At 41.5% G+C, this 379807-nt stretch carries 349 protein-coding genes, 20 tRNA genes, 11 rRNA genes, 1 other RNA gene, 5 pseudogenes, 4 riboswitches and 2 other annotated features; of the genes and pseudogenes, 204 read left to right on the top strand and 182 right to left on the bottom strand.

All coding sequences use genetic code 11. The features are described from left to right. The 61 genes and pseudogenes from M2353_RS20145 to metG form a co-directional block, all read right to left on the bottom strand. Nucleotides 1–2551, bottom strand: a 23S ribosomal RNA gene (locus tag M2353_RS20145); the annotation flags it as partial. A 181-nt stretch (nt 2552–2732) separates the two neighbouring features. Continuing rightward, nucleotides 2733–4281 (bottom strand): 16S ribosomal RNA (locus M2353_RS20140). Between the two features lie 126 nt (nt 4282–4407). Further along, nucleotides 4408–4483 (bottom strand) — tRNA-Ala (locus M2353_RS20135). 8 nt (nt 4484–4491) lie between these two features. Further along, a tRNA-Pro gene (locus tag M2353_RS20130) sits at nt 4492–4568 on the bottom strand. A gap of 7 nt (nt 4569–4575) precedes the next feature. Beyond that, nucleotides 4576–4652 (bottom strand) — tRNA-Arg (locus M2353_RS20125). A gap of 11 nt (nt 4653–4663) precedes the next feature. Further along, nucleotides 4664–4749 (bottom strand) — tRNA-Leu (locus M2353_RS20120). Nucleotides 4750–4761: 12 nt separating this feature from the next. Next, nucleotides 4762–4833: transfer RNA gene (locus M2353_RS20115), tRNA-Gly, on the bottom strand. Nucleotides 4834–4863: 30 nt separating this feature from the next. Continuing rightward, nucleotides 4864–4946: transfer RNA gene (locus tag M2353_RS20110), tRNA-Leu, on the bottom strand. A 7-nt stretch (nt 4947–4953) separates the two neighbouring features. Then, nucleotides 4954–5029, bottom strand: a tRNA-Lys gene (locus tag M2353_RS20105). A gap of 37 nt (nt 5030–5066) precedes the next feature. After that, nucleotides 5067–5142, bottom strand: a tRNA-Thr gene (locus M2353_RS20100). A gap of 33 nt (nt 5143–5175) precedes the next feature. Then, nucleotides 5176–5251: transfer RNA gene (locus M2353_RS20095), tRNA-Val, on the bottom strand. 788 nt (nt 5252–6039) lie between these two features. Continuing rightward, nucleotides 6040–6155 (bottom strand): 5S ribosomal RNA (rrf, locus tag M2353_RS20090). A gap of 61 nt (nt 6156–6216) precedes the next feature. Next, nucleotides 6217–9147 (bottom strand): 23S ribosomal RNA (locus tag M2353_RS20085). A 182-nt stretch (nt 9148–9329) separates the two neighbouring features. Beyond that, nucleotides 9330–10878 (bottom strand): 16S ribosomal RNA (locus tag M2353_RS20080). 343 nt (nt 10879–11221) lie between these two features. Continuing rightward, nucleotides 11222–12721, bottom strand: coding sequence for a lysine--tRNA ligase (gene lysS / locus M2353_RS20075; protein ID WP_057078729.1), 1500 nt, complete (start codon nt 12719–12721; stop codon nt 11222–11224). A 90-nt stretch (nt 12722–12811) separates the two neighbouring features. Then, nucleotides 12812–13813, bottom strand: a complete 1002-nt coding sequence (dusB, locus tag M2353_RS20070) for a tRNA dihydrouridine synthase DusB (RefSeq protein ID WP_035704043.1) — start codon at nt 13811–13813, stop codon at nt 12812–12814. Continuing rightward, on the bottom strand, nt 13806–14039 hold the full coding sequence (locus tag M2353_RS20065) for a helix-turn-helix domain-containing protein (RefSeq protein ID WP_008341798.1): 234 nt from the start codon (nt 14037–14039) through the stop codon (nt 13806–13808). The genes dusB and M2353_RS20065 overlap by 8 nt, the downstream gene beginning before the upstream one ends. Then, entirely contained in the window at nt 13991–14494 is a 504-nt protein-coding gene (gene folK / locus M2353_RS20060) for a 2-amino-4-hydroxy-6-hydroxymethyldihydropteridine diphosphokinase (protein ID WP_007496156.1), read from the bottom strand. The genes M2353_RS20065 and folK overlap by 49 nt, the downstream gene beginning before the upstream one ends. Further along, nucleotides 14491–14853: a dihydroneopterin aldolase gene (gene folB, locus M2353_RS20055; protein ID WP_024719372.1), complete on the bottom strand. Its 363-nt coding sequence runs from the start codon at nt 14851–14853 to the stop codon at nt 14491–14493. Before folB ends, folK begins: the two co-directional genes overlap by 4 nt. Beyond that, complete coding sequence (gene folP / locus M2353_RS20050) at nt 14846–15703, bottom strand: dihydropteroate synthase (RefSeq protein ID WP_024719371.1); 858 nt, start codon at nt 15701–15703, stop codon at nt 14846–14848. The genes folB and folP overlap by 8 nt, the downstream gene beginning before the upstream one ends. A 12-nt stretch (nt 15704–15715) precedes the next feature. Beyond that, a complete protein-coding gene (gene pabC, locus M2353_RS20045; RefSeq protein WP_284725974.1) occupies nt 15716–16561 on the bottom strand; it encodes an aminodeoxychorismate lyase in 846 nt (281 codons plus the stop codon). Further along, nucleotides 16558–17151, bottom strand: coding sequence for an aminodeoxychorismate/anthranilate synthase component II (pabA, locus tag M2353_RS20040; protein WP_008341810.1), 594 nt, complete (start codon nt 17149–17151; stop codon nt 16558–16560). The genes pabC and pabA overlap by 4 nt, the downstream gene beginning before the upstream one ends. 13 nt (nt 17152–17164) lie before the next feature. Further along, complete coding sequence (locus M2353_RS20035) at nt 17165–18583, bottom strand: anthranilate synthase component I family protein (RefSeq protein WP_284725973.1); 1419 nt, start codon at nt 18581–18583, stop codon at nt 17165–17167. 124 nt (nt 18584–18707) lie between these two features. Beyond that, nucleotides 18708–19631, bottom strand: a complete 924-nt coding sequence (gene cysK, locus M2353_RS20030) for a cysteine synthase A (RefSeq protein WP_008341814.1) — start codon at nt 19629–19631, stop codon at nt 18708–18710. A gap of 77 nt (nt 19632–19708) precedes the next feature. After that, the gene (locus M2353_RS20025) at nt 19709–20611 is read right to left on the bottom strand and encodes a peptidyl-prolyl cis-trans isomerase (protein WP_227820700.1); all 903 of its coding nucleotides are present in this window, start codon (nt 20609–20611) and stop codon (nt 19709–19711) included. A gap of 52 nt (nt 20612–20663) precedes the next feature. After that, entirely contained in the window at nt 20664–21539 is an 876-nt protein-coding gene (gene hslO / locus M2353_RS20020) for an Hsp33 family molecular chaperone HslO (RefSeq protein ID WP_007496169.1), read from the bottom strand. 15 nt (nt 21540–21554) lie between these two features. Further along, nucleotides 21555–22331, bottom strand: a complete 777-nt coding sequence (locus M2353_RS20015; protein ID WP_008341820.1) for a type III pantothenate kinase — start codon at nt 22329–22331, stop codon at nt 21555–21557. Between the two features lie 163 nt (nt 22332–22494). Further along, nucleotides 22495–24399 carry an ATP-dependent zinc metalloprotease FtsH gene (gene ftsH, locus M2353_RS20010; protein ID WP_284725972.1) on the bottom strand — a complete coding sequence of 635 codons (1905 nt, stop codon included), beginning with the start codon at nt 24397–24399 and terminating at the stop codon, nt 22495–22497. 95 nt (nt 24400–24494) lie between these two features. Continuing rightward, nucleotides 24495–25034 carry a hypoxanthine phosphoribosyltransferase gene (gene hpt, locus M2353_RS20005; protein ID WP_007496175.1) on the bottom strand — a complete coding sequence of 180 codons (540 nt, stop codon included), beginning with the start codon at nt 25032–25034 and terminating at the stop codon, nt 24495–24497. Further along, a pseudogene (gene tilS / locus M2353_RS20000) lies at nt 25031–26453 on the bottom strand (tRNA lysidine(34) synthetase TilS). Before tilS ends, hpt begins: the two are co-directional and overlap by 4 nt. Before the next feature lie 96 nt (nt 26454–26549). After that, nucleotides 26550–27560 carry a serine/threonine protein kinase gene (locus M2353_RS19995; protein WP_284725971.1) on the bottom strand — a complete coding sequence of 337 codons (1011 nt, stop codon included), beginning with the start codon at nt 27558–27560 and terminating at the stop codon, nt 26550–26552. Next, the gene (locus M2353_RS19990) at nt 27544–28278 is read right to left on the bottom strand and encodes a vWA domain-containing protein (RefSeq protein ID WP_284725970.1); all 735 of its coding nucleotides are present in this window, start codon (nt 28276–28278) and stop codon (nt 27544–27546) included. Before M2353_RS19990 ends, M2353_RS19995 begins: the two co-directional genes overlap by 17 nt. Before the next feature lie 76 nt (nt 28279–28354). Next, a complete protein-coding gene (spoIIE, locus tag M2353_RS19985) occupies nt 28355–30838 on the bottom strand; it encodes a stage II sporulation protein E (RefSeq protein ID WP_024719363.1) in 2484 nt (827 codons plus the stop codon). 203 nt (nt 30839–31041) lie between these two features. Next, nucleotides 31042–31113, bottom strand: a tRNA-Glu gene (locus M2353_RS19980). A gap of 25 nt (nt 31114–31138) precedes the next feature. Then, nucleotides 31139–31212 (bottom strand) — tRNA-Met (locus M2353_RS19975). Nucleotides 31213–31391: 179 nt separating this feature from the next. Then, entirely contained in the window at nt 31392–31790 is a 399-nt protein-coding gene (locus M2353_RS19970) for a S1 domain-containing RNA-binding protein (protein WP_003217901.1), read from the bottom strand. 82 nt (nt 31791–31872) lie between these two features. Next, the gene (locus M2353_RS19965; protein WP_007496186.1) at nt 31873–32247 is read right to left on the bottom strand and encodes an FtsB family cell division protein; all 375 of its coding nucleotides are present in this window, start codon (nt 32245–32247) and stop codon (nt 31873–31875) included. Nucleotides 32248–32265: 18 nt separating this feature from the next. Further along, nucleotides 32266–32904: a spore cortex biosynthesis protein YabQ gene (yabQ, locus tag M2353_RS19960; RefSeq protein WP_284725969.1), complete on the bottom strand. Its 639-nt coding sequence runs from the start codon at nt 32902–32904 to the stop codon at nt 32266–32268. After that, the gene (gene yabP, locus M2353_RS19955; protein WP_007496190.1) at nt 32901–33209 is read right to left on the bottom strand and encodes a sporulation protein YabP; all 309 of its coding nucleotides are present in this window, start codon (nt 33207–33209) and stop codon (nt 32901–32903) included. The genes yabQ and yabP overlap by 4 nt, the downstream gene beginning before the upstream one ends. 74 nt (nt 33210–33283) lie before the next feature. Continuing rightward, on the bottom strand, nt 33284–33544 hold the full coding sequence (locus M2353_RS19950; protein ID WP_008341839.1) for an RNA-binding S4 domain-containing protein: 261 nt from the start codon (nt 33542–33544) through the stop codon (nt 33284–33286). Next, nucleotides 33541–35025 carry a bifunctional methyltransferase/pyrophosphohydrolase YabN gene (gene yabN, locus M2353_RS19945; RefSeq protein WP_284725968.1) on the bottom strand — a complete coding sequence of 495 codons (1485 nt, stop codon included), beginning with the start codon at nt 35023–35025 and terminating at the stop codon, nt 33541–33543. The genes M2353_RS19950 and yabN overlap by 4 nt, the downstream gene beginning before the upstream one ends. Further along, nucleotides 35015–36619 (bottom strand): putative polysaccharide biosynthesis protein, encoded by a 1605-nt coding sequence (locus M2353_RS19940; RefSeq protein ID WP_284725967.1) that lies wholly within the window; start codon nt 36617–36619, stop codon nt 35015–35017. Before M2353_RS19940 ends, yabN begins: the two co-directional genes overlap by 11 nt. A gap of 204 nt (nt 36620–36823) precedes the next feature. Next, a complete protein-coding gene (gene spoVT / locus M2353_RS19935) occupies nt 36824–37360 on the bottom strand; it encodes a stage V sporulation protein T (RefSeq protein ID WP_007496196.1) in 537 nt (178 codons plus the stop codon). Between the two features lie 139 nt (nt 37361–37499). Further along, entirely contained in the window at nt 37500–41033 is a 3534-nt protein-coding gene (gene mfd, locus M2353_RS19930) for a transcription-repair coupling factor (protein ID WP_284725966.1), read from the bottom strand. Between the two features lie 67 nt (nt 41034–41100). After that, complete coding sequence (fin, locus tag M2353_RS19925; protein WP_003217967.1) at nt 41101–41331, bottom strand: anti-sigma-F factor Fin; 231 nt, start codon at nt 41329–41331, stop codon at nt 41101–41103. Nucleotides 41332–41386: 55 nt separating this feature from the next. Then, nucleotides 41387–41953, bottom strand: a complete 567-nt coding sequence (gene pth, locus M2353_RS19920; RefSeq protein WP_284725965.1) for an aminoacyl-tRNA hydrolase — start codon at nt 41951–41953, stop codon at nt 41387–41389. Between the two features lie 140 nt (nt 41954–42093). Then, on the bottom strand, nt 42094–42720 hold the full coding sequence (locus M2353_RS19915) for a 50S ribosomal protein L25/general stress protein Ctc (RefSeq protein WP_008341853.1): 627 nt from the start codon (nt 42718–42720) through the stop codon (nt 42094–42096). Between the two features lie 138 nt (nt 42721–42858). Further along, nucleotides 42859–43812: a ribose-phosphate diphosphokinase gene (locus tag M2353_RS19910; protein ID WP_003217907.1), complete on the bottom strand. Its 954-nt coding sequence runs from the start codon at nt 43810–43812 to the stop codon at nt 42859–42861. Between the two features lie 22 nt (nt 43813–43834). After that, nucleotides 43835–45205, bottom strand: a complete 1371-nt coding sequence (glmU, locus tag M2353_RS19905; RefSeq protein WP_284725964.1) for a bifunctional UDP-N-acetylglucosamine diphosphorylase/glucosamine-1-phosphate N-acetyltransferase GlmU — start codon at nt 45203–45205, stop codon at nt 43835–43837. A gap of 198 nt (nt 45206–45403) precedes the next feature. Continuing rightward, nucleotides 45404–45700 (bottom strand): septation regulator SpoVG, encoded by a 297-nt coding sequence (spoVG, locus tag M2353_RS19900; RefSeq protein ID WP_008357439.1) that lies wholly within the window; start codon nt 45698–45700, stop codon nt 45404–45406. Between the two features lie 224 nt (nt 45701–45924). Beyond that, on the bottom strand, nt 45925–46302 hold the full coding sequence (gene ridA, locus M2353_RS19895; RefSeq protein WP_046527604.1) for a 2-iminobutanoate/2-iminopropanoate deaminase: 378 nt from the start codon (nt 46300–46302) through the stop codon (nt 45925–45927). A gap of 38 nt (nt 46303–46340) precedes the next feature. After that, nucleotides 46341–47174 (bottom strand): pur operon repressor, encoded by an 834-nt coding sequence (purR, locus tag M2353_RS19890; RefSeq protein WP_007496210.1) that lies wholly within the window; start codon nt 47172–47174, stop codon nt 46341–46343. A gap of 55 nt (nt 47175–47229) precedes the next feature. Next, nucleotides 47230–48099, bottom strand: coding sequence for a 4-(cytidine 5'-diphospho)-2-C-methyl-D-erythritol kinase (gene ispE / locus M2353_RS19885; RefSeq protein WP_284726022.1), 870 nt, complete (start codon nt 48097–48099; stop codon nt 47230–47232). Nucleotides 48100–48246: 147 nt separating this feature from the next. Continuing rightward, nucleotides 48247–48432 (bottom strand): small, acid-soluble spore protein, alpha/beta type, encoded by a 186-nt coding sequence (locus M2353_RS19880; RefSeq protein ID WP_017366434.1) that lies wholly within the window; start codon nt 48430–48432, stop codon nt 48247–48249. 161 nt (nt 48433–48593) lie between these two features. Then, complete coding sequence (gene veg / locus M2353_RS19875) at nt 48594–48851, bottom strand: biofilm formation stimulator Veg (protein WP_003217979.1); 258 nt, start codon at nt 48849–48851, stop codon at nt 48594–48596. A gap of 213 nt (nt 48852–49064) precedes the next feature. Then, nucleotides 49065–49949 (bottom strand): sporulation peptidase YabG, encoded by an 885-nt coding sequence (yabG, locus tag M2353_RS19870; protein ID WP_007496216.1) that lies wholly within the window; start codon nt 49947–49949, stop codon nt 49065–49067. A gap of 289 nt (nt 49950–50238) precedes the next feature. Then, nucleotides 50239–51117, bottom strand: a complete 879-nt coding sequence (rsmA, locus tag M2353_RS19865) for a 16S rRNA (adenine(1518)-N(6)/adenine(1519)-N(6))-dimethyltransferase RsmA (RefSeq protein ID WP_024719357.1) — start codon at nt 51115–51117, stop codon at nt 50239–50241. Beyond that, nucleotides 51110–51670, bottom strand: a complete 561-nt coding sequence (gene rnmV / locus M2353_RS19860; protein WP_024719356.1) for a ribonuclease M5 — start codon at nt 51668–51670, stop codon at nt 51110–51112. The genes rsmA and rnmV overlap by 8 nt, the downstream gene beginning before the upstream one ends. Before the next feature lie 160 nt (nt 51671–51830). Continuing rightward, nucleotides 51831–53033, bottom strand: coding sequence for a G5 and 3D domain-containing protein (locus tag M2353_RS19855; protein ID WP_007496219.1), 1203 nt, complete (start codon nt 53031–53033; stop codon nt 51831–51833). A 244-nt stretch (nt 53034–53277) separates the two neighbouring features. Beyond that, nucleotides 53278–54045: a TatD family hydrolase gene (locus M2353_RS19850; protein WP_284725963.1), complete on the bottom strand. Its 768-nt coding sequence runs from the start codon at nt 54043–54045 to the stop codon at nt 53278–53280. Between the two features lie 81 nt (nt 54046–54126). After that, complete coding sequence (gene metG / locus M2353_RS19845) at nt 54127–56127, bottom strand: methionine--tRNA ligase (protein WP_041506541.1); 2001 nt, start codon at nt 56125–56127, stop codon at nt 54127–54129. Between the two features lie 515 nt (nt 56128–56642). Between metG and M2353_RS19840 the strand changes: the two genes are divergently transcribed. Continuing rightward, nucleotides 56643–56933, top strand: a complete 291-nt coding sequence (locus M2353_RS19840) for a transition state genes transcriptional regulator AbrB (RefSeq protein ID WP_087975202.1) — start codon at nt 56643–56645, stop codon at nt 56931–56933. Nucleotides 56934–56977: 44 nt separating this feature from the next. Here the strand turns inward: M2353_RS19840 and rsmI are convergent, their stop codons facing one another. The 25 genes from rsmI to tadA all read right to left on the bottom strand — a co-directional run bounded on the left by rsmI (nt 56978) and on the right by tadA (nt 75975). Next, nucleotides 56978–57859: a 16S rRNA (cytidine(1402)-2'-O)-methyltransferase gene (gene rsmI, locus M2353_RS19835; RefSeq protein ID WP_284725962.1), complete on the bottom strand. Its 882-nt coding sequence runs from the start codon at nt 57857–57859 to the stop codon at nt 56978–56980. Next, a complete protein-coding gene (locus M2353_RS19830; RefSeq protein ID WP_019744059.1) occupies nt 57834–58133 on the bottom strand; it encodes a GIY-YIG nuclease family protein in 300 nt (99 codons plus the stop codon). The genes rsmI and M2353_RS19830 overlap by 26 nt, the downstream gene beginning before the upstream one ends. Then, complete coding sequence (locus M2353_RS19825) at nt 58120–58863, bottom strand: tRNA1(Val) (adenine(37)-N6)-methyltransferase (RefSeq protein ID WP_017359328.1); 744 nt, start codon at nt 58861–58863, stop codon at nt 58120–58122. Before M2353_RS19825 ends, M2353_RS19830 begins: the two co-directional genes overlap by 14 nt. Nucleotides 58864–58918: 55 nt before the next feature. Then, nucleotides 58919–59272 (bottom strand): DNA replication initiation control protein YabA, encoded by a 354-nt coding sequence (gene yabA, locus M2353_RS19820; RefSeq protein ID WP_007496228.1) that lies wholly within the window; start codon nt 59270–59272, stop codon nt 58919–58921. Nucleotides 59273–59286: 14 nt separating this feature from the next. Then, nucleotides 59287–60114 (bottom strand): competence/sporulation regulator complex protein RicT, encoded by an 828-nt coding sequence (gene ricT / locus M2353_RS19815; protein ID WP_024719352.1) that lies wholly within the window; start codon nt 60112–60114, stop codon nt 59287–59289. Between the two features lie 2 nt (nt 60115–60116). Then, entirely contained in the window at nt 60117–61106 is a 990-nt protein-coding gene (gene holB, locus M2353_RS19810) for a DNA polymerase III subunit delta' (protein ID WP_284725961.1), read from the bottom strand. 11 nt (nt 61107–61117) lie between these two features. Continuing rightward, nucleotides 61118–61558, bottom strand: coding sequence for a YaaR family protein (locus M2353_RS19805; RefSeq protein ID WP_008341898.1), 441 nt, complete (start codon nt 61556–61558; stop codon nt 61118–61120). Between the two features lie 12 nt (nt 61559–61570). Next, entirely contained in the window at nt 61571–61900 is a 330-nt protein-coding gene (locus tag M2353_RS19800) for a cyclic-di-AMP receptor (protein WP_012008640.1), read from the bottom strand. A gap of 79 nt (nt 61901–61979) precedes the next feature. Beyond that, nucleotides 61980–62618, bottom strand: coding sequence for a dTMP kinase (gene tmk, locus M2353_RS19795; RefSeq protein WP_284725960.1), 639 nt, complete (start codon nt 62616–62618; stop codon nt 61980–61982). After that, a complete protein-coding gene (locus M2353_RS19790; RefSeq protein WP_284725959.1) occupies nt 62615–64021 on the bottom strand; it encodes an aminotransferase class I/II-fold pyridoxal phosphate-dependent enzyme in 1407 nt (468 codons plus the stop codon). The genes tmk and M2353_RS19790 overlap by 4 nt, the downstream gene beginning before the upstream one ends. A 77-nt stretch (nt 64022–64098) precedes the next feature. After that, the gene (locus M2353_RS19785; protein ID WP_284725958.1) at nt 64099–65160 is read right to left on the bottom strand and encodes a toxic anion resistance protein; all 1062 of its coding nucleotides are present in this window, start codon (nt 65158–65160) and stop codon (nt 64099–64101) included. 21 nt (nt 65161–65181) lie between these two features. After that, nucleotides 65182–65796: a 5-bromo-4-chloroindolyl phosphate hydrolysis family protein gene (locus M2353_RS19780; RefSeq protein ID WP_017359333.1), complete on the bottom strand. Its 615-nt coding sequence runs from the start codon at nt 65794–65796 to the stop codon at nt 65182–65184. A 128-nt stretch (nt 65797–65924) separates the two neighbouring features. Then, nucleotides 65925–66116, bottom strand: coding sequence for a sigma factor G inhibitor Gin (locus M2353_RS19775; protein WP_017359334.1), 192 nt, complete (start codon nt 66114–66116; stop codon nt 65925–65927). Between the two features lie 170 nt (nt 66117–66286). Then, nucleotides 66287–66402, bottom strand: a 5S ribosomal RNA gene (gene rrf, locus M2353_RS19770). A 61-nt stretch (nt 66403–66463) separates the two neighbouring features. Beyond that, a 23S ribosomal RNA gene (locus tag M2353_RS19765) occupies nt 66464–69394 on the bottom strand. A 98-nt stretch (nt 69395–69492) separates the two neighbouring features. After that, nucleotides 69493–69568 (bottom strand) — tRNA-Ala (locus tag M2353_RS19760). 14 nt (nt 69569–69582) lie between these two features. Continuing rightward, nucleotides 69583–69659, bottom strand: a tRNA-Ile gene (locus M2353_RS19755). 96 nt (nt 69660–69755) lie between these two features. Then, a 16S ribosomal RNA gene (locus tag M2353_RS19750) occupies nt 69756–71304 on the bottom strand. A 276-nt stretch (nt 71305–71580) separates the two neighbouring features. Beyond that, complete coding sequence (locus M2353_RS19745; protein WP_012009068.1) at nt 71581–71844, bottom strand: pro-sigmaK processing inhibitor BofA family protein; 264 nt, start codon at nt 71842–71844, stop codon at nt 71581–71583. Nucleotides 71845–71910: 66 nt separating this feature from the next. Then, nucleotides 71911–72135: a YaaL family protein gene (locus tag M2353_RS19740; protein ID WP_008342008.1), complete on the bottom strand. Its 225-nt coding sequence runs from the start codon at nt 72133–72135 to the stop codon at nt 71911–71913. 18 nt (nt 72136–72153) lie between these two features. Continuing rightward, nucleotides 72154–72750 (bottom strand): recombination protein RecR, encoded by a 597-nt coding sequence (gene recR, locus M2353_RS19735; RefSeq protein ID WP_003218094.1) that lies wholly within the window; start codon nt 72748–72750, stop codon nt 72154–72156. A 15-nt stretch (nt 72751–72765) separates the two neighbouring features. Beyond that, the gene (locus tag M2353_RS19730; protein ID WP_008342011.1) at nt 72766–73089 is read right to left on the bottom strand and encodes a YbaB/EbfC family nucleoid-associated protein; all 324 of its coding nucleotides are present in this window, start codon (nt 73087–73089) and stop codon (nt 72766–72768) included. A gap of 25 nt (nt 73090–73114) precedes the next feature. Then, nucleotides 73115–74827: a DNA polymerase III subunit gamma/tau gene (dnaX, locus tag M2353_RS19725; protein WP_008342013.1), complete on the bottom strand. Its 1713-nt coding sequence runs from the start codon at nt 74825–74827 to the stop codon at nt 73115–73117. 330 nt (nt 74828–75157) lie between these two features. Beyond that, nucleotides 75158–75422: signal recognition particle sRNA large type (gene ffs / locus M2353_RS19720), an RNA gene on the bottom strand. A gap of 76 nt (nt 75423–75498) precedes the next feature. Continuing rightward, a complete protein-coding gene (gene tadA / locus M2353_RS19715) occupies nt 75499–75975 on the bottom strand; it encodes a tRNA adenosine(34) deaminase TadA (RefSeq protein ID WP_008342015.1) in 477 nt (158 codons plus the stop codon). 79 nt (nt 75976–76054) lie between these two features. Between tadA and M2353_RS19710 the strand changes: the two genes are divergently transcribed. The 4 genes from M2353_RS19710 (at nt 76055) to M2353_RS19695 (ending at nt 79315) form a co-directional block, all read left to right on the top strand. Further along, the gene (locus M2353_RS19710; RefSeq protein ID WP_284725957.1) at nt 76055–76609 is read left to right on the top strand and encodes a cysteine hydrolase family protein; all 555 of its coding nucleotides are present in this window, start codon (nt 76055–76057) and stop codon (nt 76607–76609) included. Nucleotides 76610–76708: 99 nt separating this feature from the next. Further along, nucleotides 76709–77956, top strand: coding sequence for a glycoside hydrolase family 18 protein (locus tag M2353_RS19705; protein ID WP_151023375.1), 1248 nt, complete (start codon nt 76709–76711; stop codon nt 77954–77956). A gap of 79 nt (nt 77957–78035) precedes the next feature. After that, the gene (locus M2353_RS19700) at nt 78036–78659 is read left to right on the top strand and encodes a deoxynucleoside kinase (RefSeq protein ID WP_284725956.1); all 624 of its coding nucleotides are present in this window, start codon (nt 78036–78038) and stop codon (nt 78657–78659) included. Next, entirely contained in the window at nt 78656–79315 is a 660-nt protein-coding gene (locus M2353_RS19695; RefSeq protein WP_024719578.1) for a deoxynucleoside kinase, read from the top strand. The genes M2353_RS19700 and M2353_RS19695 overlap by 4 nt, the downstream gene beginning before the upstream one ends. An 84-nt stretch (nt 79316–79399) precedes the next feature. Here the strand turns inward: M2353_RS19695 and M2353_RS19690 are convergent. From M2353_RS19690 to pdxS, 5 genes and pseudogenes are all read right to left on the bottom strand, one after another. After that, nucleotides 79400–79492 (bottom strand) — tRNA-Ser (locus tag M2353_RS19690). 89 nt (nt 79493–79581) lie between these two features. After that, a pseudogene (locus M2353_RS20310) lies at nt 79582–79893 on the bottom strand (methyl-accepting chemotaxis protein); the annotation flags it as partial. A gap of 599 nt (nt 79894–80492) precedes the next feature. After that, nucleotides 80493–81767, bottom strand: coding sequence for a serine--tRNA ligase (gene serS, locus M2353_RS19680; RefSeq protein WP_008342028.1), 1275 nt, complete (start codon nt 81765–81767; stop codon nt 80493–80495). Nucleotides 81768–81815: 48 nt separating this feature from the next. Further along, nucleotides 81816–82031: a binding site (T-box leader), on the bottom strand. Between the two features lie 53 nt (nt 82032–82084). After that, nucleotides 82085–82675: a pyridoxal 5'-phosphate synthase glutaminase subunit PdxT gene (gene pdxT, locus M2353_RS19675; RefSeq protein ID WP_284725954.1), complete on the bottom strand. Its 591-nt coding sequence runs from the start codon at nt 82673–82675 to the stop codon at nt 82085–82087. 20 nt (nt 82676–82695) lie between these two features. Continuing rightward, a complete protein-coding gene (pdxS, locus tag M2353_RS19670) occupies nt 82696–83580 on the bottom strand; it encodes a pyridoxal 5'-phosphate synthase lyase subunit PdxS (protein WP_041506554.1) in 885 nt (294 codons plus the stop codon). Nucleotides 83581–83826: 246 nt separating this feature from the next. On the opposite strand from pdxS, the gene pdxR reads away from it, so the two are divergent. Next, on the top strand, nt 83827–85305 hold the full coding sequence (pdxR, locus tag M2353_RS19665) for a MocR-like pyridoxine biosynthesis transcription factor PdxR (RefSeq protein ID WP_041506555.1): 1479 nt from the start codon (nt 83827–83829) through the stop codon (nt 85303–85305). A gap of 41 nt (nt 85306–85346) precedes the next feature. Here pdxR and M2353_RS19660 read toward each other — a convergent pair whose 3' ends face one another. Together M2353_RS19660 and guaB are read right to left on the bottom strand one after the other, a co-directional pair. Continuing rightward, nucleotides 85347–86672 carry a D-alanyl-D-alanine carboxypeptidase family protein gene (locus M2353_RS19660; protein ID WP_041506556.1) on the bottom strand — a complete coding sequence of 442 codons (1326 nt, stop codon included), beginning with the start codon at nt 86670–86672 and terminating at the stop codon, nt 85347–85349. Between the two features lie 160 nt (nt 86673–86832). Continuing rightward, on the bottom strand, nt 86833–88299 hold the full coding sequence (gene guaB, locus M2353_RS19655; RefSeq protein WP_008342039.1) for an IMP dehydrogenase: 1467 nt from the start codon (nt 88297–88299) through the stop codon (nt 86833–86835). Between the two features lie 121 nt (nt 88300–88420). Between guaB and M2353_RS19650 the strand changes: the two genes are divergently transcribed. Then, nucleotides 88421–89389 (top strand): YaaC family protein, encoded by a 969-nt coding sequence (locus M2353_RS19650; RefSeq protein WP_113767306.1) that lies wholly within the window; start codon nt 88421–88423, stop codon nt 89387–89389. Nucleotides 89390–89400: 11 nt separating this feature from the next. On the opposite strand, the gene rrf (M2353_RS19645) is transcribed toward M2353_RS19650, so the two are convergent. The 12 genes from rrf (M2353_RS19645) to dnaA all read right to left on the bottom strand — a co-directional run bounded on the left by rrf (M2353_RS19645) (nt 89401) and on the right by dnaA (nt 103926). Then, nucleotides 89401–89516: ribosomal RNA gene (gene rrf, locus M2353_RS19645) — 5S ribosomal RNA — on the bottom strand. A 61-nt stretch (nt 89517–89577) separates the two neighbouring features. After that, a 23S ribosomal RNA gene (locus M2353_RS19640) occupies nt 89578–92508 on the bottom strand. A 98-nt stretch (nt 92509–92606) separates the two neighbouring features. Further along, nucleotides 92607–92682: transfer RNA gene (locus M2353_RS19635), tRNA-Ala, on the bottom strand. Between the two features lie 14 nt (nt 92683–92696). Next, a tRNA-Ile gene (locus M2353_RS19630) sits at nt 92697–92773 on the bottom strand. Between the two features lie 96 nt (nt 92774–92869). Continuing rightward, nucleotides 92870–94418 (bottom strand): 16S ribosomal RNA (locus tag M2353_RS19625). A 366-nt stretch (nt 94419–94784) separates the two neighbouring features. Then, nucleotides 94785–97289, bottom strand: a complete 2505-nt coding sequence (gyrA, locus tag M2353_RS19620; RefSeq protein ID WP_017359864.1) for a DNA gyrase subunit A — start codon at nt 97287–97289, stop codon at nt 94785–94787. A gap of 233 nt (nt 97290–97522) precedes the next feature. Next, nucleotides 97523–99439: a DNA topoisomerase (ATP-hydrolyzing) subunit B gene (gene gyrB, locus M2353_RS19615; protein WP_024718422.1), complete on the bottom strand. Its 1917-nt coding sequence runs from the start codon at nt 99437–99439 to the stop codon at nt 97523–97525. Between the two features lie 57 nt (nt 99440–99496). Then, nucleotides 99497–99742, bottom strand: coding sequence for an extracellular matrix regulator RemB (remB, locus tag M2353_RS19610; protein WP_024718423.1), 246 nt, complete (start codon nt 99740–99742; stop codon nt 99497–99499). A 17-nt stretch (nt 99743–99759) separates the two neighbouring features. Further along, nucleotides 99760–100872, bottom strand: coding sequence for a DNA replication/repair protein RecF (recF, locus tag M2353_RS19605; RefSeq protein ID WP_007497487.1), 1113 nt, complete (start codon nt 100870–100872; stop codon nt 99760–99762). Between the two features lie 16 nt (nt 100873–100888). Then, the gene (gene yaaA, locus M2353_RS19600) at nt 100889–101104 is read right to left on the bottom strand and encodes a S4 domain-containing protein YaaA (RefSeq protein ID WP_008347598.1); all 216 of its coding nucleotides are present in this window, start codon (nt 101102–101104) and stop codon (nt 100889–100891) included. 150 nt (nt 101105–101254) lie between these two features. After that, the gene (gene dnaN, locus M2353_RS19595; protein WP_008347596.1) at nt 101255–102391 is read right to left on the bottom strand and encodes a DNA polymerase III subunit beta; all 1137 of its coding nucleotides are present in this window, start codon (nt 102389–102391) and stop codon (nt 101255–101257) included. Nucleotides 102392–102585: 194 nt separating this feature from the next. Further along, nucleotides 102586–103926, bottom strand: coding sequence for a chromosomal replication initiator protein DnaA (gene dnaA / locus M2353_RS19590; protein ID WP_024718426.1), 1341 nt, complete (start codon nt 103924–103926; stop codon nt 102586–102588). Between the two features lie 619 nt (nt 103927–104545). Between dnaA and rpmH the strand changes: the two genes are divergently transcribed. The 11 genes from rpmH (at nt 104546) to M2353_RS19535 (ending at nt 114886) form a co-directional block, all read left to right on the top strand. After that, nucleotides 104546–104680 (top strand): 50S ribosomal protein L34, encoded by a 135-nt coding sequence (gene rpmH, locus M2353_RS19585; RefSeq protein ID WP_008360908.1) that lies wholly within the window; start codon nt 104546–104548, stop codon nt 104678–104680. A 78-nt stretch (nt 104681–104758) separates the two neighbouring features. Next, on the top strand, nt 104759–105118 hold the full coding sequence (rnpA, locus tag M2353_RS19580; RefSeq protein WP_008347592.1) for a ribonuclease P protein component: 360 nt from the start codon (nt 104759–104761) through the stop codon (nt 105116–105118). 158 nt (nt 105119–105276) lie between these two features. After that, nucleotides 105277–106059 (top strand): YidC family membrane integrase SpoIIIJ, encoded by a 783-nt coding sequence (spoIIIJ, locus tag M2353_RS19575; RefSeq protein WP_089374159.1) that lies wholly within the window; start codon nt 105277–105279, stop codon nt 106057–106059. After that, nucleotides 106056–106679: an RNA-binding cell elongation regulator Jag/EloR gene (jag, locus tag M2353_RS19570; RefSeq protein ID WP_284725953.1), complete on the top strand. Its 624-nt coding sequence runs from the start codon at nt 106056–106058 to the stop codon at nt 106677–106679. The genes spoIIIJ and jag overlap by 4 nt, the downstream gene beginning before the upstream one ends. A 402-nt stretch (nt 106680–107081) precedes the next feature. Then, on the top strand, nt 107082–108461 hold the full coding sequence (mnmE, locus tag M2353_RS19565) for a tRNA uridine-5-carboxymethylaminomethyl(34) synthesis GTPase MnmE (RefSeq protein ID WP_039169035.1): 1380 nt from the start codon (nt 107082–107084) through the stop codon (nt 108459–108461). 17 nt (nt 108462–108478) lie between these two features. Next, nucleotides 108479–110365, top strand: a complete 1887-nt coding sequence (gene mnmG, locus M2353_RS19560; protein WP_284725952.1) for a tRNA uridine-5-carboxymethylaminomethyl(34) synthesis enzyme MnmG — start codon at nt 108479–108481, stop codon at nt 110363–110365. 13 nt (nt 110366–110378) lie between these two features. Beyond that, nucleotides 110379–111098 carry a 16S rRNA (guanine(527)-N(7))-methyltransferase RsmG gene (gene rsmG / locus M2353_RS19555; RefSeq protein WP_007497477.1) on the top strand — a complete coding sequence of 240 codons (720 nt, stop codon included), beginning with the start codon at nt 110379–110381 and terminating at the stop codon, nt 111096–111098. A gap of 105 nt (nt 111099–111203) precedes the next feature. Then, entirely contained in the window at nt 111204–112079 is an 876-nt protein-coding gene (gene noc / locus M2353_RS19550; RefSeq protein WP_024718432.1) for a nucleoid occlusion protein, read from the top strand. Between the two features lie 128 nt (nt 112080–112207). Then, complete coding sequence (locus M2353_RS19545) at nt 112208–113041, top strand: YiiX/YebB-like N1pC/P60 family cysteine hydrolase (RefSeq protein WP_284725951.1); 834 nt, start codon at nt 112208–112210, stop codon at nt 113039–113041. A gap of 236 nt (nt 113042–113277) precedes the next feature. Further along, nucleotides 113278–114039, top strand: coding sequence for a sporulation initiation inhibitor protein Soj (soj, locus tag M2353_RS19540; RefSeq protein WP_008360890.1), 762 nt, complete (start codon nt 113278–113280; stop codon nt 114037–114039). Next, nucleotides 114032–114886 carry a ParB/RepB/Spo0J family partition protein gene (locus tag M2353_RS19535; protein ID WP_017359871.1) on the top strand — a complete coding sequence of 285 codons (855 nt, stop codon included), beginning with the start codon at nt 114032–114034 and terminating at the stop codon, nt 114884–114886. The genes soj and M2353_RS19535 overlap by 8 nt, the downstream gene beginning before the upstream one ends. A gap of 25 nt (nt 114887–114911) precedes the next feature. On the opposite strand, the gene yyaC is transcribed toward M2353_RS19535, so the two are convergent. Then, complete coding sequence (gene yyaC, locus M2353_RS19530) at nt 114912–115538, bottom strand: spore protease YyaC (protein WP_025208343.1); 627 nt, start codon at nt 115536–115538, stop codon at nt 114912–114914. A 72-nt stretch (nt 115539–115610) separates the two neighbouring features. Between yyaC and M2353_RS19525 the strand changes: the two genes are divergently transcribed. Next, nucleotides 115611–116666 (top strand): YkvI family membrane protein, encoded by a 1056-nt coding sequence (locus tag M2353_RS19525; RefSeq protein ID WP_079919768.1) that lies wholly within the window; start codon nt 115611–115613, stop codon nt 116664–116666. 25 nt (nt 116667–116691) lie between these two features. Here the strand turns inward: M2353_RS19525 and M2353_RS19520 are convergent, their stop codons facing one another. Further along, nucleotides 116692–117102: a hypothetical protein gene (locus M2353_RS19520; RefSeq protein WP_007497462.1), complete on the bottom strand. Its 411-nt coding sequence runs from the start codon at nt 117100–117102 to the stop codon at nt 116692–116694. Between the two features lie 15 nt (nt 117103–117117). Continuing rightward, nucleotides 117118–118437 (bottom strand): hydrolase, encoded by a 1320-nt coding sequence (locus tag M2353_RS19515; protein WP_284725950.1) that lies wholly within the window; start codon nt 118435–118437, stop codon nt 117118–117120. Between the two features lie 294 nt (nt 118438–118731). Between M2353_RS19515 and M2353_RS19510 the strand changes: the two genes are divergently transcribed. The 10 genes from M2353_RS19510 to wrbA all read left to right on the top strand — a co-directional run bounded on the left by M2353_RS19510 (nt 118732) and on the right by wrbA (nt 126638). Beyond that, complete coding sequence (locus M2353_RS19510; RefSeq protein ID WP_008347561.1) at nt 118732–118938, top strand: DUF951 domain-containing protein; 207 nt, start codon at nt 118732–118734, stop codon at nt 118936–118938. 215 nt (nt 118939–119153) lie between these two features. Continuing rightward, the gene (gene ychF, locus M2353_RS19505) at nt 119154–120254 is read left to right on the top strand and encodes a redox-regulated ATPase YchF (RefSeq protein ID WP_007497458.1); all 1101 of its coding nucleotides are present in this window, start codon (nt 119154–119156) and stop codon (nt 120252–120254) included. A gap of 108 nt (nt 120255–120362) precedes the next feature. Beyond that, nucleotides 120363–120650 (top strand): 30S ribosomal protein S6, encoded by a 288-nt coding sequence (gene rpsF / locus M2353_RS19500; RefSeq protein WP_008347557.1) that lies wholly within the window; start codon nt 120363–120365, stop codon nt 120648–120650. Between the two features lie 36 nt (nt 120651–120686). Further along, nucleotides 120687–121229 (top strand): single-stranded DNA-binding protein SsbA, encoded by a 543-nt coding sequence (gene ssbA, locus M2353_RS19495; protein ID WP_007497456.1) that lies wholly within the window; start codon nt 120687–120689, stop codon nt 121227–121229. A 41-nt stretch (nt 121230–121270) separates the two neighbouring features. After that, entirely contained in the window at nt 121271–121510 is a 240-nt protein-coding gene (rpsR, locus tag M2353_RS19490; protein WP_008347556.1) for a 30S ribosomal protein S18, read from the top strand. Nucleotides 121511–121709: 199 nt separating this feature from the next. Beyond that, nucleotides 121710–122675, top strand: a complete 966-nt coding sequence (locus M2353_RS19485; protein WP_284725949.1) for an ABC transporter ATP-binding protein — start codon at nt 121710–121712, stop codon at nt 122673–122675. After that, nucleotides 122668–124185 (top strand): ABC transporter permease/substrate-binding protein, encoded by a 1518-nt coding sequence (locus M2353_RS19480; RefSeq protein ID WP_284725948.1) that lies wholly within the window; start codon nt 122668–122670, stop codon nt 124183–124185. Before M2353_RS19485 ends, M2353_RS19480 begins: the two co-directional genes overlap by 8 nt. 190 nt (nt 124186–124375) lie before the next feature. Then, complete coding sequence (locus tag M2353_RS19475; RefSeq protein ID WP_007497450.1) at nt 124376–125347, top strand: ring-cleaving dioxygenase; 972 nt, start codon at nt 124376–124378, stop codon at nt 125345–125347. Then, nucleotides 125344–125955 (top strand): alpha/beta hydrolase, encoded by a 612-nt coding sequence (locus tag M2353_RS19470; protein WP_058214363.1) that lies wholly within the window; start codon nt 125344–125346, stop codon nt 125953–125955. Before M2353_RS19475 ends, M2353_RS19470 begins: the two co-directional genes overlap by 4 nt. 59 nt (nt 125956–126014) lie before the next feature. Next, on the top strand, nt 126015–126638 hold the full coding sequence (gene wrbA / locus M2353_RS19465; protein ID WP_045034926.1) for an NAD(P)H:quinone oxidoreductase: 624 nt from the start codon (nt 126015–126017) through the stop codon (nt 126636–126638). A 48-nt stretch (nt 126639–126686) separates the two neighbouring features. Here the strand turns inward: wrbA and katX are convergent, their stop codons facing one another. After that, complete coding sequence (katX, locus tag M2353_RS19460) at nt 126687–128186, bottom strand: catalase KatX (protein ID WP_425332888.1); 1500 nt, start codon at nt 128184–128186, stop codon at nt 126687–126689. Nucleotides 128187–128382: 196 nt separating this feature from the next. Between katX and M2353_RS19455 the strand changes: the two genes are divergently transcribed. The 3 genes from M2353_RS19455 (at nt 128383) to rsiV (ending at nt 130541) form a co-directional block, all read left to right on the top strand. Continuing rightward, a complete protein-coding gene (locus M2353_RS19455) occupies nt 128383–129039 on the top strand; it encodes a hypothetical protein (protein WP_061420814.1) in 657 nt (218 codons plus the stop codon). A gap of 149 nt (nt 129040–129188) precedes the next feature. Beyond that, nucleotides 129189–129683 carry an RNA polymerase sigma factor SigV gene (locus tag M2353_RS19450; RefSeq protein WP_007497431.1) on the top strand — a complete coding sequence of 165 codons (495 nt, stop codon included), beginning with the start codon at nt 129189–129191 and terminating at the stop codon, nt 129681–129683. Next, the gene (gene rsiV / locus M2353_RS19445; protein ID WP_052320957.1) at nt 129684–130541 is read left to right on the top strand and encodes an anti-sigma-V factor RsiV; all 858 of its coding nucleotides are present in this window, start codon (nt 129684–129686) and stop codon (nt 130539–130541) included. It abuts the gene before it with no gap. Nucleotides 130542–130585: 44 nt separating this feature from the next. Here rsiV and M2353_RS19440 read toward each other — a convergent pair whose 3' ends face one another. Then, a complete protein-coding gene (locus M2353_RS19440) occupies nt 130586–131515 on the bottom strand; it encodes a manganese-dependent inorganic pyrophosphatase (RefSeq protein WP_008347534.1) in 930 nt (309 codons plus the stop codon). Nucleotides 131516–131818: 303 nt separating this feature from the next. Here M2353_RS19440 and M2353_RS19435 point away from each other — a divergent pair, with 303 nt between their 5' ends. From M2353_RS19435 to rplI, 3 genes are read left to right on the top strand one after another with little or no spacing between them, the layout of a single operon-like run. Then, a complete protein-coding gene (locus M2353_RS19435; protein WP_284725946.1) occupies nt 131819–132766 on the top strand; it encodes a YybS family protein in 948 nt (315 codons plus the stop codon). Between the two features lie 20 nt (nt 132767–132786). Beyond that, a complete protein-coding gene (locus M2353_RS19430) occupies nt 132787–134766 on the top strand; it encodes a DHH family phosphoesterase (RefSeq protein ID WP_017359884.1) in 1980 nt (659 codons plus the stop codon). Then, a complete protein-coding gene (gene rplI / locus M2353_RS19425; protein ID WP_007497423.1) occupies nt 134763–135212 on the top strand; it encodes a 50S ribosomal protein L9 in 450 nt (149 codons plus the stop codon). Before M2353_RS19430 ends, rplI begins: the two co-directional genes overlap by 4 nt. A 41-nt stretch (nt 135213–135253) precedes the next feature. Here rplI and M2353_RS19420 read toward each other — a convergent pair whose 3' ends face one another. The 7 genes from M2353_RS19420 to M2353_RS19390 form a co-directional block, all read right to left on the bottom strand. Further along, nucleotides 135254–136468: a CynX/NimT family MFS transporter gene (locus M2353_RS19420; protein WP_163116139.1), complete on the bottom strand. Its 1215-nt coding sequence runs from the start codon at nt 136466–136468 to the stop codon at nt 135254–135256. A gap of 22 nt (nt 136469–136490) precedes the next feature. Continuing rightward, nucleotides 136491–136634 carry a YycC family protein gene (locus M2353_RS19415; protein ID WP_284725945.1) on the bottom strand — a complete coding sequence of 48 codons (144 nt, stop codon included), beginning with the start codon at nt 136632–136634 and terminating at the stop codon, nt 136491–136493. 72 nt (nt 136635–136706) lie between these two features. Next, nucleotides 136707–137441, bottom strand: coding sequence for an alpha/beta hydrolase (locus M2353_RS19410; protein WP_284725944.1), 735 nt, complete (start codon nt 137439–137441; stop codon nt 136707–136709). An 89-nt stretch (nt 137442–137530) separates the two neighbouring features. Beyond that, nucleotides 137531–138496, bottom strand: a complete 966-nt coding sequence (locus M2353_RS19405; RefSeq protein ID WP_035704087.1) for an iron-hydroxamate ABC transporter substrate-binding protein — start codon at nt 138494–138496, stop codon at nt 137531–137533. Nucleotides 138497–138594: 98 nt separating this feature from the next. Further along, nucleotides 138595–140220 (bottom strand): ABC transporter substrate-binding protein, encoded by a 1626-nt coding sequence (locus M2353_RS19400; protein ID WP_284725943.1) that lies wholly within the window; start codon nt 140218–140220, stop codon nt 138595–138597. 209 nt (nt 140221–140429) lie between these two features. After that, entirely contained in the window at nt 140430–141311 is an 882-nt protein-coding gene (locus M2353_RS19395; RefSeq protein WP_284725942.1) for an alpha/beta hydrolase, read from the bottom strand. A gap of 498 nt (nt 141312–141809) precedes the next feature. Continuing rightward, a complete protein-coding gene (locus M2353_RS19390) occupies nt 141810–142667 on the bottom strand; it encodes a hypothetical protein (RefSeq protein ID WP_284725941.1) in 858 nt (285 codons plus the stop codon). Between the two features lie 109 nt (nt 142668–142776). Between M2353_RS19390 and M2353_RS19385 the strand changes: the two genes are divergently transcribed. The 3 genes from M2353_RS19385 to M2353_RS19375 all read left to right on the top strand — a co-directional run bounded on the left by M2353_RS19385 (nt 142777) and on the right by M2353_RS19375 (nt 145925). Then, nucleotides 142777–143733 (top strand): DUF4885 family protein, encoded by a 957-nt coding sequence (locus M2353_RS19385; RefSeq protein ID WP_284725940.1) that lies wholly within the window; start codon nt 142777–142779, stop codon nt 143731–143733. Between the two features lie 282 nt (nt 143734–144015). After that, nucleotides 144016–145380: a replicative DNA helicase gene (gene dnaB / locus M2353_RS19380; protein WP_003214779.1), complete on the top strand. Its 1365-nt coding sequence runs from the start codon at nt 144016–144018 to the stop codon at nt 145378–145380. 131 nt (nt 145381–145511) lie between these two features. Next, the gene (locus M2353_RS19375; protein WP_024718459.1) at nt 145512–145925 is read left to right on the top strand and encodes a VOC family protein; all 414 of its coding nucleotides are present in this window, start codon (nt 145512–145514) and stop codon (nt 145923–145925) included. A gap of 233 nt (nt 145926–146158) precedes the next feature. Here M2353_RS19375 and M2353_RS19370 read toward each other — a convergent pair whose 3' ends face one another. After that, nucleotides 146159–147364, bottom strand: a complete 1206-nt coding sequence (locus M2353_RS19370) for a cytochrome P450 (protein ID WP_284725939.1) — start codon at nt 147362–147364, stop codon at nt 146159–146161. A gap of 137 nt (nt 147365–147501) precedes the next feature. Here M2353_RS19370 and M2353_RS19365 point away from each other — a divergent pair, with 137 nt between their 5' ends. The 4 genes from M2353_RS19365 to M2353_RS19350 all read left to right on the top strand — a co-directional run bounded on the left by M2353_RS19365 (nt 147502) and on the right by M2353_RS19350 (nt 151087). Further along, a complete protein-coding gene (locus tag M2353_RS19365) occupies nt 147502–148083 on the top strand; it encodes a TetR/AcrR family transcriptional regulator (RefSeq protein ID WP_282746253.1) in 582 nt (193 codons plus the stop codon). Between the two features lie 216 nt (nt 148084–148299). Continuing rightward, nucleotides 148300–149595, top strand: a complete 1296-nt coding sequence (locus tag M2353_RS19360) for an adenylosuccinate synthase (protein ID WP_007497400.1) — start codon at nt 148300–148302, stop codon at nt 149593–149595. 133 nt (nt 149596–149728) lie between these two features. Next, nucleotides 149729–150862, top strand: coding sequence for a DUF418 domain-containing protein (locus M2353_RS19355; protein WP_255816809.1), 1134 nt, complete (start codon nt 149729–149731; stop codon nt 150860–150862). 15 nt (nt 150863–150877) lie between these two features. Continuing rightward, the gene (locus tag M2353_RS19350; RefSeq protein WP_024718463.1) at nt 150878–151087 is read left to right on the top strand and encodes a hypothetical protein; all 210 of its coding nucleotides are present in this window, start codon (nt 150878–150880) and stop codon (nt 151085–151087) included. Between the two features lie 30 nt (nt 151088–151117). On the opposite strand, the gene M2353_RS19345 is transcribed toward M2353_RS19350, so the two are convergent. Then, nucleotides 151118–151642: a peroxiredoxin family protein gene (locus M2353_RS19345; RefSeq protein WP_039170410.1), complete on the bottom strand. Its 525-nt coding sequence runs from the start codon at nt 151640–151642 to the stop codon at nt 151118–151120. A 332-nt stretch (nt 151643–151974) separates the two neighbouring features. On the opposite strand from M2353_RS19345, the gene M2353_RS19340 reads away from it, so the two are divergent. From M2353_RS19340 to M2353_RS19290, 11 genes are all read left to right on the top strand, one after another. After that, nucleotides 151975–152050: transfer RNA gene (locus M2353_RS19340), tRNA-Lys, on the top strand. Between the two features lie 6 nt (nt 152051–152056). Then, nucleotides 152057–152128: transfer RNA gene (locus tag M2353_RS19335), tRNA-Glu, on the top strand. 81 nt (nt 152129–152209) lie between these two features. After that, nucleotides 152210–152286 (top strand) — tRNA-Asp (locus M2353_RS19330). 26 nt (nt 152287–152312) lie between these two features. Continuing rightward, a tRNA-Phe gene (locus M2353_RS19325) sits at nt 152313–152385 on the top strand. Nucleotides 152386–152731: 346 nt separating this feature from the next. Continuing rightward, entirely contained in the window at nt 152732–153439 is a 708-nt protein-coding gene (gene yycF, locus M2353_RS19320) for a response regulator YycF (protein ID WP_017359978.1), read from the top strand. A 7-nt stretch (nt 153440–153446) separates the two neighbouring features. Next, nucleotides 153447–155285 (top strand): cell wall metabolism sensor histidine kinase WalK, encoded by a 1839-nt coding sequence (gene walK / locus M2353_RS19315; protein ID WP_048002616.1) that lies wholly within the window; start codon nt 153447–153449, stop codon nt 155283–155285. Beyond that, on the top strand, nt 155275–156654 hold the full coding sequence (gene yycH / locus M2353_RS19310; RefSeq protein WP_024718466.1) for a two-component system activity regulator YycH: 1380 nt from the start codon (nt 155275–155277) through the stop codon (nt 156652–156654). Before walK ends, yycH begins: the two co-directional genes overlap by 11 nt. Continuing rightward, a complete protein-coding gene (locus M2353_RS19305) occupies nt 156641–157504 on the top strand; it encodes a two-component system regulatory protein YycI (protein WP_017368442.1) in 864 nt (287 codons plus the stop codon). Before yycH ends, M2353_RS19305 begins: the two co-directional genes overlap by 14 nt. Before the next feature lie 6 nt (nt 157505–157510). Beyond that, nucleotides 157511–158305: an MBL fold metallo-hydrolase gene (locus tag M2353_RS19300; RefSeq protein WP_007497388.1), complete on the top strand. Its 795-nt coding sequence runs from the start codon at nt 157511–157513 to the stop codon at nt 158303–158305. A gap of 81 nt (nt 158306–158386) precedes the next feature. Then, complete coding sequence (locus tag M2353_RS19295) at nt 158387–159574, top strand: S1C family serine protease (protein WP_035704177.1); 1188 nt, start codon at nt 158387–158389, stop codon at nt 159572–159574. Nucleotides 159575–159642: 68 nt separating this feature from the next. Continuing rightward, entirely contained in the window at nt 159643–160107 is a 465-nt protein-coding gene (locus M2353_RS19290; protein WP_017368440.1) for a GNAT family N-acetyltransferase, read from the top strand. A 63-nt stretch (nt 160108–160170) separates the two neighbouring features. Here M2353_RS19290 and M2353_RS19285 read toward each other — a convergent pair. The 3 genes from M2353_RS19285 to M2353_RS19275 all read right to left on the bottom strand — a co-directional run bounded on the left by M2353_RS19285 (nt 160171) and on the right by M2353_RS19275 (nt 163007). Then, a protein-coding gene (locus M2353_RS19285) for an IS3 family transposase (protein ID WP_284725938.1) occupies nt 160171–161321 on the bottom strand; the annotation gives its coding sequence in 2 pieces (ribosomal slippage) (nt 160171–161048 and nt 161048–161321; 1152 coding nt in all). A 114-nt stretch (nt 161322–161435) separates the two neighbouring features. Continuing rightward, a complete protein-coding gene (locus tag M2353_RS19280) occupies nt 161436–162317 on the bottom strand; it encodes an ABC transporter ATP-binding protein (RefSeq protein ID WP_017359972.1) in 882 nt (293 codons plus the stop codon). Then, on the bottom strand, nt 162318–163007 hold the full coding sequence (locus tag M2353_RS19275) for an ABC transporter permease (protein ID WP_039164793.1): 690 nt from the start codon (nt 163005–163007) through the stop codon (nt 162318–162320). It lies immediately after the preceding gene. Between the two features lie 192 nt (nt 163008–163199). Then, nucleotides 163200–163470 (top strand) — a binding site (T-box leader). Between the two features lie 111 nt (nt 163471–163581). Between M2353_RS19275 and M2353_RS19270 the strand changes: the two genes are divergently transcribed. The 18 genes and pseudogenes from M2353_RS19270 (at nt 163582) to M2353_RS19185 (ending at nt 183198) form a co-directional block, all read left to right on the top strand. Beyond that, complete coding sequence (locus tag M2353_RS19270; RefSeq protein ID WP_007497378.1) at nt 163582–164442, top strand: SAM hydrolase/SAM-dependent halogenase family protein; 861 nt, start codon at nt 163582–163584, stop codon at nt 164440–164442. A 14-nt stretch (nt 164443–164456) separates the two neighbouring features. Continuing rightward, nucleotides 164457–165014 (top strand): ECF-type riboflavin transporter substrate-binding protein, encoded by a 558-nt coding sequence (locus M2353_RS19265; RefSeq protein WP_284725937.1) that lies wholly within the window; start codon nt 164457–164459, stop codon nt 165012–165014. Between the two features lie 19 nt (nt 165015–165033). Beyond that, nucleotides 165034–166749, top strand: coding sequence for an ABC transporter ATP-binding protein (locus tag M2353_RS19260; protein WP_284725936.1), 1716 nt, complete (start codon nt 165034–165036; stop codon nt 166747–166749). Continuing rightward, nucleotides 166740–167570: an energy-coupling factor transporter transmembrane component T family protein gene (locus M2353_RS19255; protein WP_058336411.1), complete on the top strand. Its 831-nt coding sequence runs from the start codon at nt 166740–166742 to the stop codon at nt 167568–167570. The genes M2353_RS19260 and M2353_RS19255 overlap by 10 nt, the downstream gene beginning before the upstream one ends. Before the next feature lie 161 nt (nt 167571–167731). Continuing rightward, complete coding sequence (locus tag M2353_RS19250) at nt 167732–167902, top strand: CxxH/CxxC protein (RefSeq protein WP_008360116.1); 171 nt, start codon at nt 167732–167734, stop codon at nt 167900–167902. A gap of 80 nt (nt 167903–167982) precedes the next feature. Then, nucleotides 167983–168462 (top strand): 23S rRNA (pseudouridine(1915)-N(3))-methyltransferase RlmH, encoded by a 480-nt coding sequence (gene rlmH / locus M2353_RS19245; RefSeq protein ID WP_284725935.1) that lies wholly within the window; start codon nt 167983–167985, stop codon nt 168460–168462. Nucleotides 168463–168559: 97 nt separating this feature from the next. Continuing rightward, nucleotides 168560–169339, top strand: coding sequence for an FRG domain-containing protein (locus tag M2353_RS19240; protein WP_284725934.1), 780 nt, complete (start codon nt 168560–168562; stop codon nt 169337–169339). 9 nt (nt 169340–169348) lie between these two features. Further along, complete coding sequence (locus M2353_RS19235; protein WP_284725933.1) at nt 169349–170452, top strand: DUF262 domain-containing protein; 1104 nt, start codon at nt 169349–169351, stop codon at nt 170450–170452. Between the two features lie 309 nt (nt 170453–170761). Next, a complete protein-coding gene (locus M2353_RS19230) occupies nt 170762–172315 on the top strand; it encodes a restriction endonuclease FokI C-terminal domain-containing protein (protein ID WP_284725932.1) in 1554 nt (517 codons plus the stop codon). A 97-nt stretch (nt 172316–172412) separates the two neighbouring features. Beyond that, nucleotides 172413–173582, top strand: a complete 1170-nt coding sequence (locus tag M2353_RS19225) for a DNA cytosine methyltransferase (RefSeq protein ID WP_041508066.1) — start codon at nt 172413–172415, stop codon at nt 173580–173582. A 412-nt stretch (nt 173583–173994) separates the two neighbouring features. Continuing rightward, complete coding sequence (locus M2353_RS19220) at nt 173995–175824, top strand: hypothetical protein (protein ID WP_284725931.1); 1830 nt, start codon at nt 173995–173997, stop codon at nt 175822–175824. A 50-nt stretch (nt 175825–175874) separates the two neighbouring features. Further along, nucleotides 175875–176211, top strand: a pseudogene (locus tag M2353_RS19215) (MBL fold metallo-hydrolase); the annotation flags it as partial. Nucleotides 176212–176389: 178 nt separating this feature from the next. Continuing rightward, the gene (locus M2353_RS19210) at nt 176390–176692 is read left to right on the top strand and encodes an ArsR/SmtB family transcription factor (protein WP_045034889.1); all 303 of its coding nucleotides are present in this window, start codon (nt 176390–176392) and stop codon (nt 176690–176692) included. Nucleotides 176693–176829: 137 nt separating this feature from the next. Next, nucleotides 176830–177996, top strand: coding sequence for an MFS transporter (locus M2353_RS19205; protein ID WP_284725930.1), 1167 nt, complete (start codon nt 176830–176832; stop codon nt 177994–177996). Between the two features lie 72 nt (nt 177997–178068). After that, entirely contained in the window at nt 178069–178935 is an 867-nt protein-coding gene (locus M2353_RS19200) for an MBL fold metallo-hydrolase (protein WP_284725929.1), read from the top strand. A gap of 106 nt (nt 178936–179041) precedes the next feature. Beyond that, nucleotides 179042–181156, top strand: a complete 2115-nt coding sequence (locus M2353_RS19195) for an MMPL family transporter (RefSeq protein ID WP_284725928.1) — start codon at nt 179042–179044, stop codon at nt 181154–181156. Next, nucleotides 181157–181828, top strand: a complete 672-nt coding sequence (locus M2353_RS19190) for a response regulator transcription factor (protein WP_284725927.1) — start codon at nt 181157–181159, stop codon at nt 181826–181828. It abuts the gene before it with no gap. Further along, nucleotides 181825–183198 (top strand): sensor histidine kinase, encoded by a 1374-nt coding sequence (locus M2353_RS19185; protein ID WP_284725926.1) that lies wholly within the window; start codon nt 181825–181827, stop codon nt 183196–183198. The genes M2353_RS19190 and M2353_RS19185 overlap by 4 nt, the downstream gene beginning before the upstream one ends. Before the next feature lie 54 nt (nt 183199–183252). On the opposite strand, the gene M2353_RS19180 is transcribed toward M2353_RS19185, so the two are convergent. Together M2353_RS19180 and M2353_RS19175 are read right to left on the bottom strand one after the other, a co-directional pair. Then, the gene (locus M2353_RS19180) at nt 183253–183495 is read right to left on the bottom strand and encodes a hypothetical protein (protein ID WP_284725925.1); all 243 of its coding nucleotides are present in this window, start codon (nt 183493–183495) and stop codon (nt 183253–183255) included. Between the two features lie 14 nt (nt 183496–183509). Next, nucleotides 183510–183758, bottom strand: a complete 249-nt coding sequence (locus tag M2353_RS19175) for a hypothetical protein (protein ID WP_035704162.1) — start codon at nt 183756–183758, stop codon at nt 183510–183512. Between the two features lie 100 nt (nt 183759–183858). Here M2353_RS19175 and M2353_RS19170 point away from each other — a divergent pair, with 100 nt between their 5' ends. From M2353_RS19170 to M2353_RS19150, 5 genes are all read left to right on the top strand, one after another. Then, nucleotides 183859–184449, top strand: coding sequence for a Crp/Fnr family transcriptional regulator (locus M2353_RS19170; RefSeq protein WP_284725924.1), 591 nt, complete (start codon nt 183859–183861; stop codon nt 184447–184449). A gap of 71 nt (nt 184450–184520) precedes the next feature. After that, nucleotides 184521–184862, top strand: coding sequence for a darcynin family protein (locus M2353_RS19165; RefSeq protein ID WP_008347446.1), 342 nt, complete (start codon nt 184521–184523; stop codon nt 184860–184862). A gap of 105 nt (nt 184863–184967) precedes the next feature. Beyond that, complete coding sequence (locus M2353_RS19160) at nt 184968–185474, top strand: LURP-one-related/scramblase family protein (RefSeq protein ID WP_025208303.1); 507 nt, start codon at nt 184968–184970, stop codon at nt 185472–185474. A gap of 15 nt (nt 185475–185489) precedes the next feature. Further along, complete coding sequence (locus M2353_RS19155) at nt 185490–185996, top strand: hypothetical protein (RefSeq protein WP_256688875.1); 507 nt, start codon at nt 185490–185492, stop codon at nt 185994–185996. Between the two features lie 13 nt (nt 185997–186009). Next, on the top strand, nt 186010–186870 hold the full coding sequence (locus M2353_RS19150; protein WP_284725923.1) for a LysR family transcriptional regulator: 861 nt from the start codon (nt 186010–186012) through the stop codon (nt 186868–186870). Between the two features lie 39 nt (nt 186871–186909). On the opposite strand, the gene M2353_RS19145 is transcribed toward M2353_RS19150, so the two are convergent. After that, nucleotides 186910–187806 (bottom strand): PhzF family phenazine biosynthesis protein, encoded by an 897-nt coding sequence (locus tag M2353_RS19145; protein ID WP_284725922.1) that lies wholly within the window; start codon nt 187804–187806, stop codon nt 186910–186912. A 320-nt stretch (nt 187807–188126) separates the two neighbouring features. On the opposite strand from M2353_RS19145, the gene M2353_RS19140 reads away from it, so the two are divergent. Beyond that, the gene (locus M2353_RS19140) at nt 188127–188690 is read left to right on the top strand and encodes an Imm64 family immunity protein (protein ID WP_284725921.1); all 564 of its coding nucleotides are present in this window, start codon (nt 188127–188129) and stop codon (nt 188688–188690) included. Nucleotides 188691–188728: 38 nt separating this feature from the next. On the opposite strand, the gene M2353_RS19135 is transcribed toward M2353_RS19140, so the two are convergent. Next, nucleotides 188729–189439 (bottom strand): GntR family transcriptional regulator, encoded by a 711-nt coding sequence (locus M2353_RS19135; protein ID WP_052321090.1) that lies wholly within the window; start codon nt 189437–189439, stop codon nt 188729–188731. Nucleotides 189440–189594: 155 nt separating this feature from the next. On the opposite strand from M2353_RS19135, the gene M2353_RS19130 reads away from it, so the two are divergent. From M2353_RS19130 to M2353_RS19100, 8 genes are all read left to right on the top strand, one after another. Next, on the top strand, nt 189595–191493 hold the full coding sequence (locus M2353_RS19130; RefSeq protein ID WP_284725920.1) for a beta-glucoside-specific PTS transporter subunit IIABC: 1899 nt from the start codon (nt 189595–189597) through the stop codon (nt 191491–191493). A 9-nt stretch (nt 191494–191502) separates the two neighbouring features. Beyond that, nucleotides 191503–192945, top strand: a complete 1443-nt coding sequence (gene bglA, locus M2353_RS19125; protein ID WP_284726021.1) for a 6-phospho-beta-glucosidase BglA — start codon at nt 191503–191505, stop codon at nt 192943–192945. Between the two features lie 174 nt (nt 192946–193119). Continuing rightward, nucleotides 193120–194100 carry a restriction endonuclease gene (locus tag M2353_RS19120; protein ID WP_159160099.1) on the top strand — a complete coding sequence of 327 codons (981 nt, stop codon included), beginning with the start codon at nt 193120–193122 and terminating at the stop codon, nt 194098–194100. Between the two features lie 386 nt (nt 194101–194486). Then, nucleotides 194487–196043 (top strand): ribonuclease YeeF family protein, encoded by a 1557-nt coding sequence (locus M2353_RS19115; protein ID WP_425332880.1) that lies wholly within the window; start codon nt 194487–194489, stop codon nt 196041–196043. Between the two features lie 12 nt (nt 196044–196055). Then, nucleotides 196056–196595, top strand: coding sequence for a DUF2247 family protein (locus M2353_RS19110; protein WP_096882099.1), 540 nt, complete (start codon nt 196056–196058; stop codon nt 196593–196595). A gap of 21 nt (nt 196596–196616) precedes the next feature. Next, nucleotides 196617–197282 carry a hypothetical protein gene (locus M2353_RS19105; RefSeq protein WP_284725919.1) on the top strand — a complete coding sequence of 222 codons (666 nt, stop codon included), beginning with the start codon at nt 196617–196619 and terminating at the stop codon, nt 197280–197282. A gap of 359 nt (nt 197283–197641) precedes the next feature. Then, nucleotides 197642–197752, top strand: coding sequence for a YxiF family protein (locus M2353_RS20305; RefSeq protein ID WP_420359306.1), 111 nt, complete (start codon nt 197642–197644; stop codon nt 197750–197752). A 315-nt stretch (nt 197753–198067) separates the two neighbouring features. Next, complete coding sequence (locus M2353_RS19100; protein WP_284725918.1) at nt 198068–199261, top strand: MFS transporter; 1194 nt, start codon at nt 198068–198070, stop codon at nt 199259–199261. A gap of 47 nt (nt 199262–199308) precedes the next feature. Here the strand turns inward: M2353_RS19100 and M2353_RS19095 are convergent, their stop codons facing one another. The 3 genes from M2353_RS19095 to M2353_RS19085 form a co-directional block, all read right to left on the bottom strand. After that, nucleotides 199309–200211 carry a shikimate 5-dehydrogenase gene (locus M2353_RS19095; RefSeq protein ID WP_008344408.1) on the bottom strand — a complete coding sequence of 301 codons (903 nt, stop codon included), beginning with the start codon at nt 200209–200211 and terminating at the stop codon, nt 199309–199311. An 18-nt stretch (nt 200212–200229) separates the two neighbouring features. Next, complete coding sequence (locus tag M2353_RS19090) at nt 200230–201411, bottom strand: MFS transporter (protein WP_007497314.1); 1182 nt, start codon at nt 201409–201411, stop codon at nt 200230–200232. A gap of 648 nt (nt 201412–202059) precedes the next feature. After that, a complete protein-coding gene (locus M2353_RS19085) occupies nt 202060–203076 on the bottom strand; it encodes a LacI family DNA-binding transcriptional regulator (protein ID WP_268418579.1) in 1017 nt (338 codons plus the stop codon). 276 nt (nt 203077–203352) lie between these two features. Next, nucleotides 203353–203432, top strand: a riboswitch (glycine riboswitch). 161 nt (nt 203433–203593) lie between these two features. Here M2353_RS19085 and M2353_RS19080 point away from each other — a divergent pair. After that, nucleotides 203594–204940 carry an amino acid permease gene (locus M2353_RS19080; protein ID WP_047946697.1) on the top strand — a complete coding sequence of 449 codons (1347 nt, stop codon included), beginning with the start codon at nt 203594–203596 and terminating at the stop codon, nt 204938–204940. Nucleotides 204941–204987: 47 nt separating this feature from the next. Here M2353_RS19080 and M2353_RS19075 read toward each other — a convergent pair whose 3' ends face one another. Continuing rightward, nucleotides 204988–205668 carry a DUF3169 family protein gene (locus tag M2353_RS19075; protein WP_284725917.1) on the bottom strand — a complete coding sequence of 227 codons (681 nt, stop codon included), beginning with the start codon at nt 205666–205668 and terminating at the stop codon, nt 204988–204990. Beyond that, nucleotides 205665–205871 (bottom strand): helix-turn-helix transcriptional regulator, encoded by a 207-nt coding sequence (locus M2353_RS19070; RefSeq protein WP_025208285.1) that lies wholly within the window; start codon nt 205869–205871, stop codon nt 205665–205667. The genes M2353_RS19075 and M2353_RS19070 overlap by 4 nt, the downstream gene beginning before the upstream one ends. 170 nt (nt 205872–206041) lie before the next feature. On the opposite strand from M2353_RS19070, the gene M2353_RS19065 reads away from it, so the two are divergent. Further along, nucleotides 206042–206665: an NUDIX hydrolase gene (locus M2353_RS19065; protein ID WP_052320578.1), complete on the top strand. Its 624-nt coding sequence runs from the start codon at nt 206042–206044 to the stop codon at nt 206663–206665. Nucleotides 206666–206675: 10 nt separating this feature from the next. On the opposite strand, the gene M2353_RS19060 is transcribed toward M2353_RS19065, so the two are convergent. Beyond that, nucleotides 206676–207164 (bottom strand): DUF4188 domain-containing protein, encoded by a 489-nt coding sequence (locus M2353_RS19060; RefSeq protein ID WP_008347392.1) that lies wholly within the window; start codon nt 207162–207164, stop codon nt 206676–206678. A 4-nt stretch (nt 207165–207168) separates the two neighbouring features. Next, entirely contained in the window at nt 207169–207720 is a 552-nt protein-coding gene (locus tag M2353_RS19055) for a PadR family transcriptional regulator (RefSeq protein ID WP_008347390.1), read from the bottom strand. Between the two features lie 182 nt (nt 207721–207902). Here M2353_RS19055 and M2353_RS19050 point away from each other — a divergent pair, with 182 nt between their 5' ends. The 5 genes from M2353_RS19050 to M2353_RS19030 all read left to right on the top strand — a co-directional run bounded on the left by M2353_RS19050 (nt 207903) and on the right by M2353_RS19030 (nt 214392). After that, nucleotides 207903–208796 (top strand): hypothetical protein, encoded by an 894-nt coding sequence (locus tag M2353_RS19050; RefSeq protein ID WP_284725916.1) that lies wholly within the window; start codon nt 207903–207905, stop codon nt 208794–208796. A 101-nt stretch (nt 208797–208897) separates the two neighbouring features. Next, nucleotides 208898–209851, top strand: coding sequence for a hypothetical protein (locus tag M2353_RS19045; RefSeq protein ID WP_284725915.1), 954 nt, complete (start codon nt 208898–208900; stop codon nt 209849–209851). A 330-nt stretch (nt 209852–210181) separates the two neighbouring features. After that, nucleotides 210182–212041, top strand: coding sequence for a beta-glucoside-specific PTS transporter subunit IIABC (locus M2353_RS19040; RefSeq protein WP_284725914.1), 1860 nt, complete (start codon nt 210182–210184; stop codon nt 212039–212041). A 4-nt stretch (nt 212042–212045) separates the two neighbouring features. Further along, nucleotides 212046–213512, top strand: coding sequence for a glycoside hydrolase family 1 protein (locus tag M2353_RS19035; protein ID WP_025208280.1), 1467 nt, complete (start codon nt 212046–212048; stop codon nt 213510–213512). 31 nt (nt 213513–213543) lie between these two features. Then, a complete protein-coding gene (locus M2353_RS19030) occupies nt 213544–214392 on the top strand; it encodes a PRD domain-containing protein (protein ID WP_008347382.1) in 849 nt (282 codons plus the stop codon). Nucleotides 214393–214485: 93 nt separating this feature from the next. Here the strand turns inward: M2353_RS19030 and M2353_RS19025 are convergent, their stop codons facing one another. The 5 genes from M2353_RS19025 to M2353_RS19005 form a co-directional block, all read right to left on the bottom strand. Further along, nucleotides 214486–215664: a response regulator aspartate phosphatase gene (locus M2353_RS19025; protein ID WP_284725913.1), complete on the bottom strand. Its 1179-nt coding sequence runs from the start codon at nt 215662–215664 to the stop codon at nt 214486–214488. A gap of 658 nt (nt 215665–216322) precedes the next feature. Further along, a complete protein-coding gene (locus tag M2353_RS19020; RefSeq protein ID WP_284725912.1) occupies nt 216323–217084 on the bottom strand; it encodes an ABC transporter ATP-binding protein in 762 nt (253 codons plus the stop codon). A gap of 13 nt (nt 217085–217097) precedes the next feature. Next, nucleotides 217098–219425, bottom strand: a complete 2328-nt coding sequence (locus M2353_RS19015; RefSeq protein WP_284725911.1) for an FtsX-like permease family protein — start codon at nt 219423–219425, stop codon at nt 217098–217100. Continuing rightward, nucleotides 219422–220675, bottom strand: coding sequence for an MFS transporter (locus M2353_RS19010; protein ID WP_284725910.1), 1254 nt, complete (start codon nt 220673–220675; stop codon nt 219422–219424). The genes M2353_RS19015 and M2353_RS19010 overlap by 4 nt, the downstream gene beginning before the upstream one ends. A 69-nt stretch (nt 220676–220744) precedes the next feature. Continuing rightward, entirely contained in the window at nt 220745–221395 is a 651-nt protein-coding gene (locus tag M2353_RS19005) for a TetR/AcrR family transcriptional regulator (protein WP_008347371.1), read from the bottom strand. A gap of 160 nt (nt 221396–221555) precedes the next feature. Here M2353_RS19005 and M2353_RS19000 point away from each other — a divergent pair, with 160 nt between their 5' ends. From M2353_RS19000 to M2353_RS18985, 4 genes are all read left to right on the top strand, one after another. Next, nucleotides 221556–222668 (top strand): CdaR family transcriptional regulator, encoded by a 1113-nt coding sequence (locus M2353_RS19000; RefSeq protein ID WP_284725909.1) that lies wholly within the window; start codon nt 221556–221558, stop codon nt 222666–222668. A 117-nt stretch (nt 222669–222785) separates the two neighbouring features. Next, complete coding sequence (locus M2353_RS18995) at nt 222786–224057, top strand: GntP family permease (RefSeq protein ID WP_284725908.1); 1272 nt, start codon at nt 222786–222788, stop codon at nt 224055–224057. A 29-nt stretch (nt 224058–224086) separates the two neighbouring features. Beyond that, nucleotides 224087–225226: a glycerate kinase gene (locus M2353_RS18990; RefSeq protein WP_284725907.1), complete on the top strand. Its 1140-nt coding sequence runs from the start codon at nt 224087–224089 to the stop codon at nt 225224–225226. Between the two features lie 91 nt (nt 225227–225317). Continuing rightward, nucleotides 225318–225656, top strand: coding sequence for a zinc ribbon domain-containing protein YjdM (locus tag M2353_RS18985; RefSeq protein ID WP_254000907.1), 339 nt, complete (start codon nt 225318–225320; stop codon nt 225654–225656). A gap of 209 nt (nt 225657–225865) precedes the next feature. On the opposite strand, the gene M2353_RS18980 is transcribed toward M2353_RS18985, so the two are convergent. Then, on the bottom strand, nt 225866–226150 hold the full coding sequence (locus tag M2353_RS18980; RefSeq protein ID WP_254000906.1) for a hypothetical protein: 285 nt from the start codon (nt 226148–226150) through the stop codon (nt 225866–225868). A 239-nt stretch (nt 226151–226389) separates the two neighbouring features. Here M2353_RS18980 and M2353_RS18975 point away from each other — a divergent pair, with 239 nt between their 5' ends. The 9 genes from M2353_RS18975 to M2353_RS18935 all read left to right on the top strand — a co-directional run bounded on the left by M2353_RS18975 (nt 226390) and on the right by M2353_RS18935 (nt 232371). Next, the gene (locus tag M2353_RS18975; RefSeq protein WP_282746188.1) at nt 226390–226611 is read left to right on the top strand and encodes a DUF6677 family protein; all 222 of its coding nucleotides are present in this window, start codon (nt 226390–226392) and stop codon (nt 226609–226611) included. Nucleotides 226612–226630: 19 nt separating this feature from the next. Continuing rightward, nucleotides 226631–227155: a hypothetical protein gene (locus M2353_RS18970; RefSeq protein WP_282746186.1), complete on the top strand. Its 525-nt coding sequence runs from the start codon at nt 226631–226633 to the stop codon at nt 227153–227155. 2 nt (nt 227156–227157) lie between these two features. Then, nucleotides 227158–227679 (top strand): tubby C-terminal domain-like protein, encoded by a 522-nt coding sequence (locus M2353_RS18965; protein ID WP_282746184.1) that lies wholly within the window; start codon nt 227158–227160, stop codon nt 227677–227679. Between the two features lie 9 nt (nt 227680–227688). Beyond that, complete coding sequence (locus tag M2353_RS18960) at nt 227689–228039, top strand: LytR/AlgR family response regulator transcription factor (RefSeq protein WP_284725906.1); 351 nt, start codon at nt 227689–227691, stop codon at nt 228037–228039. Continuing rightward, on the top strand, nt 228032–228925 hold the full coding sequence (locus M2353_RS18955) for an ABC transporter ATP-binding protein (RefSeq protein WP_284725905.1): 894 nt from the start codon (nt 228032–228034) through the stop codon (nt 228923–228925). Before M2353_RS18960 ends, M2353_RS18955 begins: the two co-directional genes overlap by 8 nt. A gap of 2 nt (nt 228926–228927) precedes the next feature. Continuing rightward, nucleotides 228928–229848: an ABC transporter permease gene (locus M2353_RS18950; RefSeq protein ID WP_284725904.1), complete on the top strand. Its 921-nt coding sequence runs from the start codon at nt 228928–228930 to the stop codon at nt 229846–229848. 191 nt (nt 229849–230039) lie between these two features. Continuing rightward, nucleotides 230040–230969: an ABC transporter ATP-binding protein gene (locus M2353_RS18945; RefSeq protein WP_008347360.1), complete on the top strand. Its 930-nt coding sequence runs from the start codon at nt 230040–230042 to the stop codon at nt 230967–230969. Then, the gene (locus tag M2353_RS18940; protein ID WP_284725903.1) at nt 230966–231916 is read left to right on the top strand and encodes an ABC transporter permease; all 951 of its coding nucleotides are present in this window, start codon (nt 230966–230968) and stop codon (nt 231914–231916) included. Before M2353_RS18945 ends, M2353_RS18940 begins: the two co-directional genes overlap by 4 nt. 26 nt (nt 231917–231942) lie before the next feature. Further along, nucleotides 231943–232371: a DUF4064 domain-containing protein gene (locus M2353_RS18935; protein WP_007497283.1), complete on the top strand. Its 429-nt coding sequence runs from the start codon at nt 231943–231945 to the stop codon at nt 232369–232371. A 44-nt stretch (nt 232372–232415) separates the two neighbouring features. On the opposite strand, the gene M2353_RS18930 is transcribed toward M2353_RS18935, so the two are convergent. The 7 genes from M2353_RS18930 to M2353_RS18900 form a co-directional block, all read right to left on the bottom strand. Continuing rightward, complete coding sequence (locus M2353_RS18930; RefSeq protein ID WP_058337133.1) at nt 232416–233744, bottom strand: CitMHS family transporter; 1329 nt, start codon at nt 233742–233744, stop codon at nt 232416–232418. Nucleotides 233745–234037: 293 nt separating this feature from the next. Further along, nucleotides 234038–236104, bottom strand: coding sequence for a beta-galactosidase (locus tag M2353_RS18925; RefSeq protein ID WP_284725902.1), 2067 nt, complete (start codon nt 236102–236104; stop codon nt 234038–234040). A gap of 23 nt (nt 236105–236127) precedes the next feature. Further along, nucleotides 236128–237336, bottom strand: coding sequence for a glycoside hydrolase family 53 protein (locus M2353_RS18920; protein ID WP_284725901.1), 1209 nt, complete (start codon nt 237334–237336; stop codon nt 236128–236130). Between the two features lie 11 nt (nt 237337–237347). Continuing rightward, the gene (ganQ, locus tag M2353_RS18915; RefSeq protein ID WP_007497274.1) at nt 237348–238190 is read right to left on the bottom strand and encodes a galactooligosaccharide ABC transporter permease GanQ; all 843 of its coding nucleotides are present in this window, start codon (nt 238188–238190) and stop codon (nt 237348–237350) included. A 1-nt stretch (nt 238191) separates the two neighbouring features. After that, a complete protein-coding gene (locus tag M2353_RS18910; protein ID WP_045033662.1) occupies nt 238192–239430 on the bottom strand; it encodes a carbohydrate ABC transporter permease in 1239 nt (412 codons plus the stop codon). A 145-nt stretch (nt 239431–239575) separates the two neighbouring features. Beyond that, a complete protein-coding gene (gene ganS, locus M2353_RS18905) occupies nt 239576–240841 on the bottom strand; it encodes a galactooligosaccharide ABC transporter substrate-binding protein GanS (protein WP_284725900.1) in 1266 nt (421 codons plus the stop codon). A gap of 172 nt (nt 240842–241013) precedes the next feature. Beyond that, nucleotides 241014–242009: a LacI family DNA-binding transcriptional regulator gene (locus M2353_RS18900; protein ID WP_057078847.1), complete on the bottom strand. Its 996-nt coding sequence runs from the start codon at nt 242007–242009 to the stop codon at nt 241014–241016. 171 nt (nt 242010–242180) lie between these two features. Between M2353_RS18900 and M2353_RS18895 the strand changes: the two genes are divergently transcribed. After that, on the top strand, nt 242181–243080 hold the full coding sequence (locus M2353_RS18895) for a LysR family transcriptional regulator (RefSeq protein ID WP_025208260.1): 900 nt from the start codon (nt 242181–242183) through the stop codon (nt 243078–243080). A 16-nt stretch (nt 243081–243096) separates the two neighbouring features. Here the strand turns inward: M2353_RS18895 and M2353_RS18890 are convergent, their stop codons facing one another. The 3 genes from M2353_RS18890 to M2353_RS18880 form a co-directional block, all read right to left on the bottom strand. Beyond that, on the bottom strand, nt 243097–244773 hold the full coding sequence (locus M2353_RS18890) for a hypothetical protein (protein WP_008347341.1): 1677 nt from the start codon (nt 244771–244773) through the stop codon (nt 243097–243099). Between the two features lie 82 nt (nt 244774–244855). Continuing rightward, nucleotides 244856–245266, bottom strand: a complete 411-nt coding sequence (locus tag M2353_RS18885) for a hypothetical protein (protein ID WP_024720438.1) — start codon at nt 245264–245266, stop codon at nt 244856–244858. Between the two features lie 12 nt (nt 245267–245278). Beyond that, the gene (locus tag M2353_RS18880) at nt 245279–246763 is read right to left on the bottom strand and encodes a lipase family protein (RefSeq protein ID WP_342394157.1); all 1485 of its coding nucleotides are present in this window, start codon (nt 246761–246763) and stop codon (nt 245279–245281) included. Between the two features lie 130 nt (nt 246764–246893). On the opposite strand from M2353_RS18880, the gene M2353_RS18875 reads away from it, so the two are divergent. The 8 genes from M2353_RS18875 to M2353_RS18840 all read left to right on the top strand — a co-directional run bounded on the left by M2353_RS18875 (nt 246894) and on the right by M2353_RS18840 (nt 254769). Beyond that, entirely contained in the window at nt 246894–247400 is a 507-nt protein-coding gene (locus tag M2353_RS18875; protein WP_284725898.1) for a DUF1433 domain-containing protein, read from the top strand. Between the two features lie 83 nt (nt 247401–247483). Continuing rightward, nucleotides 247484–247951, top strand: a complete 468-nt coding sequence (locus M2353_RS18870) for a DUF1433 domain-containing protein (RefSeq protein ID WP_284725897.1) — start codon at nt 247484–247486, stop codon at nt 247949–247951. Nucleotides 247952–248014: 63 nt separating this feature from the next. After that, nucleotides 248015–248497, top strand: a complete 483-nt coding sequence (locus M2353_RS18865) for a DUF1433 domain-containing protein (RefSeq protein ID WP_045033679.1) — start codon at nt 248015–248017, stop codon at nt 248495–248497. A gap of 93 nt (nt 248498–248590) precedes the next feature. Then, the gene (locus M2353_RS18860) at nt 248591–249526 is read left to right on the top strand and encodes a nucleoside hydrolase (protein WP_268372462.1); all 936 of its coding nucleotides are present in this window, start codon (nt 248591–248593) and stop codon (nt 249524–249526) included. 116 nt (nt 249527–249642) lie between these two features. Continuing rightward, nucleotides 249643–250476: a MurR/RpiR family transcriptional regulator gene (locus M2353_RS18855; protein ID WP_034646848.1), complete on the top strand. Its 834-nt coding sequence runs from the start codon at nt 249643–249645 to the stop codon at nt 250474–250476. A 185-nt stretch (nt 250477–250661) separates the two neighbouring features. After that, nucleotides 250662–252206, top strand: a complete 1545-nt coding sequence (gntK, locus tag M2353_RS18850; RefSeq protein ID WP_144683275.1) for a gluconokinase — start codon at nt 250662–250664, stop codon at nt 252204–252206. A gap of 24 nt (nt 252207–252230) precedes the next feature. Further along, the gene (locus tag M2353_RS18845; RefSeq protein ID WP_284725896.1) at nt 252231–253559 is read left to right on the top strand and encodes a GntP family permease; all 1329 of its coding nucleotides are present in this window, start codon (nt 252231–252233) and stop codon (nt 253557–253559) included. Between the two features lie 109 nt (nt 253560–253668). Next, nucleotides 253669–254769 (top strand): DNA alkylation repair protein, encoded by a 1101-nt coding sequence (locus tag M2353_RS18840; RefSeq protein ID WP_425332887.1) that lies wholly within the window; start codon nt 253669–253671, stop codon nt 254767–254769. A 21-nt stretch (nt 254770–254790) separates the two neighbouring features. Here the strand turns inward: M2353_RS18840 and M2353_RS18835 are convergent, their stop codons facing one another. Next, nucleotides 254791–256128 carry an amino acid permease gene (locus M2353_RS18835; protein ID WP_024719206.1) on the bottom strand — a complete coding sequence of 446 codons (1338 nt, stop codon included), beginning with the start codon at nt 256126–256128 and terminating at the stop codon, nt 254791–254793. A 318-nt stretch (nt 256129–256446) separates the two neighbouring features. Here M2353_RS18835 and M2353_RS18830 point away from each other — a divergent pair, with 318 nt between their 5' ends. Both M2353_RS18830 and M2353_RS18825 read left to right on the top strand, forming a co-directional pair. Next, on the top strand, nt 256447–257961 hold the full coding sequence (locus tag M2353_RS18830) for a methyl-accepting chemotaxis protein (protein WP_284725895.1): 1515 nt from the start codon (nt 256447–256449) through the stop codon (nt 257959–257961). Nucleotides 257962–258039: 78 nt separating this feature from the next. Then, nucleotides 258040–259391, top strand: a protein-coding gene (locus M2353_RS18825; protein ID WP_284725894.1) for an IS3 family transposase whose coding sequence is annotated in 2 segments (ribosomal slippage) — nt 258040–258484 and nt 258484–259391 — 1353 coding nt in all. Because the reading frame shifts where the segments join, the coding sequence is not laid out codon by codon here. Between the two features lie 51 nt (nt 259392–259442). Here M2353_RS18825 and M2353_RS18820 read toward each other — a convergent pair. Both M2353_RS18820 and M2353_RS18815 read right to left on the bottom strand, forming a co-directional pair. Then, complete coding sequence (locus M2353_RS18820; protein ID WP_284725893.1) at nt 259443–260426, bottom strand: Gfo/Idh/MocA family protein; 984 nt, start codon at nt 260424–260426, stop codon at nt 259443–259445. A gap of 144 nt (nt 260427–260570) precedes the next feature. After that, on the bottom strand, nt 260571–260930 hold the full coding sequence (locus tag M2353_RS18815) for a MerR family transcriptional regulator (protein ID WP_007498034.1): 360 nt from the start codon (nt 260928–260930) through the stop codon (nt 260571–260573). Between the two features lie 311 nt (nt 260931–261241). Here M2353_RS18815 and yidA point away from each other — a divergent pair, with 311 nt between their 5' ends. Continuing rightward, nucleotides 261242–262054: a sugar-phosphatase gene (gene yidA / locus M2353_RS18810; protein WP_008345739.1), complete on the top strand. Its 813-nt coding sequence runs from the start codon at nt 261242–261244 to the stop codon at nt 262052–262054. A 35-nt stretch (nt 262055–262089) separates the two neighbouring features. Here yidA and M2353_RS18805 read toward each other — a convergent pair whose 3' ends face one another. Continuing rightward, nucleotides 262090–263097: a helix-turn-helix transcriptional regulator gene (locus M2353_RS18805; RefSeq protein WP_284725892.1), complete on the bottom strand. Its 1008-nt coding sequence runs from the start codon at nt 263095–263097 to the stop codon at nt 262090–262092. Between the two features lie 125 nt (nt 263098–263222). On the opposite strand from M2353_RS18805, the gene M2353_RS18800 reads away from it, so the two are divergent. From M2353_RS18800 to M2353_RS18790, 3 genes are all read left to right on the top strand, one after another. After that, a complete protein-coding gene (locus M2353_RS18800) occupies nt 263223–263930 on the top strand; it encodes a class I SAM-dependent methyltransferase (RefSeq protein ID WP_160757852.1) in 708 nt (235 codons plus the stop codon). Beyond that, the gene (locus M2353_RS18795) at nt 263927–265024 is read left to right on the top strand and encodes a saccharopine dehydrogenase family protein (RefSeq protein ID WP_047947043.1); all 1098 of its coding nucleotides are present in this window, start codon (nt 263927–263929) and stop codon (nt 265022–265024) included. The genes M2353_RS18800 and M2353_RS18795 overlap by 4 nt, the downstream gene beginning before the upstream one ends. A 219-nt stretch (nt 265025–265243) precedes the next feature. After that, nucleotides 265244–266299 (top strand): MFS transporter, encoded by a 1056-nt coding sequence (locus tag M2353_RS18790; RefSeq protein WP_284725891.1) that lies wholly within the window; start codon nt 265244–265246, stop codon nt 266297–266299. 96 nt (nt 266300–266395) lie between these two features. Here the strand turns inward: M2353_RS18790 and M2353_RS18785 are convergent, their stop codons facing one another. Then, entirely contained in the window at nt 266396–268219 is a 1824-nt protein-coding gene (locus tag M2353_RS18785; RefSeq protein ID WP_216895405.1) for an acyltransferase family protein, read from the bottom strand. A 239-nt stretch (nt 268220–268458) separates the two neighbouring features. Here M2353_RS18785 and M2353_RS18780 point away from each other — a divergent pair, with 239 nt between their 5' ends. From M2353_RS18780 to M2353_RS18730, 11 genes are all read left to right on the top strand, one after another. Then, complete coding sequence (locus tag M2353_RS18780; protein ID WP_284725890.1) at nt 268459–269334, top strand: aldose 1-epimerase family protein; 876 nt, start codon at nt 268459–268461, stop codon at nt 269332–269334. Between the two features lie 60 nt (nt 269335–269394). Next, nucleotides 269395–270339 carry a DNA-binding transcriptional repressor DeoR gene (locus M2353_RS18775; protein ID WP_047947036.1) on the top strand — a complete coding sequence of 315 codons (945 nt, stop codon included), beginning with the start codon at nt 269395–269397 and terminating at the stop codon, nt 270337–270339. Between the two features lie 84 nt (nt 270340–270423). Next, the gene (gene deoC, locus M2353_RS18770) at nt 270424–271095 is read left to right on the top strand and encodes a deoxyribose-phosphate aldolase (protein WP_007498018.1); all 672 of its coding nucleotides are present in this window, start codon (nt 270424–270426) and stop codon (nt 271093–271095) included. 167 nt (nt 271096–271262) lie between these two features. Then, on the top strand, nt 271263–272444 hold the full coding sequence (locus M2353_RS18765) for a NupC/NupG family nucleoside CNT transporter (protein ID WP_019743592.1): 1182 nt from the start codon (nt 271263–271265) through the stop codon (nt 272442–272444). Between the two features lie 24 nt (nt 272445–272468). After that, the gene (locus tag M2353_RS18760) at nt 272469–273770 is read left to right on the top strand and encodes a pyrimidine-nucleoside phosphorylase (RefSeq protein ID WP_284725889.1); all 1302 of its coding nucleotides are present in this window, start codon (nt 272469–272471) and stop codon (nt 273768–273770) included. Nucleotides 273771–274317: 547 nt separating this feature from the next. After that, on the top strand, nt 274318–274761 hold the full coding sequence (locus M2353_RS18755; RefSeq protein ID WP_052141803.1) for a MarR family winged helix-turn-helix transcriptional regulator: 444 nt from the start codon (nt 274318–274320) through the stop codon (nt 274759–274761). 13 nt (nt 274762–274774) lie between these two features. Beyond that, nucleotides 274775–275413, top strand: a complete 639-nt coding sequence (locus M2353_RS18750) for a nitroreductase family protein (RefSeq protein ID WP_017368360.1) — start codon at nt 274775–274777, stop codon at nt 275411–275413. Between the two features lie 25 nt (nt 275414–275438). Next, entirely contained in the window at nt 275439–275732 is a 294-nt protein-coding gene (locus tag M2353_RS18745; RefSeq protein ID WP_008345714.1) for a putative quinol monooxygenase, read from the top strand. A gap of 189 nt (nt 275733–275921) precedes the next feature. Then, nucleotides 275922–278303 carry an immune inhibitor A domain-containing protein gene (locus tag M2353_RS18740; protein ID WP_100324611.1) on the top strand — a complete coding sequence of 794 codons (2382 nt, stop codon included), beginning with the start codon at nt 275922–275924 and terminating at the stop codon, nt 278301–278303. A gap of 207 nt (nt 278304–278510) precedes the next feature. Continuing rightward, nucleotides 278511–278774: an ORF6C domain-containing protein gene (locus M2353_RS18735; RefSeq protein WP_284725888.1), complete on the top strand. Its 264-nt coding sequence runs from the start codon at nt 278511–278513 to the stop codon at nt 278772–278774. After that, nucleotides 278771–279142 (top strand): DUF1304 domain-containing protein, encoded by a 372-nt coding sequence (locus M2353_RS18730; RefSeq protein WP_007498006.1) that lies wholly within the window; start codon nt 278771–278773, stop codon nt 279140–279142. Before M2353_RS18735 ends, M2353_RS18730 begins: the two co-directional genes overlap by 4 nt. Nucleotides 279143–279285: 143 nt before the next feature. Here M2353_RS18730 and M2353_RS18725 read toward each other — a convergent pair. Then, nucleotides 279286–279480: pseudogene (locus M2353_RS18725) on the bottom strand (hypothetical protein); the annotation flags it as partial. Between the two features lie 224 nt (nt 279481–279704). Between M2353_RS18725 and M2353_RS18720 the strand changes: the two are divergent. The 11 genes from M2353_RS18720 to bglH all read left to right on the top strand — a co-directional run bounded on the left by M2353_RS18720 (nt 279705) and on the right by bglH (nt 292113). After that, on the top strand, nt 279705–280361 hold the full coding sequence (locus M2353_RS18720) for a type 1 glutamine amidotransferase domain-containing protein (protein ID WP_017358640.1): 657 nt from the start codon (nt 279705–279707) through the stop codon (nt 280359–280361). A 140-nt stretch (nt 280362–280501) separates the two neighbouring features. Further along, nucleotides 280502–281629 (top strand): hypothetical protein, encoded by a 1128-nt coding sequence (locus M2353_RS18715; RefSeq protein ID WP_008345703.1) that lies wholly within the window; start codon nt 280502–280504, stop codon nt 281627–281629. A 56-nt stretch (nt 281630–281685) separates the two neighbouring features. Continuing rightward, nucleotides 281686–281789, top strand: a riboswitch (TPP riboswitch). Nucleotides 281790–281876: 87 nt separating this feature from the next. Continuing rightward, nucleotides 281877–282563: a thiaminase II gene (tenA, locus tag M2353_RS18710; RefSeq protein ID WP_007498001.1), complete on the top strand. Its 687-nt coding sequence runs from the start codon at nt 281877–281879 to the stop codon at nt 282561–282563. Then, a complete protein-coding gene (locus tag M2353_RS18705) occupies nt 282560–283159 on the top strand; it encodes an ECF transporter S component (protein ID WP_019743666.1) in 600 nt (199 codons plus the stop codon). Before tenA ends, M2353_RS18705 begins: the two co-directional genes overlap by 4 nt. Next, nucleotides 283134–284732: an ABC transporter ATP-binding protein gene (locus tag M2353_RS18700; protein ID WP_284725887.1), complete on the top strand. Its 1599-nt coding sequence runs from the start codon at nt 283134–283136 to the stop codon at nt 284730–284732. Before M2353_RS18705 ends, M2353_RS18700 begins: the two co-directional genes overlap by 26 nt. Further along, on the top strand, nt 284722–285456 hold the full coding sequence (locus tag M2353_RS18695; protein WP_284725886.1) for an energy-coupling factor transporter transmembrane component T family protein: 735 nt from the start codon (nt 284722–284724) through the stop codon (nt 285454–285456). Before M2353_RS18700 ends, M2353_RS18695 begins: the two co-directional genes overlap by 11 nt. A gap of 149 nt (nt 285457–285605) precedes the next feature. Next, the gene (locus tag M2353_RS18690) at nt 285606–286445 is read left to right on the top strand and encodes a methyl-accepting chemotaxis protein (protein WP_284725885.1); all 840 of its coding nucleotides are present in this window, start codon (nt 285606–285608) and stop codon (nt 286443–286445) included. 173 nt (nt 286446–286618) lie between these two features. Then, entirely contained in the window at nt 286619–287434 is an 816-nt protein-coding gene (locus M2353_RS18685) for a YwqG family protein (protein WP_284725884.1), read from the top strand. A gap of 223 nt (nt 287435–287657) precedes the next feature. Beyond that, nucleotides 287658–288437, top strand: coding sequence for a BglG family transcription antiterminator LicT (licT, locus tag M2353_RS18680; protein ID WP_284725883.1), 780 nt, complete (start codon nt 287658–287660; stop codon nt 288435–288437). 378 nt (nt 288438–288815) lie between these two features. Next, entirely contained in the window at nt 288816–290723 is a 1908-nt protein-coding gene (locus M2353_RS18675) for a beta-glucoside-specific PTS transporter subunit IIABC (protein ID WP_284725882.1), read from the top strand. Then, nucleotides 290695–292113, top strand: coding sequence for an aryl-phospho-beta-d-glucosidase (gene bglH, locus M2353_RS18670; RefSeq protein ID WP_284725881.1), 1419 nt, complete (start codon nt 290695–290697; stop codon nt 292111–292113). The genes M2353_RS18675 and bglH overlap by 29 nt, the downstream gene beginning before the upstream one ends. Before the next feature lie 212 nt (nt 292114–292325). Here bglH and asnB read toward each other — a convergent pair whose 3' ends face one another. Genes asnB through M2353_RS18640 form a run of 6 tightly spaced genes read right to left on the bottom strand, consistent with a single transcriptional unit; the run spans nt 292326 to nt 297870 of the window. Continuing rightward, on the bottom strand, nt 292326–294518 hold the full coding sequence (gene asnB / locus M2353_RS18665; RefSeq protein WP_284725880.1) for an asparagine synthase (glutamine-hydrolyzing): 2193 nt from the start codon (nt 294516–294518) through the stop codon (nt 292326–292328). A gap of 6 nt (nt 294519–294524) precedes the next feature. Further along, nucleotides 294525–295913: an MFS transporter gene (locus tag M2353_RS18660; RefSeq protein ID WP_284725879.1), complete on the bottom strand. Its 1389-nt coding sequence runs from the start codon at nt 295911–295913 to the stop codon at nt 294525–294527. After that, entirely contained in the window at nt 295910–296899 is a 990-nt protein-coding gene (locus M2353_RS18655) for a GNAT family N-acetyltransferase (protein WP_268430367.1), read from the bottom strand. The genes M2353_RS18660 and M2353_RS18655 overlap by 4 nt, the downstream gene beginning before the upstream one ends. Further along, entirely contained in the window at nt 296896–297153 is a 258-nt protein-coding gene (locus M2353_RS18650; protein WP_019743657.1) for a PqqD family protein, read from the bottom strand. The genes M2353_RS18655 and M2353_RS18650 overlap by 4 nt, the downstream gene beginning before the upstream one ends. Continuing rightward, nucleotides 297143–297607 (bottom strand): class I SAM-dependent methyltransferase, encoded by a 465-nt coding sequence (locus M2353_RS18645; protein ID WP_284725878.1) that lies wholly within the window; start codon nt 297605–297607, stop codon nt 297143–297145. The genes M2353_RS18650 and M2353_RS18645 overlap by 11 nt, the downstream gene beginning before the upstream one ends. Continuing rightward, the gene (locus M2353_RS18640; RefSeq protein ID WP_254506269.1) at nt 297604–297870 is read right to left on the bottom strand and encodes a class I SAM-dependent methyltransferase; all 267 of its coding nucleotides are present in this window, start codon (nt 297868–297870) and stop codon (nt 297604–297606) included. Before M2353_RS18640 ends, M2353_RS18645 begins: the two co-directional genes overlap by 4 nt. 763 nt (nt 297871–298633) lie before the next feature. Here M2353_RS18640 and M2353_RS18635 point away from each other — a divergent pair. Then, nucleotides 298634–299626 (top strand): JmjC domain-containing protein, encoded by a 993-nt coding sequence (locus M2353_RS18635; protein ID WP_226650549.1) that lies wholly within the window; start codon nt 298634–298636, stop codon nt 299624–299626. Between the two features lie 150 nt (nt 299627–299776). Here M2353_RS18635 and M2353_RS18630 read toward each other — a convergent pair whose 3' ends face one another. The 5 genes from M2353_RS18630 to M2353_RS18610 form a co-directional block, all read right to left on the bottom strand. Further along, a complete protein-coding gene (locus M2353_RS18630) occupies nt 299777–300898 on the bottom strand; it encodes a 5-methyltetrahydropteroyltriglutamate--homocysteine S-methyltransferase (RefSeq protein WP_284725877.1) in 1122 nt (373 codons plus the stop codon). An 87-nt stretch (nt 300899–300985) separates the two neighbouring features. Further along, nucleotides 300986–301098: riboswitch (SAM riboswitch) on the bottom strand. 81 nt (nt 301099–301179) lie between these two features. Next, nucleotides 301180–302499, bottom strand: a complete 1320-nt coding sequence (locus M2353_RS18625; protein ID WP_008345676.1) for a gluconate:H+ symporter — start codon at nt 302497–302499, stop codon at nt 301180–301182. 50 nt (nt 302500–302549) lie between these two features. Beyond that, nucleotides 302550–303971 carry a four-carbon acid sugar kinase family protein gene (locus tag M2353_RS18620; protein ID WP_284725876.1) on the bottom strand — a complete coding sequence of 474 codons (1422 nt, stop codon included), beginning with the start codon at nt 303969–303971 and terminating at the stop codon, nt 302550–302552. A gap of 6 nt (nt 303972–303977) precedes the next feature. Next, nucleotides 303978–304871, bottom strand: coding sequence for a 2-hydroxy-3-oxopropionate reductase (gene garR, locus M2353_RS18615; protein WP_284725875.1), 894 nt, complete (start codon nt 304869–304871; stop codon nt 303978–303980). A gap of 200 nt (nt 304872–305071) precedes the next feature. Beyond that, nucleotides 305072–305929, bottom strand: a complete 858-nt coding sequence (locus M2353_RS18610; RefSeq protein ID WP_024719230.1) for a MurR/RpiR family transcriptional regulator — start codon at nt 305927–305929, stop codon at nt 305072–305074. A 161-nt stretch (nt 305930–306090) separates the two neighbouring features. Here M2353_RS18610 and M2353_RS18605 point away from each other — a divergent pair, with 161 nt between their 5' ends. Both M2353_RS18605 and M2353_RS18600 read left to right on the top strand, forming a co-directional pair. Further along, complete coding sequence (locus M2353_RS18605; RefSeq protein ID WP_045033745.1) at nt 306091–306768, top strand: DUF3298 and DUF4163 domain-containing protein; 678 nt, start codon at nt 306091–306093, stop codon at nt 306766–306768. 109 nt (nt 306769–306877) lie between these two features. Further along, nucleotides 306878–308229 (top strand): IS3 family transposase gene (locus tag M2353_RS18600; protein WP_284725414.1). Its coding sequence is split into 2 segments (ribosomal slippage): nt 306878–307322 and nt 307322–308229, totalling 1353 coding nucleotides; the frame shifts between segments, so codons are not numbered across the junction. Between the two features lie 58 nt (nt 308230–308287). Here the strand turns inward: M2353_RS18600 and M2353_RS18595 are convergent. Next, nucleotides 308288–308467, bottom strand: a complete 180-nt coding sequence (locus tag M2353_RS18595) for a hypothetical protein (protein ID WP_284725874.1) — start codon at nt 308465–308467, stop codon at nt 308288–308290. 288 nt (nt 308468–308755) lie between these two features. Beyond that, on the bottom strand, nt 308756–309988 hold the full coding sequence (gene pepT / locus M2353_RS18590; RefSeq protein ID WP_178929733.1) for a peptidase T: 1233 nt from the start codon (nt 309986–309988) through the stop codon (nt 308756–308758). Nucleotides 309989–310214: 226 nt separating this feature from the next. Here pepT and M2353_RS18585 point away from each other — a divergent pair, with 226 nt between their 5' ends. The 5 genes from M2353_RS18585 to M2353_RS18565 all read left to right on the top strand — a co-directional run bounded on the left by M2353_RS18585 (nt 310215) and on the right by M2353_RS18565 (nt 313611). Next, entirely contained in the window at nt 310215–310538 is a 324-nt protein-coding gene (locus M2353_RS18585; RefSeq protein WP_284726018.1) for a WXG100 family type VII secretion target, read from the top strand. Between the two features lie 4 nt (nt 310539–310542). After that, entirely contained in the window at nt 310543–311739 is a 1197-nt protein-coding gene (locus M2353_RS18580) for a DUF6861 domain-containing protein (RefSeq protein ID WP_284725873.1), read from the top strand. A gap of 12 nt (nt 311740–311751) precedes the next feature. Further along, nucleotides 311752–312510, top strand: a complete 759-nt coding sequence (locus M2353_RS18575; RefSeq protein ID WP_039165050.1) for a hypothetical protein — start codon at nt 311752–311754, stop codon at nt 312508–312510. 21 nt (nt 312511–312531) lie between these two features. Beyond that, a complete protein-coding gene (locus tag M2353_RS18570; RefSeq protein WP_024719538.1) occupies nt 312532–313059 on the top strand; it encodes a YfjD family protein in 528 nt (175 codons plus the stop codon). A 96-nt stretch (nt 313060–313155) separates the two neighbouring features. Then, the gene (locus M2353_RS18565; RefSeq protein ID WP_284725872.1) at nt 313156–313611 is read left to right on the top strand and encodes a helix-turn-helix domain-containing protein; all 456 of its coding nucleotides are present in this window, start codon (nt 313156–313158) and stop codon (nt 313609–313611) included. A gap of 51 nt (nt 313612–313662) precedes the next feature. Here the strand turns inward: M2353_RS18565 and M2353_RS18560 are convergent, their stop codons facing one another. Next, a complete protein-coding gene (locus M2353_RS18560; protein ID WP_017368336.1) occupies nt 313663–314010 on the bottom strand; it encodes a helix-turn-helix domain-containing protein in 348 nt (115 codons plus the stop codon). Nucleotides 314011–314216: 206 nt separating this feature from the next. On the opposite strand from M2353_RS18560, the gene M2353_RS18555 reads away from it, so the two are divergent. The 6 genes from M2353_RS18555 (at nt 314217) to M2353_RS18530 (ending at nt 319942) form a co-directional block, all read left to right on the top strand. After that, a complete protein-coding gene (locus M2353_RS18555) occupies nt 314217–315206 on the top strand; it encodes an asparaginase (protein ID WP_017358664.1) in 990 nt (329 codons plus the stop codon). Nucleotides 315207–315234: 28 nt separating this feature from the next. Next, nucleotides 315235–316656: an aspartate ammonia-lyase gene (gene aspA, locus M2353_RS18550; RefSeq protein WP_017368335.1), complete on the top strand. Its 1422-nt coding sequence runs from the start codon at nt 315235–315237 to the stop codon at nt 316654–316656. 144 nt (nt 316657–316800) lie between these two features. Next, complete coding sequence (gene nhaC / locus M2353_RS18545) at nt 316801–318207, top strand: Na+/H+ antiporter NhaC (protein ID WP_041507995.1); 1407 nt, start codon at nt 316801–316803, stop codon at nt 318205–318207. A 295-nt stretch (nt 318208–318502) separates the two neighbouring features. Further along, entirely contained in the window at nt 318503–318928 is a 426-nt protein-coding gene (locus M2353_RS18540) for a YwqH-like family protein (protein ID WP_017358667.1), read from the top strand. Nucleotides 318929–318965: 37 nt separating this feature from the next. Beyond that, nucleotides 318966–319232 (top strand): YwqI/YxiC family protein, encoded by a 267-nt coding sequence (locus M2353_RS18535; RefSeq protein ID WP_008345634.1) that lies wholly within the window; start codon nt 318966–318968, stop codon nt 319230–319232. A 284-nt stretch (nt 319233–319516) separates the two neighbouring features. Next, on the top strand, nt 319517–319942 hold the full coding sequence (locus M2353_RS18530) for a YwqH-like family protein (RefSeq protein WP_058213450.1): 426 nt from the start codon (nt 319517–319519) through the stop codon (nt 319940–319942). Between the two features lie 47 nt (nt 319943–319989). Here the strand turns inward: M2353_RS18530 and M2353_RS18525 are convergent, their stop codons facing one another. Beyond that, on the bottom strand, nt 319990–320187 hold the full coding sequence (locus M2353_RS18525; RefSeq protein ID WP_017358669.1) for a hypothetical protein: 198 nt from the start codon (nt 320185–320187) through the stop codon (nt 319990–319992). A gap of 137 nt (nt 320188–320324) precedes the next feature. Between M2353_RS18525 and M2353_RS18520 the strand changes: the two genes are divergently transcribed. The 7 genes from M2353_RS18520 to M2353_RS18490 all read left to right on the top strand — a co-directional run bounded on the left by M2353_RS18520 (nt 320325) and on the right by M2353_RS18490 (nt 327798). Beyond that, nucleotides 320325–322283: a BglG family transcription antiterminator gene (locus tag M2353_RS18520; protein WP_284725871.1), complete on the top strand. Its 1959-nt coding sequence runs from the start codon at nt 320325–320327 to the stop codon at nt 322281–322283. An 89-nt stretch (nt 322284–322372) separates the two neighbouring features. Beyond that, nucleotides 322373–323683, top strand: coding sequence for a PTS sugar transporter subunit IIC (locus M2353_RS18515; RefSeq protein WP_284725870.1), 1311 nt, complete (start codon nt 322373–322375; stop codon nt 323681–323683). Between the two features lie 15 nt (nt 323684–323698). Further along, nucleotides 323699–324763, top strand: a complete 1065-nt coding sequence (gene uxuA / locus M2353_RS18510) for a mannonate dehydratase (RefSeq protein WP_268430370.1) — start codon at nt 323699–323701, stop codon at nt 324761–324763. Next, nucleotides 324760–326193 carry a glycoside hydrolase family 1 protein gene (locus M2353_RS18505; protein ID WP_284725869.1) on the top strand — a complete coding sequence of 478 codons (1434 nt, stop codon included), beginning with the start codon at nt 324760–324762 and terminating at the stop codon, nt 326191–326193. Before uxuA ends, M2353_RS18505 begins: the two co-directional genes overlap by 4 nt. A 12-nt stretch (nt 326194–326205) precedes the next feature. After that, nucleotides 326206–326529 carry a PTS sugar transporter subunit IIB gene (locus tag M2353_RS18500; protein WP_008345616.1) on the top strand — a complete coding sequence of 108 codons (324 nt, stop codon included), beginning with the start codon at nt 326206–326208 and terminating at the stop codon, nt 326527–326529. Between the two features lie 19 nt (nt 326530–326548). Further along, a complete protein-coding gene (locus M2353_RS18495) occupies nt 326549–326878 on the top strand; it encodes a PTS sugar transporter subunit IIA (protein ID WP_008345614.1) in 330 nt (109 codons plus the stop codon). A gap of 65 nt (nt 326879–326943) precedes the next feature. Continuing rightward, a complete protein-coding gene (locus tag M2353_RS18490) occupies nt 326944–327798 on the top strand; it encodes a polysaccharide deacetylase family protein (RefSeq protein ID WP_284725868.1) in 855 nt (284 codons plus the stop codon). A gap of 967 nt (nt 327799–328765) precedes the next feature. Here the strand turns inward: M2353_RS18490 and fosM are convergent. The 4 genes from fosM to M2353_RS18470 all read right to left on the bottom strand — a co-directional run bounded on the left by fosM (nt 328766) and on the right by M2353_RS18470 (nt 331963). After that, nucleotides 328766–329188, bottom strand: coding sequence for a FosM family fosfomycin resistance protein (gene fosM, locus M2353_RS18485; protein WP_047946573.1), 423 nt, complete (start codon nt 329186–329188; stop codon nt 328766–328768). A gap of 64 nt (nt 329189–329252) precedes the next feature. Further along, the gene (gene ribD / locus M2353_RS18480) at nt 329253–330344 is read right to left on the bottom strand and encodes a bifunctional diaminohydroxyphosphoribosylaminopyrimidine deaminase/5-amino-6-(5-phosphoribosylamino)uracil reductase RibD (protein WP_284725867.1); all 1092 of its coding nucleotides are present in this window, start codon (nt 330342–330344) and stop codon (nt 329253–329255) included. Further along, a complete protein-coding gene (locus M2353_RS18475; protein WP_008345606.1) occupies nt 330331–331092 on the bottom strand; it encodes a GTP cyclohydrolase II in 762 nt (253 codons plus the stop codon). The genes ribD and M2353_RS18475 overlap by 14 nt, the downstream gene beginning before the upstream one ends. Next, nucleotides 331070–331963, bottom strand: a complete 894-nt coding sequence (locus M2353_RS18470; protein WP_039165081.1) for a VOC family protein — start codon at nt 331961–331963, stop codon at nt 331070–331072. The genes M2353_RS18475 and M2353_RS18470 overlap by 23 nt, the downstream gene beginning before the upstream one ends. Nucleotides 331964–332141: 178 nt before the next feature. Between M2353_RS18470 and M2353_RS18465 the strand changes: the two genes are divergently transcribed. From M2353_RS18465 to cydC, 15 genes are all read left to right on the top strand, one after another. Next, complete coding sequence (locus M2353_RS18465; RefSeq protein WP_007497926.1) at nt 332142–332474, top strand: winged helix-turn-helix transcriptional regulator; 333 nt, start codon at nt 332142–332144, stop codon at nt 332472–332474. A 370-nt stretch (nt 332475–332844) separates the two neighbouring features. After that, entirely contained in the window at nt 332845–333303 is a 459-nt protein-coding gene (locus M2353_RS18460; protein WP_058337097.1) for an NEAT domain-containing protein, read from the top strand. A gap of 50 nt (nt 333304–333353) precedes the next feature. Then, nucleotides 333354–333980 (top strand): heme uptake protein IsdC, encoded by a 627-nt coding sequence (isdC, locus tag M2353_RS18455; RefSeq protein ID WP_284725866.1) that lies wholly within the window; start codon nt 333354–333356, stop codon nt 333978–333980. Nucleotides 333981–333999: 19 nt separating this feature from the next. Further along, nucleotides 334000–335808, top strand: a complete 1809-nt coding sequence (locus tag M2353_RS18450; RefSeq protein WP_284725865.1) for an NEAT domain-containing protein — start codon at nt 334000–334002, stop codon at nt 335806–335808. A gap of 77 nt (nt 335809–335885) precedes the next feature. Beyond that, nucleotides 335886–336773: a heme ABC transporter substrate-binding protein IsdE gene (gene isdE, locus M2353_RS18445; protein WP_039165091.1), complete on the top strand. Its 888-nt coding sequence runs from the start codon at nt 335886–335888 to the stop codon at nt 336771–336773. 32 nt (nt 336774–336805) lie between these two features. After that, nucleotides 336806–337792 carry a FecCD family ABC transporter permease gene (locus M2353_RS18440; protein WP_007497915.1) on the top strand — a complete coding sequence of 329 codons (987 nt, stop codon included), beginning with the start codon at nt 336806–336808 and terminating at the stop codon, nt 337790–337792. Beyond that, nucleotides 337779–338549 carry an ABC transporter ATP-binding protein gene (locus tag M2353_RS18435; RefSeq protein WP_024719523.1) on the top strand — a complete coding sequence of 257 codons (771 nt, stop codon included), beginning with the start codon at nt 337779–337781 and terminating at the stop codon, nt 338547–338549. The genes M2353_RS18440 and M2353_RS18435 overlap by 14 nt, the downstream gene beginning before the upstream one ends. A gap of 26 nt (nt 338550–338575) precedes the next feature. Beyond that, a complete protein-coding gene (gene srtB, locus M2353_RS18430) occupies nt 338576–339325 on the top strand; it encodes a class B sortase (RefSeq protein WP_168948368.1) in 750 nt (249 codons plus the stop codon). Nucleotides 339326–339343: 18 nt separating this feature from the next. Further along, nucleotides 339344–340282 carry an ABC transporter substrate-binding protein gene (locus tag M2353_RS18425; RefSeq protein ID WP_008345587.1) on the top strand — a complete coding sequence of 313 codons (939 nt, stop codon included), beginning with the start codon at nt 339344–339346 and terminating at the stop codon, nt 340280–340282. After that, nucleotides 340279–341292 (top strand): FecCD family ABC transporter permease, encoded by a 1014-nt coding sequence (locus M2353_RS18420; RefSeq protein WP_251185128.1) that lies wholly within the window; start codon nt 340279–340281, stop codon nt 341290–341292. Before M2353_RS18425 ends, M2353_RS18420 begins: the two co-directional genes overlap by 4 nt. A 1-nt stretch (nt 341293) precedes the next feature. Then, nucleotides 341294–342415 carry a heme oxygenase gene (gene isdG / locus M2353_RS18415; RefSeq protein ID WP_047946579.1) on the top strand — a complete coding sequence of 374 codons (1122 nt, stop codon included), beginning with the start codon at nt 341294–341296 and terminating at the stop codon, nt 342413–342415. Nucleotides 342416–342744: 329 nt separating this feature from the next. Next, complete coding sequence (locus tag M2353_RS18410; protein ID WP_284725864.1) at nt 342745–344160, top strand: cytochrome ubiquinol oxidase subunit I; 1416 nt, start codon at nt 342745–342747, stop codon at nt 344158–344160. Then, on the top strand, nt 344147–345163 hold the full coding sequence (cydB, locus tag M2353_RS18405) for a cytochrome d ubiquinol oxidase subunit II (protein ID WP_024719518.1): 1017 nt from the start codon (nt 344147–344149) through the stop codon (nt 345161–345163). Before M2353_RS18410 ends, cydB begins: the two co-directional genes overlap by 14 nt. Further along, nucleotides 345163–346899 carry a thiol reductant ABC exporter subunit CydD gene (gene cydD / locus M2353_RS18400; RefSeq protein WP_282917105.1) on the top strand — a complete coding sequence of 579 codons (1737 nt, stop codon included), beginning with the start codon at nt 345163–345165 and terminating at the stop codon, nt 346897–346899. Before cydB ends, cydD begins: the two co-directional genes overlap by 1 nt. Further along, a complete protein-coding gene (gene cydC, locus M2353_RS18395) occupies nt 346889–348625 on the top strand; it encodes a thiol reductant ABC exporter subunit CydC (RefSeq protein ID WP_284725863.1) in 1737 nt (578 codons plus the stop codon). Before cydD ends, cydC begins: the two co-directional genes overlap by 11 nt. 57 nt (nt 348626–348682) lie before the next feature. Here the strand turns inward: cydC and M2353_RS18390 are convergent, their stop codons facing one another. Further along, on the bottom strand, nt 348683–349714 hold the full coding sequence (locus M2353_RS18390) for a pectate lyase family protein (RefSeq protein WP_284725862.1): 1032 nt from the start codon (nt 349712–349714) through the stop codon (nt 348683–348685). 489 nt (nt 349715–350203) lie between these two features. Here M2353_RS18390 and sigY point away from each other — a divergent pair, with 489 nt between their 5' ends. The 13 genes and pseudogenes from sigY (at nt 350204) to M2353_RS18325 (ending at nt 361460) form a co-directional block, all read left to right on the top strand. Beyond that, nucleotides 350204–350734 (top strand): RNA polymerase sigma factor SigY, encoded by a 531-nt coding sequence (sigY, locus tag M2353_RS18385; RefSeq protein ID WP_284725861.1) that lies wholly within the window; start codon nt 350204–350206, stop codon nt 350732–350734. Then, nucleotides 350734–351045, top strand: coding sequence for a YxlC family protein (locus M2353_RS18380; protein WP_138279152.1), 312 nt, complete (start codon nt 350734–350736; stop codon nt 351043–351045). Before sigY ends, M2353_RS18380 begins: the two co-directional genes overlap by 1 nt. After that, complete coding sequence (locus tag M2353_RS18375; protein WP_017368315.1) at nt 351042–351254, top strand: hypothetical protein; 213 nt, start codon at nt 351042–351044, stop codon at nt 351252–351254. Before M2353_RS18380 ends, M2353_RS18375 begins: the two co-directional genes overlap by 4 nt. A gap of 308 nt (nt 351255–351562) precedes the next feature. After that, nucleotides 351563–352933, top strand: a complete 1371-nt coding sequence (gdhA, locus tag M2353_RS18370) for an NADP-specific glutamate dehydrogenase (RefSeq protein ID WP_008345568.1) — start codon at nt 351563–351565, stop codon at nt 352931–352933. Between the two features lie 83 nt (nt 352934–353016). Continuing rightward, a complete protein-coding gene (locus M2353_RS18365) occupies nt 353017–353130 on the top strand; it encodes a hypothetical protein (RefSeq protein ID WP_243824696.1) in 114 nt (37 codons plus the stop codon). Between the two features lie 111 nt (nt 353131–353241). Beyond that, nucleotides 353242–354600: a copper amine oxidase gene (locus M2353_RS18360; protein ID WP_284725860.1), complete on the top strand. Its 1359-nt coding sequence runs from the start codon at nt 353242–353244 to the stop codon at nt 354598–354600. Between the two features lie 69 nt (nt 354601–354669). Beyond that, nucleotides 354670–355284 carry a class F sortase gene (locus M2353_RS18355; protein ID WP_284725859.1) on the top strand — a complete coding sequence of 205 codons (615 nt, stop codon included), beginning with the start codon at nt 354670–354672 and terminating at the stop codon, nt 355282–355284. 242 nt (nt 355285–355526) lie between these two features. Next, nucleotides 355527–357469 (top strand): annotated as a pseudogene (locus tag M2353_RS18350) (BglG family transcription antiterminator). A gap of 127 nt (nt 357470–357596) precedes the next feature. Further along, nucleotides 357597–357902 carry a PTS sugar transporter subunit IIB gene (locus M2353_RS18345; RefSeq protein ID WP_007497889.1) on the top strand — a complete coding sequence of 102 codons (306 nt, stop codon included), beginning with the start codon at nt 357597–357599 and terminating at the stop codon, nt 357900–357902. Between the two features lie 14 nt (nt 357903–357916). Beyond that, nucleotides 357917–359266 (top strand): PTS cellobiose transporter subunit IIC, encoded by a 1350-nt coding sequence (gene celB / locus M2353_RS18340; RefSeq protein ID WP_284725858.1) that lies wholly within the window; start codon nt 357917–357919, stop codon nt 359264–359266. A 26-nt stretch (nt 359267–359292) separates the two neighbouring features. After that, a complete protein-coding gene (locus M2353_RS18335) occupies nt 359293–359619 on the top strand; it encodes a PTS lactose/cellobiose transporter subunit IIA (RefSeq protein ID WP_008345561.1) in 327 nt (108 codons plus the stop codon). Then, nucleotides 359616–360944: a 6-phospho-beta-glucosidase gene (locus M2353_RS18330; protein ID WP_007497885.1), complete on the top strand. Its 1329-nt coding sequence runs from the start codon at nt 359616–359618 to the stop codon at nt 360942–360944. The genes M2353_RS18335 and M2353_RS18330 overlap by 4 nt, the downstream gene beginning before the upstream one ends. A 117-nt stretch (nt 360945–361061) precedes the next feature. Beyond that, on the top strand, nt 361062–361460 hold the full coding sequence (locus M2353_RS18325; RefSeq protein WP_025208200.1) for a hypothetical protein: 399 nt from the start codon (nt 361062–361064) through the stop codon (nt 361458–361460). 324 nt (nt 361461–361784) lie between these two features. On the opposite strand, the gene M2353_RS18320 is transcribed toward M2353_RS18325, so the two are convergent. Further along, complete coding sequence (locus M2353_RS18320) at nt 361785–362876, bottom strand: branched-chain amino acid aminotransferase (protein WP_008345553.1); 1092 nt, start codon at nt 362874–362876, stop codon at nt 361785–361787. A 359-nt stretch (nt 362877–363235) separates the two neighbouring features. Here M2353_RS18320 and M2353_RS18315 point away from each other — a divergent pair, with 359 nt between their 5' ends. The 5 genes from M2353_RS18315 to ywaC all read left to right on the top strand — a co-directional run bounded on the left by M2353_RS18315 (nt 363236) and on the right by ywaC (nt 369488). Continuing rightward, nucleotides 363236–364663, top strand: coding sequence for a right-handed parallel beta-helix repeat-containing protein (locus M2353_RS18315; protein ID WP_284725857.1), 1428 nt, complete (start codon nt 363236–363238; stop codon nt 364661–364663). A gap of 117 nt (nt 364664–364780) precedes the next feature. Continuing rightward, a riboswitch (SAM riboswitch) is annotated at nt 364781–364890 on the top strand. 173 nt (nt 364891–365063) lie between these two features. Further along, nucleotides 365064–366182, top strand: a complete 1119-nt coding sequence (locus tag M2353_RS18310; RefSeq protein WP_284725856.1) for a sugar ABC transporter substrate-binding protein — start codon at nt 365064–365066, stop codon at nt 366180–366182. A gap of 72 nt (nt 366183–366254) precedes the next feature. Continuing rightward, complete coding sequence (locus M2353_RS18305; RefSeq protein ID WP_212359573.1) at nt 366255–367751, top strand: sugar ABC transporter ATP-binding protein; 1497 nt, start codon at nt 366255–366257, stop codon at nt 367749–367751. Continuing rightward, on the top strand, nt 367748–368761 hold the full coding sequence (locus M2353_RS18300) for an ABC transporter permease (RefSeq protein ID WP_017368303.1): 1014 nt from the start codon (nt 367748–367750) through the stop codon (nt 368759–368761). The genes M2353_RS18305 and M2353_RS18300 overlap by 4 nt, the downstream gene beginning before the upstream one ends. Before the next feature lie 94 nt (nt 368762–368855). Next, entirely contained in the window at nt 368856–369488 is a 633-nt protein-coding gene (gene ywaC, locus M2353_RS18295; RefSeq protein WP_007497867.1) for a GTP pyrophosphokinase YwaC, read from the top strand. A 50-nt stretch (nt 369489–369538) separates the two neighbouring features. On the opposite strand, the gene M2353_RS18290 is transcribed toward ywaC, so the two are convergent. Together M2353_RS18290 and M2353_RS18285 are read right to left on the bottom strand one after the other, a co-directional pair. After that, entirely contained in the window at nt 369539–369694 is a 156-nt protein-coding gene (locus M2353_RS18290; RefSeq protein WP_284725855.1) for a hypothetical protein, read from the bottom strand. A 4-nt stretch (nt 369695–369698) separates the two neighbouring features. Further along, entirely contained in the window at nt 369699–370784 is a 1086-nt protein-coding gene (locus M2353_RS18285; protein ID WP_047946590.1) for a Rap family tetratricopeptide repeat protein, read from the bottom strand. Nucleotides 370785–371313: 529 nt separating this feature from the next. Between M2353_RS18285 and M2353_RS18280 the strand changes: the two genes are divergently transcribed. From M2353_RS18280 to M2353_RS18270, 3 genes are all read left to right on the top strand, one after another. Continuing rightward, complete coding sequence (locus tag M2353_RS18280) at nt 371314–372078, top strand: transporter substrate-binding domain-containing protein (RefSeq protein ID WP_007497862.1); 765 nt, start codon at nt 371314–371316, stop codon at nt 372076–372078. A 70-nt stretch (nt 372079–372148) separates the two neighbouring features. Continuing rightward, nucleotides 372149–372793, top strand: coding sequence for an amino acid ABC transporter permease (locus M2353_RS18275; protein ID WP_284725854.1), 645 nt, complete (start codon nt 372149–372151; stop codon nt 372791–372793). Then, nucleotides 372790–373518 (top strand): amino acid ABC transporter ATP-binding protein, encoded by a 729-nt coding sequence (locus M2353_RS18270; protein ID WP_007497858.1) that lies wholly within the window; start codon nt 372790–372792, stop codon nt 373516–373518. Before M2353_RS18275 ends, M2353_RS18270 begins: the two co-directional genes overlap by 4 nt. A gap of 25 nt (nt 373519–373543) precedes the next feature. On the opposite strand, the gene M2353_RS18265 is transcribed toward M2353_RS18270, so the two are convergent. After that, entirely contained in the window at nt 373544–373711 is a 168-nt protein-coding gene (locus M2353_RS18265) for a hypothetical protein (protein ID WP_157957368.1), read from the bottom strand. 91 nt (nt 373712–373802) lie between these two features. On the opposite strand from M2353_RS18265, the gene M2353_RS18260 reads away from it, so the two are divergent. Further along, nucleotides 373803–374369, top strand: coding sequence for a hypothetical protein (locus M2353_RS18260; protein WP_268381992.1), 567 nt, complete (start codon nt 373803–373805; stop codon nt 374367–374369). 79 nt (nt 374370–374448) lie between these two features. On the opposite strand, the gene M2353_RS18255 is transcribed toward M2353_RS18260, so the two are convergent. Beyond that, a complete protein-coding gene (locus M2353_RS18255; protein ID WP_008345541.1) occupies nt 374449–374832 on the bottom strand; it encodes a glyoxalase GlxA in 384 nt (127 codons plus the stop codon). A 117-nt stretch (nt 374833–374949) separates the two neighbouring features. Between M2353_RS18255 and M2353_RS18250 the strand changes: the two genes are divergently transcribed. Beyond that, nucleotides 374950–376131 carry a class I SAM-dependent rRNA methyltransferase gene (locus M2353_RS18250; RefSeq protein WP_019743483.1) on the top strand — a complete coding sequence of 394 codons (1182 nt, stop codon included), beginning with the start codon at nt 374950–374952 and terminating at the stop codon, nt 376129–376131. A 37-nt stretch (nt 376132–376168) separates the two neighbouring features. Here the strand turns inward: M2353_RS18250 and M2353_RS18245 are convergent, their stop codons facing one another. After that, nucleotides 376169–376849: a CidB/LrgB family autolysis modulator gene (locus tag M2353_RS18245; RefSeq protein ID WP_007497850.1), complete on the bottom strand. Its 681-nt coding sequence runs from the start codon at nt 376847–376849 to the stop codon at nt 376169–376171. Then, nucleotides 376843–377226, bottom strand: coding sequence for a CidA/LrgA family holin-like protein (locus tag M2353_RS18240; RefSeq protein WP_008345527.1), 384 nt, complete (start codon nt 377224–377226; stop codon nt 376843–376845). Before M2353_RS18240 ends, M2353_RS18245 begins: the two co-directional genes overlap by 7 nt. A gap of 165 nt (nt 377227–377391) precedes the next feature. Here M2353_RS18240 and cidR point away from each other — a divergent pair, with 165 nt between their 5' ends. Genes cidR through thiE form a run of 3 tightly spaced genes read left to right on the top strand, consistent with a single transcriptional unit; the run spans nt 377392 to nt 379797 of the window. Then, nucleotides 377392–378279, top strand: coding sequence for a cidABC operon transcriptional activator CidR (cidR, locus tag M2353_RS18235; RefSeq protein ID WP_008345526.1), 888 nt, complete (start codon nt 377392–377394; stop codon nt 378277–378279). A gap of 17 nt (nt 378280–378296) precedes the next feature. Beyond that, nucleotides 378297–379121: a hydroxyethylthiazole kinase gene (gene thiM, locus M2353_RS18230; RefSeq protein WP_284725853.1), complete on the top strand. Its 825-nt coding sequence runs from the start codon at nt 378297–378299 to the stop codon at nt 379119–379121. Continuing rightward, nucleotides 379108–379797, top strand: coding sequence for a thiamine phosphate synthase (gene thiE / locus M2353_RS18225; RefSeq protein ID WP_284725852.1), 690 nt, complete (start codon nt 379108–379110; stop codon nt 379795–379797). The genes thiM and thiE overlap by 14 nt, the downstream gene beginning before the upstream one ends. Nucleotides 379798–379807 lie beyond the last annotated feature (10 nt).

Raw genomic sequence — 379807 nt, 5'->3', positions numbered from 1 at the left:
ATGCGATGAGCCGACATCGAGGTGCCAAACCTCCCCGTCGATGTGGACTCTTGGGGGAGATAAGCCTGTTATCCCCGGGGTAGCTTTTATCCGTTGAGCGATGGCCCTTCCATGCGGAACCACCGGATCACTAAGCCCGACTTTCGTCCCTGCTCGACTTGTAGGTCTCGCAGTCAAGCTCCCTTGTGCCTTTACACTCTGCGAATGATTTCCAACCATTCTGAGGGAACCTTTGGGCGCCTCCGTTACATTTTAGGAGGCGACCGCCCCAGTCAAACTGCCCACCTGACACTGTCTCCCTGCCCGATAAGGGCAGCGGGTTAGAAGGTCAATACAGCCAGGGTAGTATCCCACCGATGCCTCCACCGAAGCTAGCGCTCCGGTTTCCAAGGCTCCTACCTATCCTGTACAAGCTGTACCAACATTCAATATCAGGCTGCAGTAAAGCTCCACGGGGTCTTTCCGTCCTGTCGCGGGTAACCTGCATCTTCACAGGTACTATAATTTCACCGAGTCTCTCGTTGAGACAGTGCCCAGATCGTTGCGCCTTTCGTGCGGGTCGGAACTTACCCGACAAGGAATTTCGCTACCTTAGGACCGTTATAGTTACGGCCGCCGTTTACTGGGGCTTCAATTCGCACCTTCGCTTACGCTAAGCGCTCCTCTTAACCTTCCAGCACCGGGCAGGCGTCAGCCCCTATACTTCGCCTTACGGCTTCGCAGAGACCTGTGTTTTTGCTAAACAGTCGCCTGGGCCTATTCACTGCGGCTTCTCGGGGCTTTAACACCCTAAGAAGCACCCCTTCTCCCGAAGTTACGGGGTCATTTTGCCGAGTTCCTTAACGAGAGTTCTCTCGATCACCTTAGGATTCTCTCCTCGCCTACCTGTGTCGGTTTGCGGTACGGGCACCTCTCACCTCGCTAGAGGCTTTTCTTGGCAGTGTGGAATCAGGAACTTCGCTACTAAATTTCGCTCGCCATCACAGCTCAGCCTTCACGGGAAACGGATTTGCCTATTTCCCAGCCTAACTGCTTGGACGCGGATATCCAATACCGCGCTTACCCTATCCTCCTGCGTCCCCCCATTGCTCAAATGGTGAGGAGGTGGTACAGGAATATCAACCTGTTGTCCATCGCCTACGCCTTTCGGCCTCGGCTTAGGTCCCGACTAACCCTGAGCGGACGAGCCTTCCTCAGGAAACCTTAGGCATTCGGTGGACGGGATTCTCACCCGTCTTTCGCTACTCATACCGGCATTCTCACTTCTAAGCGCTCCACCAGTCCTTCCGGTCTGACTTCACTGCACTTAGAACGCTCTCCTACCACTGTTCGTAAGAACAGTCCGCAGCTTCGGTGATACGTTTAGCCCCGGTACATTTTCGGCGCAGAGTCACTCGACCAGTGAGCTATTACGCACTCTTTAAATGGTGGCTGCTTCTAAGCCAACATCCTGGTTGTCTAAGCAACTCCACATCCTTTTCCACTTAACGTATACTTTGGGACCTTAGCTGGCGGTCTGGGCTGTTTCCCTTTCGACTACGGATCTTATCACTCGCAGTCTGACTCCCAAGGATAAGTCATCGGCATTCGGAGTTTGACTGAATTCGGTAACCCGGTAGGGGCCCCTAGTCCAATCAGTGCTCTACCTCCGAGACTCTTACCTTGAGGCTAGCCCTAAAGCTATTTCGGAGAGAACCAGCTATCTCCAGGTTCGATTGGCATTTCACCCCTACCCACACCTCATCCCCGCACTTTTCAACGTGCGTGGGTTCGGGCCTCCATTCAGTGTTACCTGAACTTCACCCTGGACATGGGTAGATCACCTGGTTTCGGGTCTACGACCACGTACTCATGCGCCCTATTCAGACTCGCTTTCGCTGCGGCTCCGCATCTTCTGCTTAACCTTGCACGGGATCGTAACTCGCCGGTTCATTCTACAAAAGGCACGCCATCACCCGTTAACGGGCTCTGACTACTTGTAGGCACACGGTTTCAGGATCTATTTCACTCCCCTTCCGGGGTGCTTTTCACCTTTCCCTCACGGTACTGGTTCACTATCGGTCACTAGGGAGTATTTAGCCTTGGGAGATGGTCCTCCCGGATTCCGACGGAATTTCACGTGTTCCGCCGTACTCAGGATCCACTCTGGAGAGAACAACATTTCAGTTACAGGGCTGTTACCTTCTTTGGCGGGCCTTTCCAGACCTCTTCGCTTATATCGTTCCTTTGTAACTCCGTATAGAGTGTCCTACAACCCCAAGAGGCAAGCCTCTTGGTTTGGGCTGTTCCCGTTTCGCTCGCCGCTACTCAGGGAATCGCATTTGCTTTCTCTTCCTCCGGGTACTTAGATGTTTCAGTTCCCCGGGTATGCCTTCTCATACTCTATGTATTCAAGTATGGATACTACTCCATTACGAGCAGTGGGTTTCCCCATTCGGAAATCTCCGGATCAAAGCTTGCTTACAGCTCCCCGAAGCATATCGGTGTTCGTCCCGTCCTTCATCGGCTCCTAGTGCCAAGGCATCCACCGTGCGCCCTTTCTAACTTAACCATTTCTTACTTTAGAAAGAATCACTATGTGTGATGAACTTTGCATTGCATTCAATGTGAATGTATTACTTATTGTTATCTAGTTTTCAAAGAACAATCCTGTCTCGCTAGAGACATGTTTGAAGGAATGATCCTTCAAAACTAAACAAGACGAAAACGCACACTGCTCCATATATCCTTAGAAAGGAGGTGATCCAGCCGCACCTTCCGATACGGCTACCTTGTTACGACTTCACCCCAATCATCTGCCCCACCTTCGGCGGCTGGCTCCATAAAGGTTACCTCACCGACTTCGGGTGTTGCAAACTCTCGTGGTGTGACGGGCGGTGTGTACAAGGCCCGGGAACGTATTCACCGCGGCATGCTGATCCGCGATTACTAGCGATTCCAGCTTCACGCAGTCGAGTTGCAGACTGCGATCCGAACTGAGAACAGATTTGTGGGATTGGCTAAACCTTGCGGTCTCGCAGCCCTTTGTTCTGTCCATTGTAGCACGTGTGTAGCCCAGGTCATAAGGGGCATGATGATTTGACGTCATCCCCACCTTCCTCCGGTTTGTCACCGGCAGTCACCTTAGAGTGCCCAACTGAATGCTGGCAACTAAGATCAAGGGTTGCGCTCGTTGCGGGACTTAACCCAACATCTCACGACACGAGCTGACGACAACCATGCACCACCTGTCACTCTGTCCCCGAAGGGAAAGCCCTATCTCTAGGGTTGTCAGAGGATGTCAAGACCTGGTAAGGTTCTTCGCGTTGCTTCGAATTAAACCACATGCTCCACCGCTTGTGCGGGCCCCCGTCAATTCCTTTGAGTTTCAGTCTTGCGACCGTACTCCCCAGGCGGAGTGCTTAATGCGTTAGCTGCAGCACTAAGGGGCGGAAACCCCCTAACACTTAGCACTCATCGTTTACGGCGTGGACTACCAGGGTATCTAATCCTGTTCGCTCCCCACGCTTTCGCTCCTCAGCGTCAGTTACAGACCAGAGAGTCGCCTTCGCCACTGGTGTTCCTCCACATCTCTACGCATTTCACCGCTACACGTGGAATTCCACTCTCCTCTTCTGCACTCAAGTTTCCCAGTTTCCAATGACCCTCCCCGGTTGAGCCGGGGGCTTTCACATCAGACTTAAGAAACCGCCTGCGAGCCCTTTACGCCCAATAATTCCGGACAACGCTTGCCACCTACGTATTACCGCGGCTGCTGGCACGTAGTTAGCCGTGGCTTTCTGGTTAGGTACCGTCAAGGTGCAAGCAGTTACTCTTGCACTTGTTCTTCCCTAACAACAGAGCTTTACGATCCGAAAACCTTCATCACTCACGCGGCGTTGCTCCGTCAGACTTTCGTCCATTGCGGAAGATTCCCTACTGCTGCCTCCCGTAGGAGTCTGGGCCGTGTCTCAGTCCCAGTGTGGCCGATCACCCTCTCAGGTCGGCTACGCATCGTCGCCTTGGTGAGCCGTTACCTCACCAACTAGCTAATGCGCCGCGGGTCCATCTGTAAGTGACAGCCGAAACCGTCTTTCATCCTTGAACCATGCGGTTCAAGGAACTATCCGGTATTAGCTCCGGTTTCCCGGAGTTATCCCAGTCTTACAGGCAGGTTACCCACGTGTTACTCACCCGTCCGCCGCTAACATCCGGGAGCAAGCTCCCTTCTGTCCGCTCGACTTGCATGTATTAGGCACGCCGCCAGCGTTCGTCCTGAGCCAGGATCAAACTCTCCGAAAAAGTACAAAACCGAAGTTTTGTTTTTCGTCAGCGTTTGACTGACTACCTATGATGTATCATAGGATTTTTTATAAAAACTCGAATTAACAGGTACGTTTTGTCTTGTTTAGTTTTCAAAGATCATATTGGTGGAGCCTAGCGGGATCGAACCGCTGACCTCCTGCGTGCAAGGCAGGCGCTCTCCCAGCTGAGCTAAGGCCCCATAAAAGATGGTCGGGAAGACAGGATTCGAACCTGCGACCCCTTGGTCCCAAACCAAGTGCTCTACCAAGCTGAGCTACTTCCCGATCTTAATGGCGCGCCCGAGAGGAGTCGAACCCCTAACCTTTTGATCCGTAGTCAAACGCTCTATCCAATTGAGCTACGGGCGCTTATTTTATAATGCCGAGGGCCGGACTTGAACCGGCACGGTAGTCACCTACCGCAGGATTTTAAGTCCTGTGTGTCTGCCAATTCCACCACCCCGGCGTGGATGGTATAAGCGGAAGACGGGATTCGAACCCGCGACCCCCACCTTGGCAAGGTGGTGTTCTACCACTGAACTACTTCCGCATTACAGGATTTCTTTATGTTGTTTGGCAATGCGGGTGAAGGGACTTGAACCCCCACGTCATAAAGACACTAGATCCTAAGTCTAGCGCGTCTGCCAATTCCGCCACACCCGCATGAAAATGGTGAGCCATGAAGGACTCGAACCTTCGACCCTCTGATTAAAAGTCAGATGCTCTACCAACTGAGCTAATGGCTCGCTTTTAAAGCGACTTGTCTATCTTACCATATGAAAGTGGTGCCGGCAAGAGGACTTGAACCCCCAACCTACTGATTACAAGTCAGTTGCTCTACCAGTTGAGCTACACCGGCTTTATCTATCCTAACATTATGTAAGAATAAATATGGTGGAGGATGACGGGCTCGAACCGCCGACCCTCTGCTTGTAAGGCAGATGCTCTCCCAGCTGAGCTAATCCTCCATATTGTGTCGTTTCGAATGTCTCTCGATCTGACAAATAGTATTATATAACGATAAGATATTGTTTGTAAAGACTTTTTTAAAATAATTTTTGAATTTATTTTAAAGCTATTTTTTCACATCTTTTCGTTAAGTCACCTAAAGAAGTTTACCACTTGTCTCTTCATTTTAAAAGTCTTTTTTTCATTTTTTTATGTTTTTTTGTTAAAAAGGGCATTAATAGCGCTTTTTCAATGTAAAAACAGCTCTTTTAAAGCTGAAAAATGTTTGTCTTATTCCTTAAATCCTCAGATAACATGCATATAGAAACGAATTTTTTTATTATTTTATTTTTCCGAGAAACCATTTTGTATATTTGCTTTATATTAAATTGATCCTGGTCATTTTCCAAAAATTCGTCTCAATGTTCCCTTGCCTCATCAAACATTGTGGTGCTTAACTCAAATCTTCCTCCCCTCTCTCATTAGCAAACCAAGATGCCCTTTGCTCTCTTATGTAGGTTTCAATGATCTAGCAGCAAGCGCAGTTCGCTACATATGGTTGCCAGAGGAGAAGATCCTTTTTAGACATGTTTACTCTTTCGATGTTGATATTGACTCTTAGCAAGATGAGCGAGCGACGAGATTGGATGATAAGAATTTTATAGAATGTCTAGAATTTCAGTAAAGGGGAAGAAATGAATGAGTTATTGAGAATGTAGTGAAAGACCACTATTTTCAATATAAATAGATATATCATTTATTAAAACACAAAAAAGACCAGTTCCGACTGGAACTGATCCTTTGAAAAGCTTGGCGGCGTCCTACTCTCACAGGGGGAAACCCCCAACTACCATCGGCGCTGAAGAGCTTAACTTCCGTGTTCGGTATGGGAACGGGTGTGACCTCTTCGCTATCGCCACCAAACCTGATGGAGAGAATGTTCTCTCAAAACTAGATAACAATGTTCATTTTTCACATTAGAATATAGGTTAAGTCCTCGATCTATTAGTATCTGTCAGCTCCACGTGTCACCACGCTTCCACCTCAGACCTATCAACCTGATCATCTTTCAGGGATCTTACTTCCTTGCGGAATGGGAAATCTCATCTTGAGGGGGGCTTCATGCTTAGATGCTTTCAGCACTTATCCCGTCCGCACATAGCTACCCAGCGATGCCCTTGGCAGAACAACTGGTACACCAGCGGTGCGTCCATCCCGGTCCTCTCGTACTAAGGACAGCTCCTCTCAAATTTCCTGCGCCCGCGACGGATAGGGACCGAACTGTCTCACGACGTTCTGAACCCAGCTCGCGTACCGCTTTAATGGGCGAACAGCCCAACCCTTGGGACCGACTACAGCCCCAGGATGCGATGAGCCGACATCGAGGTGCCAAACCTCCCCGTCGATGTGGACTCTTGGGGGAGATAAGCCTGTTATCCCCGGGGTAGCTTTTATCCGTTGAGCGATGGCCCTTCCATGCGGAACCACCGGATCACTAAGCCCGACTTTCGTCCCTGCTCGACTTGTAGGTCTCGCAGTCAAGCTCCCTTGTGCCTTTACACTCTGCGAATGATTTCCAACCATTCTGAGGGAACCTTTGGGCGCCTCCGTTACATTTTAGGAGGCGACCGCCCCAGTCAAACTGCCCACCTGACACTGTCTCCCTGCCCGATAAGGGCAGCGGGTTAGAAGGTCAATACAGCCAGGGTAGTATCCCACCGATGCCTCCACCGAAGCTAGCGCTCCGGTTTCCAAGGCTCCTACCTATCCTGTACAAGCTGTACCAACATTCAATATCAGGCTGCAGTAAAGCTCCACGGGGTCTTTCCGTCCTGTCGCGGGTAACCTGCATCTTCACAGGTACTATAATTTCACCGAGTCTCTCGTTGAGACAGTGCCCAGATCGTTGCGCCTTTCGTGCGGGTCGGAACTTACCCGACAAGGAATTTCGCTACCTTAGGACCGTTATAGTTACGGCCGCCGTTTACTGGGGCTTCAATTCGCACCTTCGCTTACGCTAAGCGCTCCTCTTAACCTTCCAGCACCGGGCAGGCGTCAGCCCCTATACTTCGCCTTACGGCTTCGCAGAGACCTGTGTTTTTGCTAAACAGTCGCCTGGGCCTATTCACTGCGGCTTCTCGGGGCTTTAACACCCTAAGAAGCACCCCTTCTCCCGAAGTTACGGGGTCATTTTGCCGAGTTCCTTAACGAGAGTTCTCTCGATCACCTTAGGATTCTCTCCTCGCCTACCTGTGTCGGTTTGCGGTACGGGCACCTCTCACCTCGCTAGAGGCTTTTCTTGGCAGTGTGGAATCAGGAACTTCGCTACTAAATTTCGCTCGCCATCACAGCTCAGCCTTCACGGGAAACGGATTTGCCTATTTCCCAGCCTAACTGCTTGGACGCGGATATCCAATACCGCGCTTACCCTATCCTCCTGCGTCCCCCCATTGCTCAAATGGTGAGGAGGTGGTACAGGAATATCAACCTGTTGTCCATCGCCTACGCCTTTCGGCCTCGGCTTAGGTCCCGACTAACCCTGAGCGGACGAGCCTTCCTCAGGAAACCTTAGGCATTCGGTGGACGGGATTCTCACCCGTCTTTCGCTACTCATACCGGCATTCTCACTTCTAAGCGCTCCACCAGTCCTTCCGGTCTGACTTCACTGCACTTAGAACGCTCTCCTACCACTGTTCGTAAGAACAGTCCGCAGCTTCGGTGATACGTTTAGCCCCGGTACATTTTCGGCGCAGAGTCACTCGACCAGTGAGCTATTACGCACTCTTTAAATGGTGGCTGCTTCTAAGCCAACATCCTGGTTGTCTAAGCAACTCCACATCCTTTTCCACTTAACGTATACTTTGGGACCTTAGCTGGCGGTCTGGGCTGTTTCCCTTTCGACTACGGATCTTATCACTCGCAGTCTGACTCCCAAGGATAAGTCATCGGCATTCGGAGTTTGACTGAATTCGGTAACCCGGTAGGGGCCCCTAGTCCAATCAGTGCTCTACCTCCGAGACTCTTACCTTGAGGCTAGCCCTAAAGCTATTTCGGAGAGAACCAGCTATCTCCAGGTTCGATTGGCATTTCACCCCTACCCACACCTCATCCCCGCACTTTTCAACGTGCGTGGGTTCGGGCCTCCATTCAGTGTTACCTGAACTTCACCCTGGACATGGGTAGATCACCTGGTTTCGGGTCTACGACCACGTACTCATGCGCCCTATTCAGACTCGCTTTCGCTGCGGCTCCGCATCTTCTGCTTAACCTTGCACGGGATCGTAACTCGCCGGTTCATTCTACAAAAGGCACGCCATCACCCGTTAACGGGCTCTGACTACTTGTAGGCACACGGTTTCAGGATCTATTTCACTCCCCTTCCGGGGTGCTTTTCACCTTTCCCTCACGGTACTGGTTCACTATCGGTCACTAGGGAGTATTTAGCCTTGGGAGATGGTCCTCCCGGATTCCGACGGAATTTCACGTGTTCCGCCGTACTCAGGATCCACTCTGGAGAGAACAACATTTCAGTTACAGGGCTGTTACCTTCTTTGGCGGGCCTTTCCAGACCTCTTCGCTTATATCGTTCCTTTGTAACTCCGTATAGAGTGTCCTACAACCCCAAGAGGCAAGCCTCTTGGTTTGGGCTGTTCCCGTTTCGCTCGCCGCTACTCAGGGAATCGCATTTGCTTTCTCTTCCTCCGGGTACTTAGATGTTTCAGTTCCCCGGGTATGCCTTCTCATACTCTATGTATTCAAGTATGGATACTACTCCATTACGAGCAGTGGGTTTCCCCATTCGGAAATCTCCGGATCAAAGCTTGCTTACAGCTCCCCGAAGCATATCGGTGTTCGTCCCGTCCTTCATCGGCTCCTAGTGCCAAGGCATCCACCGTGCGCCCTTTCTAACTTAACCATTTCTTACTTTAGAAAGAATCACTATGTGTGATGAACTTTGCATTGCATTCAATGTGAATGTATTACTTATTGTTATCTAGTTTTCAAAGAACAATCCTGTCTCGCTAGAGACATGTTTGAAGGAATGATCCTTCAAAACTAAACAAGACGAAAAACGTACGCTGCTCCATATATCCTTAGAAAGGAGGTGATCCAGCCGCACCTTCCGATACGGCTACCTTGTTACGACTTCACCCCAATCATCTGCCCCACCTTCGGCGGCTGGCTCCATAAAGGTTACCTCACCGACTTCGGGTGTTGCAAACTCTCGTGGTGTGACGGGCGGTGTGTACAAGGCCCGGGAACGTATTCACCGCGGCATGCTGATCCGCGATTACTAGCGATTCCAGCTTCACGCAGTCGAGTTGCAGACTGCGATCCGAACTGAGAACAGATTTGTGGGATTGGCTAAACCTTGCGGTCTCGCAGCCCTTTGTTCTGTCCATTGTAGCACGTGTGTAGCCCAGGTCATAAGGGGCATGATGATTTGACGTCATCCCCACCTTCCTCCGGTTTGTCACCGGCAGTCACCTTAGAGTGCCCAACTGAATGCTGGCAACTAAGATCAAGGGTTGCGCTCGTTGCGGGACTTAACCCAACATCTCACGACACGAGCTGACGACAACCATGCACCACCTGTCACTCTGTCCCCGAAGGGAAAGCCCTATCTCTAGGGTTGTCAGAGGATGTCAAGACCTGGTAAGGTTCTTCGCGTTGCTTCGAATTAAACCACATGCTCCACCGCTTGTGCGGGCCCCCGTCAATTCCTTTGAGTTTCAGTCTTGCGACCGTACTCCCCAGGCGGAGTGCTTAATGCGTTAGCTGCAGCACTAAGGGGCGGAAACCCCCTAACACTTAGCACTCATCGTTTACGGCGTGGACTACCAGGGTATCTAATCCTGTTCGCTCCCCACGCTTTCGCTCCTCAGCGTCAGTTACAGACCAGAGAGTCGCCTTCGCCACTGGTGTTCCTCCACATCTCTACGCATTTCACCGCTACACGTGGAATTCCACTCTCCTCTTCTGCACTCAAGTTTCCCAGTTTCCAATGACCCTCCCCGGTTGAGCCGGGGGCTTTCACATCAGACTTAAGAAACCGCCTGCGAGCCCTTTACGCCCAATAATTCCGGACAACGCTTGCCACCTACGTATTACCGCGGCTGCTGGCACGTAGTTAGCCGTGGCTTTCTGGTTAGGTACCGTCAAGGTGCAAGCAGTTACTCTTGCACTTGTTCTTCCCTAACAACAGAGCTTTACGATCCGAAAACCTTCATCACTCACGCGGCGTTGCTCCGTCAGACTTTCGTCCATTGCGGAAGATTCCCTACTGCTGCCTCCCGTAGGAGTCTGGGCCGTGTCTCAGTCCCAGTGTGGCCGATCACCCTCTCAGGTCGGCTACGCATCGTCGCCTTGGTGAGCCGTTACCTCACCAACTAGCTAATGCGCCGCGGGTCCATCTGTAAGTGACAGCCGAAACCGTCTTTCATCCTTGAACCATGCGGTTCAAGGAACTATCCGGTATTAGCTCCGGTTTCCCGGAGTTATCCCAGTCTTACAGGCAGGTTACCCACGTGTTACTCACCCGTCCGCCGCTAACATCCGGGAGCAAGCTCCCTTCTGTCCGCTCGACTTGCATGTATTAGGCACGCCGCCAGCGTTCGTCCTGAGCCAGGATCAAACTCTCCGAAAAAGTACAAAACCGAAGTTTTGTTTTTCGTCAGCGTTTGACTGACTACCTATGATGTATCATAGGATTTTTTATAAAAACTCGAATTAACAGGTACGTTTTGTCTTGTTTAGTTTTCAAAGATCATTTTCGTTATCGCTCGTAAGCGACTTTAATATCTTAACATTTCGCTTCGGTTGAAGTCAAGAACTTTTTTCATTTTCTTTTTTCAACCTCGTTGCTGTTTTGCGGCAACGAATAATAATATACCATCTGGATTCTTTTCTTGCAATAGTTTTTTTGAAAAAGATTTCATTTTATGAAAAATAAAAAGCGCCACAGATCAAATGGCGCTTTTGTTGATGTATTAACGGTTTCTCATTTGCGGGAAAAGCAGTACATCTCTGATTGATGGAGAATTTGTTAGCAACATGATTAATCGGTCGATACCGATTCCTAGTCCACCTGTTGGCGGCATGCCATATTCTAATGCTTCAACAAAATCGTCATCCATGAGATGCGCTTCGTCATTTCCTTCTTCACGTTCTTTTAATTGAGCTTCAAAACGTTCTCTTTGGTCGATTGGATCATTCAGTTCGGTGAATGCATTTGCATGCTCACGACGCACGATGAATAGCTCAAAGCGGTCCGTGAAGCGCGGGTCTTCAGGATTTTTCTTAGCTAATGGAGAAATCTCAACTGGGTGCCCGTAAATAAAAGTAGGCTGAACCAGTGTTTCTTCTACTTTTTGCTCGAAGAACTCATTGATAATATGACCTACTGTCATGTTTTTTGTGATTTCAACATCGTGATCAGCAGCATGCTGTTTTGCTTCTTCTACAGACATCTCCTGCCAGAAGTCTACACCTGTTGCTTCTTTGACTGCTTCAACCATATGGAGTCTCTTCCATTCAGGTTTTAGATCAATTTCATCTTCTCCATATTGAATCGTTGTTGTTCCTAGTACCTCTTGGGCAATATGAGCAATCAAGTTTTCCGTTAGGTTCATGATATCTTTATAGTCTGCATATGCTTCATACAGCTCAATCATAGTAAATTCCGGGTTATGACGAGTTGAGACTCCTTCATTACGGAATACGCGGCCAATTTCGTATACTTTCTCTAGACCACCGACAATTAGACGTTTTAAATGCAGCTCGATCGCAATACGCATATAAAGCGGCATATCAAGTGCATTGTGATGAGTAATGAAAGGACGAGCTGATGCACCACCAGGGATGCTATGCATTGTTGGTGTTTCAACTTCTAGGTATCCTTTTGAATCTAAGTATCTTCTCATTGATTGAATGATTTTGCTTCGCATGATGAACGTCTGCTTACTTTCTGGATTGACAATCAGGTCAAGGTAACGCTGACGATAGCGTTGTTCTACATCTTTTAGTCCGTGATATTTATCAGGGAGCGGGCGAAGTGCTTTTGTAAGAACCTCAAAGCTAGTCGCTTTAATTGAAAGTTCTCCTACATTCGTTTTAAATACGGTTCCTGTCACACCGATAATATCGCCTAGGTCCGAGCTTTTGAATAATTCGTAAGCTTCTTCTCCTACACTATCTTTACGTACATAGATTTGAATTTGTCCTTCTAAGTCTTGAATGTGTGCAAAGCCAGCTTTCCCTTTTCCGCGTTTTGTCATCATACGGCCAGCAATTGTTACTTGAGCTGCTTTTTCTTCTAAGTCTTCTTTTGAAAACTCGTCATATTCAGCAATAATTTGTGCGGATTGATGAGAACGGTCATATCGTTCACCGAATGGATCGATACCCTCTTCTCTCATTTTATTCATTTTGTCACGTCTTACTTGGAATTGATCATTTAATTCTTCGTTATTAAGCCCTTCATTACTCATTTATATCACTCCAATAATTTATTTTGCAGAGAAAAGCAGAAAAACTGCCAGTACGTGCACTAGCAGTGAGCTACAAAAAGAAAGATAGTCTTATCCTACTTTTATTCTTTGAAGCTCTTTTGCCTCGGCTTCGATCGTAAAGTCATCTAGAACTTTTACAAGCTCCGCTCTCGTTTCACTTTGATTGATTTGGTTTCTTACATCTGCATTGCCTCGGACACCTTTTAAGTACCATGCTGCATGTTTTCTCATTTCTCTGACAGCCACATGCTCACCTTTCAGGTCTATGAGTCTGTCTAAGTGAAGTTTGCACACAGACATTTTCTCACGCACATTAGGCTCTTCTTTTAGTTCACCCGTTTCTAAATAATGAACCGTCCGGTAAATCATCCACGGGTTTCCTAGTGCGGCCCTTCCGATCATGACAGCATCTGCACCCGTTTCATCAAGCATACGTTTTGCATCTTGAGGGGTTTTGACATCTCCATTGCCGATGACTGGAATGGAAACAGATTGTTTGACCTCTTTTATAATATCCCAATTCGCTGTTCCTTCGTACATCTGCACACGTGTCCGTCCGTGAAGCGCAACGGCTTGTCCGCCTGCCCTTTCAACAGCACGGGCATTTTCGATAGCGAAAATATGGTCTTCGTCCCAACCCATTCTCATTTTCACAGTAACAGGTTTATCTACAGCTTCTACGACTGCGGATACCATTTCGTAAATCTTGTTTGGATCCAGCAGCCATTTCGCTCCTGCGTCACATTTCGTGATCTTTGGTACAGGACATCCCATATTAATATCAATAATGTCCGCCGTTGTATTCTGGTCTACAAACTTGGCCGCTTCTACGAGCGTGTCCTTTTCTCCCCCAAATATCTGAAGGCTCAACGGTTTTTCACGCTCATCAATGTACAGCATGCCCATCGTTCTGGCATTATTAATCAAGATCGCTTTGTCACTGACCATTTCAGCGCAGACTAAGCCCGCTCCAAACTCTTTCACAGTGAGTCTGAAAGCAGAGTTACACACACCAGCCATTGGTGCGAGCACTACTTTGTTTTTAATTTCGATATCTCCGATTTTAAACATCATGTCCCCTCCTTTCTTCTTCAAGTATTGGTGAAAGTTCTTCCACCGTTATATTTAAAGCATCTGCTATTTGACCAACCATTTGGTTTGTTGGTAATCGATTGCCTCGCTCAATTTCCCCTAAGACAGAGACAGAGATGCCCAGTCTTTTGGCGAACCCTTCCTGAGTATACCCTTTTAGCTTTCGGTATGCACGAATTCTTCTACCCCACATGTCTTTTTCCATATGCTTACACCTTCTTGGTCTGTTACGGCGTTTATCTGGGCTTCGCCGATTTCTGGGCAAATCTCACTCATCGGAACAAGAACGAATAAACGTTCGTACATTCTAGGATGCGGCACTACAAGTTGTTCTGTTTCAATATTTTCACGATTATAAAGTAAAATGTCAAGGTCAGCTGTCCGTGGACCCCACCTCACTTCTCTTGTTCTGCCTAACTCCTGCTCAATGTTCTGAGTCAGTGATAGAAGTTCTTCAGGACGAAGCGAGGTGGAAATCTTCACAGCCATGTTCAAGAAGTCATCCTGATTCTCGTAGCCTACAGGTGTTGTCTCATATATAGATGAAATGGATTCAACTTGAACACCTGGATGTTCGTGAAGTTTTTTGACAGCTTCTTTTAAGTAGGTTTCCTTTTTTCCTATGTTTGAGCCTAAAGCGATATATGCTGTATTGTTCATGCGCGTGATCTCGTCATTTCAATGGCAACGGACTGATAGTGTCCTGGAATTGGCGGATCTGGTTTGATTACTTTTACTGTACATTCTTGAACTGTCGGAAAGTCCTTTAACACTTGATTTGCAATTCTTTCTGTCAGCGTTTCAACGAGGTTCACTGGGTCCCCTTCTACAATATTTTTGCAGATGTTGTAGAGCTCAGCATAGTTGATGGTCTCATTTAGGTCATCCGTTTGTCCTGCCTTACTTAAATCAAGTGAAGCTGTTAGGTCCACACGAAAGCGCTGGCCTAGTTTATTCTCTTCTGCAAATACACCGTGATAGCCGTAAAATTCCATTCCGTTTACATATACTTTATCGATGATAAGCGCCTCCTTTATTCAGCATGGCATCCATCATTTTTGCCATTCTTGCGATTTCTTTTACATCGTGCACTCGGACCATCGCGCTGCCCTTTTGAATCCCAAGACAGACCGTCGCACCCGTTCCTTCAGTACGTTCTTCAGGCGGCAGGTCTAAAACTGCACCGATGAATCGTTTGCGGGATGTTGCTAGCAGCAGCGGATACCCTAGGTGGCAAAAATGTTCAAGTTCATTCATGACCATGAGGTTGTCAGTTTTATTTTTCGCAAATCCTACACCAGGGTCTAATATAATCATGTCATCACGGACACCCGCTTGTTTTACAATTTGAACACTTTCTTTCAGATCTGCAATCATATCTGAAATCAGATGGGTGTAATTCCGCTCTGGTCGATTGTGCATTAAGATGATTGGCACGTTGTGCTTCGCTGCCACATGCGCCATTTGAGGATCAGCTTTCGCCCCCCATACATCATTAATGATTGAGGCTCCCGCTTTCACTGCCTCATCTGCGACATGGGCTTTATACGTATCAATAGAAATAGGTATGTCCAATTCTTTTGTGATCTTCTCAATGACAGGAATGACCCTTGAAAGCTCCTCTTGCTCTGAGACAAGTGCCGCCCCCGGCCGAGTCGATTCACCGCCAATATCAATAATATGCGCCCCATCTTCTATGAGTTGCGTTGCATGAGCCAACGCTTTATCAATTTGATTGAATTTTCCTCCATCTGAAAAAGAGTCCGGTGTGACATTTAAAATGCCCATGACCAATGTCTTTTCTTCATAACTAAGGGTATGGTGCTTGGCTTGTATGATTTTAGGCTGTTTTATCAATTGTTGTGTCATTGTGTCCACCTACTAATTATGTTCTAGACGTTCTTTTGTATATTCTGTTCTCAACTTGGTCGAAATCGTTCGGTTGTGGTTTTGCAGGACGGTGTCTCCGATATTTTTAAAAGGCACAATTCCCTGAACCGAATTGGTCATCCACGCCTCATCAGCTGAGAGCAAGTGTGAGAGTGGATATCTTCCTTCTATTAGTGGGATCCCCGAAGCTTGCAGCGTTTCGATACAATATCGACGGGTAACCCCGTTTAAAATGCCGGTATCAAGTGAAGGTGTATAGATCACATCTTTTTTTCGCCAAAATAGATTTGACGTAATTCCTTCTGCCACATCGTCTTCTTTTGTTAAAAAGATCCCTTCTACCGACGGATCGTTCCCTACTTCTCTTTTCGCCAGCAGGTTGTTCATGTAATGATGCGACTTGAGCCGTCTTGGACCTTCCGGTGTGTTTCTTCTTGTATCAAGGATGATTCCCTGTTTTTCATCTACTATTGATTCAGGCCGGAATGGGGAGATCATCACAAAAACAACAGGCTCCTCATAAGGGTCTGCAGAAAATCCATTGCCTCTGCCCGCAGAAACATTGAAGCGGATCCTCGCATGACCGGCCGTTATTTGGTTTTGATTGAATAATGTATGAATGATGTCGAGTACAAATGGTTTCTCTATTGTGGATTCGATGCAAAGGTCACGCAATGATTGATTGAGCCTTTCAAGATGCCAGTCTAACAAGAAGACTTGTCCTGCTAGAGAGGTAAATGTTTCGAATACACCGATGCCATATAGAAAACCATGATCAAAAGGAGAAAGAGTCGCGTCTTTCTCCTCTATATACTGACCGTTCAGGTAAATGATCATGCGTTTACTTCATTCCCCTTTTTACGATAGGTTTCAATGAAATTTCTGAGCATTTCTTTACCGAAGGACGTCATAATCGATTCTGGATGGAATTGAACACTTTCAATCGGAAGTTCTTTATGGCGAATGGCCATGAGTTCGCCTTCCTTTGTGCTCGCTGTTCTGACAAAGCACTCCGGTAGCGTCTCGTCTTTAACAATTAATGAATGATATCTCGTTGCGACGAGCGGATTTTGGAGTCCCGTGAAGACACCTTTGCCGTCATGTTCAATCTCTGATGTTTTCCCATGCATTAACCGCTCCGCACGAATGACATCTCCACCAAATACTTGTGCAATGGATTGATGACCTAAACAGACACCGAAGATCGGAATCTTCCCAGCAAAATGTTTGATCGCTTCCATACTAATTCCTGCTTCATCCGGACTGCAAGGTCCTGGAGAAATCATCAGAAAGTCTGGCTTGAGCTCTTCGATTTCTTGAATAGTGACTTGATCGTTTCGTTTTACAATCAGTTCTTCCCCAAGCTCACCTAAATACTGGACCAGGTTGTACGTAAATGAATCGTAATTATCAATCATTAATATCATACTCTGCTCACCTCTAACTCAAAATAGTCTCTTCTTTGCTCAACTGTAATGCTTTTTTCACTGCATAGGCTTTTTTAATCGATTCTTTGTATTCGTGCTTTGGTACAGAATCGATGACAATGCCTGCACCTGACTGCATGAAGGCTCTGCCCCCTGTACAATAAGCCGTGCGAATGACGATATTAAAATGCATATCTTGATTGAATCCAAACCAGCCTATAGATCCAGTATAAAGCCCACGCCTTGTCGGCTCAAGCTCTTCTATGATTTCCATTGTTCTCACTTTTGGCGCACCTGTAATTGTGCCGCCTGGGAATACAGCTCTCATGACATCTACTGCATCACAATCATCACGCAGCTCCCCTTGGACATTTGATACAATGTGCATCACGTGTGAATATTTCTCAATGGCCATAAACTCGTTCACCTTGACTGAGCCATAAGTAGACACTCGTCCAAGATCATTCCGCTCAAGATCAACGAGCATCACATGTTCTGCACGTTCTTTTTCATCTTCAATGAGTTCTTTTGCCAGCGCTTGATCTTCCGCATCATCCTTGCCTCTTGATCTTGTGCCAGCGATCGGTCTTGTTTCGAGCTGAATGCCTTTTTTCTTAATAAGCAGCTCTGGAGATCCACAGACAATTTGGAAATCTGGCGTGTGCAGATATGACATATATGGAGATGGATTCACGTGACGTAATGTTTTGTATAAATGATATGGGTGGGTATGAAGCTGTTCATCTTGTCTAATCGATAGGTTCACTTGGAACACGTCACCGCTGGCGATATATTGTTTAATCGTTTCTACAGCTTCCCCGAAAGCTTCTTCAGTAAAAGGTGCAGCAGGTACACATTCCGAAGAAGACACATTGACAGGTGAATGTGCTGATTCTTCTGATGTGCTTGTCCAGCTTTGCTTTAATTCTTCGAGTCTTTGATGAACTTCACTGACAGGTTCGTCTCCTTCTGTATGAGTGATCAGCCAGAGGGCGTCTTTATTATGATCAAAGACAGCGACATCATTGAATACGAGGAAATACAAATCAGGCGTCTTCAAATCATCGATGGACAGCATTTTAAAATGCTCGATATATCTTGCGTAATCATAGCTTAAAAATCCAATCGCTCCACCTTGGAAGTCAGGGTATTCGTCGTTCGTTTCGGTTTGTAGGGTTTGAAACCAATCAGCAAATGCCCTAAAAGGATCTCCCTCTTTGAACAACACCTCATTCTGATAATGGATGGTGGTCATCCCGTCCTTCCCTTTCGCTTTAGCGATCGGATGAATGCCGGCAATACTGTATTCTCCGCCACGTGCACTTTCAAGAAGGACGTGATGTGATTCATGAGCCGTTAATTGTTCGTATCGTTTCAAGAATGCATCTTTCGTAAAAGGAATTTTGATGCCCATCGGCCTACGTTGTGTCATGTAATCATCCTTTTTCATTTTCATTAATCTTATTGTAATGCAATCCAATTTATTTAGAAAATAGTATTTGCTTTCCATCTTCAGAATTCATAAAAAAACCCCAGCAAATGCTGGGGTGTATTGTTTAATCAAATTGATAAAGCGGCGTACTAAGGTAACGTTCACCGTTACTTGGAATAATCGCTAGAACCTTTTTCCCTTTACCAAGCTTCTTCGCTGTTTGAAGCGCTGCATAAATGGCTGCTCCTGAAGATATACCACCAAGGATTCCTTCTTCTTTCGCTGCCTTTCTTGCAAGTTCAAATGCATCTTCGTTTTTCACTTGGATAATGCCGTCATATACTTCTGTGTTCAAGATAGATGGAACAAAGCCTGCTCCGATGCCTTGAATTTTATGCGGACCTGGTTTACCGCCTGATAGTACAGGAGAATCTGTTGGTTCTACCGCATAAAGCTGAATAGATGGAATGGCTTCTTTCAGGACTTCACCAGCACCTGTAATCGTACCACCCGTACCAACTCCTGCAATAAATGCATCAAGGTCGCCGTCAAACTGTTCAAGAATCTCTTTCCCTGTTGTGCGGCGGTGAATCTCAGCATTGGCTTCATTGCTGAACTGCTGAGGCATGAAGTATCCGTGCTCTTCTGCTAATTCTTCTGCTTTTTTGATGGCACCTTTCATTCCTTCTGCACCCGGTGTTAATACAAGCTCTGCACCGTAAGCGCGTAAAAGGTTGCGGCGCTCCTGACTCATTGTATCCGGCATAACTAAAATCGCATTGATTCCTTTTGCAGCTGCGACCATCGCAAGACCGATTCCTGTGTTTCCACTTGTAGGCTCAATGAGTGTGTCACCAGCTTTTAATGTACCTTTTGCTTCAGCATCTTCGATCATCGCTAACGCAATACGATCTTTTACACTGCTGCCTGGGTTCATATATTCAAGTTTCAAGTAGACATCCGCACTGTCTTCATCTACTAAACGGTTTAATTTAACGACTGGTGTATTTCCTATTAGTTCAAAAACTGAATTTGCAATACGAGCCATCACTAACACCTCTATCTCCGAGTAATTTTATTGTATTAATATTAAATTATCAATTTCGAAAAATTTTGTCAATGCTTTTAGTCCTGCTCTCCATCGTAAAACCATGTGACTTTTGCTTCTTTCCACAGGGTTTTGACATTCGCCTTTTCACCCAGATCTTCCATGGCGATCTGTCTTTTGATCTGATCTTTGACTTCTTCATAAGAGAAGGAGCGGCCATTTAATTTTTCTTTTAATTGTATGATGGCATAACCATTTTTGATCTCGATCGGCTCTTTCGTCCATTCATCTGGCTGAAGCTTTTGGGCTTCTTGTATGTATAGGGCTGGAATGCTTTCTTGCTCTTCTGTGACAAATCCAAGATCTCCGCCGTAAGGAGAGGTATATCGATCGGTGGATCGTTCAGCTGCTACAGCTTCGAAACTAGATCCGCCCTTTAAATCTTTTAATACACTTTGTGCCTCGTCTTTTGTTTTCACAACAATGTGGCGAATTCGATATGAGTCATCATATTGATACAAGTCTTTGTTTTTTTCATAAAAGGATTTGGCTTCTTTTTCAGAAACGACCGCATCTCTCGTTAGAAGCTGTTCTAATAATATTTGATAACGAATCTGCTCTTTCCATTCCTTTTCACTTGTATGACCGTCTTCGTAGAAATTATTAGATACCGCTTTCAGCATCAGCAGTTCACGATTGATCTCTTTTGGAGATACCTCCAGCTTGTTTTCTTTCGCAAGTTGATTGACTACCTTCTGATTAATCATTTGTTCAAGTGTTGCCTTTCCGTAGCGGTCTTCCATTTTCTTTAACCATTCTTGACGTGTGACTTTCTCTTTCCCAATAGAAGCAATTTCTTCACCGCTCTTCCCATTTGAAGAAGCCTGCGACATTTGTGACTTTGTTAATACATATGCAATGACAACGGCATTAATCATGAGCAGAACGAGGATAAATGTCCATACCACTCTTGCTTTCAGTCTCATCTTTCGTCTCCTTTCCATTCTAAAAAGAAAACCCGCTGCTTAGAGCTTAGCGGGTTATTTCTTCACGTAGCTCTTCTAGCTCTTCTTTTGTAAATACATACGTTTCGTTACAAAAATGGCATTGAGCTTCTGCTTGTCCGTCTTGTTCAATCATATCCTCAATTTCGGCTTTCCCTAGGCTGATAATACCGTTGGCAAACCGTTCTTTTGAGCAGTTACAAGAAAATTCGACAGGTACAGTTTCTAAGATTTGAGGTTTTTCACCGAGCACTTCTTCTAAAATTTCTTCAGGAGTCATCCCTTTTTCAATCAGTTTAGAGATCGGTTCAATGGTTGATAATCTCTTTTCGAGTCTTTCGATGACTGCATCTTCTGTTCCAGGCAGCAATTGAATGATGAAACCGCCTGCTGCAAGGATCGAGTTATCTGGATTGACAAGAACACCCACACCTACAGAGGATGGCACTTGTTCAGAGGAGACCAGGTAATAAGTAAAGTCATCTCCAATTTCACCTGAGACAATTTCCGTTTGCCCTGTAAAGTGGTCTTTCAGTCCGATATCTTTGACAACACTTAACGTTCCAGATGTTCCAACAGCACGTCTAACGTCCAGCTTCCCATGTTCATTTAAATCAAAGTGAACTTGTGGGTTTGAGACATACCCGCGCACCTGACCTTTTGCGTTTCCATCTGCAATGATGGCTCCGATCGGCCCACCGCCTTCAATTTTGACAGTTAATTTATTCTCGCCTTTCAGCATGGCTCCCATCATGACAGTCGCTGTCATGGTTCTGCCGATTGCAGCTGAAGCAGTTGGCCACGTATGGTGTCTTCTCTGCGCTTCGTTGATTGTATCTGTTGTGTTCGCAGCATACGCACGGACTTTCCCGTCATATGCTAACGCTTTAACTAAATAATCCATTTTGATTAAACCCTCCTATAATACACCGACACGATTGCGTTCATAAATTAATTGGAGTCCTTTTAATGTGAGGAACGGATCGACAATATCAATACAGTCTGATTCATTTCCAATCAATGTAGACAAACCGCCTGTTGCAATGACTTTCGGTGTTTGTTTGGCTTGCTGCTTCATCCGTTTCACTATTCCCTCGACTTGACCAACATATCCATACAGGATGCCGGATTGCATCGCACTGATGGTATTTTTTCCAACAATGTGATCTGGACGGACAATTTCAATTCTCGGCAGTTTTGCCGCTCTTGTATATAAAGCCTCTGTTGAGATGGTAATACCCGGTGCAATTGCGCCACCCATGTATTGTTTTTGTTCATTGATATAGCAGTAGGTTGTGGCTGTTCCAAAGTCTACCACAATGAGAGGCGCCCCATACAGGTGAATGGCCGCCACTGCGTTCACAATTCGATCAGCGCCGACTTCCTTTGGATTATCACACATAATGTTTAATCCAGTCTTCATGCCAGGCCCAACGATTTGAGGAGTAATGTGAAAATACTTTTCGCACATTCTTTCCAGAGCAAACATCATTGGCGGGACAACAGAAGAAATGATAATCCCTTCTATCTGGTCAAACATCAGCCCTACATAGTCAAATAAGGATCGGATTGCCATACCAAATTCATCTTCTGTTTTATGACGGCTTGTTTCAATCCGCCAATGGTAGTTCAAATCGCCATTATGATAAACACCTAAAACGGTATTTGTGTTTCCTACATCTATCACGAGTAACAACTTCATCACCACTTTGAATAGTGTCTCAAAAAGAGCATTTTTCGACTTTCTATCATACCATACACGAATTGAGTTCCATTTGTAAACAATTCGAAACCGATCCATTCATGAATCGAAATAAAAAAAGCTGCCGGTGAGCCCGACAGCTTTTTATAGAAAGAGATTAGATCTCCTCATCTTCTTCTTTTTTCTTGATGTTCACTTTCACATCATCGTTTTTCTCTTCGTCATCTGCGTATACACGCTCTGGAAGCTTTCCAGTATCGTAAAGAGATTTAATTTGTTCAGCATCTAATGTTTCCACTTCTAGAAGAGCTTGTGCGATGATTTCTAGCTTATCTTTATTCTCAGTGAGAATTTGTTTCGCACGTTCGTAGCTTTCTTTGATGAAGCGCTGAACTTCTTGGTCAATTTCATAAGCGATCGCTTCACTATAATTCGGCTCGTTGTTGAAATCACGGCCAAGGAATACTTGACCTCCTTGTGCTTGACCGAATTGTAGAGGACCAAGTTTATCAGACATACCGAACTCTGTGACCATTCTTCTTGCAATGCCTGTTGCACGCTGGAAGTCGTTGTGAGCGCCTGTACTTACTTCACCAAACGTAATTTCCTCTGCAACACGACCGCCGAGCAAGCCGACGATTTTATCAAGAAGCTCTGGCTTCGTTTGGAAATAACGGTCTTCTCTTGGAAGCATGACCGCATATCCGCCTGCCTGACCACGAGGAACGATCGTTACTTTATGCACCATATCCGCTTCGTCTAGGATAAGCCCAATGACGGTATGACCTGCTTCATGGTACGCCACGATATTACGTTCTTTCTTCGAAATGACACGGCTTTTCTTAGCCGGTCCAGCAATGACACGGTCAGTTGCTTCGTCGATATCACGCATATCAATTTTCTTTTTGTTTTGACGGGCAGCAACAAGTGCTGCTTCGTTTAGTAAGTTCTCAAGATCTGCCCCAGAGAACCCTGGTGTTCTGCTTGCAATGGCTTTCAAGTTGACTGTATCATCAAGCGGTTTGTTTTTCGCATGAACCTTCAGTACTTCTTCACGGCCAATGACATCTGGGCGGTCAACCGTAATTTGACGGTCAAAACGTCCCGGACGTAGCAATGCAGGATCTAGGATATCTGCACGGTTCGTTGCAGCAATGATAATAATCCCTTCGTTGGCACTAAAACCATCCATTTCAACAAGAAGCTGGTTAAGCGTTTGTTCACGCTCATCATGACCACCGCCAAGACCTGCTCCACGCTGACGACCCACTGCATCAATCTCATCAATAAAGATTAAGCAAGGTGCATTCTTTTTCGCATTTTCAAACAAATCACGTACACGTGATGCACCGACACCGACGAACATCTCGACGAAGTCAGAACCACTGATGCTGAAGAAAGGAACGCCTGCTTCTCCTGCAGATGCTCTCGCAAGCAATGTTTTACCTGTACCTGGAGGTCCTACTAGTAAAACCCCTTTAGGGATTCTTGCGCCAAGCTCCGCAAATTTACGTGGATCTTTTAAGAATTCAACCACTTCTACGAGCTCTTGTTTTTCTTCATCCGCACCGGCAACATCTTTAAATTTCACACGTTTCTTCTCTTCTGTGTAAAGCTTCGCCTTACTCTTACCAAAGTTCATGACACGGCTTCCACCGCCTTGAGCTTGGTTCAATAAGAAGAAGAACAGGATAAAGATGATGATGAATGGAATGATGGTTGTCAGAACTTGCAGCCATCCATTTGTTTCAGGTGCTGGTTCTACTTTTACATCTGTATTCTTCAGTGCACTGTAAATCTGGTCAACACCTTGACCATCTGGAACATGGGTAATGAAGTATTCATCTTTCTTCGCGCCATCTAATTGACCACGAATTTCATAAACCCCTCTTACAGGCTGGATGGAGATACTCTCCACTTTTCCCGCACTTAAATTTTGCGAAAATTTGCTGTAAGACATGTTCTCAGGCTTTTGATTAGGGGATCCTAACCAACTGACAACCCCTATCACAAGTAATAAAATAAGTATATAAAAAATCGTATTACGAAAAACCCGATTCATTCCTTACCTCCTCCCACAGTAAGCACAACTATGTTCAATAGTATCATAGAAAATCATTCCAACACAACCAATAACCTCATGTAAACGTGTGCTCATTAGCCTTCGTAAACAGATGGTTTTAACACTCCAATATACGGGAGGTTTCGGTAACGTTCGGCAAAATCCAATCCATAGCCAACAACAAATGCATCTGGTACTTCAAACCCAACATAATCTGCTTTGATGTCTGCTTTGCGGCCGCTTGGTTTATCAAGCAATGTCACAATTTTAATGGAGTTTGCTTTACGGTATCGGAAAAGCTCTACCAGATAACTCAAAGTTAACCCACTGTCGATGATATCTTCCATAATTAGAATATCTCTTCCTTCAACAGAAGTATCTAGATCTTTGATGATCTTCACTTCTCCAGAAGATACGGTAGACTTTCCGTAGCTAGATACATCCATAAAATCAAGCTCTAAATATGTATCAATGTGTTTGATCAGGTCTGCCATGAATGGAAGAGCCCCTTTCAAAACACCAATAGCCAGGGGAAATTTACCATCATAATCGCTGGTTAATGTTGCACCCAGTTCCTTCACTTTTAGCTGGATCTCTTCTTCTGAGATCAAAATCTTTTCAATATCTTGTTTCATGCTTTTGCTTGCCCCCTACAAATTTTCGTGCTGTCTATATTGTAATACAATGAGATCGCTGTTTGTCATATCAATTTCTTCAAAAACGGATTTTTTCAGACCTGGGATCCAGATGATTTGATGATCCGAGTCAGTGACGATCGGCCAGCTGTCTCTTTCTGCAAGAGGCACTTTTTTATCAATAAATATATCTTTCACCTTTTTTGATCCATTCATCCCTTTAAGTTTGATTCGATCACCGTTTTTTCGTGAGCGAATGATCAAAGGAAGACGAACATGATCTTTTTGAAGCAAGAAAAAATGGTTTCCGTTCCGTGCATCCTCCGGAACATGATTTGATACTAAGATAGACTGTCCATTCGGGAGAAAAAGTTCCTCGCCAAGCTCACCTTTTAAATGATGAGTATATGACTGATCTATGACAAGCGATCGTTCAAAGGTAAACATACAGTGATCATAAGATTTGACAGCTTGTAAACCTTTTGGCAAATCTAATGATCCAGACGGTTGATCAGTATGAGATAACCAGTCCAAAGTCCCTAGAATATGCTGGTTTGAAAACGCTGATTGAGTGTTTTCATAAAGATAGTTTAATATTAGTTGAATGCCTCTTCTTTGTAAAGGCAAAGGCAGGTCAAGCAAAGGCTTCGTTTTGATCTCAATTTGCTTAGGCGTTTGATTCGTAATGACTTGATGCATTTGATCCTTTGTTAATGCCTGCAAGTACTGCTCATCCTCAGTCAGCATGTCACTTACAAACTGAAAGCTTTCATGCACATGAGGTGCCTCTTCTTTTAACACGGGAAGAACGTGTCTTCTGATCCGGTTTCTCAAGTAGTCATCGGTGTGATTGCTTTGATCAATGACATAAGGAACTTGTTCTTTTTCGCATGCAGTGAGTACATCATCCTTAGAATATCCAATCAGCGGACGAATCAGCCACCCTTCTTGAAAAGGGCGCTTTGCTTGCATACCTGCGAGTCCTATTCCAACAGTCCCTCTTGTCAGCCTCATCACCATTGTTTCTACTTGATCGTCTCCATGATGTGCAAGCGCTATAAATTGAGCGTTGTACTGTTCCATCAATTGACGAAAGAAAGCATATCTGCACTCTCTTGCAGCTGCCTGTTTGTTTAAGCGGTTTTCTTTTGCATATTGGGTGACCTGTATACGAGCCGATTCAAAAAGGATCTCATGCTCTTTACAGTACGCTTCAACAAATGCCAAATCAGCAAAGGATTCTTCTCCTCTGAACATGTGATCTACATGGGCTGCAATCAGCTGAAAGGAACCTTTTCGACGTTTGTTTAGTTCATGCAGCAAGAGCATAGAATCTGGTCCGCCAGAAACCCCGACAATGACTGTCGTATTTTCAAGGAAAACATCATGTTTTTTCAAAAAAGATTCAATTCTATTCACAACTTCCTCCTCACAAAGAGCAGGTAATTTAAAGATATACATATCCTATCACTTTCATTAGCTCCAAGCAAAGAAGAAGCCTGCTTTTTTACAGCTCTATAATAGGAATAAAACCACATAGGCACAGTAAAGAGCGAGCACACTGCATAAGATGAGAATGGTTTCAAAAAGACCGCCTGATTTTTTGCGTACTGATGTTCTTTTCGCAGCAACAGCTCTTGATCGTGAAGGTGCGGCCTGTTGATGTTGGGGAACAGCTGGCTTTTGCCTATTTGGCTGTGATGGCTTCTTTTGTCGTGATTTTCTTGAAGCAAGCAATTGTCCTTCTTTCAACATCGCGCTTTTCATGTCTGCCGCTGATTGATATTTGCCTTGGAGAGCCGCTTTTAACACCCTCTCATATCGCTTTAATAAAGGATGTCCTTCAATCGCTCGATAAAGCTGCTTTTCTGGTTCTGCCCCTTTTTTAAATTCTTTTTTATAGGCACAGTTCACCATGACCATACTTAAGGCAAATAGATCATAAGAAGGTTCTGCTTTTCTTGTACCGAAACCCCAGTAGCCGCGGTCAAAAAACTCGGTGTATTCCTTAATCGCCCTTCCTGCCTTCGTTGTTCCTCCAACATCAATACATCGAATCGTAGCTGGGGGTCCTGAAACGATGAGATTATCAGGCTTCAAGTCACCGAAGATCCAGCCTTCCTTATGTAAGTGAGCAAGGTTAGACAACAGTTGAATCATGAGAACGACGATCCATTCATCGCCTTTTTGTTTCACAAATTCAAGCAGCAATGGACCTCTGACATACTCCATGACATAAAACGACCGTTTCTCTGACATTCCAGGATAAAGAGCATCATCCATATCATAAAAAGAAGGCCCCATGGTTTTCACAGGAGCCTTTGAAAAGGATTTTAATACATTGACTTCAGATGCAATGAGCATACTGTCATCACTCACTTTAAGGGCCACTTGTCCCTTTGGCGATTCGGCCAGATAAACCACACCGTTCGCCCCTTTTCCCAGCTCTTTTACAATGCGGTAATGTTGATTATGCCACTTTCCCTTTATCATTGTACCTAATGGGATTTTAGAAGCCGAATTCATCATGTTCTTCCTTCGCTTCAAGCAGCCCTTTTCGTGAACGAACTGATTTGAAATGCTGGAGTGCTTCTCGAATTGCTGGTCCTGTCGGTGTAATTCCTCCTGTTGTCAGCTTCGGGAAAATCGATGATAACGAATCGAACCGTGGCGTCCAGTTCAACACAATTTCTGCATCTGAGTTTTTCCCGGGAAATACACACATCCCAAACTGATTTTCACCAATTCTCGAATTTAGACTAATAGAGAGATCGATGAGTGCTTCTTTGACCGTTGGCAACTTCGGTTTCATACTTGCACTCGTATCCACAAGCACAAGCACTTGAAGATGAACAGTCTCACCGAGCTCGTCCACAACTTCCATCACTTCTCCACGCTTATCTGGGGGAAGTTCTTCAATTTCAGTATCTTTGCCAAGAATTTGCTGCAATTCTTTATTCACAACACCTTGTAACGTTTGCGTCATCGCCTTTTTTGTAACCATTTGTACGGTTTGAGACAATTGCTGAACGTAGACAACCTGATGAATGCCTCCGCCTGCTAGAGCAATCCCCTCTACTTCTTTCATCGCTTCATGATCGTGTCTGTTCTCTTCCATAATGCCAATGACATTGACTGTGATCCCTCGCTCCTTTGCCAATGCGGCAATCGCAAGTGGGTCTTCCCCATGATTTGAGCAGCCATCTGTAATCAGTAAGATTTGGTTTACGTGACCTTTTCGCATCTTCATTCCTCCTGGGATTGTAACTGAATGCTTATATCCCCATCATCGCCAGAAGAAATTCATATTATACGATATTTCAAGAAATCTCTTGTTTCTGGAGATAGAATGTACCTGTCGGAATGGATGCCCATTTTGGTGTATTGTGGTCGAGCCTAATGACGACAACCGTCATATCGTCATCGATTTGACCTGCTCTTGTGCGAATGACCTCCTCCATTAATAAATCAGCAATCTCTTGCGGATCTTCTGTTTTAAAGCTCTTCATTTTTCGTTTGACCCACAAATCATGATTTTCGATATGCTTTGGTCCTTCAAAGATACCGTCGCTCATCATGATAAGGAGATCTCCTGCCTTCATCTGTTCACTCACCACTTCTACTTCAAATTCATCAATAATGCCAATAGGCAAGTTGCTGGCCTGTACCTTCATCACTTGATCACCACGTTTAATAAAACTTGGGGTGGAGCCAATCTTGAGGAACTTACAGCTCGCATCCTGTAAATCAATGATGGATAAGTCTAATGTGGAATAGACTTCATCTGTTGTCCGTAAAGATAAAATGCTATTAATCGTTTTAATCGCTACTTTTTCATCAATACCAGACGCCAAGATTTTTTCTAACAGCTTGATCGTTTCATTGCTTTCAAAATGGGCTCTTGCTCCATTTCCCATCCCATCACTAATAGCTGCGGCATATTTACCTGCACCCAGCTCCATCATGCTGTAGCTGTCTCCAGATACTAATCCTCCGCCTTTCGCTGCATGTGCTACACCTGTAGACACTCGATACGATTTTGCAGAACCGAATACAACATGACAATAACCTGTTGGATGCTCCGCACACTGCTCTGCTTTGACTAAAACTTGTTCTTCTAAAATATCCGAGAGCATTGGAGCGATGATTTTTTCGCATTCCCCATGACCTTGGCAATAAGGAATTCTCATCTCTATATCAACATTTCCCTGTTCTAAGCTATAAATTTCAACTTGCTGAATTTCAATCCCAAAGTTCTGAAGTGCTTCTATCATCTGCTCTTCCTGAATAAAATGCTGCTCTCTTTCTCGTTTTATTTCCCGGGAAAAATCCTCCATGACTTGTGAGACACCCATAAGTTGTTCGGCCACAAGGCGCCTGCTGTCTTGGACCTTTTTCTTTAAGGTCTGATTTGCTTTATAGTAAGCTATCTCCTCTTCAATCAATTCTTCTACATGCTTTGATTTTGAGCAGTGCTGACTGAATTTCTTTTTCAACTTCCGGTTATGCTCGTACGTTTTTTCATCAGATTCATGCATAACTTGTTTCATGAGTTCATAGGTTGTATCAAAGTTCTGCACCCAGCATTTATTTTTCTTATAGCACGTTTGACAGGAACGTTCTGTGATCGTACTTAAAAAAAGATCTACATCCTCTTCCTGCTTCTTCTCCTCAGGAATGGATTCGTAAAATGTCGCAAAACTCTCAGACAGCGCATGAAATACATTAGAGAATTGATCTACCTTTTTTGCTGTCACGTCTCGTACTTTTCTGGCATATTGCTGCTGTTCCTGTACATGCTCTACCGTACCAGGAATATATTTTGCCACCTTGGACGTTACTGACTGTGGTGTGAGCAAAAACAGTGCAACTGCGATGAGTGATTCATATAGCGTTGTCATCAGCCCTGCTGACCCTTCACCGTAGAGGGAGATTAGTAAAGAACCCACAATCAAGCCGATGGCTGCTCCTGCTTTTTTCCCCTCTTTTAGTAATCCGCCTAATAAGCCCGAAAAGGCAAGCAGACTCATCTGATAAAGGTTGCCGATGTTGGCGAGACCAAGAATTAATCCAGTTACAACACCCACTGTACAACCAATACTCGCTCCTCCAATAAAGGCAAAGCTCAGCACTACATATCGTGACAAAATATGCTCTGCCTGCATTCCTTGAAATGTGATCCCAGCCAGACCTGTTAAAACTGAAGCGATTAATATCATAAAGCAAATAATTTCTTCAACCTTTAAGGAGTGTTTGATTTTCCTGACTGTAAAAATCGGCAAACTTTGAAGAAAAATCAGTGTCAAAATGAAGGCAAGTCCAGCTTCAACCCCTGCCATCACATAGTCATAGCTTTGAACCGCACCCTGCTCGAGGTATACAAAAGCTCCCCTTGTCATCAGCATTGAGAGCACAATCACAACTGGTAATGTTTTCACTGGGTCTTTGATGATGAATGAAACGACCTTTGACATGAGGAGGAACACGATCAATGACGCAAACACGAATAATGCATTTTGTGGTGAAATCGTCATCGCTCCAGCGAGTAAAGCAAGACAAGCAAGCATCGCTTTATCCCTTTTAATGAGCAGCATGGACCCAAAGAAAGGCAATGCAAACGGCATAATTTCAGATAAGATAAAGGCTCGTCCCAATAAAAAGCCCAGAACAACATAAATAAACCCTTTATAGAAAAAAAGAGAATGCGTATGATGAAGAAACAGGTTTTTCATCTTTTTTAACCCTGCACTGATTCTTTCAAACCCGGCTCCCGTTAAATCAGTTCTTCTTTCTAGTTTTTCCATCTTTTCATCCCCCACCTGATATTCGTTGCTTGTCATTATAGCGAAGGTGAAAAAGAAATTTTGTCAAAAGAAGTTGTCGTTTCCATAAAACGTTCGACGCTTTATTTGCCAAAAAGGCATACTTTCTTGAAAGTCGATGTCTTTCATCAGAATTTTACGAAAGCACAAAAAAACAGCTTTCCTATAGAAAGCTGTTTGGAAGATGACCCGTACGGGATTCGAACCCGTGTTACCGCCGTGAAAGGGCGGTGTCTTAACCGCTTGACCAACGGGCCTTGCTTATCGTTCTTTTTAAAAGGATAGCGGCGGAGGGGATCGAACCCCCGACCTCACGGGTATGAACCGTACGCTCTAGCCAGCTGAGCTACACCGCCATAATATAAAATGCGCTAATAAGCACAAGAACTATAATACAAAGGATTCGCTTGTCCGTCAATAGAAAGTTTTAAATTAAATGGCGAAATCACAAAAAACGTTGAATTTGTATTGAAAAAAAGCACCCGCTAAACAGCAGGTGCTTTGTTGTGAAAGATATATAGAAAGCAGCAACAAGTTAACCTCTTCTTGCTCCGCGTCCCCCACGTTTTGATTCCGTGTTACGTTTTAAAGATGTTAAGCGGTCTTCACTATCTTTTAAGAATTTGTTCATTTTTTGCTCAAACGATTCCTTCGGACGGAAATCATTTCTGCTCGGTCTTGATTGTTGTTGTTGAGGACGATCTTTTGCTTTTTTAATGGACAAGCCGATTTTACCGTCTTTTTCAACGTTAATCACTTTCACTTCAACTTGTTCACCGACTTTTAAATGCTCATTAATATCTTTTACATAGTTATCGGCTACCTCACTGATATGAACGAGACCAGTTGAACCGCCTGGCAACTCCACAAAAGCTCCAAAATTTGTAATGCCCGTAACTTTCCCTTGTAACTTGCTGCCAACTTCAATCGACATAAAAAAAGTGCTCCTCCTTAGACTTATAAAAAAATCTCATTTGTTCAATTATACATAAACTGAATTTTAAGTGTCAACAAGGCTAATCGCTCTTATTGCCCACATCAAAGATTTTTTCGCCTTTTTTAGACATATAATAGTCCCGTCGTGCCAGTTCGAGTACGTATTCTTTGCTTTTCAGCTTTTTGATTTCATCAGAAATATCTTCCTGCTTTGTTTGTAATTGCTTCAATTCTTTTTCAAGCGCAACCTTCTTCTCTTCTTTTTCTTTCAATGCAGACGATTGCGACCAGAGGGCACTTGTTACCAAAACAGCAAACATGAGCACAATGACTCCAAACACCGTAAGCCTTCTAAGGAGTCCCCGGCGTTTGCGTTTTAGGCGCTGCGCTTGCTGTTCCATTTGTTTTTGATAATCATTTTGAATTTGTGCGATATTTCTTTTTCTCTCGTTCAAGGATGAAGGCCTCCTCTCTTACTTTGTCCAGAATTGTTTCCATTTCGTTTTCATGGTACGAGATACTTTCTTGATCCCTTGTAAAATTCCTGCTCCTTTTGAGAAAAACAACCTCATTGATGTTCGCCATTTTTCGGGAATTCGATGAATAATGGTTACATTGAGTAACCAAATAAGCGGATAACAAACAATATACAGCAACTTCCACACGAGTCGAAACGCAAAACGAACAAGGCGTAAGAGCGAGTGGAACAAGAACAGAAGAGCACTTATGATCAAACCAACGATCCAGCGAATGGGCTGGAAAACCATCGACATGATCAGCCTTTTCAGGACGAGAACAGTCTGATAAATACACCTCATCACAAACTTGAGGATGTTCATATACAGCTGTTTCATCAATGCCTGGTACATCGAGAAACCTAAAGCAACAGCTAGAAAAATATAAAGCCTGAATTCTCCCTCATTGGTCAGCAGCAGGACATAAAAGAATAAGAGACCCTGCACCACCCAAAAAAGGAGGTCGTGAATGGCCAGCAGCCATTTTGCTGTTTTTTCCCGGTTCACAAACAGCTTGTACGTATCCAGCGATGCGCCCAGCCAGATGCCCATCGCCGCCATCGAAAGCATCGTATAAAACTGGACCGTCAGTGTCATTTAAACAGCTTGCTAAAAAATCCTTTAGCTTTCTCCCCGTGCTGCTCATCTACATAGATTAAGTCAAAGACACGCCCTTTAATGGACACAACACCCTTTTCTACATCTAAGTTTTTCATTTGCAGATTTTCTCCGCGAATGGCGAGGACTCCCATGACAGTCTCAAGCAGAAATTCTTCATTATCAAAGCTCTCGACTTGTTTGACCCCGGTAATATCTAAATGCTTTCTGTTGCGCATTGTGACATGATGCTCGGCTTCTGATGACAACTTCGTGCCTTGAGGTTGATTATAATATTGATTCATTTATACATCCCCCATATCTCATACTTGCATTGTTACTGCATTGTATGTGACAGGCGGGACATTTAGAACAAGCCCTATTCTGCTGTTTTCTCTTCTTTTAGCACGGTATACATGCCAGCAGCTTCTTCTTTTTTCGTTGTGTCTTTTAACTCGTTGACTTGAACGGTCACAAGCTTTTGGCCGAAGCGGATTTGAAGCTCGTCCCCTTCTTTCACGTCAGAGCTGGCTTTCGCCTGCGTGCCATTAATGGAAATTCTCCCTTGATCGGCTACTTCTTTTGCCAATGTTCTTCTTTTGATTAAACGAGACACTTTTAAGAATTTATCTAGTCTCATGTATGTTCACCTCTTTCTATGCGTTTGGCATCGTTCCACAGATCGTCCATTTCTTCTAGGGTCAAGTCCTCTAGTGAACGCCCTATGTCCTTTGCCTTTTGTTCGATATGCTGAAAGCGCCGCATAAATTTTGTGTTTGCAGAAGAGAGGGCGGTTTCAGGCTCTAGGTGATAAAATCTGCCGATGTTGACGAGAACAAATAAAAGATCCCCAAATTCATCCTTCATCTGCTTTGTTGCACCTTCATCCGTTTTCTCTGCCACTTCCACAAGGAATTCCTGCTTTTCCTCTTCGTATTTGTTCCAAATATCCTCTACTTCTGTCCAATCGAAGCCCACTTTCGCTGCTTTCTTTTGGAGCTTATAAGCTTTTGTTAAAGCTGGAAGTGTCGTTGGAATGGATTGCAAAATAGATGCTGAGCGCTCCGGTTTTTCCTGCTGCTTGATTTTTTCCCAGTTGGCGACGACATCTGATGCTTCAGACACATCCGTATCACCAAACACATGCGGATGTCGTCGAATCATTTTTTCTGTGACATGCTGGATGACATCATCCATTGAGAAGTAACCATCATCTTCACCAATTTGAGCATGGAGTAAAACTTGAAGCAGTACATCTCCGAGTTCTTCAACCATATGATCTGGATCGTCTTCATCTATGGCTTCCAGCAGCTCATAACATTCTTCAATTAAATATGGTTTGAGCGACTCATTCGTTTGTTTTTGATCCCAAGGACAGCCGCCAGGACCTCTTAATGTACGAATGACTTCACGGAAAGTGTCAAATTGTTGATAGAGTAGCTTTTCATCTTGGATTGGAGGCACATAAACACTCGTTAAGTTATTTATCGACACATCTCGATCAAGTTCAAATAAAGGAACACCTGTAATCTGTTCCTGACTGCTTCCAGCTGCCGTTACGATAAAGACTTCATAATCGTCAGGTAGCTTTTCCATGAGGGTCAGCTTCACATTCGAGGCTGTCATCTGATCATATACTTGACAGATCAGCACATGCTGGGTCAACTTTAGATCATCCGCTCTCATATCCCCTGCGTCAACGAATTGCAGCCCTTCAATTGGGTCAATCTGTAAGGAATTAAACGTCGCATCCAAAAAGCTTTGTCCACCAGCCACGTACACCTCAACCCCGCGCTCCTTCTGTTGTGAAACAAGAAGCTGCACTGTCTTTTCCGCTACAAACGGGTGACCTGGTACTGCATACACAATATCTTTCTCCTCAGCCTCTCGGAAGAGAATGTCTGTGATTTCCTCATACACTGCATCAAACTGATCATGCTTTTCATATATCTCATCAAAAAAGGTCAGAGACGGGACTTCCTGCATCAATTCTGCGGTGAGTGGATGATCCTGCGTTCTCATGTATACTTCTTTCGCCTGCTTCAGCTGCTTATATACACCGAGCGTCAGCTGATCCATGTCGCCTGCCCCAAGACCAACGACTTTAATCTTACCTGCCATTTCGATTCCCTCTCATCTGTTTAAAATATAAAATCTTTTCTCCTAATGGAATGAGTCTCCATTCCTCTTCCGTAAATACGTCTAGCTTAAGAATACTATATAAAAAGGCGAAACCACCAATAAAAACTGAAGTCAGGCTCTCTAAAACAGAAAACGGACGTTTCTCAAAGGGAATGACCCAAGAGAACAATGCCTGATATCCAATTAAAACAACGGCCATGAATGCTGCTGATAAAAGAATTTTCACTGGGAATAGCTCTCTTATTGAAATCCACCCTTTATGCTTCAAATACACCGCATTGAGCGCAGCGGCGGCGAGAAACCCACAAACAGTCGACCATGCGGCTCCATAAATGCCGAATAACGGGACAAGAGCCAGCGTCAGCCCCCATTTCACCAGTACACTGATCAGGACCACAATAGCCGGGTACACGGTATGTCCCAGCCCCTGAAGTAAAGCGGTTTGCGTAATCGCCATTGATGTAAAGGCAATGGATATGCAAAATATTTGCAGCGCATCTGTCCCTAAGTCATTACGAAAAAGCATAATGTTCACAGACGATAAAATACATATAAGCCCGACAGCTGAACCAATCCCCAGCACCGATGTTGCCTTAAACGATGTACGTACTTTTTCACGAATTGCTTCATGCTGACCTTTTCTTAAGGCCGACGACAAAAACGGAACAAGAGACGTCCCGATACTAATTGCAAACACCGTCCCGAGCTGCAGGAACGGCTGACCTCGGTCATATACGCCTTTTGCCGCCTTTGCAGCTGCTTCACTCAGTCCCTCACTGCGCAGTAGCGCATACAAGTGAAAAGCATCGATCATTTGCATCCATAGGATCAGCAATCCACTCACACAAATCGTCAATGTATACAGCACCAAACTCTTCAGCACATCTTTTTTCCGCAGTGTAGCCTGTTTTAATGTCTTGCTCGCTGACAACCGCTTCCGATAGGTCAGCCAAAGGAAAAGAAGCAAAAGGAGTGAAGCAGTACTTCCAGCTATAGAAGAGAACACCGCACCCGCTCCTGTTTCATAAAGCGAATAGCCATGTCTCACAAAATAGAAAGATAAAACAAGCAGGACGCCTACTCTGATGAGCTGCTCAGCCAATTGAGAGACCGCAGTGGGGAGCATCAGTCCATCACTCTGAAAAACACCCCTCAGCATCACGGTAAGTGGCAGAAATAGAAACACAAACGAACTCATCTGGATGAGAAGCATTAATTGACTGTCCGCCATGAGATTCGCAATTGTGCCTGCTCCTATATATAAACAAAGAAATAAGACCAAGCTCAGCAAAGTGATATACACCAAGGATACCTTTGTAATAATTCGGCGATTCTCCTCACCATGCTCGCTCAGGAGCTTGGACACCATCACAGGAAAACCAGTGGTGCCGAGCATGATCGCAATGCCAAGAAAGGGATAGACCTGCTGATAAATATAAAAACCTGTGTCTCCTACGATATTTTGAAAAGGGACACGATATACGGCACTCAGTACCTTTGATAACAAGCCTGCGATGGTTAAAATCACCGCACCTTGGAAAAGCCAATGCGGCTGATTCACAGCATTTTTCATGGATGACTCCTTTATGTTCAATCAAAAAATATACCTGCATTTAAACGCACTCATTATATCATAAGTGACTGGCAAGCCGTTTCTTTCTAAGGAGTAGACGATACATTCATTATTTTGTTTCATCCCATATAAAAAACGCCGACAAAATCAGATGATTTCATCGGCATTCTTTCTTTTTATCAAGATGATATAGAATTATTAGACCTAATGTTCCATTTGACGGGCTAAGAAGCCAGCTGCCGTTTCTGCCGCTTTATGCTCCACTTCTCCCATTGAACGCTCTTTAGAAAATAAAACGACGGCGCCAATTGGATCTCCGTTTGCAACAATAGGTGCAATGGTATAAGCTGATACATCATCATCAATACCATCCACAAGCTGAATTTCTTTCTTGCTGTCCTCTAATACAGAATTACGCTGATCCATTGTTCGTTCAAGTAAATCACTAATGGATTTGTTTAAGTACTCTTTTTTTGAACTGCCGGATACAGCAATATACGTATCACGATCACAGATGAGGATAGAATGACCCAAACTGTCGAATAAAGCATCAGCATATTCCTTCGCAAAGTCTCCTAGCTCACTAATCGGTGAATACTTCTTCAAAATGACTTCTCCATCGCGGTCGACAAAAATCTCAAGTGGATCTCCTTCCCGGATACGCAATGTTCTGCGAATCTCCTTCGGTATAACCACTCTACCTAGATCATCGATGCGGCGTACAATTCCAGTTGCTTTCATTCACTGCTGCCTCTCTTTCGTTTGATGATGTGTTGGGTGAATGGAACAAAAGCGTCCACTTTATGCAACATTCACCACTTGACCCTGAGATTAGTATCCGTCACATCAAACGTAATATACACGAGAGACCAACAAAATTTTATGAAGATGGAATGGTTTCTTTTTTCACATCTTGAAGACCTCGAAGCATACGAAGAACGACTTCAAGCCACTCCTCCGTTTTCTTGCCTTTTGTTTGGACAGAAATAATCAGCTTGCTGCCTTCCATGCCAAGACCGATATCACGTCCATATTGACTGCCAAGCTCAAATAATTTTTGACCATCGATGTCGCTGCTTGCTTTTTCATCGAGAGTGAGTCTGACAATGCCTTTCTCCATCTTGATCAACTCGACACGTTCCTGCATAGCGTACACCTTCATCGTCGCAATCGTGAACAAATCAGCCACTTCTTGCGGATATTCTCCGAATCGGTCAATCATTTCATCTTGAAGCTCTTTCCGCTCTTCTATTGATCCAATCGCTCTAAACTGTTTATACATCTCGATCTTTTGTTTGCCGTCAGAAATATAGCTATCTGGAATGTAGGCATCAATTTGGAGATCAATTTCCGGCTCGAATTTTTCTTGAGCAGTCGTATCGCCTCTTCTTTCTTCAATGGCTTCTTTCAGCATTTGAGAGTAAAGGTCGAATCCAACTGAATCAATAAATCCATGCTGCTGTGCACCAAGTAAGTTCCCTGCTCCTCGAATCGTTAAGTCACGCATCGCAATCTTAAAGCCTGACCCAAGCTCGGTGAATTCTTTAATAGCTTGAAGTCTTTTCTCTGCTACTTCAGAAAGCACTTTGTCTTTTCGATAAGTGAAATAAGCATAGGCCACACGATTCGAGCGCCCAACTCGTCCTCTTAACTGGTACAGTTGCGAAAGCCCCATTTTATCAGCATCGTGAACAATGAGCGTGTTCACATTTGGTATGTCTACGCCCGTTTCGATAATGGTTGTACTGACGAGTACATCCGATTCACCTTCTAGGAAATTAATCATTACGGATTCCAGCTCGTTCTCACTCATTTTCCCATGTGCGTAGCTTACTTTTGCGTCTGGAACAAGCATCGAGATTTCATCTGCTTTTCGTTCAATATCCTCCACTCGGTTATAAAGGAAGTACACTTGACCGCCTCTTGCCAGTTCTCGCTCAATGGCTTCTCTAACTAACGCACCATTGTACTCGACAACATAGGTTTGAACTGGGAAACGGTTCTCAGGTGGCGTTTCAATAACAGATAAGTCACGTACGCCAAGCATCGACATATGAAGCGTACGAGGTATTGGCGTTGCCGTTAACGTCAGCACATCAATATTGGCTTTCATTTGTTTAATTTTCTCTTTATGCGTCACACCGAAGCGCTGCTCTTCATCGATAATTAACAGTCCTAAATCCTTGTACACAATGTCTTTTGAAAGAAGACGATGCGTCCCAATGACCATATCAATCGTTCCGTTTTTCAGCCCTTTTAATGTTTCGGTTGTTTCTTTTCGTGTACGGAAGCGGCTAAGCTGAGCAATTTTAACAGGATAGTCTTGGAATCTGTCCATAATCGTGTCAAAATGCTGCTGCGCTAAGATCGTTGTTGGTACAAGCAGTGCCACCTGTTTCCCGTCAGCAATGGCTTTGAAGGCCGCTCGAATCGCCACCTCTGTTTTTCCATAGCCCACATCTCCACAAAGCAGACGATCCATCGGGCGCTCCCGCTCCATGTCTTGCTTGATTTCATGAATCGAGCGAATTTGATCATCTGTTTCTTGGTAAGGGAATGCCGATTCAAACTGGCGCTGCATCTCATGGTCAGGCGAGAAGGCATACCCTTTGCTTGCTTCACGTTCTGCGTACAGCTTAATCAGATCATCTGCAATGTCCTGCACAGATGATTCTACTTTTTTCTTCACGCGTTTCCAGTCGCTGCCGCCTAGTTTGTATAGCTTTGGTTCTTTTCCTTCTGACCCTACATACTTCTGCACCTGATCAATTTGTTCAACAGGGACATAAAGCTTGTCGCTTCCTTGATAATGAATATTTAAATAATCTTTATGAATGCCGCCAATTTCAAGCGTTTCAATTCCTAAATACTTACCGATCCCGTGGTTAATGTGCACCACATAATCGCCCACTTGCAGCTCTGAATAGCTTTTGATTCGCTCTGCGTTCGTCAGCTTTTGCTTACGTGCCTGCTTCTTCACACGTTTCTTGAAAAGTTCACCCTCTGTAATGACAGCAATTTTGGATAAAGGCAGTTCAAAACCTGTTTGCAGCTCACCTTGTAAAATATATACTTGCCCGCTGACAAGCTCAGCATCAGGTTTAGCAAGAGCTGCTTCAATGTCATAATCATGCAAGACAGATGACAGCTTCTCTGTCCGCTCTTCATCCGCACCTAAAAAGACAACCGTATAATTCTGCTTTTTGTAGCGTTCAATTTCACTTGCAAGCACATTCATCTGCCCATGGAAATTCTGCATTTGCTTACTAGATACATTGACGATATTTTGCGGATTGGTCTGCTGAACATGTCTCAAAAATAAGGAATAGTACAGAATCGATCTCGATTGCTGATTGAACAGCTCTTGAAATGGGAAGGAAAGGGCTAGATCATGCAGGATATTCCCTTCTTCCAGCAGACTAATTGTCCAATCTGCTTCTTCCTGTTCAAGCTGTTCTTCCATCTCCTGAATTCTGCTGATTTCATCTAGAATGATTATCGTATCCTGCGATGTATAATCTAGCAAACTAGCAGGCTTTTCATAGAAATAGGACAGATACTTCGTCATTTCTTGTGTCACAATACCTTCTAGCAGCTTCTCACGATCAGCAGAAATATTCTGATGGAGCAGTTCTTTTTGTTTATCCGAGTTGAATTTCTTTAAGCTACTGGCAAGACCTTCGTCAAGCTGTTCAATCGCTCTCACTCGTTCAGGCCCTCTTACAATCAGCTCTTTCGCCGGGCCAATCTTGATTTCTTGAAGTGTTTCCAATGAACGCTGCGTGTCAGAGTGGAAGGACCGAATAGAATCCACTTCTGTATCAAACAGCTCAATACGGATCGGGTGGTCTTCCGTTAACGCATAAATGTCAATAATTCCTCCGCGCACACTAAAGTCTCCGGGCGCAGCGACCATGGACGTCCGGTCATAACCGATTTGCACGAGTTGTTTTGAAAACGCCTCCAAATCAATTTCTTCACCAACCTTTAAATGGATCTGACTCTCCTTCCAGAGCTCAACAGGAGGAAGCATTCTACGCACTGCAGCTGCTGGGGTCACGACAATCGGATTTTCTCCATTCGCGAGACGATTCAATACATCAAGACGCTGCGCTCTAAGCTCCGGGCTTGCCACAGCAATTTCAGATGCAATGAGTTCATTGACAGGATAAAGAAGGACCGAGCGATCTGGCATCACACTTGCTAGATCATCTGTGACCTTCTGCGCTTGATATAAGTTGTGTGTCACAATAAACATCGGCCGCTTTAATTCGTCTGATATGGCGGCTGTAAATAAAGATCTGACGGAGCCTGATAGTCCGGCGAGCAGTTGTTCTTTTAAACCTTCCTTTAGCCCATTAAAAATGGACTGAAAATCATCACTTTGTTTGATAAATGATTGTATATTTTTCATTTGGCTCCTCCTCCCTGCTTGTTTAAAACAGAAAAACGCTTTGGTCTATTATCTACACCAAAGCTTTTTATTGAATAAAGGTATGATACTGATGGTAATCAGGATTTCTTTCGAGCGCCTCTTGGCAATCCTCACAAATGGTTTGGACATGTAAATCACCATTTTCCCTATAAGAAATCATATCGTTTCTTTCCTCATTTGTTAAGTGATGAAATCCAAGTGCTTCACTTTGGACAGCGGATTCATCTAGACTGCCAACCTTTACACCACAGTGCCGGCAGTAATAGTGCAAAGCCATACGTGATCCTCCCATGCTGAGATTTTATGATCAGTATGTGCTTTGCTTATCATTCTTATACCTTCTTGTTAAAATCATTCATCACTTCTAAAAATGGCTTTGTTAAAGCCGCTTCACAAGCTTCAACAGATGCTTGAATAGCAGATGAGATATCGGGCTGTTCTTCCTCTGAGAAGCGTCCTAGCACGTAATCGACGACCTTCATGCCGTTTTGTGGACGGCCGATGCCGATACGGAATCGGTCAAACTCTGGTGAACCTAAATGCTGAATCAACGATTTGATTCCGTTATGTCCGCCTGCACTTCCTTTAGTACGCAAACGAATCCGGCCCGTTGGCAAATCAAGATCATCATAGATGACCTTCAAATGTTCAAGGGGAATATCATAGTAATCCATCAGCGGACGCACACATTCCCCTGATAAGTTCATATATGTAAGAGGCTTCACAAGTAGAACCTTTTGCCCCGAAACAAACCCAGTTCCATATTGTCCATGGAATTTTGATTGATTTAATGGGATGTCCCATTTTTTTGATAATTCATCTATTGTCATAAACCCGACGTTATGTCTTGTTTTTTCATATTCTTTTCCTGGATTACCCAATCCAACGAACACAATCATGAAACCAATAACCTCCTTTGTCGCACATGCACACGCCTAAAAAATGAGCCAATGTGATTGCCTCATGCAAAACGTATGAATTCTTTTCATTCTAGCACAAAAGACGTAACCGCGGGAGGGTTACGTCTCTAATTGACCAGTTATTCTTCGCTGTCATCTTTTTCTTTAATGGCCTCAGGCTCTTGCGTTTCCTCTTCACTATCTGGCTCAGGAACCTCTGATTGCTGAGGCGGTAAGATCGAAGCAACAACTTCTTCTGGATCATTATTAATCTGATACGTAGACTGAACAGACAGATCACCAACTGTTAGTACGTCATTTACTTCTAAGTTTGTAATATCAGCTTCAATATTTTGCGGGATATCCTTTGGTTTTGCTGTAATGGATAGCTCAAATAGTGGCTGCTGAAGCACACCGCCATCCTTTACACCTTTGGATTCGCCAATGAGTTGTACAGGTACATCTGCGTCAATTTCTCGCTGTAAGTCGACCACTTGGAAATCAGCGTGGACAAGCTCATTTTTCAACGGATCTGTTTGCAGTTCTGTTACCATCACAGATTTTGTTTCACCGCCAACGTCTAATGTGATGATTGTGTTTTTTCCTTCATCACGTAATGTCTTTAATAAATCAATACTGTCTAATGAAACAGCAAGGTTGTCTGTATTTTTTCCGTATATGACACCAGGAACGTGTCCTGAATGACGGATTTTTTGCAGTGTGGAACGTTTGAAATCAGTTCTTTTATTTGCTTTTAAAGTTGCCATATTCAGCACCATCCTATTTCTTTTTTGTCACTACTTTCATAAATACCCATAACTGAATCATTTTAAACATGTTTGCCTTTCATTTATCACAGCAAAAAGACCCCAAGCTGATGCCTAGGGCCTTTTTCAATCAGAAAATTAGCTGAAAAGGTAGCTCACAGATTCTTCTTCATGTACACGGATGATGGCTTCTGCAAGCAAAGGCCCAACTGAAAGCGGAATGAATTTTCCAACTTTCTTGTCATCTGTTAAGTGAATACTGTTTGTCACAACTAATTCTTTAATTTTAGAGTTTGTAATACGTTCTACTGCTGGTCCAGACAATACTGGGTGAGTACAACAAGCATAGACTTCAGCCGCTCCATTTTCCACAAGTGCATTTGCAGCAAGTGTAATCGTACCAGCTGTATCAATGATATCATCGATGAGAATCGCCGTTTTGCCTTCAATGTTCCCAATGATGTTCATCACTTCAGCCACGTTCGGCTTCGGACGACGTTTGTCGATAATTGCGATTGGTGCTTTCAGGCGGTCCGCCATTTTGCGCGCACGCGTAACACCACCGTGGTCAGGAGACACAACAACGATATCATTCAAGTTTTTCTGTTCGAAATAGTTTGTTAAGATTGGCACAGCCATTAAGTTATCGATTGGAATATCAAAGAAACCTTGGATTTGCGGTGCATGAAGATCAAGTGCAATGACACGTGTAGCACCTGCTGTTTCAAGTAAGTTCGCAAAAAGCTTCGCCGTGATTGGCTCACGAGGTTTCGCCTTACGATCTTGACGTGCATATCCGTAATAAGGGATGACAATATTGACCGTTTTCGCAGAAGCGCGTTTTAGTGCATCTACCATAATGAGTAGCTCCATAATGTGCTCATTGACTGGCGCACTAGTAGATTGAATAACATAACAATCACAGCCACGGATACTTTCTTCAATATTGATTTGGACTTCACCGTCACTAAAACGTTTAACAGAGCTCTTTCCTACATCAACTCCGATACGATCGGCAATTTCTTTGGCAAGTTCAGGGTTTGAATTCAAAGAGAATATCTTTAAATTCGCATCAGCATAACGATTAGACATGGTAAACCTCCGGGTATTTGGATTATTTTTTATGAATATTTTTCACATAATCTTCTTTATTGACTTGTCTTGCTCTAGCAATAGACAATGCATCCTGCGGTACATCTTCTGTAACCGTTGAACCGGCTGCAACATATGCCCCTTTTCCGACAGTGACTGGTGCAACGAGATTTGAATTGCAGCCAATAAATGCGCCATCTTCAATCTTCGTTAAGAATTTGTTCTTCCCATCATAATTAACTGTAATAGATCCACAACCAAGGTTTACATCCGTTCCGACCTCTGCATCTCCAATATAGCTGAGATGAGACGCTTTGCTTCGGTCACCGAAAACTGTTTTCTTGATTTCGACAAAATTTCCGATCTTCACTTCATCGCCAATTTTCGACAATGGGCGAATATGAGCAAACGGTCCAATTGTCACATCTACCCCAACTTCACTATCGCAGACAACAGACTGCTTAATGACTGTCCGATCTCCAATTACGCTATCAACAATTTCAGTGTTCGGACCGATTGTGGCATCTGCACCAATCTTTACATTCCCTTTGATGACCGTCCCAGGATAAATCATTGTATCTTCACCGATGACTGCATCTGGTGAGATATACGTGTTCTCAGGATCAATCAAGGTTACACCATTCTTCATATGCTGATGATTAATACGTCGCTTCATGAATTGCTCTGCTTGTGATAGAGCGATACGATCATTGACTCCAAGTGTTTCTTCAAATTGCGGTGTTTGATACGCTGCAACCGTCTGTCCTTCATTCTTTAGAATTTCAATGACATCCGGCAAATAGTATTCACCTTGTGCATTTTCATTTGACACTTGCTCAATCACACGGAAGAGATCTTCATTTGAAAAGCAATAGGTTCCAGTATTAATTTCATTCACTTGACGTTCAGCATCATTTGCATCTTTATGCTCGACGATCTTTACCACAGCACCTGTTTCATCACGAAGAATACGTCCATAACCTGTTGGATCATCCGCGTGTGCTGTCAAAATCGTGACTTTCGCTTGTTGTTTTTGATGCTCGCTTAACATGGCTTCCATTGTTTCCGCTGTCAATAATGGTGTATCTCCACAAATGACAATGGTTGTTCCCTTTTCCTGCGCGAGGAACGATTTGGCTTGTTTGACGGCATGTGCTGTTCCCAGCTGTTCTTCTTGAAGTGCATATTCACTTCTGTCCCCAAGCTGCTTCTTGACGTCCTCTGCTCCATGACCGACAATCGTCACAAGCTTGGCTAAAGATAGCTTTAACGCTTGATCTGCCACATGCTCGACCATTGGCTTTCCGCAAACTGGATGAAGTACTTTGTATAACTTTGACTTCATTCTTGTTCCTTTTCCCGCTGCTAAAATCACTGCGAACCGCTTATCCATTGATTGGCCTCCAATATCCCTATTATCCATAGAAAAATATATCCTAAATAAGGACTGATTTCAAGGACACAAGAGGAAGTGCATTAATTTTCTAATGAACGGGAGACATAAGGAACAAGAGAAAAAACGCAAAAAAGACAGCATTTAAAAGAAAACATTCATTTTCTCTTAAAGCTGTCTTTTTAGGTTCACATATCTTTAAGAAGCTCCAGCTTCTTCATATTCAATCGTCTCTTCCTCTTCGCCTAAGCGATGATACTCATTTAAAACAGCATCTTGGATTTTACCCCGAGTGCTTGAATTAATTGGATGTGCAATGTCGCGAAACTCTCCATCAGGCGTACGTTTGCTAGGCATTGCAACAAACAAGCCATTGTTTCCATCAATCACACGAATATCATGAACAACAAATTCGTGGTCCAGCGTGATGGATGCAATCGCCCTCATGCGACCATCGGTATTCACGCGGCGTAATCTTACGTCAGTAACTTCCACAGTAGTTCACCACCTTTTCCCAATATAAAAGCATTAATTAGGTATTCAACGATTGTGGTGATTCTCCTGCTCTTTTTTTAAACTTTTTTTGAAATATCGGGATATTTATACATTTTTTGTCATTTTAATGACGGCGCTTACATCGGTTGCGTGAAAAAAGACATCATGACGATGCCTTTTCATACATATAATGAAACCAAACGGTCTCCAAAGAGATGGCCTGTTTATTTCACTAATGCCACAACTTCAATTTCTACAAGTGCATCTTTTGGAAGTCTGGCTACTTCTACACATGAACGAGCTGGCTTATGTGTATGGAAGTATTCACCGTACACTTCATTCACTTCAGCGAATTGTTCCATATCTTTAATGAAAACCGTTGCTTTCACGACTGTTTCAAAGGAAGCACCCGCTGCTTCAAGGACGGCTTTAAGATTATGAAACACTTGATGTGTTTGTTCTTTAATATCTCCATTCACAAAATCTCCAGCTGGCGTTAACGGAATCTGCCCTGAGCTGTAAAACATGTTATTGACGATAACCCCTTGAGAGTAAGGTCCAATGGCTGCTGGCGCGTTTTTGGTTTGAACAACTTTTGTCATATCAATCTCTCCCATTCAAATACATGTTTGATCAAAGCTTAAGCTTTCGAATGAAAAAACTCGTGGAAATTACCTTCATTAATCTCAATGATTTTCTGCTTCATATCAATGGTTGAAAGCTTTAAAAGCGATACATATTCATCGACAAGACGTTCATCTACGCCTTCATCTTCTAATAAAACACCGATCCCTGCAACATTTGCATTAAATTCCTCTAGAAGATTCATCATGCCATTAATGGTTCCGCCTGCTTTCATAAAGTCATCAATAATCAACACATTGGATCCTTTATCTAAGCTCCGCTTTGCAAGTGACATGGTTTGAATTCGGTTAGAAGAACCTGATGCATAATTAATACTCACAGTTGATCCTTCAGTTACCTTATTATCTTTTCTAACGATCACAACAGGCACATTTAAATAACCTGCAACAGAATAGGCAATCGGAATACCTTTCGTCGCAACAGTCATGACAACATCAATCGGTCGATCCGAAAAAATGGTCGCAAAAAGCTTACCGATTTTCGCAAGAATCGATGGATTGCCTAAAACATCAGTTAAATATAAATAACCGCCAGGAAGCACACGTTCAGGAGTTGATAATGCCTCTCCGATATCGTTGACGACTTCGTCTGCTTCTTTTAGATGAATCTTTGGAATATATTTCACTCCGCCAGCAGCGCCAGGTACAGTAAGTAAAGTCCCTATTCCCTGCTGTTCGAAGGTCTGTTTGATAATCGTTAAGTCTTCACTAATAGAGGACTTCGCAGATTGATATCGCTCTGCAAAAAAAGTTAAAGGTACTAGTACGTGCGGGTGGGTTAACAAATAATTTGTTAAGTCCACCAATCTGCCGCTTCGACGAAACTTCATGAACTTACCCCCAGAACCCGAATAATTTATGAATAATATAACTTAATATACGGATTTAATCAAGGGTATTTTGTTCGCCGATCATGCGGACAGCGTAAACCTGATCACAAAATCCTCTCAGTCCGTTATATATTCTTTGTACCTTCGATTCATATTGAATCAAGCCAAATACAGTTGGCCCGCTGCCGCTCATTAATACAGCATCTGCTCCGAAACGCTTCATCTGTCTCTTAATCATATCGACTTCCGGATACATCTTTAATGTCACAGATTCCAACACGTTACCGAGTGAGCCGCACATCTCTTTATAATCTTCCGCTTCAATTGCTTCAATCATACGCTGTACATTTGGGTGTTCTACTTTGCTTGCGTCATATTGTCTGTAGACCTCAGCTGTAGATACCCCAATCACCGGCTTCGCTAAAATCACCCAGCAATGCGGCGGTGTCGCAATATGCTTTAGTTTCTCTCCACGTCCTGTCGCTAGCGCTGTCCCTCCGTGTACACAAAAAGAGACATCTGAGCCGATCTCCGCTCCAAGCTCAGCTAGTTCATCTAACGTGAGATTTAACTTCCACAAACGGTTTAAGCCGCGAAGCGCTGCTGCGGCATCACTGCTGCCTCCAGCTAAACCTGCTGCGACGGGAATTGCTTTTGTGATGACAATCGATACGCCTTTTTGAATACCGAATCTTGTTTTTAATAATTTAGCTGCCTGATAAGCCAAATTCCGTTGATCATCTGGCACAAAACGATTATGAGATGATACACGGATTTCGTCTTTGTCCAGCTCCGTCAGCTCTAGTCGATCTGCAAGATCTATTGTTGTCATCACCATCTCCACTTCGTGATATCCATCCGGTCTTTTTCCATGAACATCAAGTGAGAGATTAATTTTTGCCGGTGCTTTTTCTAAAATACGCAAACATTTCACCTACTTCTCCATCTAAACATAAGTATCAATATTGTATCACATTTGATGGATCTGATGAATATTGGCTTTTGCCCCCAGCACACTCACTTTTTCAAGCAAAAAAGACCAGAGACACCCGAGGTATCCCTGATCATTTCTTTATCGTTGATTCTCTTCTTGAGCCATGTGCTGTTGAGCTAATTCAATGGCACGTTTGACCATATTTCCTGCGTCACGCGCACGAATCTCTCCCCAGCCTCCATTTTTGACGGTATCATAAAATCCAAGATCCTTCGCCAGCTCGTATTTGAACTCATCTGACATAATGCCTCGGCGTCTACCCAAACGAAACAGCCCCTTTGGTCGAGAATTCGAATCATCGCCACTCATTTGTGGCTTTCTTATTTTGCATCGATTCCTGCCTTTTACCCCTTTCAAATAATGGACAGCCTCCCATACAGAAAAAAGGCAAAACAAAAAGCAGTAAACAAAAAGTTCACTGCCCATTAATAGGCGACTGAGCTAGCGGTATCATCGAACGTTAATTCAACCGTCTCAGTCAGTATATCTGCATAACTGTAAGAAACTCTTTCAAACGAATTCTCATCTTGATCTAATTGAATCACAAAAACAGAAGGGTACGTTTCAGCTAAAATGCCCGAACGCTCAATTGTTTTTCGGCGGCCTCCGTTAGCCTTTAACGTCAAACGTTTACCTAAGTTACCATCAAGCGATCTTTTGATGTCGGACAAAGTCTTCGCCATTGCATCCACCTCACTGAGATAATTATACAACAACGGCCCATTTTTGTCAAATAAAAATTAAATTATATCAACCAACACGAGCCATTGTCAACAAAATAATTTTGACAAACTTCTACCTTTTCTCCTCCCTATTTTTCTCAAATTCCGGTGAATTATGTATTCATATGAAATTTCTTTTTGAGCATAAAAAAAACCAGACTGAAATCAGTCGGGTTATGTCGATTCATGGTCTCTTTTATATGGCATACCTACCCTTAAAACACCCCTTGTTTCAATCCCTCCGAGACCTTTTTCTCTCGTCAGCGTATTTCGGAGCACATCCCACACGTTGATTCGATCTACAAATGGAGTGAAGCTGATCTTGGCAACAATATAGACGGGGTCAAGTGCATGAATGTTGACACGTGAGGGTGAGCTTGCAAAATTAGCACCTGCTTGAATTAATGATTCAAAATGAGATTGGCAGGCACCTGCAAAGATCACGAGCTGATCTAAATGCGGAACCTTCCTTCTTGCCTTTTGAACCGTTTCAACGAAATGACGAGAATGACGATATGCACCGATATCGTGTACACCGCCCTTTTGTTTAGAATACGCATCATGTCCTGTGATGACCAAAATATCAGGCCGGTATTGATCAATTAATGAATCAATCATGCTTGGCATTTTCTTCTCGTGGCAATGCACACCATACACAGGTACACCGATTCTTTCATATACATCTAAGCATTTCTTTAAGTATGAAGCATCTCCATCTAAATGCAGAACCTTTCCGGGCATATGAAAATACTGCTCCTGATGCTGATATTGTCCAGACGTATAATACTCTTGTTTTTCACGAAGCAGCTGATAATCTTGCCTGAGTAAGTCGAGCGATTCGTTAATTTTCCGTTCATCGTCCTTCTCTCTTGTCAGCTGCTCCTCTTTTTGAATCAAGACCAAATCTGACATCTTCGCATCGGCAATCAGCCTCACTTCATTCCCATGCAAAATGGCGGTGGCTTCGTGCTGGTCTGTCTCATCAATTCGAATGATACGAAACATAATATCCATCTGATAGGATGCCCTCGTCACCATATCTCCTATTTGAAATTGCATGCTTTTCACTCCACAATCAGGCTCTTATCCTGTTGGTATCGTCTTACGCTACACTTGTTCTTCTTTCAGGTGTGTTGTTCTTTCTAGCCTATGCCTGAACAGGTGAAGTGGTGAAAACCAAAAGAAAAAAGCCCTTATGAAAGGGCTTTGTCTTCTTTTCAGCGTGATAGAAAACCTTTGTAGTCTAGGAAGAACGAGCACTGGCACGGAGCGAATTTGACATTCGTGAGCACCAGCGCGCAGGACTGACACCGAATGCGAGGGTTTGTCTACACGCGCTGAAAAGCCCTTATGAGAGGGCTTTGTGTAAAACATTGGACAAACGGGCAAATTCATCGATTGACAATGATTCACCGCGGCGTTTCCCATCAACCTCAGCTGTTACAAGGGCTTCTTCAATGATAGCTTTATGTTTCTTACCATCTGGCAGATTGTTCATCAAGTTATTCATCAATGTCTTCCGGCGCTGGCCAAAACTCGCACGAATCAGTTGAAAGAAAAACGTATCATTGTCTACTGAGACCGCAGGTGTTTCACGAACAGTTAGTTTGATCACCGCTGAATCCACATTTGGTTGTGGGACGAAAACCGTTTTCGGCACAACCATGACCGTCTTCGCTTCTGTATAAAATTGCACTGCAATCGACAAAGAGTTGTATTCTTTTGATGAAGGAGCAGCGGCCATGCGATCTGCTACTTCTTTTTGCAGCATGACAACGATTCCTTTCAATGGAAGGTTTTCTTCAAGCAATTTCATAATAATTGGTGTCGTCACATAATAAGGAAGGTTTGCTACGACCATTACTTCTTTACAGTCAGCAAATTGTTCTTCAATCACCTTTCTTACATCTGCTTTTAATACGTCTTGATGAATAATGGTGACATTATCATATGGAGAAAGCGTATCGTTTAAAATCGGCAATAGTCGCTGGTCGATTTCAAAAGCCGTGACTTTCTTTGCCCGTTTGGCGAGCTGTTCAGTCAACGCACCGATACCAGGGCCAATTTCAATCACACCGGTCTCATCCGTAATCTCTGCATGATCGACAATGCGATCTAAAATATTCGTATCAATTAAAAAGTTTTGCCCTAAGCTCTTTTTAAAAGAGAAACCGTACTTCTTCAGTATTTCCTTCGTTCTGATGGGCGTGGCAATATCTTTATTCATCGGCTTCCTCCTGCATGACGGTCTTTAAGGCCGCAATAAAATCCTCTTTCGTTATTTGGAACATGTGAAGACGCTTTTGTAGCTGCTTCGCATTTGTATATCCTATATTTAAAAGCATACCTAATCGTTCGCGACGGCGTTTTGATGCTTCGCCTCCGATAAGGCCTGCGTCAAATAAATCGTCTAACGTAATCTCGCTTTCTGATTCTTCCATTTCCTCATGGACATGTGCAAGGCATTCTCGAATACTATCCAAGGAAGCATGCTCGACACCAATTCCTTTGTCCCGCTTCGCTTTCGCAAGGTGTTTTGGTAAAAAGGCGTGCTTACAGCCAGGGACAGCCTCTGCGATGGTTTTACGGATCTTTTCCCCAGGGAAATCAGGATCAGTTAAAATGATAACCCCCCTCGTCTCCTGAGCAAGACGCACTTGTTGAATGACTGTATCGCCAATGGCAGATCCATTCGTTTCAATCGTATCTGCATCAACTGCCATCTTTACTCTAGCAGTGTCGTCACGACCCTCCACCACAATGATTTCTTTGATTTTCATGTATTCCTCCGCTTGCAAAAACAATCTACATTTTTTTGTCAAAAAATGAAACCTTCCATGCTGTTTTTGCGTCTAATTAATTAGAAAACAGTGCTTCTATTATAACCAAAAAAACAGAGGGTGCGCAAAGCCCTCTGTTCATATAAATGATTTGATGTGTTTATTTGAGCACTCTAATTTTCACTCGTTTATTCCCCCATTGATAAGCTGCCGACTTACTTGGGACGAACACATCAATTTTATTCCCTTTTATAGCAGATCCAGTGTCTGATGCAACGGCATACCCATAACCTTCCACATACACTTTAGAGCCCAGCGGAATGACACTCGGATCAACTGCTATGACCTTTGCACCTGGATTTGCTTTTAAATTAAAGCCTGTAGACGTTCTGCCCGTACATCCAGCACAGCCCGCTGTATAGGCTGTGGACGTCACATAGAACTCTTTTCCTGACGATTCATTACTTCTTGAAACCGCAGGGGACGCTTTAGGTTCTTTCTTGGACACTTGTGTACCAACGGCCACTAAACGATCCTTACTGTCTTTTGCAGTAACCTCTTTAATTAATTCTTTAGACACCACTTTGCCGTTTTCTTTCACAATGGCATAGTGCTTCTTTAATTTACCTTCTTCACCTTTTTCAAGCACCTTCTCTTTTCCTTTTTCAAGAGATCGATCCTTTTTATGTTTGGTATCAAAAGCAATTTTCTCTTCCACTACATCGGTGACTTTTTCCACCCGAGTGATCTTCACATCTGCGCTTTTTTTAGAAAGGTGACTATGTAACGCAGGTTTGATCTTATCGTGCTTCTTGAGCTTCAGCTCTTGTTGCTTTAAAAAGTCAGCGACCGTAGTCGAAGTGGTCCACACTTTCTTATCCTTTCCTCCATCGTTTAAGCTGACCTGGAAGGCCTGCTGAACCACAAGATCCATATTCTTTTTAATCTTGTCATTCTTTCCTGGAGTTACTTGATCGTGCTTCCCAATATCTATCTTCTCATTCTTCAATAATGCTCCAACCGTCTGATCTGTTGTCCATATCGTTTTCTCTTTCCCATCTAGGGTGAGATGAACCGGTATAGCCGCATCATACACAATGTTCATGTTGTCTTGAATCTTTGTATTTAGACTTGGAGAGATATGATCCTCCGCCCTGGTCCTTATTCCAAGGTCTGAAAGCAGCTGTGCTACTGTCTCTTCATGTGTACGAATTGTCTTCTCTTTGCCATTGATTGAAATGGTAATAGACTGCTTAGTGAGCTCATGCGCACCGTAAGCCGTCCCAGTTCCAGCTAAAAGCAAGCAAGCGACTAGAAATAAAACCTTGCCTTTTCCTAGCTTGACAGAAAACAGATTTTTCATTTTTTGTACGATGAAAAACGCCTCCTTCTCCTCGGAGAGATTATATAGAGTATCTCAAAACCTGTCAACCCTTCCACCCACTGGACAAAAATGCTCGATTGTAAACCTATTATGGGAGATTTTTGGAAGGAAGGGAAGAAAGACTTATCGACAACTTATCCTATGAGGAGGCGCAAACGTGTAGAACTTTTTCGTTATGTTTCACAATTGGACAAGCTTAAACAAGGATTGACATCATATACTGTCAGTTTATACGGAAAACTTTTTTCGCATTTTCTGTTGTCAATGCAGCAAGCTCTTCAAAGCTTATTTCTCGCAATTCAGCAATTTGTTCTGCGATATATTTCACATAGCTCGGCTCATTTCGTTTCCCTCTAAATGGCGCTGGAGTTAAATACGGGCAGTCTGTCTCAATCAGAAGACGACCACTTGGAATATCCTTTACAACTTCTTTCGGTTTTTTCGCATTTTTAAATGTCACAGGTCCACCGAATGAGATATAAAAGTTCATTTCCATACACGCTTTTGCAATTTCGAGGCTGCCAGTAAAGCAGTGCATAATTCCTCCGACTTCTGCCGCTCCTTCTTCTTTTAAGATCGTCACTACATCTTCCGTAGCGTCACGGTTATGAATGATAATTGGCAGATTCACTTCTTTTGCAAGAGCAATTTGACGTCTAAAGACTTCTTTTTGCACATCTTTTGGCGACTTGTCCCAATAGTAATCTAGACCCATTTCTCCAATGGCAACAACCTTTTCATGCTGAGATAATTCTTTGATCCAAGCCAAATCTTCATCTGTCATATCAATGGCATCAACAGGATGCCAGCCGATGGCTGCATACATAAAATCATATGCTTCAATTAGCTCCATCGCTCTCGTAATGGTTGGACGATCAAACCCGACCACCACAATCTTCTCTACCTTTTCACTTTTGGCTCTTTCAATCACCTGCTCTAAGTCTTCATTATATTGTTCAGCATTTAAGTGGGCATGTGTATCAAATAACATGGTTGATGGCTCCTTTCGACAATTCTTCTGAAAAACAAAAGGTGTTCGACGAAATGTTACACGTGGAACACCTTTGTTAAATTATAAAATTTTCGTTCCATTTGCTAGAGATTGATCTACTTCAAGAACCTGCAATTTACCACCAGTTTCTCCAGTTAAAATCATTCCCTGGGAAATTTCCCCTCTTAGTTTAACTGGTGTGAGATTCGCTACGCAGACGAGCTTCTTCCCTACCAATTCTTCTGGTTGATAATGCTTGGCAATCCCTGAGACAATTTGTCTCTTTTCAAATCCAAAATCAAGCTGAAGCTTTAAGAGACGATCAGCTTTTTTCACTGGTGCTGCTTCCAATACTTGTGCTACACGAAGGTCAACTTTCGAAAAATCATCGAAGGCAATTTCGGCACCCAGTTCAGGTAATTCAGTTTCTTCTATTTCAACTGACTCTTCTTCTACCTTAGGCGCACTTCCTTGCATCTTCTCTTTAATGTATGCCACTTCTTCTTCAACCTCTAAACGAGGGAACAACGGCTCACCTTTTTGTACCGTCGCTTTTTGAATCGCACCGAAAGAAAGAATGCTTTCCCAGCTTTTGAGTTTCTCTTCTTCAATTCCAAGCTGGAAGAAGATTTTTTCAGGTGTTTTTGTTAAGAATGGTGTTAACAATACAGCTGTGATTCGAAGTGATTCTGCTAAATGGTACATTACAGAATGCAGTTCTTTTCGTTTTGTTTCATCCTTCGCTAATACCCAAGGAGCTGTTTGATCAATATATTTATTCGTTCTGCTGATTAATGTCCAAACATTTGAAAGAGCCACCGAGAATTCGAGGTTTTCCATCGCTTCTTCATAGGCTTTCACCGTTTGTTCAGCTACAGCTTTTAGTTCCTCATCAAACTCATTGACTGGACCCTTATAGCTGCTTAATGTACCGTCGAAGTATTTTTGCACCATCGCCACTGTACGGTTAAGTAAGTTCCCTAAATCATTGGCAAGGTCATAGTTTACACGTTCCACGAATCCTTCTGGTGTAAACACACCGTCTGCACCAAATGGGACCTCGCGTAGCAGGTAATAACGAAGAGCATCAAGACCATAGCGATCAATTAACGTAACAGGATCTACTACGTTCCCTTTTGATTTAGACATTTTGCCATCTTTCATGAGCAGCCAGCCATGTGCAAAAATTTGTTTTGGCAGCGGCAGATCAAGTGCCATCAGCATAATTGGCCAGTAAATTGTATGGAATCGTACAATTTCTTTCCCGACTAGGTGTACGTTGGCAGGCCAATATTTTTTATATTTTTCATCTTGATCGGTTCCGTAGCCAATCGCTGTTAAGTAGTTGAATAACGCATCAATCCATACATAGATGACGTGCTTCGGATTATTAGGTACTTTAATGCCCCAATCAAAGGTTGTTCTTGATACAGCTAAATCCTCTAACCCTGGTTTAATGAAGTTATTAATCATTTCATTCTTTCTTGATTCAGGCTGAATGAACGACGGGTTCTTTTCGTAATAGTCTAGTAAGCGATCTGCATACTTACTCATACGGAAGAAATATGATTCCTCTTTAATCAATTCAACAGGGTGTCCACTGTCTGGGCTTTTCCCTCCAATGACTTCCCCTTTCTCATTTCGCTCAACATCAACAAGCTGTGTTTCCGTATAGAATGTTTCATCAGGAATACTGTACCAGCCCTCATATTGATCTAAATAAATATCTCCTTGATCAAGCAACTTTTGGAAGACTTGCTCAATGATTTTCGTATGTCTTTTTTCCGTTGTACGAATGAAATCATCGTTTGAAATGTCAAGTTTCTTCCATAATGATTTAATGTCAGCAACGACCGGATCTAAATACTCAATCGGTGTAATATTTTGTTCTTCAGCTTTTTGCTGAATTTTTTGTCCGTGCTCATCTGTACCCGTTAAATACATCACATCATAGCCTTGCAGACGTTTATATCGAGCCATGGCATCCCCTGCCACTGTCGTATAAGCATGTCCAATATGTAATTTTCCGCTCGGATAGTAAATTGGTGTAGTCAGATAAAACGTTTTTTTCTTTTCCGGCATGTCGGAACCTCCTGCTTGTGTGTAAATGTCAAAAAACTCCCGCCCAATGGACGAGAGCGGTTATGAAATCATTAAAATGTGCATTATTCAATTATTTGTTGCGCTTGTGCTTCCTCTATGATACCATCTTAGCCTTTAAGATCAAGCATATATACATAGAACAAGATGAAAAGATTGAAAAAGAGGAGTTTTTCGAAAAAAACGACAAACCTGTCGACATTTTGTCGAATATTGTCGTATGAAATCTATTTCCAGATTTACAATTGGCTAAATTAGGGCAAAAGTCTTGTTAATCTGTTATCGTCATTTTTCATATTTTTATAGATAAATTCTGAAAAATCCTTATACACCGGTAGTTTCAAGGTCCTTTGACTTTAAGAGTCATATTTTACAAACAATAGTAAACAAAATGATTGACGATTTATGGAAACCTTGTTATGCTAGGAATGTAAGGAATTTGTCGAATAATGACGAAGATAATATTATATTAAGAATAAGAACTTTTTGGGAGGAGAATGAAGATGAAATCTACAGGTATTGTACGTAAAGTTGACGAATTAGGACGCGTGGTGATTCCAATCGAGCTTCGCCGTACGTTAGGAATCGCAGAAAAAGACGCTTTGGAAATTTATGTTGATGATGAAAAAATTATCCTAAAAAAATATAAACCAAACATGACTTGCCAAGTAACAGGTGAAGTATCAGACGATAACCTTAAACTTGCTAATGGTAAATTAGTTCTTAGCCGTGAAGGTGCAGAGCAAATCATTAACGAAATCCAAAACCAACTTCAATCACAAAAATAAGTTTTATATAAAAAGGTTCTTGCACCGTTTGCAAGAACCTTTCTTTATTGTTCAATATGATACGCATCATAGATCGTTCGCTTTGGCACACCACGTTCAACCGCAGTACGTTTAATAGCCTCTTTTGACGTTAACCCTTCCTCTATGTAATGGATCACGTGCTCTTTTTCAGATAAAGAGTTCCACCAAGCTTCTTCATTCAGTTCTTCTTCATCCTGATCATTTCCTTGTACGACGAGACAGAACTCACCACGGATTTGTTGTTCTGTCACCCAAGCCAGCGCGTATTCTAAATCTCCACGAATAAACTCTTCAAATTTCTTTGTCAGTTCTCTCGTAATGGCAATATTCCGGTTCCCCCACACTTCTTTCATCACAGTGAGCGTTTCCTTTAACCGATGGGGCGCTTCATAGAAAACAATTGTTTCTTGGCGTTTCTTCAATGCTTCCAGCTGTTTTTTCTTTTCCTTTTTTTGACGATCAAGAAAACCGTAAAAGAAAAATGGCTGAGGTGCGATTCCTGACGCAATGAGCGCCGTAAGTGCTGCATTTGCACCAGGTAACGGAATGACATAGCCTCCGATGTTCGTAAAGTCGCGAACCACTTCGGCTCCTGGATCAGAGATCGTCGGTAAACCGGCATCGCTCACGAGTGCAATGTTCTTTCCTTCTTTTAACCATTCGATTAACTTATGACCACTGCTATCTTTGTTATGTTCATGATAACTCGTTAATGGGGTATCAATTTCATAGACATGACAAAGCTTTTTCGTTTGTCTCGTATCTTCTGCGGCAATATAGTCTACATCTTTTAACGTTTGTATCGCGCGAAACGTCATATCTTCTAAGTTTCCAATCGGGGTTGGTACGAGATAAAGAATACCCATTTCTGATTGACCATCAAAGCTTTTCTGTGTCTTTTTCATGTGCCGCCTCCTTTTTGATTCGCTTTTCTTCTATATACATGTCCTTTTTTCGACGTGTCCACGTTTTGAAACGATATTCCTGTTGCATGGCTTCTCTTTTTGTTAAAAAGCATTCGTGGTAATAGAGTTCCACCGGCCGTCTAGCTCTCGTATACTTTGCACCCTTCCCACTATTATGGGCAGTCAGCCTTTTTTGTAAGTCATTTGTATACCCAGCGTACAAACTGCCATCTGCACATTTCAATACATAGAAATAATGACTATGCTTCTCCATACAGTATCGTCCTGATTTCTTTTGTATACTCTTGGTCTTCTCCATAAACAAAAAGCGGCGGGAGGATTTTCAAATCCGGCTTTCCATCTTTCATCCCTTCCACTAAAATGGTATTCGCTTCTTTTCCCTGTTTCGGATATACAAATTGAATTCGTTTTGGCTCAATTCGGTATTTCTTCATCATTTCAACAATCTCAAGCAGCCGTCCAGGGCGGTGAACCATTGCCAGTTTGCCTCCTTGCTTTAACAAAGTGGAAGAAACACGAATGACATCTTCTAATGTACAATGAATCTCATGACGTGCGATCGCCAAATACTCATTTTCATTGATTTCATCCTTAGAAGGAGTCTTAAAATATGGCGGATTACAAGTAATCACGTCTACTTTGTGGTTCCCGTACCGTTTAGGCATATCATTTAAATCACCATGGATCAACTCAATCTGCTGCTCCAGTTGATTATGCGCCACACTTCTCTTTGCCATATCAAACAGGCGTTCTTGAATTTCAACCCCTGTAATAGAGGCTTTAGATCTCGTCGAAAGCAGCAATGGAACAATGCCATTTCCCGTACAAAGATCAATAATCTCCCCTTTTTGAATCGGCACATACGCAAATTTTGCTAATAACACTGCATCCAATGAAAAGGCGAACACCGTTTTACTTTGAATAATTTTCATATCTTCTGCAAGCAAGTAGTCTAAACGTTCATCTTCTCTTAACGAAACCATGATGTATCCTTTCTTTTCCTGTGAAAAAGGCTCCCGATTCAGCGGAAGCCTTTTCTCATTTTTTATTTAAAAATGACAGACAGAACAAACAGTCTCCCTCTTTCCGAATGCTCCCATAATGTACATTACAAATATGGAAGCCCTCCTGATATAAACGAGCGAGGTTATCATGACCTTCTCCTATATCAGAATGACTTGGCTTCTGGGCAGAATCATGCTCTGCCTCAGACGATTTATCTCGATCGGATTGATCCAGACGTTCACGCAAGTGCTGATTCTCCATCTGCAGCTGATGATTTTCTTCAATCACTTCACCGATATGATTTTTCAAATCACCTAGCTGGCGATAAAGAGAACCGATTTGTTCTTCTAAATTAATCACCGTATCAAATAGTTCCTTTTTATCCAAGGTGGCACACCTCGTTACTCAGTTGTTTGTGCAGATACAACGCCTTCTTGTATTAATTCTTCCCAAGTATATTCTATCACTTTTTCTTGCCCGGTTAATTCAACTTGCAAAATTCGTTCTAAAATATTAAGCCCTACTACCTTTGCAGAGCCATTAGACGTCTGAATCGTTTCACCGATGTCCGGTAATTGTTCTTTTGCTGTTTCGTACTCATCATTCTCATATTTCAAGCAGCACATCAAACGGCCGCAAAGCCCTGAAATTTTAGTAGGGTTTAACGAGAGGTTTTGATCTTTTGCCATTTTTATGGACACAGGTTCAAAATCTCCTAAGAAAGTTGAACAGCAAAGCATACGGCCACACGGACCAATGCCGCCTAGCATTTTTGCCTCGTCTCTAACACCGATTTGACGAAGTTCAATTCTCGTCTTAAAGATAGATGCAAGATCCTTGACCAGCTCACGGAAATCTACTCTGCCATCCGCTGTAAAATAGAAGATGACCTTGTTGCGGTCGAATGTAAATTCGACATCGACCAGCTTCATTTCCAGGCCGTGTTCACTTACTTTCTGAAGACATGTGTCAAAGGCTGCCATCGCTGCTTCTTTGTTCTCCTCAACGATGAGCCGGTCTCGTTCGTCTGCGACGCGAATCACCTTACGCAAAGGGAGAACCACATCGTGTTCATCTACTTTTTTATTGGCGATGACCACTTGCCCGTACTCAACACCTCTAACCGTTTCTACAATGACACAACTATCATTTTCTATATGAAATCCATTAGGATCGAAATAATAGATTTTGCCCGCTTTTTTAAAGCGAACACCAATTACGTTGTACAAGCTTATCCCTCCTGCAACATCAACACCAATTGCTCCATTAGCCCTTGGGCATTCACGTTGGATTGAAGTCTCTTTTTCGCTTCTAATACAGCAAGGATCTGATTCGTCACCATTTGCTGTGTGGAATGCAGCGCGTGCTGCTTCATTGTCTGGAATAAGTCTTGATAAATGACTTTATCTTCATTTCCTATTTGAATCGACAATACATCACGATATATAAATAAAAGCATATCAAGACCAGTTTCTTGAAGGTCTTTCTCTTTGAAAAAAGGCATCCATTGATCTTGTATATAAAAAAATGCATGTTCTTTTCGCTGGTGTAAGACTTCATACAATTTTATCACTTTCGCTCTAGACTCTGCAAACTGATCATTTCGACTTAATTCGAGTGCTTCTGCTAAATTATTGGTTAAATTCGACAAAAGCCTTGCGAGATCCTGAGACACGCCTTCTTGTAAAAGCTGCTGCTCCAAAGATTGCGGCTGCAGCGGCTGAAAGCTAAGCATCTGACATCTTGAAATAATCGTATCCAGCATTTTATGCGATTGTTCAGTGATTAAAATTGCCATCGTTTCCCGGTTGGGCTCCTCTAGGAACTTTAATAAACTGTTCGCAGCATTGACCGTCATTTTGTCCGCATGGAGAATGATATACATTTTCCGATGCGATTCTACGCCTGCTTTTGTAAATTCCTCCTGCAAAGCCTGCACTTGCGCCTTCTTAATTGATTGACCGTCAGGCTGCACTAGATGTAAATCTGGATGGTTGCCAGACTGAATTCTTTTGCAGTTTTGACAGGACTCGCATGGTTTCACTCCTGCTTCCAAACAAAAAAAGCTCTTCGCTAAAAGCATCGCAGCATCTAGCTTTCCTGTCCCTTTTTCTCCTTCAAATAAGTAAGCATGAGCCAGTCGGTCTTTATCAATACTATTAAAAATCAGCCGCATGACGCGCGGCTGTAGATCATTCATGTCATCCCAGCTAATTGCCATGTTATCACTCTCTATGTGTAAAGGTTAATCAATAAACCTTTTATTTCTCCAATACGTTCAAGCAAATCAATCGAGGGTTTCTCTTGATTCATCATATCCTCTGTTAACTCAATCAGTTTTTCATCTAATGCTTTGACTAAAGCGAGTGTTCGCGTGTTGCCATAAATGTCAAAGCTCCTTGATGTCTCTATATTTAATCCATTATCGACTGTTTCTTTTACAAAGCGTTTCACAAGTCCTTTAAACCTAGCCAAATCTTTAAGGTTTCGTGACTTTGTCAGTTTCTTGCCGAAGACTTCGATATCGCTCAGCATGACTGTCAGCTGCTCTAAACGCATTTTACCACTTTGTGTCTCCATCGATGATTTAAACGATGCTGAAGTTTGGCTTCCTTTCATCGCTTGAAGTTCACGCTTTTCTAAAAGCAGCCGCATATCTTGATTAATTTTCACAGCAACCCATCCTTAAAATTGATGAAATTGTTCAACTGGCAGAATAAAGACGGTAGCTCCACCAACTTCAACCTCAACAGGGTATGGTACATATGAATCTGCATTTCCACCCATTGGTGATACAGGCGCGATCATTTGATCACGTTTACGGCAATTTTCCTTGATTAGCTGTAACGCTTTATCCACTCGGACATCATCACAACCAATGATAAAAGTCGTATTCCCAGACTTTAGAAATCCACCAGTCGAAGCTAATTTTGTCACGCCGAATTGATGTTCGGTCAATATTTTCAATAACTTGCTGCTATCTTGATCCTGTACAACGGCAACAATTAATTTCATTTGATTGGCCTCCTTCATTTTAGGCACAGGTGACATGCCGATGTCTTCCTCTATATTATAACAACGATTGGGAATGAGGTCATATTTGATTTTTCTTTAATGTGTCCTGAATCAGCTTAAACACTTCATTAAAGACATCCTGAACAGGCTGAGACGCATCTACTACACGGAATCGTTCTGGTGATTGCGCAATCAGAAGCTCATATCCTTCTCTGACCATTTGATGAAAATTCAGTGTTTCCATATCTAATCGATTTTTTTCTCTTCCTTGATTGGCATCAATTCGCTTTAGACCTTCCTCTGGTGTAATGGAAAAGTAAATGGTCATTTGCGGCATCGTGCCATCAATGGCAAAATCATTAATGGATTTGACTTCTTCAATCCCAAGCCCTCTCGCATAGCCCTGATAAGCAAGGGAGCTGTCAACAAAACGATCACATAAAACAGTTTCCCCCCGCTTCAATGCCGGTTCTACTTTTTCAGCCAAATGCTGCCTTCTAGCTGCTGCATAAAGCAATGCCTCTGTTTTTGCGTCCATTTTTGTATTTTTTTCATTTAAAATGACTTCACGAATTTGCTCTGCAATGTCGATGCCTCCAGGCTCACGTGTCGCCATCACTGCATATCCTTGACGTTCCATTTCTTCGTACACTTTTCGAATCACTGTCGTTTTTCCAGCACCCTCCGGTCCTTCAAACGTAATAAACATACCGCTCATAGTGTCTCCTCTTCTATATAAACATATAATTTTCTCTGGTGAATCACCTGACTTGCTTGCACATGAACTTGATGCCCAAGCAAACGGCTTAACGTCGCAATTTGATCTGATTCAATCGGTTCTCCTTTAATCATCAAAGGAATGCCAGGCGGATAGGGAATGACCGATTCTGCACTAATCCGGCCAGCTGCTTTTTCGAATGGAACAGCTTCTACATCTCGCTTTTGCTGATCGTCCTCTAAGAAGAGCGATCCCGTTTGAGGCTCTTTTTTTACAAGCAATGAATCACTTTGCTGAAGAGCCTGCTCTATAGCTGTAAAAGAAATGTCCTTTGTCTGCCTTAGACCAAAAACGAGTAAGACTTGATGTTCATCCGCAAGTTCTGGGTGAACATCCACCGACTCAAGCACCTTTTTGAGTTCATAGCCTGTCAGCCCTTTTGTTGAACGAATGACACATTTTAATGGATCCATAGGTAAAGAGTCAGACTCAACCACTTCGAGATTGGAGATCATATTGAACTGTGCTTTCAGCTTTGCCAAGTCTCTCATGATTTCGTCCATTAACCCTTTTCCCTTCAACTCCTCCACATAAGCTCTCGCCACATCTAACGAAGCCATAATTGGATAGGAAGGTGAACTACTTTGAAGCATCGTTAATAACGTCTTTATCCGCTTCACATCAATTCGGTCTCCTTGAAGATGGAGATAAGACCCCATCGTCATTGCCGGAAGGGTTTTATGTGCTGATTGTACCACCACGTCTGCTCCATAGGAAAGGGCAGAAGGAGGAAAGGCACCGCCTAATACAAAATGAGCACCATGTGCCTCATCAACTAATACAATGATGCCAGCTTCATGACACATTTGAATGAGCCCTGATAAATCAGCTGCATGTCCGTAGTAGTTCGGATATGTCAAAACGATTGCCCGGCAGTTAGGATGTGTCGCCATAGCTTGTTTGACTGTTTCCTCCGTCACATGAGTTGGGACGTGCAAGTGCGGATCACTCTCGGTTTCTAGCATAATAGGCGTCGCTCCCGCAAGCTCAATCGCATGGAACACAGACTTATGACAATTTCGCTGAACGAAAATGCCCTCCCCAGTCTGACACGCAGACATCACCATCGCCAAATTGCCAACGGTTGTGCCATTCACAAGGAAAAAACTTTGTTTAGCTCCATATAGCTTTGCCAATAAATCCTCTGCCTCTTGAATCACCCCAGTCGGATGGTGAAGATCATCTAGACCTTCAAGTTCTGTCACATCCAGCTGAAGAATGGATTCATAATAGGACCGTGCCTCATCAAAAAAGACATCTCCATTGTGATGTCCCGGAACGTGAAAAGAATAGGGCTTCTTTTCCGCATGTTGTGATAATGCTGTATATAAAGGTGTTTTCAAACAAATCGACCCTTTTCACTTAAACGATATCTTATATCTATTATAACGTTCAAACAAGTGAACTGAAAGATGGATTCTCATTCCTTTATTGGTTTATGATTCACCAGCTTCTGCTCTGCCTCATGCATGCTACTTTTTAATTGAGCTCGTTCTTGGCTCCCATGTTCTTTTACCTGCAACGTTTCCTGCAATGTTTCGGCCAATTGGCGCTGAACCTTTTTCAACGTATCTATAGGCGTTAAGGATGCATCTTCAAGCAGCTGTCCTTGCTGCTTCGATACCTGTTCATATGTTTGCTGGATACGCTGCTCAAGCGCTGAATTGGCTCGTTGCTGAATATGATTGAACGCAATCGACATTTGGTTGATCCATAAAGGAATTGATGCGGAAACAGTTGATTGAATATGATTGGCTAATGTATGGTTTGTATGCTGAATCATTCGAATTTGGGCATTACATTGCAGTGCGATTTGACGGCTCAACAACAAATCATACTTCCGTTCTTTTAATCTCTCCATATATTCTTCTTCATCGACTTCCCGACTCATCAATTGTTCCTCTAATGTCCGATCATGTGACTGTGATTCTGTTAGGGCATGTTGCTCTAACAGCGTCAATTTTGCTTCAACTGCTGCAACCTGTAACGTCATCTCTTGAAAGTATGATTGATTTTCCTCAAATAAACGCTCTAATAACTTATGATCCGAAATTAACACACCTCTTGCGTAACGAAGCCTTGCTGACAATCTCTCTATCTGTGCTTCTGCTTGTTTAAAACGAGATATGATCTCCTGAGTAGAACGCTTTTCTCGCTGAAACAACCTTAAAAAAAAGCCTCGCTTCTTTGGCAATAAATCCTCTGGCTCCACTAAATGCAGTTGCTGCAAAAAAGCTTCTAGAACGTCTCCGATTTGATCAATATCTTTTTTCTCCACATATTGCATCATTTGTTTTGATTGTTCTAACAATCGTTCCTGCACACGTGTGCCATAGAAAAGCAGTTTTTGTGGATGGTCAGGGATCTTCTCAGCTCGCTGTAGCGCCTCCTGCTTTTCCTCATCAGATAAGGTATCAAACACCCGAAACGGAAGATCTGTAGTAGATGGGGCTGGTGGTATGACTGGATCTTCTAGTTTCATCGAGTTTGACTCCTTTCATATCTATTTTTTAATCATTTTATCGGCCACTTCAAGTTCAATATGAAGTGCTTCTATATCTCTTCCTAAAACTTGCTGTAAATCATTCGTTAATTGCTTTTGCAGTTCAGTCAGCGTAACTCGAGTTTGGCTTAATGTCATTTCAAGCTCATGGCTACGATTCGGCTGATTATACAGCAGTGCATATTTCTCAGTTAATTCAACAACAGAATCCAAACTCTCAAAATAAAACCGCTGTGCATCATAAAACCGGTTCGGTTCCTTTTTTGTTATCGTATAGATGCGTCGTGCAAGCCGAAGAATTTCATAATTATGCTTGATCGTCTGTACGTTCTTCACAGCAAATAAAGCTTTCTTCAAACGAACCAGCTTTTGCCCAGCTTCTTTTAAGTGCTGTTTAATATATACATAATCACTGCGAGACAGTCCGTGTTTCTTCAAAAACAACTGGAAGGCAGCCCATCGGCTTCCTGCAAACATCACACCCCACCCAATCATCGCATACAGTATCGACAATCCAACATGATGATGGAAAACACCAATACTGACAGTTAAAATCACCAGCGAAAAAAGAGTAGAGAGAACGGCCCATACAAATGTGTAAAAAATTGATTTCATGTTCATCGACTCCTATGAATAATCAGGCTCTCTGTTTATCTTATTATTTATTACGGTTGATGTCCAAACTAAGTTCCAAAAAACAGGCCCAATCCCTGATTGCCCATAAAAAAAGACCAACTAATGGTCTATGAATACAAAGGCGGCGTATGAAGATTTTTAAGCTTTCTTACATAATCAGCATAACTAGGATCCGAGGTTGATGTAGAAATTAACTTCCGTTCACAATCTCGGCATAAAAACTGATGATATAAATAAATTCCCTTTGTTTTTTTCTCTTCACAAATCAAACAAATTGCTTCTCGCTCTTTTTTGCTCATTGTGACACCTCCACTTATAGCTTCAGTATGCCCTAGCGCTTTCAATTGTATACAAAATTAAGAATGTTTTAGATGATAGTTTAGTATATGTATCCATGCCAGATCGAGTGTTTGTTCCTTTTTTAAAACACAAAAAAGACCAGTTCCGACTGGAACTGATCCTTTGAAAAGCTTGGCGGCGTCCTACTCTCACAGGGGGAAACCCCCAACTACCATCGGCGCTGAAGAGCTTAACTTCCGTGTTCGGTATGGGAACGGGTGTGACCTCTTCGCTATCGCCACCAAACCTGATGGAGAGAATGTTCTCTCAAAACTAGATAACAATGTTCATTTTTCACATTAGAATATAGGTTAAGTCCTCGATCTATTAGTATCTGTCAGCTCCACGTGTCACCACGCTTCCACCTCAGACCTATCAACCTGATCATCTTTCAGGGATCTTACTTCCTTGCGGAATGGGAAATCTCATCTTGAGGGGGGCTTCATGCTTAGATGCTTTCAGCACTTATCCCGTCCGCACATAGCTACCCAGCGATGCCCTTGGCAGAACAACTGGTACACCAGCGGTGCGTCCATCCCGGTCCTCTCGTACTAAGGACAGCTCCTCTCAAATTTCCTGCGCCCGCGACGGATAGGGACCGAACTGTCTCACGACGTTCTGAACCCAGCTCGCGTACCGCTTTAATGGGCGAACAGCCCAACCCTTGGGACCGACTACAGCCCCAGGATGCGATGAGCCGACATCGAGGTGCCAAACCTCCCCGTCGATGTGGACTCTTGGGGGAGATAAGCCTGTTATCCCCGGGGTAGCTTTTATCCGTTGAGCGATGGCCCTTCCATGCGGAACCACCGGATCACTAAGCCCGACTTTCGTCCCTGCTCGACTTGTAGGTCTCGCAGTCAAGCTCCCTTGTGCCTTTACACTCTGCGAATGATTTCCAACCATTCTGAGGGAACCTTTGGGCGCCTCCGTTACATTTTAGGAGGCGACCGCCCCAGTCAAACTGCCCACCTGACACTGTCTCCCTGCCCGATAAGGGCAGCGGGTTAGAAGGTCAATACAGCCAGGGTAGTATCCCACCGATGCCTCCACCGAAGCTAGCGCTCCGGTTTCCAAGGCTCCTACCTATCCTGTACAAGCTGTACCAACATTCAATATCAGGCTGCAGTAAAGCTCCACGGGGTCTTTCCGTCCTGTCGCGGGTAACCTGCATCTTCACAGGTACTATAATTTCACCGAGTCTCTCGTTGAGACAGTGCCCAGATCGTTGCGCCTTTCGTGCGGGTCGGAACTTACCCGACAAGGAATTTCGCTACCTTAGGACCGTTATAGTTACGGCCGCCGTTTACTGGGGCTTCAATTCGCACCTTCGCTTACGCTAAGCGCTCCTCTTAACCTTCCAGCACCGGGCAGGCGTCAGCCCCTATACTTCGCCTTACGGCTTCGCAGAGACCTGTGTTTTTGCTAAACAGTCGCCTGGGCCTATTCACTGCGGCTTCTCGGGGCTTTAACACCCTAAGAAGCACCCCTTCTCCCGAAGTTACGGGGTCATTTTGCCGAGTTCCTTAACGAGAGTTCTCTCGATCACCTTAGGATTCTCTCCTCGCCTACCTGTGTCGGTTTGCGGTACGGGCACCTCTCACCTCGCTAGAGGCTTTTCTTGGCAGTGTGGAATCAGGAACTTCGCTACTAAATTTCGCTCGCCATCACAGCTCAGCCTTCACGGGAAACGGATTTGCCTATTTCCCAGCCTAACTGCTTGGACGCGGATATCCAATACCGCGCTTACCCTATCCTCCTGCGTCCCCCCATTGCTCAAATGGTGAGGAGGTGGTACAGGAATATCAACCTGTTGTCCATCGCCTACGCCTTTCGGCCTCGGCTTAGGTCCCGACTAACCCTGAGCGGACGAGCCTTCCTCAGGAAACCTTAGGCATTCGGTGGACGGGATTCTCACCCGTCTTTCGCTACTCATACCGGCATTCTCACTTCTAAGCGCTCCACCAGTCCTTCCGGTCTGACTTCACTGCACTTAGAACGCTCTCCTACCACTGTTCGTAAGAACAGTCCGCAGCTTCGGTGATACGTTTAGCCCCGGTACATTTTCGGCGCAGAGTCACTCGACCAGTGAGCTATTACGCACTCTTTAAATGGTGGCTGCTTCTAAGCCAACATCCTGGTTGTCTAAGCAACTCCACATCCTTTTCCACTTAACGTATACTTTGGGACCTTAGCTGGCGGTCTGGGCTGTTTCCCTTTCGACTACGGATCTTATCACTCGCAGTCTGACTCCCAAGGATAAGTCATCGGCATTCGGAGTTTGACTGAATTCGGTAACCCGGTAGGGGCCCCTAGTCCAATCAGTGCTCTACCTCCGAGACTCTTACCTTGAGGCTAGCCCTAAAGCTATTTCGGAGAGAACCAGCTATCTCCAGGTTCGATTGGCATTTCACCCCTACCCACACCTCATCCCCGCACTTTTCAACGTGCGTGGGTTCGGGCCTCCATTCAGTGTTACCTGAACTTCACCCTGGACATGGGTAGATCACCTGGTTTCGGGTCTACGACCACGTACTCATGCGCCCTATTCAGACTCGCTTTCGCTGCGGCTCCGCATCTTCTGCTTAACCTTGCACGGGATCGTAACTCGCCGGTTCATTCTACAAAAGGCACGCCATCACCCGTTAACGGGCTCTGACTACTTGTAGGCACACGGTTTCAGGATCTATTTCACTCCCCTTCCGGGGTGCTTTTCACCTTTCCCTCACGGTACTGGTTCACTATCGGTCACTAGGGAGTATTTAGCCTTGGGAGATGGTCCTCCCGGATTCCGACGGAATTTCACGTGTTCCGCCGTACTCAGGATCCACTCTGGAGAGAACAACATTTCAGTTACAGGGCTGTTACCTTCTTTGGCGGGCCTTTCCAGACCTCTTCGCTTATATCGTTCCTTTGTAACTCCGTATAGAGTGTCCTACAACCCCAAGAGGCAAGCCTCTTGGTTTGGGCTGTTCCCGTTTCGCTCGCCGCTACTCAGGGAATCGCATTTGCTTTCTCTTCCTCCGGGTACTTAGATGTTTCAGTTCCCCGGGTATGCCTTCTCATACTCTATGTATTCAAGTATGGATACTACTCCATTACGAGCAGTGGGTTTCCCCATTCGGAAATCTCCGGATCAAAGCTTGCTTACAGCTCCCCGAAGCATATCGGTGTTCGTCCCGTCCTTCATCGGCTCCTAGTGCCAAGGCATCCACCGTGCGCCCTTTCTAACTTAACCATTTCTTACTTTAGAAAGAATCACTATGTGTGATGAACTTTGCATTGCATTCAATGTGAATGTATTACTTATTGTTATCTAGTTTTCAAAGAACACGTTGGTGGAGCCTAGCGGGATCGAACCGCTGACCTCCTGCGTGCAAGGCAGGCGCTCTCCCAGCTGAGCTAAGGCCCCGATTTAATAGAAGATGGTGGGCCTGAGTGGACTCGAACCACCGACCTCACGCTTATCAGGCGTGCGCTCTAACCAGCTGAGCTACAGGCCCATCTTTCATATCGAAGATATGATGTTGTAGGATCTTTTGCAAGTTCCTTCAAAACTAAACAAGACGAAAAACGTACGCTGCTCCATATATCCTTAGAAAGGAGGTGATCCAGCCGCACCTTCCGATACGGCTACCTTGTTACGACTTCACCCCAATCATCTGCCCCACCTTCGGCGGCTGGCTCCATAAAGGTTACCTCACCGACTTCGGGTGTTGCAAACTCTCGTGGTGTGACGGGCGGTGTGTACAAGGCCCGGGAACGTATTCACCGCGGCATGCTGATCCGCGATTACTAGCGATTCCAGCTTCACGCAGTCGAGTTGCAGACTGCGATCCGAACTGAGAACAGATTTGTGGGATTGGCTAAACCTTGCGGTCTCGCAGCCCTTTGTTCTGTCCATTGTAGCACGTGTGTAGCCCAGGTCATAAGGGGCATGATGATTTGACGTCATCCCCACCTTCCTCCGGTTTGTCACCGGCAGTCACCTTAGAGTGCCCAACTGAATGCTGGCAACTAAGATCAAGGGTTGCGCTCGTTGCGGGACTTAACCCAACATCTCACGACACGAGCTGACGACAACCATGCACCACCTGTCACTCTGTCCCCGAAGGGAAAGCCCTATCTCTAGGGTTGTCAGAGGATGTCAAGACCTGGTAAGGTTCTTCGCGTTGCTTCGAATTAAACCACATGCTCCACCGCTTGTGCGGGCCCCCGTCAATTCCTTTGAGTTTCAGTCTTGCGACCGTACTCCCCAGGCGGAGTGCTTAATGCGTTAGCTGCAGCACTAAGGGGCGGAAACCCCCTAACACTTAGCACTCATCGTTTACGGCGTGGACTACCAGGGTATCTAATCCTGTTCGCTCCCCACGCTTTCGCTCCTCAGCGTCAGTTACAGACCAGAGAGTCGCCTTCGCCACTGGTGTTCCTCCACATCTCTACGCATTTCACCGCTACACGTGGAATTCCACTCTCCTCTTCTGCACTCAAGTTTCCCAGTTTCCAATGACCCTCCCCGGTTGAGCCGGGGGCTTTCACATCAGACTTAAGAAACCGCCTGCGAGCCCTTTACGCCCAATAATTCCGGACAACGCTTGCCACCTACGTATTACCGCGGCTGCTGGCACGTAGTTAGCCGTGGCTTTCTGGTTAGGTACCGTCAAGGTGCAAGCAGTTACTCTTGCACTTGTTCTTCCCTAACAACAGAGCTTTACGATCCGAAAACCTTCATCACTCACGCGGCGTTGCTCCGTCAGACTTTCGTCCATTGCGGAAGATTCCCTACTGCTGCCTCCCGTAGGAGTCTGGGCCGTGTCTCAGTCCCAGTGTGGCCGATCACCCTCTCAGGTCGGCTACGCATCGTCGCCTTGGTGAGCCGTTACCTCACCAACTAGCTAATGCGCCGCGGGTCCATCTGTAAGTGACAGCCGAAACCGTCTTTCATCCTTGAACCATGCGGTTCAAGGAACTATCCGGTATTAGCTCCGGTTTCCCGGAGTTATCCCAGTCTTACAGGCAGGTTACCCACGTGTTACTCACCCGTCCGCCGCTAACATCCGGGAGCAAGCTCCCTTCTGTCCGCTCGACTTGCATGTATTAGGCACGCCGCCAGCGTTCGTCCTGAGCCAGGATCAAACTCTCCGAAAAAGTACAAAACCGAAGTTTTGTTTTTCGTCAGTGTTTGACTGACTACCTATGATGTATCATAGGATTTTTTTATAAAAACTCGAATTAACAGGTACGTTTTGTCTTGTTTAGTTTTCAAAGAACTTGTTTACCGCTTCAGAAGCGACTAGAACATCTTATCACATCCAAGTTGTTAGTGTCAACAACTTTTTTGCTATTATGTTTTTTCGTTTCTTCGTCATCAGCGACGTATATTAATTTACCACCATATATAATCAAAGTCAACAATATTTTGCATTAAATAATAAACTTTTCAATTACGACTAAAGCTGCTACACCTGGAATGCCCAACAAACCACTAATTCCGCTCGTTACAGGGTTAATGGAAACATGAAGCCCTAAACTCTCGCCGAATAAATTGAGACAAAATAAAAAAAGAGCGCCTGCGACAAATTTTATTCCGATAAGCCCTAACCATTTGAATGGATTTGCTTGAACACCCGACATAAACAACAATAAAACAGCTAACAAAATTGAACCAATCACAATAACAGGTTCCATAATCCTCTCATCTCCTCTTCATATGAATAGTACAAGCATATGAGAGGATTATGGAAAATAGACCTGCTATCTCCAGTTGTTTAAACGTAAATTTCTCTTTTTCGCTTCTCTCAGATAGAAAAAGTACTTCGCTTGAGCAAGCTTTAATTCGAATAGAATGTCCGGTGAAGGCTCAACGCTATTTGCGACAAGCTTTTTTTGTCTGTTCCATTCTTCCTTTTGCTTAAAAAGCTGTTGAATTAATATCTCATCGAATTCTTTTCGAATTGATTTTCTGCGAAGAAAACCCATGTACCGTACTTCTCCTTCCTACATCTCACGTCTGCCTTCTAGAGCCTTAGAAAGTGTGACTTCATCCGCATACTCTAAATCTCCACCTACTGGGAGTCCGTGAGCAATGCGAGAGAGTTTAATTCCTGATGGTTTCAACAATCTAGAGATATACATGGCTGTCGCTTCTCCCTCAATGTTTGGGTTGGTTGCAAGAATGACCTCTGTGACTTGATCGTCTTGCAATCTTTTTAATAGGTCAGGAATTTTAATATCCTCTGGCCCAATTCCGTCCATTGGTGAAATAGCACCATGAAGCACATGATATAAGCCGTTGTATTCTTTCATTTTTTCCATTGCGATCACATCTTTTGGATCCTGCACGACACAGATCACAGATTGATCTCTTCTTGTATCTTCACAAATATAGCAAGGATCCTGATCGGTGATATGTCCGCAAACAGAACAATAAGTTAAATTACGCTTTGCATTAACAAGTGCCTTCGCAAAATCCAGCACGACATCTTCTTGCATACTAAGAACAAAAAAAGCCAGACGGACCGCAGTTTTAGGTCCGATTCCTGGCAATTTCATAAAGCTATCAATCAGCTTTGATATTGGTTCAGGATATTGCATCTTCAGTTATTCCTCCTAGAATAAACCTGGCATGTTCATTCCTTTTGTGAATTGACCCATTGTTTCATTTGTTAGTTCATCAACTTTTTTCAATGCATCATTTGTTGCTGCAAGTACAAGATCTTGAAGCATATCGATGTCTTCAGGATCAACAACTTCTTCATTAATCGCCACATCAACGACTTCTTTTTGTCCATTTACTTTTACAGTGACCATGCCGCCACCTGCCGTACCCTCAAGGACTTTTTCTGCAAGCTCTTCTTGAGCCTTAGCCATATCCTTCTGCATTTTTTGCATTTGTTTCATCATTTTTTGCATATTTCCCATTCCACCGCGCATATGAACACCACTCTCTTTCAAATTGTTAATCTTTAATTTCAATTAAATCGGTTCCTACTAACTTCTTTGCTTCTGCAATTAATGGATCTTCTTCAGCAGAAGCTGCCTGACCATCTGCTTGTTCTTCAGGCTGATGATCTCTTAAAAATTCTTCTCTTATTTTACCCCATTGAGCGTCAGGAACGCCAACTAATTCCACTCTTTTTCCTAGCATAGATTCTAGCAGTTGCTCAAGATTGGTTCGAACACCACTTTTATCTTCAGCCACCATCTTACAATGTATTTCAAATTTGAATTTTAAAACAAAGGCATGAGTTGCCGCCGCAACTGGTTCACTATCTGTTAATAGCGCAGCGTGAGATACCTTATTTTGCTGTTTTAATTGGGCAAGAAGCTCTCCCCATTTGCCTTTTATTTTTTCTAGCTCCGGCCGCTTCGCTTCTTTTAAAATCTCATGAATTCGACCGACAGGTGCACGATAACCATTTTTATTACTCGTTTGAGGTCGAGGTGCTTCCGTTTTTGCTTGAGGACTCTGAGACTGAGTCATTGGAACACCCTCAGCTTTTAGCCTAGATAGCTCCTGTTCCAGCCTGTCTATTTTATTCGTTAACGCTGTTAGGTCGGAATCAGCCGGAGATGATACAGCACCAGCCGTTGACTGACAGAGCTTAACCACAGCTACTTCAAAGAAAATTCTAGGATGGTTTGTCCATTTCATTTCCTGATGGCTTTTATTCAGCACTTCAATCGTTTCATAAAGAAACTGAGGTGCCACACGTTCTGAAAGAGCCACAAACTTATCGTCGACTTTGACTTTTTCAAGGACACCTTCAAGATCCGGTGCTGTTTTGTAAAGAAGCATATCTCTAAAGTAGAAGATCATATCCTCTATTAATTTTGCGGCATCTTTCCCCTGTTGAAGCAATTCATTTAACGTATCCAGCGCTATCGCAATATTTTGCTCAAAAATGGCTTCAGCAAGCTGACTAATGAAATGCTGAGATACAGCACCTGTAATGAGCAGTGCATCATCAATTGTGAGCTGTTCACCACTAAATGAGATCGCTTGGTCAAGGAGACTGAGTGCGTCACGCATGCCTCCATCTGCCGCACTAGCAATAATCTCGAGTGAACCCTCTTGTATATTTAGGCTTTCTGCATCTACAATTTTCTCCATTCGTCCAACAATATCTTTTGTCGTGATCCGTTTAAAATCAAATCTCTGACATCTTGATATGATGGTAAGAGGAATCTTATGAGGCTCTGTGGTAGCCAAAATAAAGATACAATGAGCAGGTGGTTCCTCTAGCGTTTTAAGAAGTGCATTAAATGCCCCGATAGAGAGCATATGTACCTCATCTATAATATAAACCTTATATGTAACCGCTGAAGGAGCAAATTTCACTTTATCACGTATATCCCGAATTTCATCTACCCCGTTATTTGAGGCAGCATCTATTTCAATCACGTCTGAAATCGAACCGGTCGTAATCCCTCTACAGGCATCACACTCATTACACGGCTCACTAACAGGTGACTTTTCACAGTTCACTGCTTTCGCAAAAATCTTGGCAGCACTTGTTTTACCTGTTCCTCTAGGACCTGAAAATAAGTAAGCATGAGAAAACTTTTTCTGCAAAAGGGCATTTTGCAACGTTTTTGTGATGTGTTCTTGTCCAACAACATCCTCAAAAACTTGAGGTCTGAACACTCGGTATAAAGCTTGATAACTCACAAATACGCCCTCCTCCATTTATCATCATGTTCATTATACATGATGCAACGATCAATTCAAAAGTACACCTTTATTTTCTAATAAACGAAAAAGAGCATTTCCTTTAAAGACTTATTACTTTTCTTGATTAAAAAACGTGTTTTCTTGCTCTCTGAAAATGCCTGCCAGATCAACAAGAACATTCGTTCCCTTTATAGATTGCTTCAAAAATACCTCACCCGAAAATGGCTTTTTTGCTATTTGTATAAACAAAGCAACCGATATATTCTTTCAATAGCAACAAAAAACTCACCTAGATAAACTAGATGAGTTACATTTAATATTGATTTACCGTGCACCTTCTGTCGATTCGCTACCCCAAGCGTTACTTAAACAGTTAGCTCGGCCCAGGCAACCCTGCGGCACATGAGAGGTTTCACTTAATGCTGCTTCCTTCCGGACCTGACATGGTTCATGAATTCCCATTGCGCAGGACCCAGACGTCAACACCACTTATTTAAGGCAGACCTTGAAGTAAACGAACCTTGAGAAGGGATTCGGCCTCGCTAGAGCGGATTGCGAGTACAGGGCACCGCTACCTCCCCGCTTAGCACGGCAAAATGAATATTAAATTGTTGGTGACGCAGACATAAGTATACCTTCTAAGTGATAAAATTGCAAACGACATCCATTCATTTACTTTTCGCTTGCTTCTTCCGCTGACGGAGGTCTCGAAAGAACTGACTTAACAGCTCACCACACTCATTTTCAAGCACACCGCCAATGACTTCAGACTGATGATTGAACCGCTCATCGTCCAATAAATTCATTAAAGTACCAGCACATCCACCTTTAGGATCATAGGCACCAAAAACGACCTTTTTCACTCTTGAAAGTACAATAGCGCCTGCACACATTGGGCACGGTTCGAGTGTCACATAAAGTACAGCATCTTCTAAACGCCAGCTACCAGTCATTTTACACGCTTCATCAATAGCAAGTAATTCCGCATGAGCAATTGATCGCTGTTCACTTTCCCTTAAATTGTGAGCACGGCTTACAATTTGATCATCAACAACGATGACGGCACCGATTGGAACTTCTCCTATTTGTTTTGCTTTCAAAGCTTCAGAAATAGCTTCTTGCATAAACTGTTCATCTTTCGTCATAGCACGGCTCTCTTTTCATGTTTTTTTAAAGGATATTGAGGTTAACATATTATCACAATCTTTTAAAGGGGGTCTTGATTTGCCAAAACAACAAAAGGCACTGCTTATTATTGACATGATCAATAATTTTGATTTCGAAATGGGACATGTGCTCGCTGAAAAAACAGAGCAAATGACCAATAAAATTTTAGCCCTTAAACAACACGCTTTCAAGAAAAATTGGCCAATTATCTATATCAACGACCACTATGGACTCTGGAAGGCTGATATCAAAGCTGTTATGGAAACATGTAAAAACGAAAGAAGTGCCCCTATTTTAGAGCAAATGGCACCATCTAAAGATGATTACTTCTTAATTAAACCTAAGTACTCTGCCTTTTACGGAACAGCACTAGAGACACTCCTAAATGAATTAGGTGTGCAAGAACTTATTTTAACTGGAATTGCCGGAAACATCTGTGTCCTATTCACTGCAAATGACGCTTACATGCGAGAGTACAACCTCACTGTACCTAAAGATTGTATTGCTTCAAATGATGATAGGGACAACGAGTACGCTTTAACGATGATGGAGAACGTTCTTCTCGCCAAAATCACAACCACTAAAGAGATCACGGATGAAAATCAAACATGATTTATCCATCACCCTCATAAATTGTTAGCAATAACAAAGGGGGCGTTGACCATTCAAATTTATGTTGTCAAAAGAGGAGATACGTTAAATGAGATTGCCATGCGTTTTAAAACAACGGTAAATGAAATCATTCGGACCAACGACATCGAAACACCAAATCAACTAGTCGTTGGACAAACAATTGTCATCCCTATTAGAGGTCAATTTTATGAGGTCAAACAAAATGATACACTTTATCAAATTGGAAGAAGATTTCAAATTTCGGTAGAAGAATTGGCACGTGTGAATCGGATTCGACCTGAAGCTATATTGCCTATTCGCTTCTTGCTTTATATTCCACAAAGACCGAAAAGAAATATTAATTCTAATGCTTATATAGAACCACGCGGAAACCAAGTCAGCGAAAATTTAAAGCAAGCAGCCAGAGAGGCATCTCCATACTTAACACATCTCGGCGCTTTTAGTTTTCAAGCGCAAAGAGACGGAACACTTCGCGAGCCACCATTAGATCAATTGCCTCAGATTGCCGCTCAAAGCAGAACGGTTTTATCCATGGTAGTCACAAATCTAGAGAATGATAAATTTAGTGATGAACTCGGGCGAATCCTTTTAACAAATCAATCTGTCAAAACGACATTATTAAATGAAATCGTCCGCGTTGCTCAAAAGTATCAATTAAAAGAAATCCATTTTGACTTTGAATATTTACGCCCTGTTGATAAAGAAGCCTACCTTCAATTTTTAAGAGAAGCAACAACTCGTTTTCATCAACAGGGTTGGACTATTTCTGTGGCACTCGCTCCTAAAACAAGCAGTGAACAGAAAGGAAAATGGTATGAGGCGCATGACTATGAAGCAATTGGAAAGATTGTTGATCATGTTGTGCTAATGACTTATGAGTGGGGCTACAGCGGCGGGCCTGCACAAGCCGTCTCTCCGATCGGCCCTGTCCGCCAAGTCATTGAATATGCACTGACTGTCATACCTGCCAATAAAATTGTGATGGGGCAGAATTTATATGGATATGATTGGACACTCCCTTATGTTCAAGGAGGCCCTATCGCCAAAGCCGTCAGCCCTCAACAAGCGATCGCCATTGCTAGAGAGAATAATGTATCCATTTTATATGACGAAACAGCACAAGCACCTTATTTCCGTTATACAGATGCTAACAACAAAGAACACGAGGTTTGGTTTGAAGATGCAAGATCCATTCAAGCCAAATTTAATCTCATTAAAGAGTTAAACCTAAATGGAATTGCTTACTGGAAATTAGGTCTATCCTTCCCACAAAACTGGTTGTTGTTATCAGATCAATTTAATATTGAAAAAAGAACGACATCGTAATTCATACGCTCTATCTCTCAGAAGGGGTATGGTACAATATACATTGGTTTGACAACTTTATAGATAGAGGAGAACGCCTATGTATCCTGCCCCTTTTATTGCAGTGGAAGGCCCAATTGGAGCCGGAAAAACAACCTTGGCTACAATGCTTTCAAAGGAATTTCAATTTCCTTTAGTAAAAGAAATTGTAGAAGAAAATCCATTCTTAGATAAATTTTATGAAGATATGGAACAATGGAGCTTTCAGCTTGAGATGTTCTTTCTATGCAATCGGTTTAAACAGTTAGAATCTATTGTAGAGAATTATGTCAAAAAACAGCAGCCGATTGTCACTGATTATCATGTCTATAAAAATATGATCTTTGCAGAAAGAACCTTATCTAAAAAGCACATGGATAAATACAGAAAGATCTATCACTTGCTGACAGATGATCTTCCTAAACCAAATGCCATGATCTATATAAAAGCCAGCCTTCCCACCTTACTTGATAGAATAAAGATGAGAGGCCGATCTTTTGAAGAAGACATTGATCCAGCTTATTTAAAAACCCTGATTGAAGATTATGAGTTAGCCATCGAGCATTTAAAACAAACTGACCCAGGTCTTCCTATCATTACAATTGAAGGCGATCATACAGACTTCGTTTCCTCACAGCAAGATTACCAGCAAATTGTACAGAACATAAAGGAGCAAGTACTATGAAAAATATTGAAATACCAAAGGATGCTGTCATTACAATTGCAGGGACAGTTGGTGTCGGAAAATCGACCATGACGAAAACAATAGCGGACAAGCTAGGGTTTCAAACTTCTCTCGAAAAAGTAGATGATAATCCATACTTAGAGCCTTTTTATTCAGATTTCCAAAGATGGAGCTTTCATTTACAGGTCTATTTTCTAGCTGAACGTTTTAAGGAGCAGAAACGAATCTTCGAGTCTGGTGGAGGTTATGTACAAGATCGGTCCATTTATGAGGACACTGGTATTTTTGCTAAAATGCACGCAGACAAAGGTACCATGTCAGAGGTAGACTATGAAACGTATACGAGTCTATTTGAGGCGATGGTGATGACACCTTACTTCCCTCACCCAGATGTCCTTATCTACTTACATGGGGATTTAGATCATATATTACATCGTATTGAAGAGCGCGGGAGAGAGATGGAAACTCAAACCGATCGAGCATATTGGGAAGAAATGTACACTCGATATACAGAATGGATTGAACAATTTGATCTGTGCCCTGTGATTAAAATTAACATTGAAGATTATGACTTACTTCATGATGAAAGCTCACTTGATCCAATTCTTCATGAAATTGCTTCTGTTATTCAAAAAAATCGCTCTAACACAAAATAAAAAAAACCGCTGCATTTCTCGAATGCAGCGGTTTGACAATTTCCAATTTTTATGCGTTTCAATTCAACTAAGGTAAAATCAATATGGCGGAGGAAGAGGGATTCGAACCCCCGCGGGCTTTGACACCCCTGTCGGTTTTCAAGACCGATCCCTTCAGCCGGACTTGGGTATTCCTCCGTATTGACAAGAATTAATATATCATATCATCTTATTTTAAGTCAACATCTTTTCGAAAAAATTTTCAACATTTGATTTTGGTATGATGTTTAGCCTATAAAAAGATTCATCTCTTCTTTAAAATCATTTAATGACTCAATTATCTTTGTAAAGTCTGTCACTTGTTTAGCTTGTTCGTTTGTTGAACTGCTGATTTGTGAGATATTTTCAGATAAAGTGCCAATGCTGTCTTGGATTTCTTTTAAAAATGCATTAATGGTTTCAGCTGCTTCCTTTGATCCATCTGATAACTTTCGTACCTCGTCTGCAACAACAGCAAAGCCTTTTCCATTTTCACCTGCTCTTGCCGCTTCAATTGCAGCATTGAGTCCTAACAGGTTTGTTTGTCTCGCAATACCGCCAATGGTTTTGACGACTTCTTCAATGTTTGCGGATTTCTCTTCTGCTCTTCCGGCCTGCTCACTAATTTCTAAGCTTGTCGCAGCCAGTTCTTGAGAATGAGCAGCAATTTGCTCGATTCCACCTTGTAATTCTTTCGCTACTTTATTGATATGTTCCATATAGCCGCTTAATTTCTTCTCACGATGATGTGAAAAAGCCACTAAAAAAGAGCCAATCACTTTTCTATCTTCATCAAAAATCGGATAACCTTTTACAGCAATTTCATAACCATATAAAGACTCTGGCAAATGCCCATCATATTCTTGTCCTCTTAATGTCGTCGCCACGTTTTGGTCCTCTGGGTTTAAAGCGTCCCCTACTTTAATGCCAAAATCTACTGTGGTCGATGGATAATAGCAAAGTACCTTTTCCGTATCAGTGATGCCGAAAAGGACACTTTCATCTAGAACTTTTCTGAGTAATTGAGCCATTTCAACATAATAGTCAAGCCTATTCAAGGTTATTCCTTCTTTCCTAGATGCTTTTAGTTCTTTTATCGGCTTATTTTAGAAAAGCTGTAGAAGTTTAGGTAAAAAGAATAAGATGCCATGACGGCATCTTATTTTATCACTTCTTTATTTCCCATATAAGGACGTAACACCTCAGGAATGATCACTGTTCCATCCTCTTGTTGATAGTTTTCTAAAATGGCTGCAACAGTTCTTCCTACTGCTAAACCAGATCCATTTAATGTGTGGACGTGTTCTGGCTTTGCTTTAGGCTCAGGGCGGAAACGAATGTTTGCTCGTCTCGCTTGGAACGCTTCAAAGTTACTACAAGAAGAAATTTCACGATACGTATTTTGGCTCGGAATCCACACTTCGATATCGTATTTCTTCGCAGCCGTAAAGCCTAAATCTCCTGTACACATGCTCATGACACGGTATGGCAGGTTCAATAATTGAAGAACTTTCTCTGCTTGGTTTGTTAGTTTCTCTAATTCTTCATAAGAATCTTCTGGTCTGACAAATTTCACAAGCTCTACTTTGTTAAATTGGTGCTGACGGATGAGTCCGCGCGTATCTCTGCCAGCAGAACCAGCTTCTGATCTAAAGCAAGCACTAAACGCTGCATAATTGATTGGCAGCTGCTCTCCTTCAAGAATTTCATCACGGTGCATGTTCGTAATTGGCACTTCAGCCGTTGGAATGAGGAAATAATCTTCTTCTCGAATTTTAAAAGCATCCTCTTCAAACTTTGGAAGCTGTCCAGTTCCTGTCATGCTTGCTCTGTTGACCATATAAGGTGGTAGTACTTCAGTAAAACCAAATTCATCTACGTGTAAATCCAGCATAAAGTTATAAAGTGCACGCTCTAACCGTGCGCCTAGCCCTTTATAAAAAACGAAACGGCTTCCTGTCACTTTTCCTGCACGTTCAAAATCCAAAATCTTCAGCTCATCGGCTACATCCCAATGCGGCTTTGGTTCAAATGAGAAGGCTGGCTGTTCGCCCCATTTTCTCACTTCAATGTTGTCATCTTCTGTTTCACCGACTGGTACAGAGTCATGAGGGATGTTTGGAATTGAGAATAGGATGGTTTGCAGGCTTTCCTCTACTGTTCTTAATTCATCATCTAACTTCTTAATCTCATCGCCTACCTCACGCATTTCTTGAATAATGTGATCAGCGTCTTTCTTTTCTCTTTTTAGAACAGCCACTTGCTGTGATACTTCATTTCTTCGGCTCTTTAATACTTCCGTTTTGCCGATTAATTCTCTTCTTTTTTGATCCAGCTCACCAAACTTATCAAAATCCGCTAAATCTTCGCCTCGATGGGCTAATTTTTCTTTGATTTGATCAAAATCCGTGCGCAGTTGTTTAATATCCAGCATGTGTAACACTCCTTTTTTATCGAAAAATAAAAAGAGCCCTCATCCCATGAAAGGGACGAGAGCTCTCGCGTTGCCACCCTGATTGAAAACACGCCAAAAGCATGCTTTCCTCTTTCCTCTGTAACGGCATCACCGTAAATGCTTACTTCATGTTTCAGCATTTCGCTCAAGGATGGATTCAGAATGCATCTTTCACCGATTCTCACCAACCATCGGCTCTCTGAGAAAGAGGGGCTTCTTACTATTTCCCGTCAACGCTTTTTCGATCTTTGATTGTGATTTTAATGTACTATAAGTTTTATCTCTTTTCAACCGTTTTATACAACAAGCTTCGTTTTATAGGACTCCACCATCTCAACAAACAGCTGTGTTAACCGATGGTCGTCCGTCAGCTCTGGATGAAAAGAACAACCTAAGATATTGTCTTCTTTCGCCATCACAATCCTGCCGTCATACTCAGCCATGACCTCTACGCTCTCATCTGCGCTGATGATATGAGGCGCACGGATGAACACTCCTGTAAACGGCGCATCCAGTCCTTTCACTTCTACATCTGCTTCAAAGCTGTCTACCTGTCTGCCAAACGAATTACGTGCAACAGATACATTTAACAGTCCAAGATGAGCATCTTCTCGATCTTCTATATGCTTTGCCAGCATAATCAAACCGGCACAAGTCCCAAATATCGGTTTACCTTGAGCAGCGAACGCTTTAATCGGTTCAATGAATTGGTACGTATCCATGAGTCTTCTCATCGTCGTACTTTCACCACCAGGGATAATGAGACCGTCAACAATTTCTAACTCCTCTACCCGCTTGATGATCTTTCCCGCTGCGCCACAAGCTTCAATCGATTGAATATGCTCTCTCACCGCTCCTTGAAGCCCTAGTACACCAATTGTTAGCATGTTCGTTTGCGCTCCCTTAATTACCAGCCACGCTCTTGCATACGCTCTTCTGGCAATAGATTTGAAATTTCAATTCCTTTCATCGCTGTTCCAAGCTCTTTAGAAAGCTCTGCAATTAGACGGTAATCTGTGAAATGAGTCGTTGCTTCTACAATTGCTTTTGCAAACTTAGCTGGATTGTCTGATTTGAAGATACCAGAGCCGACAAATACACCATCTGCTCCAAGCTGCATCATTAGTGCTGCATCTGCTGGTGTTGCAACACCTCCAGCAGCAAAGTTTACAACTGGCAATTTGCCATCTTTTTTAATTTGAAGCAATAATTCATAAGGTGCGCCCAGATTCTTGGCTTCTGTCATCAATTCATCTTCACTCATTGCCGACACTTTACGAATTTGAGCATTGACCTTTCTCATATGACGAACAGCTTCTACAATATTTCCTGTACCAGGCTCACCTTTTGTACGCAACATAGATGCACCTTCTGCAATACGACGAGTCGCCTCACCTAGATCACGGCAGCCACATACGAAAGGAACCGTGTATTCATTTTTATTTAAATGGAATTCCTCATCTGCGGGCGTCAGCACTTCACTCTCATCAATATAATCAACACCAAGTGCTTCAAGAACACGAGCTTCCACGATGTGGCCGATACGTGCTTTTGCCATGACTGGAATCGTTACTGCATTTTGTACTTCTTCCACGATTCTTGGGTCTGCCATACGGGCAACACCGCCTGCTGCACGGATATCAGCTGGTACCCGTTCTAGTGCCATCACTGCCACTGCGCCTGCTTCTTCTGCGATTTTTGCCTGCTCAGCATTGACGACATCCATAATGACGCCACCTTTTTGCATTTCTGCCATTCCACGTTTTACTCGTTCAGTTCCCTTATTGCTCACAATTGTTTCCTCCCATTTGTCTATTCGATTGATTCAACACCTTTATCATACAAGCGATAGAGTATAACAATAAAGAGAATAGTATAACAATTCAATTAGCTCATAAAAAAGAAGAAACCCTTATATATCAAGGTTTCATAGTTAAAAAGGCATCATTCCCTCTTTTAAGTGTTATTAACATGTTATAATGCATCTATAACAATTCGAAACCATCTATAACAATTCCACACCCATTGGAGGATTTTCATGCATATTGATATCCATCGACATTCAGATACATCTCTTTCGAATCAGATTTACTTTTCCATCGTTGATCACATTCAATCAGGTCTGCTTCAGCAAGGCGATAAGCTGCCGACTGTACGTGATCTAGCGAAACAGCTAAATGTAAGTCTTGTCACAGCAGCAAAAGCATATACACGGCTTAAGGACGACGGATTTTTAACGACTGTACAAGGGAAAGGTACGTTTGTGAATGAGCAGCATGAGCAAACCGACATCCCGGTTCAATCATCTACTTCTTTCGATTGGCAGTTATCGATCCCAGATTATTTACCAAGGTCTCAATTCGCTCAGTATCACTATGTCGAAGAAGCCATTAATCTTTCTTCCTCTATGATTGATCCTGGTCTTTTACCTAACCGGTATTTAGAAAAAGAAATGCAGCATGTCCTAGCCCGGCATCCTCAAATCATGTCAAAATACGGAGAAATACAAGGTGACCTTCAGCTTCGTCAGGTCATTCAATCATTTCTAGAAAAATTAGATGTCCCTTCTACTCCTGAAAATATCCTTGTCACTAGCGGTTCTCAGCAAGGGCTTGATTTAGTAGCACGTACATTTATCGGGCCGGATGATGTAGTTGTCATGGAGGCGCCCACCTATCCAGGCGCAATTGATGTCTTTATGGGCAGAGGGGCACGAATTATTACGGTTCCCGTCGATCATGAAGGGATGAACATGAAACAGCTTCAAAGCATTTGTGATAAATATAAACCAAAGCTCATCTATACCATTCCTACTTTTCACAGTCCTACAGGTGCTAGTATGTCGATGAAACGAAGAAAACAGCTGCTTTTACTGGCACAAAGCATTGATTGTCTCATTGTAGAGGATGATCCTTATCGTGAGCTTTATTTTGAAAAGAAACCGCCGGCACCCATTAAAAGCCTAGATCACGATGGACACGTCATTTATTTACGAGGATTAAGCAAGACACTGGCTCCAGGATGCAGAATTGGAATTATTACAGCGTCAGGCTCTATATTTAACCGTTTATTAGCTGCAAAAGCCAATAATGATTTAGGGAGCCCGCTTCTCACCCAAAAGGCGATCTTACCGTTTCTCACTTCCAAGAAAATGATCGATCATACGAAAAAATTAAGAACTGCCTTGAAGGTGAGACGCGATTTGATGATGGATGTGTTGACAAAGCATGCGCCAAAGGACGTCACCTGGCAAATCCCACAGGGCGGGCTCAATTTGTGGCTTAGCTTTCCTGCCTGGGTCGATACACGTGCCCTATTACATGAGGCGCGGAAGCAACAAATCACCTTCCTGCCTGGCTCTGTCTGCTATCCTGGGGAGCCGAAGCAGAATTATATACGTCTCAGTTTTTCTTATGTGAATGAAAAGGCACTGACGGAAGGTATGGAAAAGTTATGTGGTATTTTTCAGCAGGCCTTGTCTACACCTCAAAACCACAAACAATCTCTTTTCTTTTAACGATAAAAAAACTGCTCTCACATAAAGAGAGCAGTTTTTTATTAGAACCAACCTTTTACTGTGTCGACGATTCCGCCCCAAATGCCAGCGAAGAATCCACCTACACCACGCATTGCAAGGATGAACCAGTTTGCTTTTTCATCACCTGTTTTCGTCACAAGCTCAACACCTGATTGGTCTTTACTCAAATAGCCGTAGTCCTTCTCATCACCAGAATAAGAAGTCGTCAGCATGCCAACCTTCGTTCCTTTTTTAATAGGAGCTTCTAGGTTCTTTTTATCAATATTTACTTTCGCTTTATAGCTCTTCTCATCACCATTTTTAACCGGTACAGAGAAAGCTTCTTTCGTCACGACGGGTACTTCTTTATCTTTCCCTTTATCGACTTCGATGTTTTCATGTCCCTTGATTTGTTGGCCTTTTTTGTACATTTCTTTCATCGTGAAGTTTTTAAAGGCATAATCGAACAATTTTTTCGCCACATCAAAACGAGCTGTATGAAGATTTCCTTTAGCATTCAGGACAACCGCGATCACACGCATGTCACCACGTTTTGCTGTACCTGTGAAGCTAGAACCAGCTGAATCAGTAGAGCCCGTTTTCAGACCGTCTACGCCTTCATATTCTTTCACAAGTCCTTTAAGCATAAAGTTCCAGTTTGGCATGTCCATTTCGTCATCTGTGCCTTCTCTGAACTTTGTTTTCGCGATGCTTGCTGTTTCAAGAATTTCTGGATGATCTTTGATGAGATGCTGTGCAAGCAAAGCCATATCCTTTGCAGAAACTTCGCTTTCTTCATCAGGTCCCGTACCTTTTGGCTGTTTGCCATGTAAGTCTTTATTTTCTAATCCAGTTGCATTCACGAATTTGTAATTGGTTAAGCCAAGTTCTTTTGCTTTTGCATTCATTTTTTCAACAAACTTTGATTCTGATCCAGCGATTACCTCTGCTAGACCAATTGCTGCTGCATTTGCTGAATAAATAGCCGTTGCTTGATAAAGTTCTTTGACAGTATACGAACCATCTTTTCTCAATGGAACATTGGATAAACTGCGGTCCTGAGAAATTTCGTACACGTAATCATCTGGCGTATATGTTTGATCCCATTTCACTTTGCCTTCAGCAATCGCCTCTAGTAATAGATACTCTGTCATCATCTTTGCCATACTTGCAATAGGCAGTCTTTGTTCTGCGTTTTTACTATAAAGAATTTTACCTGTAGAAGCTTCAATAAGGATAGCTGCTTTCGCATTCACATTGAATGGATCTTCAGCCGCTTTTGCTTTGGACATTGGGGTAAATGTAGTAACAATCAATGCCAATGCAAGGATAGAGACCATAAGCTGTTTCAACATCTTGCTGTTCAATCGTCATACCTCCGTATTCATCTTTTTTCGACGTTTTTCATATATATTTAATCCACAAGGGCTTATTTCGACACAACAGTATAAATTTTATCACAATAAAGACAAAAAAAATAGACAGAGTCATAGACCCTGTCAAATGTAATTTGATTGTCACAATTTATCAAGAAATTGTGTAGTTTGGTGATTCTTTTGTAATTTGTACATCATGTGGATGGCTCTCACGAAGACCTGCACCTGTCATGCGAATGAATTGTGCTTCTTCTCTAAGAGTACGTAAGTCCTGTGTTCCACAGTAGCCCATACCAGAGCGAATACCGCCAACAAGTTGGTAAACAGTGTCAACAACTGGTCCTTTATACGGTGTACGTCCTTCGATACCTTCTGGAACGAATTTTTTATTATCTTCTTGGAAGTAACGATCTTTACTTCCTTTTTCCATTGCAGCAACAGAACCCATACCACGATATACTTTGAAACGTCTGCCTTGGAAAATTTCTGTTTCTCCTGGGCTTTCAGATGTACCAGCAAGAAGGCTTCCCAGCATAACAGCATGTCCACCAGAAGCTAATGCTTTCACGATATCACCTGAATATTTAATTCCACCATCTGCAATAATAGATTTACCATGCTTTCTTGCTTCTGTTGCACAGTCATAAATCGCTGTGATTTGTGGTACACCGACCCCTGCAACAACACGTGTTGTACAAATCGATCCTGGTCCAATACCCACTTTTACAATATCTGCTCCAGCTTCAAACAATGCTTTTGTTGCTTCAGCTGTTGCAACGTTACCAGCAATGATGTTAAGAGAAGGATACGTTTCACGGATTTTCGATACAGTGTCTAGAACACCTTGAGAATGACCGTGTGCTGTATCAATGACGATCACATCAACATTGGCTTCTACTAATTTTTTCACACGAGTCATTGTATCGCCAGTGACACCTACAGCGGCACCAACAATTAAACGGCCATGTGCATCTTTAGAGGAGTTAGGGAATTCAATCACTTTTTCAATATCTTTGATGGTGATGAGACCTTTTAATGTTCCTTCGTCATCTAAAAGAGGTAATTTTTCAATTTTATATTGCTGAAGGATTTTTTCAGCTTCTTCTAATGTTGTTCCAACAGAAGCTGTCACAAGTTCCTCTTTTGTCATCACGTCGCTAATCTTCATTGAATAATCCGAAATAAAACGAAGGTCACGGTTCGTAATAATCCCAACAAGCTTTTGATCTTGTTCGTTATTAACAATCGGTACACCAGAAATACGATATTTACCCATTAAATGTTCTGCATCGAATACTTGATGATCCGGTGTTAAGAAAAATGGATTTGTAATAACACCACGCTCTGAACGTTTTACTTTGTCCACTTGTTCAGCTTGCTGCTCAATAGACATGTTCTTATGGATGATTCCAAGACCACCTTGACGTGCCATTGCAATCGCCATTTGCGATTCCGTCACAGTATCCATTCCTGCACTAATAATTGGAATGTTCAGCTTTAAAGTGCTTGTTAACTCAACTGATAAATTGACATCACGCGGAAGCACCTCAGACTTTGCTGGAACAAGCAACACATCGTCAAACGTCAAACCTTCTTTTGAAAATTTACTTTCCCACATTAGTAAATCCCCCTCTTTTCGGCAAAATATTATATGTAGATTATCAACTAGGAAACAGCATGTCAAGGAAGCAACAAACAGTTGCAATTTTTAGAAAATATAAAGAGAGTTGAGGAAGAAGATGAAAAGTTCAGGATGGAAGGATTTAAAACGTTTTTACTCACTTGAAACTTCCCAAAAGTTTCTATTTCAACAGTACGAGAAACGGAATATTCAGGAGGCAAACCAACAAGCCTATAAAAACTGTGAACGATTTATTTACTTTTTAAAGCACGGTCATACATTTTATGACCAAGCCGCATCAGCTCCGCTTGAACTAAAACCGATTTTATTGTTTTATGGAATGGCACAGCTGTTAAAGGCATGTTTGCTGACAGTGGATCCCGACTATCCTTCTCAAACCTCTGTCTTAGCTCATGGCGTCACCTCAAGAAAAAGAAAGAAGCAACATTATCGTTTTAGTGAGGATGAAGTCAAGATTCAGCGAAACGGATTATGTATGCATGTATTAAAGCACTTATTTCATTTAAATGGTCTTGAAGATGAACGATTTACGATGATCAATCTCCTTTCAAAAATACCTGAAATGGGTCATATTCTTGAGTTTCAAAAACAGCCCGCGACTTTAGTGAAAGTAGAGCAAGCAAATGGCATATTGATTCAAGATCATATTCCCTTGCTCTATAATATGTCTGCCGAACGTTTTATTGAGTATTTTGAGTTCCATACAACTTGGAAGCTTAAGCAACGAGAGGCTAAAAAACTAACATTTGATGTATTTTCAGAAGAAAACCCTGCTCTTGCTACTCATCTTCATTATGATTTAGAAATGAATCAATGGTTCATTCCATCAACGCGAGATGCCTTTTTAGGGATTCCTGAGATCATCAGCCATTACTTGTTAATGTATAACCTCAGTATGATTGCCCGCTACGAAACAGAATGGTGGTACGAGCTTTTATCTCAATATATTAGTGATGATTATGTCATGATTGAACGTTATATGGAGATTGCAGAGGATAAGTTTCCAGCTTATATCATGATGCTGCTAGAAGAAAACACAAAAAAGACCAGTTCCGATTGGAACTGATCCTTTGAAAAGCTTGGCGGCGTCCTACTCTCACAGGGGGAAACCCCCAACTACCATCGGCGCTGAAGAGCTTAACTTCCGTGTTCGGTATGGGAACGGGTGTGACCTCTTCGCTATCGCCACCAAACCTGATGGAGAGAATGTTCTCTCAAAACTAGATAACAACGTTCATTTTTCACATTAGAATATAGGTTAAGTCCTCGATCTATTAGTATCTGTCAGCTCCACGTGTCACCACGCTTCCACCTCAGACCTATCAACCTGATCATCTTTCAGGGATCTTACTTCCTTGCGGAATGGGAAATCTCATCTTGAGGGGGGCTTCATGCTTAGATGCTTTCAGCACTTATCCCGTCCGCACATAGCTACCCAGCGATGCCCTTGGCAGAACAACTGGTACACCAGCGGTGCGTCCATCCCGGTCCTCTCGTACTAAGGACAGCTCCTCTCAAATTTCCTGCGCCCGCGACGGATAGGGACCGAACTGTCTCACGACGTTCTGAACCCAGCTCGCGTACCGCTTTAATGGGCGAACAGCCCAACCCTTGGGACCGACTACAGCCCCAGGATGCGATGAGCCGACATCGAGGTGCCAAACCTCCCCGTCGATGTGGACTCTTGGGGGAGATAAGCCTGTTATCCCCGGGGTAGCTTTTATCCGTTGAGCGATGGCCCTTCCATGCGGAACCACCGGATCACTAAGCCCGACTTTCGTCCCTGCTCGACTTGTAGGTCTCGCAGTCAAGCTCCCTTGTGCCTTTACACTCTGCGAATGATTTCCAACCATTCTGAGGGAACCTTTGGGCGCCTCCGTTACATTTTAGGAGGCGACCGCCCCAGTCAAACTGCCCACCTGACACTGTCTCCCTGCCCGATAAGGGCAACGGGTTAGAAGGTCAATACAGCCAGGGTAGTATCCCACCGATGCCTCCACCGAAGCTAGCGCTCCGGTTTCCAAGGCTCCTACCTATCCTGTACAAGCTGTACCAACATTCAATATCAGGCTGCAGTAAAGCTCCACGGGGTCTTTCCGTCCTGTCGCGGGTAACCTGCATCTTCACAGGTACTATAATTTCACCGAGTCTCTCGTTGAGACAGTGCCCAGATCGTTGCGCCTTTCGTGCGGGTCGGAACTTACCCGACAAGGAATTTCGCTACCTTAGGACCGTTATAGTTACGGCCGCCGTTTACTGGGGCTTCAATTCGCACCTTCGCTTACGCTAAGCGCTCCTCTTAACCTTCCAGCACCGGGCAGGCGTCAGCCCCTATACTTCGCCTTACGGCTTCGCAGAGACCTGTGTTTTTGCTAAACAGTCGCCTGGGCCTATTCACTGCGGCTTCTCGGGGCTTTAACACCCTAAGAAGCACCCCTTCTCCCGAAGTTACGGGGTCATTTTGCCGAGTTCCTTAACGAGAGTTCTCTCGATCACCTTAGGATTCTCTCCTCGCCTACCTGTGTCGGTTTGCGGTACGGGCACCTCTCACCTCGCTAGAGGCTTTTCTTGGCAGTGTGGAATCAGGAACTTCGCTACTAAATTTCGCTCGCCATCACAGCTCAGCCTTCACGGGAAACGGATTTGCCTATTTCCCAGCCTAACTGCTTGGACGCGGATATCCAATACCGCGCTTACCCTATCCTCCTGCGTCCCCCCATTGCTCAAATGGTGAGGAGGTGGTACAGGAATATCAACCTGTTGTCCATCGCCTACGCCTTTCGGCCTCGGCTTAGGTCCCGACTAACCCTGAGCGGACGAGCCTTCCTCAGGAAACCTTAGGCATTCGGTGGACGGGATTCTCACCCGTCTTTCGCTACTCATACCGGCATTCTCACTTCTAAGCGCTCCACCAGTCCTTCCGGTCTGACTTCACTGCACTTAGAACGCTCTCCTACCACTGTTCGTAAGAACAGTCCGCAGCTTCGGTGATACGTTTAGCCCCGGTACATTTTCGGCGCAGAGTCACTCGACCAGTGAGCTATTACGCACTCTTTAAATGGTGGCTGCTTCTAAGCCAACATCCTGGTTGTCTAAGCAACTCCACATCCTTTTCCACTTAACGTATACTTTGGGACCTTAGCTGGCGGTCTGGGCTGTTTCCCTTTCGACTACGGATCTTATCACTCGCAGTCTGACTCCCAAGGATAAGTCATCGGCATTCGGAGTTTGACTGAATTCGGTAACCCGGTAGGGGCCCCTAGTCCAATCAGTGCTCTACCTCCGAGACTCTTACCTTGAGGCTAGCCCTAAAGCTATTTCGGAGAGAACCAGCTATCTCCAGGTTCGATTGGCATTTCACCCCTACCCACACCTCATCCCCGCACTTTTCAACGTGCGTGGGTTCGGGCCTCCATTCAGTGTTACCTGAACTTCACCCTGGACATGGGTAGATCACCTGGTTTCGGGTCTACGACCACGTACTCATGCGCCCTATTCAGACTCGCTTTCGCTGCGGCTCCGCATCTTCTGCTTAACCTTGCACGGGATCGTAACTCGCCGGTTCATTCTACAAAAGGCACGCCATCACCCGTTAACGGGCTCTGACTACTTGTAGGCACACGGTTTCAGGATCTATTTCACTCCCCTTCCGGGGTGCTTTTCACCTTTCCCTCACGGTACTGGTTCACTATCGGTCACTAGGGAGTATTTAGCCTTGGGAGATGGTCCTCCCGGATTCCGACGGAATTTCACGTGTTCCGCCGTACTCAGGATCCACTCTGGAGAGAACAACATTTCAGTTACAGGGCTGTTACCTTCTTTGGCGGGCCTTTCCAGACCTCTTCGCTTATATCGTTCCTTTGTAACTCCGTATAGAGTGTCCTACAACCCCAAGAGGCAAGCCTCTTGGTTTGGGCTGTTCCCGTTTCGCTCGCCGCTACTCAGGGAATCGCATTTGCTTTCTCTTCCTCCGGGTACTTAGATGTTTCAGTTCCCCGGGTATGCCTTCTCATACTCTATGTATTCAAGTATGGATACTACTCCATTACGAGCAGTGGGTTTCCCCATTCGGAAATCTCCGGATCAAAGCTTGCTTACAGCTCCCCGAAGCATATCGGTGTTCGTCCCGTCCTTCATCGGCTCCTAGTGCCAAGGCATCCACCGTGCGCCCTTTCTAACTTAACCATTTCTTACTTTAGAAAGAATCACTATGTGTGATGAACTTTGCATTGCATTCAATGTGAATGTATTACTTATTGTTATCTAGTTTTCAAAGAACACGTTGGTGGAGCCTAGCGGGATCGAACCGCTGACCTCCTGCGTGCAAGGCAGGCGCTCTCCCAGCTGAGCTAAGGCCCCGATTTAATAGAAGATGGTGGGCCTGAGTGGACTCGAACCACCGACCTCACGCTTATCAGGCGTGCGCTCTAACCAGCTGAGCTACAGGCCCATCTTTCATATCGAAGATATGATGTTGTAGGATCTTTTGCAAGTTCCTTCAAAACTAAACAAGACGAAAAACGTACGCTGCTCCATATATCCTTAGAAAGGAGGTGATCCAGCCGCACCTTCCGATACGGCTACCTTGTTACGACTTCACCCCAATCATCTGCCCCACCTTCGGCGGCTGGCTCCATAAAGGTTACCTCACCGACTTCGGGTGTTGCAAACTCTCGTGGTGTGACGGGCGGTGTGTACAAGGCCCGGGAACGTATTCACCGCGGCATGCTGATCCGCGATTACTAGCGATTCCAGCTTCACGCAGTCGAGTTGCAGACTGCGATCCGAACTGAGAACAGATTTGTGGGATTGGCTAAACCTTGCGGTCTCGCAGCCCTTTGTTCTGTCCATTGTAGCACGTGTGTAGCCCAGGTCATAAGGGGCATGATGATTTGACGTCATCCCCACCTTCCTCCGGTTTGTCACCGGCAGTCACCTTAGAGTGCCCAACTGAATGCTGGCAACTAAGATCAAGGGTTGCGCTCGTTGCGGGACTTAACCCAACATCTCACGACACGAGCTGACGACAACCATGCACCACCTGTCACTCTGTCCCCGAAGGGAAAGCCCTATCTCTAGGGTTGTCAGAGGATGTCAAGACCTGGTAAGGTTCTTCGCGTTGCTTCGAATTAAACCACATGCTCCACCGCTTGTGCGGGCCCCCGTCAATTCCTTTGAGTTTCAGTCTTGCGACCGTACTCCCCAGGCGGAGTGCTTAATGCGTTAGCTGCAGCACTAAGGGGCGGAAACCCCCTAACACTTAGCACTCATCGTTTACGGCGTGGACTACCAGGGTATCTAATCCTGTTCGCTCCCCACGCTTTCGCTCCTCAGCGTCAGTTACAGACCAGAGAGTCGCCTTCGCCACTGGTGTTCCTCCACATCTCTACGCATTTCACCGCTACACGTGGAATTCCACTCTCCTCTTCTGCACTCAAGTTTCCCAGTTTCCAATGACCCTCCCCGGTTGAGCCGGGGGCTTTCACATCAGACTTAAGAAACCGCCTGCGAGCCCTTTACGCCCAATAATTCCGGACAACGCTTGCCACCTACGTATTACCGCGGCTGCTGGCACGTAGTTAGCCGTGGCTTTCTGGTTAGGTACCGTCAAGGTGCAAGCAGTTACTCTTGCACTTGTTCTTCCCTAACAACAGAGCTTTACGATCCGAAAACCTTCATCACTCACGCGGCGTTGCTCCGTCAGACTTTCGTCCATTGCGGAAGATTCCCTACTGCTGCCTCCCGTAGGAGTCTGGGCCGTGTCTCAGTCCCAGTGTGGCCGATCACCCTCTCAGGTCGGCTACGCATCGTCGCCTTGGTGAGCCGTTACCTCACCAACTAGCTAATGCGCCGCGGGTCCATCTGTAAGTGACAGCCGAAACCGTCTTTCATCCTTGAACCATGCGGTTCAAGGAACTATCCGGTATTAGCTCCGGTTTCCCGGAGTTATCCCAGTCTTACAGGCAGGTTACCCACGTGTTACTCACCCGTCCGCCGCTAACATCCGGGAGCAACCTCCCTTCTGTCCGCTCGACTTGCATGTATTAGGCACGCCGCCAGCGTTCGTCCTGAGCCAGGATCAAACTCTCCGAAAAAGTACAAAACCGAAGTTTTGTTTTTCGTCAGCGTTTGACTGACTACCTATGATGTATCATAGGATTTTTTTATAAAAACTCGAATTAACAGGTACGTTTTGTCTTGTTTAGTTTTCAAAGAACTTGTTTGTCACTCTCTCAAAGCGACCACTTAAATATATCATATATCTCTATCAATAGTCAACATTTTTCTTGAAAAACATTTTATTTTTTTAAGAAGTTTTTGTTATGAAAGAGATAAAAAATAGAGCCTCTTTTTGCTCCTTTGAAAGATTAACACATATCTATGAAAAAAGCATTATAAACTTCAAAAAAAATCATGTTTTTTCAAAAAAAAATAAAGCCGGTGAAAAACCGGCTTTATCTTTACTCAGATTGCTCTTGATCTGACTCTACATTTTCTACGTTTTCTTCACTATTCTCTTCATCGTCTTCTGGTGATTGTTCTACTAATGCCACTGTAGCGACATGTTCATCATCACCTAGACGGATCAGACGGACACCTTGAGTGACTCGGCCTGTTGTGGAGATATCTGAAACAGCCATACGGATGATGACACCACTACCTGTAATAATCATCAAGTCTTCTTCAGCTTCAGCGTTAGTCGCCTTCACTGCAACAAGCGGACCGTTGTTGTCAGTGATCTTGCACGTTTTCAGACCTTTACCACCACGGCTTTGGACACGATATTCTTTTTCAGGCGTTAATTTACCATAACCTTTTTCAGTTACGATCAATACATTTGCATCTGGCTCAAGGATTTCCATTCCAACGACGATGTCATCCTCAGAAAGTGTGATCCCTTTAACTCCAGCTGCTGTACGTCCCATTTCACGAACATCTGTCTCGTCGAAACGAATGAGCATTCCTTTTTTCGTTCCGATGATGATTTGTTTTTCACCATTGGTTAAACGAACAGCCATCAATTCATCTTCATCACGCAGGCTGAGTGCAATCAAACCGTTGTTACGGATGTTTGCAAATTGAGACAATGACGTTCGTTTCGATACACCGTGTCTTGTTGTAAAGAAGAGATACGAATCTTCATCAAATTCGCTGACTGGAATAATGGCGTTTATCCACTCTCCCTTTTCTACTTCAAGAAGGTTAATAATCGGAATCCCTTTCGCTGTTCGTCCGAATTCAGGGATCTCATAGCCCTTCGCTCGATAGACCTTCCCTTTATTAGAGAAGAAGAGAATCGTATCGTGCGTAGATGTTGAGATCAGCTGTTCAACGAAATCATCTTCGTTGGTTCCCATTCCTTGTACACCTTTACCGCCTCTTTTTTGACTGCGGTATGTTGATGCAGGCAGGCGCTTAATATAACCATTATGAGTCAGTGTGATCACAATATTTTCAACAGGAATCAAATCTTCGTCTTCGATTGTTTCTATACCCGCTGTCACAATTTCTGTGCGGCGCGTATCATTGAAGCGTTCTTTGATTTCTGTTAATTCTTCTCTAATGATTTCTAGAACTTTCTCATTGTCTGCTAGAATGGCTTTCAATTCAGCAATCAATTCAACAAGCCCTTTGTATTCATCTTCTATTTTCTCTCTTTCTAAACCAGTCAAACGCTGGAGTCGCATATCGAGAATGGCCTGTGCTTGTTTTTCAGACAAGCTATAGTTTTCCATCAAACCATTTCTTGCAATTTCAGCAGTTTGAGAGCCTCTAATTAAGGCAATGACCTCATCTAAGTGATCAAGCGCAATTCTTAAGCCTTCTAAAATATGAGCTCTTGCTTCCGCTTTACGCAATTCATACGCCGTTCTTCGACGAATGATCACTTTCTGATGCTCAAGGTAATATTCAAGACATTGTTTGAGAGACAACACTTTCGGCTGTCCATCAACAAGTGCAAGCAAGTTAATACCGAAGGACGTTTGAAGTGTCGTTTGTTTATAAAGATTGTTTAATAGAACATGGACGTTTGCGTCTCTTCGCAGTTCAATGACAATTCTCATTCCATTACGGTCAGATTCATCACGAAGATCTGTAATGCCATCAATCTTTTTATCACGGACAAGGTCAGCGATTTTTTCGATCAAACGAGCTTTATTAACCTGGTAAGGAATCTCGTTGATGATAATGCGCTGCTTACCACTAGATGTTTCTTCGATATTTGACTTTGCACGTAATGTAATAGAGCCGCGTCCTGTTTCATACGCTTTACGAATACCGCTTCGGCCAATGATTTGTCCAGCAGTTGGGAAGTCTGGACCTGGAATGATGTCCATTAGTTCCTGTGTCGTCATTTCAGGATTTTGACTAATTGCCAATACCCCATCAATCACTTCACCTAGTTGGTGAGGCGGGATATTCGTTGCCATCCCTACAGCGATTCCAGTTGCCCCGTTCACTAATAAGTTCGGGAACCTAGCAGGCATAACGACTGGCTCTCTTTCACTGCCATCGTAGTTATCTTGATAATCAATGGTGTCCTTTGTGATATCGCGCAGGATCTCCATCGAAATTTTAGATAGACGTGCCTCGGTATAACGCATGGCTGCTGCACCGTCTCCATCGACAGAACCAAAGTTCCCGTGCCCTTCAACCAGCATATTACGATAGTTGAAATCTTGCGCCATCCGAACCATCGCTTCATATACAGCGCTATCACCGTGAGGGTGGTACTTACCGATAACTTCCCCAACGATACGTGCAGATTTCTTAAATGGTTTATCACTTGTCATACCTAGGTCATTCATCGCATACAAAATTCTTCGATGCACGGGCTTCAATCCGTCTCGCACATCTGGTAATGCACGCGAAACAATAACACTCATTGCATAATCTAAAAAGGACGTACGCATTTCATGGCTAATATTCACTTCGCGTACATTTGGTGTATGTTGTTCACTCACTATAAGAACCTCCCTTTACGTATCACATGAAATAAATTATGTGGGAGTAAATATGTATTTATCTTCACAAGACTATTCTCCATTATATCAATAATCTTGCCTTTATACACATTTATTTACTAGAAAATCGACGAAACGCAGAAAACCAGGACATTCGTTTCACGCCCCTGTTTCTTGAAAAACAACCTTATTCCAAACAAGAAATAAGGTTGCTCTCAAGGGGGGATACCTATCTAAATATCAAGATTTTTTACGTATTGTGCATTTTCTTCGATAAAGTTACGTCTCGGCTCTACTTTATCTCCCATTAGCATTTCAAAAGTCTCATCAGCATCGATTGCATCCTCAAGTGTCACTTGAAGAAGTGTTCTCGCATCAGGATCCATTGTTGTTTCCCAAAGCTGAGTAGCATTCATCTCTCCAAGACCTTTATAACGCTGAAGTCCAGGTTTCGGTGTTTGAGGCAGTGTTTTTAACAGTTCATCTAGCTGTTTATCGTTATACACGTATTCAACACGCTTTCCTTGCTGCACTTTATATAAAGGCGGCTGTGCAATATACACATAACCGTTTTCAATGATTTCACGCATGTAGCGATAGAAGAATGTTAGGAGTAGCGTCCGAATATGCGCTCCATCAACATCAGCATCAGTCATGATCACAATTTTGTGATAACGTGCTTTCTCTAAAGTGAAGTCTTCTCCGATTCCAGTCCCTAGCGCTGTAATCATTGAACGAACCTCGTTGTTAGATAAAATTTTATCTAGTCGTGCTTTTTCAACGTTTAGGATCTTCCCTCTTAACGGTAAGATCGCTTGGAAATGTCGATCACGACCTTGCTTAGCAGATCCGCCCGCAGAATCTCCCTCTACGATATAAAGCTCAGAGATGGAAGGATCTTTAGAAGAACAGTCTGCCAGTTTCCCAGGCAAGCTAGAGACTTCCAGTGCACTTTTACGTCTTGTCAGCTCACGTGCCTTTTTGGCAGCCATTCTTGCACGAGCTGCCATCACACCTTTCTCCACAATTTTCTTTGCAGCATCAGGGTTCTCTAGGAGGAATTTCTCAAGTGCTTCGGAGAAGAGGGAGTCGGTAATGGTTCTTGCTTCTGAGTTACCGAGCTTTGTCTTCGTTTGTCCTTCGAATTGAGGGTCTGGATGTTTGATAGAGATAATGGCTGTTAAGCCTTCTCGTACATCTTCACCGCTCAAATTCGAGTCACCATCTTTGAATACGCCATTTTTACGAGCATAATCATTGATCACACGCGTCAGACCTGTTTTAAAGCCTGCTTCATGTGTTCCGCCTTCATATGTGTTGATGTTGTTGGCGAAAGAATAAATATTGCTTGTATAGGAATCGTTGTATTGCAGTGCAACTTCAACGGTGATTCCGTCTTTTTCACCCTCGATGTAAACTGGTTCTTCATGAACGACTTCCTTCGAGCGATTCAAATGTTCTACATAGCTCTTAATACCGCCTTCATAGCAGTATTCGTTTCTTCGCTCTTTGCCTTCACGTAAGTCTTCAATGATGATGTTGACGCCTTTTGTTAAGAAAGCTAACTCACGTACACGGTTAGCAAGTGTGTCGTAATCAAATTCAATGGTTTCAGTGAAAATTTCTGGATCTGGCACAAAATGAGTGGTTGTCCCTGTTACATCTGTTTCACCAATGATCTCTAAATCTCCAACTGGAACACCGCGTTTGAATTGTTGATAATGAATTTTCCCATCACGGTATACGGTCACGTCTAAGGTCGTAGATAACGCATTAACAACAGATGCCCCTACACCATGCAAACCGCCAGATACTTTATAACCGCTGCCGTCAAATTTACCACCAGCGTGAAGAACCGTCATAATCACTTCTACAGCAGGACGTCCCATTTTCTCATGAATCCCAACAGGAATTCCGCGGCCGTTATCTTTCACTGTGATGCTATTATCTTTTTCAATTTGCACTGTAATGTCTGTACAATAACCAGCTAAAGCCTCATCAATACTGTTGTCGACAATTTCCCATACAAGATGGTGAAGTCCTTTTGCACTGGTTGACCCAATGTACATTCCTGGACGTTTTCTAACCGCTTCTAGTCCTTCGAGCACCTGTATCTGATTTTCATCATAACTATTATGTTGCTGTTCCATTGCCACGTACATTCACCTACACTTTTCTTAAACGATATATTTATATGAATTGAGCTTTTAGACTTCAATTTCAATCACAAATGAAGCACGTTTTTTGAGCGTGCTTGAGGAAAGAGGAGAGTAATAAACAGATTTAGTTGTGACGACGATGGATTTGGGTGTCCCTTGTGACAACGAAATGATTTGTTCTTCTTGTTTTTGAAGAAATTCCTCTACAACAGAAGATGACCTCATTTTGTAATCAACAATTGCGACAATCTCTCGTGTAGAAACAACACAATCATCACCTAAATGAATATACAAGACCCACACCTCATTTATCAGTCAATTACTTTTCCACTGGCTACTCTGAAAATTTCCGCTTCTTTCAAGGTGGCGTGATCGATGCCTTCAACACTCGTAGTGGTGACGAAGGTCTGTACACGTCCCTGAATGGTATGGAGCAAATGAGACTGTCTGTAATCATCAAGTTCAGATAAAACATCATCGAGCAGAAGAATTGGGTATTCACCGATTTCTTCATGAATCAGATCAATTTCTGCCAGCTTTAGTGAAAGAGCTGTTGTTCTTTGCTGCCCTTGAGAGCCATATGTCTGAACATCCCGACCATTCACAAAGAAAAGAAGATCATCTCTGTGAGGCCCCCATAGCGTCACCCCTCGGTCTATTTCTCTGTCTCTTAGTTTCTGAAACGATTCTTCATAGCTATTTTTTATTTTCGACAAGTCTGACGCTTCTGATACCTCTATGGCCGTCTGGTATTGGAGCGTGAGCGTTTCCAGCTCTCTTGAAATCCCAAAATGCAGCGGCTGCGCCCATTTTTCGAGCTGTTTCGTAAAAGTCAGTCGTCTTTTGACAACCTTCGCTGCCGCATCAATCAACTGCTCTGTTAAAATCTCCAGCATCGCTTGATCCGTTTGCTTTCTTGTTTGCAATTGTTTCAAGTAATGATTTCGCTGAGTGAGGATTTTTTGATAGAGCGATAAATCATGCAAGTAGACAGCAGACACTTGTCCAATCTCCATGTCGAGGAATCTTCTGCGGATTTGCGGGCTACCTTTCACAAGGCTGAGATCCTCTGGTGCAAACATGATGGTGTTCAAGGCACCAACATAATGACTGAGTTTCTGTTGTTCAATGTGATTGACCTTGCCCTTTTTTCCTTTTTTTGAGATCACGAGCTGCATGGGGAGTGGACCATTTTTTTTGATGACTCTACCTTCTATTTTAGCATAGTCTTCGTCCCATCGGATAAGTTCTTTATCATTTGACGTACGATGAGACTTTGCCATCGACAATACATAGATCGCTTCCATCAGGTTCGTTTTACCTTGGGCGTTCTCACCAATCATCACATTCACCTTATTGTCGAATTGAAGCTCGGTGTGTTCATAGTTTCGGTATGAAGTTAACGCCAGACTTTGAATGTACATGTATTGTCACCCGTTTCTAATTCACAACTTGAAATGTGCCGTGACCTTCTATCTCGACAACATCACCTGGGTATAATTTGCGTCCCCGTCTATTATCTGGCTCTTGATTGATGAACACCTCATGTTCACTTAAAAACCACTTCGCCATTCCACCAGATTGAATGACTTCGGCTAATTTCAAAAACTGCCCTAATGTAATCATTTCTGTTTCAATCGTTATCAGATTAGGCATTGTATCGACCTCTTTCAATATCACTAATATCTAATTGTACTAAAAAACAAGACAAGAAGGAAAGGGGGAAAGCGAACTGGGATGAAAGAAAGCTGAGGAAACGAGGAAAAAAGCTGCTGTGCGCTCACACAGCAGCCATTTTAGACCAAATTAATACGTTCTAACTGGAAGAATCAATTGCAAAATGGAATCATCATTTGGCGTGCGTAATAGGAATGGTCTCATTGCGCCAGTGAAACTGACATGAATCTCTGTTCCCTCTAAAACCTTTAAAGCATCAAGCATATATTTCGGGCTGAAAGAGATTTTGAGATCCTCCCCTTTAATGTCATCTGCTTGCACCGTTTCAACTACTTTACCGATTTCAGGCGAATTAGAAGAGATTTCAAGGCTTTGCGCAGGATCAGCAGAAAGCTTCACAACGTTGTTACGCCCTTCTCTTGCTAAAAGTGACGCGCGATCAATCGCTTGAAGGAATTCTTTCGTATTCACCACTACATCCGTTTTACTTTCTTGCGGAATGAGGCGAGCTGTATCTGGGTAATTACCATCCAGCAATCTTGAGAAGAATAGCACGTTCTGTGCTTTAAAGAGAACCTGCGTCTCCGTAATGACGATGCTTACAAGATCTTGTCCATCATCAAGAATTTTACTTAGCTCTGTTAAACTCTTTCCTGGAATGACCACATTGTACGAGCTTTCCTCGTTAATATCCAACTTCGCTTTTCTTAAAGCAAGACGATGGCTATCCGTTGCTGTGCATATTAATTCACCTTTTTCAACCTTCCAGTTTACACCTGTCAAGATAGGTCGTGTTTCTGAGGTGGACACTGCGAAAACCGTTTGACGGATAAGGTTTTTAAGCAAATCTGTTGGAATTTGAAAAGCATGATGCTCTTCAATTTGTGGCAGATGCGGATATTCTTCAGCATCTAAACCGTTTAAATTAAATTCTGCTGAACCAGAGCGGATGATGGTCAGATGATTTTGTTCTACCTCAATTTCGACAGTAGACATAGGCAGTTTCTTAACGATTTCGCTAAAGAAGCGGGCTTGCAGCACAATACTTCCCGGTCGATCAATTGTAATGACTTCTAAATCTCCATCTCTTTGAGGAATAAAAGATTCGATTGAGATATCAGAATCGCTCCCTGTGAGAGAAACCCCTTCATCAGATGCAACAATTTTAATCCCTGTCAAAATAGGAATCGTTGTTCTAGAGGATACGGCCTTTAATACATCTTGGACACTTTCAACAAGACGATCTTTTTGAATCGTGAATTTCATAGTGGTCCTCCTAATTTTTCTTAATGACATATATATATTTATTTAATAAAAATCGTAGAAGTACTAGTAGGGCTTGTGAATATGTGGATAAGTCAGTAGAAAGAAAGGAAAGACAGCCTATCCACATGTGGACAGACTGTGTATGACTATGCTCTAGTTATTCACATTTTCCCGTACTTATTATATCAGCTAGGTTATTTTAATTGTTCTTTTATTTCTTTGACATGCTGCTGAAGCTGTTCATCCTCAACCATTAATTTCGAAATCTTCTCATGAGCATGAATGACAGTCGTATGATCACGACCTCCAAATTCTTCTCCTATTTTAGGCAGAGAGGAGTCGGTCATTTCTCTAGAGAGATACATGGCAATTTGTCTTGGATAAGCAACTGACTTCGTACGTTTCTTCGCTTTGAAATCCTCTAAACGAATATTAAATTGCTGCCCTACAATTCTTTGAATATCTTTAATTGTAATCACCTTAGGTTTCGATGAAGGAATGATGTCCTTTAGGGCTTCAGCTGCTAGATCAGCATTGATGTCTTTATTGATTAAAGAAGAGTAAGCAACAACACGAATCAAAGCACCTTCCAGTTCCCGAATGTTGCTGTCAATTTGATTGGCAATATAAAGCATGACTTCATTCGGAATGTCTAAACCTTCTGCTTTTGCTTTTTTACGTAAGATCGCAATACGCGTTTCTAGATCTGGTGGGGTAATGTCTGTAATTAAGCCCCATTCGAATCGAGAGCGTAATCTGTCTTCAAGTGTCGGAATTTCCTTTGGCGGCCGGTCACTAGAAATGACGATTTGCTTACTTTCTTCGTGAAGTGTGTTGAATGTATGGAAAAACTCTTCTTGTGTTTGTTCTTTTCCTGCTAAAAATTGAATATCATCTATCAAAAGCACATCTACATTCCGATAGCGATTACGGAAATCGACTGCTTTGTTGTCCCGGATTGAGTTGATAAATTCATTTGTAAATTTTTCAGATGATAGATAGACCACTTTGGCTGATGGATTATGGTCGATGACGTAATGACCGATCGCATGCATTAAGTGAGTCTTTCCTAAACCAACGCCCCCATAAATAAAAAGCGGGTTATATGCTTTTGCTGGTGCTTCTGCGACTGCAAGTGAAGCTGCATGAGCAAAACGGTTGCCTGAACCAATAACAAAAGTATCAAATGTATATTTTGGATTCAGCATATTTTGTGGAATTTCAACGGGTTCTTCTTTCGACATTTTTTTGATTGGAGATTTTGGCATGGCTTCCTCTTCGTCCTGATTTTGAGGAATGATAAATTTGATGCTGAGCTCTTCGCCTGTCAGTTCATAGATGGTATCTGCAATTAAGTGAAGGTATCTTGACTCGAGCCAATCCCTCGCAAATTCATTAGGTGCAGTAATAGTCAGCGTATCTCCTTGAAGAGAATGGGCTTTAGTGGATTTCATCCATGTTTCAAAACTAGGTTTGCTCAATTTTGTCTCTATTTTTTGAAGTGCTTTATTCCACAGATCCAAAATATTTTCCATAAGGCTTCTCCCCCTCCTTTTCTTTTTAAAATGACCAGTATCAAACTGTTATAGAACACGAAAAAGAGCAAATGGTCATCACCATTCGTGCACATACTTTGTTGAAAACAATTAATATAGTAGAAAAACGTCTTTTCGACAAATTACACAGGTTGTGGATAAACAATTCAACAAGCTGTGTAATAACTTTCCACAGGTTATCCACAAATTGTGGATAAGATAAATAGGCCAGATAAGTAATTAAGAGTTAAAACACAAATATAATATCAAAATAAACAAGATGGTGCAATGGGTGTCACAAACTTATCCACACACTTTACATCCTGTTGAAAAATAATTATCCACATAGGTTATTTGTGTGAAAAAAATGTCGATAATGGATGTGGATAGTCAAAATATGCCGGAAAAATATCCACAACCTTGTTTTGAAGGTTTTTTTGAAGGAAAAAAAGAATAAAATGCTGGAAACTAAAAAAGAAGGTTTCTTCACTTGATAACTTGTGTTATGCTTATAAGGTTGATAATAAGAGTTTTATCATTGATATTGACAATCGATGGGTTACACAAATATAATGAGTTAGACTGTCTTAAACAGCTATTCCTCAGGGAGGTGTCATAAATGAAAAGAACGTTTCAACCAAATAACCGTAAGCGTAGTAAAGTTCATGGCTTCCGCAGCCGTATGAGTTCTAAAAACGGACGTCTAGTTTTAAAGCGACGCCGCAGCAAAGGTAGAAAAAAATTATCAGCTTAGGCCACTGAATAATGTCAGTGGTCTTTTTTACATAAAATCGTAAATGAACTGTCAGTTTTTATCGGAGTGGAAGAAAACATGAAGAAGCGAAACAGGCTAAAAAAAAATGAAGAGTTCCAAACAGTGTTCAAAAAAGGTCAATCAATGGCTAATCGCCAATTCGTCATTTATCAGCTGGACCAACCAAATCAAGAAGAACTGCGTTTAGGATTGTCTGTCAGTAAGAAGATAGGTAATGCAGTGATAAGAAACCGGATTAAACGATTGATCCGTCAGGTGTTCTTAGAGGAAGGTCATAAGCTAAAGCAAGAAAAAGACTACATTGTTATCGCACGAAAACCAGCAAGCGAATTGACCTTTGAAGAAACAAAGAAGTCTCTCCAGCATTTATTTAGAAAATCCGCTGTTTATCAACAACAACCGAAAAAGTCTTCGTAATAGAAACTTTCGTTGAATCAATTTTTAAAAGCGCTTCCTTCATCTAGTGAATTAAAATGAAACCACCACTTTGTAATGAAAAAATGTTACCATACTGATTAGGTGAGTCACTTTCGTAATCAATTCCAACTTAAATAAAGTTTGAAGTAATGGGAGGAATCTTGTTGAAAAGGCGATTATTACTAATATTTAGCTTGATTGGCGTGTTGGTTCTATTGGCAGGATGTACACAAATCAATGAACCAATCACATCAGATAGTAAGGGATTCTGGAATTCTTACATTGTATACCCGCTATCTCAATTAATCACTTACATGGCAAACTTAACTGGTGAAAACTATGGTGTAGCGATTATTATTGTAACTCTTTTAATTCGTTTGCTCATTTTACCATTAATGATTAAACAATTAAGAAGTACAAAAGCAATGCAAGCACTTCAGCCAGAACTAAAGAAGCTTCGTGAAAAATATAGTTCAAAAGATCAAAAAACACAGCAGCAGCTTCAACAGGAAACAATGGCTCTTTTCCAAAAGAATGGTGTAAATCCATTAGCAGGGTGTTTCCCAATCTTAATTCAAATGCCAATCTTAATTGGTTTTTATCATGCGATCATGAGAACAGCTGAAATCAAGAAACATACTTTCTTATGGTTTGACTTAGGCAGTCCAGATCCATTATTCTTGTTACCGATTATTGCAGGTGTAGCTACTTTTATTCAGCAGAAGCTAATGATGGCTGGAAATCCCTCGGACAACCCTCAAATGGCGATTATGCTTTGGGTGATGCCGATTATGATCATTGTATTTGCAATCAGTTTCCCAGCGGCACTTTCACTGTACTGGGTTGTAGGTAACATTTTCATGATCATTCAAACTTTGGTCATTAAAACACCTCAAGTAAAAGTTGATACAAAAGAAAAAGCTGGCGGGAACAAAAAATGAAGGAAATAACTGCTGTCGGTCGCACAGTCGAAGAAGCAGTAGATTCCGGACTGAAACAAATTCAACTACTACAAGAAGAAGTGGATATCACAATAGTAGATGAAGGAAACAAAGGGTTTTTAGGATTATTTGGTAAAAGACAAGCTGTTGTCAAGTTAGTAGAAAAGCGAGATGCGCTCAAATTAGCAACACAGTATTTAGATAAAATTGTTAAATCAATTGATCCTAAAGCAAACATTGTTTCGAAAAAAGAAACGAAAAAGATCTCTTTTCACATTGATGGAGACAAAACTTCATTAATGATTGGAAAAAGAGGACAAACACTGTACTCTTTAGAAACCTTGGTGCAGTTAGTGTTTAATCGTTATTCTGATCAGTATCATCATATTACAATTGATATTGGAGATTATAGGAAGAAACGACAAGAAGCACTTGAACAATACGCAATCAAAACGGCAAATCGTGTTTTAAAAACGAAGAGAAAGGTTCATTTAGAACCGATGCCTTCGAATGAACGAAAAGTCGTTCATGATACGATTGCAGCATTTTCTAAAGAACTTGCCACGGCATCCGAAGATACAGGCACCAAGCGTCATGTTGTGATGCTTTATAAAAAATAGCAGAAAGGCTAAGATTCAGCAAAGCTGGATTTTAGTCTTTTTTTATTGAAAAATTACCTTTTAATAGTAGATATCTCCTTTATTTCTAAAAAGTTAGTGTGTTATTTAGATCGAAAACGTCATTTTCCCTTAGTTGCAAAGGGAGAAGGGCGTTTTAATTTATTGGATTTAGGTGTAAGATGTGAAGACAAGTTTAGAACGTCGTTATTCACATGTGGATAAGTTAAGTGTTAAAATAGACAGGGTGCAAAACTGTGGATAATTAAATGTGGGCTACTTTCGCTTCGCATGCATTTATGGTATCTTTAAATTTTGGATTAAGCGTTTTTGATATAGAGATGGGCAACGTCCATTTAATAGATATAAGACTGTCTATTGAATAGAGAAAGAGGTGAATGAGCGGTGGATACAATTGCAGCAATTTCTACACCAATGGGTGAAGGGGCAATTGCCATTATACGTTTAAGTGGGCCTGATGCAGTTCAGATTGCTGATCGCATGTATAAGGGGCCTAAGGAGAAAAAACTTGTATCAGTGGATTCTCATACAATTCATTATGGTCATATTGTAGATTCAAGTACCGAGCAAGTGATAGAAGAGGTCATGGTGTCTGTATTAAGAGCGCCAAAAACATTTACGAGAGAAGACGTTATTGAGATCAACTGCCATGGCGGAATTGTCACGGTCAATAAAGTCTTGCAGCTTGCTTTAAAAGAAGGAGCGAGATTAGCGGAGCCAGGTGAGTTTACAAAACGTGCTTTCCTAAATGGAAGAATCGACTTGTCACAAGCAGAAGCCGTAATGGACTTGATTCGTGCAAAAACTGACCGTGCGATGAATGTCGCAATTACTCAAATGGAGGGACGTCTCTCCGGTTTGATTAAACGTCTTCGTGGTGAGATATTGGAGACACTTGCCCATGTAGAAGTGAATATTGATTATCCAGAGTATGACGATGTTGAAGAAATGACACATCGAGTCTTAGTTGAAAAGGCGACATCTGTGAAAAAGGAAATTGAATCGCTTCTAACGACTTCACAGCAGGGGAAAATCCTACGTGAGGGCTTATCTACTGTTATTATTGGAAGGCCAAATGTTGGGAAGTCTTCCTTATTAAATAGTCTTGTTCAGGAAACAAAGGCGATTGTGACCGATATTCCTGGAACAACCAGAGATGTCATCGAGGAATATGTGAATGTAAGAGGAGTACCGCTCCGTTTAGTAGATACTGCGGGTATACGTGAGACTGAAGACATTGTTGAGCGTATTGGGGTCGAGCGATCAAGACAGGTCTTAAAAGAAGCTGACCTGATTTTACTTGTGCTCAATTATAGTGAAGAGTTATCTGAGGAAGATATTAAGCTATTTGAGGCTGTCTCAGGTATGGATATTATTGTGATTGTCAATAAGACAGATCTTGAGCCTAAACTTGATGTAGAAAAGGTAAAAGAGTTAGCGAAGGATCGTCCGGTTGTTACAACATCTTTATTACAAGAAAAAGGGATTGATGAGCTTGAAATGGCCATTCAATCTTTATTCTTCACAGGCTCAATTGAAAGTGGAGATTTAACGTATGTGAGCAATACTAGGCATATTGCGCTCCTTCAAGAAGCAAAACAATCGATTGAAGATGCTCTAGAAGGAATTGAAATGGATGTACCGATCGACATTGTTCAAATAGATTTAACACGCTGCTGGGAGCAGCTAGGTGAAATTATTGGGGATGCTGTTCATGAAAGCTTAATCGATCAGTTATTCTCTCAATTCTGTTTAGGAAAGTAAAGGGAGGAACAAAAGAAATGGGTTATGAAGCTGGCCAATATGATGTAATCGTCGTCGGTGCCGGTCATGCTGGTGTTGAGGCTGCTCTTGCTTCTGCAAGACAGGGCGCCAAAACACTTGTATTGACCATCAATCTCGATATGGTTGCTTTTATGCCATGTAATCCGTCCGTAGGAGGTCCCGCTAAAGGGATTGTCGTCAGAGAAATTGATGCGCTAGGCGGGGAAATGGCACGAAATATAGATAAGACGCACATTCAAATGCGTATGCTGAATACTGGAAAAGGACCTGCTGTCCGTGCGTTAAGAGCGCAAGCAGATAAGTTTCAATATCAGCACGAAATGAAAAAAACAATGGAAAATGAACCAAACCTAACAATGCTACAAGGGATGGTAGACCATTTAATTGTAGAAGATGATGAATGTAAAGGTGTTGTGACTCAAACAGGTGCAAATTATCGCGCGAAATCTGTTGTTCTAACGACTGGTACTTTCTTAAAAGGCCGCATTATTTTAGGGGATCTTTCTTATTCAAGCGGTCCTAATAATCAGCAGCCTTCCATTAAATTATCGGATCATCTAGCAGAATTAGGATTCGATTTGGTTCGCTTTAAAACTGGGACACCACCACGAGTAAACAGCCACTCGATTGATTATAGTAAGACGGAAATTCAACCAGGTGACGATGTACCACGTGCGTTTTCTTATGAAACTGTGGAATATATTACAGATCAATTACCATGCTGGTTAACATATACGAGTTTAGAGACTCATCAAATTATTGATGAGAATCTTCACCGTTCTCCTATGTATTCAGGTATGATTAAAGGAACAGGTCCTAGATACTGTCCGTCTATTGAGGATAAGGTGGTTCGTTTTAACGATAAACCGAGACATCAAATTTTCTTAGAGCCAGAAGGCCGTAATACGCAAGAAGTGTATGTTCAAGGTTTATCTACAAGTCTGCCAGAGGATGTACAGCAGCGAATGCTGTCAACCATTCCAGGGCTTGAAAATGTACAAATGATGCGAGCTGGTTATGCCATTGAGTATGATGCGATTGTGCCTACACAATTGTGGCCGACACTTGAGACGAAGAAAATTTCTGGATTATATACAGCTGGCCAAATTAATGGTACCTCTGGTTATGAGGAAGCAGCAGGTCAAGGAATTATGGCAGGTATCAATGCAGGAAGAAAAGCATTGGGTAAAGAAGAAGTCATTTTAAGCCGATCTGATGCATATATCGGTGTTCTCATTGATGATCTTGTCACGAAGGGTACAAATGAACCTTACCGTCTCTTAACCTCTCGTGCAGAGTATCGTTTACTTCTGCGTCATGACAATGCTGATTTAAGATTAACTGAACTTGGATATAACATTGGTTTAATTTCTGAAGAGAGATTCCAAGCATTCACACAGAAAAAAGAGGCCATTGAAGCAGAGAAAAAACGTTTATATTCTGTCATTATTAAACCTACAGCAGAGACACAGGAATATATCCGTTCTCTTGGTGGAAGTGAATTGAAGGACGGTATTCGAGCAAGTGATCTGATGAAGCGTCCAGAGATGAACTATGAATCTGTTGTGAAACTAGCTCCTGTTGACACACCGCTTCCTGCTGATGTGTGTCAACAGGTAGAGATTCAAATTAAATATGAAGGTTATATTGAAAAGTCGCTCCAACAAGTTGAAAAGCTGAAAAAGATGGAAAACAAAAAGATTCCGGATCGAATCGATTATGATGCCATCAAAGGGATTGCAACTGAAGCGAAGCAAAAGCTAAAAGAAGTCCGACCGCTTTCTGTTGCACAGGCTTCTCGTATTTCAGGCGTTAACCCTGCTGATATTTCTATCCTTTTAGTGTATTTGGAGCAGGGACGTATTGCGAAGATAGCAGAGTAGAAAGGATGTCGGCATGAACATTGAACAATTTACAGCAGCACTAGAGGAGAAAGGGATCACTCTTTCTCCAGTGCAGCTTGAACAATTTGAAACTTACTTCCATATGCTTGTAGAATGGAACGAGAAGATGAATTTAACGTCCATTACAGAAAAGGAAGAAGTATATTTAAAGCATTTTTATGACTCGATATCAGCAGCATTTTTTATTGATTTTCACAATGTGACAACAATTTGTGATATTGGAGCTGGTGCTGGTTTTCCAAGCATTCCTCTTAAAATTTGTTTCCCTCATCTACATGTGACCATTGTTGATTCTCTCCAGAAACGCATTACGTTTCTCAATGAGTTAGCAAAAGGGTTAAACTTACAAGATACTACTTTTTATCATGATCGTGCGGAGACCTTTGGGCAACGTAAAGATCAACGTGAAAGCTATGACCTTGTCACCGCTAGAGCAGTTGCGCGCTTATCTGTCTTGAGCGAACTATGCCTGCCTCTTGTGAAAAAGGAAGGATTGTTTGTTGCATTAAAAGCATCTGCTGCAGATGAAGAGATGCAAGCAGGAAAAAAAGCCGTTACTGTCCTCGGAGGAGAGGTTGTTGAAAAGCATTCCTTTGTTCTTCCTTTAGAAGAAAGCGAACGGAACATCATTGTCATTGAAAAGAAAAAACAAACACCAAAAAAATATCCTAGAAAACCAGGAACACCTAATAAATCACCAATAGAGGGTTGATCATGTAAAAGGTCGGTTTTTCTTCAATATTTATGATTTTACAGAAGGAAAAAACATGAGAAAATAGAATTATAAAAAGGTAGTTTTTAAAGGTGGTGTAGGTTCATGAAGCATTCACTCTCACGCTTCTTCGGGCTTGGTGACAAAGAACATCCTGAGCGTGATACCGAAATAGAGGCAGAGATTGCTGAGCATGAAACATTAAAGGAAGAGATACAGGAGCTCCCGGTTGACACAATTATGCCTAACCGTTTTCAGCCACGCACCATTTTTTCAGAAGAAAAGATACAAGAGCTGGCCACAACCATTCATACCCATGGCATTATTCAACCGATTGTTGTTAGACCAACAGAAGAAGAAGGAAAATATGAACTGATCGCCGGTGAAAGACGTTGGAGAGCGGTACAAACTCTTCAATGGGAGAAGATCCCCGCTATTATAAAAGATTTTACTGATACGGAAACGGCATCTGTGGCATTGATTGAAAATTTGCAAAGAGAAGAGCTGTCTGCAATTGAAGAGGCTCATGCTTATGCACGTCTTTTAGAGCTTCATGATTTAACGCAAGAAGCGCTTGCTCAGCGTTTAGGTAAGGGACAATCGACTGTTGCAAACAAACTAAGACTTTTAAAGTTGCCTGAAGAGGTACAGCAAGCCATTTTGGAGAAAAAAATCTCAGAGAGACATGCCCGTTCACTTGTACCTCTAAAGCTGCCAGAATTACAGATCACGCTGTTGCAGGAAATCATCGAAAAGCAGCTGAATGTGAAACAGACTGAAGAGCGTGTAGTGAAGATGCTTGAACAAAAAACAGATCGCAAACCGAAGCCGAAACGTAAGGCGTTTAGCCGAGATACGCGAATTGCGATGAATACCATTCGTCAGTCTCTCCACATGGTAGAAGACAGCGGACTTAAAATAAATACCGAGGAAGAAGAATTTGAGGAATATATCCAATTAACGATTCGAATTCCTAAATAGAAAGAAGCTGATGAGCATTACTCGTCAGCTTTTTTGTCTTTCTCTCCCTTCAATTCATGATATTTACTTATTATTAATTAATTGGTAAAATATGATTTTCATAGTAGAAGGGAGGTGACATGTAACCGATGAAAATGAAAAAGACTATTTTTGCTATTATCTGTTATTTACTAATCTCTTTTTCTCTTTTTTCAAATGAAACGACTGTGTTTGCTGTGAGCACGTCAACGAATCATGAGACCCATTCAGCGGAAGAAACGATTACGAAAGAAGAACTGAGTACTCTGAAGAAACAAGGTGTGGTTTCGAAAGATGTAACGGTTCAACAATTAAATCAAGAGCAAGCGTCTCAGGACGATGCGATCGATGTGATCACAGCTGATGATGATTTGGAGAACTATGGTTTAAGGCAAAACAAACAGGATGAAATGGTAACAAATGAAAGGCCGAATACCATTCGCCATCTTTTTGGTAAACCGTATCCTGGAACCGATATTATGCCTCAAAAAGGGGATATATTGGTGACGAGCACTGGTGCTTTGAATGGTTTAATTGGTCATGCAGGCATCGTCATTAATGAGAAAAGCTATGCATCCATTCCTGGGTTCCGGCAGCATCCCAATATTGATTCCATTCAAAGCTGGTTCCGCTATAGTGCCAATACAAAGGTGATTCGGATTAATCATCAGGAAAAGGCTGATTTAGCTGGGGATTGGGCGCACGATTACGTGAAAGACCATCCGAAGGCTCGATATTCGATCACTATGTCTATTCAATCTTTGGACCCTACATATTGTTCAAAGATTGTATGGCAGGCCTACGCGAAAATCGGGGACGCTGTTGGACATGCGACATTTACCATTAAAGCACCCTATGGGTTTTTGAAAAAGAAAAACTATAAAACAGTGACACCTAAAGTCATTGTAAGCGAAGGCAGAAAAATTGGCGGGCTAAACTTTTGATTGTATCTCCCTCACTTTTATGAAAGTGGGGTTTTTTTGTCTCGTTATTTTCTTTTAAAAGATATATTAATATATCTTTTAAACGCATTTTTATGCATCTATCCATGTACGGAAACACAGATTCATTCACGAATTTATAATGGGGGAACAAAAAAAGCAAACGTTTCATACTTTTTTTGATAGAATAGGAAGTATGAATGAATGAGAAACTTGTTAAGTTGAAAGTGGGTGACATCGTGGGGAAAATCATAGCGATTACCAACCAGAAGGGCGGCGTTGGGAAGACGACAACTTCTGTTAATTTGGGTGCGTGTTTAGCATACATAGGAAAACGAGTGTTGTTAGTTGATATTGATCCGCAGGGAAATGCCACGAGTGGTATTGGGATTGAGAAGGCCGACGTAGAGAAGTGCGTGTACGATATTTTAGTAGACGATGCAGATGTACTTGATGTGATTAAGACGACAGAGGTCGAAAATCTTGATGTCATTCCTGCGACGATACAGCTTGCAGGGGCTGAAATAGAGCTTGTGCCTACAATCTCACGTGAAGTGAGGCTGAAGAGAGCACTTGAATCTGTGAAGCAGAATTATGATTATATGATTATTGACTGCCCGCCATCACTTGGACTACTGACGATTAATGCGTTAACTGCATCCGATTCTGTTTTAATACCGGTTCAGTGTGAATATTATGCGCTTGAAGGATTGAGTCAATTGTTGAATACGGTTCGTCTTGTGCAGAAACATCTAAATACCGACCTTGCCATTGAAGGTGTCTTACTGACAATGCTGGATGCAAGAACAAACCTTGGAATCCAAGTCATCGAAGAAGTAAAAAAATACTTTAGAGATAAAGTCTATCAGACTGTGATTCCGAGAAATGTAAGACTAAGTGAAGCGCCTAGTCATGGGAAACCTATAATCTTGTATGATCCACGTTCAAGAGGTGCAGATGTCTATTTAGACTTAGCAAAGGAAGTGGATGCGAATGGCTAAAGGTCTTGGAAAGGGTATTAATGCGCTATTTAACAATGTAGATTCCAATGAAGAAACTGTCGAAGAAATTAAGTTGAAGGATTTGCGCCCGAACCCTTATCAGCCAAGGAAAACGTTTGATGATGATGCATTGTCTGATCTCAAAGAATCGATTCAGCAGCACGGTGTTTTACAGCCGATTATTGTTCGTAAATCGATTAAAGGATATGACATTGTCGCAGGAGAACGCCGGTTCCGTGCAGCACAACAAGCTGGTTTGACAACGATTCCTGCGATCGTCAGGGAATTTTCAGAAACACTGATGAGGGAGATCGCTCTTTTAGAAAACTTACAGCGCGAGGATTTATCTCCATTAGAGGAAGCAGAAGCCTATGCCTCCTTACTAGATCACTTAAGTGTGACTCAAGAGGAATTAGCCAAGCGGTTAGGAAAAAGTAGACCGCATATTGCGAACCACCTTCGTCTATTAACATTACCGGATGAAGTACAAAAGCTGATTGCGGATGGAACATTATCCATGGGACATGGACGCACGCTGCTTAGTTTGAAAAACAAAAAGAAGCTGGCGCCATTGGTAAAGAAGGTCGTGGACGAAGGATTGAATGTCCGTCAGGTTGAGAAACTTGTTCAGCAATTAAATGAAAATGTTCCACGTGAAACAAAGAAAAAAGAAGCACCAAAGGATCGCATGTTGAAAGAAAGAGAATCTTTCTTACAAAATTACTTTGGTACTTCAGTGACGATCAAGAAACAGAAGAAAAAAGGGAAAATTGAGATTGAATTTCTCTCAAATGAAGATTTAGAAAGAATCCTTGAATTGCTTTCTACGAGAGAATCATCGGAATGACCATCTTGATATGAGATGGTCTTTTTTATATTCTTCCCGTGATATTTTGAATAGGGGTGAAGAGAGAACGGCTTTTTTCTCTCGTCCAATCCATTTGATCAATGTGGGATAGACTTTCAGAAAGTGTATTGGCCATAGACATTACAAGATGAAGACGTGTGTTTTGGAGAACGAAGTATTCCATAAAACCGCTCACGTTGACGATTCCATTAATGTGAATATTACCTACTTCTGGCAGCTCTTTTTGCACACCTGCACCGGGCTTTAACGGTCCTTCTCCAATTTGAAACGATCCTACACTTTTCACTCTCCCTAAACAGGCATCAACGGCTACGATAAATGGGTGTTTATGAGCTTGTTCAATTTCAGCGAGCTTTTCCTTTAAATTGACCGCATGCACTGGATCAGAGAGAGTGCCGTATACATGCAGCTTTTTTAAATCAAGACTTGAAAGCTTTGTTCCTACAAGTGGACCTAGAGAGTCACCGGTTGATCGGTCTGTTCCTATGCAGACGATGGCAACGGGTCTTTTTCCTGCTTTCTGGAGATGCGAGAATAAAATACTTTTAAGCTGCTGAATGGCATTTGTATCCGTATGGGACACGTATTCTTTCACCCTATTTCTTAAAAAAAGACCGTTCTTGCTATTCATAGGTCTCACTTCCTTGTCATAGTAGTTAGTATCAGTATACGGAAACAAGCTTAATTCTATACCTATGAGGTGATGATTGTGTGGAAGGCTGGTTCAAGGTGGACGCTTTTAATTTTAGGAAGCTTGATAGGAGCGGGATATGCCTCCGGTCAAGAAATTTGGCAGTTTTTTGGCCTTGATAGCGGACTAGCCATTCTACTGTTTACGCTCATGTTTATGCTGTCTACCTATGTGGTGTTAAAAATCAGTTATGAGGTGCGTGCCGATCATTTTGTGCCGGTGTTAGAGCGTCTTGTAGGTCCTTGGCTGGCCAAGGTGTATGATATTTTAATTGTTCTTTATCTATTCACGACAACAACAGTCATGATTGCCGGTGGCGGGGTGACACTTGAGATGTATCATGTGCCATTTTGGGTTGGAATCGGTGCATTTTGTTTATTCTCATTTATGATTTTTTTCTGGGATGTGAAAGGGCTCTTATCTGTGAATGCTTTCATTATACCAATTTTGGTGGCGGGGCTCATCTATGCGTTTGTTTTTTATTATATGAATCATGATCATATGTGGAGAATTGATTTTGGCCAGCAATACAATTGGCCTGCCAGTATCGTCTTTGCTTCTTTGAATATATTATCTGTTGTGGCGGTGCTGTCTTCAGTGGGGAAAGAAATGAAGGGGCTTGGAGAGGCCAAGGTTGCGAGTATATTAAGCGGTTTGATTTTTGGTGTCATTTCTTATGTGTATAACGAAATACTAGTTGATATTTCTGGGAGTCTTTCAGCAGAGGGGATTCCTTTGTTTACAGTATTAGAGGGGGCACCAACATCATTGTTTGTGTTTATGACCATTGTTCTTTGTTTAGCGATTTATACAACAACCGCTGCGGGATTATTTGGTTTATCCAGCCGCATGCTCTCTTTTGTACGAATGCCCCGCTGGTTCATTGTATTCATCATGCTTCTTTTGATGGCACCTTTAACCTCTCTTGGATTTGCTGATTTGATTGCTTTCTTGTATCCGATTTACAGCTTGCTCAATCTTTATTTGCTTGTCTGTTTAATGCTGTATCCGATTTTAAGTAAAAAGATATTTTTCCGTTCTAAAAATTATACTGATAAAATAAAATAAACACCTCTCTTTCAAAGAGAAGTGTTTATTTTATCCGAATGGAATCAATCGCTTCCTTGATATCGTCATATACAGGCATGTGCTGGAGACGCTGCATGCGTTCCTCTATTTCTGAGATGGCTTGTCCCTTTAAATGCTGGGATACATGCTGTTTGACAATGGTTGTCTGGTTCATCATGTCTTCTGTTTTGGACAATTGGTACTCCAAGTGCATGCGTGTGTTTGCCAATTCATCGTGAAGCCGCATTTTCAGCAATCGCTTTAAATCTTTTCGTTGTCCTTCTCTGCGCATGGCCTGAATAGCGGCAATTTCTTCAGGTGATTGCGATTGTGTTTGTGGTGCAGATTGACTTTCGAATACAGACATGGAGCGGCGGGCACTCACATTTTGCAAGAAACGCTGGGCGTCACTAGGAGGTTTATTTTGATTGATCATATGGCGACTCCTTTCTTAACGAATACCCATTTGCATCGCAAGGCGTCTATCTGCCTTGGCATAGTCATCACCCATTGTGTACATATGTCTTGAAAGGGTGGAAAGTTCTTGTTCGTAGTCTCTCAAGGTGTACAAGGCATTCAGTTGTTTTTCATGAGAATAAAAGGATGATTGCGGCTGCTCCATCCTTACTTCCTCTAACAGTGCTTCTACATCGCTATGGGTTAATAAATCATAGTGACCAAAGCCGACAAGTCCTTTCAGTTCTTGTTTTACATGATGGACGGCATCTTTTACACTATCATCAATTCCATCTATTTTCTCAAATACAGTGTGTACTTCATGTTCAATAATACTTTGTAGATCATAAGATGAATTTTTTAGTAAATGGGATTTTATGATAATTTCAAGCCCGCTTTGTGCATATGCACGGCCTGAATGGATTTCTTGTAAAAGCATCGCTGTAAAACTTGTATTGTGATCAAGCTGTTCATCTAAAATACGAGCGGTTCCATTTGAATGGAATGAATACCCATTTACTTTAAATTCTCCTGAAACGAGAGCTAAAAATGCATTTGTATCAAATGATTCGTTCCACTCTATATTCATTGATGCAAAAGCTGATCTTAAAAAGGTGTCAATTTCTCTTGGTTTATATTTTATGGATTCTTGGACCGATCCCTGCTCCCGGGGCGGTACGGTGTACTTGACTTGTCCAACTCCATGATCATGGCGATTGAGTAAACCTACATAATGATTGGGTTGAATATATTCTGTGAGAACATGGGTGTATTTTCCTTCTACTGCTTTTTGCTGAATGGAAGGTGCCAGGCTGCTCCATATATTTGGGCTATCGAATGTGATGGCTTTTTTGACAGCTGGCTGTTCTGTCGCAATGTAAGCACAAACAGCACCGGCAAGCGCTTGTCCAGTGAGATAGATGGTTGCATTCGGGTGCTTCTGACAGACGTCCTCGATGTATTCCTTCCCTTTAAAAAAGACATGATCTTGCTTTCCGGCTAAGGATTTTCTTTCAATGGGGTAGGCATAATCCGTTTTTAACAATGATTGGGTAGCCGTTTGAACATCTTGTGCCGATGTCACCGTCATTTGTTTTGGCAGAGGACAGTGAAACGCGACAATGAACTCATCTGACTGTTCCTGTTGCATCGTTAAACCATATAATTGATGATCTATTTTTAGAAAATCGTTGACAGTGAGCGTATGCTGACCTACTTCTATCGTATGGTTCTGCTGGTAATTCTCTGCGTTTCCAGCGTGATCGGATATGATTTTATAATCTTTGTCGGTTAATCTATCCTTTCGATTGACCATCGTACCTGCTCCCTCACATAACATTTATGCAGATATCATAAATCAAAAAATATGGAAAAACCACAGCGTTCTACCAATAAAAACCTTTTGACCTACAGTGTTTGTGACAATATTGAAAAAAAGCGGAGTTTAAGTAACTATTGGTCACAAATAAAATGATCTAAAAGAAGGGTTTTTTCTATAAAAAAGAACGGGATTGATACATGACAGCGGCTCTTTATTTTGTGCATTGCTCTCTATCGTCGTTTTTTTGTACAATAGATTTAATGAAGTAAGCAAGAGAGGTGAATGCTGATGGCAGACAAAGCATTTGGGTTACATGACGTCGTTGAAATGAAAAAACCCCATCCATGTGGCGCCAATCGGTGGAAAGTCATTCGTTTGGGCATGGATATTCGTATTAAATGCGAAGGGTGTGGGCACAGCGTGATGATCCCAAGAAGAGATTTTGAACGAAAAATGAAGAAAATTCTCGTCAAGCATGAGGAGCCAACTGCTTAAGTAGGCCTCATGCTTTTTTGATGAAATTTGTCTTTTGTTCAGAGAAACAGCTGTAATTTCTCATTTTAAAGCTCCGATTTAGTCTTTTTGGTAATGTTTCTTCTATTGAAAATGCATGATGGTTAGCTTGTCTTTTCATGTAAACCTACTTATAATTGCTCTAGGTTCATATTACGCAGTATAACGAGCACGTTTCATATAGAGGAGATGAAAGAATGGCTTTAACAGCTGGTATTGTTGGCTTACCTAACGTCGGGAAGTCAACGCTATTTAATGCAATTACACAGGCTGGAGCGGAGTCTGCTAACTATCCGTTCTGTACCATTGATCCAAACGTCGGAATTGTAGAAGTTCCAGACGAGCGTTTGCAAAAACTGACAGAATTAGTGCAGCCAAAAAAGACAGTTCCGACTGCTTTCGAATTCACTGATATTGCTGGTATTGTGAAAGGGGCATCTAAAGGAGAAGGTTTAGGGAATAAATTCCTTTCTCACATTCGTCAAGTAGATGCAATCTGTCACGTGGTGAGAGCTTTTGCTGATGATAACATTACACATGTGTCAGGTAAGGTTGACCCAGTGTCAGATATTGAAACGATTAATTTAGAATTGATTTTGGCTGATCTAGAAACGGTTGAAAAGCGTTTAACTCGTGTGAGTAAGCTTGCGAAACAAAAAGATAAGGAAGCGGTAGCTGAATTTGATATTTTGGAAAAGCTGAAGGACGCATTTGAAGCTGGAAAATCTGCAAGATCGGTTGAATTTACAGATGAGCAGCAGAAGCTTGTGAAGCAACTTCATTTACTCACGTCAAAACCTATTCTGTATGTAGCAAATGTGAGTGAGGACGAAGTAGCAGATCAGGACGGAAACGAATATGTACAGCAAATTCGTGAGTTTGCATCTGGCGAAAACGCTGAAGTCATCGTCGTTTGTGCGAAGATTGAGTCTGAAATTGCAGAGCTTGAAGGAGAAGAGAAGCAAATGTTCCTTGAAGAGCTTGGCATTAAAGAATCAGGTCTAGATCAGCTGATTAAAGCGTCTTATTCACTTCTAGGTTTAGCTACGTATTTCACAGCAGGTGAGCAAGAAGTGCGCGCTTGGACATTTAAAAAAGGAATGAAGGCGCCGGAATGTGCTGGAATCATTCATACGGACTTCGAGCGTGGATTTATTCGTGCTGAAACGGTTGCTTATGAAGATTTACTAGCTGGCGGAAGTATGTCTGCTGCAAAAGAAGCAGGAAAAGTTCGTTTAGAAGGTAAAGAATATATAGTGAAAGATGGAGACGTCATTCATTTCCGTTTTAACGTATAGGTTCTTGTCATAGGCCAAGTAATTTGTTATAATATACAATTGTGAGTAATATAATTTATTGCTCCTTGCCCGTATAGGGCCGCTTAGACCAAAAGGAGGTGCAATCAGATGAGAAAGTACGAAGTTATGTACATCATCCGCCCAACAGTTGACGATGAGGCTAAAAAAGCAGTTATCGACCGTTTTAATAACGTGTTAACTTCTAACGGTGCGGAGATCACTGGAACAAAGGATTGGGGTAAACGTCGTCTTGCATACGAAATCAACGATTTCCGTGAAGGCTTCTACCAAATCGTAAACGTTCAATCTGACGCTGCAGCAGTTCAAGAATTTGACCGCTTAGCTAAGATCAGTGACGATATCATTCGCCACATTGTTGTTAAAGAAGAAGAATAAATCATTGAAATATATATTTAAAGGTGGTCTTTCAATATGCTAAACCGTGTTGTATTGGTCGGAAGACTAACAAAAGACCCTGAGCTTCGCTACACGCCTAATGGTGCGGCTGTAGCCACGTTTACTCTAGCTGTGAATCGTACGTTTACGAATCAATCTGGAGAGCGTGAAGCCGATTTCATTAACTGTGTTACTTGGAGAAGACAAGCCGAGAACGTGGCTAATTTCTTGAAAAAAGGAAGTCTTGCCGGTGTAGACGGTCGCTTGCAGACAAGAAACTATGAAAACCAGCAAGGACAGCGTGTCTTCGTGACAGAAGTTCAAGCTGAAAGTGTTCAATTTCTTGAGCCTAAAAGCGGCGGTGCTGGTTCAGGTGGATACAGCGGCGGTGGCAATAGCGGAGGCCAGTATTATGGCGGCAGCCAAAATGATCAGAATCCATTTGGAAATGAACCAAGTCAAAATCCATATGGCAATCAAAACAACCAAAATCGTAATCAGGGAAATAGCTTCAATGATGACCCATTTGCGAATGATGGTAAACCGATTGACATCTCCGATGATGATTTGCCATTCTAATTGATCTGAAAAAAATGACCAAAGGAAAGGTGTGAAAACAAATGGCAGGTGGACGCAGAGGCGGTCGTGCGAAACGTCGTAAAGTATGTTTCTTTACTTCTAACGGAATCACGCACATCGATTACAAAGATGTTGATCTTCTTAGAAAGTTTGTTTCTGAGCGTGGTAAAATTTTACCTCGTCGTGTAACAGGAACTAGCGCTAAGTATCAACGTAAATTGACATTAGCGATTAAAAAATCACGTCAAATGGCATTACTTCCATACGTTACTGGTGAGTAAGTCGTTGACTTAAAAGCGAAGGGCCTTGAGCTCTTCGCTTTTTTTATTTGTCTCACTTTTATGAGAAAGTCGTTTCTGGCAGTCTAACTAGGGGAAGTATGTAAAAAGAGAGTCAACGTGACAGTTTGTTCTATACAAATACTAGGTTAATCTGTCATATTGGTATTTTAAAATATACTTGCAGTCAGGGCGTGGGAAGATGATTGAATTTAAGAATGTATCGATGCAATTTTCTGATGACCGCTATGCCGTTCAATCTGTTGATTTGGAGATTCAGAAAGGTGAATTTTTTGTATTGATTGGACCTAGTGGAAGCGGGAAAACGACGACTTTGAAAATGATCAATCGTCTCATCTCTTCTACAGAAGGTGAGATTTACATAAAGGGTCGAACCATCAGCGATTATGATATTTATGAGCTACGCTGGGATATTGGTTATGTGCTTCAGCAAATAGCGTTGTTCCCTCATATGACCATAGAAGAGAATATTGCTGTAGTGCCAGAGCTGAAACAATGGAAGCGGACTGAGACGAATCAGCGTGTTGATGAGTTGATGTTCATGGTGGGGCTTGAGCCTGCTACCTATCGACATCGAAAGCCAGCAGAGCTTTCAGGAGGACAGCAGCAGCGAGTCGGCGTAGCGCGGGCGCTTGCTGCTGATCCTGAGATTGTCCTAATGGATGAACCTTTTAGTGCGTTAGATCCACTGACGAGAGAGAAATTACAAGATGATCTGCTTGAGTTACAGCGGCGTATTCAAAAGACCATCGTTTTTGTGACACATGATATGCAGGAAGCCATGAAGCTTGGAGATCGGATATGTGTGATGAATGAAGGGAAAGTGGTGCAGGTTGGACGCCCAGAGGAATTGATTCAGCATCCAGTGAATCCATTTGTGCGGGAGTTTGTTTCAGGAGCTGCCCGCCATGTAGACCATCAAGCATTTGAGTTGACAACTATTTCTCACCCCATGCCTCAAGATGATCTGTTAGGCGATGAGGCGGTCTCCATCCATGCGACGCTGGAAGAGGTTTTATCTCGACTGGCAGAGCATGAAGAGCTTGTTGTTGAGAAGGATGGGGAACGGATCGGGCTCATCACTCGTCAAGCGGTGATTCAGTATTTAGCCGGTACTTCTGCTGAGAGGGGCGAGACACATGAATGAATGGACCAGTGTGCTATGGGCTCGAAAAGATCAGCTCGGACACGCCTTACTTGAGCATATTCAAATTTCCTTCATTGCGTTATTTCTAGCGATTTTGATTGCCATTCCTTTAGGGATTTATTTAACGAGAGTCCCTAAGATAGCAGAGTGGATCATTGGGGTGACGGCTGTCTTGCAAACAATTCCGTCTTTGGCGCTGCTTGGACTGCTGATTCCTCTCGTTGGGATTGGTCAAGTGCCCGCAATTATCGCTCTTGTCGTCTATGCTCTTCTTCCTATTTTAAGGAACACATATACAGGCATTCGTGAGGTCGATCCATCGCTGCGAGAAGCGGCGCTCGCTATGGGAATGAATCACCGCAAACGCTTATTAAAAGTAGAACTCCCTCTTGCTATGCCGGTGATCATGGCAGGTATCCGAACGGGGATGGTCCTCATTGTAGGGACAGCCACTCTTGCAGCTCTTATTGGGGCAGGTGGATTAGGGAGTCTGATTCTGCTTGGAATTGATCGAAATGATATGTCTTTGATCATCATTGGTGCTATTCCAGCTGCATTACTTGCGCTCTTATTTGATGTGGTCTTGCGGACACTTGAGAAAATCTCCTTTAAAAAAACCGTGATCTCTGTGACGGTCTTTGCTGTAATAGCAGGAGCAGTTGTCGCTACCCCATTGCTGTTTCAACAAGAAAAGAAAGAGATCACCATTGGAGGGAAGCTGGGGTCAGAGCCTGAAATTTTGATCTCTATGTATAAGCTTTTAATTGAGCAGGATACAGATATCCAAGTCAATCTTAAGCCTGGTCTTGGTAAGACGTCCTTTGTTTTTCAAGCACTGCGGTCTGGTGATATTGACATCTATCCTGAATTTACAGGGACAGCGATTTCTGAATTTCTGAAAGAAACAGCGAAAAGCACGGATAAGGAAAAAGTGTATGAGCAAGCGCGCCAAGGTTTGGCGTCATCCTTTCAGCTTCAGCTTCTTCAGCCGATGGCTTATAACAATACATATGCTTTAGCCGTGCCTCAATCACTAGCGGAACAATATGATTTATCAAAGATTTCAGATCTGGGTCAAATCAAGAATCGTATACGTGCTGGCTTTACTTTAGAGTTTTCTGATCGTCAGGATGGATATTTAGGCATTCAAAAAGCTTATCAGTTTTCTTTTGACGATGTGGTCACGATGGAACCGAAACTTCGATATCGAGCCCTTCAAAAAGGGAATATCCAGTTGGTCGATGCGTATTCAACAGACAGTGAATTGAGACAATACAAGTTGAAGGTGCTTGATGATGACAAGCATGTTTTCCCGCCCTATCAAGGAGCGCCCTTGCTAAGACAAGAGACATTAAAAGAGTATCCTGAGATTGAGGCCTCTCTCAACAAGCTCGCTGGTCAAATCACAGATGATGAGATGAGAGAAATGAATTACGAAGTCAATGTGAAGGGGAAAGATGCATTTCAAGTAGCCGAAGCCTATTTAAAAAAGAAAACATTGCTTCAATAATCAAGGGGAAGCAGGTCTGCTATATAAAAAGCGGCCTGCTTTTGAAAAGAAAAAAACAAAAATCATTGACATCTATTTCAAAAAAGAATATCCTTAATTCGAGATAAATATATTTTTTGGTCATATATCTCGAATTCGAGATAATATAAAAGCTTCAGTCAAGACATAATGAGTAGAGACATGTTACGTCATGAAGAGGAGGTCATTAGAAGTGAAGAAAACAGAAGGAATTCACCATATCACAGCAATTGTTGGTCATCCTCAGGAGAACGTTGATTTTTATGCAGGTGTTTTAGGTCTGCGTCTCGTGAAAAAGACCGTCAATTTTGATGATCCAGGCACATACCATTTATATTTTGGAAATGAAGGAGGTTCTCCAGGTACCATTATTACGTTTTTCCCTTGGCCAGGTGCACAAAAGGGACAAATTGGAGCAGGTCAAGTAGGTGTGACAACATATGTCGTACCGACCGGTGCCTTCTCTTTTTGGAAGGAACGCCTTGAGCAGTTTGACGTTTCTTATGAAATGATTGAACGCTTTGGTGAGGCCTTTCTCTCATTTGAAGATCCGCACGGTTTATTGATAGAACTTGTAGAGCGTGAAGAAGGAAAACAGAATGACTGGACATTTAATGGGGTGACACCAGAAGTAGCGATTAAAGGGTTTGGCGGAGCTGTTTTATTAACTTCACAGCCTGAGCAAACGATGCAGCTACTAGAGCAAACGATGGGACTTGAAAAAGTCGGCACAGAAGGAGATTATGTGAGATTCCGTTCGTTTGGAGAAATCGGCAATGTCATTGATGTGAACAAGACACCTGTTGCACGAGGACGTATGGGCGTGGGAGTTGTACATCATATTGCGTGGAGAGCAACAGATGATCAGGATCAATTAGATTGGCAAAGACATGTTGCGCAAAGCGGATATCAAGTGACGCCTGTGCAAGATCGAAATTATTTCAATGCGATTTATTTTAGAGAGCTTGGCGGCATATTATTTGAGATTGCGACCGATCCTCCAGGGTTTGCACACGATGAATCTGTGGAAACGATGGGTGAAGCGTTGAAACTGCCACCGCAATATGAGGCGCAGCGTAGTCAAATTGAACAAATCGTGCTGCCGATTGAGGTAAGAGAAATCAAAGGGAAAGGAGATTCATGATGAAGCATCTTTTTCAAAAAGGAAAGAATGAACAAAAACCTGTCCTTCTCATGCTGCATGGAACTGGCGGGACAGAGCATGATTTATTGCCGCTTGCAGAAGTGGTAGACCCTGAAGCATCTGTTCTTAGTGTGAGAGGAAATGTATCAGAAAACGGCATGCCGCGTTTTTTCAGGCGTTTGGCAGAGGGTGTTTTTGATGAGCAAGATTTAATTGAGCGTACAGAGGAATTATATACATTTATCGGGGAAGCAGCAGATAAGTATGGATTTGATCGTCACAATGTGGTAGCCATCGGCTATTCAAACGGGGCGAACATTGCTGGAAGTCTGTTATTCCATTACGGAGATGCGTTGAAAGGAGCGATCCTGCATCATCCAATGGTCCCAAGACGAGGGGTTTCATTACCTTCATTAGCGGGGAAACAAGTCTTTATAGCAGCTGGTGAAAATGACCCAATGTGTCGTCCTGAGGAATCTCAGGAACTGGAGCAACTGCTTCAGGAGGCGGGAGCATCCGTAACGCTTCATTGGGAAAATCGTGGACATCAACTAACGAGAGAAGAAGTCGATGCTGCGGCATTGTGGTATCGTCGTCAATTTAAATAAGGTGGGGAATACAGGTGGGATTTTTACAGAAGCTATTTGGGCAAACCAAACAAAAGGAGATGGAACAAGTGGAAAACGTAAAACTAGCGATTATTTATTATAGTTCAACAGGTACAAACTATCAGATGGCAAAATGGGCTGAGGCTGGAGCGAAAGAAGCTGGTGCTGAAGTCAAAATTTTAAAGGTTCCTGAATTGGCACCAGAAGCAGTTGTTGCATCAAATCCAGCATGGAAAGCACATTTAGATGAAACAAAAGATGTCCCTGAGGTTCAGTTAAGTGACTTAGAGTGGGCAGATGCCATTATTTTCAGCATGCCGACACGTTTCGGTAACTTACCGGCTCAAATGAAGCAATTCTTAGACACAACAGGCGGTTTATGGTTCCAAGGGAAACTAGCAAACAAAGCAGTGAGTGCGATGACATCTGCACAAAACCCAAATGGCGGACAGGAGCAGACAGTTCTGAGCCTTTATACAACGATGTTCCACTGGGGAGCCATTATTGCCGCTCCTGGATACACGGATGATTCCTTATACGGCGCAGGGGGTAACCCTTACGGTGTGAGTGTGACTGTTGACCAAAATGGAAAGATCCAAGAGGATGCAGAAGCAGCCGCAAAACATCAGGCGAAACGTACAGTAAATGTAGCAGAATGGATCAAAAAAGGTCAAAACGCTTAATAGATGTATACAAAAAGAATGCAGCCACTCCGCTGCATTCTTTTTTCATTAATAAGGATCTGAAGGTGTGCTGTTGTTGATCGCATCGTTGACAGCCTGTGCCGCGCCTGTTGATCCAATGGGTCCGCTTGGCTCCTCTTGTTTGAAGGCTTTTAAGCCATCGGCCACACGTTTTCCGTAGTCAGGATCAGCTTTTGTGAAGTTTTCGATCATTTGGTCTTGGATGTCTTTTTGACAGGTAGCTAAGGTGTTGACTAAGTTTTTAATCAGTTCCTCACGTTCCCAATCATTGAAGCGGCGATAGGTTTCTCCGGCTTGTCCGAAATTGTTCGGGCGGTCAATGGCTTCCCGTTTGACTTCACCCTCTACAAAAGGCGTATGATCCTTTCCATCTTGCTGCGCTTCTTTTAATCCCCCGAGAATGGACGGTTCATAATTCACATGGGGGTTTTGTCCTTTTCCTTGATCCACATGATATTCCATTTGCCCATCTTGCTGATTGGTGGCAACATGCTTTTTCGGTGCATTGATCGGCAGCTGTAAATAATTTGGCCCGACACGATATCGCTGCGTATCAGAGTATGAGAAGGTACGTCCTTGCAGCAATTTATCATCTGAGAAATCTAATCCGTCTACAAGAACCCCCGTCCCAAAGGCAACCTGTTCCACTTCTGCAAAATAATTTTCTGGATTTTTGTTTAGCACCATTCGTCCGATCGGTTTCCATGGATAGTCATCCTTGTACCAGAGCTTTGTCGGATCGAGTGGATCAAAGTCTAGATGGGGGTGGGTGTCATCTTCCATGATTTGCGCGTATACTTCCCATTCAGGATGCTCTCCTTGATCAATGGCTTCATATAAATCCTGTGTGGCATGATTAAAGTTTTCCCCTTGAATGGCTTGGGCTTGTTCTTGTGTCAGGTTGCGAATTCCTTGCTTTGGTTCAAAGTGATATTTGACCAACACTGCTTTTCCTTCATGATTCACCCATTTATAGGCATGGACGCCAGAGCCTTGCATGTGCCGGTATGTGGCAGGAATGCCCCATGGCGAGAAGAGAAATGTCACCATATGTGTTGCTTCAGGTGATTGTGAAACGAAATCAAAAATGCGCTCACCATCCTGACGATTGGTGACAGGGTCAGGCTTAAAGGCATGAACCAAATCAGGGAATTTCAAAGCATCTCGAATAAAGAAAATTTTGAGGTTGTTCCCAACGAGATCCCAGTTGCCGTCTTCTGTATAAAATTTGATCGCAAATCCCCGCGGATCGCGTAAAGTTTCTGGTGAATGTCCGCCGTGAATAACAGAAGAGAATCGAACGAAGACAGGGGTCTTTTTTCCTTTCTCCTGAAATAATTTGGCTCTTGTATAAGTGGAAATGGGTTCGTCACCGAATGTACCGTAGGCTTCAAAGTATCCGTGTGCGCCAGCACCTCGTGCGTGAACGACACGTTCAGGGATGCGTTCACGATCAAAATGACTGATTTTCTCTAGGAAATCGTAGTTTTCAAGCGTAGTCGGTCCTCTATTCCCAACGGTTCTCATGTTTTGATTATCTGTTACCGGGTGACCTTGTCGATTCGTCAAGGTTTCTTCTGACTCTGAAGATGATGTAGACTGTTGATCTTCTTTCAAGGTAGAATCCCTCCTTCAATATCTCCCTAACAATATGGTCCTGTTGCTCCCTATTTCATACAAGGATTGATATAATGAGTGAAAACTTTTATGAGGAGCGGACCTAATGATTCGATTACACTGCCTTCACGCACATCCATCTAATATTTCTTACATTGACGACGCTTTCTATGACACAGGATTTGATCTGCATCACATCGTCGATTCATCATTTATGGAACGAGCCAAACAAGATCCCGCATTTGATCTTGAGCAGCAGCAAACCTATGCCATCAACAGACTCATGCAAGAAGGAGAGGCTGATCTTGTTTTATTAACGTGTACACAATACATTGCGGCTTTGGGGGAGCAGCAGCACCTGTTCAAACAACCAATTGTTCCGATAGATGAGCCGTTATTTGAGCAGATTTGTGAGCGAGAGGGTCCGCTTCAGCTGGTGTTTTCAAACCCAGATACAGTAGAAGGAACGATGAAGCGACTGTCTTCATATGTAAAAGAGCGGGGAAAGCAGTTGAAGGCAGAAGTGGTTGTGCTAGAGGATGTCTTTCATCTTTGCTTGAACGGTGATATACAAGCCTACCATGAGCAAATCATGGAACAGTTAAGGCAATCTGTGAAGCAGCATGGAGATATTTGTGTAATGCAGCTCTCGATGGTTCACGCTGCAAAGCAGGTGGAGCAGGAAACAGGAGTGTCCATCATTCATCCGCTTTCACCACTTAAACCATTTGTTTATCAAAAAATAACGGCTTTAAAAGAGTGAACCCGTCAGGTTCGCTCTTTTTGTATAGAAACGTAAATGGGATGACATGTTAAAAAAATAATGGAGCGCAAACTATTTTTAACAGGTGCGCGTCTATCCAATGTAAGAAATAACAGATGCGCATTTAAGATAAAGGAGCTCTTTGTAAAATGAAGAAACGAAAGATTGATGATCAATTTGCGGATTACGTAATGGAGCATAAACACAGTTTTTATCGATTGTCCTATAGCTATGTCAAAAACCCAGAAGATGCGATGGATGTCGTTCAAGAGGCGATTCATAAAGCACTCAAATCTGTTCACCGATTAGAGGATGCGACCAAGATGCATAGCTGGTTTTATAAAATCGTCGTAAACGCTGCCCTCGACTTTTTACGAAAGAAGAAGCGTGTGCAAGTGACAGACGATGACACGCTGGAATTTTTATCACAGGGTGAATCGGATGTCTATGAGGATCAAGATGTCAGACGGGCGATAGAAGATTTGCCGGAGATGTATCGGGTCATCATTATATTAAGATTCTTTGAGGATTTAAAGCTAGAGGACATTGCTCATATTCTTGGAGAAAATGAAAACACCATTAAAACAAGATTATATAAGGCGTTGCGGCTTTTAAAAGTAGAATTATCGCAGGAGGAAATATAAATGGATAAGCATTTGGAACAGTTAAAAGAGGAATATCTAGAAATCCCTATTCCCCCGGAATACGATGCTATGGTTGAACGGACATTAAAACGAAAAAACAAGAAACCTCATTTTCAGAAATGGACGATCGGACTTGTTGCTGCGGCTGCTTTATTTGTCACCACTGTAAATGTCAGTCCGCAGGCAGCAAGAGCGATTTCAGAAGTACCCGTCATTGGAGAGCTTGTGAAAGTCGTGACGTTCACAGAATTTAAAAAGAGCGATCAGGGAACAAATATTGATCTCAAAACACCACATGTTTCAGGGCTTGGGGACGGAAAATTACAAGACAGCCTGAATCAAAAATATTTAGCTGAAAACAAAAAGCTGTATCAAGATTTTGAAAAGGAAACAAAGGGTTATAAAAATGGTCATTTGAGTGTAGAGAGCGGATATGAAGTAAGAACAAACAATGATCAAATTCTTTCACTAGGTCGATACAAGGTGACGACTCAGGCTTCTGCGGCAGAGGAAATGACATATGATACGGTGGATAAGAAAAACCATGTACTCATTACATTACCAAGTCTATTTAAAGATGACCGTTATATTGATGTGATTAGTGAAAATATTAAAGAACAAATGAAGAAACAGATGAAAGAGGATTCAAATAAGATTTACTGGATGACGAAGCAAGATACGGTTGATCCGTTTAAGAAGATTCAGCCAGATCAAAGCTTCTATATCAATTCAAAAGGCAAACTGGTGATTTCCTTCAACGAATATGATGTGGCGCCTGGTTACATGGGTGTAGTTGAATTCACGATTCCAACAAGCGTGCTAAAGGATATTCTCGTCAGCGATATGTACATTCATTAAAAGAAGAAAAAAGACTGCTGAAGATGTCAGCAGTCTTTTTATGTTTATGAAGAAAGTGCGTCTGTTAGTGCAGGCACGACTTGTTTCTTTCTTGATACAACACCTTTTAGTAAAGCAGTGTTGTTTTCAAGTGTGACATTGAATGCTTTTTCTACTTTTGCTGCTTCAGCACCAAGTGCAAGCGCAAGAGAGTCATTTTCTAGAATGTCTGTGATCACTAAAACAAATAGATCAAGACCTTTCGCTGCGATGACTTCATTGATTTTTGCTTCGATGTCAGCTTGTCTTGCTGTTACTTCAGCGATATCAACTGTATTAACTTGTGCAATTTCGACTTTGCTGTTACCTAGTGCAAATTCTTTTGCATCCAGTGTGATTAATTCTTGAACTGTTTTTTGGCTTAGGTCAGCTCCTGCTTTCAGCATATCTAAACCATATACTTCAGGATCTACTCCTGCGATTTTTGCCAGCTCATGCGCAGCATCAACATCCTGCTGTGTGCATGTTGGGGATTTGAATAGCAAGGAATCAGAAATGATCGCAGACAAAAGCAAACCAGCGATTTCTTTTTCAATTGTGACTTGGTGCTCTTTGTACATTTTGTTTAAGATCGTTGCTGTGCAGCCAACTGGCTCAGCACGATAGTAAAGAGGTTCACTTGTTTCAAAGTTGGCAATACGGTGATGGTCAATGACCTCTGTCACTTGTACTTGATCAATATCGCTTACACTTTGTTGGAATTCGTTATGATCGACAAGAATGACTTGTTTTGTTTCGTTTGCAGCCGTTTCAATGAAACGAGGTGCTTCTTGTTTAAAGAAATCTAATGCGTATTGTGTTTCTCCATTGATTTCTCCAAGTCTGACAGCTTCTGCTTGAACGCCAATTTTGTTTTTCAGATCAGCGTAAGCGATAGCAGAGCAAATCGTGTCTGTGTCAGGGTTTTTGTGTCCGAATACGAGTGTTTTTCCCATGTGAATTCTCCTTCTTACTTTTATTGATGATGTTTCTATTCTAACAGCTTTTGACCTTGAATTCAGGGTTTATAGCTAAGAATAATCTAAAAAATTGTAACATGCTGTCTGAAAAGTTGCATGTACAAGACGATCTAAGTTGTTCCACGTGAAACGTTCTTGGAATAGCCTGCATTTTACTTGCGATTTACGGCTATGGTAAAATAAAGGTTGGGTCAAGATATGACGGAGCGTACATCGTACGTATACATAGAAGTACACATTGAGCAAGATATAGAAAAATGATTGGATTGAGGTGAAGGTGTGAAACAAACAAAAGCGTTAGTAGAAGGCGCTATCATGATCAGTATTTTTGCGGTCATGACGCTGTTTTATTTGTATGTGCCACTTTTAGCCATTATTTTCTTCATGGCTGCTCCGATTCCGATCATTCTCTATACAATCAGGCATGGCTTGAAAAAAGGAATTGCGGCTGGCGCTATTGGCATAGTGATCAGCTTTTTAATTGGGTCTATTAATGGGCTGTTAAGTGCGCCAATGCTGATTGCTGTTGGAGTAGGTATGGGTGTTTTCTACAGCAGGAGGCAGCCAGGTCAGGCTATTATTACGGGTGCGCTGATCTACTTATTCAGTTTTCTTATTTACTTTGTTGTCAGTGTCCAGCTGTTTCAAGTAGATATACTGGGTGTCGCAAAGGAATCAATTGACCAAATCATGCCGATGGTAGAGAGTACCTTAAAACAATCTGGCACTTCTGACCAGGACATAGCAAAACAACTCAAGCAGTTTAGAGAGATGAAGGATACGGCATTAAATTCTTTACCTGTAACGCTTTTGATTTTTGTCACGCTGATGTCTTTCGTCAATCATTGGTTTGTGCGGCCGTTGATCAAACGGTTTGTTCCAGACATGCCAGCTCTTAAGAAATTTAAGGATATGCGGCTGCCAAAAAGCATGGTATGGTATTATTTACTCACACTGCTTTTGATGCTGATTCAGCCGGAGAAAGGCAGCTTTTTATCGCTCGTGCAAACGAGTGCTTTTCAAATTTTATTTATACTGGTGCTTATTCAGGGCTTTTCTTTTATCTTCTATTATTGCCACGAAAAAAACATCTCAAAAGTGGTACCCATTTTTGCCGTCGTATTGACGATTCTCTTTCCGCCAATCGGTGTGATTGTGCGTATTATAGGGATTGCTGACATAGGCTTTGATTTAAGAGAAAAAGTAAAAACAAATAATTCACTCTGAATGTTGAGGAGTTGATATCAGTGCCAAGCTTCTATCGAAAACCTGTCATCAAGTATCCGATCTTCGCGTTAATTGTCCTTGCGGTGATCACAGTCCTCCTCAACCTTTATTTTAATTGGATCATAGGAGCGGTTGGTCTTTTAGTTCTTGCGGGTGTGCTCTACTTTTTAAAGTGGGCAGATACGCAGGTGCAAAAAGAGATTGATTCATATATTTCAACATTATCCTATCGAGTCAAAAAGGTTGGAGAAGAAGCATTAATGGAGATGCCAATTGGTATTATGCTGTTTAATGACCAGTATTATATCGAATGGACCAATCCATTTCTCGCTTCGTGCTTCCATGAAAGCACACTTGTCGGCAGATCCTTGTATGATACATTTGAATCCATTGTGCCTCTTATTAAACAAGAGGTTGAGACAGAAAATGTGACGCTGAATGACCGGAAATTCAAAGTCATTATTAAACGGTCAGAGCGCCTTTTATATTTCTTTGATGTCACGGAACAAGTGCAGATTGAAAGACAGTATGAAAATGAACGAACGGTGTTATCTTATATCTTTTTAGACAATTATGATGATGTCACGCAGGGTCTTGATGATCAGGTGCGCAGCGCGATTAATAGTGAAGTCACATCGCTGTTAAACAATTGGGCACAAGAATACGGCATTTTCCTAAAAAGAATTTCATCTGAACGATTTATGGCGGTATTAAACGAGAGCATCTTAGCAGAGCTTGAAGCATCGAAGTTTTCCATTTTAGACGAGGTTCGTGAGAAAACAGGGGCACATAGCGCCACACTTACCCTTAGTATTGGAATCGGTGCGTCTGTTCCTTCTTTAAAAGAACTTGGCGCACTTGCGCAGTCGAGTCTTGACCTTGCCCTCGGACGAGGCGGGGATCAGGTAGCGATTAAACAGCCGAATGGGAAAGTGAAATTCTACGGTGGAAAAACCAATCCAATGGAAAAACGGACACGAGTACGCGCACGGGTCATTTCACATGCTTTAAAAGAAATTGTATCTGAAAGCGGTAATGTCATGATCATGGGGCATAAGTTCCCCGACATGGACTCTATCGGTGCCTCGATCGGGATTTTAAAGGTTGCTCAAGCGAATGGAAAAGAAGGTTACATCGTCATTGATGCCAACCAGATTGGGGATAGCGTTCAACGCTTAATTAGTGAAATTAAGAATTATGAAGAACTTTGGTCCCGTTTTATCACGCCTGAGGAAGCGATGGAGCTTGCAAAGGATGACACATTGCTTGTGGTCGTAGATACACATAAACCGTCCCTTGTGATGGAAGAACGACTGCTAAATAAGATCGAAAACGTCGTTGTCATTGACCACCATAGACGTGGTGAGGAATTTATCCGAGATCCTTTACTTGTCTATATGGAGCCGTATGCTTCATCTACAGCAGAACTTGTGACAGAGCTGTTAGAGTATCAGCCGAAGAAATTGCGGATTAACATGATTGAGGCCACAGCACTTCTTGCTGGGATTATCGTGGATACGAAGAGTTTCTCCCTCAGAACGGGGTCAAGAACGTTCGATGCAGCATCCTACCTTCGTGCAAAAGGGGCAGATCCTGTCCTTGTGCAAAAGTTTTTGAAAGAGACAGTCGATCATTACATTAAACGGGCAAAGCTCATTCAGCATACAGAGCTGTATCAAAATCAGGTAGCGATTGCTTCCTTGCCGTCTGACAGATCTGAGTATTATGATCAAATTACGATCGCACAGACGGCTGATTCTCTCTTGTCGATGAGTGAGGTTGAAGCATCATTTGCTGTCGCAAGGCGAGATGACGATACGGTCTGTATTAGTGCAAGATCGTTAGGGGATATCAACGTTCAAATTATTATGGAAGCATTAGATGGCGGCGGTCATTTGACTAACGCTGCGACCCAGATTTATGGTATAACCATTGAAGAAGCGGTAGAGAAGTTAAAAGCTGCCATAGACGAATATTTCGAAGGAGGGGTTCAAAGATGAAAGTCATCTTTCTAAAAGACGTAAAAGGCAAAGGGAAAAAAGGCGAAGTCAAAAATGTAGCTGACGGATATGCTCACAACTTTCTCATCAAACAAGGGTTAGCTGTTGAAGCAACTCCAACGAACCTAAGTGCATTGGAAGGACAGAAAAACAAAGAGAAAAAGAATGCCATCCAAGAGCTTGAGCAAGCGAAACAATTAAAAGAAACACTTGAGGCGCTGACAGTGGAACTCACTGCTAAATCAGGTGAAGGCGGTCGTCTATTTGGTTCGATTACAAGCAAACAGATCGCTGATAAATTGCAAAAAGAACATCAAATCAAACTCGATAAGCGTAAAATCGAGTTGAATGATGCCATCCGTGCGTTAGGATACACAAATGTACCGGTGAAGCTTCACCCAGAAGTACAAGCAACATTAAAAGTGCACGTCACAGAACAAGCATAAAATAGAAAAGAACCCGTCTCCTCGTGAGGCGGGTTCTTTTTTTATGATGGATCTGAAATATAGATGCTTCGTCCAGCACGCATACCGGATAAAAACATGAAAAATAGAACGATGATAAAGATGATAATAGATGGCGTCCATGTATGTGTCACATCAAAAAGGATACCGATCATGAATGGACCAACAGCGGCTAATAAATAACCGAGTGACTGCGCCATTCCAGAAAGGGCAGCTGCTTGTTCCATATTGGTTGTTCTTAATCCGATAAATGTGAGGGCAAGACTGATACTGGCCCCTTGTCCGACGCCGATGAATAGCACAGAGATGACAAGAATAGGCGTCGACCCTCCAAGAAGGAGACCAATCATGCCGAGTAAATACACAAGGACAAGGCCAACGACAAGCGGTCTTTGTGTTTTTAATTTTTCTGCAAAAACGGGCGTTAAGAAGGTGGATGGCAGACCAGTGAACTGCATAATAGAGAGCATCCATCCCGCTGTCGCTAGGTTCATTCCATGTGATGTCAAAATATCAGGAAACCATGCGATGCTGCTGTAGAAAAGGAATGATTGCAAGCCCATAAAAAAGGTCACCTGCCATGCGACACGTGAACGCCATATTGGCTGTTCTTTGAGTGAAATGCTTTTGACAGCCGCTGTGTTCTGATGAAGAAGCTGCGGCGCCCACACCATCATCGCAAGAAGGGCAAGTCCGGCCCAGACAAGGAATGATGTATTCCAGCCGCCAGGCATTGCATGACTGAGCGGAACGCTGACACCAGATGCAAGTGCAGCAAAAACGGACATCGATGTCGTATACACGCTTGTCATTAATCCAGCATGTGCAGGGAATTTATGTTTCACAAGTCCAGGTAAAAGCACATTACAAATCGCAATCCCGACGCCGACTAGCGCTGTTCCCATCATTAAAAAGGTGATGCTGCCCAATGAACGAATGACAATCCCAAAGAGCAGGACAGCAAGCCCAAGCCAAAGTGTTCGTTCATTCCCAAGACGTTTTCCGATTTTAGGTGCAATGGGAGATAGCAATGCGAATGAGAGCAGTGGTAATGTCGTGAGGAAACCAGCCAGTCCATTTGAAAGCTGTAAATCAGAACGAATGGCACCGATCACAGGACCAACAGACGTAATGGCTGGCCTCAGATTAAAGGCAATGAGTAAAATCCCAGCAATCAGCAAAATGGTTTGCCCTGTACTGCGAGGATGAAATGTTGATTTTTCTAGTTGTTGTTCCATGAATGTAAACTCCTTTATTTCTTTAAGAACGATCTTTCTTCTGTTCAAGCTCCGCTAATTTAGCTAATAAGATGTGCTGCGGCATATGCATGATTTGCTCTAACGGTACATAGAGTGATGCAGCAAGCTTTTGTGCGGTATCGGCTGAGATTTGTAAAGGTCTCATGCGCAAATCCCTCCTCTTTCAATCTATACGTTCCAATATACCATATCGACTTTGTGACTTGCTGATAAAAAATTAAGGTTTTCTTTTATAAAACCACTTGATGGCCGATAAGAAATTTTTTTGAAATTGTTTCAGATGGTGGCCCTCTCCTTGTTCAATGTGAAAGTGAAGCTTTCGTTCCTGCATCCCTTTCTGTAATAAAAGATCATGGAGTTGTTTGTTGAATAAAGGCATGTGCTGTTGGGCAGATGTTTTGCCTTTCCCTTCTTCACTGCCTACAGACAAATAGACAAGGTGGTCCACAGACTGAATGCTTTGTTGTTTAGCAAACGGCAGAAAATCTTGATACCAAAATGATCCAGAGATAGATGCGATGTTTTTAAAAAGAGCAGGGTACATCAATAAAGTATAAATTGCAAATAGCCCACCTAATGAAGCACCTATGTGACTATGTTCATGACCGGTCTGTTTGACTGGGTATTCTCTTTTGATATATGGAAGCAAGTCATTTGCTAAAAATGACACATATGTCTGTGCCTCACCTTTAAAGTCAGGGAATCCAGAACGCAGTGATGATGCTTTCCATGGTGTATATTCGTCAAGTCGATTGAAGGGGTGTATACCGACGATGATGATTGGAGAGATGGTTTTGGCTTCAATCATGCTTTCGATCTCTAGCAGGTGGGTTCTAAACAAAGAAGAGCCATCTTGTACAAAGACAGCTGGAACATCAATAGAGGTGTCCGGTGGAAGGTAAATATCAAGCTGCCGCCCGTTCAATTCGTCATATAGAAACGTTCCGTTCATGTGTATTCTCTCCTTCAAGTTTTCAAGCTCTGCTGAAAAGAAGAACAAAGGGCTAAAATGTTTAGCCCTTTGTCAAGATGCGCATCTTTTTAGTTGGTTTGATCTAGCCATTTGACAGCCTGATCAAGGAAGGTGGTTTTGCTTAGTGCTGTTCCTCCCTGAAGCATAGGATCAACGACATTTTCATTGATGTGACCATTTTTCACAGCTTTTAGGCTGTTCCAAATTTTATTTCCCTCTAAGTCCTTCAATGCATTTGGATTCGATGAGTTTTCCTCTTGGGAGAACTGAACAAAGATATAGTCAGGATTGAGTTCGCCTAGGCGTTCCAATGAAATCATTGCTTGTGCTTTGGCTTTTTTGATATCACTTGGTGCTGTAAACCCTAAGTCCCCATATAAAGTAGAGTTGAAGTATACGTCTTCAGGGTACACGTACAGGTCGCCCTGTCTAATGCGTAAAATGACAGCTGTTTTGTTGTTGCTTTTGTCTTTCAGGGTTTCTTTCGCTTGTTTGAGATCTTTCTGATAATCAGAAATGATGCTTTTCGCTTCTTCACTTTTGCCAGTCAGTTCACCTAGTAATAAAAGGTTGCTTTCCCAGTCGGAAGAGACATGTGATACTGGGATCGTCGTTTGGACTTTATCTAGTTTTTTAATTGTTGCAGGAGGGAACTTGGTTGATCCGAGTATCACGTCTGGTTTTAGTTTTAAAATTTTTTCTAGGTTTGGTTCAGTTTTTTCCCCAATGCCTTCTGTTTTTGCTGTAATGTCTTTAAATAATTCAGGGAAAGTGCCGCCGACAGTAGAAGCACCAATAGGGTCGATACCAAGTAGTTTTGCATCTTCCATCGATTCTAGGCTTCCAGCAATGACGATTCGTTTCACTGGTGTTTTCAGTTTGTACGTTTGATCTAAGTATTTGATATTTGTTTCTGCTGCTTCAGCTGACTTGCTTTTGGTTGTGTTTGAAGCCGGTTTATTTTCTGCAGCACCACAGGCTGCTGCGATGATCGTCATGATACAAAGGATAAGCAATGCGAACCATTTTTTCATTTGTTTTCTCCTTTAACTGATAATTGTTCTCAATTAAAGATTGTAGTAGTCATTCGTCCTTTTATCCATAGACAATGATCTGTCTAGTGATGGACTTTTTACGGAAAAAAAGATAAAAGGTCCTGAATGACTCGTTGATGACTGGCTGCTGTGTATTCACGCCAAGGGTCAGAAGCGAGTGGATAGACGGCTTGTTGCGTCACAGCCTTGAGATTTTGCCAAGCCTCCTGTTGCTTTAACTTTTGATAAAAAGCAAGGGTTTTTGGTTCTTTATGCAACAAAAGGAAGATGGCATCTGGGTCTAACTGCTGTATAGAGTGAATGCTGATTTTTTTTTCGATGAGCTGGCCATCATTCTGAAAAGCCGGCAGAAGGCCAATGTCATGAAAAATTACTTCTGACAAGGTGCGATTGACAGATAAGTAGAGCTGATCTTGAAAGATACGAAGAGGCAGGACGGTTCTTGGTGGATGATCAATAACGCATTCCTTTTTCGCTTGATTAACGAGTTCTTCGTAATGAAGCAGCCATTCTTCTGCTTCCCTCGTTTCGTTTAAGAACAGAGCTGTTTGTCTGAATTGAGTGCGCCAATCCAATTGTGTGAATGGAACAAAGTGCACAGGACAGATGGTTTTCAACGCTTGTTTTTCTGCCTCTGTCACATGATCATTGGCAATGATCAGCTCAGGTTGTGCTTCCATCAATTGCTGTATATTGGCTTCAGCGTGCTCGTTGATACGATGTGCACTCAGATGGATCGGAATTTCTTCTGCATAATGCTCAAAATCATGTGCTGTCCATTTAGGGTGAAGAGGGGCAGCATATGGGATGATATGAATAGGTGTGAGCTGCCCGAGTATGGAATGGCCATAGGCAGCCATTTTCCGTTGACGGCTTTTCATATAAGCAGAAGGAGTGATACCCGTTTTTTTCTTAAAGATGCGGCTAAAGTAATAGGGGTCTTGATAGCCGATGTCCTGTGCAATGTCTTTGAGCTTTGCATGACCTTTCGCCATTAACTGTTTGGCTCTAGCCAGTCTTTTCTTGGTGATATAATCAGTGACACTCACATCAAAATGCTTTTTAAATAGCTCGCTGTAATGATTGGCGCTGATACCAGCCATATGAGATAGACTTGTAAGGCTGAGAGGTTCTTCGGAATGTTGATCGATATATTGTTTTGTTTTGAAAAGGGCGTGTGTTGTGTCACAAATGTCTTCTTTATGCAGTGTGAAAAGCTGCAGGATGAGCTGTTGAAAAAGGGTTTGGCTTCTAAAAAAGCTAATGGATTCAGGTTTTTGCCATTCTGTTGTCATGTCGGACAGTAAAGAATGAATTTGTTCAATCGAGCTAATATCGATAAATTGCCATACATTCAGTAAAGAACGGGCATGTTCAGTTGATACTTCTTCTATGCTTTGACCTTGTAGCGTGTACATCTGAAATCGAAACAGATAGAGCTCGTGTTTTTGATAAGGCTCTGTTTTCAACATAAATGTTTCCCCAGGCATCATCGTATAGAGTGTCAGATTTTTCAATCGCCATCTTTGATCATTCAATGTAAGTAAACCACTGCCGCTTATGCTAAAGAGGAGGCAGAATGTATCTGACAACTGCTGCTCCGTATGTGGAAGATCTGCATTATTTATTTTTTCAGTATATGTTAATCGATAAATGTATTGTTCAGCATTTACCTTTGTACATAATTGATGATTGTTTCCCATAAAACCACCTGATCTCTTATTAATTGATAAACATTCTCAATTGAATTGTATCAGAAAGAGCTGGAAAATGGTGTGTTTATTCTGTCAAAAAAGCACCCTGATGGAGATCAGGGTGCGTAGGGTGTAGAGAAACACTTGTATTCGTTGTCCGTCCTGCGCCTGTGTTAAGGGCAATCTTTTGAGATAGATCACTATGTTTCGTGTGTTCACTAGCTTTTTTTCATGTCTGTGGTTGTTAAAGGATCATCATGATAGAGTGCAAAACGAAAAGCATAATTCATCAGCACTGGCAAAACGGACGTATGTCCTTCTTCAGGGAACTCGTGATAGGCCGTATGCAAGCCGTATGGCGATAAAGGCAACATACGATTTGCTAGTGAATTGGCATGATCATTCATTTGACATGGATGATGTTTTTCTAACTCACCTACACCTACAAGCAGCCTGACATCCATAGGCACCTGACGTATATAGTTGGTGAATTGGTGTTCTTTTTCTAGAAATAATTTTTTGTTCCAGTGGATAGAAGGGCTCCCTGCAATATATGTCTGATAAGCATCAGGGTGCTCAAATAGTGTGTGTAATACAAAAAGACCGCCAAGAGAATGCCCAAACAGTGTTTGACGACTTTGGTTGATCGGAAAGCGTTGTTCGATATAGGGCTTTACCGTCTTTTCTAAAAAAGAAAAGAAAGTAGAAGCGCCGCCATATGTATGGTTGGAAAAGTCCTTTCTTTTCCTCCCAATGGAAGCATCAGGGGCGGTAAGAGTGAGATCATAATGCCTAAGCGGATGATAGGGTTCTTCTGTTTGATAGCCAATTCCAACAATGATGGCAGGTATGATTCCTGTTTTTTCAGGTCTTCTTGACTGTAAACGAATGGCTTCGACCATTGTACCAAAAAGCGAATTTCCATCAAGTACGTACATGACTGGAAAACCAGCCGCTGGAGGAGTAGCATTCGGTTTAAATATAAAAAGTCTGTATGGGTGTGCTGTGATATCCAGTTGCTCCGTCCCAGGTATAAAAAAGGGACGGCTTTCTCCGAAAAGTGAATTCTCAGTACCCATTCCTTCAGGGCGTTTCAACATATATAAAAATTCCCTTCCTCAAAATGATCCTCATATGGTGATAAAAGCAGACTTGTGAATATTGGTTGGATGAGAGTATTACTTGAAAACTTCAAATGAAAATGATTCTCAATTATCATGTGAGCAAACCAAATAATAATAGTTATTAATTATAAAGTCAAATGTTCATAAAGTTGTATAAATGTTAATTTTGCCCAATTGATTGATACGGCCTGCTCGGCTTCTATATTTTGCGGCGGCAGCCGGTCATCGAGAAGTTCCGTCATACCAAGCACCGTCCTTTCATACAAAAATACACTACTCTTCTTTTTAACATTTTCATTCATAACAAAATGAAATGGTCAGTCGGGGTCCTGCTGGAGAGCGTGTTGAAAGAGGAGGGGCTGTTTTAAAAGTGGCAAAATATCATATAACATCAAAAATGAGGCAATAAAAAAAGTAAGGGATGTGCCCTTACTTTTTGATCAATTGGTGTACATATCTGTTAACATCATTCACTTAAAATCCATCTGTGACATCATATTCGTAACGGATATCGGCTTTGACATTGCTCATAGTAGATCTCGCTGTAGCTTTTGCGTTGTACTTAAAGCTCCATTTTTGAGCGACTCTTAATTGATCATCCAGAGATATACGATAAGAACCACTTGTTGCAGAGGAGAAAAGTGATTGATACCAAATGTTACTATCACTAGCCATCAGTTTGTGTGTGACATTCCCTTGGTTGGGCGTTTGAGTGCTAGTTGTCGTAATTGATTTAACGATTGCATTTTTAGGAATTGAAGAATTGTTCGTTAAATCCATTGTAATGATAGAAGAATCAACCCCTAAAAAATTTAAAGATGAATTCCCCAAGTTGGTAGCCGTCCCCGAAAAATTGAATGTCCCATTTCCAGTTTTAATACGATCTTCAATGGAAACAGTAAAATACATATTCCCTGTATATGTACCACGGGTCACTTTCACAAAATAAGTTTCTGAAGTTGAAGTCACGTCACCAGTATTTGCAAAAATAAAGGGTGTGACTGAATTAGGATTAATCACCCTGGAACCTGGCTTAGAACCCTTCGAATTATACACCTCGATTTTCATACCCGTATATTGCTTATTATAAGAACTTCGTACATAAACCCTTTCACCTTTATTAATCGTGAACTGATAATACGCTTCATTTTCACCTTCAGGTAAGATTGTCGTGTCTGAACGATTATTTTTCCAATATCCCATTGAACTTGCAGTGTTAGGACTGTTATTCCCTGTAATAGCTGCTTCCGCTGACGTAGGTACAAAAAAACTAGTAACAAGCGCCAATAATAATGCTGGTAATAATAAATGTTTAAAGATAGTATTTGTCATATATTAACCTCCCTTGTAATAATTACTATATCGACATTAAACTAACAAATTTTAACTGAAATGCCGATATATTTAATAATCACTATTTTCTTAAAAAAGGAGAATCAAAATGAATATTAATACGTCATACACAGCCCGTGCTTCGAACACTTTGAACCAAATAGACTCTAAAGGTCAATCAGCTATTAAAAGTACAAACGAAGTGATGACCGAATCTGATAGACGAATGAAAATATTAGATGAAAAATACGAAAAAATAAATGAACAAAATAAACGATTCAAAGATCCTCATGGTCACATATTTGATAAGTATCGAAATCAACACTCTCCTTATTTCAGAAGTGATCTAACTAAAGTGGAGAGAGAAGCTGCTTATACGATGGAAATTGGATGGGCTAATTCTGGAACAGGTGGACAATATGACTTCAATGATGCTATTTTCCGTAATGAAAAACGGTACGACCCTACCCAAGAAAGTGTAGAAAAGAAACTATTAAATCGTCAAAAGGTGAACGAACAACTGCAAGCCTTGTTTTCTACCAATGGTTTGAACATTCCTAAAAATGCTAATTTAACTTTTACCATTGACCCCAATCATTTTAAATTAGTGGTGAGTGGATCAACAGACGAAACCCTAGTCAAACAAATAGAAGACATATTGAATACAAGCAACAATACAAGAGAACTATTTTTTCATATTATGAAAAGTAGAAATGATGATTCGACTCAATTCACGCCGGATTCACTTGCAAAGTTCCACCTTGTCAATCAAATCAAAACGGTGACAGGCTACGATTTAAAAGATTTAAGCATTGTAAACGGTCAATTTATAACGGATACCGGAGCGAATATTTTTGATATCTACAAAGAAGAACTTCTGAAAAACCCATACACAGCAGAAAATGCCCGTATTGCTGCATCACATTATGGTGCACAACTCTTTGATCTAGCGAAGAACGGGTATGATTCTATTCCTGATTTGGTGCTATCTATTGGATATGAAAACGGGTCTTTATATGACATTGGACAAAAGGTGAATTACGGAGTTAAGAAAACGATAGATTAAAAAACGCACCTGATATTTTCAATATTTGATCATGTGCGTGTTCATGCCATGTTGGAGTATCGATCATATGTGTGAACAACAGCTACAAATTCCATTAGCGATACAAAGGACTCTATAACAATTTATGTTACAGAGTCTTTTCTATTTGAAGGGTGTTGTTTCACTATTCAACAAAACATCGACATGGTAATTTTGACTATAGTTGATGTTTTTCACTTTTTTATTGATGAAAATGTTAAAATGATGAGTAGCGTATTTTTTTATGAAAGGACGGTGCTTGGCATGACGGAACTTCTCGATGACCGGCTGCCGCCGCAAAATATAGAAGCCGAGCAGGCCGTATTAGGTGCTGTTTTTTTAGAACCATCTGCGCTAACGCTCGCTTCTGAAGTATTAATTCCAGAGGATTTCTATAGAATGTCGCATCAAAAGATTTACAATGCGATGCTTGTACTTGGTGATAGAGGGGAACCGGTTGACCTTGTCACGGTGACATCAGAACTTGCCAATACAGACTTATTAGAAGAGGTAGGCGGGATTTCGTATTTAACAGATATTGCGAACTCTGTCCCAACTGCCGCAAACATTGAATATTATGCAAAAATTGTGGAAGAAAAATCTATTTTAAGACGTCTGATCCGTACAGCGACAACCATTGCACAGGATGGATATACGCGTGAGGATGAAGTAGAAGATCTATTGAGTGATGCTGAAAAAACCATTATGGAAGTGGCTCAGCGTAAAAACTCAGGAGCTTTCCAAAACATTAAAGACGTTCTTGTTCAGACATATGATAATATTGAACAGCTTCATAATCGAAAAGGTGATATCACTGGGATTCCAACGGGTTTCTCAGAGCTTGACCGGATGACAGCTGGCTTCCAGCGAAATGACCTGATTATTGTAGCGGCTCGTCCGTCCGTAGGGAAAACAGCCTTCGCGTTAAATATTGCACAAAACGTTGCGACCAAGACAGATGAAAGTGTCGCCATCTTTAGTTTAGAGATGGGCGCTGAGCAGCTGGTCATGCGTATGCTTTGTGCCGAGGGAAATATCAATGCACAAAACCTAAGAACCGGTAACCTCACAGAAGAGGACTGGGGTAAGCTGACAATGGCGATGGGTTCGCTATCAAACAGTGGGATTTTCATTGATGATACACCTGGCATTAGAGTCAGTGAAATTCGCTCGAAATGCCGCCGTTTGAAGCAAGAAAACGGGCTTGGCATGATCCTGATTGACTACTTACAGCTCATCCAAGGGAGTGGACGATCAAGCGATAACCGTCAGCAAGAGGTATCTGAAATTTCTAGGGCTTTAAAGTCACTAGCAAGAGAACTTGAAGTGCCGGTCATTGCCTTATCACAGCTTTCTCGTGGGGTAGAGCAGCGTCAGGACAAACGTCCGATGATGTCTGATATTCGTGAATCAGGAAGTATTGAGCAGGATGCCGATATTGTGGCGTTCCTTTATCGTGATGATTACTATGACAAAGAATCAGAGAATAAGAACATTATTGAAATTATTATTGCGAAACAGCGTAACGGTCCAGTTGGAACGGTATCACTGGCGTTCGTAAAAGAATATAACAAATTCGTCAACTTAGAAAGAAGATTTGACGATGCGGGTGTTCCGCCCGGTGCTTAAAGCCCAGCTCAAGAAGCTGGGCTTTTTTTGATCCATCTACATCGAAAGAATGACTGAAAAACAGTCGAAATGAGGAGGAGTGGGAGAAAAAGAGAGCGTATACTAAAGGGAGAGAAAAGGAGTGATGACTGATGAAGTTTCAACAATTCGAAGCCGCTCAATTACGCATCGCACGTCCGACCGTCAACATGAAAGAGGTTGTTTCTTTTTATGAAGAAGGTTTAGGGCTGAAACGAATAGGCTCATTTGATCAGCATGAAGGGTATGATGGGGTCATGCTTGGGCTTCCTCACCAGCATGTTCATCTGGAAATCACCAAACATGAAGAAGACGAAAGCTTGCCTGTTCCCCACCCAGAGCAACTGCTTGTATTCTATATTCCGGATGAAGAAGAATTTCAGCAGATGAAAAAGAGACTGATCGCATCTGGCGGACGGCATGTCACCTCTACAAACCCGTACTGGGATCGAGGAGGCGTGACGATTGAAGATCCAGATGGATATCGAGTGGTGCTCATGAATACAGAAGGAATTACACCTGATTAAGAAAGACTCCCATCTCGTGGGAGTCCCAGCGTGTAGACAAACCCTCGCATTCGGTGTCAGTCCTGCGTGCTGGTGCTCACGAATGATAAATTTGCTCCGCGCCAGTACTCGTCCTTCCTAGGGCTGCAAAGGTTTTCTATCACGCTGAAAAAGAAGACAAAGGGCTAAAATCAAGTTCATTTTAGCCCTTTGTCAACAATCTGAGACTCCCATCTTGTGAGAGTCTCAGATTGTCAGCAACGAGGCGTGACACGGAGCTTCAGTGATTTTAGTCCATACATACCGCTGCTTGTCATTGGGACGTAAGAGAGAAGCTCTAGTGATTCATATTGTGACTGTATGGCTTTGATGGCAGTGCAAGCTTCCAGGCGAGCAAGTGGTGCGCCTAGGCAGAAATGAATGCCGTGGCCGAAGCCAATATGAGGGTTAGGGTGCCGATGTATATCGTACTCATGTGCGTTTGGAAATTGACGCTCATCCCGGTTCGCAGAAGCAAGAAAGACAATCACACTGTCTCCCTTTTTCAAGACTTTCCCTCCAAGTTCGGTGTCTTCTGTGACATACCGGACGATGGTAGGCGCAGGGGCACGAAAACGGACAGCCTCCTCCACAGCACGAGGAATGAGGTCAGGTGATTGAGCGAGCGCTTCATACGACCCCGGATTTTCTAACAAACTAAAGATCATATTGGAGATCAGGTTGGTGGTCGTTTCGTTGCCTGCTAACAGGAGAAGATTGCAGAAAGGAATTAATTCGTCTGCGGACAGCTTGTCTCCATCTTCCTCCGCTTGAATTAAAAGCGAAATCAAATCATCACTAAGGTTCTGCCGCTTCTCTTCAATGATGTCAGCAAAAAACGCCATCATGTCCGCTTCGCCTTGATCCCGTGTTTTTTGCCATTCAACGACATCTCTTTCTTCTTCACTTTTAGGCATGCTGACGAGAATATCGGACCATTCTTTAAAGGATTGTTTATGTTCTGTTGGCACACCTAAAAGCTCTGCAATGACAATCACAGGAAGCGGATAGGAGATGTCTTGAACAAGATCAATCTCTTCCTTACCTTCTATTTGTGCAATGAGATCATCCATTAACTCTTGAATGCGTGGTTCCCACAATTTCATCACCCGGGGTGTAAAGGCTTTGCTCACAATGGAGCGGATTCGTGTATGTTTTGGCGGGTCCATCATGACCATTGTTTTCATCAGTGAATGTTTCCGGTGGTCTTGAGGAGGTTGACTAGAAAAGGTATCTTTATCGATGGTGACGCGCTTTGCTTCTTCATAGGTGAAGACACTCCATGTTTGGCTGTGTTCATCAAAATGAACAGGGGATTCTTGACGCATTTTGGCGTACCAATCAAATGGGTGATACGGGTCCTGCTTGTTTTTCCCTCTTAATAACGCTTTTTGAACGGCACTAGGTGTTGTTGTTTCCATGATCATCACTCCTTATGGGTTGTCAGATGATTCCTTTTTTTCACTGTGTTAGATTTAAAGGTAATTCATCAGGAGAAAGGATTCAACCAACAGAAAAGCGAAATCTGTTGAAGAAAATGGGAAGGGGAGAGCGGCTTGTGGCGGACTGCTACAGAGGGGATAAGCGCGCAACTGAATCAAAGCAACAATTAAGAAAAGCGTTATTTCAGTTATTAAAGGAGAAGGAATGGGGGAAGATTTCTGTACAAGATTTGACGAACAAGGCAGGAATCCATCGCACCACCTTCTATCAGCATTATGAGGATAAGTTTGACTTAGCTCAGCAGGTCATGGATGAGATGTTTGATGTCATGAAAACCGCTATTTTTGCTCCTGTACATGAAAGTGAGTGGAAGAGCGATCATGCAGCATATGTGTATATTTATCGCTTTTATCAGCATTTGCAGGAACATGAAGAGGAGTATCAGATTCTCTTGAAAAGGGGAAGAGAGCTTAATATTCATCAGACGGCCAGTGCTTTTTTTGAAGAAAGCTTTACTTTAGGGCTAGAAGAAGTCACAGGTTCACCACCTGATCCACAACACGTTCCTCTCGAGATGCAGAAGCAATTTGTCATTTCTGCTTATGTTGGAACAGCTGAGTGGTGGCTGAGAAAAGGCAGACCATATTCACCCGACTTTATGGCAAGTTCGATGATTCAATTGATTGAAAATCACTGAACAAACGGAAATGAGAAAAACAGTAATTTTGATCGAAATCTTCTTGTTTAAGCGTAGAATGAGCAATTAAAGCGCTTTTCCTCACATGTAAAACGAACAAAATTTGATTTCGAGATATTAATGTTCGGATTTCACGTTGACTTTTTCATTGTGCATTGATAAAATAAATGTGTTTGAAAGAGATAACGTTTTGAAAGGTTAACGGAGGTGCACGATATGTCTTCAGTAGTCGTAGTAGGTACGCAGTGGGGTGACGAAGGGAAAGGGAAAATTACCGATTTCCTTTCAGAAAATGCAGAGGTGATTGCCCGTTATCAAGGGGGAAACAATGCAGGTCACACAATCAAATTTGATGGAGTGACTTACAAGCTACACCTCATTCCGTCCGGTATTTTTTACAAAGAGAAAACTTGTGTCATCGGTAATGGAATGGTGGTTGATCCTAAAGCGTTGGTCACTGAGCTTGCGTATCTTCACGAACGGAATGTGAGTACAGATAACCTCAGAATCAGCAATAGAGCCCATGTCATTCTGCCTTATCACTTAAAATTGGACGAGGTAGAAGAAGAGCGGAAAGGGGCTAACAAGATCGGTACGACGAAAAAAGGAATCGGACCAGCTTATATGGACAAAGCTGCCCGCGTCGGAATCCGTATCGCAGATTTATTAGATCGTGAAGTATTTGAAGAGAAGCTTGCCCGTAATCTAGAAGAGAAAAATCGTCTTTTAGAGAAAATGTACGACACAGAAGGCTTCAAAATTGAAGATATTTTAGATGAGTATTATGAATATGGTCAGCAAGTGAAAAAATATGTCGTGGACACATCTGTTGTATTGAACGATGCTCTAGATGAAGGCCGCCGTGTTCTTTTTGAAGGGGCACAAGGCGTTATGCTTGATATCGATCAAGGGACATATCCGTTCGTGACGTCATCTAACCCAGTGGCTGGAGGCGTGACGATTGGTTCTGGTGTAGGTCCTACGAAAATTCAACATGTGGTCGGCGTATCAAAAGCTTACACAACTCGTGTAGGTGATGGCCCATTCCCGACAGAACTCCATGATGAAATTGGCGATCAAATCCGTGAAGTTGGCCGTGAATACGGTACGACAACTGGCCGCCCGCGTCGTGTTGGCTGGTTTGACAGTGTTGTTGTCCGTCATGCGCGCCGTGTGAGCGGAATTACAGATTTATCTCTTAACTCCATCGATGTACTGACAGGGATTGAGAAATTGAAAATCTGTGTTGCTTATAAATTGAACGGAGAAATCACTGAAGAATTCCCAGCAAGCCTTAATGAATTAGCGAAATGTGAACCTGTCTACGAAGAAATGCCAGGTTGGACAGAGGATATTACAGGCGTGAAGAATTTAAGTGAACTGCCTGCAAATGCCCGTCATTACTTAGAGCGCATTTCACAATTAACAGGTATTCCACTTTCTATTTTCTCAGTCGGACCAGACCGTTCCCAAACGAACGTTGTCCGCAGCGTGTACCGTCCATCATTATAGACTGATCAGACACCAGTAAAATCACACATTTTACTGGTGTCTTTTTTTGATTAAATATTCCTTAATTTCTACGGAACGCTCTTCCTGTCATTACCAAAATATGATAACTGTATAAAAGGGAAGGAGCGTTCTAGTGAAAGAAAGAATACGATTATTAGATATTTTACGAGGTTTTGCGATATTAGGTACATTGGGTACAAACGTCTGGTTTTTTGCATACGCAGGGGATACCTTTGCGACAGATCAGATTGCGGATGAATATGAAAATGGTAGTTTTCTTGAAAGTCTTGTCTCTATGTTCGTTTATGGCAAAATGCTATCGTTGCTTACGATCATGTTTGGTGTAGGGCTAGAGCTGAAATACCAGCAGGCGAAAAGAAAAAATATGACTTGGCCGGGTACATATTTATGGATTCTTTTATTCTTATTGATTGAAGGCTTTGTCCATTTTGCGCTAGTGATGGAATATGATGTGCTCATGAGTTACGCCGTCACGGGTTTGCTTGTGGCGTTTATTGTCCGTGGAGGAAGTCGGCGCATCAAAAAAGGCATGATTGTCTCGGGTGTCATTCATTTGTTGGTGACGGCTTTTCTCGTTGTATTTTCTATCTCTGAATTGGAAAATGAATCCTATGACGAGAGCAGTGAACCAGCGTACGAAGAACAACTGCCGGAGACATGGATATCTCAAGTTCAAGACCGATTACAGCACTTTTTGATGTATCGAGAAGAAGCAATCTTTATTATCCCAATGAATACCTTTTTGTTTTTATTAGGTGTGCGGATGATGAGAGCCGGTGTATTTTATGCAAATGAGCGTGGGCAATCTCTGCGGAAAACATTGTTCCGAATGGGTTTGTGGATTGGACTGCCGCTGAATGCGCTCGTCTTCGTACCAAATGACATAGTAGAATTTGTGGTGCGCTATGTGTTTTCGCCATTCCTCTCTATTTTCTATATTGCTGTCGTGGCGAAGCTTCTAGCACGCACGGAGTCATGGTTCATGTGGACTTGGTTTGAATATGTAGGGAAAATGGCGCTTAGCTGCTATATCCTGCAAAATGTCATCTGCTCGCTTCTTTTTTACAGCTGGGGATTGGGTCTTGGCGGTCAAATCAACGCCCCCCTTATCGTCTTGTCATGGTTGTTCATTTCACTTTTGCAAATCGCTATTTCAGCCCTTTGCTTACACGTCTGGCGAATTGGGCCAATGGAGTATATCCGATCACGGGCACTTCGCCGTGTGACAATGAAGAAAGCATCTTAAAGGGGAATAGATACAATGTTTTTCAAAAAAACGACGAAAAGAGAACAAGCCAATGCACAAAAAGCAGCAGGATCGGCGTTTGTTTTTTATCTTCTAGCATTAGGAGGACATGCGTCTTACGCTTTTTTTCAAGGTGAGAGTACACCTGTGACTTTTGTGATTTTAATGACAGGTCTTCTTGTGTTTTTCACCGCAGATTGGCTATACAACAAAAAACATTCATAAAAAAGAAGCCCTCTGATGAGAGCTTCTTTTTTATTTTAGGCTTTTATATTGGCCTTTTAAATTTTTACGAATGTATTGAATGATTTTGCGTAGTTCGTTGGCATGCGGTCTGCCAAATGGACTTGTTTGTCTTTGCTGATAGAGGACTTGGCCTTTTTCATTTAATAAGAAATAGGCAGGTTCTCCGTGCACCCCATGATCTTCGTATGGGGCATCTTCCCCGTGATAGAAGACTTCATAGGCTTTCAATGATGTGAGGTCTTGGTCAGACATGATGGGGAAAGAAAGTCCCTCTTTGTCTGCAAATTCTTTTAAGTCTTCAGGATTATCCGTTGAGATTGTCATTAAGTGAATATCCTTTTCTTGAAAATAGGATTGCTGTTTTTCCAGCTCTTTTAATTCCTCGACACATACTGGGCACCATGATCCTCTAAAGAAAACGATAAGGTGCCAGCTTTGATGCTCCTCTAAATGTTTGTAAAACTCAATGTGATCGCCCTGCACTGTTGGTAGTGAAAAATCGGGCATTTTATCTCCTAATTTAAATGAACTCATCCTATGTTTCCTCCTTTTTCAATCACCATGCTGTTTGTTTCTTGTATAACCAATATTGGTCGGAATCAAACGTTTCTGTGTGCTGGATTGGGCAGTAGCCATTAATTGAATGAAGGCGCTTTCGGATTTAGGCGATGTAACAGAAGATATCAAATCCGACACTTTTTTAAAAAAAATGTCGAAAAACGTATTGCCATATGTAATTACTCTATGATATTATAAATCTCGTTGTTGCAAAGGTCTCTGAAACTTGTTAAGATGCGATGTTCCAGCTTTTAAAGCGATTGGTTTGACGCAATACAGCTTCTTCAGATTCACTTTTCACAAACCGAGAGCCATTAGCTCAGTTGGTAGAGCATCTGACTTTTAATCAGAGGGTCGAAGGTTCGAGTCCTTCATGGCTCACCATGTTTTGGCCCGTTGGTCAAGCGGTTAAGACACCGCCCTTTCACGGCGGTAACACGGGTTCGAATCCCGTACGGGTCATTGATTTACTTTAGCGTTAAGCTAATTTTTCCTCACTTGCTTGAAGGAGCACCACGATTGCTTTTTCGGGCAAGTTACTGAGGTCCGGTAGTTCAGTTGGTTAGAATGCCTGCCTGTCACGCAGGAGGTCGCGGGTTCGAGTCCCGTCCGGACCGCCATTTATACATATTCATCTTTTGATGATGGCTCGGTAGCTCAGTTGGTAGAGCAACGGACTGAAAATCCGTGTGTCGGCGGTTCGATTCCGTCCCGAGCCACTTCCAAACGCATCTGCAATCGCAGGTGCGTTTTTATTATGAAAAGAAGGCATAAAAAGGGAGAAGCCGGACCTAGGTAGGGCCCGGCTCCATAAGAAGAAGACGTTACATGTATATAGACGTTTGGTGATTGGAAAAGTTTCAATAAAAAAGGAAAAAGTCATCAAATCTTTTGGTGAAGTTCTTCTATCCAACGTTTACTAGCAAAGAAAGCCGTTATTATTTTTATCTTTGCCTCGTAAAACGTTATAATAGACAGTGAGCCTTTTTTTCGTAAATGAAGAAGGCGTAATGAGACATGCAAAATGGAATGACATAGATGCTAAAAATGCAGGAGGAAATCACAATGGAAAAAAAAATTCTTGTCGTAGATGATGAAAAGCCGATTGCGGATATATTGGAATTTAACTTAAGAAAAGAGGGCTACGAGGTTCATTGTGCGTATGACGGAAATGAAGCCCTTGAAATGGTAGAAGAAATTAAGCCAGACATTATTTTGCTCGACATTATGCTGCCGAACAAAGATGGCGTTGAAGTATGCCGTGAAGTGAGAAAGAAATATGATATGCCGATTATCATGCTGACAGCAAAAGACTCTGAAATCGATAAAGTCATTGGTCTTGAGCTTGGCGCGGACGATTATGTCACAAAGCCATTCAGTACACGCGAGCTGCTTGCACGTGTAAAAGCAAATTTAAGAAGACAGACGGCTGCTCCGCAATCAGAGGAAGAATCTGAATCAAATGATATCGAGATTGGTTCACTTGTGATCTACCCAGATGCGTATGTCGTGTCCAAGCGTGACGAGACGATTGAGTTAACGCATCGTGAGTTCGAATTGCTTCATTACTTAGCGAAACATATTGGACAAGTCATGACACGTGAGCACTTACTGCAAACGGTTTGGGGCTACGATTACTTCGGAGATGTCCGTACAGTAGACGTGACAGTCCGCCGTCTTCGTGAAAAAATTGAAGACAACCCTAGCCACCCGAGCTGGATCGTAACAAGACGAGGCGTCGGCTACTATTTAAGAAACCCAGAGCAGGACTAAGATTCTTATGAGTAAAGTAGGTTTTTTTCGCTCGATTCACTTTAAATTGACCTTGATTTATGTGCTGCTGATCATTGTCGCCATGCAGATTATTGGCGTGTACTTTGTGAAGCAGCTAGAGCAGTCCTTAATTAATTCCTATGATAATTCCTTGAATCAGCGAATCTACTCGTTATCGTATTACCTAGAACAAGATTCATCGAAAAGCAAGGCAGAATTAAAAGAGGATGCTCAAAAGATACTAAACGATTTTAACAACAAAGATGAGTCTAATGAAATTTCTGAAGTCAGCTATATTGACGAAAGCAGAGAGGTCATTGCCTCTGTGAATAACGGCAGTCAAGAGATTGCCGGGAAGAAAATCACAGATCAAATCATTAGCCGTATTTTCGCGGTTGGCAAAGACTACGAGAAAAAATTCTATGACCCAGAATCGAATAAACGAGTCCGCATATCAGCGACAGCCGTGAAAAATGAGAACCAAGAAACCGTTGGTGTCATTTATGTGGTCTCATCCATGGAAAGTGTTTTTAACCAAATGAGAACCATTAATACGATTTTGGCAACGGGAACGCTGCTTGCCCTTGTGATAACCGCTCTACTTGGTATATTCATATTCAGAACCATTACACACCCAATTTCGGATATGAGAAAGCAAGCGATCGAGCTCGCCAAAGGGAACTTTTCCAGAAAGGTCCGAAAGTATGGACATGATGAGATTGGTCAGCTAGCGACGACATTTAACCATTTGACGAGAGAGCTGGAGGAAGCGCAGCTGATGACAGAGGGTGAGAGGAAAAAGCTTTCTTCTGTTATCGCCTATATGACCGATGGCGTCATTGCCACAAATCAAAATGGGGCCATTATTCTATTAAACAGCCCGGCACTAGAGCTTTTGAATGTTTCACGTGAAACAGCTCTAGAGATGCCGATCACATCCTTGCTTGGCTTAGAAGAAACTCATACATTTGAAGATTTAGTCGAAAATCAAGACTCCATGCTGCTAGAAATTGAACGTGAAGATCAGCTGTCTGTTTTGCGTGTCAATTTCTCAGTGATTCAGAAAGAGCATGGGAAAATTGATGGTTTAATTGCAGTCATTTATGACGTAACCGAGCAGGAAAAAATTGATGCGGAACGTCGTGAATTCGTGGCGAACGTATCGCATGAGCTGCGCACACCGCTTACGACAATGCGAAGCTATCTTGAGGCACTCGCTGAAGGTGCGATTGGTGATAAAGAGCTTGCGCCAAGGTTCCTCAGTGTCACGCAAAACGAAACAGAGCGCATGATTAGACTTGTGAATGACCTGCTCCAGCTGTCTAAGTTCGACAGCAAGGATTATCAATTCAATCGTGAGTGGACGAATTTTATCAGGTTTATCTCGCTCGTCATTGATCGTTTTGAAATGACGAAGGAGCAGCATGTCGATTTCATCCGCAACCTGCCGCAGCGTGAAATATATGTGGAAATTGATCAAGATAAAATCACTCAGGTGCTCGATAATATCATTTCCAATGCTATGAAATACTCGCCAGAGGGTGGACACATTACGTTCACTGTCGATTTGGATGAGGAGCAAGGTCTTGTGTTATTCAGTGTCAAAGATGAAGGAATTGGTATTCCGAAGAAGGATATGGATAAAATCTTTGAACGTTTTTATCGAGTGGATAAGGCAAGAACAAGAAAGCTTGGCGGAACCGGCCTAGGCCTTGCGATTGCAAAAGAAATGGTTCAGGCTCATGGCGGAGATATTTGGGCTGACAGCATTGAAGGAAAAGGAACAACGGTAACCTTTACCCTTCCGTACAATGAAGAACAAGAGGATGATTGGGATGAAGCGTGAGACCTTTAAAACCATTATATTGACAATCCTAATTGCGATCAGTCTTGTGTTTACGTGGAATATTTGGATGTTCCAGCCCGTCATGCAGGATCAGGCGGATGCCGGCACACAGGTCGTGGAAACGAAGAAGATTTCAAGCGACGAGCCTCGGAGTCTCATTGATGTCGTGAAGCCGCGTGAGATGTTCATCCATTCCAATGGAGAGCATTTCAAAGTGGATCAAAAGGAACTCTTCCAAAACTTTTGGAATGATGTGAGCCTGTGGGATGTCAAAGAGATTGCTGATGTGTCGGACCAATATTCCGAGCAGAAATTTAAGAATTTCTTCTATGGACGCGAGGGGCAAGGCAAAACATTGGATCTTGTGTTCAATGATCCGATTCCGATTGATATTTTCCAAGCGCTGTTTAAATGGCCGAATAAATCCATTGAATACAACTCGTTTGACCGGATGATTGTGCCGTTCGCTCAGCCGGATAAGGCCAATAAGAAAGTTTATTTGGTTTCATACAGCAAGGAATCGGTGCTTGAGCTAACGATTGAATCTGCCAACTATCGTAATCTGATGGATAGTATTGCAGCCGCTCAAAACGAGATGCCGCGCTATGATCTTTATACTTTCTCTACGAATTCAAAACGAGATTTCCTTCTGCCGCAGAAGCAAAAGCAGCTTGAAGCGAAAATGTTCTTTATCGAAACGATTAAGACAAGCAAATTCAAGGACGCTTTGTTTACAGACCCAAGTCTAGTTGGGGAGGAGTCTAATTTAAACCGGACGGTGTATACAGATGGAACGAGTCGTCTTGAAGCAAATCAAAAAGACCACCGCATCCAATATCAGCATCGTAATATCAATTCTAGTACCGTATTCCAAACGGGGGATTTGATCAAGCGAAGCGTGAAATATTTCAATGATACCGGAAGTTTTACCGATAACTATCAATACTTCGGTATCAACAGCAACCAGCAGCTGTCCTTTAATATGTTTATGGATGGACTGCCGATCGTCAACAGCACAAAACATCCATTTGGTATGACATCACTTGAAGTACAATGGGCGAATGATGACATCTTGAGTTATAAGCGTCCAAACTACATTCTCGGCAACAAAGCGAGTCAGAGTGAACAGGTCAAACTGATGAATGGGACAGAGCTGAAAAACTTGATCATCAAGCAGACGAAGTATGATGATTTAGAGAAAATTGAACAGATTTTCCCTGCTTATCAAGCGACATCCACGGCATCAGATCAGGATCAAGCGATGTTTGTCTGGCTAGAGCCGGTATGGTGTATGAAATATAACGGAAAAACCGTCATTTTATCGAATGATTTGCTGACAGAGGGGAGCGAGAATCATGGAGTGGAATAAGACCAAAACGATCTTTATCCTAGCCTTTCTCGTTCTCGATATCTTTCTAGGTTTTCAATACTTTGAAAAGCGATCGACCGATCATTTTGCGATTATCGAAAAAACAGATACGCTGGAAGAAATGAAGGCAGACGGAATCAAATATGGGAATCTATCAGATGAAGCGAAGATTGGATACCGCATTACAGCTGAGAAAAAGCAATATACGAAAAAGGATGTCGATGGATTAGCTGATCAAAAGACGAAAAGCACATTCCCGAAAACCGAGAAAGATGATCCTGTCACCCTGCTTGAAATGACCTTCAATAAACCAGTTGCATTGCCGAAAAAAGATATGAAAACAGCAGCGACCAATCTTGTGAGCCAGCGTTTACTGGATGGCAAGAATTATAAGCTCTGGAGCATCGATGAAGAAACAGGTGAAATCGTCTTTTTCCAAACGTATAAAGGAAAATACATCTTCCAAGAAGGTCTTGATGACACCGAAACCATCGGGAAGATCACATTGGATGTGAACGATCAAAACGAGGTCGTATCGTATCGGCAGTCGATGGTGACATCGATTAATGAAGTGAGAAAAGAAACCCTTGTCCCGGCGCTTGAAACGGTGAAGGACTTATATACACAAAATATGCTGAGCCAAAACACAACAGTGAAAAAAGTGGAGCTTGGCTACTACACGCAATACCCAGGTGCAAGCACTCAAGTGATGGTTCCTGTATGGCGAGTAGAGATTGAAGGCGTGGCAGCTGGTTCAAAGAAAAAGACAGAAGAAGAATATTTGATCAATGCCATTGATGGCTCAACACTTGATCATATAGAGAAAGAAGACAAATCTTCATTGGAGTGAGAGAACATGAGCTTGCAGTTCAGTGTACTAGCGAGCGGAAGTACGGGGAACGCTTTTTATTTAGAAACAGATGAGCATGCTTTTTTAGTAGATGCAGGCTTAAGCGGCAAACAGATGGTAGAGCTGCTTGGTCAAATCGATCGCAAGCCGGAAGACTTGGACGGTATTTTTGTCACACACGAGCACTCAGATCATATTAAAGGACTCGGTGTGATGGCAAGAAAGTACAAGCTTCCTGTCTATGCAAATGCGAAAACATGGAAGGCGATGGAGTCACATATTGGGAAAGTGGATACGGAGCAGAAATTCCACTTTGATATGGAGACGGTTCAATCATTTGGCGGACTCGATGTTGAATCATTTGGCGTATCACATGATGCGGCAGAGCCCATGTTTTACGTATTCCATTATGGCGGGCGTAAACTTGCCCTTATGACGGATACAGGCTATGTGAGTGACCGGATGAAAGGGATTATTAAATCAGCCAATACGTTCGTATTTGAGAGCAACCATGATGTCGGCATGCTGCAAATGGGGCGCTACCCATGGAGTATTAAACGCAGAATTTTGAGCGATGTCGGACACGTATCCAATGAAGATGCAGCTCTTGCTATGACAGACGTGATTGGAGACGCCACCTCACGCATTTATTTGGCCCACTTGAGTCAAGACAACAACATGAAGGACTTAGCCCGTATGGCGGTCCAGCAGACGCTTGAAATGAAGGGCTTTGTTGTAGGGGACGGCTTTGATTTATATGATACGGACCCGAAAAAAGCAACCCCGCTTTGCGCCGTATGATTTTTACAATCGTATGATTAAGATAAGAGCTTCTTACCAACACTATATACATCATCTATTCACTGAAAGGAAGGAAACATAGTGGATTATCGCGATGTAGAGTGGAAGCCGAGACGAAGCAGAAAAGGATATTTCCTATCTGGTCTGATCGGTGTATTGGTAGGAGCTTTTTTAATGGGATTCTTTTTCCCCTATGTGTCTGGACAAAGCGGCAGCCCCTTTGGCTGGCAGTCAGCTGGAGATCAGCAGGCATCAGATGGCCCTTTAAAGACCGTCAATGTGAACGTGAATGATGCGGTCACAAAAGTGGTATCGAGTATGTCGGATACGGTTGTCGGCGTCATTAACATTCAAAAGTCGAGCTTTTGGGAAGAAGGCGGTGAAGCAGGCAGCGGGTCAGGTGTGATTTATAAAAAAAAGGGTGACACCTTTTATATTGTGACCAACCATCATGTCATCAAAGGCGCAAACCAGCTTGAAGTGAGCCTTCAGGACGGGACAAGGATCGGGGCAAATCTTGTCGGCAGTGATCAGCTTATGGATTTAGCGGTACTCACGGTCAAAAGTGATAAGATCAAGAAAACCGCCGCCTTCGGCAATTCAGACCATGTCAAACCAGGTGAGCCTGTCATCGCCATTGGAAATCCATTAGGCCTTGAATTTGCTGGCTCCGTCACACAAGGTGTGATTTCTGGAACGGAGCGTGCGATCCCTGTTGATTCTAATGGTGATGGACAGACGGATTGGAATGCGGAAGTTTTGCAAACGGATGCCGCCATTAATCCTGGGAACAGCGGCGGAGCCTTGATCAATATGGACGGCAAAGTGATCGGCATCAATTCAATGAAGATTGCTGAGTCAGAGGTGGAAGGGATTGGGCTGTCTATTCCTGCGAATCTGGTGATCCCTGTCATAGAGGATTTAGAGCGCTATGGAGAGGTGAAGCGTCCGTACCTTGGTGTTGGGATGAAATCACTAGCAGATATTGCGAGCTATCATTGGCAGGAAACGTTAAAACTGCCATCAAAGGTCACAACCGGAGTCGTCGTGATGAGTGTCGAGCCTTTGTCTCCAGCAGGGAAAGCAGGGTTAAAAGAGCTGGATGTCGTGACGTCGTTTGACGGCAAGGAAGTACAAAATATCGTCGATCTGCGTAAATATCTTTATCAAAAGAAAGTAGGCGACAAGGTAAAGGTGCAATTTTACCGAAGCGGAAAGAAAAAATCAGTCGAGATCAAACTCTCCCAAACCGATCAGTTCGGTGGCTAGCCAGTTCCTATAAGGGACTGGCTTTTTTTACATGCCCGGCATATGATAAAGAAAAGGGGGAGATACGATTGGTCACATTACTACCAATGTCGCAAACAGATTATGACGTCTTGATAGAGAAGGCCATTAAGCGGTACGCAGAAGAAAAGGTACACGCAGGGACATGGAATCAGGAAGAAGCGCAAAAGAACGCAGAGGAACAATTTGACCGGCTGCTTCCTGAAGGACTTCAGACAGAAGATCATGAGTTGTGGAACATCTTACATGGAGAAGAAGCCATTGGATGGGTATGGCTTTGCTATGATCCAGATCATCCCCAGCATGAAGGATTTATTTATAATTTTATTTTGTTTGAAGCGTATCGAGGAAAAGGATTGGCAAAACAGGCCATGACGGCATTAGAAGAGCAGGCAAAGTCATTAGGTGTGAAGAAACTATCGCTACATGTCTTTGCCCATAATCAAATTGCCCGCTCACTTTATGAGAAAACGGGATTTGCTGAGACTGGGATTTACATGAGCAAGCCTTTATAAAAAAAGAGAAGTACCGTGCAGAGGGGACTGACCCCCGTTTTTGAGACAGGAATCAAAACACCTTTATACAGCCAATTGCCGATAGTTTATCGGTGATTGGTTGTTTAGTTTCGTTTGAATACGAATGTTGTTATAATAATAAATGTATTCTTTGACAGTGCGTTCTACGATGGTGGTCGTAGTGCGATCAATCCTGTTAAGATAGAACGTTTCAGACTTTAGTGAGGAATGAAACGATTCGATGGAGGCATTATCAGCGGGCGTCCCTTTACGGGACATGCTCATGGTAATGCCTTTTATATGAACAGCTTTCTGATACTCGTAAGATGTATACACAGAACCTTGATCGCTATGTAACACGCAATTCTCAGGAAGTGCTGGAAGCTGATTAAGTGTGTTTAAGATAAAGTCTGTGTCCTGCTTATCACCAATCGTAAAAGCAATCACTTCTCCATTATATAAATCCAATATACTGGAAAGGTACAATTGTTTCTGTCCATAAGGCAAATACGTGATGTCCGTGACTAGTTTTTCAAGAGGGCGATCAGACTGAAAATTCCGATCCAGTATATTACCGGCTACGGCATAAGGCTGCCCATTCTTCTTACGCTTTTTCATTTTAACCCGGCATTGCCACTGGTTTTTCTGCATGATACGTTGAACAGTTTTATGGTTAATACGCATTCTCATTTTTAGTATGGCTGTGATTTTCCGATAACCATATCGATATTTGTGCTTTCGGCACAACGTGCCGACCTGTTTCTCTAGTTGTCTTTTAGAATGAGTCTGAGTCAAATCCTTTTTCCATCTATAATACGAAGTACGTAAGATGCCTAAATGGACACAGATGTCCTGTACCGTCATCGTTTTGCACAATTCTTCTACCAGTTTGATTGACGTTTCCTTATCAACTTCCTTTCCAATTCGTTGTACTTTTTTAAAACTTCATTCTGTTGACTCAAATAGCGATTTTCTGCCCGCAGTCTCTCTAATTCAGAAGAGTACTCGGGACCCTTTCCATAGGTATATTGTTTTCCAACAGGTTGTTCGAACCTGTGTGTATCCCCAGTTTTATGCCATCTCACCCATGTCTGAACCTGCGTCTTATTCTTGATATTCAATTCCTGCATGATCTCTTTCATAGGTACGCCTGCCAATCTCATTTCCACAGCCTTCTGTTTGATTTCAACCGGATAACTCACTCTTGTCCCCATAGAAAAAACACCTCCATGTTTTATTTCGGATCACAACGATCCGTTTTCAAACTTGAAGGTGTTTTTTATTTGTCTCATCTTAGGGGGTCAGTCCCGAGAGCATACGGTACTTTTTTATGTGGACATCATGGCATCTTGCGCCGTGACTCGGTATAGGTCGACTTTGCATTTCACAAACGCACGGATGATGGCTGGGACTTGAGCTTCTGAACGAATCAACAATGAGGTCTCGTCATCTCTGATCACAAGGTCTGTTCCCACACTTTGTAAATACTGCGTGAGAACAGGCTTCACCTCATCATCAATCCATGCATGCTTGAAGGTGGCACGAATGGTTGAGGACGTGATGGTTTTCTCTTGAGGATGAGTACTTGAGGACACGATTTTTCCTTCAGATATGAAAGCTGTTTTGGTACAAATAGGTTGGGTGAACCTTGGCTCGTCTGCTGTTAAAAAGACAGTTTTTCCTTCAAATTTTAACGATTCAATCACCCGCTGGATATGTAAGATAGAATCTGCATCAATATCCGCAAAAGGCTCATCAAGTAAAATAAAGTCAGGCCGATGAGCGATGGCCTGAGCCATTCCGAGCCGCTTCTTCATCCCAGGTGTAAAGGCACCGACTTTCTCTTGATGATAACGATGTAAGCCAACAAATTCGAGTAATTCTTCATAATAGCTCGTTTTCTGGCGAGTACCCGTAATTTTCGATAAATAGGCAATATGCTCAATAGCAGTCAGCCCTTCATATAAATCTGTATATTCAGGCAGAACACCGATATGATGACGTACTTTTTTTAACGACGTCATGTTCATCATGATAAACGTGCCAGAGGTGGGGCGGGAGATCCCTGTAATGATATTAAAGAAGGTTGTCTTACCAGCACCCTTCGGTCCAATGAGGCCGAAGATATCCCCTTGATGGATATCAAGATCAATATGATCTATTGCGACTTTTGTCCGATATTTTTTTGTCAGCCCTTTTGTGTGAAGCACTTAGACATCCCTCCTCTGAAACAGTAGTGCAGTTCCAACGAGTAAGACAACAGTCAATGCGGCATTCATCAGCACATAGGTCAGCGGTTCACTCCAGCGCGCATAATAATAAGGCGTCACGTATTGGAACCAGTGAATCAACCGTTCTGAAGAAAGAACAGACATCATGCTCATGATCGGAAATAGAAAGGAAAACAACATGCCAACAAACATCGATTTCTGTGGTGTTGGAAAGAGCATGGACAAAAACAAAGCACAGGAGATGCCGACACTGATAAACGTTAATATTTTTAAGGCATCAGAGAACAGAAAACGATGTGAAATCACCATATTTAATATATATGTGGTCATAATGCAACTGAGCCAAAACAGCATCAGCCCAAGATATTTCCCGATGACAATGTTTAAACGGGTCGTTTTGCTGACGAGAAAACGAATGGTTTTCAAATGAATTTCGCGGCTCAAAATATCATGAGATAATAAAAAAATAAGGAAGAAACCAAATAACGACATTACTAGTTCATTCCCAATGGAATAGGGGTCTTTTGCCTGTTCCCACTTCCCTTGATAAGCAGCTATAAATGGAAGACTTGATACAAAAGTAGATAAAATGAAAATAATAACAATAGTTAAGATGGATTTTGTGCTTTTGAAGAGCTGCTTAAATTCATTCATACAGATGGTCCACACACACTGTACCTCCCTTCATCTTTATTATACCGCTAGAAAAGAAAGACACCATATCTCGCTCTTTAACATTTGCTTAAATTTTATAAAAAAGAAGACTCTTCCAAAACAGTTAACTCATTTTTAAAAATGTTCAGAAAAATATCTTGATTTATCAAAAAACATCATGTATGATAGCTTTAATTCAAGATAGTTAAACAGGCAATGACGAGAGAAAGTACAATCATCAATTTTTCCACAGAGAGCTTCGGCAGCTGAAAAGAAGCAAAAATAATGATTCGAAAAATGGTCTCTGAGCCTCGTGCTGAACATATCCATGATATTAGTAGGTGACGACGAGAGTTGGTACTCGTTATCAAAACCACAGTATATGAGCCAAATTGGAGCTTTGTACTTGTAGAGGCTGTTTAGCGCGAGCAAACAGTAAATAAAGGTGGTACCACGAGACAAATACCTCGTCCTTATGATTCATAGATAAGGATGGGGTATTTTTTATTGTCCACTTTTTTTCATACAAATGTTCAAATGTTCCACGTGAAACACCACAACCATTTTTTCAAATGAAAGGGAGATTAACATGAGTGAACATGCATTGGTTTTACAATCAGATTTCGGTATTGATGATGGAGCGGTCAGCGCAATGTACGGCGTAGCCAATACAGTGAGCAGCGGCATCCGCATTTTTGATTTAACTCACAACATTCCCCAATACGACATTTGGGAAGCGTCTTATCGCTTGCTTCAGACGGTCACATATTGGCCGGAAGAAACGGTATTTGTCTCCGTTGTTGATCCAGGCGTTGGATCAGAGCGAAAGAGCCTTGTCGTCAAAACAACAAGCTCACACTACATCATCACACCTGATAATGGGACACTTACGCATGTCGCACAGGATATTGGCATCGTGGAGGCTCGGTATTTAGATGAAACCATCAATCGTCTGCCGAAGTCAGGAAAATCACATACATTCCATGGTAGAGACATTTACGCCTATACAGGCGCGAGAATTGCTTCAGGTGTGATTTCTTTTGAAGAGGTCGGGCCAAAGGCGAATATAGAGGACATTATTCACCTTCCAGTCGTACAAGCTTATGCGGAAGAAGAAGTGATCACAGGGACGATTGATATTTTAGATGTGCGGTTCGGAAACCTATGGACAAACATTCATCATACGTTATTTGAACAGCTTTCAATCAATTATGGGGATGCAATAGAAGTTACCATTGCCAACGGGCCAAAAAATGTGTATAAAAATATCATGACCTATGGACGATCTTTTGCCGATTTAAAGGTAGGCGAACCACTCGTATATGTCAATTCACTCGATCATTTAGGCGTGGCGATCAATCAAGGGTCATTTGCAAAGGCTTATAACATCGGTACAGGCACAGGCTGGCGCCTTTCGATTCGCAAAGCTCCGCGCATTATATATGAATAAGAGGAGGAAACATCATGGCAGGTAAACAACTTTCAACGAAAACTGTCGTTGCCATCGGAATTGGCGCAGCCGTCTTTGTCATTTTAGGACGCTTCGTCTCCATTCCAACTGGGATTCCGAATACACAAATTGAAACATCGTACGCGTTCCTTGCGTTAATGGCCGTGCTATTTGGTCCTGTTGCAGGCGCATTGATTGGATTTATTGGTCATCTCATTAAAGATGCCACCACATTTGGACCTTGGTGGAGCTGGATTATCGTTTCGGGTGTTGTTGGTTTATTGATCGGCCTCATTTCGAACCGTTTAAAAGTAGAAGAGGGCGACTTTGGCTGGAAAAAAATCACGCTCTTCAACGCCGTCCAAGCCGGCGCACAAGCATTAGGCTGGTTTGTCATTGCGCCGGTACTCGACATTGTGATCTATGCAGAACCTGCAAATAAAGTGTTTGTTCAAGGAATCGTAGCAGGAATCTCAAACATCATCACAGTCGGTGTACTAGGCACCATCATCATTGCGGCTTATGCGAAAACAAGAAGCAAAAGCGGCAGTCTATCGAAAGAAAGATCATGAAGCAAGGTGGAACACATAAATGAAGAAACCGATGATTCAATTCGAACATTTCGGATTCAAGTATCGCAGTCAGGCAGAACCAACATTGAAAGATATCAACCTGACCATCTATGAAGGAGAAAAAGTCCTCATCGCAGGCCCGTCTGGATCGGGAAAAAGCACACTAGCCCATTGTATCAATGGGCTAGTTCCTGCGTCTTATAAAGGTTCTATGGAAGGAAGTCTTCACATCGGCGGGAAAAATGCAGAGAAAGAGAACATTTTCTCTCTTTCACAGCTCGTCGGAACGGTACTGCAAGATCCTGATGGACAATTTATCGGGCTGACCGTTGGAGAAGATATCGCGTTCACACTAGAAAATGATCAAGTCACACGCGAAGAAATGAAAACACGTGTCGAGAAAGCGGCAAAATTAACAGAGGTAGACGGCAAACTGGCATCATCCGTGCATGAGCTGTCAGGCGGTCAAAAACAACGTGTCGCCATCGCAGGTGTACTTGTCAACGATGTCGACATTTTGCTGTTTGATGAACCACTGGCAAGCCTTGATCCCGCAACAGGTAAAGAAGTGATCGATCTCATTGACCGTCTGCAAAAAGAAACGAAAAAAACGGTCGTGATGGTGGAACATCGATTGGAAGACGTCCTCTTCCGCCATGTCGACCGCATCATCGTTGTCAATGACGGCACGATTGCAGCGGATATGACACCAGATGAATTGCTCGCCTCAAATGTATTAGAAGCGGCGTATTTACGTGAGCCTTTATATGTGAGAGCGATGAAATATGCAGACATTCCGATTGAAGCAGGAGATAAAATCGCTGATTTACAGCATCTCACCTTAAATGACGAGGCAAAAGAGAAAATCGAGCAATGGATGGAAGCATCTGAGCCATCAGTCGAGCAGAATGAAGCGCCGGATTTACTAGAAGTGCGTGAGCTGAGCTTTGATTATCCGACAAGACCAAACACGCTGAGCAACATCTCTTTTACCGTCAAAAAAGGAGAAATGATCAGCATCGCCGGTGCCAATGGCTCAGGCAAGACGACACTATCCAAGGTGCTCTGCGCATTTGAAAAGCCAACAAAAGGGACAATCATTTTAAATGGCGATGACATCACAGGAGACACCATCAAACAGCGCTCCGAACGAATCGGTGTCGTCATGCAAAACCCAAATCAAATGATTTCGAAACAAATGATTTTTGATGAAGTCGCACTCGGTCTCGTTTTAAGAGGTGTGAAGGAAGACGACATCAAGGAACGAGTGGAGCGAGTCTTAAAAGTATGCGGGCTGTATCCATTTCGAAATTGGCCGATCTCAGCACTTAGTTTTGGACAGAAAAAACGCGTCACCATTGCATCCATTCTTGTGTTAGAGCCAGAAATCATCATTTTAGATGAGCCAACGGCCGGTCAAGATTTTAGACATTACACAGAGATGATGACGTTTTTAGAGCAATTAAATCAGCAGGGCGTCACGATTTTGATGATCACCCATGATATGCATTTGATGCTCGAATACACAACAAGAACCATCGTCATTTCAGATGGAGAAAAAATCGCAGATGATACACCAGCCAAAGTGCTGACAGATCAGCTGCTAGTCCAAAAGGCGAGCTTAAAAGAAACGTCGCTCTATGAACTGGCGCTAAAAGCAGACTGGCCAAATCCAAATGAACTCGTGGATCGCTTCATTGAGGTTGACAGAAAGGAACGAATGACATGGCTGTAGACATGCTGTCCTATATCGATCGCCCGTCGCCAATTCACCGGCTGACAGGGGCAACCAAACTCATTTGCTTTATCCTCTGGTCATCCGCAGCGATGCTCACATATGATACAGGCGTATTAGTGTTTATGCTAGTTGCCAGTATCGTGTTCTTTCAGCTATCAAACGTACGATTTCGTGATATCTCTTTCGTAGTGATTGTCTTGGCGATTTTTCTTGTCATCAATAACATCGCCATTTACGTCTTTGCGCCTCAGCAAGGTGTCGCCATCTATGGAGCGAAGCACGAGCTGTTTCATATTGCAGGCTGGTATAATGTCACACTTGAACAGCTTTTCTATCAATTGAACATTACACTGAAATACGTGACCGTCATGCCAGCAGCGCTTTTATTTATCGTGACAACAAATCCAAGTGAATTCGCCTCATCGCTCAGCCGAATCGGGGTCAGCTACCGGATTTCTTATGCGGTAGCGATTGCTCTGCGCTATATTCCAGATATTCAGCGTGATTTTCGAACGATTGCGATTTCTCAGCAAGCAAGAGGTATTGATTTATCGAAGAATGAAAAACTGGGAAAACGGATTAAAAATGCGCTGTCGATTGTGATGCCGCTGATTTTCTCCAGCCTAGAGCGGATTGAAACGATCAGCAATGCGATGGAACTGCGCGGGTTTGGAAAGCATAAAAAGCGCACATGGTTTACGGCGAAAGACTTTCAAAAAGCAGATTATGCGGCGTTAATCTTTGTTGGAGCGGTACTGATTGTGTCGCTAGTGATTACATTTGTTAGAGGAACGAGATTTTATAATCCATTTTTATAGGAAGGAGCCTTCACAGGAGTGGAGGCTTTTTTATTTGGTTTGTGGATAAAAGGTGTGGAAAATGGTAAAAGACTATTAACATGTGAATAAATCGGTTATATTGAACAATGAGCGAAACACATGTGAATAACCAAACAACATATTGGAGGAATTAGAAACTTATGAACAAATCACTTTATGCTTGTGCAGAACATATAGAAACCGTACTAGACATGTACATAGATGATCACGAAACACCGCCAGAATTCAGAAAAATCGAACATACACACAGCTTATCCACAACCTGTGAATTGTGCGATGAACCTGCAATATATATAGTGGGGAACGAATGATCGGACACAAAATACACAAATTTTATCCACAATTGTTGATAACTTATATGAATAACTTGTTCTTAAGGTGGGGATGACCTGTGAATATATCAATTATCACAGTAGGAAAACTAAAAGAGAAATATTTAAAGCAAGGCATAGCCGAATACACAAAACGATTACAGGCATACGCAAAAATCGAGATCATTGAGCTCGTAGACGAAAAAGCACCCGAGAATCTCAGCGAGCAAGACATGAAAATCATCAAAGACAAAGAAGGCGAACGCATCCTAAGCAAAATCAACCCAGACGCCCACGTCATCGCCCTCGCCATCGAAGGAAAAATGAAAAGTTCCGAAGAATTAGCCGATACAATAGATAAGCTGGCAACATACGGAAAAAGTAAGGTGTGTTTTGTCATAGGCGGATCCCTTGGGCTAAGCGATGCTGTGATGCAGCGGGCGAATGAGAAACTGTCGTTTTCGAGGATGACGTTCCCGCATCAGTTGATGAGGTTGGTGTTGGTGGAGCAGATTTATCGGGCGTTTCGGATTGTGCGGGGGGAGCCTTATCATAAGTAGATGGGGCTTTTAATTTTCAAAGTAAATAGTTTGACTAATCCTTAGTCGGGCTATTTTTTTTATAATAGATATATTAGTATATTGGAGGTCTTCGGTAGTGAAAGAAGTTTTTGTGAATAATGTTTCTAATTACATAGAAGAAATAAAAAATATATCCTCTAGAGGCTTTTCATTTTTCAGAGGACAAGGTTCAAATAAACATCAATTGCTTCCTTCTCTTTTAAGGAAGAATAATAGTTTAGTTGATGTGTATGGAACAAATTGTGACAAAAATTTTCAAACAAAATTTAAATCAAAAGCGATTCCCTTTTTAAATAATGTTCCTACTGACGACTTTGAATGGTTATTTATAGCCCAACATTACGGACTACCTACTAGGCTATTAGACTGGACATCCAATCCGTTAGTTTCTTTATATTTCGCAGTTGAAAAATCACTAGACGAATATACAGTTGAGAACTATCCAGTTGTGTGGTCTTTAAATCCTATTGATTTAAATAGTAAAGTTGGTTATTTAGGGAATAGAGTTGATGTACCAAATCTTATGGAAAACGATTCAACTCTGAATAATTGTTTAAATACTAATTATAGAGTTGGAATAAGGCTTGATGAGGCAATTTATCCTTTGGCTATCAGTGGACCAGTAAACAATTCACGTATTGAGGCACAAAAAGGCATTTTCACTTTATTTCCATCGAATGCATTACCGTTAGAGGATTATGATGGCGCTAGTGAATTTCTTTACAAAATTAATATTCATTATGATTATATACACGAGATTAAGAAAGAATTGTTTAGTTTAGGAATTAGTAAGTCAAGTATTTACCCAGAATTGTCAAGTATTGCAGATGATATTGTTTTTGAATATAAACAATAGGAGGATAATATGGAAAGTAAATGGAAGGTTGATTCCACTCCAAGTACCAAAACAATTTATGATGTCATTAATGAAATAAATAAAGGAATAGATGGAACTGGAGGAATAAAGTTAGACCCCGAGTATCAGAGGGAATATAAATTCACCGTTTCAGATGAAAGTCTCTTAATTGAGTCATTATTGTTAGGAATTCCTATACCTATAATATATTTATCTTCAGATACAACTAAAATCCCTTATATATCTAATGTTATAGATGGTCAACATAGATTAAGAGCTATTTATAGATTTGTTAATAATGAATTTGCTTTAAAAGATTTAGAAAAATTAAGTGAATTGAATTTCAAGAAATTTGTAGATTTACCTACTGATATTAGAGCTTCAATTTTACATCAATGTAGTTTATCATTTGAAAATATTCATGTGCAGAACAATCCAGAATTAGAAATGGAAATTTTCAAAAGATATAATACCGGTTCACATCCTTTAAGTAGACAAGAAATACGACATGCAGTTTATAGAAGTGCAGTGAATGATTGGTTAAATCAACAGATAGAAACCTATTATAATTCAGTTTCAACATATAAATATATATATAATATGACTAAGAAAAGGTTTTCGGATAAAACCGCACACGAAAATATTCAAACTATGCTTTACATATTAGAAATTGGACTAGAAAGTAAATATGAAACGTCTCCAGAGTATGCAGAAGAGTTTATGAAAAAAAACACCATAACAATAAATCAAGAAAGCCGAATTGAGAAACTATCAATTTTATTAGATAAAGTAAATAATTTCTATGAAAAAATATATTGGGAGTACGGTATTAAATACCCTTTTTCAAAAGAAATTTATGGAGTTGAAAGTAGAAATTACAAAGTGCAAATACCTATTCTAATGATTATTGCAGATTTCTTGCGGAAATTAATTGAACGGGATGTAGATTTGACTAAAACAGTGAACACTGGAGTTATTCTCAAAGTAATATCAGATGTTATGAAAGATTCTTACTTAGAGAATAATTTTAAAGGTTCAAGTACAAGACCAGAATTATTAATAGAAACATCAAATAAATTGTTTGAAAAATTAGCTAAGGGTGATCTCGTTTAGATACATCACGGAGAGCCTTATCATAAGTAGCTTCAAAAGAATTGAAAGAACGAGCCTCAACTTCTAATGTAATATTGTTAATGTGTTGTTCGGATATTCTCCATCTGCTTTTCGAAAGTACTCAACAGAGTTTGAATGTTTATGGTTTCGATCTAATAAATTTCGGATAAATAAGGATATTTTTTAAAAAATAAACATTATAAAGTGAAAGTGACCCATAATATACGAGTTCTACAAGAGATAGATAAATTAAATTTGGTGAAATTTGATACAATAAGACTATAGTTTATATGAAACGGAGTGATGAGTATGATTAATAATTGGCAAGTACCTCGAAATAAACGAAGACTTTATCCTGTTGTAGATATATTATCATTATTCACATTACAAAATTTAGGTGAGAATTGGAGAGGAAGTTTATCACGTCAATTAGATTTTGAAACGGAATTAGAAAGATATGGATTGAAAAGAGTGGGACAACGTAGGGATAGGAGAGCTGGTGGGGCGAGAACATACGAATCATGGTTATACAATTTAGGTCTTGTCTATCTAGAAACAGAGACGAACATCACTCGTACTACATTAGCAGGAGATGCATTGCTTTCTGGTCAGCCACCAGTTCCTATTGTCACAAATCAATTAATGAAGTTGCAGTATCCTTCTCCTTACTCTTTAAGAAGAAGAGTAAATATCAATAAGCGCTTTCAAATTCGACCATTTCGCTTTCTATTAAAACTCCTATTAGATAATCGTGTACATACTTTGTCTAAAGAAGAGATTGGGAGATTTGTAATTACAGAAGGAGAAAACGAATCACAAGGGTGCTTTGAAAACGTGGTACAACGTATTTTAGATTACAGGTTACTGGGGGATGCTGTTTTACCCGAGAACTTTGAGGAGCTATATCCAAGTAGTACCACTGGTGTTAGAAGTCGAGAGAAGACTATCAGTGGATTAGAGGATATTGCTAATACCCTAATCAATTACTTGGAATATACTCAGTTCATAAGCAGGAATGATAATGGAAGTATATTTATTTTGCCTGAGAGAATTGTAGATGTGCAATCGATTATGACTGACGGGACCACATTGAGAAGGTTAGACGCTAATCATCAATTTGGCATAGAAAACTTTCAAAGAAACTTTGGATTAGCTCCAGGTCAAAATCGTGATAATCGTAATTTTGGTGGGCAAAACATTACAGATAATATATACAGAGAGAGGCGAATTCGGAGTGAACTTCTGCACATAGCGGGTACGACTCCAATATCCACCATAACCGATGACATATTAAACAGGATTTCGTCTGCGACCGGTTATACGACAAATGAGGTAGCAAGAGCTCTAGATGGATTTCGACCGGATACTTTTTCGCTGTTTGAAGCTACCTATATGAACATGGCTGTCAGCGGAAGAGAACTTGCTACCGAGTTTGAGTTGGCTACCCAAAATGTTTTTGAAGAGTTAGGGTTTAATGCCCAGCATGTGGGGGCTAAACCACTACATCCTGATATCTATGTAGAATCACCGTTGAACTATTCGGGAATCATTGATACTAAGGCTTACAGAAGGTACTCGATTACAAATGACCATAGAAATCGAATGGTCAGGAACTACATACCAACCTATAGAGATGATGACTTCACATTCTTTATGTACGTAGCAGATGGATTTGGTTCTAATATTTCTTCACAGATACAAAGTATTGCTGAAGAAACAAATATCAATGGAACGGTGATTACTGCATCTAATATAATGAGGCTTCTACAAAGGAATCAAGTCGCTACAATTGATCACACTTCTCTTAGAAACTTGTTCACAAGCAACGAGGTAGTCTCGATTTCTGATATTAATTCATTGTAATAGAGAGTGTTCGTAATACAATTATTTTCAACCGTTTAACTATGGTGTATAATAAATAAAAGCGAACAAAAGTACGAACACTTGGAGTTGTGAAGTAATGATATTTAAAAAAGGCGAGCTCTTTTGTGGGCCAGGAGGATTGACGCTTGGGGCAAGAGAAGCTCAGATTGAAAAAAATGGTGAAGTATTCAAAGTAGAGCACCAATGGGCTAATGATTACGATGAAGCGACATGTAATACGTTTAGACATAACATATGTCCAGGAAATCCTGAATCAGTTATTTGGGAAGATGTTAGACAGTTAGATGTCACAAAGTTACCAGCAATAGATTGCTTTGCATTTGGCTTCCCTTGTAATGACTACAGCATAGTAGGCGAATCAAAGGGCTTGGAAGGTGAATACGGTCCTTTATACACTTATGGTATAAAGGTATTAAAGCATCATAAACCCAAATGGTTTATAGCAGAGAATGTAGGTGGGTTGGAAAGCTCCAATGAAGGAAAAGCATTTATAAAAATAATGCAGGAAATGGAAGAGTCAGGGTACAACATTACTCCTCATTTATACAAGTTTCAAGAGTATGGCGTACCGCAAGCTCGACATAGAATTATAATAGTCGGAATTAGGAAAGATTTTGGTTGGAAGTTTAAAGTGCCTAAAGCTCCTTTTAAGAGTCCTACACAGTGGAAAACAACAAGAGAAGCACTGGAAAATCCACCTATACCAGCAGATGCTTTTAACCATGAGTATACAAAACATAAAGGCAAGGTAATAGAGATGTTAGAGTCAATACCACCTGGTGAAAATGCATGGTTTGAAGGTATTCCAGAGCATTTGCGATTAAATGTAAAAGGTGCAAGATTATCTAACATCTATAAAAGGCTTAATCCTGATACCCCTGCTTATACGGTCACTGGTTCAGGTGGGGGTGGTACTCACATGTACCATTACGATGAGCCAAGAGCTTTGACTAATAGAGAGCGAGCGAGATTGCAAACTTTTCCAGATGACTTTGAGTTTTTGGGTGGGAAAGAAAGCGTCAGAAAGCAAATAGGCATGGCAGTTCCTCCAGACGGAGCAAAAGTTATAGTTGAAGCAATACTCAAATCTTTTGCAGGTATTGAATACGAATACGAAACTTCAAAATGGGAATATGAACTAAGTGAGATGTTACTTACTGGTCAAACTAAAAAGAGCAGAAAAAAGTCAAAATCCATTGAAGAAAAAGTATTAGAAGATGTAGTGCAAACAAAATTGTTTAAGTAATCTCATTAAAAAGTATCGTTTGAGGTAGTGTCCTTAGACGATACTTTTTTAAATTTCGGTAATTGAAGAAATTATAAAAAACATAGCATTCATACTTAGTTAAAGGAATATTTTATCTAGAGATAATATTATTTCTTTAAGAGCCCATATCAGTGATCATAAAGTAGATGTCTTTACTATTGGTCCTGATTTCAAGTTTTCCCACTTTATATTCTATAATTTGAAATGAGTAAAGGTTTTTTAAGTAGTTTGGTAAATCACCTAGTAAAGTGAAGTGGTAATTGGTATGGTTAGTGTCTGCCAAATTTTTATAGTAAAGTATATATTGGAAGATAAGAAGAATTATTTATTGTTTAAAAGAATCTCTTATAACGGAGATTAAGGGAGATCAATAGAATTAAAGGAGACTTCCATGAGTTTTAAAGAAAACTTTAAACGTGAAATACGTAACATAATAAAAGATGTAGAAAAAGAAATAAATAAAACATGGAAAATTGAATATAAAGGGCATTCTATAGAAATTACAAACCAAATAAAAGAAGAGCAACTAATCATTGATGGTGTGACAGTTGATAAAAAACAACGAAAAAGTTTATTGACTCATATGGTCCCTTATTCAAAATTGTCAGGGATATTGGAGCTTCAAGATGGTACAAAACACAAAGTGTCCGTTAAACTTGGTGGGTATGTACGATTTCGTTGTATGGTGAAGGTAGATCATGAAACGGTTTTAGATGAATCAATGAAGATAGACTTTCTCCCATGGGATCATAAAGAGAAAATCGTTCCCTTTATTCAACAACAAATTCAATCACATCATAAAATAGTAGACGACCGTTTACCCGATGAAGATTATTTATTTGACGAAAATGAACCACGATTGGCTCCCGGTTTATCTGATTATTATGTAGATGAACGACCTGCCCCTTTTTATGTGAAGAAGCTATTGAAGCTTTTTGAAAAACAACTAAATCATCCTGCAAATGAAATAAGAAAGAAAACATATGAAAAAATCATTTCTAACAATATGGCGAGCCGCAGCAGTGAGTTAATTGAACGATTTCAGCAAACGCAATGGGATGAGTCTCTTGTACAGCAAGAAGCGTTATGGCTTCTTGAACATGCAGCGCATCGGGAGGTCGTCAAATTTGCAGTCATGATACTGGGATGTACGAACTGCGAAAAATACAAAGAGCTCTTATTCACAATAGGTATGCACGAAGAATTTACTTCTTATGTCGTGTTTGCATTGAAGAATGGCACAATTAAAGGAAACGAACATGTTTGGCATCTTGCAAAGTCCGTCGATGGATGGGGAAAAATTTCGGCTGTTGAGCAATTGGAAGCATCGACGCCAGAAATAAAACGATGGCTACTAACAAAGGGCTGCGAAAATACAATCATGAATGAATACTTAGCTTATACTTGTGCTCTTAATGGTGATCTGGAAACAGCTTTATCAGAAGATGAAATTTCCAAAGAATTATACGATGGAGCGAGTCTCATCATTCAAGCATTATTAGAAGATGAGGTTTCTATCTACGGAATCGATGAGTATTCAAATGCAAGCTCAGTTCTCTGCCGATTTATTCACCATGCTCATAAGCACTGCCAAACAATTGAGGACTTTTATCCAATATTGAAAATAAATGAGTTTTTAAATGATGAACAAGAGATTTGGGAAGACCGATTGAATGCTTCATGGAAACAGGACGATTATAAGGCTATCCAGGAAGCTGTTCAACCGTTTATCAATGACAGTAGATGGCCAAAGCTTGCAACCGATTCGTTACACCAGGTTTTTAGCTCCCAAGCACTTGAAATCGCTCTCTTTTATCGTTTAGATGTGATTGAGCATCTATTTGCTTTGCTTGAGAAAGATCCGACAAATAGTGAAATATACTTTGCTGTGATGGACACAAATCATCACCAGCATATTAGAGAGCTTTGTACATTTGCAGAAACACATTTATCGTTATCAAACCTCTCAGATGATGAAGTGGCCTGTCTACAATATATTGTGCAAGATTTATATGAACACGACGGTGTAGGATTACCATTGATTCAAGCTGCACTTAGATCAAATGATGGAAATTTACAGTATCATGCTTTAAGTGTATTAAAGGAATGGCCTCCTTCGTATGCGCAGAAAGCGGCCACAAGGGAATTGATTGAACATATATCCATTAAGACTGATGATAAAGAAGATCGAAAGTTAGCCAAACATTTGTTAAAGAAATAATATTTGATTAAGTAGAGCATAACAATTCAACGGGGATAAAACTTAAAAATATTAGAAAGCAGGCACACCATGCACACAATAAAAAAATAGGCCAAACCTTCTCCTACATCACATCAGTATCACACACCGACCGCCCCATCCTAGGTATGGTCGCAGGCAATAACAAAACATTAATGATCGATGCCGGCAACTCGGAAGATCATGCGAACTATTTTATCCAAAAAACTTTAAAACACGAGAACGCCAAGCCCGATATGGTTGTCCTCACGCATTGGCATTGGGATCATATTTTTGGGCTATACGGTTTCAATTGCTTCTGCAAAAACCAGAAAGGAAATGGAGAAGCTTCTTCCGTTTTCTTGGTCAGATGAGGCGATTGATGAGCGGTGAGGGAAGGAACGTATTTTAAGAACCTTGGTAGAGGTTGGTCTCCACCAAGGTTTTTTAATAACCTCATTTAAAGGCATCACGGTGCCGTACCATAGGAAGAAGGAAAACAGAAAGTTGTAAGGAATCTCCAACAACACATGTTGACATATCGTTATTTATCGATATAATGGTTTGTATGGAGCCAATAGAAGTTTTCAAAGCCTTATCCAATGAATCAAGATTGCAAATTTTACAATGGCTAAAGGAACCTGATCGTCATTTTACACCCCATGAAGGGATTGATATGAATACTACAGGGGTATGTGTTAGTCAAATAACAGATAAATTGAAAATGACGCAATCAACAGCATCTCAATACCTTTCAATTTTACTACGAGCTGGATTAATTACGACAGAGCGTATAGGTAAATACACGTATTATAAAAGAGATGAAAATGCCATAAAAAAAATTGCTAAGATTCTAGAAAAAAATATTTAATAAATGAACTGAATTCATACATCAGAATTCAGTTTCATTTATTAAATACAAATCGACTTATCGTAATATGTTTTTTTGTCCATACATATTAACAATTCTAGATATGTAAATGTATTATATATAGGGAGTGATCTACATTGTCAAACACTGTAAAGATTTACATTTTAGCTATTGTAAGTTTTTTAGTTGGTACATCAGAGTATATTATCTCTGGTATTTTGGATAATATTTCTGAATCATTAGGGATTACGATAGCTGCAGCTGGCCAGTTAATTACGATTTTTTCTCTTGTGTATGCCATCTTCACCCCAGTATTAATGGCTTTAACATCGGGAATGAATAAACGCAAGTTAATGTTATTTTCACTTAGCGTTTTTATTCTAGGTAATATTCTTGCATTCGTCCTCCCTGGGTATCAATTATTTATTGTGTCAAGAATTATTATGGCTCTTGGGGCGGGGATGGTCGTAGTTACTGCATTAACAATTGCTGAAAAAATTGCACCAAAAGGTAAGCAAGGTACCGCTATTGCTACAGTAGTAATGGGATTTACAGCATCATTGATCATTGGAGTCCCACTGGGCAGAATGACTAGTGAATTCTTCGGTTGGAAAGCTGTATTTGGAGGAATAGCCTTACTCGGATTATTAGCTATGGTGATAATTTCTCTTACGATTCCAAAAATCCAAGGGGATAAACCTGTACCTTTAATTCAACAACTTGCTCTTTTTAAAAAACCAAAAGTAGTGTTAGGATTAGCCATCACCTTTTTCTGGCTCGGTGGTTATTCAATTGCCTATACCTACCTATCCCCTTACCTTTTAAACATATCAGGTGTAAGCAGCAAATTGCTGAGTGGAGTTCTTCTCATATTCGGGATTGCTAGTCTAGTTGGGTCAAAGTTTGGTGGATTTAGTACCGATCGATGGGGTGTGAATTTTACTCTGATTAGTGGAATGACATTACATGTCATCATGCTCATATTGCTCTCACTAGTTACGCATTCTTATGTTGGAGTATTGCTCATTTTAATACTATGGTCATTTGCTGCATGGTCTTCTGGCCCGACTCAACAATATCACTTAGCTAAAATGGAGCCAGAGTCATCAGGTATACTATTAGGTCTCAATCAGTCAATGATGCAATTGGCGATGGCTGCAGGTGCAGCTATTGGAGGTATCTTTGTAGAGAAAGTTTCTCTATCTTCCGTTACTTGGGTAGGGGCTTTAGGCGTTGCAATCGCAATCATTGTAACAATATTGGCTTCACGTGCTACTTCGAGTAATGAAATTCGATATACTTAATCATAAACAGCAGAACGTTGGGAAAAAACGTGATTCAATTTAAAATATGATGACAGAAAGTAGGAAACACCTATGCATTCAATTAAAAAAATAGGTCAGAGTTTTTGGTACATCACACCAGTATCACTCACCGACCGCCCTATCCTAGGCATGGTCGTAGGCAATAACAAAACATTAATGATCGATGCTGGTAACTCGGAAGATCATGCGAACTATTTCATCCAAAAGACCTTAAAACAAGAGAACGCCACGCCGGATATGGTTGTCCTTACGCATTGGCATTGGGATCATATTTTTGGTCTACCGGCGCTGCCTCATGCGGTTTCAATTGCTTCTGCAAAAACCAGAAAGGAAATGGAGAAGCTTGTTCCGTTTTCTTGGTCAGATGAGGCGATTGATCAGCGGGTGAGGGAAGGAACGGAGATTGAATTTTGCGCGAAGGCGATAAAAGAAGAATATAAGAATCATCGAGACATTCAGGTGGTTTTACCGGATGTGACGTTTGATCGTCGGATGGAGATTGATCTTGGCGGGGTCACTTGTGTTGTGCAGCATGTTGGGGGCGATCATGCTGCAGATTCAGTGATCGTGTATGTGAAAGAGGAAAAAATCCTGTTTCTTGGTGATTGCATTTATCCGAAAATGTATGCTGAAAAAGTACATTATACGGTAAAAGAAATCTTGCGTCTTTTAGATGAGTTAGATGCTTTTGATGCGGAGACATATATTCCATCGCACCAAAGACCGTGGACAAAAGAGGAGTTTTGTCAGGAAACAGACAAGCTTCGAATGATGGCGAAATACACTGATCTTTATGGTGGAGATCAGGAGAGAATCAAGAGTGAATATCAAACACATGTGAACAGAGAACTAAAAGAAGATGAGTTAGAGACGATCGCATATTTTGTAAATGGTTATGAAGGATTAGCAGAGGGATAAACCTCTGCTTTTTTTATTTTCATGGCTCGTCCTTTTCCCTGAGTTTATATCAAGTTTATATACAGGCGATATACTCGAACCGGTGAGAAAAGGAGGAGAACCATCAATGAAAGGATTCAGATCATTTATTGATAAAATGTCTACAAAAAAAGGAGCTTGGCTGACTGTTATCATTTGGCTTGTTTTCATGATCGGGTTGAGTGCTGGGCCTAAATTGGGCGATCATAAAGTGAGCAATTTTCAATCTTTACCTAGTGATGCTCAGTCCATCGTGACACAAAAGAAGTTAGATCAGTATTTCCCAAATGATAAAGGGACTCCGGGATTATATGTGTTCCATAACCCTAATGGAAAGCTGGCTATTCAAGATGTAAAAACGATCATTCAAGGAATCAAAGAGGCAAAGATTGAGGGGATTGAAGATATTGTCGATGTGTCCGCATTGCCTCCTCAAGCGTTATCCGCTTTTTTATCAGAAGATGAAACGACGATGATTGTGCCAATGAATTTGAAAGCAGGATTAGGCAATGCTGATTATGCAAAGATTAATGATGAGACAACGGATGTCGGTACAAACATAGCGAAAGGGCTAGATGCTGATTTTTATATTACGGGTCCAGCAGGTATAGCGGGGGATACGGTTAAGCTGTTTGAATCTGCCGACTTGAAACTGCTATTAGCTACTGTTGCAATCATTTTGGTTTTATTGATCGTCATTTACCGTTCTCCGTTATTAGCGATCATTCCATTGTTCGCAACGGTCATTGTCTATCAAGTGGTGAATCAAGTTGTGGCTTTACTTGGCGTGGGTGGACTTGAAATCAATAACTCAACCACCTCGATTATGAGCATTTTGTTATTTGCTGCTGTGATTGATTATTCATTGTTTGTTTTCTCGCGTTATCGTGAGGAGTTACAACATCATGAAAATCAATTTGAAGCGATGAAAGTGGCGATGCGTTCAACAGCCAAACCGGTCTTATTTGCAGGCGGTACAGTATTTGCGGCGATGATCATTTTATTTGTGGCGGATTTCCGTGATTATCAAAACTTTGCGCCAATCTTTGGTGCTGCGATGGTGGTCATTATGATGGCTTCTGTCACACTGATTCCAGCCTTGTTTGCATTATTTGGCCGCAAAGCATTTTGGCCGAAAGTACCCGCATATGGTGAAGCAAAAGAAGCAAAACATGGCATTTGGGGGCCTCTTGCCAAATTCGTGGTTCGAAAACCAGGATTAATTGGTGGTGCGGTCTTGCTATTTTTACTTGTGACAGGTGCGAATATTTTCAATTTACATTATGAATTTAACTCGGTGAAAAATTTCCCGAAGGATTTACCTTCTCGTGTTGCATTTGAAATCGTCGAGGAAAAATTTAATAAAGGTGATCTAGCCCAAACAACAGTACTTGTGACTGGTCAAAAGCTAACTCAGGAACATTTACAAGAAATCTCCGCCCAATTCTCAGAAAATGAAGAAATAGGATCGGCTCGTCCTTCGGGGGTAACCAAAGATGGAGAGCACGGCAAAATAACGATATCATTAAAAGTGAATCCATACAGTATAGAGGCCATTGAATTTTTAGGAGATTTCCGTACAGATCAAGCCATCTATCGATTATCAGATGGTCAAAAGGTACAGTTATCTTTTGCTGGCACAACAGCTAAATTAGTGGATGAGCAACAAGTGAATCAATCCGATATTAAAAAGATCGTATTACTGGAAACATTACTCATTCTGATCTTATTACTCGTTTTGACACGCTCCATGAAAATGTCGATTTATATGATGGCGACGATTTTAATCTCATTTGTATCTGCATTAGGTTTAGGTATTTTCTTAGTCGATGTGTTATTTGGATATGATGCGGTTTCAACTCGTGCCCCTGTGTATGCCTTTATCTTTCTCGTGGCATTAGGAATTGATTATAACATCATCCTTGTGAGCCGTTTCTTAGAAGAACGCCAAACGTTACACGTCAAAGCTGCATTAGAAGTAGCGATACGAAACACAGGCGGGGTGATTTCTTCAGCGGGGATCATTCTTGCTGCAACGTTTGCCGCATTAATGACCATGCCGATTACGGATTTATTTATCTTTGGATTTATTGTCGCTATTGGGATTATCATCGATACATTCTTCGTGCGAGGAATGTTGCTGCCGTCACTCATATTATTCTTTGAAAAAGACAAAGCTAAGGAAATAAAGGAGGAAGGATAATTGCATGTATTGGTTGTGGATGATGATGAAGCCATTTTGCAATTAGTGTCCATCCATTTAGAGCAGGCGGGATACCAAGTGACAAAAGCAAGCAATGCTGAGGCAGCGCTTGCTTTTTTGCAACAACAGTCATTTGATCTCATGATTATTGATGTGATGATGCCTGGGATGGATGGCTTTCAGCTGGCGAACATTGTGACGAAACAATATGAACTGCCTGTCATTATGCTGACAGCGAAAGGGCAGATTGAAGATAAGCAACAAGGATTTGAACAAGGGATTGATGATTATATCGTCAAACCATTTGAAACGAAAGAACTGCTATTTCGTGTAAATGCGATTTTACGACGATATCGTAAATCTATAGAAGCTATAACGACTGCGGGAAATGTTCAAATTGATACGAACCGTTGGGAATTAACGATTGCGAATCAGCAATATATCTGGCCCATGCGGGAATTAGAAATTCTGTATTATCTGCTGCAGCGGGCAAACCGCAATGTAAGCCGCTGGGATTTAATTGATGACATTTGGGGGGATACGTTAGATCAACCCGAATTCAAATTAAACACGCATATTAACCGCATACGAGAACGTTTAAAAAGGGCGGAAGCGACGATTGAAATTGTCACAATACGTGGTTTCGGCTATCAACTTGAGGTAAAAGAATGAAACTACAACAACGTTTTATGCTATATACGTGTTTGATTGTTTTGATTAGCATCTTCATTGGATTTATTTGTTCTAACTTGATTTACAATCATGTTGTCAAAGAGCAAATGAATGATCGATATTTAGCCATTGCCGAGCAGTTATCTAAACAAATCAAAGAACATGAAATTACCTTGCGGGCATCTTCTGATTTTTTGCAAACCATGAGCGATCTAGGGTACCAAATCGCTTTGGTTAAAGAAGATGGGGAGATGAAGATGTTTGGCGAACCATTTAAAACGAAAAAATGGAATGACCAAATGCACGCCTTATTTGAAGGCGGTAAAGCGTACAACGGGATCAAATCCTTTAAAAATCCATACTTAATCATGAGTCATTTCGCAAATGATATACAAAATACAGTGGGAACGAAAATAGAAATTGACGGGGAAGAATGGGGCTTATTTTTACGCCCGAATAATATCAGTTTCTTTACAGAGTTCCATTTGATTATTTTTGGATTTATCTTCGCCGTTTTTGTGAGCAGTATCATTGGCATTTTATTCATGTCTCGAAAGGTCACCCAATCTCTTTCAGAATTGACGAGTGCGACGCAAGAGATGGCAAACCATAATTTTCAGTATCCATTAATGATCAATCGAAAAGATGAAATTGGTCAGCTTGCTGATCGTTTTCGGATGATGCAGCAGAAGTTAGAGAATACCGATCAAGCAAGGAAGAAATTTGTGAATAACGTCTCGCACGATTTTCAGTCACCACTATTAAATATACGAGGGTATTCTGAATTACTAAATGAGGAGATTTCATCAAGCGAAGGGAAAAAATACAACCACATTATTCAAACAGAAGCAAAGCGATTATCTAACTTAACGAAACAACTTCTCATTTTAACCTCTATTGATCAAGGGACATATCCAACGAATAAACAAATCGTCAGAGTAGATGAGCAGCTTCATCAAGTGGTCCATTCGATGCTATGGCGAATAGAAGAGAAAGGTCTAGAAATTAAGTTGGATCTACAGCCTGTTTCGGTATATGCGGATCGGACCTTGTTGATCGATGTTTGGGAGAATTTAATTGGCAATGCCATTAAGTACAACAAAGAGTTTGGGGAAATCAGTATTCATTGTAATGAAAATGAATCGGAAGCGGTCGTGACAATTAGAGATACGGGGATTGGCATAGAACAACACACATTAGAAAAAATATTTGAACGCTTTTACCGGGTAGATCAGGCACGAAATAAAGAGGGAATGGGTCTTGGATTATCCATTGTGCAAGAAGTCCTGTCGTATCACAATGCTTCTATTGAAGTAGAAAGCAATGAAAAAGAAGGAACGACCTTTACGACGGTTTTTCCAAAGAAATAGTATTTGAGAAAAGTCTCGTTTGCGTGTGTCAAATGAGACTTTTCTTTTTAATGTTTATGGTAAACCTACACAGTCTTCTGCATCACGAACTGTGACAGACATTTGTTTTGCATTTACAATAATGACACAATCCCATGTGGGCTTTATTTGCAGTTCGTCATTCTCATCAATACGGATCATTCCTTTAAATTCAACCGTTTTTTCTAGAAAAACCATTTTCTTTTCTGTATCATCTTTGACTGCTGTTAAATGGTCAGGATAGTGAATCGTCCAATCAAAAAAAGCGGTTTTCTTCATAGTTCCTCCTATTTTCATTCGTACACATCTCCGAATACTTCTTTTGTTTGCCGGATTGTCAGTGATTTATTGGTTGGATCAATTGAAATGACACAATCCCAAGTAGGTTTGATTTGTAGCTCGTTGTTGTCATCCATCCAGATGATGCTATTTAGTTCAATAGATGGCTCTAAAATGACCATTTTCTTTTCATGATGATCGGTAATCGCTGTTAAGTCCGCTTGTAAATGGATGGTCCAGTCAAAAAAAGTGATTTTTTTCATTGTTTCTCCTCTCATCATCGCTTATATTTCCATTATAACTTGCGTGTTTCCTGATACAATTTTTTATCAAGTCTTCCATTACTAGAGAGGTAACTTACAGATGGACAAAATAACTAACCCATACGACACGTTCAAAACCAAAATATCGAAATATCCAATTGAACAAAATCATTGGCAAGCCTTCAAAGATGGAACAACGATTAAACAATTAAAAGCGGGTACATGCATAATCAAGGCTGGCGATCCAGTGAAGCATGCCTATTTCTGCATAATAGGTCTCTTCCGTCTCTTCTATTTGTTACCGGATGGAAGGGAGTACAACGTGGCTTTTACGTTGGAAGGTGATTTTGCTACTTCTTATGCAAGTATGATCAACGGGCAGCCTTCTCCTTATTCGATTGAAGCGATGGAGGATTCTATCGTGATTGAAATTCCGTATGATCTGCTTCAAATGTTGATGGACAGAAGTCATATGTGGGAGCGGTTTGTTCGGGTGAGTGTAGAAAGGCTGTATACGAGAAAGGAAGAGCGTGAGAGGGAACTGCTATATTTGCCAGCCATTGAGCGATATCAGGCGTTTTTATTGAAATATCCCGGGTTACATCAGCGTATCGCTCAATATCATATTGCCTCATATATGGGTATTTCTCCGGTTTCGCTGAGCAGGCTGCTGCATCCTGCTGAACATTAACCTATGTTAATGCACATTCTCTAGATCTGGCGTACAATCATCACATCATAGAAGAAACGAGGGGCATGATGATGAAATATATGATGGTTGTTTTATTAGAGTTCTATCCATCTTGGCTTGCTTTACCACGAGAGGAGCGCAGAACCCATGCGGCTTCGCTGCAAGAGTTGATGCAGAAATATGAGGAACATGTGACGGTGCGCTTTTTTGATGCTGAGGCTCTTCCAGGTAAGGATTACACAGATTTTGTGATGTGTGAAACAGATGACCTGAAGTTCTATCATTTTATGTGGGAAGAGATTAGAGATTCTATTCCTTACACAAGTGGTTATGTCAAAATTAAAGAGGTCATCATGGGAATGGAAGATGCTTTTCAAACATATGAAAAAGAATCTCTGAAAATGGATCAGTAATCGAAAACCACCTGCTATCAGGTGTTTTTTTGCACATTCTATCTTTTGGTATAATCAGGGGTAAGGGAAGAACGGATAAATTTTTGAACGGAATCGGAGGTACTTATGAAGCAGCTGTATATGAAGCAAAAGGTATTTAGTCTGAGCGGCAGGTTTACGGTAAAGGACCAACAGGAGAATGATGTATATGTGGTCGAAGGCAGCTTTATGAAGGTGCCAAAGACGTTTACCATTTTGAATACAGAACGAGAAGTCATCGCTGTAATCACGAAGAAAATGTTTAGCTTTTTACCAAAGTTTTTAGTAGAAGTCGGTGGACAAGAGGTATTGACGATCAAAAAAGAGTTTACATTCTTCAAAGCAAAATATTCAATTGATGCTGCTGGTATCGAAGTACAAGGGAACTGGTGGGATATGAATTTCCAAGTGCTGCAAAGCGGCGAAGTGATCGGTCAGGTAAAGAAGGAATGGTTTACTTGGGGGGATAGCTACAAGGTGGATATTTTGAAAGAAGAGATGGAGCCTGTGATGATTGCATTGGTTGTTGCGATTGATTGTGTGAAAGCGGATGAAGCGGCGTCTAGGTCTTCGTCGACGACGATGAATAATTAATTGGAGGGTTTAAAGTTGGACAATCTCACCCGCATTTTAAGATTAAGAGATGCAGAGATATGGGCGTATGAATTTCTCGATAATAAAGACATCATCGTCTATTTCTCGATTACAGATTTAAATAGAAAAGCAACGATTCATGATAACCCTCTGGCTACTCAAGAAGAACTGGATGAAAGAGATAATTACATATCAATGGATGTGCACAGCCATCTAGATCTCAAGAAAACGCTAGAAGAAGATATATTTGATGACTTTATCACCAATATCTCAGCTTTAGTAGAGCATATGCATGATTTTCACAATGCGCATGTTTTTATTCATATGCATGTTCATGACAAAATCGAATTGACAGATTTTCAGTTAGAAAAAGATGAAGAGATGCATGGCGATGAAAAAGAACAACTTTATACATTTAAACGTTTATGGATTCAGCAGGCATGTTTTCAATTGGTCGAACAACAATTAAATCGAAAAATCAAAGACATATCTAACAGTAGGTTTTGCCAAGATCTAAAGTGAGGTGAGCAAACGAATGACATTCCCATACAAAGTATTTCAAACAGTCGTCGAATGCGGCAGTTTTACAAAAGCCGGTGAGAAGCTTGGGCTGACGCAGTCTGGGGTGAGTCATAATATGGCGAAGCTTGAGTCAGAGCTTGGGATTGTGCTGCTTCATCGGAATCGAAACGGGCTGTCGCTGACAGATGCAGGTGAGCGATTGATGCCCCATATTCGCCAAATCATTCATCATGCGTCATTGCTTGAGCAGGAGGCGGCGTTGATTCAAGGGATGGAAGTGGGGGGTATCAAGATCGGCACGTTCTCTAGTTTTTCTTCAAAAATGCTTCCGCAGCTCATTCATCGTTTTACGAAAAGTTATCCCAATATCCAATTGGAATTATACGAAGGCGGCTATGAAGAGATTGAAGAGTGGATCGCGTCTGGCACAGTTGATCTTGGGTTTTTAACACAGCCATCTAGAGATTTGGAAACTGTTCCACTGTTTCAAGATGAATTGGTGGTGCTCATGCAAAAGGGTCATCGTTTTCATACAAAGAAGGTGATGGAAGTGGCTTCGTTCCAAGATGAACCATTTATTATGCCAAAAGCGGGCTGTGATCAACTCATTAAGAAAATATTGAAAGAAAGAGGCGTAAAACCCCATGTTTTATTTGAGATTGGGGACAACAATACGCTCATCTCTATGGTTCAGGAAGGCCTTGGGCTCACGATCATTCCGAAGTTGATGTTGCCGCCTCAGGTGCCTCATGCGAACGCAATTCCACTTGAGACCCGTGTTTATCGCGAAATCAATATGGCGTTTAAATCTTTTAACGCAGCCTCTCCCTCTACTAAAAGATGGATTGAAGCAGTCAAAGATCATTTTAAATAGATTCAGCTTGAACGAGAGTCTCTATTCAAGCTGATCAATTTATAGCGTGATCACCCCACGAATGGTAATAACCGCTGCACCTGCTACTTTAATGACCGGCTTTGCTTCATTCGGAATGACCGTGATACGAAGCAATCCTGGTCTGCCGATTGCATCACCTTGAGCAATGTGCAGATGAGTGGTTTCTTGCTGAGAAATGATCCCTTCCAAATACAGATATCCGGCCAATGCCCCGTTTGCTGCTCCCGTTACAGGATCTTCGGGTATACCAATGCCAGGTGCAAAATCCCTTGTATAAAGATCATAGTCCTTTGTGGATTGAAACGTATAAAGATGAGTCGTTGTGATATCCTGCTCTTTATTCATTTTTCCTAAAGCTGCTAAGTTTGGTGCTGCTTGATCAATGTCATGCTGGTGTTTCAGCGGAACCAGAAGATGCCAGTTTCCGGTGTTTGCTAATTTTATAGGATAGGATGGATCAATCCTGTCACTGCTTATACCGAGCATGTCACTAAGCTCTTCTACATCGATGATAAAATCTCGCGTCTTTGGCGTGACCTGTGTCATCTCCACATTCACAACTTTGCCATTCTCTTCGTGCCATACAACGGGAACATGGCCGATCTTTGTTTCTAACACCACCCCTGATTTTTCTTTAGCCATCCCTAGCTCCGTCGCTAAAAGCCAAGTCAACCCAACCGTCGCATGCCCGCAGAAATTGACCTCTTCCGTTGGAGTGAAATATTTCACTCGATAATCGGCTTTCTCATCATGTGCCGGCAGCAAGAAAACGGACTCGGGTAAGTTCAACTCCTTGGCGATATTCTGCATCTCATCCTCCGTTAACCATTCCCCATCCAACACCACTCCAGCGGCATTACCTCCAAATTTCTCAGTTGTAAACGCATCGACATGATACACCCTAATATCTTTCATCTGACGAATCCTCCTAAACATGTTGTTATGTTCATCATAAGTTTGTATGGTGCATTCGTAAAATGAATCTTTTTGATGTGATGTATTGGAATTGTTCATGTAATATCAAACAACTAGGCGCTAAGGGCGGGAAAGTCTACATACCATTACAGGAAAAAGATTGTCAGAGAGTGGTAAGACGGTAAAGACATTTAAGGGAAAAAATAATGATGGATCAAAAGGGAGGTACGAAGGAACCTGCTTTTTTGTAGTATGCTTGAACAAAACAAAAAGAAGGCGAGGGATTCAGCATAGCTTTAGGAGGATATATCAATATTGGATTGGTATTCTATGATGACATTCATTTAATAACCACTTTTCACAAACTGACTGACTATTTAACAAAAAAAGGAATGTCAATAACGAAAGTAAAGTTTAGTCAAGACGCTAATGGCGATGCATGGATCGAACATGATGTAAAAGAGAATAAAATCAAAAACAATTACTTGGAAGGTTTTTATACAGAATTTGAATTGGAGGGGACATGTCTAAAACATACAACCATGAACATACAAAAAGAAGCTGGTTTTGTTGGGTTCGTGCTGTGTTTAAATTGGACAGAGGTTTTTTCACATGATGTCGTTCGTATTCAACAGGAGATCGTACAGTGTCTTGTAGAACTTTATCATACTCTTCCGTTTGAGTATGCATTCATTGGTCATGAAATGGAAGTCGAGCTTCATCCAGATGATGTTGAAAAGAGTATGCAAGAACATCATGCTTTTCCAGTTGTTCTTATAGGTAAAGGGGATTATTTAGTCATTTTTTATGGTGATACTCTCATTGACGGGCTAACTACTCAAGAGAGAGGGAAGAAATATTTAAAGGTTAAAAGAGAACAGTAGAAAAGCCTCCTGAATGTATCAGGGGCTTTTTCCTTTCATCACCCATAATAATTATTCGCCTGAATAAAAAATTGGGATTGCATGTAGTTATACGTGATTTTCGAGAAGTCGAAGGGCTGTCCGTTTGTGAGATGGAAAACGGTCTCAACGCGGAGGGCAGGATCGTCTTGTTTAAGTCCGAGATGCTTCGCTTCAGTTTCGTTTAGTTTGCCAACTTGCAGGTACATGTCAGAAAAGCCCACTTTAAGACCAAGGCCTTCACTAATGAATTTAAATACAGAATCGGCTGCAATTTCTGTGTTGAGGTAAGGAATAATGGTTTTCCGGTAATAGGACTCTTCTAAACATAAAGTTTGTCCATTGATGTAACGAATGCGTTTAAGGTAGAAAACATCCTCATCTAGTTCAATGTTTAAATTCAGCGCAGCTTCTTCTGGCGGTTTGACGGTATCTAACGTGAGAACTTCTGATGTCAGTTGAAATTCCTCTAAATCTTTTTTAAACCCTTGGTTGGATAATAGGCTAATATAGCCTTTGCGCCTATGCCTTCTCACAAAGATGCCGCTGCCCCTCACCTGATAGACAATCCCTTTTCTTTCGAGTAAATCTAATGATTTGATAATTGTACTTTTGCTCACAGCAAATTGATTCATGAGCGTCTCAAGCACAGGGAGTTTGTCTCCTTGCTGCAGCTCATGTGTGACAATATATTTTTCAATATCGCTCGCAATTTGTTGATACTTTAACATAGCCATTCCTCTTTGTTTTCACGATTTATTGTCTTTGTATTATAGCACATCCCGATTTCTCTTTGATATGCAAACTCAAATTATATATGTATTGATAAATTGTACCGGTATAATTATAATGTACATATAATAGTAGTGATAAAGGGGGGGTTTATATGTCAAAAGTGAGGGATTATCAAAAGCTTGCAGAAGACATCTTAGAAGCAGTTGGCGGAGAAGAAAATGTGGTGAGTGCCGCAAGATGCGCCACGAGGCTGCGTTTGGTGCTGAAGCGTTCTAATCCAAAGGCAAAAGAAGCAGTCAACGCCATGCCTGGCGTCATTACAGTGGTGGAAAACGGTGGTCAGTTTCAGGTTGTGATCGGTCAGCATGTGGGTGAGGTATATGAGCATTTTTCCAACCTTGTTCAGCTCCAAACGTCGGATGATGACCAGTCGAATGAAAATAAAGGAACGATACTGAATCGGGTCATTGCGACCATGTCCGCTGTGTTTGCGCCATTTGTGTATATTTTAGCCGCAGCTGGTATTTTGCAAGGTGCACTTATCTTAATAAATTTGATATTTCCAAGCTTCTCGAAAACAGGCACTTATGAAGTGTTTAGCTTTATTTCTTGGGCACCGTTTACGTTCTTGCCCATTTTTATTGCGATAACTGCAGCCAAGCATTTCAAAACGAATATGTATATCGCGGTTGCTTGTACAGCAGCGCTTGTCAGTCCTTCTTGGACAGAGATTGCCGGACGTGTAGCATCAGGGGAAGGTGTGACCTTTTTAGGGATTGCGTTATCTGAAACGGTTTATACATCATCCGTCTTGCCACCGCTTTTCTTAGTATGGATTCTTTCTTATGTAGAAAAATTCTTAAACAAACGAATTCATGAGGTTGTCAAACCGCTATTTGTCCCATTTCTATGTATGGTCGTCATGGTTCCGTTAACCATTCTATTAATCGGTCCTCTTTCGACAGCAGGTGCAAATGGGATTGCAAACGGATACAATGTTTTAGCTGAAAATGTACCAGCTCTGGCAGGGGCCATTATCGGCGGTTTCTGGCAAGTACTCGTGATTTTCGGTGTTCACTGGGGCATCACGCCAATGGTACTTGCGAACTTTGAACAATATGGACGTGACTCCTTTCAGGCATATCAAACCATCGCTGTTATTGCTCAAGTCGGTGCGGTGCTGGGAGTTATTTTAAAAGCAAGAAATCGGGAAACACGGAAAGTTGGGGTTTCAGCTGGAATCACAGGACTCTTCGGTATTACGGAGCCTGCGATTTACGGTGTCACCTTACGTTTTAAAAAGCCGTTTATTTTCGGGTGTATTTCTGGAGCGGTCGGTGCCGTTGTAGCCAGCTTCTTTACGCCTTATTACTTTGCATATGCAGGGCTGCCTGGCCCGCTGACCATTGTGAACGGAATCAGTGCAGAATATCCAACGTCTATCATTGGTATTTTGATTGGTGTGGCCATTGCGCTCATTTTACCAGTTGTGCTTATTCAAATGTTCGGATATGGAGAAGATACAGTAGAACAGTCAGCTAGTGAAACACCTGTTAAAGATCAAGACGGAGAAACGCCAAATACTTCTATGAACAATGAAGAAATGATCACGGCTCCACTTACAGGAAAAGTGCTTCCGTTATCTGAAGTGCCAGATGCCGTATTTAGCTCTGGGGCGATGGGGAAAGGCTTTGCCATTCATCCGACCGATAACAAACTGTTTGCACCGTTTGACGGCAGTGTCGTCATGCTTGCACCAACAAAACATGCGATTGGTCTGCGTTCTGAATTTGGTGTAGAGTTACTTGTTCATGTAGGAATTGATACGGTCTCTCTAGATGGATCGGCATTTACACTCAATATCAAAGAAGGCGACAAGGTGAAAAAGGGTGACTTGTTGATGACATTTGATCAGGAAGCAATTGAAAGCAAAGGATTACAAACAATCACACCTGTTATCATTACCAATACCCAAGCATACGAAGATGTGATTGTAGAGAAACGTTCGACATGTCAGCCAACTGACGTCATGATGACAATTGTGAAATAGGAGGAATAGATAATGACTTTACCAAAAGATTTCTTATGGGGCGGGGCATTAGCCGCTCATCAATTCGAAGGTGGATGGAATACAGCTGGCAAAGGGCCGAGTGTTGTAGATGTGATGACAGCAGGTGCTCATGGTGTACCAAGACAGATCACGGAAACGATAGAAGAAGGAACTTTTTATCCAAACCATGAAGCCATTGATTTCTACCATCGTTACAAAGAAGATATCGCCATGTTTGCTGAAATGGGATTAAAATGCTTGAGAACATCGATCGGCTGGAGCCGAATTTTCCCTAAAGGGGATGAAGAAGAGCCGAATGAAGCAGGCTTACAGTTTTATGATGATGTGTTTGATGAGCTGATTAAACATGGAATCGAGCCTGTCATTACGTTGTCTCACTTTGAAATGCCCCTTCATTTGGCAAGAGAATACGGCGGATTCCGAAGCAGAAAAGTCGCTGAATATTTCGCGAAATTTGCGGAAGTATGCTTCAATCGTTACAAAGACAAGGTCACGTACTGGATGACATTTAATGAGATCAATAACAAAATGGACGTCAACAACCCGTTGTTCCTTTGGACAAATTCAGGGGTATCTGTCAAAGAAGGCGAAAATGCCAAAGAAGTCATGTATCAAGCGGGCCATCATGAATTGCTTGCAAGTGCATGGGCAGTGGCAAAAGGAAAAGAGATCAATCCGTCCTTTCAAATTGGAGCGATGGTGTCCCACGTGCCAATTTATCCATATTCCTCAAACCCAGAGGATGTCATGCTGGCAGAAGAATATATGAGACAGCGCTATTTCTTCCCAGATGTCCAAGTGCGTGGCTACTATCCAAGCTACGCGTTAAAAGAATTTGAGCGCGAAGGCTATCACCACATTCCATTTGAAGAAGGCGATGAAGAAAGTTTAAGAAAAGGAAAAGTAGATTACCTTGGCTTTAGCTACTACATGTCAACAACGGTCAAAAGCGATGCAGTATCTGATCACAACGGAGACATTGTCAATGGAGCACTGCCACATGGTGTAGAAAATCCGTATATCAAATCAAGCGACTGGGGCTGGTCCATTGATCCGACAGGCTTAAGATATACATTGAATCGTTTTTACGATCGCTATCAAATCCCGCTATTCATTGTGGAAAATGGCTTTGGTGCCATTGATCAAGTGGAAGAAGACGGCTCTATTCATGACCCAGAGCGAATTCAATATCTCGCTTCTCATATTCAAGCACTGAAAAAAGCGGTTGAATATGACGGTGTGGACCTCATCGGCTACACACCTTGGGGCATCATTGATATCGTGTCATTCACAACCGGTGAAATGAAAAAACGCTACGGCATGATTTATGTTGACCGCGATAACGAAGGTAATGGTTCAATGAATCGTCTTAAAAAAGATTCGTTTACTTGGTATCAAAACGTCATCGCAACGAATGGTGAAGAAGTGTAATAAAGAAATGACTGGCCCGGATGAGCGTGGGATTCGCTTGTTCGGGTTTTTGAGTTGTTTCACTAAAATGGTGCATATATCCTTTTGTTAACAAACGAGAAGACTTATAATTTATTGAGAGTGATATTTGATAATGAAAAATATAGTGAATAGATGGAATAGGGGAGATCGTAAATGACAAAATGGTGGATGATTCGTGCAGGTGACCAAAATGAGTTAATTCCTATCTGGGAAAAGAATGGAATTGCATCGATAGGGTGGCCTAAATTAGGTAATCCAAAGCAATATCGAACTAAACAAGAGATGATTGAGCGGGCTGATTTAGTATTTCCTGAGAACAAACCTTTTACGAGAAAGAGCTGGGTCAGTCAGGTATGGAGATTTAGTAATGAAATTAAAAAGGGTGATCGAATCATTACTTACATAAAAGAAAGTCGTGAGTATCGAGTAGGGACAGTAATTGCTCCTCATTTTTTTGATGAAGCAGCCGGGGATAAGATGTATCCAAATCATATTCAAGTGAATTGGGAACCGATAGCAGTGAAACGAGATTCTCTTAGCCAATCAGCGAAAAACAGTCTCGGTTCTATATCAACGGTTTTTCGTGTAGACGAATGGGGAAAAGAGATTGAACATTTACTCAAAAACCCTACTTCGATTCCAGCACAAGTAGATGAAACAGAAGAAGATGAAATTATTGAGGATTTAGTTAGCAAAGCAACTGTTATGATTGTAGATAAAGTAGATAAATTGGATCCTTGGCAGATGCAAGATTTAGTAGGGGGGCTACTACAAGCAATGTCATACAATGTCCGTGTGAGTCCAAAAGGTCCTGACGGTGGTGTGGATGTATTAGCGTATAAAGATGCATTTGGATTTGAAAAGCCCATGATCAAAGTGCAAGTAAAACACCGGGAATCCTCAGCCACTTCTCCAGAGGTACAACAATTATTAGGGGCGAATCCAATGAATGCTAACAGTTTATTCGTTTCAACTGGTGGATTCACCTCTAATGCCAAAGCTGTTGCTAAACATAATGAGGTTCATCTAGTGGACTTAGAAGAGCTCGTAAATCTTATTGTACATTGGTATGAATATATGCCAGCTGATGCAAGAGCCCTGTTACCTCTAAAAAAAGTGTATGTACCTGAGTGATTTTTATTTCCTTTTTTCTATTAAGTGATAGATAGGATCTATCGCACTTTGTTAAATTTTGAAGTCCACTAGAGCTTTACTGTAAACCATTTGGAGCGATGGCCAAAGTTAAACGTAAGGTCTTCATGTGAACCCGAAAATCAAAGATTATAAATAATCATGAAAGTCTAGCTATACAGAGCTTAAGTGTAAATTCTAGCTATTTATATACATAAATTGAACTGATTTGTAATTATTTTTGTAAATAGAGAGTTCATTCCATTTTTTATGTCATTTAGCCTATTTTTCCGTTTTGGAGGTCACGGTAAAATAGACTTTATGATCAATAATGGAGGGAGTGGTTTAATCTGGGCAAGATACTTGATGCAAAAGCACTAACCAGTGCCATGGATACAAGGGCAAAACACTATCAGGAACTCCGCGAACAAATGATAGATTTAAAAAAGGCACTTCAAGGTGTTGCCAATCTCGGTGACGACTTCACTGGAAAAGGTGCCGATAACATTAAAAGCTTCTACAAAGAACTCGCCGGAAATGTGGACATGTTTATTAGCTTCATTGATAAACAAAAGGCCTTTCATGAAGGTGTTTCTGGGACACTCGATGATACAAATTTTGGCGGCGACACCTTTGTAGAAGAACACTTTTTAGACAACGCTGTACATATGGGAATCAAGAATGCCAAAAGCATCGTGAAGGATCAAAAAAAGGCACTCAAAACGATTTTTCAAGATATTGATGACCTCATTTCTCTGGAGGTATTTGATAGTAAAACCTTTGACGAAAAGATTGCAGATGCGGAAGATGAACGGAAGAAAACGGTTAAAGATTTAATAGAACTTGATCAAAATCTAAAAGATGAATATGCTTTGTCAGAGACTGAGGAGAAGGCTACAATGGCATTGTACGCAGAAATGATGAATGCCACAAATGACGGAAAATCCATTTCGCCTATGAATTTTGACAAGAAAGTGTATCAAAATAGCGAAATCTACAAGGCAAAAAGCGATATTGAGAAGCAAACTTCTGAATATCTAAAAATCAAAAAAGATCAAGAAGAAGCCCGCAAGATCGCAAAGGAACAAGAAGCACTAGCCAACCGTCCGTGGTATGAAAAAGCCCTTGATTACGGTGGGAATATCGTCAATGAGCTGACAGGCGTGAACGATGCAAAACGTGCCGCAACAGGTGTCGATCCGATCACAGGAGAAGAACTCACCGCAGGCCAGCGAGTCGCCGCAGGCGGCATGGCAGCAGCAGGCTACATCCCGATTGTCGGCTGGGCAGGACGCATTTTTAAAGGCGGTAAAGCCGTTTATAAAACGACTCAAGCCACATCAGCCGCAGTCAGAGCAGTGGACATTTACAAGACATCACAAAAGTCTTTTGATGCGTTGAAAACATCACAAAAAGGCTTATATGGCCTCACCGCAACAAACGGCTTCAGCGAAGCGATTACGGGTCGAGATATGTTTGGAAATAAAGTCTCGAAAGAACAACAGGAAGCGAGTATGAATGCGGCACTGGGGATGCTTTTGCCGTTTGGGGCGAAAGGGTTTCATGGGAAGATGGGGATTAAAGGAGATAAAATTGAACATCCGGTAATAGATAGTAAAAGGGTCGGGAGTGCATTGAAAAAGCCAGATGGTCAACATGGTTTCAATGATATAATTGACAATTACACACCATTGGCTAAAGAGTTTGATTTGGTCGGTGGTGATAAAACAAAGGTTAAGCTGTATCAAATAGAGGGTGGTATGAAATACTATAGCTATAAGGATGTTTATAATAAAGATTTGCGAATAATTGAAAGAGTGTTTTCGGTTAAAGATCAAAATGGTATTTTTGAGTGGATTGTCGATCCAAATAAGGGAGTTACTCATAGAAGGTTTATTCCAGAAGGTGAAATTACAGGATTGCCTAATCAAAATCCTAAGAGATAGGAATGAAGAGAAATGAAATTTTCTATAGAGGTCTTAAAAACATATAATATTCACTATGATTGGAAAACTATATATGTAGGAATTAGGCTAGATTTGATCTCATACAAAGAAATAAGCAAGTATGCAGTGGAATACTTATCTAATCATACTGAATGTGAAAATTCTTTAATCCTAGAATTAGCTTGGGGTGCTGGCGATCCAGATGAGGATTATAGAAAACTCCAAATGATATTAGTAGAATTATACAATGATTTGGTAGAAGAAGAATCTAGCCAATGGGACATTGAAAAAAGGAAATGGAGATATGGTATAACGTCTCACTTAAAAGAAAAAAATAAGAAGTCACCTGAAGAGTTATTGGATGAATTGTGTGAAGTATACGCTGATTTTGGTTACCCTGAGGATATGGAACCATTTATTCATTATATGCCTCCTTCAGATGGTTATAATCCGTTACTGTATTCAAAAGAAGAGAATATAAATAGATTAGTATCTCTTTTTGATGAGTTTTTACAAAAAGAAAAAGCAGTTGTCCAATTCGAGCAATTTTAATTACTGATTAAAAGGTGACTAATGAAAATAAAACTTGAATTCGAACAAGGTGTGACAAACTACTATAAGTGGTTAGATCAGAAAATAAATGAATTTAAACAGTTAAGTGTATATAGTATAAACGGATATCACTTTTTAAATGATGGTGGAATAGAGGCTTTTCAAAGTTATTGTCAAAATGAATTAATCGAAATTTTTAGCGGGCAATTAACTAATTACCATTTTTATATCTTTCTAAGTAAGAAAGTAAATGATGTACATTTGCGAATAGAGAGATTCCGAAAAGTATGGAAATCAATTGATTCGGAAATAAATACTTCAGGTTTTGAAAAGGGGCCAGAATTACTTTTAAAAGAACAAGAAAATCAATTTTATGTCAGTATGGCCAAAGTACCTCAATCTGATTTAGATAAGGCATTGCGAATAATGGATCAGTATCAATCTAGTTTCATGATTGCCAGTAGAAGAGATTCTATGCTCTCAGAGGAATCTATAAAAGATTTGTTTTACACAGGATTGGATCAGAATAGTCATGATGTAGATTATCAAGCGCTTTTTTTGAAGTATGGTTTGAATGGTGAAATTATCTTTAGATGGGGATCTGTTCTAAATGAGGCCGAATTGGCAATGATTTTAAATCAAGATCATACCCAGAAAATACAGGAGCGAATACAAAGCCATTCATAGTATCTCTAAAAGAGAATAAGTCGTAATATTTTAATCAATCCCCACATTTGGGACTGCCCTCCCGCTTTGTGAGACTGGGAGCAAAACACCGTATGAAACAGCCAGTTGTCGAAACTCTTTCGGTGACTGGTTGTTTCATTTCCCCCTTTTTTAGAGATCAAAAAAAATCATTTGTTTTGTCAGAAGGTATTTACTTTCCTGCAATCAAGAGAACATAAAAGTCAAATACATGGAGACAACTAACTAGAGCATATAGAAAAGCCTACACAACGTTAACCGAAATAGCCTTAAGGGTGATAGCGCCTCCTAAACAAGGGAGAGTGCTGTTTTTCTGAGATCATGAAATTGAATCGCTCTTGATGAATGTAGATGAAGTGTTTCATCATTTAACGAGACTTCTTGAGCACATCAAATTCTCAAGTGGATACGGTGATTTCATTTTAATAGCAGAGGATTTTCATTTTGGATGATGCATAGAGCGTCAAGAATATTTTTATGAGTTTAGTCTTTGGGGAATGTGAGTTTAGAGGGATTTTTTTCTATCACCAATTCCCTCAAATTTAAGCAATTCACTATCATTACCTTTCACATTCATATAAAATAAGAGCTAGTGAAAATTTGAAGAGATGCTTGATAAATGAAGGGCATATAAGCTGTGAGCTGCATGAAATGATGAGATGTTTCAAGTACGTGAAGGTTGCAAAGCTGTTTCTCCTCACGCATGAATCTTGTAAGCGTAACCATTATTTGTCACTTCATTGCAATGTGTTGAGGGGTGTGTCAGCATGAGGAATCCGTATTTGAGAACGGCTTCTAGTCTTTATATCAATTATTTTTTATTAGGTATGGTCAATATTATTTTGGCTTCTAATATGCCATTTTTGATCAAACAATTAGATACAAATAGTGCGGGGATAAGTTATATGATATCTGCACTCGGTATTGGCAGGGTGCTCACGTATGGTTTATCGGGCATACTGTCAGATCGTTTTGGACGAAAGCCGGTCATTTTGGTTTCCGGGGTGCTGATGGCGGTGTTCCTCATTGGAATCCCGTTGTCTCCGAATTATCAAATCGCGTTTGCGTTTGCGATTTTGGCAGGGGTGGCGAATTCGGCGATGGATGCAGGGACGTATCCGGCTTTAATGGAAGCTTTTCCTCAAAACTCGGGATCTGCAAATGTGATGGTGAAGGCGTTTATTTCGATTGGGGCGACCATTCTGCCGCTCGCTATTTTCTTTTTAGCAGAGCATGATCTGTTTTATGGATTTGCGTTTTTTGTACCTGCTTTTATCTATTTAGTGAATGTGATGATGCTGTGGACATTGCCATTTCCGAATCATCGCAAGGTGGAGCAAGTTCAGGTGACGGAGCATGATGGACTTCCGCGCTTCTCATCAGAGCCTACGTTTTGGAGAGAAGGGGTCGCACTGATTGTGATCAGTTTTACATCAAATGGTCTGTACGCCTTGCCGCAAATTTGGCTGCCTACGTACGGTGAGGAAATATTGGGAATGGCTTCTGGCAGTGCTGTGAAGCTGCTTAGTTACTATAGCATGGGCGGTTTGCTGTCTGTCTTATTGCTCGCATTTCTTTTGCGCCGCATTGTTCGTCCGGTCACCGTGCTGCTACTCTATCCGATTATTACATTAGCTTCTATCTGTGTGCTATTGGTCGTGAAGTCTCCAGTCATCGGGACCGTCAATGCATTTGTATTGGGCTTTTCAACAGCTGGTGTCTTTCAGCTGACGTTAACCGTAATGGCTGAGTTCTTCTGGAAAAACAAAGGGACGATGACAGGAATTATCTCAACAGCAGGCGGAGTGTCCGCCATTGTGATTCCAGTCGTCACTGGTTTGATCGAAACCCACTCGACCATTTTGCAAATCTTTATATTTGATGCGGGTGTGGCTGTTGTGGCGATCATCGGCGCGGTGTATATCCTTTATCGATATCGCCGTGTGATGATACACGAATAAAAAAAGACGACTTCCAAAGCGGAGGTCGTCTTTTTTATGTGTTTCGTTTAGAAACGGTCATTTTCAAACAGAATTTGTTTTACTTGTTCAACTGGCATATCCTCGCCAGTAAAGAGTTTGTACGCAAGGGCACCTTGCCATAGCATCATGCCAAGACCGTTAATCGTTTTGGCACCAGCTTCTTGTGCTTGAGCAAGAAGTTTTGTTTTTTGCGGGTTGTAGACGACATCTGTCACGATTAAGTCTTTGCGTAATACATCAAGGGTATCGTCAATAATGCTAAGCTCATCTAATGGTTTCATGCCAAGGCTTGTCCCGTTTGCTAAGATCGCACTTTCAGCTACTTCACGACGGAAAGCGTCTTTGTCTTCAAGTGGGAAAATATTCGCTTTGACACCGAATGATTTCATTTCGTTGTTGATGTAATTTACATTTTCCTCTGCTTGAACAAAGTATTGATCATTACGAGCAAAAATACTAATTTCACGAATACCTGATTGTGCAAGCTGAATGGCGATCGGTGTTGCAGCGCCGCCAGATCCAACGAGTGTAACCTTTTGTCCAGCTAATTCAACGCCGTGTTCAATTAAGTTTCTTACGTAACCAAGACCATCTGTGTTGTAACCAACCAGCTTGCCATCTTTGTTCACAACTGTGTTGCTTGCGCGAGTATATTTTGCAGAATCATCTAGTTCATCTAAGTAATCAAGTACTTTCATTTTGTTCGGCATGGATACGTTAAATCCAGCTGCACCCATTGCTTTCATCCCGTTTACTGCTGCTTCTAGTTCATCATTTCCTACCTCAAAAGCAAGGTAAGCATAGTTGATTCCTGTTAGTGTATAGCCAAGGTTGTGCATCCGTGGTGACAGGCTGTGTCCGATTGGTGTTGCAAGAAGACCGACTAATTTTGTTTTTCCATCAATATTACGTTCATGTATGTTTGTCATGATTGACATCTCCTTTAATTATCTAAACAATTTTTTCATGCGTCGTAAAACAAAGACTGCTAACAATACGCTGATGACCGCAATGATCATATCGAAGAATAAAGTCATTTTAATATCGTACGTGCTGACGAGTCCGCTTGTAATCAGCGGAACAAGGATAAACGCTGAGCTTGCCGCAATGTTGACATATGATGAAGCCGTTGCTTTGTTTGTAGGGAATAATTTCATCATAATACTCATCGCCAACTGGAAAATGCCGGCTGTAAATAATCCTAAGAAAAAGGTACTAACAATGACAATGCCGTACGTTTCGATTTGAAATAGTGAAAGCATGGCAAGGAATGCCCCGATTGGGTAAATAATGGCGACCATAATCGGTGAAATGAATTTATCTAATACGATTGAAAGCAATAGAACAGATACGAGTGCACCAATACTAAAATATGAAAGAAGCTGTGTCGCTTGTCCTGAGCCAAGCCCAATCAATTTCAACCCGAGCTGTGGAAGCCAAGTTTGCCATACGACAAATAATGCAGTAGACGTGAATCCCATAAGTACAACAGCTAAACCTTCACCAAACATTTTCGGTTCTTCCTTCATTTGCTCTTGAACGGGAAGATCGTTTTGAGAAGCCGTTTGCTTATGATTTGGGAACGGCATAAAGATCAAGTAAATGCCTACAAGTAAATAGAGAAGTCCTAGACCAAAGAATGCCCAGCCCCAGAAGATGTCATGTGCAATAAGGAATGCCAAGATAAATGGAAGAACAGTCGCACCAATTGATACAGACGCCTTCACTAATACAGAAGCTGAACTTGCTTTTTTAGGAAATGACTCTGTCAAAGCAGGATATGTTCCTGAATCAAGTAATGAGTTCGCAATCCCTGCGGAAATGGCGAAAATGAAAGCCAATGTATAATTGGTCGTTGTTGGAATCCCAATTAAGAATAATAAGTAGAGAAAGTTACCTGTAATAATGACAGGTTTTCGCCCCCAGCTGTCTGCCAGCCGGCCAGAGAAAAAGAGAGCAATTAATTTACCGATACCGATTGCTGATACAAGCAAGCTGATTTTTGGAATATCTACATGGTAGCGTTCAGATAAGCTTTCCATGTTTGATGCCACAATAATATTGATCATGCCTAGCATGAAATAGTTTAAGTACATGCCAAGTGATGATTTAATGTATGGATTTTTCATGTTCCTACTCCTATATTTGAAACCCTGTTCGGGCCAAATTCTTGTTACCCTTTGTTATTTCCTTAAACGTAAATAATATTAAGTCCATCACAACACCCCTTGTGTGATTGATGAAAAAATAATGAATATTCATCTGTTCTTCAAATAAGTACATCGTTCTACTAAATAATTAAAAATAATAACAGTTATCATAAGTTGATGGACTTCATCGATTTGATCAGAATCAAAAGATCCATCTTTAACTGTAGTTGATATGATAAATAACGATATGTTCACAAAAGGTATAACGATATACTAAAAGAAGCAACGAGATAAATATACTCCTGTGTATAAAATGTGTCAAGTTTATGACTTTGCGATTTAAAAAAAGAAAAATGTAATAAAGAAATAGTTGACTTGATCAATAAAAAAAGGAGAATCGCTTTGCAATTCTCCTTTCAGCGTGTAGACAAACCCTCGCATTCTTTGTCAGTCCTGTGCGCTGGTACTCACGAATGTCAAATTCGCTCCGTGCCAGTGCTCGTCCTTCCTAGACTGCAAAGGTTTTCTATCACGCTGATAAGAAGACAAAGGGCTAAAATAAAGTTCATTTTAGCCCTTTGTCAACAATCTGAAAGGAGAATCGCTTTGCAATTCTCCTTTTCATGATCATGTCGAGGTTTCTCGAATATGAAGTTGAGGCTTTAATATCAATCGCTGCAGTTCTTCATCCTGCTCGTTCATTTTATGATACAAAAGGTTGGCTGCTTTGACTCCAATGGATCGTGGAAATGATGAGACTGTGGTGAGCGGCGGGTGATACATCTCCGCTTCAGGGATGTTATCGAACCCAACTACATCAATGTCTTCACCAGGCTTGATGTCACGCGCTGCCAATTCTTGAATCACCCCAAACGCCACTAAATCACTGAAGCAAAAAATAGCAGTAGGTGGTTCGGGAAGGTCAATCACTTGGGCAAGGGCTTCTTTCCCGCCTTCACGGGTAGGCACCATATCGATAATAAGAGATTCATCCATCGTTAGGTCTTCATCATCATGGGCTCTTTTGAACCCTTTCATCCGTTCAATCCAAGTCGAGGAGGATTTGATTCCACCTAAGAAGGCGATGCGGCGATGCCCTTTTTGAAGAAGATGACGGACCGCCATCCAAGTGCCTTGTTCATAATCAACGCCGACATAATCACAATGGACATCTGCTAATTCACGGTTTGCCAATACTTTTGGTGTGCGAATGTTGTTTAATTGTTTCACCGTTCGTGTCGAACTTTTCGATGCTGGATTTAAGATGATTCCACCCACTCGGTGCTCTACCATTGTGGAGATGAGCCGCTCCTGCTTATCCACACTATCAAAGGTTGTCCCAAGTAAAACGGTATAGCCAAGTGACTCAAGGGTGGTTTGCACACCGATTAAAAATTCAGAAATAAAGGTGTTTGAAATATCCGTGACGATCACACCTACAATATTTGAACTTTTCGACCGCATGTTGGCAGCGACGCGATCGTACACGTATCCCAAATCCTCCATGGATTGCAGCACTCTTTTCCGGGTGGCTTCAGAGATCCTAGGGTTGTTGCGAACAACGAGTGAGGCCGTTGAAGTCGATACACCGGCATGCCGAGCGACTTCTTGTAATGTCACACGCTGTTTGTTCATTTTTTTCATTTGTCTTCACCAACTTCATTGGATTGCCTAACTATGGTTCATCATCAAGATGGATGTCTCCACCAAACGAGCCGAACATTCTTTGTTTCATTATACCTTAATCAAGGGGTGTTGATGAAGTGATGTCATATCAGCTTCAGATAAGGAGGAAACAACATCTTAAAAGATTACCATTGACAGCTTTCTTTTAGAGGCGTAAAATATAAAATTATTCAGAAATAGCAACATTTAAAGTGAATATCGAAGGCTATGATTGCTGTGGGTCACACTATGGCAGGAGCAGCTTCTGGAGAGACCGCATGTATGTGCGGCGCCGAAGGGTTCACAATCTCAGGCAAAAGGACAGAAGAGTACGAAATATTGTATTTGTGATGCATGGATCATACTGTGTATTGCTTTTCTCTATTTTGCTATTCTTTTATGACCGTGAGATTGGAGCGCATCCAATCTCTTTTTTTATGGACTTTTGAGAGTTCATTATTTCAGTATAGGATCGTGTCGTAGGAGGGTGTTGGAATTGGCACAACAAGAGTTAAAGCGAGATTTATCAAACCGTCATGTTCAATTAATTGCCATTGGCGGAACGATTGGAACTGGGCTGTTTTTAGGGTCTGGAAAGGCCATTCAATTGGCTGGACCATCGATCATTTTTGCGTACTTAATTGTCGGAATGGCCATCTTTTTTGTCATGAGGGCACTTGGAGAATTGCTCTTATCTAAGGCGGGCTATCAGTCTTTAACGGATATAGCAGAGGATTATCTTGGACCATGGGCTTCCTTTGTGACAGGATGGACGTATTGGTTTTGCTGGATTATGACAGCGATGGCGGATGTTATTGCGGTCGGGGTGTATGTGCAGTACTGGTTTGATATTCCGCAGTGGATTCCTGCTATTATTTGTTTATTGATTTTGCTAGGATTTAATTTATTAACGGTGAAGCTTTTTGGAGAAATGGAATTTTGGTTTGCACTGATTAAAGTGATTACGATATTACTGTTGATTGGCGTTGGAATTGTCCTGTTAATCATTGGTTTCCAAACAGATGCAGGGCCCGTGACGGTAACGAATCTGTGGTCACACGGAGGATTATTTCCAAATGGTGTGACAGGCTTCTTATTGTCATTCCAGATGGTGATTTTTGCGTATGTGGGCGTGGAACTTGTCGGTGTGTCAGCAGCAGAAACAGCGAATCCGCAAAAAAATATCCCGTCCGCGATTAATAAAATTCCATTAAGAATTCTATTTTTCTATGTAGGTGCGATTTTTGTATTACTATGCATCAACCCATGGACAGAACTCAGTGCATCAGAAAGTCCTTTTGTGAAAACCTTTGGGCTCATTGGGATACCAGTAGCGGCGGGACTCATCAACTTTGTCGTCCTGACATCTGCGGCGTCTGCTTGTAATAGCGGTATGTTCTCAACGAGCCGAATTTTGTATAATCTCAGTCATCAAAAACAAGGACCGGCATCTTTTGGCCGACTGAATAAGCACGCTGTTCCAAGTAATGCCCTGTTTGTGTCGACAATTGTGGTGTCAGTAGGGGCTCTTTTAAGCAAGCTAATTCCTGAACAAGCCTTCGGTATTGTGACAACGATTAGTGCCATTTGTTTCATTTGGGTATGGAGTATTATTTTAATATGTCATTTGAAATATAAGAAGACACGTCCTGAACTGCATAAGGCGTCTACCTTTAAAGCGCCATTTACACCTTTTGTGAATATAGCGGTTCTTGTGCTCTTTGCTGCCATTCTTGTCATCATGCTTTTCGCTGATGCGACACGTCCAGCCCTGTTATTGACACCAGTATGGTTTGGGTTCTTATTTTTGATTTATGCACGACAGAAACGTCGTTCAGCATAATGAACGAAAAAAGCACAGCCTTTTTAAATGGCTGTGCTTTTGCTTATTTAACGATTTCGAATCTTCAACATATAGTATGCATTAAGAATGATCAGAACAAGTCCAACGACGATGATGGAGAAGAGCTGAGAGTGATTGGCGCCAAGAGAATAGACAATCAAAATAAACATGGCACCGGTCAATAAAATATTCATCATTTGAAAAGTGTGAAAAAGCCCATCGAGCATCACATGCTTTTCGCCTTCATCAGAAATGGCGAGCAGTTTTTTGCCATAATCTTTATCGGTTGGACTAGGTAGGTGACGATTAGGATAGACGAGCTTTAGGACAGAGGTCGACACATAAGAAAGAATGACGGTGATCAAAAATAAGGCAGCATTTGCGAGAATCAGCCAGAGTGGCTGCTCAGTCACGATGGAAATACCAATTGCAATGATCGATAAAATGGTACTCACCGTATTAGCTAACGTTACATCAGTAAAGGTTCGATACTGTTTTACCTCGAGTTCATCCTCCTCATCACCAGATACCGAAAGAGAGACTCTTTTCTTCATGCGTGAAATGCCTGAAAAACAATAAATGATGAATAGAACTGTCAAGCCAGTGATGACAAGAGTCGCTTCAAATGCTGTCTGCAGAAGTGTCATCTCAAATTCGGATGCCAGTAAACAGTAAGCACCGAGAAAACCAAGGAGAGCACCTAAGAGCATTTTGTATACAGTTTTCATGTGAGTTCATCCTCCTCGAATAGAAAAATTTGTTCAATGGGTTCTTGAAAAATACGTGAAAGCCTCATAGCAAGTAAGAGAGACGGCATTAATTCATCTCGTTCCATTAAGCTGATCGTCTGGCGGGAAACCTTTGCCCGTTTCGCAAGCTCCGTTTGGTTTAAACCATCACGTGCTCGCAGCTCTTTTAGCCGATTTTTCATTCTGTCACCTCAACTCTGATCAAAATGTTATCTTGATTGTAAAGTATTATATTCATTTTGACAAGTATAATTGTCAAAATGATAAAAATAATTGTCAGAAAGATCGCCTTTATTCAAAAGGGAATCAATGATACGCTAAAGAAAAGAGAAACAGAAAATAGGTGATGCCCATGTTCATTGATCAATTAAAAAGTGACTTACATCAATCACAGCCGCTATTTATCGGAGAAGAGACAGCGTTCAAAGCGGCAGTCCTTGTCCCTTTGGTGCAAGTCAACGGGGAATGGCATGTTTTATTTGAAGTGCGATCACTGACGATGAGAAAACAGCCTGGCGATATTAGCTTCCCAGGAGGCAAACTCGACGGCGGCGAAACCGCACAAGAAGCTGCACTGCGGGAAACATATGAAGAACTAGGGATTCCGCCCGAATCCGTCAAGGTGTTAGGACAGCTCAGTCCTTATATTGCCTCTCCATCCTTTGTGGTATATCCATTTGTCGGAATCATTGATGAACAGCAGGTCAAACATTCCTTTAATCAAGAAGAAGTAGAGGAGACCTTTACTGTGCCTCTATCATGGCTCAGCCAATACGAACCATACTTACACCATGTATCGGTGCAGCCAACACCAGGAGAGGACTTTCCTTATGAAAAAATCATGAATGGTGAAAAATACAGCTGGGGGAGTCGTTCGATTGAGGAGTGGTTTTATGATTACGATCGTTACACCATTTGGGGATTAACTGCCCGTATATTAAAACATTTTGTGATGGTTGCAAAAAGAAATTCCTAGAGAATCAGCTCTAGGAATTTGTTGTAGAAAGGCGTTCTTTTGCGGTTTCTTTTCCTTTCCCTTTTCCAATTAGGATGGGCGCTTTAGCTTGGCTCAATCCATATGAAGGCATGTTCACGTAGATAGATTCATATGAGCCGGCTTGAATTTGATACGTTTCATGATAAATTCCGACCGCGTCATTATTTCGTGCTCTTTGGTTAAATCCTTTCCAAGCAGCCAAATGCTTCTCCATCTTGGCGTAGGCAAGGAGATCCTCTGTTGATTTCCAATATTGGATCATGGTGGTGGTGCGTAAACCGAAGTAATTTTCTGTCCCGAGAAAACCAAGTTCTTCTTGATGTGTATAAAGTTCTTTGATCATCCCCGGCATCGCCTTAAATACTGGCAGCCATTGATGGACAGCCCAGCGTTTATTGATTCTCATTCCGATAATGAACACAACAATCGGCTCAGAATTGTCTGTTGTATACCTGCCAGCACGTATATTTTTTTTCATTTGTTCACCCTTCTTTCTTCATCGATTCACAGGTCTCCACGCACCAATCAATTCCAGCCTGCGCCACTTTCTTTCCGTAATCTAACGTATACAGCCAATACTTCGCATCAGCTTCATCTGGATACAGCTCTTGAATGTTTTGTTCAATCGCAACATACGTCTCATAACGGATACGGAGCTGCCTCTCATAATCCTGTAAAAGCACCAATTTTTTCTCAAACGAAAGATATTGACCAAAGAATAACTTTAATAACACTTCATTTCGTTCTGATGGTACTTGATCGAGCGGCTGCGCCAGCCATTGCCTCAACGTGTCCAGCCCTTTTTCAGTCAGATGATACTCACGCTTGTCTGAGCGCCCAGTTGTAGAAGCGGGTGAAACCTTCGCAAGCCCTTCCTCGACTATTAACTTTAAAGCTGGATAAATTTGTCCATAACTAATTTTCCAAAAGTGATGCAAGCTCCTATCAATTAATTGCTTCACTTCATACCCAGACTTACAATCTGTCGTCAAAATCCCCAAAATCGCATACGTCGTATCATTGTATTTTTTCATTGATCAACACACCTATCTAAAAGATATATCATTTAGATATATAATAAACGATGTATAACTGCAGATACAAGAGGTATGAGAAAAAAATAAATGCTAGAAAGGAGGTGAAGAGATCACTGATTTGTTAATCAATGAGATGAATCCTTCATATAGAGTGAACGATCATAGTTTGGAGGGGACATATGAGTAAATCGAAAATCTGGATCATGACTATTCTGGCGGTACTACTGATTGGTGGAGGCGGCTGGATAGCCTATCAAGCAATCGCAAAAAAGAGTGGTTTGAATCATCCCTACGCCTTTGCATATAAGACTCATGATCGTGTGAACTGGTTCAAGGTAACGGAAAGAAACGGAAAAGTAACAGGTCATCTGAATGAAACCATTTTAGAGGAAAATCCGAAAAGGCATTATGATCCCAATCTATTTATCAACAAATATCAATTAACTGGGAAATCAATTGAAAACGGTTACGAATTTTATGTGAAGCAAGGGAAAGAAACGGTCACATATGAAGTTCACCTTGCCGAAAAGGATCTTTCTGTGAAAAAACAAGGTGAAAAGCACAGCATCACATACAAAGCAGTTGATCAAAAAAACCTACGTGCTGTTCAACAGGACATTCATACTCGATATGAGAAACTGATGGATGACACGGAAAATAGATTTCATGATTATGTACGAAACTTCATTAAGAAAGTAACAGGCGCTTATGGTTATCTGTATACGGCAGAGGATGGTTCGTACCAATTATTTCTAAAAGTAAAACGAATGTATATGCAGTCTGAATGGGCAGGTTCTTTTCTAATGAGAAAGGCCCCAGGAGATGGTGGTGAACCTTATAAAGAAACGAAACATACAGCTGGTGGAGTTTCAGATGGGATGATGTTTGATTTGAGTACTTATCCTGCAATTGAAAAGGGTTTTATTTTAGGTGAAACTGACCGGAACGCAACATACATTGAATTTCCTTTTAAAATGGCAGGCGGGACAATAGAATTTAAAGCGGTCACGAAAGAGGAATATCAAGAACAAACAGAAGCATTCAAAAAGAAGGCGAAAGAATGGCAAAAGTAGATCGTGTTGGAACAGATGAATGTTGTGAATGGCATTTCAGGGCGATCAGAATAAATAGGGATCATGAAGGTTTTTCAAAACATATTTGAGTGGAGGTACGTATGAGTAAACTGAAAATGTGGGTCGTGTCTATCCTGGCAGTACTCATCTTAGGTGGAGGCGGCTGGACAGCATATCAAGCAATCGCACAAAAGAATTCATTGAATCATGCCTATGCATTTGCGTATAAAACGAAGGATAGAATGAGCTGGTTTGAGATATCTGAGAATAAAGGCAAAGTAACGGGGCATTTGAATGAAAAGTATATAGAAGAAATATGGTGGGATCCCAAAATATATAAAAAACAATATGTAGTGTCCGGGAGTTCAAAGGAAAACGGTTATGAATTTCGAGTCAAACAAGGCAAAGAAACAATCATATACGAAGTTCAAATGTCTGGGAAAGACCTATCTGTAAAAAAACAAGGTGATAAGAAAAGCAGGATATATAAAGCAATCAATCGAAAAAAGCTAGATTCGTATCACAAAAAAATTCAAGATCGACATCAACATCTAGTTGATACATCAGAAACTAGATTTTATGACAATATGAGACACTTCAGGGATAAAGTAGCGAAGGTATATGGTTTTCTATATACGGCAGAGGACAAACAACTATTTTTACAAGTGGAAAGCATGCATATTGAGAATGGATGGCTCGGCTCTTTTCTAATAACAACTGTTTCTGAAGATGGTTGTAAGCCCTATAAAGAAATGAAATTAGAAGTCGGAGGCTTTACGGATGGTGGAGGATTTTTAGACATGAGCTATGATCCTATAATTGAACAAGGTGTACTGATAGGTTCGACTGATCGAGATGCAAAATCAATCAAACTGCCAATTAAAAAGACCAACGGTACAATAGAGTTAAGAGCTTTCACGCGTCAGGAATATAAAAAACTCCCTAAACCATATATCATGACAGGCGATTCGGTAGAGTTAAAAGCTGTCACGAAAAAGGAATATGAAAAACAAGCGAAAGCATTTAAAAAGAAAGCAGAAGAAAAGAGAAAATAGGCATCTTAAACCAGATGAGTGAATCAACTTATCTGGTTTTTTATGGAGAAACATTTTGTTGATTGATGATAGAAGGAACAAAAGAGTTGCTTTAAGTAAATAAAGAAAAGTATTTTGGGTATATAGACCTTAATAAATTTCAGAAAAATAAATGTTGACGCTTTCATATAATCAATATATACTAAAAACAAATCCGATATAAATAAATTAGACATGTGACTGGTCATGCAGGCAGGATCTAAAAACGATGAATTTCTTTAATTTGTCGTTTTAGGTCCTTTTTTTATTGCCAAAATATAGGTCTCATGTATGAGAAAAGGAGGAGAAAAAATGGATTACACACAAGTCGCCAAAGATGTTTTACAGCATGTAGGTGGTAAAGAAAACATTGCGCACCTTGAACACTGCTCAACAAGACTTCGCTTCACACTAATTGATCAGAAAAAAGCAGATGTACCAGCATTAGAAAAAACACCAGGTGTCATAGCCGTCAGAATGTCAGGACAATGCCAAGTGGTCATTGGGAATGACGTGATTGAAGTGTATCAACAGGTAACAAATTTAATGGGCGGCAGCTCATCCGGGCAAGGCGTGCCATCCAATCAGCCAAAAGAAAAAAGAAAAGCAGGCACAGTTCTATTAGATTTCATTGTGGGTGTCTTCCAGCCGCTTGTTCCGGCTATCGCAGGTGGAGGAATTTTAAAATCATTTCTTCTCCTTTTCTCTTTATTAGGCTGGGTGGATGCAAAAGGCGAAACCTATCAAATACTGAATATGGTGGGTGACGCACCACTATACTTCCTGCCATTACTAGTCGCTGTCACAACGGCAAATAAACTAAAGGTAAACCCACTGGTCGCATTATCAGCAGTCGGTGCACTCCTTCTTCCGAACATGACAGCCATGCTTACTGAAGGTGCGCAATTAATGTCATTCGACGTAAAAAATATAGCTTATGCGTATCAAGTGTTTCCAGCAATCCTTTCTGTATTGCTTTACGCTCAAATGGAAAAATTCTTCACACGATTTTCACCAAAACCAATTCGGATTTTCTTTGTCCCAATGATGTCATTAGTCATTACTGTACCAGTTACGTTACTGTTATTAGGACCACTTGGTTTTACAGCAGGACAAGGATTTTCATCCGTTATTCTTGCGATGTTTAATACAGTAGGCTGGGTAGCTGTCGCAATATTAGCAGCGGTACTCCCGTTTATGGTTGCATCAGGCATGCACAAAGCAATGGTCCCTTATGCAGTGACAACGATGGGGAACCTCGGGAAAGAAGCACTTTATTTACCAGCATCACTTGCGCATAATATTGCGGAAAGTGGAGCATGTTTCGCAGTGGCACTACGCACGAAAGACAAGGTACTCAGATCAACAGCCATTTCGGCAGGAATTTCAGCATTTTTTGGCATCACAGAGCCTGCTTTGTATGGTGTGACACTTCAAAATAAACGCGTACTTGGAAGTGTCATGATTGGTTCGTTTGTTGGCGGGATCTTCATTGGATTAGTTGGTATACAAGCTTTTGTACTTGTTGGTCCTGGATTAGCAAGTATGTCGATGTTTATATCAGATGAGCTTCCACGAAATCTAATGTTTGCTGTCATTGGAGCTGTCATTTCCTTTGTTGTTGCTTTTATCGCTGCTTTTGTATTAGGTAAGGGTAAAAAAGTAGAAGAAAAGACAAATGATCAAGATGCATTTGCTGAACAAATTGGAGCAGGGGAAACTTTCAAAAGCCCTGTGATTGGTCAAATGATCTCTCTATCTGAAGTAAAAGATGATATTTTCTCTTCAAAGGTCATGGGAGACGGAATTGCCATTGTTCCTTCAGAAGGAGCGTTATATGCACCAGTAGATGGTGAGGTCACCTTGCTGTTCGAAACAAACCATGCACTTGGTATGAAAACGGACAAAGGGGTGGAAGTATTATTCCACATTGGCATTGATACTGTACAGTTGGAAGGACAGTATTTTTATCCAAAAGTGCAGGCAGGAGATCGTGTACAAGCAGGGGATTTACTCATTGAATTTGATGTAGAAAAAATCATGGAAGCAGGATACGATCCAGTTACGCTTGCTGTCATCACGAATACAGATCAATATGATATTAAGGTACAGCCATTACAAGAGGTCAATCGCCAAGATACATTGATGGTTATCACCCAATTAGGAGGCTAAACATATGACGACAATAAAAGGTTTTCCAAAAGGATTTTTATGGGGCGGCGCCATTGCCGCCAACCAAGCAGAAGGCGCTTGGAATGTAGATGGAAAGGGCCCATCTGTTGCTGATATTGCGATGTACCGGTCTAATTTGAGTGTAGAAGATTATGAAGGGCATCTAGCTGTTACTTCTGAAAATATAGATCGAGCGATGAAAGACCCAGATGATAAAAAGTACCCAAAACGCAGAGGTGTTGATTTCTATCACCACTATAAAGAGGATTTGGCTCTATTTGCTGAAATGGGTTTTAAAACTCTTCGCATTTCTATTGCATGGAGCCGTATCTTCCCAACTGGAGAAGAGAAAGAACCAAATGAAAAAGGACTCCAATTTTACGATCGTTTATTTGCAGAAATGAAAAAACACAACATAGAACCGATTGTGACGCTGTCACATTATGAAATGCCGTTAGCGCTGAGCGTGAAATATAATGGCTGGGTTGAAAGAAAAGTCGTTGATCTCTTTGTTAAGTTCGCCAATGTATGTTTTGAACGCTATAAACATGATGTGAAATATTGGCTTACCTTTAATGAAATAGATAGTATTCACCGCCACTCTTTTATTACAGCAGGAATTATTCCTGATCGCTGCCCAGAAGGGAAAGAGGAAGAAACGGTTTATCAAGCACTCCATCATCAATTTATTGCCTCTGCACTCGTAACAGCAGATTGTCATCGCATCATACCAGGCAGTCAAGTAGGGTGTATGCTGACAAAATTAACAACGTATCCGCACACTTGTCATCCGAATGATGTGGAGCGGGCATTGAAACAAAACTTAGAAAACTATTTCTATGCAGATGTTCAGGTATTTGGTGAATACCCACCGCTTATCAAGCGCATGCTTGAGAGAAAAAACATTCATATCCAAATGGAATCAGATGATCTTTCTATTTTAAAAGAAAATACAGTAGATTTTATCTCGTTCAGCTACTATATGTCTTTAACTGAATCAGCTGATGAAGGATTAGAAAAAACGGATGGAAATACCATCCGTGGGGTCAAAAATCCTTACCTTCCATCTACTGATTGGGGATGGCAAATTGATCCGGTTGGTCTGAAAATTTCTTTAATAGAATTATATGATCGTTATCAAAAACCACTGATCATTGTAGAAAACGGCATGGGTGCAAAAGATGTTGTTGAAAGTGATGGATCAATTCACGATGATTATCGTATTAACTATTTCAAAGAGCATTTCCGCCAAATGAGAGAAGCGGTGGAAGAAGGCGTTGACCTCTTCGGATATACGAGCTGGGGCTCAATTGATATTATTAGTGCAGGTACATCACAGATGTCAAAACGATACGGGTTCATTCATGTAGATCAAGATGACGATGGAAACGGTACATTAAAACGTTCTCGTAAAGACTCATTTTATTGGTACAAAAAGGTCATTGAAACAAATGGTGAATCGCTTGATTGAAAAACCACAATCATGAAAACAGGTGATGACGATGTTTAAAATCAAAAAAGTTTTAAACTCGAGTGTGGTTCTGGCTGAAGATCAGAACCAACAGGAGATGGTTCTATTCGGCCGGGGGATTGGTTATGGACAAAAACCAGGTCAAATGATTGAAGAAAAGAAGGCAGATCAAGTGTTTATGTCTGTCGATAACATGAGAGCGAAGGAATTTCTCCAACTATTAGATTCAATGCCACAAGAGTTTATCGATTTAACTCAGCATATTGTTCAATATGCTGAAAAACGCTTAAACTCAAGTCTGAATTCTGGTGTCTATTTTACCTTGATGGACCACTTGAATTTTGCAGTAGAACGGCACAAGAAGAATATTAATATTACAAATCGAGTATACTGGGAAATCAAAAACTACTATACTGAAGAATTTGAAGTAGGTAATTATGCGCTTGAGTTAGTCAACAATACATTGGGCATACAATTACCAAAGGAAGAAGCGGCCAATATCGCCTTCCATTTAATTAATGCGTTAGGTGAAGAGTCCGATTCTAAAGATGGCATGAAGTATGCCAAGATGATTGGAAGTATTGTGAATCTCGTCCGCTATACGTTGAATATGAAAATGGATCAAGAGAATATTCATTACAGCCGATTTATTACACATGTGAAATTCTTTGTTGAAAGATTTTACGCAAATAAATTATTATCAGATCAAGAAAATGAGTTGTTTGAACAAATTGCACACTTGTATCCTCAAGCGATGGATGTAGCTTTCAAAATCAAAGATTATATTAAACAGGTGCATAGTATTGTTATTCCTAATGACGAACTTACGTATCTGGCGGTACATATTCACCGCCTCATTTCTTATCAAGAACTAAAATAAATGTGGACCACTTGCCTTGTAACGAGGCAAGTGGTTATTTGTATTGTATCGGTTTATGTTCCGATAGGTCGTTCTGTTGGGCCAAAATTTGTATCATCTAACGAATTGTAAGACACCGTTTGTCCGAAAACAACGATGGCTAAAGCGAAAATGAGTAAACTCACTTTTTTCATCATAATTCCTCCAATTAAGTGTAGTGTGTTCTAATTGATAGGCATCCTTCAAAAAGAGGTATGCTTGGTGAATTGAACCTAGCTCTTCAAAGTGTTTGGCAGCTAGTGCACTTAATTCACGGGCACCTTCAACATCCTTTAATTCTTTCAGAATACTGATGTCATCGAAACAGGTTTGAGCTTTTTTGGATATGTCTTCAGTGAAATATAGGTGATAGAGAAAATTCATTTTTGCTGTATAGATGGGGTTTCTGTCTATTTCTTGTTTTTGTTTGACTAATTCAAAATAATAGAGAGCTTGCGACTTTTCATCAATGGAGAGTAGCTCTTTTAGTAACATAAACATGGAGTGTTCGAAATAACAAGATGAAAGGTAGTCATCATCACTAAGAGCCTTTTCTAGGGCATCAATACATTTTTTTGATTCTCCAACTTCGGCATATAGAATACTGATATTGTGATAAATCTGTGATGCTAAAAAATGATCGTTTAATTGATTTGAGATGTGTAATGCTTTTGTGTAGTAATTCTCAGCTCTTTTGAAATCGCCAATATCCAAGAAGTTGGTGGCTGCGATCACAAAAGCTGCTGCCAGTCTTCTTTCATAGCCATCATGACCTTTGAAAATATCGATAGCATTCTGAATATAATGAAGTGAAATCAGGCTTTGGCGAAGCATCATATATAGGTTTGCGACCTTCGTATGGAATTCTGCTACTTCTATTTCATCAGGAATGTTTTGTAGTTTTTTCTCAGCAATTTTAAACAGTCCGATGGCTGATGCATAGTCTCTGTTATATGAAGCGTAAAGGGCTTTATATAGGTAAAAATAATATTCAATTAAGTCGTTTGTTTTAGAAGGGTATTCTAGCACTGTCGGTTCATTCAGTTTTTTACCTCTTCGTTCATATAACATGAGCTTAAACTTGCCTTCTAGCAATGAATAGTAGGTCAAGACCTCCTGATTCTCTTCCATCTCTTGAAGTAATTCCTTTAATTCTGTGTAGATTGTCTTTGCATTGTGCACATCATGCTTACGAATGGCAATTCGCCAATCATTTAAACGGTTCCCCACCTGTTCAGCTGAAATGATTTTCATGGAAATTTCACCTCTTTAACATCCTTTCGCCTGTTTCAATAAAAAACGATATCACAATTTTTGGTAAAATATAATCGTTTCTGGGAGGTGATTGACAGGAGGTAATAAAAAGGACCTTATGTCATGAGATGTACGTTATTGTATTGATGATTGATTGTTTATTCAAATGAGTAAAATCTTTTTTTGAAAGTCTAAAAACGTGATAGATACTATTAGTTTTAAGTTTATGGTCGAAAATACCATCCGAATATATGAAATAAAGCTTTTTTAGCTATGAGAGAAGAACAATGAAAGGTCGATCTAGAAGGGAAAATCAGTTATGATGTTGCTAGATGATTTTGGAAAAGAAACTGGTAGTTACTGAGAAAGGCGAATATCCGAGACAAGTGTTGACCTTTCAGAAAGGATGTTGAAATGAAAAAAAGATTTCAAATGTTAAACTGGCAAATGACAATTGTGATGACGACGCTTTTACTTGTTTTAGTCACTCTTTATATCTCAAAGAGATACTTTTATAGCAAAGAAATTGAGTTGCTGACAGAATCTTGTCAACAAGAAGACGGCAAAATCATACTAGAAACAAATAGTTTGACTATGGATTACTCCTTTGAGTGTAAGAAAAAATAAAACAGGCAGCTTTCTGCCTGTTTGACACCAATTAAAACCCTAAGTTTTGTAACCACTTGTTTAACAAGGCCTCTCGTTTCTCAGCGGTAAAGTGATCGTATTTTCCTAAATTTAAATGGGCTGAAATTTCACCGTCATTCATAAACAAAATTCTTTCAGAGCAAAGGGCCACTTTTGGATCATGGGTGACGAGAAGCAGAGTTGTTCCTTCAGAATTGATTTGTGAAAAAATATCCATGACTTCCTTTGTGGTGCTTGAATTAAGAGCACCTGTGGGCTCATCGGCAAAAAGAATGTTTGGTTCATTCATAAGAGCTCGACAGATAGAGGCTCTTTGGAGCTGTCCTCCTGATACTTCTGATAAATATCTATCAGCTAAATGATCAATATCAAGTTTCTCCATTAAATATTTCGCTCGTTCATTGATTTCTTTTCTCGGCATTTTCTTCGCTAAGTAAGCTGCAGCAATGATGTTATCAAATAGATTGAGGTTTTTTAGTAAGTGGCTGTGTTGAAAGACGAATCCCATCTCTGATAAGCGCAAAGCTGTTAACTGTTTGTCTGTCATTTCTGATAGCAGTTGACCGTTATATTTGATTTCCCCTCTGGAGGATGTCTCTATACCGCTAAGTTGATAAAGCAAAGAGGTTTTTCCACACCCTGAAGGTCCCATAATGGTGACAAATTCTCCACGTTTAATGGTTAAGTGAATATTTCTAAGAATGGTCTGTTTTTGTCCTTTTAATGAATCAATTTGTAAAGACAATTGCTTCGCTTCAATTAATTGTTCCATGTGAAACATCTCCTTATGAAAGAGTATGACGACTGATTTTACTAGAAAAAAAGGACTTCAATAACCACGAGATGACAGTTAAATTCACCATAAACAGCAGGAGAGGATACACGATCCAAACCCATTTCGGGGCTAACCACTGAAGGCTGGATGCTCCTAATGATGCTCCGCCTGCACTCATCAATGCCGGACCAATAGTATGAACAGCGATTGCTCCAATGAAGGCGCCAATAGAGAGAACGACGATAAAACTTGTTAAGTATTGATAGGTTAAATCTTTTTGAGAAAAACCAATCGTTCTTAACAAGTGAGTACGATTTAAATCTTTCGCCCTTAACATGTGCAGAAACATCATTAACATTAGGCTGGCTGTCCCAAAAGCTGCGATGGTTGAAAATAATGCAATCACTTTTACTAGAGATGCGGTGCTTCCTATTGTTTGATGCACATATTCTTTCATATCTGTCACTTTTGCAGGAGACATATTTGTTTCAAGTGCTGCTTTTTTCTCTGCCATATCTATTCCTTGTTTTAATTGTATTTGAATGGTTTTCCAAAGGGATGAATGAGGAAAAGGCTGAGATAATGCTTTAGCTGTTTTCCCTCCGTTGGTGACGTCTTGATAAATGCCGGTAACCATTTTTTGAACTTGCTGTCCATTTGTGGCGAGAGTGACTTTTTCGCCAATCTTTTTCTGAAGTGAGTCAGCACTCAACACCGATAAAGCAATCTCTTCCTCCTTCAACGGTTCCCGTCCTTGTAAATAGGTGAGAGGGAATGCTGATAGATCACCTGTTTCTAAATAGAGCGTTTCTAATGTATTCTCCATTGTTTTGGCTTGTAGAGAAGTTGTTTCATAGACGGCAGATGTTTGAATGTCTTGGTCTTCGCTAATCATAGACTCTATTTTATTTGTACTTTTCTCTAAATCATTTCCCTGCCGAATATCAATTCGAAGGTCACTTTTTCCAGAGCCAAGATATGTGATGAAATCTGGTGATTGTAATGTGTACCATAACTGAATCGGCATTAACATTAAAAATGTACAAAGCGCAATAATACAGGTAATTGTTGAATACATCTTTATTCGCGAGAACAGATCTTTCAAACCAAACCAAAAATTGACTGGGAGGAATCTGTTTTTCTGGAGGTGCATAGGAATTTGTTTTTTATGGCTTGGTGAGCTTATGCCGCCTTGAATAGCTTGAGCTGCTGATATTTGACCAAATCTCCTTAGGACAGTATAGCTGAATGAGATGACGATCATTGCCGTCAAAATTGACACCAAAAGCGGGATCACCTGATGAATAAAAGAGAGGCGATTCCCCATATATTGCTGAATATTGGCTGTAAACAAATCACCAAACTTGAGTGTCATCAAATATCCTGCTATACACCCTATACAGGCAAGCACAGCATACTTCCCAACGTATAATTGTTTGATTTTTGATAAAGGGATTCCTAGTACTTTTAAGATTCCAATTTCACGTTCATCCTCTTCTATAGCGGCCGTCATAGCGAGACGAAGAGAGAGGAGGGAAATGCTAATGAGCAGAAAGCAGACAAGAAGGAGAATGGCGATCACCATACCATCTGTTAGAGCATTCAGCATGCGAAGCAGGGGTAATGTGACAGCAGGCCCCTGTTGTGGCAGCTCAGATGATTGATAGAGTGATTGAAAAGCATCTGCTTGACTAGCATCATGCAATAAAAATTCAATTAAGTACTCCTTTTTTTGAAACACTTGATTCAGTGCCACCCAGTCCGCATCATGCAGAAGAAATCTCTTTGAACTGACAAGACTTGGATTCATTTGGGCATCTCGTAAGAACGTTTTGATTTGAAAAGAGAATTGATGAGAGCCTTTTGAAATGAGTAACCTTTCGCCAATCTTTAAATGGTATTTTTGTTGAAAATAAATAGGGACTGCTACTTCTCCTTTATTGACAGTGAGCTTTTCATTTCGTTCGTTTAAAAGAAAATCAAAATAGCGATTTTGCTTTACAAATAAATGATCCATCACACCCGCTTGAGCAGGCTCCTGCCCGAACTTGATGCTGACGTGTTCGATCGGAATCATTGGAACAATTTGATGTGCCTTCACCATCGACTGTTTACTTGAAAATATATCGACCGCTTTTTCATCTAAGCTGCCATCGTGCATTTGGACAAAGTCTGGTGCTTTGGCTGATTGGAGTAGATCAGAAATGGAACCATTCAGCTGGACCGTCATTTGCGCAGCGCTTGTTGCTAAAAATGATGTCATCATGATGCAAAGGGTTAAGCCGATTGAAATGAGACGGTGGCGGGTTAGGTCTTTCTTGATAAACGTCAATCTCATGAGGCTGATTCTCCTTCATGTCGAAGCATATTTTTTGTAAGGAAGGCAAGTGCAAACATCAAGGCACTCACGATTAACACGGTCACATACATGCTAGCGGAAAAAGTGTTGAACAAGAACCCATACATCATTTGACCGAGCGGTGCAGCACATTGAGAGACCATTGTTAGATTGGCCATGACTTTTCCTAATTGAGCATTGGGTGTTTTCTTTTGCACATGTGAGATGACAACGATCGAAATCATGGTGAGCAGCATGGCAATTGGGAGACACCCTGCTAAAAAGAGAAAATAGGCTGGAAATGTACCAAATTGAAGAGCCATCTTGGATGTTGAAAAAGCAACAGGCAGCAAAATGACTGCGATGACGAGCAGCCAGCGATACAAAGTAGGAATCCGCCAATGTTTCGCTACAAGACCAACTAGCAGGGCGCCTGCGATGACGGCAAACTCAATGATGCCCATTCCTATTCCATACATGATGTCACTGCTTTTCATTGTGACCCTTAAAATAATGGGACCTCCAACGATAAAAAATGGTGTGAGGATGAAATTTAGTAGCGCTGCAAGCAGCATGGCTCTTTTTAAAAATGACTGGCTTCCGATATAGGAAAAGCCTTGTTTCATATCTTTCAAGAGTACTTTGGTCATCGGTTCTGCGAGTGGGCTAGGTGAGAAAGAGATATTTAACCGTAAAAGTATGCATGCTGATAGAAAAAATACAATGCTGCTAACGCCTATGATGACCTGGCTCCCAATGAGTCCGTATAAAACGCCGCCAATGATAGGAGCGACAACACCTGAAAGGGCCTGTACGCCATTCACGATGCCATTCGCTTGTTCTAATTTTTCTTCTTTCACTAGCTGAGGAATACTGGACATCACAGCAGGAGCATAAAACGTACTCATGACACCAAGGAGAATCATGACGGCTCCAATCATATAAAGTGAATCATGACCTGAAAATAACCAGAAATAAAAAGACAGAATCATAATGCCAGTAAGAACATCAAATAAAATCATCAAATTTCTTCTGTTAAACCGGTCAGCAATTGCTCCAGCTAATGGCGAAAGGAGGAGCGGGATATTGGATAAAGCGAAAAGCAGAGCATATAAATCAACACGATGTGTCATATCCAAGACGTGTAAAGATAGAACAAAACGAATCAAGGAAGACCCGAAAACGGAAATAATTTGCCCGAGCACGAGGTAGATAAAGTGGGTGGAACCATTTTTGGCTGATAACGACATGAAAATCACTCTCCTTTTAGACCGACCGTCAGTCTATAATGTATGCAGGATTGGTATTGAAGTGACCAATCACTGATTATTGTCTTCCGGTTCTCCAGTTAAACGTTGGAGAAGGAAGGAGAAACTTCCCTTTTCTGCATGTAATGAGGCTTCAAGGATTGCGATAAATGCTAGAGCTCGTTGTATGCTTTCCGCTGTGGTCCATTGGAAAAGTCCCTCATCAAAGATAACCTGTGCAGAAGCGAGGAGAAATTCGACAGTTTCTTGCGGGTAATCCGTTTGAAATATCCCTTCTTCTACCCCTTGCTGAATGACTTCTGCTAAAACGGGTGATAGCTCTGTAATGGCTTTGATCAAGCTTTTTTGATGCATCTCTGCATTAGCAGGCTGATGAAATTGTTCGATCATGCCTTCTTTATGGCTGCCCTGTTTAGGAGATTGTGCCATGATGATGCGAAATAATTTATCAACCACTGAGATATCTGGATCAGCGGCAATACGCTTTGCCTCGATGATATCTGCTTTTATGATCCGGTCAATGATTGCATCCATCACTTCTTCTTTGGAAGTAAAGTAATAATAGAATGTGCCTTTTGCAATGCCAACGGCTTTGAGGATGTCAATAATTGTGGTTTGCTGATAGCCTTTGGTTGAAAAAAGCTTCTCTGCTGCATTTAAGATGTCATTTTTGCGTTCCTCAGGATGTTTAACGGTTCTCATAAAGCCATCCTTTCTTTTGACTAGACTGTCGGTCGGTCCCTTGATTCGATTAAACACTTTTTGGCGTATCTTTGTCAATGGCTGTTTTTTTTAGCTTTGCATTTATTGTGCAATGACACTATGATACATTGAATGAAAACCCCTTCAGGAGAGATGCTGAATGCAATTTTTAACCAGTGAATTGGCGCAAGAGATGGTTGAACGTACGATGCATATTTTACATCAAAACATCAATGTCATGAATGCAGATGGTGTCATTATTGGGTCTGGTGAACGAAAAAGGATTGGACAAAAACATGATGGAGCACGTCTAGTGCTGTCAAGCGGAGATAGTGTGGAGATTGATCAGGAGACATCCCGCCGCTTAAAAGGCGTGAGACCTGGAATCAATCTGCCTATTTGCTTTCGGGAACAAGTTGTTGGTGTCATTGGGATTACGGGTGAACCAGAGGGCATTCGTCATCATGCCGAGCTGGTGAAAATGGCAGCTGAGCTCGTTTTAGAGCAATCTTTTCTCCTTGAACGCTTCCAGTGGCGGCAGCGAATAGAGAGTGAAATTGTGAATCAGCTCATCTCCGAGTCTGACATGGGTGATCATCAGCTGAAGCACCGTGCTGACTGGCTTGGAATGGATTTAGACAAGCGGCGAATGGCTATTGTTTTTCAGCCGATTCCATCGTCTGAGGACACTGTACACAAAATGATGCATGCCATTCAATACGATAAGAATGCGGATGATTTACTAGGCATGACCTTCCGTCATGAATTGATCCTGTTAAGACAGCCGATATGTGACCATCAACTCAAGCATGTGATCGAACAGCTACAGCAAACAATGGCAGGTGCAGTTGATGGACAAGTGCTAGTGGGTGTAGGAACTGTCGCTGAGGACATGAGTCAATTACCGTTGTCCTTTCAGCATGCGAGAGAAGCCCTGCGGTTAGGAAAGGTGCTCCATCCAGAGGAAAGCATATATGTTTTTGAATCTTATCAGCTTGAAAGCTTGTTTATAAAAGCGAGAGCCGCCAAAGAGGGCAAACGCTGGAGTGATTTTTATCATCCGCTGATACAAGAAACGGAGCTCATTCAAACGTTAAAGGTTTACATTGAAGAGGGTGGGGATTTACAAAGAATCGTTGATCGTCTATTTATTCACCGTAATACACTGCGATATCGTTTAGATAAAATCCAGGCATTGACCGGAAAAGATCCTCGTCATGTGAAACAGTTGATGGAGCTGTACATAGCACAATTGGACAATCAACTGTCTTAATTGTGCATTTGCACAACTGGAAGAAGAAATAAATAAAAGAAGTTCATCTAGATTCACAACTCGATCCCAATGGGTAAACGCTTACAATTAAGAAAAGACAATCAGGAGGGATGGAGTATGGGTGGAGCTGTGACAGTAAGTACATTGGGCGCATTGACTGCGCTTGTGATCGCTATTGTTCTTATTTTAAAAAAAGTATCACCTGCTTATGGCATGCTGGCAGGCGCATTTATTGGCGGTTTGGTTGGCGGTGTAGATGTTGTGCAGACCGTGAACGTCATGATGGAAGGCGCAAAGGACATGATTCCGGCTGTTCTCCGAATCATGGCGGCAGGTGTACTGGCAGGGGTTTTAATTGAATCGGGTGCTGCGTTATCTATTGCGGAGGCCATCGTGAAAAAGCTTGGAGAGGCAAGGGCACTTTTAGCACTCGCACTTGCAACAATGATTTTAACAACGGTGGGTGTTTTTGTAGATGTAGCAGTCATTACAGTAGCACCAATCGCACTTGCCATTGCCAAGCGTGCAAAACTTTCTAAAACAGGTATTTTACTTGCGATGATTGGAGGAGGGAAGGCAGGGAATATCATGTCACCGAATCCGAATGCCATTGCAGCCTCTGATGCTTTTGGTGTCCCGCTTACTTCCCTGATGGCGGCAGGTGTCATACCGGCTATTTTCGGGATAGCCGTCACGTATGTATTAGCCAAAAAGCTTGCGAATAAAGGTACACCTGTTTTGGAAGAGGGAGCTGACCAAGGCGAGGTTCAAGTACCTGGTTTTCTACAAGCGCTTGTAGGCCCGCTTGTGACCATTCTCTTGTTAGCTTTGAGGCCGTTGTTTCAAATAAATATTGATCCAATGATTGCCTTACCAATAGGAGGAATTGTAGGCGCTCTTTTCATGAAAAAAGGGAAGTTTCTCAATGATTATGCGATGTCAGGGCTGCATAAAATGTCAGGTGTAGCGATCATGTTACTAGGGACAGGTACATTAGCTGGAATTGTATCGAATTCTTCCATGAAAGAGGTATTTATTCAGGCGCTTGACGCTTCGGGATTACCTCCTTACTTGCTTGCACCAACGTCTGGAATTTTTATGTCGGCAGCCACAGCTTCGACAACTGCAGGGACGGCAGTTGCAAGTGGTGTATTTAGCGGAACTCTTATTGGTCTTGGTGTATCTGCCCTTTCAGGCGCAGCTATGATTCACGCTGGTGCAACTGTTCTCGACCATATGCCACACGGAAGCTTTTTCCATGCAACGGCAGGAAGTGTTCAAATGGATATAAAAGAACGGTTGAAATTAATGCCCTTTGAATCGTTAATTGGTTTGACATTAACCGTTGTATCGACCATTATCTTTGGTATTTTCCAGCTGTTCGGCTGAGGACTTAATGAGAAACGAGGGGTTTTTGGATGAAAATTGTGATCGCACCAGATTCATTTAAAGAAAGTTTATCTGCTTATGAGACAGCATGTGCCATTGAACGAGGATTTCGCTCTATTTTGACAGATGCAAAATATATGAAAATCCCAATGGCAGATGGAGGAGAAGGCACAGTTCAATCGTTAGTGGATGCGACAGGCGGAACCATTGTCAAGCAAGTGGTCACGGGCCCGCTTGGCAAACCTGTGGATGCCTTTTTTGGTATGTTGGGAGATGGGCAGACAGCTGTCATAGAGATGGCAGCAGCATCAGGATTACATCTTGTCCCGCCAGAAAAACGGAACCCCTTATTCACGACGTCTAGAGGGACAGGAGAATTAATGCTTGCAGCGCTGGATAAAGGAGCGAAGCATTTAATCATTGGGCTTGGCGGAAGCGCAACAAATGATGGTGGCGTTGGCATGATGCAAGGTTTAGGTGCTTCTTTTCTCGATAAAGCAGGCCAAGACCTCACGCCGGGCGGTGGATCACTGAATCAATTAGCTACTATTGATCTATCTCGACTGGATCCAAGATTGCAATCTGTCCGTCTGGAAGTGGCGTGTGATGTGGATAATCCTTTAACGGGTGAAAGAGGAGCGTCTGCTGTGTTCGGTCCTCAAAAGGGGGCAGATACAGAAATGGTTCAACTGTTGGACAAGAATTTATCTCATTTAGCACAAGTGGCTAAGCAGCATCTTCATGTCTCCTTTGGTGATGCGGCAGGTGCAGGAGCGGCAGGAGGACTTGGTGCGAGTTTATTAGGCTTTTTACAGGCTGATCTGCAAAAGGGAATTGATATTGTACTGAAAGCCGTACATTTTGCTGACGTACTCAAGGACGCTGACTTAGTCATTACAGGGGAAGGGCGGATTGATCAGCAGACCATTTACGGCAAAACGCCAATCGGTGTAGCTAAAGCTGCGAAACAATATGGACTCCCTGTGATTGGTATCGCTGGGTCCCTCTCAAAAGACAGTGCAGTCGTACATGATCATGGCATTGATGCACTTTTTAGTATTGTCCCTGGCGTCACGACTCTGGCTGAAGCCATGCATGATGCTAGTGTGCATGTAGAGAGAACAGCAAGGAATATTGCGGCTGTCATGACATTTGGAAGAGATAAGTAAATGATGAAAAATGTTTCCTTTTCTATCACATTCCTTTCTATAGAAATGTGGTAAAATGGTTCTAAATGAAAAAAAGTTGGAGGAAACACAAATGTCTAATCTACCGAATTGTCCATCGTGCAGTTCAACCTATACATACGAGGATGGCAGCATGCTTATTTGTCCTGAATGTGCGCATGAATGGTCGCTAGAACAAGAACAAGTGGCAGAGGAACAGCTTGTTGTTAAAGATGCGAATGGAAATCTATTAAGTGATGGTGACACGGTCACTGTGATTAAAGATTTAAAAGTCAAAGGTTCTTCTTCGGTTTTAAAAATAGGGACGAAGGTCAAAGGGATTCGTTTAGTCGAAGGCGATCATAACATTGATTGTAAAATTCCTAGCTTTGGCGCGATGAAGTTAAAATCGGAGTTTGTGAAAAAGATATAGTGACAAAACAGTAAGTTTATCTGCATTTTATTAATGATATTTCCTGAAAAACGTAGAAGAACAGAAAGTCTGTTTTATTTGTGACTCAATTATTTAAAAAACAAGATACCTTTGCTGTTAACGAACGAAAAACACCTAAGTTGTCAAACAATTTAGGTGTTTTTGCTTTTCTTTTGTACAATGTAAAGATTCTATTGACATTTAAAATATTATAATAAAGTAGAAACTTCCCATAATGCTTCTATAACTTTAGTAAATTTTGCACCAGGGACAAAAGTGAGAATTAAATTACCAACATCGAGAATAGCCCCACCTAAGTCAGCCCATGAGAATTTGCCATCAAATGACCTATAGATGATTTTAAGTTTAGTGGTTAAACTATCTAATAATCTACTTACATCCCCAACAATATTAAACTTCCTCTTCAGTACTGCAACGATGCTGTTTGCTAATCCGGCGGCACCTGTACCAGACACAAAAAAATTATAAAACATCTTAAACCCCTCCTTAATATTTATTTCAAATCTATTATATACACAATAAAAGAAGAAAAAGGATAATATTCCCGAAAGTCCTTTTAAAACTCCTGAAATGTCCTTATTTACTGATGTAAAGTAAATTTAAGCTTTTACAGTTTAAATTATCCTTAAAAAATCCAGAAAATATTGATTATGTATTGAATATACATATATCATAAAAAATGTAAAATATATTCAAATGAAGGAGTTATGAAATGAAAAATGTATGGATTGCAGGACTTTTATCTCTTTTGATGCCAGGTATCGGTCACCTTTATCTAGGAAAAGTTTTAAAGGGGGTGGTTTTAATTATACTAAATATTGTATTTATCACGACTATGTCAACTTTATTAGGATTACTCTTTTTTCTTGCGAATTGGATTTATGCCATTATCAATTCAGTTAGGATGGTGAGGTTTATCAATTATAAAAGTTAACATATGGAGCGTGCAAAAAATGGATATTAAAAGATATATATCACTATATTTTATTTTAAGTATAAGTATTATCTTTATTATTAATATTTTTATAGATCATAATAAGGGAATTAGTGATATACCAGAGTTGAGTTTTTTGGATGTATTTTATATAGCTATGAATAATATTTTTTTCACAATCTTTGCGTATATTCTGTCTCTATTCGGATTATCATTTATTTTCATTTTTAAAATTATATTTTTAATTGGTTATGGACCTTCAATAGCTGGTATTAACCCTGTAATATATTATTTCTCTTCAATATCTCATGGTTTACTAGAACTTTTAGTGGGGTGTTTACTTTTTTGTTTTTCAGTACAGTTTTCGAAAATAATTATTGACTATACAAAGGGATATGTGATGGTAGAAACTATTAAGTATTTTCTAATCAGAACAGTAAAATATACAATCCCGTTTGTATGCCTTGTTATTTTTATGGGAGCATTGTTTGAAGTCTATATTTCTAATAAATTAATTAAGTTTATATTATCAATAGGGGGATAAGAATGGAATTTGGATATTTTAAAAAGCCGGTTATGAAAAAAACGACTAAGTGTATACCTATTTTTAATAACGAAGATGTCAAAATAGGATTAATACAAAGGTTTTATAAAAATAAAGCTGAGAGAATTTTTGATCAGATATTGGATGAATTCTTTGTGAATGTTGAGGTAATGGATGCAAATTCAAATACTATTGTAAAAGCTACTGAAAATATATCCATAAAATCAATGTATCGTTCAAGTTGGAGCATTGATTGTAAGGATAAAGGAAGTTTAGTGTTCGAAGATAGAACTAAAATTAAAACAAATCCAACGATGAAATTAATAATAAATAACGATATTTATTACTTAAAGAAAGATTTCGCAGATAAACGTGTTAGATTAGAAGACTCAAATCAAACTATAGCTGAAATTACTTATGATAAAATTCTGCCTCCTGCAACAGTTAGTATTGAAAAAAAACAGAGTGACTTATCTGTACATCTTATTGCATGCCTCTATTATATTTTTATGTTAAGAGAGTAGGGTTAAGTAATGATTAAGATTGTTGATAAAAAACTTATTATAAAAAAGAAAAGAAATATACATTTTATCCCTCTTGAAGAAGTGTTATATTTCGAGAAGTTTAATCATAAGACATATGTGCACCTAGAAAATAAGAATGAAATTTCATTAAACATGTCTTTAAAAGAATTAGAAATTATTTTACCAAGTAATTTTAAAAGAACTCATAGATCGTTTCTTATTAACAAGGAATTATTAGAAGGGTTAATATTTTTAAATGAAAAGTCATATGAGGCAATTTTTCCGAATAATAAAACAGCTCTAGTTGTTAAAGATTGTTTGGGTATGGTAATGCCTGAAGGAGTTATCAATCATGATTGAGGTAGAAAAAGTAACAAAAAACATTAAATCAACTGAAACACTAAAAGACATATCTTTTAGTTTAAGATGTGGAGAGATATTAGGTTTGCTAGGTCCAAATGGAGCTGGGAAAACCACTTTAATGAGGGCTATTTTGGGCCTTACATCAATAAGTAAAGGAGACATAAAATTTAAAGGTAATAGTATTATGAAGAATAACACTTTTTTTTTAAGAGAAGTAGGAGCTTTAATTGAGACTCCTAAATTTTATCCTGATTTATCTGGATATGAAAACTTATTTTATTACAATATATTAAATAATAGAAAAGCTAACGTACACGAAATAATGAACTCTATTGGGTTAGGAGATTATAAGTGCCTTAAAGTGAAAAAATACTCTTTAGGTATGAAGCAAAGGCTTGGAATAGCCCAGGCAATTATGCATAAGCCACAAGTTTTAATTTTGGATGAACCGATGAATGCACTCGATCCATCAGGAATAAAGTTCTTAAAAAAATATATAAAAAATTTTGTTGGAAATAAGGGATCGGTTATTATATCGAGTCATCTAATTTCTGAAATTGAATCTATATGTGATAAAGTCCTTATAATTGATAAAGGATATGTAAAAAAAAGTATCATTATAGATGGGGATTTTTCTCAATCTGGTGTTTTTTCTATTCAAGTTGGAAAACTGGATTTAAATGAGGCCTATGAATTATTAAAAGACTTTATTAATAAAGCCATAATAAATAAGAGCAAATCAACTTTAGAGTTTAGCTGCTCTAAAGTTAGAATACCTGAGTTAATTTATACGTTATTGAGAAAAGATATTCCAGTTTATGAAGTAAGGAAGTTAAGAACACCTTTGGAAGAAATTTATTTCAATAGTATAGTGGGAAGTTAGATATGATATCAATTTTAAAGGCAGAGTTTTATAAACATTATAAAATTAAATACAACTTTCTTTTTCTTATTTTCATCATTCTTTGTGTAGCTGTTAGCGGTATAGAGGTGTTTAATCAGTCTTCAACGGATTGGAAACAAGATCTAAAGGAAAATATAGAATTAGATGAGAATCTCCTAAGCACTTTAGAGAATAAAGATTCTAATTATTATTTAGAGATTGATAAAAAAATAAAATTAAATAAATATGCTTTAAAAAACAATATTCCTCCGTTTAAAGATCATAACTTTTTAGGTTTTATAATAAAAAATATTAATATGTGTCTTTTGATAGGGGTATATTCTATATATTTTTCAAGTATTTCATTTTCTAAAGAATTTCAATTAGAAACTTTTGAATATCTCTTTATTAGGCCATATAATAAAAAGAAAATACTCATCGGTAAATTTCTTTTTATTCTGATTTATTCATTGTTTCTTTTCTTGATGCTATTTATCTGTTCAATATTGGTTGGTTTAATCATACATGGTATTGATTTTAATAATCTGATATATTTAAGTTTTGAAAATGAAAAGATAATAGAGAAGAACGGTTTATCGATTTTAATGTTTACATATACTATGTTTTATCTGAGTACTATCTCTTATACAAGTTTAGCTTTCATGCTAACAAACGTTTTTAAGACAGCTGGCATACCTTTCAGTATTACTATATTAAGTATGCTTTTTGGACAAAATTTGATAAATTCATTACCAAATTGGATATCTAAGTTATCCTTATTTTCAAATACAAATATTTTAACTCATTCGGATACTTTAAATGATTCGACTAATTCCTTAATAATTGTAATTTTATATATAATCGTTTTTTTATTACTATCTATCTATTTCTTTGGAAAGAACAAAGATTCTATTAATAAATAGTTCTTTTCATGACATGATTTCCTTAACTCTACCTTAAAAAAGGCAGATGATTCTCTAAATTTTGCCTAATCCCCTTCACAACTTTTGGGCATTGCTGTACCATATGGAAGTGTTCTTCTATTTTTGACGGATCATGGTGTTTATCAGGAAATAGATGATAGATGATACTTAGACAAAGAAGGAGAGGTAACGTGACGAACGTTTTAGAACTGCAAAATGTATCTAGGCATATTCGCGGGAAAAAGATTGTTCAAGACTTGAGTTTCTCTGTCCAAGCGGGCGAAGTCTTTGGCTTCTTAGGGCCGAATGGCGCAGGAAAAACGACAACCATTCGCATGATGGTCGGTCTTTCTCCCATTACATCCGGTGACATTCTGATTAATGGTCATAGTATTCAAACCTCATATCAGCATGCCATCCAAGATGTCGGTGCAATTATTGAAAATCCAGAAATGTATAATCATTTAACGGCAAGACAAAACCTTGTTCATTTTGCCAGAATGAATGGAAAAGTGGATGAAGGTCGAATTGATGAACTGCTAGAACTAGTTAGTTTGCAGCATGTGAAACATAAGCGTGTCCGTACGTTTTCATTAGGAATGAAGCAGCGTTTGGGGATTGCTCAGGCATTGATACATAAACCGAAACTGCTAATCTTAGATGAGCCGACCAATGGACTAGATCCAGAGGGAATTCGTATGATACGAGATTACTTGAGAAGGCTGGCAAAGGAAGAAGGGCTTGCTGTCATTGTTTCAAGTCATCTCATGTCAGAAATGGAATTGATGTGTGATCGTTTCGCCATTATCCAAAAAGGAAAGCTGATTGCGATTGAGGATCAGCGTGCAGAGACGAAGCAGGATGATTTGGTCAATTATCGAATGAAAGTAGCATCAAGTGAGCTTGAAGAAGCTCAAAAGCTCATTGAAGCATTTGAGGAAGGCATCACAGTTAGAGAAGAGGAGCAGTACTTATTCTTCTCCATCCTAGAAGAGAAAATGCCACAATTGATTCGTCATTTGAGTGAAGCTTCTATTCATTTGTACGAAATCAAAATAGAAAAGCAAACCTTAGAAGATAAGTTCTTAAGCTTAACAGGTAAAAAGGAGGCAGACGTATGATTCGCCTCATTCAAAACGAGTGGATGAAAATCAGTTATCGTGTGGGTACTTGGATTATGGTTGGGCTTCTTGTTTTAGGTATGATTGCGACGTTGATTTTTGCTGTTAAGACAAATGACGGAAATCAAGCATCCGGTGATTGGAAAACTGAGTTACAAGAAATCAATAAAGCAAATAAGCAAGAATTGAAAGAGGATAATATAAGTTTTTATAAGAGATCCCTTGAAACCGATATAGCGATCAATGAGTATCGAATCAAACATGATTTACCTCCAGCCGATCAATTCGGTAAAAATGCATGGACTTATGTGAAAACAAATGCTAATTTGCTTCAGCTGGTCGGTGTATTTGTGATTATTATTGCAGCCACAATTGTCTCGGCTGAATATAAGCATGGTACAATTAAATTATTACTGATTCGTCCGCCATCCAGGTTGAAGGTTCTTTTGTCTAAATACTTTACCGTTCAACTATATTCACTTTTCCTGATCGCTGTCCTATTTATCTTATCCTTTATCTTAGGTGCGATATTCTTTGGACTAAACAATGATTATGTGTATTTGGCTTATCAAAATGGTGAAGTCATTGAACGGTCTCAGTTTGCAAATATGGTCTCTTATTATTTGGCGCATTGTGCTATGTTTGTTGTATTAGGGACACTTTCTTTTGCCATCTCAACGGTGTTTAGAAGTGAGGCCATTTCCATAGCGATTAGTGTATTAGCCTATATTGTGGGAGCATCCATCACAAGCATTTTGATGTTCTTCTTTGATTGGGCGAAATACTTATTGTTTGCCAACGATCCTGTACAGTATTTCGCAGAAACACCTACTTATATCGAAGGCATGTCCCTAGGATTCTCACTAACGGTCCTAGTCATTTATTGGGCCATCTTCTTGGCGGTTGCTTTAATCGTCTTCCAAAAGCGAGAAGTAAAAACAGGTTAATTTAACTTTTTAGGAGGTTTCTATCAATGATTAAGCGTAAAGGTGAAAAAATTATGGGGATTATCAGTATTGTCCTCAACGTAATTGGTGTTGGTTTTGGGGCATTGATGCTCTCTGTGGACCCAGCATTTTATGAAGAAATGAATGAAATTTTACAAGAGGAAGGCAGCGCCTTGCCAGTTGAAACACTCGAGGCATCGGTTCATGCCTTTGGCGTTCAGTTTATGGTTGTTTCCGCAATTGCGGCTGTCTTAGCCCTTGTTGGTGTGATTGTTTTGAAAACAGACCGCCGTGCCGTGCTTTCTGGTATTCTTTTCTTGGTTTCGGCTGTGACTCTTTTAATTGGAACTGTTGGTCTTGCTTTCGTTCCGATGATCTTGTTGCTGATCGTTGGATTGATGTCACTCATTAGAAAACCGAAAACAGACATTCACACGAGTGAATATCCTTCATAATTCAAAAGAAAAAGACATGCGCTGGTTTGCGCATGTCTTTCTTTTTATATGATGCCAATCAGTTTGGCGATGATGAGTAAAACGATACTGAACCCCCACATCCAAAAGAAGGAGTAGCGGATATGTTTCCCCATATCGACCCCTGCAAGACCGATGGCAAGCCATACAGCAGGTGCAAGGGGGCTGACAAAGGTGCCGATGATATTTCCAATCATCATGGCGTATGCCGCAGATGTCCCTGACACACCAACCTCTGATGTAATCGATTCGACAATCGGCAAGAGTGCATAATAATAGGCATCCGTACTTGTCAGCATATCAAGCGGAACCCCAAATATCCCCACAATGATATGTAAAAATGGCAGTAAGAAAGCTGGCAAAATGTGAATACTGTCCACTGCAATCGCCTTCAGCATGCCCGTTCCTTCAAGAATTCCTAAAAAAGAACCTGCGGAGAAAATTACAGCTGCCATCATTAATGCACTTGGAGCATGCGCCTTAATTCTCTCCATTTGTACATTCACATTCGGATAGTTCACCAAAAGTGCTAGTGAAAGACCAATCATAAACATATAACTAGCAGGAATCACGTTCAGCACGAGAAGGACAACAACAGCTAAAAATAGAATGAGATTGACCCACATTAAGTGATAACGCTTTAAAGACGCATCGCCTGTTTCGCTGATCGATTGAATAGCACGATCCCAATCGGCGCCTTCTAATTGGACAGCAGCTATTTCATTTGCCGCGATTTTCACCCGAATTCGTTTTTCTTCTCTTTTTCCTAAAATGAATGCCATTCCTAATACGAGCACGACCCCGATCAGCTGAATGGGAATAAGCGGTACCCACAGTTCAGATGGGTCCATATTTAGGACACTAGCTGCCCGTCCTGTGGGGCCAGCCCATGGAATCATATTGGTTAATCCAGCACTTGTCCCGATTAACAATAGCAATAAATAAGGACTCATATGTAATTTTTTATAAAGCGGAAGCAGTGCAGGTACAGTTAATAAAAAGGTTGTAGCGCCTGCTCCGTCTAAGTGTGCGATGACTCCAATCAAGGCAGTTCCCATCGCAACTGTGACAACATTCCCTTTTGTCAGCTTGATTAACGCTTTAATTACAGGTTCAAAGAACCCCGTATCTTGTAAAATGCCAAAAAATAAAATGGCGAAGATAAACATGGTCGCCACTGGCAAAACTTTGATAATCCCTTGTTCAAAGAAAGTTTGAATGTCATTGATACCAAATCCCGCGATGAGCGCCCCTATTAAAGGCACCATGACCATGGCGACAATTGGACTTGCTTTCCCCCAAATCAGCAAAACAACAATCGTTAAAATAATCAACAATCCAACAAACGTTAACATAAGCCCCTCCCCCTACAATAAACCGTTTACATTTGTTTTTTTTTTACCAATGCAATCCCACATTTGCATTGAAAAAAAGAGTATCAAAAATATGAGTATTAGGCAACCGCTTTCATACCTATACAATGGTAAAAAAGGATGGCGGGGCCAATCATGGTGCGGTGTTCAATATGTCAAAAAATTTAGATGAAAAATAATACTTCTATTGATAATCTACTATCGGGAGAAATTTTATGGGTATTTAGATTCAACAAAAAGTAAAAAGCGCCCTTTGGATGGACGCTTCTTTCACACTATTTTTTCAAAATAACGTATTCGTAAGGATTCAGTTGTAACTGTTGAGATGTATGCTGTCCAGTCAGCATATTTTCATAGCTTTCCGCTGAATCTAGTGAAATGTTCTGTTGCTGTTCTGTAAAATTCATCATAAACACAAAGTCCTGCGATCCATCTGTTCGTTTCTGGACATTGACTCCCTCTGGAATTGAAGAGGAGAGGATCGGCTTTATCCCTATTCCTGTGATGAGATCTTCGTAAAAATCATCATAAAACGCTTGCTCATTTTCAGAAGCCATATAGTATGCTTTCCCTTTGCCAAATGGACGGACAGTAAGGGCGGGCTGCCCTTCATAGCAGCCATTCTCAAAATGCCCTAACACAGAGGCTGATTCTGGGTGAATGGATTCGCAATATTGCCCGACATGGTAGGTGCGTCCATTTCCTGTGGTCATTAAAACGTGTTCACCTGGCATCAATGTGTTGATTTCCTCTGCCCAAACACCAAGTACATGGCGGAGAGGGCCAGGGAAACCACCGAGGAAACAGAGGTCGTTTTCATCGACCATGCCGCTCCAGTATGTTGCCACAAAAATGCCGCCCTCTTTGACAAATGCTTCGATCTTTTCTGCCACGCCTGGTTTGATCATGTAGAGCATTGGTCCCGCAAGCACTCGATAGGATGAGAAATCCTTTTCCATCCCGACAATATCAACAGGGATGCCCTTTTTCCAGAAACTGCGATAGTGAGTTTGGCAAGCCTCTACATAGCGTTTGTTGGTATTATTTAAGCCTTGCGCATCATCAATTGCCCAATGGTTTTCCCAATCATATATGATGGCGACCTCTGGTTGAACGGATGTACCCGCAATCGGTTGAAGCTGCTCCAGCTGTTTTCCTAAATCAGCGACTTCTTGAAACACACGCGTGTGTTCATGTCCTGAATGATCCACAACAGCGCCGTGGAATTTTTCAGAGGCGCCTCGACCTTGTCTCCACTGGAAATAAAGGACGGAGTCGGACCCGTGGGCAATTGCCTGCATGGCAGAGAGGTGTGCCATTCCTTTATGCTTCACCTTATTCACTTCATGCCAGTTCACGAGGCTTGGTGTGCTTTCCATCACAAGAAACGGCTGACCGCCCTTTAATGAACGATACAAATCGTGAACGAAGGCGACGTTTGACGCTAATTCTGCAGTGGATTCTCTGCCGCTATGCCATGCTGGATAGCTATCCCATGAGATCACGTCGACTTCTTTTGCAAATTGATGATAGTCCAGTCCAAGGAATGGACGCATATGTGGATAGTCGCCCATAAAATTGGTGGTTACTGGCACATGAGGTGTTAATTCTCGTAGCGGTTCAATTTCATTTTGATAAAAATTGATCGTTTGCGCTGTGACAAAACGCTTCCAGTCTAGGTTCATGCCGTGAATCATGTGCTCCCCGTGAGGTGCTGGTGACTCGATTTGTGACCAATCGGTAAAGGTGTGGCTCCAAAATCCCGTCCACCATGCTTGATTCAAAGCTTCAAGGTCATGGTTGTATTTGTCTTTCAAATAGTCTCTAAATGCTTCTTGGCAAAGATCACAATGACATTCGCCGCCGTATTCATTTGAAATGTGCCACATGATCAGCGCTGGATGGTCCTTGTAGCGTTCAGCAAGCAAACGATTGAGTGTATTCGTTTTTTCTCGATAAACCGGTGAGGTGAAGCAATGATTATGGCGAAGTCCGTGTAAGTTGCGCTGGCGGTTTGCTTCAACGCGTAAGACTTCTGGATATGTTTGCGAGAGCCAAGCAGGTCTTGCTCCGCTTGGCGTGGCGAGAATGGCGTGAGCTCCCTGCGCTGCCAAGCGATCCATGATATCATCCAGCCAGGCAAAATCATATTCCCCTTCTTTTGGCTCGAGCTTGCTCCAAGCGAAAATGTTGATAGAGAATGTTTGACAGTGTGCAAGCTTCATTAATCGAAAATCTTCGTCAATGATCTCCGGCATATGAAGCCATTGATCAGGATTATAGTCGCCACCATGCAAAAAGCCTTTCACATTTGGGTGAACGAGTGGGTAACGCTTTCCCATTTTGTCACGTCCTATCTGTTTAATTACGGTGTCATTTGTTTAAATACATCAAGAGAAGGCAGGGCTTTTCCGTTGAAATCAAACATGGCCTGATTTTCCCAAGCATTCCCGACTGTGCCGGTTGTTTGAATATAAGCGAGCCCGTATTGACTAGACCACGGAGCACCTTTTGCTGGAATCCAAAGCGGCTCCCAATAAAAGAACCCTTTCCCGCGATTGTTTTTTACTTGTGAAATTTTTTCTGATAGATCTCGTATAAAAGATGCCTGCCCTTGTGGTGATGCTGGATAACCGGCCGTATTGACTGAATCTTGGTTAAATGAGTTATCGAGGTTGTCACCATTTGCTGTTGTAAAGCCGTAGGCGGTTTCTACCACGATGACATCTTTGTTATAGCGGGCGCTAATATCATTCATGTTGTTAGTAAGACCGCTAAATCCCCCGTCCCAATACGGGTAGTAAGATAAACCGATCGTATCGAACGAAACGCCTCGTTTCGTGATTTCATCAAACCACCAGCGAGATGCACCATTGTCCCCTCCATGTGCAAGATGAAGCATGACTTTGATGTTTGAATCGACAGAGCGGACAGCATTTGTCCCCGCTTTTAGCAAAGCAGCGAGTCGGTCAAATTCACCGCCGCCTTCACCCCAGCTCTTTCCGTTCGGCCAAAGCATACCTGAATTTAATTCATTCCCGACCTGTACCATATTTGGTAGGGCATTTTGTGCTTTCATCGCTTTAAGTACATCGCTTGTGTAAGTGCCAACAGCTTTTTCTAAATCGCTTTGGGAGAGATTGATCCAAGCTTTCGGTTTGAACTGTTTACCGGGATCGGTCCAGAAATCACTGTAGTGAAAATCAAGCAGCACTTTCATGTTTTGTGCTTTTGCACGTTTCGAGAGAGCAATGGCGGTATTTAAATCGTTTGTCCCCCCGTTATAGGCACGGCCTTGGTTGTCGTATGGATGGTTCCAGAGTCTGATGCGCACATAGTTGACACCTTTCTCTTTTAATAGCTTGAGCGGATCAACCTGCTGCCAGTTTTGGTTGTAGTATTTGCCGCCGCTTCGCTCCACTTCTGCGAGCATGGAGATATCGGCTCCTTTGATGAAATCACCTTGCAATCCATTGATCGGTTTCACCGAAATCGTATCAGCCTTTGCTTCAGGCAGAATACCTAACCCCACCAGAAAGAAAACGACAACAGTGACAAGCAACCATTTCTTCATCAAATCTCCCCTTATCCTTTTGTCCCGCCTTGTGTGAGGCCGGATACAAATTGTTTTTGTAAAACAAGAAACAATAAAGCAACTGGAATCGCAATGAGTAAAGCCCCTGCTGCAAAGGTCGTGTAGCTGGCACCCATTTTGTCTGATACAAGATTGTATAGACCGATTGGGAGCGTATACATTTCGGGTGAGCGGACAATGACACTGGAGATGATGAAATCACCCAGTGGTCCTGTAAATGAGTTGATGGCAACAACGGCTAAAATCGGCTTGGCAAGCGGCATAATAATTTGGATGAAAATCCGGAAATGCCCTGCGCCATCCATTCTGGCTGATTCATCGAGATCCTTTGGAATCGCATCAAGATAGCCTTTCATTAAATACGTATTCATCGGAATTTGTCCGCCTGCATAAATCAAAATCAATGCGAGGTGGCTGTTAATGAGTCCAAGCATTTGAGCCAATACAAATATGGCAATCAGCGCTGAAAATTGAGGAATCATTTGCAACAGCAAAAAGAGCATTAGCCCATTTTTGCGTCCTTTGAATCGGAACCTAGAAAAGGCATAACCTGTAAAGCTGACAAGGATCAACGTTAAGAGCATAGTCGCAATACTGATTTTCATTGAGTTCCAATACCATTTTGCATAAAGTGCCCCCTGACCGAAGAAGAGTTCTGTAAAGTGGCTGAACGTTGGATTCTTCGGAAACATGCTTGTGCTCATCAGGCTGTTCCCAGGATTAAAGGAAGCGCCGATCGTCCAAAGGAGTGGATATAGAATACAAACGGAGGCAATGAAAAGGATGAAATAAGTAATACTCAGGCGAATGAGCTTATTTTGTTTTGATCCCATATCACATCATGTCCTCCTCTTTAAATGAATTCGTTCTCTTAAACTGCCAAAGTGCAATGGCAATGACGAAGATTGACAGTAAGATTGTAACAGCGGCAGCGAGTGCATATTGAGAAGACTGCATCGTCAGTTTGTAAATCCAAGACACCAAGATGTCTGTGCCCCCCGCTGTAGATCCAGCAACAGGTGGCCCCCCGCCATTAAATAAATAGATGATATTAAAGTTGTTAAAGTTAAACGTATATTGCGTGATTAATATAGGTGCAATTGAATAGAGGACAAGCGGTAATGTAATGGAACGGAATTTCTGAAAGAAATTTGCCCCATCAATGGTTGCAGCCTCGTATAAATCTTCAGGAATGGCCTGCAAAACGCCAGTTGTCATAATGAACACAAAAGGAAAACCAAGCCAGGTCTGCATCGCAATAAGAGCGATTTTGCTCCAAAATGGATCTGTCAGCCATGGTTTTGGATCAATTCCAATCGATGCAAAAAGGGTATTGTTGATCGCACCAAACGTGTCGTTAAACAATCCAGCAAACACCAAAATGGTCACAAATCCTGGAACAGCCCACGGCAGAATCAAAATCGTTCTGAAAAACCGTTTTCCTTTTAAATCTTTTTGATTGAGAAGAACCGCTAGGAAAATGCCGACAGCACATTGAAGGGTCGATGCAGCCAACGTCCATACAACCGTCCAGCCTAGTACATCAATGAATGTGTCTCTCCAAATATCGATTGAAAAGATATTTTGAAAGTTTTTGATGCCTACCCAATCAATGAGATTGGCAGGAGGCGAGTGGTATAAATCATAGTTTGTAAAGGCCAGCGCAAAGCTGAACATAATAGGAAAGACAACAGAGAATAGAAGTAAAAAGAAAGCAGGAGTGCTCATTAAGTAAGGAAAGCCTTGGTCGATGAGCTGATGGTATTGAGCACGGATGGAATGAAGCGGAACCCCTTGATCACGTTTCTTTCCGTTCATAAATGCATCACGTATCATGAGTACATAAAAACCGATGCCAAATCCAGCTGTTAAAAGTGCAATAATTCCTTTTGCTAAAAGGAAAACAGAGTTGTCACGAGGCAGCATCGTACCAAGTGTGAACAGCCCCCAGAAGCCAATATTGAATAAATCATAAAACACAAGTAGAAAAGAAACGCCAAACAGGAAAAAGAGTGCCCCTTTGCCATACTGTTTGTTGTATATTTGCCCCATCCCGGGTATAAGAGAGAACATTAGCGCCCGTCTCCGGTGTGTCTTTGATTCCACTATGTGTGTGCGGTCTAGTTCAAGGTTACCCGTCACGTCTAACACCTACTTCATATGAAATTAGATCAAGTGCAGGCAGCATGACAGATGAACAGCTACCTGCGCTTGGTGTTTATTTGGAGTGATTCGCTTTAATTTGCGAGTCGATTTGTTTGACCGCATCATTAAATGCCTTTTTCACATCGGTACGGCCAGTCGCAATCAGCCCTAATGCGCTGTCAATCGGCTTCCACACCTCTGCCATTTCTGGATTGTTCGGTGTCAGCGTGGCATATTTCGTTTGCTTTGAAACAGCATCCGCATTAGCGTTTTCAGTAATGACTGGGTCTTTCATCAGCTTTTTCACTGGTGGAATTTCCTCTGTTACTTCAAAGCGCTTTTTCGAATTTTTTTCGTTCGTGATAAACTCAACAAATTTCTCGGCAAGTTCTTTATTTTTAGAATAAGAGGAGACGTTGTAGCTCTTTACACCTAAGAACGAGCTCATATGTTTTCCGTTAGGGAGTGTTGGCAGTTCCGTCACGCCATAGTCGATACCCGCTTCTTTATAAGGACCAAATGACCATGGACCAGAAATCACAGCCGCTGCCTTTTTCTCAGTGAATAAGGAATTGAGGACATTGATTCCTTGCTCACCAATGATGCCTTTCGGGAAAAGTCCTTCGCTAAAGAATGTCTGAATGTATTTTCCGCCTTCGATGGCACCATCGTTATTAAGACCAATATCATTGACGTCATAAGAACCATCGTTTTTCTGTTTGAAAATATAGCCACCTGAACCGCCTAATACACTTTCTGCGTAGTAAATTTCATCCCACTTCGCAACAAAACCGTATTTCCCGTCCTTTGTCAGCTTTTTCGAAAGGTCATACCAGCCATCGAGTGTCGTTGGTGCCTTTTTGACAAGGTCTTTGTTATAGAAAAGCACAGTGGTTTCAACGGATTTTGGCAGGCCATACAGCTTACCATCTATCGTTTGTGATTGAATCGATTCGTCTGTGAAGGAATTGATCACTTTTTCATCTGGTTTGATTTCTTGTAACAATCCCTCTGTGACAGCTGATCCAATTTGGTCGTGAGGCATGGTGATGACATCTGGACCAGTGCCGGCTGCGCCATCGAGACGAAGCGCTTCAATTTGGTCGGCATATGCTTTTTCGACTACTTTGACTTTCACGTCGTTTTGTTTTTCAAATTCTTTGACGGCGTCTTGAATCCCATCAGACTTTTTGACATCCTCCCACACTAGCAAGGTCTTTGTACCTGTAGATGCCGGCTGTGTACCGCTTGAATTGTCATCTCCTGGTCCGCATGCTGACAGTAGCAGCACAGCAGTACCAACGACTGCCGATAATGTCGCCCATTTTCCCTTTTTCATTCATAATCCCCTCTCGTTCTTTTTTCATAGATGATAAGAAAACGCTTTCTTAATGTGAGAATATCAACTTGAGTAAAAAAAGTAAACACATTTTATTAAATTTATTAAGTAAAATTTTTTACCGAAATAAAGAGAAAAGAAGCCCGCCACATACGGCAGGGCTTCCAGCTGTTTATATCGTGCTTTTCCGAAAGACAGGATCTGAGGCAATCAGCACGGTTTTTGGTAATGTTCTGCCATCAACAAGTCTTTCTAAAAGTAAATCGACAGCTGTCTCGCAAAGTAAAGAGGTATGGATGTGATAAGTTGTGAGAGGTGGTGACACATATTGAGAGACGTGAATATCGTTGATACTAAAGACACTCACTCGATTTGGTAAAGAAAAACCGCGTTCATTTAATGCTTGTAAACAGCCTATCGCAAGAGGATCACTTGCGACACAAAAAGCGGTTGGCAGGTGATCGCCGAGCTCGTCGATCGCCTTCATCATCAATGAATAGCCTTCATCTACAGAGAAGTGGTGACCGATATAGACCAATTGTTCATCCAGTTTGTTGTGTGCTGTCATGTACTGGCGGAAGGTCGTTTCACGAATATCTGGAATCCGCCTATTTGTATTGAGATCAAGATCTGTCCCGCCAATAAATCCGATGGATGTGTGCTGTTTTTCGATAAAAGAATCGATAATCTTTTCTACAATTCGTTTCAGGTTTGGTTTCACAGAATCAAAGCGGTCTTCATCTGGTGATGTATCAATAAAGACGATATGTTTTGTGATCGCATATAATTGATCAAGCTCAGTTTTTTTAAATCGACCGATGGCGATGATGCCTTCTGTAGAAGGATCAATCGATTGAAGACCATCAGATGGGTTGTAAGCGGTAACATTTAAGCTTCTGGTATTGGTGAGTTCCTCAATGCCTAGACGAATGGATTTAAAATAAATATCTTCAAGCTCTTCTTTTTCGGTCATCCAATAGAGAAAGGCAATTTTTTTTAGTGAATGTTTGAATGTCTTTTTTTGATAGGACAAAGCTTCTGCTGCCGCGTATACTCTCTCACGTGTTTGATCCGTAACCGATAGGTTGGGATCTTGGTTCAGTACGCGAGACACGGTGGCGATGGATAATCCGGCTTTTTCCGCAATGTCCTTTATTTTAGCTGCCAAGTCAGCACCTCCTATAGAAAATATCTCCTTTCAGTATAGAGTCTTTAAAAAAATTAGTAAATATTTTTATTAAATTGATTGGTTTAGGCTGTTCTTTACGAGTTGGAAAGGAATTAGTAAGATATATGTATTGAAGATGTAGGATTAAGATTTCTGATAGGAGAGGGACAGATGTATTATGATGCACTGAAGACATTTGTGACAGTGGTAGAAGAGAAAAACTTTACAAAAGCAGCTCAGAAGCTACGGATTTCTCAACCGAGTGTCAGTCTTCACATTAAGAACTTGGAGCAGGAATTTCAGACGGTTCTGCTCAATCGTTCGCCAAAGCAATTAACGGTGACGCCAACTGGGGATATGCTGTACCATCGATCAAAACAAATCATTCGTTTATATGAACAGGCGAAGCAGGATATTTATGAGCATCATCATCTGGCACGAGGGAAGCTCACGATTGGAGCTAGTTTTACCATTGGGGAGTATGTGCTGCCGCAAATTTTGGCACAATTTCATCAGCTCTATCCGCATGTTGATATTGAGGTAGTCATTGATAATACAGAGGCGATCGCTAGACATGTTCGGTTGTTCCATGTCGACATCGGACTGATTGAAGGACAAACCAATGACAAAGAACTCTCTGTAGAAACGTTTCTAGAGGATGAACTGTATATCGTTGCACCATTAGACCATCCGTTTGCAAAGAAAAAGGATGTCACCATTGATCAATTGCAAAATGAAACATGGATCACAAGAGAAGAAGGATCTGGGACAGGAGAATACTTACAGCACGTCCTGAAATCAAATGGCCTGAAAGCGCGGACCTTTGTGACATTTAGCAGCAATCAAGCGATTAAAGAAGCTGTCATTCATGGAATGGGGCTGTCTGTTTTATCTAAATATGTCCTCCAGCGGGGCAGCATTGGCGGGGAATTGGCTGTCATTTCTGTGAGGGGAATGGACTTTAAACGGACATTTTCCTATGTCGAATCCCCGATGACAGGTGGGAATAAAAATAAGGAATTGCTTGTTGAGTTGTTGAGAAAAGAGAAAAAAGACGCTTCTCCGCAGTAGGGAGAAACGTCTTCTTTTATAACCCTTTGATGTTGATTTCATCGACTGGGAGGAAAATCTCACCTGTATCTGTATACTTCATGGTGACTTGATCCCCTTCTTTTAAATAAATAATAAGAGGCTCTTTTTCAGATGACATGGTGTAGTTTTTCCCATCGTCTAGTAAGAAGGTGACGGTTGTATAATCACCGGTCTTTTCCTTATACACCCTCTTCACTTTGCCTGTTGACTCTTTCTTTTCTTGCTTTGATGAACTATTGACGGTACCGCCGCCTTTTTGAAGAGCAGTTTTATAGGCTCTTAGTGCTTCATTTGGTGTAGAAGCGTATGCGGCGATTTCAGGATTGGCTGCCGAAACAATAAAGTAGTTTTGCAGGAATCCGTTTGAATCGAGAACAGGTGTAAGCCAGCTGGCTTCCCCGTAGAAATTATAAAGAATCGGCATGCGGCCCTTCCATTTCTTCTCGATAAATCGTTTCTCAATAATTTGCAAAGCTCCCTGTGAATCCATGTAGGATTCTTCAAGATTACCCGTATAATACGTGGCTTTTCCTGTTCGGGCATTTGTTAGTGCATACCCGAGCATGGAATCAACGCCCTCTTTTGGACTGGTGAAATCTGTGAAGTAATACATATCCCCTTTTGAATCAAACACTGGACTTACATTGGCTTCCGTTCCCTCGTCTGAAGGCAGCTTCACATCTGATTTTCCAAACATACTGTTCCAGAAACCATGTACATAGTTGCCGAAGTAACTATTTTGCAGACTGACGGCCTCTGGTGACACAGCGCCATCAATAAAGGCTGGTACTTTGTCTAAGGAATATTTCTTCGTTTCACCCGTTTTGGCATCCACAACAACCACACCTGAAGCTTTAAACCCGTTTCGTGCAGAGATGAAATCTCCAAATGTTTGGATGTAATAAGGCTTGCCATCATCATTGATCTCTAGCTGCGTGTCTCCATAGAAAATCAAATCTGGGTACTGAAGACGGATATGCCGCTCAATTTCCTTATTGAAATAGGAAGAAGGCGTATAGACCATCTCGGTTTTCACAAACTTTGGATTGGCAGATGAGTCGGTCGCACTTAGTGTAAAGTAACCCGGTGTGCTGCCAGAACGAATCCATTTAAAGAAATCGGAGAACTCGACGGGGGCGATATACACATACTCACCATTGACCTTCTGAATTTGCAAGCTGCCAAGCTCGTAGTAACTCGTGTTTGGCACCTGTCCGAACGATTTCTTCATCTTATTGCGAGCAAATTGCGGTGGTACACTCGCAGGTGTTTCTGTCTCATCGAACGCTTTGATTTCGACTTTTTGCTCCATTTTAGACACGTCGAATTTCTCATTTGCATTAAATAGAAAAGCGGTTGCCATATAAACACCGAGCAGCAATAATATGAGAAATAAAACGCCCTTGATCTTCCGCTCCAATCCCACTGATAAAAAGGCACCTGCTGCTGTCACAACAAGTCCAATGAGCCACAGTGATGATGGGTTGCGGTCTAAATTGGTGATGTAGTAGAAGCCGAAAATCCCGATGATAAACAGCAGTGCCAGTCCCGCAATCCACATAAGCGGCACCTGTTGTTCAGTCCCTTTCTTTCTAACGATTAACCTGAGTGGTGTGAGCAAAAGGGTCAGGACAAGACCGATCACAACCGAAAATAACAACATATATCCCACAAACAGATCTCCTTTCAAATCAATCACTCTTTTAGTATATACGAGTGAGACGGGGAAAAGATTCACCGGATGGCAGGTTCATTTAAATGCCGATCGAATCAATGGCTGATTGAACATCTTCTTTCAGCTCAAAAAATGTGAGTCTTTTTTCGATTTTCTCTATTAACGCGTCAATGGCTTCACCTGACATATGGGTTTGGATGTTCCTTTGATGTTTGTACACGTTAATCAGAAGGTCATCAATCAGATCTACTATTTTTTTGGCTTCTTGGCGATCCTCTGCAAATTCATTTTGAAGTTGATGCCGGATGGCTCTGATCAGCGCTGTTTTCTGTTCTTCTTTGATCTTTGCCTTCAAAGCAGCCAGCTCTGCTGGTGTCATATCTTCCGTGTTAAAGTTTGCTTGAGAGAAGATGGAGCTAGATGTATGCGTATCTGTCACTCTCTGCAAAAAACGATCTGCGTCTGTTGGTTGTTTCTTTGAAAATTCCATTTGTCGTACTCCTTAAGAAATACCCATATTCTTGGCAAGGGTTGTATCTGCATCGTGGTATTGTTTTCCTAGCTGGCTCATATCATCTGATATTGAGTCCATCCACCTTTTCATATCCATCGCATGATCAATCGCTGCATCATATTTTTTGACCGAATAGAACTCATTTTCAAGACCCTCTGTTTTTAAGTGGCGAATCACAGCATCCACATCTGAAGCCGTCAGCTGGTCATACGAACCAAAACCGACAATTTGTTTGTATCTTGAACGGACGCGTTCCACCGATTGATCCACTTTGTCATCGAGTTTCTCAATTTTACGAATGATTTGCTGCATATGGTGCTCGGCATATGTGGAGAATTTACGACCTGTGTTCATAAGAACATGCGACTTGATTAAAATCGCTACCACACTTTGCGGGTGGACATTTGATTGGCTCAATTGATGTAACATGGCGGCAGTGAGAGAAGGGTTTTTTCTCAACATATCATCAATGGTTTGAACGGAGCCATCTGACGAAAAGGAATACCGGTCTAAGCCATGGCTGCCGGCGAGGGCTTCAAGAAATAAATTCGCATCAAGTGATGGATTCACACTCATTGCCCGATTGAGGAGATTTTTCATAAATTGGACGGCCTTTGAGGAGTCCTCAGTGTAATCGACGCCTTCAGGTAAAGCGGCATCATACATCACTTTCACACGACCGATTTCTGTCGTATGACGATTTAAGAGAGAAAGCCCGTCATTGAGATTGATATATTCTGTTAATCTACTACGGTAATCACCTTTTAAAGCTTTGGCTTGCAGACCATCCGATAGATTTGGGTAAATATTCGGATTCTCAAAGGTGACCCCGCCTTTAATAAAATCATTTTTGACAAGAACATAAGAAGCATTTGACCCGCCAAGTGAATGCCCTGTCACATACATCTTCGCATTCGGCATTTTCTTATGGATCTCTTTTGCATATCGGTCCGCCTGCACCATTTGATTCTCTGCGCCGTGTTCAAAGGGGATATTTTTAATCAAATACTTCGTATCTGAAATCAACCAATCTTGCACAATCTCATTTGTATAGGTCGTTGTCCCTGTCGTCACCTTCGTCGTGACTTCCTTTGACGTCTGTGACTGGCTAAAAGGAGGCAGCTTTGTCAAAATGGTAGAAAGAAGATCATCTGACTCTTTTTTTCCATGTTTTTTAATGGTATCTTTATATTGGCCTGCGCCAATCGGTTCTGAGCCGCGGTAGGCGATGACGGCGTTTTTGATTTTGGTGAGGTCTTTTCCGCCATCGGAGCGCTCGAAATCAATCTCGGATACAAGGGTTAGTGCATTAAGACCTTTTTTTGTCTCTTGATAGTCAACAACATACATTATTTGACCATTACTAATTTCTATCTCTTGAGAGTGCTTATAGTTTTTAATTGCATAAGATTTTGATGATATTTCTTTATAATCTTCGTCAGTAAGCTTAAATTGATTTGATTTAATGGGCAATAATAACACTCCTGTTATATTTATCTATGTTAATTATATTATAGGTTGGTATAAATATCTATTATAAATACATGGCTTATTATACAAAAAAGAGCAAGTATTATATCAATAAAAGGTGGATATTGTATAAATGAAAAACACAATTAAAATTATATGTGTTCTAGTTCTCGTCGTAGTTATCTCGGTGATGTTAATTATTCTAAACTTTGATAAGAAAAAAGAAACAAACGATGCAGGAGGAAAAAATATCGTGGAAGAAAGAGAAAAGAGTGATCAAGAAATAGCAGAAGATTTTGCAGAGAAGATGAAACCTAAGGTTGAAGAGCACTTGCACAAAAGAGATATTCATAAATTTATTAAAACCATAACGTTTGAAAAAAATGTGACCATCAATCCTATGGGGGATATTATAATCGATGGCTATATAAATAATGAACCGGAGAAGTACGGATTTTCAGCTTCTTTACAATATAGAGCTAAAAAAATCGGTTCAATGAGTTATGATCCTGAGTTGTCATATCGTTTTAAAGATTGGGATAAATTTAAAGATGAACCAGAATTAAAGGAAAACTATCTTAAACGACTCTCTGAAAAAGAACGAGAGCAATATCTCAAAGATATTGGCGAAAAAGAGTAAAACAGGGACTTGTCTCTCTGTTTTTATTTTGTCAATTTCATTGGTAGATTGATTAAAAGTATATTAAGGAGTTTTTGCTTTTCATGAGAAATACATTGAAATTTTGTATCATCATTGTGGTTACCTTCATCTCAATAACTGTGTTCGTTGTAGAGTTCATTCATCAGAGTTTTTCTGATGAAGTAGTGAAAGAGAAGAACGATTTAGAACAAGCAGAAGAAATGAAACCGAAAGTAGAAGAACGTTTACATAAAATAGATATTCACAACTTTATTAAAACCATTACGTTTGATAAGAGAGTAAATGTTAATCCAATGGGTTATATAATAATTAGAGGGTATATTAATGGTAACCCAGAAAAGTATGACTTCTCTGCATCATTAGAATATCGATCTAAGGAAGTAGGTACCATGACCTTTTCTCCTGAATTATCTTATCGATTTAAAGACTGGGATAAATTCAAAGATGAACCTGAACTAAAGGAAAACTATCTTAAAAGACTCTCCGAAAAAGAACGTGAACAGTATCTTAAAGATATTGGAGAAAAATAATAAAACAGGTAATCACCTACCTGTTTTTTATTTTTCATTATTAAGAAGGTGGCAACGGTAGACATGAAAAACACAATAAAACTTGTATCTGTTTTGGTCGTTATCATCATTGTCTCAGTGACTTCGTTAATCACTCAGCACAATAAGCAAAGTAAAACAAATGATGTGGTAAAAGAAAAGAGCGATCAAGAAAAAGCAGAAGAGCTCGCAGAAAAAATGAAGCCTAAAATAGAAGAATGTTTACGCAAAGAAGACATCCATCACTTTATTAAGACCATAACGTTTAAGGAGAGGGTAACTATTAATCCTATGGGCTACATCGTAATTAGAGGATATATAAATGATGAGCCAGAAAAGTACGAGTTCTCCGCTTCATTAAAGTATAGAACAAAAGAAATCGGTTCAATGAGTTATTCAGCAGAACTAGGAGATCGTTTTGAGAACTGGGAAGATTTTGATCCTCAAGTGAAAGAAGACTATCTAAATAGTTTATCTAAAAAAGAACGCGAACAATATTTGAAAGACATTGGAGAAAAAGTGAAATAACAAGTCGACAAAGCCGATTGATTCCCTAAATCAATTCCAAAATATGCTATCATTCCCCTAACAACACTTACAAACAAGGGAGAGCTTTCAAACATGGCAAATAAAAAGAAATTGATCTTGGATGTAGACACTGGAATTGATGATGCGATTGGTATTTTGCTTGCAGTGAAAAGTAAGCGGTTTGATATGTTGGGGATCACAACGGTGTGCGGGAATGTGTCTGTTGAAGTGGCGACGTTGAATACGTGTAAAGTGCTTGAGTTGGTTGAGGCAGAGGAAATCCCTGTCATCAAAGGTGCAGTAACGCCTCTTTTGAGAGCCCCTCATTATGAACATCGGGTGCATGGGGAGGATGGAATTGGCGGCGCTTTAAAAGATGTCGAGCCTAAGAAGACCGCAGATGAAGGTTTTGCGCCTGATTTTATCATTGACCAAGTACTGAAGTATTCGAAGCAGGTTACGCTTGTGTTGACAGGACCGTTAACGAATTTAGCCCTTGCGGTAAAAAAATGCCCTGAGCTGATTCATCACGTGAAAGAAGTCATTTTTATGGGGGGTGTCGTGCAGGGACAGGGGAATGTCACACCGGTTGCGGAATTTAATACATATGCAGATCCAGAAGCGGCGAAATTGGTGCTGGAGGCTGGTTTCCCTTCATTGACTCAAGTAGGGCTGGATGTCACGAGACAGGTCTTGTTAACGGATGAGAGAATTAATGCCATTCAAAATGAAACGTTAGCCAGTTATATCAGAGAGAGCACAAGCATTTACCGCCAGCGCTATTTTGAGCGGAATGGGGTGTGGGCATGTGCCATGCATGATCCGCTTGCTGTAAGTCTTGCAATTGATAAACAACTTGTGAATACACAGGCTTTTCATGTAGAAGTGGAGACGAAGAGTGAGTTCTGCGATGGTCAAATGATATGTGATTTTCAGCATCAATGGGGAAAAGATCGCAATCTTCAAGTGTGTATGGATGTAGATGCTGAAGGCTTTTTTGATTTAATGATCAAAGTCTTGAATTCTTAAAAAAGAAGTCTGTGCAAACAGGCTTCTTTTTTATAAGATGGGAACATGAGGAAATGTATGCGCTCACATGAATGAGGAAGGAGTGAAGTCGATTGGCTTCTGTCAGTTTAAGTAGTATGGATAAGATAAGGGCAGCAAGCAGAGGATTGCCGCCAAAACTGAAAGCAATTGCTGAGCACATTACGAGTGAGCCCCGCGACATCATCCATTTGTCGATTGTCGAGCTTGCCAAAAAGACAGCGAGCTCAGAGGCAACGATTTTTCGTCTTTGTAAAAGGCTTGGATTTGAGGGGTATCAAGATTTGAAGATTGCTATTGCCCAGGAAATAGACCAAACGAAGCCTGATTATGTAGATGAAGAGATGAGTCTTGACGATGATACTGCCGTTTTTATGCAAAAGGTATTTCAGGCAAACATCACTGCATTAAAGGATAGTTTTCAATTGTTGAATCCAGAAGATGTAGAAAAAGCCGTACAATTAATCCATGAAGCAGAGCGCTTAGAGTTTTATGGCAGTGGTGGGTCTGGACTCATCGCCACAGATGCTTTTCACAAATTTATGAGAACAGGCATCAACTGTATTGTTCATACAGATTCTCACTTTCAAGCGATGTCGGCAGGTCTGCTTGATCAAAAGAGCACAGTGCTTGGTATATCTCATTCTGGTCGAAATAAGGATTTACTGGATGCGATGAAAACAGCTAAGGAAAAAGGAGCGAAAACCATTGGCATTACAAGCTATCAGCGTTCTCCATTGAGTCAGCTTGCAGATGTCACGCTGTATACATCAACGCAAGAAACGGCTTTCCGAACGGAAGCGATGTCTGCTAGGCTTGCCCAGCTTACTGTGATTGATGTGCTATATTTTGCGCTTGCACATTTAAGGCAGCAGGAAACATTAACAAACTTAAAGCAAATGAGAGAAACCATTTCTCAAAAAAGAGTGTAATGGTTTCAAAAATAAATTTTTCTATTAGTGAAAAATGCTGTTGTGGTAACGATTCTAAGGTTTTAAATGAAAATTATTTTCTTTTTGGTAGTTGAATGTCGAAAAAAATATTCCTATAATGGGATTTATCAGGTACACCGGCACCACGACACTTTATTTCAAATCAATGATTGGGCGTGATACAGATGAAGGGAAACCAGGCGGTAATTGGTTTGGATATTGGAACAACAAGTACAAAGGCGGTTCTATTTGGACCACAGGGGAAAGTCATATCAAAGCATTCTGTTCCTTATGACCTCATTCACCCCCAGCCAGCATGGGTTGAGCAGAACCCTGAACATATTTTAGATGCTGTGATTGCGAGTGTAAGAGGCGCATTGACGAAAGCAGCATTTGATGCAAAAAACCTCATAGGTGTGGGAATTAGTACGGCGATGCATTCCTTAATCGTCATGGATGAGAATGGAAAAGCATTAACAAACAGTATCATTTGGGCTGATAACAGAAGTGCAGAACAAGCGAAACGAATCATAACGGACTTAGATGGCTTTCAAATTTATAAAAGAACCGGAACACCGATCCATCCAATGTCACCGCTTTCAAAAATACGATGGATCAAGGAAATGACACCTGACGTCTTCAATCAGGCAGCAAAATTCATTTCCATCAAAGAGTATGTCCTTTATCATTTCTTCGGTCAGTATGTGGTCGATTATTCAATCGCATCAGCAACAGGACTGTTCCGATTGGAAACGCTTCAATGGGACGAGGAGGCACTACGTATTGCAGGAATTCAGATGAATCAGCTGTCTGAACTTGTTCCAACGACGCATCAGCTACGTGGTCTTCAGCCAGAAATTGCGCTGCGAATGGGCATTGAAGAAGATACACCATTTGTTGTGGGTGCAAATGACGGTGTACTAGCGAATCTTGGTGTTGGTGCGATTGGCAAAGGTGAGGTAGCAGTCACGATTGGGACAAGTGGTGCAGTACGTACAGTCGTAGATCAGCCAATTACAGATGAGCAATCAAGAACATTTTGCTATGCATTGACGGACAAGCATTGGGTCGTCGGAGGACCGACCAATAACGGCGGAATTATGCTGAGATGGCTCAAGGATGAATTTGGGTCTTCCGAGGTGGAGGTAGCAAAGCGTCTAGGTGTAGACCCTTACGATCTGATGATTGATATTGCAGAGAAGGTTCCAGCTGGCTCAGAAGGACTGCTGTTTCTTCCATTTTTAACAGGTGAACGTGCACCTTATTGGAATCCAAACGCAAGAGGCACGTTCTTCGGGATCGGTCTTCAGCATAAGCGCGAGCACTTTATTAGAGCCGTGTTAGAAGGCGTCATTATGAGTGTTTTCTCGATCGGTGTGGCACTAAGAGATTTAACAGGTCCAGCGAAGGATGTCAGGGCTTCTGGTGGATTTGCGAGATCCCCGCTATGGCGGCAGATTTTGGCGGATACAATGGGCAGAGAAGTGCTTGTTCCAGAGAGCTACGAGGCTTCCGCACTTGGGGCGGCTGTCCTTGCACTTCATAGTTTAGGTCATATGGAAGAGATAGAAGAGGTGCAGGAATGGATTCGTATTTCTGCCCGCCATGAACCAAATATGAAGAACAACGAAACATACATAGAGCTGTTTTATTTATATGAGCGTCTCTATGACAAACTGAAGGATGAATTTGATGTCATTAGTGCGTTGCAGTTAAAACAAAATCGTTAAACATCGGGGAAAAGGTGGGAGAACATGCTTTTATTCATTGTGATTGCGGCGATTGTCCTTTTACTCATTCTCATTACAGTCGCTAAGTTGAATCCGTTTGTGAGTTTGATCATTACCTCTATGCTAGTAGGCTTTGCTACAGGAATGGATTTACAGGAAATCATTCAATCGATTAAAACGGGATTAGGGAACACGTTATCGTTACTGGCGATTGTACTAGCGCTTGGGACCATGCTTGGGAAAATGATGGCTGAGTCAGGGGGCGCTGAGCGGATAGCTCAAACACTCATCAGTCGTTTTGGGACGAAGAATGTGCATTGGGCGATGATGTTTGTAGCCTTTATCGTGGGGATACCTGTCTTTTTCCAGGTCGGATTCGTTCTTCTCATTCCCTTACTCTTTACCATTGCGATTGAAACGGGCATTTCGCTCGTGACGATTGGGATTTCATTAATCGCAGGATTGTCTGTTGTGCATGGGCTAGTTCCGCCTCACCCAGCTGCAATGGCAGCAGTAGGCATCTATCATGCCAACGTGGGAAAAACGATTTTCTTTTCAATCATCGTCGGTTTGCCAACAGCTATTATCGCTGGACCGCTTTATGGTAAGTGGATTGGAAAACGGATACATAAACCAGTTCCAGAGATGCTCAGAAAGCAATTCACGGAACGACATGCTGATCGGAAGCTTCCTGGTTTTGCAAATACGATGTTTACCATTTTGGTGCCGGTCATTCTTATGCTGCTTGCCACGTTGGCGGATATTATTTTGCCAGAGGATAGTATGTGGTATCAGATGTTCAAGTACATTGGAGATCCCATAACAGCTTTATTGATTGCGACAGTGTATTCTTTCTTTAGTCTTGGCTTTATACAAGGGATGAGCCGTGACCGAGTGCTGTCATTTAGTAACGATTGTTTGGGACCGATCGCTTCCATTCTGCTTGTGATTGGTGCGGGCGGAGCGTTCAATAATGTACTGATCGATTCAGGCGTTGGGGATTATATTGCTGATTTAGCCAAACACTCCCCAATCTCACCGATTTTACTTAGCTGGCTGATTGCTGCGGTTATTCGTGTGGCAACAGGATCTGCTACAGTATCCATGATGACAGCGGCCGGAATTGTAGCCCCAATTGCTGCATCCATGCCGGATGTGAGCAGAGAGCTGCTTGTTTTAGCAACAGGAGCGGGTTCATTGATTTTGTCTCATGTCAATGACTCTGGTTTTTGGCTGATCAAAGAGTATTTTGGTATGACCATTAAAGAGACGTTCTTGACTTGGACGGCTATGGAGACCATCATTTCCGTTAGCGCCATTGTATTTATTATGATCATAAATATGTTTATATAACGGGACAACAGCTCAATTCTTCGGGATTGGGCTGTTTTTGGCTTGTTGTTATGCCGCTTTTGACAATTTAGGATAAAATAATGATATTGAGCTATGGGAGGCGGACACGATCGAACCTTTAAAACATGTATATAATGAACCATTTATTCAACATTTAGCAGAAAAACTTGTGCAAGCGTCAACTGTATTTGATGCTGATCACTTTCAGCAGCTCGTGTTTCAAGAGGATTGGGAGCAGCTGGAGTTAAAAGGACGAATGAGAAGAGTGACTGAATCGATGCACGCCTGTCTGCCTGAGGATTATGAGAAGGCAATCGATGTACTGCGTCAGACAGCACCGCATTTTACAGGGCTCAGTGCGCTCGTATTTCCAGACTACGTCGAGATATATGGTGTTGACCATTGGGATATCTCGATCAAAGCACTTGAATTCTTTACACCGTTTTCCACTGCTGAATTTGCCGTTCGACCTTTTCTCATTCAAGATCAAGAGAAAATGCTGGCGCAGATGCTTGTGTGGTCACAGGATCAAAATGAACATATTCGCCGTCTCGCTAGTGAAGGGTGCAGGCCTCGTTTGCCGTGGGGATCATCCGTCCCTGCGCTGAAAAAGGACCCTTCTGTCACGCTGCCCATTTTAGAAAATTTGAAGTCAGATTCGGCCAAGTATGTGCAAAAAAGTGTAGCGAATCATTTAAATGATATTTCTGCAATTCAGCCAGACCTCATGAAGCAAATGGTCAAAAGCTGGTATGGAACCAATGAACATACAAACTGGATTGTCAAACATGCATCCCGTACGTTATTGAAAAAAGGCGATCCAGATATCATGGCTTTATTTGGCTATGGAGATGATCCGTCTATCCAAGTAACGGATTTGAAGGTGACGCAAGACCCCGTTCGTATTGGAGAGAAGCTGACCTTTCATTTTATTCTTCAAACTGATAAGCCATTAAAGCTGCGCGTAGAGTATGCCATTGATTACGTGAAAGCTCGTGGTACACGCAATCAAAAGGTATTTAAAATCACAGAATTTGAAACAGAATCGGCGCTGCATAGAGAATTTGTCCGGTCACAGTCGTTTCAAAATATGACAACGAGAAAGCACTATGAGGGCATTCATACATTAACCATCATCATCAACGGCATCCCAAAAGCGTCTGTCGATTTCGAAGTCACAGCAGCTGCTCATGAAAAAACCCGCCATTGAGGCGGGTTTTTGCTTGCGTTTCTAAGCTTTCTTTTTCATTAAGAATGAAGCAATGATGGCGGCTGCTAAGAAACCGATACTGATAATCGAGCTAGGTAAGTTCTCTGGTCTGAATAGGAACAGAACAAAACTGACACTGAGTACAAGACCAGCAAATAAAGTGAAATACGGAAATAACCAAACTTTGAAATACGGCTCCTGCGGATATCTTGGACGCAGTTTCAAATGTGCCAGACAGATGCTAATCCAAATAAGAGAAACCGCAAAACCAGGGATAGCCAGCATATAGCTGAAAATTTGATCTGGGTACAAGTAAGCAAAGAATGTTCCGATTAAAAGAAACAGAACGGTCACCCATAAACTTAAAATAGGTACACCTCTTTTGTTGACCTGTGCCAGCTTTTTTGGACCGCCGTCTGATTTAGATAGAGAATGAATCATTCTCGTCGTGCCGTAAATACCAGAGTTGGCGGCAGATAGAACGGCTGTAATTAAGACGAAATTAATGAAGTGAGAGGCACCTTGCATGCCAGCTGCTGAAAAGACTTGGACAAAAGGACTGTTATTCGGATCAATTTGATTCCAAGGAATGAGTCCACAAATAATCAAAATCGGCAGTGTGTAAAACAAGATGATGCGCCACATCATACTTTTGACAACACCAGGTAATACCTTTTCTGCATCCTTTGTTTCTGTAATGGTCAGCCCGATCAATTCAGAGCCTCCATACGAGAAGATCACCACTAATAATGAGGCAAAGACAGCACCCCATCCGTTCGGGACAAAGTTTTGGTAATTGGTGAGAACAGGCGTGCTTTGTTCGCTCGGAATGATTCCAAATAATAATGCAGCACCGAGAAGAATAAACACAATAATAACGAAAATCTTCATTCCAGCGAACCAAAACTCAATTTCACCAAAGTATTTTACATTATTTAAATTAATTCCGATGACTAAGAGCGAGCAAAGTAAACATAAAGACCATAATGGTACGTTCGGCAACCAATATTGAAGTAAACTCCCCGCTGCAATAATTTCAATGACACATACAGTGAGCCACATAAAACAGTAAACCCATCCGACAACAAATGAAAAACGTTGACCAAGCGCAATCTGTATGAGGTCGCGAAGGTTATTCCCCGGGTAGACGATGGCCATTTCAGCTAAAGCCGCCATGACAATGAGAAGAAGCAATCCAGCAAATACATAGGAAAAGATAACTCCAGGACCTGCTAAGCCGATTGTATCGGCACTTCCTTTAAAGATTCCTGTACCAATGACCCCGCCCATCGCAATCATGCGAATATGACGCGGCGATAAAAGCTTTTTTAATTCGTGTTGTTCCTGATTCGCGCTCATGACGTTCTCCTTTTTTAAAATGCTTATGTTCCATTTTCTTTTTTCGAGCGGTCAGTGTCAATATAAAAAAAGAGATTTTTCAGACAAAATAGGCGGTTGATTCTATCAATTGAGCCGTTTTCTTCCATAAATCTTTTCCATGACCCATCCCCAAAATCTAAAACTTCGTGAAAAAATGAACATTTGCCTTCATTCTGACATAAACAATTTTCAGTTTTTGTCGATATATCTTTTGTATTACTAAAGTCCTAATAAAGAATTGTTTATAATTGTAAAATATTTCAAAAAAGTACGAAAGAATGAAAGGAGTTATTGAAGATGTTTATGAGAAAAGCAAGTGATTCATCGTCGGAAGCCCTTCTTAGTGAAAGCAGTCAATTAGTTGAACGAATTGAGAAGGGAGATTTTTCAGCCAGAATTGATACTGCTGCATTCTCTTCTAGTCAAACAATAGAAGCAGTGGCTCAAATAAATGAAGCGTTGCAAAAGATGCAAGAAGTGCAAGAAGATATTCATATGCGTATGAATTTAGTGACAAAAGCGATTCAAGTGGGTCTATGGGATATGACGGTTGTAGCAGGAGATCCTGTGAATCCAAAAAACGAATTCACATGGACAGACGATTTCCGCAAAATGCTAGGTTTTCAAAATGAAAACGATTTTCCGAATGTCTTAGACAGCTGGGCATCTCGAATTCATCCAGATGAGCAGGAATACACCTTGAATGCATTCTCTGCGCATTTATTGGATCATTCTGGCCGTACACCGTATGATATCGAGTATCGTCTGAAGTTGAAAAATGGCGAGTATCGCTGGTTCAAAGCAACTGGAACGACGATTCGAGATCGAAATGGGGTACCTCTTCGTGTGGCAGGGGCTCTTTTTGATATTCATGATCAGAAATTGAAAGAAGAAGAGCTGCAAGCATTCGTGACAAGATATGACTTGATCAACCGTGCGCTTGTGGAAGCTCCTTGGGATATGATTGTAGAGGCTGGCGATCCTGTCAATCCAAACAATGAATTCTGGTGGTCTCCGCAGTTTAGAAAAACGCTTGGTTTTATAGATGAAAAGGATTTCCCGAACGTGTTGAGCAGCTGGAGTGATCGTTTGCATCCTGAAGATAAAGAATCGGCCCTCCAAGCCTTTGCGGATCACTTAAATAATCATTCTGGCCGTACACCATTTGACATTGATTATAGATTGCAGAGTAAAAATGGCGAGTACCGCTGGTATCATGCGGGCGGTGAAACCATTCGTGATGAGAAGGGTGTCCCTTTACGTGTCGCAGGAACGATTCGTGATATTACGTTAGAAAAAAATAAAGAAAAAACAGCCCATGAAATGGCTTCCCAAGTAGAGCAGCTTTCAAGTTCTATTAGTGAGATGGTATCTGGCATCAGTTCTGTGACAAACCAAGCACAGGAGCTTGCTGTCGCCCAAGAGCAGTCAACGTCTGCTGCTAATCTGGCGAAAAACAGTGCAGATGAGACGAAGAACATTTCAGACTTGATCAAAGAAGTGGCAAACCAAACGAATCTGCTTGGTTTGAATGCCGCAATTGAAGCAGCAAGAGCAGGCGAGCAGGGCCGCGGTTTCTCAGTCGTTGCCGATGAAGTACGTAAGCTAGCGCTTCATAGTGCCAATGCGACAGAAAATATCGAATCTAGTTTAACTGAAATGAAAACACAAATCGATCAAATTCTTGAAAATATCTCCAATATGACAGCTCTTACGCAAACACAGGCTGCTTTAACAGAGCAAGTGAACGCTTCAGTTGATGAAGTGAATCATATGTCTCAGCGTCTGGTGGCATATTCAAAGAGTATCTAATGTCAAAAAACCGCCTTTTCATCAGTGAAGTGCACCCCAAATATTAGACACAGTCTAACATTTGGAGGTGCTTTTCTTTTGGCTAAATTTACAATTGAAGATAAAATCAAAGCGGTAAAACGATACCTCATTGACCGCGAACCCCTGCTTGGAATTGCAAAACAGATTGGCGTGCACAAAAGTATACTTCAATATTGGGTCAGAAAGTATCAATATCATGGCAAAAAAGCTTTTTCAAAGTCATATACAAATTATCCAGTCCAATATAAACTAGACGTACTTGATTATATGAATGAACATGGGACGTCTATCTTGGAAACAGCTGCACTCTTTAACCTGCCTTCTGATACCACGCTTTGGAACTGGAAGCGCATCTTGGAAACACAAGGAGTAGACGCCCTTCAATCTAAGAAAAAGGGGCGTCCGTCTATGAAAAGGAAAACTGGAAAACAAGAAATAACGAAAGGATCAATGGAAGCGTTACAGGCAGAAGTAGAACATTTGCGCATGGAAAATGAGTATTTAAAAAAGTTGAATGCCTTAGTTCAAAACAAGGAACAATCACCAAACAAGACAAAGCGCAAGTAGTCTATGATTTAAGGCATCAATATCCGGTGAAATCACTTCTTAAGCTCGCATGTATTCCACGCAGTACCTACTATTACTTGATCAAGCATTTAGATCGTCCTGATCAGGATGTCGAACTGAAAAAGATGATTCAAACTATTTATCAGGAACATCAAGGACGTTATGGATATCGCCGGATTCGTGATGAACTAATTAATCGGGGACAAAAGGTGAATCACAAAAAAGTCCAGCGCATCATGAAAGTTCTAGGGCTAAAATGCATGGTCCGAGTGAAGAAATATCGTTCATACAGAGGCACAGTGAACAAAATAGCGCCTAATATTTTGGCTCGTCATTTTCAAGCTGATAGGCCAAATGAGAAATGGGTCACAGATATAACGGAGTTCAAGTTATTTGGTCAGAAGCTCTATCTTTCGCCCATATTAGATCTATTTAATGGTGAAATCATTACCTATACAGTCGGTTCAAGACCTGTTTATTCACTCGTCTCAACGATGCTTCATCAGGCGTTCAACCGTTTAGATGAAGATGAGAAACCAATGATACATTCTGATCAAGGATGGCATTACCAAATGAAGCAATATAGACACGACTTAAAAAAGCGTGGGATTACACAGAGTATGTCCCGAAAAGGTAACTGTTACGATAACGCAGTTATCGAGAACTTTTTTGGTATCTTAAAGTCTGAATTTCTATACCTAAAAAAATTTGAGAACATCGAACACTTCAAGCAAGAACTTGAACAATATATTGATTACTACAATCACACACGTATAAAGACAAAACTAAAAGGCATGAGTCCGATACAATATCGAACTCATGCCTCGAAAGCTGTCTCATAAAAAAACGCGTCTAAATTTAGGGGGTCACTTCACAGAAGGCGGTTTTTTTATTTAAGCATGATCCGCTGGGAAAACAATACCGGCGTCTTTCCTAGCGGCTTCAAGAACCTTCATGACAGAAAGACTGTCATCAAGCCATTCATAACACTTTTCGACATTTCCTGTTTCAATGATATGCTGAAATGCTTCTGCTTCATAAAACAGGCGGTTTGAATTGGTTTGTGTATTGAGTGAAGTGACTTGGTCTCCTATATGCAACAACACTTCCTCACAGCCATTCGCACCATTTTTCACATGCAGGAACCCTTTTTCCCCTTGAATCAAAGCGAAATTCATACTGCTTGTATCTTTGCTGCCAACACTTGTGGCGATGAAATCATTGTAAGTAAAAGTTAAAACACCAGATGTGTCGATGCCGTTTGGATGGCGGTTGGCCTGGTAACGAACGTCTTTCGGTGAACCAAATAGATTCATAATGAAATGAACATTGTAAATGTTAATATCCATGAGGGCACCGCCAGAAAACTCTGGGTTAAAGACATTCGGCGTTTCCCCGGCGAGCAGCTGATCATATTTACTTGAATATTGACTGTAGTTGCATTGAACGAGTTTGATTCTGCCTAATTGATGAAGGTGTTTTTTGATTAAATGATAGTTGGGCATATGAACGGTCGTAATGGCTTCAAATAGGAAGAGCTGCTTTTCCTTTGCGAGAGCGATTAAGGCTTCTAGTTCTTTCACATTAGAGGTAAAAGGCTTTTCGCAAATCACATGTTTTCCGTGTTTCAATGCAGCCGTGGCATGCTCGCTATGTAAACGATTGGGTGATGCGATATATACCGCTTCTATATGGGGATCTTCTAACATAGTGGTTAAATCCGTATAAGTCGTTTGCACCCCGAATTGATCTGCGAGTTTCTTTGCCGTCGCTTCCTTTCTTGAATAGACAGCGTGGCAAGAAGCACCTTCAAGCTGTTCAATTGCCTGGAGGAAACCTTCCACAATCACACCTGTTCCAATGGTTGCTATTCTCATTCTATTCATAACCCCTTTCATACGATTGATGTCACGTCAAGCTGTCTCTAGTATACCTGATGTTTTCATACAACGTGTACTTAACAGCTAGGCGCAGAGGGGTGCCAGTAAAAAATACCGGCACATCTTTGGCAGTCTCTACAATTAACTAATGTTAGCTAATGTTTGTTTCGTTAACAGTTGAATGGCCGCCTTCCTCTTTTTTAACTCTTGAATGGATTTTTGAATATCTTCTACTTTTTGTTCGAGCAGCTGTTCCGCTTCTGTTTTCGACTGTTTCTCGAATAGTGACGTGATAATTTCTCGTATTTCTTTGAGTGAGAAATCTAGCTTTCTTGCTTCAGTGATAAAGGATAGCATGAGTACATATTTTTTATCATATAAACGATAGCCGTTATGTGCTCTCTTAGGCTCGGGGAGCACACCCTCATTTTCATAAAAACGAATGGTTTCAATATGTACACCAGACATTTTTGACAATTTTCCTCTCGTAAATGTAATCATTCCCTGCACCTCCTTTCTTTGCTATCCATCATACAATTAGATTTGCTAGTTTCAAAATATTCTCCGATGAACATTTGTTCCTTTTCATACTGTTAAAATGACAGGTCTCTTCTATTCACAGCGGATTCTATAGAATAGGTTATAATAGATGAGGATGAAGTGATTTTTTGTTACAGATAGGAACAAGTAGACAGCGTGAGAAAAAAACGATAGGCTAAAATAGGTATATAGTATGATGAATAGCATGTGATTATGTAGATGATCACTCAAAATAGTGACAGCACGTTTTGCTGAGAAAAGGGGAGCAGTGAATGTATAAATTAGTCGCAATTGATATGGATGGTACGTTATTAAATGATCAGCATATGGTGCCGGATGAGGTGTTTGAAGCCATTCAACAGGCGAAGGCAGAAGGCGTTAAAATTGTTTTATGTACAGGCCGGCCGATTGGCGGGGTGCACCGCTATTTAAAAGAGCTGCAGCTTGATCAAGAGGGGGATTATGTCATCGCCTATAATGGAGCGCTTGTACAAAACAGCCATACAAATGAAGTCGTATCAGAATTAACTTTATCCTATGATGATTTGACTTCTTTATATGAACTGAGCCGTCAGCTGGATACACCTATGCATTATTTCGATTCGGCTCATCTATACACACCAAATCGGGATATTAGTGAATACACGGTACTTGAATCGTATTTAACGAAATTGCCGCTTAAGTATTTACCTGTCGAAGAGGCAGACCCATCCATGAGACTTCCGAAGATGATGTATATTGATCAGCCGGAACGTTTGGAAAAGACGATACAAGCCATTCCATCTGAAGTGAAGGATCAGTACATGATGGTAAAAAGCACAGATTTCTTCCTAGAAATTCTCCATCCTGATGTGAGCAAAGGGAATGCCGTGAAGCTTCTAGCGCATGAACTTGGGATTTCTCGTGAAGAAGTGATGGCGATTGGTGACAATGGGAACGACGTGTCGATGCTAGAATTTGCGGGCTGTGGCGTTGCGATGGGAAATGCCATTGAAGATGTCAAAGCAGTTGCGGATGTTGTGACAAAATCCAATAACGAAGCAGGAGTCGCACATGTCCTGCATGAGCGAGTCATCGGAAAATAAAGAAAGAGCGGTCTACCAATGAGGTAGCCGCTTTTTTATATGTGTGAGAAAAAGTAAACAAGCATACGTCTGCTGTTCAAATTTGTTTTTTCGAGCATCGCCTTTACATGATCATGCACCGTATGAGGCGAGATAAATAACGTACTGGCAATTTCTTTTGTGGATTGTCCTTTTATTAAACAGTCAAGGACGTTCATTTCTCTTTCTGTCAGCCGATATGTTTTCGCTATATAAGGAAGGATTTCACTTGTTTGAGCTCGCTTAATATGAATCATGACAGCCTCTTCCTCCCCGGCTGCCTGTGCTAAACGAAATGCTTGAAGAGAGAGAAAACGCCCTGTCGGCATTCTGGTGATGCTGACCGCTGTTTGGTCACCGCCGCCGTATAAAAGCTTAGCACCTAATGCTCTAACCGGACGGGGCATGATGGCACCGTCATGAATTTGCTCAAAGGTCTGGAAGGTGTGAAGCCAATGAAGTCCAGTTTCATTTCCATAAAGAAGATGGTAATCGTGTGAAAGAATGAGGAAGCCTTGGTGTTCCGCCGTTTCATCTTCTTCCGTTTCTCTTCTTTTAAAAAGTTCATCTCTCAGCTTGGCTGCGAGTGCTGGTGTTTGGCGACTAACCGCTTGTATATCTTGTTCATGAAAAGGTTCCTTCTCCTTTTTCCGATAAAGGCTGGCGATTCCCCAGCATTCACCTTGAATTACAAGGGCTGCCCGCAATTCATCTGCCCATCCGTTAGGTAACAAAATGTGCTGGTATCGACCACTATTGATGTATTCTCCGCTTTGGACGAGACTGGCAGCGTGGACAGGACCTTTCGCTAGGTCTTCATGCTGGTGCACATCTTTTTTTAAATATTCATTTTGAAACAGCTCGTTATGTATGGCTTCAATCGGTTCATCTGTAAAAGAACCCGTCGAGAGGAGAGTAGCTGGATCAATGGTTGTGATACAGGCAGCATCAAAATCACAGATAGCAGCAAGTTCATCTCGAATGCTTTTTCTCAGCTGCTGAAAATGAGCGGCTGGATTGTTCATTTGATCTCCTCCTCAATATCCCTACTTTTAGGGATCGTTTTTTCTCATCTATCTTCTTACAATGAAGATAACATACCGTTAGTGTAAAGGAAACGAAGCAAAGCGGAAACTGGAGGAGAAGACATATGAGTGTAAATCAACATTGGCATGATCCTGTTGCTGAATCCTATGCAGCGACAATTGCACATAAAGTACCGGGCTATCATCTTTTGCATGAGCTGACAGTGGATAGAGTAGAAATCGAATTAATGGGAGCGGCTTCTCGCATGTTAACAGTCGGAGCAGGTGGGGGCGAAGAGATCATCAACATGCTTCAAAGAAATAAAGACTGGCATATCACAGGGGTTGATCCATCTCCAACCATGCTTGATATGGCCAAGCGCAGAGTGGCACAGCTTCATATGCAAGATCGCGTCACATGGTATGAGATGGCCTTAGACAAAGTGCCGGTTGAAAAGTTGTACGATGCAGCAGTAAGTTTGCTTGTCATTCATTTTGTAAAAGATCAGCTGACCTTTTTACAGGAGATCGCCCGCCGGCTTCAACCAGGGGCGCCTCTCATGTTGGCGTTTATTCAAGGAGACCCGAAAACGCCGACATTTCAGCAGGAGCTTCATATGCTTTCTCTATTCATGAATCGTCAAGGCTTGGGAAAGGAAGTGTTTACGTCCTTCCGAGAAAGGCTGGGTGTCACAACATATCCCGTGTCTGAAGAAAAGATGACAGCACAATTAACCGAAGCAGGATTTCAAGACATCAGACCTTATTTTCAAGCGGGCATGATCAAAGGGATTGTTTGTAAAAGAGGCGATAGAAAGGCGGTTGGAAAATGAGGTCAAAAGTGATGGTGATAGGCGGTTATGGACATGTGGGGCAGCAAATATGTCTTCAATTAAGTGACGTGTATCCTGGGCAAGTCTTTGCGGCTGGCCGAAGTTATGAGAAGGCTGAACAATTTGCACGCCAAACGAATGGGCGTGTACGTCCATTTCAGATAGACGTAAGACAACCAATGGATACGGACTGGATGGATGAAACGAGACTGGTGATCATGTGTCTGGATCAAGATGACACGTCATTTGCTGAAACATGCTTACGGTCAGGTATTGATTATCTCGATATTTCGGCAAAAGGAGCCTATATTGAGAAGCTAGCAAAGGTCCATCAACAGCAATTGAACGCAACGGCTGTGCTGAGCGTAGGTCTTGCACCTGGTCTCACCAATTTGCTTGCAGCGAAGGCGGCATCTATTCTGACCTCTGTGGAGCAAATTGATATTAGTATCATGCTTGGGCTAGGTGACCAGCATGGAAAAGCAGCTATTGAATGGACGCTTGATCATGTGCATACGGATTATGAGCTGACGAAGAATCATCAGCGAAAGAAAGTCAAAAGTTTTACTGGAGGGAAACGCATTGATTTTGGCAAAACGCTTGGAAAGCGGCAAGCCTATCAATTCCCTTTCTCTGACCAGCAAACATTGCCTTCGACGCTCCATGTGCCTTCTGTGACAACAAGGCTCTGTTTTGATTCTGGCGTAGCGACACGTGCATTTGCTCTCACAAGGAAACTCGGAATGACGTCCCTTCTCACGATGCCGAAAATCAAGGAACGTGCCATTTCACTGATTCAATCTGCTCAAATGGGTACAGATCAATATGCAGTGAAAGTGGAAGCGGTAGGAATGAAGGGTAACGAAATTCATCGAGCAGCGCTTGGAATAAAAGGTCGCGATGAGTCTCAAGCAACGGCTCAAGTCGCCAGTGCTGTGGCACTGCATGTATTGAGCAAGCAGTTTCAGGCAGGTGTTTTTCATATCGAAGAATTATTTTCATTAGCGTATGAGAATGGTGATTTTGCGTTGGTGGATCAAAAAACGAAGGAAAAGCACGCACTAGCATTGAGAGCCAGCCTTTTAACGGCATAAAAGAAAACGACAAAAGATACGCATCAGCTCAAAAGTACAGGTCAGTCATGTGGGCGCTTTATTCATGATCCATTTCAAAACAAGGTGTCTATGATCCGAAAACAACCGCTTGCTCTCCATGAAATGGCCGAGAGGTGGAAGAGATTTAAATCAAGGATTGTAGTCGGAACTGATATAATGGTTACATTGGGCAAATAAATCTCAAGTGGGTGTTTACAAGTGTTAGATACAGAAAAAGATGTAGTGAAGAATTATATAGATTCACCCCAAAAATTGAAAAATTTATATAAACGAGTATTGTTTGTTGTCAGTCTATCGCAAATATTTGGAGGGGCTGGAATAGCTGCAGGAATTACGGTAGGTGCCATTTTAGCACAACAAATGCTTGGAACTGAAGCCTATGCAGGAGTCCCAATCGCTTTATTTACTTTGGGGTCAGCTGGGTCAGCTTTCATTGTAGGAAAGCTTTCACAACGTTATGGACGACGCATCGGTTTATCGACAGGTTTTGTTGTTGGAGGGCTCGGAGCAATTGGCGTTGTGCTGGCAGCTATGATGAATAGTGTCATTTTATTATTTGCATCGCTCTTCATTTACGGAGCAGGAACATCCACGAACTTACAAGCGCGTTATGCTGGGACGGACTTAGCAAATTCTAAACAGCGTGCAACTGCAATTAGTACAACAATGGTCATGACAACATTTGGAGCAGTAGCAGGTCCGAATTTAGTTGAAGTGATGGGTAAATTTGCAGTGTCCATTGGTGTTCCAGCACTTGCCGGTCCTTTTATTTTATCAGCAGTAGCATTTATTGTAGCTGGTCTTGTCCTTTTTATTCTGCTCCGTCCTGATCCATTAGACATTGCCCGAAGAATAGCAACTTACAAAGCAGAACATGGGCATGGAAATAAACGAGATGCTGCTGATATGAGCATAGCGTCGGGCATCACATTGTTACTTGCTGGTTTATTAGCAGCATTCGCACCAAGTGATTCAATGATTCTATTAATCATTGCTTTGTCTTTACTTGGATTGGGATGGAACTTTGGTTTAATTAGTGGTACTGCTCAAATAGTGGATTCTACAGAACCATCAAACCGGGCAAAAACCCAAGGAACACTCGATGTTTTTGTTGCGTTAGCAGGTGCTTCTGGCGGTGCCCTTTCAGGAATGGTCATGGCGAATACGAGTTATACTACATTATCTTTAAGCGGAGGAATTTTATCGTTAATTCTCATCCCTGTCATCGTTTGGTCTTTTAAAAGTAAAACATAATGCAGCTCCGTGCTCATCCATCACAAAAAAAGACATGCCTCCAATCATAGGAAAGCATGTCTTTTTTGAATCTCTCTTCACAGGATGCTAGTCTTCTTATGATGCCGAGGACACATCTCCTTTTTTCTTGATACTGGCTTTAATGAGCTCAGTCAATGTGTCAGAGCCTTTTGTGGAAAGATGAACACCATCTGGCTGAAAATAGGATGGCTGTCCGGTAGCGGCTGAATGCCAATCGACTAAGCTCACATTGTGGTGTTGATTGGCCACACGCTCAATGACTGCATTCACATCATTTTCCCAAGATCTTGGAACGCGAGTGTTCACAAGAAAAATATGTGCCTTCGAGAAATGTTGAATGAATGAGGTCAAAGTCCCCTCTGTAAAATAACCATTTGTGCCAAGCTCAATAATAACAGCGGCATCAGCCTTGTTAAAAGAAGCATATTGAGGGGCGATGCGGATGGCTTCGTTCATTTGCCTTCCGACCCTTGCGTCAATGGTGATGGGTTCATAGGCCTTTTCTAAATTTGAAGCAATGTCTAACATGACGGAATCACCAATGGCAAGAACTTGGTGAAATTGTTTAGGATCCGCTGCCTTTTTCTTATGTTTGTCTTTCTTTTTCTTCACTTTTGATTCTGTCTGACCGCCTGCCTTTTGGGGCGCTGTCTTAATTTGTGTGACTTCTTGCGCATGCGGGGATGTATGAGACGAGCTAGACATGCCAATGGTAAATAAAATCAAAAGGACTGCGGCAATCCCAAGAAACACTTTATTGGACATAGACCATTGCTTGATTCCTGTTTTCCAAATCGACCAAGAGGCAAAATAGTGTCTAAACCCGAGTTTGCGAATCGGCTGTTCGATCAAACGATAGGAAGCCTCTGATATGAGTAGAATTGCGATGAGCTGCAATGTGACACGTCCCATGGAAGGCTGTCCAATCTCAATGACCGGTGTGGTCAGCACGATAATTGGATAATGCCATAAGTAGATGCCATAAGATCGCTTTCCGAGCCAAACGAGTGGTTGAAATGACAGCCATTTCCCAATAAGACTGGCAGGATGGCAGACACACGCAATTAAGATCGCTGCATTCAAACAGAATAAAAGCATACCGCCTTGGTAGAGAAAGCCGTCAAATTCGTCGACTGCATAAACACATAAGAGGAAAATGACCATCGAACCGAATCCGGCTATTTGTAACATACGTCTGCCGATAGGAAGTAATTTTCTGCTGGAAAGTCTGTGCATGGGCCAGACAAATGCAAGACTGCACCCGATGAGGAGTGCAAACGCACGTGTGTCTGTTCCATAATAGATCCTGCTCGGGTCAGTATCCGGTGAATAGAGAATGGCCATCCATAAAGCAGATACAAGTGCCAGACCAAAGGTGATCATAGGAAGATGGGATCTATTTTTCACCCATTTCAGTCCAGCAATCAACAGTACCGGCCAAATGAGATAAAATTGCTCTTCAATCGCCAAAGACCATAAATTTTTTAGTGGAGATACAGCATTGAAGCTGTCAAAGTAAGAGAGCTGATGAAAAATATACCACCAGTTACTCACATAAAAAAAGGACGATAAGGCATCGCCACGAATGGACATTAATGCATTTGAACCAGCAATGGCGCACCAGCTGACGATTAAAAAAATCATGACGTAGGCAGCTGGAAGCAGCCTTCTGATGCGGCCCATCCAAAAAGGCAGAAGCTCTTGATAGCCCAAATCCTGCTTATGTAGCAAGATGGTTGTAATCAAGTAACCAGAAATCACAAAAAACAAATCAACGCCAAGAAACCCGCCGCTTGCGGGTTCAATATGTAAGTGATATGCAATGACCGCCAATACGGCAACAGCTCTCAGCCCATCTAATCCTAATATGTAACGTAAACGGTTTTCCTTGCTGTTCATGAAAAAGAATCCCCCATCAATGTCAAACGCGTCTTTTTTGTTGTCACTCCAAAAGAACAACGATTCTTTTATTTTATATAAGATTAGACGAATCAGCATTACATTTTGTTGGCGAATTTCTGTCTTTTTTAAAATTTTTTTATATGAAGAAACATTCTAAGGCTTGAGGGATTCTTATTTTTATACTCAAACCGAAATTCCCTGTCATAATAAAAGAAGAAGGAAAGGGGATGTGTTGAATGAGAACGATTGAAAATGATCTGTTATTGGTTCAAATCAATGAGAGAGGTGCCGAGGTGAGAGAGGTGCTTCATAAAGAAAGTGGACGTCAATATATGTGGTCTGGTGCCCCTGCTTATTGGGGCAGGGTGTCGCCCGTCTTATTTCCGATTGTCGGACGGTTGAAGGATGATCAATACAAGATAGACGATCAAACGTATCAACTCTCGCAGCATGGATTTTTGCGTGATGTTGATTTTGAACTATTTGAAGAAGCAAAAGATCAGGTGGTTTTTCAATATCAATCAAATGGCCGTCACACGTCACAATATCCGTATGAATTTACAGCGCGCATCAGTTATGCACTGTCGGAAAATGGACTAACGATTTCCTGGGAAATTGTTCATGAAGGAGATGGCACGATGTATTTCTCGATTGGTGGACATCCGGCATTTCATGTCCCGCTTGTTGAAGGCGAGCAGACAGCTGATTATTCACTCAAATTGACACCTTCCACCGAACATGATCCAGTTCAATATGAACTTCATGATTCACTTGTGAGAGAGAAGGAGAAAGGTGTTGAGTTTGAGCCGATTCAACTTCGCCCAGAACTTTTTCAGAACGATGCAATGATCTTTAGTCATATTGATCAAGTATCATTGACTTCTCAAGCAGGTCACGGCGTTGAGGTCGATCTCAGTGGTTTTCCGTTCGTTGGTATTTGGTCTCCATATGATCAAGAAAAGGGAACAATGGCTCCTTTTGTTTGTATTGAGCCTTGGTATGGGATCGCTGATATGGAAGGGACAAACGGGCAGTATAAGGAGAAATTCGGCATTCAAACCTTAGAGAAGCAAGAGACCTTTCACGCAGCCTACACCATTTTCTTTAAATGAACATTTGTGCATGGTGAAGTGAACAATTTGTTATGATAGAGAAAAAAAGGAGGCGTACGAATGGATCGGGAGAAACAGCAATTAAGTATTGAAGCAGCAAGGCTCTATTACTTATCTGATTACAGTCAGCAAGAAATCGCCAAGCAGCTTGACCTGTCGAGGCCAACGGTGTCTCGTCTGCTTCAGTATGCGAAGGAAAAAGGGTACGTCCAAATTACAGTGATGGACCCATTTGAGGATTTAAATGAGCTGTCCTTATTGCTGAAAGAAAAATATGATCTGCTCGAGGCTCATGTGGTATTTTCGCCAAAGGACGATTATCCAACGATTACGGATTACTTGAGCCGGTTTGGTGCAGATTATCTTCAGAATACGGTGAAAGACGGTGATATCGTTGGAGTGAGCTGGGGCACCACGATGTATCAAATTGCTCAAAAGATGCAACCTAAACAGGTAAAAGGGGTAGAAGTGGTTCAGCTGAAAGGTGGAATCAGCCATTCACATGTGAATACATATTCTGCGGAAACGATTCAGCTGTTTGCATCAGCTTTTCAAACGGCACCACGCTATTTGCCACTGCCTGTTGTGTTCGATAGTGCCGCCGTTAAAGAGATGGTTGAACAGGACAGACATATCCAGCGCATTATTGAAATGGGCAAACAGGCAAATATCGCTGTGTTTACTGTTGGGACGGTAAGAGATGAGGCGCTTTTGTTTAGGCTTGGTTATTTCCGTGAAGAAGAAAAGGCGCTGCTCAAGACATCCAGTGTCGGAGATATCTGTTCGCGTTTTTATGATCAAGAAGGACGCATTTGCAGTGAAGCGATTAACAATCGCACAATCGGTGTGGAGCTGGATGATTTGAGAACAAAAGAGCGCTCCATTCTTGTGGCTGGTGGACATCGAAAGATTGCCTCTATCCATGGGGCGCTGAGAGGAAAATATGCGAACGTATTGGTGATCGATCAGCACACAGCAAGAGCTCTTTTAAATGTCACAAAATAGATGAACAAAATTTCATAACTATATTTACAATTGTTCAATAGTCATTTAAGATGAAAGTATCATATTTAAAAGGAAGTGTGAATCATGACAATAGCAAAGCTCATTGATCATACAGCACTAAAACCAGATACATCTAAAGCTGCGATCATGCAGTTATTAGAAGAAGCAAAGACATACCAATTTGCTTCCGTTTGTGTGAACCCAACTTGGGTATCTCTTGCGGCGAAAGAACTAGAAGGAACAGGCGTTGATGTATGTACAGTCATCGGTTTCCCGTTAGGTGCAAACACCACAGCAGTGAAAGCATTTGAAACAAAGGATGCCATTGAAAACGGTGCAACTGAAGTGGACATGGTCATCAATATTGCGGCATTGAAAGATGGCGAATATGATGCAGTTGAACAAGATATTCGTGCCGTTGTAGACGCAGCAAAAGGCAAAGCCTTAGTGAAAGTCATCATTGAAACTTGTTTACTCACAGATGAAGAGAAAGTACGAGCTTGTGAACTTTCTGTAAAAGCTGGCGCTGATTTCGTCAAAACATCAACTGGATTTAGTACAGGCGGTGCAACAGCTGAGGACATCGCATTAATGCGTAAAACAGTTGGACCTGACATCGGTGTCAAAGCATCAGGCGGCGTGAGAACAAAAGAAGACGTAGAAGCGATGACAGCTGCAGGCGCAACCCGTATTGGTGCCAGTGCGGGCGTTTCCATTATTAAAGGGGATCAATCAGCTCCTTCTAAAGACTATTAATTCATACGATCCTATGGTAGGATAACAATCATGACTCATTAGATGATGAAAAAGTCATATGCGGAAGGATCTCGTTTCTGGGATTTTCTTCCGCAATTTGTTTGCGAAATAGGGTTTGTTCCATACAAGCACATTAATGTAAACGAATTCATTCAAGGAGGAAAAACATGAAATACGTCATTGGTATTATCGGTTTGCTGGTGATTCTCGCCATTGCATGGCTGGCAAGTAACGGGAAAAAGCGAGTGAAATTCCGTCCAGTCATTGTCATGATTGTACTGCAATTTATTTTAGGTTATATTCTGCTCAATACAGGTGTTGGGAACTTCCTAGTCGGGGGCTTTGCAAAAGGATTCCAAATGCTTCTAGGCTATGCTGGTGAAGGGATCAACTTCGTATTTGGCGGTTTAATGAATGATAATGCGTCAACTTTCTTTATCAATGTCTTGCTGCCGATCGTCTTCATTTCTGCCTTGATTGGTATCCTGCAGCATTGGCGTATCCTTCCGCTGATCGTACGCGGAATTGGGTATTTGCTTAGTAAAGTCAATGGAATGGGGAAACTAGAATCTTACAACGCCGTAGCGTCAGCGATTTTAGGTCAATCCGAAGTGTTCATTTCCATTAAGAAACAGCTTGGATTATTACCTCAACAGCGTCTTTATACATTGTGTGCATCTGCGATGTCGACTGTATCAATGTCCATTGTCGGTGCGTATATGCAAATGATTAAACCGGAGTACGTTGTTACAGCACTTGTGCTGAACCTATTTGGTGGATTTATTATTGCGTCTATCATCAATCCATATGAAGTGTCTAAAGACGAAGACATGCTTGAAGTCGTAGAAGAAGAAAGACAATCTTTCTTCGAAATGCTCGGCGAATACATTATGGATGGTTTCAAAGTAGCCATTGTTGTGGCTGCGATGTTGATTGGATTCGTTGCATTAATTGCGATGATTAATGGCATTTTCACAGCTGCCATCGGTGTTTCTTTCCAAGATGTACTTGGATATGTGTTTGCACCATTTGCGTTTATTGTTGGTGTACCATGGAGCGAAGCAGTACAAGCAGGAAGTATTATGGCGACCAAGATGGTGTCTAACGAATTTGTGGCGATGCAAATTCTTTCTGGCGATGCCTTCCATTTCACTGCTCGTACAGAAGCGATCATTTCTGTATTCCTTGTGTCATTTGCGAACTTCTCGTCTATCGGTATCATTGCTGGAGCCGTTAAGGGCTTGAATGAAAAACAAGGAAACGTTGTCGCACGCTTTGGATTAAAGCTGTTATTCGGTGCAACACTTGTCAGCTTCTTAACAGCAGGCGTTGTCGGTTTGATTTACTAAACTAAAGAAGGAATGGTGAAAACAATGAGAATGGTAGATATCATTGCGAAAAAACGTGACGGAAAAGAATTATCTTCAGAGGAAATTTCTTTCTTTGTCAAAGGTTATACGGACGGAACAATTCCTGACTACCAAGCAAGTGCCTTGGCGATGGCGATTTTCTTCCAAGATATGACGGATCAAGAACGTGCAGATTTAACACTTGCTATGGCAAACTCAGGGGACACAATTGACCTGTCTGCTATCGACGGTATTAAAGTAGACAAGCATTCAACAGGCGGTGTAGGCGATACAACAACGCTTGTACTCGCTCCTCTTGTTGCAGCACTTGATGTACCTGTTGCAAAAATGTCTGGGCGTGGTCTTGGACATACGGGTGGAACAGTCGACAAGCTAGAGGCAGTCAAAGGCTTCCACGTTGAAATTACAAAAGACGAGTTCATCGAGCTGGTGAACCGTCATAAAGTAGCGGTCATTGGACAATCAGGCAACCTGACACCTGCTGATAAAAAACTGTATGCCCTTCGTGATGTAACAGGAACTGTTAACTCCATCCCGCTCATTGCAAGCTCGATTATGAGTAAGAAAATCGCTGCTGGCGCAGATGCAATCGTATTAGATGTGAAAACAGGTGCAGGTGCTTTCATGAAAACACCTAAAGACTCTGAGAAGCTTGCAAAAGCAATGGTTCGTATCGGAAATAATGTTGGCAGACAAACGATGGCTGTCATCTCAGACATGTCTCAGCCGCTAGGATTAGCGATTGGAAATTCCCTTGAAGTGAAAGAGGCGATTGACACGCTTAAAGGCGAAGGCCCTGAAGACTTAAACGAGCTTGTGCTCACATTAGGAAGTCAAATGGTCGTTCTTGCGAAAAAAGCAGAGACACTTGATGAAGCAAGAGAAAAGCTAATTGAAGTCATGAAAAACGGCAAAGCACTTGAGAAATTCAAGGAATTTTTAGAAAATCAAGGTGGAGACGGCTCGATTGTAGATCAACCGGAAAAATTGCCACAAGCACCTTATCAAATCGAAGTGCCGGCAAAAGAATCAGGTGTGATCGCTGAAATCGTCGCAGACGAAATCGGTGTTGCAGCGATGATTCTTGGAGCAGGACGTGCAACAAAAGAAGATGATATCGACCTATCTGTTGGCATCATGCTCAACAAAAAAGTAGGCGATCGTGTAGAAAAAGGTGAATCTCTCGTGACGCTGCATGCAAATCGTGAAGATGTTGCGAATGTCATGGAGAAAATTTATGACAACATCCGCATCGCTGACCATGCTGATGCTCCGACTTTGATTCATACAGTGATTACAGAATAAAGAGAAAAAGACAAAAGTGATGAATCGCTTTTGTCTTTTTTTATGTAAATTTTAGGTAGCGCTTCTTCTAGATATGATAAGTTAGATGAGTGGGAGGGGATAAACCATGAGAATGCTCAAACTCATTCTCTTTATTTTTGTTGTCTTGATGATCATTGGATTTATCAGCTACTATGTGGGACCAACATCGACACCAAGTTCTTAAGGCGAGCAAAAGCTCGTCCCAGCGTGAAGACAAACCCTCGCATTCGGTGTCAGTCCTGCGCGCTGGTGCTCACGAATGTCAAATTCGCTCCGCTCCATTGCTCGTCCATCCTAGACTGCAAAGGTTTTCTTTCACGCTGAAAAGAAGACAAAGGGCTAAAATAAACTACACTTTAGCCCTTTGTCTACGGTCTGAGACGAGCAAAAGCTTGTCTTTTTTAATTGGAATAAAAAATTTCACTTTATGAAACAAACCTCTTGCAATCATGAAACAATGGGTGTATATTATTTGACGAGTCAATGATTGATATATCAACTAATTGATCTGAATAGAAAAGAGGGGATGGCATTGACTGCATTTTGCTCTGAAGAAGCAGAGGTATTATATCGTTTGCAGTGTGTGAACCGTATGATGGGTGTGAAGTTCGAAGCATGCACGGGCATCAGCCAATCAAGACTAGAGTTGCTATCACTGTTATTCCAAGCCGACGAAATCAGCCAATCCGATTTGCAGAAAAAAGTAAATATTGATAGTGCGGCTGTGACGCGTCACTTAAAACAGTTAGAAACAAAAGGAATGGTCACGCGCAGAAGAAAGCCGGAAGATAATCGAGTCACGCTTGTTCGTCTGACAGATGAAGGCAGAACAAGAATCGAAGCTTCTAAAAAAGAAAAAGAACGATTTATCTCAGAAATGCTTGAAAACGTAAGTGATGAAGAACGAAAGCTTCTCACTGATGTGCTCATCCGTATACAACAAAACATCGAGAAGATTCAAACAATCTAAAGGAGTGTTACACATGGCTACAACATTAAAAACAAACGATTTTATGGATATTATGAAAGGGCGCCGCTCCATTCGTAACTATGATCCAGCAGTGAAAATTAGCAAAGAAGAAATGACGGAGATTTTAGAAGAGGCAACAACAGCACCATCATCAGTGAATGCACAGCCTTGGCGCTTCATGGTCATTGACAGCCCAGAAGGAAAAGAAAAGCTTGCACCACTCGCAAAATTCAACCAAACACAAGTAGCTACATCATCAGCTGTCATCGCAGTGTTTGCAGATATGAAAAACAATGAATACTTAGAAGAAATTTATTCAAAAGCAGTAGAAAATGGCTACATGCCGCAGGAAGTAAAAGAAAGACAAATTGCTGCATTAACTGCACATTTTGAAGCTCTTCCAGAGCAAGTGAATCGTGAAACGATCTTAATTGACGGTGGACTTGTGTCAATGCAGCTGATGCTTGCTGCTCGTGCGCATGGTTATGATACAAACCCAATTGGCGGATATGACAAAGAAGTCATCGCTGAAACATTCGGCTGGGATAAAGAGCGCTATGTACCAGTTATGCTTCTATCCATTGGGAAAGCAGCTGACGAAGGTTATGCTTCTTACCGTTTACCGATCGATCGCATCACAGAGTGGAAATAATTTTTAAAAAAAGGGAGACGATCATATGATTATTATTCATGCAGGGATGACCATTCATCCAGAGAAAGAAAACGTATTTCTAGAAGAAATCAACGGTTTAATGAAAGCTTCACAGGAAGAAGCAGGCAATGTGTCCTACAAGCTTTTCAAGGATACAGAGAAAGAAAACACCTTTTTAATGGTAGAAGTGTGGAAAGATGAAGCAGCGGTTCAAAGCCATAATGCAAGTGCACATTTCCAAGCTTTCGTCGCAAAGGCAAAAGAATTTTTAGCCGCTCCACTTGATGTTGTTGCATATCAAGGAGAGCAGCTTTCATAGAAAAACAACAAACACCCTAGGCGTTTATAGCCTAGGGTTCTTTTATTTTCGACAATTCGTTCCACCTATTTCAATCTCGTATTGTGCATTTTCCACAAAGTTTCTGAAAATAAAATGTTTTTCGACTTAAGTATATTGGAATATGCTAGAATTAGATATTATTTATTACCAAATTAGGGAGGAACCAATATGAAAAAAGGGAAATGGACGAGCATCGCACTAACAGCTGTCCTCAGTTTAGGCACATTGACAGCTTTCAGCACCCCTCTATCTGCCCACACCTCAGAAAAGTCAACATCCTCAGATGGTGGTCATTATTCAGGTATTCCATTCGACGCAAGTGTTGTCAATGAAGACCGCCTCATCAAAGCCTTGAAAAAACAAGGAAAGATCAAAAAGAATGCCAATGAGGCAGAAACCCAAAAAGCATTAAAGAACTACTTAAAGAAAAAAGAAGAAGCAGCGATGAAACAAAGCGCAAGTACCTTAACAGAAGAACCTGAATTCCTAAAAGAATACAAACAAAATGTACATAATAAACTAGCCAAAAAGAAAAAGTTAAAGAAGCATAAAGGAAAAGAAGGCAATCAAGTAAAGCCGGTGAAAAAGGAAAAATATAAAGGCGACGTCCGTAATGATAAAGTTTTGGTCTTATTAGTAGATTTTAAAGATTATAAGCATAATAGTATTAAAAAAGAAGAGACTGATATGTACTATGACAAGTACGATCAGCAGCACTACCAAGACATGCTTTTCGGAAAAAATGGCTACATCGGTCCAGATGGTAAAAGAAAAGTATCTATGAAGCAGTATTATGAAAAGCAGTCCGGTGGAAGCTACACAATTAGTGGAACAGTAGCTGGATGGTATACAGCCAAGCATGAAGCAGCATATTATGGCGGGAACGTACCAGACGAATCAGGCAGTGACGGCAGACCGCGCGAATTGGTGAAAGAAGCCCTCGAAGCAGCGGCAAAGGATCCAAACATTGACCTTGGTGAATATGATCAATGGGACCGCTATGATATGGATGGGGACGGTGTTTATAATGAGCCTGACGGTATCATTGACCACCTCATGGTTGTACACGCTGGCGTAGGTGAAGAAGCTGGCGGCGGACAGCTTGGCTCTGACGCGATTTGGTCGCATCGCTGGTCACTTGGTGATGTATTTGAGATTCCAAACACTGAATCAGAAGTGGGTCAAGGCGGAAAGTTAGGCGCTCTAGATTATACGATTGAGCCTGAAGATGGCGCAGCAGGCGTGTTCACACATGAATTTGGACATGATCTTGGTCTGCCTGATGAATACGATACACAATACACAGGCAGAGGAGAGCCCGTTTCTTATTGGTCTATCATGTCAAGCGGAAGCTGGGCAGGTAAAGTACCTGGTACGGAACCAACAGGTTTTAGTCCATATGCAAAAGAAATGCTTCAAAACTTGCATGGCGGCAATTGGCTTTCTGGAAAAACCATTGATGGTAAGACATTAACAAAAAGCAAAACAGTTTTAATCGATGAAGCAGCAACAAAAGGAACCAACCATGATGCGGTTCGAGTCGATTTGCCAGATAAAGAGATTGTGGTCACTCAGCCCGCACAAGGGCAATATTCATACTTCAGCGGAACAGGTGACAATTTGAATGCTACCATGACGACATCAGGGATTGATTTGTCGAAGGGAAGCAAAGCCGAGCTTACGTTTAAAGCATGGTACGATATCGAAGAAGATTATGACTATGCGTATGTAGAAGTTCGTGAAACTGGGACAGACAAATGGACAACCATTGCTGGTAATATTACGAATGATCGAAATGAGGCAGGAGCGAATGAAGGCAATGGCATCGATGGAAAATCAGATGGCTGGGTAGATGCATCCTTTGACCTTTCTGCTTATGCAGGGAAGAAGATCGATCTGCAATTCCGCTATACAACCGATGCAGGATATTCACTGCCAGGTTTATTTGTAGATGATCTAAAGATTACAGCAGATGGAGCAAAAGTGTGGTCAGATGATGCCGAGGGAACGTCCACGTTCACTTTTAATGGATTCTCTCAATCTAATGGAAAACAATATGCCGCTCAGTATTATTTACTAGAATGGCGCTCTTATGCTGATGTCGATAAAGGCTTAAAGCATATCAAACGAGGAGCAAGTCTGATGAGCTATAATAACGGTTTGGTCGTGTGGTACGTCGATCAATCGTACAGTGATAACTGGGTTGGAAAACATCCAGGGAACGGCTTCCTTGGAGTCGTAGATGCAGATCAACAAGTGTTGAAATGGAGTGACGGCTCTATTGCAGCGACAGGTTTCCAAGTACATGATGCAGCATTCTCTTTGAATCCAAGCACGAAGCTGAATATTGATTATACAGCGACAACAGGCTTAACCTTAGAGGATCGCTATATCCGCCCAACGCGTACATTTAGTGATAAAAAGAACTATGTGAATCCAAATAACCCGGATGCAGGACGTGATGTGCCAACATACGGCCTATCCTTTAAAGTCGTCGGACAAAGTAAGGACCGTTCTGTTGGAAAGGTATTAATTTCTAAAAGCAACTAAACAAAAAGCCGGATTCTATCCATGAATCCGGCTTTTTGATACGTTAAGATATGGGTTTTTAGCGTATGGCTCGTCTTTGATCGAATGTTTGTTCTTTTTTATTTTGATATCCGAATGAAACCATTATATAATAGAGATTGGAAGGTTTTTCTTTCATTCAATGTTCTTTTTAGTTGTTAAAAAACCAAGAAAGGATGAGCGTTACCAATGAGTTGTGTCACTGCCAAGCAATTAAAGGTGATTCGAGGGACGATGCAGACTTTTTGCAGCCATTTAGAGTATGATGGCCACGGTAAGCTTCATATTAATACCATCATGGCTTTTATTAAAAAGGAATTTGGTGTAAGAAAAATGAAAGAAATTCCACAAAGTCGTTTTCATGAGGCGTTAGAGCTAATCCAAGACTTTGATTTATACACGGACAAAATACAAATACGAGACCGTCTATCAGAAAGGAATTCACTAAATTGAATATTTTAGCAATGATTTTAGTAGGAATTGTCGCTTTAGAGCACATTGTCATCATGTTACTAGAAATGTTTTTTATGGAATCAAAAATGGCGAAAAGATCTTTCAATCTGCCTGAACACTTACAAAAGGATCCAAATGTGAAAGTGATGTTTGCTAATCAAGGGCTATACAATGGCTTTCTAGCTGCTGGACTCATTTGGGGGCTCATTCTTGGTTCGAATACCGTAGGATATATGATTCAGCTATTTTTCGTTCTTTGTGTGTTCATCGCAGCAGTATTTGGCGGTGTGACGTCTAATAAATCGATTATCATCAAACAAGGGTTACCAGCTTTTCTTGCATTAATTGCACTTATCCTGGCTATATAATCCTATCAGAGTGATAGAAAACCTTTGCAGTTTAGGAAGGACGAGCATCGGAGCGAATTTGACATTGGTAAGCACTGAAGCACAGGACTGACACCGAATGCGAGGGTTTGTCTACACGGTAAAGCCGCCCTAGAGGGCGGCTTTTATCTTTTACGCATTCCCATCAAACGAATAATGGACGTAAGACAAAGGGCAACAGCGACAGCCAATATGATTTTTCCATACATGACGCCCGTAAGATTCATTAAAAAGACAGCCAATATGATACAGAGCGTGATGATAATCATCACAATCGAATAGGTTTTCATCTCTTTTTCCACTCCTTTTAAATTCCCTCTAGCGCAAGAGGTCTGTCAATTGTTTCTCATATTATATCATTTCATCACAATTTTACATGAAATTCCCTGTCAATAGAATGTGACAGAATGATTAGATTTGAAGTGAGGCTATATTTTTTAAAAAATCGGGTATAACATAAAGAGTTGTATCCAAGTCTGATTGCTTGATATTTAATTGTGCAAAATATAAAATAGTCACATGATAAATAGAAAGGATGATAAAGTTGAGCAAGAACGTTTTATTAGTATCAACAAGCAGCTCAGAAATGAACGGACACCCAACAGGCTTATGGCTTGAAGAATTAGCCGAGCCATTTCATATTTTTAAAGAAAATGGACTCAACGTGCAAATTGTTTCAATAAAAGGTGGAACAGTACCGATCGATAAAAATTCAATTCCTGAAGGAGTTCCAGCACAATATCAAGATGTGTATGAATTACTTCAAGACACAAAGGCACTGACCGATGTAAACCCAGCTGAGTATGATGGCATTTTCTTTGCTGGAGGACATGGCCCAATGATCGACTTTGCGTCCAATCAATTGGTTGCCGATGCGATCTTAGCGATTTCAGACAAAAATGGAGCCGTTGGGGCAGTTTGCCATGGCGTTTCTGCCTTTGTTGATGTGAAGGATCGTGATGGAAAATCATTTATCGACGGCAAGAAAATAACAGGATTCACAAATGAGGAAGAGGATGCTGTTCAGCTGACATCTAAAGTTCCATTTTTATTGGAAACAAAACTTCGAGAGCAAGGGGCAGCATTTGAAAAAGGCGATGCATTTGCGCCATTCGCTGTTGTAGACGGACAAATTATTACTGGACAAAATCCAGGATCAAGTGCAGAAACAGCACGCTTATTTGTCAAAACCATTGCATAAATCATCAAAAAAACCAGTCGTGACGCATACGGCTGGTTTTTTGTTATAAAAATTTCCTGAAAAGTCCAAAACAAGTATTAGAAAAATGGTAAAATAATCACAGGGTAAAAAACCCAAATTAGGGAAAAGGGGATGTTCCTGTGAGAGCATTTTATGTCAAAATCACCGCCGCCTTACTGTCTATTTTATTGGTCACAACAGGTTTATTTTCACCAGCAATCAAAGCAGAAGATGCACCAAAATCAAGTGAAAAAGTATCGCCACTGACTGAAAAAGCCATTCAGCAAGTGCAAGAGTCGTTTGAAAAGCAGGATAAAGGGACTGCGGTTCAACAGAAGGAAGTAAAAAAATCATTTAAAGTAGATAAGAAAAAGGGAATAAGTATTAAACGAAAAGCGGCTGCAGATGGAAAGATGCGCACGTCTGCCGTTCGCTCTATTGATGGACTAGCCATTAATCAATCGGCAGTTTTAAACGAGGAAGATCCAGTTGATTTATGGTTCTTAAGTACATCGTCCCCTCAGGCGCTCATCAGCCGGATTACCTCTCCAAATGCTGATTATTTCGTTCAGTTATTTGTTATTGATTATGAAGAAGGACAAGCTTATCCAACGGATCTGATTCAACCGGCAGGCAGTCTGCTTGCGTTAAGCAATTTACCAGCGGGGGATTATGCGTTTGGTATTACTAGCGGTGGAGACTTTGGAGACTCATATACATTACAGGTGAATGCAAAAAACCCACCAAATTTCACAGGTGCTGAATCCCTGTCATCAACATTGCAATACTTTGTTGCTTCGTATGCCAATGGGGATGTTTTCGCAAATGGTACAAAAGTGTATAACAAACAATCTAAGACCGCTGATTATAAATGGGAGCGTGTATTTTATTTCTCATATGATGGAAAATATCAACAGAGAACGCATTCTGTTGACAGTGTAAAAGTGAAAAGTATTTCGGCACCAGTATCGTACTCTGCTCCATATGCGAGTTCCTCTGAGGCCATTCTTGTCTACTTAGATGTGGAGACATTATTTATGTATCATGAATCATCGTTTGCTAGTGGGCAGTACTACCATAGCAGCTTTGTTGATACTCTCGGAAAGACAACGCCAAGGCGTTTAGACATTGATGACCTGACAAATTACGGCGATCATATTTTGGCTGTTGATTTAAAGACAGGAAAGCCAATTGATTTCTTCAGTGTCCTTAATTTCTACTATGCAGCAGGGATCGAGAAGCTGCCAACGATCAATACATTGAATTAAGATCGGCGGTTGACATCAAATCGCCACATGTGTAGAGTAAAGATAATTAAATGACAAAAGTCCACTAGGGGAGTCATGTATGACTGAGACAAGAGGAAATCTTGGACCCTTTGAACCTGATCTAGTTTGTACTAGCGGAGGGAAGTGGAGCTGGACCTTGTCTTATTCATGATTGAATCGATAAGAAGGCCGCTCCATTCGGGGTGGCTTTTTCATTTATTCAACTGAAAAAGAGGAGGCTTTTTTTATGACATTTTCAACCCAATTAAGGCAAGAAGCAGAACCATTATTTGAAGCGATTTATCAGCATCCGTTTGTGAGAGGACTCGCAGCAGGAGAACTTGAAAAGGAACAGATCATTCATTATGTCAAACAGGATGCAGAATATTTAAATGCCTTTATTAAAATTTATGCGGCAGCCATCAGCAGATGTACAGACAGAGAGGACATTACCTTTTTCCATCAACAAATGGCTTTTGTCCTTGATAGTGAGACACATCCTCATCAAAACCTTTGCCGAGTGGCAGGTGTCGCTTATGATGAACTGCAAGGTGCGTCTTTGGCGCCAAGTGCTCATCACTATATTCATCACATGCTGCAAGTCGCCGAGGAAGGGACGCTAGGAGAAATCATTGCGGTTTTGCTCCCTTGCCCTTGGACCTATTGGGAAATAGGCAAACGAATGCTTAAAGATGTTGAGCCCGACCCTGCCCATCCATTCTATGAGTGGATCACGTTTTATGGCGGGTTAACGGACTCTGTTACAGTGGAGCTTTGCAAACGGCTTGATCAGTGGGCGGAAGGAGCAAGTGAGAAGGAAAAGGAGAAAATGAAACAGCACTTCATCTTAAGCTGTCAGCTTGAGTATAAATTTTGGGACATGGCCTTTACTGTCGAAGAGTGGCCTGTCCAAATGGAGGTGCATTCTTCATGACATGGAAGATGAAAGAAGTCGTTCTTGCTGTCATTTTATCAGTGGCATGCGGAGTTATCTATTTAGGGTGGTCGACTCTTTATTTACCGATTACAGCCCTTGTCGGTCCAGCAGGAGGCAACATCATGTTCGGAATTTGGGTCATTGCCAGTCCAATCGTTGCTTACATTATCCAAAAGCCAGGCGCTGCCCTCATCGCAGAAACAGCTGCCGCTGCCGTGGAATTACTGACAGGCAGCCACTTCGGTCTTTCTGCGCTTTTGATTGGTGTATGCCAAGGACTTGGAGCAGAAATCGCCTTCGCTCTATTTGGCTATAAGCGATATCGCATGTGGACACTCATGTTGTCTGGTGCCTTTGCAGCAGTAGGGGCAATGGCATATAGCCTCATTGCCAATGGATTCGGCTATTACACGCCTCAAGTGTTACTCATGACACTTGTCACTCAAGTCATCAGCGGTATGTTACTCGGTGGTTGCTTGGCAAAGGTTGTGGTGGATGCTTTATCTAAAACGGGTGTGCTGAATCAATATGCCATCATGAAAGAAAAACGAAGTAAGGGTGACCAGCATGGATTCATTTCTCGCGTGCAGTAATCTCACTGTCCGTTTTTATGAACAGCCGAATCCCGTTCTTCATCAAGTATCTCTTTCTATTCAAAAGGGGGAAAAGGTGCTGATATTAGGACCAAGTGGAAGCGGGAAATCTACGCTGATTTCTGTGCTTGCTGGCATTATTCCAGAGCATATGGAAGCTGAAGTACAGGGAGAAGTGATGCGGCAAAGGCATACTGGTCTCATGTTTCAAGACCCAGATTCGCAGTTTTGTATGCACCGAGTCAATGAAGAAATTGCGTTTAGCTTAGAGAATCGATCTGTCCCTCGTGAACAAATGGATGACATGATTCAGCATCTCATGAAAAAGGTACAGCTGGATGTCGACCCAAATACAGATATTCATACCTTATCTGGCGGAATGAAGCAGCGGTTGGCGCTTGCTTGTTTACTAGCATTAGAGCCAGATGTCCTGTTCTTTGATGAACCGACAGCACAGCTTGACCCAGCAGGAAGAATGGAGATATTTCAATTACTTCAGCAGCTTTCGGCTGAACAGAATCAGACGATGATTTTTGTGGAGCATGTGTTAGACGGTGTCATCGAGTGGATGGATCGGGTGATCTTATTAGATCATCAAGGCCGTATCATAGCAGATGGAACGCCAAAAGACGTGATGAATACATTTGAGGGAGAAATGAAAGAGGCCGGCATCTGGCGTCCGAAAATATTTCCCGAGAAATGGTCCAATGTCTTACAAGATCCGTTTCATTCACTGAGTCAAACACTCTTGCAAACCTTTGAGGCGAGAAAAGAACGTCATGAGAAATTGTCATCAACAGATCGAGAGGTCATTATTCGCACAGATCATCTACAATTAAGCTACGGGAAAAAAAGCATTATAGATGACCTGCACCTTAATATAAAAGCAGGAGATTGGGTTGCGATCATCGGTGAAAATGGCAGCGGAAAAAGTACGTTTCTTAAACATGTCATCCGTTTAGAACCAATAAAGAAAGGTCACATTTTCTTAAAAGGAAAACACCTGAAAAAGTGGTCTGACCGAACATTATATGAAAAAGCAGGCTTTGTATTTCAAAATCCAGAACTTCAATTTATACAGGATACAGTGTTTGATGAAATCGCATTTGGTGGGAGACAGCGAAATTGGTCAGAGTCTGTGGTGCAAGAAAAAACGAATCAGCTATTGGTAGAGTTCGGCCTAGAGAAGCATAGAGATGCGCATCCTTTCACCTTAAGCTTAGGACAAAAAAGAAGATTAAGTGTTGCCACGATGCTTCTTTTTGATCAGGATGTACTCATTTTAGATGAGCCGACCTTCGGGCAGGATGAGAAAACGGCGAGGGAGTTAATCCGGCGTTTAAAAGAACGTCAACGACAAGGCACCACTATTATCATGGTCACACATGATATGGAACTCGTTGATGAGTGCGCTGATCAGGTGCTTGTTTTTCATCAAGGGGAGCATGTTTATGATGGTACGCCTTTTGATTTATTTTCTCATCAGGAACTTGTCACTTCCTGTGAGCTGAGAGTGCCGTTACATTATCGCTATATGGCTGAAAGAAAGGAAGTGATGACGATTGCAAAGTAATCACTCCTTTCTATCCACTCTAAACCCAGTCATGAAATTACTCGCCCATCTCCTTGCGATGTGCTGTCTGATGGCGATTTCTGATCCTAAAACGACGTTCATCATCTGGCTGTTTGCACTTGGAATTGGACTTGTCCTAGGCGGCTGGAATTTGAAATACCTCATCACCAGACTTGTACCTTATCTGCTCTTTTTCATTCTCGTGTTTTGGATGATCGCGGCCTTTGGCAAGGGAGATCATACAGTTTGGAAGTGGGCATGGTTTCATATCACGGAGGAGAGTTTAAGAAATGGGCTGACCATTTCTTTTAGAATGCTTGGGTTTGTGACATTTGGTCTCCTTTTTACATCAACAACTGATTTGACGGCCTTTATGATGAGCTTAATCCATCAATGCCGAATGTCACCCAAATGGGCATATGGGATGCTGGCAGGCTTCCGGTTTATCCCGTTGTTTCAAAGTGAATTGAAGCAAATGAAGGCTGCACATAAAATTAGAGGTTACAAGCAAAAAAACAGCTGGAAAGCCTTTATACGTTATGCACTCCCCCTTTTCACGCAAGGCGTACGGAAATCTGAACGACTAGCCATTGCGATGGAAGCAAGAGGCTTCACAGGGACGAGGGAGAGAACATATTATCATGTCATCAGCACTTCATGGATCGACTGCATGTATCTTTTTTTCATCGTCATCAGTGTGTTGATATGCATGTTCTTTTTTTAAAAACAGCCACATTCTCTTGATAGAATGTGGCTGTTTTATATGTCTTAGGTCATTTGGTTGATATTAGTACACATTGCAGGCTGTAATAGATCATATAAAGAACCGATAAAGAGAGTGTACTGAGAAAAAGAGAGGATGAACGTGAGCGAATGTCACAGAGAATTGATAACATAATAGACGCTTTACCAATCGTTGGACTAGCTATGAGAGAGCAGCTAACCTTTTCTGTATTAGGGAAAGAGAAGGTTCTTTATTATCAGCAGCACGGGAACATTGACTTAGGGTTTCAAGCAGGGGATGTTGTAGCTCCCGGGTTCCAAAACTTTTCGATGTTGAAAAATGGGAGAGAGCCATCATTTATCCAGATTCCTAAAGAGGTGTACGGTATTCCTATGGACATCGTCGCCGTCCCGATTAAAGATGACAATGGTCAAGTAATCGCTGCCTTCTGTGTAGCATATGACCAAACGAATCAACAACGATTAGAACACATTATGACGGAAAGTAACGATGCTTCCGAAAAACTAGTCGCGATGGTACAGCAAGTGGCTGCACATTCAGAGGAACTACAAGCGACAAGTGAACAAATTCTACAAAATACAAAAACCACTGTCGAAAATTCCTCTAAAATCAACCAAGTGTCTAATCTCATCAAAGGTATCTCTGATCAAACGAACTTACTTGGACTCAATGCATCCATTGAGGCTGCAAGAGTAGGTGAAGCAGGAGCAGGCTTTGGGGTGGTTGCTACAGAAGTGAGAAAGCTGTCTACTCACGCGAAGCAAGCAACGACTGATATTGAAACAGCGCTAAAAGATGTGCAAGGCTCTATCAAAGGAATGGAAGAAGAAATAGCACAAATCGTGGCTTCTTCTGAACATCAAGCAGAACTCGTTGGCACTTTCACAAAAATTATTGAGGGGCTGCACGAAACGAACGAAACGATGAAATCATTGGCAACAGACTTAGTGAATTATCAAGTGAAATAAATAAACGAATCACCAAACCTCCAGCCGTATCGGAGGTTTTTTAACGTGTTAAAGTGAGTGTTTTGTCATGATATTGACGGGTTTTTCACTGACAGGGAAGTTACACTTCTGTATGATAGAAAAAGAGAGACCTGTTTTGATCATTAGACCTATTCATAAGGAGGAAGACCATCTTGACACAATCAGCAAAGCTGCAAGAAGTACTTGCGCCTTACCGTCCATTGCTAGATCAAACCGAAAAACCACTGATTCAATTACAGATAAAACAAGGAAAAACAGGACCATATGACAGCAAAATAGCAGGTGATCCTTATTTCCCAAAAAACGACGAATATCCCGTTGATGGAGAAGGCCATCCTATGAAGCTGCTGGCACAAATCAATTTCGGCCAGCTGCCAAAGCTGAAAGGTTACCCAGAAACAGGACTTTTGCAAGTGTTTATTTCTGTACATGATGATCTTTATGGGATGAATATTGACCAAAAAACAGAGCAAAAAGATTTTCGGATCAAATTTATTGAGGAACCTTTCTTAGCTGAAGAAGACTTATTGACTGATTTTTCATTCGTGAAAATTCCTGACGATTTTTATTTTCCAGTTACGAAGGAAGGTGCGATTACAGGTGAATTATCAAGCGAAACGATCAGTGTAGGAGATTTCCGCTTTGAAAAAGTCACAGGAAAGCAAAGCTGGGATCTATTCGAAGATGCTGTTGGTATTGATGGTGATGAAGCAGATCAATTGCTAGATGAATTTTATGAGACAGCAAGTGGTTTTGGCCATAAAGTTGGCGGATACCCAGGTTTTACACAAGAAGACCCGCGTACCTATGTAGACCAAGAACATACTGTGCTATTATTGCAAATTGACTCAGATGATGAAGTGGACATGTTGTGGGGAGATTGCGGCATTGCTAACTTTTTTATCAAACCAGAAGACCTCAAACGAAAACATTTCGAAGATGTCGTCTATAACTGGGATTGCTCCTAATTTTGTAAAAAACACTCTTTTTGAAGAGTGTTTTTTGTCTATTTTTAGCCTTTTTGCCCCTAAATCGTCATTTCTGAGAGGTAATATGTCATTCTTTCTAGTTGACCGTATCAAAAAAAATGTAAAATCATCTTAAAGTCCTCTTTTTTGAAAATAATAATAAAATGACATATCAATCAACAATGAAATGCTCGAAAAAGCGGAATGTACTGGGGGGGATCAATTGATCATTTCGAAAGTAATCAACAATAATGTGGTCAGTGCGTATGATGACGAGCAACATGAGCTGGTCATTATGGGCAGAGGGATTGCGTTTCAAAAGAAAAGCGGAGACCCGATTGAAGAAGAACGTATCGAAAAAGTATTTTCCATTCAAAATAAAGATATATCAGAAAAATTCAAAACCCTGCTTTATGATATTCCGATCGAGTATATGCAAGTGTGTGAGGCAATTATCGATCACGCAAGAACGACCCTTAACAAAAATTTAAATGACAGCATCTATGTCACATTAACGGATCATATTACCTTTGCTATTGAACGTCATCAAAAAGGAATGGACATTAAAAATGCCTTGCTTTGGGAAATCAAACGGCTGTACAAAGAGGAATTCATGTGTGGTGTAGAAGCGATTCGGATCATACAGGACAAGCTCAACATCCATCTTCCCGAGGATGAAGCAGGCTTTATTGCGATGCATATTGTCAATGCAGAACTGAATGAGGAAATGCCGAATGTCATTCAAATTACAAAACTGATTCAAGATATTTTGAACATCGTAAAGTATCATTTCCAAATTGATTTGGACGAAGAATCATTAAATTATTTCCGTTTTGTCACGCATTTGAAGTTTTTTGGACAGCGTCTGTTTAACGAAACACAAATGGAAAATCAAAATGAGTTTCTGTATGAAGTGGTAAAGGAAAAAAATACAGCCGCTTTTCAATGTGCGGAGAAAATTAATGACTATGTTCAAAAAGAATACAACCGAAGTCTCATATAAGATGAGATGTTATACTTAACTTTGCACATCGATCGAGTCATAAAAAGAAAATAAATCAAAAAGAAAGCGTTGACATATCGAAATTAACATGCTAATTTATAACTATAAACTTAATAACCCACAATCTTTTAGGATTGTTACTGGTCAAACAGGCAAAACCTAAATCATTGTCCCTATCTTTGATAAGGCATGATTTAGGTTTTTTGTATCTAAAGGCTTATAAAATTGAATAACGATCAATCGCTATGAAGGATTGTTACTGGTTAAGCAGGCAAAACCTAAATATCGATTAATGTCTGAATCGCTATTTTTCGGGCATTAATGGATGTTTAGGTTTTTTCTATATCAAGATGAAATCAACGATTGGAGGGTAACACAATGAACCACAAACAAACAGCAAAAGAAGTTCTAGAGCTTGTCGGCGGTGAAAAGAATGTAAAGCAAGTCACGCACTGTATGACAAGGCTCCGCTTCAACCTATACGATGAAAGCAAAGCGGATAAAGAGAAGCTGCAATCAACAGACGGCGTCATGGGCGTGAATCAAAGCGGCGGTCAATACCATGTCATTATTGGCAACGACGTATCAAACGTCTATCAAGCAATGATTGCTGATTCTGGGCTATCAGCCGATGTGAAATCAGGCGGTTCAGAAGAAGCTTCAAAACAAAATGTGATTTCTAAACTTTTCGATTTTATCTCTGGTGTCTTCACACCGATTCTTCCAGCCATCGCTGGAGCTGGTATGATCAAAGGGATCTTGGCATTAATGCTGACGTTCCAATGGATCTCAGATAAAAGCAGCACATATGCGATTTTAACAGCTATCGGAGACGGAGCCTTTTACTTCTTACCGATTCTGCTCGCTGTAAGCGTAGCCAAAAAAATTGGCACAAATCAGTATATCGCCGCTGCCATTGCAGCAGCCGCACTGCACCCGCAGTTAACGGCTTTACTAGGTGCAGGAAATACAGAATTTCTAGGCTTGCCAGTGGTTGCCGTTGTGTACTCTTCATCGGTGATTCCAATTCTACTCACGATCTGGCTCGGCTCATATGTTGAAAGATTCGCGGAAAAATATAGTCCGAAATCACTAAAAATCATTCTTGTTCCAACAGTTACACTTCTTGTCGTGGTACCAGTTATGCTCATCGCGGTTGGACCGCTTGGTGGGATTATCGGAAATGGCCTTTCAGGTGGAATTGATTTATTGTTCAAACATGCAGGTATTTTGGCCGGACTCTTAATCGGTGGCTTTATGTCACCATTGATCATTACGGGCATGCACTATGCACTACTTCCAATCATGATCAACAACATTACATTAAACGGTTTTGACTTCATTCTTCCAATGATGTTTGTAGCGAATATGGCACAAGCAGGCGCAGCATTCGGTGTCTTCTTAAGATCAAAAAACAAAACATTCAAATCATTGGCGATGTCTACAAGTATCACTGTGTTAATGGGTATTACTGAACCTGCTATGTATGGTGTGAACATGCGATTGAAAAAACCGTTCCTTGCAGCCCTCATTGGTGCAGCAGCAGGCGGCGTGTTCATGTCTATCTTCAAAGTAAAGTCATATGTGATATCAGGATCAGCAGGTCTTCCAGGTCTCCCAACGTTCATTGGACCGACATTTGTTTACTCCATCATTGGATTAGTGATCGGCTTTGTTGTAGCAACCATCATGACACTTGTTCTAGGGTTCAAAGATGTACCAGTGAAAGATGATACAAAAGCAGACAAACCAGAAGAAAAGAAAGACACAGTAGCGCTTCAAAATGAAGTGGTACAAAGCCCGCTTGAAGGTCAACTAAAGCCGCTCAGTCAAGTAAATGATGCAACATTCTCTAATGAAATCATGGGTAAAGGAACAGCCATTGTCCCAACAGTTGGACGTGTAGTAGCCCCGTTCAACGGCAAGGTTGAAACCATTTTCCAAACGAAACATGCCATTGGTTTAAAGAGTGATCAAGGCACAGAGCTTCTCATCCATGTGGGGATTGATACAGTAAAACTTGGCGGTAAACATTTCACAAGTCATGTGCAGTCAGGTGATCTCGTTCAAGCAGGAGATCTGCTAGTTGAATTTGATATCAAGGGCATTCAGCAAGATGGCTATGATGTAACAACGCCAATTATCGTCACCAACACAAATGATTTTGCACAAGTTGATGCGAAAACAGATGGGGCGATTACAGTAAAAGAGACATTGCTTACAGTCAGTGTAGAAGAAAATGAGGAGGGCATTCAACATGACCAATTTAGAAAAAACATTTCCTAAAGGTTTCTTATGGGGCGGCGCAGTAGCCGCCAACCAAATTGAAGGCGCTTATAACAAAGATGGAAAAGGCTTATCGACAGCGGATGTATCACCACACGGTATTATGCACCCATTCGATGAATCAATGAAAGACCTTAACTTATATCATGATGCGATCGACTTCTATCATCGTTACAAAGAAGATATTGCCCTGTTTGCAGAAATGGGATTCAAGTGCTTCAGACTATCCATTTCTTGGCCACGTATTTTCCCAAATGGCGACGATGCGGAACCGAATGAAGCGGGCCTCGCTTTCTATGAAAAAGTATTTGATGAACTGCATAAGCATGGAATTGAGCCAGTTGTCACGATCTCTCACTATGAAATGCCACTTGCACTTGTGAAAAACTACGGCGGATGGAGAAACCGTAAGCTTGTGGGTCTTTATGAAACATACGCTAAAACATTGTTCACTCGCTTTAAAGATAAAGTGAAATATTGGATGACCTTCAATGAAATTAACGTCGTCTTACATGCTCCATTCACAGGGGGCGGCCTTGTATTTGAAGAAGGCGAAGACGAGAAAAGCATACAATATCAAGCAGCGCATCACCAATTTGTTGCAAGTGCTCTAGCTGTTAAAGCAGGACACGAAATCATTCCAGATGCGAAAATCGGTTGTATGATTGCAGCGATGACAACTTATCCGTACAGCTCAAGACCAGAAGATATGTTTGCTGCGATTGATCAAGATCGTAAAACATTGTTCTTCTCAGATGTACAGGCAAGAGGCTATTACCCTGGATACATGAAACGTTATTTCCTGGAAAATAACATCAACATTGAATTCCAAGACGGTGACGAAGACATTCTAAGAAACCATACAGTCGACTATATCGGCTTCAGCTATTATATGAGTTTTGTGACAAGTACAGATCCAGAGGTTCTTGGACAAGTGACTGGTGGTAACCTATTTGAAGGCGTGAAAAACCCTTATCTAGAAGCAAGTGATTGGGGCTGGCAAATTGATCCAAAAGGACTTCGTACAACACTAAACCAACTATATGACCGCTACCAAAAACCATTGTTTATCGTAGAAAATGGATTGGGTGCTGTGGATCAAGTAGAAGAAGACGGCTCCATTCAAGACGATTACCGAATTGATTACCTAAGAAGTCATTTGCTTGAGGCAAGAGAAGCGATCGCAGACGGTGTTGATCTGATCGGCTATACAAGCTGGGGCCCAATTGATCTTGTTTGTGCATCAACAGCTGAAATGAAAAAACGCTACGGCTTCATTTATGTCGACCGTGATAATGAAGGAAACGGTACATTAGATCGAAAGAAAAAGAAAAGCTTTGATTGGTATAAACAAGTGATCGCGACAAATGGAAAGCATTTAGACGACTAAATAGAGAAAATATTGTTTGGTTTCTTTGAGAACACACGGTTTCATAAAACGATGAAAACAATTTGAATCGAGGCATTATCATTCTTTAGGTGTCACTTTGGAATGATAATGCTTTTTGTTTTATGAAAAAGACAAAATTGTACAAAAAATAAACCACACTTTAAATTTTTGCGTGGTTCAAATAAATCATATGATCTTTCGAATATATTTATTTATGCTTTTGGAGAAGAGCTTTGATCTTCAAAAAGTGGTTTCAATTCGATAATATCAAGTAATACTGATTCTTCAAGTCTTTCTTTTATATCTCTAAAGTCTTGATTATTTTGAGATAAAATATCTTTTATGGATTTGATACCATTGATTTTACTTAAAAAAGTAAACCATTCATAATCATCGCGTGAATCAACAAGGTATTCAATGCTATTATTAATAGTGATATATAATAAGTTATCCTCTTGTAAAGGCATTAAAATATCTATGTTTTCTTTTAGTATTGGAACGTGTAATGTATTAATCGTGAGAGCTTTGTCTTGGCTTAAATTTAACTTGTGTATATTTATTCTTGGTGGAATACTAATTTTATTTGTGTCCTTAACTTTTACAGATAAATCACTAGACATTTGTTCTAACATTCCCATATTGATTAACCGTGTTAAGAACTCAATATTTTCTAAGTCGTGATGATTTTCAATGGTTTTTGCAAATTGATAGATGGAATCTATATTAACAAAATTATTTTTATTAAAAGCGTAATCAATTATTTCATAATTATTCTTCTTTAAGATATTTAAAATTAAATTTCTAGTAGACTTAACCCCTTTTCCATAAAAAAATGGAACTTTAGGTCTCTTTACTAATGTTTCGGGAATGTCTGTATATTTTAGAAGACCTTCTCTAAGTATGTTTTTATCAAAAAAAAGATCAGCATACTTGTTTTCTTCAACACCAAGTGTTAGTTCAATGAGATTGTGGTCTAAGAAAGGAACCCTATTCTCTATATGGTTACCAGCAGCAATTCTGTCTTCCAACCAGCAGTTATACATCTGAATATCTCTATATTTGGAATAAACATAGTTTAAGTAAGGATTATTTTTGGTGTTAAAAAAGTTATTTTTTAATAAATTTCCTTGAAATAAATTATCCCATGTATTAATTGGGTCGTTCAGTAAATTCATTTCTTTGTTTTTATCCAAAATCTTTAACGATTGCATGAAAGTGGGCCAGGCTGGATCTCTTTCAGAAAAAAGTTGGCTATATCCTCCATTGAATTCATCACTACCTTGACCAGTTAATATAACTTTTATATTTGGATTGGAGTGTTTTGCGAATTTATGGAGATGATATTTATAGAGTTGCTCGGCACTACAATAAGGGCTCTCACATAACCATAAAAGAGATTTCCAATCATCGATACTATAGTCCATAGTATCCTCATTAAAATCAGCAAAATGTTCATTAAATTGATAATGCTGTGCGGCTTTTAAAGCATACTCTGCATCCCCGTTAACAATGGTACTTCTACTTACAACAGAAAAGCTGTTGATCTCTATATGTTTTGCTGCAAAATGCCCTATTGACACAGAATCAATACCACCACTTAAAAATAGACCTATATCTACATCACTCATTAAACATTTTCTTGAAGAAGAGTCTAAAAGATTTATATATTTCTCTATGATTTTATTTTTGGATAGGTGATGTATAGGAATTTTGGTGATGTTCCAGTATTCTTTTGTATTCACTGTTTTATTTCTGAGGTTCACTTCGATGTAATGTCCACCTGGTATATTTTCAATCCCCGAAAAAAAGCTCCCCACGGGCGTTATATTATTTGAAACATGCCCAGCTAACCAAGAATCACTTAAAGCTTCCATCCAATTAAATGTGCGTGGACAATCAGGATATTGCAATAAAGCTTTAATTTCTGATGCAAAGATAATACGTTCTCCCGTAAAGTTATAAAACAAAGGTTTAATACCAAACCTATCTTTTATAAGATAAAGCTTCTGTTGAACTTTATCTAGAATAGTGATTGCAAACATTCCATTTAAAAAATTCAAGAAATTTATTCCATAATCTTCATATAAGTATAATGCTATTTCACAGTCTGACCTGCTACGGAAAGCTCGTTTTCTTTTTAGTTTGCTTTTTAGATCATGATGATTGTATATCTCACCATTAACCATGACAATAATAGATTCGTCATGATTAGCAAAGGGCTGATCACCATGAGTAATATCATTTATGGCAAGTCTACAAAATCCGAATGCTTCTCTTCCATTTATATGATAAAAATCTCCATCTGGGCCTCTGTAATTGATTTCTTCCAACATGTTTTTCATAGAAAGGACTTCATGTGAAATAACATCATAATGAAATTTAACCAATCCAACTATTCCGCACATAAATGATCATTCCTTATTATTAAGTTGAATTTCTCCATTATTATCTACTATTTTTCGTCTATTTATTTTCGCTTCTATAATTACAATAAGCATTGAGCAGAGAAAGAAAACAGTAGAGGTGACACCAATCATCTGATATCCAGATACTGATATTTCTGTATTCGTTGTTGATTGTATGATTGGAGCAAACAAGACACCCGCTACGCTTGCGGTGGTAAATTGAACCATCTGAAATAACCCCATATAGGTTCCTGTTTCAGTTTTTGGCGAAGAAGTTAAGGCTACTTTATTTTGAGCTGGCAGAACCATTACAGCACCGATACCACCTATAATGAACACCAAGATAAAATATACATAATGAAAAGAGTTTTCACCGGGGAGAATGCATCCAATACTATATATTGATAATAAAGTTAGACCAAATATCATTGTTTTATTTAGTGACTTATCCACGCGTCTCCCACCCCAAGCACCTAGTGAAATCATCACAATAGGGCTTGCAAGTAATACCATGCCTACTACACTGGCTTCATAGCCTTGAGACATCCTAAAATAAATTGGGGTAAACGTAGCAATAGCATTTATGGATAAGAAAATAAAAAAACCTCTGAGCGCATTGATCAAAAATGGCCTATTACTCCATAAATCTTGGGGGATGATTTTAGTTTGGACTTTATTGAAAAATTCAACATACAAAAATGAAGCAAGACCTGTAAAACCAAATAAAATCCAAATGTCACTTTCACTAATAAATATTGCTTGAATGGATATAAAGGTTAAAAGTAAGCTTAAAGTTCCTACTATAGGTAAATTTCCAAAAATAAATTTAGTTGACTTTTCAATATTAGGAACTAGCATTAACCCTAGAGCAAGTGCTATCAATCCAATGAGCCCTAGTAACAAAAATATCATTTGCCATTTCATACTCTGTATAATCAAACCGCCTAACGATGGACCTAACAGCGCTGATGCGGCCATCACTGAACCTTGTAATCCGAATGCCCAACCAATTTTATCTTCACTAAATATGCTTCTAATAAGCACAGCTTGTACTGGAACAATCATAGCATCAGCTAACCCTTGAAAAGATTGCCCTACCAAGAACATTCCCCAGCTAGATGAAAAAGCACTAAGCAAACAAGAAATAGTGAATAAACTTAATCCTATTAAAAACATTTTTTTTACATTAGTCATTTTAGCCATTATGCCAAAAAAGGGCATGAAAACTCCGAAGAAAGACCAAAAAACGATGTTTCTCCACTGTACGACTTCATAATCAATATTATAAAATTGAACTAACTCAGGATAGGCTATAAATAACATGGTAATACTCATCGAACTAGCAAATACTCCTAGTGAAATCGCAATAACAATCAATCTGCTTTTTATAGTCATCGTATCAACCTTTTTTCAAATTCTAATTCATCTTTGACATTTATTCCGTAATTTCCTATAGAGGGAATTGTCGGCTTAAGCATTCTTGCTTTATCAATTGCACCGATATAGATATTTTTGAAAGAATATCCCTTCCTTTGATAAAACCTAATGGCATTTAAGTTATCATTACTAGTGATTAAATTAATAGATTGTATATTTTGTGTTTTTAGATGTTGTTCTAACTCAAAAAGCAATTTACTGCCAACCCCATGGTACTTTTCTAGAGCCTCTAAAGTCAGGATTTCCGCCTCTTCTTTGAATATTTTGTAAACTAATATTCCTACTATAGTATCTCCACGTTTAGCCAACATAATGTTTTCATTTAAAACATTATAAGTTGTCCCTTTAGACACCATAGTCGTTCCACCCCAATGTTCATTGAAAAAACATGTTAACCACGAAAAGTCTTTTGAACTTGGCTGAGTTACTGTCAATTCTTCTGAAAGAGAACATTTTTTTGAAAGCTGGATATGAGCTATTTCGTTGTCAGTCGCTTGATCCTTAGAAAAATTGATTGAGATACCTAGTTTTTCGGCGTTTATTTGAGCAAGTTTTTGTGCGTAGTTCGAAAAATCTTCAGGGTCAATACCAAAATAAAAAAAACTTTCAGGTGGATTCTTTTTGTACCACAATTTGCTACTGATGACATATTCGTTTTGTTTTGTTTCAGTTATGTTGATATCATCATATAATAGTGCTCTTCCTTCAATAAACTCTACGACAAATTCATCTAATTTGTTTTGAGTAAATAAACGGTTTTTTTCTTGAAAATATCCTATTGCACTTAATTTACTGTGAATCCAATTAATTAAATCATCCTCGTTTAGTTCATGATCTCTTGCTAGTGCAATTAGCATTGCAATGTAATTAACGATTGTTTTGCTTCTCTTAGTTGAAATGTTTTTATAGATGTTTTCTAGAATATCATCATTCAGTTTATTCATTTTACATATACAACTTCCTTTTCAATTAATTGTTTACTCAATGCTTGCAGGTCTTCGATACATGTTTGAACATCTGTATCATATTCTTCAGCAATTTCCGTTACTATTGAAATAAACTCTCTTTGCCCGTCAATTCGTTCATAAAAATCAGCTGCGACTTGATTTAGGGACATGCCCGGTTCGATAATGATACCTTTTAAGTACTTTCTTGTAACATTATCAGGATTTTTTACGAGAATTGTATTATTTTCCATTGTGATTCCCTCCATTCTTTTTTTCTATAACAAGGTACCAAGATTGTGGCTTTGGCTCGTTTGTATCAGTACTTGTTGGAATATCTCCAATTTCATCAATAACTTCCATAAACTCTTCAATAGAGAACTCTAAAGGTTGGATTGAATAATTTGAAATACCTGCGCGTGTAAGCATTTCACCTACATGTTTTTCAGTGTAGCTTTCTAGGAAGGCTTCCTCTAAAATACTTATATACTTTGGGTCTATTTGTTTTTTCAGGCTATTCAAAGAGAGTAATGATATAGGGTGAGTATCAATAATGATGATTTTACCCCCTGGTTTTAGCACTCTATAGCACTCTTTTAATCCCTTTACTGGCTCTACCCAATGATGTAGACATGAGTAAGAAACTAGTGCATCAATCGACTCATTTGCATACGTTAATGCATGAACATCTTGTAATTCAAAGATCACGTTTTTTTATTAAGACATGTATTTATTTGATTTTGTGCTAGTTCTAACATTGTTTTATTAATGTCAGTAGCATAGATAGTCGCATTTGAATTGTCACATAAATAATGTGTTAAATAACCGGGGCCAGTTCCCATATCAACAATGGTCTCTTCAGTACCTGAAAGGGTATGATTTAAGATTTTATTACCTATCAAAGGATATATGTATAGTTGATTTTCTTTGACAAAATCATTATATAAATAACATTCATCATGAGTCAGCAAAGATTGTACACTCCTTTCATAAAGTGTTAGGGTATGAAAAACCAGTTATTAATGTCCACCAGCAACAACTACATTACGAATCTCAATAAGACGTGGAGTTTTATAAACTTTTTTCATGTGATTCACCTCTTTTACTGTCCTTTTAAAGGGTTTTATTGGATTAATGTCCACCAGCAACAACTACATTACGAATTTCAATAAGACGTGGAGTTTTATAAACTTTTTTCATGTAACATTCCTCCTATATATGACTTAAATTTCTAATTCATACCCTAACAAAAGTGATAATAGCATATTATTTATATTTTTTTCAATATTCAAACAATGATTTTTTTGACAAATTTTTATGTTTATAAAGTAATAGTGATGAGTAGATCGATGTTGCAAATAGAGTGAGAGTTTGTGGAAAAGAAATTGGAGAAATAAGAAAGATGGCTAGAATCATGGGTTATTTTAATCTTGAGAGGCGTTCATGGTTTTAGAGGGTTGTATATCCACTAAATTTGAATTCTAAATGGAATAGGATAATCTTTTAGGTTTGTGATGATTATGTGTACTAACAATCGTATAGGAATAACACCTTTAATATCCATTTGTGCATAGGTCTTTTAAATGTAATTCTGTCGTTCCTTGTATATATATTATTTTTATTGATATCTCTTGAACATCTATTTGTTTTTATCTGAATGTTATGATTACTAGTTGAAATTGAATTTTCTTTTTGTATAATTATATTTGAAAATATGAGCATAGGAGGTAAATAATGAGAACAACAAGTGGCAACATATTAGATGACGTTTTAAACGAGATGAGTTCTGATGAGTTTTTAAATGAATATTGGCCAAATCATTTTTTACATAACAAAGGAAATTTAGAACGGTTTTTTTCAGTTCCTGGAATCGAAAATATATCCAGTTTGGAGAATATTCTAAAGATATATAAAAATCCAGTAATGGTTGTTGGAGATGCAATAATTGAGGAGACAGGGGGGATCCTTAACAAATTTTTAGTTCCACCTGAAGAGGCAATGAGTTGGTATGAAAGAGGAGCTGCCTTAGAATTTGATTTCACAGATATATTTATACCAGAGCTTCGTGAATCTATTAGTAAACTAAGGTCACTTTTAGGCTTGCCTGAGGGAACAATGGCAAAAGCAGTATTGTACGCTGCTAAAGAATCAGCTGGATTTTCAGCACATTTTGATGCGTATTGCAATTTCATTTTTCAACTTAAAGGGAAAAAGAAATGGAAGTTGGCTGAAAATTTTAATACAGTGAATCCACTTCAACATTATGAATTAATTGAGGCTCCTCATTTGCCAGATCCATTAAAGTCGTATTGGAATGGTGATTTTCCTGATGAAAATTTATCTAATGGAAGGGAATTGATTTTGGATACGGGATCATTTTTATTTCTTCCAAGAGGTTGTTGGCATTCAACTAGTTCTTCTGAAGAAACCATTGCATTAAACTTTACCTTCGGTCAGCCAGCTTGGCTAGATCTAATTTTAATAGAATTAAGGAATCGATTGATTCAAAAAGACGAATGGAGAGAACTCGTTAATATTGATCTTTTGGATGAAAATGAACGAAAAAAGGTAGAAGAAAAATTAAAATCAATGATAAATAATTTGCCAAACGATTTCAAGGGAATTTCAGTAGGGGATATACTGGCAAGAAAGAAAGATGACTTAGATGTATATCAATCTACACAACTTGTTGTAAGACAACTTATGAGTATAAAAGATGGTTTTTAAGAAGATAACTTATATTCATTTTCTTCTTAACTCTACTATAGAAGTATGACGATTAAACTTAATATAATGTTGATAGAGATGACAAAAAATAAAGAACCGCCAAAAAAGCGGTTCTTATTATGACGGTAAGCTTTTTCTGCAGATCTTCGCCTATTTCCACACTTGATCCGCAATCTCAATCACATGACGCAGCTTTTCCCATTGCTGTTCTTCTGTTAACAAATTGCCTTCCTCTGTTGAGGCGAATCCACATTGTGGGCTCAAACAGATTTGGTTGATGTCCACATATTGTGCCGCTTCCTCGATTCTTCTTTTGATCTGATCAACGGGTTCAAGTTCCCCATACTTTGAAGTGACAAGACCTAGTACGATTTGAAGGTTTGGATTTTTCACATAACGAAGGGGTTCGAATCCGCCAGAACGGTCATCGTCGAATTCTAAGAAGAGACCATCCAAATCGAGACCCGCAAAAATCGTTTCTGCTGCTGCTTCATATCCGCCTTCAGCTGCCCACGTCGATTTAAAGTTACCACGGCAAATGTGCATAGTGATCACCAAATCCTCTGGTCGATCGGCAACCGCTTCATTGATTGTCTTCGCAAACGATTCACGCAGTTCATCTTCCTCGCGGCCAAAGGCTTTGATTTGTTCATGTCCTTTTTCAGAAAAGAACACAGCCCAAGCTGTATCATCTAGCTGTAAGTAACGGCAGCCTGCATCATAAAAAGCACGAATGGCTTTTTTATAAGCTTGTGCCACGTCATGGTGAAAATCTTCTAAGCTGTCGTACACACCTTCTTCAAGCTTTCCACGGAAAAAGAGCATATTCGGACTTGGAATCGTCATTTTAGCCGTATGGTCACCCGCGATGCTGTGAAGGAAGCGATAATCCTCCAGCATTGGATGATCAGTAAAATCAATCTTACCTGTTACTTTGATGCCTCTGGCTTTTGTTGTCGTATTGTGGAATTGAATACCTTGATCCGCTTCAAATCCTTCGACCCCATCTAGCCCTTCTAGAAAGTCAAAATGCCACCAAGCACGTCTGAACTCTCCATCTGTGACAACCTCTAATCCAATTTTCTTTTGCTTCTCTACAATACGAGTGATTTCTTCGTTTTCAATTTGTCTGAGCTGTTCTGCTGTCAGTGTACCGTCTGCTTTTTGCTTGCGGGCTTCTTTGATGCGTTCAGAACGAAGTAAACTCCCTACTTGATCTGCGCGAAATGGCGGCTTTGTTGTTTTCTTACCAATGGTTTGTACTTGTGTCATGCTGAATCCCTTCTTTCTTCAAGTTATAAATCAAATAAAAAAGCTCTTCCTTGGATAAGGAAGAGCATCATATACTGTGAGATCTCTGCCTTATCTTCAAACAAGCATCAGCTTGCTTAAGGAATTAGCACCATTCTGTTCCTAGGAACAGCGGTTGCCGGGTTTCACAGGGCCAGTCCCTCCACCACTCTTAATAAGGTTACCTTTGATTCAATTTTCTTAATAAACACAATTATTCAATCTTTTTGAGAAAAAGTCAATGGTTTTTCCTATTTATTTTCCTACATAAACAAATCAGCGACGAGAACACCAGCTAATCCAACAAGTGATAGAACAGTCACCATCAATGTCCAAGTTTTAAAAGTTTGGGCCATCGACAGATTAAAGTATTCTTTGTAAATCCAGAAACCCGCATCATTCACGTGAGAGAATGTAATACTGCCGGCACCTGTTGCAATTACCATTAATTCTGGGCTGACTCCCGTCAAACCAATTAGCGGTGCAGAAATGCCAGCTGCTGTGAGACCCGCGACAGTCGCTGACCCTAAAGAGACACGAAGGACAGCTGCAATCAGCCAAGTGAGGAGCAGAGGAGACAGTGTGCTTCCTTGCATAATCCCTGCAATGTATTGATCAACGCCGCTGTCAATGAGCACCTGTTTAAAGGCGCCGCCGCCTGCAATGATCAATAGAATCATCGCAATGGAGCCAATTGAATCCGTAATCGACTTCATGACGTCCTGCATGCTCTTTCCTCTGCCAAGACCAAATGTGTAGATGGCAAGCAGCACAGAGATTAATAGGGCAATCGCCGGCTCACCTAAAAACTCAGCCGCCGGTAGCAGCGGGGAGGACGGGAAGAAAATTTCTAAACATGCTCTGAATGTCATGAGCAATACAGGTAAAATAGCGGTGAAAATACTAATGCCGAAGCTTGGCATTTCCTCTTCTGTAAATTCCTTTGGATTAAACAAGTCCTTTGGAATGTGTGCATGCAGTTGATCTTTCTTAAATAGTTTCGTAAACAAAAGTCCGCCTACTAAAACAGCAGGAATGGCTAAAATAATTCCAACCAATAAGGTTTGTCCCATGTTGGCTTGAAATACATTGGCAATGGCTGTCGGCCCTGGGTGAGGAGGGAGGAAGCCATGTGTTGTAATGAGTGCAGCGACGAGCGGCATTCCCACATACAACACAGGAAGTCTTGCGGCTTGAGCAATGGTAAAGACTAATGGAATAAGAATAATGAATCCGGTTTCATAAAAAAGAGCAATTCCGATAACAAATCCAGTCAGCATCGTCGCCCATTGGATTTTCCCGATACCAAAGCGGTCGATGAGTGTCATGGCAATACGCTGAGCACCGCCAGAATCAGCCATCAATTTACCAAGCATTGCTCCAAAGCCAAGAACCAACGCCAGATGGCCGAGTGTACTTCCAAGCCCTTTTTCGACTGAAGCAATCGCTTCAAGTGGTGACATGCCTTCTAAAACGGCAACGATTAAAGAGACAATAATCAACGAAATGAAAGCGTTTAACTTAAAGACAACCATGAGTAAAAGTAATAACAAAACGCCAAGTCCGATAAAAACTAACGACATGATCTTTCCTCCTTTGTGCTGCATAAGGGAGCGTGAACGCCCCCTCTGCTTTATCCTTCAAGTATGTCTACTGCTTCTTTTAACGTATCCTTTGAGCCAACATTTCCCGGGAAAATCACATAAGACATAAATGGGAATTTGCTTTCTTCGCCTGTTTGCCAAACGGGAATACCTGGTCTGATTTGACCTGCGACGGTCGCACGTTTGACGCTGAGTCCTCTTGTTCCAATATCGCTTGAGGTGATTCCACCTTTGGCAATGAGGTACTTAGGGCGAATGGAGAGGCGCTGAACAATGCTTGTCACAGCATCACTAATCTGAACAGACAGTTTCAATTCTTCCTCTTGACGATCGTCCCCAAGATCAAGCCGTTCTCTCCTTGTATAAACAGCAACCGATTGCCCGGTTGTTAAAAGCCGTTCAGTTTGTTGAATCACGCGGTCAATTTCCTCTTGAAATGCTTCAGGTTCTAACACGAGGTGTGTATCAAATTCAATAAATGCAATGTCTTTATTTTGCTGCAGCGCTCGCAATTGTTCGGTTGTTTTTTTGACATGGGAGCCGACCATGATGAGGCCACCGTGCGTGCTTTCTTCCTGTATTAAGTCTTGTCTAGTTAATAGTGCTTGATCCTCAACACCGCCAAGCACTTTTGTGAGAGCTGCCGCACTTCTAAATAGAAAGTGCTGACCTGCTTTGATGGCATCTATGAGGCCAATGACAAAGACTTTGACATCGTCATAGTCCACTGCATTTACAACCACTTTTTGAAAATCCTTCACGGTCATCAGCTGATCCTTGATTTGTTCAATACGTAAAGCCCGGATATCTTCTAAAGAAATATAAGTAGTGTTTTCCTTAGTGAACGATCCGTTTGATTTCTCTTCGATCCATTCTCCGAGGTGAGAAGATTGAAATCCGAATGTACGATCCAATGCAAATTCTGTGTCACCAGCGGGAATTAATTCGTGACCTTCCTGTACGTAGTGAATATTGCCAATCGTAAAGCGGCCGCCTTCTTTAAAAAAGGGAAGAAGGATTTCGCCGTCAAATTGGCGGGAGCTTTGCTGTTCAATGGTCGTTCTGAGAATGTCAGTCTCTAGCGGGAAGTGTCCACGCAGGGTGGAGTCCCCACGGCTGACAATGATGAAATCTTGATCAAGCCGTTCAGCCGTTTTTACAATCGTTGATGCGATCGTTTCATGAAGAACCGTCGTTTCTTTCTCTGTCATACTGCGAGAGTTGGTTAAGATAAAGAACATACGGCTGTCTTCAAGAAAACCAGCTTCAATGCTTTTCTCTGACCAATCGGTGAAAACAGAGACGCCGTGTACGGTTTGAATGCCTGTTGGGTCATCGTCTAATACAATCACTTTATGGTGGAAATGGTTTAGTGCTTGTTCGTATGCTGATTGAATGCGGTCTGAATCCGCTTTCGGAATGGCATTTAGTAACTCAATGCTTTGTTTCATAGAACCTCATCCTTTCTTTACTTCAACATGAGCCATTTTTTCGTAATATTGAACGATTCCGCCGTGATCAAGTCCAGACTTTCCGTCCGCTTTGAGGGCGTGGAAGATTTCTAGCAGCTGACTAGAAAGCGGGAGAGGAACGCCGATATCGTGGGCAGTTTCCATGACATTGGTTAAATCCTTTAAGTTGATGTCAATACGTCCGCCAGGCTCAAAGTTTCGTTCTAAAATGAGAGGAACCTTCGCATCGAGTACAGCACTTCCTGCCAGTCCACCTCGGATGGCTTCATACATTTTATCAATCGCAATGCCAGACTTAGCGGCAAGGACGAGTGCTTCGGACATGGCAGCGATATTTAAGTTGACGATGATTTGATTCGCAAGCTTAGCGGTTGTCCCGCTTCCATTTGAACCAACTAATACGACATCTGTGCCCATGGCATAGAGGACATCCTTTACTTGTTCAAAGATCTTTTCTTCTCCGCCCGCCATAATCGCAAGTGTCCCGTCTATCGCCTTTGGCTCTCCGCCACTGACAGGAGCATCGATAAATTCGACCTGATGCTGTTTTGCCAGTGCCGCTAATGCTCTAGAAGTAACAGGTGAAATAGAGCTCATATCTATAATAATCGTGCCAGGTTTTGCTGTAGCCAATATGCCTTGTTCACCTGCTACGACTGCTTCTACATGCTCACCTTTTGGAAGCATCGTGATTATGATATCGCTTTCAGATGCTGCCTCAGCAGCTGATGCAGCGGCATTTGCGCCCAATTCTTTTAATGCTAGAACAGCTTCTGTATGAATATCGAAAACAGTCACAGTATGACCGGCTTTTAATAGATTGAGTGCCATAGGTTTCCCCATAATGCCTAATCCAATGAATCCAATTTGCTTTGCCATTTTGTCCGCCTCCTATTTAGAAACCCCTTACAAAAAGCGCTTTCTTTTCTTTTTGTTAGTATATATACTATCGATTTAAATTAATAGTAGGAAATAAACTATTGTTCATTTAATGTACATGACGAAATAGGAATGTGTCAACGGAAAATATGAGAAAAGTCACAAAAAAAAGACCGGAAACAGCTCCGGTCTATGGTCGATTATGTTTTATTTTTAGCTACAGCTAATCGAGAACGTTTGACGTTGTCGATTGCATTTGATCCTAATTCTAAAACAGCTGTGACGTACAAAACATCAATAATCACAAGCTGATTAATACGAGAAATCATTGAGTCAGAACGATAGGTTGTTTCTCTCGATGAACTGAGCAGATGAAAGTCGGATTTCTTGGCGAGCTCTGATTTCGGATAGCTCGTAATCGAGGCGACCGTTGCACCTTTTTCCTTTGCAAATTGCACGGCATCAAGGATTTCTCTACTTTCCCCTGAATGTGAGATCGCGACGATAAAATCATGTTCCGTTGCATGTGTTGCAATCATATTCATCATATGAGGATCACTGCATAGACTCACTTCAAAGCCAAGCTGGAGAAACTTATGATAGGCATCTCCGGCAATAAAACTGGAGGCACCTGCTCCAAAGAAGACGGTTTTATGAGCCTGTTTCATTTGCTCAATAAATTGTGTCACAGCTTGGTCTTCTAAAATATGTTTCATATCCTGAATAGAGTTGGTTGTTAACTCTATGACCTTATGTTTAATATCTGCGACACTATCAGATGCTTCGATCTCACCGTATATGGATTGAGGTGTATTGGTCGCAATATCCTGCGCGACATGGACACGAAACACTTGATAGGACTCATAGCCGATTTTTCGCAGAAAACGAAAGATCGTCGTTTCACTTGTGTTGCATTCAGCAGCGAGTGCACTAATCGAATGAAGCACAACTTTCTGAGGGTTTTGTAAAATGTAATTGGCAATCTTTTTCTGGGTAGGGGACAAACTATGAAATGTTGTCCGGATATGACTAAAAATATTCTCTTCTATGATAAACACCACACTTCATCTAACATTCTATCTTAAGCATACAGGAACTTATGAAAACGGTAAACAAACCTCACATGAAAAATAAAGAATAATATGGAAGAAAACACTTCTTTTGGTTCTTTTGTCATGGTATACTCAATTGGTAATAGACAAAAATGGGGGTTTTTACTATGACAATGAAAAAAGGCCTAACGATCAGCCTGCTCATTTTTTCGCTGATTGTTTCGTTGTTTGCGCCAGTTGGATCTGCGGATGCCAAACAAGTGAAAAAAGCAAAAGTAAGTACACACTATTATAAAAAGAAAAAAACGTTTAAATATGCACAGGTGAAAAACCTTAGTAAAGCGCATATGAAAACCATCAATCGTGATTTAAAAGAAGATATTGCATTCTCTTATTCTACGTACTTGTTCTTAAAGGACGAAGCGAAAAAAGAAGGCATTGGGAAGATCACATACGAGAGATCGTTTAAAACGAAATTTAACAATGGGAAGAAACTAAGTATCCTAAACTATGATTACATGAATGACGGTAGCATGCACGGGGATACGATGGTTACGAGCATGAACTATGTGTTAACAAAGAAAAAAACAAAGCAACTGTACTTTACAGATGTGGTAAAAACAAAGAAAAAGCGTACAAAAGTAAGAGATTATATCTATAACTACACAAAGAAGCATAAAAGTAAATTCTATGCGAATCTGAAAAAAAGCGATATTCAAATCGGCTACGACACGCAGTACTACTTCACGAAAAAGGGAATCGCTGTTGTCTTCCAGCCATATGAAATTTCACCGTACTATGTAGGAATTCCTATGATTCAAGTACCTGCGAAGGTGTATAAATAAACAAGAGAAACGGCCATGAATTTGGTCGTTTTTTTATACATAAAAAGAGCCCCTGGTGAAGTGCACCCCAAATATTAGACACAGTCTAACATTTGGAGGTGCTTTTCTTTTGGCTAAATTTACAATTGAAGATAAAATCAAAGCTGTAAAACGATACCTCATTGACCGCGAACCCCTGCTTGGAATTGCAAAACAGATTGGCGTGCACAAAAGCATACTTCAATATTGGGTCAGAAAGTATCAATATCATGGCGAAAAAGCTTTTTCAAAGTCATATACAAATTATCCAGTCCAATATAAACTAGACGTACTTGATTATATGAATGAACATGGGACGTCTATCTTGGAAACAGCTGCACTCTTTAACCTGCCTTCTGATACCACGCTTTGGAACTGGAAGCGCATCTTGGAAACACAAGGAGTAGACGCCCTTCAATCTAAGAAAAAGGGGCGTCCGTCTATGAAAAGGAAAACTGGAAAACAAGAAATAACGAAAGGATCAATGGAAGCGTTACAGGCAGAAGTAGAACATTTGCGCATGGAAAATGAGTATTTAAAAAAGTTGAATGCCTTAGTTCAAAACAAGGAACAATCACCAAACAAGACAAAGCGCAAGTAGTCTATGATTTAAGGCATCAATATCCGGTGAAATCACTTCTTAAGCTCGCATGTATTCCACGCAGTACCTACTATTACTTGATCAAGCATTTAGATCGTCCTGATCAGGATGTCGAACTGAAAAAGATGATTCAAACTATTTATCAGGAACATCAAGGACGTTATGGATATCGCCGGATTCGTGATGAACTAATTAATCGGGGACAAAAGGTGAATCACAAAAAAGTCCAGCGCATCATGAAAGTTCTAGGGCTAAAATGCATGGTCCGAGTGAAGAAATATCGTTCATACAGAGGCACAGTGAACAAAATAGCGCCTAATATTTTGGCTCGTCATTTTCAAGCTGATAGGCCAAATGAGAAATGGGTCACAGATATAACGGAGTTCAAGTTATTTGGTCAGAAGCTCTATCTTTCGCCCATATTAGATCTATTTAATGGTGAAATCATTACCTATACAGTCGGTTCAAGACCTGTTTATTCACTCGTCTCAACGATGCTTCATCAGGCGTTCAACCGTTTAGATGAAGATGAGAAACCAATGATACATTCTGATCAAGGATGGCATTACCAAATGAAGCAATATAGACACGACTTAAAAAAGCGTGGGATTACACAGAGTATGTCCCGAAAAGGTAACTGTTACGATAACGCAGTTATCGAGAACTTTTTTGGTATCTTAAAGTCTGAATTTCTATACCTAAAAAAATTTGAGAACATCGAACACTTCAAGCAAGAACTTGAACAATATATTGATTACTACAATCACACACGTATAAAGACAAAACTAAAAGGCATGAGTCCGATACAATATCGAACTCATGCCTCGAAAGCTGTCTCATAAAAAAACGCGTCTAAATTTAGGGGGTCACTTCATGGTGACGAGGCTCTTCTTTTTACATTTATACTTGTTTGGGTGCATCGTTTAGTGGGTGACAGCGTTTGCCGTTGTAGTGGCGGCGCATACGAAAGATTTCAAACTCCGAAAGCTCTGCGCTTTTTCGTTTTTGGGTGCGGTTATCTTTTTTGAAAGAGAATAGTAAGTAGCAGCAAAGTGAAGCGATAATCAATAAAATCATCATATGACATTCCTCCAATTCATCCTATTCTTTAAGTGTAGACAGGGTGAGTGATGTTTATAACTGAAAATAGTTAGCAAATAGCGTTTAGTTCTAAAGGTTTATTCTCGCTTCTTTTTTAGGTCTAAAATACTGGTTGTTTTTAACTATTATATTTCCAGTTATTTCACTCGTCAAGAAGAATTTTTCTGGGGTTGTCTCTATTAGTACGATTAAGTGTCATGAAAGTTTCAGAAAATTGTAAACTTTTATTAAAAAACCGTTCCCGAACAGGAACGGTTGTAAACATGTTTATGCTTTTTCTTCAAATAAACGTGCAATTTCCACGATCACTTCTGACGCTTTCAGCATGTTCTCTACAGAGATGAATTCATATTTACCGTGGAAGTTTTCCCCGCCAGTAAAGATGTTTGGCGTTGGAAGTCCTTTATATGAAAGCTGTGAGCCATCTGTACCGCCGCGGATTGGTTCAATGACAGGTGTCACTGAGCGGTTTTCCATGGCTTCATGAGCGATGTCTACGATATGTTTGACTGGCTCAATTTTTTCTCTCATATTGTAATATTGATCCTGAATGCTAAGGGTGATGCTGTTTTCGCCGTAGACCGCTTTTAAGTCGTTTGCGATTTTTTCAAACAGTGCTTTGCGCTTGTTGAATTTCTCTTTATCAAAATCACGAATAATATATTGCAGCTCTGCTTCTTCTACTTCTCCTACAAACCTTGTGAGGTGGAAAAAGCCTTCGTATCCTTCTGTGTATTCTGGAGATTCATCTGAAGGAAGTTTGTTGTGAAAGAGCATGCCGATCTTTGCAGCACTGACCATTTTGTCTTTTGCTGTCCCTGGATGGACGTTGTTTCCTTTAATTGATACTTTTGCACCTGCGGCGTTGAAGCTCTCATATTGAAGCTCTCCTAGCGGGCCGCCGTCAATCGTATAAGCATAAGAAGCGCCAAAGGCATCAACATCGAATTTGTGAGGTCCTCTGCCGATCTCTTCATCTGGTGTGAAGGCGACACGAATTTTTCCATGCTTGATTTCTGGATGCTCAATCAGGTAATGCATGGCGGTCATAATTTCTGCGATACCTGCTTTGTTATCTGCACCAAGCAGGGTCGTGCCATCAGTCGTGATGAGCGTATGTCCTTGGTATTTTTGTAAATTTGGAAACTGTGCTGGAGATAATACGATATGTAGATCTTCGTTTAACGTGATGTCCCCGCCTTGATAGTTCTCATGAATCTGCGGTTTCACGTTCTTGCCAGTGAAGTCAGTGGCTGTGTCGATATGAGCTAGGAAGCCAATGGTTGTCACTTCTTTGTCTGTGTTAGATGGGATCGTGCCCATGACATAACCGTTTTCATCCATTGTCACTTCTTGAATGCCGATGGATTTCATCTCTTCAACAAGCTGCCTTGCTAGGTTCAGCTGTCCTTCAGTGGATGGGCAGCTCTCTATGTCTGCATCAGACTGTGTATCCACTTTTACATAACTTGTGAATCGCTGGATCATTTCCTCTTTCATCAATACGTCACTCCTTTTGTAGAATATGTTCATTTTATCATGTCTTGAATGCGCTTCATAACAAGAAAGGCTTTCTCTGACAATTAGAGAGGAAAAAGACCTACTTTTATTTTGCGATGTGCTGAATGGTTCTTTAGGGTGATTTTTTTGGGTGTCTTTTTATTTATAATGAGGACATATAAAATCATCCATTTGTACGTTAATTTGGGAGGAAGGGGTGCGAAAGTTGGATTCTAGTCAAACACTTGCACTCGCTCAAAAGTTCCAGGAAGCTGCTGATGGCATTCGGCAGTCGAAGCAGCTGCTTGAGAATCGGCTGAAGGCAGTTGGATCAGGCTGGCAAGGGGAAGCAAGAGATAAATTTGATCAAAGCTTTGAGGAAACAGTGACACGCTATGATCAATTTGAAAAGGACTTACTTGAAACAAGTCAGGAACTGCGGGATGCTGCTGTCAAAATCGAGGAATGTAAAGCTGAAATCGCCAGAATGGAAGAGCTTGAGCGAAAAAGGCGAGAAGAACGGAGAGAAAGAAACCGAGAAGGGAGATGATGTGATGGCGCGTGACATTGAAGTAGATCCAGATCAGCTGACAGGGCTGGCGAATGATTTTGTAGGAGAGCTTTCGGCCATCGAAACAAAGCACCACGATTTACATAGTGAACTGGATGGCCTCATCCTAGGCTGTGATCCCCGTTATCGAAGCTGTTTTTCTGGAGTAGGAGATGCATGGGGTTCTGGACAAGCCTTAATGAGCAAATTGAGCAGTGACGACATTGCCATTCGTCATGCAACGGATAAAATGGTCGAAGCTGATGATATTTTAAGGAAAATGTACAGTCTGTATGATCAATATGGTACACTCACGAGCCTAGCTGGTATTGTGATGATGCAGGCAAAATACTATGGGCTTGGCATGACGACCTTTATTAAAGAAAATGGCCGCTATGCTGCGCAGCATTCAAAGCTCCTTCTTGATGTGACCGGACGGGTAGAAGGAACGAGATTTGACCGGTTGGCAAGGATTTGGCTGAGTAAAAAAGAATTATTAAAACGATCCAATTGGTCGATGGCTGACCTGGTCCATAAGAAATTTACGAAATTTTATCCTAGCGATACAGTTGCGTTCACGAACAGTGTACGTGATTTCACAAAAGGAAGTATCAATTGGAAGGACACAGCTGGCATCAAGTCTGTTCTGAAAAATGGCGCAAGGTTTGCGAAAGGAAATGCCATCATTGCAACGGTCGTCACGGGTGCAACAGAAACGGTTGGCTGCGGTCTGAAAATTGCGGAGAACTATGCGGAATTTGGGGATCAGCCAGAAGTTCTCAAGCGTGAAAATGCAAAGGCTGTTGGAAATGCAGTGAATAATACGGTCTTTATTGCAGGCGGATCTGTTGCAGGTGCCGTTGTGGGCGGCGCTCTTGGAAGCTTTGCAGGACCGATTGGAACAGTGGTTGGCGGTGCGATAGGATCAGCAGTAGGTGGCTTTATTGGTGAAAAAGTCGCCAAGCTTACTTCTGGTTTTGCAGAACAGGTCGCAGTGAAATTAAAAGACCCAATTCATGCGGTTGTCGATAAAGGAAAAAAAGCATTTGAACTGGCAGGTCAAGGTGTTAAAGCAGTCAATGACACCATTGATCAAGCAAATCAGGTGATACATAAAGGAATAGAAAAAACAAAAGAAACCGCAGATTCGCTGTTGAAAGGTGCAGGTGATTTCTTGAAGGGCGCATTTTCTTTTGGATAAGGAGAGATCAAGTTGGATCAGCTAAGTCTAAGTATCGAGGAACTCATCTTTAGTTTTTACAGTGAAGGCTATTTTGAGCAAGGGATGTCTTTAAAGGAAGCCTATTATCCAGATGTAGAGGATGAACGTCTTGGATTTTTATTTGAAATTGCATGTCGCTCTTTGCTGGCAAAAGACGTGCTGGAATTTCGAAATAGACAATACCGTTATAAAGAAAAATACCGGCATTTCATTCAAGCCATGAACGATGCATCACATACTGTGAAAGCTTCAAGGTTTGGTGCATTAGATGAAGAGGTCAGTACGTCCTTTCATACGACTCAGGCAGGTGTGTATTCACACCATACGCTTTATGATCAACAAGTGCATCAGATTCACAAACTAAAAGACGATCAGCAGACTGTGGAGCAAGTGACAACCTTTTTGAACATACACATGAGTGAACACCTCACACCAGTTATCAATTTGCAGGCGGAAGAATTTGAACTGCTGTTAGAACAAGCCAGTCAAGGGAATGATGATTGGCCTTCTTTTCTAAATAAAGCAGAGAACCAAGAGCTTGTGCGGGCATTTGTTTCTGATGTAAGGGTCAGAAAAGGAAAAATGGATTCTTTGATGAAGGTCACTTATGATAAAAATAATACGCCGGATGTAGAGTCTATGATATTTGTTATTCCGGGGCAGAAGCATTCTTGGCTAGTGTCGGGCATGAAGGAAAATGAATTTCGGATAGAGACGGCTCATAGGGACGGATTACGTTCTATATTCTAATGGAGAAAAGGAGAATGGCGCTTGAATCCAAGTGAAGTAATAGAAGTGAGGAGCAGACCCTTTCTAAGAGTATGGGCATTCTTAGCAACGGGCGGATTTGGCATCATCGGTATTTGGTTATTTTCAGAAGCTCTTACATTTGAATCGAATTATACGTTGTTTTTATTTTTAGGCGGATTATTAGGCATTGTCTATGGGTGGATCTCTTTTTTGATGATTCTTCCGGCTTTTACGAAGAGGGGAAATGTGATTTTTCGCATTCAGCGAGGAGAGAATGGCGCTGTTTTATACCGGCAACAAACAATCCCTTTTCAAGACATACAATCTATTGATATGCGCAGGCATCGTTACAGTATCAGGGGATTTCTGTTCATGGATGTGCTTATTCGGAAAATTGATGGGAAATTGATCAAGATTCCGGCGTACAGTATTTTAGATGAAGAAGTATTTGAGCAAACGGTGAAACAAAACATTTATCCATATTTACATGAGACCGCCCAAGAGAATTGGAAACAGCAGCATGGTCATGGTGAAAAGCAGAATCAATAGATGTTTTCGCCATCATTCCATGAGGTGAGACGCCACTTTTTTTAAGAAATCGTGTAAGATGTCAGTAAAGACTGAACAATCAAGAGGTGATGAGAGATGGACAAAGAAATGGTAATTGACCTCGTCACAGAACAAATGGCACGAATTCGAAAAGAAAAAGACTATACACAGGACCGCATGGCTGAGGTGCTTGGGCTATCCAAACGGCATTTGCAGCAGGTAGAAAAGAATCGTCTTCGCCTCAACTGGACGCAATCTGCGGCCGTATGTGCATTATTCAGGGATAGTGACATTTTAAAAGGGACACTTGGGGATGATCCGCTTGAGATTTTGGAAGTCGTCGCCCACGATGAATTGCATTTATCTGTTGAACGTACGATTGGCGGAAAGGTTTGGTGGCGGACGTCTGTGAAAAAAGGTACGTTTCGTCTTCAGCAGAATGTACTAAGCCAGCATTACCGCATCTTAGATGATGAGAATTATCGCTATTATAGTTCCTTTAATAAAGAAGAAGCGAAGCAGCGGTTAGAGGAATTAAGTGAGCTGTCGTAAGCAGAAAAAGAGAGGTCCCTCTATGACAGGGACCTCTCTTTTTTGTGTTGTTTATACTTTCAGAGTGTTTTTCGCCCGAATAAAGGCAACAAGCTGTTTAATTTCTTCATCTGTTAGTGGAACGCCGTCTACATGGATGGTTCCTTCTTTTGCTTCCGTCAGCTCAATTTTGATATCAGAGATTTTGCGTTGTATCTCTGGCTCGTCCGTTCTACCAAGTAAAAAATCAATGGACGTATCATACAAATCAGCCAGCAGTTTCACTGCTTCAAGCGAAGGTCGTCGGTACCCAGATTCGTAACCGGCATAGGTGCTTTTGGCGATACCTAGGCGATCTGCCGTATGCTGGAGAGACCATTTTTTCTTTTTTCTAAGGGTGGTTAAACGATCGAGTATCATACATGAACGCTCCTTTATATACAACAACAGTATATCATATTTTGACAAAGAGTGTACGCGTTATGCGTAATAATTTCTTGATTAATTCGCGTTATGTGACTATAATGGCAATGAAGGTACGCGTAAAGCGTATATTATAGAATAGCACAAGCTGGCTTATAATATGTGTGACAAACGAAGTAATTTTACTGAAAGAGGTGGACCTGTTGAAGAAATTATTGCTTTTAACCACTGGTGGGACGATTGCATCTGTAGAAAGTGAAAATGGTTTAGCTCCAGGTGTTAAAGCTGAGGACCTTTTAAGCTATTTAAACGAAATTAATGCAGACTACACAATGGACACAAAGTCCCTAATGAGTATAGATAGTACCAATATGCAGCCTGAATACTGGGTTGATATCGCAACAGCCATTTATGAAAATTATGATCAATATGACGGATTTGTCGTCACGCATGGTACGGACACAATGGCCTATACATCAGCAGCACTATCGTATATGTTGCAAAATCCTGATAAGCCAATTGTCATTACAGGATCACAAATCCCAATTACGTTTAAGAAAACAGATGCGAAGAAAAACATTACAGATGCGATTCGTTTTGCATGTGACGGTGTTGGCGGCGTATACGTCGTGTTTGATGGCAGAGTCATTCAAGGAACTCGCGCAATCAAACTAAGAACGAAAAGCTACGATGCATTTGAAAGTATTAACTACCCATATATTGCATCGATTGAAAATCATCAAATTGAATACAATAGCAAAGTAAAAAGATCATCAATGAAACCGCTTAAATTAGATGCATCCTTGAACACAGATGTTTGTTTACTAAAACTGCATCCTGGACTGAAGCCTGAGTTTTTAGATTCAATCAAAGGGTTGTACAAAGGAGTCGTCATTGAAAGCTACGGCAGCGGCGGAATTCCTTTCGAAGGAAGAAACCTTTTAGAAAAAATCAACGAATTGCTGGAAGAAGGCATTTCTGTTGTGATCACCACTCAGTGTCTCGAAGAAGGAGAAGACATGAGTGTGTATGAAGTAGGACGTAAAATCAATCAAGAACTGGTTGCTCGTTCAAGAAACATGAACACAGAAGCTATCGTGCCAAAGCTCATGTGGGCATTAGGTAAAACAACAGATCCACGAGAAGTGAAAAAGATTATGGAAACGCCAATCGCAGAAGATTTAGTGATTTAACTATTCTATAGAAAGCAGGTCATACGAGATGGTTCAAGCAACTTATCGTTACGAGAAGGATTTTCTAGGTGAAAAAGAAATTCCCGCAGACGTGTATTATGGTGTTCAAACGCTTCGTGCAAAAGAGAATTTCCCGATTACAGGATATCGCATGCATGAAGAACTCATTCGAGCATTTGCCATTGTCAAAAAAGCAGCAGCTCAAGCCAACATGGAAGTCGGACGTTTATATGAAGGAATTGGAAATGCGATCGTTCAAGCTTCAGATGAAGTCATTGAAGGCAAATTCCATGAATATTTCATCGTAGACCCGATTCAAGGCGGCGCAGGAACGTCTATGAATATGAATGCCAATGAGGTCATTGGAAACAGAGCCCTCGAGATCATGGGACATCAAAAGGGCGAATACATTCATTTAAGTCCAAACACACATGTGAACATGTCACAATCGACAAATGATTCGTTCCCAACGGCGATCCATATTGCAGTGCTCAAGCAGTTAGACATTTTACTTGAGACGATGCAGGCCATGCATGACGTATTTCAAAAGAAAGCAAAAGAATTCGATCATGTCATCAAAATGGGGCGTACTCATTTACAAGACGCTGTTCCGATCCGTTTAGGACAAGAGTTTGAAGCATACAGCCGTGTGCTCAGCCGTGATATTAAACGAATCAACCAATCAAAACAGCATTTATATGAAGTAAATATGGGTGCGACCGCTGTTGGGACAGGCCTCAATGCAGATCCTCGCTACATTGAAATCGTCGTGAAGAAGCTTGCTGATATTTCTGGACTGCCATTAGTAGGCGCAGAGCACCTCGTAGATGCGACGCAAAATACAGATGCATACACAGAAGTATCTGCTGCCTTAAAAGTATGTATGATGAACATGTCTAAAATTGCGAATGACCTTCGCTTAATGGCATCTGGCCCACGTGCAGGTCTTGCTGAGATTGCATTGCCAGCTCGTCAGCCGGGATCATCCATTATGCCTGGGAAAGTCAATCCAGTCATGGCAGAGCTCATTAACCAAATCGCATTCCAGGTCATTGGGAACGACCACACCATCTGTCTTGCTTCTGAAGCAGGCCAGCTTGAGTTAAATGTGATGGAGCCTGTTCTGGTCTTTAACTTGCTTCAATCTATTAGTATAATGAATAACGGATTCCGCTCATTCACAGACCACTGTTTAGCGGACATCGAAGCAAATGAAAAACGTTTGAAAGAATATGTCGAAAAAAGTGCAGGTGTCATTACTGCGGTAAACCCTCACTTAGGCTATGAAGCCGCGGCTAGAATCGCAAGGGAAGCCATTTTAACAGGACAATCGATCAGAGATCTTTGCCTGCAAAATGATGTGTTAACAGAAGAAGAACTTGATATTATTTTGAATCCTTACGAGATGACAAAGCCTGGTATTGCGGGTGCAGAGCTCCTAGAGCGATAATAATATCAAAAATTTTATTTTATTAATATGTGGAATTGCCTGTGAAATAGAGAAAAAACAGGCAATTCACTTTCTTTCGAATTGACACACTTTTTTCACAATATTTTGAAAACGCTTAACGCACGCACAAAGGGAGGAAACAAAATGAAAACACCACGTCTACCGTCTATTTTAGAAGTCGTGTCTGTACTTGGCTTATTTTTAGCAATTGTTTTATCATTCACTCTTTACTTCAAACTAGATATTCAGCTAGCATTGTTCATCTCATGGTTTATGGTTATTGCTTTAGGGATTCGTTTAGGGCATTCATACAAAGATCTTCAAAATGCGATTACAAAAGGGATATCGAATGGTTTAGAGGCTGTTTTAATCTTAATTGCAGTAGGTGCACTTGTTGGTACATGGATTGCCGGCGGTGTTGTACCCACGTTAATTTATTACGGACTGGAATTTATTCATCCTAATATCTTCTTATTAGCTACACTTGTCATCTGTGCGATTATGTCCGTTGCAACAGGAACCTCTTGGGGTACAGTTGGAACAGCAGGTATTGCGATGATCGCAATTGGTGAAGGATTGGGTATCCCATTACCGATCGTAGCTGGGGCTGTTTTATCTGGTGCTTATTTTGGTGATAAATTATCTCCTTTATCTGATAGTACTGTGCTCGCTTCCTCTCTTTCAAAAGTGGACGTGCTGGCGCATGTAAGAGCCATGATGGTCTTATCCATACCAGCCTTTGTGATTACAGCGATTATGTTTACGGTTACAGGTTTTATGTATGGCGGACGCAACATTGATCAAGGTAAAGTAGAATTTTTGAAAAATGCCCTTCAAGATACATTCACAATCAACATTTGGATGATCATCCCAGCAGTAGTGGTTGTATTACTGCTCGTATTTAAGAAACCTTCAATGCCTGTTATCGCTATTGGTGCCCTTCTTGGTGCAGTCTGGGCAATGGCATTCCAAGGAATGAACCCGGCAGATGCGCTTGGAACAGCTTATAATGGCTTTTCTATTAATTCAGATGTAGATTTCTTAAATACGCTGTTAAATCGTGGCGGTATTGTGAATATGCTTGGATCGCTAGTGGTCATTATTCTCGGACTTGGTTTTGGTGGCGTACTTGAATATCTCGGCGTCTTAAAAGTAATTGTCGCTACTTTCGAGAAGAAATTATATAATGCAGGAAATGTAACCCTATCTACACTTGTTGTTGCATTCTTCGCAAATATCTTCGGCTGTGCCATGTACGTTTCATTAATTCTTACACCGAAAATTATGGAAAAAAGCTATGATAAATTGAAAATAGACAGACGCGTTCTATCTAGAAACGCTGAAGTCGGTGGAACAATGACGTCTGGTATGGTTCCGTGGTCAGATAACGGAATTTACATGGCAGGGATTCTAGGCGTCTCGACATTCTCTTATTTACCATTTATGTGGTTGAGCTTTGTTGCCATTGGTCTTGCCATTATCTACGGATATACAGGGAAATTCATTTGGTACGTGAAAAATCAACAAGACTCAGAAGAATCGGCATCATAAGCCGCTGCAAAAGCCGCCCCTCCCCCGGGCGGCTTTTGTTTGTCCTAGGACCGTAAGACTATGTGTGTTTCCAGAAGGGTGGTTGTGTATTTTGACCCCCTATAAAAGAGGGCTTAAGGTGTGGTATGAAGCAGATTGAAAGCATATTTATACCATAAAAAGGGCACAAATCCCTATTCAAACATGAGTCTTTGAACCTTATAATAACAATATTGGAAAAAGTGCGATTCACCATTACGCTCGTTTAGAGGGACTCTAAGCAGCGTTTTTATTTTTGACAGGAGGAGGAACCCATATGAGCTTATCGGATATGCTGTCTGCCCTTAACGGTGGCATTTCAAATAAAAAGGCAGAGATCGAAGAGAAAATTGCTCGACTCAAAAAGGCAAAAAGTAAGATTGAACGTGAACAAGATGCGGCAGAAACAGATCTAAAACAAATCAAGCAGCCAAAGCTTGGGGCCTCTTGGAAAGGTGAGCGGAGCCAAGATTTCAAATCAGAGCGAAATGAAGCGCATGATGCGCTGCAAACGATCGTAAGCGATAAATACCCACGCTACGTGAGCCGAATCGAATTCAAAATCAGTACACTAGAAGCAGAGCAGGCTGCCTTATCCTTTGCCAGCTCTTTAGCTGGAGATGCCGCACGTTTGGCTGAAAAAGGAGAAGACGCAGTAGAAGACGCAAAACGCTTGATCTCAAAAGCATGGAGCAGCTTGTAAGCGAGCTTCATGCTGAACAAACCTGGAGGATATCATAATGGGACAAATTAAGTTAAACTACCAAACAGTGATGGATAAACTAGATGAAGTCTCCCAAGCAGTTGAAGCTTTAACAATGAAAAAAGCAGCAGATAAAGCTGGTGAAAACAGCCTTGAATTTGTAACCAAATGGACGGCACGTGAAGCAGAGGTGGGCGAAATGGTCTCAAGCTTTAAAGAAGCCTTGATCAAAAACGTTCAGGATACACGCTCAAATGTGAAGACGCTAAAAGAACAGGATGAGGCGATTGCGGCAAAATCATAAGCCCTAATCGTTTTATTGATAGCGTAGCTGAATACGATGTAAAATATAGTCGTAAAGACTCATATATAATTCAGGATTTATGACCTTAGATTATTCCGTTTTTCTTCCAAACACCATGTTAAAAGGACACCTTTTCCCTATTTAAGACTAAGGCTTTTCACCTTATACTATACTTAATGAAAGCGAACGATAGAAATGTCAGGACTGGAAAAAGCAGATGATCTGCTCGGTTTCAAAAACGCTGACGCCGTGCTTTCTTATGAGGTCTAATAGAGGTGGATGACATGAGTTTATCCGAGATGCTGCACCATCTGCATATGGGGATTGAAAACAAACGTGCAGAATTTGACGAAATGATCTCTCGGTTAAAGACAGCCAAAAGTAATATTCGAACAGAACAAGATCTTGCGCAGTCTGACATAAAGGAAATCAAGAAGCCTGCTCTAGATTCGTCATGGAAAGGTGAGAGAGGAACGGACTTTCACCGTCTTCGGAAAGAAGCCTATCACGTGCTACACGACATTGTGAACAATGAGTATGAAACCTATATGACGGAGATAGACCAAAAAATTATGCATTTTGAGTTGAAAAAAATGGAACTCGCTGTCGCCAGTAATTTTGCAGGAAGAGCCCAAGATGTGATGGAAAAGGGCGAGGATTTTGCAAAGGATGTCAAACATTTAATTGAACGGGGCTGGAAAGCTCTTTAATAAAATAAACGAAACAGCCGGCTGAACAAGCGGCTGTTTTTTTTGGTTTAGTCACATCCACCGCTACCACCAGAATCACCACCGCAGGAGGCATCAGAAGCGTGATGTGTATACGAATCAGTATAGTTACTGGTTGTTGAACTGTGATGTGCAGAATGCTTAGAAGATGAACGCTTATCTTTTGGTGTAAACATGTGGGCGGTAATGGCGCCTAAAGAAGCTAGTATGATGATGATAACAAACATGATGTATCCCTCCTCTTGTTTCATATTCATACGTTTGAGCCATAACAAAGTTCCCGGTCGGAAAGAAAAACTGGGCAAAGAGTTCTATTTTCGTTTATGATGATAGGCAAAAGTAATTGACCAAGGGAGGGGAGTCTATGTTATCTCTACGTCAGGAGGAGCTGTTGAGGCGGTTAATGCAGGCAGAGCAGGAGCTGACAGGTGAAGAAATTGCACGCCTGATAGGCGTCACATCACGAACAGTTCGAACAGATATGAAAGCGCTTAAATCAATATTAGAAGCACATGGGGCAACACTTCATATGAAACGTGGAGCAGGGTATACATTGACTGTCGAAGATTATGGAGCATTTCGTACTTTTTTGAAAAACTCAATGAGAGAAAGAAATGAAAAAAAGAATCAAGTTATTCCAAATCAGCCGGAGGATCGTATCTCTTATTTATTGAGAAGGCTTTTATTGTCCGAAGACTATATGAAATTAGATGAATTGGCCGAGGAATTATTTGTGAGTGAATCTACTGTGAAAAATGACCTGAAAGCAGTCAAGCATATTTTCTCTTTACATGGTCTCTCTGTTGCACATCGACCTAAATATGGACTGAGGCTGACTGGAGATGAAATGAAATTAAGGTATTGTCTAGCTGAGCATGTGTTTCAGCAGGAGCATCCGAACCCTGCCCTTTTACCTGAAGAAACATATCAATTGATTCAAGATATGGTGCGTTCACGTACAAAGGCAAGCGGCCTTCATGTCTCAGAGATTGGTTTAAGCAACTTAGTGACACATATCGCCATTGCGTGCAAACGAATTGAAGAGAAAAAATTGGTCATGATGCCTGAAGGAGAACTCAAAGACATTCAAACACAGCCTGCTTTTCAAGTGGCAAGACAAATGGCAGAAGATATGCGTCACGTGCTCGGTATAGACTTTCCAATATCAGAAATGGCTTATATAGCAATTCATTTAATGGGGGCAAAAATGATGGCGTATGGAGAAACGGGCCACACGCTATTTCACATGCTTGATGAAGAGCATTTCCGTTTAACTCACCAATTACTTGGTTATGTCGAAGAGCACATGTCACTTGATATTCAGACAGACAAGGAATTGATTGTGGGACTAAGTCTTCACCTGAGATCAGCGATTCATCGGTTCCGATATGATATGAACATCCGTAACCCCTATTTATCAGACATAAAAAGGCATTATCCGATTGCCTTTGAAGCAGGTGTCTATATGGGAAGATGGCTGAAGGAAAAAGAGAATGTAGAGATTCATGAAGATGAAATCGGATATTTGGCGCTGCATATTGGTGCTGCCATAGAGCGGACAAAAACTCAGACTGTGAGAAAAAAATGCTTGATTGTGTGCGCAACGGGTGTCGCGAGCAGTCAGCTTCTTCTCCATAAGCTGAAGGCCGCCTTTAGCGAAAGGCTAGAGATTGCTGGAACTGCAAGTGTCAGTGACCTTTTGTCGTATGACTTGAGAAGTATCGATTTGATCATTAGTACCATCCCTCTTCAGAACACACTACCTGTGCCAGTGATTGATGTACATACGATCCTCAGTGAAGACGATATGTTGAGGCTAAAACGATTTGTGCAGGGGTCACAAGAAATGGGGGTCTTGCGATATATCAGTCCGAAGATGACTTTTTTTCAGCAAGATCTACAAACAAGGGAAGAGGTTCTTCAATTTTTCGTGAATGTATTGCAGGAACAAAATCGAATCCCGGATGATTTTGAACAGCTATTGCTGGAAAGAGAGGAAGTGTCACCTACGTCGTTCGGTCATTTGGTCGCGATCCCTCACCCAATCAAACCGGCAACAGATGATACGTTTTGTGCGATCTGTACGTTGAGAAAACCAGTGCTGTGGGGCGAAGAGCGGGTACAAGTCGTCTGTTTGTTAAGTATACAGAAGACGTATCAGAAAGAATTGCAGTCACTTTATCAATTTCTTGTGCGTTTGACAGAGCAGAAGGAAGTGGTGGAGCAAATCATCAAAGCTGCTTCATTTGAAGAACTGACGGCGGCGCTGCACGTGTTGGAACAGCCAGATGAAAAAAAAGGACACCCATTTCCGCATCTGTGAGGAAAAAGATTAGATGTTAATGAAAGCGCTTTTAAAATAACATCAAAAAGGAGGATGATCACGAGTTTTTGTAAAGGAGGAGACGGATCATGAGCTTTAAAGAGAGAGCGGCCGACGTCATGGGACATGTCGCTTATCGTATTACAAATCAGAAATATATTATGGCGATTAAGCAAGCATTTGTCACATTAATGCCAATCATCATTACGGGGGCTTTTGCTGTACTGATCGCAAATATGATCATGAGCCCGGAAACGGGGCTTGCCCATTTTGAGATATTCAGGTTTTTAGCAGAGCTTCAGCCAATTATGAAGGCAATCAATTATGCCACGCTGAACTTTTTAACGATCGGGGCTGTGTTCCTCATCGGGATTGAGCTCGGGAAAATCAATGGACATAAATCATTATTCCCAGGGTTAATGGCATTGATTTCATTTATATCCGTTATTCCGACGACACTTCTTCTTGAAGTCGATGGATCGATGCGTGAGGTTGTCGATGTGCTGGCGAGGCAATTCTCCGATCCAAAAAGCTTATTTTTGGGTATGATCATTGCCATCGTCTCTGTAGAGATCTTTTGTAAACTTACCGAGGTGAAGTGGCTGCAAATTAAAATGCCAGATTCTGTTCCATCAAATGTGGCGACGTCTTTTTCTTCACTTTTCCCATCAATTATTACGATTACAATCATTAGTTCATTCGGGTTTGCGTTTCACCGTGTGACAGGCATTTATTTGCATGAAGCGGTGTATAACGTCGTGCAGCGTCCGCTTGAAAGTGTTGTGCAGGGATTGCCTGGTATTTTAACGTTAATGTTTGTGGCGCAATTTTTCTGGGTGATCGGTATACATGGCAACCAAATGATTAAACCGATTCGCGAGCCGCTGTTATTAGGATCAATTGCAGTGAATATGACAGCATTTCAAGAGGGCAAAGAGATTCCAAATATTATCACGATGCCATTTTGGGATGTGTATATGAGCATTGGTGGTTCGGGTGTGACGATTGGTCTGTTGATCGCCATTTTTATAGCGGGTAGAAGGGAAGAGATGCGTAGCATTGCCAAGCTTTCATCAGGACCTGGACTGTTTAACATCAATGAACCAGTTATTTTCGGATTACCTGTCATGTTGAACCCTGTGATGGCAATTCCGTTTATCGTTACACCACTCGTGACAGGTACGATTGGTTATATCGCAACTGCTACAGGTTTTGCCGGGAAAGCGGTGGTGATGGTGCCGTGGACGACACCTCCGATTGTGAATGCTTGGCTGTCTACCGCTGGCAGTATGGGGGCTGTCATCACACAGCTCATCTGTATTGTTGTCGCTGTTTTCATCTATTTACCTTTTGTTCTCTTATCCAACCGGAAGCCAGAAGCAGCACCTGATTCAGAATAGAAGGAGGGCTCATGAATGAACATGCAATTTAGATGGTATGGCAAAGAAGATCCTGTCTCCCTTTCATATATTCGGCAAATTCCCGGCATGAAAGGGATTGTCAGTGCCGTCTATGATGTGCCGGCTGGTGATCTGTGGCCGGAGGAAAGTATTGCTCATTTAAAAGCGGAAATCGAACGTCACGATCTTGCTTTTGAAGTCGTAGAAAGTCTCCCGATCCATGAAGATATTAAGCTGGGAAAGCCTAGCCGGGATGTTTATATCGAGCATTATCAAGAAAATATCCGCAGATTAGCAAGGCATGGTGTGAAGGTCATTTGTTATAACTTCATGCCAGTCCTTGATTGGACACGAACACAGCTCGATTTCCCACTAGCTGATCAATCGACGACCCTTGTTTATTTTCAGCATCAGCTTGAACAGATGGATATAGAAAAAGATCGACTTTCCTTACCCGGGTGGGATATGTCTTATACGCAGGAAGAAATGAGAAAGTTGATGGCTGCATACAGGGCATTGGGTGCGGAAGGGTTGTTTGAAAACCTAGACTATTTCTTGGGAAATATCCTTCCAGTTGCAGCGGAAGAGAACATGAACATGGCACTGCATCCAGATGACCCTCCTTGGAACATATTTGGTCTGCCCCGCATTGTCAGCTGTGAAGAACAAATAGATCGTATCCTTCAGCTCGATGAACGCTCACAGCATGGACTGACCTTTTGTTCCGGTTCCCTAGGCTGTAATGCGAAAAATGATGTTCCTTCACTTGCGAGAAAGTATGCCAAAAAAGGGCGTATACACTTTGCTCATTTACGCAATGTCAATTTGTATGAAAACGGTGATTTTGAAGAGTCGGCACACCTGTCGTCAGCAGGCAGCCTCGATATGGGAGCGATTGTGAACGCATTGTTTAAGGAAGGATTTGCTGGCTATGTCCGGCCAGATCATGGACGAATGATCTTTGGTGAGACGGGCAGACCTGGCTATGGATTATACGACCGAGCACTTGGAGCTATGTATTTACAAGGGATGTGGGAAGGACTTCAAATTCACACGAAGAAAGGTCAGGTGGCAACATGAACAAAATCGACATACCCAATGACTTTATTCTAGGTGCTGCGGCTTCTGCTTGGCAGACGGAGGGTTGGAAAGGGAAGAAACCGCATCAGGATTCGTATATAGACCTTTGGTATAAGGAGGGGTATCACGTATGGCACGAAGGGTACGGACCAGCAGGAGCAACGAATTTTTACGAGCGCTATCCTGAAGATGTAGCCCTTATGAAGGAAATTGGGTTATCTCATTACCGGACATCGATCAATTGGTCGAGGTTTCTCATAGATTACGAGAATGGAATTGTAGATGAGACCTATGCTCGTTATATTGATGATTTCATCAATGATTTACTTGAAGCAGGTGTAGAGCCGATGTTTTGCTTAGAGCATTATGAGCTTCCTGCTGTTTTGCTTGAAAAGTACGGTGGTTGGTCATCTAAACATGTTGTCGAGCTGTTTGTTCTGTATGCAGAAAAGGTGTTTGAACGCTATGGAGACCGGGTCAAACATTGGTTTACCTTTAATGAACCAATTGTTGTTCAGACTCGTGTGTATCTAGATGCTATTCGTTATCCTTTCGAGCAAAATACGAAGAAATGGATGCAGTGGAACTATCATAAAGCCTTGGCGACATCAAAAGTGGTGAAGCTTTTTCAGGAAATGGGCTTGAAGGAATCAGCCGGTGCAAAAATTGGGGTCATTCTCAATCCAGAAGTGACGTATGCGAGATCGACTGCTCCGCATGATCAAGAAGCGGCCCGCATGTATGATTTGTTTTTTAATCGCGTGTTCTTAGATCCCTCCATTAAAGGTGAGTATCCAGAAGAACTGCTTGATGTGTTGAAAAAGCATGACATTCTTTTCGATGCAACGGAAGAAGAGCTTCAGCTCATTAAAGATCATACAGTCGATGTGGTCGGTCTTAATTTATACTATCCGCATCGCGTTAAGGCACCTAGCAAGGCTTGGAACGAAAACACACCGTTTCATCCATCTTATTATTACGATCTATTTGAGCTCCCAGGGAGAAAAATGAATCCATTCAGAGGCTGGGAAATCTATCCGAATATCGTCTATGATATGGGCATGAGAATAAAAGAAGAATACGGCAATATCGAGTGGTTTGTGGCTGAAAACGGTATGGGGGTCGAGCAGGAAGAGCGGTTTAAAAACGAAGACGGCATCATTGATGATCAGTACCGAATTTCATTTATCAGCCAGCATTTGAAAAAAGCCCTCCAAGCGAAAAAAGAAGGTTCAAACTGCAAGGGATATATGCTCTGGGCTTTTACGGATAATGTCTCGCCGATGAATGCATTCAAGAATCGCTACGGATTAGTAGAGATCCAACTGGAGAATGAACGGAATCGTCAGATGAAAGCGTCAGGGTACTGGTTCAAAACATTAATCCAAACGAGGAAATTAAGGGATGAACCAGATGTCATTTATCAATAGGAGTGATGGGATATGAAGCGAATCATTCTCGCTTGTGCAGCAGGAATGTCGACGTCGATTGTGGTATCTAAAATGAAGGCAGCCGCAGAAGGAAAAGGGCTGGATTATGAAATTTATGCGATACCTGAAGGGGCCATTGCGGACGAATTAGAAGAGCATGGGGACGATGTAAAGGTCATTTTGCTAGGACCGCAAGTTAGCTTTATGAGAAAGGCAGCAGAAAAAACAGCGGCACCTTATCATATACCTGTCGATGTGGTAAATGTAAGATTATATGGAACAGCGAATGGAGAAAAAATTCTAGAACATGCACTGAAACTAGCAAATGAATCTTGAGCAATCGGAGGAGAAGCAGATGACGGTATTAGAGGAAATGCAGGGAGCAGCCTTTCAAATCATTGCCCATGCAGGTGAGGCACGAAGCCATTATGTAGAAGCCATTCGTCTAGCAAGAGCGGATGACTTTGAAGCAGCACAGCAGTTGATTGAAAAAGGGGAGGAAGCGTTTCGAAGCATCCATGACCTGCACTTGTCGCTGATACAAAAAGAGGCGGCAGGGGAACAGCTTCCCTTTTCTTTACTGCTCATACATGCAGAAGACCAAATGCTCACAACAGAGACCATCCATCTGCTTGCCATTGAAATGATAGAAATGTGTAAAAAAATGAATACCCTGTCAAAATAGATATCAGTTATTAACCAATTTCTGTTATAATCATTCGGTAGATAAAGAGAAAGCAGGATTGGTGAATGAAAAAAACATGTATGTGGCTTGCAGTTGGTTTAGTCATGCTGCTCATTTCGGGCTGTATGGGTATGAAACAGCAAACAGAAGGAAACCAGCAAGCCATCAAAGAGGTAAAGGGTCAAGTACAAACGAAAGAAACAACAGAAACGCAGCAAATTGAAGCGGCAGAGATAGACAAACAAAACTGGATTCAGCAAAAGGAACCCGTTGCGCTTCCAATCTTGATGTATCACAGTATTTCCAGCGGTAATTCGTTACGTGTGCCAAAAAGCGAATTTGCGGCTCATATGAAATGGCTGAAAGACAACGGCTATGTCACGCTGTCGCCGAAAGAGGCATATCAAGTTCTCGCGACCAATTCGACACCAAGTGAAAAGTATGTTCTTATCACATTTGACGATGGATATACGGATAACTACACAAAGGCATTTCCGATTTTAAAGGAATATGGAATGAAAGCCACGATTTTTATGATCGAGCAGTCCATCGGCCGTCCGCATCATTTAACCGATGCTCAAATGGATGATATGATGGCGCATGGTATTTCAATAGAGAGTCACACCATTCATCATTTAGAACTCAATCGTTTAACACAGAAGCAGCAGGAAGAAGAATTAAAAGGATCGAAGGTATTCTTTGACCAGCGTTTTTCTCAACAAACGATCATGGTCAGCTATCCGGTCGGTCGCTATAACGAAGACACACTGAAGCTGGCGAAGGAAGCAGGATATGAAATGGCTGTGACCACTGAACCAGGACATGCGAAAAAGGAACAAGGCATGATGTCCTTACACCGCCTTCGCATTTCACCAGGACTTTCACCCGAAAGCTTCGGCAGGCTGATAGAGGGAAATTGATCAATATTAGATCACAGATGTTTCACATGAAACATTTTACGACACGTTTCGTGGATTAAATACGATTTGTTTGAGATAAATGTATGCAGAAGGAATCAGTTTTTTATATACTGATTCTTTTTTATTTAACTAAATAAGGTCTTACAGTCGCCAATAGAAAGTAGGAGGGCTTAGAAGAAAAGTACAGGTTATTATACTTGAAAGTTATTTTGAGTGTTGTTCAGTTTATTTGATTCATTGCATAACAAAAAGCTGTATAATTTATTTGAAATAATGAAAATTCTGCATTTGAAATGAATAAGTGAGATTAAAAAATAAGCTTAACTATGGTAACAAATTGTTACTTATGGTAACATATTGTTGCACAAGTTTTTTGTTCAACTCGGACTAAGTTGAACTAGTTTTCAAACTGAAGCACGAGAGCTTCAAGGTGAATTTCTTGAACGTTCACCATACAACTGAAAAGAAATTTAATTTGGGCACTCGGCTGACTACCGTGTGCTTTTTCTATGTATAAATTTAAAATGTGAGGAATACACTGAAATAATATGAAAAAATAAAGCAGCCCTCCAAAAAACAGAAACGAGATAGAACCAGCATTACCTTGACTAGGGGTAATGAAGGTGCCGCTTTATTTTTCATTATCATCTTAAGGGTTCATTCAGAACGTTCTCTTATCTAAAATCCATATGATGAACTGGACTAGAGTTCGGATTGAATTTAAGATAAGGAACCAAAGCTTGTACATACAGGTACAAGCTTTTTTCTTTTTGTTTTTGCGTCTTTCAACGCGTGAACGCACAAGTTTTGTTCTCAAACTGACCCCTCCTTTCTAGGCATAAAAACACCTTTAGTATGGAAGGGGGGAGGACTATCGTTTGCAACACGTTTCTATGTATATTTTACCATCTTTCCTATTTAATGACGAATAGCACCTTGTTGTTTCTTCTCTGTTTTTCTTTGCGTTTCATTCATAAAACTCTATATGCGTTTTCTCTAGTTTGTAATAATCCAATCGATCTTTCAAGGTTCCTGTATGAAATTCAAATTTATGTCCATCAGGGTCTGTGAAATAAATCGATTTCTGATCTCTTTCGTCTCTTGGCCGGCTTGGTAAGATGTTGACGTTCAAATCTTTTAGTTTGTTATACATTGGATCTACATCCTCCTCATCAATAGAAAAAGCGATGTGTGTGTAAGAGTGATGGATGTCTTGACGAGGAATGTCTTTTTCTACATTGAGGGCAAGCCACAGGCCGTTCAAATCGAAGTAAGCTGTCGTTCTGCCCTTTGTTAACAATTTGGCATTAAAGACCTTTGTGTAAAAATCAATAGATGTCTCTAAATCAGAAACAGAAAATAATAAATGGTTTATTCCTTTGATGTTCAATTTAATCACCTCAAATTCAATGATGAGAAAAAAGCTTGCAGACTCAATCTACAAGCTTTGTTGTTTATTGATAAACAGGATAACCCGTTATCTTTATATCTTTTCCGAGTGGTTCAAGAGAGAGTTGATCGAGTTCAATTGCATCACTCATGAGGCGTATGCCTTCGCCTCCGAAAAAAGAAGGAGAGAGTCGTCCGCCAATGAGCTTGGGCGCCATGTAGATGACGAGTTTATCGACAAGCTGCTGTTCTAAAAATGAGGCATTGACTTGCCCGCCGCCTTCAATCATCAGGGAGGAGATATTTCTTTCTCCAAGCACTTGAAGTACTTCTTGTAAGGGCACCCGGGTATCGCTATCCGTCATGATGACGCTGACGCCAGCTGCTTCTAAAGCAGCTCGTTTTTCTTCATCGGCTTGTTTTGTTGTAAAGATCCATGTTGGCGCCATTTGATCTGTGACCACCTTTGCTGTCAGCGGGATAGACAGCTTAGAGTCTAAGACAATTCGAATTGGATGATGACCGTTTGGAATCCGTGCTGTTAATGAAGGATCGTCGTGAATGACGGTTTGCGCACCGACCAAGATGGCATCGTTGATACTGCGAATGTGATGTGCATCATAACGGGACGTCTCTGATGTAATCCACTTGCTGTCAGACGTAGCAGATGCAATTTTTCCGTCTAACGTAATGCCCGCTTTGAGCGTCACGAAAGGTGTTTTTTTCGTAATAAAGTGATTAAATACTTCATTCATCAGAATGGATTCCTGTTCAAGTACGCCCGTGATAACTTGTATGCCAGCGTCTTGTAAAATGGCAATCCCGCGGCCAGCGACCAGCGGATTCGGATCAAGTGCCGCCACGACAACAGTTTCGACGCCAGCTTTCACAAGTGCTTCAGCGCATGGGCCTGTGCGGCCATGGTGGGAACAAGGCTCTAGTGTCACATAGATCGTGGCACCTTTTGCCTTATCTCCAGCCATTTTGAGCGCATGGATTTCTGCATGTGGTTCGCCGGCCTTCATATGCGCCCCGACCCCAACAATTTCATTTTCTCGCACAATCACAGCCCCGACGAGCGGATTGGGAGATGTCTGACCTTTCATTGCTTCGGCATTTTCAAGGGCTAGTTTCATATATCGCTCATGATGTGGCAATCGTACGCACCTCTTGATCCGCCTTCATATGGCCTGAGCGGTTAATTTTTGTCTGCAAGTATTTTTCATTGAACTCAGAGACATCACCCCAAAGAGGAATCCGTCCAGAAAGAGAAAGACCTGCATGACTGATAGCATCGGTCTTTTTCGGATTATTGGTAATAAGTCTGACTGGCTTTGTACGCAATGTTTGAAGAACAGCAATCGCTTCTTCATATTGACGTGTATCATCTTCAAAGCCTAGTGCTTCGTTTGCTTCTACTGTATCGTAGCCGTTTTCTTGCAAGATGTAGGCCATGGCTTTACTGAAAAGACCGATCCCGCGTCCTTCATGGTTGGCTAAATAAAACAGTGCGCCTGCTCCATTGTCCTCAATCATCCGCATAGACTGTTTCAATTGGAACCCGCAATCGCAGCGTTTGCTTCCGAAAATATCGCCGGTGTGGCAGATGGAATGCATGCGGATCAGCGCTTCATCAGCATGTTCGAAATCTCCGTAAACAAGGACACTTGATTGCTGGTGATCTGCAAGCTCACGGGAGGAAAGGCTTTCGATTAAAGCTTCATCTGATAATGGTTCTTTCCCGTCATCTTTTAACCATGAATACCAGTTAAACATGACCGTTCTACCGTCTAAATTCACTGGCAGTTTAATAGGTCCAGTGATATATATAAATCCGTCTTCTTGCTGTACTCGTTTGATTTTATCTTTTAAAATGGCTGTTTTAACCTCTGTGTGTTTGTCCATATTCTGCACCTTCTTTTTTGTCTGTTTCTTCAATCTGTAAACGAACGAGAACGCCAAATGGATCAATAAATTCGTTACTTTTTCCTGTCGTGTTCATGTGAACGCCTGCTTTTGTCAGACGTTCGACGACGGATGTTCTATCGTCTTCTTTTGGGAAAACCAGTGTATAGCTTCTAATTCCTGAAAAACGTGGATCAATGGCTCCTTTTCTCCCGCGTCCCCATGCATTAAAGGCAAGGTGGTGATGATAGACGCCACCAGCAACGAATAAGCTGGCTGGGGGAGCCATTCGGATATGAAAACCGAGCGTGTTCACATAAAAGGAATCGGCTTCTTCTGGGTTGAGATGGAAATGCAAGTGTCCCATGACTGTACCAGCCGGGAGTCCTTCCCAGGTGGAATCAGCGGCTTCTTGCAGGAGACCATCTCCATCAAGCGGAGCATTTCCGCCACCTTTCACTTCTCCATGCTCACCTACCCATATGTCCTGAGGACGATCAGCATAAATTTCGACGCCGATGCCATCTGGATCACTTAAATAAATGGCTTCACTGAAAAAGTGATCGCTTGCTCCAATTAAAGGATAGCCTTTTTTGAGCACATGCGCCAGCCATGTGCCCAGGTTTTTTCTGGTAGGTAATAAAACCGCAAAATGATAAAGTCCTGGTTCATGATCCGGCTTCTCTTTCAGTTGCACATCTTCTTTCAGCACAAGGATTGGTTCCTTTGCGTTGCTGCCAAGCGTGACAGTAGAATCCGTCTGTTCTAATAAAGTAAAACCTAAAATGTCTGTATAAAAAGGCAAAGAACGCTCAAAGCTGGACACATGTAATTCTGTTACACCTAATCTTACCTGCTCTATTGTATTCAAAGCTCGGTCATCTCCTTCATGTTATATGCATCTGCATGTTCAATGGTTTATTGAAAATTGATAAAATGATTACCTTGTTACTTTTAGTAACTAAACTATATAATAGTTAGTGACTTATTTCAAGTAATTAATTATGTTATAATGAAAAAAAGTAGAGAAAAGCAGAAGGGAGTAAAGTATGGCTCAAGTAGATGGCTGCCCAATTACAGATGCCATGGAGATTTTAGGGAAGAAGTGGGTGATTCTGATCATCAATCAGCTTTTGACAGGGCCAAAACGTTTTTGTCAGCTAGAAAATGAAATGAACATCAGCGGACGGTTATTATCAGAAAGGCTGAAAGATTTAGAAGCTGAAGGCCTTGTTGAGAAAAAAGTATATCCCGACATTCCCGTGCGGATTGAATATGAACTAACAGAACAAGGAAAGAAAATTGAACCAGTCATACGGGAAATGTATGCTTGGTCTTTAGAGCGAAAAAATAGTGAAAAGGGTGAACATGTCCCTTCTTAATCGATTTCGATCAGTGTCCCTGATCGATTTTTTTTGTGATTTTCCAGAAATCTAAGTCAATAGTATGAAAAATGATGTTGACAATAATTTCATTCATCATATAATATCAAGGAGAAGAGGGTTCTTTTCCCTGTAATGGAATGGGGAGGTTATGCCATGGTATCATGAATGGGACAGATTACCTAAACCGTGTATCACTACATCATGTAGCAACAGACATCTTTGACTTGTCAAAAGCAAAGATTTATTTTTTGGTCTCTATTGATAATGATTATCATAATCATTTATGAGTGTGATTCATACGCTGATAAAGGTTATTTTTTTTATTGTCTATTGAGAATAATTATCAATATCAATTAGGAGGATATATATGAAATCACTTCGTTCAGCATCACACGTCTTATTATTCTTTAGCTTTGTTCTATTGTTTGCTCTAGCCCCGGTTAGCTCTGCCTCAGCAGCAGGCTTAGCAGATGGTCAATATTCAGCACAATATGTGGTATGGAAAGCAGACAGTGATTCAACGTCAACAGCAAATACGTATTTTGAAAAACCAGCTAAGCTTGTTGTGAAGGACGGAAAAATCAAAGCGCAAGTCACGTTAACGAACAGCTCTTGGATTACAAGCTTTAAAACATTGGATCAAGGTGTCTACAAAGATGCGAAGGTGATCAGTACAAACGCAGCTGCCAATAAGAGAACGGTAGAGTTCAATGTCAACAGCCTGACAGATGTTGTACCAGCAAAAGTGAGTGTGACTGTACCGGTCATTGGATATACAGGCAATTACGATATTCGCGTCAAGTTTGATGCAGCAACTGTTCAATAAAAAGGGAGGAAATTCATTTGATAAAAAAATGGATCAGGATGCCAGCCTTCATGGCTGCATTGCTTCTGGCACTTATACTGCCTTTTTCAAATGCACAGGCTGCCTCATTAAATGATGGTACATACTCCGTCAATTATACTGTGATGAAGGCCGAAGGAACTGCCGTTTCGATGGCAAATGATTACTGGCTGAAGCCGGCAAAAGTGATCGTGAAAAATGGCAAGCTGACTGTGCAAATGACTATTAAAAACAGCAGCTGGGTAACGGAATTTAAAGTGCCGGGAAATGGCGGCTATGTCGATACGACGGTTCTATCAAGGAATAAGAAAGCCAATACAAGGCTTGTTCAATTCCAAGCACAGAGTTTGTCTAAACCAATCAAGTCAAAAATCCATGTCACAGTCAAATCGGCTGATTATGATCACGACTATACCATCCAGCTGAAATTCGATGAAAGCAGCATCAAGTCACTTTCTTCTGACAGTTCAAAAGAAACAGCAGGTGCAGCAAAACATCAAGAATCATCAAAAGAAACAACCAAAACAACTGATTCATCCACCAAAACAAAACAAGAAGAAAATCCTCAAACTGGTGATACAAGCCAGATGGGATGGCTCCTTGTGCTTGTCTTATGTTCAGGCGGGTTTTTAGCGAGAAAGTGGATCATCAAGCATTAACGGAAGGAAGTGTCATCTTTTGAAACGTCTTTTTCATCTACAGACAGCTATTCTGCTCGTTTTATTCAGTTTGTTGACTGCGTTTCAGCTGCCTCAAGGAACGGCTCAGGCGGCATCATTGGTTGATGGTGAATATACGGCCGGATTCACCATTTTAAAAAATGGCAGCACTGAAGCATCCATGATGGATACGTATACAGAAAAGCCAGCTAAGCTCGTCATCGAAAATGGCAAGACGACTGCCTATCTTACGCTGAAGCAAAGCAAAGAAATCACAGATTTCAAGGTCGAACAAAACGGCTCTCTCGTCACCACTGAAACGGTCAGTGAAGATGAGACAGCGAATACGCGTGTGATCAAATTTGATGTAGCAGATGTATCAGCCAAATTAAATGGCTGGGTCAAAATTTACTGGGACTTAGGCGGCTTTATTTATGATGAGGCGTATGACGTACAGATCGCTTTCGACGAGAGCAGTCTCACACTTGTCACGCCTGCGAAGCCAGACGATAGTGAAACAACACCAGATGATCAAAACGGTACGACGCCAGGCGACAGTGAAACAACACCAGATGACCAAAATGGCACGAAGCCGGGCGACAGTGAAACAAAGCCGGATGATCAAAGCGGTACAACACCAGACGATCAGCCGACCACTCCTGATAATAACAATGACACAACACCAGTTGATTCACCGCAGAACCAATTAAAAGATGGTGTGTATCGTATCAACTACAGTGTGCTGAAGGGCGATGAGGATGAGGCATCTCGGATGAGCCAATACTTCTCACATCCAGCATCGTTAACCGTTAAAAATGGAACGCAAACCGTTTCCTTTACGGTGAAGGATCATACGTCAGTTGATTCTTTGAAAATAGAGAAAAACGGTTCTTATCAAGAAGTGAAAAACGTGAGCACAGATCAAGCAAAGAACACAAGAGTGGTTTCATTTGAAGTGTCTGATCTGAAAAAAGCAGTTAACGGAAAAGTACACATTGTGGTAGCAGCCGCTCACTATGATCAAACGTACGATATTCGTTTTCAATTTGATTCAAAAAGTATCGTTCCACTGAAGGACGGTCAAATAGAGGAAGAAACACCGGTTACACCAGAAACACCAAAACCAAATAAACCAGCACCAGACACAACGAACGGCGGAACGAATCAAGAGACAGTTCAGCTAAAAGACGGGGTGTACAAGCTTCCTTTCTCAATGAAGAAAGCAGACAAGGATGAGCTTTCTCGCATGAACGATTACGTCGTGAGCCCTGCGACATTGGTGGTGAAAAATGGCCGCCATTTCGTTTCATACACTGTGAAGAACAGCTCAGCCATCACATCGTTCCAAGTAGGAACCGGCGGTAAATTTGAAGAGACGCTAGTTGCAAAGACTGATCAAAAAGCAGATACACGAGTGATTCAATATGAAGCAAAAAGTGTAAGCAATGATCAGGCAGCACGCGTGAAAATTGACATTCCAGCTGCCAATTATCATGAGCAGTACGATGTCAAACTTGTCTATGATACGAAAGGCATTTCACTTGGTGAAGGAAGCGGAATTGCGACGGTGATCGGAGAAGATGAGAGCATCGGCTTTGTGAAAAATCCGAATGATCACGATTCTCAACCAAGCCAGCTTGCGAATCTCGCCCCTGAGGAAACGGGTGCAGAGCAGATGACCTTTACGCCATCAGATGACCAAACCAAGTCTGAGACAGGTCAGCTGAACCCAAAAACAGGAGATACTTCACTTCTTTGGGTGTACATTCTTTTATTCGGCGGATCACTATTCGTGCTCGTCAGAAAGTATCAAACTCGTACAAGATAAAGAATCTATGTTAAGTGAGGTGCGCCATTCATCTCGGCGCATCCACTTCCTTTTTTTCGAAAGGAGGCTTCTGTTTTTTGAAGCATCGAATGTTATGTACCCTGATCACGGCTCTATGTGTGTGCGTCTTCTTAGCAGGCTGCTCACAATCAGCTGAAAGCTCAGCGAAAGGCAAAAAAAGCGCAGCGTCAAGTGCCCGCATTGTGGCAACGACTGTAGCTGCTGCTGAGATCATGGATGCGCTAGAGGTAGATCTTGTCGGGGTGCCAACAAGTCAAAAATCCTTGCCGGCTCGATACAAAGGACTCCCAGCAGTCGGTAACCCAATGAGCCCAGACATGGAAATCATCCAATCACTTCAACCGACAGATGTCCTGTCTGTCACGACCCTTCAATATGATTTAGAAACGCCTTTTCAACAAGCTTCTGTCCCTGCGACATACCTCAACCTTGAGAGCCTGGACAAGATGGAGAACGCCATCACAAAGCTTGGAGAAAAATATGATAGAAAGACACAAGCGAAACGCATTGTGGATGATTTTGAACAAAAAAAGAAAGACATACAAGAGAGAACGAAGGGAAAGACGAAGCCATCCGTTCTCATTTTGCTTGGTGTACCAGGCAGTTATTTAGTGGCAACAGAGAATTCGTATATCGGTGATCTTGTGCGTATTGCAGGAGGAAAGAACATCGTAAAAGGTGAGAAAATGGAGTATTTGGCATCCAATACGGAGTATTTACAAAAAGCCAATCCAGATATCATTCTTCGAGCCGCACATGGGATGCCCGATGAAGTCGTCAAAATGTTTGATCAAGAATTTAAAACAAATGACATCTGGAAACATTTCCATGCGGTCAAACAAGACCGGGTGTACGACCTCGAAGAAAGCTTATTCGGGACAACAGGCAACTTAAAGGCAGCAGAGGCATTAGATGAATTGACTCGTATGTTGTATCCGTCATAAGCGCGAATCTTAATGATAAAAGGACGTTCAAGATGAAAAAAACAGGGATTTTATTTCTGATAGTCAGTCTCTTACTAGCCGGCGTATTTATTTATTCCGCCATTACGGGGAGCATTCATGTTACACCGATTGAATTATTGGAAGGGCTTATGACCGGTCAACATGCACAGGTAGAAATCATTAAAGATTTAAGAATCCCCCGCATGCTCATTGCGATGTTTACAGGGGCGGCTTTATCTGTCTCCGGTGTCCTCTTGCAGTCTGTGATGAGGAATCCATTAGCAGATGCCGGTGTTATTGGTATTTCATCGGGAGCTAGCTTCTTTTCTTTAATGGCAATTACAGCGCTTCCTCAATTTTATTTCTACTCTCCTTTATTTTCAGTTTTAGGCGGGGCAATTGCCTGCTTCCTCGTATACGTGTTGTCTTGGAAAGGCGGCTTAAGCCCGATTCGAATGATTTTGGTGGGGATCGCCATCAATGCCATGTTTACAGGGATGGCAGAAGCGTTTGTGACCATTTGCAGCTATTTCAATATCACTATTAATCAGTCGGGACAGTCGAATCTGACGATGAAAACGTGGGGAGATGTCCGTTTAATCGGTGTCTATGGCGTCATTGGGCTTGTGGTTGCGCTTTTCTTTAGCAGATGGTGTAACTTGCTTGCCCTTCAAGATAAGACGGCGAAAAACTTAGGATTGCGTGTGACCAGAATGCGCCTTTTGATTTCAATCACGGCGGTGTTATTAGCAGCGGTGACTGCTGCGGTAGCGGGCGTGATTGCCTTTGTCGGCTTGCTCATTCCCCATATCTCTAGAAGGCTCGTCGGCTCGGACCATCGGGTACTGATTCCATTTTCTGCGTTAAGCGGGGCCTTGCTCATTTTGACGGCTGATACGCTCGGCAGAACGCTTGTGGCACCAAATGAAATCCCTGCTTCTACAATCATGGCTGTTATTGGCGGGCCGTTTCTGATCTTTTTATTAAGAAGGGGGGATCGTCTGCATGGACATTCGTGAGGTGTCGTTTTCCTATGATCGGCAGAGGGATATTGTTCAATCGGTCACTACAAAGATTGAAAAGGGGAAAATCACCACCATTATCGGTCCAAATGGTTCGGGCAAATCCACACTGCTTTCCTTGATGGCACATAACCATTGTCCACATAAAGGACAGATACATTTAGATGGGCAAGAGCTGAATGCGTTCAAGCCCAGGGAACTCGCGAGAAAGCTGGCAGTCGTACATCAGCAAAATGAAGCGCCGCTCGATTTAACGATCGAACGAGTCGTGGCATTTGGGAGAACGCCCTACCAGACGATGCGCGGCAGTGACAAGGAAGAAGATGAGAAAGCAATCGAGTGGGCGCTGTCCTGTACAAAGCTGACGGATAAGCGAAAGGTGCCACTCGCCTCATTGTCAGGCGGAGAACGGCAGCGTGTATGGATTGCGATGGCTTTAGCGCAAAAAACACCGATCCTTTTCTTAGATGAACCGACGACTTATTTGGATATGTATTATCAATTTGACATTCTGGAGCTCATTCGAGAGCTCAATGTCGAGCATGGATTAACCATCGTCATGGTCCTGCACGATATGAATCAGGCGATTCGCTATAGTGATGTCATCATCGCCATGAAAGATGGACAAATTATCCGCGAAGGACGGCCGAATGATGTGTTAACAGAAGAGATGGTGCGGCACATTTATCATGTGTCCGTCACAATTAAGCAAGATGCAGAAACAGGGATGTATATCGTGCCTGTAGGCATATAAGTTGTGCAAAAAGCAGGTGAGACAGTGTGAAACGAGGGAAAAGAATCGGGCAGCGAATGCTGACGATCGTCTGTTTAGGTGTTTTTCTATATAGCGGTACTGCCATTGGCTTGGAGCTCTTTGGCTATTATCAAAATCGTCAGGTGCTTGCAAAGGCTCAGACACTTTACACACACGAGGATGGAATGAAACAGCGAAAACCTGGAGAAATCCGTCAGTCATTTGATGATTTGCGAAAGGTGAATCAAGACATTGTCGGTTGGATTGATATGAAGGACACGATGATTCAGTATCCAATTGTTCAGTCAAACGATAATGCATTCTATTTAACTCGTAATTATGTAAAGGATGACACACGGGCAGGCAGTATCTTTATGGATTACCGTAATGACGTCTTGCATGAAAGTCCCAATACAGTGTTATACGGTCATCGGATGAGGGATGGGTCTATGTTTGCTGGTCTCACAAACTATTTGAAAAAAGATTTCTTCCAAGATCATCGCACATTTCAGTACGATACGCTGTACCAAAGCTATGAAGCAGAGATTTTTGCTGTGTATGAGACGACAGTCGATTTCGATTATATTCAGACTGATTTTCAGGATCTTGGTGAATATGCGCACTACTTGCAAGCTGTGCGTAAGAAGTCCATCTATCAAACGAAAACAGACGTATCCACAGATGACTTGATTCTCACATTATCGACCTGTGATCACGTGCTGGCACCTAAAAACAAGCGTCTCGTGGTACAGGCGAAGCTAAAGAAAGTTTACTAGAAAAGGAGAGACAGACGGTTGAAATGTTTACATGTGATTTGGGCAGGACTCGTCGTCGTGCTTCTCCTCGGCGGATGCAGTCAGGCGGCGCCTGTCGAGAATGGGAGCGGGCAAGGTGCGCTCAACATTCAGGATTTTGCCGGCAGAACATTATCGTTTCATGAATCACCTGAACGGATCGTCTCGTTGTCAACTGGCGACATGAGCATCATTTATGCTCTAGGTGGTCAGGTGGTCGGCCGGCCAACTGCCGAATTGCCAGACAATCTACAAAAGGCAAAGTCCGTACAATCAATTGGCACAACCCATCAATTTGATGTCGAGCTGATCACGAGTTTAAAGCCCGATGTGGTGCTTGGGAATGAATCATTAAACAGCAAGGATATCTCTACTATAGAAGGAATTGGTTCACAGCTTCTTTTGACAAGTGCCAACTCAGTGAAGGACATCCAGCGTCAAGTTACTTTATTTGGTGATTTACTTGGAAAACAGCAAAAGGCCAAAGCGCTCAATGCTCAAATCGATCAGCGGATCAAGCAAGTGAAGCAGCCTGAGAAAAAAGTAAAGACACTCGTTGTATATGGTGCGCCCGGCACATATATGGCGGCACTTCCACAATCTTTAAGCGGTGATCTGCTGCGGATCGCTGGTGGTGCGAATATTGCTGAAAATGAACCAGCACTCGAAAAGTTTCCGCAATATGCACAAATCAATGCAGAAAAGGTAATCGAGGCCGATCCGGATCTCATTTTGCTGATGACACACAGCAATCCTGAAGATGTCAAAGCAGGCTTTATGAGTGAAATGAAGCAAAATGCGGCGTGGCACGATGTATCAGCTGTCAAAAATGGACACGTTGAGATTCTGCCAAGTGACCTATTTGGGACAAATCCAGGCGCAGAAGTCATCAGAGCGATCGATGAATTAGAGAAGAAATTGAAGCGATTGTCATCATGAAGATGAATGCAGAACTAGATTTTCAAAAAAGGCAGTCAAGACGAAAATGGCTGTTACCAGGATTGTTTTTCTCTTTATGTGTGGGCGTCTGTCTAGGACTTGCGGTAGGTTCTGTCCAATTGTCGCTGACGGATTTAATGGCTGTCTTCACGGGAACAGGTCTGCCTGTTCATGAAAAAATTGTCATGGATTTACGGCTGCCGCGTGTGCTCATTGGTTTTCTCGTTGGGGCCTGTCTCGCGGCATCAGGTGCGATTTTACAAGGAGTTGTCCGAAATCCACTTGCTGACCCTGGGATCATTGGTGTGACTGCGGGCGGCGGGTTAGCTGCTGTACTCAGCATGATTGTTCTCCCGCAGTTCACGTATTTGCTTCCGGCAGCCGCTTTTCTGGGCGCCTTATTAGCAGCTCTTGTCGTGTATATGCTGTCATTTGATCAAGGGGTTTCACCGCTTAAATTGATCTTGGCAGGTGTTGCCGTCAATGCCCTGCTTGGTGCGGTGATGAATGGGTTTATGGTGCTATATAGTGAGCGTGTGCAGGCTGTTTTACCTTTTCTATCAGGGGGATTAAACGGGCGGAGCTGGCATCATCTTAGCTTTGTGTCGCCATATGCGCTGGCTGGATTATGTCTTTGTTTTTTCGCCATTAAACCGTCCAATCTCCTTTTACTTGGCGATGAATCGGCTCAGCTATTGGGCCTTCGAGTAGAGCGAACTCGATTTTTTCTCATTGCGCTGGCCGCTCTTTTAGCTGGAGCGGCTGTCAGTGTCAGTGGTTTAATCGGATTTGTCGGGCTTGTTGTACCTCATTTTATCCGTCTTTTAATCGGAGATGATTACCGGTATTTGCTGCCGATTTCAATGCTTGGAGGGGGCGTGCTTGTGGTCTTTGCCGATACAGCAGCACGGGTCTGGTTTACACCGGTTGAATTGCCTGTAGGGATCTTGCTTGCCTGCATCGGTGCACCTTTCTTCCTCTATTTATTAAAAAAGAAAGGGAGGGGTTAAGATGGATGTCATTGCAATGGATGACGTGAGTCTCAGTCAAGGCGGCTTTCGGCTGTCTTCCATTTCAGCAGCTGTTCCTAAAGGGAGTGTAACCGGAATCATTGGCCCGAATGGGTCAGGTAAGTCGACTTTTATCAAAGCTGCCGCACGACTGACCTCAATCGAAAGCGGCATGATTTACATTCACGACATCCCGCAAAAAGAGATGACGGCACAGGAGATCGCCAAGGAGGTGGCGGTTCTCATGCAAACAAGAACCGCCATTCCATCGATGACAGTACGTGAGCTGGTCGCACTTGGACGCAGCCCGCACCGTTCCATCTGGAAAAAAAGCGGCACGTCAGATCATGAAGCGATTGAGTGGGCGCTTGAGGTGACGAATAGCCGCATCAATGAAAACAGAATGCTTCATACATTGTCAGGCGGAGAAAGACAAAAGGCATATATTGCAATGGCACTGGCTCAGAAGACAGAGACCATCATTCTCGATGAGCCAACCACTTATTTAGACATTGCGCATCAGCTTGAATTACTGGAGCTACTCAAACAGCTGAATCAAACACATGGCATCACCATTTTAATGGTTCTCCATGACTTGCAGCAGGCCGCAAAATATTGTGACCGTCTCATTGCTATGAAGCGAGGTCAAGTGCATCAAATTGGCTCACCAAAAGAAGTGTTAACAGAAGACTTTTTCAAGGAGGTTTTTGGGATTCAGGCAGAGGTTCACTTAGACGGTGAGCATCCGCTCATTATCCCAATCGCCTCCATTCAACAACAAAAGGGAGATGAACCAAACATGATTATTGTAAACAACCAAGTAAGAGTAGAAAAAGGCAGTGCCGACCACCTTGTTAAACGGTTTAACAAGCAGGGACAAGTAGAATTTATGGAAGGCTTTTTAGGAATGGAAGTATGGGTCACTCAGCAGACAACTGATTACGATGAAGTGACCATTCACACCCGCTGGAATCGAAAAGAAGACTTTGTGAATTGGACAAAATCTCAGGCATTTGGTGATGCGCACGCTCATGGAAAGGCGAAACCTGAAGGCCTGTTAAAAAACAAAATTACGTACTATGAAGTGCAAGTCACAAGACCCGCTTTACAGAAAAAAGCCTAAATATTCAAAAGCGCTGCAGCGAAGAAGCAGCGCTATTTTTTTTGTGATTGTCTCTTTCCGTCACATATTTTTGACAAAGTATTCAAACAACTGACACAATCCTATCCAAATTTTAGGTAAAATTTACTTTATTTTTGAAGCACATGGGTGTAAAGTACAGGTATAAATAACTAACCGAATGAAAATCAAGAGTAAAATTTCACCGAGTGAACTATATCAAATGGACTTTCACTTGTGAATCATTGAACAAATAGTGAACTTTTTGTGAAATAGTGAGCATAAATATCTCGAATCATTCGGCATGCGAAAGTAAGGGAGGATGTAAGGCTGTGAGTGAGCTGTTTTTAGCAAGATTTCAATTTGCCTCAACGACATTATTTCATTTTATTTTTGTTCCTATGTCTATAGGTTTGGTATTTATCGTTGCATTGATGCAAACCCTTTATGTGGTGAAGAAAAAAGACATCTATAAAAAGATGGCAAAATTTTGGGGTCACCTTTTCTTAATTAACTTTGCAGTAGGTGTGGTGACAGGGATTCTGCAAGAATTCCAGTTTGGGATGAACTGGTCAGATTATTCAAGGTTTGTCGGTGATGTCTTTGGTGCACCGCTTGCCATTGAAGCGCTATTGGCCTTTTTCCTTGAATCGACCTTTATTGGTCTTTGGATATTCGGCTGGGACCGTCTACCGAAAAAAATTCATTTGTTATGTATTTGGCTCGTTTCTCTTGGTACGATCTTTTCGGCATTTTGGATTTTACTCGCCAACTCATTTATGCAGGAGCCAGTTGGATTTGTGATTAAAAATGGCCGTGCAGAAATGAATGACTTTGGGGCGCTCGTGACAAATCCGCAACTTTGGGTAGAGTTCCCGCACGTTCTGTTTGGTGCATTGGCAACCGGTGCTTTCTTTATCGCGGGTGTCAGTGCCTATAAAATGATCAAAAAACAAGAAGTGACCTTTTTCAAAAAATCTTTCCAGATTGCCATGGTGCTTGCTTTCATTTCTGGCTTAGGTGTGGCGTTCTCTGGACATGATCAAGCGAAGCACTTAATGGAATCACAGCCGATGAAGATGGCAGCAAGTGAAGCCCTTTGGAAGGATAGTGGAGATCCAGCGGCTTGGACACTATTTGCCAACATTGACACAGATAAAAAAGAAAACTCTGCGGAGATCAATATTCCGTTTGCTTTAAGTTACTTGGCTTATTCGAAGTTTAGTGGAGATGTGCCAGGCATGCTGACCCTTCAAAAAGAATATGAAGCAAAGTTTGGTCCTGGAGATTACATTCCTCCAGTCAAAACAACCTTCTGGAGCTTTAGAATCATGGTGGGTGCCGGCATGTTGATGATTTTTGCTAGTATGATTGGTTTGTATTTGAGCTTTAGAAAAAAACTAGAATCAAACAAATGGTATTTACACTTCATGGTATGGATGATTGCGTTCCCGTTTATTGCAAACTCAGCGGGCTGGATCATGACGGAAATTGGGCGTCAGCCGTGGACAGTCTTTGGTATGATGACAACCGCACAATCCATTTCACCAAACGTATCGTACGGCATGTTGCTATTCTCAGTCATTAGCTTTACGACCATTTATCTGATTCTTGCCATCGTGCTTGCCTACTTATTCATTCGAGAAATTAAAAAAGGTGCACATTCTGAAGAGAATACAGATCAAAAGGATGAAACGGACCTGTCTACAGATCCATTTGATGGAGGCGCATATCATGGCATATCTTAACGAGATTTGGTTTATTCTTGTCGCAGTATTGTTTGTTGGATTTTTCTTCTTAGAAGGATTTGATTTTGGTGTCGGGATGTCCATGCAGCTGCTTGGAAAAGATGCACACGAGCGCCGCATTTTAATCAATACGATTGGCCCTTTCTGGGATGCGAATGAGGTCTGGCTGATTACAGCTGGCGGGGCTATTTTCGCCGCTTTTCCTCACTGGTACGCTACGATGTTCAGCGGATACTATATTCCATTTACGATTCTCCTATTAGCGCTCATTGGGCGGGGGGTCGCCTTTGAATTTAGAGGGAAGGTCGAGAAGGCTTCATGGATCAAAACGTGGGACTGGATCATCTTCTTTGGCAGTCTGCTTCCGCCATTTTTACTCGGAGTGCTATTCACAAGTATGTTACGAGGAATGCCAATTGATCAAGATATGAATATGTACGCTGGATTTACAGACTTCGTCAATCTTTATTCAGTGATCGGCGGGGTAGCCGTGACGGTGCTTTGCCTCCTGCATGGATTGATTTTCGTCACACTCCGCACTGAGGGTGATTTAAGAAATCGTGCAAGAAAGCTCGGTCAGCGTGTTTTATTGATTGCACTACCAGTTCTTGTTCTATTTGTTGGTGTGTCTATTCTTGAAACAGACATTTATACCGTGCGTCCGATCATCACAATCCCTTTAACTGTACTCATTGTGGTTTGTTATGTAGCGGCTCTATTCTTTATGAGAAAAGAGCGTGATGGATGGACATTTTTATTCACAGGTGCAGGTATTATGGTGACGGTGACCATGCTTTTCACAGCATTATTCCCGCGTGTCATGATTAGTTCGATCAACCATGCATTCGACCTCACCATTCAAAACGCTGCATCAGGATCTTATTCACTGACGGTCATGACGATTGTTGCCATTTCTTTGCTACCTTTTGTGCTTGGGTATCAAATCTGGAGCTACTATGTCTTCCGTAAACGTGTAAGCGGTAAGGAGCCAATGACCTACTAATGGATAAACGTTTGCTTCAACTAAAAGGAATGAGGGGGCTTCTTGCCCTCTTAGGTATTGTGTCAATCATCCAAGGAGCAAGTATTATTTTTCAAGCACAGTGGCTGGCACATGCCATAACAACGCTGTTTGACGGGAAGAGCCTCATGCAGGCAACACCTTATGTCTTGCTATTTCTTGCTGCCTTTCTGGTGCGGCACGGTCTCACCTTGATGCGGGAGAAGGTCATGTTCACCTATTCTTCCCGAATTGGAGCAGACGTGAGAAAGCAGCTGTTGGACCAGCTGTTCCGTTTAGGGCCAGCTTTCACGAAGAAAAAAGGAACAGGAAAGCTTGTGACATTGGCGATGGAGGGCATTGCCCAATATCGTCAGTATTTACAGCTGTTTTTGCCGAAAATGGTGAACATGGCAGTTATTCCGGTGATGGTGCTTGTCTATGTTTGGACATTAGATGAAACATCTGCTGTCATTCTGATTGTCACGCTGCCGATTTTAATTGTTTTTATGATTTTGCTAGGACTTGTCGCTCAGCGTAAAGCGGCCAAACAATGGAGATCGTATGAGAAATTATCCAATCATTTTACTGATTCTCTCCGTGGCCTTGAAACGCTTCGCTACTTAGGGATTAGCAAAAAGCATTCTCGCAATATTGGAGAGGTCTCAAAGCGTTATCGAAAGGCGACGATGAGCACACTGAAAGTCGCCTTTCTTTCATCTTTTGCTCTTGATTTCTTTTCTATGCTGTCCATTGCGACTGTCGCTGTATTTCTCGGCTTGCGCTTAATTGAAGGAGATCTTTTGTTATTGCCCGCTTTGACCGCACTGATGCTTGCGCCAGAATATTTCTTGCCAGTCCGTGAAGTGGGAAATGATTATCATGCGACGTTAAACGGTAAAGAAGCGAATGAGGCGATTCAAGTGATTTTAGAGGAAAAGGGCTTCCGAGAGCAGGAGACACAATCCGTGCAGCTGAACGAGTGGAATGAGCAATCTGAGCTCACACTGCAAGATGTCAGTGTGTTGCATGATGAACATGCTCCTTATTCGATTCAGGATGTCGATCTCACTGTGAAAGGAAAGAAAAAGATTGGGATCATCGGTGCCAGTGGTTCGGGGAAATCGACGTTAACGGATGTTCTCGGCGGTTTTGTTGAACCGTCTGCAGGTGAAATGATCCTAAACGGAAAGCCGCTTGCTCATTTACAGCTGGCGGCATGGCAAAAAGAAGTTGTTTATATGCCGCAGCATCCTTATTTATTTCACATGACACTGAGAGAAAACATTCGTTTTTATGAACCGAATGCAACAGATGAAGACGTTGAAAGAGCGGTGCAAGAGGCAGGTTTGTCTCAGCTCGTAGCTGATCTCCCCAATGGACTGGATGAGGTCATTGGCGAACAGGGCAGAGGACTGAGCGGTGGGCAAGCGCAGCGGATTGCCCTCGCTCGCACAGTGCTCGGCCAGCGATCCATTATGCTGTTAGACGAACCAACGGCTCATCTGGATATTGAGACAGAGTATGAATTGAAGAAAACAATGCTTCCATTGTTTGAAAATAAACTTGTGTTTTTAGCCACACACAGACTTCATTGGATGACGGATATGGATGAAATCATTGTGATGGATCATGGGACGATTGCAGAGATGGGGACTCATGAATCATTAATGGAAAGAAAAGGTGTGTACTATCAATTGGTACAGGAACAAATGGGGGCGGTCACACATGGTCAGTAAAGGCTGGTTTATACCTTATATCAAGGAGAATCAAAAGCTGTTTGCCTTGGTGCTTTTTTTAGGGGCGATTGCGGTGTTTTCTGCTTCTATGCTCATGTATACGTCAGGGTTCCTCATTTCAAAAGCTGCCACAAGACCTGAGAATATCTTGATGGTCTATGTCCCAATCGTGGCAGTACGTACCTTTGGTATTTCACGATCAGCTGCTCGTTATGCAGAGAGACTGGCGAGTCATCAGCTCATTTTGACGATGATTGAAAAAATGCGGGTACGTCTTTATGATATGGCTGAACGAAGTGCCAAACAGACTAAGCTTGGAACAGGTGAAATGCTTGGGCTGTTATCAGAAGATGTGGAGAGATTACAGGATGCGTATTTAAAAACAATCTTTCCATCCATCGGTGCGCTGCTTTTATATGCCGCTTCGATTGGAGCACTTGGGCTTTTCTCATGGCCTTTTGCCGGGTTGATGCTGCTTTATATGGCGCTGCTCGTATTTGTATTCCCATACATCACAGTACTTGTGAACCGGGCGCGACAAATTCAAATGAAGAAAGGCAGAAATGAACTGTACAGCCATTTAACAGATGCTGTCATGGGGGTGAGTGACTGGTTGTTTAGCGGCAGACAGAACGATTTTGTTGAGGGCTATGAACGAAAAGAAGCAAAGCTATTAGCACTCGAATCGGCAAAGCACCGGTTTATCCGTCTGCGCCAATTTTTAGCACAGCTAGTCATTGGAGGAGCAGTCGTCCTTGTTGTGTATTGGAGCGGCTCAGTCGTTCAGGCTGGTTCTATGCCACACACGCTCATCGCAGCCTTTGTGCTTGTGCTGTTTCCATTAACAGAAGCCTTTCTTCCGCTGTCAGATGCAGCAGGCGATATTCCTGTTTATCAGCATGCCGTCAGCAGATTAAATCATTATGAAGAGCAGTCGTATGAAGGATTAGTGGAGAGGGAGGCAGCAAACGAGACACCCGTCTCTAATGGCGTTGAAGCGGTCTGTTTTGATCAAGTCACCTTCGGATATGAAGTAGATCAACATGTACTAAAGCATTTTTCGTTTTCCATGAAGCAAGGTGAATCGCTCGCTCTTATAGGAAAAAGCGGTGCAGGCAAATCGACCATTTTAAAATTGTTAGAAGGGGCAGTCGTGCCAAATCAAGGGGTTGTCAGCATTCAGGGGAAACCGGTACAAAGCATTCAAGAGGAGATATCCTCTTATGTGTCTGTGCTCAATCAACAGCCCTATTTATTCGATACGTCTGTTTTAAACAACATTCGCTTAGGTTCTCCAGAAGCGACAGAAGAGCAAGTAAAAGAAGCCGCGCGGCAAGTTCAGCTGCACGATTACATTGAGTCTTTGCCAGAAGGTTATCACACAGGTGTACAAGAGACAGGGGTTCGTTTCTCTGGTGGAGAAAGGCAGCGTATGGCTCTAGCACGGATTTTGCTGCAAAACACACCGATTGTTGTATTAGATGAACCAACCGTCGGGCTTGATCCACGCACAGAGCGTGAATTGCTTGAAACAATCTTCAATGTGTTAAAAGGAAAAACAGTCATTTGGATCACCCATCATCTCACTGGCTGTGAGGCATGTGACCGTATGATGTTTATTGAAGGTGGACGCATTGAGATGGAGGGGCACCATCATGATTTGCTGAAAGAAAATGTGCGTTATCAAAAGCTGTATGAAATGGATCGTCCATTTTCGAACGTGTAAAAAATGTATGACAAGAACGTTCGGACAGAAGATTTCTGCCCGAACGTTTTTTGGGGCTTAAGGGTTTACTTTTCCTACACCCGCATTTGATACAACTTCTGATTTCACATTGTTCACGTTAAGCAAAGAGTAGTTATAAGGAGGGTTGTACGTACCTGTTGAAGACGTTGGCAGGCTACCTGTGCTGTTAATATATGAGTTGTTGATGACATGCCATGTACCGACTTGACGGCTGTCCCAGCTGCCAATGGCATTGTTTGTATTTTCAAATACGTTGTGCTCAATTCTCATTTTTGCGCCCATACGAGAGTTAATCGCAGTTGTATGGATGCCTTTGTAGTAGTTGTTATACACATGACCTTCTCCGTAGCGCATAGACGGTACACGAGAGTTCAAGTTTTCAAAGCGGTTGTTGTGGAATGTGATTTTTCTGTTGTAGTTATCGTTATCGGAGCTGCCCATCAGCATTGTTTTCCAGCTGTCATGGACATAGTTCCATGAGAACGTAATGTAATCGGAGTCATTTTTCACATCGAATAACCCATCATAGTCATCTTTCCCAGAGTTCAAAGTGTTGTAGAGTTCATTATGGTCGACCCATACGTTTTTAGAACCACCTTCGATTCCGATGGCATCTTTATCACCGATTTTGCTGTGATGGATTTTGAGGTTGCGGATGATGACGTTATTGGCACGCCACACTTTAATACCAATCTCATTAAATTCGCCGTTTGTCCCTTTACCGACGATGGAGACATTGTTTGTATCTTTCACATCAATTTTATTGGCTGATGTATTAGAAGGAGTAATCGTTCCGTCTACCACGATTTTCAATTTTTCATTTGTTCCTTTGTTTTTGAGGGCAGCTAATAGTTCATTTCCCGTTTTCACCGTCACCGTTTTACCGCCTTCACCGCCTGTTGTACCGCCATTTAATGTGGAGAATCCTTGCTGATTAAAATTGGCCATAATCGAAGGGCTTTCTGGATATTTCGTTGCTGCTTTTGCCTCCCCATTTGGCGCAAATAATGAAGTCACGAGACCAACCGCTAACACACCAGCTAACATTGGAACTTTTTTCTTCAACATGAACATCTCCATTCTATATTTTGTTTTAATGTAAACGTTTCCAAAATAAGCTGCGATTCAACCGCTCCTCCTTCCTTCGCCAGCATCGCCTCTTTCGGAATGTAGGAAGAGCATAGCACGCAAAAAGGTATCATCGGCTAAGAATTGGAACGAAGTATTCCACGATTTTCAAGGAAACTAAGGCAATGATTATTTCAATTTATCTACATGAGACAAGGATCATTGACGATAGGTATTGGGGTAACCTAGTGATTATGAAAAGGACGTTCTTCTTTTCAAGGAAAATCAAGATGATTACGAAAGCGTCATTTTGTTAGAGACAAAGACATGTCATAATCATTACATAAGAAAAAATTGGATATCAAATAGATCCATGCGCTAAACAGTAGGTAGAAAAGACTCCAATTTAAAAAAAGAAGGTCTATTTTAAACGATACGATCACCGGTGTCGTCTAATTAATAAGAGATAGAAAGGAAGGAGGGACGTGTTTGGAGCAGACCGAGGAGACTTTATGGATCAAGCGGGCAAAACAGGGGGATGATGCCGCATTTACCGCCCTTTATCGGCATCATTATTCGTTTCTTTACCGTTATTTGATGAAACTGACCCTTCAACAAGAGTTGACAGAGGAGATCATGCAAGAAACGATGCTCAAAGCGTACATGAAACTTTCTTCTTTTAGAGGAGATTCATTATTTTCAACATGGCTCATGTCCATTGCATCTAGACAATTTTTAGATCATCAAAAGAAAAGAAAACGTGAACAAACGAGAGAAGGAAAGGCGAATCAAGAAGCCATCCGCCGGTTCAAATGGGATGTTCAGCAAAAAGGCCATACTTGGCATGACATGTGGGATGCTCTAAATGAGTTAAAGGCTCAGGAGAGAGCACCGATCCTTCTCCATTACTATTATGGCTTTACTTACCCTGAAATCGCTTCGATGCTCGGGGTGAGAGAAGGTACGGTGAAATCGAGGGTTCATCATGGGATCAAGAAAATTCGAAAGGAGTGGAACTGATGAAAGAAGATCGTTTCGCCGATCGTTTAAAAGAGGAGTTGCAAGAGCTCGATGAACAAATCGAAGTAGAAAAGCCGAGTGAACGAGCTTTGATGTTGATGCTAAAGCAGGCAAAGGAAAAAGAGAAAAAACGTTTTAAACAAGAAGTGCTGGCGTACATCATCGTCAGTCTGACCATCATGACACTTTTTGCAGCTGCCATTACTCATTTGCCCATCATCTTCATTCTTCTCCAAGTGGTGAGCGTGCCACTCTGTGTGGTTGTCGGCATCAAGGAATATCAACATATTAAAGGAGGGTCCTCCTTATGAGTCAGACAGATATGATCATCTTATTGTGCGTATTGCCGTTACTGTTTGCACAAGGATTTCTTTTATTTATGGATGCCAAGAAAAGAGGGCGTTATAAATGGTTCTGGGGCATCATTGGATTAATCAACTTCCCATCTTCTTCTATTTTATATTGGCTGTGTGTTGTCTTACCTGATCGTAAAAGAGGAGAAAAGCTCAGGAAAGATTGAAAGACGTTGTACAACTTTTGACCTTTTTTTTGAATGATCATCATCTAGAAAAAATGAAAGTTTCATGAATGTGTCAAAGAAAGCGGGATGTTGAACGTCCAGTTCGTCATTTCTAGCACGATAGTCATTCTTTGAGCGGGTCATTTTCATGACGGAAGGTGATTCTGCTTGATCTATCTCATTTCGGCATCGTTTTCATCTGTTATCAATATTGATCAGTTTTTACAAATGGTGTTAAATTAATCTCAATATGCGTTAGAAAATCTAACAACCAAAGAGTGAGATATTGACAAGGAGGCAGATGAGACATGTTGACCTTAGATCGAGCAGCACAAACAGCACAAAGCTACATCCACCGTGTGCTAGAGGATGTAGAAAAACGGAATCCAGGCGAGGCGGAATTCCAGCAAGCCGTGAAAGAAATTCTGGAATCCCTCGTCCCGGTTTTTGCAAAACACCCAGAGTATGAAAAACAGGGGATCTTAGAACGCTTAATTGAGCCTGAGCGGCTTGTGATGTTTCGTGTACCGTGGGTAGACGATGAAGGCAAAGTACAGGTGAACAGAGGATTCAGGGTTCAATTTAATAGTGCCATCGGTCCTTATAAGGGGGGCATTCGTTTCCACCCATCGGTCAATGCCAGCATCATCAAGTTTTTAGGATTTGAACAAATCTTTAAAAATGCACTGACAGGTTTGCCGATCGGCGGAGGAAAAGGTGGATCAGATTTTGACCCTAAAGGGAAATCTGATGGAGAAATCATGCGCTTTGTTCAAAGCTTTATGAGTGAACTCAGTCGTTATATTGGACCTGATCAAGATGTGCCGGCAGGAGATATTGGGGTAGGCGCACGCGAAATCGGCTATATGTTCGGCCAGTACAAAAAAATGCGTGGTGCGTATGAAGCAGGTGTCCTGACAGGAAAGAGCCCTGGCTTCGGAGGCAGTTTAGCAAGAAAAGAAGCGACCGGCTATGGACTGGTGTACTTTATGGAAGAAATGTTAAAAGCCCACGGAATGCAATTTGAAGGACGATCTGTTGTTGTGTCTGGGTCAGGAAATGTATCGATTTATGCAATGGAAAAAGTATTGGAATTAGGCGGAAAGGTAGTGGCTTGTAGTGATTCAAGCGGAGCCATTTACGACCCTCAAGGCATTTCACTTGAGACAGTGAAGCAGCTGAAGGAAGTCGATAACCAGCGAATTAGTGCTTACATAGACATTCACCCGCATGCTGAATTGATTGAAGATTGCGAACAAATTTGGTCTCTCCCTTGTGACATTGCGCTGCCATGTGCGACCCAAAATGAAATTTCAGAGTCGCAAGCACAGCAGCTAGTGGCAAACGGTGTCATCGCTGTAGGAGAAGGGGCCAATATGCCGTCCACACTTGAGGCCGTCAAAGTATTTGAACAACATGATATTTTGTTTGCACCAGCAAAAGCAGCAAATGCTGGGGGAGTGGGTGTTTCGGCGTTAGAAATGGCGCAAAACAGTGCGAGAATGTCTTGGACTTTTGAAGAAGTAGATGGTCAGTTGAAACAAATGATGCAGTCGATTTATCGTCAGTGTACTGAGACAGCTGAAGAATACGGATACGCTGGAAACTTAATGGTAGGCGCAAATATTGCAGGATTTCGCAAAGTGGCAGATGCCATGATCGCACAAGGCGTCATTTAACTCCTGCTCTCCCGCACCTGTTTATTTCATGACAAGATCGGGAATCGTCTTGTAAGAATGACAATAAGGAGGCGCGGGAGAAAATGAAAAAGTGGCTGAAACAAATTGTCAAATGGGCACCAGTGATTTATCCAGTGGCGAGGAAAATATACAAAGAACGAAAAGCATCCAAAAGTCGTAACGTATCAGCCGGGTAATCCGGCTTTTTTTTATGAAATGAATGAAACAAAAAAATATGTTGTGTGAATGATCCATATCACTTCTCTCTTCGTTAAGTACATAACAAACGGAAAGAGGAGGCAAAACAGATGAAAATGAAAAAAGCATTTTTAACGATCCCGCTTAGTGCAGCATTATTATTACCAACTGCTCAAATGGCAAGTGCACACGAAGGACATATGCATAGGGATGCAAAAAAGTCGTCATCATCACAAGAGGTGTCAAATAAAGCAACGGATCTTCGCGCAGCGCTTGATCAGCTCTTCTCAGAGCATGCTTATTTAGCAGTGATCACGATGCAAAAGGGAATTGACGGCAGTAAAGATTTTGATCAAGCAGCAGCAGCGTTAAATGAAAACACGAATGATCTATCAGATGCGATCGCCTCTGTGTATGGAAAAAAAGCAGGGAAACAATTCAAAGAGATTTGGTCAAGCCATATCGGCTACTTCGTTGATTATGTACAAGCGACAGCGAAAAAAGATGAAGCAGGTAAAAAGAAAGCGGTCAAAGAGCTTGATCAATACCGCATGAAACAAGCTGATATGCTTGATAAAGCAACAGGTGGAAGATTGAAAGCAAGTGAACTTGAAGAAGGGTTAAAGATGCACGTCAATGAACTGCTAAAAGCTTTTGACAGTTACACAGAAAAGGATTTTGATACAACCTATGAAACGGTCAGAAAATCCATTCATCATATGTTTGAAGTAGGTAAAGGTGTATCATGGGCGATTACAGATCAATTTCCTGGGAAATTTGATCAAAAATCAGTCGATACTCCAGCGGCAGATCTTCGTGAGGATTTAAACTACTTGTTCTCAGAGCATTTGGCACTCGCGGTAGTGGCAATGCAAAAAGGGAATGATGGCAGCAAGGACTTTGACCAAGCGGCCGCAGCCTTAAATGAAAATACAAATGATTTATCAGATGCGATCGCTTCTGTTTATGGAAAAGATGCAGGAAAACAATTTAAAACGATCTGGTCAAGTCATATCGGATATTTAGTTGATTATGTTAAAGCGGATGCATCAGGAGACGAGCAGGCAAAAGAAAAGGCTGTCAAAGATTTAGATGCTTACCGTATGAAGCAAGCAAAATTTTTAGATCAAGCGACAGATGGAGCTGGGTTGAAAACCCATATTGATGAGCTCATCAAAACGTACACGTCTTATCATCATGGTGAATATGATCAGCTGTACCCGACTGTCAGAGAAGCATACGGCCATATGTTTATGGTTGGTCAAGATGTCGCATCAGCTATTGTCGATCAGCATCCTGACATGTTCAAATCCAACATGCCAAATGAGATGCCGAAAACAGGTATGGGAGGCACAGCCGGTCCATTAGGTATGTCATATGAAGCATTTGCTGGGATGATGGCAAGTCTCATCTTAGCCGGAGGTGCAGTGGGGGCGTTCTTCCTCATTCGCCGTAAACCATCAAATTAAGCAGGCATCAAGACAAGAGGGAACGTGCACAATCGTGCCGTTCCTTTCTTCAAAAGGAGGTCGACTTGCGTGAAAAGATGGCTGTTTGGTATTCTGACGCTTTTCATCATCACGGGCTGCGCATCCCAATCAATAGATGAAAAGTCATCCTCTGAAACTGCATCATCTTCTGAGCCAATGACAGCAAAACAAGCCAAGAATCAATCTCATTCACACGACACGTTAAAAGATGAGCCATCGGGTATTGTGCCAGCTGACATCTCCATTCCAGCGATTGATGTCCAAGCAAAAGTGGAGAAAACGACTTTATCAAAGGATGGCAGTATGGGTGTTCCACAAAATACAGATCACACAGCTTGGTTTGAAGATGGTCCGAAGCCTGGTGATAAAGGGAATGCTGTCATAAATGGTCATGTTGATAATAAATGGGGTCCTTCTGTTTTTTATCGACTAAAGGAGCTGAAAAAAGGAGACAAAGTCATCGTGACATCCTCGTCAGGGGAAAAGCGAACCTTTGAGGTTCTCAAGGTGAAAAGCTATCCGCGCGAAGAGAAACCAAATGCTTTTTTCGGGTACGCCTTTACACGGAATCTCAATTTCATCACATGTACGGGAACTTTTGATCATGCAGCCGGTACACATGAAAAAAGATTGGTTGTCTTTACACAACTGATTTCCTCATAAGAAAAAGGCGGATACACGGAGGTGTAACGCCTTTTTTTTATGATTTCCACAACAGCATCTTAGAAGAAGATTCATAGGTCATTAGATATGGTTGGTTGTATAAATAGGGGCGTTTGTCATATAAATGAGTTGGCAATTTTTATTTCTTTTCAGTAGAATATGAGTAATGAAGAGAACTGTAAGCGTATACAACCTGTCCAAACAAGGCAGATTCTCCACCCTAAATGAAGGAGGCCGACCTAATGCTGAGTAAAAGACTGGCGCACATTTTAAGTCAGCTGATGGCAGCTGAGACTCCTCTCACGAGCGCTGCGCTTTCTGTCAGTTTACAAGTGACAAGCCGCACCATCCGAACAGACATCAAGGAACTGAATGAGCGTCTAGCCCCTTATCAAGCAGCTGTATCAGCTGTTAGAGGCGCTGGCTATGAGCTGTTGATCAACGATGAGAATGCCTTTCGCCGTTTTATGAAGGAAGAAGTCGAACAGGAAGAACCGCTTGCTATTCTTCCAGAAGAACGAGTTCGATTTATTTTGAAAAAGCTGCTTCTAGCGGAATCATATGTGAAGCTGGAAGACTTACAGGAGCAGCTGTTTATTAGTAAATCGACGATGAGTAATGACATGAAATGGGTCAAACGTAAGCTCGAACCCTTTGATCTGAAGCTGGAAGCAAAGCCGAATAAAGGCTGCCGGATCAAAGGATCTGAGATGAAAATCCGTTATTGCATGTCAGAATATTTATTCAATGAACGGCGTTCCTATCAAACAATGCTGAACACGGCGGTTACGATTTTGCCAAAACATGAGCTGGAATTGATTCAGAGAACCATGATTGATTATATCAACGAGGAAAAAATGAATCTATCAGACATTTGCATGAATAATTTAATTGTTCATATTGCTATTGCCTGTAAACGGATTAGACACGGAAACTATGTATCTGTGCTGCCTGAAGAAATCAACGAAATCCCAAGAGCAAAAGAATACAAGGTAGCCAAAAAAATGGTTGAGCGTCTTGAAGGGCTGCTGGATGTCTCATTTCCACAAGAGGAAATCGTTTATATCGCCATTCATTTGCTAGGAACAGCCAAAATGGTACAGTCTTTTTCAACGGGCGGTCAAAAACAAATTGTGGATGATGACACGAGCCGTCTTGTTCAGCTGATGCTGAAAGCCATTGATCAAAAATTGCAGCTGGATTTAGCGGGAGATGCGGAATTGCTGATTGGCCTCAGTTTGCACTTAAAGCCAGCGATCAATCGGTGTAAGTATGGAATGAATTTAAGAAATCCAATGCTTGATGAGATCAAAGCGGGCTATCCAATTGCCTTTGAAGCAGGGATTGTGGCGAGCAGGGTCATTGAACAAGAGACAGGATTGTCCATTCATGAAAATGAGATCGGCTATATGGCACTTCATTTTGGTGCGGCCTTAGAGCGCAGGAAAATGGAGATACCACCGAAGCGATGCCTGATTGTCTGTGCGTCTGGTGCTGGGAGTGCAAGGCTACTTCAAGATCGTTTGCGGTCACAATTTGGGTCGAAGCTGACCATTTTAGGCACAGCAGAGCTTTATTCCCTTCCGCATGTTTCTTTACATGCATTGGATTTAATTATTACGACCATTCCTATTCATATGGATTTACCGATTCCGGTCATTCAAGTGAACACGATTTTAGGAGGCAGTGATTTTTTAAAAATAGAGAAGCTTTGACAAGTGAAACAAGAGTGACATTAGCTACGCAATATATGAAAAAGGAATTGGTCTTTACAAAACGTGGCTTTCAAACAAAGGAAGAGGTCATACACTTTCTCACGCAAAAGGTCATTGACATGGGCTTAGCGCCAGCAGAACTTACACAATCTGTGATGGAAAGAGAAGCGTCTGCACCGATTTCATTTGGGCATTATACAGCGATTCCGCATCCGATGACCCCGCTGACAGAAGAGACGTTTTGGGCGATCTGTACATTAGAAAAACCGATTATTTGGGGAGAGAAAAAAGTTCAATTTGTGTGCTTGCTTTGTGTCGAAAAAGAGAATGCCAAAGACTTAAAAGGCATGTACCGTCTGCTTGGAGAGCTTGTCCATCATGTGAAATTTATTCAGCACCTCATCACCTGTGACACCTTTGAAGACATGCTGGATGTCATGGATAAAAAAGCGCCTTCGTACAAGAACTAATGGTGTGATATTGATATTAACTTTTTCCGCTTCCTAAAGGAAAAAGTATGGGTGTTTATGAAAGCGGTTTCATAATATGATGAATGTGTAAAGAAAAGCTTCATACTTCAAAAAGGGGGCGTTTACAATGAACATTTTATTAGTTTGTGCAGCAGGTATGTCAACAAGCTTACTTGTCACAAAAATGGAGAAAAGTGCACAAGAACAAGGAAAAGACTATCGTATTTGGGCAGTATCTGGAGATGCTGCAAAAAATCATATTGATCAAGCCGATGTGCTTTTATTAGGACCTCAAGTTCGTTATTTATTACCGCAAATGAAAAAACTCGGAGAAGATAAAGGAATTCCAGTAGACGTGATTAATACCGTGCATTATGGCGTATGTAATGGTGCTGAGGTTTTAAAATCTGCTGAACAGTTAGTGAACGGATAAAGGGGGCGGAAGGGATGAATGGATTCAACCGATTTCTAGAAGAGAAGGTTATGCCGTTTGCAGGAAAGATTGCCGCTCAAAGACATTTACAAGCATTGCGTGACGGAATCGTTTTAACCATGCCTCTCATTATCGTCGGTTCACTGTTTCTTATTTTAGTCAACCTTCCGATTCCAGGATACAGCGATTTTATGGCAAGTGTCTTCGGAGCCGAATGGGCCACGAAACTATCCTATCCTGTGAATGCCACCTTTGACATTATGGCACTTGTTGCGACCTTTGGGATCGCGTACAGGTTAGCTGAAAAGTATGCAGTCGATGCACTGTCATCTGGTGCAATTGCTGTCGCAGCTTTCCTCCTAGCCACACCTTATCAAGTACCGTTCACACCTGAAGGATCAACAGAAGCTATCCTAGTGAATGGCGGTATTCCCGTCACACTGATGGGCAGTAAAGGGCTATTCGTTGCCATGATTATTGCCATGCTTTCCACCGAAATTTATCGCTTTATTGTACAGCGGAATATCGTCATCAAAATGCCTGATGGTGTACCGCCAGCAGTTAGTAAATCGTTTATCGCACTTATTCCAGGTTTTGTGGTCATCACGCTGATCTGGGTCGCTAGGCTTCTGATTGAGATGACACCTTTTGAGAGTATTCATAATATCATCACGGTCTTAATAGGCACACCACTATCCATTCTTGGTGGAAGCTTAGGCGGAAGTATCGTTGCCATCGGTGTACAAATGCTCCTCTGGGCATGTGGTATTCACGGAGCCACCATTGTCGGCGGAGTCATGGGTCCGATTTGGCTCGGTGCGATGGATGAAAACCGTCTTGCCTTCCAAGCAGGAGAAGTGCTGCCGAATATTTTCACAGCGCAGTTCTTTGAAATCTTTATCAATGTCGGCGGAAGCGGCGCGACGCTTGCTTTGGTACTGACCATGATCTTGCGTGCGAGAAGTAAACAAATGAAACAGCTTGGCCGTCTTGCGATTGGGCCAGCCATCTTTAACATCAACGAACCGATCATTTTTGGAATGCCGATTGTGATGAACCCAATGCTTCTCATTCCGTTTATCCTTACCCCAATTATGATGATCATCACCACATATATCGGAATGAGCACAGGACTTGTAGCAAAACCGGCAGGGATCGCTGTCCCGTGGACAATGCCGCCAATCATTTCAGGCTATCTCGCAACAGGTGGGAAAATCTCTGGCGCGGTCATGCAGCTGATTAACCTTGCCTTGTCATTTGCGCTATACTATCCATTCTTTAGAATGTGGGATAAGCAGAAATTGAAAGAAGAAAATGAGCTTGAAGCAAAAGCATCAACAGATGAAAATGTCGTCAGCATGTAATAGAGGGAACAAGGGGGATGCGGCCGATGGAAATGGAACAAATTGTGTTTCAACTCATCTTGCACGGTGGTAATGGCAGAAGCTCGGCCATGGAGGCCATTACATGTGCAAAGCAAGGCAATTTTGATGAGGCGAAGCAAAAATTGCAGGAAGCACAAGACGCGTTAAATGAGGCGCATCACGCACAGACAGAGCTGATCCAAGGAGAAATCAGAGGAGAGAAAACCGACGTCAGTCTCTTGATGATTCATGCACAGGATCATCTGATGAACGCAATGACCGTCAAGGAGCTTGCAGCTGAAATCATTGAGCTCCATGAAAAAATGAAGCAATTCGGAGGTGTCAATTCATGAAAGACGGAATCAAAATTGTCACAATAGGCGGTGGATCAAGCTATACGCCTGAGCTCGTCGAAGGGTTTATTAAACGATATCAAGAATTGCCTGTAAAGGAATTATGGCTTGTGGATATTGAAGCGGGTCAGGAAAAGTTGAACATCGTAGGTGCCCTTGCAAAACGTATGGTCGAAAAAGCAGGTTTGCCGATTGAAGTGCACCTCACTCTTGACCGCCGGGCAGCTCTGAAAGATGCGGACTTTGTCACGACACAATTTCGTGTAGGACTGCTCGAAGCCAGAGCCAAGGATGAAAGAATCCCGCTTAAATATGGCGTCATTGGACAGGAAACGAATGGTCCAGGCGGGTTATTTAAAGGTCTACGCACCATTCCAGTCATTCTAGACATCGTGAAGGATATGGAAGAGCTTTGCCCAGATGCCTGGCTGGTGAACTTTACAAATCCAGCGGGCATGGTCACAGAGGCGGTGTTACGCTACACGAATCTGAAAAAAGTGGTCGGTCTATGCAATGTGCCGATTGGAATCAAAATGGGCATTGCAAAAGCGCTGGATGTCGATGTCGAACGCATTGAAGTACAATTTGCAGGCCTCAATCACATGGTCTATGGCTTAGATGTGTATTTAGACGGGGTCAGCATTATGGATCAAGTGCTCGATGAATTAGGAAATCCAAATAGCCAGTGGTCCATGAGGAATATTGAAGCGAAAAACTGGGAGCCTTCTTTCGTCAAAGGCTTAGGGGTCATTCCATGTCCGTATCATCGTTATTACTATAAAACGAAAGATATGCTGGAGGAAGAACAAAAAGCGGCTCAAGAAAAAGGAACAAGAGCAGAGGTTGTGCAGCAAGTCGAGCATGAACTATTTGAGTTATATAAAGACCCAGATTTATCGATTAAACCGCCGCAGCTCGAAAAAAGAGGCGGGGCTTATTACAGCGATGCAGCATGTAATTTGATCAGCTCCATCTATAATGATAAACATGACATTCAACCGGTAAATACAGTGAACAGAGGAGCGATTGCCAGCATTCCGGCCGAATCAGCGGTTGAAGTGAACTGTATCATTACAAAGGACGGACCAAAACCAATCGCGACAGGTGATCTGCCTGTGGCTGTGAGAGGACTCGTTCAACAAATCAAGTCCTTCGAGCGTGTGGCAGCTGAAGCAGCTGTGACAGGAGATTACGAGACGGCTCTTGTCGCCATGACCATCAATCCACTCGTTCCTTCTGACGAAATTGCAAAGCAAATCTTAGATGAAATGCTTGAAGCGCACCGTGAATATTTACCGCAGTTCTTCAAATCAGTGAATGCTTAAAATAAAATGGCCCCTTTATGGGGTCGTTTTTTATGATTTTTTCATATGGAAACCGGAGAAAGCAGTGTATGATAGAAAAAACAACATGTACTGCTTCAAAGAAAGGACGGTTAGAATATGGTGGCAATTGGTTTAATGCTTTACGGCTTTATCGTTCAACCTCTACTGAGTTACGGCACAGTGGTTTTGTTTTTGTATGGAATCATCGCTTCATTTATTGGCCTGATTCGGCATAGACAGGATGTGTGGATGTATGTTCTCCGCCTGCTCGTTTGTTTTACTATTCCAGTAACCAATCTGTTAATGTATTTCGCAACCATCGGTGGAGATGAAAGAGACTTTGATTTCCAGCCGATGCCGCCAGTTTATCATCTTGTTTTTATCCTAGAAATCATCATCGTCTTTTTACCAGAGATCTTTTTACTGATCGAGAGAAAGCGGAGTATCAAAGGGAAACAGTGGATATATGCAGGGGCCATTGTGGGGATCTCGGTCTTGTTTTGGTGCACGATTTGATTGAAGGCTGACTGACATCTAAGTCTTTTTCGCCTTTTTATTGCGTAACCTCATTCGCCTCACTTTTACAAAAGTAATGGAAAGAACAAGGATAGAAATTCCGAGAAACTTAAATAGAAAACGGGTGAAGAACGATGAATCATCGAAACCTGTAGCGATGATGATCGATCCGATGCAAATCCCAAAGAACGCTAGTAAATAAGTAAAAAACATATCATCACTCCTTAAGCGTGGAATAGATCCATATTTTCCATTATGAGGTAGCGAAGGAGATAAAGAAACAAAAAAAGAACCCTTCATCAAATGAAAGGTTCTTTCGTTTGCTTATGCCTGCTTGACGACCGAATCGACTTCTACTGTCCAGCCGAAGATATCTGGCTGAGTTCCTTTTTGGATTCCAGTAATCGCTTCGTACAATTTCTTCGATACTTCGCCTGTTTGACCATTTTGAATGACGTATGGCTGATCGTGATAAATTAATTCACCGACAGGAGAAATGACGGCTGCCGTTCCTGTCCCGAAGATTTCTTCAAGTTCACCTGACTGATGTGCTTCGATTAACTCATCAATTGAAATTTTACGTTCTGTCACAGGGATTTCCCAATGCTTTAACAGCTCAAGCACAGAATTCCGTGTGATCCCTTCTAAAATGCTGCCATTCAGTTCAGGCGTCACGATTTCTCCATTGATTTTAAAGAAGATATTCATACTGCCGACTTCTTCAATGTACTTTTTCTCGATGCCATCAAGCCACAGGACTTGTGAAAATCCTTTCGTTTCAGCAACTTGCTGTGCTTTCAGGCTTGATGCATAGTTTCCAGCTGTTTTGGCATTTCCTGTTCCGCCTTTAACAGCGCGGACAAATTCGTTTTCCACCGCAATTTTGACCGGATGGATGCCTTCTTTATAATAAGAACCTACTGGAGATAAAATGATGATCAGCTTATAGGTGCTTGACGGTGCAACACCTAAATAGGGCTCAGTAGAAATAATGAATGGACGAATATACAAAGAAGTGCCCTCTGCATCAGGTACCCAATCCTTATCAATGCGAATGAGTTCATTTAAGCCTTCTAAAACCGTTTCTGTATCAATTTGCGGGATACATAGGCGATCATTTGATCTGTTTAAGCGTTCCATATTTTTTTCGGGACGGAATAAGAGAATCTTTTGATCCTCAGACACATACGCCTTCAAGCCTTCAAAAACAGATTGGCCATAATGATAAACCATAGAAGCTGGGTCCATTGGAATCGCCTGATAAGGGATAATTCTCGGATCATACCAGCCTTTATCAATTGAATAATCCATCACAAACATGTGGTCTGTGAAGATTTTTCCGAATTCAAGTTGATCAGATTGAGGTTTTGGTTTTTTTGTTGAACTAAGTTCAACGCGGATGGGTTGTTTTGGCATCGTAAATCTCCTTGCTGTTTGATTATTTGAAAATTCTAATAATATGAAATAATTATGATTCTATTCTATACCTTCACAAAATATTAGCAATAGGTTTTCTGGAATTCAGACAAGAAAAATCTGTTAAAGCGCTTTCCTCCTCTCTGTCGTGGTTTTACTGAAGTTTCCCCTTAGAAATAAAATCCAATTTCATTATTAACTGATTAATCTGACAATTTAAAAGCGATTTGTTTTCCTGTAAGATATTCTTTCAACCATACACCTTTTGACTAGTACATTGCAAGGGGCATTGCCATATTTTAATCCTCTTTTTTTTAACCGATAAAGGTAGAAGAGAGTGGAAGGGAGCAAACAACGAGATGAAACGAATGATATCAGGCGCCTTATTGATTTTATTGATGACCGCCATTAGTTTTGGCTGTCAAGCGATGACGGAGGAGGCTGGTGCGAAGCAAGGTACTGCCTATTACGTCGCAGCAAATGGGAACGACAAACATCCAGGGACAAAGCAAAAGCCTTTCCGTACGCTGAAAAAAGCGGCAAGTATCGCGAAAGCTGGGACAACAGTTTATATGAGAGGCGGTACATACAAAGAGAGATTGATTGTCCGCCATTCTGGAACAAAGAAAGCACCAGTTGTTTTTCAAGCGTATGGAAAAGAGAAGCCTGTCATTAGCGGAGCATCTCTTAAAGGAAATCAAGCAGACGGTGGTCTTGTGAAGATTGATCAAAAAAGCTATATCACCCTGAAAGGTTTGACAGTCGGTCATATTAAAACGAATCAAGAAGATGTGACACCCATTGGTATATTCATCACAGGAAGCGGCAAAGGCGTCAAACTGCTTAACAACCGTGTGTACGACATTCAGACGACACATCAAAATGGGAATGCTCATGGCATTGCGGTCTATGGAACGAAAGCACCTGCAGCCATTGAAGACATCGAAATCAAAGGAAACACTGTGGAAAAGTTAAAGTTGGGTTTTAGTGAAGCCCTTGTGCTAAACGGAAACGTGAAAAATTTCCGCGTGACACATAATACAGTCCGGCATACGGACAATATCGGGATTGATTTAATTGGTTTTGAGAATGTCGCACCTTCTAAAAAGTATGATCAAGTGCGAAATGGTGTCGTATCTAGAAACAAAGTTTATGAGATTACGAGTGTTGGGAATCCAGCGTACGGCAAGGACATCTCCGCAGGAGGAATCTATGTGGATGGCGGGAAAGACATCGTGATTGATCATAACATCAGCCATCATAATGACCTTGGGATTGAGGTCACAAGTGAACATAAAGGGAAGATGGCCGAACGCATTCGCATTGAGCACAATCAAGTATATTTAAATCGTTATACAGGCATCTCCATTGGCGGCTATGACAAGAAGCGGGGCGGAACCACAAACACGACCATCTCCCATAACATTTTGTACAAAAATGACACAGCCGGCTTAGAAGGCGGTCAATTGCTCATGCAATATCAATCGGTGAACAATCGAATCACGAATAATATCATGACAGCCAGTGCTTCGCATTACTTAGTCGTGAATCTCTACGAAGTGAACAAGAAGAATACATTCCAAAAGAATGTCTACGATGACCGCAAAGGTGCAAAAGCCTCACAATGGGTATGGCGCGGGAAATGGCTGGAAGGCTACAAAACGTATCGCTCGAAAAGCGGTCAAGATAAAGGATCAGCACACCTTAATCCCCAATTTGTGAATGAGAAAAAATATGATTTCCGTCTTAAGGCATCATCACCTGCTAAGAAAATCATCGGCAGTTAAACAAGGTATTCGGTGCAAGTGATCATTTTAGAAATTTTCAAAAAAGTCATTGACATTGATGAGACATCACATTAAAGTAAAGAAGACATTTCAACTAAAACAAATTTCATAACGGATCTCTTATCAAGAGAGGCAGAGGGACTGGCCCTATGACGCCCAGCAACCGTTTCTATTTAAGAAATTGGTGCTAATTCCTGCAAAGCTGTTACAGCTTTGACAGATAAGAGAGGAAGACTTCCCGATACATGTTTCATGCAACGGTGATCAAGCCTCTCTTTATCAAGAGAGGCTTTTTTTGATCTCTTTTTTTAGAATCAAAAGACTGGGTTCACAGGCATATTTCCACTTCTTTACCTAGTTTTCCGATGTGAAAAATAAAACAACTTGAGGAGGAACAGCAATGAAACGTAAATATTGGACATCATCTCTTGTATTATTGACGGTCCTGACCGTGCTATTATCTGGTTGCGGTACGGGATCAAGCGCAGGCTCAAAGGCTAATGCAAACGAAAAGGTCTCCTTTGACAATGTCCCGAAGCGATTTGCAAAAGGACAGGGAGCAAAAATTAAAGTCATCCGTAAAATTGGCGGGGACGATCATACTGCTCAGTTTTTAGCAGGAACGAAGGCAGAAGGTGAAGCGCTAGGCTTTACAGTAGATGTCTACACGGCAAATGGTGATACGGCGAAGTTTCATGATGCCATTTCTCAAGCACTAGAAGAAAACTATGATGGCTTTATCATCTCTCATGGGGATGATGAGGCGACAGTCGCTGATGTGAAGAAGATCACAGCGAAGGGCATTCCAGTTGTGGCGTTTGATTCAAATCCGAAGCTGAAGGACATCAAAGGGGTCACAGTGACGTCTCAAGATGACGAGCAATTAGCAGAAAAATCATTAGATGCACTCGTGGCTGATTTTAAAGGGAAAGCAAATATTGCGTATCTTTGGGTAGACGGATTCCCTCCAATGGTGAGACGAAACAAGGTGTACCAAGAAACGCTCAAACAGCATACAGGAATCAAGGAACTTGACCGATTTGGCGTTGCGGCCTCTGATACATCAGTTCAAACACAAAATGCGGTTGCGGCTATGCTAAATAAATATCCAAAGGGTAAACTGGATGCGATTTTTGCCACGTGGGATGCATTTGCGATTGGTGCCGCAAGAGCTTTAAAAGAAGCAGGAAGAACCGAAGTGAAAATATACGGTATTGATGTGTCTAATGCCGATCTGCAAGAAATGACTGCGAAAGACAGTCCTTGGAAGTACACTGCCGCTGTCGATCCGAAGCTCATTGGCGCAATCGACGTAAGGATTCTTGCGAAGAAACTAGCTGGCGAGAAAACGCCATCTTCCTATGACCTTGAGGCCTCTCTCATTTCACAAAAGCAGCTTCAGGATGCAGGAAAGGCCATCAATATGGTCAATCTTGCAGATGAAGTAAAAGGATTCGGATCATCGACTGCTTTTGAAGAAGACTGGATGAAGACCTTGAGGAAGCATTATGCAAAATAAACTACGTGCACTCTCTTTTCATAGAGGGTGTTTCGTTTTTCAATTGACGATCAGGAGAGAAGGAGGACACCTATGACAACGCCGCTTGTTCATATGAAAAACATTTCGATTGAATTCCCAGGAGTCAAAGCGTTAGATCAAGCAAATTTCACATTAAAAAAAGGCACAGTCCATGCCCTGATTGGGGCGAACGGCGCTGGGAAGTCAACGTTAATGAAAGTTCTCTCTGGTGCTCATTCACATTTTGAAGGAACCATCCACATCAATGGCGAGGCGGCGACCATTCATACACCGAAGGATGCGGCCTCATACGGTGTGCAGACCGTCCATCAAGAAGTGGATACAGCTCTAGTGCCATATTTAAGTGTTGGCGAAAATATGATGATCCATGAAATGGAGAAAAAACCATTCGTCCGTTGGAAAGAGATTCACCGCAAGGCAGCACAGCTGTTACAAGAGATGGACATTGACATCTCAACGAAGCGTCTTGTGAGTGATTTGACACTGGCAGAAAAACAAATGGTGCTCATTGCCAAGGCTGTGTCGATCAAATGCAGCATTTTAATTTTAGATGAACCAACCGCTCCACTTAGTCATGCAGAAACAAGCAAGTTATTCTCAATGATTCATCAATTGAAAAAGAACGGCACAGGCATCATTTTTATCTCGCATCGCATGCCGGAGATTTTCAACATCTGTGATGAACTGACTGTGATGAAGAATGGAACTGATGTGGCGGCGCACCTCATTAAAGAAACCGATCCAAAGCAGGTCATTGAAGAAATGCTTGGCGCGCCATTAGAGGATCAATTCCCATCTCGTACAACGCTTGAGGATGCACCGATTGTGCTTGATGTGAAAGAGTTGCATGACCAACATAAATTAAACAACATTCATCTTCATGTGAAAAAAGGAGAAATTCTCGGGATTGCAGGACTAGTCGGTGCTGGTAAAACAGAATTGTGCAAAGCCCTATTCGGCGCCTCAGAAAAAAAGTCAGGCACTGTGCAGCTGCATGGTCAAACCATTCATATCAAGTCGCCTCATCACGCTGTGAGAGCGGGTATTGCCCTTGTGCCTGAGGAACGGAGAAAAGAAGGGATTCTAACAGAAGAAACTGTTGGATGGAACGTAACAGCTGCAAGTCTACGTTCGTTTACACGGCCGTTCAGCTTCTTACATCGTTCTAAGGAACGGAAGGCAGCAGATGGAATCGTCAAGCGGCTTGGCGTCAAGACACCTTCTCTTGAAGCGAAGGTGAAGCATCTATCTGGTGGAAATCAGCAAAAGATTGCGATTGGAAAATGGCTGTTGGCTGAGGCGGATGTCTATCTCTTTGATGAACCAACCAAAGGTGTAGACGTTGGAGCCAAAAAGGACATTTTCTCCCTCATTGCAGAACTAGCTGCAAGAGGAAAAGCGGTTATTTATGCTTCAAGTGAGCTTTCAGAAATTGCAGGAATTGCCGACCGAGTATACGTCTTATATGATGGCAGCATTGCCCGGGAAATGACGGCACCAATGACTGAAGAAGAGCTTTTATATCATTCAACAGGAGGACAATCATGAGTGAACGACAAGTTTCAGCCCCAGTTCAACAAATCAAGAAACAGCGGCCATCCTTTCATCTGTTTGATTTCTTTTATCAATATGGCACCATCTTAACGATTGTCGTATTGATTGTTGTCTTTGCGGCAGCCAATCCGGCATTTTTACAGTCAGGAAATATCATCAATATTTTACGATCGATCTCGATTGTAACCATCATTGCGGTAGGGCTGACGATCTCCCTAGCAGTGAACGGCTTTGATTTATCTGTAGGCTCAGTTGCTACGTTATCAAATGCAATTGTGATCTCCATGTTTGTATGGTTCTCGCAAAACCCACTCATTGCGATCCTTTCTGCGCTGGCGGCTTCTCTTATTGTCGGTTTGCTGAATGCTTGGATGATTGTCAAAATGAAGATTCCAGATATGCTCATGACACTTGCCATGATGTTTATCATTCAAGGGCTGGCACAAACCTATACGAAAGGTGCGACCATTTCTGAAAATATGGTGTTGCCTGATGGCACTTTTTCAACTGGCACCATCCCTGCCTTTTTCAGCAAGATTGGGCAGGTCCCCTATATCATTTTGATTATGGCGGCCATTGTGCTTTTTGCACATGTTTTTATGACTTACACAAAGCATGGGCGATTGATGTATATCATTGGTGGAAATAAAGAAGCCGCTCGATTATCTGGTATTCATGTGAACAAATACAAAATCGCAGCATATTTGTTGTCTGCTTTATTTGCGGCGATCGGTGGTATCGTGCTGGCATCAAGGGTGATGACAGCAGAAATTAACGCAGGAACGCCATATTTAATGGATGGGGTAGCTGCTGCTTTTATTGGGTTTTCAGTCATGGGAGCAGGTAAACCAAACGCATTCGGTACATTTATTGGTGCGGTGCTCATCGGTATTTTGCAAAATGGACTTGTGATGATGTCTGTCCCGTATTATGCAATGGATATCGTGAAAGGATCAGTGCTTGCACTGGCACTCGCGCTGACTTATTACAAACAGCGTGGCTAAGATGTACTTTTTTAAAACCATTTGTGTCCTCTCTTCGTCTAGTAAACGGAAAGCAGTGTAACAGCTGTTTGCCAAAAGGAGATGACAAAAAGAAATGAATATGTCAGCAACTCATGTAGAAGATTTGAAAAGTGTCATGGAAGACTGGAAAAATGAATTATTAGTATATAAATTTGCATTAGATGAAATGGATACAAAGTTTTCGATTATTAGTCAGGAATATAATTTAATCCATGGGCACAACCCAATAGAGCATACAAAATCACGGATCAAATCCTTTGAAAGTATCGTGAATAAACTAGCGAGAAAAGGATGTGACATCACCACACAATGTGCCAAGGAGTACATACATGATATCGCTGGTGTCCGCATCATCTGTTCGTTTATTCAAGATATCTATAACATTATTGATGTTCTGAGGCAAAGAGAGGATTTAAAGATTCTTGAAGTGAAGGATTACATTCAGCATCCGAAACCAAATGGCTATCGAAGTCTTCATTTAATTGTTGAGATTCCTGTTTACTTAACGAATCGTGTGGAGCATGTGAAGGTTGAAATTCAGGTGCGGACCATTGCGATGGATTTCTGGGCGAGTCTCGAACATAAAATCTATTATAAACTGCAAAACGATGTTCCTCATCAGCTCACCGATGAACTAAAGGAAGCGGCAGATATCGCTCACTACTTAGATGAAAAAATGCAAAATATCAAACGAGAAATTGATTAACCAATAAAAAGAGTAGCTGTTTTGAAGGGCAGCTACTCTTTTCAGTCTTATTAAGGGTTGGTGCCTCGATCTCTCTTTTGAATGATCGTACCGTCACCTTGCGATTGTGCAGACGGGCTGCCTTTTTGTGTAGAAGTGCCAATCCAAACACCTGTGAACAAGAGCGCAAAAATCGCACTTGAGATCAGCCATTTTTCATCATCCATCTTCTTAACAAGTTTTGAATGACAATGCCTTGTTCTGAAAATACATCGCTTCTTTCGGAAGACCATTTTCAGTTAAGTAGGCGGCTACATCCTGACAGATAGCCTCAAGATCAACAAGGAAATTCATAGATTCTAATTGATCACAATAAGAAATGATCTGCTCAATCATGTTGTCTGGCTGGAGCATCAATGTTTCTAAAATGGATAATTTAAGTGAAATGTTTCGTTGTTTTAAATTTTCTGCTTTTTGAAGTGAAAGCTGTACATAATAGTGGAACAAACCAGGCTTTTTCAGCTTAAACAGCGCTTTCGTGTAGGCATACAAGGCCAGTAAATAGCCGCCTGGAGAAGAAGTTTCGAATGCCTCAATCAATAAAGCCTTTTCTAGGAGCGGTACAGCTTCACTGTATTCATTTCTTAGACTTTTAATAAAGGCTGCATTGCAATACGCGTGACCAAGTAAATCTGGATCCTCCATCTGTTCGAGTGAGTGAATCACCTGTTCAAACAAAGTTTCTGCCTCATCATATTTCGATTGATCCGCATAATTCAGAGCAAGCATCATTTGACAGCTGATTGATTTTTTCACATAACATGGATCTGCGTCGTAAATAGACGAAGCCTTTTTTAAGTGGTGGATGGAGAGAAGTGTGGATCTTATATTATAGTATAGACATCCTGTTTTATAATGGAATTCTGCCTTTTCAATGTCATCATGTACGAGATCTAATTTATCCTCGGCCAATTTCAAATGGTGAAATGCTGTATCTTGATTCCCTCTGCGCATTTCATACATGCCTTTAAAGAAATAGAAATAGTAGCTGAGCATATCATCTGTACGAATCGCATTTTCATCCACAAAAAGACTGTGATCTAACGAAGCTGTATCTTCGACTAAATCTTTGAAACGGTATTCTAAAAGTTGATAGTAGAGTAAGACGTCTTGATTCTCTTCCATTCGATCAAATGCTTGAAGAATCTCTTCTTTTAGCTGTATTGCTTCTTGTATGTCTCTTTTTTTCATCAAGACATACCAGTCATTTAGCATATTTGCTACATCAACTGATGACAAAACACCTGTTTCTGCCAATTGGTATCCTCCTTTCTTCACCTATTCATTTCTGCTGATTCTTATTTGTCTGAATCATCTTTCCATATTAAGTATCTTCTTATATTTTAAGCGGTCTATCTCAATTTGTAAAACATGTTTTTTGATGTAAATTCAACCAGTAGTGAAAAAAATAGGGAGTAACGATCGAATTGTATACGCTTACATTTTTTTAGGTAAAAAGAGGATATTGAAAAAAATATATCAGGATATCAATAGAGGAAGAGAGACAGTGAAAGAGGGTTTTTTCATAGGTGAGAAAGAAGTGTTATTTATAAAGGAGTGTTCGCGATTTTTTGTGAGATTATATCACATGAATATTGTGAAACATGCTTCTTTCAGAATAAAATGAGTTATTCGCAAAAAAGTAAAATTTAAAGAGACTATCGATCTAGAATTGTATGGATCTTTGGTATTGATAAAAAATATCACACAGTATAGCTTTAGCGTGGTATAGTAAGATTGTTGTTGCGAATATTTAGACAAAACTGACAATTGGGGGTCGTGTTTTATGAAGAAATCGATGTTACTGATCATGGGACTAATTGTTGTGCTCGTCATGGCAGCCTGTGGTTCAAAATCAGACAGCGGTTCGGGAGAAGGCAAAGGCACATATAAAATCGGGATAGATGTAACATATCCGCCATTTGAATTTGAAAAGGGCGGTAAAACTGTGGGAATAGACGTTGATTTAATTAACGCCATTGCGAAAGACCAAGACTTCAAAGTGAAGCTTGAAGCAATGGATTTCTCAGGGATTATTCCAGCGATGCAAGCAGGTCAGCTTGATGTTGGAATGGGTGGTATGAGTATTACAGATGAGCGTAAAAAGAAAGTGGATTTCTCAGATCCATACTTCGACGCTGGTCTGACAGTTGTTGTGAAAAAGGACAGCAGCATCAAATCGATTGATGATTTAAAGGGGAAAAAGCTAGCTGTTAAAAATGGGACAACAGGTGCAAAATTTGCAACAGATAACGCAGACAAATATGGGTATGAAGTAGTTCAATTCAATGACAGTCCATCTATGTTCCAAGAAGTATCTAATGGAAATGCAGATGCTTTAATTGAGGATTATCCTGTCATCACGTATGCGATCGCACAGCAAGACTTGAAATTGAAAACAGTTGGAGATCGCTTGAATGGAGACCAATACGGGATCTCAGTGATGAAGGGGAAAAACCAGGACTTATTGAAGAAAATCAATAAAGGGCTGGAAAACCTAAAGAAAAACGGTGAATATGACAAAATTATTGAGAAATATTTGAAGTCATAACACAAGCGAGGCGCGCTCAGAGCGCGCTTTCTTTATGTGTCAACCGTATGTGAATTAGGGAGGGAGAAACATGGATACGATTGTTAATGCATTTCCGTATTTAATGGAGGGTTTGCAAACCACTTTATATATCTTTGTTGTTGCTATCATTTTAGGTTTTATCATCGGGTTGATTGTGGCGCTATTCCGCCTGTCACCATTTAAAATCTTGAACTTTATTTCACTCGTTTTTGTCAATGCCATTCGAGGTACGCCATTTATCGTACAGCTATTCTTCATTTATTTTGGGCTAAATACACTTGAATTCATTTCACTTGACCGAGTGCCGGCAGGGATTATTACAGTAGCGATTAACGCAGGAGCTTATTTCTCAGAAATTATTCGTGCAGGGATTCAGTCCATTGATAAAGGACAAACTGAAGCCGCACGCTCTTTAGGATTCACAGGTGGACAAAACATGCGCTTTATCGTCCTTCCACAGGTATTTCGCCGTATGCTTCCAGCCATTACTAACCAAGCCATCATCAGTTTGAAGGACACCTCTCTTTTATCGATTATCGGTATTGCTGATATCATGCAGCGGGGACAAGTTCAAGCATCGGCTACCTTTGATCCTTTGAATGTCTGGCTCATTGTCGGTGTCATTTATTTCGTGATCATTTATTTACTTTCTCTACTGGCTAGCTACGCAGAAAGGAGATTTGATGTGAAATGAGTATGATTACGGTGAAAAACTTAAAGAAATCCTTTGGTGACAACGAAGTTTTAAAGGATATTAATGCAGTCATCGAGGAAAAAGAGGTTGTATGTGTCATTGGTCCTTCAGGATCAGGGAAAAGCACATTTCTAAGATGTCTCAATAAATTAGAGGATATTACGGCTGGGGAAGTTGTTGTCCACGGACATACGATTACAGACCCAAAAGTGAATATCAATAAAGTACGACAAGAAGTTGGCATGGTGTTTCAGCACTTTAATTTATTTCCTCATAAAACCGTGTTAGAAAATATCACGATCGCACCGGTGAAAGTAAAAGGGATGGAGAAGAAAGCGGCAGTCGATAAAGCATTAGACTTGCTTGAAAAGGTCGGCTTGAAAGACAAGGCCAAAAGTTACCCTAACCAATTATCTGGTGGACAAAAACAGCGTGTTGCCATTGCAAGAGCCTTGGCGATGGACCCGAAAGTGCTCTTATTCGATGAGCCGACATCTGCTCTTGACCCTGAGGTCGTTGGGGATGTTTTAGCTGTTATGAAACAATTAGCAGTCGAAGGAATGACGATGATTGTCGTCACACATGAAATGGGCTTTGCAAGAGAAGTGGGAGACCGCGTGATCTTTATGGATGGTGGATATATCGTCGAAGAAGACAAACCAGAAGCACTCTTTGGAAACCCACAGCATGAACGTACCAAATTGTTTCTTAGTAAGGTGCTATAAAAAAAGAGTAAGAGCAGGTATGCTCTTACTCTTTTTCTTTTGTGACGAAATAAAGACATGTGATGAGAATGAACAGACCGATGCTTACACTGCCTACAATGACGCGTTGTTCGAGCAATAAATTAAGAAGTGCAATGATGGCAAGGAATATGACACCGATAATAGGGAGTATCCGTCTAATGTGCATTTTCATAAATGTTAAAAACCTCCAATTATGTTATATTATATGATACATACATTTTATTATCATATTGAATAAGGCAAAAGGAGTGTTTTCAAAAAAAATGAGGAAGTTTGTTATTTTAACCTTAATTTTTTCTTTGTGCAGCTGTATGTTTAATAGTGAAGTGAAAGCTTCAGTAGAGCTAAGCTCTGATGTGGAAGGGTTTCATTCGGTAAAAGCAATCTTGCAAGCAATTGAAGAAATACCTGAGTATATAATAGATGAGGGTTCAGTAAAAACTGCTAGATGGATAGAAGAGAATTCGGGATTAAAAACGACCATCCAAGGTGAGAGGCTTTTATTCGATCTTAATGAGAAGAAAGAGATTAGTATTAAAAACATAAATATTCCTGCATGTGTCGGTGCAATAGGAGTCGCCATTATTTCTAATGGTATACCGATTTCAAAGATTTTAAAACTAAAGAAAGCGATTGGGATGTTTGGTGGGACGATAAAACTGGTAGAATCCATTAAATATTTTTATGATCAATATAGAAAACAAGGTAACTCAAGAAAAGTGGCTTTAAAAAAAGCGAGCCAAAAAGTTTCCAACCAGGTGGATAAAAACCTAAGGCCGGCACTCTTAGATTTTTTCAATATTTCAGCTGTTATAGGTGCGTGTACTTAAAAATAGATAGGGCAAAAACCAAAAATGTTTTTGCCTATCAAATGTTTTTAACGAGCCTCCATGCATTTCCTAGGAAATATTATCGTTGGAAGAACTCAATCCACTCTTGGTCTGGCCCTCGGAAAAAGAAGTAGCAATAGCCATTGGGCAATGTTGTGATTTCTTCATCTATTAGCTCAATTTGCAGCTTTTGAATACGGTTGAATTCCGCGTGGATATTATCTGTTGTAAAGGCGAGATGGTGGACCTTTCCTTCAGATGGAAGGTCACTGCTATACCCTTGAATGAGTTCAATTTCCGTTTCCGCTTCGTCTTTAAAGCCGAGAAAGGCAAGTTCAATGACTCCGTTTGTATGAGTGATGCGATCCTTTAATTTCATGCCCACCACTTTTTCATAAAAATCAATGGACTGATCAATATTTGTCACCATAATCCCTGTATGATCTAAGCGTAATGTTGTCAAAAAAGAGCCTCCTCTATGTCGAGTTGATATTTTTCTCCTCATCTTATCATAATAGAAGTAACGTATACATTCATATGGTAGGATAGAGAGAGTCAATTTAGGATAAGGATGACACAAATGAAAAAAATCTCATTAAAACAAACATTTGCAGAACAAGTGAAAAAGGGATATCCGCTTATTTCAAAAGATGCTGTGTCGCGTGTGAACGGTGTACAGGAAGGCGAGCTTATTGAATGGGTAGATGAAAGAGGCTCTTTTTTAGGGAAAGGATATTATGGTGTGCAAAATAAAGGCATCGGTTGGGTGCTTTCCTTTGACGCTAACGAAAAAATAGATCAGGCCTTTTTTGTTTCTAAACTTGAACAGGCATCCAAAAGCAGAACGCATCTATTTCGTGATGCACAGACGACGGCTTTCCGTGTGTTCAATGGAGAAGGGGATGGAATTGGTGGAATCACGATTGATTATTATGATGGATTCTATCTCATCCAATGGTATAGCGAAGGTGTTTATACATTAAAAGAAGATGTATTGGCTGCGATTGAGCAGGTGTACCCTGACTATAAAGGCATTTATGAAAAGAAGCGATTTGATACGTCTGGACAATATATCGAAGATGACGATTTTGTAAAAGGGGAGAAAGGTGAATTTCCTCTTATCGTCAAAGAAAATGGGATGAACGTGGCGGTTTATCTAAATGATGGTGCGATGACAGGTATTTTCCTTGATCAGCGTCATGTGCGAAAAGCAATTCGAGATCGCTATGCAAAAGGAAAGACCGTCCTTAATACGTTCTCTTATACCGGCGCTTTCTCTGTAGCAGCAGCGCTTGGCGGGGCAAGCCGTACGACAAGTGTAGATGTTGCAAACCGCAGTTTGAAAAAAACATCTGAGCAGTTTGAAGTGAATGGCATTGATGTAGACGGGCAGGATATCAAAGTCATGGATGTCTTTAAATATTTCCCGTTTGCGGCGAAAAAAGGCTGGAGCTATGATGTCGTGATCTTGGACCCACCTTCCTTTGCACGAACGAAGAAACACACATTCAGTGCAGCGAAGGATTATAAGAAACTATTAAAAGAAGCCATCCAGATCACAGCTGAGAACGGCGTCATTGTGGCGTCAACCAATAGCAGTGCATTTGGGATGAAAAAGTTTAAGGGATTTATTGCACAGGCCTTTAAAGAATCTGGGAAAACGTATCGTATTCTTGAGGAATATACACTTCCTGAGGACTTCCGTACAACGAAAAATTATCCTGAGGGGAACTATTTAAAGGTTGTCTTCATCCAAGCATAAGAAAAAGCCATTTTCCGATAAGGGGAAATGGCTTTTTCTATAAGGCAAACGACATCAGGATAGGCGCTGCACATAATGTAATAATGGCCGAAATGATCATGGACACACTTGAGATCGTGCCTGAGACCGAGCTCAGTTCAAAGGCCTTCGATGTGCCTGCACCATGTGCTCCTGTACCAAGCAGAACGCCCATTGCAATGTCATTATCAATACGGAAATAACGGATAACCAATGGCCCAATGATTGAGCCAAATAATGCTGTTAAAATGACGAATACAGCCGTAACGGACGGCATCCCGCCAATCATTTCAGACACACTCATCGCAACAGGTGTTGTGACGGATCTTGGGACGAGGCTCTCGATCAGGCTCGTATCCAAATGAAACAATTTGGCGATAAACGCTGTTGATAAAATCGCAACGATAGAACCGCAAGCCACATTCAAAATAATTTCTACTGCATGCTTCTTCAGAATGTGAAAATACTTATATAAAGGAATGGCAAATGCCACAGTCGCAGGTTGAAGCATATTTGTCAGCCATTTTCCGCCTTGATTGTAAGCATCGTAAGGAATGTTCACGATTAACAGCAAGACCACAAGAACAACCGGTGTCACAAGTAAAGGGGAGACATAGACTTTCGGATGACGTTTATAAACCGCTTTTGATCCGAGATAGATCAGAATGGTTAGGATCAAGAATAGTCCGCCAACTAACATAGCTTTTTTCGCTCCTTTCTTTTCGCAATCATCTGCGTCATCATGCCAGTCGAGAGCATGACCACAAAGGTACTAAGTAAAACCACAAGGACAATACTTGTGCCAGATTGAGAAAGTAATGTGCCGTAATCAATCACACCTACTGCTGAAGGGATAAAGAAGAGCAGCAGTTCTCCGAGCAGCCATACGGCGCCAAGTTCAATCCATTTTAATTTAATGATGTTAAAATGAAGTAATAAGAAAATGACAAGAATGCCTAAGATCGTGCCCGGAATTCTTAAATGCAAAAAGGCCGCCAGCACATTCATCAATTTCGCAAAAGCAAATAAAGCCATAATCTGAAGGGTAGCAATCAGCGACGTTTTGAGCAATTGCACTTTCTGTTCACTCCTTTTTCTATATAAATTGTTCACTGTTTCACAAAAACAACACAACGTTCTAATCGGTGAGCTTACTTTAAAGTGTACAGCACGTTCTATTATAGGTAAAATACATATATCGAATAGTTAGTATTCCTTTTGTCTATAGAAAGGGTGAACCATGTGGACATCAGACATTTAACATATTTCTTAGAAGTGGCACGGTTAAAGAGTTTTACGAAAGCATCGCAATCGCTCTATGTGTCGCAGCCGACCATTTCCAAGATGGTCAAAAACCTAGAGGATGAGCTAGGTGTGCAGTTGTTTTACCGTAATGGCAGACAGGTTGAAATGACAGATGCTGGACAAACCATGTATACACAGGCGAGTGAAATCACACAATCCTTTCAGAATTTAACGAGTGAATTAAATGATTTAATGAATGTGAAAAAAGGACATATCCGAATAGGACTGCCGCCCATGATTGGATCAAGCTTTTTCCCAAATGTGATGGGGGAATTTCGCCAGCAGTATCCAGATGTCACCTTTCAATTGGTGGAGCACGGCTCCATTAAAGTAGAGGAAGGGGTAGAGGATGGGTCATTAGATATTGGTGTCATTGTTCTGCCTGCAAATGATAAAATTTTTCATACATACACCATTATTAAAGAGAATATGAAGCTTGTCACCCATCCATCACATCCGATGGCAGGACGTGATGAGGTTCATTTGGCTGATTTAAAGGAAGAGTCTTTTATTTTCTTTCGAGAAGATTTCGTTCTGCACAGCCGAATCTTAAATGAATGTATGAATGCGGGATTCAGACCGAACGTTATTTATGAAACGTCACAATGGGATTTCATCAGTGAAATGGTTGCTGAGAACCTTGGAATCGGGCTTCTGCCTGAACGGATTTGCCGTGATCTAGATCCTGATAAAGTGAGGATCATTTCCTTAAATCCGTCTATTCCGTGGCATTTGGGTGTCATTTGGCGAAAGGACCGCTACTTGTCCTTTGCTGCAAGAGAATGGTTAAAGCATACAAAATCCTATGTGTGGGATGCAGAGTAAAAGGGAGGACGATACAGATGAAATTAAGCTGCGTGTCTCATCTTTTGGAAAAGATTCGAGCGGAAAATCCGCTTGTCCATAATATCACCAACCAAGTTGTGACGAACTTTACAGCGAATGGACTGCTTGCTTTAGGTGCTTCTCCAGTCATGGCAAATGCCAAAGAAGAAGTGGCAGAAATGGCGCAATTAGCGGATGCACTTGTGCTGAATATCGGCACACTAACAAAGGATACAGTGGAGGCAATGGTCATTGCTGGACAAGCGGCCAATGAAAAAGGTCTACCGGTTCTATTGGATCCTGTTGGTGTTGGTGCGACAACGTTTCGGACGAGTGCGGCGAAACAGCTGTTACAGCAAGTGGACATCACTGTTGTCAGAGGGAATGCTGCTGAAATAGCTCATTTAATTGGAGTGAATGGCTGGCAGTCAAAAGGGGTTGATGCAAAAGGGGCAAATGGAGATGTATCGTCTTTAGCAAAGCAGGCGGCAAAAGCCCTTCAAACCGTTGTGGCGATTACGGGAAAAGTGGATGTCGTGTCAGATGGAGAAGAGGTTCTATCTATTCATAATGGACACGAATGGTTAACCAAGGTGACAGGGACTGGCTGTTTACTCACCTCTGTCATAGGGGCATTTTGTGCAACAGGGGAACGGCCAATTCATGCGTCGGCATCAGCTCTGCTGTTTTATGGTGTCGCTGCAGAAAAGGCAGCTCAGCAGACAGAAGAGAAAGGGCCAGGCACCTTTCAAATGGAATTGTTAAACGCGCTATCCAATACAAATGGTCAAGATGTGATCACGTTAGGGAAAATAGGGGGAGTTTTGCATGACGAAGGTTGATCAGCAGCTAATCAAACAGCAATTATCGGTTTATTTTATTATGGGAACAGCGAATACAAGCCGGCATCCGCTTGATGTGGTGAAAGAGGCCATTCAAGGCGGGATCACGATGTTTCAGTTTCGTGAAAAGGGTGAAGGTGCTCTGCAAGGTGAAGAAAAGAAAAAAATCGCTCAGCAGATTCAAGCACTTTGCCAAGAAGCGAATATCCCCTTTATCGTAAATGATGATGTACAGCTTGCAATAGATCTTGATGCAGATGGTGTCCATGTTGGGCAGGAAGATACACTTGCACAAGATGTACGGCAAAGAATCGGGAATAAAATATTAGGCGTGTCCACGCACAATCTAGATGAAGTGATTCAAGCGATGAAGGACGGGGCAGACTACGTTGGGATGGGTCCAGTCTATCCTACAGAAACAAAAAAGGATACACGCAGTGTCCAAGGTGTTTCTTTAATCAACGAAGTACGTCAACACGGTCTTCACATTCCTATTGTGGGCATCGGCGGTATCACGTATGAAAATGCGGCACCAGTCATCCAAGCGGGAGCCGATGGCATTAGCATCATCAGCGCCATTAGCCAAAGCGCTGATCCGAAAAAAGCTGCGGAAGAACTAACATCTCTTGTCGAGTCAGAGAAAGCAGCTCTTTTATCTGTAAAAGACATGGATTAACTCATCTATG

Source organism: Bacillus aerius, assembly GCF_029894105.1.
In the GTDB taxonomy this organism is placed as follows: Bacteria; Bacillota; Bacilli; order Bacillales; family Bacillaceae; genus Bacillus; species Bacillus altitudinis.
The sequence above is the reverse complement of the archived record's forward strand: the minus strand, read 5'-3'. Positions and strand labels throughout refer to the sequence as shown.

Coding starts and splice junctions, on each gene's coding strand:
- M2353_RS19305 (WP_017368442.1), top strand. CDS start 156,641: ATGGAGTGGAATAAGACCAAAACGATCTTTATCCTAGCCTTTCTCGTT.
- M2353_RS18360 (WP_284725860.1), top strand. CDS start 353,242: ATGAAAATGAAAAAAGCATTTTTAACGATCCCGCTTAGTGCAGCATTA.
- cydB (WP_024719518.1), top strand. CDS start 344,147: ATGGCATATCTTAACGAGATTTGGTTTATTCTTGTCGCAGTATTGTTT.
- rsmA (WP_024719357.1), bottom strand. CDS start 51,117: ATGAATAAAGATATTGCCACGCCCATCAGAACGAAGGAAATACTGAAG.
- mfd (WP_284725966.1), bottom strand. CDS start 41,033: ATGAAAAATATACAATCATTTATCAAACAAAGTGATGATTTTCAGTCC.
- M2353_RS19830 (WP_019744059.1), bottom strand. CDS start 58,133: ATGGAGAAGCATAGTCATTATTTCTATGTATTGAAATGTGCAGATGGC.
- pdxR (WP_041506555.1), top strand. CDS start 83,827: ATGCATATTGATATCCATCGACATTCAGATACATCTCTTTCGAATCAG.
- M2353_RS18310 (WP_284725856.1), top strand. CDS start 365,064: ATGAAACGTAAATATTGGACATCATCTCTTGTATTATTGACGGTCCTG.
- rsmI (WP_284725962.1), bottom strand. CDS start 57,859: ATGAAAAAGACACAGAAAAGCTTTGATGGTCAATCAGAAATGGGTATT.
- M2353_RS19705 (WP_151023375.1), top strand. CDS start 76,709: ATGCGTTTTAAAACAACGGTAAATGAAATCATTCGGACCAACGACATC.
- M2353_RS19455 (WP_061420814.1), top strand. CDS start 128,383: ATGATTCGATTACACTGCCTTCACGCACATCCATCTAATATTTCTTAC.
- M2353_RS18630 (WP_284725877.1), bottom strand. CDS start 300,898: ATGACACAAGTACAAACCATTGGTAAGAAAACAACAAAGCCGCCATTT.
- M2353_RS19145 (WP_284725922.1), bottom strand. CDS start 187,806: ATGAAAGATATTAGGGTGTATCATGTCGATGCGTTTACAACTGAGAAA.
- uxuA (WP_268430370.1), top strand. CDS start 323,699: ATGAACATGCAATTTAGATGGTATGGCAAAGAAGATCCTGTCTCCCTT.
- M2353_RS18835 (WP_024719206.1), bottom strand. CDS start 256,128: ATGAGCGCGAATCAGGAACAACACGAATTAAAAAAGCTTTTATCGCCG.
- M2353_RS19115 (WP_425332880.1), top strand. CDS start 194,487: ATGGATACAAGGGCAAAACACTATCAGGAACTCCGCGAACAAATGATA.
- M2353_RS19045 (WP_284725915.1), top strand. CDS start 208,898: ATGAGTAAACTGAAAATGTGGGTCGTGTCTATCCTGGCAGTACTCATC.
- M2353_RS18390 (WP_284725862.1), bottom strand. CDS start 349,714: ATGTTGAAGAAAAAAGTTCCAATGTTAGCTGGTGTGTTAGCGGTTGGT.
- M2353_RS18860 (WP_268372462.1), top strand. CDS start 248,591: ATGGCAAATAAAAAGAAATTGATCTTGGATGTAGACACTGGAATTGAT.
- M2353_RS18775 (WP_047947036.1), top strand. CDS start 269,395: ATGGATCGGGAGAAACAGCAATTAAGTATTGAAGCAGCAAGGCTCTAT.
- dnaN (WP_008347596.1), bottom strand. CDS start 102,391: ATGAAATTCACGATTCAAAAAGATCGTCTTGTTGAAAGTGTCCAAGAT.
- M2353_RS19025 (WP_284725913.1), bottom strand. CDS start 215,664: ATGAAAATCATTTCAGCTGAACAGGTGGGGAACCGTTTAAATGATTGG.
- M2353_RS18345 (WP_007497889.1), top strand. CDS start 357,597: ATGAACATTTTATTAGTTTGTGCAGCAGGTATGTCAACAAGCTTACTT.
- M2353_RS18280 (WP_007497862.1), top strand. CDS start 371,314: ATGAAGAAATCGATGTTACTGATCATGGGACTAATTGTTGTGCTCGTC.
- M2353_RS19535 (WP_017359871.1), top strand. CDS start 114,032: ATGGCTAAAGGTCTTGGAAAGGGTATTAATGCGCTATTTAACAATGTA.
- M2353_RS18920 (WP_284725901.1), bottom strand. CDS start 237,336: ATGAAGAAATGGTTGCTTGTCACTGTTGTCGTTTTCTTTCTGGTGGGG.
- M2353_RS18990 (WP_284725907.1), top strand. CDS start 224,087: ATGAAAATTGTGATCGCACCAGATTCATTTAAAGAAAGTTTATCTGCT.
- M2353_RS18330 (WP_007497885.1), top strand. CDS start 359,616: ATGAAAGACGGAATCAAAATTGTCACAATAGGCGGTGGATCAAGCTAT.
- M2353_RS19785 (WP_284725958.1), bottom strand. CDS start 65,160: ATGAAACTAGAAGATCCAGTCATACCACCAGCCCCATCTACTACAGAT.
- rpsR (WP_008347556.1), top strand. CDS start 121,271: ATGGCAGGTGGACGCAGAGGCGGTCGTGCGAAACGTCGTAAAGTATGT.
- M2353_RS18565 (WP_284725872.1), top strand. CDS start 313,156: ATGGACAAAGAAATGGTAATTGACCTCGTCACAGAACAAATGGCACGA.
- M2353_RS19035 (WP_025208280.1), top strand. CDS start 212,046: ATGACGACAATAAAAGGTTTTCCAAAAGGATTTTTATGGGGCGGCGCC.
- M2353_RS19470 (WP_058214363.1), top strand. CDS start 125,344: ATGATGAAGCATCTTTTTCAAAAAGGAAAGAATGAACAAAAACCTGTC.
- dusB (WP_035704043.1), bottom strand. CDS start 13,813: ATGTTTAAAATCGGAGATATCGAAATTAAAAACAAAGTAGTGCTCGCA.
- katX (WP_425332888.1), bottom strand. CDS start 128,186: ATGAGAACCGTTGGGAATAGAGGACCGACTACGCTTGAAAACTACGAT.
- M2353_RS18500 (WP_008345616.1), top strand. CDS start 326,206: ATGAAGCGAATCATTCTCGCTTGTGCAGCAGGAATGTCGACGTCGATT.
- pdxT (WP_284725954.1), bottom strand. CDS start 82,675: ATGCTAACAATTGGTGTACTAGGGCTTCAAGGAGCGGTGAGAGAGCAT.
- glmU (WP_284725964.1), bottom strand. CDS start 45,205: ATGGATAAGCGGTTCGCAGTGATTTTAGCAGCGGGAAAAGGAACAAGA.
- yabP (WP_007496190.1), bottom strand. CDS start 33,209: ATGAATCAATATTATAATCAACCTCAAGGCACGAAGTTGTCATCAGAA.
- isdC (WP_284725866.1), top strand. CDS start 333,354: ATGGCTGCATTGCTTCTGGCACTTATACTGCCTTTTTCAAATGCACAG.
- M2353_RS18620 (WP_284725876.1), bottom strand. CDS start 303,971: ATGAAACAAAGCATTGAGTTACTAAATGCCATTCCGAAAGCGGATTCA.
- M2353_RS18815 (WP_007498034.1), bottom strand. CDS start 260,930: ATGATTACATTTACGAGAGGAAAATTGTCAAAAATGTCTGGTGTACAT.
- M2353_RS19075 (WP_284725917.1), bottom strand. CDS start 205,668: ATGAAAACTGTATACAAAATGCTCTTAGGTGCTCTCCTTGGTTTTCTC.
- walK (WP_048002616.1), top strand. CDS start 153,447: ATGAGTAAAGTAGGTTTTTTTCGCTCGATTCACTTTAAATTGACCTTG.
- M2353_RS19300 (WP_007497388.1), top strand. CDS start 157,511: ATGAGCTTGCAGTTCAGTGTACTAGCGAGCGGAAGTACGGGGAACGCT.
- M2353_RS19375 (WP_024718459.1), top strand. CDS start 145,512: ATGAAGTTTCAACAATTCGAAGCCGCTCAATTACGCATCGCACGTCCG.
- M2353_RS18965 (WP_282746184.1), top strand. CDS start 227,158: ATGGAATTTGGATATTTTAAAAAGCCGGTTATGAAAAAAACGACTAAG.
- M2353_RS18805 (WP_284725892.1), bottom strand. CDS start 263,097: ATGAACAATCCAGCCGCTCATTTTCAGCAGCTGAGAAAAAGCATTCGA.
- M2353_RS19040 (WP_284725914.1), top strand. CDS start 210,182: ATGGATTACACACAAGTCGCCAAAGATGTTTTACAGCATGTAGGTGGT.
- M2353_RS18875 (WP_284725898.1), top strand. CDS start 246,894: ATGAAAAACACAATTAAAATTATATGTGTTCTAGTTCTCGTCGTAGTT.
- M2353_RS18505 (WP_284725869.1), top strand. CDS start 324,760: ATGAACAAAATCGACATACCCAATGACTTTATTCTAGGTGCTGCGGCT.
- M2353_RS19855 (WP_007496219.1), bottom strand. CDS start 53,033: ATGAAAAATCTGTTTTCTGTCAAGCTAGGAAAAGGCAAGGTTTTATTT.
- celB (WP_284725858.1), top strand. CDS start 357,917: ATGAATGGATTCAACCGATTTCTAGAAGAGAAGGTTATGCCGTTTGCA.
- tenA (WP_007498001.1), top strand. CDS start 281,877: ATGACATTTTCAACCCAATTAAGGCAAGAAGCAGAACCATTATTTGAA.
- M2353_RS18495 (WP_008345614.1), top strand. CDS start 326,549: ATGACGGTATTAGAGGAAATGCAGGGAGCAGCCTTTCAAATCATTGCC.
- rpsF (WP_008347557.1), top strand. CDS start 120,363: ATGAGAAAGTACGAAGTTATGTACATCATCCGCCCAACAGTTGACGAT.
- M2353_RS18760 (WP_284725889.1), top strand. CDS start 272,469: ATGAGAATGGTAGATATCATTGCGAAAAAACGTGACGGAAAAGAATTA.
- spoVT (WP_007496196.1), bottom strand. CDS start 37,360: ATGAAAGCAACTGGAATTGTACGCCGCATCGATGATCTAGGTAGAGTG.
- M2353_RS19545 (WP_284725951.1), top strand. CDS start 112,208: ATGAAAATGAAAAAGACTATTTTTGCTATTATCTGTTATTTACTAATC.
- yaaA (WP_008347598.1), bottom strand. CDS start 101,104: ATGCCTAATCTGATAACGATTGAAACAGAAATGATTACATTAGGGCAG.
- gyrB (WP_024718422.1), bottom strand. CDS start 99,439: ATGGAACAGCAACATAATAGTTATGATGAAAATCAGATACAGGTGCTC.
- M2353_RS19170 (WP_284725924.1), top strand. CDS start 183,859: ATGGACAAAATAACTAACCCATACGACACGTTCAAAACCAAAATATCG.
- tadA (WP_008342015.1), bottom strand. CDS start 75,975: ATGACGAAAGATGAACAGTTTATGCAAGAAGCTATTTCTGAAGCTTTG.
- cydC (WP_284725863.1), top strand. CDS start 346,889: ATGGTCAGTAAAGGCTGGTTTATACCTTATATCAAGGAGAATCAAAAG.
- yycH (WP_024718466.1), top strand. CDS start 155,275: ATGAAGCGTGAGACCTTTAAAACCATTATATTGACAATCCTAATTGCG.
- M2353_RS19235 (WP_284725933.1), top strand. CDS start 169,349: ATGGAAAGTAAATGGAAGGTTGATTCCACTCCAAGTACCAAAACAATT.
- M2353_RS18465 (WP_007497926.1), top strand. CDS start 332,142: ATGGCTCAAGTAGATGGCTGCCCAATTACAGATGCCATGGAGATTTTA.
- M2353_RS18885 (WP_024720438.1), bottom strand. CDS start 245,266: ATGGAATTTTCAAAGAAACAACCAACAGACGCAGATCGTTTTTTGCAG.
- M2353_RS19010 (WP_284725910.1), bottom strand. CDS start 220,675: ATGTCGTTATCAGCCAAAAATGGTTCCACCCACTTTATCTACCTCGTG.
- wrbA (WP_045034926.1), top strand. CDS start 126,015: ATGGAACAAGTGGAAAACGTAAAACTAGCGATTATTTATTATAGTTCA.
- M2353_RS18560 (WP_017368336.1), bottom strand. CDS start 314,010: ATGATACTCGATCGTTTAACCACCCTTAGAAAAAAGAAAAAATGGTCT.
- M2353_RS19515 (WP_284725950.1), bottom strand. CDS start 118,437: ATGGTCAATCGAAAGGATAGATTAACCGACAAAGATTATAAAATCATA.
- M2353_RS18765 (WP_019743592.1), top strand. CDS start 271,263: ATGAAATACGTCATTGGTATTATCGGTTTGCTGGTGATTCTCGCCATT.
- thiE (WP_284725852.1), top strand. CDS start 379,108: ATGACGAAGGTTGATCAGCAGCTAATCAAACAGCAATTATCGGTTTAT.
- ganQ (WP_007497274.1), bottom strand. CDS start 238,190: ATGGGATCAAAACAAAATAAGCTCATTCGCCTGAGTATTACTTATTTC.
- jag (WP_284725953.1), top strand. CDS start 106,056: ATGAAGGAAATAACTGCTGTCGGTCGCACAGTCGAAGAAGCAGTAGAT.
- folP (WP_024719371.1), bottom strand. CDS start 15,703: ATGACACAACAATTGATAAAACAGCCTAAAATCATACAAGCCAAGCAC.
- M2353_RS19195 (WP_284725928.1), top strand. CDS start 179,042: ATGAAAGGATTCAGATCATTTATTGATAAAATGTCTACAAAAAAAGGA.
- M2353_RS18540 (WP_017358667.1), top strand. CDS start 318,503: ATGAGCTTATCGGATATGCTGTCTGCCCTTAACGGTGGCATTTCAAAT.
- M2353_RS19110 (WP_096882099.1), top strand. CDS start 196,056: ATGAAATTTTCTATAGAGGTCTTAAAAACATATAATATTCACTATGAT.
- M2353_RS18380 (WP_138279152.1), top strand. CDS start 350,734: ATGAAAGAAGATCGTTTCGCCGATCGTTTAAAAGAGGAGTTGCAAGAG.
- M2353_RS19060 (WP_008347392.1), bottom strand. CDS start 207,164: ATGAAAAAAAATATACGTGCTGGCAGGTATACAACAGACAATTCTGAG.
- M2353_RS19995 (WP_284725971.1), bottom strand. CDS start 27,560: ATGAATTCGGCTTCTAAAATCCCATTAGGTACAATGATAAAGGGAAAG.
- metG (WP_041506541.1), bottom strand. CDS start 56,127: ATGCCGGAAAAGAAAAAAACGTTTTATCTGACTACACCAATTTACTAT.
- yabN (WP_284725968.1), bottom strand. CDS start 35,025: ATGGCAGGTAAGATTAAAGTCGTTGGTCTTGGGGCAGGCGACATGGAT.
- rnmV (WP_024719356.1), bottom strand. CDS start 51,670: ATGAAAATCAAAGAAATCATTGTGGTGGAGGGTCGTGACGACACTGCT.
- M2353_RS19175 (WP_035704162.1), bottom strand. CDS start 183,758: ATGAAAAAAATCACTTTTTTTGACTGGACCATCCATTTACAAGCGGAC.
- M2353_RS18940 (WP_284725903.1), top strand. CDS start 230,966: ATGATTCGCCTCATTCAAAACGAGTGGATGAAAATCAGTTATCGTGTG.
- M2353_RS18675 (WP_284725882.1), top strand. CDS start 288,816: ATGAACCACAAACAAACAGCAAAAGAAGTTCTAGAGCTTGTCGGCGGT.
- M2353_RS18995 (WP_284725908.1), top strand. CDS start 222,786: ATGGGTGGAGCTGTGACAGTAAGTACATTGGGCGCATTGACTGCGCTT.
- M2353_RS19095 (WP_008344408.1), bottom strand. CDS start 200,211: ATGACAAACATACATGAACGTAATATTGATGGAAAAACAAAATTAGTC.
- M2353_RS19950 (WP_008341839.1), bottom strand. CDS start 33,544: ATGAGACTAGATAAATTCTTAAAAGTGTCTCGTTTAATCAAAAGAAGA.
- M2353_RS18515 (WP_284725870.1), top strand. CDS start 322,373: ATGAGCTTTAAAGAGAGAGCGGCCGACGTCATGGGACATGTCGCTTAT.
- M2353_RS18520 (WP_284725871.1), top strand. CDS start 320,325: ATGTTATCTCTACGTCAGGAGGAGCTGTTGAGGCGGTTAATGCAGGCA.
- M2353_RS19485 (WP_284725949.1), top strand. CDS start 121,710: ATGATTGAATTTAAGAATGTATCGATGCAATTTTCTGATGACCGCTAT.
- M2353_RS19100 (WP_284725918.1), top strand. CDS start 198,068: ATGAGGAATCCGTATTTGAGAACGGCTTCTAGTCTTTATATCAATTAT.
- M2353_RS19220 (WP_284725931.1), top strand. CDS start 173,995: ATGAGTTTTAAAGAAAACTTTAAACGTGAAATACGTAACATAATAAAA.
- pth (WP_284725965.1), bottom strand. CDS start 41,953: ATGATTGTGTTCGTTGGATTGGGTAATCCAGGAAAAGAATATGAAAAA.
- M2353_RS19255 (WP_058336411.1), top strand. CDS start 166,740: ATGGCTGTAGACATGCTGTCCTATATCGATCGCCCGTCGCCAATTCAC.
- M2353_RS18935 (WP_007497283.1), top strand. CDS start 231,943: ATGATTAAGCGTAAAGGTGAAAAAATTATGGGGATTATCAGTATTGTC.
- M2353_RS19395 (WP_284725942.1), bottom strand. CDS start 141,311: ATGTTGAAACGCCCTGAAGGAATGGGTACTGAGAATTCACTTTTCGGA.
- recR (WP_003218094.1), bottom strand. CDS start 72,750: ATGCAATATCCTGAACCAATATCAAAGCTGATTGATAGCTTTATGAAA.
- bglH (WP_284725881.1), top strand. CDS start 290,695: ATGACCAATTTAGAAAAAACATTTCCTAAAGGTTTCTTATGGGGCGGC.
- folK (WP_007496156.1), bottom strand. CDS start 14,494: ATGAACAATACAGCATATATCGCTTTAGGCTCAAACATAGGAAAAAAG.
- M2353_RS19070 (WP_025208285.1), bottom strand. CDS start 205,871: ATGAAAAATCGGCTAAAAGAGCTGCGAGCACGTGATGGTTTAAACCAA.
- M2353_RS19345 (WP_039170410.1), bottom strand. CDS start 151,642: ATGAGTTCATTTAAATTAGGAGATAAAATGCCCGATTTTTCACTACCA.
- M2353_RS19180 (WP_284725925.1), bottom strand. CDS start 183,495: ATGAAGAAAACCGCTTTTTTTGATTGGACGATTCACTATCCTGACCAT.
- M2353_RS19745 (WP_012009068.1), bottom strand. CDS start 71,844: ATGGAACCTGTTATTGTGATTGGTTCAATTTTGTTAGCTGTTTTATTG.
- M2353_RS18960 (WP_284725906.1), top strand. CDS start 227,689: ATGATTAAGATTGTTGATAAAAAACTTATTATAAAAAAGAAAAGAAAT.
- M2353_RS18845 (WP_284725896.1), top strand. CDS start 252,231: ATGCTTTTATTCATTGTGATTGCGGCGATTGTCCTTTTACTCATTCTC.
- M2353_RS18780 (WP_284725890.1), top strand. CDS start 268,459: ATGAGAACGATTGAAAATGATCTGTTATTGGTTCAAATCAATGAGAGA.
- M2353_RS18420 (WP_251185128.1), top strand. CDS start 340,279: ATGAAGATGAATGCAGAACTAGATTTTCAAAAAAGGCAGTCAAGACGA.
- pabA (WP_008341810.1), bottom strand. CDS start 17,151: ATGATATTAATGATTGATAATTACGATTCATTTACGTACAACCTGGTC.
- M2353_RS18475 (WP_008345606.1), bottom strand. CDS start 331,092: ATGGACAAACACACAGAGGTTAAAACAGCCATTTTAAAAGATAAAATC.
- M2353_RS18580 (WP_284725873.1), top strand. CDS start 310,543: ATGGCGCGTGACATTGAAGTAGATCCAGATCAGCTGACAGGGCTGGCG.
- M2353_RS19130 (WP_284725920.1), top strand. CDS start 189,595: ATGTCAAAAGTGAGGGATTATCAAAAGCTTGCAGAAGACATCTTAGAA.
- veg (WP_003217979.1), bottom strand. CDS start 48,851: ATGGCGAAGACTTTGTCCGACATCAAAAGATCGCTTGATGGTAACTTA.
- M2353_RS18705 (WP_019743666.1), top strand. CDS start 282,560: ATGACATGGAAGATGAAAGAAGTCGTTCTTGCTGTCATTTTATCAGTG.
- M2353_RS18625 (WP_008345676.1), bottom strand. CDS start 302,499: ATGTCGTTAGTTTTTATCGGACTTGGCGTTTTGTTATTACTTTTACTC.
- garR (WP_284725875.1), bottom strand. CDS start 304,871: ATGGCAAAGCAAATTGGATTCATTGGATTAGGCATTATGGGGAAACCT.
- M2353_RS19005 (WP_008347371.1), bottom strand. CDS start 221,395: ATGAGAACCGTTAAACATCCTGAGGAACGCAAAAATGACATCTTAAAT.
- M2353_RS18800 (WP_160757852.1), top strand. CDS start 263,223: ATGAGTGTAAATCAACATTGGCATGATCCTGTTGCTGAATCCTATGCA.
- aspA (WP_017368335.1), top strand. CDS start 315,235: ATGGTTCAAGCAACTTATCGTTACGAGAAGGATTTTCTAGGTGAAAAA.
- M2353_RS19400 (WP_284725943.1), bottom strand. CDS start 140,220: ATGGGAAACAATCATCAATTATGTACAAAGGTAAATGCTGAACAATAC.
- M2353_RS18975 (WP_282746188.1), top strand. CDS start 226,390: ATGAAAAATGTATGGATTGCAGGACTTTTATCTCTTTTGATGCCAGGT.
- M2353_RS18910 (WP_045033662.1), bottom strand. CDS start 239,430: ATGTTCTCTCTTATACCCGGGATGGGGCAAATATACAACAAACAGTAT.
- gdhA (WP_008345568.1), top strand. CDS start 351,563: ATGTTGACCTTAGATCGAGCAGCACAAACAGCACAAAGCTACATCCAC.
- M2353_RS19405 (WP_035704087.1), bottom strand. CDS start 138,496: ATGAAAAAATGGTTCGCATTGCTTATCCTTTGTATCATGACGATCATC.
- M2353_RS19420 (WP_163116139.1), bottom strand. CDS start 136,468: ATGGAACAACAACTAGAAAAATCAACATTTCATCCTCGCAGTACAGGG.
- M2353_RS18980 (WP_254000906.1), bottom strand. CDS start 226,150: ATGTTTTATAATTTTTTTGTGTCTGGTACAGGTGCCGCCGGATTAGCA.
- M2353_RS18970 (WP_282746186.1), top strand. CDS start 226,631: ATGGATATTAAAAGATATATATCACTATATTTTATTTTAAGTATAAGT.
- M2353_RS19265 (WP_284725937.1), top strand. CDS start 164,457: ATGGCAGGTAAACAACTTTCAACGAAAACTGTCGTTGCCATCGGAATT.
- M2353_RS19825 (WP_017359328.1), bottom strand. CDS start 58,863: ATGGTTTCGTTAAGAGAAGATGAACGTTTAGACTACTTGCTTGCAGAA.
- yycF (WP_017359978.1), top strand. CDS start 152,732: ATGGAAAAAAAAATTCTTGTCGTAGATGATGAAAAGCCGATTGCGGAT.
- guaB (WP_008342039.1), bottom strand. CDS start 88,299: ATGTGGGAAAGTAAATTTTCAAAAGAAGGTTTGACGTTTGACGATGTG.
- M2353_RS18525 (WP_017358669.1), bottom strand. CDS start 320,187: ATGTTTGTTATCATCATCATACTAGCTTCTTTAGGCGCCATTACCGCC.
- M2353_RS18750 (WP_017368360.1), top strand. CDS start 274,775: ATGGCTACAACATTAAAAACAAACGATTTTATGGATATTATGAAAGGG.
- M2353_RS19055 (WP_008347390.1), bottom strand. CDS start 207,720: ATGAAAAAATACAATGATACGACGTATGCGATTTTGGGGATTTTGACG.
- purR (WP_007496210.1), bottom strand. CDS start 47,174: ATGAAGTTTCGTCGAAGCGGCAGATTGGTGGACTTAACAAATTATTTG.
- M2353_RS19050 (WP_284725916.1), top strand. CDS start 207,903: ATGAGTAAATCGAAAATCTGGATCATGACTATTCTGGCGGTACTACTG.
- ssbA (WP_007497456.1), top strand. CDS start 120,687: ATGCTAAACCGTGTTGTATTGGTCGGAAGACTAACAAAAGACCCTGAG.
- rsmG (WP_007497477.1), top strand. CDS start 110,379: ATGAACATTGAACAATTTACAGCAGCACTAGAGGAGAAAGGGATCACT.
- M2353_RS18365 (WP_243824696.1), top strand. CDS start 353,017: ATGAAAAAGTGGCTGAAACAAATTGTCAAATGGGCACCAGTGATTTAT.
- M2353_RS18270 (WP_007497858.1), top strand. CDS start 372,790: ATGAGTATGATTACGGTGAAAAACTTAAAGAAATCCTTTGGTGACAAC.
- M2353_RS19085 (WP_268418579.1), bottom strand. CDS start 203,076: ATGAAAAAAATGAACAAACAGCGTGTGACATTACAAGAAGTCGCTCGG.
- M2353_RS19475 (WP_007497450.1), top strand. CDS start 124,376: ATGAAGAGGAGGTCATTAGAAGTGAAGAAAACAGAAGGAATTCACCAT.
- thiM (WP_284725853.1), top strand. CDS start 378,297: ATGAAATTAAGCTGCGTGTCTCATCTTTTGGAAAAGATTCGAGCGGAA.
- M2353_RS19200 (WP_284725929.1), top strand. CDS start 178,069: ATGCATTCAATTAAAAAAATAGGTCAGAGTTTTTGGTACATCACACCA.
- M2353_RS19525 (WP_079919768.1), top strand. CDS start 115,611: ATGATTGTGTGGAAGGCTGGTTCAAGGTGGACGCTTTTAATTTTAGGA.
- lysS (WP_057078729.1), bottom strand. CDS start 12,721: ATGAGTAATGAAGGGCTTAATAACGAAGAATTAAATGATCAATTCCAA.
- M2353_RS19990 (WP_284725970.1), bottom strand. CDS start 28,278: ATGCGAAAAGGTCACGTAAACCAAATCTTACTGATTACAGATGGCTGC.
- M2353_RS19165 (WP_008347446.1), top strand. CDS start 184,521: ATGAAATATATGATGGTTGTTTTATTAGAGTTCTATCCATCTTGGCTT.
- M2353_RS18985 (WP_254000907.1), top strand. CDS start 225,318: ATGTCTAATCTACCGAATTGTCCATCGTGCAGTTCAACCTATACATAC.
- M2353_RS19740 (WP_008342008.1), bottom strand. CDS start 72,135: ATGGGTTTTCTTCGCAGAAAATCAATTCGAAAAGAATTCGATGAGATA.
- M2353_RS18795 (WP_047947043.1), top strand. CDS start 263,927: ATGAGGTCAAAAGTGATGGTGATAGGCGGTTATGGACATGTGGGGCAG.
- M2353_RS19370 (WP_284725939.1), bottom strand. CDS start 147,364: ATGGAAACAACAACACCTAGTGCCGTTCAAAAAGCGTTATTAAGAGGG.
- M2353_RS18315 (WP_284725857.1), top strand. CDS start 363,236: ATGAAACGAATGATATCAGGCGCCTTATTGATTTTATTGATGACCGCC.
- M2353_RS18250 (WP_019743483.1), top strand. CDS start 374,950: ATGAAAAAAATCTCATTAAAACAAACATTTGCAGAACAAGTGAAAAAG.
- M2353_RS19440 (WP_008347534.1), bottom strand. CDS start 131,515: ATGGGAAAAACACTCGTATTCGGACACAAAAACCCTGACACAGACACG.
- M2353_RS18655 (WP_268430367.1), bottom strand. CDS start 296,899: ATGAATAAACTGAATGATGATATTCTAGAAAACATCTATAAAAACATT.
- ganS (WP_284725900.1), bottom strand. CDS start 240,841: ATGAAAAAGGGAAAATGGGCGACATTATCGGCAGTCGTTGGTACTGCT.
- M2353_RS19415 (WP_284725945.1), bottom strand. CDS start 136,634: ATGAGACCTTTACAAATCTCAGCCGATACCGCACAAAAGCTTGCTGCA.
- M2353_RS18925 (WP_284725902.1), bottom strand. CDS start 236,104: ATGGGAAAGCGTTACCCACTCGTTCACCCAAATGTGAAAGGCTTTTTG.
- M2353_RS18650 (WP_019743657.1), bottom strand. CDS start 297,153: ATGGAAAATAATACAATTCTCGTAAAAAATCCTGATAATGTTACAAGA.
- M2353_RS18735 (WP_284725888.1), top strand. CDS start 278,511: ATGAGTTGTGTCACTGCCAAGCAATTAAAGGTGATTCGAGGGACGATG.
- M2353_RS18530 (WP_058213450.1), top strand. CDS start 319,517: ATGAGTTTATCCGAGATGCTGCACCATCTGCATATGGGGATTGAAAAC.
- M2353_RS19910 (WP_003217907.1), bottom strand. CDS start 43,812: ATGTCTAATCGTTATGCTGATGCGAATTTAAAGATATTCTCTTTGAAT.
- M2353_RS18275 (WP_284725854.1), top strand. CDS start 372,149: ATGGATACGATTGTTAATGCATTTCCGTATTTAATGGAGGGTTTGCAA.
- M2353_RS19800 (WP_012008640.1), bottom strand. CDS start 61,900: ATGAAATTAATTGTTGCCGTTGTACAGGATCAAGATAGCAGCAAGTTA.
- M2353_RS20065 (WP_008341798.1), bottom strand. CDS start 14,039: ATGGAAAAAGACATGTGGGGTAGAAGAATTCGTGCATACCGAAAGCTA.
- M2353_RS18635 (WP_226650549.1), top strand. CDS start 298,634: ATGAGAACAACAAGTGGCAACATATTAGATGACGTTTTAAACGAGATG.
- ychF (WP_007497458.1), top strand. CDS start 119,154: ATGGCTTTAACAGCTGGTATTGTTGGCTTACCTAACGTCGGGAAGTCA.
- M2353_RS18870 (WP_284725897.1), top strand. CDS start 247,484: ATGAGAAATACATTGAAATTTTGTATCATCATTGTGGTTACCTTCATC.
- M2353_RS19450 (WP_007497431.1), top strand. CDS start 129,189: ATGAAGAAACGAAAGATTGATGATCAATTTGCGGATTACGTAATGGAG.
- holB (WP_284725961.1), bottom strand. CDS start 61,106: ATGGCAATTAGCTGGGATGACATGAATGATCTACAGCCGCGCGTCATG.
- M2353_RS19775 (WP_017359334.1), bottom strand. CDS start 66,116: ATGAGCAAAAAAGAGCGAGAAGCAATTTGTTTGATTTGTGAAGAGAAA.
- M2353_RS19185 (WP_284725926.1), top strand. CDS start 181,825: ATGAAACTACAACAACGTTTTATGCTATATACGTGTTTGATTGTTTTG.
- M2353_RS19015 (WP_284725911.1), bottom strand. CDS start 219,425: ATGAGATTGACGTTTATCAAGAAAGACCTAACCCGCCACCGTCTCATT.
- M2353_RS20035 (WP_284725973.1), bottom strand. CDS start 18,583: ATGACACAACGTAGGCCGATGGGCATCAAAATTCCTTTTACGAAAGAT.
- M2353_RS18895 (WP_025208260.1), top strand. CDS start 242,181: ATGTATTATGATGCACTGAAGACATTTGTGACAGTGGTAGAAGAGAAA.
- cydD (WP_282917105.1), top strand. CDS start 345,163: ATGGATAAACGTTTGCTTCAACTAAAAGGAATGAGGGGGCTTCTTGCC.
- yyaC (WP_025208343.1), bottom strand. CDS start 115,538: ATGAATAGCAAGAACGGTCTTTTTTTAAGAAATAGGGTGAAAGAATAC.
- serS (WP_008342028.1), bottom strand. CDS start 81,767: ATGCTGGATATTAAACAACTGCGCACGGATTTTGATCAAATCAAAGAA.
- M2353_RS18690 (WP_284725885.1), top strand. CDS start 285,606: ATGTCACAGAGAATTGATAACATAATAGACGCTTTACCAATCGTTGGA.
- M2353_RS19000 (WP_284725909.1), top strand. CDS start 221,556: ATGCAATTTTTAACCAGTGAATTGGCGCAAGAGATGGTTGAACGTACG.
- dnaA (WP_024718426.1), bottom strand. CDS start 103,926: ATGGAAAATATTTTGGATCTGTGGAATAAAGCACTTCAAAAAATAGAG.
- M2353_RS19210 (WP_045034889.1), top strand. CDS start 176,390: ATGGAGCCAATAGAAGTTTTCAAAGCCTTATCCAATGAATCAAGATTG.
- M2353_RS19105 (WP_284725919.1), top strand. CDS start 196,617: ATGAAAATAAAACTTGAATTCGAACAAGGTGTGACAAACTACTATAAG.
- deoC (WP_007498018.1), top strand. CDS start 270,424: ATGACAATAGCAAAGCTCATTGATCATACAGCACTAAAACCAGATACA.
- M2353_RS19850 (WP_284725963.1), bottom strand. CDS start 54,045: ATGTTATTTGATACACATGCCCACTTAAATGCTGAACAATATAATGAA.
- ftsH (WP_284725972.1), bottom strand. CDS start 24,399: ATGAATCGGGTTTTTCGTAATACGATTTTTTATATACTTATTTTATTA.
- M2353_RS18755 (WP_052141803.1), top strand. CDS start 274,318: ATGGCATTGACTGCATTTTGCTCTGAAGAAGCAGAGGTATTATATCGT.
- ridA (WP_046527604.1), bottom strand. CDS start 46,302: ATGACAAAAGTTGTTCAAACCAAAAACGCGCCAGCAGCCATTGGACCT.
- M2353_RS19360 (WP_007497400.1), top strand. CDS start 148,300: ATGTCTTCAGTAGTCGTAGTAGGTACGCAGTGGGGTGACGAAGGGAAA.
- M2353_RS19150 (WP_284725923.1), top strand. CDS start 186,010: ATGACATTCCCATACAAAGTATTTCAAACAGTCGTCGAATGCGGCAGT.
- M2353_RS18440 (WP_007497915.1), top strand. CDS start 336,806: ATGAAAAAAACAGGGATTTTATTTCTGATAGTCAGTCTCTTACTAGCC.
- M2353_RS18745 (WP_008345714.1), top strand. CDS start 275,439: ATGATTATTATTCATGCAGGGATGACCATTCATCCAGAGAAAGAAAAC.
- M2353_RS18460 (WP_058337097.1), top strand. CDS start 332,845: ATGAAATCACTTCGTTCAGCATCACACGTCTTATTATTCTTTAGCTTT.
- nhaC (WP_041507995.1), top strand. CDS start 316,801: ATGAAAACACCACGTCTACCGTCTATTTTAGAAGTCGTGTCTGTACTT.
- M2353_RS19410 (WP_284725944.1), bottom strand. CDS start 137,441: ATGAACGGAACGTTTCTATATGACGAATTGAACGGGCGGCAGCTTGAT.
- hslO (WP_007496169.1), bottom strand. CDS start 21,539: ATGGATTATTTAGTTAAAGCGTTAGCATATGACGGGAAAGTCCGTGCG.
- M2353_RS18865 (WP_045033679.1), top strand. CDS start 248,015: ATGAAAAACACAATAAAACTTGTATCTGTTTTGGTCGTTATCATCATT.
- M2353_RS18740 (WP_100324611.1), top strand. CDS start 275,922: ATGAAAAAAGGGAAATGGACGAGCATCGCACTAACAGCTGTCCTCAGT.
- spoIIE (WP_024719363.1), bottom strand. CDS start 30,838: ATGGAAAAACTAGAAAGAAGAACTGATTTAACGGGAGCCGGGTTTGAA.
- gntK (WP_144683275.1), top strand. CDS start 250,662: ATGAAGGGAAACCAGGCGGTAATTGGTTTGGATATTGGAACAACAAGT.
- M2353_RS18265 (WP_157957368.1), bottom strand. CDS start 373,711: ATGAAAATGCACATTAGACGGATACTCCCTATTATCGGTGTCATATTC.
- M2353_RS19510 (WP_008347561.1), top strand. CDS start 118,732: ATGGCAGACAAAGCATTTGGGTTACATGACGTCGTTGAAATGAAAAAA.
- M2353_RS18290 (WP_284725855.1), bottom strand. CDS start 369,694: ATGGATGATGAAAAATGGCTGATCTCAAGTGCGATTTTTGCGCTCTTG.
- M2353_RS18785 (WP_216895405.1), bottom strand. CDS start 268,219: ATGAACAGCAAGGAAAACCGTTTACGTTACATATTAGGATTAGATGGG.
- yabG (WP_007496216.1), bottom strand. CDS start 49,949: ATGCAATTTCAAATAGGAGATATGGTGACGAGGGCATCCTATCAGATG.
- M2353_RS18490 (WP_284725868.1), top strand. CDS start 326,944: ATGAAAAAAACATGTATGTGGCTTGCAGTTGGTTTAGTCATGCTGCTC.
- noc (WP_024718432.1), top strand. CDS start 111,204: ATGAAGCATTCACTCTCACGCTTCTTCGGGCTTGGTGACAAAGAACAT.
- asnB (WP_284725880.1), bottom strand. CDS start 294,518: ATGTGCGGAATAGTTGGATTGGTTAAATTTCATTATGATGTTATTTCA.
- M2353_RS18335 (WP_008345561.1), top strand. CDS start 359,293: ATGGAAATGGAACAAATTGTGTTTCAACTCATCTTGCACGGTGGTAAT.
- M2353_RS19135 (WP_052321090.1), bottom strand. CDS start 189,439: ATGTTAAAGTATCAACAAATTGCGAGCGATATTGAAAAATATATTGTC.
- M2353_RS18830 (WP_284725895.1), top strand. CDS start 256,447: ATGTTTATGAGAAAAGCAAGTGATTCATCGTCGGAAGCCCTTCTTAGT.
- M2353_RS19970 (WP_003217901.1), bottom strand. CDS start 31,790: ATGTCGATTGAAGTTGGCAGCAAGTTACAAGGGAAAGTTACGGGCATT.
- M2353_RS18660 (WP_284725879.1), bottom strand. CDS start 295,913: ATGACTATAAAAAGCAGATTGATTGTTATTGCGATTTCACTAGGAGTA.
- yabQ (WP_284725969.1), bottom strand. CDS start 32,904: ATGACACTGACGGTCCAGTTTTATACGATGCTTTCGATGGCGGCGATG.
- M2353_RS18700 (WP_284725887.1), top strand. CDS start 283,134: ATGGATTCATTTCTCGCGTGCAGTAATCTCACTGTCCGTTTTTATGAA.
- rpmH (WP_008360908.1), top strand. CDS start 104,546: ATGAAAAGAACGTTTCAACCAAATAACCGTAAGCGTAGTAAAGTTCAT.
- cysK (WP_008341814.1), bottom strand. CDS start 19,631: ATGGCTCGTATTGCAAATTCAGTTTTTGAACTAATAGGAAATACACCA.
- M2353_RS18950 (WP_284725904.1), top strand. CDS start 228,928: ATGATATCAATTTTAAAGGCAGAGTTTTATAAACATTATAAAATTAAA.
- M2353_RS19390 (WP_284725941.1), bottom strand. CDS start 142,667: ATGACAAATACTATCTTTAAACATTTATTATTACCAGCATTATTATTG.
- dnaB (WP_003214779.1), top strand. CDS start 144,016: ATGACGGAACTTCTCGATGACCGGCTGCCGCCGCAAAATATAGAAGCC.
- M2353_RS18320 (WP_008345553.1), bottom strand. CDS start 362,876: ATGCCAAAACAACCCATCCGCGTTGAACTTAGTTCAACAAAAAAACCA.
- M2353_RS18820 (WP_284725893.1), bottom strand. CDS start 260,426: ATGAGAATAGCAACCATTGGAACAGGTGTGATTGTGGAAGGTTTCCTC.
- pepT (WP_178929733.1), bottom strand. CDS start 309,988: ATGAAAGAGGAAATGATCCAGCGATTCACAAGTTATGTAAAAGTGGAT.
- M2353_RS19120 (WP_159160099.1), top strand. CDS start 193,120: ATGACAAAATGGTGGATGATTCGTGCAGGTGACCAAAATGAGTTAATT.
- M2353_RS19250 (WP_008360116.1), top strand. CDS start 167,732: ATGAACAAATCACTTTATGCTTGTGCAGAACATATAGAAACCGTACTA.
- M2353_RS20305 (WP_420359306.1), top strand. CDS start 197,642: ATGAATGTAGATGAAGTGTTTCATCATTTAACGAGACTTCTTGAGCAC.
- M2353_RS18605 (WP_045033745.1), top strand. CDS start 306,091: ATGACAATGAAAAAAGGCCTAACGATCAGCCTGCTCATTTTTTCGCTG.
- recF (WP_007497487.1), bottom strand. CDS start 100,872: ATGTACATTCAAAGTCTGGCGTTAACTTCATACCGAAACTATGAACAC.
- pabC (WP_284725974.1), bottom strand. CDS start 16,561: ATGATCATTTACCTGAACGGTCAGTATATAGAGGAGAAAGACGCGACT.
- rnpA (WP_008347592.1), top strand. CDS start 104,759: ATGAAGAAGCGAAACAGGCTAAAAAAAAATGAAGAGTTCCAAACAGTG.
- M2353_RS18930 (WP_058337133.1), bottom strand. CDS start 233,744: ATGTTAACGTTTGTTGGATTGTTGATTATTTTAACGATTGTTGTTTTG.
- M2353_RS18300 (WP_017368303.1), top strand. CDS start 367,748: ATGAGTGAACGACAAGTTTCAGCCCCAGTTCAACAAATCAAGAAACAG.
- M2353_RS19270 (WP_007497378.1), top strand. CDS start 163,582: ATGAGTGAACATGCATTGGTTTTACAATCAGATTTCGGTATTGATGAT.
- M2353_RS19020 (WP_284725912.1), bottom strand. CDS start 217,084: ATGGAACAATTAATTGAAGCGAAGCAATTGTCTTTACAAATTGATTCA.
- M2353_RS19385 (WP_284725940.1), top strand. CDS start 142,777: ATGAATATTAATACGTCATACACAGCCCGTGCTTCGAACACTTTGAAC.
- M2353_RS18955 (WP_284725905.1), top strand. CDS start 228,032: ATGATTGAGGTAGAAAAAGTAACAAAAAACATTAAATCAACTGAAACA.
- M2353_RS19090 (WP_007497314.1), bottom strand. CDS start 201,411: ATGAAAAATCCATACATTAAATCATCACTTGGCATGTACTTAAACTAT.
- M2353_RS19700 (WP_284725956.1), top strand. CDS start 78,036: ATGTATCCTGCCCCTTTTATTGCAGTGGAAGGCCCAATTGGAGCCGGA.
- M2353_RS18245 (WP_007497850.1), bottom strand. CDS start 376,849: ATGTTAGTTGGCGGACTATTCTTGATCCTAACCATTCTGATCTATCTC.
- tmk (WP_284725960.1), bottom strand. CDS start 62,618: ATGAGCGGTATGTTTATTACGTTTGAAGGACCGGAGGGTGCTGGAAAA.
- M2353_RS19840 (WP_087975202.1), top strand. CDS start 56,643: ATGAAGATGAAATCTACAGGTATTGTACGTAAAGTTGACGAATTAGGA.
- M2353_RS19915 (WP_008341853.1), bottom strand. CDS start 42,720: ATGGCAACTTTAAAAGCAAATAAAAGAACTGATTTCAAACGTTCCACA.
- M2353_RS19160 (WP_025208303.1), top strand. CDS start 184,968: ATGAAGCAGCTGTATATGAAGCAAAAGGTATTTAGTCTGAGCGGCAGG.
- M2353_RS19730 (WP_008342011.1), bottom strand. CDS start 73,089: ATGCGCGGTGGAATGGGAAATATGCAAAAAATGATGAAACAAATGCAA.
- yidA (WP_008345739.1), top strand. CDS start 261,242: ATGTATAAATTAGTCGCAATTGATATGGATGGTACGTTATTAAATGAT.
- M2353_RS18435 (WP_024719523.1), top strand. CDS start 337,779: ATGGACATTCGTGAGGTGTCGTTTTCCTATGATCGGCAGAGGGATATT.
- isdG (WP_047946579.1), top strand. CDS start 341,294: ATGGATGTCATTGCAATGGATGACGTGAGTCTCAGTCAAGGCGGCTTT.
- M2353_RS18305 (WP_212359573.1), top strand. CDS start 366,255: ATGACAACGCCGCTTGTTCATATGAAAAACATTTCGATTGAATTCCCA.
- rplI (WP_007497423.1), top strand. CDS start 134,763: ATGAAAGTCATCTTTCTAAAAGACGTAAAAGGCAAAGGGAAAAAAGGC.
- M2353_RS19260 (WP_284725936.1), top strand. CDS start 165,034: ATGAAGAAACCGATGATTCAATTCGAACATTTCGGATTCAAGTATCGC.
- hpt (WP_007496175.1), bottom strand. CDS start 25,034: ATGAAACAAGATATTGAAAAGATTTTGATCTCAGAAGAAGAGATCCAG.
- M2353_RS19225 (WP_041508066.1), top strand. CDS start 172,413: ATGATATTTAAAAAAGGCGAGCTCTTTTGTGGGCCAGGAGGATTGACG.
- M2353_RS19065 (WP_052320578.1), top strand. CDS start 206,042: ATGTTCATTGATCAATTAAAAAGTGACTTACATCAATCACAGCCGCTA.
- fin (WP_003217967.1), bottom strand. CDS start 41,331: ATGGCTTTGCACTATTACTGCCGGCACTGTGGTGTAAAGGTTGGCAGT.
- M2353_RS18260 (WP_268381992.1), top strand. CDS start 373,803: ATGAGGAAGTTTGTTATTTTAACCTTAATTTTTTCTTTGTGCAGCTGT.
- mnmG (WP_284725952.1), top strand. CDS start 108,479: ATGGGTTATGAAGCTGGCCAATATGATGTAATCGTCGTCGGTGCCGGT.
- M2353_RS19650 (WP_113767306.1), top strand. CDS start 88,421: ATGAAAAGTTCAGGATGGAAGGATTTAAAACGTTTTTACTCACTTGAA.
- M2353_RS19695 (WP_024719578.1), top strand. CDS start 78,656: ATGAAAAATATTGAAATACCAAAGGATGCTGTCATTACAATTGCAGGG.
- M2353_RS19940 (WP_284725967.1), bottom strand. CDS start 36,619: ATGAAAAATGCTGTGAATCAGCCGCATTGGCTTTTCCAAGGTGCGGTG.
- rsiV (WP_052320957.1), top strand. CDS start 129,684: ATGGATAAGCATTTGGAACAGTTAAAAGAGGAATATCTAGAAATCCCT.
- M2353_RS19480 (WP_284725948.1), top strand. CDS start 122,668: ATGAATGAATGGACCAGTGTGCTATGGGCTCGAAAAGATCAGCTCGGA.
- ywaC (WP_007497867.1), top strand. CDS start 368,856: ATGAATATGTCAGCAACTCATGTAGAAGATTTGAAAAGTGTCATGGAA.
- M2353_RS19780 (WP_017359333.1), bottom strand. CDS start 65,796: ATGAAATCAATTTTTTACACATTTGTATGGGCCGTTCTCTCTACTCTT.
- M2353_RS19350 (WP_024718463.1), top strand. CDS start 150,878: ATGTTTTTCAAAAAAACGACGAAAAGAGAACAAGCCAATGCACAAAAA.
- M2353_RS19230 (WP_284725932.1), top strand. CDS start 170,762: ATGATTAATAATTGGCAAGTACCTCGAAATAAACGAAGACTTTATCCT.
- M2353_RS18855 (WP_034646848.1), top strand. CDS start 249,643: ATGGATAAGATAAGGGCAGCAAGCAGAGGATTGCCGCCAAAACTGAAA.
- M2353_RS18595 (WP_284725874.1), bottom strand. CDS start 308,467: ATGATGATTTTATTGATTATCGCTTCACTTTGCTGCTACTTACTATTC.
- M2353_RS19030 (WP_008347382.1), top strand. CDS start 213,544: ATGTTTAAAATCAAAAAAGTTTTAAACTCGAGTGTGGTTCTGGCTGAA.
- M2353_RS18535 (WP_008345634.1), top strand. CDS start 318,966: ATGGGACAAATTAAGTTAAACTACCAAACAGTGATGGATAAACTAGAT.
- M2353_RS18375 (WP_017368315.1), top strand. CDS start 351,042: ATGAGTCAGACAGATATGATCATCTTATTGTGCGTATTGCCGTTACTG.
- M2353_RS18325 (WP_025208200.1), top strand. CDS start 361,062: ATGGTGGCAATTGGTTTAATGCTTTACGGCTTTATCGTTCAACCTCTA.
- M2353_RS19520 (WP_007497462.1), bottom strand. CDS start 117,102: ATGATCAATCAAAATAAACCTCCTAGTGACGCCCAGCGTTTCTTGCAA.